Annotated in this window: 400 protein-coding genes, 6 tRNA genes, 3 rRNA genes, 6 pseudogenes and 1 riboswitch (2 of these 416 running past the window's edge); of the genes and pseudogenes, 245 read left to right on the top strand and 170 right to left on the bottom strand. The window is 70.2% G+C overall.

Translation table 11 applies throughout. The annotated features are described in order from the left end of the window. Positions 1-932, top strand: the 3' portion of a protein-coding gene (locus OG329_RS10915; RefSeq protein ID WP_405794460.1) for a helix-turn-helix transcriptional regulator. 49 nt of this gene lie to the left of the window's left edge; 932 of the gene's 981 nt are visible here — the last part of the coding sequence; its start codon lies beyond the left edge, outside the window; it ends in the stop codon at positions 930-932. On the opposite strand, the gene OG329_RS10910 is transcribed toward OG329_RS10915, so the two are convergent. Continuing rightward, positions 892-1,725, bottom strand: a complete 834-nt coding sequence (locus OG329_RS10910) for an alpha/beta fold hydrolase (RefSeq protein WP_405794459.1) — start codon at positions 1,723-1,725, stop codon at positions 892-894. The two genes, OG329_RS10915 and OG329_RS10910, sit on opposite strands and share 41 nt — an antisense overlap. A gap of 299 nt (positions 1,726-2,024) precedes the next feature. Here OG329_RS10910 and OG329_RS10905 point away from each other — a divergent pair, with 299 nt between their 5' ends. Next, positions 2,025-3,188, top strand: coding sequence for a cysteine desulfurase family protein (locus tag OG329_RS10905; RefSeq protein ID WP_405794458.1), 1,164 nt, complete (start codon positions 2,025-2,027; stop codon positions 3,186-3,188). A gap of 449 nt (positions 3,189-3,637) precedes the next feature. On the opposite strand, the gene OG329_RS10900 is transcribed toward OG329_RS10905, so the two are convergent. Beyond that, complete coding sequence (locus OG329_RS10900; protein ID WP_405794457.1) at positions 3,638-4,339, bottom strand: N-acetylmuramoyl-L-alanine amidase; 702 nt, start codon at positions 4,337-4,339, stop codon at positions 3,638-3,640. Between the two features lie 125 nt (positions 4,340-4,464). Between OG329_RS10900 and mnmA the strand changes: the two genes are divergently transcribed. From mnmA to OG329_RS10885, 3 genes are all read left to right on the top strand, one after another. Continuing rightward, positions 4,465-5,598: a tRNA 2-thiouridine(34) synthase MnmA gene (gene mnmA, locus OG329_RS10895; RefSeq protein ID WP_405794455.1), complete on the top strand. Its 1,134-nt coding sequence runs from the start codon at positions 4,465-4,467 to the stop codon at positions 5,596-5,598. Between the two features lie 214 nt (positions 5,599-5,812). After that, positions 5,813-8,386 (top strand): beta-galactosidase, encoded by a 2,574-nt coding sequence (locus OG329_RS10890; RefSeq protein WP_405794453.1) that lies wholly within the window; start codon positions 5,813-5,815, stop codon positions 8,384-8,386. 120 nt (positions 8,387-8,506) lie between these two features. Continuing rightward, positions 8,507-9,430, top strand: a complete 924-nt coding sequence (locus OG329_RS10885) for an acetamidase/formamidase family protein (protein ID WP_405794452.1) — start codon at positions 8,507-8,509, stop codon at positions 9,428-9,430. A 108-nt stretch (positions 9,431-9,538) separates the two neighbouring features. On the opposite strand, the gene OG329_RS10880 is transcribed toward OG329_RS10885, so the two are convergent. Together OG329_RS10880 and OG329_RS10875 are read right to left on the bottom strand one after the other, a co-directional pair. Continuing rightward, complete coding sequence (locus OG329_RS10880) at positions 9,539-10,324, bottom strand: alpha/beta fold hydrolase (RefSeq protein ID WP_405794450.1); 786 nt, start codon at positions 10,322-10,324, stop codon at positions 9,539-9,541. 99 nt (positions 10,325-10,423) lie between these two features. After that, complete coding sequence (locus OG329_RS10875; RefSeq protein ID WP_405794448.1) at positions 10,424-10,753, bottom strand: DUF427 domain-containing protein; 330 nt, start codon at positions 10,751-10,753, stop codon at positions 10,424-10,426. Positions 10,754-10,853: 100 nt separating this feature from the next. On the opposite strand from OG329_RS10875, the gene OG329_RS10870 reads away from it, so the two are divergent. The 21 genes from OG329_RS10870 (at position 10,854) to OG329_RS10770 (ending at position 36,486) form a co-directional block, all read left to right on the top strand. Then, the gene (locus tag OG329_RS10870; RefSeq protein WP_405794447.1) at positions 10,854-11,393 is read left to right on the top strand and encodes a TIGR00730 family Rossman fold protein; all 540 of its coding nucleotides are present in this window, start codon (positions 10,854-10,856) and stop codon (positions 11,391-11,393) included. Between the two features lie 97 nt (positions 11,394-11,490). Beyond that, entirely contained in the window at positions 11,491-12,180 is a 690-nt protein-coding gene (locus tag OG329_RS10865) for an SDR family oxidoreductase (RefSeq protein WP_405794445.1), read from the top strand. Further along, the gene (locus OG329_RS10860; RefSeq protein ID WP_405794444.1) at positions 12,177-13,232 is read left to right on the top strand and encodes a methionine synthase; all 1,056 of its coding nucleotides are present in this window, start codon (positions 12,177-12,179) and stop codon (positions 13,230-13,232) included. The genes OG329_RS10865 and OG329_RS10860 overlap by 4 nt, the downstream gene beginning before the upstream one ends. Positions 13,233-13,302: 70 nt before the next feature. After that, positions 13,303-15,567, top strand: a complete 2,265-nt coding sequence (ligA, locus tag OG329_RS10855) for an NAD-dependent DNA ligase LigA (RefSeq protein ID WP_405794443.1) — start codon at positions 13,303-13,305, stop codon at positions 15,565-15,567. A 235-nt stretch (positions 15,568-15,802) separates the two neighbouring features. Further along, entirely contained in the window at positions 15,803-17,929 is a 2,127-nt protein-coding gene (locus OG329_RS10850; protein ID WP_405794442.1) for a putative bifunctional diguanylate cyclase/phosphodiesterase, read from the top strand. A gap of 175 nt (positions 17,930-18,104) precedes the next feature. Further along, complete coding sequence (gatC, locus tag OG329_RS10845; protein ID WP_405794441.1) at positions 18,105-18,401, top strand: Asp-tRNA(Asn)/Glu-tRNA(Gln) amidotransferase subunit GatC; 297 nt, start codon at positions 18,105-18,107, stop codon at positions 18,399-18,401. Positions 18,402-18,406: 5 nt separating this feature from the next. After that, on the top strand, positions 18,407-19,912 hold the full coding sequence (gene gatA / locus OG329_RS10840; protein WP_405794440.1) for an Asp-tRNA(Asn)/Glu-tRNA(Gln) amidotransferase subunit GatA: 1,506 nt from the start codon (positions 18,407-18,409) through the stop codon (positions 19,910-19,912). Next, positions 19,909-20,151, top strand: a complete 243-nt coding sequence (locus OG329_RS10835) for a hypothetical protein (protein WP_405794439.1) — start codon at positions 19,909-19,911, stop codon at positions 20,149-20,151. The genes gatA and OG329_RS10835 overlap by 4 nt, the downstream gene beginning before the upstream one ends. Positions 20,152-20,264: 113 nt before the next feature. Beyond that, complete coding sequence (locus OG329_RS10830; RefSeq protein ID WP_405801766.1) at positions 20,265-21,494, top strand: AAA family ATPase; 1,230 nt, start codon at positions 20,265-20,267, stop codon at positions 21,492-21,494. Then, positions 21,491-22,084: a hypothetical protein gene (locus OG329_RS10825; protein WP_405794438.1), complete on the top strand. Its 594-nt coding sequence runs from the start codon at positions 21,491-21,493 to the stop codon at positions 22,082-22,084. The genes OG329_RS10830 and OG329_RS10825 overlap by 4 nt, the downstream gene beginning before the upstream one ends. Positions 22,085-22,092: 8 nt before the next feature. Beyond that, complete coding sequence (gene gatB / locus OG329_RS10820; RefSeq protein ID WP_405801764.1) at positions 22,093-23,592, top strand: Asp-tRNA(Asn)/Glu-tRNA(Gln) amidotransferase subunit GatB; 1,500 nt, start codon at positions 22,093-22,095, stop codon at positions 23,590-23,592. Positions 23,593-24,010: 418 nt separating this feature from the next. Beyond that, entirely contained in the window at positions 24,011-25,258 is a 1,248-nt protein-coding gene (locus OG329_RS10815) for an SLC13 family permease (RefSeq protein WP_405794436.1), read from the top strand. Then, complete coding sequence (locus OG329_RS10810; protein WP_405794435.1) at positions 25,255-25,719, top strand: universal stress protein; 465 nt, start codon at positions 25,255-25,257, stop codon at positions 25,717-25,719. Before OG329_RS10815 ends, OG329_RS10810 begins: the two co-directional genes overlap by 4 nt. A 38-nt stretch (positions 25,720-25,757) precedes the next feature. After that, positions 25,758-26,270, top strand: a complete 513-nt coding sequence (locus tag OG329_RS10805; RefSeq protein ID WP_405794433.1) for a tetratricopeptide repeat protein — start codon at positions 25,758-25,760, stop codon at positions 26,268-26,270. Between the two features lie 2 nt (positions 26,271-26,272). Next, on the top strand, positions 26,273-26,818 hold the full coding sequence (locus tag OG329_RS10800; protein ID WP_405794431.1) for a hypothetical protein: 546 nt from the start codon (positions 26,273-26,275) through the stop codon (positions 26,816-26,818). A gap of 231 nt (positions 26,819-27,049) precedes the next feature. After that, positions 27,050-29,176 carry a phosphocholine-specific phospholipase C gene (locus OG329_RS10795; RefSeq protein ID WP_405794429.1) on the top strand — a complete coding sequence of 709 codons (2,127 nt, stop codon included), beginning with the start codon at positions 27,050-27,052 and terminating at the stop codon, positions 29,174-29,176. A gap of 128 nt (positions 29,177-29,304) precedes the next feature. Further along, positions 29,305-31,641 (top strand): MMPL family transporter, encoded by a 2,337-nt coding sequence (locus tag OG329_RS10790; protein WP_405794427.1) that lies wholly within the window; start codon positions 29,305-29,307, stop codon positions 31,639-31,641. Next, the gene (locus OG329_RS10785; RefSeq protein ID WP_405794426.1) at positions 31,619-32,179 is read left to right on the top strand and encodes a GNAT family N-acetyltransferase; all 561 of its coding nucleotides are present in this window, start codon (positions 31,619-31,621) and stop codon (positions 32,177-32,179) included. The genes OG329_RS10790 and OG329_RS10785 overlap by 23 nt, the downstream gene beginning before the upstream one ends. A 46-nt stretch (positions 32,180-32,225) precedes the next feature. Further along, positions 32,226-32,912: a hypothetical protein gene (locus OG329_RS10780; protein WP_405794424.1), complete on the top strand. Its 687-nt coding sequence runs from the start codon at positions 32,226-32,228 to the stop codon at positions 32,910-32,912. A 231-nt stretch (positions 32,913-33,143) separates the two neighbouring features. Then, positions 33,144-33,317 (top strand): hypothetical protein, encoded by a 174-nt coding sequence (locus OG329_RS10775; RefSeq protein ID WP_405794422.1) that lies wholly within the window; start codon positions 33,144-33,146, stop codon positions 33,315-33,317. A gap of 124 nt (positions 33,318-33,441) precedes the next feature. Further along, the gene (locus OG329_RS10770; protein WP_405794420.1) at positions 33,442-36,486 is read left to right on the top strand and encodes an AAA family ATPase; all 3,045 of its coding nucleotides are present in this window, start codon (positions 33,442-33,444) and stop codon (positions 36,484-36,486) included. On the opposite strand, the gene OG329_RS10765 is transcribed toward OG329_RS10770, so the two are convergent. After that, positions 36,483-37,508: an IS630 family transposase gene (locus OG329_RS10765; protein ID WP_405801763.1), complete on the bottom strand. Its 1,026-nt coding sequence runs from the start codon at positions 37,506-37,508 to the stop codon at positions 36,483-36,485. The two genes, OG329_RS10770 and OG329_RS10765, sit on opposite strands and share 4 nt — an antisense overlap. Positions 37,509-37,909: 401 nt before the next feature. Continuing rightward, positions 37,910-39,061, bottom strand: a complete 1,152-nt coding sequence (locus OG329_RS10760; RefSeq protein WP_405801761.1) for a PQQ-dependent sugar dehydrogenase — start codon at positions 39,059-39,061, stop codon at positions 37,910-37,912. Positions 39,062-39,319: 258 nt separating this feature from the next. On the opposite strand from OG329_RS10760, the gene OG329_RS10755 reads away from it, so the two are divergent. From OG329_RS10755 to serA, 6 genes are all read left to right on the top strand, one after another. After that, positions 39,320-40,258, top strand: coding sequence for a 2-hydroxyacid dehydrogenase (locus OG329_RS10755; protein WP_405794419.1), 939 nt, complete (start codon positions 39,320-39,322; stop codon positions 40,256-40,258). 381 nt (positions 40,259-40,639) lie between these two features. Beyond that, positions 40,640-43,552, top strand: coding sequence for a putative bifunctional diguanylate cyclase/phosphodiesterase (locus OG329_RS10750; RefSeq protein ID WP_405801760.1), 2,913 nt, complete (start codon positions 40,640-40,642; stop codon positions 43,550-43,552). A 210-nt stretch (positions 43,553-43,762) separates the two neighbouring features. After that, a complete protein-coding gene (locus OG329_RS10745) occupies positions 43,763-45,649 on the top strand; it encodes an acetolactate synthase large subunit (protein WP_405794418.1) in 1,887 nt (628 codons plus the stop codon). A gap of 35 nt (positions 45,650-45,684) precedes the next feature. Continuing rightward, positions 45,685-46,212 carry an acetolactate synthase small subunit gene (gene ilvN / locus OG329_RS10740; RefSeq protein ID WP_078074922.1) on the top strand — a complete coding sequence of 176 codons (528 nt, stop codon included), beginning with the start codon at positions 45,685-45,687 and terminating at the stop codon, positions 46,210-46,212. Positions 46,213-46,362: 150 nt separating this feature from the next. Further along, positions 46,363-47,364 carry a ketol-acid reductoisomerase gene (gene ilvC / locus OG329_RS10735; RefSeq protein WP_405794417.1) on the top strand — a complete coding sequence of 334 codons (1,002 nt, stop codon included), beginning with the start codon at positions 46,363-46,365 and terminating at the stop codon, positions 47,362-47,364. A 302-nt stretch (positions 47,365-47,666) separates the two neighbouring features. Beyond that, the gene (serA, locus tag OG329_RS10730) at positions 47,667-49,271 is read left to right on the top strand and encodes a phosphoglycerate dehydrogenase (RefSeq protein WP_405794415.1); all 1,605 of its coding nucleotides are present in this window, start codon (positions 47,667-47,669) and stop codon (positions 49,269-49,271) included. Between the two features lie 117 nt (positions 49,272-49,388). Here serA and OG329_RS10725 read toward each other — a convergent pair whose 3' ends face one another. Further along, the gene (locus OG329_RS10725; protein WP_405794413.1) at positions 49,389-50,516 is read right to left on the bottom strand and encodes a PucR family transcriptional regulator; all 1,128 of its coding nucleotides are present in this window, start codon (positions 50,514-50,516) and stop codon (positions 49,389-49,391) included. 175 nt (positions 50,517-50,691) lie between these two features. Between OG329_RS10725 and OG329_RS10720 the strand changes: the two genes are divergently transcribed. Both OG329_RS10720 and pruA read left to right on the top strand, forming a co-directional pair. Further along, positions 50,692-51,618: a proline dehydrogenase family protein gene (locus OG329_RS10720; protein WP_405794411.1), complete on the top strand. Its 927-nt coding sequence runs from the start codon at positions 50,692-50,694 to the stop codon at positions 51,616-51,618. 72 nt (positions 51,619-51,690) lie between these two features. Beyond that, the gene (gene pruA / locus OG329_RS10715; protein ID WP_405794410.1) at positions 51,691-53,322 is read left to right on the top strand and encodes an L-glutamate gamma-semialdehyde dehydrogenase; all 1,632 of its coding nucleotides are present in this window, start codon (positions 51,691-51,693) and stop codon (positions 53,320-53,322) included. Positions 53,323-53,465: 143 nt separating this feature from the next. Here pruA and OG329_RS10710 read toward each other — a convergent pair whose 3' ends face one another. From OG329_RS10710 to OG329_RS10695, 4 genes are all read right to left on the bottom strand, one after another. Then, positions 53,466-54,299, bottom strand: coding sequence for a DUF1206 domain-containing protein (locus tag OG329_RS10710; RefSeq protein ID WP_405794408.1), 834 nt, complete (start codon positions 54,297-54,299; stop codon positions 53,466-53,468). Positions 54,300-54,367: 68 nt separating this feature from the next. Continuing rightward, on the bottom strand, positions 54,368-55,840 hold the full coding sequence (locus OG329_RS10705; RefSeq protein WP_405794407.1) for a lysophospholipid acyltransferase family protein: 1,473 nt from the start codon (positions 55,838-55,840) through the stop codon (positions 54,368-54,370). Continuing rightward, the gene (locus tag OG329_RS10700) at positions 55,837-56,928 is read right to left on the bottom strand and encodes a phosphatidate cytidylyltransferase (protein WP_405794405.1); all 1,092 of its coding nucleotides are present in this window, start codon (positions 56,926-56,928) and stop codon (positions 55,837-55,839) included. The genes OG329_RS10705 and OG329_RS10700 overlap by 4 nt, the downstream gene beginning before the upstream one ends. Then, positions 56,925-57,500: a CDP-alcohol phosphatidyltransferase family protein gene (locus tag OG329_RS10695; RefSeq protein ID WP_405794404.1), complete on the bottom strand. Its 576-nt coding sequence runs from the start codon at positions 57,498-57,500 to the stop codon at positions 56,925-56,927. The genes OG329_RS10700 and OG329_RS10695 overlap by 4 nt, the downstream gene beginning before the upstream one ends. Positions 57,501-57,601: 101 nt before the next feature. Here OG329_RS10695 and OG329_RS10690 point away from each other — a divergent pair, with 101 nt between their 5' ends. Beyond that, on the top strand, positions 57,602-58,147 hold the full coding sequence (locus OG329_RS10690) for a GNAT family N-acetyltransferase (RefSeq protein WP_405794402.1): 546 nt from the start codon (positions 57,602-57,604) through the stop codon (positions 58,145-58,147). 62 nt (positions 58,148-58,209) lie between these two features. Here the strand turns inward: OG329_RS10690 and OG329_RS10685 are convergent, their stop codons facing one another. Together OG329_RS10685 and OG329_RS10680 are read right to left on the bottom strand one after the other, a co-directional pair. Continuing rightward, positions 58,210-58,986 (bottom strand): hypothetical protein, encoded by a 777-nt coding sequence (locus OG329_RS10685; protein ID WP_405794400.1) that lies wholly within the window; start codon positions 58,984-58,986, stop codon positions 58,210-58,212. Continuing rightward, positions 58,983-59,321, bottom strand: coding sequence for a PadR family transcriptional regulator (locus tag OG329_RS10680; RefSeq protein ID WP_405794398.1), 339 nt, complete (start codon positions 59,319-59,321; stop codon positions 58,983-58,985). Before OG329_RS10680 ends, OG329_RS10685 begins: the two co-directional genes overlap by 4 nt. Positions 59,322-59,614: 293 nt before the next feature. Between OG329_RS10680 and OG329_RS10675 the strand changes: the two genes are divergently transcribed. From OG329_RS10675 to cimA, 7 genes are all read left to right on the top strand, one after another. Beyond that, positions 59,615-59,743 (top strand): hypothetical protein, encoded by a 129-nt coding sequence (locus OG329_RS10675; RefSeq protein ID WP_405794397.1) that lies wholly within the window; start codon positions 59,615-59,617, stop codon positions 59,741-59,743. 158 nt (positions 59,744-59,901) lie between these two features. Beyond that, positions 59,902-60,942: a 3-isopropylmalate dehydrogenase gene (locus OG329_RS10670; protein ID WP_405794395.1), complete on the top strand. Its 1,041-nt coding sequence runs from the start codon at positions 59,902-59,904 to the stop codon at positions 60,940-60,942. Between the two features lie 228 nt (positions 60,943-61,170). Continuing rightward, on the top strand, positions 61,171-62,274 hold the full coding sequence (locus tag OG329_RS10665; protein ID WP_405794393.1) for a branched-chain amino acid aminotransferase: 1,104 nt from the start codon (positions 61,171-61,173) through the stop codon (positions 62,272-62,274). A gap of 87 nt (positions 62,275-62,361) precedes the next feature. After that, positions 62,362-62,970, top strand: coding sequence for a helix-turn-helix domain-containing protein (locus tag OG329_RS10660; RefSeq protein ID WP_405794391.1), 609 nt, complete (start codon positions 62,362-62,364; stop codon positions 62,968-62,970). Continuing rightward, positions 62,967-64,277 carry an MFS transporter gene (locus tag OG329_RS10655; RefSeq protein WP_405794390.1) on the top strand — a complete coding sequence of 437 codons (1,311 nt, stop codon included), beginning with the start codon at positions 62,967-62,969 and terminating at the stop codon, positions 64,275-64,277. The genes OG329_RS10660 and OG329_RS10655 overlap by 4 nt, the downstream gene beginning before the upstream one ends. An 84-nt stretch (positions 64,278-64,361) precedes the next feature. After that, positions 64,362-64,961 carry a TetR family transcriptional regulator C-terminal domain-containing protein gene (locus tag OG329_RS10650; RefSeq protein WP_405794388.1) on the top strand — a complete coding sequence of 200 codons (600 nt, stop codon included), beginning with the start codon at positions 64,362-64,364 and terminating at the stop codon, positions 64,959-64,961. Between the two features lie 307 nt (positions 64,962-65,268). Continuing rightward, positions 65,269-66,876: a citramalate synthase gene (gene cimA / locus OG329_RS10645; RefSeq protein ID WP_405794387.1), complete on the top strand. Its 1,608-nt coding sequence runs from the start codon at positions 65,269-65,271 to the stop codon at positions 66,874-66,876. Between the two features lie 90 nt (positions 66,877-66,966). Here the strand turns inward: cimA and OG329_RS10640 are convergent, their stop codons facing one another. Then, complete coding sequence (locus OG329_RS10640; RefSeq protein WP_405794385.1) at positions 66,967-68,880, bottom strand: ricin-type beta-trefoil lectin domain protein; 1,914 nt, start codon at positions 68,878-68,880, stop codon at positions 66,967-66,969. Positions 68,881-69,147: 267 nt separating this feature from the next. Here OG329_RS10640 and OG329_RS10635 point away from each other — a divergent pair, with 267 nt between their 5' ends. From OG329_RS10635 to OG329_RS10595, 9 genes are all read left to right on the top strand, one after another. After that, the gene (locus tag OG329_RS10635) at positions 69,148-70,185 is read left to right on the top strand and encodes a LacI family DNA-binding transcriptional regulator (protein ID WP_405794384.1); all 1,038 of its coding nucleotides are present in this window, start codon (positions 69,148-69,150) and stop codon (positions 70,183-70,185) included. Between the two features lie 269 nt (positions 70,186-70,454). Further along, a complete protein-coding gene (locus OG329_RS10630) occupies positions 70,455-72,125 on the top strand; it encodes an ABC transporter substrate-binding protein (RefSeq protein ID WP_405794383.1) in 1,671 nt (556 codons plus the stop codon). Between the two features lie 13 nt (positions 72,126-72,138). Beyond that, positions 72,139-73,287 carry an ABC transporter ATP-binding protein gene (locus tag OG329_RS10625; RefSeq protein ID WP_405794381.1) on the top strand — a complete coding sequence of 383 codons (1,149 nt, stop codon included), beginning with the start codon at positions 72,139-72,141 and terminating at the stop codon, positions 73,285-73,287. Continuing rightward, a complete protein-coding gene (locus OG329_RS10620) occupies positions 73,284-74,264 on the top strand; it encodes an ABC transporter permease (protein WP_405794379.1) in 981 nt (326 codons plus the stop codon). The genes OG329_RS10625 and OG329_RS10620 overlap by 4 nt, the downstream gene beginning before the upstream one ends. Before the next feature lie 3 nt (positions 74,265-74,267). Continuing rightward, positions 74,268-75,341: an ABC transporter permease gene (locus OG329_RS10615; RefSeq protein ID WP_405794377.1), complete on the top strand. Its 1,074-nt coding sequence runs from the start codon at positions 74,268-74,270 to the stop codon at positions 75,339-75,341. Further along, positions 75,338-76,423 carry an ABC transporter ATP-binding protein gene (locus OG329_RS10610; RefSeq protein WP_405794375.1) on the top strand — a complete coding sequence of 362 codons (1,086 nt, stop codon included), beginning with the start codon at positions 75,338-75,340 and terminating at the stop codon, positions 76,421-76,423. Before OG329_RS10615 ends, OG329_RS10610 begins: the two co-directional genes overlap by 4 nt. 146 nt (positions 76,424-76,569) lie before the next feature. Further along, entirely contained in the window at positions 76,570-77,979 is a 1,410-nt protein-coding gene (locus OG329_RS10605) for a GH1 family beta-glucosidase (protein WP_405794373.1), read from the top strand. A gap of 134 nt (positions 77,980-78,113) precedes the next feature. Beyond that, a complete protein-coding gene (locus OG329_RS10600) occupies positions 78,114-79,991 on the top strand; it encodes a discoidin domain-containing protein (RefSeq protein ID WP_405794371.1) in 1,878 nt (625 codons plus the stop codon). 266 nt (positions 79,992-80,257) lie between these two features. Beyond that, positions 80,258-81,613 (top strand): hypothetical protein, encoded by a 1,356-nt coding sequence (locus OG329_RS10595; protein ID WP_405794369.1) that lies wholly within the window; start codon positions 80,258-80,260, stop codon positions 81,611-81,613. A gap of 89 nt (positions 81,614-81,702) precedes the next feature. Here the strand turns inward: OG329_RS10595 and OG329_RS10590 are convergent, their stop codons facing one another. Then, positions 81,703-82,317, bottom strand: a complete 615-nt coding sequence (locus OG329_RS10590) for a YceI family protein (protein WP_405794368.1) — start codon at positions 82,315-82,317, stop codon at positions 81,703-81,705. 183 nt (positions 82,318-82,500) lie between these two features. Continuing rightward, positions 82,501-83,727 (bottom strand): glycoside hydrolase family 64 protein, encoded by a 1,227-nt coding sequence (locus tag OG329_RS10585; protein ID WP_405794367.1) that lies wholly within the window; start codon positions 83,725-83,727, stop codon positions 82,501-82,503. Between the two features lie 355 nt (positions 83,728-84,082). Between OG329_RS10585 and OG329_RS10580 the strand changes: the two genes are divergently transcribed. Next, positions 84,083-85,666, top strand: coding sequence for an acyl-CoA carboxylase subunit beta (locus OG329_RS10580; protein ID WP_405794366.1), 1,584 nt, complete (start codon positions 84,083-84,085; stop codon positions 85,664-85,666). Positions 85,667-85,713: 47 nt separating this feature from the next. After that, positions 85,714-85,926, top strand: coding sequence for an acyl-CoA carboxylase subunit epsilon (locus OG329_RS10575; protein WP_405794364.1), 213 nt, complete (start codon positions 85,714-85,716; stop codon positions 85,924-85,926). Positions 85,927-86,143: 217 nt separating this feature from the next. Here the strand turns inward: OG329_RS10575 and OG329_RS10570 are convergent, their stop codons facing one another. The 8 genes from OG329_RS10570 to OG329_RS10535 form a co-directional block, all read right to left on the bottom strand. After that, complete coding sequence (locus OG329_RS10570) at positions 86,144-86,725, bottom strand: ATP/GTP-binding protein (protein ID WP_031229389.1); 582 nt, start codon at positions 86,723-86,725, stop codon at positions 86,144-86,146. Beyond that, entirely contained in the window at positions 86,706-87,395 is a 690-nt protein-coding gene (locus OG329_RS10565) for a DUF742 domain-containing protein (RefSeq protein ID WP_405794363.1), read from the bottom strand. The genes OG329_RS10570 and OG329_RS10565 overlap by 20 nt, the downstream gene beginning before the upstream one ends. A 95-nt stretch (positions 87,396-87,490) precedes the next feature. After that, entirely contained in the window at positions 87,491-87,904 is a 414-nt protein-coding gene (locus OG329_RS10560) for a roadblock/LC7 domain-containing protein (protein WP_078079450.1), read from the bottom strand. Positions 87,905-87,914: 10 nt separating this feature from the next. After that, positions 87,915-91,478: a nitrate- and nitrite sensing domain-containing protein gene (locus OG329_RS10555; protein WP_405794362.1), complete on the bottom strand. Its 3,564-nt coding sequence runs from the start codon at positions 91,476-91,478 to the stop codon at positions 87,915-87,917. Between the two features lie 339 nt (positions 91,479-91,817). Continuing rightward, positions 91,818-92,405: a GTP-binding protein gene (locus OG329_RS10550; protein WP_405794361.1), complete on the bottom strand. Its 588-nt coding sequence runs from the start codon at positions 92,403-92,405 to the stop codon at positions 91,818-91,820. Beyond that, on the bottom strand, positions 92,386-92,793 hold the full coding sequence (locus tag OG329_RS10545) for a DUF742 domain-containing protein (protein ID WP_364603471.1): 408 nt from the start codon (positions 92,791-92,793) through the stop codon (positions 92,386-92,388). Before OG329_RS10545 ends, OG329_RS10550 begins: the two co-directional genes overlap by 20 nt. A gap of 109 nt (positions 92,794-92,902) precedes the next feature. Beyond that, entirely contained in the window at positions 92,903-93,316 is a 414-nt protein-coding gene (locus tag OG329_RS10540) for a roadblock/LC7 domain-containing protein (protein WP_023538416.1), read from the bottom strand. Positions 93,317-93,325: 9 nt separating this feature from the next. Next, the gene (locus OG329_RS10535) at positions 93,326-97,222 is read right to left on the bottom strand and encodes a nitrate- and nitrite sensing domain-containing protein (RefSeq protein WP_405794360.1); all 3,897 of its coding nucleotides are present in this window, start codon (positions 97,220-97,222) and stop codon (positions 93,326-93,328) included. Between the two features lie 579 nt (positions 97,223-97,801). Here OG329_RS10535 and OG329_RS10530 point away from each other — a divergent pair. From OG329_RS10530 to OG329_RS10490, 9 genes are all read left to right on the top strand, one after another. Continuing rightward, the gene (locus OG329_RS10530; RefSeq protein WP_405794358.1) at positions 97,802-97,978 is read left to right on the top strand and encodes a hypothetical protein; all 177 of its coding nucleotides are present in this window, start codon (positions 97,802-97,804) and stop codon (positions 97,976-97,978) included. A gap of 115 nt (positions 97,979-98,093) precedes the next feature. Further along, the gene (locus tag OG329_RS10525) at positions 98,094-98,894 is read left to right on the top strand and encodes a fumarylacetoacetate hydrolase family protein (RefSeq protein ID WP_405794356.1); all 801 of its coding nucleotides are present in this window, start codon (positions 98,094-98,096) and stop codon (positions 98,892-98,894) included. Beyond that, positions 98,887-100,362 carry a glutamate--tRNA ligase gene (gene gltX / locus OG329_RS10520; protein WP_405794354.1) on the top strand — a complete coding sequence of 492 codons (1,476 nt, stop codon included), beginning with the start codon at positions 98,887-98,889 and terminating at the stop codon, positions 100,360-100,362. The genes OG329_RS10525 and gltX overlap by 8 nt, the downstream gene beginning before the upstream one ends. 118 nt (positions 100,363-100,480) lie before the next feature. Further along, positions 100,481-101,203, top strand: coding sequence for an HAD family hydrolase (locus tag OG329_RS10515; protein WP_405794352.1), 723 nt, complete (start codon positions 100,481-100,483; stop codon positions 101,201-101,203). 90 nt (positions 101,204-101,293) lie between these two features. Next, positions 101,294-101,365, top strand: a tRNA-Gln gene (locus OG329_RS10510). Positions 101,366-101,384: 19 nt separating this feature from the next. Further along, positions 101,385-101,457, top strand: a tRNA-Glu gene (locus OG329_RS10505). A 61-nt stretch (positions 101,458-101,518) separates the two neighbouring features. Beyond that, a tRNA-Glu gene (locus OG329_RS10500) sits at positions 101,519-101,591 on the top strand. Between the two features lie 25 nt (positions 101,592-101,616). Further along, a tRNA-Gln gene (locus tag OG329_RS10495) sits at positions 101,617-101,688 on the top strand. 19 nt (positions 101,689-101,707) lie between these two features. Then, positions 101,708-101,780: transfer RNA gene (locus tag OG329_RS10490), tRNA-Glu, on the top strand. 178 nt (positions 101,781-101,958) lie between these two features. On the opposite strand, the gene ndgR is transcribed toward OG329_RS10490, so the two are convergent. Further along, entirely contained in the window at positions 101,959-102,675 is a 717-nt protein-coding gene (gene ndgR / locus OG329_RS10485; RefSeq protein ID WP_078074883.1) for an IclR family transcriptional regulator NdgR, read from the bottom strand. 180 nt (positions 102,676-102,855) lie between these two features. On the opposite strand from ndgR, the gene leuC reads away from it, so the two are divergent. The 4 genes from leuC (at position 102,856) to OG329_RS10465 (ending at position 106,019) form a co-directional block, all read left to right on the top strand. Then, complete coding sequence (gene leuC, locus OG329_RS10480) at positions 102,856-104,280, top strand: 3-isopropylmalate dehydratase large subunit (protein WP_405794350.1); 1,425 nt, start codon at positions 102,856-102,858, stop codon at positions 104,278-104,280. Between the two features lie 5 nt (positions 104,281-104,285). Next, entirely contained in the window at positions 104,286-104,894 is a 609-nt protein-coding gene (gene leuD / locus OG329_RS10475) for a 3-isopropylmalate dehydratase small subunit (protein WP_405801758.1), read from the top strand. Between the two features lie 104 nt (positions 104,895-104,998). Further along, positions 104,999-105,226, top strand: a complete 228-nt coding sequence (locus OG329_RS10470; RefSeq protein WP_242573407.1) for a hypothetical protein — start codon at positions 104,999-105,001, stop codon at positions 105,224-105,226. A gap of 142 nt (positions 105,227-105,368) precedes the next feature. Then, the gene (locus OG329_RS10465; protein ID WP_405794348.1) at positions 105,369-106,019 is read left to right on the top strand and encodes an HU family DNA-binding protein; all 651 of its coding nucleotides are present in this window, start codon (positions 105,369-105,371) and stop codon (positions 106,017-106,019) included. Positions 106,020-106,117: 98 nt separating this feature from the next. On the opposite strand, the gene OG329_RS10460 is transcribed toward OG329_RS10465, so the two are convergent. After that, a complete protein-coding gene (locus OG329_RS10460) occupies positions 106,118-106,318 on the bottom strand; it encodes a hypothetical protein (RefSeq protein ID WP_405794346.1) in 201 nt (66 codons plus the stop codon). A gap of 17 nt (positions 106,319-106,335) precedes the next feature. Further along, on the bottom strand, positions 106,336-107,103 hold the full coding sequence (cofC, locus tag OG329_RS10455; protein ID WP_405801756.1) for a 2-phospho-L-lactate guanylyltransferase: 768 nt from the start codon (positions 107,101-107,103) through the stop codon (positions 106,336-106,338). A 187-nt stretch (positions 107,104-107,290) separates the two neighbouring features. Here cofC and OG329_RS10450 point away from each other — a divergent pair, with 187 nt between their 5' ends. Genes OG329_RS10450 through OG329_RS10440 form a run of 3 tightly spaced genes read left to right on the top strand, consistent with a single transcriptional unit; the run spans position 107,291 to position 110,233 of the window. Next, entirely contained in the window at positions 107,291-108,043 is a 753-nt protein-coding gene (locus tag OG329_RS10450; protein WP_405794344.1) for a lysophospholipid acyltransferase family protein, read from the top strand. Next, positions 108,040-109,041, top strand: coding sequence for an NAD(P)H-dependent glycerol-3-phosphate dehydrogenase (locus OG329_RS10445; RefSeq protein ID WP_405794343.1), 1,002 nt, complete (start codon positions 108,040-108,042; stop codon positions 109,039-109,041). The genes OG329_RS10450 and OG329_RS10445 overlap by 4 nt, the downstream gene beginning before the upstream one ends. 34 nt (positions 109,042-109,075) lie before the next feature. Beyond that, positions 109,076-110,233, top strand: a complete 1,158-nt coding sequence (locus OG329_RS10440; protein WP_405794341.1) for a D-alanine--D-alanine ligase family protein — start codon at positions 109,076-109,078, stop codon at positions 110,231-110,233. A 43-nt stretch (positions 110,234-110,276) separates the two neighbouring features. On the opposite strand, the gene OG329_RS10435 is transcribed toward OG329_RS10440, so the two are convergent. Next, entirely contained in the window at positions 110,277-110,750 is a 474-nt protein-coding gene (locus tag OG329_RS10435; protein WP_405801755.1) for a DUF3515 domain-containing protein, read from the bottom strand. A 32-nt stretch (positions 110,751-110,782) separates the two neighbouring features. Next, entirely contained in the window at positions 110,783-111,016 is a 234-nt protein-coding gene (locus tag OG329_RS10430) for an Lrp/AsnC ligand binding domain-containing protein (RefSeq protein WP_078074875.1), read from the bottom strand. A 180-nt stretch (positions 111,017-111,196) separates the two neighbouring features. Here OG329_RS10430 and OG329_RS10425 point away from each other — a divergent pair, with 180 nt between their 5' ends. Continuing rightward, positions 111,197-112,159, top strand: a complete 963-nt coding sequence (locus OG329_RS10425; protein ID WP_405801754.1) for a thiamine-phosphate kinase — start codon at positions 111,197-111,199, stop codon at positions 112,157-112,159. Positions 112,160-112,259: 100 nt separating this feature from the next. Continuing rightward, positions 112,260-113,078: a bifunctional hydroxymethylpyrimidine kinase/phosphomethylpyrimidine kinase gene (thiD, locus tag OG329_RS10420; protein ID WP_405794339.1), complete on the top strand. Its 819-nt coding sequence runs from the start codon at positions 112,260-112,262 to the stop codon at positions 113,076-113,078. 137 nt (positions 113,079-113,215) lie between these two features. On the opposite strand, the gene rpmB is transcribed toward thiD, so the two are convergent. Next, positions 113,216-113,401, bottom strand: coding sequence for a 50S ribosomal protein L28 (rpmB, locus tag OG329_RS10415; protein ID WP_003957616.1), 186 nt, complete (start codon positions 113,399-113,401; stop codon positions 113,216-113,218). Between the two features lie 259 nt (positions 113,402-113,660). On the opposite strand from rpmB, the gene OG329_RS10410 reads away from it, so the two are divergent. The 10 genes from OG329_RS10410 (at position 113,661) to mutM (ending at position 123,684) form a co-directional block, all read left to right on the top strand. Further along, positions 113,661-115,355, top strand: coding sequence for a DAK2 domain-containing protein (locus tag OG329_RS10410; RefSeq protein WP_405794337.1), 1,695 nt, complete (start codon positions 113,661-113,663; stop codon positions 115,353-115,355). 108 nt (positions 115,356-115,463) lie between these two features. Beyond that, positions 115,464-115,799 carry a cupin gene (locus OG329_RS10405; RefSeq protein ID WP_405794336.1) on the top strand — a complete coding sequence of 112 codons (336 nt, stop codon included), beginning with the start codon at positions 115,464-115,466 and terminating at the stop codon, positions 115,797-115,799. A 71-nt stretch (positions 115,800-115,870) separates the two neighbouring features. Continuing rightward, positions 115,871-118,075, top strand: coding sequence for an ATP-dependent DNA helicase RecG (gene recG / locus OG329_RS10400; RefSeq protein WP_405794334.1), 2,205 nt, complete (start codon positions 115,871-115,873; stop codon positions 118,073-118,075). Between the two features lie 197 nt (positions 118,076-118,272). Further along, positions 118,273-118,854 carry a 16S rRNA (guanine(966)-N(2))-methyltransferase RsmD gene (rsmD, locus tag OG329_RS10395; RefSeq protein WP_405794333.1) on the top strand — a complete coding sequence of 194 codons (582 nt, stop codon included), beginning with the start codon at positions 118,273-118,275 and terminating at the stop codon, positions 118,852-118,854. 26 nt (positions 118,855-118,880) lie between these two features. Beyond that, positions 118,881-119,360 carry a pantetheine-phosphate adenylyltransferase gene (coaD, locus tag OG329_RS10390; RefSeq protein WP_405801753.1) on the top strand — a complete coding sequence of 160 codons (480 nt, stop codon included), beginning with the start codon at positions 118,881-118,883 and terminating at the stop codon, positions 119,358-119,360. Between the two features lie 135 nt (positions 119,361-119,495). Further along, positions 119,496-120,704 (top strand): cell division initiation protein, encoded by a 1,209-nt coding sequence (locus OG329_RS10385; protein WP_405794332.1) that lies wholly within the window; start codon positions 119,496-119,498, stop codon positions 120,702-120,704. 222 nt (positions 120,705-120,926) lie between these two features. Next, positions 120,927-121,535, top strand: a complete 609-nt coding sequence (locus tag OG329_RS10380; RefSeq protein ID WP_405794330.1) for a YceD family protein — start codon at positions 120,927-120,929, stop codon at positions 121,533-121,535. Between the two features lie 2 nt (positions 121,536-121,537). Further along, positions 121,538-121,711 (top strand): 50S ribosomal protein L32, encoded by a 174-nt coding sequence (gene rpmF, locus OG329_RS10375; RefSeq protein ID WP_003965982.1) that lies wholly within the window; start codon positions 121,538-121,540, stop codon positions 121,709-121,711. Positions 121,712-121,730: 19 nt separating this feature from the next. Continuing rightward, positions 121,731-122,618 (top strand): ribonuclease III, encoded by an 888-nt coding sequence (rnc, locus tag OG329_RS10370; protein WP_405794328.1) that lies wholly within the window; start codon positions 121,731-121,733, stop codon positions 122,616-122,618. A 205-nt stretch (positions 122,619-122,823) separates the two neighbouring features. Continuing rightward, positions 122,824-123,684 carry a bifunctional DNA-formamidopyrimidine glycosylase/DNA-(apurinic or apyrimidinic site) lyase gene (mutM, locus tag OG329_RS10365; protein ID WP_405794326.1) on the top strand — a complete coding sequence of 287 codons (861 nt, stop codon included), beginning with the start codon at positions 122,824-122,826 and terminating at the stop codon, positions 123,682-123,684. Positions 123,685-123,741: 57 nt separating this feature from the next. On the opposite strand, the gene OG329_RS10360 is transcribed toward mutM, so the two are convergent. Beyond that, positions 123,742-124,671 (bottom strand): CAP domain-containing protein, encoded by a 930-nt coding sequence (locus OG329_RS10360; protein ID WP_405794325.1) that lies wholly within the window; start codon positions 124,669-124,671, stop codon positions 123,742-123,744. 166 nt (positions 124,672-124,837) lie between these two features. Here OG329_RS10360 and OG329_RS10355 point away from each other — a divergent pair, with 166 nt between their 5' ends. The 5 genes from OG329_RS10355 to ftsY all read left to right on the top strand — a co-directional run bounded on the left by OG329_RS10355 (position 124,838) and on the right by ftsY (position 132,676). After that, on the top strand, positions 124,838-125,119 hold the full coding sequence (locus OG329_RS10355) for an acylphosphatase (protein WP_405794324.1): 282 nt from the start codon (positions 124,838-124,840) through the stop codon (positions 125,117-125,119). Positions 125,120-125,587: 468 nt separating this feature from the next. Next, positions 125,588-125,806 carry a hypothetical protein gene (locus OG329_RS10350; protein WP_023538382.1) on the top strand — a complete coding sequence of 73 codons (219 nt, stop codon included), beginning with the start codon at positions 125,588-125,590 and terminating at the stop codon, positions 125,804-125,806. Between the two features lie 179 nt (positions 125,807-125,985). Then, a complete protein-coding gene (locus tag OG329_RS10345) occupies positions 125,986-129,798 on the top strand; it encodes an AAA family ATPase (RefSeq protein WP_405794322.1) in 3,813 nt (1,270 codons plus the stop codon). 134 nt (positions 129,799-129,932) lie between these two features. Continuing rightward, positions 129,933-131,366, top strand: coding sequence for a sugar porter family MFS transporter (locus tag OG329_RS10340; protein ID WP_405794318.1), 1,434 nt, complete (start codon positions 129,933-129,935; stop codon positions 131,364-131,366). 101 nt (positions 131,367-131,467) lie between these two features. Beyond that, positions 131,468-132,676, top strand: a complete 1,209-nt coding sequence (gene ftsY / locus OG329_RS10335; protein ID WP_405794302.1) for a signal recognition particle-docking protein FtsY — start codon at positions 131,468-131,470, stop codon at positions 132,674-132,676. 174 nt (positions 132,677-132,850) lie between these two features. Here the strand turns inward: ftsY and OG329_RS10330 are convergent, their stop codons facing one another. Next, positions 132,851-133,510, bottom strand: coding sequence for a bifunctional DNA primase/polymerase (locus tag OG329_RS10330; RefSeq protein WP_405794301.1), 660 nt, complete (start codon positions 133,508-133,510; stop codon positions 132,851-132,853). A gap of 447 nt (positions 133,511-133,957) precedes the next feature. Between OG329_RS10330 and OG329_RS10325 the strand changes: the two genes are divergently transcribed. From OG329_RS10325 to ffh, 5 genes are all read left to right on the top strand, one after another. Continuing rightward, entirely contained in the window at positions 133,958-135,424 is a 1,467-nt protein-coding gene (locus tag OG329_RS10325) for a hypothetical protein (RefSeq protein ID WP_405794300.1), read from the top strand. A 342-nt stretch (positions 135,425-135,766) separates the two neighbouring features. Next, positions 135,767-137,053, top strand: a complete 1,287-nt coding sequence (locus tag OG329_RS10320) for an ammonium transporter (protein ID WP_405794299.1) — start codon at positions 135,767-135,769, stop codon at positions 137,051-137,053. Next, the gene (locus tag OG329_RS10315) at positions 137,050-137,388 is read left to right on the top strand and encodes a P-II family nitrogen regulator (RefSeq protein WP_078074856.1); all 339 of its coding nucleotides are present in this window, start codon (positions 137,050-137,052) and stop codon (positions 137,386-137,388) included. The genes OG329_RS10320 and OG329_RS10315 overlap by 4 nt, the downstream gene beginning before the upstream one ends. Before the next feature lie 238 nt (positions 137,389-137,626). After that, complete coding sequence (locus OG329_RS10310; RefSeq protein WP_405794297.1) at positions 137,627-140,077, top strand: [protein-PII] uridylyltransferase; 2,451 nt, start codon at positions 137,627-137,629, stop codon at positions 140,075-140,077. A 160-nt stretch (positions 140,078-140,237) separates the two neighbouring features. Then, positions 140,238-141,788: a signal recognition particle protein gene (gene ffh / locus OG329_RS10305; protein ID WP_385798565.1), complete on the top strand. Its 1,551-nt coding sequence runs from the start codon at positions 140,238-140,240 to the stop codon at positions 141,786-141,788. 79 nt (positions 141,789-141,867) lie between these two features. Here ffh and OG329_RS10300 read toward each other — a convergent pair whose 3' ends face one another. The 9 genes from OG329_RS10300 to OG329_RS10260 all read right to left on the bottom strand — a co-directional run bounded on the left by OG329_RS10300 (position 141,868) and on the right by OG329_RS10260 (position 150,781). Beyond that, the gene (locus OG329_RS10300; RefSeq protein WP_405794296.1) at positions 141,868-143,118 is read right to left on the bottom strand and encodes a phosphopentomutase; all 1,251 of its coding nucleotides are present in this window, start codon (positions 143,116-143,118) and stop codon (positions 141,868-141,870) included. 12 nt (positions 143,119-143,130) lie between these two features. Then, a complete protein-coding gene (locus tag OG329_RS10295; RefSeq protein ID WP_405794294.1) occupies positions 143,131-144,291 on the bottom strand; it encodes an alanine racemase in 1,161 nt (386 codons plus the stop codon). Between the two features lie 2 nt (positions 144,292-144,293). Beyond that, a complete protein-coding gene (locus tag OG329_RS10290; protein ID WP_405794293.1) occupies positions 144,294-145,397 on the bottom strand; it encodes an aminotransferase class V-fold PLP-dependent enzyme in 1,104 nt (367 codons plus the stop codon). Between the two features lies 1 nt (position 145,398). Then, complete coding sequence (locus OG329_RS10285) at positions 145,399-146,397, bottom strand: phosphotriesterase (RefSeq protein WP_405794291.1); 999 nt, start codon at positions 146,395-146,397, stop codon at positions 145,399-145,401. A 59-nt stretch (positions 146,398-146,456) separates the two neighbouring features. Next, entirely contained in the window at positions 146,457-147,734 is a 1,278-nt protein-coding gene (locus OG329_RS10280) for a YhfT family protein (RefSeq protein WP_405801752.1), read from the bottom strand. A gap of 190 nt (positions 147,735-147,924) precedes the next feature. Continuing rightward, positions 147,925-148,281, bottom strand: coding sequence for a DUF2620 domain-containing protein (locus OG329_RS10275; RefSeq protein ID WP_405794290.1), 357 nt, complete (start codon positions 148,279-148,281; stop codon positions 147,925-147,927). A 13-nt stretch (positions 148,282-148,294) separates the two neighbouring features. Further along, positions 148,295-148,681, bottom strand: coding sequence for a transcriptional antiterminator (locus tag OG329_RS10270; RefSeq protein WP_405794289.1), 387 nt, complete (start codon positions 148,679-148,681; stop codon positions 148,295-148,297). Positions 148,682-148,807: 126 nt separating this feature from the next. Then, positions 148,808-149,746 (bottom strand): GntR family transcriptional regulator YhfZ, encoded by a 939-nt coding sequence (gene yhfZ, locus OG329_RS10265; protein ID WP_405794287.1) that lies wholly within the window; start codon positions 149,744-149,746, stop codon positions 148,808-148,810. Positions 149,747-149,890: 144 nt separating this feature from the next. Next, a complete protein-coding gene (locus OG329_RS10260; protein WP_405794285.1) occupies positions 149,891-150,781 on the bottom strand; it encodes a methyltransferase domain-containing protein in 891 nt (296 codons plus the stop codon). A 769-nt stretch (positions 150,782-151,550) separates the two neighbouring features. Here OG329_RS10260 and OG329_RS10255 point away from each other — a divergent pair. The 22 genes and pseudogenes from OG329_RS10255 to OG329_RS10150 all read left to right on the top strand — a co-directional run bounded on the left by OG329_RS10255 (position 151,551) and on the right by OG329_RS10150 (position 170,734). Next, positions 151,551-152,144 carry a hypothetical protein gene (locus OG329_RS10255; RefSeq protein ID WP_356593934.1) on the top strand — a complete coding sequence of 198 codons (594 nt, stop codon included), beginning with the start codon at positions 151,551-151,553 and terminating at the stop codon, positions 152,142-152,144. A gap of 228 nt (positions 152,145-152,372) precedes the next feature. Next, positions 152,373-152,819, top strand: a complete 447-nt coding sequence (gene rpsP, locus OG329_RS10250; protein WP_405611715.1) for a 30S ribosomal protein S16 — start codon at positions 152,373-152,375, stop codon at positions 152,817-152,819. A 2-nt stretch (positions 152,820-152,821) separates the two neighbouring features. Beyond that, on the top strand, positions 152,822-153,061 hold the full coding sequence (locus tag OG329_RS10245; RefSeq protein WP_003980229.1) for an RNA-binding protein: 240 nt from the start codon (positions 152,822-152,824) through the stop codon (positions 153,059-153,061). A 161-nt stretch (positions 153,062-153,222) separates the two neighbouring features. Next, positions 153,223-153,855, top strand: a complete 633-nt coding sequence (gene rimM, locus OG329_RS10240) for a ribosome maturation factor RimM (RefSeq protein ID WP_405794283.1) — start codon at positions 153,223-153,225, stop codon at positions 153,853-153,855. A 14-nt stretch (positions 153,856-153,869) separates the two neighbouring features. Beyond that, positions 153,870-154,691, top strand: coding sequence for a tRNA (guanosine(37)-N1)-methyltransferase TrmD (gene trmD, locus OG329_RS10235; RefSeq protein ID WP_405801751.1), 822 nt, complete (start codon positions 153,870-153,872; stop codon positions 154,689-154,691). 131 nt (positions 154,692-154,822) lie between these two features. Next, complete coding sequence (rplS, locus tag OG329_RS10230) at positions 154,823-155,173, top strand: 50S ribosomal protein L19 (protein ID WP_023538359.1); 351 nt, start codon at positions 154,823-154,825, stop codon at positions 155,171-155,173. 57 nt (positions 155,174-155,230) lie between these two features. Next, positions 155,231-156,007, top strand: coding sequence for a signal peptidase I (gene lepB, locus OG329_RS10225; RefSeq protein WP_405794282.1), 777 nt, complete (start codon positions 155,231-155,233; stop codon positions 156,005-156,007). Further along, positions 156,000-157,004 (top strand): signal peptidase I, encoded by a 1,005-nt coding sequence (gene lepB / locus OG329_RS10220; RefSeq protein ID WP_405794280.1) that lies wholly within the window; start codon positions 156,000-156,002, stop codon positions 157,002-157,004. Before lepB (OG329_RS10225) ends, lepB (OG329_RS10220) begins: the two co-directional genes overlap by 8 nt. Continuing rightward, positions 156,973-157,938, top strand: coding sequence for a signal peptidase I (gene lepB / locus OG329_RS10215; RefSeq protein WP_405801750.1), 966 nt, complete (start codon positions 156,973-156,975; stop codon positions 157,936-157,938). The genes lepB (OG329_RS10220) and lepB (OG329_RS10215) overlap by 32 nt, the downstream gene beginning before the upstream one ends. 60 nt (positions 157,939-157,998) lie before the next feature. Next, a complete protein-coding gene (gene lepB, locus OG329_RS10210) occupies positions 157,999-158,766 on the top strand; it encodes a signal peptidase I (protein WP_405794279.1) in 768 nt (255 codons plus the stop codon). Continuing rightward, positions 158,756-159,277 carry an NUDIX hydrolase gene (locus OG329_RS10205; protein WP_405794278.1) on the top strand — a complete coding sequence of 174 codons (522 nt, stop codon included), beginning with the start codon at positions 158,756-158,758 and terminating at the stop codon, positions 159,275-159,277. The genes lepB (OG329_RS10210) and OG329_RS10205 overlap by 11 nt, the downstream gene beginning before the upstream one ends. 55 nt (positions 159,278-159,332) lie before the next feature. Then, positions 159,333-159,641: a DUF2469 domain-containing protein gene (locus OG329_RS10200; RefSeq protein WP_003965949.1), complete on the top strand. Its 309-nt coding sequence runs from the start codon at positions 159,333-159,335 to the stop codon at positions 159,639-159,641. Between the two features lie 205 nt (positions 159,642-159,846). Beyond that, positions 159,847-160,209, top strand: coding sequence for a YraN family protein (locus tag OG329_RS10195; RefSeq protein WP_405794277.1), 363 nt, complete (start codon positions 159,847-159,849; stop codon positions 160,207-160,209). Then, a pseudogene (locus tag OG329_RS10190) lies at positions 160,209-161,318 on the top strand (YifB family Mg chelatase-like AAA ATPase); the annotation flags it as partial. The gene OG329_RS10195 and the pseudogene OG329_RS10190, both read left to right, overlap by 1 nt. Positions 161,319-161,361: 43 nt before the next feature. Continuing rightward, positions 161,362-162,843 carry a tyrosine-type recombinase/integrase gene (locus tag OG329_RS10185; protein WP_405794276.1) on the top strand — a complete coding sequence of 494 codons (1,482 nt, stop codon included), beginning with the start codon at positions 161,362-161,364 and terminating at the stop codon, positions 162,841-162,843. Continuing rightward, positions 162,833-164,707: a hypothetical protein gene (locus OG329_RS10180; protein ID WP_405794275.1), complete on the top strand. Its 1,875-nt coding sequence runs from the start codon at positions 162,833-162,835 to the stop codon at positions 164,705-164,707. Before OG329_RS10185 ends, OG329_RS10180 begins: the two co-directional genes overlap by 11 nt. Continuing rightward, positions 164,704-166,857, top strand: a complete 2,154-nt coding sequence (locus OG329_RS10175) for a hypothetical protein (protein WP_405794273.1) — start codon at positions 164,704-164,706, stop codon at positions 166,855-166,857. Before OG329_RS10180 ends, OG329_RS10175 begins: the two co-directional genes overlap by 4 nt. A gap of 38 nt (positions 166,858-166,895) precedes the next feature. Next, entirely contained in the window at positions 166,896-167,279 is a 384-nt protein-coding gene (locus OG329_RS10170) for a hypothetical protein (protein WP_405794272.1), read from the top strand. A 40-nt stretch (positions 167,280-167,319) separates the two neighbouring features. Then, a pseudogene (locus tag OG329_RS10165) lies at positions 167,320-167,829 on the top strand (ATP-binding protein); the annotation flags it as partial. Between the two features lie 5 nt (positions 167,830-167,834). Further along, positions 167,835-169,004: a DNA-processing protein DprA gene (gene dprA / locus OG329_RS10160; protein WP_405794271.1), complete on the top strand. Its 1,170-nt coding sequence runs from the start codon at positions 167,835-167,837 to the stop codon at positions 169,002-169,004. Between the two features lie 247 nt (positions 169,005-169,251). Beyond that, entirely contained in the window at positions 169,252-170,100 is an 849-nt protein-coding gene (gene whiG / locus OG329_RS10155; protein ID WP_405794269.1) for an RNA polymerase sigma factor WhiG, read from the top strand. A gap of 73 nt (positions 170,101-170,173) precedes the next feature. Further along, positions 170,174-170,734, top strand: a complete 561-nt coding sequence (locus tag OG329_RS10150) for a TetR/AcrR family transcriptional regulator (protein ID WP_405801749.1) — start codon at positions 170,174-170,176, stop codon at positions 170,732-170,734. Between the two features lie 304 nt (positions 170,735-171,038). On the opposite strand, the pseudogene OG329_RS10145 reads toward OG329_RS10150, so the two are convergent. After that, positions 171,039-171,641 (bottom strand): annotated as a pseudogene (locus OG329_RS10145) (peptidoglycan DD-metalloendopeptidase family protein); the annotation flags it as partial. A gap of 291 nt (positions 171,642-171,932) precedes the next feature. On the opposite strand from OG329_RS10145, the gene rpsB reads away from it, so the two are divergent. The 9 genes from rpsB to OG329_RS10100 all read left to right on the top strand — a co-directional run bounded on the left by rpsB (position 171,933) and on the right by OG329_RS10100 (position 182,072). After that, positions 171,933-172,892 carry a 30S ribosomal protein S2 gene (gene rpsB, locus OG329_RS10140; RefSeq protein ID WP_405794267.1) on the top strand — a complete coding sequence of 320 codons (960 nt, stop codon included), beginning with the start codon at positions 171,933-171,935 and terminating at the stop codon, positions 172,890-172,892. 86 nt (positions 172,893-172,978) lie between these two features. After that, positions 172,979-173,839, top strand: a complete 861-nt coding sequence (gene tsf / locus OG329_RS10135; protein ID WP_405794265.1) for a translation elongation factor Ts — start codon at positions 172,979-172,981, stop codon at positions 173,837-173,839. Positions 173,840-174,037: 198 nt separating this feature from the next. Further along, entirely contained in the window at positions 174,038-174,817 is a 780-nt protein-coding gene (pyrH, locus tag OG329_RS10130) for a UMP kinase (protein ID WP_405794263.1), read from the top strand. Positions 174,818-174,947: 130 nt separating this feature from the next. Beyond that, a complete protein-coding gene (gene frr / locus OG329_RS10125; protein WP_078074826.1) occupies positions 174,948-175,505 on the top strand; it encodes a ribosome recycling factor in 558 nt (185 codons plus the stop codon). After that, entirely contained in the window at positions 175,505-176,575 is a 1,071-nt protein-coding gene (locus OG329_RS10120) for a phosphatidate cytidylyltransferase (protein WP_405794261.1), read from the top strand. The genes frr and OG329_RS10120 overlap by 1 nt, the downstream gene beginning before the upstream one ends. Positions 176,576-176,750: 175 nt before the next feature. After that, positions 176,751-177,863 (top strand): 23S rRNA (adenine(2503)-C(2))-methyltransferase RlmN, encoded by a 1,113-nt coding sequence (gene rlmN / locus OG329_RS10115; RefSeq protein WP_405794259.1) that lies wholly within the window; start codon positions 176,751-176,753, stop codon positions 177,861-177,863. Positions 177,864-177,916: 53 nt separating this feature from the next. Then, a riboswitch (TPP riboswitch) is annotated at positions 177,917-178,041 on the top strand. Between the two features lie 79 nt (positions 178,042-178,120). Continuing rightward, positions 178,121-179,215 (top strand): thiamine ABC transporter substrate binding subunit, encoded by a 1,095-nt coding sequence (locus OG329_RS10110; RefSeq protein WP_405794257.1) that lies wholly within the window; start codon positions 178,121-178,123, stop codon positions 179,213-179,215. Between the two features lie 155 nt (positions 179,216-179,370). Continuing rightward, entirely contained in the window at positions 179,371-180,984 is a 1,614-nt protein-coding gene (locus OG329_RS10105) for an ABC transporter permease (protein WP_405794256.1), read from the top strand. Positions 180,985-180,989: 5 nt separating this feature from the next. After that, a complete protein-coding gene (locus OG329_RS10100) occupies positions 180,990-182,072 on the top strand; it encodes an ABC transporter ATP-binding protein (RefSeq protein ID WP_405801748.1) in 1,083 nt (360 codons plus the stop codon). Positions 182,073-182,100: 28 nt separating this feature from the next. Here OG329_RS10100 and OG329_RS10095 read toward each other — a convergent pair whose 3' ends face one another. From OG329_RS10095 to OG329_RS10075, 5 genes are all read right to left on the bottom strand, one after another. Next, positions 182,101-183,279: an LOG family protein gene (locus OG329_RS10095; protein ID WP_405794254.1), complete on the bottom strand. Its 1,179-nt coding sequence runs from the start codon at positions 183,277-183,279 to the stop codon at positions 182,101-182,103. Positions 183,280-183,338: 59 nt separating this feature from the next. After that, a complete protein-coding gene (locus OG329_RS10090; protein ID WP_405794253.1) occupies positions 183,339-184,496 on the bottom strand; it encodes a hypothetical protein in 1,158 nt (385 codons plus the stop codon). Next, positions 184,478-185,206, bottom strand: a complete 729-nt coding sequence (locus OG329_RS10085; RefSeq protein WP_405794252.1) for an ABC transporter ATP-binding protein — start codon at positions 185,204-185,206, stop codon at positions 184,478-184,480. The genes OG329_RS10090 and OG329_RS10085 overlap by 19 nt, the downstream gene beginning before the upstream one ends. Before the next feature lie 259 nt (positions 185,207-185,465). After that, the gene (locus OG329_RS10080; RefSeq protein WP_405794250.1) at positions 185,466-186,845 is read right to left on the bottom strand and encodes an aspartate aminotransferase family protein; all 1,380 of its coding nucleotides are present in this window, start codon (positions 186,843-186,845) and stop codon (positions 185,466-185,468) included. Continuing rightward, on the bottom strand, positions 186,830-187,342 hold the full coding sequence (locus tag OG329_RS10075; RefSeq protein WP_405794249.1) for an Lrp/AsnC family transcriptional regulator: 513 nt from the start codon (positions 187,340-187,342) through the stop codon (positions 186,830-186,832). The genes OG329_RS10080 and OG329_RS10075 overlap by 16 nt, the downstream gene beginning before the upstream one ends. A 174-nt stretch (positions 187,343-187,516) precedes the next feature. On the opposite strand from OG329_RS10075, the gene OG329_RS10070 reads away from it, so the two are divergent. Together OG329_RS10070 and OG329_RS10065 are read left to right on the top strand one after the other, a co-directional pair. Further along, positions 187,517-188,965: a gamma-aminobutyraldehyde dehydrogenase gene (locus OG329_RS10070; RefSeq protein ID WP_405801747.1), complete on the top strand. Its 1,449-nt coding sequence runs from the start codon at positions 187,517-187,519 to the stop codon at positions 188,963-188,965. 155 nt (positions 188,966-189,120) lie between these two features. Further along, positions 189,121-189,666 carry an HXXEE domain-containing protein gene (locus tag OG329_RS10065; RefSeq protein WP_405794248.1) on the top strand — a complete coding sequence of 182 codons (546 nt, stop codon included), beginning with the start codon at positions 189,121-189,123 and terminating at the stop codon, positions 189,664-189,666. Positions 189,667-189,808: 142 nt separating this feature from the next. Here OG329_RS10065 and OG329_RS10060 read toward each other — a convergent pair whose 3' ends face one another. Both OG329_RS10060 and OG329_RS10055 read right to left on the bottom strand, forming a co-directional pair. Then, positions 189,809-190,525, bottom strand: coding sequence for a glycerophosphodiester phosphodiesterase (locus OG329_RS10060; RefSeq protein ID WP_405801745.1), 717 nt, complete (start codon positions 190,523-190,525; stop codon positions 189,809-189,811). 47 nt (positions 190,526-190,572) lie between these two features. Beyond that, positions 190,573-191,598 (bottom strand): adenosine deaminase, encoded by a 1,026-nt coding sequence (locus OG329_RS10055; RefSeq protein WP_405794247.1) that lies wholly within the window; start codon positions 191,596-191,598, stop codon positions 190,573-190,575. Between the two features lie 161 nt (positions 191,599-191,759). On the opposite strand from OG329_RS10055, the gene OG329_RS10050 reads away from it, so the two are divergent. Continuing rightward, the gene (locus OG329_RS10050; RefSeq protein WP_405794245.1) at positions 191,760-192,497 is read left to right on the top strand and encodes a hypothetical protein; all 738 of its coding nucleotides are present in this window, start codon (positions 191,760-191,762) and stop codon (positions 192,495-192,497) included. A 78-nt stretch (positions 192,498-192,575) separates the two neighbouring features. Here OG329_RS10050 and OG329_RS10045 read toward each other — a convergent pair whose 3' ends face one another. Next, complete coding sequence (locus tag OG329_RS10045) at positions 192,576-193,136, bottom strand: NADAR family protein (RefSeq protein ID WP_405801743.1); 561 nt, start codon at positions 193,134-193,136, stop codon at positions 192,576-192,578. 227 nt (positions 193,137-193,363) lie between these two features. Here OG329_RS10045 and OG329_RS10040 point away from each other — a divergent pair, with 227 nt between their 5' ends. From OG329_RS10040 to OG329_RS10005, 8 genes are all read left to right on the top strand, one after another. Beyond that, positions 193,364-194,944: a gamma-aminobutyraldehyde dehydrogenase gene (locus OG329_RS10040; protein ID WP_405794244.1), complete on the top strand. Its 1,581-nt coding sequence runs from the start codon at positions 193,364-193,366 to the stop codon at positions 194,942-194,944. Positions 194,945-194,982: 38 nt separating this feature from the next. After that, a complete protein-coding gene (locus tag OG329_RS10035) occupies positions 194,983-196,230 on the top strand; it encodes a PotD/PotF family extracellular solute-binding protein (protein ID WP_405794242.1) in 1,248 nt (415 codons plus the stop codon). 98 nt (positions 196,231-196,328) lie between these two features. Beyond that, a complete protein-coding gene (locus tag OG329_RS10030) occupies positions 196,329-197,495 on the top strand; it encodes an ABC transporter ATP-binding protein (protein WP_405794240.1) in 1,167 nt (388 codons plus the stop codon). Next, positions 197,492-198,436 (top strand): ABC transporter permease, encoded by a 945-nt coding sequence (locus OG329_RS10025; RefSeq protein ID WP_405794239.1) that lies wholly within the window; start codon positions 197,492-197,494, stop codon positions 198,434-198,436. Before OG329_RS10030 ends, OG329_RS10025 begins: the two co-directional genes overlap by 4 nt. Further along, the gene (locus OG329_RS10020; RefSeq protein WP_405794237.1) at positions 198,436-199,230 is read left to right on the top strand and encodes an ABC transporter permease; all 795 of its coding nucleotides are present in this window, start codon (positions 198,436-198,438) and stop codon (positions 199,228-199,230) included. Before OG329_RS10025 ends, OG329_RS10020 begins: the two co-directional genes overlap by 1 nt. Positions 199,231-199,255: 25 nt before the next feature. Beyond that, positions 199,256-200,671, top strand: coding sequence for an NAD(P)/FAD-dependent oxidoreductase (locus tag OG329_RS10015; protein ID WP_405794235.1), 1,416 nt, complete (start codon positions 199,256-199,258; stop codon positions 200,669-200,671). Positions 200,672-200,858: 187 nt separating this feature from the next. After that, positions 200,859-201,392 (top strand): hypothetical protein, encoded by a 534-nt coding sequence (locus OG329_RS10010; RefSeq protein ID WP_405801742.1) that lies wholly within the window; start codon positions 200,859-200,861, stop codon positions 201,390-201,392. A 210-nt stretch (positions 201,393-201,602) separates the two neighbouring features. After that, the gene (locus OG329_RS10005) at positions 201,603-203,390 is read left to right on the top strand and encodes a chitinase (protein ID WP_405794233.1); all 1,788 of its coding nucleotides are present in this window, start codon (positions 201,603-201,605) and stop codon (positions 203,388-203,390) included. A 34-nt stretch (positions 203,391-203,424) separates the two neighbouring features. Here the strand turns inward: OG329_RS10005 and OG329_RS10000 are convergent, their stop codons facing one another. Next, positions 203,425-204,033 carry a phosphatase PAP2 family protein gene (locus tag OG329_RS10000; RefSeq protein WP_405794232.1) on the bottom strand — a complete coding sequence of 203 codons (609 nt, stop codon included), beginning with the start codon at positions 204,031-204,033 and terminating at the stop codon, positions 203,425-203,427. A gap of 440 nt (positions 204,034-204,473) precedes the next feature. Then, positions 204,474-205,808 carry a 4-aminobutyrate--2-oxoglutarate transaminase gene (gene gabT / locus OG329_RS09995; protein WP_405794230.1) on the bottom strand — a complete coding sequence of 445 codons (1,335 nt, stop codon included), beginning with the start codon at positions 205,806-205,808 and terminating at the stop codon, positions 204,474-204,476. A gap of 283 nt (positions 205,809-206,091) precedes the next feature. On the opposite strand from gabT, the gene OG329_RS09990 reads away from it, so the two are divergent. The 4 genes from OG329_RS09990 to OG329_RS09975 all read left to right on the top strand — a co-directional run bounded on the left by OG329_RS09990 (position 206,092) and on the right by OG329_RS09975 (position 214,300). Continuing rightward, positions 206,092-208,497 (top strand): ATP/GTP-binding protein, encoded by a 2,406-nt coding sequence (locus OG329_RS09990; RefSeq protein ID WP_405794228.1) that lies wholly within the window; start codon positions 206,092-206,094, stop codon positions 208,495-208,497. 202 nt (positions 208,498-208,699) lie between these two features. Next, complete coding sequence (locus OG329_RS09985; RefSeq protein WP_405801740.1) at positions 208,700-210,286, top strand: PucR family transcriptional regulator; 1,587 nt, start codon at positions 208,700-208,702, stop codon at positions 210,284-210,286. A 326-nt stretch (positions 210,287-210,612) separates the two neighbouring features. Next, positions 210,613-212,058, top strand: coding sequence for an aldehyde dehydrogenase family protein (locus tag OG329_RS09980; RefSeq protein WP_405801738.1), 1,446 nt, complete (start codon positions 210,613-210,615; stop codon positions 212,056-212,058). Positions 212,059-212,338: 280 nt separating this feature from the next. Then, a complete protein-coding gene (locus OG329_RS09975; protein ID WP_405794227.1) occupies positions 212,339-214,300 on the top strand; it encodes an acyl-CoA dehydrogenase family protein in 1,962 nt (653 codons plus the stop codon). A gap of 164 nt (positions 214,301-214,464) precedes the next feature. Here the strand turns inward: OG329_RS09975 and OG329_RS09970 are convergent, their stop codons facing one another. Next, positions 214,465-215,661, bottom strand: coding sequence for a glycoside hydrolase family 64 protein (locus tag OG329_RS09970; RefSeq protein WP_405794226.1), 1,197 nt, complete (start codon positions 215,659-215,661; stop codon positions 214,465-214,467). A 457-nt stretch (positions 215,662-216,118) separates the two neighbouring features. On the opposite strand from OG329_RS09970, the gene OG329_RS09965 reads away from it, so the two are divergent. The 7 genes from OG329_RS09965 to OG329_RS09935 all read left to right on the top strand — a co-directional run bounded on the left by OG329_RS09965 (position 216,119) and on the right by OG329_RS09935 (position 224,482). Next, a complete protein-coding gene (locus OG329_RS09965) occupies positions 216,119-216,964 on the top strand; it encodes a hypothetical protein (RefSeq protein WP_405794224.1) in 846 nt (281 codons plus the stop codon). Between the two features lie 130 nt (positions 216,965-217,094). Then, positions 217,095-218,357: a 1-deoxy-D-xylulose-5-phosphate reductoisomerase gene (gene dxr / locus OG329_RS09960; protein ID WP_405794223.1), complete on the top strand. Its 1,263-nt coding sequence runs from the start codon at positions 217,095-217,097 to the stop codon at positions 218,355-218,357. After that, positions 218,354-219,655: a M50 family metallopeptidase gene (locus tag OG329_RS09955; RefSeq protein ID WP_405794222.1), complete on the top strand. Its 1,302-nt coding sequence runs from the start codon at positions 218,354-218,356 to the stop codon at positions 219,653-219,655. Before dxr ends, OG329_RS09955 begins: the two co-directional genes overlap by 4 nt. Positions 219,656-219,890: 235 nt before the next feature. Next, the gene (gene ispG / locus OG329_RS09950) at positions 219,891-221,045 is read left to right on the top strand and encodes a flavodoxin-dependent (E)-4-hydroxy-3-methylbut-2-enyl-diphosphate synthase (protein WP_405794220.1); all 1,155 of its coding nucleotides are present in this window, start codon (positions 219,891-219,893) and stop codon (positions 221,043-221,045) included. A gap of 211 nt (positions 221,046-221,256) precedes the next feature. Then, a complete protein-coding gene (locus tag OG329_RS09945) occupies positions 221,257-222,099 on the top strand; it encodes a GNAT family N-acetyltransferase (RefSeq protein WP_405801736.1) in 843 nt (280 codons plus the stop codon). Positions 222,100-222,114: 15 nt separating this feature from the next. Beyond that, positions 222,115-222,690, top strand: coding sequence for a GNAT family N-acetyltransferase (locus OG329_RS09940; RefSeq protein WP_405794218.1), 576 nt, complete (start codon positions 222,115-222,117; stop codon positions 222,688-222,690). A gap of 94 nt (positions 222,691-222,784) precedes the next feature. After that, a complete protein-coding gene (locus tag OG329_RS09935; protein ID WP_405794217.1) occupies positions 222,785-224,482 on the top strand; it encodes a proline--tRNA ligase in 1,698 nt (565 codons plus the stop codon). Between the two features lie 213 nt (positions 224,483-224,695). Here the strand turns inward: OG329_RS09935 and OG329_RS09930 are convergent, their stop codons facing one another. From OG329_RS09930 to OG329_RS09920, 3 genes are read right to left on the bottom strand one after another with little or no spacing between them, the layout of a single operon-like run. Continuing rightward, positions 224,696-225,592 carry an aminoglycoside phosphotransferase family protein gene (locus OG329_RS09930; protein WP_405794215.1) on the bottom strand — a complete coding sequence of 299 codons (897 nt, stop codon included), beginning with the start codon at positions 225,590-225,592 and terminating at the stop codon, positions 224,696-224,698. 31 nt (positions 225,593-225,623) lie between these two features. Further along, positions 225,624-226,049, bottom strand: a complete 426-nt coding sequence (locus OG329_RS09925; protein ID WP_405794214.1) for a DUF4439 domain-containing protein — start codon at positions 226,047-226,049, stop codon at positions 225,624-225,626. After that, positions 226,039-226,665 (bottom strand): hypothetical protein, encoded by a 627-nt coding sequence (locus OG329_RS09920; RefSeq protein WP_405794212.1) that lies wholly within the window; start codon positions 226,663-226,665, stop codon positions 226,039-226,041. Before OG329_RS09920 ends, OG329_RS09925 begins: the two co-directional genes overlap by 11 nt. Positions 226,666-226,818: 153 nt before the next feature. Between OG329_RS09920 and rimP the strand changes: the two genes are divergently transcribed. The 9 genes from rimP to OG329_RS09875 all read left to right on the top strand — a co-directional run bounded on the left by rimP (position 226,819) and on the right by OG329_RS09875 (position 239,168). Then, the gene (rimP, locus tag OG329_RS09915; protein WP_405794211.1) at positions 226,819-227,316 is read left to right on the top strand and encodes a ribosome maturation factor RimP; all 498 of its coding nucleotides are present in this window, start codon (positions 226,819-226,821) and stop codon (positions 227,314-227,316) included. A gap of 2 nt (positions 227,317-227,318) precedes the next feature. Further along, a complete protein-coding gene (gene nusA / locus OG329_RS09910) occupies positions 227,319-228,359 on the top strand; it encodes a transcription termination factor NusA (protein ID WP_405794210.1) in 1,041 nt (346 codons plus the stop codon). Between the two features lie 343 nt (positions 228,360-228,702). Continuing rightward, positions 228,703-229,053, top strand: coding sequence for a YlxR family protein (locus tag OG329_RS09905; RefSeq protein ID WP_405794208.1), 351 nt, complete (start codon positions 228,703-228,705; stop codon positions 229,051-229,053). A 77-nt stretch (positions 229,054-229,130) separates the two neighbouring features. Further along, on the top strand, positions 229,131-232,259 hold the full coding sequence (gene infB, locus OG329_RS09900) for a translation initiation factor IF-2 (RefSeq protein ID WP_405794207.1): 3,129 nt from the start codon (positions 229,131-229,133) through the stop codon (positions 232,257-232,259). 221 nt (positions 232,260-232,480) lie between these two features. Beyond that, positions 232,481-232,774: a DUF503 domain-containing protein gene (locus tag OG329_RS09895; RefSeq protein ID WP_023538299.1), complete on the top strand. Its 294-nt coding sequence runs from the start codon at positions 232,481-232,483 to the stop codon at positions 232,772-232,774. 81 nt (positions 232,775-232,855) lie between these two features. Beyond that, on the top strand, positions 232,856-233,365 hold the full coding sequence (rbfA, locus tag OG329_RS09890) for a 30S ribosome-binding factor RbfA (RefSeq protein ID WP_405794205.1): 510 nt from the start codon (positions 232,856-232,858) through the stop codon (positions 233,363-233,365). Next, a complete protein-coding gene (gene truB / locus OG329_RS09885) occupies positions 233,362-234,273 on the top strand; it encodes a tRNA pseudouridine(55) synthase TruB (protein WP_405794203.1) in 912 nt (303 codons plus the stop codon). Before rbfA ends, truB begins: the two co-directional genes overlap by 4 nt. 190 nt (positions 234,274-234,463) lie before the next feature. Beyond that, a complete protein-coding gene (locus OG329_RS09880) occupies positions 234,464-238,171 on the top strand; it encodes a trypsin-like peptidase domain-containing protein (RefSeq protein WP_405794201.1) in 3,708 nt (1,235 codons plus the stop codon). A gap of 43 nt (positions 238,172-238,214) precedes the next feature. Next, complete coding sequence (locus tag OG329_RS09875) at positions 238,215-239,168, top strand: bifunctional riboflavin kinase/FAD synthetase (protein WP_405794199.1); 954 nt, start codon at positions 238,215-238,217, stop codon at positions 239,166-239,168. Positions 239,169-239,230: 62 nt separating this feature from the next. Here the strand turns inward: OG329_RS09875 and OG329_RS09870 are convergent, their stop codons facing one another. The 9 genes from OG329_RS09870 to eccE all read right to left on the bottom strand — a co-directional run bounded on the left by OG329_RS09870 (position 239,231) and on the right by eccE (position 252,403). Next, on the bottom strand, positions 239,231-240,241 hold the full coding sequence (locus OG329_RS09870; protein ID WP_405794198.1) for an ABC transporter ATP-binding protein: 1,011 nt from the start codon (positions 240,239-240,241) through the stop codon (positions 239,231-239,233). Positions 240,242-240,521: 280 nt separating this feature from the next. After that, positions 240,522-241,574, bottom strand: coding sequence for an ABC transporter ATP-binding protein (locus OG329_RS09865; RefSeq protein WP_405801734.1), 1,053 nt, complete (start codon positions 241,572-241,574; stop codon positions 240,522-240,524). A gap of 53 nt (positions 241,575-241,627) precedes the next feature. Further along, complete coding sequence (locus OG329_RS09860) at positions 241,628-242,587, bottom strand: ABC transporter permease (protein WP_405794196.1); 960 nt, start codon at positions 242,585-242,587, stop codon at positions 241,628-241,630. Next, positions 242,584-243,660 (bottom strand): ABC transporter permease, encoded by a 1,077-nt coding sequence (locus OG329_RS09855; protein ID WP_405794194.1) that lies wholly within the window; start codon positions 243,658-243,660, stop codon positions 242,584-242,586. Before OG329_RS09855 ends, OG329_RS09860 begins: the two co-directional genes overlap by 4 nt. A gap of 201 nt (positions 243,661-243,861) precedes the next feature. Then, complete coding sequence (locus OG329_RS09850; protein ID WP_405794193.1) at positions 243,862-245,766, bottom strand: ABC transporter substrate-binding protein; 1,905 nt, start codon at positions 245,764-245,766, stop codon at positions 243,862-243,864. Positions 245,767-246,165: 399 nt separating this feature from the next. After that, on the bottom strand, positions 246,166-249,447 hold the full coding sequence (locus tag OG329_RS09845; protein WP_405794191.1) for an SCO5717 family growth-regulating ATPase: 3,282 nt from the start codon (positions 249,445-249,447) through the stop codon (positions 246,166-246,168). A 462-nt stretch (positions 249,448-249,909) separates the two neighbouring features. Then, entirely contained in the window at positions 249,910-250,143 is a 234-nt protein-coding gene (locus OG329_RS09840) for a DUF397 domain-containing protein (protein ID WP_405794190.1), read from the bottom strand. A gap of 185 nt (positions 250,144-250,328) precedes the next feature. Further along, positions 250,329-251,027, bottom strand: coding sequence for a hypothetical protein (locus OG329_RS09835; RefSeq protein WP_078074777.1), 699 nt, complete (start codon positions 251,025-251,027; stop codon positions 250,329-250,331). Then, complete coding sequence (gene eccE / locus OG329_RS09830) at positions 251,024-252,403, bottom strand: type VII secretion protein EccE (protein WP_405794188.1); 1,380 nt, start codon at positions 252,401-252,403, stop codon at positions 251,024-251,026. The genes OG329_RS09835 and eccE overlap by 4 nt, the downstream gene beginning before the upstream one ends. 181 nt (positions 252,404-252,584) lie before the next feature. On the opposite strand from eccE, the gene eccB reads away from it, so the two are divergent. The 7 genes from eccB to OG329_RS09795 all read left to right on the top strand — a co-directional run bounded on the left by eccB (position 252,585) and on the right by OG329_RS09795 (position 260,188). Continuing rightward, on the top strand, positions 252,585-254,114 hold the full coding sequence (gene eccB, locus OG329_RS09825) for a type VII secretion protein EccB (RefSeq protein WP_405794186.1): 1,530 nt from the start codon (positions 252,585-252,587) through the stop codon (positions 254,112-254,114). A gap of 13 nt (positions 254,115-254,127) precedes the next feature. Further along, a complete protein-coding gene (gene mycP, locus OG329_RS09820; protein ID WP_405794185.1) occupies positions 254,128-255,489 on the top strand; it encodes a type VII secretion-associated serine protease mycosin in 1,362 nt (453 codons plus the stop codon). A gap of 294 nt (positions 255,490-255,783) precedes the next feature. Further along, positions 255,784-256,251 carry a hypothetical protein gene (locus OG329_RS09815; RefSeq protein WP_405794183.1) on the top strand — a complete coding sequence of 156 codons (468 nt, stop codon included), beginning with the start codon at positions 255,784-255,786 and terminating at the stop codon, positions 256,249-256,251. Positions 256,252-256,257: 6 nt separating this feature from the next. After that, positions 256,258-258,048 (top strand): hypothetical protein, encoded by a 1,791-nt coding sequence (locus OG329_RS09810; RefSeq protein ID WP_405794181.1) that lies wholly within the window; start codon positions 256,258-256,260, stop codon positions 258,046-258,048. Between the two features lie 26 nt (positions 258,049-258,074). Continuing rightward, positions 258,075-259,373, top strand: a complete 1,299-nt coding sequence (locus OG329_RS09805; protein WP_405794179.1) for a S8 family serine peptidase — start codon at positions 258,075-258,077, stop codon at positions 259,371-259,373. Between the two features lie 74 nt (positions 259,374-259,447). Continuing rightward, on the top strand, positions 259,448-259,810 hold the full coding sequence (locus OG329_RS09800; RefSeq protein WP_405794177.1) for a WXG100 family type VII secretion target: 363 nt from the start codon (positions 259,448-259,450) through the stop codon (positions 259,808-259,810). A 78-nt stretch (positions 259,811-259,888) separates the two neighbouring features. Then, positions 259,889-260,188: a WXG100 family type VII secretion target gene (locus OG329_RS09795; protein ID WP_405794175.1), complete on the top strand. Its 300-nt coding sequence runs from the start codon at positions 259,889-259,891 to the stop codon at positions 260,186-260,188. 250 nt (positions 260,189-260,438) lie between these two features. Here OG329_RS09795 and OG329_RS09790 read toward each other — a convergent pair whose 3' ends face one another. The 4 genes from OG329_RS09790 to eccCa all read right to left on the bottom strand — a co-directional run bounded on the left by OG329_RS09790 (position 260,439) and on the right by eccCa (position 268,127). Beyond that, entirely contained in the window at positions 260,439-261,002 is a 564-nt protein-coding gene (locus OG329_RS09790; RefSeq protein WP_405794174.1) for a hypothetical protein, read from the bottom strand. A 73-nt stretch (positions 261,003-261,075) separates the two neighbouring features. Further along, positions 261,076-263,376 carry a hypothetical protein gene (locus tag OG329_RS09785; protein ID WP_405794173.1) on the bottom strand — a complete coding sequence of 767 codons (2,301 nt, stop codon included), beginning with the start codon at positions 263,374-263,376 and terminating at the stop codon, positions 261,076-261,078. 22 nt (positions 263,377-263,398) lie between these two features. Continuing rightward, positions 263,399-263,827, bottom strand: a complete 429-nt coding sequence (locus OG329_RS09780; RefSeq protein ID WP_405794171.1) for a hypothetical protein — start codon at positions 263,825-263,827, stop codon at positions 263,399-263,401. Positions 263,828-264,146: 319 nt separating this feature from the next. Further along, on the bottom strand, positions 264,147-268,127 hold the full coding sequence (eccCa, locus tag OG329_RS09775) for a type VII secretion protein EccCa (RefSeq protein ID WP_405794169.1): 3,981 nt from the start codon (positions 268,125-268,127) through the stop codon (positions 264,147-264,149). A 227-nt stretch (positions 268,128-268,354) separates the two neighbouring features. Between eccCa and eccD the strand changes: the two genes are divergently transcribed. From eccD to OG329_RS09745, 6 genes are all read left to right on the top strand, one after another. Then, on the top strand, positions 268,355-269,851 hold the full coding sequence (gene eccD, locus OG329_RS09770; protein ID WP_405801732.1) for a type VII secretion integral membrane protein EccD: 1,497 nt from the start codon (positions 268,355-268,357) through the stop codon (positions 269,849-269,851). A 167-nt stretch (positions 269,852-270,018) separates the two neighbouring features. Further along, a complete protein-coding gene (rpsO, locus tag OG329_RS09765) occupies positions 270,019-270,309 on the top strand; it encodes a 30S ribosomal protein S15 (RefSeq protein ID WP_023538273.1) in 291 nt (96 codons plus the stop codon). Between the two features lie 409 nt (positions 270,310-270,718). Then, the gene (locus tag OG329_RS09760; RefSeq protein WP_405794168.1) at positions 270,719-272,959 is read left to right on the top strand and encodes a polyribonucleotide nucleotidyltransferase; all 2,241 of its coding nucleotides are present in this window, start codon (positions 270,719-270,721) and stop codon (positions 272,957-272,959) included. Further along, positions 272,956-274,335 (top strand): M16 family metallopeptidase, encoded by a 1,380-nt coding sequence (locus OG329_RS09755; protein ID WP_405794167.1) that lies wholly within the window; start codon positions 272,956-272,958, stop codon positions 274,333-274,335. The genes OG329_RS09760 and OG329_RS09755 overlap by 4 nt, the downstream gene beginning before the upstream one ends. A gap of 49 nt (positions 274,336-274,384) precedes the next feature. Further along, positions 274,385-275,149: a 4-hydroxy-tetrahydrodipicolinate reductase gene (dapB, locus tag OG329_RS09750; RefSeq protein WP_405794165.1), complete on the top strand. Its 765-nt coding sequence runs from the start codon at positions 274,385-274,387 to the stop codon at positions 275,147-275,149. Positions 275,150-275,154: 5 nt separating this feature from the next. Next, positions 275,155-275,628 carry a tetratricopeptide repeat protein gene (locus OG329_RS09745; protein WP_405794163.1) on the top strand — a complete coding sequence of 158 codons (474 nt, stop codon included), beginning with the start codon at positions 275,155-275,157 and terminating at the stop codon, positions 275,626-275,628. Between the two features lie 119 nt (positions 275,629-275,747). Here OG329_RS09745 and OG329_RS09740 read toward each other — a convergent pair whose 3' ends face one another. Both OG329_RS09740 and OG329_RS09735 read right to left on the bottom strand, forming a co-directional pair. Then, on the bottom strand, positions 275,748-276,296 hold the full coding sequence (locus OG329_RS09740; RefSeq protein ID WP_405794161.1) for a hypothetical protein: 549 nt from the start codon (positions 276,294-276,296) through the stop codon (positions 275,748-275,750). A gap of 95 nt (positions 276,297-276,391) precedes the next feature. Further along, positions 276,392-276,631 carry a hypothetical protein gene (locus OG329_RS09735; RefSeq protein WP_405794160.1) on the bottom strand — a complete coding sequence of 80 codons (240 nt, stop codon included), beginning with the start codon at positions 276,629-276,631 and terminating at the stop codon, positions 276,392-276,394. A 257-nt stretch (positions 276,632-276,888) separates the two neighbouring features. Between OG329_RS09735 and thyX the strand changes: the two genes are divergently transcribed. The 7 genes from thyX to OG329_RS09700 all read left to right on the top strand — a co-directional run bounded on the left by thyX (position 276,889) and on the right by OG329_RS09700 (position 286,589). Further along, positions 276,889-277,626, top strand: a complete 738-nt coding sequence (gene thyX, locus OG329_RS09730) for an FAD-dependent thymidylate synthase (protein ID WP_405794158.1) — start codon at positions 276,889-276,891, stop codon at positions 277,624-277,626. A gap of 307 nt (positions 277,627-277,933) precedes the next feature. Then, complete coding sequence (gene dapA, locus OG329_RS09725; protein ID WP_405794156.1) at positions 277,934-278,833, top strand: 4-hydroxy-tetrahydrodipicolinate synthase; 900 nt, start codon at positions 277,934-277,936, stop codon at positions 278,831-278,833. Between the two features lie 206 nt (positions 278,834-279,039). Continuing rightward, on the top strand, positions 279,040-280,725 hold the full coding sequence (locus OG329_RS09720; RefSeq protein WP_405794155.1) for a ribonuclease J: 1,686 nt from the start codon (positions 279,040-279,042) through the stop codon (positions 280,723-280,725). Positions 280,726-281,234: 509 nt separating this feature from the next. Then, positions 281,235-282,758, top strand: a 16S ribosomal RNA gene (locus OG329_RS09715). A gap of 317 nt (positions 282,759-283,075) precedes the next feature. Further along, positions 283,076-286,201: ribosomal RNA gene (locus OG329_RS09710) — 23S ribosomal RNA — on the top strand. Positions 286,202-286,280: 79 nt separating this feature from the next. Next, positions 286,281-286,397, top strand: a 5S ribosomal RNA gene (gene rrf, locus OG329_RS09705). The 16S, 23S and 5S rRNA genes sit together here with 1 tRNA gene alongside, the layout of an rRNA operon. A 116-nt stretch (positions 286,398-286,513) precedes the next feature. Then, positions 286,514-286,589, top strand: a tRNA-Thr gene (locus OG329_RS09700). A gap of 45 nt (positions 286,590-286,634) precedes the next feature. Here the strand turns inward: OG329_RS09700 and OG329_RS09695 are convergent. Then, positions 286,635-289,286 carry a SpoIIE family protein phosphatase gene (locus OG329_RS09695; protein WP_405794153.1) on the bottom strand — a complete coding sequence of 884 codons (2,652 nt, stop codon included), beginning with the start codon at positions 289,284-289,286 and terminating at the stop codon, positions 286,635-286,637. A 281-nt stretch (positions 289,287-289,567) separates the two neighbouring features. On the opposite strand from OG329_RS09695, the gene OG329_RS09690 reads away from it, so the two are divergent. The 10 genes from OG329_RS09690 (at position 289,568) to OG329_RS09645 (ending at position 305,003) form a co-directional block, all read left to right on the top strand. Further along, entirely contained in the window at positions 289,568-295,111 is a 5,544-nt protein-coding gene (locus OG329_RS09690) for a HAMP domain-containing protein (protein WP_405794151.1), read from the top strand. 280 nt (positions 295,112-295,391) lie between these two features. Next, positions 295,392-296,057, top strand: coding sequence for a two-component system response regulator (locus tag OG329_RS09685; RefSeq protein WP_405794150.1), 666 nt, complete (start codon positions 295,392-295,394; stop codon positions 296,055-296,057). Between the two features lie 226 nt (positions 296,058-296,283). Next, positions 296,284-299,205, top strand: a complete 2,922-nt coding sequence (locus OG329_RS09680; RefSeq protein ID WP_405794149.1) for a DNA translocase FtsK — start codon at positions 296,284-296,286, stop codon at positions 299,203-299,205. 210 nt (positions 299,206-299,415) lie between these two features. Next, positions 299,416-300,270: a helix-turn-helix domain-containing protein gene (locus tag OG329_RS09675; RefSeq protein WP_405794147.1), complete on the top strand. Its 855-nt coding sequence runs from the start codon at positions 299,416-299,418 to the stop codon at positions 300,268-300,270. A gap of 167 nt (positions 300,271-300,437) precedes the next feature. Next, positions 300,438-302,012 carry a 30S ribosomal protein S12 methylthiotransferase RimO gene (rimO, locus tag OG329_RS09670; protein ID WP_405794146.1) on the top strand — a complete coding sequence of 525 codons (1,575 nt, stop codon included), beginning with the start codon at positions 300,438-300,440 and terminating at the stop codon, positions 302,010-302,012. After that, complete coding sequence (gene pgsA, locus OG329_RS09665) at positions 302,009-302,674, top strand: CDP-diacylglycerol--glycerol-3-phosphate 3-phosphatidyltransferase (protein ID WP_405794144.1); 666 nt, start codon at positions 302,009-302,011, stop codon at positions 302,672-302,674. Before rimO ends, pgsA begins: the two co-directional genes overlap by 4 nt. Positions 302,675-302,793: 119 nt before the next feature. Then, entirely contained in the window at positions 302,794-303,306 is a 513-nt protein-coding gene (locus OG329_RS09660) for a CinA family protein (protein WP_405801730.1), read from the top strand. A gap of 109 nt (positions 303,307-303,415) precedes the next feature. Next, positions 303,416-303,799, top strand: a complete 384-nt coding sequence (locus OG329_RS09655; protein WP_405794143.1) for a helix-turn-helix domain-containing protein — start codon at positions 303,416-303,418, stop codon at positions 303,797-303,799. Positions 303,800-303,984: 185 nt separating this feature from the next. Beyond that, entirely contained in the window at positions 303,985-304,455 is a 471-nt protein-coding gene (locus OG329_RS09650) for a Dps family protein (RefSeq protein ID WP_405794142.1), read from the top strand. 305 nt (positions 304,456-304,760) lie between these two features. Further along, positions 304,761-305,003 (top strand): helix-turn-helix domain-containing protein, encoded by a 243-nt coding sequence (locus OG329_RS09645; protein ID WP_405794140.1) that lies wholly within the window; start codon positions 304,761-304,763, stop codon positions 305,001-305,003. Positions 305,004-305,047: 44 nt separating this feature from the next. Here OG329_RS09645 and OG329_RS09640 read toward each other — a convergent pair whose 3' ends face one another. The 61 genes from OG329_RS09640 to OG329_RS09340 all read right to left on the bottom strand — a co-directional run bounded on the left by OG329_RS09640 (position 305,048) and on the right by OG329_RS09340 (position 340,900). After that, positions 305,048-305,260: a hypothetical protein gene (locus OG329_RS09640; protein ID WP_405794139.1), complete on the bottom strand. Its 213-nt coding sequence runs from the start codon at positions 305,258-305,260 to the stop codon at positions 305,048-305,050. Between the two features lie 244 nt (positions 305,261-305,504). After that, a complete protein-coding gene (locus tag OG329_RS09635) occupies positions 305,505-305,702 on the bottom strand; it encodes a hypothetical protein (protein ID WP_405794137.1) in 198 nt (65 codons plus the stop codon). Next, positions 305,702-305,881 (bottom strand): hypothetical protein, encoded by a 180-nt coding sequence (locus OG329_RS09630; RefSeq protein ID WP_405794135.1) that lies wholly within the window; start codon positions 305,879-305,881, stop codon positions 305,702-305,704. The genes OG329_RS09635 and OG329_RS09630 overlap by 1 nt, the downstream gene beginning before the upstream one ends. Then, positions 305,878-306,084, bottom strand: coding sequence for a hypothetical protein (locus OG329_RS09625; RefSeq protein ID WP_405794134.1), 207 nt, complete (start codon positions 306,082-306,084; stop codon positions 305,878-305,880). Before OG329_RS09625 ends, OG329_RS09630 begins: the two co-directional genes overlap by 4 nt. 100 nt (positions 306,085-306,184) lie before the next feature. Next, positions 306,185-307,369 (bottom strand): helix-turn-helix domain-containing protein, encoded by a 1,185-nt coding sequence (locus OG329_RS09620; protein WP_405794132.1) that lies wholly within the window; start codon positions 307,367-307,369, stop codon positions 306,185-306,187. 119 nt (positions 307,370-307,488) lie between these two features. Continuing rightward, positions 307,489-307,746 carry a hypothetical protein gene (locus tag OG329_RS09615; protein WP_405794131.1) on the bottom strand — a complete coding sequence of 86 codons (258 nt, stop codon included), beginning with the start codon at positions 307,744-307,746 and terminating at the stop codon, positions 307,489-307,491. Continuing rightward, entirely contained in the window at positions 307,746-307,925 is a 180-nt protein-coding gene (locus OG329_RS09610; protein ID WP_405794130.1) for a hypothetical protein, read from the bottom strand. The genes OG329_RS09615 and OG329_RS09610 overlap by 1 nt, the downstream gene beginning before the upstream one ends. A gap of 15 nt (positions 307,926-307,940) precedes the next feature. Further along, entirely contained in the window at positions 307,941-308,768 is an 828-nt protein-coding gene (locus OG329_RS09605) for an N-acetylmuramoyl-L-alanine amidase (protein ID WP_405794128.1), read from the bottom strand. Between the two features lie 65 nt (positions 308,769-308,833). Next, positions 308,834-309,232, bottom strand: a complete 399-nt coding sequence (locus OG329_RS09600) for a hypothetical protein (protein ID WP_405794127.1) — start codon at positions 309,230-309,232, stop codon at positions 308,834-308,836. A gap of 92 nt (positions 309,233-309,324) precedes the next feature. Then, the gene (locus tag OG329_RS09595) at positions 309,325-309,822 is read right to left on the bottom strand and encodes a hypothetical protein (protein ID WP_405794126.1); all 498 of its coding nucleotides are present in this window, start codon (positions 309,820-309,822) and stop codon (positions 309,325-309,327) included. After that, positions 309,819-310,238: a hypothetical protein gene (locus OG329_RS09590; RefSeq protein WP_405794124.1), complete on the bottom strand. Its 420-nt coding sequence runs from the start codon at positions 310,236-310,238 to the stop codon at positions 309,819-309,821. Before OG329_RS09590 ends, OG329_RS09595 begins: the two co-directional genes overlap by 4 nt. Positions 310,239-310,247: 9 nt before the next feature. Next, positions 310,248-312,665 (bottom strand): hypothetical protein, encoded by a 2,418-nt coding sequence (locus tag OG329_RS09585; protein ID WP_405794123.1) that lies wholly within the window; start codon positions 312,663-312,665, stop codon positions 310,248-310,250. A 32-nt stretch (positions 312,666-312,697) separates the two neighbouring features. After that, positions 312,698-315,247: a hypothetical protein gene (locus tag OG329_RS09580; protein WP_405794122.1), complete on the bottom strand. Its 2,550-nt coding sequence runs from the start codon at positions 315,245-315,247 to the stop codon at positions 312,698-312,700. A gap of 127 nt (positions 315,248-315,374) precedes the next feature. Continuing rightward, a complete protein-coding gene (locus OG329_RS09575; RefSeq protein WP_405794120.1) occupies positions 315,375-315,833 on the bottom strand; it encodes a hypothetical protein in 459 nt (152 codons plus the stop codon). 8 nt (positions 315,834-315,841) lie between these two features. Continuing rightward, positions 315,842-316,345: a hypothetical protein gene (locus tag OG329_RS09570; RefSeq protein ID WP_405794118.1), complete on the bottom strand. Its 504-nt coding sequence runs from the start codon at positions 316,343-316,345 to the stop codon at positions 315,842-315,844. 9 nt (positions 316,346-316,354) lie between these two features. Further along, on the bottom strand, positions 316,355-317,341 hold the full coding sequence (locus OG329_RS09565) for a phage tail tube protein (protein WP_405794116.1): 987 nt from the start codon (positions 317,339-317,341) through the stop codon (positions 316,355-316,357). Then, entirely contained in the window at positions 317,341-317,547 is a 207-nt protein-coding gene (locus OG329_RS09560) for a hypothetical protein (protein WP_405794114.1), read from the bottom strand. Before OG329_RS09560 ends, OG329_RS09565 begins: the two co-directional genes overlap by 1 nt. 22 nt (positions 317,548-317,569) lie before the next feature. Continuing rightward, positions 317,570-318,046, bottom strand: coding sequence for a hypothetical protein (locus OG329_RS09555; protein ID WP_405794112.1), 477 nt, complete (start codon positions 318,044-318,046; stop codon positions 317,570-317,572). Continuing rightward, positions 318,046-318,597 (bottom strand): head-tail connector protein, encoded by a 552-nt coding sequence (locus OG329_RS09550; RefSeq protein WP_405794110.1) that lies wholly within the window; start codon positions 318,595-318,597, stop codon positions 318,046-318,048. The genes OG329_RS09555 and OG329_RS09550 overlap by 1 nt, the downstream gene beginning before the upstream one ends. A 15-nt stretch (positions 318,598-318,612) precedes the next feature. Next, positions 318,613-318,828 carry a hypothetical protein gene (locus OG329_RS09545; protein WP_405794108.1) on the bottom strand — a complete coding sequence of 72 codons (216 nt, stop codon included), beginning with the start codon at positions 318,826-318,828 and terminating at the stop codon, positions 318,613-318,615. Positions 318,829-318,890: 62 nt separating this feature from the next. Then, entirely contained in the window at positions 318,891-320,129 is a 1,239-nt protein-coding gene (locus OG329_RS09540) for a phage major capsid protein (protein ID WP_405794106.1), read from the bottom strand. A gap of 66 nt (positions 320,130-320,195) precedes the next feature. Continuing rightward, positions 320,196-320,942 carry an HK97 family phage prohead protease gene (locus tag OG329_RS09535; protein ID WP_405794105.1) on the bottom strand — a complete coding sequence of 249 codons (747 nt, stop codon included), beginning with the start codon at positions 320,940-320,942 and terminating at the stop codon, positions 320,196-320,198. Continuing rightward, the gene (locus OG329_RS09530; protein ID WP_405794103.1) at positions 320,926-322,263 is read right to left on the bottom strand and encodes a phage portal protein; all 1,338 of its coding nucleotides are present in this window, start codon (positions 322,261-322,263) and stop codon (positions 320,926-320,928) included. The genes OG329_RS09535 and OG329_RS09530 overlap by 17 nt, the downstream gene beginning before the upstream one ends. Next, the gene (locus tag OG329_RS09525) at positions 322,260-322,421 is read right to left on the bottom strand and encodes a hypothetical protein (RefSeq protein WP_405794101.1); all 162 of its coding nucleotides are present in this window, start codon (positions 322,419-322,421) and stop codon (positions 322,260-322,262) included. Before OG329_RS09525 ends, OG329_RS09530 begins: the two co-directional genes overlap by 4 nt. Then, on the bottom strand, positions 322,415-323,830 hold the full coding sequence (locus OG329_RS09520; protein WP_405794100.1) for a terminase: 1,416 nt from the start codon (positions 323,828-323,830) through the stop codon (positions 322,415-322,417). The genes OG329_RS09525 and OG329_RS09520 overlap by 7 nt, the downstream gene beginning before the upstream one ends. A gap of 73 nt (positions 323,831-323,903) precedes the next feature. Beyond that, complete coding sequence (locus tag OG329_RS09515) at positions 323,904-324,164, bottom strand: hypothetical protein (RefSeq protein WP_405794099.1); 261 nt, start codon at positions 324,162-324,164, stop codon at positions 323,904-323,906. Between the two features lie 248 nt (positions 324,165-324,412). After that, positions 324,413-324,853, bottom strand: a complete 441-nt coding sequence (locus tag OG329_RS09510; protein ID WP_405794097.1) for an AAA family ATPase — start codon at positions 324,851-324,853, stop codon at positions 324,413-324,415. 45 nt (positions 324,854-324,898) lie between these two features. Continuing rightward, entirely contained in the window at positions 324,899-325,180 is a 282-nt protein-coding gene (locus OG329_RS09505; RefSeq protein ID WP_405794096.1) for an HNH endonuclease, read from the bottom strand. A 21-nt stretch (positions 325,181-325,201) separates the two neighbouring features. After that, complete coding sequence (locus OG329_RS09500) at positions 325,202-325,489, bottom strand: hypothetical protein (RefSeq protein WP_405794095.1); 288 nt, start codon at positions 325,487-325,489, stop codon at positions 325,202-325,204. Between the two features lie 187 nt (positions 325,490-325,676). Then, positions 325,677-325,844 (bottom strand): hypothetical protein, encoded by a 168-nt coding sequence (locus tag OG329_RS09495; RefSeq protein ID WP_405794094.1) that lies wholly within the window; start codon positions 325,842-325,844, stop codon positions 325,677-325,679. A gap of 529 nt (positions 325,845-326,373) precedes the next feature. Then, positions 326,374-326,883: a hypothetical protein gene (locus tag OG329_RS09490; RefSeq protein WP_405794093.1), complete on the bottom strand. Its 510-nt coding sequence runs from the start codon at positions 326,881-326,883 to the stop codon at positions 326,374-326,376. A gap of 7 nt (positions 326,884-326,890) precedes the next feature. Next, the gene (locus OG329_RS09485; RefSeq protein WP_405794091.1) at positions 326,891-327,040 is read right to left on the bottom strand and encodes a hypothetical protein; all 150 of its coding nucleotides are present in this window, start codon (positions 327,038-327,040) and stop codon (positions 326,891-326,893) included. Positions 327,041-327,056: 16 nt separating this feature from the next. After that, positions 327,057-327,869 carry a hypothetical protein gene (locus OG329_RS09480; RefSeq protein ID WP_405794089.1) on the bottom strand — a complete coding sequence of 271 codons (813 nt, stop codon included), beginning with the start codon at positions 327,867-327,869 and terminating at the stop codon, positions 327,057-327,059. A gap of 208 nt (positions 327,870-328,077) precedes the next feature. Beyond that, positions 328,078-328,755 carry a hypothetical protein gene (locus OG329_RS09475; RefSeq protein WP_405794087.1) on the bottom strand — a complete coding sequence of 226 codons (678 nt, stop codon included), beginning with the start codon at positions 328,753-328,755 and terminating at the stop codon, positions 328,078-328,080. 2 nt (positions 328,756-328,757) lie between these two features. Continuing rightward, positions 328,758-329,270, bottom strand: a complete 513-nt coding sequence (locus tag OG329_RS09470) for a hypothetical protein (RefSeq protein WP_405794086.1) — start codon at positions 329,268-329,270, stop codon at positions 328,758-328,760. Beyond that, complete coding sequence (locus OG329_RS09465; protein WP_405794084.1) at positions 329,267-329,494, bottom strand: hypothetical protein; 228 nt, start codon at positions 329,492-329,494, stop codon at positions 329,267-329,269. Before OG329_RS09465 ends, OG329_RS09470 begins: the two co-directional genes overlap by 4 nt. Then, positions 329,491-329,676 carry a hypothetical protein gene (locus tag OG329_RS09460; protein ID WP_405794083.1) on the bottom strand — a complete coding sequence of 62 codons (186 nt, stop codon included), beginning with the start codon at positions 329,674-329,676 and terminating at the stop codon, positions 329,491-329,493. The genes OG329_RS09465 and OG329_RS09460 overlap by 4 nt, the downstream gene beginning before the upstream one ends. After that, positions 329,673-330,080 carry a hypothetical protein gene (locus OG329_RS09455; protein WP_405794082.1) on the bottom strand — a complete coding sequence of 136 codons (408 nt, stop codon included), beginning with the start codon at positions 330,078-330,080 and terminating at the stop codon, positions 329,673-329,675. Before OG329_RS09455 ends, OG329_RS09460 begins: the two co-directional genes overlap by 4 nt. A gap of 138 nt (positions 330,081-330,218) precedes the next feature. Further along, entirely contained in the window at positions 330,219-330,362 is a 144-nt protein-coding gene (locus tag OG329_RS09450) for a hypothetical protein (RefSeq protein WP_405794080.1), read from the bottom strand. Further along, on the bottom strand, positions 330,359-331,582 hold the full coding sequence (locus OG329_RS09445) for a hypothetical protein (protein ID WP_405794078.1): 1,224 nt from the start codon (positions 331,580-331,582) through the stop codon (positions 330,359-330,361). Before OG329_RS09445 ends, OG329_RS09450 begins: the two co-directional genes overlap by 4 nt. A gap of 85 nt (positions 331,583-331,667) precedes the next feature. After that, complete coding sequence (locus OG329_RS09440) at positions 331,668-331,964, bottom strand: hypothetical protein (protein WP_405794077.1); 297 nt, start codon at positions 331,962-331,964, stop codon at positions 331,668-331,670. Between the two features lie 52 nt (positions 331,965-332,016). Continuing rightward, positions 332,017-332,358: a hypothetical protein gene (locus OG329_RS09435; RefSeq protein ID WP_405794076.1), complete on the bottom strand. Its 342-nt coding sequence runs from the start codon at positions 332,356-332,358 to the stop codon at positions 332,017-332,019. Between the two features lie 35 nt (positions 332,359-332,393). Next, complete coding sequence (locus tag OG329_RS09430; protein WP_405794075.1) at positions 332,394-332,735, bottom strand: helix-turn-helix domain-containing protein; 342 nt, start codon at positions 332,733-332,735, stop codon at positions 332,394-332,396. After that, positions 332,732-333,019 carry a hypothetical protein gene (locus tag OG329_RS09425; protein WP_405794074.1) on the bottom strand — a complete coding sequence of 96 codons (288 nt, stop codon included), beginning with the start codon at positions 333,017-333,019 and terminating at the stop codon, positions 332,732-332,734. Before OG329_RS09425 ends, OG329_RS09430 begins: the two co-directional genes overlap by 4 nt. Further along, positions 333,019-333,204: a DUF6011 domain-containing protein gene (locus tag OG329_RS09420; protein WP_405794073.1), complete on the bottom strand. Its 186-nt coding sequence runs from the start codon at positions 333,202-333,204 to the stop codon at positions 333,019-333,021. The genes OG329_RS09425 and OG329_RS09420 overlap by 1 nt, the downstream gene beginning before the upstream one ends. Positions 333,205-333,212: 8 nt before the next feature. Next, entirely contained in the window at positions 333,213-333,488 is a 276-nt protein-coding gene (locus OG329_RS09415; protein WP_405794071.1) for a hypothetical protein, read from the bottom strand. Then, positions 333,485-334,162 carry a cell surface glycoprotein gene (locus OG329_RS09410; protein ID WP_405794070.1) on the bottom strand — a complete coding sequence of 226 codons (678 nt, stop codon included), beginning with the start codon at positions 334,160-334,162 and terminating at the stop codon, positions 333,485-333,487. The genes OG329_RS09415 and OG329_RS09410 overlap by 4 nt, the downstream gene beginning before the upstream one ends. Further along, the gene (locus OG329_RS09405; protein WP_405794069.1) at positions 334,159-335,124 is read right to left on the bottom strand and encodes a hypothetical protein; all 966 of its coding nucleotides are present in this window, start codon (positions 335,122-335,124) and stop codon (positions 334,159-334,161) included. The genes OG329_RS09410 and OG329_RS09405 overlap by 4 nt, the downstream gene beginning before the upstream one ends. An 81-nt stretch (positions 335,125-335,205) precedes the next feature. Continuing rightward, positions 335,206-335,415 (bottom strand): hypothetical protein, encoded by a 210-nt coding sequence (locus tag OG329_RS09400; protein ID WP_405794067.1) that lies wholly within the window; start codon positions 335,413-335,415, stop codon positions 335,206-335,208. Continuing rightward, the gene (locus OG329_RS09395) at positions 335,415-335,669 is read right to left on the bottom strand and encodes a hypothetical protein (RefSeq protein WP_405794065.1); all 255 of its coding nucleotides are present in this window, start codon (positions 335,667-335,669) and stop codon (positions 335,415-335,417) included. Before OG329_RS09395 ends, OG329_RS09400 begins: the two co-directional genes overlap by 1 nt. Then, positions 335,669-335,920 (bottom strand): WhiB family transcriptional regulator, encoded by a 252-nt coding sequence (locus OG329_RS09390; protein WP_405794063.1) that lies wholly within the window; start codon positions 335,918-335,920, stop codon positions 335,669-335,671. Before OG329_RS09390 ends, OG329_RS09395 begins: the two co-directional genes overlap by 1 nt. Continuing rightward, positions 335,920-336,708: a hypothetical protein gene (locus OG329_RS09385; protein WP_405794062.1), complete on the bottom strand. Its 789-nt coding sequence runs from the start codon at positions 336,706-336,708 to the stop codon at positions 335,920-335,922. Before OG329_RS09385 ends, OG329_RS09390 begins: the two co-directional genes overlap by 1 nt. Further along, on the bottom strand, positions 336,708-337,073 hold the full coding sequence (locus OG329_RS09380; RefSeq protein ID WP_405794061.1) for a hypothetical protein: 366 nt from the start codon (positions 337,071-337,073) through the stop codon (positions 336,708-336,710). Before OG329_RS09380 ends, OG329_RS09385 begins: the two co-directional genes overlap by 1 nt. Further along, positions 337,070-337,585 carry a hypothetical protein gene (locus tag OG329_RS09375; RefSeq protein WP_405794059.1) on the bottom strand — a complete coding sequence of 172 codons (516 nt, stop codon included), beginning with the start codon at positions 337,583-337,585 and terminating at the stop codon, positions 337,070-337,072. The genes OG329_RS09380 and OG329_RS09375 overlap by 4 nt, the downstream gene beginning before the upstream one ends. A gap of 59 nt (positions 337,586-337,644) precedes the next feature. Next, complete coding sequence (gene bet, locus OG329_RS09370) at positions 337,645-338,709, bottom strand: phage recombination protein Bet (protein WP_405794057.1); 1,065 nt, start codon at positions 338,707-338,709, stop codon at positions 337,645-337,647. Then, a complete protein-coding gene (locus OG329_RS09365) occupies positions 338,706-339,110 on the bottom strand; it encodes a hypothetical protein (RefSeq protein ID WP_405794056.1) in 405 nt (134 codons plus the stop codon). The genes bet and OG329_RS09365 overlap by 4 nt, the downstream gene beginning before the upstream one ends. Beyond that, complete coding sequence (locus OG329_RS09360; protein WP_405794055.1) at positions 339,100-339,234, bottom strand: hypothetical protein; 135 nt, start codon at positions 339,232-339,234, stop codon at positions 339,100-339,102. Before OG329_RS09360 ends, OG329_RS09365 begins: the two co-directional genes overlap by 11 nt. Further along, a complete protein-coding gene (locus OG329_RS09355) occupies positions 339,231-340,031 on the bottom strand; it encodes a hypothetical protein (RefSeq protein WP_405794053.1) in 801 nt (266 codons plus the stop codon). Before OG329_RS09355 ends, OG329_RS09360 begins: the two co-directional genes overlap by 4 nt. Continuing rightward, positions 340,028-340,393 carry a hypothetical protein gene (locus OG329_RS09350; RefSeq protein WP_405794051.1) on the bottom strand — a complete coding sequence of 122 codons (366 nt, stop codon included), beginning with the start codon at positions 340,391-340,393 and terminating at the stop codon, positions 340,028-340,030. Before OG329_RS09350 ends, OG329_RS09355 begins: the two co-directional genes overlap by 4 nt. Positions 340,394-340,476: 83 nt before the next feature. After that, positions 340,477-340,689, bottom strand: coding sequence for a helix-turn-helix domain-containing protein (locus tag OG329_RS09345; RefSeq protein ID WP_405794050.1), 213 nt, complete (start codon positions 340,687-340,689; stop codon positions 340,477-340,479). Then, complete coding sequence (locus OG329_RS09340; protein WP_405794049.1) at positions 340,628-340,900, bottom strand: helix-turn-helix domain-containing protein; 273 nt, start codon at positions 340,898-340,900, stop codon at positions 340,628-340,630. The genes OG329_RS09345 and OG329_RS09340 overlap by 62 nt, the downstream gene beginning before the upstream one ends. Positions 340,901-341,110: 210 nt before the next feature. On the opposite strand from OG329_RS09340, the gene OG329_RS09335 reads away from it, so the two are divergent. The 4 genes and pseudogenes from OG329_RS09335 to OG329_RS09320 form a co-directional block, all read left to right on the top strand. Beyond that, entirely contained in the window at positions 341,111-341,566 is a 456-nt protein-coding gene (locus OG329_RS09335; protein ID WP_405794047.1) for a helix-turn-helix domain-containing protein, read from the top strand. Between the two features lie 67 nt (positions 341,567-341,633). Continuing rightward, complete coding sequence (locus OG329_RS09330; RefSeq protein ID WP_405794046.1) at positions 341,634-341,834, top strand: hypothetical protein; 201 nt, start codon at positions 341,634-341,636, stop codon at positions 341,832-341,834. Continuing rightward, positions 341,818-343,077 carry a tyrosine-type recombinase/integrase gene (locus OG329_RS09325; protein ID WP_405794045.1) on the top strand — a complete coding sequence of 420 codons (1,260 nt, stop codon included), beginning with the start codon at positions 341,818-341,820 and terminating at the stop codon, positions 343,075-343,077. The genes OG329_RS09330 and OG329_RS09325 overlap by 17 nt, the downstream gene beginning before the upstream one ends. A 222-nt stretch (positions 343,078-343,299) precedes the next feature. Further along, positions 343,300-343,479: pseudogene (locus OG329_RS09320) on the top strand (hypothetical protein); the annotation flags it as partial. Positions 343,480-343,613: 134 nt separating this feature from the next. Here the strand turns inward: OG329_RS09320 and OG329_RS09315 are convergent. Continuing rightward, positions 343,614-344,366: a DNA-formamidopyrimidine glycosylase family protein gene (locus OG329_RS09315; RefSeq protein WP_405794044.1), complete on the bottom strand. Its 753-nt coding sequence runs from the start codon at positions 344,364-344,366 to the stop codon at positions 343,614-343,616. A gap of 151 nt (positions 344,367-344,517) precedes the next feature. Beyond that, positions 344,518-349,209, bottom strand: coding sequence for an ATP-dependent helicase (locus OG329_RS09310; protein ID WP_405794042.1), 4,692 nt, complete (start codon positions 349,207-349,209; stop codon positions 344,518-344,520). 150 nt (positions 349,210-349,359) lie between these two features. Between OG329_RS09310 and OG329_RS09305 the strand changes: the two genes are divergently transcribed. From OG329_RS09305 to OG329_RS09290, 4 genes are all read left to right on the top strand, one after another. Continuing rightward, complete coding sequence (locus OG329_RS09305; RefSeq protein WP_405794040.1) at positions 349,360-350,190, top strand: AraC family transcriptional regulator; 831 nt, start codon at positions 349,360-349,362, stop codon at positions 350,188-350,190. Next, positions 350,187-350,501, top strand: coding sequence for a hypothetical protein (locus OG329_RS09300; RefSeq protein WP_405794038.1), 315 nt, complete (start codon positions 350,187-350,189; stop codon positions 350,499-350,501). Before OG329_RS09305 ends, OG329_RS09300 begins: the two co-directional genes overlap by 4 nt. 82 nt (positions 350,502-350,583) lie before the next feature. Next, positions 350,584-351,432: an AzlC family ABC transporter permease gene (locus tag OG329_RS09295; RefSeq protein WP_405801729.1), complete on the top strand. Its 849-nt coding sequence runs from the start codon at positions 350,584-350,586 to the stop codon at positions 351,430-351,432. Next, positions 351,429-351,740, top strand: coding sequence for an AzlD domain-containing protein (locus tag OG329_RS09290; RefSeq protein ID WP_405794036.1), 312 nt, complete (start codon positions 351,429-351,431; stop codon positions 351,738-351,740). Before OG329_RS09295 ends, OG329_RS09290 begins: the two co-directional genes overlap by 4 nt. 78 nt (positions 351,741-351,818) lie before the next feature. On the opposite strand, the gene OG329_RS09285 is transcribed toward OG329_RS09290, so the two are convergent. Further along, complete coding sequence (locus tag OG329_RS09285) at positions 351,819-352,745, bottom strand: hypothetical protein (protein ID WP_405794034.1); 927 nt, start codon at positions 352,743-352,745, stop codon at positions 351,819-351,821. Positions 352,746-352,824: 79 nt separating this feature from the next. Here OG329_RS09285 and OG329_RS09280 point away from each other — a divergent pair, with 79 nt between their 5' ends. Then, a complete protein-coding gene (locus OG329_RS09280; RefSeq protein ID WP_405794032.1) occupies positions 352,825-353,019 on the top strand; it encodes a DUF3046 domain-containing protein in 195 nt (64 codons plus the stop codon). 115 nt (positions 353,020-353,134) lie between these two features. Further along, complete coding sequence (locus tag OG329_RS09275) at positions 353,135-354,283, top strand: AI-2E family transporter (protein ID WP_405801728.1); 1,149 nt, start codon at positions 353,135-353,137, stop codon at positions 354,281-354,283. Between the two features lie 32 nt (positions 354,284-354,315). On the opposite strand, the gene OG329_RS09270 is transcribed toward OG329_RS09275, so the two are convergent. Both OG329_RS09270 and OG329_RS09265 read right to left on the bottom strand, forming a co-directional pair. Further along, positions 354,316-354,960 carry a response regulator gene (locus OG329_RS09270; RefSeq protein WP_405794031.1) on the bottom strand — a complete coding sequence of 215 codons (645 nt, stop codon included), beginning with the start codon at positions 354,958-354,960 and terminating at the stop codon, positions 354,316-354,318. Next, positions 354,960-356,327 (bottom strand): sensor histidine kinase, encoded by a 1,368-nt coding sequence (locus OG329_RS09265; RefSeq protein WP_405794030.1) that lies wholly within the window; start codon positions 356,325-356,327, stop codon positions 354,960-354,962. Before OG329_RS09265 ends, OG329_RS09270 begins: the two co-directional genes overlap by 1 nt. A gap of 222 nt (positions 356,328-356,549) precedes the next feature. On the opposite strand from OG329_RS09265, the gene OG329_RS09260 reads away from it, so the two are divergent. From OG329_RS09260 to recX, 4 genes are all read left to right on the top strand, one after another. Then, entirely contained in the window at positions 356,550-357,314 is a 765-nt protein-coding gene (locus OG329_RS09260; protein WP_405801727.1) for an ABC transporter ATP-binding protein, read from the top strand. Beyond that, positions 357,308-359,905, top strand: coding sequence for an FtsX-like permease family protein (locus OG329_RS09255; protein ID WP_405794028.1), 2,598 nt, complete (start codon positions 357,308-357,310; stop codon positions 359,903-359,905). Before OG329_RS09260 ends, OG329_RS09255 begins: the two co-directional genes overlap by 7 nt. 264 nt (positions 359,906-360,169) lie before the next feature. Continuing rightward, entirely contained in the window at positions 360,170-361,309 is a 1,140-nt protein-coding gene (gene recA / locus OG329_RS09250; RefSeq protein WP_405794026.1) for a recombinase RecA, read from the top strand. 9 nt (positions 361,310-361,318) lie between these two features. Next, the gene (recX, locus tag OG329_RS09245) at positions 361,319-361,900 is read left to right on the top strand and encodes a recombination regulator RecX (protein WP_405794024.1); all 582 of its coding nucleotides are present in this window, start codon (positions 361,319-361,321) and stop codon (positions 361,898-361,900) included. 134 nt (positions 361,901-362,034) lie between these two features. Here recX and OG329_RS09240 read toward each other — a convergent pair whose 3' ends face one another. The 8 genes from OG329_RS09240 to OG329_RS09205 all read right to left on the bottom strand — a co-directional run bounded on the left by OG329_RS09240 (position 362,035) and on the right by OG329_RS09205 (position 368,570). Then, positions 362,035-362,463 (bottom strand): rhodanese-like domain-containing protein, encoded by a 429-nt coding sequence (locus OG329_RS09240; RefSeq protein WP_405801726.1) that lies wholly within the window; start codon positions 362,461-362,463, stop codon positions 362,035-362,037. 11 nt (positions 362,464-362,474) lie between these two features. Continuing rightward, positions 362,475-363,101 (bottom strand): cysteine dioxygenase, encoded by a 627-nt coding sequence (locus OG329_RS09235; RefSeq protein ID WP_405794023.1) that lies wholly within the window; start codon positions 363,099-363,101, stop codon positions 362,475-362,477. A 75-nt stretch (positions 363,102-363,176) separates the two neighbouring features. After that, the gene (locus OG329_RS09230; protein ID WP_309544753.1) at positions 363,177-363,248 is read right to left on the bottom strand and encodes a putative leader peptide; all 72 of its coding nucleotides are present in this window, start codon (positions 363,246-363,248) and stop codon (positions 363,177-363,179) included. A 48-nt stretch (positions 363,249-363,296) separates the two neighbouring features. Further along, complete coding sequence (locus tag OG329_RS09225; RefSeq protein WP_405794022.1) at positions 363,297-365,003, bottom strand: FAD-dependent monooxygenase; 1,707 nt, start codon at positions 365,001-365,003, stop codon at positions 363,297-363,299. Between the two features lie 173 nt (positions 365,004-365,176). Next, a complete protein-coding gene (locus OG329_RS09220; RefSeq protein ID WP_405794021.1) occupies positions 365,177-366,115 on the bottom strand; it encodes an amino acid ABC transporter permease in 939 nt (312 codons plus the stop codon). After that, entirely contained in the window at positions 366,112-366,780 is a 669-nt protein-coding gene (locus OG329_RS09215; RefSeq protein ID WP_405794019.1) for an amino acid ABC transporter permease, read from the bottom strand. The genes OG329_RS09220 and OG329_RS09215 overlap by 4 nt, the downstream gene beginning before the upstream one ends. A 123-nt stretch (positions 366,781-366,903) precedes the next feature. After that, positions 366,904-367,746 (bottom strand): glutamate ABC transporter substrate-binding protein, encoded by an 843-nt coding sequence (locus OG329_RS09210; RefSeq protein ID WP_405794017.1) that lies wholly within the window; start codon positions 367,744-367,746, stop codon positions 366,904-366,906. A 38-nt stretch (positions 367,747-367,784) separates the two neighbouring features. Then, complete coding sequence (locus OG329_RS09205; protein WP_405794016.1) at positions 367,785-368,570, bottom strand: amino acid ABC transporter ATP-binding protein; 786 nt, start codon at positions 368,568-368,570, stop codon at positions 367,785-367,787. Between the two features lie 251 nt (positions 368,571-368,821). Between OG329_RS09205 and OG329_RS09200 the strand changes: the two genes are divergently transcribed. After that, the gene (locus tag OG329_RS09200; RefSeq protein ID WP_405794014.1) at positions 368,822-369,535 is read left to right on the top strand and encodes a response regulator transcription factor; all 714 of its coding nucleotides are present in this window, start codon (positions 368,822-368,824) and stop codon (positions 369,533-369,535) included. Between the two features lie 6 nt (positions 369,536-369,541). Continuing rightward, positions 369,542-370,969 (top strand): ATP-binding protein, encoded by a 1,428-nt coding sequence (locus tag OG329_RS09195; protein WP_405794012.1) that lies wholly within the window; start codon positions 369,542-369,544, stop codon positions 370,967-370,969. A gap of 105 nt (positions 370,970-371,074) precedes the next feature. On the opposite strand, the gene OG329_RS09190 is transcribed toward OG329_RS09195, so the two are convergent. The 3 genes from OG329_RS09190 to OG329_RS09180 form a co-directional block, all read right to left on the bottom strand. Continuing rightward, entirely contained in the window at positions 371,075-372,055 is a 981-nt protein-coding gene (locus OG329_RS09190) for a TAXI family TRAP transporter solute-binding subunit (RefSeq protein ID WP_405801724.1), read from the bottom strand. A gap of 398 nt (positions 372,056-372,453) precedes the next feature. Further along, positions 372,454-372,948: a cupin domain-containing protein gene (locus tag OG329_RS09185; protein WP_405801723.1), complete on the bottom strand. Its 495-nt coding sequence runs from the start codon at positions 372,946-372,948 to the stop codon at positions 372,454-372,456. Positions 372,949-373,060: 112 nt separating this feature from the next. After that, on the bottom strand, positions 373,061-374,962 hold the full coding sequence (locus OG329_RS09180; protein WP_405794010.1) for an ATP-binding cassette domain-containing protein: 1,902 nt from the start codon (positions 374,960-374,962) through the stop codon (positions 373,061-373,063). Between the two features lie 277 nt (positions 374,963-375,239). Between OG329_RS09180 and miaB the strand changes: the two genes are divergently transcribed. Further along, positions 375,240-376,766: a tRNA (N6-isopentenyl adenosine(37)-C2)-methylthiotransferase MiaB gene (gene miaB, locus OG329_RS09175; protein WP_405794008.1), complete on the top strand. Its 1,527-nt coding sequence runs from the start codon at positions 375,240-375,242 to the stop codon at positions 376,764-376,766. A 76-nt stretch (positions 376,767-376,842) separates the two neighbouring features. Beyond that, the gene (locus OG329_RS09170) at positions 376,843-377,577 is read left to right on the top strand and encodes a class III extradiol dioxygenase subunit B-like domain-containing protein (RefSeq protein WP_405794006.1); all 735 of its coding nucleotides are present in this window, start codon (positions 376,843-376,845) and stop codon (positions 377,575-377,577) included. A 155-nt stretch (positions 377,578-377,732) separates the two neighbouring features. On the opposite strand, the gene OG329_RS09165 is transcribed toward OG329_RS09170, so the two are convergent. Both OG329_RS09165 and OG329_RS09160 read right to left on the bottom strand, forming a co-directional pair. Further along, complete coding sequence (locus tag OG329_RS09165) at positions 377,733-378,005, bottom strand: antitoxin (RefSeq protein WP_405794004.1); 273 nt, start codon at positions 378,003-378,005, stop codon at positions 377,733-377,735. Between the two features lie 49 nt (positions 378,006-378,054). After that, the gene (locus OG329_RS09160) at positions 378,055-378,315 is read right to left on the bottom strand and encodes a hypothetical protein (RefSeq protein ID WP_405794003.1); all 261 of its coding nucleotides are present in this window, start codon (positions 378,313-378,315) and stop codon (positions 378,055-378,057) included. 184 nt (positions 378,316-378,499) lie between these two features. Here OG329_RS09160 and miaA point away from each other — a divergent pair, with 184 nt between their 5' ends. The 6 genes from miaA to hflX all read left to right on the top strand — a co-directional run bounded on the left by miaA (position 378,500) and on the right by hflX (position 386,749). Then, a complete protein-coding gene (gene miaA / locus OG329_RS09155; RefSeq protein ID WP_405794001.1) occupies positions 378,500-379,438 on the top strand; it encodes a tRNA (adenosine(37)-N6)-dimethylallyltransferase MiaA in 939 nt (312 codons plus the stop codon). Between the two features lie 107 nt (positions 379,439-379,545). After that, positions 379,546-379,986, top strand: a complete 441-nt coding sequence (locus tag OG329_RS09150) for a hypothetical protein (RefSeq protein WP_405793999.1) — start codon at positions 379,546-379,548, stop codon at positions 379,984-379,986. Between the two features lie 71 nt (positions 379,987-380,057). Further along, positions 380,058-380,996 (top strand): diaminopimelate epimerase, encoded by a 939-nt coding sequence (gene dapF, locus OG329_RS09145; protein ID WP_405793998.1) that lies wholly within the window; start codon positions 380,058-380,060, stop codon positions 380,994-380,996. A 160-nt stretch (positions 380,997-381,156) separates the two neighbouring features. Then, entirely contained in the window at positions 381,157-383,385 is a 2,229-nt protein-coding gene (locus OG329_RS09140) for a RelA/SpoT family protein (RefSeq protein WP_405793996.1), read from the top strand. 187 nt (positions 383,386-383,572) lie between these two features. After that, entirely contained in the window at positions 383,573-385,018 is a 1,446-nt protein-coding gene (locus OG329_RS09135; RefSeq protein ID WP_405793995.1) for a M1 family metallopeptidase, read from the top strand. A gap of 234 nt (positions 385,019-385,252) precedes the next feature. Further along, on the top strand, positions 385,253-386,749 hold the full coding sequence (hflX, locus tag OG329_RS09130) for a GTPase HflX (RefSeq protein ID WP_405793994.1): 1,497 nt from the start codon (positions 385,253-385,255) through the stop codon (positions 386,747-386,749). A gap of 127 nt (positions 386,750-386,876) precedes the next feature. Here the strand turns inward: hflX and OG329_RS09125 are convergent, their stop codons facing one another. Both OG329_RS09125 and OG329_RS09120 read right to left on the bottom strand, forming a co-directional pair. Further along, positions 386,877-388,049: a trypsin-like serine peptidase gene (locus tag OG329_RS09125; protein WP_405793993.1), complete on the bottom strand. Its 1,173-nt coding sequence runs from the start codon at positions 388,047-388,049 to the stop codon at positions 386,877-386,879. A gap of 213 nt (positions 388,050-388,262) precedes the next feature. Then, a complete protein-coding gene (locus OG329_RS09120) occupies positions 388,263-389,486 on the bottom strand; it encodes a trypsin-like serine peptidase (RefSeq protein WP_405793991.1) in 1,224 nt (407 codons plus the stop codon). A 496-nt stretch (positions 389,487-389,982) separates the two neighbouring features. On the opposite strand from OG329_RS09120, the gene OG329_RS09115 reads away from it, so the two are divergent. The 4 genes from OG329_RS09115 (at position 389,983) to OG329_RS09100 (ending at position 396,745) form a co-directional block, all read left to right on the top strand. After that, a complete protein-coding gene (locus OG329_RS09115; protein WP_405793990.1) occupies positions 389,983-391,935 on the top strand; it encodes an IucA/IucC family protein in 1,953 nt (650 codons plus the stop codon). Positions 391,936-391,976: 41 nt separating this feature from the next. Continuing rightward, positions 391,977-392,735, top strand: a complete 759-nt coding sequence (locus OG329_RS09110) for a GNAT family N-acetyltransferase (RefSeq protein WP_405793989.1) — start codon at positions 391,977-391,979, stop codon at positions 392,733-392,735. Positions 392,736-392,954: 219 nt separating this feature from the next. Then, complete coding sequence (locus OG329_RS09105; RefSeq protein ID WP_405801721.1) at positions 392,955-394,736, top strand: IucA/IucC family protein; 1,782 nt, start codon at positions 392,955-392,957, stop codon at positions 394,734-394,736. A gap of 38 nt (positions 394,737-394,774) precedes the next feature. Further along, positions 394,775-396,745: an ATP-dependent DNA helicase gene (locus tag OG329_RS09100; RefSeq protein ID WP_405793988.1), complete on the top strand. Its 1,971-nt coding sequence runs from the start codon at positions 394,775-394,777 to the stop codon at positions 396,743-396,745. Positions 396,746-396,884: 139 nt separating this feature from the next. Here the strand turns inward: OG329_RS09100 and lexA are convergent, their stop codons facing one another. Next, complete coding sequence (lexA, locus tag OG329_RS09095) at positions 396,885-397,670, bottom strand: transcriptional repressor LexA (protein ID WP_355187464.1); 786 nt, start codon at positions 397,668-397,670, stop codon at positions 396,885-396,887. Positions 397,671-398,203: 533 nt separating this feature from the next. Here lexA and nrdR point away from each other — a divergent pair. The 3 genes from nrdR (at position 398,204) to OG329_RS09080 (ending at position 402,570) form a co-directional block, all read left to right on the top strand. Next, positions 398,204-398,710 carry a transcriptional regulator NrdR gene (gene nrdR / locus OG329_RS09090; RefSeq protein ID WP_405793987.1) on the top strand — a complete coding sequence of 169 codons (507 nt, stop codon included), beginning with the start codon at positions 398,204-398,206 and terminating at the stop codon, positions 398,708-398,710. A 242-nt stretch (positions 398,711-398,952) separates the two neighbouring features. After that, entirely contained in the window at positions 398,953-401,853 is a 2,901-nt protein-coding gene (locus OG329_RS09085) for a vitamin B12-dependent ribonucleotide reductase (protein WP_405793986.1), read from the top strand. Between the two features lie 147 nt (positions 401,854-402,000). Then, on the top strand, positions 402,001-402,570 hold the full coding sequence (locus OG329_RS09080) for a hypothetical protein (RefSeq protein WP_405793984.1): 570 nt from the start codon (positions 402,001-402,003) through the stop codon (positions 402,568-402,570). A 59-nt stretch (positions 402,571-402,629) separates the two neighbouring features. Here the strand turns inward: OG329_RS09080 and OG329_RS09075 are convergent, their stop codons facing one another. Together OG329_RS09075 and OG329_RS09070 are read right to left on the bottom strand one after the other, a co-directional pair. Beyond that, positions 402,630-403,157: a TerD family protein gene (locus OG329_RS09075; RefSeq protein WP_405793982.1), complete on the bottom strand. Its 528-nt coding sequence runs from the start codon at positions 403,155-403,157 to the stop codon at positions 402,630-402,632. Positions 403,158-403,294: 137 nt separating this feature from the next. Beyond that, positions 403,295-404,251: a DUF1152 domain-containing protein gene (locus tag OG329_RS09070; protein WP_405793981.1), complete on the bottom strand. Its 957-nt coding sequence runs from the start codon at positions 404,249-404,251 to the stop codon at positions 403,295-403,297. 75 nt (positions 404,252-404,326) lie between these two features. Between OG329_RS09070 and OG329_RS09065 the strand changes: the two genes are divergently transcribed. From OG329_RS09065 to OG329_RS09050, 4 genes are all read left to right on the top strand, one after another. Beyond that, on the top strand, positions 404,327-404,932 hold the full coding sequence (locus OG329_RS09065; protein ID WP_405793979.1) for a YdbC family protein: 606 nt from the start codon (positions 404,327-404,329) through the stop codon (positions 404,930-404,932). A gap of 72 nt (positions 404,933-405,004) precedes the next feature. After that, positions 405,005-405,664, top strand: a complete 660-nt coding sequence (locus OG329_RS09060; protein WP_405793977.1) for a histidine phosphatase family protein — start codon at positions 405,005-405,007, stop codon at positions 405,662-405,664. 12 nt (positions 405,665-405,676) lie between these two features. Then, positions 405,677-406,609 carry an ADP-ribosylglycohydrolase family protein gene (locus OG329_RS09055; RefSeq protein WP_405793976.1) on the top strand — a complete coding sequence of 311 codons (933 nt, stop codon included), beginning with the start codon at positions 405,677-405,679 and terminating at the stop codon, positions 406,607-406,609. 264 nt (positions 406,610-406,873) lie between these two features. Next, entirely contained in the window at positions 406,874-408,778 is a 1,905-nt protein-coding gene (locus OG329_RS09050; RefSeq protein WP_405793974.1) for a DUF4153 domain-containing protein, read from the top strand. Between the two features lie 52 nt (positions 408,779-408,830). On the opposite strand, the pseudogene OG329_RS09045 reads toward OG329_RS09050, so the two are convergent. Next, positions 408,831-409,001 (bottom strand): annotated as a pseudogene (locus OG329_RS09045) (MFS transporter); the annotation flags it as partial. A gap of 132 nt (positions 409,002-409,133) precedes the next feature. On the opposite strand from OG329_RS09045, the gene OG329_RS09040 reads away from it, so the two are divergent. The 3 genes from OG329_RS09040 to OG329_RS09030 all read left to right on the top strand — a co-directional run bounded on the left by OG329_RS09040 (position 409,134) and on the right by OG329_RS09030 (position 414,138). Further along, positions 409,134-412,424, top strand: coding sequence for a S8 family peptidase (locus OG329_RS09040; RefSeq protein WP_405793972.1), 3,291 nt, complete (start codon positions 409,134-409,136; stop codon positions 412,422-412,424). 209 nt (positions 412,425-412,633) lie between these two features. Continuing rightward, positions 412,634-413,344, top strand: coding sequence for a ribonuclease HII (locus tag OG329_RS09035; protein ID WP_405793970.1), 711 nt, complete (start codon positions 412,634-412,636; stop codon positions 413,342-413,344). 149 nt (positions 413,345-413,493) lie between these two features. Further along, positions 413,494-414,138: a hypothetical protein gene (locus OG329_RS09030; protein WP_405793968.1), complete on the top strand. Its 645-nt coding sequence runs from the start codon at positions 413,494-413,496 to the stop codon at positions 414,136-414,138. Between the two features lie 276 nt (positions 414,139-414,414). Here OG329_RS09030 and OG329_RS09025 read toward each other — a convergent pair whose 3' ends face one another. Next, positions 414,415-415,041 (bottom strand): hypothetical protein, encoded by a 627-nt coding sequence (locus tag OG329_RS09025; protein WP_405793966.1) that lies wholly within the window; start codon positions 415,039-415,041, stop codon positions 414,415-414,417. A gap of 229 nt (positions 415,042-415,270) precedes the next feature. After that, the gene (locus OG329_RS09020) at positions 415,271-417,442 is read right to left on the bottom strand and encodes a RecQ family ATP-dependent DNA helicase (protein ID WP_405793964.1); all 2,172 of its coding nucleotides are present in this window, start codon (positions 417,440-417,442) and stop codon (positions 415,271-415,273) included. Positions 417,443-417,552: 110 nt separating this feature from the next. Here OG329_RS09020 and OG329_RS09015 point away from each other — a divergent pair, with 110 nt between their 5' ends. The 6 genes from OG329_RS09015 to OG329_RS08990 all read left to right on the top strand — a co-directional run bounded on the left by OG329_RS09015 (position 417,553) and on the right by OG329_RS08990 (position 425,951). Beyond that, entirely contained in the window at positions 417,553-418,905 is a 1,353-nt protein-coding gene (locus OG329_RS09015; protein ID WP_405793962.1) for a DUF4192 domain-containing protein, read from the top strand. A 218-nt stretch (positions 418,906-419,123) separates the two neighbouring features. Continuing rightward, positions 419,124-419,888, top strand: coding sequence for an NUDIX hydrolase (locus OG329_RS09010; RefSeq protein ID WP_405793961.1), 765 nt, complete (start codon positions 419,124-419,126; stop codon positions 419,886-419,888). 150 nt (positions 419,889-420,038) lie between these two features. Continuing rightward, complete coding sequence (locus OG329_RS09005; RefSeq protein ID WP_405801720.1) at positions 420,039-421,784, top strand: ATP-binding cassette domain-containing protein; 1,746 nt, start codon at positions 420,039-420,041, stop codon at positions 421,782-421,784. A 158-nt stretch (positions 421,785-421,942) separates the two neighbouring features. Beyond that, the gene (locus OG329_RS09000) at positions 421,943-422,830 is read left to right on the top strand and encodes a FadR/GntR family transcriptional regulator (protein WP_405793960.1); all 888 of its coding nucleotides are present in this window, start codon (positions 421,943-421,945) and stop codon (positions 422,828-422,830) included. Between the two features lie 378 nt (positions 422,831-423,208). After that, positions 423,209-424,756: an RNA polymerase sigma factor gene (locus OG329_RS08995; RefSeq protein WP_405793958.1), complete on the top strand. Its 1,548-nt coding sequence runs from the start codon at positions 423,209-423,211 to the stop codon at positions 424,754-424,756. A gap of 346 nt (positions 424,757-425,102) precedes the next feature. Next, complete coding sequence (locus OG329_RS08990; RefSeq protein WP_405793956.1) at positions 425,103-425,951, top strand: S1 family peptidase; 849 nt, start codon at positions 425,103-425,105, stop codon at positions 425,949-425,951. 124 nt (positions 425,952-426,075) lie between these two features. On the opposite strand, the gene OG329_RS08985 is transcribed toward OG329_RS08990, so the two are convergent. Further along, positions 426,076-426,306 (bottom strand): hypothetical protein, encoded by a 231-nt coding sequence (locus OG329_RS08985; protein ID WP_405793955.1) that lies wholly within the window; start codon positions 426,304-426,306, stop codon positions 426,076-426,078. A gap of 432 nt (positions 426,307-426,738) precedes the next feature. Here OG329_RS08985 and OG329_RS08980 point away from each other — a divergent pair, with 432 nt between their 5' ends. The 5 genes from OG329_RS08980 (at position 426,739) to OG329_RS08960 (ending at position 433,152) form a co-directional block, all read left to right on the top strand. Beyond that, entirely contained in the window at positions 426,739-428,865 is a 2,127-nt protein-coding gene (locus tag OG329_RS08980; RefSeq protein ID WP_405793953.1) for a type IIA DNA topoisomerase subunit B, read from the top strand. 133 nt (positions 428,866-428,998) lie between these two features. Continuing rightward, positions 428,999-430,222, top strand: coding sequence for a sensor histidine kinase (locus tag OG329_RS08975; RefSeq protein ID WP_405793951.1), 1,224 nt, complete (start codon positions 428,999-429,001; stop codon positions 430,220-430,222). After that, a complete protein-coding gene (locus OG329_RS08970) occupies positions 430,219-430,902 on the top strand; it encodes a response regulator (protein WP_405793950.1) in 684 nt (227 codons plus the stop codon). The genes OG329_RS08975 and OG329_RS08970 overlap by 4 nt, the downstream gene beginning before the upstream one ends. Before the next feature lie 97 nt (positions 430,903-430,999). Continuing rightward, positions 431,000-431,515, top strand: a complete 516-nt coding sequence (locus OG329_RS08965) for a DUF485 domain-containing protein (RefSeq protein WP_405793949.1) — start codon at positions 431,000-431,002, stop codon at positions 431,513-431,515. Next, a complete protein-coding gene (locus tag OG329_RS08960; RefSeq protein ID WP_405793948.1) occupies positions 431,512-433,152 on the top strand; it encodes a cation acetate symporter in 1,641 nt (546 codons plus the stop codon). Before OG329_RS08965 ends, OG329_RS08960 begins: the two co-directional genes overlap by 4 nt. A gap of 25 nt (positions 433,153-433,177) precedes the next feature. Here OG329_RS08960 and OG329_RS08955 read toward each other — a convergent pair whose 3' ends face one another. Then, positions 433,178-433,855 carry a response regulator gene (locus OG329_RS08955; RefSeq protein WP_405793947.1) on the bottom strand — a complete coding sequence of 226 codons (678 nt, stop codon included), beginning with the start codon at positions 433,853-433,855 and terminating at the stop codon, positions 433,178-433,180. Beyond that, on the bottom strand, positions 433,852-435,537 hold the full coding sequence (locus OG329_RS08950) for an ATP-binding protein (protein ID WP_405793945.1): 1,686 nt from the start codon (positions 435,535-435,537) through the stop codon (positions 433,852-433,854). The genes OG329_RS08955 and OG329_RS08950 overlap by 4 nt, the downstream gene beginning before the upstream one ends. Positions 435,538-435,885: 348 nt before the next feature. On the opposite strand from OG329_RS08950, the gene OG329_RS08945 reads away from it, so the two are divergent. The 8 genes and pseudogenes from OG329_RS08945 (at position 435,886) to OG329_RS08910 (ending at position 447,450) form a co-directional block, all read left to right on the top strand. Next, positions 435,886-440,172 (top strand): discoidin domain-containing protein, encoded by a 4,287-nt coding sequence (locus OG329_RS08945; protein ID WP_405793943.1) that lies wholly within the window; start codon positions 435,886-435,888, stop codon positions 440,170-440,172. 138 nt (positions 440,173-440,310) lie between these two features. Next, on the top strand, positions 440,311-441,318 hold the full coding sequence (locus tag OG329_RS08940) for a LacI family DNA-binding transcriptional regulator (RefSeq protein ID WP_405793942.1): 1,008 nt from the start codon (positions 440,311-440,313) through the stop codon (positions 441,316-441,318). 212 nt (positions 441,319-441,530) lie between these two features. Then, on the top strand, positions 441,531-442,952 hold the full coding sequence (locus OG329_RS08935; RefSeq protein WP_405793941.1) for an ABC transporter substrate-binding protein: 1,422 nt from the start codon (positions 441,531-441,533) through the stop codon (positions 442,950-442,952). A gap of 117 nt (positions 442,953-443,069) precedes the next feature. Further along, positions 443,070-444,029 (top strand): carbohydrate ABC transporter permease, encoded by a 960-nt coding sequence (locus OG329_RS08930; protein WP_405793940.1) that lies wholly within the window; start codon positions 443,070-443,072, stop codon positions 444,027-444,029. Positions 444,030-444,052: 23 nt separating this feature from the next. Continuing rightward, a complete protein-coding gene (locus OG329_RS08925; protein WP_405793938.1) occupies positions 444,053-444,982 on the top strand; it encodes a carbohydrate ABC transporter permease in 930 nt (309 codons plus the stop codon). Between the two features lie 120 nt (positions 444,983-445,102). Further along, positions 445,103-446,737: a glycoside hydrolase family 13 protein gene (locus OG329_RS08920; protein ID WP_405793937.1), complete on the top strand. Its 1,635-nt coding sequence runs from the start codon at positions 445,103-445,105 to the stop codon at positions 446,735-446,737. Positions 446,738-446,817: 80 nt separating this feature from the next. Then, positions 446,818-447,015: pseudogene (locus OG329_RS08915) on the top strand (hypothetical protein); the annotation flags it as partial. A gap of 105 nt (positions 447,016-447,120) precedes the next feature. Beyond that, positions 447,121-447,450, top strand: coding sequence for a hypothetical protein (locus OG329_RS08910; protein WP_405793935.1), 330 nt, complete (start codon positions 447,121-447,123; stop codon positions 447,448-447,450). Between the two features lie 50 nt (positions 447,451-447,500). Here the strand turns inward: OG329_RS08910 and OG329_RS08905 are convergent, their stop codons facing one another. The 6 genes from OG329_RS08905 to OG329_RS08880 all read right to left on the bottom strand — a co-directional run bounded on the left by OG329_RS08905 (position 447,501) and on the right by OG329_RS08880 (position 451,299). Next, entirely contained in the window at positions 447,501-448,631 is a 1,131-nt protein-coding gene (locus OG329_RS08905) for a methyltransferase domain-containing protein (RefSeq protein WP_405793933.1), read from the bottom strand. After that, positions 448,628-449,587: an ATP-grasp ribosomal peptide maturase gene (tgmB, locus tag OG329_RS08900; protein WP_405793932.1), complete on the bottom strand. Its 960-nt coding sequence runs from the start codon at positions 449,585-449,587 to the stop codon at positions 448,628-448,630. Before tgmB ends, OG329_RS08905 begins: the two co-directional genes overlap by 4 nt. A 32-nt stretch (positions 449,588-449,619) precedes the next feature. Further along, on the bottom strand, positions 449,620-449,898 hold the full coding sequence (gene tgmA, locus OG329_RS08895; RefSeq protein WP_405793930.1) for a putative ATP-grasp-modified RiPP: 279 nt from the start codon (positions 449,896-449,898) through the stop codon (positions 449,620-449,622). 170 nt (positions 449,899-450,068) lie between these two features. After that, on the bottom strand, positions 450,069-450,233 hold the full coding sequence (locus OG329_RS08890; protein ID WP_405793928.1) for a hypothetical protein: 165 nt from the start codon (positions 450,231-450,233) through the stop codon (positions 450,069-450,071). Positions 450,234-450,707: 474 nt separating this feature from the next. Next, positions 450,708-450,860, bottom strand: coding sequence for a hypothetical protein (locus OG329_RS08885; protein ID WP_405793927.1), 153 nt, complete (start codon positions 450,858-450,860; stop codon positions 450,708-450,710). Beyond that, positions 450,850-451,299, bottom strand: a complete 450-nt coding sequence (locus OG329_RS08880) for a hypothetical protein (RefSeq protein WP_405793925.1) — start codon at positions 451,297-451,299, stop codon at positions 450,850-450,852. Before OG329_RS08880 ends, OG329_RS08885 begins: the two co-directional genes overlap by 11 nt. Before the next feature lie 187 nt (positions 451,300-451,486). Here OG329_RS08880 and OG329_RS08875 point away from each other — a divergent pair, with 187 nt between their 5' ends. Both OG329_RS08875 and OG329_RS08870 read left to right on the top strand, forming a co-directional pair. Beyond that, positions 451,487-452,671, top strand: coding sequence for a helix-turn-helix domain-containing protein (locus OG329_RS08875; protein WP_405793923.1), 1,185 nt, complete (start codon positions 451,487-451,489; stop codon positions 452,669-452,671). Positions 452,672-452,764: 93 nt separating this feature from the next. Further along, on the top strand, positions 452,765-453,847 hold the full coding sequence (locus tag OG329_RS08870; protein WP_405793921.1) for a CobW family GTP-binding protein: 1,083 nt from the start codon (positions 452,765-452,767) through the stop codon (positions 453,845-453,847). Between the two features lie 16 nt (positions 453,848-453,863). On the opposite strand, the gene OG329_RS08865 is transcribed toward OG329_RS08870, so the two are convergent. After that, positions 453,864-456,314, bottom strand: a complete 2,451-nt coding sequence (locus OG329_RS08865) for a DNA topoisomerase (ATP-hydrolyzing) subunit A (RefSeq protein ID WP_405793920.1) — start codon at positions 456,312-456,314, stop codon at positions 453,864-453,866. 267 nt (positions 456,315-456,581) lie between these two features. Here OG329_RS08865 and OG329_RS08860 point away from each other — a divergent pair, with 267 nt between their 5' ends. Then, complete coding sequence (locus OG329_RS08860; protein ID WP_405801718.1) at positions 456,582-457,955, top strand: M16 family metallopeptidase; 1,374 nt, start codon at positions 456,582-456,584, stop codon at positions 457,953-457,955. Between the two features lie 17 nt (positions 457,956-457,972). Next, complete coding sequence (locus OG329_RS08855) at positions 457,973-459,340, top strand: M16 family metallopeptidase (protein WP_405801716.1); 1,368 nt, start codon at positions 457,973-457,975, stop codon at positions 459,338-459,340. Positions 459,341-459,465: 125 nt separating this feature from the next. On the opposite strand, the gene OG329_RS08850 is transcribed toward OG329_RS08855, so the two are convergent. After that, positions 459,466-459,747, bottom strand: a complete 282-nt coding sequence (locus OG329_RS08850; RefSeq protein ID WP_405793918.1) for an HPr family phosphocarrier protein — start codon at positions 459,745-459,747, stop codon at positions 459,466-459,468. Positions 459,748-459,880: 133 nt separating this feature from the next. Between OG329_RS08850 and OG329_RS08845 the strand changes: the two genes are divergently transcribed. Then, a protein-coding gene (locus OG329_RS08845) for a GNAT family N-acetyltransferase (RefSeq protein WP_405793916.1) crosses the window boundary here: on the top strand, positions 459,881-461,373 show its 5' portion. It continues 1,681 nt past the right edge of the window; the window shows 1,493 of its 3,174 coding nt (coding positions 1-1,493); it begins with the start codon at positions 459,881-459,883; its stop codon lies off the right edge, out of view.

Below are 461,373 nucleotides of genomic sequence, written 5' to 3'. Positions count from 1 at the left end.
GGCTCGTCCCGGCCACCGAGCTGGCCGAGCGCCTGGAGGTGTCCGTACGCACCGTCTACCGCGACGTCGAGGCGCTGTCGGCGGCGGGCATCCCCGTCTACGCCGAACGCGGCCGGCACGGCGGCATCGCGCTGCTGCCCGGCTTCCGTACGGATGTCACCGGCCTGACCGCCGACGAGTCCCGCGCGCTGTTCGTCCTCGCCGCCCGGGGCGCCCACACCGCGCTCGGTCTCGACCGGGCGCTCGGCTCGGCGCTCCGCAAGGTGATGGCCGCGCTGCCCGCCCCGCACCGCCCCGCCGCCGAGCTGACCAGCCGCCGCGTCATCGTCGACCCGGAGCGGTGGATGCGCGCCGGGCGGCCCGCCGTCGACCTGGACGTCCTGAACACGGCGGTCTTCGCCGACCGCCGACTGCGGCTGAGCTATCAGCACAGCGGTACCACGGAGCCCAGGACCTACACGGTCGATCCGTACGGCCTCGTCCTCAAGGCGGGCGTCTGGTATCTGGTCGCCGACCATCGGGGCGTGCCCGGCCTCTACCGCGCGGACCGCGTGCGGCACGCGACCCTCACCGACGCCCCCGTACGGCGCCGAGAGGGCGTGGAACTGGGCGACGTCTGGGGCGCGTTGCGCCGGAAGGTGGAGCTGCGCCCGACCGCCGTGGAGGTCACCGCCCGGGTCCGCGTCACCCGCCTGGACATGTTCCTGCGTATCCAGGCGGCCCAACTGACCGACGAGGAACCGGTCGTGGAGACGTCGGGGGAGTGGGCCCGGCTGACGCTCGCCTTCACGGAGCTACGGGCCGTGCGCGCCCTGCTCGCCTTCGGCGAGAACGTGGAGGTGCTGTCGCCGCCCGAGGCCCGCGACGTACTCGCCGAGGCGGCCACCGCGATCACGGAGCTGTACGGAGGAAGTCGCCCAGCGCCAGGGTGAGTTCGGCCGGGGCGTCCTCCTGTACGAGGTGACCGGCGCCCGCGACGAGACGCAGCTCCGCACCGGGGATCAGCCCCGCGAGCTGCCGCCCCTTCTCCTGCGGGATCCAGGTGTCCTCCTCGCCCCAGCAGATCAGCACCGGCAGGTCCAACTCGCCGTACCGGCCCTCGATCTCATCGGTGAACCGCTGATCGTTCTGCGCGATCTGCCGGTAGAAGGCACCCCGCCCCGCCTGTGTGCACCACGGCTCCACCAGCGCGTCCAGGACGTCGGAGCGCAGTCCGGGGTGGCTGGCCGAGCTGACGTACTCCCGCACGAGCGCGCGGTGCAGCGCGGGCGGCAACCGGTCGAAGACGTCGCCGTGTTCACCGAGGAGCCGGTACGTGGGCGAGCCCCACGGCGCGAGCGCCACGGGGTCCACGAGAGCGAGGCGCTCGTACCGCGCGCCGTGCAACAGCGTCGCGCGGAGGGCGACGCAGCCCCCGAAGTCGTGCGCGACGACGGCGGGCCGCTCCAGCCCCCAGTGGGCCAGCAGCTCACCGAAGACCCGCGCCTGCGCCCCCAGCGACACGTCCTGCCCCTCGCGCATCTCCGACGCGCCGAACCCGGGCATGTCCCACACGTACACCCGACGCCGCCCCGCGAGGGCCCGCGCGGGGCCCCGCCACACGTACGACGAGAACGGCGTCCCGTGCAGCAGCACGACGGGCGGCCCGTCGGCGGGCCCGAGGGCGGCCCACCGGACGTCACCGGAGGTGCTGTGGAACGTGCGGTCGAGAGTCCATCCATCCATGCGCACCAGGCTAGTGCGGTGTCGTCCGGCGACGCGGAACCCGTCACACCCCCCCCGCGCCCCGTCGATCCGCTCGCGGAGAAGATCCGCGTGGCCGTTGTCACGCGCGTACGAAGCGGTCGGCGAAGGCCACCTCGGCCCGCCAGGCGTGCCACCCGGGGCGACCACGTCCGGATCGTCCAGGCCGGCGCACTTCATCCCCGGCGTGGGCCGCTGGGCGCCGAGGAAGCCGGTCGGCACGCGACGGAACCCGCCCACGGCGATACGCGCTCACCGCGGCTCGTAGAATCGTCAGCACCATGGCATATCTCGACCACGCCGCGACCACCCCGATGCTTCCCGAGGCGATCGAGGCGATGACCGCCCGGTTCGCCGACGTCGGAAACGCGTCCTCGTTGCACGCCGCCGGGCGGCGGGCCCGGCGTACCGTCGAGGAGGCGCGCGAGGAGCTTGCCGAATCCCTCGGCGCGCGGCCCAGCGAGGTCGTCTTCACCTCCGGCGGCACCGAGGCCGACAATCTCGCGGTGAAGGGCCTCTACTGGTCCCGCCGCGACGCCGACCCGGCCAGGACACGCGTGCTCGCCAGCCCCGTCGAGCACCACGCCGTCCTCGACGCCGTCGACTGGCTCGGCGCGCACGAGGGCGCGAACGTCGAGTACCTGCCCGTCGACGGCTACGGCAGGGTCTCCCCGCGGACCCTGCGCGCGGCCATCGAACGCAACCCGGACGACGTCGCCCTGGCCACCGTCATGTGGGCGAACAACGAGATCGGCACGATTCTCCCCGTACGCGAACTGGCCGAGGTCGCCGCCGAGTTCGGCGTTCCGCTGCACTCCGACGCCGTCCAGGCGTTCGGTCAGACCGAGGTCGACTTCGCCGCGTCCGAACTCGCCGCGATGACCGTCACCGCCCACAAGATCGGCGGCCCCTACGGGGTCGGCGCGCTGCTTCTCGGCCGTGAGTACACCCCTGTCCCCGTCCTGCACGGCGGCGGTCAGGAACGCCACGTGCGCTCGGGCACCCTCGACGTCCCCGCGATCGCCGCGTTCGCCGTCGCGGGGCGGCTCGCCGCCGAACGGCGCGGCGAGTTCACACGCGACATCGGCGCCCTGCGCGACGAGTTGATCGCCTCCGTACGGAAGGCCGTGCCGGACGCGGTCCTCGGCGGCGACCCCGTCGACCGCCTCCCGGCCAACGCCCACTTCAGTTTCCCCGGCTGCGAGGGCGACTCGCTGCTCCTGCTGCTGGACGCGCAGGGCATCGAGTGCTCGACCGGATCGGCCTGTACGGCGGGGGTCGCGCAGCCCAGCCACGTACTGCTGGCCACCGGCACCGACCCCGAACTGGCGCGCGGCACGCTCCGGTTCTCCCTCGGCCACACTTCTACTGAGGCCGACGTCAAGGCGGTCGCCTCGGCGATCGGCCCGGCGGTGGAGCGGGCGAGGGCGGCGGGCCTGAGCTAGCGGGGTTTGACCCTGCGGGTCGGTTTCGTCCTCAAGCGCCGGACGGGCTGGGTGGTTGCGGTCTCGTTGCCACGGTCGGGGTGCGGGCCCTCCGGGTGGGTATGTCCGGACGGCATGATTTACGCCGCGTGCAAGGCTCGTTGGTCTCGACGAGACCAACTTGTTCACGCGACACAAATCAGCCTGAGTGTCCGAACACACCCACCCTCCGACCCCGCCCCCCTCGCGCGCGGGGAAGGGGGACGCGCAGGGGTCGTGTCCGGACACTAAAGCGTGATTTGTGGCGCAACCCGGACCAGCACCCTCACCAGGACCGTTGGGCGCCGTAAATCATGCCGTCCGGGCATGACCCCGGAGCGGCACCCGGCCACCACCGCAACCACCTAGCCCGTCCGGCGCTTGAGGACAACCCGCCACCGGGCGGACCCGGCAAACGCAACCCCGGCCCCCTACACCCCTCGCACCAGCTTCATGTAGCGGTCCCAGTCCCAGTGCGGCCCCGGGTCCGTGTGGTCCGTACCCGGCACCTCCACGTGCCCGATGATGTGCTTCCGGTCGACCGGTATCGCGTACCGCTCGCAGATCCCCGCCGTCAGCCGCGCCGACGAGGCGTACATCGCGTCCGTGAAGTCCTCCGGCCGGTCCACGTACCCCTCGTGCTCGATGCCGACGCTGCGTTCGTTGTAGTCGCGATTCCCCGCCTGGTACGCCACGTCCAGCTCACGGATCATCTGCGCCACCCGCCCGTCCTTGCCCACCACGTAGTGGGTGGCCGCCTGGTGCGCCGGGTCCTTGAAGACCTTGAGGGCCGTCCGGAAGCTGCCCTGCACGACGTGGATGATCACCATGTCCACGGGATAGTCGTCGGGCCGGTCCGCCCGGCGCCAGTTCGCCGACGACGCCGCCACCCACTCGGCGCCCGCGTGATCCAGCTCACCCGGTTCACGCGGCTTCTCCACCCCCGGAACCTTGTACCAGAGCCGTGTCGCCTGGTCCTGGCCCGCCACGATCGCGGTCACCCCGCCGCCCACCACCACGGCCGCGCCGCCGATCAGCAGGGCGCGCCGGCCGATCCCCGGCCCCTCGCCGCCCGGGGTCCCGCCCCCACCAGGGCCGTCACCGCTCGTATCGCCGCTCACGCCACCACTCACGCCACCGCTCACCTCGCCTCACCGCTCACGCCGGCGCTCGCGGCGCCCCGTCTTCTCTTGCCCATGGACCGACAACGGATACTCGCGCGACTCTGGTTCCCCGGCACCCTTACGCTTGAGTGGCTATGACTCAGACACCCCAGCGCCCCCTCCGTGTGCTCGCCGCCATGTCCGGCGGCGTGGACTCCGCCGTCGCCGCCGCCCGCGCCGCCGAAGCCGGTCATGACGTCACCGGCGTCCACCTCGCGCTCTCCGCGAACCCGCAGTCGTTCCGTACCGGCGCGCGCGGCTGCTGCACCATCGAGGACTCGCGCGATGCGCGGCGGGCCGCCGACGTCATCGGCATCCCCTTCTACGTATGGGACCTCGCCGAGCGCTTCCGTGAGGATGTCGTCGAGGACTTCATCGCCGAGTACGAGGCGGGGCGCACCCCGAACCCGTGCCTGCGCTGCAACGAGAAGATCAAGTTCGCCGCGCTGCTCGACAAGGCCGTCGCGCTGGGTTTCGACGCCGTCTGCACCGGCCATTACGCGACGGTCGTCACCGGCCCCGACGGCGCCCGTGAGCTGCACCGCGCGAGCGACATGGCCAAGGACCAGTCGTACGTCCTCGGGGTGCTGGACGAGCGCCAGCTCGCGCACGCCATGTTCCCGCTCGGGGACACCCTCACGACGAAGGACGAGATCCGCGCGGAGGCCGAGCGCCGCGATCTGGCTGTCGCGAAGAAGCCCGACAGCCATGACATCTGCTTCATCGCCGACGGTGACACCCAGGGGTTCCTCGCGGCCCGTCTCGGCAAGGCCGAGGGGGACATCGTGGACGAGTCGGGGGCCAAGGTCGGCACCCACGACGGCGCGCACGGCTTCACCATCGGCCAGCGCAAGGGCCTGCGGATCGGCCACCCGGCACCGGACGGCAAGCCGCGCTACGTGCTGGACATCTCGCCGGTCGACAACACCGTGACGGTCGGCCCCGTGGCCGCCCTCGACGTCGGCGCCCTGACGGCCATCAGGCCCCGCTGGTGCGGCGGCACGGCCCCGTCCGGCCCCGGCGCCTACACGGCGCAGCTCCGCGCGCACGGCGACGAGACACCGGTCACGGCGGAGCTGATCGACGGCACCCTGCACGTCGACTTCGCCGAGCCGGTACGGGGCGTGGCCCCGGGCCAGGCGATCGTGCTGTACGACGGCACCCGCGTGGTCGGCTCGGCCACGATCGCGACGACGGAGCGGCACCGTACGGAAGCCCTGACCGGCTGACGGGCTTCCACCGTCTACCCGGCGCGGCGCCTTCGGCGTGCCACGCGCGTTACCCAAGCGTGATCGGACGGAGTCTTGTGGCCTCTGAGGGCCTGCTCCAGGGTGCGTGTATGCGCATACAGGAAGCGCATACATTCTGCGGCTGACCCGTGCCGTCGAGTCATCCGCGCCATCGAGCCGCCCCCGTTCTGCTCTCCCCAAGGAGTACGACGCCATGACGCCTGTCCCCGCCCCACGCCGCCGCACCGTCCTGGGCGGGGCCGCCCTCGGCACGCTCGCCACCGCGGGCCTGCCCGGCCAAGCCCAGGCCGCCCCCGCCGCCCCCGCCGCCCCGGTGGCCCCGGCCCCGCCCGGCGACACCTCCCCGGCCGGCTCGGTCTCGTACCGGAACAAGCAGATCCTCGTCGGCGGCAAGCCCGCGCTCGTACTCGCCGGAGAGATCCACTACTTCCGGCTGAAGAAGGCGGACTGGCAGTCCAGGCTCGACAAGGCCAAGGCCGCCGGGCTCAACACCATCGCCTCGTACATCCCTTGGATGTGGCACGAGCTGCCCGACGGCACGATCGACGTCACCGGTCGTACCCGCCCCGAGCGCGACCTGGGCGCCTTCATCGACCTCTGTCACCGCAACGGCTTCCTCTTCATCGCCCGCCCCGGCCCCTTCACCATGGCCGAGTTGAAGGGCGAGGGCGTCCCCGAGCGGGTGCGCGAGGACCACCCCCAGATCGTCTCCACCGGCTGGAACGACGCTCCCGCGACCACCCCCACCGTCGACTACCTCGCGCCCGCGTTCCTCGAGGAGATGCGCCACTGGTACGCGGCGGTCATGCCGCTACTCGCGGAGCGGCTGCACGGCAGCGGCGGCCCTGTGATCTCCGTACAGCTCGACAACGAGATCGGAATGCTGGCCTGGGTCAGCAACTCACCCGACCTCACCGACCACTTGACGGCCGACTTCGACGGCTGGCTGCGCGCGGAGTACGGCGACGGGCTCGCCGGGCGCTACCCCTTCACCGGCGAGGACCTGTCCGGGCGGCGCAAGGCCATCCGTCATCCCGAAGACGCCTACGGCGCGGCCCTGATGCACGATCTGGGCCGCTTCATGCGGGGCCGCTTCGCGCGGTACGTCGCCGAACTGCGGTCGGCCGCCGAGGAGTACGGGGTCACCGGCATCCCGTTCGTGATCAACATCCACGGCACCTCCGACAGCCGCGCCGAGCCGTTCCCCATCGGCATCAGCCAACTGATGGAGACCTACGGGGGAGTCGAGGGCACCATCTCCGGCGCGGACTTCTACCTCGGCGATCTCACCCTGCGCAACGTCACCGACCTGTATCTCGTCAACGCCTTCATGGACGCGGTCAACGACGACGATCAGCCGGTCACGGCGCTGGAGTTCGACGCCGGGCACGCCGACTACGGGCAGAACATGGACAACCAGACCAGCCCCTCGGGCGTGGATCTCAAGACCCGGCTGTGCATCGCGCAGGGCGCCAAAATGCTCAACTACTACCTGTTCGCGGGCGGGTTCAACCCGAAGCTCGACAAGCCGGCGGGCGACGGGAACGACCGGATCGGTATCACCGGCGAGCGGCACGGCTTCGCCGCGCCGGTCGACCCGGAGGGCCGGCCGGGAGTCAGCTACGCGCCGACGCGGCAGACGGTGCGCGCGATGGGCTCTCTCGCCGATGTCCTCGCGCCGATGCGGACGACGTACGACGACGTGGTGCTCGGTTTCGTACCCGATCACTATCTGACGGAGTACCACCCTCCGAAGCTCGCCTCCGTACAGAGGGTGCTGGACGAAGCGGTCAATACGCGCGGTGCGGGCCCGCGCGGCTCCCTGGCCCGCGCGATGCTGCTCGGCGGCTTCCGCTACCGCGGCGTGAACCTCCAGGCGGGCGACCTGGACCCGAAGGCCGTACCGGTGCTCGCGCTGGCCACGGGTGAGCATCTGGGGGCCGAACTCCAGCGGCGCCTGGTCCGCTACGCCGAGGGGGGCGGAAAGCTGCTCCTGTCCGGGAGACTGCCGGTCAAGGACATGGCCGACAAGCGCTGCACCGTGCTCGCGGACGCGCTGGGCATCGAGGCCGGGAAGACGCTCACCGACGCGAACCGCTTCTGGCTGTCGGTCACCGCCCACGGGTGGGCGGCGCCGCTGCCCGAAGTACGGCTGTCGCGCGCCCAGTTGTGCGAGCCCTCGCGGGGAACGACGGTGCTGCGCGAGCTGTCCACAGGCAAGGGCTGCGGCTTCGACATCCCGCTCGGGCGGGGGCGAGCCGTCGTGATCACCACGGACTACCAGTGCGACCTGACCTTCTGGGAACGCGCCTTCAGCGCCCTGGACGCCGCCCCCGCCCTGCGGCACAGTGCGACCGATCCGGGAGTCTTTCTGCTGACGACGGCGGACGGCGAGCGCGGACGGTTGCTGCACGCCTTCAACGTCTCCTCGGGCTACGACCAGGACTTCACGGTCACGGAGAACGGCAAGCCCCTCTTCGGCGGCGAGAAGCTGCGGCTGCCGGGTCGTACGGCGGCGATCCTGCCGCTCGGGCTGACGGCGGGCGGTCTGCGTATCGCGTACGCGACGGCGGAGATCACCGGCGTCGCCGACGGCCGGGCGACGTTCCGCGCGCTCGGCGCCCCCGGCGCCACCGGCGCACCCGCCGGGGAATCGGTGGTCGCGGTGGACGGCCCCGCGCGGTGCGACGGCGCCCGGATCTCGACCGAGGGCGGCCGGACCGTACTGCGCGTACGCCGCGCGGAGTTCACGGTGCGGCGCGGCTGACGCGTCCGCGCGGACCGGGGCCGGGAAGGCATGGCCCCCGTCCGCGCGGACCACCGTGGCGAGACACTGGTCGTGGCCGAACGGCTGATCCCCCCACGCCCCGACCGAAGGAGGCCCACCGTGGCCGAGCATGTCCTGGACTCCGGGCCCGGCACGGTGAGCGACGTCTTCTCGCGCGAACTGCCCCCGGTGCTGACCGTCGACCCCGCAGACACCCTCACCGTCCACACGCTCGACTGCGCGGGCCATCTGGAGCGCCGGCGCACGGCGGACGAGGACGTGCCGCGCATGTTCGCCGAGCGGCGCGGCCACTGCCTGGTGGGCCCGATCGCCGTACGGGGCGCCGAGCCCGGCATGGCCCTCTCCGTACGGCTGGAGTCCCTTCGCCCCGACGCGTGGGGCTTCACGGCGGCGGCGACGTCCGACACCCCGCTCACCCGCCGCCTCGGCATGACCCCGCAGGACGCCGAGTGGCTGCTGTGGGACCTCGACGCGGACAACGGCACCGGGAGCGACCAGTACGGTCACACAGTCGCCCTCGCGCCCTTCCTGGGCGTCATCGGCACACCCCCCGACGAACCGGGCGAGCACTCCACGACGCCCCCGCGCGTCTACGGCGGCGGCAACATCGACTGCCGCGAACTCGTCGCGGGATCCACCCTGTTCCTCCCCGTCACCGTGCCGGGCGCGCTGCTCAGCATCGGTGACGGCCATGCCGCGCAGGGCGACGGCGAGGTGTCCGGCACGGCGGTCGAGTGCGGTATGACGACCCGCCTCACCGTCGGCCTCCAGTTGTCCCCGCCGGTCCCGACACCGCACGCGGTGACCCCGGCGGGCCGGATCACCTTCGGCTTCGACGCCGACCTCAACGAGGCGTCGGCCCAGGCGCTCGACGCGATGCTGACGTGGATGACGTCGCTGTACGGGGTGAAGCGGGGGACGGCGCTGGCTCTGGCGAGTACGGCGGTCGATCTGCGGGTGACGCAGGTGGCCAATCAGGTGTGGGGAGTGCACGCGCTGCTGCCGGACGACGCGATCCGCTGAACCCCACGCGCCCGTGTCTGTTCCGGGCATGGGAGGCGAGTACGCCGCCGGTCGGCGTTCTCCGCGTTCTCGCTGGTTCCGCCGTTCCCGGCGGCTTCGTGCTCACGCTCACGCCGCCGCGGCGAAATACTCTTCGAGGACCGGCGCCAGCACATGCGGCGCCACCTCGTGCACCTGACCGGTCAGGGTGCGGTGCCGCCCGCGCGGCACCGCCTCGGCCACCGCCCGCGCCGCCACCCGCATCGGCGGCGGGCTCGCGCCCCCGTCCACGACCATCACCCGCGCCGTGATCCGCGCGAGCCGTTCGGTGGGCACCGGTCCCGGACCCATCACGGCGTTGTCGTACGCGAGGGTGTGCGCCAGCGCCGTCATACCCCGCCACATCGTCGCCCGGCGCATCCTCGCCACCATGTCGGGCGCCACCCCGACCACCGACAGGAACAGCTCCACGGCCTCGTCGCGCCGTCCCCGCGCGAGCAGGCCGTCGAGCCGTTCGGTGTACGCCGCGTTGTCCGCGACATCGGCCGCACCGGTGTCGTACGGAGGCTCGTACACGGCGAGTTGGGTGATCGGCAGCCCGGCGGCAGCCGCCTCCAGCGCCAGCGCGGCGCCCGAGGACATCCCGTACACCGAGGCGCTGCCGCCCACCTCCGTAAGGAGGGCGGCGAGGTCGTCGACCTCACGCCCCACCGCGTACGGCGCCGTGTCACCGCTGCCGCCGCGCCCCCGCCGGTCGTAGGTGATCACGCTGAAGCGCGGTGCGAGGAGCGCCGCCAGCGGCGCTTCCGCCGCCGCCGTGCTGAACGCCCCTCCCACCATGATCACCGGCGGCCCGTCGCCGCCCGTCCGCCGGTACGCGATGAGGGTGCCGTCCCCCGACTTCGCCCTGCCCACTTGGTCCATACGCTGTGGACCGGCGGGCCCACCGGAACTCATCGCCGGCGAGCGGAATTCGGAGAGATTCTTTTTCCGGAGCCCGGACCGGGCGGCGGCTCAGCTCCCGACGACCTCTGTCTCGTAGAAGCAGAAGTGGTCCTTGATCTGGGCCACTTCGTCCTTCGGCTCGGGATACGCCCAGACCAGGTCCGGTGCGCCGGGCAGCGACCAGTAGGAGGCATCGCCCTTGAACGGACAGTGTGTCGTGGTGTCCGACGGGCTCAGCAGCTCCGTACGGACGTCCTGCGGCGGCAGGTAGTAACGGACCGGCAGCCCGGTCTCGTGCAACAGCAACGGATTGTGGCTGTCCGCGACGACCTGTCCGTCGCGTACGACCCGTACGTGCTCGGTGCCCTGCTCGACGGTGATGGTGTGGCCCTTGGCCATGACGATCCACTCCTCAGGTGAACTAGGTCCCGCACTTCTACCTTCAGCAACGGCCGACCACGCCCTCTTCCCAAGGAGGTCACCCGGATACCGTGGATCCATGAATATCTGTGTCTTCCTCTCGGCCGCCGACCTCGACGAGCGCTACACCCGCCCCGCCAGGGAGTTCGCCGAACTGCTCGGCAAGGGCGGTCACACGCTCGTCTGGGGCGGTTCGGACGTCGGGCTGATGAAGGTCGTCGCCGACGGGGTGGAGGAGGCGGGCGGGCGGCTCGTCGGGGTCTCCGTCGACTTCCTGGGCGCGAAGGCGCGGGCGCGGGCGGACGAGATGGTGGTCGCCAAGGACCTCGCCGAACGCAAGGCGCTCCTGCTCGCCAAGTCCGACGCCGTCGTGATCATGGTCGGCGGTACGGGCACGCTGGACGAGGCGACCGAGATCCTTGAACTGAAGAAGCACGGCATGCACGGCAAGCCCGTGGTGCTGCTCAACACGGCGGGCTTCTACGACGGTCTCAAGGAGCAGTTCGTCCGTATGGACCGGGAGGGCTTCCTTCCCGTGCCCCTGACCGAGCTGGTCTTCTTCGCCGAGGAGGCGGTGGGCGCCCTCGCCTATCTGGAGGAGTCCGTCGGCGTCCGCTGACCGGCGGCCGGACCGCGCGGGGACGGCGACGGGGCCGCGATCCGGGACAGCGGCGGGACCGTACGGCGAGGCCCCGGGGTGATGCGAACATGACCCCATGGCTACCCATCTGATCACCGGCGCGGGCTCCGGCATCGGCGCCGCTGTCGCGCGCCGACTGCACGAGCGCGGCGACGACCTGCTGCTCTTCGCCCGCGACGCCGGCCGCGGCAAGGAACTCGCCGCGGCCTACCCCGGCGCCCGTACGCTCGTCGGCGACCTCGCTACCCCCGACCGGCTCTCCTGGGCGCTGTCACACCAGACGCTCCCCGACCGACTGGACTCGCTCCTGCACATCGCGGGCATCGTGGACCTCGGCCCGGTCGGCGAGCTGACCCCCAAGGCGTGGACGAGCCAGCTCAACGTGAATCTTGTCGCGCCCGCCGAGCTGACCCGGCTCTTTCTGCCCCAACTGCGCGCGGCGCAGGGCCAGGTGATCTTCGTGAACTCGGGCGCCGGTCTGACCGCCCACGCCGAGTGGGCCGCGTACGGCGCCTCCAAGCACGGCCTCAAGGCGCTCGCCGACGCCCTGCGTCAGGAGGAGCGGCCGAACGGCCTGCGCGTCGCCTCGGTCTATCCGGGCCGTACGGCCACCCCCATGCAGGTCAAGGTGCACGGGCAGGAGGGCAAGGAGTACGACGCGTCGCGCTGGATCGACCCGGAGTCGGTCGCCACGACGATCCTCACGGCCCTGGACCTGCCGCGCGACGCGGAGATCAACGACCTGACGGTGCGGCCGGGACGATGAACAGCACCGAGAACGAGACCGCCCCAGGAGCGGGTGACGGGGCCGGGACCCACGCCCCGGCGAAGGCCCTGTGGGGCGCCGCGACCGGCGTCGGGTCGATGCCCGGCGAGGACGCGCGCGAGACGGCCAAGGGCGTCACCGGCACCTTCGAGGACTTCCCGCACCTGGCCGAACTGCCCGCGCGCGGCCCCGGCGCCGACATGATCGGGCGCACCGCCGGGCTGCTCGTGGAGGTCTTCGCCCGAGTGGAGCCCAGCGGCTGGCGCATCGGCGACCGCCCCGGCCGCGACACCCGGCGGGCCCGGTCCTGGCTGGGCGAGGACCTGGACGCGCTCGAAGAGTTCAGCCAGGGGTACGAGGGCCCGCTCAAGGTCCAGGTGGTCGGCCCCTGGACGCTCGCCGCCGCCCTGGAACTGCGCAACGGCGAGTCGGCGCTCAGCGATCCCGGCGCCTGCCGCGACCTGGCCGGATCGCTGGTGGAGGGCCTGACGGCGCATCTCGCCGACGTACGGCGCAGGGTCCCCGGCGCCACGCCGGTGCTCCAGCTCGACGAGCCGTCCCTCACCGCCGTACTGCGCGGGCAGATCAGGACGGCCAGTGGGTACCGCACCCACCGGGCGGTGGACCGGCAGGTCGTCGAGGACGCGCTGCGCCAGGTGATGAGGGCCAACGACGGCCCCGCCGTGGTGCACTCCTGCGCCCCGGACGTGCCGTTCGCGCTGCTGCGCCGTGCGGAGGCGGCGGCCGTGTCGTTCGACTTCTCACTGCTCACCGAGCGTGACGAGGACACGATCGGTGAGGCGGTGGAGGGCGGCGTGCGACTCTTCGCCGGGGTGGTGCCGGGCACGGACACCCGATTGTCGGACCCGGGCGGTAGCGTCATGGGTGTCAGAACGCTGTGGCGCAGGCTGGGGCTGGATCCGGGGACTCTCGCGGAGTCCGTGGTGATCACTCCGGCGTGCGGGCTCGCGGGCGCTTCGCCCGACTATGCCCGTGCCGCCATGGCGCACTGTGTCAGGGCGGCGCGATCCCTCGCGGACAACCCTGAGTGACATTGGCGGGACATCGGTCGCGCCGATCGCCGTGCTCGCGGTGATCGCGGTGAAACGGGAGGACGAAACGGTGGCTGGCGAACAGCAGACGGCAGTGCCCGCGGAAGCGCGGGAGCGGCACGCGCACCTCGCCGAGCAGGTCGAGGAGCACCGGTTCCGCTATTACGTGAAGGACCAGCCGGTCGTCAGCGACGGCGAGTTCGACGAGCTGCTGCGCGCGCTCGAGGCGCTGGAGGAGCAGTACGGGGAGCTGCGTACGCCCGACTCGCCGACCCAGAAGGTCGCGGGGGCGTACGAGACGGAGTTCACCGCGGTCGAGCACCGCGAGCGCATGCTGTCGTTGGACAACGCGTTCGACGACGAGGAGCTGGCCGCCTGGGCGGAGCGCGTCGACCGGGAGGTGGGCGCGCCGGGTTATCACTTCCTGTGCGAGCTGAAGGTGGACGGGCTCGCCGTCAATCTCACCTACGAGCAGGGCAGGCTGACGCGCGCCGCGACCCGTGGGGACGGCCGCACCGGCGAGGACATCACGCCCAACGTCCGTACGATCGCGGAGATCCCGCACCGGCTGAAGGGCGACCGCGTCCCCGAGCTGGTCGAGATCCGCGGCGAGGTCTTCTTTCCCATGGAGGGCTTCCAGGAGCTGAACGCCCGGCTGGTGGAGGCGGGTGACAAGCCGTTCGCCAACCCGCGCAACGCGGCGGCGGGTTCACTGCGCCAGAAGGACCCCAAGGTCACGGCGTCACGCCCGCTGCACATGGTGGTGCACGGCATCGGCGCGCGCGAGGGCTTCGACATCGACCGCCTGTCGCACGCCTATGAACTGCTGGAGGAGTGGGGCCTGCCGACGGCCCAGCACAACAAGGTCGTCCAAGACCTCCCTGGTGTACGGGAGTTCATCTCCTACTTCGGTGAGAACCGCCACTCGGTCCAGCACGAGATCGACGGCGTCGTGGTCAAGCTGGACGAGATCGCCCTCCAGGGGAGGCTCGGTTCGACCTCCCGAGCCCCGCGCTGGGCGATCGCCTGGAAGTACGCGCCCGAAGAGGTCAACACGAAGCTGGTCGACATCCGGGTCGGCGTCGGGCGCACCGGGCGGGTCACTCCGTACGCGGTGGTGGAGCCGGTCACCGTCGCCGGCTCCGAGGTCGAGTTCGCCACCCTCCACAACCAGGACGTGGTGAAGGCCAAGGGCGTCCTCATCGGTGACACGGTGGTGCTGCGCAAGGCGGGCGACGTCATCCCGGAGATCCTCGGCCCGGTCGCCGATCTGCGGGACGGCAGCGAGCGCGAGTTCGAGATGCCGGCCGTCTGCCCCGAGTGCGGCACGGAGCTGAAGGCCATGAAGGAGGGCGACATCGACCTCCGCTGCCCCAACGCCCGTTCCTGCCCGGCCCAGTTGCGCGAGCGGCTGTTCTATCTCGGCGGCCGCAAGTGCCTGGACATCGAGAACTTCGGCTATGTGGCCGCCACCGCGCTGACGAAGCCTCTGGAGCCCGCGACGCCCCCGCTGCTGGACGAGGGCGACCTCTTCACCCTCACCGAGGCCCAGTTGCTGCCCATCAAGGCATATGTGCTGGACCAGGACACCGGTCTGCCCAAGCGCGACCCGCAGACCGGCGAGGAGAAGATCGTCACCGTCTTCGCCAACCAGGAGGGCGAGCTCAAGAAGAACGCGGTGGCGATGCTGGAGCACATCGAGGCGGCCAAGGCCCGCCCCCTGGCCCGGATCATCGCGGGGCTGTCCATCCGGCACGTGGGACCGGTCGCCTCGGTCGCGCTGGCCCGGGAGTTCCGGTCGATGGACCGTATCCAGCAGGCCACGGAGGAGGAGCTGGCGGCCGTCGAGGGCGTCGGCCCGACCATCGCCGCCTCGCTCACGCAGTGGTTCAAGGAGCCGTGGCATCTGGAAATCCTGCGCAAGTGGCGTGCGGCCGGGGTCCGGATGGAGGACGAGGGCTCCGACGAGGACCAGGGGCCGCGCCCGCTCGCGGGCCTCACCGTGGTCGTCACGGGCACCTTGGAAAATCACACCAGGGATGGCGCGAAAGAGGCGCTCCAGACGCTCGGAGCGAAGGTCACCGGCGCCGTGTCGAAGAAGACCGCCTTCGTGGTGGTCGGTGAGAACCCCGGTTCCAAGTTCGACAAGGCGATGCAGATGAAGGTGCCGGTGCTCGACGAGCCGGGGTTCGCCGTCCTGCTCTCCGAAGGCCCCGAAGCGGCGCGGGACGCCGCGCTACAGCCCCCTGCGGCCCCTGAGGACGGTGAGCCGGAACCGGCCAAGGACACCCCTCAGGCGGCTGACGGGGCGTCTGCCGAGACCGCCGCCGAGTGACCGAACGGGCACAACGGGCCCTCGTAGGTCGCCCGTTCGGACGCATACCAGATGGATAAGGAAGGGCGGGTTGCATTCGGGCAACAGCGGTAGAGCGCTGCCCGCCGACGCCGTTCGCGGCCTACTGTTGAGGGGTGCGCCTGTCGTGCACGGCTGCGTGCGGGATATCAGCCGTGATGGCATGACGACGTGCCATCGCGTGGTAACGGCACTGCCGGCTGTGAGAGGGACGGGAATGAAACCGACCGAGAGCGCCGCCCCGGTCTCACGCCCGCGTGGATTCGCGGGACTTGGAGGCACGTCGGCCGCAGTGCCCCTCGTCGTGGTGGGGCTCGCCGCCGCCGTGCTGGCCCTGGGCATCTTCCTGGAGGTGCGCGACGGCCGGGCACTCTTCCCCGACGGCACCACCGGCTGGTCGCTCGCCGTTCTCACCGGCATCGTGGTCGGCCATCTCGTCGCGCTCGGCCGCGACCGCTGGTGGGGCGGCACGGGCTCCGGCGCCGCCCTCACCCTCGGGGTGCTGCTCCTGTACGGCTGGGTGGCCGCCGGGCTGGTCAGCCTCGCCGTCGTCGTCCTGGTCGGCATCGCCCGCAGACACCGCTGGCGCCAGGGCGCGCTCCACGGCGCCGTGGACATCCTCGGCATCGGGGCCGCGGCGCTGGTCCTGCTCGCCTTCGGTGACGTACCGACAGTGGCCGACCCGTGGCAGCCCCTCCATTGGGGGATCGGCACCGTCCCGGAGATCGTGCTCGCGGCCGGGGCGTATCTGGTGGTGACCCGGCTGCTCCTGTGGTATTCGCTGACCCCGCAGGGCGGCGGTCTGCCGACCGTCGCCCGAACCGCCCTCCTACGACAGGGTCTGCTCGCCGTCGCGCTGCTCGGCATCACCCCGCTGATCTGTGTGGTCGCCGTGGCCCGGCCGGTGGTGCTGCCGCTGTTCGCCGTCCCGCTGATCGCCCTCGACTCCACGCTCTGGATCGCCAGGGCGCGCGCCGAGGAGCAGTTGCGCGACCCGCTGACCGGACTGCCCAACAGGCAGTGGCTCCTTGAGCGGACATGGACGGCGCTGGAGGAGGCCAAGACCCTCGGCGCGCGCTCCGCGCTGGTCCTGATCGACCTCGACCGGTTCCGCTCGGTCAACGACACGCTCGGCCATCTCGCGGGCGACAGGCTGCTGTTGCAGATAGCGGACCGGCTCAAGCTGGCCCTGCCGCGCGGGGCGGAGGCCGCGCGGCTCGGTGGCGACGAGTTCGCCGTACTGCTGCCGTTGGTCGACTCCACGACCAGCGCGCAGCGCGTGGCCCGCCATCTCGCGGCGGAGCTGTCCTCGCCGCTCGACCTGGACGGACTGACGCTCGTCCTGGAGGCGAGCGCCGGTGTCGCCGTCTACCCCGAGCACGCGGTGGACGCGGAAGGGCTGCTCCAGCGGGCCGACGTGGCGATGTACCAGGCCAAGCGGGACCGTACGGGCGTGGAGGTGTACGAGTCGAAGCGGGACTCCAACACCCCCGACCGCCTCGGCCTGTTGGGCGATCTGCGGCGCGCGCTCGACGCGGGCGACGTGGAGCTGCACTATCAGCCGAAGGTCCGCTTCGACGGCCAGGTCGTCGGCCTGGAGGCGCTGGTGCGGTGGGTGCATCCGGACCGGGGGAGAGTGCCTCCGGACGAGTTCATCGCGATCGCCGAGTCCTCGGGTCTGATGCCCCATCTCACCGAGTACGTACTGGAATCGGCCCTCGGCCAGGTCGCCCGCTGGCGGGCCCAGGGCCTGTTCGTCCCGGTGGCCGTCAACGTCTCGCCGCGTGACGTCCACACCCCGGGCTTCGCCGGCGCCGTCGCCGCGCGGCTCGCCCGGCACGGCGTCCCGGCCGGCGCGCTCCAACTGGAGATAACCGAGCATGTCCTGCTGGAGGACCCGCAGCGGGCCGCCGACACCCTGGCGGGACTGACGGGCCACGGCGTGAAGATGTCCCTCGACGACTTCGGCACGGGCTACTCGTCGCTGGTCCACCTGCGCCGTCTGCCGGTGAGTGAACTGAAGATCGACCGCTCGTTCGTGGCCCGCCTCGCCATCGACAACGAGGACGCGGAGATCGTCCGCTGCACCATCGACCTCGCCCACTCGCTGGGCCTGGTGGTCGTCGCCGAGGGCGTCGAGGACGACGAGACCTGGGAGCGCCTGCGCGATCTGGGCTGCGACGCGGTCCAGGGCTGGCTCGTGGCCGCCGCGATGCCCCCGCACGAGGCGACGTCCTGGCTGCTCGCCCGCGGCGAGACCGGCTGGCACCGCCCGCCGCCCGCACCGGCCCTGGAGCCGCCGCGTACCGACACGTCGGGCACCTCCAGCCGCGTGGTCCAGTAGCCCGCGTCCAGCCCGCGTCCAGCCCGCGTCCAGCCCGCGCCGGCTCCTCACCGGGGGCCGGGACCGAGACCCACGAAGCGGCCGGGGCCCGGACGCGGGAAACCGTTTCGTTGGCACGGTGCCGCGCCCCATAGGATTGGGTCAAAATCCCGACACTCACCCAGAGGATCGCCGCATGCCTGGCATCACGCGCGAGGAGGTCGCCCACCTCGCACGGCTGGCGCGTCTGGAGCTGAAGGGCGAAGAGCTCGATCACTTCGCCGGTCAGCTAGACGACATCATCGGCGCGGTCGCCCGCGTATCCGAGGTCGCCGACCAAGACGTTCCGCCGACCTCCCACCCGCTGCCGCTGACCAACGTCATGCGCGCGGACGAGGTACGCCCGTCGCTCACCGCCGAGCAGGCGCTCTCCGGCGCCCCGGCCCAGGAACAGCGGCGTTTCAAGGTGCCGCAGATCCTGGGGGAGGACTAACAGCCATGACGGACACCAAGACCGACATCATCCGGCTCACCGCGGCCGAGATCGCCGGGAAGATCGCCTCCGGCGAGCTGACGGCCGTCGAGGTCACCGAGGCCCATCTCGCCCGCATCGAGGCCGTGGACGAGAAGGTGCACGCCTTCCTGCACGTCGACCGTGAAGGCGCCCTCGCGCAGGCCCGCGCCGTGGACGAGCAGAAGGCCAGGGGCGAGAAGCTCGGCCCGCTCGCCGGCGTCCCCCTCGCGCTGAAGGACATCTTCACCACCGAGGGCATCCCCACCACCGTCGGCTCCAAGATCCTCGAAGGCTGGATCCCGCCGTACGACGCGACGGTCACCCGGCGCCTCAAGGCGGCCGGAGTCGTCATCCTCGGCAAGACCAACATGGACGAGTTCGCCATGGGGTCCTCCACCGAGAACAGCGCGTACGGCCCCACCGGCAACCCCTGGGACCTCACCCGTATCCCCGGCGGCTCCGGCGGCGGCTCGTCGGCCTCCCTCGCCGCGTACGAGGCTCCGCTGGCCATCGGCACGGACACCGGCGGCTCCATCCGCCAGCCCGCGTCCGTCACCGGCACGGTCGGCGTCAAGCCCACCTACGGCGGCGTCTCCCGCTACGGCATGGTCGCCTTCTCGTCCTCGCTCGACCAGGGCGGCCCGTGCGCCCGTACGGTCCTGGACGCGGCACTGCTCCACGAGGTCATCGGCGGCCACGACCCGCTCGACTCGACCTCCATCGACGCCCCCGTCCCGCCGGTGGTCGAGGCCGCGCGCAACGGCACCGTCGCCGGTATGCGCGTCGGCGTCGTCCGGCAGTTCTCCGGCGAGCACTACCAGGCCGGCGTCATGCAGCGGTTCGCCGAATCCGTCGACCTTCTCAAGAAGCTCGGCGCGGAAGTGGTCGAGCTGGACTGCCCGTCCTTCGACCTCGGGCTCTCGGCGTACTACCTGATCGCCCCCTCCGAGTGCTCCTCCAACCTCGCGCGCTTCGACGCCATGCGCTACGGCCTGCGGGTCGGCGACGACGGCACCCGTTCGGCCGAGGACGTCACCGCCCTCACGCGTGAGGCGGGCTTCGGCGACGAGGTCAAGCGGCGCATCATGCTCGGCACGTACGCGCTCAGCTCCGGCTACTACGACGCGTACTACGGCTCCGCGCAGAAGGTCCGCACCCTTATCGTCAGGGACTTCGAGAAGGCGTTCGAGCAGGTCGACGTGATCGTCTCGCCCACCACGCCCACCACCGCCTTCCCGATCGGTGAACGCGCCGACGACCCGATGGCGATGTACCTTTCCGATCTGTGCACCATCCCGACCAACCTGGCCGGAAACGCCGCCATGTCGCTGCCCTGCGGACTGGCGCCGGAGGACGGACTGCCGGTCGGACTACAGATCATCGCCCCCGCGATGAAGGACGACCGTCTCTACCGGGTGGGCGCCGCGGTCGAGGCGGCCTTCGTGGAACGCTGGGGTCATCCGCTGTTGGAGGAGGCACCGTCGCTATGAGCTCAATGACCAAGAAGGCCAAGGGCTTCAAGAAGTCGAAGTCCGGCATGTACCTGTCGATCGGCACGACCGCTTTCGGAGCGATCAGCGTCATCAAGCAGGCCAGGACGGCCCGTGAGGAACACGACACGCTGCGGCTGATCGACGCCGCCGTCTCCGCCGCCGCCATCGTCACCGGCATCGCTCTGCTCTACCGCGAGCTGAAGCGCCTCGGCGACGACGACGTCCTGCTGGGCTGACGGGCGCGGGCGCGGCCGGGGCCCTGTGAGCGGGCCCCGGCGCGGCGTCGCGCACCATGGACACGGAACATCACGGACGTGGACATCACGGACATGGAAAGGGGGTGACACGAATGATCACCCGGATCGAGGTGGCGGGATTCAGGTCCTTCCGGGACTGTGCCGTCGACCTGTCTCCGTTCACCGTGCTGGTGGGCCAGAACGGCTCGGGCAAGACCAACCTCCTGGAGGCGGTCGACCTCGCCGCGCAACTGTCCGGCGGTTCCGGCGCGAACACCTGGTGGAGTTCGCGCGAGGGCGTGCACTGGACCGCCGACGTCCGCCCCGGGGGTGAGCGGCGGGGCCGGATCGTGGACCTCTTCCACCGGTACGGCGACGGCACGGCCACCGACCTGATGAGCATCGTCGTGTGTTTCCTCCAGTCCGATTCCGTCCATGGCATGCGGCACCTGCGGCTCGACCTCGACATCTCCCGCGAGGGCGCGTCGACACGTCCCAGGGCGAGGGGGACGGTCACGCTGCTGCCCGACGCTCCCGCGCGGTGGGGACTGACGGAGGAACAGCAGACGCAGATCTGGCAGAACGCCGAGAGCGGTCCCTCTTTCGAGCGCTCCAGTCCCGGCGGCCGGTGGTACGGGCTGGCGCCGCAGGCCGGCGGAGCGCGTCTGGACGCGGATCTCCATGACGACGAGCGCATGGCTCGTGACGCGCACAATCTCTCCGCCGTACTGGGACGCCTGCTCGGCGACACGGAGGCGTCCGGCCAGGAAGCCCTGCTGCTGACGGCCGACGCCGTCGCCGTCCTGCCGGGCCTGACCGATCTGCGCTCGACTCCCGATGCCGAACGGGGGGCGTGGGAGCTGGAGCTGACCTACCGGGACGCGGCACCCACCCCCGCGCGGCTGGCCTCCGACGGGACTCTGCATGTCCTGTCGGTGCTCACGGCGGCGCACGACCGGGGCGGTCCGGACCCGTCCGTGTACGTCGACCACCAGGGCCGTACCAGCAATCTCTGCTCGACGCTGATGATCGAGGATGTCGAGAACGGGCTGCATCCCGGCCAGGTCAAGGAGTTGGTACGACGGCTGCGCCGCTGTACCGGCCCGCGGACGCTCCAGCAGATCATTGTCACCACGCACTCGCCGGTCGTACTGGCCGCCGTCTATCCGGCCCACCCCGGTGACGTGCTGTTCGCCGACACCGTGACCAGGGTCGGCGGCGGCGAGACCCCCTCACGGCACACCAGGATCCGTCCCCTCGCCGAATCGGGGGAACGCGGCACCTACGTCCCCGCCCGGGAGGCACGCCAGTACCTGGAGACCGCCCAGGCAGGCAGCCGGTGAGCCGGTACCTGACGGTCGGTCTGCTCGCGGAAGGCCCCGAGGACGAGATCTTCCTGAGCACCGTCGCCGTACGACAGCTCAAACAGTTGGCCGCGCGACACAACGGCCGCTTCGACATGAGTGACACCCCTCTGCGTGGCCGGTGCAGCACGGCACGCACCGCTCACGAACAGATCTGTGCCGAAGCCGCCGACCTCGCCGAGGACTGCGATCTGCTGCTGATCCACAACGACCACCGGGAGCGAAACAAGATCGAGAAGATCCGCCAGGACATCGTGCTGCCCGCCCACTGCCGTATGGTCCCGGTGGTCCCGGTGCGGGAGACGGAAGCATGGCTGCTCGCCGACGGTCCACTGCTCGGCTCGCTGCCGGGAGTGATGTCGGCGCATATTCCCGCCGGTGCGCGGGACATCGAGAAGACCGCGGATCCCAAGGCGCTGCTCTCCCGTGTCCTGCCCGGTGGCGACAGCCGGGAGCTGGCCGAATTCCTTGGCGAGCGTGTTGATCTGGCCCGCCTGCGAACCCTTCCCGCGTACCAGATGTGGTGCGCCGAACTGACGACTGCCTTGAAGGAGTTGCGATTTCTGTGACCGCCACGATGAGCCTGGTGTCCTACGAGGACGCTCTCGCGACGTACGACCCCGTCATGGGCCTGGAGGTCCATGTCGAGCTGGGCACCAGAACGAAGATGTTCTGCGGCTGCTCCACCGAGCTGGGCGCCGAGCCCAACTCGCAGACCTGTCCCACCTGTCTCGGCATGCCGGGCGCGCTCCCGGTCGTCAACGCGATCGGCGTCGAGTCCGCCGTCAAGATCGGTCTCGCGCTGAACTGCGAGATCGCCGAGTGGTGCCGGTTCGCCCGGAAGAACTACTTCTACCCGGACATGCCGAAGAACTTCCAGACCTCGCAGTACGACGAGCCGATCGCCTACAACGGCTATCTGGACGTCCAACTGGACGACGGCGAGATCTTCCGCGTGGAGATCGAGCGCGCCCACATGGAGGAGGACACCGGCAAGTCGCTGCACGTCGGCGGCGCCACCGGCCGTATCCACGGCGCGTCCCACTCCCTGCTGGACTACAACCGCGCCGGCATCCCGCTCATCGAGATCGTCACCAAGCCGATCGAGGGCGCCGGGGCGCGTGCGCCGGAGGTCGCGAAGGCGTACGTGGCGGAGCTGCGCGAGCTGATCAAGGCGCTGGACGTCTCCGAGGCCCGTATGGAACAGGGGCAGTTGCGCTGCGACGTCAACCTGTCGCTGCGCCCGCACGGCCGGGAGAAGTTCGGCACCCGCTCGGAGACGAAGAACGTCAACTCCCTGCGCAGTGTGGAGCGGGCGGCGCGCTACGAGATCCAGCGGCACGCCGCGGTTCTCGACGGTGGCGGCACGATCATCCAGGAGACCCGCCACTTCCACGAGGAGGACGGTTCCACCACGTCCGGCCGCGTGAAGGAGGAGGCGGAGGACTACCGGTACTTCCCCGAGCCGGACCTCGTCCCGATCGCGCCCCCGCGCGAGTGGGTGGAGGAACTGCGCGGCGGGCTGCCGGAGCTGCCGCGGCTGCGCCGTAAGCGGCTGCGCGAGGAGTGGGGCGTCTCGGAGCACGACATGCAGTCGATGCTCAACGCGGGCGCGGTCGACCTGATCACCGCCACGATCGAGGCGGGAGCCCCCGCCGACCAGGCACGCAAGTGGTGGATGGGCGAGCTGGCGCGCAGCGCCAACGAGACGTCCACGGACCTCGCGGCGCTCCCGATCACCCCGGCGCAGGTCGCCCGGGTCGCGCGACTGGTCGCCGCGGGCGACCTGAACGACAAGCTGGCCCGCCAGGTGCTGGAGGGCGTCCTCGCGGGCGAGGGCGACCCGGACACCGTCGTCGAGAAGCGCGGCCTGAAGGTCGTCTCCGACGAGGGCGCGCTGGGTACGGCGGTGGACGAGGCGATCGCGGCGAACCCGGCGATCGCGGACAAGATCCGCGCGGGCAAGATCGCGGCGGCGGGCGCGCTGGTGGGTGCGGTCATGAAGGCGACCCGCGGCCAGGCGGACGCGGCACGGGTACGCGAACTGATCCTTCAGCGCCTGGGCGCGGCGGGCTGAGACGGAGGCGGGGCCGGTGCACCTGGGCTGAGTCCTGGGGCCCGGCCCCGTACCGGTGTACGCGACGGGCCGCCGCGGTCGGTGCCGGTGCGGAAGTCGGCCTCGGTGTCCGGCCACGCGGCGCCGTACGGCTGTCGGCCGCGACGGGGGCGACCCCGCCGAAGCCGCTCGGTGAGCGGCTCGTCGTCAGTCTCCGGCGTGGGCCACCGGCGGCCGGCGGCCCCATGCCGCCTCAACGAGGTTCCGCGACACCGCCGTACGGACCGATGCGCCCTCCGGCCAACTCCCGGCCCCGGCAGGGGCGACTCGGGGTGTCGCGGGCCGGACCCCCGCGCGGGCCGTAGGTTTGGCGGGCGTCGCGCGCGGTGCGCGGCCCGTGTGAACCTCTCGTCCGCCCACCAGAGCACTGGCGCCGCCCGTGAACAGCCTCGCCGCCGAGATCGTGTCCGTCGGGCTGCTTCTCGGTGTGCTCGCCTTCGCCGTCGGGCGCCCGAGAGGTCTGCCCGAAGCGGTCGCCGCGCTCCCCGCCGCCGGGCTCGTCGTCGTACTGGGCGCCGTCTCGCCCGCCGAGGCGTGGGAGCGGACACACACGCTCCTGCCCGTCGTCGGCTTCCTCGCGGCGATTCTCGTACTCGCCCAACTCTGCGACGACGACGGCCTGTTCGACGCGGCGGGCGATGTCGTCGCCCGCTTCTGCGGCGGCAGCCCGCGCCGTCTGCTCGGCGGCGTGTTCGGCGTCGCCGCCGTCACCACCGCCGTGCTCAGCCTCGACGCCACCGTCGTCCTGCTCACGCCCGTCATCTTCGTGACCGCGAGCCGGGTCGGAGCCCACCCCCGCCCGCATGTCTACGCCTGCACCCACCTCGCGAACTCCGCGTCGCTCCTGCTCCCCGTCTCCAATCTCACCAACCTCCTCGCGTTCACCGCCAGCGGGCTGTCCTTCACCCGGTTCGCCGTGCTCATGGCGCTCCCGTGGCTCGCGGCGATCGCCGTCGAGTACGCCGTCCTGCGCCGCTTCTTCGCCACCGATCTCGCCGTCGGCGCGCACCCTCCCAAGGAGGCCGAGCCGCGCGCCGTACCGGCCTTCACGCTCGTCGTCCTCGGGCTGACACTCGTCGCGTTCGCCGGCACCTCCCTGATCGGTGTCGAACCGCTCTGGGCCGCCTGCGCCGGTACGGCCGTACTGGCCGCCCGCGCGCTACGGCGCCGACGCACCACCGTCCCCGACCTCGTCCGCGCGGCGTCGCCGCTGTTCTGCCTCTTCGTGCTCGCGCTGGGCATCGTCGTCAAGGCCGTCGTCGACAACGGCCTCGACACCGGGATCGACCGGATCCTCCCGAACGGCGACCGGCTCACCTCCCTGCTCGCGATCGCCGCCGTCGCCGCGCTGCTGGCCAACCTGATCAACAACCTGCCCGCGATCCTCGCCCTGCTGCCCGTCGTCGCGCCCGCCGGCCCCGGCCCCGTGCTCGCCGCGCTCATCGGAGTGAACCTGGGCCCCAACCTCACGTACGTCGGTTCCCTCGCCACCCTCCTGTGGCGCCGTGTCCTGCACGAACACGACTCCGCGCCGTCGCTGGGGCAGTTCACCCGGCTCGGCCTGCTCACCGTGCCCGCGACACTGATCGCTTCGACCGTTGCCCTGTGGGGCACGCTCCAGTTGTGAATGACGTGAAAACAACCGCCCTCGTCTGGATCAGCCCGGCCACCTGGCCCGCGTGCGTCGACGCCGCGCGGGAGAGAGCGCCGGACGACCATGTCGTGCTGCTGCATGTGAGCGACGACCGGATCGTCGCCGAGGCACACCGCGCCTACGCGGGGCTGCTCGGCCGTGGCCACGGACCCGAGCGCGACCCCGGCAGCCGTCTGGAGGCGCTGTCCGGCGCGGCGGGCGCCGACCTCCTCGAGGAGGCCGCGCACCGGCTCGGCCGGCCCTGCGAACTCCTCGACCGGCACGGCCGTCCGCAGGAGGAGGTCGTCCGCGCGGCGGCGGACGTGGACCTGCTGATCTGCGCGCGCGACGGCGACCCGGACAGACCCGGCCCGCACAGCCTCGGCCCCGAGTCGCGCTTCGTGGTCGATCACGCGCCGTGCCCGGTCCTGCTGGTGTGGCCGCACCAGAATTGAACTGCCGGGGCCGGCGCCCCGGTGCGACAATCGCCCGCATGACAACGCAGAGCAGGGACGAACTCCTGGCGGAAGCCGTCGAACTGCGTGTACGGGGGGAAGCGGAGCGGGCCCGGGATCGGCTGGTGGCTCTCGCCGACCAGTACCCCGACGACGCCGTGATCTCCTATCAGACCGCCTGGACCCATGACGGCCTCGGCCTGGAGGCGGAGGCCGTCGCCTACTACGAAAGGGCGCTGGACTCGACGGACCTCCCGGACGAGGACCGGCTGGGCGCGCTCGTCGGTCTCGGCAGCACCTTCCGGATCCTCGGCCGGTACGAGGATGCCGTGCGGACCCTGCGCGGCGGGCTGGAGCGATTCCCCGACGACGGGGCCCTGCGCACCTTCCTCGCGATGGCGCTGTTCAACACCGGGCAGCACGACGAAGCGATGAGGATCCTGCTGGACCTGCTGGCTACGACGAGCGAGGACCCGCAGGTGCGGGCATACCGGGTCGCCATCGGCCACTACGCCAAGGACCTGCGCGAGATCGTGGGCGAGGGAGCATGAGCGTGCCGCGCGCCCCGATGCTGTCGGGCGTCGTGCTCGGTGTCGTACTGCTCGCCGGCTGTCAGCAGTCCGCTGCCCCCGACCCGGGTCGTGCGGCGCCTCCGGCTCCGCTGGCGTCGTCGCCTTCGGCCGCCGCCTCCGTACCGACGCCGTACGTGGAGCCGGGCGTGGTCGACGGCGCACCCCGTGACAACACCGCCTACCGCCGTCCCGGCGAGTTGTCCGCGGAGGGCGAGAAGGCGGCCACGGCGCAGGCCGAGCGGATGACGCCCGTCGTACAGCGGCTGTGGCGCGCCGGGGACATCGATCCGCAGGCTGTCCGCGAGGAACTGCTCAAGCTCGGCTACCGGCCGGACGAACTCAAGGTCCAGCCGATGTACGCGCGTTGGAAGGACAACGGGAACGTCACTCCGCCCGGCGCGCTGATCGGCCTCACGGTCGGCGAGGACGCGTGCGTCACCGGCCACGTGCAGAAGAACAACGCCGAGGTACGGGCGAGCGGCCGGTTCATGGACACCGGCTGCGTCACTCCGCCCATCGGCCACTGAGCGCCTTCCGACGGGCCTCTGAGCGGTCTCTGAGGGGTCTCTGAGGGGTGGGCCGAGCGGCCTCGGATCCAGGGGCCCCGGCCGTTCGTCGCGAGGTCGTACAGCGCGCCGGGAACGCCTTCCGGGCGCGGGCGACTCTCGGACGTTCATCGCCGGGCCGTCCCAGGGTCTTCCCGTCGCCACCTGCGATGGCTAGCTTCCGGGCCGTACCACCTGACTCGGGAGGATCTTTTGGCCACGGACATTTCACGGCGACGGCTCTTCGCGCTCGGCGGTGGCGCCGTCGGCGCCGCGGCGGCGGGCTCCGTACTGCCGCCGTCCCTGCGGGCCGCCATCGCCGCCGAGGCGCCGGCCGGGGGACTCGACGCCGTCAGGCATGTCGTGGTGCTGATGCAGGAGAACCGGTCCTTCGACCACTACTTCGGCACGCTGCGCGGCGTACGCGGCTTCGGCGACCGCAACGCGGTGGAACTGCCCACCGGCCGCCCCGTGTTCGAACAGCCCGGTCCAGGCGGCGGCACCGTCCTGCCGTTCCCCGTACGCGAGGCCGCCGAGGCGCAGAGCAAGGACCTTCAGTACATAGGCGACCTCGACCACTCCTGGAACGGTGGCGCCAAGGCGTGGAGCAACGGCTGGATGGACGGCTGGGTCTCCGCCAAGACCGCCGCCACCATGGCCTACTACGACCGCGCCGACATCCCGCTGCACTACGAGCTGGCCGACACCTTCACCGTCTGCGACGCCTACCACTCGTCGATCCACACCTCCACCAGCCCCAACCGCAACCACCTGTGGAGCGGCTGGACCGGCCACGAGGCGGACGGGCGGCGCGCGGTCGGGAACGACGCGTACGACGAGGGCAGGCACCCCGGCTACGCGTGGCCGACGTACGCCGAGCGGCTGGAGAAGGCCGGGCGGAGCTGGAAGACGTACGCGGAGTGGGAGAACTTCACCGACAACAACATCGAGTTCTTCACCTCCTTCAAGAAGATCGCGCACAAGGCGCTCGCCAAGGCGCGCGACCTCGAAGGCGCCGGCGGCTTCACGTACATGGAGGCGTTCTACGCCGCGGTGCGCGAGACGGACGACGCCGCCGTACGGGCGAGGCTCCTGGCCGCGCTGGAGGAGGGCGTCGCGGCCCTCACCGCCGCCGAGCGGTCGCTGTTCGAGCGCGGGCTGCGGCGCGTCGAGTCCGGCACCCTCGCCGCGTCGTTCCGCGCCGACGTGGCGGCGGGCACGCTGCCCGAGGTGTCGTACCTGGTGCCCTCCGCCGTCGACTCCGAGCACCCCGGCGCGTCCTCACCGGTCGCCAGCGCCGGCCTCGTCTACCAGGTGCTCGACGCGCTCGGCGCGCACCCGGAGGTCTGGCGGCACACGGTCGTACTGATCAACTACGACGAGAACGACGGCTTCTTCGACCACGTCCCGCCCCCCGTGCCGCCCGTGGACGACCCCGACGAGCGCTGGGAGGGCCGCCCCACGGGGCTCGGCATCCGGGTGCCGCTGCTCGTCGTCTCGCCCTGGACCGTCGGCGGTTACGTCTGCTCACAGGTCTTCGACCACTCGTCGGTCGTGCGCTTCCTGGAGAAGTGGACCGGCGTGCAGGAGCCCAACATCACGCCGTGGCGGCGCACCGTCACCGGCGATCTGACCTCCGCCTTCGACTTCGGACGCGGCCGGGCACGCCCGGACGTCGAACAGCCGGGCCCCGTCCCGCCGTTCACCGGGCGCTGGCGGCCGGTGCCGCCCGCCGTGCAGCGGATGCCGGTGCAGGAGCCCGGTACGCGGCCCGCCAGGCCGCTGCCGTACCAGCCGGACGTCTACGGCCGCCTTGCGACGGGCCGCGCCGGGGCACGCGTCCTCCAGCTCGAACTGCGCAACACGGGGCGGGCGAGCGCGCACTTCGCGCTCTATCCGTACGGAGGTGAGTTCGACGTCCCGCAGCACCGGGACGTCAGGGGCAATGCGCAATGGACGGTGCCCCTTACGGGTGACTCCTACCGCTTCACGATCACCGGCCCCAACGGCTTCCGCCGCGAATTCGCCGGCTCCGTCGCGGGCGGCGGCGCGGAGGTCACCTCGTCCGTCGACCACCACGACCGGGATCTGCATCTCACCCTCCGTAATGAGGGCGACCTGCCCGTCACGTTCACGGTGCGCTCGCTCGGATACGCCGACGAGGCCGATCTCGGAGACTGGAAGCGCGAGTTCACGGTCAAGCCGGGACGCCGCCGCAGCGTCGTGCACTCGGCCGCCGACGCGCACGGGTGGTACGACATCGAGGTGACGGCTGACCGGGGCTTCGGGCGACGGCTGATGGGCCACATCGAGAACGGCAAACCGAGCGTCTCCGGGTGACCCGGAATTCTCACCTCCGATTGATCGAATACCAGGTCAACACTGTGTGAGGAACCCCACCAAACGGGCAAACGATCACGATTCGATGCCAGAGTTGGGCTCTCAGAACCACGCAGGGGAGCAGACCGTTGGCAGCAGTCGCGCGGTGGTGCGTCAGGCACCGGCTCCTGGTCGTACTCCTGTGGCTGCTGGCCCTCGGCTCCACCGCCGCGGGCGCCGTCGTCGCCGGGACCTCGTATTCCAACGACTACGAGGCGCCCGGCACCGAGTCCGGCCGCGCCGTCGAACTCCTGGAGAGCGGCTTCCCCGGCCGCGGCGGCGACAGCGACACCGTGGTCTGGCACACCGACCGTGGCTCCGTCCGCGCGCACGACGTCGAACAGCGCATGGGTGTCACGCTCGGTGAGATCGCCGAACTGCCGGGCGTGGCCGGTGTGACGAGCCCGTACGCCGGCACCGACCGCGCCGGGACGTCCCCGCCCACACCCGGCCCGGACGACGGCGAGGGCGCCCGCCAGATCAGCGAGGACGGCCGCACCGCGTACGCCGTCGTCACCTTCGAGCAGCAGGTCGACAACATCCCAGCCACCCAGGCACAGGCCGTTGTCGACACGGCCAGGAAGGCGGCCACCGACGGTCTCCAGGTGGAGCTGGGCGGCAGCGCCGTCGCCCTCACCGAGGGCACCACGACGCACACGGCGGAGATCGTGGGCGTCGCCATCGCCGCCGTGGTCCTCTTCCTCGTCTTCGGCTCCCTCGCGGCGAGCCTGCTGCCCATCGCCACCGCGCTGGTGTCCGTCGGAACGGCGTACGCGGGCATCGCGCTTCTCGGCCACGTCATGACCGTGGCCGACTTCGCGCCCATGCTCGGTCTGCTCGTCGGTCTCGGCGTCGGCATCGACTACGCGCTGTTCATCGTCACCAGACACCGCAAGGGCCTCAAACAGGGCCTGACGGTCACCGAGGCCGCCACCGAGGCCGTCGCCACCACGGGGCGCGCCGTCGTCTTCGCCGGGGCCACCGTCTGCATCGCGCTGCTCGGCATGCTGGTGCTGCGGCTGAGCTTCCTCAACGGCGTCGCGATCGCCGCCTCGCTCACCGTCGCGCTGACGGTCGCCGCCTCCGTGACCCTGCTGCCGGCCCTGCTCTCGTACACCGGCGGGCGCGTGCTGAACCGCCGCGAGCGCGCCCGGCTGGCCGAACACGGTCCGCTGCCCGAGCTGCCCACCGGCTTCGCCGCCCGCTGGTCCGCCTTCGTGGAACGCCACCCACGGCTGCTCGGCGCCGCCGCCGTGGTCGTGATGCTGGTGCTCGCCCTGCCCACGTTCTCGCTCCATCTGGGCACCTCCGACCAGGGCACCAACCCGGCGACCAGCACCACCCGGCAGGCCTACGACCGGCTCGCCGAGGGCTTCGGCCCCGGTGTCAACGGCCCGCTGACCCTCGTCGCCGAACTGGACGGCGCCGACGACCGGCTCGCGATGGACCAACTCCCGGACACGTTGCGCGAGTCGGAAGGTGTCGCCGACGTCGGTCCGATCGTCTTCAACGGCAGCGGCGACACCGCCCTGCTCACCGTCGTCCCCGGATCGGCGCCCCAGTCGCAGCACACCAGCCACCTTGTCGACCGCCTCCGTAAGGAGGTGCTGCCCCGGGCCGAGAACGGCACCTCCTTGAAGGTGTCGGTCGGCGGAGTCACCGCGAGCTACGACGACTTCGCCGACGTCGTCGTCGGCAAACTGCCGCTGTTCGTCGGTGTCGTCGTCGCCCTCGGCTGTCTGCTGCTCCTGCTCGCCTTCCGCTCCGTCGGCATCCCACTGAAGGCGGCGGTGATGAACGTGGCCGCCGTCGCCTCCTCCTTCGGTGTCGTCGTCGCGATCTTCCAGTGGGGGTGGGGGAGCGAACTGCTCGGCCTCGGCAGCGCCGGCCCCATCGAGCCGTTCCTGCCCGTGATCATGGTCTCGGTCCTCTTCGGGCTCTCCATGGACTATCAGGTCTTCCTGGTGAGCCGGATGTACGAGGAGTGGCTGGAGACCGGCGACAACAGACGGGCCGTGCGGGTCGGCCTCGCCGAGACCGGCCGGGTGATCAACTCCGCCGCCGTGATCATGATTTCGGTCTTCCTCGCCTTCGTCCTCAGCGGGGACCGCGTCATCGCGATGTTCGGCATCGGGCTGGCCGCCGCGGTCGCGCTGGACGCGTTCGTCCTGCGTACGCTCCTCGTGCCCGCCCTGATGCATCTGCTGGGCGGCGCCAACTGGTGGCTGCCGAAGGCGCTGGACCGCCTGCTGCCGCGCATCAGCATCGAGGCCCCCGCCGCCCGCCGTCGTACGTCTGGCAAGATCCCCGGACGGCGCGTGGAGCACGCGGAGCGTGCGGAGCACGTGCCGCGGCCTACGGGCCGTATCCGAGACCGACCGGACACAAACACAAGGAGTGGCGATGTTCGCGATATCACTGGGTGACACGGCGGAACTGAGACCGCTGGAGCCGTGGCAGGCGCAGGAGTTCCTGACCCACATGGACCGCGCGAGGGACCTGGTGACCGAACACGTCGGGCTCGCCGACGCCGTCACCGACCTCGATTCGGCGCGGAGGTTTCTCACCTCGTACGCGAACAAGCAGGCCGCCGACGCGGGACGGATCTACGGAATCTGGCTCGACGACACCCTCGTAGGAGGCGTGCTCTTCCGGATCTTCGACGCGCCAGGTGGTAACTGCGAGGTCGGCTGCTGGCTCGAACCGGCGGCGACGGGGCGCGGTCTGGTGACCCGCGCGATACGGGTGCTCATCGACTGGGCGGTGGACCGGCGCGGCATCCACCGCGTGGAGTGGGTGGCCTCGTCGGCCAACGTCTCGAGCGTCAAGGTCGCCGAACGGCTCGGCCTGCGGCGCGACGGGGTACTGCGTGAAAGCAACCTCCACCACGGCCGCCGCCAGGACCAGGAGGTCTGGGCCGTACTGGCTCCCGAGTGGCGTGAGCTGCGGCGCGACGCCCGTTGAGAAAACTCTCATAGATCTCTCATACAGGCCGCCTAGCGTGCGGCGCATGAACCCCACGACCAAGCCAGAAGAGCCCGCTGACGACAGCGGCGACAACGAGGCGGAGCGCGCCGTTCCGGCTGCTGCCGAGAAGAACGACGCACCGGGCCCGAACCTGGCCAAGGATTCGGGGGAGGGCCCTGAGGCGGCCGGCGCCGAGGGCGCGCACCGTGCCGACAGCGCCGACGGTGCCGGCACCACCGCGGACGCCGGGGACGACGCGCACGACGGCGACGACGGCGGTGACGGCGACCTGCTGGACGACGACCTGGACGGCGAGTACACCCCGCCGCCCTCCAGCGGGCTCGCCGCCGCGTCCACCGCGCTCATCTCCGTACTGCTGTCGCTCGTCGCGCTCATCGGCACCTGGTCCGGCAAGGTCATCTCCGAGCGCGAGACGCTCGTGGGCCAGATCGACCTCGGCCAGACCGGCACGGCGGAGCAGCAGATCTCCGAGGTCTACGGCGACGCCTGGCACGCCACCGCGCTGACCAACGGCATCTTCGCCGTGCTGGCGCTCATCGTCGGCCTGGCGGCGCTCGGCCTGCCGCAGCGAAAGAGCTGGGTGCGGCCGTTCGCCGTGGCCGGTATCGCGCTCGGCGCGCTCGCCCTGCTGATCTCGATCGGCATGTACTTCGACATCTTCGTGTCCCTGCCGGAGCCGCCCCCGGCCGCCCCGCCGGCCGTCGGCTGACGCCATGTGACCGGGTCCGCCCGGCGAACCCCCAGGCGCGGAACGGGCTTCGGCCCGTGCCGCGCCTGAGGCATTTCGCGGGGCCTTAGGCCGCCGCCGGGGCGCTCACCCGTCCGCCTAAGGCTCCCGCGCCGTGAAGATGCGGCACACGCCCGATGCGGGCGCACCCCCTGGGAGACGAATGTTGAGGCATCGCAAGACGCCGAAGCACTTCGTGACAGGGGAGTCGAGATGTTCGAGTACGAGATGCACCAGATGCGGGCGGCCGAGCTGATGCGTGAGGCCGACAACCAGCGGCTGGTCCGCCAGGTCCGCAAGGCACGCAAGGAGGCCGCGCGCCAAGGCGAAGACGAGGGCGAGGGGCGGGTGGAATCGCACCGGGACCGCTTCGTGAGCGTCGCGTGACGGGCGTACGGAGATGGCTGAGCGCCCCGACCCGCTGACGACGCCGGTTCCGCGACCGCCGCATGTGCCACCGGTACATGCGGCGACCGCGATAACGAGTGCCGCTCTGTCATACCCCTGTGCGATGCTCGCAAGCGTGGAGACCAAGTCAGTCAGTCCCGTTTTCGTCGGTCGCGACGGCGAGCTGACCGCACTCACCGAAGCGCTCGCCCGCGCCGCCGCGGGCGAGCCGCAAGCGCTGCTCGTCGCCGGTGAGGCGGGCGTCGGCAAGACCAGGCTCATCGAGGAGCTGATCTCGGTGGCCTGCCGTGACGGCGCCGTCGTCGCGGTCGGCGGCTGCGTGGAGATCGGCGGCGACGGCCTGCCCTTCGCGCCCTTCTCCACGGCCCTGCGCGGCCTGCGGCGGCTGCTGCCCGAGGAGATCGCCGCGGCGGCCGAGGGCCAGGAGGGCGAACTGGCCAGGATCCTGCCCGAGTTGGGCCCCTGCGTGAGCGACGCCCTGAGCGAGCACGGCACCGCGAGCCTCTTCGAACTCACCGTGCGGCTGCTGGAGCGCATCGCCGCCGACCGCACGGTCGTCCTCATCCTGGAGGACCTGCACTGGGCGGACGCCTCCACCCGCCATCTGCTCGCCTATCTCTTCCGTACGCTGCGCCGCGGCCGGCTCCTCGTCGTCGCCACCTACCGCGCCGACGACATCCACCGCCGGCACCCGCTGCGCCCGCTCCTCGCGGAGCTGGACCGGCTGCGTACGGTCGGCCGGATCGAGCTCGCCCGCTTCAGCCGCGCCGAGGTCCGGCGGCAACTGCACGGCATCTTCGTCGACGAGCCGGCGCCGCAGCTCGTCGACGAGATCTTCCGGCGCTCCGACGGCAACGCGTTCTTCGTGGAAGAACTGGCCGTGGCCACCGAGTCCGGCCGCCGTTGCGGACTCACCGACTCCCTGCGCGACCTGCTGCTGGTGCGCGTCGAGGCACTGCCGGAGAACGCCCAGCGGGTGGCCCGGATCGTCGCCGAGGGTGGCGCCGCCCTCGAGTTCCCCCTGCTGCTGGCCGTCGCGCAGCTCTCCGAGGACGACCTGATCGAGGCGCTGCGGGCGGCTGTCGGCGCGAACATCCTCCTTACGACGGCGGACGGCGACGGCTATCGCTTCAGACACTCGCTCGTGCGCGAGGCCATCAGCGACGACCTGCTCCCCGGCGAACGCTCCCGGCTCAACCGCCGCCTCGCCGAGGCCCTGGAGGCCGATCCCACCCGCGTACGGTGCGAGGAGTGCACCACCCGCCTCGCCGGGTACTGGTACCACGCGCACGACGCGGCGAAAGCCCTGCCCGTCGTCCTGCTCGCCTCCGTCGAGGCCCGCCGGCGCTTCGCCCACGCCGAGCAACTGCGGCTGCTGGAGCGCGCCATGGAGCTGTGGGACGCCGCGCCCGAGGACGTACGGGCCTGCCTCAGGCCCCCGGACGACACCGAGATCTACCCGCCGATCGCCGAAGGGGAGAGCGCCCCGTTGCGCTATCTCGACCTGCTGGCCGAGGCGATCGTCGCGGCCCGCTTCGGCGGCGAACGCGAGCGGGCCCTGGCACTGTCGAAGAAGGCCATGCGGGTCCTGGAGACCGTGGACGACTCGCTGCGCGCCGCCTGGTTCTGGACGCAGCGCTCACGGCTGGTGCAGCAGCTCACCCGCGGCGACGGCTGGGACGAACTGGCCACCGCCCAGGACCTGGTGCGGGGCCTGCCGCCGTCCGCCGTGCACGCCTCGGTGCTGTCCGACGTCGCGAGCTGGGGCGCCCTGCACCGGCCGGGCCCCAACAGCCTGGCCGCCGCCGACCGCGCCGTGGAGTACGCGCGCCTCGTCGGCGCCGAGCACATCGAACTCAACGCCAGAGCCACGCGCGGCTGGCTCGCCACGGAGTCGGGGTCCGTCGAGGAAGGACTCGCCGAGATGTACGCGGTACGCGACCGCGTCTTCGAACTCGGCAATCGCGGCACCCTCGGCATCCTGAGCCGTATCACCATCAACCTGCCGTCCACGCTGGAGAGCGTGGGCCGCTCCGAGGAGGCGGTCGCCGCCGCCGAAATGAACATCGCTCTGTGCCATCAGCGAGGTCTGTCCGACACGGAGTCATGGGTCCGGGTCAACCTGAGCGAATCCCTCTTCTCGCTCGGCCGCTGGACCGAGTCCCGCACGGCCGTCGACGAAGCGGCCCAGATCGCGCACGCTCCCAAGGCGCGCGCCCTGGTGGCTGTGCGGTACGCGGCGCTCGCCCTCGGGCGCGGCGACGCGGCGGAGGCCGAGAGGCAGGTGACCCTGGCCCGCGCGGTCTTCGGACCGCACGACCCCCAGCCGCAGCACGTCATCGCGCCCGCCAGGCTGGCGATGGTCAGCGCCGCGCGGCAGGGCCGGCTCGCGGAGGCCCGCGCCGAGTTCGAGCAGGTCGCCGCGCAGGGCTTCCCGCCGGGCATGCAGCGGTACGCGCTGCCGCTGCTCTGCTCGGCCGCCGCGATGGAGGCGGACGCGCGCGGACTGCCGGAGGCCGACGCGGGGCGGGCGGCGATCCTGGCGATCGTCCGCGACCACGCGAAGCGACTGCCTGCCGTCGTCCCGATCTGGCGGGCCTACGACCTGCTGCTCGAAGCCGAACTCGCCCGCGCCGACGGCATCGTCGCCCCCAAGCTGTGGGCCCGCGCGGTGGCCGCCTTCGAGGCGCTGTCCCGGCCGTACGAACTCGCCGACGCCCGCCACCGGTGGGCGGCGGACCTCCTGGCCGCGTCCGCCGACCGGGAACAGGCCACCGCGCTCCTGATCCAGGCCCACACCACGGCGAAGCGGCTCGGCGCGCGGCTTCTGGTGGCGGAGACCGAACTCCTCGCCGGGCGGGCGCGGATCAGCCTCTCCACCACCCCGCGAATCGCCCCGGCCCCCGGCCCGGAGACCGACCCCGTCAGCTCACTGGGCCTGACCCCCCGCGAACAGGACGTCCTGCGCCGGGTCGCCGAGGGACTGAGCAACCGCCAGATAGCCGAGGAGCTGTACATCTCACCCAAGACAGCGAGTGTGCATGTCTCCAACATCCTGGCCAAGCTCGGCGTCTCGGGCCGTACGGAGGCGGCGGCGATGACCCACCGCCTGCACCTCTTCACCGACCTGGAACCGACACATCCCTAGTGATCTGGTTCGGAGATGCGTGAGCAGTAGCGGCAGATCCGGTCAAGGATCTGATCGGCGGTCTTGGTCCACTTGAATGGCCGGGCTTCGTCGTTCCAGACCTTGATCCAGTTCTCCAGTGCGGCCTTGAGGTCGTCGAGGGAGCAGAACACACCGCGTTCGAGGCAGCGTCGTTCCAGCTCGGCGAACCACCGCTCGACCTGGTTGATCCATGACGAGTAGGTGGGGGTGAAGTGCAGGTGGAAGCGGGGGTGCGCGAGCAGCCACTTGTGCACCACCGGTGCTTTGTGGGCGGAGAGGTTGTCGCAGATCACGTGGACCGCCAGGCCAGGTTCCGTCTGGCGGTCGATCTCGTCGAGGAAGTCGCGGAAGTCGACGGCCCGGTGCTGCGCGGCGAGTTTCGTGATCACCTTGCCCGTCGCGGTGTTCAACGCGGCGAACAGATCGACGGTGCCGTGCCGGACGTAGTCGAAACTCCGCCGCTCGGGGACCCCGGGCACCATCGGCAGCACCGGCGCGGTCCGTTCAAGGGCCTGGATCTGCGGCTTCTCGTCCACCGCGAAGACAGCCGCGTTGGCCGGCGGGGCGAGATAGAGGCCGACGACGTCACGGACCTTGTCGATCAGGAACGGATCCGGGGAAATCTTGAAGGTCTCGGTCCGCCACGGCTGCAGACCGAAAGCGTGCCAGATCCGCAGCACACTCGCGGGGGAGATCCCCACGACCTTCGCCAGTTCCCGCTTCGACCAGTGCGTCCCGCCCGGTGGTGTCTCCTCCAGAGTGCGGACCACCACCTCTTCGACCTGGGCATCGGTGATGCTCCGCGGTACCCCGGGCCGAGGCTCATCAGCGAGCCCGTCGAGCCGGTCGCGCAGGAACCGGGTCCGCCATTTGGCGACCGTGCCCCGGTTCACCCCCAGCCGGGCCGCGACCGCCAGGTTCGGCCCGCCCTCCGCGCACGCCAGCACGATCCGCGCCCGCAGGGCCAGACCCTGCGCGGTCGTCCGGCGCTTGACCCACATACTCAACACCTGCCGCTCGGCCTCACTCAGGACCAACGGCTCCAGCCTGCTGTCACCCACAACCGACAGCAGACCGAAGCCAGTCGGCACCCGTCAGCCGAACCCGCGAATTGGTGCGCAAAGCGACTCACGTGGTGCCCAACGAACTCACAACCAGATCACTAGGCCCTGTCCGGCGGATCTTCGGGGGTCCGGGACGCCTGGCACGGCACCTCCCCGCGTTGTCGGAGTCATCCAAGTACGTCCAGTACGAGGATGATCCTCCGCCTTGCGATGCACCGCACCAGCCGCCCCGGCCTGATCCCCGAAGATCCGCCGGACAGGACCTGGGCCCTGTCCGGGCCTCGGACGGGCCCGGACAGGACCTGACCGGTCACGGCCGCCGGCCCCAGCGCCTCCCGCTACGTCACGTCCACCCGAAGGATCTTGTCGTCGCCCGACTTCGGGGTGCCCCGGCCGTCCGTATTGCTCGTCATCAGCCACAGCGCCCCGTCGCCCGTCGCCAGCACCGTGCGCAGACGCCCGTACTCACCCCGCAGGAAGTCCTGGGCGGCGGCCGACGGTTTGACACCCGCCAAGGGGATCCGCCACAGACGCTCGCCGCGCAGGGCGGCCATCCAGATGGACCCCTTGGCGAAGGCGATACCGCTCGGTGAGGCGTCGCTCGTCTTCCACTCCTCCACCGGGTCGACGAAGCCCGGCTTTCCGCCCTTGCCCTCGACCTCCGGCCAGCCGTAGTTCTTCCCCGGCTCGATCAGATTCAGCTCGTCCCAGGTGTTCTGGCCGAATTCCGACGCCCACAGCCGCTTCTCGGAGTCCCAGGCGAGCCCCTGCACATTGCGGTGCCCGTAGGTGTACACGACCGAATCCGCTTCCGGATTGCCGTGCGCCGGCAGGCCGTCCGGGGTCATCCGCAGGATCTTCCCGCCCAGGGACTTCTTGTCCTGCGCGAGGCCCGTCTCACCCGTCTCGCCCGTGCCCGCGTAGAGCATCTTGTCCGGGCCGAAGGCGATCCGCCCGCCGTTGTGGATGTTGCCCTTCGGGATGCCCCGCAGGATCGTGTCGGGCGCGCCCAACTGCTGGCCCACCGGCCTCTTCGGGTCGTACAGCATGCGGGCGATGCGGTTGTCCGAGTCCGTCGTGAAGTAGGCGTACACATAGGTGTCCGAGGCGAACGACGGGGAGAGCGCCAGACCCAGCAGGCCGCCCTCGCCGCCGGGAGCGACCCCGGGCACCGCGCCCACCTCCGTCTTCTCGCCCGTGTCCCCGTCGACCCGAGTGATCGTCCCCTCGTCGCGCGAGGAGACCAGCAGATCTCCCTCGGGCAGCGCCGCCAGGCCCCACGGTGACTTCAGGCCCTCGGTCAGCGTGGACACCACCTTCGCCGAGCCCTTCGCGGGCGGCGCGGACGGCTTCGCCGCGTCGTCCGGAGGCGCCGACCCGCCGGGCGGCGCGGACGGGGAACTCGACGAGCCCTCCGGCCTCGCCGTCCCTTCGGAGGACGAGCACGCGGTCACCACGAATAGCGCCGCTGCGGCCAACACGGCCGTCACTGGAACACGTTGCACGGTCTTGATCCCTTCGACGGCTGCGTCTCTACGTTTCATACACCGCGGCCCGCGTTCAGGTTCCCATCCACCCGGTATCGGTGCCACGACTCCCACGCCGGGGCGGCGCGGCGATCTCGGCCGGATCCGCCGCCGGCCACCCCGCCACCCCGCCCCCGCGGCCCGGCGCCGGCCCGTACCGGCCCGTACCGGCCCGTGAAACGCCCTTCATCGACCGCACAGGCTTCGCATAGCCTCCTGACCATGACTTCAGACGTATGGCTGCCGATACCGGCCGACGAGATCGAAGGGCTCCCCGGCGGCCTGAACTACCTCTACTGGGACGGTGAGCCCGACTTTCCCGCCGACCCGGCCGACTGCGCCTTCTACGTGGTCCCGTACATGAAAGGCATGGACGTCGCGCTCCGCCCGCTCGCCGGGATGAACTCCGTACGCGTCGTACAGACCCTCTCGGCCGGCATCGACCATGTGGCGCCCGGACTCGACTCACTGCCGCCCGGCGTACGCCTGTGCAACGCCAAGGGCGTTCACGAGGCCAGCACCGCCGAGCTGGCCGTCGGTCTCGTCCTCGCCTCGCTGCGCGGCATCCCCGGCTTCGTCCGGGGCCAGGACGCCGAGGAGTGGCGGTCCGGTTTCTACCCGGCGCTGGCCGACAAGTCCGTGCTGATCGTCGGATACGGCTCGATAGGCGCCGCCATCGAGGACCGGCTCGCGCCCTTCGAGTGTGCGCGGGTGGCGCGCGTGGCGCGCTCCGCCCGTGCCACCGAGCGCGGCCCCGTGCACGCGCTCGCCGATCTGCCGGACCTGCTGCCCGAAGCCGACATCGTGATCATGTCGACACCTCTCACCGAGGAGACGAAGGGCCTGGCGGGAGCCGTGTTCCTGGCCCGTATGAAGGACGGCGCGCTGTTCGTGAACGTCGCGCGGGGCCAGGTCGCCGACACCAAGGCGCTCCTCGCCGAGCTGGAAAGCGGACGTATCACCGCAGCTCTCGACGTCACCGATCCGGAACCCCTCCCGCCGGGCCATCCCCTCTGGCATGCTCCGGGTGTCGTCATCAGCCCTCACGTGGGCGGATCCACCTCGGCGTTCATGCCGCGGGCCAAGCGCCTGCTCGCCGACCAACTCACCCGCTACGCCGCTGGAGACGCTCTACGCAACGAGGTCCTTACTACCGGCTGAGCCACCGTCGGTCCGCACTCGGGAACGACAACTCCCCTGCTCGTCACGGAGAGTAGAAGAACTATGTCCCTGAGTGACGAGTCTGGTGTATCGTCCCGATCTGGGGGCCGCGTCGCGCGAGGGGCGACGTGGCGGAGCGATCAGAATCCGAGGGGGGCGACGGGCGATGTACTGCCGATGCACGAACGATCCGACGCGGAAGGGCCGCCCGCGGCGGCCTTCGGACCCACCGACACACGGCCCGGCGCCGACGGCCCACGTACCGGTGCCGGGCACTTCACCGACGCGTACCGCACCGTCGCGCGCACCGGTGGCGCGCACCTCGCCGGTGCCCGGACCCAGCGCGTCGGCGGTGACGGCCACACCTCCCGAGGTGACCCCGTGAGTACCCCCGGGGCGCTCCTGGGCCCCCGCGTCGCCCCGGAAGGCGGCAGCGGCCCCGACGGCGGCGACAGCGGCGGAGGCGGCACCGGCCTGCTCACGCAGCTCCTCCTCGCCCTCATCTGCGGCGGGTACGCGACCGGCGCGGCCCTCGGATGGGGCTCCCCCGAAGTGGCCCTGTTCATGGGCGACTTCGGCCTCAGTCTCGCCGCCCTCATCGCCGCGGTCTCCTGCTTCCTGTACGCCCGCGGCAACGACAGCCGTTTCCGCCCAGCCTGGCTGCTCTTCTCGCTCTCCTCCGCCATGGCCGCGGGCGGGAACGCGGTCTGGGGCTGGTACGAGGTCGTGCTCGACCGCCCCGTGCCCAGCCCCTCCCTGGCCGACCTGTTCTTCCTGTGCTTCGCGCCGCCCGCCATCGTCGGCCTGCTCGTCCTCGCCAAACGCCCTGTCAGCAAGGCCGGCTGGGTGTGCCTGGGCCTCGACGCCTGGCTGATCGGCGGCTCGCTCCTCACGCTCTCCTGGAGCCTGGCCCTCGCGCACACCACGCACTTCGACGGCGAGACCGTCGCTCACGCCGCGCTCTCCCTCGCCTATCCGCTGCTGGACATCGTGCTCGTCAGCATGGTGCTGGCCCTGCACTTCCGGCGCTCGACCGGCAGCCGTACGGCCATCAACTCCGCCATCGCCGCCCTCGCCCTCACCGTCCTGTGCGACGCGCTGTTCACCTCCCCGCTGCTCAGGGAGAACTACCGCTCGGGCCAACTGCTCGACGCCGGCTGGTTCGCCGGGTCCCTGCTGCTCGCGTACGCGCCCTGGGGCGTCCGCAGGGCCGCCGAGAGCGCGCCCGTCCAGGTGCGCGCCCCCCGCCCGCCCCGGCACTCCAGCAGGCCCATCGCGGGCTCCCTGGCCGCCCTCACGCCGTATCTCGCCGCCGCCGTATGCACGCTGGGGATCCTCTACAACGTCATCGAGGGCCGCCGGGTCGACCGTGTGGTGGTCCTCACCGGCAGCACGGTCGTCCTCGCCCTGGTCGTACGGCAGGGCATCATGCTCGTCGACAACATCGCGCTCACCCATGAACTGGCCCAGAAGGAGAACCACTTCCGCTCCCTGGTCCAGGGATCGAGCGACGTCATCATGATCGCCGGGCCCGAAGGCACCCTCGACTACGTCAGCCCCGCCGCGGCCGGCGTCTACGGACGTGAGCCGGACTGCCTCGTCGGTGCCCAACTGGAGTCGATCATCCACCCGGACGACCGCGGCCGGGTCAAACGCGAAGTACGCCGTTTCCTGGCCGCTCCTCCCACACAGGAGCCCACCACCCGCATCGAATGCCGCTTCAAGTCCGGCTCCGGCGACTGGCTGAACGTGGAGTCCACGGTCAACCGGCACCAGGGCGGCCTGATCCTCAACAGCCGCGACGTCACCGAACGCGTACGGCTCCAGGCCCAGTTGCAGCACAACGCCGAACACGACCCGCTCACCGACCTGCCCAACCGCGCCCTGTTCACCGAGCGGGTGGGCCAGGCACTCTCCGGGCGCCGGGCCAACGACCCCGGCACCGCCGTCCTGTTCATCGACCTCGACGGCTTCAAGGGCGTCAACGACCGCCTCGGCCACCAGGTCGGCGACGAGCTGCTGATCCACGCGGCCCGCCGCCTCCAGGACTCGGTACGGGCCGGGGACACCGCCGCCCGGCTGGGCGGGGACGAGTTCGCCGCCCTCATCCTCGGGGACGGCACCGACGAGCAGACCGCCCGTGAGTACCAGGTCCACGAGATCGCCGACCGGCTGCGCCTCAAGCTGTCGCAGCCGTACCGCATCGAAGGCAACGATGTCCGCGTCGCCGCCTCCATCGGAGTCGCCTTCGCCGAGCCCGGCACCACCCCCAGCCACCTCATGCGCAACGCCGACCTCGCCATGTACCGCGCCAAGGCCGGCGGCAAGGACCGCGTCGAGCTGTACGCCCCCCAGATGCAGGCCGACGTGGTCCGCAGGACCGAACTGGCCGCCAGGCTCCGCACCGCCCTGCGGGACGGCGAATTCGCCCTCCTGCACCAACCCGTGGTCGACCTGTCCACCGGACAGATCTCCGCCGTCGCCGCACAGGCCCGCTGGCGCTCCGCCCAGGGCATCCTCTTCACCCCAGCCGAGTTCCTGCGGGTCGCCGACGACAGCGACCGCACCGCCGAATTAGGCCGCTGGCTGCTCGAGGAAGCCGTCGAGCAGGCCGCCGAGCGCGGCAGGACGGGCCACCTCGTACCGGTGACCGTCCGCCTCTCCGCCCGCAGACTGCTCGACCGGTCCATGCCGCTGGGCTCCATCGAAGCCCTCCTGACCCGCCACGGGCTCCCCTCGGGCGCCCTGCTGATCGAGCTGGCCGACAGCGACGCCCGTACGTCCCTCGACGAGCTGGAGCACCGCCTGGTCGCGCTGCGCCGCCTCGGTGTACGGATCGCGCTCGACGGCTTCGGCAGCGGCTACGCGGCGATCAGCGCGCTGCGCAGGCTCCCCGTCGACGTACTGAAACTGGACCGGGGGCTGGTCGAAGGCGTTGTCGAGTCCGCCAGGCTGCACAAGATCACGGCGGGACTGCTCCGGATCGCCTGTGACCTGGGCATGGTCTCGGTGGCCGACGGCGTCGACGTACCGGAACAGGTCCTCGCGCTGCGCGCCATGGGCTGTACGCACGGCCAGGGCATGGCCTTCTCCGGCCCTCTGGACGAGTACCGGCTGCGCCGCGCGCTGATCCGCGGTGACTTTCCCCTCCCCGGCGCCGGCCCGCTGCCCGTACTGAGCGGCGGCTCGCTGCCCGTCCGCCGGACCCGGGCGGCCACCCCGGACATGATCCCCCGACCGATCACACGACCGTCCAAGCGCTCAAATGTTGAGACGCCAGTCCCACCCACTTGACAGTGACAGCGCGTCGGAGGGAGGGTCAATGCCATGCGCACCCGAATTCTCGTACTTGGACAGCGCGTCGGCTGAGGCAGTGCCCATCATCGGCTCTGCAGACCGCACCGACGCGCTCCCCTCGCTTGCCTCCCGGCACGAGGGGTTTTTTGTTGTACCGGCACAGCCCAAACCCCCGCAAAAACCCTCAGCTTCGAGAAGAGACTGACGATGACCGAGCAGGCCACCGGGGCCCACCCGACGCCGCGCGCCCGTAACGGCGGACCCTCGTCCGCCACCGTTGAGCACGTCACGGGCGCGCAGTCCCTCATCCGCTCTCTTGAGGAAGTGGGGGCCGAGACGGTATTCGGCATCCCCGGCGGCGCCATCCTCCCCGCCTACGACCCGATGATGGACTCCACCCGGGTCCGTCACATCCTCGTCCGCCACGAGCAGGGCGCCGGCCACGCGGCCACCGGCTACGCGCAGGCCACCGGCAAGGTCGGCGTCTGCATGGCCACCTCGGGACCCGGCGCCACCAACCTGGTCACCCCGATCGCCGACGCGCACATGGACTCCGTGCCGCTCGTCGCGATCACCGGCCAGGTCGCGAGCAAGGCGATCGGCACGGACGCCTTCCAGGAGGCGGACATCTGCGGCATCACGATGCCGATCACCAAACACAACTTCCTGGTCACCAAGGCCGAGGACATCCCGCGCACCATCGCCGAGGCGTTCCACATCGCCGCCACGGGCCGCCCCGGCCCCGTCCTGGTCGACATCGCCAAGGACGCCCTCCAGGCGAAGACCACCTTCAGTTGGCCACCCACCCAGGAACTGCCCGGCTACCGGCCGGTCACGAAGCCGCACGCCAAGCAGATCCGCGAGGCGGCGAAGCTGATCACCCACGCCAAGCGGCCGGTGCTGTACGTCGGCGGCGGCGTCATCAAAGCCGGTGCCACCGCCGAACTGCGCGTTCTCGCCGAACTGACCAACGCCCCCGTCACCACCACCCTGATGGCGCTGGGCGCGTTCCCCGACAGCCACCCGCTGCACGTGGGAATGCCGGGCATGCACGGTGCGGTCACCGCCGTCACCGCGCTGCAGAAGGCCGACCTGATCGTCGCCCTCGGAGCCCGCTTCGACGACCGTGTCACCGGCAAGCTGGACAGCTTCGCCCCGTACGCGAAGATCGTCCACGCCGACGTCGACCCCGCCGAGATCGGCAAGAACCGCGCGGCCGACGTGCCGATCGTCGGCGACGCCCGCGAGGTCCTGGCCGACCTCGTCCAGGCGGTCCAGGCCGAGCACACCGAGGGCAACGTCGGTGACTACAGCGCCTGGTGGCGCGACCTCAGCCGCTGGCGCGAGACGTACCCCCTCGGCTTCGACCAGCCGGCCGACGGCAGTCTCTCCCCGCAGCACGTCATCCAGCGCATCGGCCAACTCGCCCCGGACGACACGATCTACGCGGCGGGCGTCGGCCAGCACCAGATGTGGGCCGCCCACTTCATCGACTACGAGCAGCCCGCGACATGGCTCAACTCCGGCGGCGCGGGCACGATGGGCTACGCGGTCCCGGCCGCGATGGGCGCCAAGGCCGGGCAGCCCGACCGCACCGTGTGGGCGATCGACGGCGACGGGTGCTTCCAGATGACCAATCAGGAACTGGTCACCTGCGCCCTCAACAACATCCCCATCAAGGTCGCGATCATCAACAACGGGGCGCTGGGCATGGTCCGCCAGTGGCAGACCCTGTTCTACAACCAGCGCTACTCCAACACCGTCCTGCACAGCGGCCCCGACGTCGCCTCCGGCGGCTCCTTCGAGGGCTCGGGCCGCGCGGACGACGCGAAGCCCAACGGCGGCACCCGTATCCCGGACTTCGTGAAGCTCTCCGAGGCGATGGGCTGCGTCGCGATGCGCTGCGAGTCCCCGGACGAGCTGGACGCCGTGATCGCCAAGGCCAACTCCATCAACGACCGCCCCGTGGTGGTCGACTTCATCGTCCACGAGGACGCCCAGGTCTGGCCGATGGTCGCCGCGGGCACCTCCAACGACGAGGTCCTGGCCGCCCGGGGTGTGCGCCCCGACTTCGGCGACAGCCTGGACGACTGAGCCGGATGCCGAGAGCGAGAGAAAGAACGACGAAAATGTCTTCCAAGCACACCCTCTCCGTCCTGGTGGAGAACACCCCCGGCATCCTGGCCAGGATCGCCGCGCTGTTCTCCCGGCGCGGTTTCAACATCGACTCACTCGCGGTGGGTGTCACCGAGCACCCCGACATCTCCCGCATCACCATCGTGGTCAATGTCGAGGACCTGCCGCTCGAACAGGTGACGAAGCAGCTCAACAAGCTGATCAACGTCCTGAAGATCGTCGAACTCGAGCCCGGCGCCGCGATCCAGCGCGAGCTCGTCCTGGTGAAGGTCCGCGCCGACAACGAGACCCGCTCCCAGATCGTCGAGATCGTGCAGCTCTTTCGCGCCAAGACCGTGGACGTCTCACCCGAGGCGGTCACCATCGAGGCCACCGGATCGAGTGACAAGCTCGACGCGATGCTGAAGATGCTGGAGCAGTTCGGCATCAAGGAGCTGGTCCAGTCCGGCACGATCGCCATAGGGCGTGGCGCGCGGTCCATCACGGACCGCAGCCTGCGGGCGCTCGACCGCAGCGCGTAAGCCACTTCGGGCGCGGCGCGGAGCCGGGCCCTCGGAGCCGTACAGCATCCCGGTTCGTATGCCGAGACCGTGAGACGGCCTTTACCCGCCCCGCCGTACGGTGGGGCGCACACAGCGACACCCCAGTTTGCACACCAAGGAGAAGACCCAGTGGCCGAGCTGTTCTACGACGACGATGCCGACCTGTCCATCATCCAGAGCCGCAAGGTCGCGGTCATCGGCTACGGCAGCCAGGGCCACGCCCACGCGCTGTCGCTGCGTGACTCGGGTGTCGACGTCCGGGTCGGCCTGCACGAGGGTTCCAAGTCCAGGGCGAAGGCCGAGGAACAGGGCCTGCGCGTGGTGACGCCCGCCGAGGCGGCCACCGAGGCCGACGTCATCATGATCCTGGTGCCGGACCCGATCCAGGCGCAGGTCTACGAGGAGTCCATCAAGGACAACCTGAAGGACGGCGACGCGCTCTTCTTCGGACACGGTCTCAACATCCGCTTCGGCTTCATCAAGCCGCCCGCCGGTATCGACGTCGCCATGGTCGCCCCGAAGGGCCCCGGCCATCTGGTGCGCCGTCAGTACGAGGAGGGCCGCGGCGTGCCGTGTATCGCGGCCGTCGAACAGGACGCCACCGGCAAGGGTTTCGAGCTGGCGCTGAGTTACGCGAAGGGCATCGGCGGCACGCGCGCCGGTGTCATCAAGACGACCTTCAGCGAGGAGACCGAGACCGACCTCTTCGGTGAGCAGGTCGTTCTGTGCGGCGGTACGTCCGCGCTGGTCAAGGCCGGCTTCGAGACGCTGGTCGAGGCCGGATACCAGCCGGAGATCGCGTACTTCGAGTGCCTTCACGAGCTGAAGCTGATCGTGGACCTGATGTACGAGGGCGGCCTGGACAAGATGCGCTGGTCGGTCTCCGAGACCGCCGAGTGGGGCGACTACGTCACCGGCCCGCGGATCATCACCGACCAGACCAAGGCCGAGATGAAGAAGGTCCTCGCCGAGATCCAGGACGGCACGTTCGCGCGGAACTGGATGGACGAGTACCACGGCGGTCTGAAGAAGTACAACGAGTACAAGAAGGCCGACAGCGACTCGCTGCTGGAGAGCACGGGCCGCGAGCTGCGCAAGCTGATGAGCTGGGTCGACAACGACGACGTCTGAGACGTCTGAGTCGTTCGCGGTGCCGGGCCTGAAGTGCGGGCCCGGCACCGCGGCCGGCACCGGGGCCCGCACTTCGACGGGCCGCCGGTAAGCGCTTGCGGCGGGGCCCGGCCACGTACGGGTGATCTGCCCGCCGAGGCGGGAAACCCCCGCCGAACGCACCACTACACTGCTGCATACATCCGCGTCAGGCCCACAATGTCGTGCGTCTTCCACGCGATCAGGCCCGGACCAGGGCCTGGCACCCTCCGCCGCCTGCGGCCGTCGGGACGGCCGTCCGCAATGGACTTGTGAGGACCCACGTGAGCTCGCGTTCCAATCAAAAGCCGGTTGTACTCATCGCCGAAGAGCTGTCGCCCGCCACTGTCGACGCGCTCGGCCCGGACTTCGAGATCAGGCACTGCAACGGCGCCGACCGCGCCGAACTGCTGCCCGCCATCGCCGACGTGGACGCGATCCTCGTCCGCTCGGCGACCAAGGTCGACGCCGAGGCCGTGGCCGCGGCGAAGAAGCTGAGGGTCGTCGCCCGCGCCGGTGTCGGCCTCGACAACGTCGACGTCTCCGCCGCCACCAAGGCCGGCGTGATGGTCGTCAACGCGCCCACGTCGAACATCGTCACCGCCGCCGAGCTGGCCTGCGGTCTGCTGGTCGCCACCGCGCGCAACATCCCGCAGGCCAACACCGCCTTGAAGAACGGCGAGTGGAAGCGCAGCAAGTACACCGGCGTCGAGCTGAGCGAGAAGACGCTCGGCGTCGTCGGCCTCGGCCGCATCGGTGTCCTGGTCGCGCAGCGCATGTCGGCGTTCGGTATGAAGATCGTCGCGTACGACCCCTACGTACAGCCCGCGCGAGCCGCGCAGATGGGCGTCAAGCTGCTCTCCCTGGACGAGCTGCTGGAGGTGTCGGACTTCATCACCGTGCATCTGCCGAAGACCCCCGAGACGCTGGGTCTGATCGGCGACGACGCGCTGCACAAGGTCAAGCCGACGGTGCGGATCGTCAACGCCGCGCGCGGCGGGATCGTGGACGAGGAGGCGCTGGCCTCCGCGCTCAAGGAGGGCCGCGTCGCGGGCGCCGGTCTGGACGTGTACGCGAAGGAGCCCTGCACGGACTCCCCGCTGTTCCAGTTCGACCAGGTCGTCTGCACCCCGCACCTCGGCGCGTCGACGGACGAGGCGCAGGAGAAGGCGGGTGTGTCGGTCGCCAGGTCGGTGCGCCTCGCGCTCGCCGGTGAGCTGGTGCCCGACGCGGTCAACGTCCAGGGCGGGGTCATCGCCGAGGACGTACGGCCGGGGCTGCCGCTCGCCGAGAAGCTCGGCCGGATCTTCACGGCGCTGGCGGGCGAGGTCGCCGTACGCCTCGATGTCGAGGTCTACGGCGAGATCACGCAGCATGATGTGAAGGTGCTCGAACTGTCCGCGCTGAAGGGCGTGTTCGAGGATGTCGTCGACGAGACGGTGAGTTACGTGAACGCCCCGCTGTTCGCGCAGGAGCGCGGCGTCGAGGTACGTCTCACGACGTCGAGCGAGTCGCCCGATCACCGCAACGTGGTCACGGTGCGGGGCACGCTCTCGGGCGGCGAGGAGGTGTCGGTGTCCGGCACGCTCGCCGGTCCGAAGCATCTGCAGAAGATCGTGGCGATCGGTGAGTACGACGTCGATGTGTCGCTGGCCGACCACATGGTGGTCCTGCGGTACGAGGACCGTCCGGGCGTCGTCGGCACCGTCGGCCGGATCCTCGGCGAGGCGGGGCTGAACATCGCGGGGATGCAGGTCTCGCGGGCGGAGGTGGGCGGCGAGGCGCTGGTCGTCCTGTCCGTGGACGACAGCGTGCCGCCGGCGGTGCTGGCCGAGATCTCCGACGAGATCGGCGCGAACTCGGCGCGCTCGGTGGATCTGACCGACTGACGCACTGACGCACCGACCGACCGACTGGCCGAGCCGACCAGGCTGGATCGGACACTTCGAGGGGCCCGGGAGAGATTCCCTGGCCCCTCGAACGTGTCCCCGGCGGGGCCGTCGCGTTCAGGACCGCAGGCGGGCGGACTTGAGCGCCATGTGCAGCAGCAGCCGGTCCTCGCCGTCCGCCAGGTCCAGGCCCGTGAGTTGTTCGATACGCGACAGCCGGTAGTAGAGGGTCTGGCGGTGGATGCCCAGTCGCGCCGCCGTACGGCCCGCCTGGCCCGCGTGGTCGAGGTAGACCTCCGCCGTGTGCGTCAGGTCCGTGTGCGCGGGCGTCAGCAGCGGGCGCACCGCCGGGTCGGTGACCGGGGGCAGCGACGTCAGCAGCCGGTACGGGCCGATCTCCGGCCACTGGGCGACGGGGCCGAACCGGGGCTGCGCCGCCGCCGCGCGGGCCGCCGAGACCGCTTCGTGCCAGGCGTCCGGGAGTTCCGCCAGGCCGCGGCGCGGCGTCGCCGCCCCGGCGGTGGCCTCCGGCCCCGCGGCGTCGCGCAGCCGCTCCGTGGCCGCCAGCGCGGGCCCCAGGGCGTCGGGGGACCGGAGCCGTACGAGAACGGCCAGCGACAGATCCGGCAGCGTGCACAGCGCCGCCGTGCCGGCCACCGCGCGCACCGTGGGGTCGGCGCCCCGCCACGGCGCGACGCACAGCACCACGTGCGGCCCGTCCCCGCCCGGCCCCAGCGCCGTACGCAGCGCCTCCACGGCCATGTCGCGCTGCCAGCCGTGCTCCGCCGTCAGTACGGCACGGAACTCGCGCGCCAGGTCGGTGCCCGCCCGCACCTCCTCGGCGAGCAGCGCCCCGATCCGCCCCGTCACCTCCATGGCCGCCGCCAATCGGTCGTCCGTGGGGCCCTGGCCGGTGTCGTCCAGCAGCCATACGTAACCGAGCACCGTGCCCCGGTGCCGTACGGGCAGACAGATCCGCCCCCGGAAGACCCCGGCGTCCGGCGCGGCGGGGATACGGACGGGGCCGGTCGCGCGGGTGATGCCGAAGCCCTCGAACCAGGCGCGCACCGCGGGGGTGGACTTGCGCGTCAGGATCGACCGCGTCCTGACGGGGTCCATCACGCCCGCGTCGTCGCTGTCGTGCACCCCGAAGGCGATCAGCCCGAAGTCCCGGTTCTCCAGCGTGAGCGGCATGCCGAGCAGCGCCGAGATCTCGTCCACCAGCTCCTGGTAATCGTCCTTCATCCACTCATTCTCGCACCGCCTTCAGACATATGTCTGAGATCCCGGCCACGGATGCGTGACAGGTGTCGATGGCACAGGATCGGAGCGATCCCTAGATTTCACAGTGGTTCTCCGTGCCGTCGCCGGGCGTTCGCGCCCCGTGCGGCCTGCTCGTTCTCTTCCGTGGAGGTGCCCTGTGCTGGGTCCCGTGATTCTCGCCGCGTCGCGCAGCGACACGATGCGGCGCGTCGTCTCGGCCGCGCCGGTCACCAGGCCCGTCGTGGACCGTTTCATCGCCGGCGAGACCGTCGACGGTACGACGCCCGTCATCCAGGACATGGCCGACAGCGGCCTCGAGGTGACCATGGACGTCCTCGGCGAGGACATCACCGACCCGGCCGAGGCGCTGCACGCCCGCGACGCCTATCTGAAGCTGATCGAATCCCTCGCGCCGCTGGGCCTCGGCGGCCGCGCGGAGATGTCGGTGAAGCTCTCCTCCTTCGGACAGGCCCTGCGCGGCGGCCACGACCTGGCGCTGCGCAACATCACCACCGTCGTGGAGGCCGCCACCGAGATCGGCACCACCGTGACCCTCGACATGGAGGACCACACCACCGTCGACTCGACCCTCGCCATCCACTCCACGCTGCGCGAGCGCTTCCCGCAGACGGGCGCCGTCGTCCAGTCGTACCTCTTCCGTACGGAGGACGACTGCCGCGCGCTCGCGGCGGCGGGCTCGCGCGTACGGCTCGTCAAGGGCGCCTACAAGGAGCCCGCGCGCGTCGCGTACCAGAACAAGGGCGACGTCGACAGGGCGTACGTGCGCTGCCTCAAGACCCTGATGGCGGGCGACGGCCACCCGATGATCGGGACCCACGACCCGCGCCTGATCGCGATAGGCCAGGAACTCGCGATACATGCGGGACGCACGCCCGACGCGTACGAGTTCCAGATGCTCTACGGCATCCGCGAGGCCGAGCAGCGCCGTCTCGCCGCCGACGGGCACCGGGTGCGTGTCTACATCGCGTACGGCACGGACTGGTACGGCTACTTCATGCGCCGGCTGGCCGAACGGCCCGCCAACCTCGCCTTCTTCCTGCGTTCCCTCGCGACCCGCGGCTGACCGGCCGTCCCCCGACCGGCCGCCCCGACCGTCGACCGTAAACCGTCTACTGATCAAGGAGATTCGGCACCCATGGACGCTGTGACCCAGGTCCCCACGCCGGTCAACGAGCCGGTGCACGGCTACGCCCCCGGTTCCCCGGAGCGCGCCCGCCTCGAAGCCAAGCTCAAGGAGCTGGCCGACCACCCCGTCGACCTGCCGATGACCATCGGCGGCCAGCGGCGGATGGGTGGCGGCGAGCGCTTCGACGTCGTGCAGCCGCACAACCACCAGGCCGTCCTCGGTACGTACGGCAACGCCACCGTGAAGGACGCCCAGGACGCCGTGGACGCCGCGCTCGCCGCCGCTCCCGGCTGGCGGGCCATGGCCTTCGACGACCGCGCCGCGATCATCCTGCGCGCCGCCGAGCTGCTTTCCGGACCGTGGCGCGAGACGCTGGCCGCCTCCACGATGCTCGGTCAGTCGAAGACCATTCAGCAGGCCGAGATCGACACCCCGTGCGAGCTGATCGACTTCTGGCGCTTCAACGTCTCGTACGCGCGCGGCATCCTCGCCGAGCAGCCCGTGGCCAACTCCACCGGCGTGTGGAACCGGCTCGACCACCGGCCGCTCGAGGGCTTCGTCTACGCGATCACGCCCTTCAACTTCACGGCGATCGCCGGCAATCTGCCGACCGCGCCCGCGCTGATGGGCAACGTCGTCGTCTGGAAGCCGTCGCCGACGCAGACCCACGCCGCCGTGCTCTTGATGAGTCTTCTTGAAGAGGCGGGGCTGCCCAAGGGCGTCATCAACCTGGTGACCGGTGACGGGCTGGCCGTGTCCGAGGTGGCGCTCAACCACCCCGAGCTGGCGGGCATTCACTTCACCGGCTCCACGAAGACCTTCCAGCATCTGTGGAAGACCGTCGGCGGCAACATCGAGAAGTACCGCTCCTACCCGCGCATCGTCGGCGAGACCGGTGGCAAGGACTTCGTCGTGGCGCACCCCAGCGCCGACCGCGGTGTCCTCAAGACGGCGCTGACCCGAGGGTCGTTCGAGTTCCAGGGCCAGAAGTGCTCGGCGTCCTCGCGCGCGTACGTCCCGGCGTCGATCTGGAACGACGGCTTCAAGGAGGAGTTCGCGGCGGAGGTCGACGCCATCGCCATGGGCGACGTCACCGACCTGTCGAACTTCATCGGCGCCGTCATCGACGAGCGGGCCTTCGCGAAGAACAAGGCCGCGATCGACCGCGCCGCCGCCGACCCGACGTGCACGATCGTCGCCGGTGGCACGTACGACGACTCCGTCGGCTACTTCGTGCGCCCCACGGTCATCGCCTGCACCGACCCGGCCAACGAGGTCTTCACGACCGAGTACTTCGGCCCCATCCTCGCCGTCCACGTCTACGACGACGCGGACTACGACGCGATGCTGGCGCAGATGGAGTCCGTCTCCGCGTACGCGCTGACCGGCGCCGTCATCGCGGGTGACCGCGCGGCGGCGGCCGACGCGATGGCCAAGCTGCGCTACGCCGCGGGCAACTTCTACATCAACGACAAGTCGACCGGCGCCGTGGTCGGCCAGCAGCCCTTCGGCGGCGGCCGTGCCTCCGGCACCAACGACAAGGCGGGCGCCCCGCAGAACCTGATGCGGTGGACCCTGACCCGTGCGATCAAGGAATCGCTCGTGTCCCCGACGGACTACCGCTACCCGCACATGGGCTGAGCCGCCCCGGGTCCGTCGTCCCCACAACCCCCGCCCCCGTGCCGGCCCCAACCCCGGTTCGGGGGCGGTGTCTTCCTCCTGAAGAGGTCGCGCCGCCGCCCCCGCCTCTTTACGAAGCGGGGGCGGCGGCATCGGCAGGGGGCTCAGACTTTGCGGTGGCGCGCCATACCGAACGAGAACGGGCCGAAGAGAACGAGGCCCAGCGCGACCGGCACGAGCAGCCACGGACCGAACGGGGTGTCCGTGAACGAGCGCAGCGTGGCGTCGAAGCCCTTCGCCTTGTCGGGCTCGTAGTCGACGGCGGCCTTCACCACGAACCAGCCGATCGCCGCGAACAGCAGTCCGCGCGCCAGACCGCCGCCGACCCCGGTCACGTCGATGTACCGCTTCGCCTTGCGGGACATCTGCCCGAGCTTGAGGTGCTTGCGGTACGACCGCTTCGCGGCGCGCACCCCGATCCACAGGCCGGCGGCCAGGATCGCGATACCGGCGGCGCCGACGAGCCACCGGCCTGCGGGCAGTTCCATCGCCCTGGCCGTGATGTCCCGCGACTGCTGGTCACCCGACGAACCGCCCGTGTCCCCGGCGGCGAAGCTGAGGACGGAGTAGGCCACGAAGCCGTAGAACACGAAACGCCCGGCCGACAGGAGCCGCTTGCCCGCCCTGTGGCCGTCGGGTCCCGCCGCGCCGAACAGCGCCTCGGACAGCCGCCACAGGGACATGCCGATGAGACCGACGCCCAGTGCCCACAGGACGAAGGAACCCATCGGCTTCTCGCCGATCTCGGCCAGCGCGCCACCCCGGTCGGCCTGCTTGCCACCACCGCCGAAGGCGATCTGGAGTGCCAGCAGCCCGATCAGCAGGTAGATCACACCGCGCGCGGTGAAACCCCAGCGTGCCGCGGCGTCCATGGCCGAACTGTTCGCCGCCTGGCGGCCCTTGCTACGACCTCTGAGTGACATCGTCTGTACGTTCATGTGACACCCTCCCCATCGTTCGTCGGGTGCCCCCCGGACGGGCCCGGAAACTGGAGGGGCGACCGTGCTCAGCTCCAGCCCGCCACGATCAGTGACAGTCCGGCGGTGAAGCCGGCGCCCAGCAGGGCCACGTACCCGCCGTAGTACCGGCGCAGGCGGTGCAGCAGCAGACCGAGTACGCCGAAGGCCGCGCCGACCGTCAGGGTCCGCGAGCCGCGCGCTCGCGCGGACTCCGCCAGCCAGTCGGCCGCCGGTACCCCGGCGCGGCCCGCCTCGGCGGCGTACACCTTGAACGGGACGCCGTTCCACGGCTGGTGGCGTACGGCGGCCGCCGACTCGACGGCCAGCTCGTGCCGTACCTGGGCGCGCATCCGGTCGGTCGTCAGCGGCGCGGGCAACTGGAGCCCCGTGTTCGCGAGTTGGAGGGCGAGCAGCCCGCCGGCCAGACTGCCCGCGAGCGCGGCGATGGAGAGCCGCAGCGCCGCGCGGGGAACGGCCACGCACACGATGCCCAGCAGCAGTTCGGGCATCAGCGGCCAGCTCAGCGCCTCGGCGAAGGCCCAGGCGACCGCCAGCGTGAGTCCCCAGCGGGATCTGGCCACCGCCGCCACCCGGCGCCGTACGGGGGAGTCGCGCGGCGGGCGCGTACCCGTACGGGCGTGCAGCGCCGCGACCGCCGCCCGCGCGTCCTGCGGCGTCGCCCCCGGCGGCAGCGGCGCGCCGATCCGCACCCGTACCGGCGAGGGACGCAGCCGCCCGTGCTTGGGCAGCAGTCGGTCCGTGCCCGCGATGCCCACCGGCACGACCGGGACGCCCGCGCGCTCCGCGAGCACCAGGGCGCCACGGTGGAAGGCACCGACCGCGCCGTCCGCCCCGCGCGTGCCCTCGGGGAACAGGACCACCGCGCGGCCGGCCCGCAGCCCGTCCGCCATGGACATCAGATCGTCCATGCCGCCGCCGGTGCGCCGTACGGGGAATCCCGCGGCCAGCACCCGGCAGACGCGCCGTCGCCAGGGCGATGCGAACCAGTAGTCGGCGGCGGCCCCGATGGCGGGCCGGTGCCGGGCGTCGAGCGCCGCCAGCAGCGCGGCGGTGTCCGCGTGCGAGGAGTGGTTGGCCACAACCACGCACCCACGGGGCGGCAGTTGACCCCGCCGCCGCACGCCGCCGGTGACGGTGAGGACGACCCACCACAGCGCGCGCCGCAGCACCGCCCCGAGGCGCGAGGGCGATACGGCGGGGGCCGGTGCCGGGCTGCGGCGACCGGAGACGGCGCCCCGGCCATGCCCGCGCCCGAGCCCACGGTCGCGCCGCCCGCGCCGACGAAGCCGCCCCGTGCCACGCTCGCAGCGGTCGCCGGGCCGCCCGACCGTGAACGCGACAGCCGCCGCGCCCGCCCCCGAACCTGTGTCCGAACGCACCCCCGCGCGCCGACGGTGGCCGACGACCGTCGGGCGGCGCCGCAGCCCCCGCAGCCGTCGTAGCCGTCGCGGCCTCGAACGGGCCGTAGCCGCCGTACGGGCAGCGATCCGTGCGGTCATGCCGTCACCACCATCGCGAGCAGGAGAGCCAGCAGCAGGGAGTCGATCCGGTCGAGCAGCCCACCGAAGCCCGGCAGCCAACTGCCCGCGTCCTTCACGCCCGCCTCCCGCTTGACCATGGATTCGAGCAGGTCGCCGAGTACACACCCGGCCAGCACCGCCGCCCACAGCAGCGGCGTGAAGGCCCCGACGACGACCAGGGCGAGCGCGGTCGCCCCCGCCGCGCCCAGCACCCCCGCCCACGTCTTGTTGGGGGACAGGGGCGACAGTTGCCGGGCGAGCGGGCCACACCGCCCCGGGGCACGTCCGCGAAGTCCCGCCCGGCCCGCGACGCCTGGACGGCACTTCTCCCCCGTAGCCCCCGAGGGGGGCACGGGAGGTACCCCCGGCGTTGTCGGAGTCTCCCGAGTACGTCCAGTACGCGGGAGATCCTCCGCCTTGGGATGCACCGCACCAGCCGCCGCGGGCCCCGCCCCGCGGGCGGACGGCGCTACTTTGCCGACGCGCCCCAGCGCCGTACCGCCGCACCACGCCCCGACGTCGCCGAGCGCCACCGCCAGCCCGACCGCGACCGCCGTGCCCTGGAGCACCACAAGTCCGGTGAGCGGGAGGGGAATCCACAGCAGCGCGAAGACGGTGCGCGCGCAGCGGGTGAAGCCCCGCTCGTGGTCACCGGCCAGCAGCGCCGGCAGCGCCGCCGCCACGAGGAGCAGCGCCACCACCCGCAGATCGACCGCCCGTGCGTCCATCGCGTCCGGCACCAGCCACGCCAGCGCCGGGAGTACGACGGCGGCCACGGCCAGCACGGCGTGCTCCGCGCGCGGCAGCCCCGTCATGCGTACGTACTCACCGACCGCCGTCACCCCGAGCGCCGCGGCGAGCGCGAACGCGCCCCCGGCGCCCAGGAGCAGCGCCCCGAGGAACACCGGCGCGGCGATCGCCCACGTCCGCCACCGTTTACGCAGCTCCGACCGCACCGTGACCCGCGACGGCAGCGCCGCCACCGCGATCCCGCTCGCCCCGAGGGCCCCGGCGACGAGGGGGACGGCGCGCCCCACGGCCTCGCCCGCGGTCATGACGGCGCTCATGCGAGCTTCCTCCAGACCCAGCCGAACCGCACGACCGCGGTGAGCGCCGAGCCCGCCGCGATCACGACGAGCACCGGCACCGCCCAGCCGGTCGCGGCGGCGATGACGACGAGCAGGCACCGTTCGGTCTTGCCGACGGGGCCACCGTTACGGCGCGGCGCGCCCGCCGCCGTACCCGCGAGGGACACCCAGGACGGGAGCGTGGCCGCCAGGGCGGCCACCGCGACCAGCCACAGCGGCGCCAGCGCGACGAAGCCGGCCAGGACGACCAAGTCGGCCGCGCGGTCCCCGAGTTCGTTCAGGACGGCGCCGCGCCGGGTCGTCCGGCCGGTGTCCCTGGCCAGCGCCCCGTCGAGATTGGCGAAGGCCAGCCGGGCGGCGAGGAGGACGGCGACGGGGAGTGCGGCGAGCGGTCCGGCGGGCAGCCAGGCCACGGCCGCCGCCGCACCGGCCGCGCTGACGACACCCGCCGCGGTGAGCGTGTCGGGCGACACCTCGCGACGCACGAGAGCGGCCCGGACTCCGGAGAGCCGGGACGCGTACCAGGGCTTGAGTGCGTAAAGGCCGTTCATGCCGCCAACTGTCGCGGCAGACACCTTTTTTCGACATGGAGCAGCTACTCAACCGGGCACTGAGTACGCGCGCGGGCGCCCGGCCTGAAAGAGTGAGACGCATGTCAGACCCGCTGCGCACGGCCCACACCTTCGAGCTCGACCCGGCGACCCTCGGCGAGATCCACGCCCTCCTGGACGACGCCTTCGACGGGGACTTCAGTGAGGAGGACTGGACGCACGGGCTCGGCGGCGTCCATGTCCTCGTACGGGACGGCACGGGCGCGCTCGTCGCCCACGGCAGCGTGATCCAGCGCCGGTTGACGCACGCGGGGCGGTCGTACCGCGTGGGTTACGTCGAGGCGGTCGGCGTCCGCGCGGACCGGCGCGGGGACGGGCTCGGCGGCCGGGTGATGGAGGTACTGGAGCGGGTGATCGCCCGCGCGTACGACATCGGCGCGCTGTCCGCGTCCGACGCCGGCGCCCGGCTCTACCGCTCGCGCGGCTGGCACCTGTGGCAGGGCCGGGTCGCGGCGCTGAGCCCGGACGGGGTCGTACGGCTGCCGGAGGAGGAGGGGACGACCTATCTCTGGCCGGTGCCCGACCGCGAACTGCCGTCCGCCGACGACGCGTTGATCTTCGACTGGCGCGACGGCGACGTGCTGTAGCCGACGAGGTGGCGGGCCCGGCCCCGTACACCGCCGCCCCGTGCCCCCTGCCCCGTCATCCCTCAGCCCTTCCCCTTCCCGTCCTTCGCCTCGTCCTCCACTCCCTCGACCACGTCCTTCCGGACCCCGGACTGGGCGGCGATCCCGACCGCGACGGCGATCGGGATGAACAGCGCCAGGTTGAACTCCACGGCCCCGGAGCCGTACAGGAACGCCAGGATCAGCACGCTCACCGCCGTCACCGCCAGCAGTACGCGCGTCTTCCTACCGAAGTAGAGGCTGAACCGCGGCGTCCCGGGCCGCGTGGCGACCGTCGCCGCCGGTCCCGCGCTCGCCGCCTTCGGCCGCTTGAGATACAGGTAGTACGTCCACTGCCCGCACGGCTCCCAGCCGTCCGGGGCCAGCTCCGACTCCACCACGTCGCGCTTGCGGTCGATCAGTACCTCGCGCCGGTACTCCCAGCGCAGCGCCGCGCCGACGGTGCGGCGGCACACGAAGCGGCCGAAGGCGTCCAGCCGTTCGACCTCCCAGCCCTGGTCGCCGTAGACGTTGAGCAGCCTGCGGTCGTTGTAGACGTCGGTGGTCCACTTCCAGGTCTCGGCGGTGGCCTCCGGCTCCTCGGGCCCGCTGTCGCCGTCACCACGGCCCGTGAGCCGCGCGGCGAAGTCGTCGACCGGCCCGAACTCGTCCTCCGCCAAGGAGCCCGTTTCGGCCAGATACGCGGTCAGGTCGGTGACGGTGACGGTCACCTCGCGCTCGGCCATGCCGCCGGCCCGCAGGACGGCGGCCAGTCGCTCGAAGTAGCCGGTCCCGGTGGTGGATCGCTTCGGGTCGGTCATGACGCCCCCTCGGTGCGCAGCATGTTCTGCACGGTGGTGTGGAACTCCAGCCAGTTCCCGCTCTCGACGGCGAGCCCGCGCCGGCCCTCGTCCGTCAGCCGGTAGTAGCGCCGCCCCGGTCCGCGCTCGGCGGCCCGGAACTCCCCGACGACCAGTCCGGCCTCTTCGAGGCGGTTGAGGACGGGGTAGAGCGTCCCGCCCTTGATGTCGCCGAGCCCGGCGCCGGCGAGGGCCTTGGAGATCTCGTACCCGTAGCTCTCCCCGTCGGTGAGACAGGACAGGACGAGGAGGTCGAGAACCCCCTTGAGCCAGCTTGATCTTCGGTCTGCCGCCATGCCTGTATTCCACCACCACCTAGGTAGGAATGCAACCTAGGTCGCTATGCCGGATCGAGGTTGCCGTCTCAGATAGTAGGACGTCCGACTAACTGTGGAGACAGAACGGCCCCGCTCGCTTAGCTTTGTAGAAGCCGAACGACTCGCTCGACCCAGCGAACGGCGGACGTGAGCAATCGCCCCCACGCAGGCAACCCCTGCGGCGCGTGCTCCCCGCCCATCCGGCGCCTCGCAGATGCCTCATACGGCTTCCCCCGGCCGTATGCCTCACCTGTCTCAAGGAGTCGATCACCATGGCCGAGACGACAGTCCGCCGCGTCCGTCGCATCCCCCGCGGCAGTGAGTCCGACCGCAAGAACGCCGCGGCGGCGCTCCAGCGGGCCCTCGACCGCAGGGACAACGGCGGCTCCACCGGCCACTGAGCCGGGGGCGGTCACTCACGCCGCACGCCGTACGGGACGTCGTACCCGACACCGAACTCCCGCGCCACGCCTTGCGCGTACCCCCGTGCGAAACACGCGACCGTCCGAATCGTGGACCGCGCGTGTCAGGCACTGGGACGCGCAGTAAGGTGCCCGTCATGTCTCGCAGCATCAATCTCGCAGTGATCCCCGGTGACGGCATCGGCCAGGAGGTCGTGGCCCAGGGCCTGAAAGTCCTTGGCTCCGTGCTCCCGCAGGATGTGAAGCTGGAGACCAAGGAGTACGACCTCGGCGCCCGGCGCTGGCACCGTACCGGAGAGACCCTTCCGGACGCGGAGCTGACCGCGCTCAAGACGCACGACGCGATCCTTCTCGGCGCCATCGGCGACCCGTCCGTGCCGTCCGGGATCCTGGAGCGGGGGCTGCTGCTGAAGCTGCGGTTCGCCTTCGACCACTACGTCAACCTGCGCCCGTCGAAGCTGTTCCCGAACCAGGCCACCCCGCTCGCCGGCCGTCCGGACATCGACTTCGTCGTCGTACGCGAAGGCACCGAGGGCCCGTACACGGGCAACGGCGGTTCCCTGCGCACCGATACGCCCGCCGAGGTGGCCACCGAGGTCAGCCTCAATACGGCGTACGGCGTGGAGCGTGTCGTACGCGACGCGTACGAGCGTGCCAACTCCCGCCCCCGCAAGAAGCTGACGCTGGTCCACAAGAACAACGTCCTCGTCTACGCGGGCCACCTCTGGAAGAGGATCTTCGACCGGGTCGGCCAGGAGTATCCCGACGTCTCCACCGACTATCTGCACGTCGACGCCGCGACGATCTTCTTCGTCACCCAGCCCGAGCGCTTCGACGTGATCGTCACCGACAACCTCTTCGGTGACATCCTCACCGACCTCGCCGCTGCCGTGACCGGCGGCATCGGCCTGGCGGCCTCCGCGAACATCAACCCCGACCGGGCGTTCCCGTCCATGTTCGAGCCCGTCCACGGCTCGGCGCCGGACATCGCGGGCCAGGGGAAGGCCGATCCCACGGCCACCATCCTCTCGGTCGCACTGCTGCTGCGGCACCTCGGCTTCGACGCCGAGGCCGTCCGTGTCGAGGAGGCCGTCGCGGCCGACCTCGCCGAGCGCGGCGGTGCGCCCCGTACGACCGACGAGATCGGTGACGCGCTCGTCGTACGAGTAGCGAACTGACCCGACGACGACTCCTCCAGCCGCCGGGTCACCGCACCCGGCGGCTGTGCTTTGCGGCCACCGGGTGCCACCATCATCCGTAGGGCCGCATTCACCCCGTTTCATGCCCCGTCCCGCCACGCGCGATAATTGGCGTGGGCCGCGGCATGAGGGAAAGCTCGGACGTCCTAGTACCTGTAGCGGCGTGAGCGCGGTCCGTCACACACAACCGGTGAAGGACAAGAACTCATGACCACGCCCACGACACCGTTGCCCACCCTCGCATTGAAGCCGTCGTCGAATCCGCTGTCCGACGCGCAGCGCGAGGCGATCCTGGCCGCCCCCGGATTCGGCCGCCACTTCACCGACAACATGGTGACCATCAGGTGGACGGAGGGCCGGGGCTGGCACGACGCGCAGCTCGTCCCGTACGGGCCGCTCTCGCTCGACCCGGCCAACATGACGCTGCACTACGGGCAGGAGATCTTCGAGGGGCTGAAGGCGTACCGCCGCCCCGACGGCACCGTCGCGACCTTCCGGCCCGAGGCCAACGCCGAGCGCTTCCAGCGCTCCGCGCGCCGGCTGGCGATGCCCGAGCTGCCCGTCGAGACGTTCATCGAGGCGTGCGACGCGCTGGTCCAGCAGGACCAGGCGTGGGTCCCGCCGCACGGGGGCGAGGAGTCGCTGTATCTGCGGCCGTTCATGATCGCGGCCGAGGTCGGCCTCGGGGTGCGGCCCGCGAACGAGTATCTGTTCCTGGTCATCGCCTCCCCGGCCGGCGCGTACTTCCCCGGCGGTGTGAAGCCCGTCTCCATCTGGCTCTCCGAGAACCGGGTGCGGGCCGTTCCGGGCGGCATGGGCGACGCCAAGACCGGCGGCAACTACGCGGCGTCCCTGCTCGCGCAGGCCGAGGCGGCGGCGCAGGGCTGCGACCAGGTCGCCTACCTGGACGCCGTGGAGCACAAGTGGGTCGAGGAACTGGGCGGGATGAACCTGTACTTCGTGTACGGGGACACGATCGTCACTCCCGAGCTGACCGGCTCGCTGCTCGCCGGAATCACCCGCGACTCGCTGCTGAGGCTGGCCGGCGATCTCGGCTACACCTCTCAGGAGCGCCGGGTCTCCATCGACGAGTGGCGGGGCGACACGCGGAACGGCACCCTCACCGAGGTCTTCGCGTGCGGTACGGCGGCCGTCATCACCCCGGTCGGGCTCGTCAGGTCGGCGGGCGGCGAGTGGACGCAGTCGGGCGGTGAGCCCGGGGAGGTCACGTCGCGGTTGCGCGAGGCGCTGCTGGACATCCAGACGGGCCGGACCGAGGACGTCCACGGGTGGATGCACCGGGTGGGCTGAGGCGCGCGGTCAGACGCCCCCCTTCTTAGGAGCGCCAGATGCAGAACATCTCTTCGCGAAGAGATGTTCTGCATCTATGCTCTCCTTATGACGACGACCGACTCAGGCGACCCGCTGGGCCCCGATCCGGAGCACGACATCACGCTCGACGCCGCGGCGCTGCGCGTGCTGGCCCATCCCATGCGTCTGGTCATGCTGAACGCGCTGCGGGAGCGTGGGCCCTCCACGGCGCGAAGGCTGGCCAAGGAGCTCGAGCTGGACTCCGGGGCGGCCAGTTACCATCTGCGCCGGCTGGCGGCCGGGGGGCTCATCGAGGAGGACCAGGAGCGCGGTACGCGGCGCGACCGCTGGTGGCGGGCCCGTCACCAGCGGTCGCACCACGATCCCGCCGCCGTGGCGCCGGACGAGCGGCAGGGCAGCCGCGCGTACACGAACGCGGTGGTCCTCGCCTACGGCGACCGACTGCGCAGGCTCGCCGAGGCCGTTCCGCTGTTCCCGGACGACTGGTTCGATGCCTCGATCTTCAGCGACTACACGGCGGATCTGACACCCGACGAGCTCAACGAGATGAAGCGTGAGCTGGTGGGCGTGATCGACAAGTACCGAACACGTGGCGCGAGTTCGGCCGCCGGAACGGCGAAGCGGGCGGGGGCCGCGACGGTGTCCGTGCAGCTCCAGATGTTCCCGCGGCTGTGATACCCGAGGCCGGCGCGCCCGTACGGCCGCCGCCCGCCTACCGCGATCCGAACGTCCTGCGCTGGCTCGGTGCCTACACCACCTCCGTGACCGGCGACATCGTCTACTTCCTCGCCCTGACCTGGGCCGTCACCCAGGAGTCCGGTCCCGCCCAGGCAGGCGTCGTGCTCGCCGCGGGCGCCGTACCGCGCGCCGTCCTCATGCTGGCGGGCGGCGTCGTCGCCGACCGGTTCGGGCCACGCCGCGTCGTCATCGGCAGCGATCTCGTGCGCTGCGCGGTGATTCTCGCCGCCGCCACCGCCGCCTGGCTCATCGGTACGGAGCTGTGGATGCTGGTCGCTCTGGCGGTCGTCTTCGGCTGCGTGGACGCGCTGTTCATGCCGGCGGTCGGGGCGCTGCCCCCACGGATCGCGGCGACCGATCAACTCGCCCGGGTGCAGGGGCTGCGCCTGCTGTCCGTCCGGCTGAGCAACACCGTCGGCCCGCCGCTCGCCGCCGTGGCGCTGTCCGTCAGCGGCTCGCCGGGGGCCTTCGGCGTCGCCGGAGCGCTGTTCACCGTGTCCCTGGTCCTGCTTCTGGCCGTACGCGTCCGCCCGTTGCCGCCCGCGGGCGAGCCGGAGGACGAGCCCAAGGACGGGGCGGGCGTACGCGACGTCGTGACGGCTCCCCGGCAGGAGTTCCGCGACGGCCTGCGCTATCTGCGCGCCAACGGCCGCGTCTCGTCCCTCGTCGTCGTCATCGGGCTCGGCGAGATGTGCTTCAGCGGACCGGTCAGCACCGGTCTGGTCCTCCTCGCCGACGAACGCGGCTGGGGTACGGCGGCGGCCGGCTGGATCCTCAGCGCGTTCAGCGTCGGCGGGGCGGTCGCCAGCCTGCTGCTGAGCGTTCTGAGCCGCGTCCCGCGCGCCGGACTCACGATGTCCTGCGCCCTGTTGCTGACGGCGGCACTGGTCGTCGCGACGGGCAACGCACCCACCGCCGGGCTGTCGATCGCGCTGGGAGCGCTGCTCGGTACGGCGAGCGGCGTGGCCATGGTGGTCAGCAACGCCCTCCTCCAGAAGGAGACCGACCCCCGCTATCTCGGCCGCGTCACCTCCGTGATGACCCTGTGCACCCTGGGCCTGAGCCCGCTGCTCTATCCCGTCGTCGGACTCGTCGCGGCCAACTGGGGAATCGGCGCGTTCTTCGCGGGCTGCGGAGCCATCTGCGTACTGGCGGCGGCCACCGGCCTGCTGGTGCGCTCCGTGCGCACCGCCGTGCTCCAGGACGACCGCCGTACCGCGCCCGCGCCGGCCCATGACCGCTGAACGGCGCGAACCGCGCGACCTCGGCGGCATTCGCTGAGTGACCCGACCGCAACCCCGTGTGTACGCATCAGGTACAACGGACGGGTGACACCCACCGCACGCCGCCGCAACACCGCCCCGCGCCGCGAGGCAGTGCTCGCCGCCGCCATGGACACCATCGCGGGGGGCGGGCTCGACGGGCTCACCATGGCGGGGCTCGGACGTGACGTCGGGATGAGCAGCGGGCACCTCCTCTACTACTTCCGTACGAAGGACGAGCTGCTGCTCCAGACCCTGGAGTGGAGCGAGGCCCAGCTCGGCGCCGAGCGCCGGGGCCTGCTGTCGAGGCAGGCGACGGTGCGCGAGCGACTGGACGCGTACGTCGACCTGTACGTCCCGGCCGGCCACCGCGATCCGCACTGGACGCTGCGGCTGGAGGTCTGGAACCGCTCGCAGGACGCCGACGACGACACCCGCGCCCGGCAGGCGGCGATCGAGGGGGCCTGGCACCGGGATCTGGTGGCGCTGCTCGCCGAGGGGATCTCGCGCGGCGAGCTGCGGGCGGTCGACCCCGACAGATCCGCCGCCCGGCTGCGCGCCCTGCTCGACGGTTTCAGCGTCCATGTGACGGTCGGCATACCGGGCACCGGCAAGGCCCAAGTCCTGCGACATGTTCGCGAGTTCATCGAGGACGCGCTGCTCTGAGCCGTTCCGCCGCCGCGCCGCGCCGCCCGCATCGTGAGACGGGGCTTCCACCGGTAGATAAACGTGCCAGACTGCTGGCGTGTTCTCGTTCGCCATGATTATGGGCAGCAGGCGCGCCGGTCCGCAGTGACCGCTACGTATCACCACGTACGGAGCGGCCATCTCGCCCCAGACCCGCGCGCAGACCTCTCGCACCCGCGAGGGGTTTTTTCGTTTTCCGGCCCCACCCCGGCCGAGACGGGAAGCACGCGCAGACGGTGGCAGTGGAGCCAAGACCCTCCATCACTCGACAGGAGTCACCAGAGTCATGACCACAGAGTCAACGGTCACCGACGACAGCTTCCATGTCTTCGACACCACGCTGCGCGACGGAGCCCAGCGTGAAGGCATCAATCTGACGGTCGCCGACAAGCTGACCATCGCGCGGCACCTGGACGACTTCGGGGTGGGGTTCGTCGAGGGCGGCTGGCCGGGCGCCAACCCGCGGGACACCGAGTTCTTCGCCCGCGCCCGCAGCGAGATCGACTTCAAGCACGCCAAGCTCGTCGCCTTCGGCTCCACACGCCGCCCCGGCGCCGACGTCACGGACGACCCGCAGGTCAGGGCGTTGCTGGAGTCCGGCGCCCCGGTGATCACGCTGGTCGCCAAATCGCACGACCGGCACGTCGAGCTGGCGCTGCGCACGACGCTCGAAGAGAACCTGGCGATGGTCACGGACACCGTTGCCCATCTGTGTGAACAGGGCAGGCGCGTCTTCGTCGACTGTGAGCACTTCTTCGACGGATACCGCGCCAACCCCGAGTACGCCAAGGCCGTCGTCAGGGCCGCCGCCGAAGCCGGCGCGGACGTCGTCATCCTCTGCGACACCAACGGCGGCATGCTGCCCGCCCAGATCCAGGCCGTGGTCGCCACCGTGCTCGCCGACACCGGCGCGCGGCTCGGCATCCACGCCCAGGACGACACCGGCTGCGCCGTCGCCAACACCCTCGCCGCCGTCGACGCGGGCGCCACGCACGTGCAGTGCACCGCGAACGGCTACGGGGAGCGCGTCGGCAACGCGAACCTCTTCCCCGTCGTCGCCGCGCTGGAGCTGAAGTACGGCAAGCAGGTCCTGCCCCCGGGCGCGCTGGCCGAGATGACCCGGATCTCGCACGCCATCGCCGAGGTCGTCAATCTGACACCCTCCAATCACCAGCCGTACGTCGGCGTCTCCGCCTTCGCCCACAAGGCCGGGCTGCACGCCTCCGCGATCAAGGTCGACCCCGACCTGTACCAGCACATCGACCCCCAGCAGGTCGGCAACACCATGCGGATGCTCGTCTCCGACATGGCGGGGCGCGCCTCGATCGAGCTCAAGGGCAAGGAACTGGGCATCGACCTCGGCGACGACCGTGATCTGGTCGGCCGCGTCGTCGGCCGGGTCAAGGAGCGCGAACTCGAGGGTTACACGTACGAAGCCGCCGACGCCTCCTTCGAACTGCTGCTGCGCGAGGAGGCCGAGGGCAAGGCGCGGAGCTACTTCCGTACGGAGTCGTGGCGCGCGATCGTCGAGGACCGCCCCGACGGCTCGCACGCCAACGAGGCGACCGTGAAGCTGTGGGCCAAGGGCGAGCGCATCGTCGCCACCGCCGAGGGCAACGGGCCGGTCAACGCGCTGGACCGGGCCATGCGGGTCGGCCTGGAGCGTATCTACCCCCAACTCGCCAAGCTGGAGCTGGTGGACTACAAGGTCCGCATCCTGGAGGGCAAGCACGGCACGGAGTCCACGACGCGCGTACTGATCACCACGGGGGACGGGGCGGCCGAGTGGGCGACGGTGGGCGTCGGCGAGAACGTGATCGCCGCCTCGTGGCAGGCGCTGGAGGACGCGTACACCTACGGGCTGCTGCGGGCCGGAGTCGAACCGGCCGAGTAGGCACGCGGCCACGGCAGACGCGACCACGGGGGTGCCGGTGACCGCCCGGCCACCGGCACCCCCGTACACGAGGGCGGCGTACGCTCTACGTCACGCCTGGAGCCGCCACTTCTGGTTGGCCGCCCCGGTGCAGCTCCACAACTGCGTCTTCGCGCCGTTCGCCGACGAATTGCCGGTGACGTCGAGGCACTTGTCCGCCGGAGCGTTCACCAGATCACCGCTGCCGGACTCGTATCTCCACTGCTGCGCCCCGGAACCGTTGCAGTCGTACAACTGCACCTTCGCTCCGTCCGCGGTCGACCCGCCCGCGACGTCCAGGCACTTGCCGAGCGCGCGCACCGTACCGTCGCCACCGACCGTCCAGCGCTGCTGCGGTGAGCCGGTGCAGTCCCAGAGCTGGACCGCCGTACCGTTGGCGCTGCTCCCGTCGGTCACGTCGAGGCACTTGCCGCCGAGGCCGGTCAGGGCGCCGGTGGTGCCGCCACCGCCGCCGGACTGGCCGCCGGCCCAGGTGAAGGTGGCCGACGTCTTGCCGGGCAGCGAGTAACTGAAGTTCTGGCCGCCCCAGTTGACCCGGATCTCGCGCGCCTGCGACGCCTCGTTGTAGGCGATGAGAGCCTTGGAGCCGTTCGGGTTCTGCCAGGCCACGTTGGGCACCGTGGTGCTGGCGGTGGACTCGATACGGTGCGCGCCCGGCGTCACGAACTTGGTGAGGTGCCCCATCGTGTAGTACTCGATGTTGTACTTCACCTGACCGTGCTGGGCCCCGCCGTTGTTGACGGTGATCAGCCCGTCGCAGGTGCCGCAGCCGCCGTTGTGCGGACCGCGGTTCTGGTCCACGGCCAGGGACCACTTGGTCACCGACTTCGCCCAGTTACGGGTGTAGTCGATGATGTTGGACATGTCCTCGGTCTGCTGATTGCCGATCCAGGTGCCGCCCGAGTGCTCGGTCTGGAAGGCGTCCACCTGCGGATACTGGTTGTGCACCTGCGTCTGCTTGTTGACGTCGCCGCCGTAGCCGTGCCAGGCGATGCCGCCGAAGTTGGGATGGCTGCGGATCGCCGCGTCGTTCACCGTCTCCGCCGCGTACGCGTCGTAGGTGTCCCAGTTCCAGTCGTGCGCCATGACCTTGGTGGGCAGGCCGGCCGCCTGGAGTCCGGGCAGCAGTTCGGCCTTGGTGAAGTACGCGAGCCCCGAGGCGTTCCAGCTCATCGACGGGTACGAGGAGCAGCAGGTCGGCTCGTTCTGCGCGGAGACGTAGTCGATCGGCAGGCCCTGATCGCGGTACGCCTGAAGGTACTTGACGAAGTAGTCGGCGTAGACACCGTAGTTCTCCGCCTTCAGCCAGCCGCCGTTGAGCTGGCCGTTGTCCTTCATCCAGGCCGGGGCGGTCCAGGGCGACGCCATCGTCGTCAGCGCCGGGTTGAGCTGCTTCGCCTGCTTGGTCAGCGGCAGCACGTCCTGGAGATCATGTGCGATCGAGAATTCCGACAGGTCGGGGTCGGTCTGGCCGGCCGGCATGTCGTCGAAGGTGTAGCCGAACCGGGCGAGGTCGGAGCCGCCCAGCGGGTTGCGGATGAACGAGAGTCCGATGCCGTCGGTCGGCGAGAACAGCTTGCGCATCGTGTCGTCGCGCGTGGCCTGGGACAGCGCCCCGCTGCCCTTCATCAGCCAGGCGGCGGTGTCCGTGAACGAGGCGCCGCCGCCGGTGAAGGTCTGGTACTTGGTGTTCTCGTTGACGGTGAGGTTTGTACCGCTGCCGCCGTTGCCCGGCTGGAACGTGACGGGTGTCTGCGGCTGGAGGCCGCGCGTCACGGTGCGGCCACCGCTGTCGCTGGTGGTCGTCAGCCAGATGTTGACCTGCTCGCCGGCCGCCTGCGCCGTACCGGCGGAGACGCCGGTGAGGCCGGCGGTCGTGAGCACACCGGCGAGAAGCACTCTCGTCAGCCGCCGTCGATTGCCGCCGGGCCCGTGCCGCCCGTTCCTCCTGCTCGGTCTGATCATGGGGAGCTGCCCTTCTTGACAGAGGGGTGGGGGGTCTTCCATGGATCGTGAGGCGAGCGTGAACTCCGACATGAACTCCAGTCAAGGGCTTGAACATTCAGAACCTGAACACATAACCCCCTCTCGGTCCCCAGGAGTTGGCTTCCGATGAATTCCGGCGTGAAGTCTTGACGGTGTTGGTCTGGACCGGTTAACTCACCGCTCACATTGGAACCGGTTCCGGTACCGGTACCGGAACCGGTTCCACCCAACGATTCGAGGGCACCGATGCGCGTCACCATCGCGGACGTCGCCCGCGCGGCCGGTGTCAGCAAGACGACCGTGTCCCGGGTGATCAACACCAAGGGCGAGGTCGACGCCTCGACGGCCGCGCGGGTCCGTGACGTGATCGCATCTCTTGGATACGTGCCGAGCTCGGGCGCCGTCGGACTGGCCCGCGGCAACAGCCGTACGGTCGGGATGCTGGTGCCCTCGCTGACCTGGGCGTGGATGGGCGAGGTCCTTCAGGGCGTCGTGGACACGGTGGAGGCCGCCGGCTACGGCCTGCTCCTGTTCACCTTCAATCGCGGCGCGGACTCGGTCGAACGCTTCACGACCCAGGTCTCCGCGCGGGCCTTCGACGGACTGCTCGTCGTCGAACCCGAGAACACGCTCGACAAGATCATCGCGCTGAGCCACAAAGGGCTGCCGGTCGTGCTCATCGACGATCGTGGCAGCCACCCCGACGATTTCCCCTCCGTAGTGACCACCAATCACGAAGGAGGTGCGTCCGCCGCCCGCCACCTGCTGGCCGACGGACGCAGCAGACCCCTGGTCATCACGGGGCCGGAGCGCTTCGGCTGCGTACGCGACCGGCTCGGCGGCTTCCGCGAGGTCCTGCCCACCGATCTGGTCGCCGTGGGGGACTTCACGGAGCTGTCGGGGCGCCTCGCCGTCGAGCAACTGCTGGCCGCCGGGACTCCGTTCGACTCGGTGTTCGCGCACAACGACATCAGCGCCGCGGGGGCGCTGAGAGCGCTGCGCGCGGCGGGGCGGTCGGTGCCGGACGACATCGCCGTGGTCGGGTTCGACGACATCCCGATGGCGCGGCACACCGAACCGCCCCTGACGACGGTCCGCCAGCCCACCCGGCGGATGGGGGAGACGGCGGCGCGGATGCTGCTCGGGCATCTGGGCGGGACGACCGCGCCGGACGAACCGGTCGTGCTGCCCACCGAGTTGGTCGTACGGCAGTCGGCACCGCTGGCGGCGGTGAACGCCGGGCCGGCCGTGCCCGCCGACTCCGTATCTGCATCGCGCACGTAACACGCGTAACACAGACGTCCGTACGCACCACGTGTCACACCGTCAGCACAGGACTGCACAGCACGAGTACAGCCCAAGCACAGCTCGGCACAGCACAGCCGCAACGCCGCACAGCCGCAACGCCGTAACGGTGCACAGCCCTCACCGTGCACACGCGCAACGCCGCACAGCCGCAACGCCGCACAGTCCCATCCCGATACCTGGTCCTCAGGCCCCCGGCCCCACGGGCCCGCAGTCCCACAGAGCCGCATTCCCTTCCTGGAGTCGCCATGTCCGCACACCGCAAGCTCCGGGCGCTGGCCGCCGCCACCGTCGTGGCCGCGCTCGCCGCCGGATGTTCCTCGGCCAACTCGGATGCCAACCGGTCATCAGGCGGCGCCTCCGGCGTCCTCACCATCGGTATGCCGAACGGCCCGCAGACCAACAACAGCAACCCGTTCCTCGGCACCTCCGCCGGCGCGTCGCTGGGCTACCGCTACATGATCTACGAGCCGCTGGTGATGACGAACCTGGTGCGCCCGAGCGAGAAGGGCACGCCCTGGCTGGCGAGCGAGTGGAAGTGGGAGGCGAACTTCACCAAGGTCACCTTCACCATCGACGAGCGGGCGAAGTGGTCGGACGGCAAGAAGCTGACCGCCGACGACGTGGCGTTCACCTTCGGGCTGATCAAGAAGTTCCCGGCGCTCAACGGCAACGGCGTGCCCTACGACGGCATAGCCGTCGAGGACGGCAAGGTCGTCCTCACCTTCAAGGACTCGCAGTTCGTCAACCAGAACAAGATCACTACGACTTTCGTCGTGCCGAAGCACATCTGGGAGAAGGTCGAGGACCCCGCGACCTGGCCCAACCGCGAACCGCTCGGCTCGGGGCCGTACAAGCTCAAGACGTTCACGCCGCAGACCACCACGCTCGACACCACGTCCTCCTACTGGAAGGGCAAGACGCAGGTGAAGGAGCTCCGCTTCACCTCGTACAACGACAACAGCGCGCAGACCACGGCGCTGGCCAACGGCAAGGCCGAGTGGTCGTTCGTGTTCATGCCGAACTACAAGCAGTTGTACGTCGCCAAGGACCCCAAGAACAACAAGCTCTGGTTCCCCTCCGGACTCGGCATCCACGGCCTGTGGTTCAACACCACCAAGGGCCCGCTCGGTGACCCGGCGCTCCGCAAGGCCATGGCCATGGTGGTCGACCGCAAGGCGATCCATATCCAGGCGCAGGCCACGCTCTACCCGGAGATCACCAACCCGACCGGCATCCCGCTGCCCGCCGGTGAGTCCTTCCTGGCTCCCGAGTACAAGGGCGCCACGATCAAGCCCGACGTCGCCGGTGCCAAGAAGGTCCTGGACGAGGCGGGTTACACCCTCGACGGCGACGTCCTGAAGGACCCGGACGGCAAGGCCGTGAAGCTGACCTTCACCGACCCCGCCGGCTGGAACGACTACATCACGGGTCTGTCCATCATCAAGGACAACATCAAACCCCTGGGCATCGAGGCGAAGGTCAAGACGCAGACCGCCGAGGCGTGGACCTCCGACGTCGGCAACGGAAACTTCGACGCCACGCTGCACTGGACCAACTCCGGTGCCACGCCGTACGACATGTACCAGAACATCATGGACGGGGCGCTGCTCCAGCCCGTCGGCAAGAACGCGCCGCTCGGCAACTTCGGCCGGTTCGACAGCCCCGAGGCGACCAAGGCGCTCAAGGAGTACGCGAACGCCACCGAGGACTCCGCGCGCACCACGGCCCTCAACACCCTCCAGAAGATCATGGTCGACGAGGTCCCGATGATCCCGACGGCGGCGGCGCCCATCGGTGCGGAGTACTCCACGAAGAACTGGGTGGGCTGGCCGACCGAGGCCGACCCGTACGCCCCGCCGCAGCCGACCCAGCCGAACGCGCTGGACGTCGTGCTGCACCTCAAGCCCGCGAAGTAGACGGGGCCGGCCGATGACCAACGAAGACCGAGAGCCCGCCGAGAACACCGCCGCTCACGACAGCGACAACGACAGCGACAGCGGCACCGACAGCGGCACCGACAACGACGTCGTGCTCGAAGCGCGCGGCGTCACCAAGCACTTCCCCGTCAGACGGACCGCCGGCGACCTCGTCGGCCGCCGGCGCCGCACCGTCCACGCCGTGGACGACGTCTCGCTGCGCCTGCGGCGCGGCAGCGTCACGGCGCTGGTCGGGGAGTCGGGGTCGGGCAAGTCGACGGTGGCCCGGCTGCTGTCACAGTTGTATCCGCTCACCGAGGGCGAGATACGGCTCGGCGGCACCCCGGTCAAGGCTGGTCGCGGCCGGTCCTTCCGGGCGTACGTGAAACAGGTCCAGCTCATCTTCCAGGACCCGTTCGCTTCGCTCAATCCCGTACACACGGTGCGCTACCACCTCACCCGCTCGCTGAAGATCCACGGCAAGCAGGCCACCGAGGCGCAGGCGTGCGAACTGCTGGAACGTGTCCAACTCCTGCCACCTCTTCAGTACTTGGACAAATTCCCGCACGAGCTGTCCGGCGGCCAGCGCCAGCGCGTCGCCATCGCGCGGGCGCTGGGCGCCGACCCCAAGGTGCTCCTCGCGGACGAGCCCGTCTCGATGCTCGACGTCTCCATCCGGCTCGGCGTACTCAACCTGCTGCGTGACCTCAAGGAGCGCCTGCATCTGGCGATCCTCTACATCACGCACGACATCGCGTCCGCGCGGTACTTCGCGGACACGACCCTGGTGATGTACGCCGGCCGGATCGTGGAGGGCGGCGACAGCGAGCGGGTCACCCAGCAACCCGCGCACCCTTATACCCAGTTGCTGATCGCATCGGCCCCCGACCCCGACCGGATCGCGGACGAGGAGGACCAGGAGGAGACCGGCAGCGGCGAGCCTCCGTCACTCATCTCCCCGCCCGGGGGCTGCCGCTTCCACCCCCGCTGTCCCAAGGCCATGGAGCGCTGCCGCACCGAACTGCCGCCGCGCTTCGAACTGGACGACGGCCAGTGGGCGGCGTGCTGGCTGTACGAGGACCGCCCCGTCACCACGGAAGTCCCCGGCGCCCCCGGTGCCTCCGGCGCAACCGCGAGCACGACGGAGGTGGCGGCGAAGTGAAGTTCGTCCTCCAGCGGATCCTCTTCTACGCGGTCACGGCGTGGGCGGCGATCACCATCAACTTCCTGATCCCGCGGCTGATGCCCGGCGATCCGGTCCAGGCTCTGATCGCCCGCTTCCAGGGCCAGCTCGACACCAGCGCGATCGCCTCGCTCAAAGCCCTCTTCGGCCTCGACAAGGAACGCTCGCTCTGGCAGCAGTACACCGACTACTGGGGCCAGCTCTTCCAGGGCGACCTCGGGCTGTCCTTCACCTTCTTCCCGACGCCCGTCAGCGAGGTCATCTCGCAGTCGCTGCCCTGGACGCTGGTACTGGTCGGCCTCACCACCCTGATCAGCTTTCTGCTCGGCACCGGCATCGGCGTCTACAGCGGCTGGCGGCGTGGCTCCTGGATGGACAGCCTGCTGCCCGTCACCACGTTCATCTCCTCGATCCCGTACTTCTGGCTCGGGCTCATCGCCATCGCCCTGTTCGCCGTGAAGTGGCCGGTCTTCCCGGCCGCCGGGGGCTATGACAGCTCACTGGTGCCCGCGTTCGACGTGCCGTTCATCTCCAGCGCGCTCTACCACGGCTTCCTGCCCGGCGTCACGATCATCCTCAGCGCCATCGCCGGCTGGATCCTCGGCATGCGCAACATGATGGTGACCGTCTCGTCCGAGGACTACGTGATGGTGGCGCAGGCCAAGGGACTCTCCGAGCGCCGCGTGATGTTCTCGTACGCCGCGCGCAACGCGATCCTCCCCAACATCTCCGGCTTCGCCCTCTCCCTGGGCTTCATCGTCGGCGGCACGCTGCTGGTGGAGATGGTCTTCTCCTATCCGGGCATCGGCTACCAGCTCTTCCAGGCCGTCGGCGCCAAGGACTATCCGCTGATGCAGGGCGTCTTCCTGATCATCACGCTGTCCGTGCTCGCCGCGAATCTGCTCGCCGACCTCGTCTATCTCTTCCTCGACCCGCGCACCCGGAAGGAGGCCTGAGCCATGTCCATTCCCGCGACAGAGGTCGCCGTACTCGACACGGCTCCCGCGCCCACGCCCTCCAAACGAGCCAGGCTGCGCTTCCTGCGCGGAGGCAAGACGATCACCGGGATCTCGATCCTGGGGTTCTTCACCCTGCTCGCGATCATCGGGCCGTGGATCGCGCCGTACGACCCCGACATGATGAGCGACCAGTTGCTCCAACCCCCCTCGGGCGACCACTGGTTCGGCACCACGCAGACCGGTCAGGACGTACTGTCACAGATCGTCGTCGGCACCCGGGGCGTGCTTCTGGTGGGCTTCGTCGCCGGATTCTTCGCGACGGTCCTGTCCGTGCTGATCGGCGTCACCTCCGGGTTCCTCGGCGGCGTCATGGACGAGATCCTGTCGGCGCTGTCCAACATCTTCCTCGTGATCCCGGCGCTGCCGCTGATCATCATCATCGCCAGCTTCGTCTCCGACGCGGGCGACCTGCTGATCGCCGCCGTGATCGCCTTCACGTCCTGGGCGTGGGGGGCGCGTGTGCTGCGCGCCCAGACGCTCTCGCTGCGCAAGCGCGACTACGTCGAGGCGGCGCGGGCGACGGGCGAACCGACGTGGCGGATCATCGGCTTCGAGATCATGCCGAACCTGACCGCCGTGATCGCGTCCGGCTTCGTCGGCACCGTCATCTTCGCCGTCCTGCTGGAGATCACCCTCGCCTTCATCGGCGTCGCCGACATCTCCAACTGGAACTGGGGCACCGTCCTGTTCTGGGCGCAGTCCAACCAGGCGCTCGCGCAGGGGGCCTGGTGGTGGTTCGTCCCCGCAGGGCTCTGTATCGCCCTCCTCGGCACGGCGCTCGCGCTGATCAACTTCGGTATCGACGAGTTCGTGAATCCGCGGCTGCGCACCGAGACCGGCTCCTCGCGGAAGATCCGGATGCGGGTCGGCTTCACACCGGTGGCGCGCACGGACCGTACGAACGGGACCGGCGGAGCCGCTCGTACGAACGGGGCCGCCCCGCCCGGACGGGAACCGGCAGCGACACCCGCACGGACGCCCGACCGTAAGCCCGACAAGGAGCCCCGCTCATGACGACCGGTCGCCCCGTCCTGACCATCAGCGGCCTCGATGTCGATTACGGCACCGGCCCCGGCGCCGTCCACGCGCTGCGCGACATCGACCTGACCCTGCACCGGGGCGAAGTGCTCGGCCTGGCCGGCGAGTCGGGCTCGGGCAAGTCCACGCTCGCCTACGCCGTGACCCGGCTGCTCTCCCCGCCCGGGGTGATCACCGGCGGCGACGTCCACTACCACCCGCCGCGCGACGACGCGGCCCCGGTGGACCTGCTGACGCTCACGCCGAAGGAGTTGCGCGCCTTCCGCTGGCAGGAGCTGTCGATCGTCTTCCAGGGCGCGATGAACTCCCTCAACCCCGTACACACGGTGCACAGTCAGCTCACCGACGTGCTCAAGGCGCACCGTCCGGCCATGAGACCGGCCGAACGCACCGCGCGCGCCGAGGAGTTGCTGACGCTGGTCGGGATCTCCCACGACCGGCTCGGCGCGTTCCCGCACCAGCTCTCCGGCGGCATGCGCCAGCGCGTGATGATCGCGATGGCGCTCGCCCTGGAGCCCGAGGTGGTCATCATGGACGAACCGACCACCGCGCTCGATGTGGTGATGCAGCGTCAGATTCTGCGCAAGCTGGTCGCGCTCCGCGAGGAGCTGGGTTTCTCGGTCGTCTTCATCACGCACGACATCTCGCTGCTGATCGAGTTCTCGGACCGGATCGCGATCATGTACGGCGGGCGGATCGTCGAGGAGGCGGGCGCCGCCGACATCTACCGCGACCCGCGCCACCCCTACAGCGACGGGCTGCTCCACTCCTTCCCCGCGCTGCACGGCCCCCGCAGGGAGCTGACCGGCATTCCCGGCTCGCCGCCGCATCTGACGGCGATGCCGACGGGCTGCGCCTTCCATCCGCGCTGCGGCAAGGCGTTCGACCCGTGCGCCGAGCACGTACCGGTGCTGTCCGCGCCGGACGGTCCGACGGACGCCGCGCCCGAACGCACCGTGGCGTGCTGGCTGCACCGTACGGCGCCCGCCGTCCCCGCCTCTGTTTCTGCCCCCGCCCCGGAACCGGCCGACGACACATCGGCGGCGCGCGCCGGCTGATCCGCCCCGACCGCTTCCGGACCGCTTCCGGACCGCCTCCCGACCCCCCCGACCACCACCGCTCCCACGCCTCGCCCCGTGCTCCAGGCGCCCGCGCCCTCGCCCGCGCCCGCGCCGTGCTCTCACCCACATGAACCAGGAGACCCATGAACGTCACCCCCGTCCAGGACCTCACCCGCCCCGCCACGGCGATCAAGGGCCTGCCTGCCGACTTCCGCTGGGGCGTCGCCACCTCCGCCTACCAGATCGAGGGAGCGGCTGCCGAGGACGGCAGGACCCCCTCGATCTGGGACACCTTCTGCCGGGTCCCGGGCGCGGTGGAAGGCGGTGAGCACGGCGACGTGGCGTGCGACCACTACCACCGGATGCCGCAGGACGTGGAGCTGATCGCGGGCCTCGGCGTCGACACGTACCGCTTCTCGCTCGCCTGGCCGCGCATCCAGCCCGGCGGGCGCGGGCCGGCCAACGCGAAGGGCCTGGACTTCTACAAGCGCCTCGTCGACGAGCTGCACGGCAGGAACATCACGCCGTGGATCACGCTCTACCACTGGGACCTGCCGCAGGAGTTGGAGGACGCGGGCGGCTGGCCGGCCCGCGACACCGCCTACCGCTTCGCCGACTACGCGGCGCTCGCCTACGACGCGCTCGGCGACAGCGTCAAGCACTGGACGACGCTCAACGAGCCCTGGTGCTCGGCGGTCCTCGGTTACGACGTCGGCGTCCACGCCCCCGGACGCAAGGACTTCGGCGACTCCATCCACGCCGTGCACCACCTGCTGCTCGGCCACGGACTCGCCTCACGCCGCATCCGCGACGCCGCCGGCGACAACCCGCTCGAACTGGGCATCACCCTCAACCTCGGTACGGCCACGCCCGAGACCGACAGCGAGGCGGACCGCGAGGCGTGCCGCCGCTCCGACGGCCAGGGCCGGCGCCTCTACCTCGACCCGCTCGTGCACGGCCGCTACCCCGAGGACGTCGTCGCCGATCTGGCGCTGCGCGGGGCCGAACTGCCCGTCCAGGAAGGCGACCTGGAGATCATCGCCAATCCGCTGGACGTTCTCGGTGTCAACTTCTACCGGGGCGCCCTGTTCTCCGGTGTCACCGAGAGCGGTTCCCCGGTGGACGACAACGGGCTGCCCGTCACCCGCGCCGTGCCCCGTGACCTGCCCCGTACCGCCATGGACTGGGAGATCACGCCGACCGAGCTCACCGACCTCCTCCTGCGCATCCAGGAGGACTACGCCATACCCACCGTCATCACCGAGAACGGAGCGGCCTTCGACGACACCGTCGCCGCCGACGGCTCCGTCCCGGACGCGGACCGGACCGCGTATCTCGCGGACCATCTCGCGGCCGTCGCCGAGGCGCGCGCGCAGGGCGCCGACGTACGCGGCTATTTCGCCTGGTCACTGATCGACAACTTCGAGTGGGCGTACGGCTACGACAAGCGCTTCGGCATCGTCCGCGTCGACTACGACACCCAGGTCAGGACCCTCAAGGACAGCGCCAAGTGGTACCGCGACACGATCGGACTCACCCGCGAAGCGCGGTAGGGCCCATCGCACCACCGGCCCCGTCGCCCCATCGGGCCCCTCCGCTCGCACGGCGCACGGCGCACGTACGCACCACTCGCGGTAACACCCCGTACGGACATCGCTCCATTCACCCGCATTCCACGGAGTCACCGATGCCCCCACGTACGTCCTTACTCGCGACCACCACACTCGCCCTGCTCGCGCTGTCGGCACCGCTCGCCTTCGGCGCGCCGCCACGGCCCCCCGTCGTCCAGGCCGCCGCGGCCTGGAACACCGACCGCGCGGCGGAAGCCGTCGCGGCCCGGCCGGCGGCCGTCACCACCTCCGGCACCGAGAACGCCGGCACCCCCGCCACCGCCGCCTTCGACAACAACCCCACCACCCGGTGGGCGAGCGACTTCGCCGACAACGCCTGGATCCAGGTCGACCTCGGCAGCGTCATCCGCGTCAGCCAGGTGAAGCTCGAATGGGAGGCCGCCTACGGCAAGCAGTACGTTCTGGAGATCTCCGCGAACGGCGCCGACTGGACGGACTTCTACACCGAGAACGAGGGCACCGGCGGCACCGTCACCGCGCACACGTACCCGCAGGAGGCCACCGGGCGCTACGTCCGGATGCGCGGCGTCGAGCGCGCCACCGCCTGGGGCTACTCCCTCTTCTCCTTCCAGGTCTTCGGCGGCGAACCCGCCCCCGCCTCCACGACCCGCAGCAATCTCGCGCTGAACCACCCCGCGTACGGCGACCTCTACCAGCACGCGGGCAACTCACCCGCCTTCGTCACCGACGGCGGCTGGCCGGCCGATCTCAAGGCCGACCAGTCCCGCTGGTCGAGCGACTGGAACCAGAACCGCTGGGTCGGCGTGGACCTCGGCGCGCGGTCCACGATCCAGTCCGTGGACCTGTACTGGGAGGCGGCGTACGCGGTCGACTTCGACCTCCAGGTCTCCGACGACAACCTCAACTGGCGCACCGTTTACCAGCCTTCGGCCGCGCAGATCGCCGAGCGCCGGGCGAACATCAAGTCACCGGGCGACGCGGTCGGCAGACACGACACCATCACCCTGCCGACCCCGGCGACCGGCCGCTACGTGCGGATGCTGGGCAAGGAGCGCCGCTCCTTCTACAACCCGGCGCCGTCGACGGCGCAGTTCGGCTACTCGCTGTACGAGTTCCAGGTCTGGGGTACCGGCGGCAGCGCCGCGGCGGCGTACCCCGCACTGCCGCAGAACCCCGGCGGCGCCTACCGGCAGACCTTCTTCGACGACTTCACCGGCTCCGGCCTCGACCGCGCCAAGTGGCGCGTGGTCCGCACCGGTCAGGAGATGGGCTCCGTCAACGGCGAGTCGCAGGCGTATGTGGACTCGCCGGACAACATCAAGACCCAGAACGGCGCGCTCGTCCTGGAGTCGAAGTACTGCAAGGGCTGCACCACGGTGCCGGGCGGCGGCACGTACGACTTCACCTCCGGCCGCGTCGACACCAACACCAAGTTCGACTTCACGTACGGCAAGGTCAGCGCCCGTATGAAGCTCCCCGTCGGCGACGGCTTCTGGCCGGCGTTCTGGCTGCTGGGCAGTGACGTGGACAATCCCTCGGTGTCCTGGCCGGGCTCTGGCGAGACGGACATCATGGAGAACATCGGCTACGCGGACTGGACGAGCACCGCGCTGCACGGCCCCGGCTACTCGGCCGCCGGCAACATCGGCAAGTCGCAGACCTTCCCGAACGGCGGGCGGGTGGACCAGTGGCACACGTACGCCGTCGAGTGGACACCCGAGGGCATGGTCTTCAGCGTCGACGGCCAGACCGTGCAGACCACGTCGCGGCAGAAGCTGGAGTCGACGCGGGGGGAGTGGGTCTTCGACCACAACCAGTACGTGATCCTCAACCTGGCGCTGGGCGGCGCCTACCCGGCCGGGCACAACCAGGTCACCTCGCCGTACTGGGGTCTGCCCCAGTCGAGCGTCGACAAGGTCGCGCAGGGCGGGGTGAAGGCGGAGATCGACTGGGTGCGGGTGGAGCAGAGGTAACGGACCACAGAATCGGAATCGGAAGCGGAATCGGAAGCGGAAGGGCGCGGGGCGCGGACGCCGCGCCGTCTGGACCCCCATGAGTGACGCACCCGGGCCTCCCCGCCCGGGTGCGTCGCTCGTTCCACGACGGCCACCATGGCCACGACCGCCCCGGCCCCGCTCCGTACGGGGCGCTGTACGGCCACCGTCCCGCCCTGATCCGTCCTCGTTCCGTCACATTCGGCCCACTCCGGATCGTGGCACCCTCCGGTACCGTCGGTGATATGAGGACGAGGCTGTTCACCACTCTGTCCGGGTTGTTGCTCGCCTTCACGGGCGCCGCCGTTGTCGCGGCGCCGGGCGCGCAGGCAGCAGCCACCGGCCCCGATGCCGTGGCCGAGGCCTTCAAGAAAGGTCCGGTCTATGTCGACCCGCGCGCCTCCGGCCAGCTCTCCCGGTCGGACGCCGACGCCCTGACGAAGAAGATCAAGGACGCGGACAAGCCGGTCTTCGTCGCCGTCCTGCCGCAGGCCGCCGAATTCAATCCGGACAACACACTGCTGAACAGAGTCCGGGACGCGACCGGGGTGTCCGGTGTGTACGCCGTCCGACTCGGCGACAGGTTCGATGCCGCCGCCGACCCGCGGGTGCTGCCGCTCGACACCGTCCGTTCGATCACCGACGGGGCCAAGGGCACGGGCCCCGTCGCGGCGTCGACGGAACTCAACAACTTCGTGGACCAGGCCCTCGCCCAGTCGCGCGGCCAGGCGCCGGCGGGCTGGGACACGTCCTCCGGTGACGGCGCCGGGGACGGCGCGGCGACCGGGCTGATCACGCTCGGTGGCATCGTCGTACTGGGCGGCGCCGGGGTGTACGCGGTACTGCGCCGCAACCGCCTCCGTACAGAGGCGCGCGACAGGCAGGCCCTCGACAAGCTCAGGGTCGTCGTGGACGAGGACATCACCGCCTTCGGCGAGGAGCTGGACCGTCTCGACTTCCACCCGGGCGAGAAGGGCGCCGACGACGCGATGCGCGCGGACTACGAGCACGCGCTGGACGCGTACGAGAAGGCGAAATCGCTCATGGCGGCGGCGGTGCGCCCCGACGATGTGCGCGGGGTGACCGAGGCGCTGGAGGACGGCCGTTTCTCGCTGGCCACGCTGGCCGCGCGGCGGGAGGGCGCACCGCTCCCGCAGCGCCGTTCGCCGTGCTTCTTCGACCCCCGGCACGGCCCGTCCGTGAAGGACGTGGACTGGTCACCGCCGCCCGGCGGCGCCGTACGGCCGATCCCCGTCTGCGCGGCGGACGCGGCGCGCCTGGAGGACGGCGACGACCCGATGACGCGGATGGTGCAGACCGAGCACGGGCCGCGCCCGTACTACGACGCCGGTCCCGCGTACGGCCCCTGGGCAGGCGGCTACTTCGGCGGCGGCGTGCTCCCCGCCCTGCTGGTCGGCACGATGCTCGGCACCGTCCTGACCACGCCCGCCTACGCCGCGGACTACGGAGGCGGCGACTACACCGGCTACGACGGCGGCGGCTCCGGCGGCGACTTCGGTGGCGGCGGCTTCGACGGCGGCGGCTTCGGCGGGGGAGGGGACTTCGGAGGCGGCGGCGGATTCGACGGGGGTGGCTTCTGACGCCTGCCCCGTGCCGTTCCGCCGCCCGCGCTCCCCGTACTCCGGGCCCGCGAGGTCCTCGCGGTGTCCCGGTCTCCGGTGCCGCCCGGTCAGGCGGCCTGCGGCTGGTTCTTGACCGCGGAGATGTCGAAGGCCAGCTTCACCTTGTCACTGACCACCACGCCGCCGGACTCCAGCGTCGCGTTCCAGGTCAGGCCCCAGTCGGAGCGGGAGATCGTGGCGTTGCCCTCGAAGCCGACGCGCTCGTTGCCGAACTGGTCGGTGGCCGAGCCGTTGAACTCCAGGTCGATGGTGAGCGGCTTGGTGACGTCCTTGATCGTGAGGTCACCGGTGATGCGGTAGTCGTCGCCGCCGACCTGCTCGGCGCTGGTCGAGCGGAAGGTCATCTTGGGGAATGTCTCGGCGTCGAAGAAGTCGGCGCTGCGCAGGTGACCGTCACGGTCGGGCGCGCCGGTGTCGACGCTCTCGATCTCCACGTCGATCGACGCGGAGGAGTTCTCCGGCTTCGAGCCGTCCAGGCTCAGCGTGCCCTCGTGCTTGCTGAAGGTGCCGCGGACGTTGCTGACCATCACGTGGCGCACCTGGAAGCCGATGCTGCTGTGCGACGGGTCGATGGTGTAGTCACCGGTGAGTGCGGCCAGCTCGGGGTTCACCGGGGCGGTGGTGGTGGAGTCGTTCTCGGACTTGCGGTTGAAGAGTGCCATGGTCGTGTCTCCCGATACGTGTTTGTTTAGCGTTCAAGTAGCTTCATCCTAGACCTATCTCGTTTAAGTTTCAACATCTTCCGCCGATCGGGTGAGGCTGGCCGAAACATGACGGTGCCCCGCCACCCCCACGGGAGGAGGGGGGTGGCGGGGCACCGTCCGACTGGCGCGGGGCTCCGGGGATCAGGAGCCGACCGACACGGTGAAGCGCACGGGATTCCCGTCGTGCGCCGCGCCCGAGACGTCCGGCTCGCCGTCCGGCCGTACGTCGTCGTACGGGAACGCGTACCCGATCGGGGTGTTCGCGTGCAGCACCCGCGCCCAGTGGTTGGTGGCCGGGTCCTTGTAGTAGTCGGCCGCCGTGGCGCCGTTCGGCTGGTCGGGGTGGGTGAGCAGCGTCGAGCGATTGAATCCGGCCGCCAGCCGCGCGAGGAGGGCCTTCTTGTCGTCCGAATCGTCCGGGTTGTTGGTGAAGGGGCCGTGGTTGCAGGTGAAGACGTCCTTCGAGGACGGCTTGGCGAAGGTGTGGCCGCCGGCGAAGGTGAGCGTGTCGCCGCTGACCCGGCCGGCCAGCACGCCGCGTCCGCCCTGGAGGTCGATCCTCAGATCCTCGGCGGCGTACTTCCGCCAGACCTGGTCGATGTAGCCGTTGAAGACATCCCTGAAGGGCATCTCGTCCGGCCTGTCGAAGTACGGCGCCATCGCGTTCTGCGGCGCGATCACCCGCAGGACCGAGCCGTCGGCGCCGCGCGTGACCAGCTTGTCCCACGGCTGTCCGTCCGCCGCCGCCTGCGCGGTCAGACCGTCCGCGATCTTCTGGAGCGCGCCGTCCGGCAGCGGGGCGACCTCGTGCCTGGCGTCACCCTCCAGCGTGATCCCGATCGGCAGCGCGGTCACCAGGTCGACGTAGCTGATGTTTGAGTACAACTGCTGCGGGTTGAAGGTGAATTCGCAGAACGACCAGGTGCGGCCGTTGTTGGGGTCGCCCTCGTTCGCGAACGCCGGCTCGACCAGCGAAGGACCCGGGTTCAGGAAGAAGTCCAGGGTGTCGTCGCGTACGAAGTAGACGCGGGCGCCGAACATCTGAGGCAGCGTCAGTGTCACGGCGGCGCCGCCCGCCGCGTTCAGCGGGATGGCGCAGTCGACCGGCAGCGGGGTGTTGGGCCCGGCGGGCGACTCGGGCTTGTACACGCTACCGTCGGCGCGGAGCAGCACCCAGCGGTCGGTGCCCTGCTCGTGGCCGGTGACGTACGCGTTGACGGAGCCGGGCAGCGACTTGTTCACCAGGGCGATTTCACAGGTGTCGGCGGCGGCCGACGCGCGGGGGCTGAGAGCGCTTCCCCAGGCGGGGTAGGTGAGCGCCGTGGCCGCGGCGGCCGTGCCGGTCAGAAACAGTCTGCGCGATATCACGGATGTACTCCTGAGGCGTGGGGGGAACGCGGTAGGGCGCGGTACGTGGGGGGCGCGCCTCGCGTCTGCGCTCCACTCTCGCCAGGTGTCCGGGACGCGTCAAGAGTTGCGACTGAGAGCGCTCTCACGAGTTCGGGAGTCTCCACAACCTGACGTCCGCCGCTCACCCGCAGTCATCGGCGGCGGAGGTGACGTTCGGCTGACATCTGGAGGAACCTTACAAGCGTGGGGGCCTTCGGGCTGTCTACTCGGCCCGTGCCCACCCCGGTTCTGTTCGGCCTCACCAGGAATCCGGGCAGGAGACTGTGTGGAGTCGACGGCGGCATTTCGGCTCCGATGTTCGTAGGGTCGGTACATGACCGTTGTGGACCAGACGCCGAGTGAGCCCGTTGACGCCCGTGGGCGCGTGGCCGAGCTGCACTCGCTGCGGGGGCAGGCGCTGAGCGGGCCGAGCGAACGCGCGACCGAGGCCCAGCATGCCAAGGGCAAGCTGACGGCCCGCGAGCGGATCGCGCTGCTGCTCGACGAGGGCTCGTTCCGGGAGGTCGAGCAGTTGCGGCGGCACCGGGCCACCGGCTTCGGGCTGGAGGCGAAGCGTCCGTACACCGATGGTGTGGTGACCGGGTGGGGGTCGGTCGAGGGCCGTACGGTGTTCGTGTATGCGCATGATTTCCGGATTTTCGGGGGTGCGCTGGGTGAGGCGCACGCGGAGAAGATCCACAAGATCATGGACATGGCGATCTCGGCCGGTGCTCCGCTGGTGTCGTTGAACGACGGTGCGGGGGCGCGTATCCAGGAGGGTGTCTCGGCGCTCGCGGGGTACGGGGGGATCTTTCAGCGCAATACGCGGGCGTCGGGGGTGATCCCGCAGATCAGTGTGATGCTCGGCCCCTGCGCGGGCGGCGCGGCTTACAGTCCGGCGCTGACGGATTTCGTGTTCATGGTGCGGGAGACGTCGCAGATGTTCATCACCGGCCCCGACGTGGTCAAGGCCGTCACCGGTGAGGAGATCACGCAGAACGGCCTGGGCGGGGCGGATGTGCACGCGGAAACCTCGGGGGTGGCGCACTTCGCCTACGACGACGAGGAGACGTGCATCGCGGAGGTGCGCTACCTGCTGGCGATGCTGCCCTCCAACAACCGGCAGAACCCGCCCGCCGCCGAGTCCCACGACCCGCCCGCACGCCGCTCCGATGTACTCCTCGACCTCGTCCCGGCCGACGGCAACCGCCCCTACGACATGCGTGAGGTCATCGCCGAACTCGTCGACGACGGGGACTTCCTGGAGATCCACGAACGCTGGGCCACCAACATCATCTGCGCCCTGGCCCGCCTCGGCGGGCAGGTGGTGGGCATCGTCGCCAACCAGCCGCGGTCTCTCGCCGGTGTGCTGGACATCGAGGCGTCGGAGAAGGCCGCCCGCTTCGTGCAGATGTGCGACGCGTTCAACATCCCCCTCGTCACCCTGCTGGACGTGCCCGGGTTCCTGCCCGGGGTGGACCAGGAACACGGGGGCATCATCCGCCACGGGGCCAAACTCCTCTACGCGTACTGCAACGCGACGGTGCCGCGGATCTCGCTGATCCTGCGCAAGGCGTACGGGGGTGCTTACATCGTCATGGACTCGCAGTCCATCGGCGCCGACCTCACCTACGCCTGGCCGGCCAACGAGATCGCGGTGATGGGCGCCGAGGGCGCCGCCAACGTCATCTTCCGCAGGCAGATCGCCGACGCCGAAGACCCCGAGGCGATGCGCCGGCGCATGGTCAAGGAGTACAAGGCGGAGCTGATGCACCCCTACTACGCCGCGGAACGCGGGCTGGTCGATGACGTCATCGACCCCGCCGAGACCCGCGAGGTCCTCATCTCGGCCCTCGCCATGCTCCGCACCAAGCACGCCGACCTACCCTCACGCAAACACGGCAACCCCCCGCAGTGAGGCCCACGACGCCGCCCACCGGCCGAGAAGACGGAGACACGAGCCCGATGAACGATCCCGCCGACAACTCCCTGCTCCGCGTCGAGAAGGGGCACGCCGGCCCCGAGGAGCTGGCCGCCATCACCGCCGTCCTCATGGCGCGCGCCGCGGCCCGCACCGACGCGGACGCCGCCCCGGCCCACCGAGGCCGCTCCACGGCCGGCTGGCGCCGTCTGGAGCGCACGCCGGGCTTCCGGGCCCCGCACAGTTGGCAAGGCTGAGCCCGGACGCCCCAGCCGGCCGTACAGAGCCGTACGCGACAAAGCACCGCGAGAGCCCCGCACGGACCACCGTGCGGGGCTCTCGTCGTGCCGCGACCCGATACGCCGAAGGCGTGGAACGGCGACGGCGGCGGCCCCGCACTCCGAGGAGTACGGGGCCGCCGCCGTCGCCGGCCAACTCCCGGCCACGGGGCCCGGGAACGTCCGACGGAAAAGCTCAGCGAAGTCGTGCCATGAGTGCGTGTTCGACGAGGGTGATGAGTCCGCTCTTGGCGTCGGCGCGGTGGCGGGCGTCGGTGGTGATGATGGGGGTGTCGGGGCCGATCTGGAGTGCTTCGCGTACTTCGTCGGGGGTGTAGGGCTGGTGTCCGTCGAAGCCGTTGAGGGCGATGACGAAGGGGAGTCCCGAGTTCTCGAAGTAGTCGACGGCGGGGAAGCAGTCGGCGAGGCGGCGGGTGTCGACGAGGACGACGGCGCCGATGGCGCCGCGTACGAGGTCGTCCCACATGAACCAGAAGCGGTCCTGTCCGGGGGTGCCGAACAGGTAGAGGATCAGGTCCTGGTCGAGGGTGATGCGGCCGAAGTCCATGGCCACGGTGGTGGTGGTCTTGTCTCCGGTGTGGGTGAGGTCGTCGATGCCGGCGGAGGCGCTGGTCATGACGGCTTCGGTACGCAGCGGGTTGATCTCCGAGACGGCGCCGACGAACGTGGTCTTGCCCACGCCGAATCCGCCCGCCACCACGATCTTCGCGCTGGTGGTTGAGCGGGCTGCACCGCCGCTAGAGCTTGCGAAGTCCACTGAGCACCCTTTCGAGCAGTGTCACATCTGGTTGACCCCCGGCGGTCTCGTCGCCGCCGGGTTGATGAATGGCGACAAGTCCGGCCTCCGCCAGGTCGGCTACGAGGATCCGGGCGACGCCCAGGGGGATGGAGAGCAGTGCCGAAATCTCGGCGACCGATTTGATCTCGAAACAGAGCCGGCAGATCCGCTGGTGCTCGGGCAACTGCCCTTGCAGCCTTGACGGATCGGCCGTCGTGCTGACCAGTGCCTCGATGGCGAGCTGGTACCGCGGCCGGGTCCGGCCGCCGGTCATGGCGTACGGACGTACCAACGGGTTGTGCGCGGCGTACTCCGGCTCCTGATGGCGCCTCGGCTGCGCCGGTTGCACCGGCTGGATGCGGGGCGGCTGCTGCCCGTACTGCGGCGGCTGCTGACCCTGTCCGTACGACTGCTGTTGACCGTACGGCTGTTGCTGACCCTGCCCGTACGACTGCTGCTGTCCGTACGGCTGTTGAGGCTGCTGGTAGGGCTGCTGCCGCGGTTGGTACGGCTGCTCGCCGCCGTCCCGCCGCCCGCCCTGGCCGCCGTTCCCGCCCGGCGTGGAGGGGGAGTTGAAGTGGTTCCGGGCACGCTCACCCGGGACCTGTCGGCCACCGTCGTAAGGGTGTCCGCCTGGGGGTGTTGCCACCGTTGCCTCCTCCGACTCCGATCGCCGGTAACTGTTCTGTGGAGTCGCGCCACCGAACCCTATGGTGCGATGGCGCGAAACGCACTGTCTGTCTGTTAGTTGAGAAGACTTCCCTGGAGTTCGGCACGCAGGTCCGGTGTCAGCACCGTTCCGGCCCGGTCTACGAGCAGAGCCATTTCGTAGCCCACCAGGCCGATGTCGGCCTCGGGGTGCGCCAGGACGGCCAGCGAGGAGCCGTCCGAGATGGACATGAGGAAGAGGAACCCGCGGTCCATCTCCACGACGGTCTGGGTGACGGCACCGCCCTCGAAGATCCTCGACGCCCCGGCGGTCAGCGAGGTCAGACCGGAGGCGACGGCCGCCAGTTGATCGGCACGGTCGCGCGGGAAACCCTCGGACATGGCCAGCAGGAGTCCGTCGGCGGAGACCACCACGGTGTGGGACACCCCGGGGGTGTGGTCCACGAAGTTGGTGATCAACCAGTTGAGATTCTGCGCCGCCTGGCTCATCGGGCTCACACTAACGCTCCTGGTTGTAGGTACTGCCCGGGCCTCGACCCGGTCCGTTCGTATCCGTCCCCGTGGTTCCCGCGTCGCCGGTGTTGCCCGTCCCCGCGTTGCGGCCCCGCTGGACGCCGCGCCGCAGGTTACTCAGCCTGCCACGTACGTCCTCCGGCGCGCGCGAGACCTGGGGGCCGTTCTGCGGCGTCGACTCCGCCGTTCCCTCGATCAGGTTGGCCTTGGGAACGCGGCGGGGGAGTCCCGAAGGAGTGATTCCGCCGGCCTTGGGCTCACGGAGCTTCTCGGCCCGCTGCCACCGGTCGTCGTTCGTCGAACGCCAGTCGTCGGGGCCGTTCGCCTCACTCTGCCCGTTCTGCGGCTGCGGGGCCGCTGTCGGTGCGTACGTCTCGTGCGTCTCGTTCGTCTGTTGGGTCTGTTGGGTCTGTTGGTTCTCGTCCGTCCGGTGGCTGTCGATGTCGGGGGCCGGGGCCCGCTGTTCGGATACCGGCGCCGTCCCCTGCGGCGTACCGGCCGACGGGGAGGTCCGGCCGAAGAGATCGGCCGGGCCGCTGTCGTGTCCGTTCCGCTGCCCGTCGTCCGTACCGGTGTTGGGCTGCCACGACTGCGGTCGCTGCGGCTGTGAGCCGCCGCCACGGCGTGGCAGTCCCGCTCCGGTCAGTTCGTGACTGGTGCTCGGGGAGGGACCGGGACGTTCGAATTCTACGCGGTCCCCGGCGCCCGCCGCAGCGCCGCCGGAGGATTCCGATTCGGGCCGCCGCTCCGGCTCGTACCCACCCGGATAGCCACCCTGGTCACTCCAGCCACCCTGGTCGGCCTGGGGCGTGAAGAGGTTGTCGTAGCCCGCCCCGTCCGGCCGCGGAGCCTCGTAGGCCCCTTCCGTATACCCGCCGCCCAGGGGGTCCTGCTGCTGCGGGTACCCGTCGGGCGTCTGATATCCGTCGCCCGGCGCCGGGTAGCCGTCGGGGGTGGCGTACGCGTCGTACCCCGCGCCCTCGTACGTCTGACCGCCCTGAGCGCCCCCCTGCGCGGCGGCGTAGCCGTTCTGCTCGTACGACGCCTCCTGCGGCGCGTACCGGCCGTCCGTCTCCTCGCGGTACTGCCCGTCGACCTGATCGCCGTAGAGCGGCTGCGTGCCGCCGGACGGGACCGCGGCGGCGCCGTTGCCGCCGCCCAGTGCCGCGCGGCGCTCGTCGCGCTTGAGGGAACGGTTCACCGGGTCGAGACTGCGCGGATTGGCCGCCCCGTCACCGGCCCCGTCGCCCGCCCCGGCGGCGTTGTCGTACCGGGAGTCGTCGAAGCCGAGTTCGGCCGCCGTCAGCATCGGCGCCGAGAACGCCTGCGCCTCCGGCTCGAACGCGGGCGTCTGCTGCTCCGGAATGATCTGGGAGACCGTGAAGTCGTCCGGCGGCGGCGGCTGCTCGCCGCCGCCCCCGTGGGTGATCGCGTCCGGCAGCATGACCAGCGACGTGGTGCCCGCCTGCTCGCCCGAGGGCCGCAACTGCACCCGTACACCGTGCCGGTCCGCCAGCCGGCCGACCACGAACAGCCCCATGCGCTGGGAGACCGCGGCGTCCACCGTCGGCGGGTTGGCCAGCTTGTGGTTGATGTCGGCGAAGTCCTCGGCGGTGAGGCCGATGCCCTTGTCGTGGATCTCGATCATCACGCGGCCGTCGGGCAGCCGGGTCGCGGTCACCCGCACCTTGGTCTGCGGCGACGAGAACGTGGTGGCGTTCTCCAGCAGCTCGGCGAGCAGATGCACGAGGTCGGTCACGGCCTGGCCGTGGATGTCGGTCTCGGGCACGCCGGTCAGCTCGATGCGCTCGTAGCTCTCGACCTCGGAGGACGCCGCGCGCAGCACGTCGACCAGCGGCACCGGCTGGTTCCAGCGGCGGCCCGGCTCCTCGCCGGCGAGGACCAGCAGGTTCTCGCCGTTACGGCGCATACGGGTCGCGAGATGGTCCAGCTTGAAAAGGTTCTCCAACTGCTCGGGCTCGGCCTCGTTGTTCTCCAGAGCGGTGATCAGGGTCAACTGGCCCTCGATCAGCGACTGGTTGCGCCGCGAGAGGTTGGTGAAGATCGCGTTGACGTTGCCCCGGAGCATGGCCTGCTCGGCGGCGAGCCGTACCGCCTCGCGGTGCACCTGGTCGAAGGCGCGCGCGACCTCGCCGATCTCGTCCCTGGAGTCGATCGGGATGGGCTGTACGCGGGTGTCGACCCGGCCAGGCTCGGTACGGGACAACTGGTCGACCAGCATCGGCAGCCGCTGCTCGGCGATGCCGAAGGCGGCGGTACGGAGCTGACGCATGGACCGGCTCATCTGCCGCGCCATCATGCCGGCCAGCACGAAGGCGGCCAGCAGGGCGATCACCACGATCGCGCCGTTGATGATCGCGTCGTTCCTGGCGTCGTCGGAGATCTGCGCGGCGTCGCTGACGGCGTTGTCGACCAGGTCCTTCTCGATGATCGTGTAGCCGTCGAACTTGGCGGTGGTCGCCGCCATCCACGCGGTGGGGGTGACGCCGCGCTCCTCCAGTTGGGAGGGGCTGTCACCGGTGGCGATCGCGGCGACCATGCCGTCGACCACCGAGCCCTCCTGGGCCGGCGGGGCGACGAACTTCTGGCCCGCCGCCGCGGCCTGCTGCCGCGCCGTCGCGAGCTTCTTGGCGCCCTCGGCGGCCTTCTCCTCCATGACCTTCTGGAGCTTGGCCGTGTCCGCGTCCGTGCCGCCGGAGACGTACTCGCCGATGGCGATGTCCTCCAGATAGGCGTACGACGAGAACGCGATCGACTGGCCCGACCTGATCGCCGGCTTCTCGCTCGGCCGCACCAGCAGATGCATACCGATGGACCGCTGGAGCGAGGCGGCGGCCTTGGCGAGCTGGATGGCGTAAACCGTGCGGCCGTAGCTGGTGATGTTGCCGGTGCCCAGGCCCAGTTCGTTGGAGAACTCCATGAGGGAGTGCTGGACCAGCACGTATCCCTCTTCGGTCGCCACCGGACCGCCGTTGCCGCCGGTCTTGTCGGGCGTCTCGACGCCCGCGGTGTACGCCGTCTTGCGGATCGTCTCCAGCTTGGGCTCCTCGGCGCGGAACAGCCGCAGCCGCCGCTCCAGGCCCTCGTCCCGCGGCATGGACTTCACGGCGCGGTCGAACGTGGCCTTCGCCGCGTCGGTGGTGGCCCTGGCCGCCACGACGGCCTTGTCGTCGCGCTTGTTCGTCAGCAGCGGCTGGGCGGTGAGGTCGCGCTCGTTGAGCAGTGCCTGGCCGTACCCGGACGCGGCCCGTACGACGAGCGCGGTCTGCTCGGCGTCCTGCGCCTCCTGCCAGGTGTCGACGGAGCCCTTGACCTGGAAGCCGCCCATGACGAGGCCCACGAGCACGGGGATGAGGAGGATCGCGTTGAGCCGGGTCGGCACCCGCCAGTTACGCGGGGACAGCCGGCTGGTGCTGCCCGGTGTCGGGGGCCTGCCCGGCGCGTCCGCAGGCGGCGCCGCCGTACGCCGCGGCGGGGTGAAGTTACCCCGCGCCGCCTGCTCCGCGGTGCTCGTCATGCTGCGCCTCACTCGACCAACAACCTCTCGGCGTCGGCACCTACGCTGTGCCGTTTTTCGTTCAGGGCTGTACTACTCGGGAGTTCATCGAATTCCAGCACGTGAGGCGGTCCCGTTCCAAACAGTGGGAATCAGCCATTCCGAGTGGTCCATACCGCAGATAAAACGGGCATAAAGAGCGAGCCCCGTCAAAAGGCGAGGACGATATGAGCACAGCGATACCAGCCGAACGCGTCGGGTGTCCGAGCGGCGTGAATTCTCTTCTCAAACGTTATGAACACCGAGGTGGGCCGTGTCAAAAGACACAGCCCACACCCGGTCCAGGCTACGGCAACTGCCGTACGTGGTCGTCTACTTGAGACGGGCCATAAGTGCGTGTTCGACGAGCGTGATGAGTCCGCTCTTGGCGTCGGCGCGGTGCCGGGCGTCGGTGGTGATGATAGGCGCGTCCGGGCCGATCTGAAGCGCTTCCCGAACTTCCTCGGGGGTGTAGGGCTGGTGTCCGTCGAAGCCGTTGAGGGCGATGACGAAGGGGAGTCCCGAGTTCTCGAAGTAGTCGACGGCGGGGAAGCAGTCGGCGAGGCGGCGGGTGTCGACCAGCACCACGGCGCCGATGGCGCCGCGTACGAGGTCGTCCCACATGAACCAGAAACGGTCCTGTCCGGGGGTACCGAACAGGTAGAGGATCAGGTCCTGGTCGAGGGTGATGCGGCCGAAGTCCATGGCCACGGTGGTGGTGGTCTTGTCTCCGGTGTGGGTGAGGTCGTCGATGCCGGCGGAGGCGCTGGTCATGACGGCTTCGGTACGCAGCGGGTTGATCTCCGAGACGGCGCCGACGAACGTGGTCTTGCCCACGCCGAATCCGCCCGCCACCACGATCTTCGCGGAAGTGGTCGACCGGGCCGCTCCGCCGCCGCCACTAGAGCTTGCGAAGTCCACTGAGCACCCTTTCGAGCAGTGTCACATCCGGCGTGCCGCCGGCCTCTCCGTTACCCGGCTGGTGGATGGCCACCATGCCGGCCTCGGCCAGGTCGGCCACGAGGATGCGTGCCACACCGAGCGGCATGGACAGCAGCGCCGACACCTCGGCGACGGACTTCACCTCACGGCAGAGATGGCAGATCCGCTGGTGCTCGGGGAGGAGCCCGGCGAGATGCGCCGGATCGGCCGTCGTACTGACCAGTGCCTCGATGGCGAGCTGGTACCGCGGCCGGGTCCGGCCGCCGGTCATGGCGTACGGGCGTACCAGCGGCTGATCGCCTTCAAGTCCGTAGGACGCGTCGATCGAGGCGCCGTACGGATCGTGAGAGGCGGGTGGCGGGGTCATGAATCCTCCGGGCGTGACAGCAAGATGTCTGCGTGCCGTCTGACTGGGCCGGGGTGGGGCCGGTTGGCGGCCTGACGGGGTGTGGCGCTGTGGGCGGTACCTGGAAGCCTCAGTGCAGCAGGCTCCCCTGGAGTTCGGCGCGCAGGTCCGGTGTCAGCACCGTTCCCGCCCGGTCGACCAGGAGGGCCATCTCGTAGCCCACCAGGCCGATGTCGCAGTCGGGGTGTGCGAGCACCGCCAGTGAGGAACCGTCGGAGACGGACATCAGGAAGAGGAACCCGCGGTCCATCTCCACGACGGTCTGGGTGACAGGCCCGCCCTCGAAGATCCGGGACGCACCCGCGGTCAGCGAGGTCAGGCCGGAGGCGACGGCCGCGAGTTGATCGGCTCGGTCGCGTGGGAAGCCTTCGGACATGGCCAGCAGCAGGCCGTCGGCGGATACGACCACTGTGTGGGACACCCCGGGGGTGTTGTCCACAAAGTTGGTGATCAACCAGTTCAGATTCTGCGCCGCCTGGCTCATCGGACTCAACTAACGCTCCTGCTGGTGAGAGGGGCCGAGGTTGAAACTGCCGGTCGTCGAGCTGTCGGCGGTACGGCCGCCGGCCTGACGACCCTGCTGGATGCCCCGGCGAAGGTTGGTCAGCCGGCCGCGTACGTCGTCTGGCGCACGCGAGACCTGCGGACCGGTCTGGTTGCTCTGCTCCTGTGCGGTTCCCGGCACCAGGTTGGCACGCGGGACCCGTCGAGGCAGACCTGAGGTGGTGATTCCGCCCGCGGCGGGCTTCTTGACCCGCTCGGCCTGGCGTACCAGCTCGTCATTGGGTGACGTGCGCCAGGAGGACGTGACGGCGCCGTTGCCGTTGGTGTTGCCGTTCGCCGGCTGTCGTTGCGGCATCGGGGGAGGAGAGGACGCCGGCCGGTCCGGCAGCCCCTCCGGGGAGTACTGCGCGGACGGTGGCTGCTGCTCGGGTCCCGCGGGCTCTCCCGGACGGTCGGAGCCGCCGTTCTGCTGCCCGTGGAACCAGTTGGTCTCCAGCGTGTCGAACAGCGGCGTACGGCCGTCGCCGGGACCGGCCGGGGGCAGCGCCTCCGGCTGGGACTGCTGCGGAAGCGCTCCGACCGGCTGGCGCGGGGCGCCGAAGTCGGCATTGTTGCTGCCGAAGTCCGCGCCGTTCTGACCGAACGCGGGGCGGCCCTGGCCCGGACCCGGACCCTGGCCCTGGCCCTGGCCCTGGTCGGCGCCGGGACGGCCCTGTCCGGGCGGCGTCCGGCCGAAGGGGTCGGAGCCCGGCGCGGGGGCCGGCACCGGGGGACGGGGCGCGTTGAAGTCCGGGCGGGGGAACTGGGCCGTCGAGCCCAGCGCCTGGCCCTGGTTCTGCCCCTGGTCCTGCCAACCGCCATTGACGTCGCCCGAGTTGGGCAGCGGATGGGATCCGGTGTCGCCGAATCCGTCACCGAATCCGTCGCCGCCGCCGGTGCCGACGTTGCCGCTGTTCAGGTCCGGCCGGGGGCCGTCGAAGTCGGGACGCGCGAACTCGGCCGTGGAGCCGGGCCCCTGCCCCGCCGACGGCACGGCGAACTGACCGGAGGTCTCGGGCTCCTCGTGACCGCGCGGGGCGTCCGGCGAGAACCGCTGCGGCGCGGGCGGCTGTTGGCCGCCCCAACTGGTGGTTCCGGGACGCTGCGGGCGCTGCGGCGGCTGCGGGTTGCCCCCCGGCAACTCGGCGCGCGGCCCGCCGGGCGGCGGCAGTTGACGGCCGCGGTCGGCCGGCGGCGGTCCACCGGCCGCGGCGTTCGCGCCCTGCGGGAACGCGCCGCGGTCGCCGGAGCCGCGTTGGTTCGGACTGGACAGGCTCTGACCGGGCCGGGCGAGCCGGCCGCCGGCCTGCGGCACCGGACCCGACGGGCCGGGACCGGCCTGCGCGCCCGGACGGCCCGGCGCTGCCTGGTCACGCGGGCTCGTGCCGAACAGGCTCGGCTGCCCCGACCCCTGGCCGGCGCCCTGACGCTGCGGGTCCTGCGGCGGACCGGACTGCGGCCGGGTGGGCAGGCCGCTCTGCATCCCGTTCCTGGCCGGCAGCGCGGCGCGGGGCCCCGTACCGGCGCCGACCTGGCCGCGTGAGGGCGGAGTGGCCAGCCGCCCGGCTCCGGCCGCGCCGCCCGCGAGCCCGGCGGCGATGCCGGACTGCTGGCCGCCGCCGAGGACGCCCTGACCGGCGGGCGACTGTCCGCCCGCACCGTTCTGCGCGCCGACGCCGGGGCGCGGCGGCATCTTCTTGCCGCCGTTGGCGACATCGACGGGCAGCATGACCAGCGCGGTCGTGCCACCGGAGTCGGAGGGGCGGAGCTGAATCCTGATGCCGTGGCGCAGCGACAGCCGGCCGACCACGAACAGACCCATGCGGCGCGACACCGAGACGTCCACGGTGGGCGGCGACGCGAGCCGTTCGTTGATCGCGGCCAGGTCCTCGGGGGACAGGCCGATGCCGGTGTCATGGATCTCGACGAGCACCCGCCCGTCGGGCAGCGCGTGACCGGTGACCCGGACCTTGGTCTGCGGCGAGGAGAACGACGTGGCGTTCTCCAGCAGCTCGGCGAGCAGGTGCACGAGGTCGTTGACCACACGGCCGGCGACCTCGGTCGTGGGTACCGAGGCCAGTTCGATCCGCTCGTACTGCTCCACCTCGGAGGCCGCGGCACGCAGCACGTCGACCAGCGGGACGGGGCGCGTCCACCGGCGGCCCGGCTCCTCACCGGCGAGGACCAGCAGGTTCTCACCGTTACGGCGCATACGGGTCGCGAGGTGGTCCAGCTTGAACAGCGAGGACAACTGGTCCGGGTCGGCCTCACGGGACTCGAGCTCCGAGATCAGCGAGAGCTGACGCTGGATCAGACCCTGGCTGCGGCGCGAGAGGTTGGTGAACATCGCGTTGACGTTGCCCCGCAGCAGCGCCTGCTCGGCGGCGAGCCGGACGGCCTCGCGGTGCACGTCGTCGAACGCCGCGGCGACCTTGCCGATCTCGTCCCTGGAGTGCACACCGACGGACTCGACGGAGGTGTCCACGTCCTGCGGGTCGGCCTCGGAGAGCTGCTTGACCAGCTCGGGCAGCCGGTCCTGGGCGACCTTGGTGGCCGTCTCCTGGAGGCGCCGCAGCGAGCGGATCATGGAGCGGGCGACGACGAAGGCGCCGACCAGCGAGACACCGAGGACGACAACGATCAGCGCACCGTTGATGTACGCGTCCTGCTGCGACTTCTCGCGCAGTTGCCGCGCCTTGTTCTCCATCTCACCCAGCAGCGTCTGCTCGATGATGTTCATCGCGTTGATCTTGGCGGACGCCTGGTCGGTCCAGTCCAGATACGAGCGGTTCGGCCGCCCCTCCAAACCGCCGGAGATACCGAGCACCCGGTCCGCGTACTCGTCGGCGGCGTTGATCTCGGGGTTGCCCTTGCCGCTGAGCGAGGCGGTCAGCTTCTCGGCGTCGCCGCCCATCGACTCGTACAGCGCGTCGAAGGAGGAGAGGGCGTTGTCGCCCTTGGTGGCCGCCGCCAGACCGTAGAGCCGGTCGTTCTCGTTGAGTTCGCCCTTCTCCTTGGGGTCGGCGGGCAGGGCGGAGGCGATGATCGCGCGCTGGATCGACGCGTACTCCTTGGCGGAGGAGAAGGCCGCCAGGGCGCGGGTCCGCTTGATCATGTCGGGGTTGCTGGTCGCCTGCGCCATGTCCTGCGAGAGGCTGAGCAGCGAGTCGATGAGACCGCTGTACGCGTCGACCGTCAGGGAGTGCGTGGCATCCGTGTCGTACGCGTCCTTGCGGATTTCCTGGATCTTGTTGACCTGGGTCGCGATCTGGCTGACGTTCGCGCGGATCGACTCCAGCGCCTGGTCGCCGTCGGTGTTCCCGATGTCCACGGTGGCGCCGAGGAATGCCTTCTTGGCCCGGTCCGTCTTCGTACGACGGTCCTGGACCTTGAAGTCCTTGGGGTCCGCGCCGTTGGTGAGCGGACCCGCCGACTCGTCACGCTCCGCCTGGAGCGCGGCGGCGAGGCTGGTCGCCTCCTTGGTCATGTTGGTCAGCAACTGCATGTGCTCCAGTTGCTTCATATCGTCCATGGACTCGTTGATACGCAGTGCGCCCAGCGAGGTGGCCGCGACCACCGGCAGGGTGAGCAGTGCCACGAGACGGGTGCTGATGCGCCAGTTGCGGAGCATTATTCGCGAACCCGCGTCGGTGGACGCCGACTTGGGGGTGGGGCTCGGGGTGTCGCCACCGGGCGCCGCGGCGGACTGGGCCGCCCGGTCGCCACCCTCGCCGGCCGGACCCGGGCCCGGGTTCTGGGTGTGCTGGGGCGAGGAGCCGCGGTCGGTTCCGCCACGGGGCTCCTGCTCCGCCGCAGCGCTGCTATCCCTCTTGAAACGTCCCTGCACTAGCGTCGCAACCTCTGGACCAGGCGTCCCCCCGCAGAACGGCGGGACGGTGTCGGCGTCGTGGAGCGCAGAGTGCGCTCCAAGGTGGTCGTTGAGTGACCGGCGATGCTCCCCTTCCCCGCATGCCACTCGGCGCCGCGTCGCGCCATTACGCGCCGTCCTGTTGAACCCGCGGCGGTGCGTGGAATTCCAGCACAGAGCCGGATCTCCAACAAGGGCCGCGTACCGGGCTGTGACCTACGTGACGTGTTGTGAGGATCGAGTGACGATTGGTAGGCACCGTTCAGGGAGGAAACGGACTTCCCGTAACGAGTCCCTTGCGGCCGAGGGGTGCCCCAGTCCTGATGATCAGGAGTGGAATAAGGGGTTCGATGGTGCGATGTCCGTTTCCATTGGCCTTGACCTCTGTCCGTGATGGGTGAATTGCCCGGCAGGTCGTGAGGAAACTCACATGGAGATCCTTGCGGCTTCCGGGCTTTGGCGGGGAATTACGTGTTTAGCCTGACGCTTTACAGAGGTGTCACTTCTGACAACCGGTGCTCCTGAGCACCCATACCCCGACAAGGTCTGAAACAACCGATGAAGACGACGAAGCTGTTCCGCAACACCGCGAACCCCCGCCGCACCACGCTGGTGAACCTGGACGACGCCGTGGAGCTGGTGCCGGCCGCGCAGCCGGAGCACTCCGTCGAACTGCCGCTGCGTACGGCCAATCCGCGGCGTACGACGCTGATCGACGCCCCCGTCGCACAGTAGGGCACGCCCCACGGCGCCCGCGCACCGCGTCGGCCCCAGCCTGTCACCGCGCTAGCCTGAGACGTTCAGTCTCCGGTCAGTCAGCCAGCAGCAAAGTGAGGGGCGACAGCATCCCGTGCGCATCGCGAGATTCTCCATCGACGGCAATGTCGCCTTCGGCGCGGTCGAGGAGGACGGCACCGGCGGTACGGCCGCCGGCCTCGTCCTCGACATCATCAAGGGCATTCCGTACGCCGACTTCGAGCTCTCCGGCACCAAGGTCCCGCTGAGCAAGGTCCGTCTGCTCCCGCCCGTGCTCCCCAACAAGGTCGTGGGCGTCGGCCGCAACTACGCGGCACACGCGGCGGAGCTCGGCAACGAGGTGCCCGAATCGCCGGTCGTCTTCTTCAAGCCGACCACCTCGGTGATCGGCTCCGGCGACGGCGTCGAGTACCCCTCGTTCTCCCAGGACCTGCACTACGAGGCCGAACTGGCCGTGGTGATCGGCCGGATGTGCCGCGAGGTGCCCCGCGAGCGCGTCAAGGACGTCATCTTCGGGTTCACCTGCGCCAACGACGTCACCGCGCGCGACGCCCAGAAGCGCGAGAACCAGTGGGCCCGCGCCAAGGGCTTCGACACCTCCTGCCCGCTCGGCCCCTGGGTGGAGACCTCCATCGGCCTGCCGGCCGTCCGCGACGGCCTCGCCGTCCAGTGCACCGTCAACGGCGAGCAGCGCCAGCTCGGCAGTACGAGTGACATGGTCCGCTCCGTGGAGGACCTGGTCGTCCACATCACCGAGGCCATGACGCTGCTGCCCGGCGACGTCATCCTCACCGGCACTCCCGCGGGGGTCGGCCCCCTCGGCATCGGCGACGAGGTCGCCGTCACCATCGAAGGCATCGGCACTCTCACCAACAAGGTGATCAAGCGTGGCTAACGCGACCGTCCGCGTACGTTTCTGTCCCTCGCCGACCGGCAACCCCCACGTGGGTCTGGTCCGCACCGCCCTCTTCAACTGGGCGTTCGCCCGCCACCACGGCGGCACCCTGGTCCTGCGCATCGAGGACACCGACGCCGCGCGCGACTCCGAGGAGTCGTACGAGGCGCTGCTCGACTCGCTGCGCTGGCTCGGCCTCGACTGGGACGAGGGCCCCGAGGTGGGCGGCCCGCACGCGCCGTACCGCCAGTCGCGGCGGATGGACATCTACCGGGACGTCGCCGACCGACTGCTCGCCGCCGGCCACGCGTACCACTGCTACTGCACCACCGAGGAGCTGGAGGTCCGCCGCGACGCCGCGCGCGCCGCCGGCCGCCCCTCCGGGTACGACGGCCACTGCCGCGACCTCAGCGCCGAGCAGAAGGCGGTGTACGAGGCGGAGGGCCGCACCTCCATCGTCCGCTTCCGGATGCCCGACGAGCCGATCACCTTCACCGACCTGGTCCGCGGCGAGCTGACCTTCACGCCTGAGAACGTGCCCGACTACGGCATCGTCCGCGCCAACGGGGCGCCGCTCTACACGCTCGTCAACCCGGTCGACGACGCGCTGATGGAGATCACCCACGTCCTGCGCGGCGAGGACCTGCTCTCCTCGACCCCCCGTCAGATCGCGCTCTACCAGGCGCTGATGGGGCTCGGAGTGGCGCACTTCGTGCCGCAGTTCGGCCACCTGCCGTATGTGATGGGCGAGGGCAACAAGAAGCTCTCCAAGCGCGACCCGCAGGCCTCGCTGAACCTCTACCGCGAGCGCGGCTTCCTGCCCGACGGGCTGCTCAACTACCTGTCCCTGCTGGGCTGGTCGTTCTCCGCCGACCAGGACGTCTTCTCCCGCGCGGAGATGGTCGGCGCGTTCGAGATCACCGACGTCAACGCCAATCCGGCGCGCTTCGACCTGAAGAAGGCCGAGGCCATCAACGCCGACCACATCCGGCAGTTGGACGAGAAGACCTTCATGGAGGCCTGCGCGCCCTGGCTGCGGGCCCCGTACGCCAACTGGGCACCGGAAGACTTCGACCAGACGGCCTTCGAGGCGATCGCCCCGTACGCGCAGACCCGTGTGACGGTGCTCTCGGACATCACGGCCAACGTGGACTTCCTCTTCCTCGCCGAGCCGGTCGAGGACGAGGCGTCCTGGGCGAAGGCGATGAAGGGCGAGCCGCTGGCCCTGCTCACCACGGCCCGCGCGAAGCTCGCGGACGCGGACTGGTCGAGCGCCGAGTCCCTGAAGAACGCGGTCCTCGCGGCCGGCGAGGAGCACGGCCTCAAGCTCGGCAAGGCCCAGGCCCCGGTCCGCGTCGCGGTCACGGGGCGCACCGTGGGCCTGCCGCTCTTCGAGTCCCTGCAAATCCTGGGCAAGGAGCGCACACTGCGCCGCGTCGACGCGGCGCTCGCCAAGCTCGCGGCGTAGGTCCCGCGGACGTACGCGGAAGGGGGTGGCGGCCGACTCGGCCGCCACCCCCTTCGTGGTCCTCGAACCCGTCCGGGGAACGGGGCCGGTACCGTGCCGTCCCCGGTACGGTCGTCGTATGCCGATCCGCGCCGTCGTCTGGGACATCGACGACACCCTCTTCGACTACACCTACGCCGACCGCGCCGGTATGCGGCTGCATCTCGCGGCCGAAGGGCTCGCCGACCGCTTCGGCACCGTCGAGCAGGCCCTGGCGCACTGGCGTGAGATCACCGACGTCCAGTGGCTGCGGTTCGCCGACGGGCAGACCACCTTCGAGGGGCAGCGACGTGACCGCGTGCGGCAGTTCCTTAGTACAGAGGCGCTCGGCGACACCGCCGCCGACGCGTGGTTCGAGCGCTACATCGCGCACTACGAGGGCGCCTGGAAGCTCTTTCCCGACGCGCTCGCCGCACTGGACTCGCTGGCCCCCGACTACCGCCAGGCCGTGCTGTCCAACTCGAGCATCCACAACCAGGACCGCAAGCTGCGCGTCCTCGGCGTACGGGACTACTTCGAGACGGTCCTGTGCGCGGCGGAACTCGGTGTCTCCAAACCGGCCGCCGCCGCCTTTCACGCGGCGTGCGACGCCCTGGAGCTCGACCCCGCCGAGGTCGCCTACGTGGGGAACGAACCGGACATCGACGCCGGCGGTGCCACCGCCGCCGGACTGGCCGGAGTCTGGCTCGACCGGGGGCGGCTCGGCGGGCGTCCCGAGCTGGTGTCGATCACCGATCTGGACCGCCTGCCCGCTCTGCTGCGCGGTGATACTCGTTTTGGAGCGCCGTCCCCCATCGGGTAATGTTCTTCCTGCGCCGCCCAAGAGATCGCAAGGTCTGGACGGAACGCGCAAAACCCAAACAAAACCCCCACTCCGGGGGTTGAGTTTTGGTGGGCTATGGTGTAATTGGCAGCACGACGGTTTCTGGTTCCGTTAGTCTAGGTTCGAGTCCTGGTAGCCCAGCGCAGAGTTCTTCTGCAACGCCCCCGTTGTGTAGCGGCCTAGCACGCCGCCCTCTCAAGGCGGTAGCGCCGGTTCGAATCCGGTCGGGGGTACAGATCCTTCTCTCCGATTTCTTCGGGTCGCACCCGGACACGTCGATGCAGGATCGCTAGGGCCCCCGTTGTGTAGCGGCCTAGCACGCCGCCCTCTCAAGGCGGTAGCGCCGGTTCGAATCCGGTCGGGGGTACGCAGCACGCAAGTCTGAACACCCTTGGGCTATGGTGTAATTGGCAACACGACGGTTTCTGGTACCGTTGTTCTAGGTTCGAGTCCTGGTAGCCCAGCTCAACGCTCCACCTGCTGGCCCCCGTTGTGTAGCGGCCTAGCACGCCGCCCTCTCAAGGCGGTAGCGCCGGTTCGAATCCGGTCGGGGGTACGTATGACGACAAGGCCCTCCGCGATCGCGGAGGGCCTTTCCTCTGTTCTTGTCCCTGTTCCCTGTCGCCCGACGTCGCCCGACGTCGGGCGACGCGTCAACTCCCGAGAACGTCGCGCCGGTTGGGCCGCGCCGGGCTCCGCGCGCCGGCGCGGACTCGGCTCGTGCCCGCGCCGATTCAGCTCGTGCGGCGCAGCGCCTCCGACAGCCGCCCGGCCGCGTCGATGATCGCCTGGGCGTGCATCCGCCCCGGGTGCCGGCTCAGTCGCTCGATAGGACCCGACACCGAGACCGCCGCGACGACCCGGTTCGACGGCCCGCGCACCGGCGCCGAGACCGAGGCCACGCCCGGCTCGCGCTCACCGATCGACTGGGCCCAGCCCCGGCGCCGTACGCCCGAGAGCGCCGTTGCCGTGAACCGCGCCCCCTGGAGGCCGCGGTGCAGCCGCTCCGGCTCCTCCCAGGCCATCAGGATCTGCGCGGACGAGCCCGCCTTCATGGTGAGTGTGGAGCCGACGGGCACCGTGTCCCGCAGACCGGACAGGCGCTCGGCGGCGGCCACGCAGATCCGCATGTCGCCCTGGCGCCGGTAGAGCTGGGCGCTCTCCCCGGTCACGTCGCGCAGATGTGTCAGCACCGGCCCCGCCGTCGCCAGCAGACGGTCCTCACCGGCCGCCGCAGCCAGCTCGGCGAGCCGTGGGCCGAGGATGAACCGGCCCTGCATGTCCCTGGCCACCATCCGGTGGTGTTCCAGGGCCACGGCCAGCCGGTGGGCCGTGGGCCGTGCGAGCCCGGTCGCAGCGACCAGCCCGGCGAGGGTGGCCGGACCGGACTCCAGGGCGCTCAGTACCAGAGCCGCCTTGTCGAGAACGCCGACGCCGCTAGAGTTGTCCATGCAACGATACTCGCGTCTCACTCTGTGAAACGCAAGTTCAATTTTCCGAGGAACTTGCCAACCTGTAGGGACGGGCCCGTACACGAACCGGGCTCGCAGCCGACGCGGGCCGTGGGACACCGGCGTGGGCCCCACATATCTCCAGGACTGCCGGCGGCGCTGCCGGCCGAAGGGAAAGCGATGGGTAGGACACTCGCGGAGAAGGTCTGGGACGACCATGTCGTCCGGCGCGCCGAGGGCGAGCCCGACCTTCTCTTCATCGATCTGCACCTGCTGCACGAGGTGACGAGCCCGCAGGCGTTCGACGGTCTGCGTCAGAACGGCCGGCAGGTGCGGCGGCTCGATCTCACCATCGCGACCGAGGACCACAACACCCCGACGATCGACATCGACAAGCCGATCGCGGACCCCGTCTCGCGCGTCCAGTTGGAGACGCTGCGCAAGAACTGCGCGGACTTCGGTGTACGGCTGCACCCGCTGGGCGACGTCGAGCAGGGTGTGGTCCACGTGGTGGGCCCGCAGCTCGGGCTGACCCAGCCGGGCACCACCGTCGTGTGCGGCGACAGCCACACCTCCACCCACGGCGCCTTCGGCGCGCTGGCCTTCGGCATCGGCACCAGCCAGGTCGAGCATGTCCTGGCCACCCAGACGCTGCCGCTGGCCCGCCCCCGCACCATGGCCATCACCGTCGAGGGCGAACTGCCCGCCGACGTCACGGCCAAGGACCTGATCCTCGCCGTCATCGCCCGCATCGGCACCGGCGGCGGCCAGGGCTACATCCTCGAATACCGCGGCTCCGCCATCGAGAAGCTCTCGATGGAAGCCCGCATGACCATCTGCAACATGTCGATCGAGGCCGGCGCCAGGGCGGGCATGATCGCCCCGGACCAGATCACCTTCGACTACCTCCAGGGCCGCGACCACGCCCCCGAGGGCGCCGACTGGGACGCCGCCGTCGCGTACTGGCGCACGCTGCGCACGGACGACGACGCCGTCTTCGACGCCGAGGTCTTCATCGACGCCACCGAACTGGCCCCGTTCGTCACCTGGGGCACCAACCCCGGCCAGGGCGCGCCGCTGTCGACGCACGTCCCCGACCCCGCTTCGTACGAGGACGCTTCGGAGCGGCTCGCCGCCGAAAAGGCCCTGGAGTACATGGGGTTGACTGCCGGGCAGGCGCTGCGCGACATCACGGTGGACACCGTCTTCGTAGGTTCGTGCACCAACGGGCGTATCGAGGACCTGCGCTCGGCCGCCTCGATCCTCGACGGCCGCAAAGTCGCCGACGGCGTACGGATGCTGGTGGTCCCCGGCTCCGTACGCGTCGCGCTCCAGGCCGTCGCGGAGGGCCTGGACAAGGTCTTCACCGGCGCGGGCGCCGAATGGCGGCACGCGGGCTGTTCGATGTGTCTGGGCATGAACCCCGACCAACTGGCGCCCGGCGAGCGCTCCGCGTCGACCTCGAACCGCAACTTCGAGGGCAGGCAGGGCAAGGGCGGCCGGACCCACCTCGTATCGCCCCAGGTGGCCGCGGCCACCGCCGTGCTGGGCCATCTGGCCTCGCCCGCCGACCTGTCCGACACCCGCACCCCCGTGGAGGCATGAGCGCCATGGACGCTTTCACCGCACACACCGGCCGGGCCGTCCCGCTGCGCCGCAGCAACGTGGACACCGACCAGATCATCCCGGCCCACTGGCTGAAGAAGGTCACGCGCGACGGCTTCGAGGACGGCCTGTTCGAGGCATGGCGCAAGGACCCGGACTTCGTCCTCAACCGGCCCGAGCGCCAGGGCGCCTCGGTCCTGATCGCCGGATCCGACTTCGGCACCGGCTCGTCGCGCGAACACGCCGTGTGGGCGCTGCAGAACTTCGGTTTCCGCGCCGTCATCTCCTCCCGGTTCGCCGACATCTTCCGCGGCAACTCCCTCAAGAACGGTCTGTTGACGGTCGTTCTGGAGCAGCGCGTCGTGGATCACCTGTGGGAGCTGACCGAGGCGCACCCCACCGCGGCCGTGACGGTGGACCTCGAAGCGCGCCAGGTACGCGCCGAGGGCCCCGACGGAGCAACGGTGACCGCTGATTTCGAGCTGGACGAGAACGCCCGCTGGAGGCTCCTCAACGGCCTCGACGACATCGGTCTCACCCTGAAGAACGAAGCGGACATCGCTACGTACGAAGCCTCCCGGCCGTCCTTCAAACCCCGCACAATTGCCGTCTGATCAGCGCTTTTCCCCACCTGCGCCCTCTGCCTCCCGGTAGGGGGCGCAGTGCCTTGTTGAGACCCCGTCGGGCGACAACTCGCCCCAGATGGCACAATCGGTGCATGGAACGCGACAGCCAACTCGAGCTTTACGGAGTGGTCGCCGACCGGCTCAAGGAAGCGCACGCTACGGTGCGCGCACTGCAAGTCCCGGAGGGCGTACGGATGGCGCTGACCCGGAAGCTGCTGGTCATCACGGCCGCGGCCAAACACGATCTCTTAGACGCGGCACGTCGTCTGGACCGCTTGATGAAGGACCTCGACGAGGGTCGATTCCCGGAAGGCGACTGAAGCCGCGGAACTCCGCGGGGTCGACTTCGTTGCGGCACTAGGGTGATTAGCCCGTTTCGTGTTTGATTTGCGGTATATATCTGCCTAACGTGCGGAAAAGCTTGAACACTTTCGTTCTGGCAATGTCTCCGAAGGGGAAGACGTGAACAAGGCGCAGCTCGTAGAAGCAATTGCGGACAAGGTCGGCGGTCGCCAGCAGGCGGCCGACGCGGTCGACGCGGTACTGGACGCTGTTGTCCGCGCCGTCGTCGCGGGTGAGCGGGTCTCCGTCACCGGCTTCGGTTCGTTCGAGAAGGTCGACCGTCCGGCCCGTTACGCGCGCAACCCGCAGACGGGTGAGCGGGTCCGGGTCAAGAAGACGTCGGTGCCGCGTTTCCGCGCGGGACAGGGCTTCAAGGACCTGGTGAGTGGCTCGAAGAAGCTTCCCAAGAACGACGTGGCCGTCAAGAAGGCCCCCAAGGGCAGCCTCTCGGGCGGTTCTTCCACCCGTACGACCGCCAAGGCGGCGGCCAAGAAGGCCACCGCCAAGAAGGCCACGGCGAAGAAGACCGTAGCCAGGAAGACCGCGACCGCGAAGAGGGCCGTCAAGAAGACCTCGGCCGCCGCCAAGAAGACGGCCACGAAGAAGGCCACGGCGGCCAAGAAGTCCACCGCCAAGAAGGCGAGCGCGGCCAAGAAGGCCACGGCGAAGAAGACCGCCCCGGCCAAGAAGGCGACCGCCAAGAAGGCGCCCGCCCGAAAGGTGGCCGCGCGCACGACCACCGCCAAGAAGGCCACCGCGAGGAACAAGTAAGCGGCACAAGGCCGTAGGGCCACTCACGCGCCGGGCCGGGCTCCCTTCGGGGGAGCCCGGCCCGCGGCGTTGTCGCGTCGAAAAGCCTGTGACGGCCCTCAGAACGTCTGAAGCGTCACCAGGGTGATGTTCCCGCTGTCCCCGTCCGCGCGTTCGATACGGACCCGCTGGCCGGGTCGCAGCAGCCGAAGACCGCCCGCGTCGAACGCCGCGGCGTCGAAGTCCACCGGAGTCCCGTCGTCGAGCAGCACACTGCCGCTGCGGGTCTCGGATTCGAAGGTGTACGCGGTCGCCTGCATACCCGCCAGCGTATCGGTCAGCATCCCGGCCGCGCCCCGCAGACGGGGTCGGGGAGCGGGGCGGGAACGGCGCCCGGGGCGGGGCCCGCCCCGGGGCCCGAGGCCGTCCGCGGGGCCGCGCGGCGTCGCGCCGTGTACGGGCCGAGCCCCAGGACCGCGGCGGCCAGCAGATCCTCGCCCGTATCGACGTCCCGCCGTACGGAATCCACACCGGCGAGGACAATTTCCGTGGCACCCGAGGACAAATGCCGGTGCCGCGAAGCGCCGCCGAATGCCGGATTCAATTCCGAGCCGGGCCGCGCGGCCAGCAAAGTCGTACCGATTTCGGCGGCGTCCGCGAGAAATGCGCGCGGAAAATCCCCGGCGGCCATGAGCACGCGCGCCAGCTCCGCCGGTCGCAGCGCCGGCAGATCGGCGTTGAGCGCCGCGACGGCGGCCCCTGGCCTGCCCGCCCTGACCGCCCGCGCGCCGTGCGCCAGCGCGGCGTTGAGCCCGGCGGCCGGACTGTCGGGGACGGTGCGCGCGCCCAGCGCCGTCAGTTCGGCCGCGGCCAGCGCGTCGTCGGTGACGACCACCACGTCGCGTACGACGGGGCAGGCCAGCGCCGCGGCCACGGTGTCCTGGGCGAACGCCAGCGCCAACTGGGGCCGCAGCAGATCGCCCGCCGATCCGGCGAGCCTGCTCTTGGCCACCACGAGCGGCTTGAGCGGGACGACCAGGGACCAGGCGGCGATCGGGTCGGTGTTCGTGGCGGGCTCTCCGTCCTTGCGCGTGCGGACCTCTATTGTTGCCCGACCGCGCCGCGCGGCGCGGTACAGGGCCCGCGACGCCCCGGGAATGGCGAACTGAGCCCGCAGGTCCGGTCCGCGGGCCGGGGCGTACGGTGTCCTCGACAGAGCAGAGGGCTGGGGCGACACTTGACGCCCAGCAGCCAGGGCCGGCCCAAGCCAGGCCACAGAGAAAGGTGTCCGAGTGTCCCGCCCCAGAATCGGCTTCTGGTACCGCCTGGCAGCGGTCATCGCGAAACCGCCGTTGATCGTTCTGTTCAAGCGGGACTGGCGGGGAATGGAACACATTCCGGCCCACGGCGGATTCATCACCGCCGTGAACCACAACTCGGCTCTGGACCCTCTCTCCTACGGACACTTCCAGTACAACACCGGCCGGGTGCCGCGACTGCTCGCCAAGGCGGCGCTGTTCGACCTGCCTTTCGTCGGCATGATGCTCCGCGGTACCGGACAGATTCCCGTCTATCGCGAGAGCTCCAACGCACTGGACGCATTCCGGGCCGCCGTGAACGCCATCGAGCGCGGGGAATGCGTCGCGTTCTACCCCGAAGGCACCCTCACCCGCGACCCGGACATGTGGCCGATGACCGGCAAGACCGGTGCGGCACGTGTGGCCCTCCTTACGGAGGCGCCGGTCATTCCCGTCGCGCAGTGGGGCGCCAATCTGGTGATACCGCCGTACGCGGAGAAGAACAAGGTCCGCCTCTTTCCGCGCCGGACGCTGCGGGTGAAGGCCGGACCGGCGGTCGACCTCTCCCGTTTCTACGGGAAGGAACCGACGCCCGAACTCCTGCGCGAGGTCACCGAGGTCATCATGGCCGCCATCACCGAACTGCTCGCCGAGGTACGCGGCGAACCGGTGCCCGCCGCACCGTACGACCACCGCAAGGCAATGGAAGAGAAGCGGCGCAAGGCCGCGGAAGAGGGGTTGCAGTGACGCGCGTCGCGGTCTTCGGGACGGGATCGTGGGGAACGGCGTTCGCCATGATTCTCGCCGACGCGGGTTGCGAGGTGACTCTCTGGGCCCGCCGCCCCGAGGTCGTCGACGCGGTCAACAACACCCGCACCAATCCGGAGTATCTGCCGGGCCTCGAACTGCCCTCCTCCGTACGGGCCACCACCGACCCGGCACAGGCCGCAAGGGACGCCGAGTTCACCGTCCTCACCGTCCCCTCGCAGACCCTGCGCGCCAATCTCGCCGAGTGGGCCTCGCTGCTTCCGCCGGACACCGTCCTCGTCTCCCTGATGAAGGGCGTCGAGCTGGGCACCGCGAAGCGCATGAGCGAGGTGATCGGCGAGGTGGCCAAGGCGCCGGCGGACCGCGTCGCCGTCCTCACCGGCCCCAACCTGGCCGGCGAGATCGCCGCCAGGCAGCCTGCCGCCGCCGTCGTGGCATGCACCGACGAGGCGGTGGCCAACCGGCTCCAGGCGGCCTGCCACACGCCGTACTTCCGCCCGTACACGAACACCGACGTGGTCGGCTGCGAACTCGGCGGCGCCGTCAAGAACGTCATCGGGCTCGCCGTCGGCATCGCCGACGGCATGGGACTCGGCGACAACACCAAGGCGTCGCTGATGACGCGCGGCCTGGCCGAAACCACCCGGCTGGGGCTGGCGATGGGCGCCGACCCGCACACCTTCTCCGGTCTCGCCGGAATGGGCGATCTGATCGCGACCTGTTCCTCGCCCCTGTCGCGCAACCACACCTTCGGCACCAACCTCGGGCGCGGCATGACGCTGGAGCAGACGATCGCGGCGAGCACGCAGACCGCGGAGGGCGTCAAGTCCTGCCAGTCCGTGCTGGATCTGGCCCAGCGGCACGATGTCGACATGCCGATCACCGAAACGGTCGTGAGCATCGTGCACGAGGGGAAGCCCCCGCTCGTCGCGGTGAAGGAGCTGATGGCGCGCAGCGCCAAGCCCGAACGCCGCTGACTCGGCGGCGGTCAACGGGTAACCTCATCGCGATATGAGCAGCGAGAACCTCCCCCAGAGCCCTGAGCAGCAGCTCCGTAAGCCGCGTGTGGCGGTCGTCTTCGGCGGCCGGAGTTCCGAGCACGCCATCTCGGTGGTCACGGCCGGCGCCGTACTGCGCTCCATCGACCGTACGAAGTACGACGTGCTGCCCATCGGCATCACCACGGACGGACGCTGGGCGCTCACCGCCGACGAACCCGACCGTATGGGCATCGCCGACCGCAGGCTGCCGAGCGTCGAGGAACTGGCCGAGTCCACGGAGGGCGACGTCGTCCTGTCCGTCGACCCCGGCAACCGCGAGGTCGTCTACAGCGAACAGGGCTCCGTGCCCAAGGCACTCGGCGAGGTCGACGTCGTCTTCCCGGTGCTGCACGGCCCGTACGGCGAGGACGGCACGCTCCAGGGCCTGTTGGAGCTCTCCGGTGTCCCGTACGTCGGAGCGGGCGTCCTGGCGTCGGCCGTCGGCCAGGACAAGGAGTACATGAAGCGGGTGTTCCGCTCGTACGGGCTGCCCGTCGGGCCGTACGAGGTGATCCGCCCGCGCGAGTGGCGGCTCGACCCGTCCGGCGCGCGCAAGAGGATCGTGGACTTCGCCGCCGAGCACGGCTGGCCGGTCTTCGTGAAGCCCGCACGCGGCGGATCCTCCATGGGCATCACCAAGGTCGACGCCCTCGAAGGGCTGGAGGACGCGATCGAGGAGGCGCAGCGCCACGACCCGAAGATCCTGGTCGAGTCGCTGCTGCGGGGCCGGGAGATCGAGTGCGGGGTGCTGGAGTTCGAGGACGGGCCGCGCGCGAGCGTGCCCGCCGAGATCCCGCCCGTCACGTCGCACGAGTTCTACGACTTCGAGGCGAAGTACATCGACGCCGCCCCCGGTCTGGTGCCCGCGCCTCTTACGAAGGAGCAGACGGCCGAGGTCCAGCGGCTCGCCGTCGAGGCGTTCGACGCCGCGTCCTGCGAGGGACTGGTCCGCGCGGACTTCTTCCTTACCGAGGAAGGCGATTTCGTCATCAACGAGATCAACACCATGCCGGGCTTCACGCCGATCTCGATGTATCCGCGGATGTGGCAGGAGAGCGGCGTCAGCTACCCGGAGCTGATCGACCGGCTGATCGAGGCGGCGCTGCGCCGTCCGACCGGACTGCGCTGAGCACGACGCGGGCACCACGGGGCGTAGGCGCTGTGTGCGTCCCCTAGAGGCTGGGCGGCACCGTGTCGGCGACCGGTTCCGCGAGGTCCGTGAGCGGCCCGATGTCGTGCATGAACCGCTCGTCCAGCGTGACCTCGACATACGTCTCGCGGTACGTGGTGGTGAACCGGGGGCCCGAATCCCGTTCCTCCAGCATCCAGTTGACGCCGTCCACCTCCACGCCCTCGGCCTGGGGGTCGCTCATCCGCTCGGGCCGGGGGACGCCGCAGCGCAGTACGATCGCGGCGTCCCCCCACCCGGCGGTCAGCTCGGAACCCGGCTCCGGATCACTCCGGTCGTGGCCCGCGACGGTCTTCGGCAGCTCCTTGTCCAGTGCGCGGCAGAGCGCCGCCTCCTGCGCCGGCGGGCTGGGAACCGGGACCTTTGCCGGGGCGTCCGTGGAGGAGCAGCCGACTGTCACGGCGAGCACGAGGACGGCGGGCAGGCGGGCGTAACGAGGGCCGGATAGCCTGCGCATCGGAAAGGTCACCGGCCAAGCGTAGACGGGGGCTACAGGTGCACGACCGGGCAGGTCAGGGTGCGGGTGATGCCGTCCACTTGCTGGACTTTGGCGACCACCATGCGGCCAAGATCGTCCACGGTGTCGGACTGGGCCCGCACGATCACGTCATAGGGACCGGTGACGTCCTCGGCCTGTATCACTCCAGGGATCTTCGCGATGGTCTCGGCGACGATGGTCGCCTTGCCCACCTCGGTCTGAATAAGGATGTACGCCTGTACCACGGAACCTCCAGGGCGGCCACGAGGATCTTGTGGGGGAGAAGGGACGCCACGGTATCGCGTCACCCAGTGCCGCGGGGAGACCTGCGCGTACGGCGGCACCGGCGGCGTGACGTACGGGGCAGTGAAGTTGACGTACAGGTCGGCCGGATCCGCCGGCCGCACGACGAGAGGTGGGACTCGGTGAAGGGCACCGTGGGCGAGTTGGGGGAGTTCGGACTCATCAGGGAGCTCACGTCCCGGCTCACGACCACCCCGGCGGTCCGGCTCGGGCCGGGCGACGACGCCGCGGTGGTGGCCGCACCCGACCGCAGGGTCGTGGCGAGTACGGACGTCCTCCTTGAGGGGCGGCACTTCCGCCGCGACTGGTCGACCGCGTACGACGTGGGGAGGAAGGCCGCCGCACAGAATCTCGCCGACATCGCGGCGATGGGGGCGGTCCCGACGGCGCTGCTGCTCGGCCTGGTCGTCCCGGCCGAACTCCCGGTCACCTGGCCCACCGAGCTGATGGACGGCATCCGCGACGAGTGCCAGGTCGCGGGCGCCGCGGTGGTCGGCGGCGACGTCGTACGGGGCGAGACGATCACCCTCGCGATCACCGCGCTCGGCGATCTGCGCAACCACGAGCCGGTGACACGGTCGGGCGCGCAGCCGGGCGATGTCGTCGCGTACACCGGCTGGTTGGGCTGGTCGGCGGCCGGGCACGCGGTGCTGTCGCGCGGATTCCGCTCGCCGCGCGCCTTCGTCGAGGCGCACCGGCGGCCCGAACCGCCGTACCACGCGGGGCCGGCGGCGGCGGGACTCGGTGCGACGGCGATGACGGACGTGAGCGACGGTCTCGTCGCCGACCTCGGGCACATCGCCGAGGCCAGCAAGGTCCGTATCGATCTGCGGTCGGGGCTCATCGACATCCCGTCGCAGATGAACGACATCGGGCAGGCGGTGGGCGTGGATCCGCTGCAGTGGGTGCTGACCGGGGGAGAGGACCACGCGATCGTCGCGACGTTCCCGGCGGACGCCAAACTGCCCGCCAGGTGGAAGGTGATCGGCGAGGTGCTGAACCCGTCGGCGCTGCCGCAGGTGACGGTGGACGGGGCGCCGTGGACGAGCAAGGGCGGCTGGGACCACTTCGGGGACCCGGCGTAGGGGCTGGGGGGTGTCTTGCCCCCGTTGGGCACGGTGCGGCGGATCGGGGCCCGTGGATGCGGCGGCTCGATGGATCGGGCGGGCCAGTAGATTCGGGGGTATGCCGATATCCCCCCAGTCCGCCGTGCCCTCCCGTACACCGGCCCGAGTCCTCACCGTCGCCGGGTCCGACTCCGGCGGCGGTGCGGGCATCCAGGCGGACCTCAAGACCATGCTGGCGTTCGGCGTGCACGGCATGAGCGTGCTCACGGCCGTCACCGCGCAGAACTCGCGCGGCGTGCAGGGCGCCTGGGAGCTGCCCGTGGAGGCGGTACGGGCCCAGTACCGCGGCGTCGTGGACGACATCGGCGTCCAGGCGGTGAAGACCGGCATGCTCTCGTCGGCGGCGCTGGTGGAGACCGTCGCCGAACTCCTCGCCGGCACGGACGCCCCCGTGGTGGTCGATCCGGTCGGGGTCTCCAAGCACGGGGACTCGCTGCTCGCGGCCTCGGCGCTGGACTCCGTACGCAAGAGGCTGCTGCCGACGGCGACCGTCGCCACCCCCAACCTCGACGAGGTGGCCCAGTTGACCGGCGTGCGGGTGCGGGACGAGGCGGGAATGGCGCGTGCCGCCGCCGCCGTGCTCGCCTTCGGGCCGCGCTGGGTGCTGATCAAGGGCGGGCATCTGCCGGGGGACGCCGTGGATCTGCTGACGGACGGCGGCGAGGAGCACTGGCTGCGCGCCCCGCGCCACGACAACCGGCATACGCACGGGACGGGCTGCACGCTCGCCTCGGCGATCGCGGCGGGGCTGGGGACAGGGCAGGGCGTCGTGGAAGCGGTCGTCGCCGCGAAGGAGTACGTGACGGGCGCGATCGCGGCCGGCTTTCCGCTCGGCGGCGGCATCGGCCCCGTGGACCACGCCTGGCGCTTCCGCTGACGTCAACTGCGGGGACACGGTGCGGCAGTTGGGCACGCCACGGTCCCACGGAGCGCGACAGGGCACGGCAAAAAGCCGGTCCACCGAGGTGGACCGGCTTTCAAGGCAACCGCAGGGGCTGCGCTACGACGAGAACGTCAGCGCGAGACCTTGCCGGCCTTGATGCACGATGTGCAGACGTTGAGCCGCTTCGGCGTCCGACCGACCACGGCACGCACGCGCTGGATGTTCGGGTTCCAGCGACGGGACGTACGGCGGTGCGAGTGCGAAATGTTGTTGCCGAAGCCCGGCCCCTTGCCGCAGACGTCGCAGTTGGCAGCCACGGGTCACTCCAAAGACTTCAGATGCACTTACGGTGAATTCCGGCGCGGCAGAATCGTTGACCGATGTCGGCTGCGCCGGGGGAGAAGGCCCGACTCTCGACGGGCAACCGGAGGAGCATACAACGCCCGATCCGGTTGAACGAAACTACCATGGCTGGACCCGCCCTCGTCCCGCCCCCTCTCCCACCTGCCACTACGGTGCGGGCGGACTACCCTGCGGTGCAGTTCGCAGCCCCAGGCCGCCAAGGAGGACCCCCAGGTGCCGCAGACCCTCGACGCCGCAGCGGTACGTACCTGGTGCTCGCTGGCGCTGGACGCCCTGGGCCGGGACCGTGAGGAGATCGACGCGATCAACGTCTATCCGGTCGCGGACGGGGACACCGGCACCAATCTCTATCTGACGGTGGAGTCCGCCGTGCGAGCCGTCGAGGCGGTCTTCGACGCGCACGCGACGGGCACCTCCGTACCGGACCTGCCCGACGCCGTACGGGCCATGGCACACGGGGCGCTGATCGGCGCCCGCGGGAACTCCGGCACGATCCTGGCGCAACTGCTGCGGGGCATGGCCGAGGTGCTGGGCGAGGACGCGACCGGGGCGGGGGTCGGGGTCGGGGCAGACGGGGCGGGCGACGGTGCCGCGCGCGGGGCGGCGGAGGACGGCGGGGACCACCTGGCCAGGGCGCTGCGCAGGGCGGCCCAGTCGGCGCGCGAGGCCGTCGCGCATCCGGTCGAGGGCACGATCCTCACCGTGGCCTCCGCGGCGGCGGACGCCGCGCTGAGCGCCGCGCACCACGTCGCGGCGTACGACAGCGGGGCGGCCGTCCACGCCGCGTACGCCGGGGCCCGCGTCGCGCTCGAGGCGACCCCCGGACAGTTGGCCGTCCTCGGCCGCGCCGGAGTCGTCGACGCCGGCGGACGTGGCCTGCTCGCCGTCCTGGCCGCGCTCGTGGAGGCGGTCACGGGCGACGCCCCGTCCCCCGTCGCACCGGGCGCGCGCCCGCACGAGCTGCCCGCCGTCGTGGAGTCCTGCGACACCGACGACAGCCCCGTCGGCCCCGCCTTCGAGGTGATCTACCTCCTGGAGACGGACGAGGCGGGCGTCGCCCGGCTCCGTAGCCGGCTCGACGCGCTGGGCGACTCGCTCGTCGTGGTCGGCGGCGACGGGCTGTGGAACGTGCACGTGCACGTCGACGACGCGGGCGCCGCGGTGGAAGCGGGTGTCGAGGCGGGACGCCCGTACCGGATCCGGATCACGCACTTCGGCGCCGCCGCCGGGCTCCGGCGGGAGCGGGCACAGCGCGCCGTGGTCGCCGTCGTCCCGGGCGAAGGTCTCGCGGGGCTGTGCGCCGCGGCCGGGGCCACGACGGTGCTCGCGCGCCCCGGGGAGCCGCCGGCGAGCGGGGAGCTGGTCGAGGCCATCCGGCGCGCGCACGCGCACGAGGTGGTGCTCCTGCCGAACGACGCGGAGCTGCGCCACACCGCCGCCGCTGCCGCCGAACAGGCCCGCGCCGAGGGCATCCGGGTGGCCCTCATCCCGACCAGGGCGGCCGTACAGGGCATCGCCGCCCTCGCGGTGCACGAGCCGGGCCGCCGCTTCGACGAGGACGTGGTCGCCATGACCTCGGCCGCCGGCGCCACCCGCTACGCCGAACTGGCCGTCGCCGAGCGGCAGTCGTGGACCATGGCCGGCATCTGCCAGGCCGGCGATCTGCTGGGGCTGATCGACGGCGACGTCGCGGTGATCGGCACCGACCTCGCGGCCACCGCCGAGAGCGTCCTGGACCGGATGCTGTCGGCGGGCGGCGAACTGGTCACTCTCGTGCTCGGCGAGGACGTGCCCGACGCCCTCGCCGAACGCCTGGAGCGCTACGTACGGGACGGACACCTGGCCGTCGACACGGTGGTCTACCGAGGAGGCCGTCAGTCGGTGCCGCTGCTGATCGGTGTGGAGTAGGCGCGGCCACGTAGTGGCCACGGCTTGCACGGGGCGCCGTACCTGTGACGATGGAGGGTAGGCGCACCATGATCGACGCGCGCACCGCCCGAGGTGAGAGGCCCACCGATGGACGACCTGACCGCACTCGCCCGCCATCAGCTCGACGACGCGCGCGCCAGCGCCCACGGCCGGAGCGCACATCTCTTCGTGCACGACGGACCTCTGCGGCAGACGGTCATCGCGCTGACCTCAGGCTCGTCCCTCGACGAGCACAACACGCCTCCGGCGGCCAGCCTTCAGGTGCTGCACGGCCGGGTACGGCTGACCAAGAAGTCCGGCGACCAGGACATGATCGCCGGACAGATGGGGCCGCTTCCCCACGAACGGCACGGCCTCAAGGCCCTGGAGGACTCCGCCGTCCTGCTCACCGCCGTCACCGAGGTCCGCGCCACAAGCCGCTGAACCGGCCCTGACCCGCCCCCGACCTGGGGTTGTCCACAGGTGTGCCACGGATGTCAGTGATGTGGTGTGCAATGGATCGTGTGTCCGCGCTGGATGAATCACTCAAGAAGACGCTCGGTCCCGCCACCGCGAAGGTGATGGCCGAGCAGTTGGATCTGCACACGGTCGGTGATCTGCTGCACCACTACCCGAGGCGGTACGAGGAGCGGGGCCAGCTCACCCGCCTCGCCGACCTCCCGCTGGACGAGGACGTGACAGTCGTCGCCCAGGTCGCCGACTCGCGCGTCCTGAGGTTCAACGGCGGCCGGGGCCAGCGCCTGGAGATCACCCTCACCGACGGCAGCGGCCAGCTCCAACTGGTCTTCTTCGGCAGGGGGATCCACAAGCCGCACAAGGACCTGCTGCCCGGCAGCCGGGGCATGTTCGCCGGCAAGGTCTCGATGTTCAACCGGAAGCTCCAGCTCGCCCATCCCACGTATGTGCCGCTCGGCACGGACAGCGGGGACAGCGCGGACGAGACGGTGGACGCCTTCGCGGGCAAGCTGATCCCGATCTACCCGGCCTGCAAGGGACTGGAGTCCTGGAAGATCACCAAGGCGGTCGACGCGGTGCTGCCGAGGGCGACCGAGGCCGTCGACCCGCTGCCGCCCTCGCTGCGTGAGGGGCGCGGCTTCGTCCCGCTCCCCGAGGCGCTGGTGAAGATCCACCGGCCCGACACCAAGGCCGATGTCGCGGCGGCCAGGGACCGCCTCAAGTGGGACGAGGCGTTCGTGCTCCAGGTCGCCCTCGCCCGGCGCCGGCACGCGGACGCCCAACTCCCGGCGATGGCGCGCAAACCGGTGCCCGGTGGCCTGCTCGACGCCTTCGACGCGAAACTGCCCTTCACCCTCACCGACGGTCAGTTGAAGGTCACACGCGAGATCTTCGACGATCTGGCGACCGAGCATCCGATGCACCGCCTGCTTCAGGGCGAGGTCGGCTCCGGCAAGACGATGGTGGCGCTGCGCGCGATGCTCACGGTGGTGGACGCGGGCGGCCAGGCCGCGATGCTCGCGCCGACCGAGGTGCTCGCCCAGCAGCACCACCGTTCCATCACCGAGATGATGGGCCGGCTCGCCGAGGGAGGCATGCTCGGCGGCGCCGAGACCGCCACCAAGGTGGTGCTGCTCACCGGTTCCATGGGCGCGGCCGCGCGGCGCCACGCGCTGCTCGACCTGGTGACCGGCGAGGCGGGGATCGTGATCGGCACACACGCGCTGATCGAGGACAAGGTGCGCTTCCACGATCTGGGCCTGGTCGTCGTGGACGAGCAGCACCGCTTCGGGGTCGAGCAGCGCGACGCCCTGCGCTCCAAGGGCAAGCAGCCGCCGCATCTGCTGGTCATGACGGCGACGCCCATTCCCCGTACGGTCGCGATGACCGTCTTCGGCGACCTGGAGACGTCCGTCCTGGACCAACTGCCCGCGGGACGCTCCCCGATCGCCACCCATGTCGTGCCGGCCCAGGACAAGCCGCACTTCCTGGCGCGCGCCTGGGAGCGGGTGCGCGAGGAGGTCGGCAAGGGCCACCAGGCGTACGTGGTCTGTCCCCGGATCGGTGACGGCGAGGACGAGCCGAAGAAGAAGGCCGCGGCGAAGGCGGCCGAGGCGGACGGGGACAAGCGTCCGCCGCTGGCCGTCCTGGACATCGCGAAGCAGTTGTCCGCCGGGCCGCTGGCCGGCCTCCGTACGGAGGTGCTGCACGGCCGCATGCAGCCCGACGACAAGGACGACGTGATGCGCCGCTTCGCCGCGGGGGACGTGGACGTGCTGGTCGCGACCACCGTCATCGAGGTCGGTGTCAACGTCCCCAACGCCACCGCGATGGTGATCATGGACGCGGACCGGTTCGGCGTCTCGCAGTTGCACCAGTTGCGCGGCCGGGTGGGCCGGGGGTCCGCCCCCGGCCTGTGCCTGCTGGTCTCGGAGATGCCGGAGGCGAGCCCCGCGCGTGCCCGTCTGGGCGCGGTCGCCTCGACCCTCGACGGCTTCGAGCTCTCCCGTATCGACCTCGAGCAGCGCCGCGAGGGCGACGTCCTCGGCCAGGCGCAGTCCGGGGTCCGCTCCTCGCTGCGGATGCTCGCGGTCATCGAGGACGAGGACATCATCGCAGCGGCCAGGGAAGAGGCCGTGGCCGTCGTCGCGGCGGACCCGGAGCTCGACGCCCTCCCGGAGCTGCGCACGGCACTGGACGCCCTGCTGGACACGGAGCGGGAGCAGTATCTCGACAAGGGCTGAACGGGCCTCACAGGCCCGTTCAGCGGCCCGGCGGGGCTCGTGGGACGGCTCCCGGCGGGCCGCGTCCGGAGCGACGCCATATCGTGGGTGGCGGCGCACGTGCCGCCCGCCGCCACGGCGGGCGGCACCGTGGGCCACGCCCCCGTCCCCGCGATCCGCGCACTCCAGGCACTCCACGAACCGAGGACCCGACACCCATGACCCGCGTGATCGCCGGTGCCGCCGGCGGGCGCCGTCTCGCCGTCCCCCCGGGCAACGGCACCCGCCCCACCTCCGACCGAGCGCGCGAAGGTCTCTTCTCCACCTGGGAGGCGCTGCTCGGCACCCTCGAAGGGCTGCGCGTCGCCGATCTGTACGCCGGCTCCGGCGCCGTCGGCCTGGAAGCCCTCTCCCGGGGCGCCGCGCACACCCTCCTTGTGGAGGCGGACCCCCGGGCCGCCCGCACGGTCCGGGACAACGTCCGCGCCCTCGGACTGCCGGGCGCCGAGGTCCGTACGGGCAAAGCGGAGCAGATCGTGACAGGACCGGCCCCCGAAGCCCCGTACGACATCGTCTTCCTCGACCCGCCGTACGCCGTCACCGACGACGATCTTCGCGAGATCCTGCTCACACTCCGTTCGCAGGGCTGGCTCAACGACGAAGCCGTCGCCACCGTGGAGCGCAGCACCAGAGGTGGGGAGTTCACCTGGCCGAGGGGCTTCGATCCGTTGCGGGCACGCCGCTACGGCGAGGGAACCCTTTGGTACGGTCGCGCCGCCGCACCCGAAGACGCCCGATGACCGGACCGGAGAGCGAGGGAATTCAGTTGCGCCGCGCCGTCTGTCCGGGGTCCTTCGACCCCATCACCAATGGTCACCTCGACATCATTGGCCGTGCCTCCAAGCTGTACGACGTCGTCCACGTCGCCGTGATGATCAACCAGTCCAAGAAGGGGCTGTTCACCATCGACGAGCGGATCGATCTGATCCGCCGCGTCACCGCCGAATTCGGCAACGTCGAGGTGGAGTCGTTCCACGGCCTCCTCGTCGACTTCTGTAAAGAGCGCGACATCCCGGCCATCGTCAAGGGCCTGCGGGCGGTCAGCGACTTCGACTACGAACTGCAGATGGCCCAGATGAACAACGGCCTCTCCGGCGTCGAGACCCTTTTCGTGCCGACCAACCCCATCTACAGCTTCCTCTCCTCCTCGCTGGTCAAAGAGGTGGCGACCTGGGGCGGCGACGTGTCCCATCTGCTGCCTCCGCTGGTGCACGACGCACTGGCCGAACGCCTTGAGAAGCGGTGACGGACGGGGCGCGGAACGGGGCGGCGCACCGGGTCCGGAACTGACGGACCGTCACCTGGTGTCGGGCGCGCGCCGACTGGCCGTACAGTCGTTGCGTCCGTCTCCAACCCGGCTGTAGAGAGTGGCGAGCACACGGTGGACGTGCAGAAGAAGCTCGACGAGATCGTCGACGCGGTGGGGAACGCCCGTTCCATGCCCATGTCGGCCTCCTGCGTGGTCAACCGCGGCGAACTGCTCTCGCTGCTGGAAGAGGTACGCGACGCCCTGCCCGGCTCGCTCGCCCAGGCGCAGGAGCTCCTCGGCGGCCACGAGCAGCTTTCCGAGCAGGCCCGCCAGGAGGCGGAGCGGATCGTCGCGGCGGCCCACACGGAGCGGTCCACGCTGATCTCCGACACCGTGATCGCCCGCACCGCCCAGGAAGAGGCGGACCGCATCCTCGCCGACGCCCGCAGGGACGCCGACGAGATCCGCGCCGAGGCCGACGACTACGTCGACGCCAAGCTCGCGAACTTCGAGGTCGTGCTCAACAAGACCATCGGCTCCGTGGACCGTGGCCGCGAGAAGCTGCTCGGCCGCGGCCCGGGGCTGGACGAGGAGGGGTACGCCGACGAGGACGCCCCGGAGTACAGCGCCGACCCCCAGACCCTGATCCGCCGCGCGGACGACTACGTCGACGCCAAGCTCGGCGCCTTCGAGGCCGTCCTGTCCAAGACCCTCGACGCGGTCGGCCGCGGTCGGCAGAAGCTGCACGGCCGGGTCGCCAGCGACGACCTGGGCCTGCACATGGCGGAGCAGGACGCGGCGGGGCGGCAGGGCCACACCAGCGACGCGGACTATCTCTCCGGTCTCGCCGAGCTGCCGGGGCAGCAGTCGCCCCAGGGCGCCGGGGCCCCGTCCCACCAGCCGACGGAGCCGCGGTCCGCGCCCCCGGTCCCCGAGCAGCCGGTCCAGATCCCGATCCCGGCGCAGGCGCAGGCCCCGCAGCAGTACGCCGACCCCGCCGCCGTCCCGCAGCAGTACGCGGACCCCGCCTACGGCGGTTACCAGCAGCAGGACGCGTACGCCTACCAGCAGCAGGACCCGTACGCGTACCAGCAGGCCCAGCAGCCCGCCTACGACCCGGCCGCCTACGACCCGAACTACAGCCAGGGCTACGGGCAGAACTACGACCAGGCGGCGCAGGACTGGCAGCAGCACCCCGACGCCCTGGCGCAGCAGTCCCCGCAGCAGCAGCCGCATCAGCAGCAGGCGCAGGACCCGCAGGGCGCTCTCGACGAGACCAGCCTGTTCGACACCAGCATGATCGACCTCGAACAGCTCCGCCGGTACGAGCAGGGGCGCTGAGCCCCGCGCGGTGCGCCGTAGCGTCGCCGGGCGTCCCGGCTGGTCGCCGAGGTGCCCCGTACGACCGGATTGGGCCGTAGGCGGCCGGTCAAGTATCCTGGTTCTTCGGTCGCGTGATGTCCGCGATCCGGCCGCCCGCCTCGTACGCGACTCGGCGGCCCACTCCACGATCCGAAAGCAGGAACAGCCCTGAACGCCCGCCTCGACCACCGCAACCCCCTCGTGTTCGACACACACGAGCTGGGTCGGCGTCCCGGTGCGCTCAAGCGGCTGACCCGCTCCGCCGCGGCGCCCAAGGACTTCGGCATCGACGGAGTCATCGGAGTGCCGGAAGGTGCGCCGGTGGAGCTCAGGATCCGCCTCGAATCGGTCATGGAGGGTGCGCTCGTCACCGGCACCGCCCGTGCGACCGCCGAGGGGGAGTGCGTAAGGTGTCTGGAGCCGGTGCGCCAGGACGTGGCAGCGGACTTCCAGGAGATGTTCTCGTACCCTGACGCCGACGACCGGGGCCGCAGCAAGCAGGCGGAACCGGCCGACGACGCCGAGGACGACGAGGACAGGCTCTACATCGAGGACGGACTGTTCGACCTCGAGCCCGTGCTGCGCGATGCGGTGGTGCTCGCACTGCCGATGCAGCCGGTGTGCCGGGAGACCTGCGCCGGTCTGTGTTCCGAATGCGGAATCAGGCTGGACGAGAACCCGGACCATCACCACGACGCCGTCGACATCCGGTGGGCGTCACTGCAAGGACTCGCCGAAACCATCAAGGACGGCGAGAAGGACAACATGGGCGGCGCCGACGCAGGCGCCGACGAGAAGCAGGAGAAGTAGCCGTGGCTGTTCCGAAGCGGAAGATGTCGCGCAGCAACACGCGCCACCGCCGGTCGCAGTGGAAGGCTGCGGTCCCCACCCTGGTTTCGTGTGAGCGTTGCCAGGAGCCGAAGCTCCAGCACATCGCGTGCCCGAGCTGCGGCACCTACAACAAGCGCCAGGTCCTCGAGGTCTGAGCGGCTGGTGAGAGGCTCGATGTCTGAACTGTCCAGTGCCAAGAAGGCAGACAACGTCAGCACAGCCTCGTCCCACACGCTTCTGGAAGGGCGGCTCGGCTATCAGCTTGAGTCCGCCCTTCTGGTGCGTGCGCTGACCCATCGCTCGTTCGCGTACGAGAACGGCGGTCTGCCCACCAACGAACGGCTGGAATTCCTCGGGGATTCGGTGCTCGGACTGGTGGTCACCGACACGCTGTATCGCATCCACCCCGACCTGCCCGAAGGCCAACTGGCCAAGTTGCGGGCCGCGGTGGTCAATTCGCGTGCGCTGGCGCAAGTGGGGCGGGGCCTCGAACTCGGCTCCTTCATCCGGCTCGGCCGTGGTGAAGAGGGCACGGGAGGCCGGGACAAGGCGTCCATCCTCGCCGACACCCTGGAAGCGGTGATCGGCGCGGTCTATCTCGATCAGGGCCTCGACGCGGCGTCCGAGCTGGTACACCGGCTCTTCGACCCGCTCATCGAGAAGTCCTCCAACCTCGGTGCCGGTCTGGACTGGAAGACCAGTCTGCAGGAACTGACCGCGGCGGAGAGTCTCGGCGTACCCGAGTATCTCGTCACGGAGACCGGCCCGGATCACGAGAAGACCTTCACCGCTGCCGCCCGCGTCGGTGGTGTCTCGTACGGCACCGGCACCGGCCGCAGCAAGAAGGAAGCGGAACAGCAGGCGGCGGAGACCGCGTGGCGGTCCATCCGTGCGGACGCGGACGAACGGGCGGCGGCGGCGAAAGCGGCCGTCGAGGTCGAGACCAAGGCCGAAGCCGAGGTCGAGGCCAAGGTCGAGGCCAAGGTCGAGGCCGACGTTGAAGAGGCCGCCGACACCTCTTCGGTGGCGGCTTCGGAATCCGCCGGCCCGGCCAAGTCCTGACCTGGTCCGGTCTGTTCCCTTCCCGGTGCGCCCCTTGTGTCGATACGGCACGAGGGGCGCAGCTCGTACCGGTGCGTTGCCCGCGCCGCCGGTCATTCCCGCGCCGTTCCCAACACCGTCCCCGACCTCCGTCCCCAACTCCCGCCCCGTGTTCGCCCAGTTGGCCTCGGAAGCCCCTGGTCCCGCCGCACCCTGAAGGAGCACCGTGCCCGAGCTGCCCGAGGTCGAAGTCGTACGGCGAGGACTCGAACGCTGGGTCGCGGGACGGACCGTGGCCGAGACCCAGGTGCTGCATCCGCGCGCCGTACGGCGCCACGTCGCCGGCGGCGAGGACTTCGCCGCCCGCCTCAAGGGGCACCGCATCGGCGTCGCCCGACGCCGCGGCAAGTACCTCTGGCTGCCGCTCGCCGACACGGACGCCTCGATCCTCGGACACCTCGGCATGAGCGGTCAGCTTCTCGTACAGCCGGAGTCCACCCCGGACGAGAAGCACCTGCGGATCCGTATCCGCTTCGACGACGACCTCGGCACCGAGCTTCGCTTCGTCGACCAGCGCACCTTCGGCGGGCTCTCGCTGCACGAGAACACCCCCGACGGGCTGCCGGACGTCATCGCCCACATCGCGCGCGACCCGCTGGACCCGGCCTTCGACGACGCGGCCTTCCACACGGCGCTGCGTCTGCGCCGTACGACGATCAAGCGCGCGCTGCTCGACCAGTCCCTGATCAGCGGCGTCGGCAACATTTACGCGGACGAGGCGCTGTGGCGCGCCAAGCTCCACTACGAGCGGCCGACAGCCTCGCTGCCCCGCCCCCGCTCGGTCGCACTGCTCGGCCACGTACGGGACGTGATGAACGCCGCGCTGGCGGTCGGCGGCACCAGCTTCGACAGCCTCTACGTCAACGTGAACGGCGAATCGGGCTACTTCGACCGGTCGTTGGACGCGTACGGCCGCGAGGGCGAACCGTGCCGCCGCTGCGGCACCCCCGTACGCCGCCGCCCCTGGATGAACCGGTCGAGCTACTTCTGCCCCCGCTGCCAACGCCCGCCCCGCGCCGCCGCGTAACGCCGCCCCGTCCCCGCCCGGCCCCGTACTACCCGTGCGTCCGCACCCGCGATCCGCCTAGAAGCCGAAGTCCTGCGTCCACCACGGGCCGCCGTCGGCGAAGTGGGCGCCGATGCCGATGGTCTTGTAGTCGCAGTTCAGAATGTTCTCGCGGTGGCCGTCGCTGGCCATCCAGGAGGCCATCACCGCCTGGGCGTCGGCCTGGCCACGGGCGATGTTCTCGCCGCCCAGGTTGCTGATGCCCGCCTGCTCGGCGCGGTCCCAGGGGGTGTCGCCGTCCGGGTCGGTGTGGTCGAAGAAGTCGCGGGCCGCCATGTCCTTGCTGAACGCCTCGGCGAGAGTGTTCAGGGCCTTGTCGGCGCGCAGCGGCTGACAGCCGGCCTTGGCCCGCTCCTCGTTGACCAGCGCGAGGACTTCCGCCTCGGCGGTCGCCGGGGCGGAGACGGAGGGACGCGGCGCCCGCGGCGGCGGGGTGCGATCGGTGGTCTTCTCGGGCGCGGGCGCGCTGCTGGACGGCTTGGTGCTCGTCCCCTCGCTCCGGCTCGGCGTGGGATCGCTCTCGGGCGTCTTCGCGGGCTTCGACGGGCTCGTGGACGCGGACGGCTCGTCCGGCGTCGACGACGCGGACTTCGACGGCGCGCTCGGTCGGTCGGCGCCGCCGCTCGGCGACGCCGTGGCCCCGTCGGTCGGCTCGGCGGTCGAGCCGCCCTGCTGCTGGAGCTCGGGCGCGCCCGCGGTGCGGACCTGCTCGTTCGGGAGATTCCCGCCGCCGACGGTGTACTGCTGTCCGCCGGGCAGCAGCCCGGATGCCACGGCCACGGCTCCCATGGCCATCGCGGCGGAGGCACCGAGCAGTCCGGTGCGCACGGGGCCACCGATTCCCCTCTTCCGGCCTCGGCCCCGGCCCTGGCCGCGGTGCCGACCTGCCGCACCGTCCGCGTGGTCCTCAGCGGCGGGTGCGCCGGCCGAGCGACTATGGCGTCCCATCTGCTGCGCCTTCCTCGATGTGCCCAGGTGCGCGTGATTGCTCTCGCACCGCTCATGACGTCAATGCGACTCGCCCATTCGGGTGAGGCTCATTTCGACGGGACTGTACGCCAAGCGGGGTGGGGGCGAAGTGCCCACCGAGGTATTGGCCCATTAGCTTGCACGTATGAACGAAGATGTACGGATCACCGCTTGGGTACGCGGTCGCGTACAGGGAGTTGGCTTCCGCTGGTTCACCAGGGCAAATGCTCTGGAGATCGGGGGTCTGACGGGCTTCGCCCTGAATCTGGACGACGGCAGGGTGCAGATCGTCGCCGAGGGATCACGTGAGAATTGCCACCGTTTGCTTCAGTGGCTCCGTTCCGACGACACGCCCGGCCGTGTTGACGGAGTCACTGAGATCTGGGGCACACCACGCGGTGGATACGACACCTTCGCCATTCGGTGATCGCCGTCGCCGGCGCGGTTGTCCCGAAGAGGTCCGTACGATCCCGGTCATTCCTGGTTGATCTTGAACGGGGCGCGGTATGCCGGGACGCGTCCGACCCATGTGGGGCCCGGCCTGCCCGTATGCCCCCGGCAGGTGCGTAGGGCAGGAATCCGCAGACGGTTGCCAAAGAACGGGATCTCATGCCAAGCTGCCGCGTTAACGATGATCTCCACGCCCTCCGGGGCCGCAGGAGAGGCGGCGCCGCACCGCACGCGGACGCACCGCCCCTGGGCCGTCCGGCGATGACGGGCTGTGATCGTGTTGACCGTCAAACTTTTTGGTGAGACTCTGGAAGCCCCGCGCACCTTGGCTGTTTGGCAGTAAGAATCACAGTGCGGAAGAACCTCTGCCAGGCAGTGCGGGTGCGGAAATCCCTCACGACCCACACCGCTTCGGTCGGTCACTCAGTGTGGAGGCCCATCCATCATGGCAAAGGCGCTTCTCGGTTACGTCGGCGGTTCTGACCCGCGACTCCTCGCCGAGATGCGACGGCTTCAGCAGCGCGTCCAGGACCTCGAATCCGAGCTTGTACGGATCCAGTCCGAGAATGACGCGTTGAGCGCTGCCGCCGCACAGCACCATGGCGATTCGCCGTTCGACGGCATCGACCTCGATGTACCCCAGGCGGAGCCAGCGCTCACCTGACAGCAGCCCCCGCCGGGGTCAGGTGAGAAACACTCTCGCGAGAACATGCAAGGGACGCTTAGGCGTCCCTTCTGTCTTTCCCCCCACCGTGCGTCCGGTTCTTCTCACGTCTGATGTGCCCTCCTCATTCAGCGGTGAAACCGCCGTCGGACGAAGTGGGGAAGGTAGAGTCCGGCGGCGTGCACCTCAAGGCCATGACCCTGCGCGGGTTCAAATCCTTCGCCTCCGCCACGACGCTGCGGTTCGAACCCGGCATCACGTGCGTCGTCGGTCCGAACGGCTCGGGCAAGTCCAATGTCGTGGACGCCCTTTCCTGGGTCATGGGAGAGCAGGGAGCCAAGTCGCTGCGCGGCGGCAAGATGGAAGACGTGATCTTCGCCGGGACGACCGGCCGGCCGCCGCTCGGGCGCGCCGAAGTCTCCCTCACCATCGACAATTCCGACGGTGCGCTGCCCATCGACTACGCCGAGGTCACCATTACGCGGATCATGTTCCGCAACGGCGGCAGTGAATACCAGCTCAACGGAGACACCTGCCGGCTGCTCGACATCCAGGAACTGCTTTCCGACTCCGGTATCGGCCGCGAGATGCATGTCATCGTCGGCCAGGGACAACTCGATTCCGTCCTGCACGCCGATCCGATGGGGCGCAGGGCATTCATCGAAGAGGCCGCCGGCGTTCTGAAGCACCGCAAGCGCAAGGAGAAGGCGCTGCGGAAGCTGGACGCGATGCAGGCCAACCTCGCACGCGTACAGGACCTCACCGACGAACTGCGGCGACAGCTCAAGCCGTTGGGGCGACAGGCCGCAGTGGCGCGGCGCGCCGCCGTCATTCAGGCAGACCTGCGCGACGCGCGGCTGCGGCTGCTCGCCGACGATCTCGTGAAGCTGCGCGACGCCCTCCGTACGGAGGTGGCCGACGAGGCGGCGCTCAAGCAGCGCAAGGAGGAAGCGGAGCTCCGGCTGAGGAACGCGCTGGCGCGCGAGGCGGAGCTGGAGGACGAGGTACGCCGGCTGGCGCCGCGACTCCAGCGCGCGCAGCAGACCTGGTACGAACTCTCCCAACTGGCCGAGCGGGTACGGGGCACCATCTCGCTGGCCGACGCCCGGGTGAAGAGTGCCACCGCCACGCCTGAGGACGAACGGCGCGGGCGGGAGCCTGAGGACATGGAGCGTGAGGCCGCCCGTATCCGCGAGCAGGAGGCTGAGCTGGAGGCCGCGCTCGAAGCGGCGGAGCGCGCGCTGGAGGACACCGTCGCGCACCGTTCCGACCTCGAGCGTGACCTCGCGGCGGAGGAGCGCCGTCTGAAGGACGTGGCGCGCGCGATCGCCGACCGGCGCGAGGGGCTGGCCCGGCTGAACGGGCAGGTGAACGCCGCGCGGGGCCGCGCCGCTTCGGCGCAGGCCGAGATCGGCCGGCTCGCCGAGGCCCGCGACGGGGCGCGGCAGCGGGCCGTCGCAGCCCAGGAGGAGTACGAACAGCTCAAGGCCGAGGTCGACGCTCTGGACGCCGACGACCACGAACTCGGCGAGCGGCACGACGAGGCCAAGCGGGCGCTTGGCGAGGCGGAGGGCGCGCTGACGGCGGCGCGAGAGGCGGCCACGGCCGCTGAGCGCGAACGCGCCGCCGTCTCCGCCCGTCACGACGCACTCGCCCTGGGGCTGCGCCGCAAGGACGGCACCGGTGCGCTCCTGGGCGCGCGGGACCGGCTTTCCGGACTGTTGGGCCCCGCCGCCGAACTGCTCACCGTCACACCGGGCTTCGAGGTCCCGGTGGCGGCGGCGCTCGGCGCCGCGGCCGACGCGATCGCGGTGACCGACGCGACGACGGCGGCGGAGGCGATCCGCCTTCTCCGTAAGGAGGACGCGGGCCGGGCCTCCCTGCTGCTCGGCGGTGAACCGCCCGCGCGGAGCCCCGCTGTACCGGGGCAGGCGCCGCCGGGCGGCCCCGGCGACGGGGCCCCGACCGAGGGGATCGGCTCCGGTACGACGCCGGGCGTGCCCGGACAGGGCGGCGCCGGGGCGCACGGCGGCGACGGGGCGAGGGAGGGCGGCGTGCCCACCAACCCCGGTGCCGTGCCCGGTCAGGGGGACGGAGCGCGCGCCGTCCCCGCCGTCGCGGACGGCGGCGGCGTGCACGGTGCCGCGCCCGCCCGCCCGGTGCACGCCGCCGTCACCGCCACGGATCTGGCCGTCCCGCGCGTCGTCGACCTCGTGCGGGGCCCCGACGCGCTCATGGGCGCCGTACGACGCCTCGTCCAGGACATGGTCGTCGTCGGCACCCTGGAGGACGCCGAGGAGCTGGTGGCCGCCCGCCCCGGCCTGACCGCCGTGACGGCGGAGGGCGACCTCCTCGGCGCGCACTTCGCGCACGGCGGCTCCGCCGGGGCACCCAGCCTGCTCGAAGTACAGGCGTCGGTCGACGAGGCCGCCGCCGAGCTGGCCGAACTCGCCGTACGGTGCGACGAACTGGCCGAGGCGCAGCGCCGGGCGACCGCCCGCCGTACCGAACGCGCCGCGCTTGTCGAGGAGTTGGGGGAGCGGCGGCGCGCGGCCGACCGCGAGAAGTCCGCCGTGTCCGGCCAGTTGGGGCGGCTCGCCGGCCAGGCGAGGGGCGCCGCAGGCGAGGCCGAGCGGACCTCGGCCGCCGCCGCCAAGGCCCAGGACGCGCTGGACCGGGCCACCGAGGAGGCGGAGGAGCTGGCGGAGCGCCTGCTCGTCGCCGAGGAGGCGCCCGCCGAGGAGGAGCCGGACACATCCGCGCGGGACCGGCTCGCCGCCGACGGGGCCAACGCCCGGCAGACCGAGATGGAGGCGCGGCTCCAGGTCCGTACCCACGAGGAGCGCGTCAAGGCCCTGGCGGGCCGCGCGGACTCCCTCGACCGGGGCGCCCGCGCGGAGCGCGAGGCACGGGCCCGCGCGGAGCAGCGGCGCGCCCGACTGCGCCACGAGGCCGCCGTCGCCGGGGCCGTCGCCTCCGGTGCCAGGCAACTCCTGGCGCACGTGGAGGTGTCCGTCGTACGCGCCGACGAGGAGCGCACGGCGGCCGAGGCGGCGAAGGCCGGACGCGAACAGGAACTCGTCGCGGAGCGGAACCAGGGGCGCGACCTCAAGAACGAACTCGACAAGCTCACCGACTCGGTGCACCGGGGCGAGGTCCTGGGCGCCGAGAAGCGGATGAGGATCGAACAGTTGGAGGCGAAGGCCCTGGAGGAGCTGGGCGTCGAGCCGGCCGGTCTGATCGCCGAGTACGGCCCGGACCAGCTCGTACCGCCGTCACTGCCCGCCGAGGGCGAGGAACTGCCGGAGGATCCCGAGGACCCGCGCAATCAGCCCCGCGCGTACGTACGGGGCGAGCAGGAGAAGCGGCTCCGGTCGGCCGAACGGGCGTATCAGCAACTCGGGAAGGTGAATCCGCTCGCCCTGGAGGAGTTCGCGGCTCTGGAGGAGCGGCACAAGTTCCTCTCCGAGCAGCTCGAAGATCTCAAGAAGACCCGCACCGATCTGCTCCAGGTCGTCAAGGAGGTCGACGAGCGGGTCGAGCAGGTCTTCACCGAGGCGTACCGCGACACGGCCCTTCAGTTCGAGGGCGTGTTCTCACGGCTCTTCCCCGGGGGCGAGGGACGCCTCATCCTTACGGATCCCGACAACATGCTCACCAGTGGTGTGGACGTCGAGGCCCGGCCGCCCGGCAAGAAGGTCAAGCGGCTGTCGTTGCTGTCGGGCGGCGAACGGTCGCTGACCGCCGTGGCGCTGCTGGTGTCGATCTTCAAGGCGAGGCCGAGCCCGTTCTACGTGATGGACGAGGTCGAGGCGGCACTGGACGACACCAACCTCCAGCGGCTGATCCGGATCATGCAGGAACTCCAGGAGAGCTCCCAGTTGATCGTCATCACGCACCAGAAGCGAACGATGGAGGTCGCCGACGCGCTGTACGGCGTCTCCATGCAGGGCGACGGCGTCTCCAAGGTGATCAGCCAGCGCCTCCACTGAGGGCGCGTCCGGACGAGTGCCGGCCACTGCGCCGAACGCCCGCCATCAGGTGGTGGGCCGCGCGGGGCTGTGCCCCACTGGAAGGGCCTTCCACCCATGCCCGGCGCCGCTTCCGGGCGCGCACAGGAGCCCATGTGACACATGCAGCGCAGTCGCCGCGGCCCGGCGGCCCACAGGCCCATCCGGAGCATCCGGAGCATCTGGGCCACATCATCTTCATCACCGCGGCAGCCGCCATGGGTGGCTTCCTCTTCGGCTACGACAGCTCCGTCATCAACGGCGCCGTCGAGGCCATCAGGGGGCGTTTCGACATCGGCTCCGGGGCGCTGGCCCAGGTGATCGCCGCCGCGCTGATCGGCTGCGCCATCGGCGCCGCGACGGCGGGCCGGATCGCCGACCGGATCGGCCGTATCCACTGCATGCGGATCTCGTCCGTGCTGTTCACCATCAGCGCCGTCGGCTCGGCGCTGCCGTTCGCGCTGTGGGATCTCGCCATGTGGCGGGTCATCGGCGGGTTCGCCATCGGTATGGCCTCCGTCATCGGCCCCGCGTACATCGCGGAGGTCTCGCCGCCCGCGTACCGGGGCCGGCTCACCTCGTTCCAGCAGGCGGCGATCGTCCTCGGCATCGCCATCTCGCAGTTGGTGAACTACGGCATCCTGAACATCGCCGACGGCGACCAGCGCGGCAAGATCGGCGGCCTGGAGGCATGGCAGTGGATGCTCGGCGTCATGGTCGTCCCGGCGATCCTCTACGGGTTGCTCTCCTTCGCGATCCCGGAGTCGCCCCGCTTCCTGATCTCCGTCGGCAGGAACGACGCCGCCCGGGGGGTGCTCGCCGAGGTAGAGGACAAGAACGCCGACCTGGACGCGAGGGTGCGGGAGATCGAGCTCAACCTCCGTAAGGAGCACAAGCCGACATTCAAGGACCTGCTCGGCAGGGTGGGCTTCCTGCCGGTCGTCTGGATCGGTATCGGCCTCTCCGCGCTTCAGCAGCTCGTCGGTATCAACGTGATCTTCTACTACAGCGCGTCGCTGTGGCAGTCCGTCGGTATCGACCCCACCAGCTCGTTCTTCTATTCGTTCACCACGTCGATCATCAACATCATCGGCACCGTCATCGCGATGGTCTTCGTCGACCGGATCGGCCGCCGGCCACTGCTGCTGATCGGCTCCGCCGGTATGACGGTGTCGCTGGCCCTGGCCGCCTGGGCCTTCTCGTACAAGAGCGGCAGCGGCTCCCACATCTCCATCCCGAACACCCAGGGCACGGTCGCGCTCGTCGCCGCCCACTCCTTCGTGCTCTTCTTCGCGCTGTCGTGGGGCGTCGTCGTGTGGGTGCTGCTCGGCGAGATGTTCCCCGGCAGGATCCGGGCCGCGGCGCTGGGCGTCGCCGCGTCGGCGCAGTGGATCGCCAACTGGGTCGTCACCGTCACCTTCCCGACCTTGTCGGACTGGGATCTGTCGGGGGCGTACGTGATCTACTCGGCCTTCGCGCTGCTCTCGATCTTCTTCATCCTGAAGTGGGTTCCCGAGACGAAGGGCAAGGCGTTGGAGGAGATGGGCTGACGCGCCCCCGAGCCGGCCCCCGGGGCCGGGATCCCCCGCCTCGCCGGGGCCCGGAATCTCCCCATCGGCCGAAGCGGGGCACCGCCTGCGAAGATGACGTGGTGGACATCGTCATTCTTGCCGTAGTCATCGCCGTGGTCGCTGTCGGCGCAATCAGCGGGCTCCTGGTCAGCAGCCGTAGGAAGAAGCAGCCGCCGCCCTCGGCGCCGTCGAGCACGCCGACCATCACGACCCCGCCCGAGCCGCACGTGGGGGACGAGGCGGGGCCGCCGCGGGAGGAACCCCGCCGCACCATCGAGGAGGTGGGCCTCCCCGACACGGCGGCGACGGCGCCCGCCGCCGAGGCCCCGGTCGTCGGCGCCCCGCCCGTGGCGATCGAGATCCCGGAACCGTCGGCCGGCCGTCTGGTCAGGCTGCGGGCCCGCCTCGCCCGCTCGCAGAACACCCTCGGCAAGGGGCTGCTCACGCTGCTGTCGCGCGAGCACCTGGACGAGGAGACATGGGAAGAGATCGAGGACACCCTGCTCACCGCCGACGTCGGTGTCGCGCCCACCCAGGAGTTGGTGGGGCGGCTGCGTGAGCGGGTCAGGGTGCTCGGTACGCGTACTCCCGACGAGCTGCGGGCGCTGCTGCGCGAGGAGCTGATCGCGCTGCTGCGTACGGACTTCGACCGCGCGGTGAAGACCGAGAGCGGTCTGGACACGCCGGGCGTCGTGATGGTCGTCGGCGTCAACGGCACCGGCAAGACCACGACGACCGGCAAGCTGGCGCGGGTGCTGGTGGCCGACGGCAGATCGGTCGTGCTCGGCGCCGCCGACACGTTCCGCGCCGCCGCCGCCGATCAGCTCCAGACGTGGGGCGAGCGGGTGGGCGCACGCACGGTGCGCGGCCCCGAGGGCGGCGACCCGGCGTCGGTCGCGTTCGACGCGGTCAAGGAGGGCATCGCCGAGGGGGCCGACGTCGTCCTCATCGACACGGCGGGGCGGCTGCACACCAAGACCGGGCTGATGGACGAGCTCGGCAAGGTCAAGCGCGTGGTGGAGAAGCACGGTCCGCTGGACGAGGTGCTGCTGGTCCTGGACGCGACGACGGGGCAGAACGGCCTTGTGCAGGCGCGGGTGTTCGCGGAGGTCGTGGACATCACCGGCATCGTGCTGACCAAGCTGGACGGCACCGCCAAGGGCGGCATCGTCATCGCGGTCCAGCGAGAGCTGGGCGTGCCGGTCAAGCTGATCGGGCTCGGCGAGGGCGCGGACGACCTGGCGCCGTTCGAGCCGGAGGCGTTCGTCGACGCACTGATCGACGGCTGACAGGCACCGTACGGAGGCGCCGTAGCCATGCGCCGAAGGGACGCCGCGCGAGGCGCCGTACGCGGGCGACGTACGAGGAAAGGGCCCTTCCGCGGGGTGCGCACGCGGTGGGGCCCTTCGTACGGAGGTGAGGTGGCGCGGCCTGCGACGTCGCCGCGGTCGGGCGGCCGGGGCTCAGTCGCAGACGGGCGAGCGGTGGCAGACGTAGGCCAGCGTGCCGAGCAGCAGTCGCGCCTGCGGCGGGTCCGCCGCCGTGTCCAGGGCCGGCGGCCGGAGCCAGCGGACGGGCCCGAGGCCGCCGAGGTCGGACGGCGGGGCCGTGACATGGTCGCCCGCGCCCAGACAGCGCAGATCGAGACCCGCGTCGTCCCAGCCCATCCGGTAGAGCAGGCTGGGCAGTTCGGCGGCGGCGCCCGGCGCGACGAAGAAGTACGCCCGCCCCGTCGGCGTGGCGGCGACGGGGCCCAGCGGCAGCCCCATCCGCTCCAGTCTGACCACGGCGCGGCAGCCCGCCGGTTCGGCGACGTCGATGATGTCGAAAGTGCGCCCCACGGGCAGCAGTACGGCCGCTCCCGGGGTCTGCGACCACGCCTTGGCGGCATCGTCCAGCGTGGCGCCCGCGGGGACCTCCAGCGCGGCGTCCAGCGGATGGGCGCCCGGTGCGCGGCACCCGGCGGCGCCGCAGGAGCAGCGGCCCGCCGCGGCCCGTGCACCGGGGACGACGTCCCAGCCCCAGAGCCCGGTGTACTCGGCCACCGTCGTGCATTCGGTGCTGCGGCCGCGGCGCCGCGAACCGGACCGCATCTCCCGGATTCCGCCGATCGTGAAGCCCATGTTCCCTCCAACGGGTCGAACTCGTCGGTAGTTACGATGCGGAGTTTTCCTGTGACCCTCCGTCGGCTTCATGTCCTCTTCGCGTGCTTCCCACGCTTTCCGGCGGCGCGAGATGACACCCGGGGTGGTGCGTTCGAGCACGCGCGCCCCCGCGTGCGACGCTCCACCCGTTTCTGATCGTTGCCCGTCAAGTGAATCGCGCCTGGCCGCAGGCGAGTTCATTCGAAGGGGTGGCGAATGGTGGCGTTTCCGTAATGCCCCTCGCCGGAGGGGTGATCGTAGGATTACTTTGAGTACGCGAACGGTGGGAAGTCACACGTTCGTGGTTATGCCGCGGGCAACTCGGTTTTCTGTTCGAAGAAGCGCGATCTCCGGACAGACGACCGTAAGTGACGGCATTCTGGTAGAAGTTCGCGCGACATGGCTTCAGCGAATGGGGGCGTTCCAGTGGGCGGCAGCGGCGCAGACGGTACGGCTACCGGCAAGCGCCCGAACGAACAGTTGAGTTCGTGGTTCCGGCGCAGCGGCTGGTCCAAGGGTGAACTCGCGCGCCAAGTGAACCGCAGAGCCCGCCAGATGGGCGCCCACCACATCAGCACGGACACGTCGCGGGTACGCCGCTGGCTCGACGGCGAACAGCCGCGAGAGCCCATCCCGCGCATTCTCTCCGAGCTGTTCTCGGAGCGTTTCGGCACCGTCGTCGCGGTCGAGAATCTCGGACTGCGCTCCGCGCACCAGTCACCGTCGGTCTCCGGCGTCGACCTGCCCTGGGCAGGCCCCCAAACCGTCTCCCTGATCAGCGAGTTCTCCCGCAGCGACCTGATGCTGGCCCGACGTGGCTTCCTTGGGACGTCGCTCGCGATCGCCGCCGGACCCGCCCTCGTCGAACCGATGCAGCGCTGGCTGGTGCCCACCTCGCCGGCCGACCAGGACGGCGCGGGCACGCCACGTCGCCCCTCCCGGATCTCCACGCCGGAGCTGGACCTCCTCGAGTCCACCACGGTGATGTTCCGTCAGTGGGACGCGCAGTGCGGCGGCGGTCTGCGCCGCAAGGCGGTCGTGGGCCAGCTCCACGAGGTGACGGACCTGCTCCAGGAGTCGCAGTCCGATGTCACCGCGCGGCGGCTGTTCAGGTGCGCGGCCGAACTGTCCGAGCTGGCCGGCTGGATGAGCTACGACGTGGGCCTCCAGCCCAACGCCCAGAAGTACTTCGTCCTGGCCCTGCACGCCGCCAAGGAGGCGGGGGACAAGGCCCTCGGGTCGTACATCCTCTCGTCCATGAGCCGCCAGATGATCCATGTCGGCCGCCCCGACGACGCCTTGGAGCTCATCCACCTCGCCCAGTACGGCAGCAGGGACTGCGCCACGGCCCGTACGCAGTCGATGCTGTACGCGATGGAGGCGCGGGCGTACGCCAACATGGGCCAGCCCGGCAAGTGCAAGCGCGCGGTACGGATGGCGGAGAACACCTTCGCCGACGCGGGGGACGACGGCGAGCCCGAGCCCGACTGGATCCGGTTCTTCTCCGAGGCGGAGCTCAACGGTGAGAACGCGCACTCCTACCGAGACCTTGCCTACGTGGCCGGGCGCAGCCCGACGTACGCCTCGCTCGCCGAGCCCGTCATGGAGCGCGCCGTCGAGCTTTTCGAGAAGGACGAGGAGCACCAGCGTTCGTACGCGCTGAACCTGGTCGGGATGGCCACCGTCCATCTCCTGAAGAGGGAGCCCGAGCGGTCCACTCCGCTGATCAAGGAGGCGGTGGCCATCGCCAAGAAGGTGCGCTCCGAGCGTGTCAACACGCGGCTGCGCAAGACGGTGACCACGGCCACCAGGGACTTCGGGGACGTCTCCGAGATCAACCAGCTCACCGAGCAACTCACCGAGGAGCTTCCGGAGGCCGCGGAAGCTGTCTGAGCGGCCGCTGGAACGCCTCGTGGCACCCCGGCGTCCCTGTGGAGCCTTGTCCGCCCCGCGCGCCTGTGAGCCTCCGGCCGCGGCCCTCGCCCCGTACAACCGACACGGCTTCCCCACGCCAGGTCATCAGGGTGAGCGCCGCGGCCGGATTCTGCCATCACCGCACCTCGCGACACGGCAGTTCATCCAGGCGTAACACCCCGGACCACTTCGTCACTGGCGTGAAACATCGGGCGGCATCGACCGAAATCACCCCACGTCAATCTCCTCACCACTAGTCGGCCCACAGAAGTAAGAGCATCCGCACGGGCCGTATTTCCCACCCACGAGGAGACGCCGGCCTTGAATGGCGCAGATACCGCATTCGTATTGATCAGTGCCGCGCTCGTCATGTTGATGACGCCCGGCCTGGCCTTCTTCTACGGCGGCATGGTCCGGGTGAAGAGCGCCCTGAACATGCTCATGATGTCCTTCATCTCGCTCGGCATCGTCAGCGTGCTGTGGGTGCTCTACGGGTACTCGCTCACCTTCGGTGACGACATCGGCGGAGGACTGCTCGGCAACTTCGACCACATCGGTCTGAAGGGCATCACCGCCGAGACGCTCACGGGCGGCGACGAGGGAATCCCCGTCTACGCCTTCGCCCTGTTCCAACTGATGTTCGCCGTACTGACTCCGGCGCTGATGAGCGGCGCACTCGCCGACCGCGTCAAGTTCAGCGCCTGGGCCCTGTTCATCGCCCTGTGGGTCACCGTCGTCTACTTCCCGGTCGCGCACTGGGTATGGCAGGCGGACGGCTGGCTCTTCAAGCTGGAAGTGATCGACTTCGCCGGTGGTACGGCGGTCCATATCAACGCCGGTATCGGAGCACTCGCCGCGGTCCTTGTCGTCGGCAAGCGCATCGGGTTCAAGAAGGACCCGATGCGGCCGCACAGCCTGCCGCTGGTGGTTCTCGGCGCCGCGCTGCTGTGGTTCGGCTGGTTCGGCTTCAACGCCGGCTCCGCCCTCGCCGCCAACGGCACGGCCGCGATCATGGCCTTCAACACGCAGATCGCCACCGGCGCGGCCATGCTCGGCTGGCTCATCTACGAGCGCATCAGGCACGGCGCGTTCACCACGCTCGGCGCGGCCTCAGGAGCCATCGCCGGTCTGGTGGCGATCACCCCGTCCGGGGCGCACGTCAACCCGTTCGGCGCGCTGCTCATCGGCGTCGTCGCCGGAGCGGCCTGTTCCTGGGCCGTCAGCCTCAAGTACAAGCTGGGCTACGACGACTCGCTCGACGTGGTCGGCGTCCACCTCGTCGGCGGCGTCATCGGCACCCTGCTCGTCGGCGTCCTGGCCATCGACGGCATCGGCGGCGTCTCGCAGCTCGGCAAGCAGGCGGTCGGCGCCTTCTCGGTGATGGCGTACTCGTTCGTGGTCTCCTGGATCCTGGCGAAGATCGTTGACGTCACCATCGGCTTCCGGGCCTCCGAGGACGACGAGACGAGCGGTGTGGACATGGCGTTCCACGCCGAGTCCGCCTACGACTTCAGCGCGGTGGGAGGCTCACCCTCGGGCCGAAGCAGTGTGACCGCTCCGGACAAGAACCTCGCCGCTGCGGCGCAGAACAAGAAGGTGGACGTATGAAGCTCATCACCGCAGTCGTCAAGCCACACCGACTGGACGAGATCAAGGAGGCCCTCCAGGCTTTCGGTGTCCAGGGCCTGACGGTCACGGAAGCAAGCGGATACGGCCGGCAGCGCGGCCACACCGAGGTCTACCGGGGTGCGGAGTACACGGTCGACCTCGTACCGAAGATCCGCATCGAGGTGCTTGTCGAGGACGGCGACGCCGAGCAGCTCATCGAGGTCGTCGTGAAGGCCGCCCGGACGGGCAAGATCGGCGACGGCAAGGTGTGGAGCGTGCCGGTGGACACGGCGGTACGGGTGCGTACGGGGGAACGCGGTCCGGACGCCCTCTGACACCGGACACGGTCCGATGCCAGCGCGTGCTCGGTGAGCGGGCACGCTCTGGCGCCGGGCGCACTCCGTCAAAGGGTGCGCCCGGCGCCGCTCGCGTTCCGGGGACGGGGCGCGAGCCGGCGGCCAACTCGTGACAACGTCGCGCGAGTTGAGACACCGAGCGCGCTCGGAGACCGGACGCGCAGCGAAACCGGGCGTCCCGCACGCGAGACGCCCGCCGAAAGACGGGACCTGCCGGGTGACCACTCCTGAACAGACGACCGGACAACCGGACTCGGGACCCAGCGGCTACGCGGCGGCCCGGCTGCGCCTGCTCCACGAGAAGACACGGCCCGGCCCGCCGCGCCGGGCCGCCCTGGCACGCCTCACGGACGACTGGCTCCACGCGCTGTTCACCGCCGCGGCCCGCGAGGCGGGCGTCCAGGGCGCGGCCCTCGTCGCCGTCGGCGGGTACGGACGCGGCGAACTGTCCCCCCGCAGCGACCTCGACCTGCTCCTCCTGCACGACGGCAGCTCCGACGCCGCGGCGATCGCCGCGCTCGCCGACCGCGTCTGGTACCCCGTATGGGACCTCGGGCTCGCCCTCGACCACTCCGTACGGACGACCACCGAGGCCCGCAAGACCGCCGGCCAGGACCTGAAGGTCCAACTCGGGCTCCTCGACGCCCGTCATGTCGTCGGCGACCTGGCGCCCACCGCCGCGCTGCGCACCGCCGTACTCGCCGACTGGCGCAACCAGGCGCCCAAGCGCCTTCCCGAACTCGACGAGCTCTGCCGCGAACGCGCGGAGCGCCAGGGTGAGCTCCAGTTCCTCCTCGAACCCGACCTCAAGGAGGCACGGGGCGGGCTGAGGGACGCCACCGCGCTGCGCGCCGTCGCCGCGTCCTGGCTCGCCGACGCCCCCCGCGAGGGTCTTGCCGCCGCCCGCCGCGCGCTCCTCGACGTGCGCGACGCCCTGCACCTGACGACCGGTCGCGCCACCGACCGGCTCGCCCTCCAGGAGCAGGACGGCGTCGCCGCGGACCTCGGCGCCGACGACGCCGACGAACTCCTGCGACAGGTCTACGAAGCGGCGCGCACCGTGTCGTACGCCTCCGACGTCACCTGGCGCGAGGTCAACCGCGTCCTGCGCTCCCGCGCCGCCCGCCCCCGTCTGCGCGCCCTCCTCGGCGGCAGCAGGCCCGCCCCGGAGCGGACGCCGCTCGCCGAAGGCGTCGTGGAGCAGGACGGCGAGGCCGTGCTCGCCAGGACGGCGCGCGTCGAACGCGATGCCGCGCTGCCCCTGCGCGCCGCTGCCGCCGCCGCCCAGTCCGGGCTGCCGATCTCGCCCTACGTCGTCCGGCGGCTCGCCGCCGCGCGCCCGCTGCCCGTGCCGTGGCCCGCCGAGGCGCGCGAGGAGTTCGTCACGCTGCTCGGCGCCGGGGAGCCGACCGTCGCAGTCTGGGAGGCGTTCGAGGCCGAAGGGCTCATCACCCGCCTCATCCCCGAGTGGGAGCGCGTCCGCTGCCGGCCCCAGCGCAACGCCGTACACACCTGGACGGTGGACCGCCACCTCGTCGAGACGGCGGTCGAGGCGTCCGCGCTGACCCGGCGCGTGAGCCGACCCGACCTGCTCCTCGTCGCGGCACTGCTTCACGACATCGGCAAGGGACTGCCGGGCGATCACTCCGTTGCCGGTGAGCCCGTCGCGCGCGCCGTCGCCCTGCGGATCGGCTTCGACCGTGCCGACGCGGAGGTCGTCGCCACGCTCGTACGCCACCATCTGCTGCTCGTCGAGACGGCCACCCGCCGCGACCTGGACGACCCGGCGACCGTCGGCGCCGTCGCCGAGAAGGTCGATTCGCTGTCCACCCTCGAACTGCTCCACGCGCTCACCGAGGCCGACGCGCTCGCCACCGGGCCCGCCGCCTGGTCCACCTGGCGCGGGTCACTCGTCACGGACCTCGTCGGCCGTGTCGCCGCCGCCCTCGCGGGCAAGGCGCCCGCCGCCCCGCGCCCCGTGGTGACCAGCGCGGAACAAGAACGCCTCGCCGTCGAGGCACTGCGCACCGGCGGCCCCGTCCTGTCCCTGCACGCCCAGCCCGAGCCTCCTCAGGAGGACGACGAACCGGAGCCGGTCGGCGTCGAACTGCTCATCGCCCTCCCCGACCGCCCCGGCGTCCTGCCGGCCGCGGCCGGGGTCCTCGCGCTGCACCGGCTCACCGTGCGGGCGGCCGATCTGCGCACCGTCGAACTGCCCACGGCGCTCGGCGAGGCATCCGACGTCCTGCTGCTGAGCTGGCGGGTCGCCGCGGCGTACGGCTCCCTGCCCCAGGCCACGCGGCTGCGCGCCGATCTCGTACGGGCCCTGGACGGCTCCCTCGACATCCGGTCCCGGCTCGCGGAGCGCGAGGCCGCCTATCCGCGACGTCGCGGCACACAGGCACCGCCGCCCCGTGTGACGGTGGTGCCGGGCAGCTCGGAGCTCGCCACCGTCATAGAAGTACGCGCGCAGGACGCCCCCGGTCTGCTGCACCGGATCGGGCGGGCGCTGGAGGAGGCGGCGGTACGGGTGCGCAGCGCGCACGTGTCCACGCTGGGCGCGAACGTGGTGGACACCGTGTACGTCACCCGCCCCGACGGGGCCCTCCTGACGGAGGGGGAGGCGACAACCGTCGCGAAGGTGGTGGAGGAGGCCCTGCGCGGGTGACCCAGGGGGGCGCGGCCCGGCACCGTACGGGGCGGGACGACGCCGCGTCGGAAGGCCCCGTACAGGCGATCCCACCGGGCAGGGCCCGCCGTGTTCGCCCGGCCGGATACCCTGGAGAGCAATCCACTCTGCCCCCGACCCCTGAGGACCTACGAGCGCCGTGTTCGATACCCTCTCCGATCGCCTCTCAGCGACTTTCAAAACCCTCCGCGGCAAGGGGCGGCTGTCCGAGGCGGACATCGACGCCACCGCCCGCGAGATCCGCATCGCGCTCCTCGAGGCGGACGTCGCGCTCCCCGTGGTCCGCGACTTCACCGCGAAGGTCAAGGAGCGGTCGCGCGGTGAGGAGGTCTCGCGGGCGCTCAATCCCAGCCAGCAGATCATCAAGATCGTCAATGAGGAGCTTGTAGGCATCCTCGGCGGCGAGACGCGGCGCCTGCGCTTCGCCAAGCAGCCGCCCACCGTGATCATGCTCGCCGGCCTCCAGGGCGCGGGCAAGACGACCCTCGCGGGCAAGCTGGGCCTCTGGCTCAAGGGACAGGGGCACTCCCCGCTGCTGGTCGCCTGTGACCTCCAGCGCCCCAACGCCGTCAACCAGCTCGCCGTCGTCGCCGAACGCGCGGGCGTCTCGGTGTACGCCCCCGAGCCCGGCAACGGCGTCGGAGACCCGGTCAAGGTAGCCGAGGACTCGATCAAGTACGCCAAGGACAGGGTCCACGACGTCGTCATCGTCGACACCGCCGGCCGTCTCGGTATCGACGAGGAGCTGATGCGGCAGGCCGCGGACATCCGCGACGCCGTCAACCCCGACGAGGTCCTGTTCGTCGTCGACGCGATGATCGGCCAGGACGCGGTCAACACCGCGGAGGCGTTCCGCGACGGTGTCGGCTTCGACGGCGTCGTGCTGTCCAAGCTCGACGGCGACGCCCGTGGCGGTGCCGCGCTGTCCATCGCGCACGTCACCGGCAAGCAGATCATGTTCGCCTCCAACGGCGAGAAGCTGGACGAGTTCGACGCGTTCCACCCGGACCGCATGGCGTCCCGCATCCTCGACATGGGCGACATGCTCAGCCTCATCGAGAAGGCCGAGCAGACCTTCAGCCAGGCCGAGGCCGAGAAGATGGCCCAGAAGCTGGCGAAGGGGCCCAAGGAGTTCACGCTCGACGACTTCCTGGCGCAGATGGAACAGGTCCGGAAGATGGGCTCCATCTCGAAGCTGCTCGGGATGCTGCCCGGCATGGCGCAGATGAAGGACCAGATCAGCAACATCGACGAGCGGGACGTCGACCGTACCGCCGCGATCATCAAGTCCATGACGCCGGGCGAGCGGCACGAGCCGACCATCATCAACGGCTCACGCCGGGCGCGCATCGCCAAGGGTTCGGGCGTCGAGGTCAGCGCCGTGAAGAGTCTGGTGGAGCGGTTCTTCGAGGCCCGCAAGATGATGTCGAAGATGGCGCAGGGCGGCGGGATGCCCGGAATGCCGGGCGCTCCGGGCTCCGGCGGCGGGCCCGGCAGGCAGAAGAAGCAGCAGAAGCAGGCCAAGGGGAAGCGTCGCTCCGGCAACCCGATGAAGCGCAAGGCCGAGGAGCAGGCCGCGGCGGTACGGCGCGAGGAGGCGGCGCAGTCGGGCGGGGCGTTCGGCCTGCCGGCGGCCGAGGCGGACAAGAACTTCGAACTGCCCGACGAGTTCAAGAAGTTCATGGGCTGACGCCCCTCGGGGCCGTGTGTGACCGGCGGCGCGGGACCACCTGTGTGGTGGCCCCGCGCCGCCGCCGTGTCCGCCGCGGCTACCGCGCCCGGCCGGACGGGCGGTCGGACGGGCGGCCGAGCAGCGTCGCTCCCGTCGTGAGGGCGCCCGCGTTCAGGCCCAGGGCCGTCGCGGCCGTCGCCCCCACGTCCGCCAGGGTGGCGGCGTCCGGGAGGAGTTCGATCCCCGCGGCGTCCGGGCGATGGATCAGGACGGGGACGTACTCGCGGGTGTGGTACGCGTGGCCGATCGTCGGATCGTTCCCGTGGTCGGCCGTGACGATCAGACGGTCGCCCGGCGCGGTGAGCAGCCCCGTCAGCTCGCCCAGCCCTACGTCGACCTGCTCCAGAACGCTCCCGTAGCGCCCCGTGTCCTGCTGGTGGCCCGCGAGGTCGCTCTCCTGGACGTTCGCGACGACGAGGCCGCCCCGCCCGCCCCGTACCGCCGCCAGTGTGTGCTCCAGGACCTCCCCCGTCGCGACGGCGGGGCGCCGTACGGCGGCTTCGCACGCCAGGATGTCCGCCGCCTTGCCGACGAGGGTGACCGGGACACCGGCGCGGGCGGCGACGTCGGGCAGTTGCCGGGTGTGGTCGAGATCCACGCCCAGATGCCGCACCTGGAGGCCGCCGTTGCGGTAGAAGCCGGTGGCCGGGGTGTCCAGGCCCACGGCGCCACCGTCACCGCCCCGTACGTACGTGGTGAGCGCCCCGTCCGCGTGGCCTCCCACGGCGATCACGCGGGCGACCGGCGCGACGGCCCGCACCGTACGGGCGATGGCGAGGATGCGGTCGAAGGACAGGTCGTCCAGACGCCCGGAGGCGTTCCAGTTGATGCCGGGATCGGCCTCCAGGTTGTCGTGGACCAGGACGGCGCCGTCGACGAGCAGGAGTGGCTGCCCCGTCAGGGGCTCGACACGGTGCCCCGCCGACTTCAACGCGTCGCTCACCTCGTCCAGATGCCCGGCGAGCGGGGCCACCGTGACCCGGCTGAAGTCCGCGCCCATCATGGTCTGATGCCCGGCGAACGTATCGGCCCCGGGGTAGCCGAGGGCGGCCCGGCCCGCGGCGACGGGGCGGTCGGTCCGCCGGGCGAGATCCGGGTGCGGATGGACGAGGCCGAGTCCCAGCGCCCCGAGTGCGGGCAGTTGGAGCGGCCGGCCCAGCGAAGCGCGGCAGTGGTCGAGGACATGCCCGCAGGTGTCGGCGGTGAGATCGCCGGGCCGCAGTGACCCCGCGTCCGGCATCGCGCCGATGCCGAATCCGTCGATGACGACGATCACGGTCGTGCTCATGGTGCCGGCTCCTTACCGGGCCCGGCCCTGAGCGTCGTACAGGCCGGTCAGCCGCGGTTCTCCGGTGGAGAGCCCGGCGACGACCGCGACGGTCGAGCGGGTGACGAAGATCTGGGTGCGGAAGGCGAGCACGGCGGTGTCCCCGACCTGAACGTCCGCGGCGTGGGTGGGCAGTTGGAGCAGCCGGTAGTAGTCGATGTTCTCCGGGGGCGCGTCCTGTACGGGCAGGCGCTGTCCGGTGCGCGGCAGCAGGGCGTCGCGGATGTGCGCGCGCGGGTAGAAGCCGCCGCCGTGGATCGCGGGCCGTCCGTCGGCGAGGGTGTGGGCGACCTCGCTGACGTACACGTAGGCGGGTCGTTCGGGCTGCTGGTGGTCGACCGCGTGCAGCGGGGTCGTCCCGGTGAGGGCGTGCCCCGGCTCGCCGTGCGTGGCGCCCAGCTCGGCGAGGAGGGGCAGGGAAGCCATGGAGGTGGCACTGGGAGCGCTGAGTTTCAGCCCGTGGTGCCCCCGCGCGGCCAGCAACTCGCGCGCCTTGATCGCGAGTTGGAAGTTCTGTGTAGCGGTCGGCGCACCGGTCGACGGATCGCACAGGACGCAGGGGAAGGCGGTGACCCCCGCGATCCTGATACCCGGCAGCGCCTCCGCCACGGCGGCGAAGTCGTCGAGACCGGCGAACGGCACGCCGCCCTCCTGCCCCGGATAGACCTTGTCGGTGCCCTCGAGCCGCACGAGAACGTCCTGGACGAAGCCGAGTCGCCGGGCGGCGTCCGAGACGGCGCGGGCGTTGGCGAGGTCGAAGACGGTCACCGTCTCTGGCCGCCAGCCCAGCATCTCGGGCAGTTGACGGGGCGGGATCTGTACAAGGTGGCCGAGGTTGCCGGCCCGCGCCCCCGCCTCGTGCAGCAGCCGCGCCTCGTACGGATCGATCGCCGCGAAACGGGGGATGTGCCGGGCGATCGCCCGGATCAGCGCCGGATTGCGGCCGATCTGCTTGACCACGAACCAGAGCGAGAGGCCGAGCCGTTCGGCCTCACCGGCCAGCAGCGCGGCATTGGCCTCCACGGTGTCGGCGTCGATCACGTACGTGTCGGGCGGGACGGCGCCGGAGCGGTGCAGCGAGACCGCCACGTCGACGAGCGCGGGGTTGCGGGCCAGGACAGCGTCCAGGAACACGTTCAGTCCTTCAGGTCGTGCAGCGAACGGCGGAGGATCTCGATCACCAGATCGGCGCCGGCCCGCATGGGGTTGATCCGCACCGTCCGGTCGGCGAGTTCCGGAGCGTCTTCGAGGGACGAGCTGGACATCCGGTAGACGAGCGGGGCGATCTCGTAGCGGGAGTTGGAGCCTACGGGGTACGGCGCGGCACCGTATCGCGCGGCCACGGCGGGCAGTTCACGCGCGACGGGGCGGTCCAGGCGTACGAGCAGACAGCGGTCCTGCGTGTTGGCGATCCGCACCTCCGCCACACCGGGCACCTCGCCTGCGGCGAGCCGTTCGGCGATCTCCGCGCCGACCCGCGACTGGACGGCCCACATCACGGGGACGTGGATGAGGGCGCGCAGCGCGTCGAGCGCCTGGTGGCCCTGCACCTGGCCGCCGCCCGAGTAGTTGTCGGCGCGCACACGCTCCACGAGGTCCGCTGCCCCGACGACGGCGCCCACCCCCTCGGGCCCGTGCAGTTTGAACAGTGAGAAGCACGAGGCGTCGGCGCCCAGCTCCACGCCGCACGACGGGGCGCGCAGTACCGCGTAGTTGTCGTCCACGATCGTGCGCACCCCCGCGGCGCGGCAGGCCGCGAGTACGGCTCCCGGGTCGTACGAGTCGGCGAGCCGCTGGCGGCTGTGCTGGACGTACGCCCACCTGAACTCACCCGAGTCCAGGGCCCGGCGGAGCGCCGCGTCATCGTTGAAGTCCGCCTCGACGGGGCGCACTCCGAGCCCGCGCAGCGTCACCGCGGTCGTGCGGTAGACCGGCGCCCGGTGGATCAGCAGCGGGTCACCGGGCCCCACGGCGCCCTGAAGCGCGGCCCGGATGGCGCCCGTGCCCGCGCCCTGCACCAGCGCGGCGTCCTCGGCGCCGAAGAAGTCGGCCAGCACCGACTCGACCCGCGCGGTGGTACGGGGCCGGCCCAGGTCCGGCACCACACCCGCGTCCGCCTCGAAGAGCTGCTGACCCTCGAAACGCGCGGCCGTGCACTCCAGCAGCCGGAACTGCATCCGGACCGCGTCGTCCAGCGGGATCGTCGCCAGGGGGAAGGTCCGCGGCAGTTGTACCGACATCTCAGCTCTCCTTCGTGTCCGCGCCGGTCAGGAACCGCAGTGGATTGCGCCGTGTCATCAAGTCGATCAGGTCCTCGTCCACGCCGGCCGCGCGTACCCGGGGCAGGAAGGAACGGAAGAGATGCCCGTATCCCTGGCCGCCCTCCGACCGCAGATAGGCGTGCCGGGAGATGTCGGAGCTGAGCAGGACACGGTCGGCATGGCCCGCCTCCACGAGCGCGAGCAGGAGGCGCAGCCGCGTGGTGTCGCTCTGGTAGTTCTCCTTGCCGACAGTGTCGAAGGCGACGTACGCGCCGCTCGCGGCCAGCGCACGGTGCACCGTCGGGGCGTCGAGAAGGTCCTGGTGGCCCACCGAGATCCGGTGCGGCGGGAGGCCGGCACCGGCGAGCAGTTCGAGCTGTGCGAGACCGCCGCGGCCGAGCTGGGCGTGGGTGGCGACCGACAGGCCGGTGGCGACGGCAGCGTGCGCCGAGGCCAGCAGCGCCCGCGTCTCGGGCTCGCTCGGCACATCACCGTGGCTGCCGATCTCGCCGACTACGCCGGGCCGGATCCCGGTGTCGCCGAAGCCGTCCTCGATCTCCCGCACGAGGGTCGCGGTCAGCTCCTCGACGCTCGCCCCGTCGAGCTCAGTCGGGTGGAACGGCTCGTAGTACCAGCCCGTGGCGGCCACCACCGGCACCCCGGACTCCTCGGAGATCCGGGCCAGGGCCCCGGGACAGCGGCCCATGCCGCGGCAGGTCAGCTCGACGACCAGACCGAGGCCGTACTCCTCGCGCAGGTGCGCCAGTTCCGTGGTGACTGCGGGCCCGTGCTGATCCGCGTGGAGTACCGCCGCGCCCTCCCCGGCGCGGTCGAGATCGAGAACCAGGTGCTCATGGGCGAGGACGGGGCCGCGTACGGCGGAGGCCGGCAACGGGCCGGTGACGGTGCGCAGATGGTGCGGGTGGAGCGAGTGGAGCGGGTGGCGTGGATGACGGGCATCGTCGGAGTGCTGATGCATGGTGCGGGGGCCTTCCTGCTGTGGTGCGTGTTCGCCGCGGTGGGTCTCGGGGCGCCCCCCTATCCCTTGATCGGTGTGAACAGGTCCAGCCAGTAAAGGATGTTCAGCAGCACGCCGCCGACGATGACCGCGGCGGGCGCCGCCGCCATCCGTACCACGGGGCGGCCCATCGACTCGTTGAGCAGGTAGAGCCCGCCGACTATGAGGATGCCGAGGCCCCCTCCCATGACGTTGGCGGCCATCAGCGAACCGAAGAGGATCGCGAGTCCCAACGCGTCGCCGATCGCGCTCCGCAGATGCTCGGAGGAGTCACGCACGCTCGGCAGCTTCCCGAGGACCTTGCCGATGGCGGAGAGCGCCAGCACCTCGAGGGCGAAGACGGCGGCGCCGACGACGGCGGCGAGGAACGGGTTCGGCAGGAGGTAGCCGATGGGGTAGACGAAGGTGAAGCCCGCGATGCCGTACGCGCCGGAGGCGAGCGCGGTCGTCGCGATCAGCGGTACGAAGCCGAAGGCCCGGTAGAAGTCCACCTGGGCGGCCTCCGCGTAGTCGCCCTTGGCGATCAGGAAGCTCGTGGCCTCACCGCCGCCGAACACATGCGACTGGGCCAGCACACAGACGCCCGCCCCGAGCAGCATGAAGAGGGGCAGGTGGCGGCGCAGCCGCAGCGCGCTCGCGCTGAAGAGGGAGGCCATCGGGTCTTCCGCGTCGTCCGCCGCCCCGTTCTTCACCTCCGGGGGCACGTCGCCGGCCGCCACCGCCTTCGCCGCCTCGGCACGGGCCGACCTCCGCTGCGCCAGGTCCTTGTTGACGGCGAAGCCGATGAGCGTCAGGACTCCTACGGCCATGGCGATGGAGCCGGGGAAGATGTCGGGCCAGACCTTCATCGTCATCACGACGAGCGCCAGCTCGACGACCGCCGCGATGCCGCCCCGTAGCCGCCCGAACTGCTTGGTGATGGCCAGCACCGGAAAGAGCGTGAACAGGAACAGGATCGGCGTGGACATCTGCTGGAGCGCGGTCAGGAAGTCGACGGGCAGGTCGTGCGCGAGGCTGTTGGCCCCGTTGAGACCGAACACCACCACGGCGCCCCACGCACCGCCGAGCAGCGGCGCGATCCACTTCTTGGGCGACAGGATGCCGAGGATGTCGGTGGGCAGGAAGACCAGCCACGGGTTGAGCACGCCGGTGGACAGCGCCATCGGGGCGCCCAGTCCGAAGATGAAGCCGGCCGAGAGACCGAAGGACACGGCGGTGGTGGCGCTGCGCGTGGACCGCCCCTGGATGAAGTCGAGCATGAAGGGGCGCACGCCGTCGTTGAAGACGGCCAGTGCCATATGAGAGATGAACGCGGTCAGCGCACACAGCGCTATCACGGTCAGTTGCTGTGCCAGCGAGAGTTCGAGATTGGTCGAACTCGCTGCGAGGACGCTGTTCACGGGATTCACTCCTCAGTGCCCGGCGGGGCTTGGCCCGGCACGGGGTCTTACGAGGTCTGTCGAGCCCTTCCGGGTTCGTACGGGGCCGTCAGCCGCGCGCGGCGATGGCGCGGGCCATGAGCGGGGCGATCACGTCGATCTGGTCGATGGCGAAGCCGAAGACCTTCTTGCCCTCCGCCAGCAGGGCGTTCACCTCGTCCTCCGTGGGAACGGAGCGGCCGAAGGTATGGCAGGCGGGTTGGCCGAGCAGCCCGACGAGTACGCCGAGGGAGGCGCCGGCGCCGGTGTGGCAGGTGCCGAGGAAGTAGTCGGCCTGGCCGCCGCGGAGCTTCATCGCGGCGTCCATGTCGTTGGAGGCAGTGATCTCGATGCCGTCGAGGCCGAGCTTCTTGACGGTCTCCGTGACCTCGGCCTTGCCGACGCCACCGGTGAGGATCTTCGTCATGGCTGATTCCTTCTCATGTCTCGTGCCGTGGGGGCGAGTTCTGGTCGAGCAGGGCGAGGTGCAGTCCGAGGAAGTTGATCTCGGATTCGGGAAGGGGCGCGCCGAGTTCGGAGGCCGCTCGTACGGAGACGGCGCGGGCCCGTGCCACGGCGTCAGGGTGCCCGGCGAGTTCGGCGACGATCTCGGAGTCGGTGGGGAATTGCGCGATCGGCTCACCGTTGAGCAACCTGGTAAGAGCCATCATGAGGTGACTGGTGAGCGTGCCCGCGGTCTCCTCGGTGACGGTGCGCCCCTCGGCGCCCAGGGCGTCCAGCTCGGCCGTCACGAACGCGGCGATCTCGGGCCGGACCTGGCCGCTCTCGCGGAACAGTTGGATGCGTAGAGCGAGCTGATCGTTCATGGTGTTCCCTTCGTCCCCTTCGATACGACAGTAACCAGGATTTTGGATTTTGAGCAGAGGCTGGGCCTCGTCTTTTTCTCGACGGGGAGGGCGTGCCCGCCCCGTCGGGGCGGGCACGCGGGGCGGTCAGTACGACGGGGCGCGCTCACCTCGCAGTACTTCGGCCTGGCAGGTGGTGATGACCGACAGGTCCAGCGAGTCGCGTACGGCGCCGAGCGCCTTCGCCCCCTCGGTCCTGCCGATGATCGCCGCGCTCGAGTTGCGCAGCGCCAGATCACGGGTGACCTCGTCGCCCAGTGGCAGTACGTCCACGCCGGCGCCGAGCCGGTCCTGCACCTCGTCGAGGTTCCACAAGGTGGCGTCGACACGGTCGTGCGCGAACAGATCGCGCAGTTGCATGTACGACGCCTCGACCCACCTGATGTCCGTGCGCCCGGCGAAGACCCGCTCCGCGAGTATGCGCTGGTCCTCGGACGCGTGGTCGACGGCGACGCGCAGCCCGTCCGTCTCCAGGGCCGCGCCGTGCCGCAGCAGCAGCCCGTGCGCCCCCACGTACGTCGCCGGCCCGAGGTCCGCGACGAGTTCCACGGGGCGCTCCTCGATCAGCCGGTCGGCGGCGAAGCGTGAGAGGACCACCAGGTCGACCTTGCCCTCGATCAGCGCGGTGGCGCGGGCCCCGGCGCCGCGCATGAACGTGATCGCGAACGGCGCCCCGGCCTGCTCGAACGCGGCGCGCAGCCCGGTGGCCAAGCCCTCGTACCGGTGCGAGTAAGGCAGCGGCATCGCCGCGAGAAGTGTGCCGAGCCCCGAGAGTCGCCAGAGGACCGAACGGTCGGAGTGGACCAGGAACGTGCCGAGGTGGCCACGTGCGGTCGTACGGATCGCGCCCGCCGTCTCCAGGAGTTGCAGAGCGGCCTGCACCGTGCCGTTGCCGACGCCCAACTCTTCGGCGAAGTCGCGAACGCGGGGCAGGCGGGTGTCCGGCTCGTGGTTGAGCAGCAGGACGGCGAGCTGCCGCGCGGCGAGGCCGTTGCGGGTCAGGAAGCGTTCGTCGAAGCCGGTCACAGAAGGGACAGTAACCAGGATTCTGGATACTGACAAGGGTCCCTCAAGGTGTCCCTCACCGGGCTTCGCTGTCCTGCCGCCCTCAGTAGTAAGAGGGGCGGCAGTACGAAGGGCGGCCGGCGGCCCTTCGTACTGCCGTCGTCGTCAGGGCGTACGTGCGATCAGGTAGCGGAAGACGTTGGGCATCCATACGGTGCCGTCGCGCCGGACATGCGGGTGCAGCGCCTCCGTTATCTCCTTCTCCACCTGCGACTGGTCCGTCGCCCGCACCGCCGCGTCGAACACCCCGGTCGACAGCAGCCCCCGCAGCGCGCTCTCCATCCCCGCGTAACCGAACGGGCAGGCCACGCGCCCCGAACCGTCAGGCTTCAGCCCGGCCCGCGCCGCCACGTCCTCCAGATCGTCCCTGAGGGGCGGACGGTAGCCACCACCCTTCCGCAGCCGCTCGGTCAGCCGCCCCGCGACCCGCAGGACGGTGGACGTCGCGCAGCGCTCCGGCGGCCCCCAGCCGGCGAGTACCACGGGCGTGCCGCGGTCCGCCATCGGCACCGCCTCGGCCAGCGCGGGCCCGAGCCCGTCCGAATCGCCGGCGGCGACACCGATGGGCTGGAACGCGGTGATCACGTCGTAGGCGGGGCGCTCCGCCTCCACGACGGCCGTAGCGCCGCCTGTCAGCACCCGTGCCCCCGCCCGGCCGTCGGAGGCCCCCGACGGTGCCGTCTGCGCCATCGGGCGCACGTCGGGGACGAGCCGCTCGCGAGCCAGCGCGACGCGTTCCCGGTCGGCGTCCACTCCGGTGACCTGGGCGCCCCTGGCGGTCGCGATCAGCAGTGCGAGCCCCGAGCCGCAGCCCAGGCCCAGCAGCCTGGTACCGGGGCCGACCTCCAGGCGCTCGTACACCGCCTCGTAGAGGGGCACCAGCATCCGTTCCTGGATCTCGGCCCAGTCGCGGGCGCGCCCGCCGGCCTCCGTAGAAGGAGCTGTCGAGGCCGCGTTCACCTGCTGCTGGTGGTGCTGGACGAGCGTACGAGTCATTGATAGCGCCCCAATCCGGCCGAGCGGTCCTTGTGCCCTGATTGACAGCCCCGTGTACGTGCGCGGTACGTGCGCGTCTTCGTCCCCCGTATGCCAGGGAACTGCGCATCCGTGCCCGCGTCCAGTGGTTCACGGGCAATCCTTGTGTGCTCCGGTCGTGCGCCCCGGCGCACCGAAAATCGCTCTCACCGGACGTTGTCCGCCTACGGTGCGAGCTTTAGCCGAATCGCCCCTGGCCGCGCCCCGAACGCGCTCGCTCCGCACCTGCGTGGAGTCCGCGTGGGCAAGGCGGAGCGGCGTACGAGGGCCCTCGACGGGCATCTGCGGGGATTGGGCCGAAAGAGTGAGGTCGACGGGGTGAGATCTCTCAACTCCCCACCACCCGCGCCGGTATCGGATGATTGCGCGCGGCCCGTCCCGGCCGGGGCCGATGCCGGGGATCGGCGGCGCGCCCGATAATGTCGTTCTTGTGGTCCCGCCCGCTTGTGGTCCTGCCCTCCCTCCTGAAGAGGTCCGGGCGGCGACGGCGGCGGCGCGGCCGTTCGAACGGTCGTCGGCATGTGTGGGCTCGATCTGGTGTACGTATTTCTCCTACGCGTCCAGACGTAGCCAGCACTACGTACCGGCTTGTGGTGAGAAGCGAGGCTTCTCCACAGATCTACGCACCCGCCCTCGTCGGGACGCATCAAGGGCAACTGACGGGTACGTGCAAAATATTTGGGATGCCCCGGAATGGAACCCGGGAGGGCCCCGGCTCGTTGTTCACGACGTGAGCACGACACCACCTGTTCTCGCCGCAGAGCTGGCGCAGGCGTGGGCCGAGATTCAGCGGCACCACACCGAGCTGCCCGATCTTGCCGCGCCAGAGTCCCTGATCGGAGAATCGTCGTCCGCCTGCGGCGCCGAGCTCTCCTTCGAGCGACTGCTTCACGAAGCAGTCCATGGCATCGCCGCCGCCCGGGGTGTCCGAGACACCTCCCGAGCAGGCCGCTACCACAACCGCCGATTCCTCGCGATCGCCGAGGAGTTGGGCCTGGATCATTCCGACGAACCGCATCCCAGCAGCGGCTTCTCGCTGGTCTCACTCAACCCCGAGGCGAGACGGCGCTACCGCCCCACCATCGAGCGGCTTCAGCGCGCCCTCGCGGCGCACACGGTCGCGACGACGTCCGACACCGAGCGCAGCTTCCGCGGCCCCGCCGCGCGGCACGGCTCGTCGGGTGGAGGCGTGCGCGTGAAGGCGGTCTGCGACTGCGGTCGTAACGTGCGCGTCGTTCCGTCGGTCCTCGCCCAGGCCCCGATCGTCTGCGGCGGCTGTGGCAAGCCGTTCCGCATTCCGGAAGTGGTCGCCGCTGCGAGCTGAGCACCACCGTCGCCCGCCCGGCCCCGGAGCCGCCCCGGTCAGGAGCCGCCCCGGTCGGGCGGGGCGCGGCGCGTCCGGGGCGTGTGGCACAATGGCAAGCTGTACTCGACAGTCGCACAGGACCCCTCTCTCCTCCGGCTGACGCGTCCATCGGGCACACGAGTACCGCAACCCCACGCGGCATGTCGATGTGCCCAACCACGTCAAGATCCAGGAGAGACCACTTCCGTGGCAGTCAAGATCAAGCTGAAGCGTCTGGGCAAGATCCGTTCGCCTCACTACCGCATCATCGTCGCCGACTCCCGCACCCGCCGTGACGGCCGGGCGATCGAGGAGATCGGCCTGTACCACCCGGTGCAGAACCCGTCGCGTATCGAGGTCGACTCGGACCGCGCGCGTTACTGGCTGTCCGTCGGCGCCCAGCCGACCGAGCCGGTTCTCGCGATCCTCAAGCTCACGGGCGACTGGCAGGCGCACAAGGGCCTGCCCGCGCCGGCGCCGCTGCTCCAGCCGGAGCCGAAGGCCGACAAGCGCGCTCTCTTCGAGGCTCTCACCAAGGACGGCGACGAGCCCAAGGGTGATGCCATCACCCCCAAGGCGAAGAAGGCGGACAAGAAGGCGGACGACGCCGACGCCGCTGCTTCGGCGCCCGCCGCTGAGCCGACCGAGGCCTGAGCATGCTCGAGGAGGCTCTCGAGCACCTCGTGAAGGGCATCGTCGACAACCCGGACGATGTGCAGGTCGCCTCGCGCACCCTGCGCCGAGGCCGTGTGCTCGAGGTACGGGTCCATCCCGACGACCTCGGTAAGGTGATCGGCCGTAACGGTCGCACCGCACGCGCTCTGCGCACCGTCGTGGGCGCGATCGGCGGCCGTGGTATCCGTGTCGACCTCGTCGACGTGGATCAGGTCCGCTGACACAGTTGTGAACCGGCACGGGCCGGGGAGGGCCATCGCCCTCCCCGGTTTTTGTCGTCTTCGCGGCGCGGACGCGCAACGCCGCGGCGTCGCTCCGCCGCCGCGGCGTTGCCACAGAAGCCGCAGAGGCCGCAGAAGTTGGAGAACAGGGGCGTGTGCAAGTGCAGTTGGTAGTCGCGCGGATCGGCCGTGCCCACGGCATCAAGGGCGAGGTCACCGTCGAGGTGCGTACGGACGAGCCCGAGCTGCGGCTGGGCCCCGGAGCCGTACTGGCCACGGAACCGGCCTCCACGGGCCCCCTGACGATCGAGACCGGCCGGGTGCACAGCGGCAGGCTGCTGCTGCGCTTCGCCGGGGTGAGCGACCGTACGGGCGCCGAGGCCCTGCGCAACACCCTGCTCATCGCCGAGGTGGACCCGCAGGACATGCCGGAGGCCCCGGACGAGTACTACGACCACCAGCTCATGGACCTGGACGTCGTCCTGGCGGACGGCACGGAGGTCGGTCGGATCACCGAGATCACCCACCTCCCGTCGCAGGATCTGTTCATCGTGGAGCGTCCCGACGGCACCGAGGTCATGATCCCCTTCGTCGAGGAGATCGTGAGCGAGATCGATCTGGTGGAGCAGAAGGCCGTGATCGACCCGCCGCCCGGCCTCATCGACGACAACGCGGTCGTCGCCGCCCCCACCGACGGCGCCGGCAGCCCCGGTGACGACGGCCCCGACGACACCGACCGTCCCGGTAGCGGTGGCCGTGGCCCCGACGGTGCGGGCCGGAGCGAGTCGGCATGACGCACGCCAGCACCCTGCGGGCCGACGTGATCACGATCTTCCCCGAGTACCTCGAACCGCTGAACGTGTCCCTCGTCGGCAAGGCACGCGCGCGTGGCCGCCTCGATGTCCACGTGCGCGACCTCCGGGAGTGGACGTACGACCGGCACAACACGGTCGACGACACTCCTTACGGAGGGGGTCCCGGCATGGTCATGAAGACCGGCCCCTGGGGCGACGCCCTGGACGAGGCGATCGCGGACGGCTACGAGGCGGGCGCCCACGGCCCCGTCCTGGTCGTTCCCACCCCCAGCGGCCGCCCGTTCACCCAGGAGCTCGCCGTCGAGCTCTCCGAGCGTCCCTGGCTGATCTTCGCGCCGGCCCGGTACGAGGGCATCGACCGCCGCGTCGTCGACGAGTACGCGACGCGGATGCCGGTGTACGAGGTGTCCATCGGCGACTACGTCCTGGCCGGCGGCGAGGCGGCCGTACTGGTCATCACCGAGGCCGTCGCACGGCTCCTGCCCGGCGTCCTGGGCAACGCCGAGTCCCATCGTGATGACTCCTTCGCCCCCGGAGCGATGGCCGATCTGCTGGAAGGCCCGGTCTACACGAAGCCCCCGGAATGGCGCGGGCGCGCTATTCCGGACATTCTGCTCAGCGGTCATCACAGCAAGATCGCGCGGTGGCGGAGGGACGAGGCTTTCCGCCGTACGGCTCTCAACAGGCCCGACATGATTGAGCGTTGTGACGCCGCGGCCTTCGACAAGAAGGACCGCGAGACGCTCTCCATCATGGGCTGGGCCCCGGAGCCCGGTGGCCGATTTTGGCGCAGGCCCGAGGCCGTGGAAGAATAAGCCGCTGCCGTACGTCCGGTGCGCGCCCCTGCCACAGGGGGAACGACGCCCACCCGACGCGAACGGCGCTCCGAATTCTCCTTTCGACATTCCGTTGATGACCTGTGGCATCAGCGAGGAAGCAGACCATCATGGCTCACCTGCTCGACACCGTCGACGCGGCGTCGCTGCGCAGCGACCTCCCCGCGTTCCGCCCCGGCGACACCGTGAACGTCCACGTACGTGTCATCGAGGGCAACCGCTCCCGTATCCAGCAGTTCAAGGGTGTTGTCATCCGCCGGCAGGGCTCAGGCGTCCGCGAGACCTTCACGGTCCGCAAGGTCTCCTTCTCCGTCGGCGTCGAGCGCACCTTCCCGGTTCACAGCCCGATCTTCGAGAAGATCGAGCTCGTCAGCCGTGGTGACGTACGCCGCGCGAAGCTCTACTACCTGCGTGAGCTGCGCGGTAAGGCCGCGAAGATCAAGGAGAAGCGCGACAACTGAGCGCAGGCTCGAACTCGCGCATGGTTCCACCGGGCGGCCGGATAAGCTCTGAGCCCGATGGACACCGAACCACAGCACTCTGAGCGCGACCCTTCTTCCCCACCCGCCACAGGGCAGGAAGAGGGGTCGCGCTCCGTGCGTACGCCAGGACTCCCGGAGTTTCTGCGAGCCCTGTCATGGCGCCGGACCGCGGTGCTTGGCCTGCTCGGCACGGCCTCTCTCCTGCTGTTCAGTGCTTTTGTCGTGCAGCCCTTCCTGATCCCCAGCGGTTCCATGGAGCCGGGTCTCCAGGTCGGGGACCGGGTGCTGGTCAACAAGTTGGCGTACCGTTTCGGTACCGAACCGCAGCGCGGTGATGTGGTCGTCTTCGACGGCACCGGGTCCTTCGTCCAGGAGCCGGCGGGGGAGAGCCCCCTCATCGGGCTCGTGCACGGGGCGGCGGCGGCCCTCGGTCTCGCCGAACCCGCCGAGACCGATTTCGTGAAGCGCGTGGTGGGCGTGGGGGGCGACCGGGTGGTCTGCTGCGACGAGGGGGGCAAGGTCGAGGTGAACGGCCGGGCGATCGACGAGCGGTACGTGTACTTCGGCGACGCGCCGTCCAGCGCGCCGTTCGACATCGTCGTACCCTCCGGAACCCTCTGGGTGATGGGCGACCACCGCAGCAACTCCCGCGACTCACGTGACCACTTGGGTGAGCCCGGCGGCGGCACGGTGCCCGTCGACAAGGTCATCGGGCGGGTGGACTGGATCGGCTGGCCACTGGGCCGCTGGACCTCGCTGGAGCCCACCGACGCCTTCGGGGACGTACGGGACCCGGACGGCGCCCATGGGTAACCGAGGCCGGCCCGGAGGCCACCGGTCCGACACCCGGCTGCCGACAGGCACCAGACCCACCACGGGGCGCGCCCTGCCGGGGCGCGCGGAGCGGCGCAGGCTCGCCCGCAAGGTGAAACGGCGCCGTCGCCGCTCCGCCATGACCGAGATCCCACTTCTGATCACCGTCGCGCTGCTGATCGCCCTCGTACTGAAGACGTTCCTCGTCCAGGCGTTCGTGATCCCCTCCGGCTCCATGGAGCAGACGATCCGGATCGACGACAGGGTGCTCGTGGACAAGCTGACGCCCTGGTTCGGCTCCCGCCCCGAGCGCGGCGACGTCGTCGTGTTCAAGGACCCCGGCGACTGGCTCCAGGAGGAGACCGTGGCGCCCGCGGACGATCCGGTGGTCGTCAAGCAGGTCAAGCAGGTCCTCACCTTCATCGGGCTGCTCCCGTCCGCCGACGAGCAGGATCTGATCAAGCGCGTCGTCGCCGTGGGTGGCGACACGGTGAAGTGCTGCGACAAGGACGGGCGCATCGTCGTCAACGGCGTATCGCTGACGGAGCCGTACTTGAATCCCGGCAACCCGCCGTCGAAGCTCGACTTCGAGGTGAAGGTGCCGACGGGGCGGATCTTCGTGATGGGCGACCACCGGTCCAACTCCGCCGACTCGCGCTTCCACCTGGACGAGGAGTTCAGCGGCACCGTCTCGGAGGACGAGGTCGTCGGACGCGCCGTCGTCATCGCCTGGCCGCTGGGCCACTGGCGGCGCCTGGAGGAGCCGGAGACGTACGCCTCCGTACCGGACGCGCGCGCCGCACCGACCACGGCGCTCGGCCCGTCGAATAGTGTGTCCTCTCAGGATCCGAACGGAATGATCCTGCTCCCGACCCCTGCGGAACTCCCGCTCGTTATGGGAGTAGTGGGCCTGCTCCGTCTCCGGAGCGGGCAGTTGCACGGAGTGAGGAGTGGATGTGGGGGATTTGGCCGTCGGCGCACGATCCGGACACGGTGAGCCCGAGGACAGGCCCGAGCAACTCGCCGAGCCTTCCGTCGGTTCTGCCGGTTCCGCCGCGGAGACCCCGTCCGCAGGCGTGTCCGCAGAGACGAAGGACCAGACGGTGGAGCGGCCGGACAGCGAGCCTGGCAGCGAGCCCGACGACGGGGCTTCGACCGTGCGGAAGCAGCGTTCCTTCTGGAAAGAGCTGCCTCTGCTGATCGGTATCGCGCTGTTGCTCGCGCTGCTGATCAAGACTTTCCTGGTGCAGGCGTTCTCGATCCCCTCGGACTCGATGCAGGACACACTGCAGCGTGGTGACCGGGTGCTCGTGGACAAGCTCACGCCGTGGTTCGGCGCCGAGCCCGAGCGCGGCGAGGTCGTGGTCTTCCACGACCCGGGCGGCTGGCTCGACAGCACGCAGGCGCCCGAGCCCAACGTGGCGCAGAAGTTCCTCAGCTTCATCGGCCTCATGCCGTCGTCCGAGGAGAAGGACCTCATCAAGAGGGTCATCGCGGTCGGCGGGGACACGGTGGAGTGCAAGAAGGGCGGCAGCGTCCAGGTCAACGGGAAGGCGCTCGACGAGAAGTCGTACATCTATCCCGGAAACACCGCCTGTGACGACGAGCCTTTCGGGCCGATCACGGTGCCCGACGGCCGGATCTGGGTGATGGGCGATCACCGGCAGAATTCGCTCGACTCCCGCTACCACCAGGAGCTGCCCGGTCACGGCACCGTCTCCACCGACGAGGTCGTCGGCCGCGCGATTGTCATCGCCTGGCCTCTCGACCGGCTGTCGACGCTTCCCGTGCCCGACACGTTCGACCAGCAGGGCCTCGACGCGGCGGCCGTCGCGACGGCGGGCGCTCCGGCCGTGCTCGGCGTCGCCGGCGCCCTGCCGCTGGTGTTCTGGCGCAGGCGAAGGCTGACCGGCGGCCGTACCGCCGGGTAGGGTGCCGTCCCAGATCGCCGATCCGGCGATGATCATTCTCCGGAGCGAGGGACGGCTGGGATGAGCGGGACAGGACGTACGAACGACGGCCACGGCCGCCTCGGCAGTGTGCTGTCGGGGCTGGCCGTGGCCGTCGGCTGTGTGCTCTTCCTCGGCGGGTTCGTCTGGGGTGCGGTGGAGTACGCGCCGTACACGGTGCCGACCGACTCGATGGATCCGACGGTGAAGGCCGGCGACCGGGTCCTGGCGCAGCGCATATCCGGCGATCAGGTGCGGCGTGGCGATGTCGTGGTCTTCAAGGACACGCAGTGGGGCGACATGCCGATGGTGAAGCGGGTCGTCGGCGTCGGGGGCGACAAGGTCGCCTGCTGCGACGACAAAGGGCGTCTGAGCGTCAACGGGAAGTCGATCGAGGAACCGTACGTGGAGCGAACGCAAGACGGGCTCGCGTCGACCACCGGCTTCGGGGCCACGGTCCCGAAGGGACAACTGTTCCTCCTCGGTGACGAGCGCAGCGGGTCGCTGGACTCGCGGGTCCACCTCCAGGAGCAGGGGCAGGGGTCGGTGCCTCTCTCGACGGTGACGGGGCGCATCGACGCCGTGGCGTGGCCGCCGGGGGGCCTGATCGATCGGCCCGACGCGTTCGCCTCGTTGCCCGGCGGGGTGTCGGAGCCGGGGCCGGTGACGTTGGTGCTGGGCTCCGTGGTCCTCGGGGCGCTGCTGATCCTGGGCGGCGCGGCGTACGGGCCGGTCGTACAGCGGCTGGGCCGGCGGCGTACGGGGCAGACGGAGCGGACCGACGGGGAGGTGCCGACCGTTGTCCGGTGACGCGTTGTCCAGTGGCGCGTTGTCCGGTGGCGCGCTGCGTAAGGTCTCACGGGTCGTACTGCTCGACCCCGACGACCGCATTCTGCTGATGCGCGGGTACGAGCCGGGCGACCCCGCGAACGACTGGTGGTTCACCCCCGGCGGCGGCCTGGAGGGCGCCGAGACGCGGCAGGACGCCGCGCTGCGCGAGCTGGCCGAGGAGACCGGCATCACGGAGGTCGAGCTGGGACCGGTTCTCTGGCGCCGTACCTGCTCCTTCCCGTTCGACGGACGGCGCTGGGACCAGGACGAGTGGTACTTCCTGGCACGTACGGCGCAGACCGAGACCACCGTCGAGGGGCTGACGGAGCTGGAGCGGCGCAGTGTCGCGGAGCTGAGGTGGTGGACCTCCGCCGAACTGTCGACGGCGCGTGAGACGGTGTATCCGACCAGGCTCGCCGGGCTGCTGCGCACGCTGCTCGACGAGGGTCCTCCGGGTGCACCGGTGGTTCTCGCCTCTGAAATCGTCTAGGGGCGCACGGGACCGGAGCACAATAGGGGGACGTACGGCTGAAGGGGAACATGCCATGAGCGCCGAGGACCTCGAGAAGTACGAGACCGAGATGGAGCTGAAGCTCTACCGGGAGTACCGCGATGTCGTCGGTCTTTTCAAATACGTGATCGAGACCGAGCGGCGCTTCTATCTCACCAACGACTACGAGATGCAGGTGCACTCGGTGCAGGGCGAGGTCTTCTTCGAGGTCTCGATGGCCGACGCGTGGGTCTGGGACATGTATCGGCCGGCCAGGTTCGTCAAGCAGGTGCGGGTCCTCACGTTCAAGGACGTGAACATCGAGGAGCTGAACAAGAGCGACCTTGAGCTGCCGGGCGGCTGACGGGGGGATGACGCGGTGGCGGGGGTGGCGGGGGTCTCTGACGCGTCGGAGGGCCGGGCTGGCCGGGGTTGCTGTGGCGGACGGGACCTGTGTGACCACCGGTGCGCTGGTGGGTGACGGAGTTATCCACAATCGGTGAGTTGTCCACCGCCGTCCGCACGTCTCTGGTCCTCGCCTCAGAGTCGGTGCCGGAGGTGGTGCCGACATGAACGCGACGGGGGCACTCGGGCGGTACGGCGAAGGGCTGGCCGCACGGCGGCTGGCGGCGGCCGGGATGACGGTGCTGGACCGCAACTGGCGGTGCGGCAGGACAGGCGAGATCGACATCGTGGCCCGCGACGGCGACGTGCTGGTCGTCTGTGAGGTGAAGACCCGCCGGGAAGGCTCCTTCGAGCATCCGATGGCGGCGGTGACACCGGTGAAGGCGGACCGGCTGAGGCGTCTCGCGGCCTGCTGGCTGGAGATGTGCGGCGGGCCACCCCCGGGCGGCGTGCGTATCGACCTGATCGGGGTGGTGCTGCCCAGACGCGGCGCTCCCGTGGTCGAGCACGCCCGAGGGGTGGCCTGATGGGATTCGCGCGAGCGTGTTCGGTGGCGCTGGTGGGCGTCGAGGGCGTGGTGGTGGAGGTCCAGGCGGATCTCGAACCGGGGGTGGCGGCCTTCACGCTGGTCGGGCTGCCCGACAAGAGCCTGGTGGAGAGCCGGGACAGGGTCAGGGCGGCCGTGGTGAACTCCGGCGCGGAATGGCCCCAGAAGAAGCTCACGGTGGGCCTCAGCCCCGCCTCCGTACCCAAGAGTGGCTCCGGTTTCGATCTAGCCGTGGCCGTCTCCGTACTCGGAGCGGCCGAGCGTATCGAACCGCGGGCCATCGCCGACCTGGTGCTGATCGGCGAGCTGGGGCTCGACGGCAGGGTCCGTCCGGTACGGGGCATCCTCCCGGCCGTTCTCGCGGCGGCCGAGGCCGGCTACCACCAGGTGGTCGTGCCGGAGCAGACCGCGGGCGAGGCGTCGCTGGTGCCGGGGGTGTCCGTGCTCGGCGTGAGGAGCCTGCGCCAGCTCATCGCCGTACTGACCGGTGAATCGGTGCCCGAGGAGCCGACGGTCACCGAGGAGGGGCGCCCCGATCCCATGCTCGCGGGCCTGATGGTGCCCGGCGCCGGGGTGGGGACCGGGCTGGCTCCCGGCCTCGGTCAGCAGGGCACGCACCGCCCGGACCTCGCCGACGTGGCGGGACAGCAAAGAGCCCGTACGGCCCTGGAAGTCGCCGCCGCGGGCGGACACCATCTGCTCCTGCACGGGCCGCCCGGCGCGGGCAAGACGATGTTGGCAGAGCGACTGCCCGCACTGCTGCCGGCACTGACGCGACAGGAGTCCGTCGAGGTCACAGCGGTGCACTCGGTCGCCGGAATCCTGCCGCCCGGCGAACCTCTCGTACGGACGGCGCCCTACTGCGCCCCGCATCACTCGGCGACGATGCAGTCCCTTGTCGGAGGCGGCAACGGACTGGCGAGACCGGGAGCGGTGTCCCTCGCGCACAAGGGAGTGCTCTTTCTGGACGAGGCGCCGGAGTTTTCCGGCAAGGCGCTCGACGCGCTGCGCCAGCCCCTCGAATCGGGACAGGTGGTCATCGCGCGAAGCGCCGGAGTCGTACGACTGCCAGCCCGCTTCCTGATGGTGCACCCTTATGCGGTTGTGAACTTGTCCGCGCTAGGTTCCGCGTATGAAGAGTGACTCCGGAATCTTGGGCTGGCGAGTGTTCTTCACACAGCGCCGGCTGGCTCGCCCCCGCACAGGCGGCGCGGATCTGCCGTCCTCCGCCGTGCTGGATCTGTGGCTGGACGAGCACGAGGTGATGGACGGTTCGCCGTACCTGATCGATCCCTTCGGACGTCCTGACGTCCGGATCGGCGACTACTTCAGGACTGAACTGTTCGATGCACCGCCTGGAACCCAGGAGGCGGCTGCCTACGACCTCAAGCGCTGGGTGAAGTTCCTCTGGGAGAACCGCAGCGAGAAGTCGTGGCGGGACGCGACCCCGGCGGATCGCCGTGGCTACAAGCAGTGGCGAACGGTCGATCCCCGCGGGCCGCAGGTGGAGTTGGTTACGTGGGACCGCGAGGTGTCTACGGTCAACCAGTTCTACATCTGGGCTATCGCGAACGACCACGTCCGGGTGAATCCGATCCAGCAGCGCGAGAGCCGCAGTCGTGAACCACGGCGTGGGCACCGGGAGGAAACGCCGGCAGAGGCCTCGCACGCGGGGTCACGCAACGACATCAAGTGGATGCCGGCGGCGGACTACCGCGAGTGGCGGGACGTGGGCCTGCGAGGCTTCTCAGCCGCTGGCCTGGAGGATCCTTCCTTCCGAGGTGGCTTCGCGTCCCGCAATGCCACCTACTCCGACACGATGATCAGGACTGGGCTGCGCCTGTCCGAGCAGACCTCCCTGTCGATCTTCGAGGTCCCGGACCTGCTGCCCGGCCTGCGAGTTCAGCGGTTCTGGCTGCCCGGCAGCATCGCCAAGAACGAGTCAGCACGGCACGTCTACCTCGCGGTCTCGGTGCTGCGCGACATCTGGGACTTCATCGAAGCGGAGCGCGCAGAGGCCATCGAGCACGCCAGGGCAGTCGGCACCTACGAACGAATGAACGATCCGCTCATCGTCAGTGACCGGACGCGACCGTTCGTCGTGGTTGATGGCGAACGGGTCCCGATGGCCCGGCTCGATGAGCACGAGCGTCTCCGGGTCCTCATCGACACCCCCGAAGGCCTGGAGCCGGCTGCACTCTGGCTCAACGAGGATGGCCTCCCCAGCCGCCCGTCGGCCTGGCAGGAGGTTTTCAAGACCGCGAACAAGAGGTGCGGGCGCCTCGGCGTGAGGCACCGTTGCCACCCGCACATGCTCCGACATTCCTTCGCTGTGATCACCCTGGAACAGCTGTTCCGCGGGCACATCCTGGAGCTGGCCGAGATGAACCACCTCCAGCGAGAGACCTACCAGCGTGTCTTTGGGGACCCGATGAACTGGGTCCGGATGCGACTAGGCCATGTCTCTGTGGTCACGACGCAGAAGTACCTGCACACCTTGAAGGAACTGGAGATGCAGACCCGGATGCTGCTGGTCCCCGGCACCTGGGAGCCGGTCGGCGTCCACCCCGAGGACCTCGACGAGGACGAGGTGGCCCGCGCCCATGCAGCTTGACATGAAGCTCCGGCCGGGACGCGGACAGGCGGCCGCTTCGCCCGAGGGACACTACGAGGCCGAGGCGCCCGTCGCCGAGACGGATGCCGGGCTGGTCATCCGCTTCCACGGCGAGGACGGCCGCAAGGATGTCTTCACCTTTGCCGGCCGACCTTGCCCGCAGCTACACACCGATCTGGCCGCAGCGTTCAGCCAGCGTGTCGGCCCGACAGGTCAGCGCCGGACCCTCGCCAGCGCCCGCGACCACTGGGGCATGCTGCTGAGGTTCCTGGAGTTCTTGGCCAAGCAGCCGAAGCAACTGTCAACTTTGAAGATGCTGCGGGCCACCCACCTGGACCGCTTCTGGCTGGACCGGCGTTCGACCGTGTCCGAGCACACGGCCGACGCCGAGCTCACCGAGCTGCGCGCGCTGCTGCGGGCGGTCCCCAGCGAATGCTTGAGACTGGACGTGGTCGAGGCCCTGGCCCGGCCAGTCCGCACAGGCAAGAGGGACGGCGGAGTGCCGGGCTACTCAGACGCCGAGTGGAAGGCCATCATGACGGCCGCCCGCAGCGACGCTGTTGCCATCCGACGCCGGATCGAGGACGGCGAACGGCTCCTGGCCGCCTTCCTGAAGGATCCGAAAGCGATTCCGGAGCCGGATCGGGCGGCAGCCTCTCTGCTCGCGGAGATCGCCCAGACGGGTCGCCCGCCGAAGGCATTGGACGCCGGGGGCCGCCCCGACCATGCAGGCAGGGTCGTGGCTGCCAGCCGACTGTTCTTGGTCGACCGGGACCTGACGCCGTTGATTGTGCTGGGCGTTGGTCTCAGCGAGCGGAACGGGGAGACGATCAAGGAACTGCCTGCTGAGCACCGGTTGTTGCAGGAGCGCGCGGTCGCGGTCAGGCTCACGAAGCGTCGCCGCGGCAAGTCCGCCACGTTCGAGGGTGTCCACTGGGACACGGGGGGCAACGCGAGCCGCCAGCTGCACACCTCCGGGGGCTTCTACCTGCTGGTGCACCAGCTCACGCGACGCAGCCGGCAGTTCAGTCACGCGGCTGGGCTGTGGTCTATCTGGGTCGTCGAGGAACTCGGCCCTGCCGACGTCAAGGCGGAAAAGGCGCTCACCGCCGGTCACATCGACGCGTTCGCCCGGCGTCTGGGCCGCGACCTGCACCTGAACCACTGGGGTCGCAGCCATAATCTGGTGGACGACAACGGGCAGCCGTTGGAGATCGACCTGGGGCGGTTGAAGACCGCCGCCGAGGTCCGCACCACTATGCGCGTCGGCGGTCACCTTCCCTCGGCGTCGCGGACCAACAGCTTCGACGTCTCGTTCGTGCACTACCTGCGCAACGACCCACGGATCCGCGAGTGGGCCGACCGCATCCTGACCGAGGCTCTGGAGCACGCGGAGGACAGCGCTCGCACCTTCACCGTCCGAGTCCTCGACGAGGTCGCCGAGCGCGAGGCGGAGGCGGCGCCCGAGGCGGCCGCGCACCGTCTCGGCACCACCCCGGAGAAAGTCCGGCAGGCCGTCAGCGGCGACCTCGACACACTCCTCGGGTCCTGCCTCGACTTCGAGCACGGACACTTCGACGATGGCGACACCTGCACCGCGTCGTTCTTGCTCTGCCTGCGCTGCCCCAACGTCTTGGTCACCCGGCGCCACCTGCCGATGCTGCTGGCCCTACGGGACTGGCTCCAAGGGCAGCTCGACACCCTCAGCGTCGACGACTGGGTCGCCCGCCATGCGGTGACCTGGCTCATCCTCACCCGGCTCGTCCTGCCGCGCTTCACCGATGCCCAGCTCGCGCAGGCCGAGCAGGACAAGCCCGCAGAACTGCCAGTCGACCTCCTCGACGGCCCCCGGGAGGCCCGATGACCATGCTCCAGACGGCAACTCGCCGAGGCCCGAGGATCGACCGGCCCAGGCCGAATTCCCTTGTCCTTGGCCGTCGCGAACTCCGGCCGGGCGTCAACCGGCGCACGACCTCACGGTTTGATGACGACATCTGGATCCTGTCGCCGGCCGTTCATCAGCGGCACCATCGCAACTTGATCTTGGACTTCACCACGCTCCCGGCGCAGTTCCGCGAGGTTGCGAAGCTCTTGTTCTTCCGGCTGCTGACAGGCCGCGTGTCAGAACTGCGGGTCACCACAATCCACACACACTTCGGCCAGGTCCGCTTCTTCCTGAAGTTCCTCGACCAGCAGGGCGTCCAGACGCTTCCCGTGGTGACGCCCGAGGACATCGCGGGCTTCCAATCCAAGGTCCGACGCAAGCGCATCAGCGATGAGCGGAAGAGCAGTTACATCCGCTCCGCAAGGCTGCTGCACCTTCCGCCTGGCGGCTCGGGACTGTTCACTACGGAACAGTGCCGGCTTCTTGTCGACCCCAGCCACGGCTGGACCCACAGGCTGGACGGGGAGACATCGAGCACCCGACGCCGACGCAAGAGCCGCCGCAGGGAGAACGCCACCGCGAGGATTCCCGAACAGGTGCTCTCACCACTGCTGGTTTGGGCCCTGCGCTGGACCGAGGTCTTCTCCCACGACTTGCTAGCACTCGCCGCGACGCGCAAGGACAACCTCATCCAGGAGACCGGCCCCCGGGCGAGGTCCCGGCGGAGCAGCGCGAAGGAACTGAGAGTCGCCGAGCGACTGAAGGCCGTGCTGGACGATTACCGACAGCAGGGGCGGGCCCTGCCGGGCTTCCGCGGAGCAGTCAACCTCAGCCATCTCGCCAGGGAGACGCTCGCGAGCCGACAGACCTTCAGCGAGAGCGCAGACCTCCGAGAAATGATCAAGGACGCGGCCGCGGACCTCGGCATCGATGACCGGACCTACCTCTTCACAACGAGATTCACGGCCCTCGAAGACGGCCGGCCTTGGCTCGACCGGATCGCCTACGACGATATCGAACGCACTTACCGACTCTTGCAATCCGCCTGCTACATCGTCATCGCCTATCTCTCCGGCATGCGGGACAGCGAGGTCAAACACCTGCGACGCGGCTGCCTGAAGGTCTGGCGAGACGAGCATGGCACCGTCGTCCGGCGCAAAATCACTAGCCTGGCCTTCAAGGGAGAGAACGACCCGAAGGGCGTCGAATCCGAGTGGATCGTCACCGAGCCGGTCGAGCGGGCCATCCGGGTCCTGGAACGGCTGCACCTGCCCCACCAGCCCTTCCTCTTCGCCACCCTGCCCACCTCCCGCTGGATCCAGCGCAAGCTGGCGGAGGGCGAGTCCATCGACCGGGTCACCGTGACCAGCCACACCAACGACAACCTGCAAGAGTTCGCACGCTGGATCACTGAGTACTGCCGCGGGCGAGGGCTCAACGAGGAGGTCCCACTGGTCAGCGGTCAGGAATGGAACCTCAGCACCAGCCAGTTCCGCCGCACCCTGGCCTGGTTCATCGCCCGCCGCCCCGGTGGTGTGATCGCCGGAGCGATCCAATACCGCCACCAGCGCGTTCAGATGTTCGAAGGTTATGCGGGATCCTCCGACTCGGGCTTCCGCGACGAGGTCGAGGCCGAGGAGGCGATCACCCGCGGCGAGAAGCTCCAAGACATCGTCACTCACGGCGATCACCACCGGCTTACAGGGCCTGCAGCTCAGGAAGCGGAGGACCGGCTGAACGCCTTCCTGCACCAGGTCTCCTTCAACGGCAAGGTGATCAACGACCCCAAGCGCCTGAGCAGGCACCTCAGTAAGCACGACCCCCACGTCTATCCGGGCGAGTTCGTCACCTGCGTGCACAACCGCGATCGAGCTCTATGTCACCGGCCCGGAACCCAGGACCAGCCCTCACTGCCCGACTGCCTCCCGTTGAAGTGCAGGAACGTCGCCCTGACGAAGGAGAACATCGACTCCTTCGTCGACTATCTCCAGCACATCGACCGCGCGCTGGCCAGGGACAGCGTCCTCGCGCCGTTCCTCCGGGAGCGACTGAAGAGGCGACGCAGGGAGATCGCAGAGTTCATCGCCGAGAACACCACGACCATTCCGAGCCCGCGGGTGAGCGCATGAACCGACCGCGACCCACCCAGCACGAAGTCCGTGACGCGATGGAGGTGATCCTGCGCGAGGCTCAGGAGAGCGGCCGGCGCCCCCTTCTGACTGCGGTCGAACGGAAGCTCGGTGTCACCCACGCAACCTTCTACCGGAACTACCCCGACGACATCGAGTGGTTCCGGGCCCAGATCCCAGAGGAACGGCCACCCCGAGAGGCAACGCCCGCGAGCGACGACGCGCTCGCGCGTCTCCGCCGCGAGAACGCCGACCTGCGCGCGCAAGTCCGCATCTATGCCGAGGCCAACCGGCAACTGGCCGAGGAGCACCGCCAGCTCACAGAGCAGCTTGAAGCAGCTACCAACATCACCAACCTAGGCGCCCACCGGGAGACCAACCGGCGCAATGCGGCCAACCCGACCGACGGAGGGAAGCCGTGAGGGGGGCGGACAACGGACAGAACTGAACGACCCTCATAATCTCGCCGCCAACCCGTGCCCCTGCGGGCGCCACACCCTGCACGGTGCCGGGTGCGAATGCCCGCCCTCCGTGATCCGCCGGTACCAGTCGCGTCTGTCGGGCCCCTTGCTCGACCGGGTCGATCTGCGGGTGGAGGTCCAGCCGGTGCACCGCGCCGATCTCATGGGAGAGGGTGGCAGAGGCGAATCGACGGCGACGGTCGCCGAGCGGATCGCGGAGGCCAGGCTACGGTCGGCGCAGCGGCTGGCGGGGACGCCCTGGACGGTCAACAGCGAAGTGCCCGGTCACGAACTGCGCACCCGGTGGCTCACCGCGCCCGGGGCGCTCGACGGCGCCGAACGGGACCTCGAACGGGGACTGCTCACCGCCCGCGGCCTGGACCGGGTCCTGCGAGTCGCGTGGACGATCGCGGACCTCGCCGGACGGGACCGGCCCGACGGCCGGGACGTGGGTCTGGCGCTGGAGCTGCGTACCGGTATCGCCCAGGGCGTCGGGGCCACGATCGGAGAGGTGTCATGACCACGGGGGTCGACGCCGACGAGCGACTGGCGCGGGCCGCCCTGACACGAGTGATCGAGCCCGGTGACGAGAACGGCGGGCGGTGGCTGCACAAGTACGGCGCCCGGGGGCTGATGGACCTGCTCACCTCCCCGGAAGGGACCGACGACGAGGCATTGGCAGCGGTCGGTCCACGCCGTATCAGCGGCCTCCGGGCACGCGCGCGTGCGGCGGTCCCCGAGCGCGACCTGTCGGTCGTCGCCGGGATCGGCGGCCGGTTCGTCTGTCCCGGCGACCAGGAGTGGCCGACCCAGCTCGACGACCTGGGCACCGGACGCCCCATCGGCCTGTGGGTGCGTGGCAGGCCCGACCTGAGGCTCTGGGCCCTGCGCTCCGTGGCCGTCGTGGGAGCCAGGGCCTGCACACCGTACGGGGCTCACATGGCGGGGAGCATCGCGTCGGGACTGGCGGAGCGGGGCTGGGTGGTGACCTCGGGCGCGGCGTACGGCGTCGACGGAGCCGCCCACCGGGGCGCACTCGCCTCCGACGGTGCGACCGTCGCCGTTCTCGCCTGCGGCGTCGACGTGGTCTATCCGCCCGGACACGCGGCACTGGTGCGCCGCATCGCCGAACAGGGCTTGGTTTTGGGGGAGTTGGCGCCCGGTGACCATCCGACTCGGAGCAGGTTCGTCCTACGTAACCGTGTGATCGCCGCGCTCACCAGGGGCACGGTCGTGGTGGAGGCCGAGTACCGCAGTGGCTCGCTGGTCACCGCCCGCAGCGCACAGCGGCTCGGGCGGTTCACCATGGGGGTGCCGGGCCCGGCGACGAGCGGCCTGTCCGCCGGGGTGCACGAACTGCTGCGCGGAGAGGGCGTGCTGGTCACGGACGCCGCCGAAGTGGTGGAACTGGTGGGGGACATGGGCGACCTCGCACCCGCCAGGCGCGGTCCCGTCCTGGCCAGGGACCTGCTCGATCCGCTCGGCAGACGGATCCTCGACGCGCTGCCCGCGCGTGGCGTCATCGGTGTGCGGGACATCGCGCGGGAGACCGCGACGACGGCCGACGAGGCTCTCGCCAAACTGTACGAACTTCACTCGCTCGGGTTCGTACAACGGCACGGTGAGGGCTGGCAGTTGACGCCGCGGACGACAAGCGACGTCGGTACGCGGCGAGCCGGTACTTGACCTGGGGCATTCGGGTGAAAAGGTGAGGCAGATGACCATCGCAGTTCTCACGACGGCGCGACAACGGCCGATACGCGCGGTGTCGGCGCCGAATCGCGTCATTCGGCGCGGGCCGATCGCTCCTGTCCGGACAGACGCTCCCCCCAGCTCCTCGCGTACCGCGACCGCGCTGTCACGCTACGCTCACCAGGAATCCGGCCCAGACGTACCTCCCCTCACTTCACGGCAGAACGGCTCAAGGCAACGCATGCCCCAGCACACCTCCGGGTCCGACCGCGTGGCGGCGCCGCCCCCGGCGCCCCCCGCGGCCCGCGGCGAAGTGCGACCCTCCGCTCCCTCGGCGCTCGACACCCTGTGGCGGTCGTACAAGTCCTCCGGTAACGAGCGGCTGCGTGAGCAGTTGATCCTGCACTACTCGCCGCTGGTGAAGTACGTCGCCGGCCGGGTGAGTGTAGGACTGCCGTCCAACGTCGAGCAGGCGGACTTCGTCTCCTCCGGGGTCTTCGGGCTGATTGACGCGATCGAGAAGTTCGACATCGAGCGGTCGATCAAGTTCGAGACCTACGCGATCACCCGCATCCGGGGCGCGATGATCGACGAACTGCGCGCGCTGGACTGGATCCCGCGCTCCGTACGTCAGAAGGCCAGGGCTGTCGAGCGTGCCTACGCCACCCTGGAGGCACAGTTGCGGCGTACCCCGTCGGAGATCGAGGTGGCCGCCGAGATGGGCATCGCCGTCGAGGAACTGCACGCCGTCTTCAGCCAGTTGTCGCTGGCGAACGTCGTGGCGCTCGAGGAGTTGCTGCATGTCGGCGGGGAGGGCGGTGACCGGCTCAGCCTGATGGACACGCTGGAGGACACGGCGGCCGACAACCCCGTCGAGGTCGCCGAGGACCGCGAGCTGCGCCGGCTCCTCGCGCGCGCCATCAACACCCTTCCCGAGCGCGAGAAGACCGTCGTCACGCTCTACTACTACGAGGGGCTCACGTTGGCGGAGATCGGCAACGTCCTCGGCGTCACCGAGAGCCGCGTCAGCCAGATCCATACGAAGTCCGTGCTCCAGCTCCGCGCGAAACTCGCCGACGCGGGACGCTGAATCGTCACTGCCCCGCCTGCGCGGGCGGTCTCCGCCGTAGAGTGGGTGCGTGCCCAGGATTCGAGCGGCCTCCGTGGCCGAGCACCGGACCATGCAGCGCGGCGCCCTGCTTGACGCCGCACGCTCCCTCCTGTCCGAAGGCGGCACGGAGGCGCTGACCTTCCCCGCCCTCGCCGAGCGCACCGGCCTCGCCAGGTCGTCGGTCTACGAGTACTTCCGCTCGCGCGCGGCCGTCGTCGAAGAGCTCTGCGCCGTCGACTTTCCTGTCTGGGCCGCCGAGATCGAATTCGCCATGGCGGAGGCGGCGACCCCCGAGAGCAAGATCGAAGCGTATGTGCGCCAGCAGTTGAGCCTCGTGGGCGACCGCCGCCACCGCGCGGTGGTCGCGATCTCCGCGAGCGAACTCGACGCGGGCGCCCGGGAGAAGATCCGGGCGGCGCACGGCGGGCTCATCGCGATGATCGTCGAAGCGCTTGCCGAACTGGGCCACGAGCAGCCGAGGCTGGCCGCGATGCTGCTCCAGGGTGTTGTGGACGCCGCCGTGCGGCGGATCGAGTTGGGCGCCGCCGAGGACCCCGTGGTGATCGCCGAGGCGGCGGTGTCCATGGTGCTCCAGGGCGTACGCGGTACCTGACGCCCGTACGACTCCGCTGCCGCACCCACGCCGCTGCCGCGAGCAGCACCGCCGCGTGCAAAGCGTCACCCGCCGCCGCGGCGGTCTCCTCCGCCATGATCGCCACATCGTCCGGAAGATCGTCCGGCACGAAGGGCGGCCGCGACTCGGTCGGACCGCTCGTGGGCGCCGGCTCGGGGATCCCGAAAACCGGCAACAGCCGTGCCGGGCCGCGGTCGAGCAGGGCGTCGGGAAGCAGGGACAGGGGGTCGAGATAGGTCTCGCCCCGCAGCAGCCCCCAGTGCAGACAGCCGCCCGCGCAGTGGAACGGGCCGGGGCCCAGGACAGCGACGACCTGGCCCGCCGTCACCTCGTCGCCCTCGGCGACAAGCGCCGTCACCGGTTCGTAGGTGGTGCGCAGAGGTGGCTGCCCGGTGCCGGTCAGCGTGATCGAGAGCACGCCGCGTCCGGCCACCATGCCGGTGAAGGACACCCGGCCGGGAGCGGCGGCGCGAACGGGAGTGCCCGCGGTGGCGGCGAGATCCACGCCCCGGTGGCCGGGACCGTACGGCGAGGCGGGCGGCTCCCACCCCCGCAGGACGGTCGGCCGCAGGCCCACCGGCCAGGCCCGGTCGCCGCTGACGCCGTCGGCACCGGTGCCCGTCCCGGCGCCCGCCGTGGTGTCGGGAACAGCGGCGGTGGCGCCGCCGGGACCGGGCGGGGGCGCCTCGGAGTCGGCACCGGTCTCCGTGCCCGCTTCCTCGTTGTCGGCGGCCCGCGCGTCGGACGAGGGGGCGAGCAGGACGGCTGCCACCACCCCCGCGAGCGCGGCGACGCCGGCGCGGAGGCACAGGGCGATGAACCGCCGCCGACCACGGCGGCGGGGCCGGGCGGAAGCGTGAATGAGTAGTTCGTCGACAGTGATCATGCCGTTCACGCTGCCGCAGTCGGCCGATTCAAGTGGATCATGCTCGGATTCTGTGGATAACCGGCCCGTTGTGCATATCTCCGTCACCCTCGCACTCCGTCGCCGGGCACTGTGCGGGTCCCGTACACTTCCTGTGGCGATCCGGGTCACCGGATCGACTTCGCACGCCCCGCCGCCGGCCTCTTCGCCGGTGTCCGCGCTTCTCGGTCCCTAGTGGCAAAGCGTTCCGGGGCGTCAGGCGCGTCCGCCGTCCGGCGGACGCGACAACCGAGTACCTCAAGGAGTACGGCCATGGCCGTCGTCACGATGCGGGAGCTGCTGGAAAGCGGCGTCCACTTCGGTCACCAGACCCGTCGTTGGAACCCGAAGATGAAGCGCTTCATCTTCACGGAGCGCAACGGCATCTACATCATCGACCTGCTCCAGTCGCTGTCGTACATCGACCGCGCCTACGAGTTCGTCAAGGAGACCGTCGCCCACGGCGGTTCCATCATGTTCGTCGGTACGAAGAAGCAGGCCCAGGAGGCCATCGCCGAGCAGGCGACGCGCGTTGGCATGCCGTATGTCAACCAGCGCTGGCTGGGCGGCATGCTCACCAACTTCTCCACCGTCTACAAGCGCCTTCAGCGTCTGAAGGAGCTTGAGCAGATCGACTTCGAGGACGTGGCCGCTTCGGGCCTCACCAAGAAGGAGCTCCTGGTCCTCTCCCGCGAGAAGGCCAAGCTGGAGAAGACCCTCGGTGGTATCCGCGAAATGCAGAAGGTGCCCAGCGCCGTCTGGATCGTCGACACCAAGAAGGAGCACATCGCCGTCGGTGAGGCGCGCAAGCTCCACATCCCGGTCGTCGCGATCCTCGACACCAACTGCGACCCCGACGAGGTCGACTACAAGATCCCGGGCAACGACGACGCGATCCGCTCCGTCACCCTGCTCACCCGCGTGATCGCCGACGCCGTCGCCGAGGGTCTCATCGCCCGCTCCGGCGCCGCCACCGGCGACTCCAAGCCGGGCGAGAAGGCCGCCGGCGAGCCCCTCGCCGAGTGGGAGCGTGACCTCCTCGAAGGCGACAAGAAGGCTGACGCGGAGAAGTCCGCCGACGCCGCCGAGGCTCCGGCCGACGTCCAGACCTCCGCCGAGACGGAGAAGGTCGCCGACGCCGAGCAGGCCGACGAGGCCGCCGCTCCGGCCGAGGCCCCCGCCGCCGAGGTCACCGAGGCCGAGGCCCCGGCCGCGGACGCCGACAAGGCCTGACCTCAAAGGTTCGGTTGCTGACGGCGGGGGCCAAGGCCTCCGCCGTCCACCCGTAGATCTTCGACTTCCGAGAGAGATTCACAGACATGGCGAACTACACCGCCGCTGACGTCAAGAAGCTCCGCGAGCTCACCGGCGCCGGCATGATGGACTGCAAGAAGGCTTTGGTCGAGGCCGACGGCGATGTCGACAAGGCCGTCGAGGTACTTCGCGTCAAGGGCCAGAAGGGCGTCGCCAAGCGCGAGAGCCGCAGTGCCGAGAACGGCGCCGTCGTCTCCCTCGTCTCCGACGACAACACCTCCGGTGTCCTGCTGGAGCTGAAGTGCGAGACGGACTTCGTCGCCAAGGGTGACAAGTTCCAGGCCGTCGCCAACGCGCTCGCCGCGCACGTGGCCGCGACCGGCCCCGCCGACATCGAGGCGCTGCGTGCCTCCGAGATCGAGCCCGGCAAGACCGTCCAGGCATTCGTCGACGAGGCCAACGCCAACCTCGGCGAGAAGATCGTCCTCGACCGCTTCGCCCAGTTCCAGGGCGACGGCAGCTACGTCGGCACGTACATGCACCGCACCATGCCCGACCTCCCGCCGCAGGTCGGTGTCCTGGTCGAGCTGGACAAGGGCAGTGCCGACGCCGCGACGGCGGCCACCGTCGCCAAGGACGTCGCCCAGCACATCGCCGCGTTCGCGCCGAAGTACCTCACCCGTGAGGAAGTTCCGGCCGACGTCGTCGAGAACGAGCGCCGCGTGGCCGAGGCGACCTCCCGCGAGGAGGGCAAGCCCGAGGCGGCGCTGCCCAAGATCGTCGAGGGTCGCGTCAACGGCTTCTTCAAGGAGGTCACCCTCCTCGACCAGCCGTTCGCCAAGGACAACAAGAAGTCCGTCAAGAAGGTCCTGGACGAGGCCGGTGTCACGCTGAAGCGCTTCGCGCGCATCCGCGTCGGCGCCTGACGGTCCGGACACCGTCCCGGGGCCGAGCACCCGGGACAGCGCAGTCGTACGCGATCGACGGTGGACCCCGCTAGGGTCTACTGCAGCCGCCGGCCGAACACGCGCCGGACGGCCGCAGATCTGACGAGGAGGCCATTGCCGCTAGGGACACAGACCCACCGGCAATGGCCTTCTTCGTATGTGCACGAGGAGACCCCCATGAGCAAGGGCGCGGACGCCACCCAGTCCACCGACGACAACAGTGACCCCGGCAAGAAGGCCGGGCGCTTCATGCTGAAACTGTCCGGTGAGGCGTTCGCCGGCGGGGGAGCGCTCGGCGTCGACCCCGACGTCGTACACGCCATCGCCCGCGAGATCGCCGCGGTCGTGCGGGACGGGGCGCAGATCGCCATCGTCATCGGCGGAGGCAACTTCTTCCGTGGCGCCGAACTCCAGCAGCGCGGCATGGACCGGGCCCGCTCCGACTACATGGGCATGCTCGGTACGGTCATGAACTGCCTGGCCCTCCAGGACTTCCTGGAGAAGGAAGGCATCGACTCGCGCGTCCAGACCGCCATCACCATGGGGCAGGTCGCGGAGCCGTACATCCCGCTGCGCGCCGTACGGCACCTGGAGAAGGGGCGCGTCGTCATCTTCGGCGCCGGTATGGGGATGCCGTACTTCTCCACCGACACCACCGCCGCCCAGCGCGCCCTGGAGATCGACGCCGAGGCGCTGTTGATGGGCAAGAACGGCGTGGACGGGGTGTACGACTCCGACCCCAAGACCAACCCCGACGCGGTGAAGTTCGACGCGCTGGAGTACGGCGAGGTGATCACCCGCAACCTCAAGGTCGCCGACGCCACGGCGGTCACTCTCTGCCGGGACAACGCGCTGCCGATCCTTGTCTTCGAACTCCTCACGGAGGGCAATATCGCGCGCGCCGTCAAGGGTGAGAAGATCGGCACGCTCGTGAGCGACCAGGGCACCCGGGCCTGAACTCGGGCTGCCCCGCACGGGGATGGACAAAGCCCTGCCGGTCGGACACCGTGCAGGAAAGAAGACGCGACGCAGGTTCCGACGGCCCTGTAAGCACACCGGGCCCACTCAAGACACGCAGGAGCAAGTGGTGATCGAAGAGACCCTCCTCGAAGCAGAGGAGAAGATGGAGAAGGCCGTCCTGGTCGCCAAGGAGGACTTCGCCGCGATCCGCACCGGTCGTGCGCACCCGGCGATGTTCAACAAGATCGTGGCGGACTACTACGGTGCGCTGACCCCGATCAACCAACTGGCCTCGTTCTCGGTGCCCGAGCCGCGCATGGCCGTGGTGACCCCGTTCGACAAGAGCGCGCTGCGCAACATCGAACAGGCCATTCGCGACTCCGACCTCGGAGTGAACCCGAGCAACGACGGAAACATCATCCGGGTGGTGTTCCCCGAGCTCACGCAGGACCGCCGCAAGGAGTACATCAAGGTCGCCAAGACCAAGGCGGAGGACTCGAAGATCTCGATCCGCTCCGTACGCCGCAAGGCCAAGGAGACGATCGACAAGCTGATCAAGGACGGCGAGGTCGGCGAGGACGAGGGCCGCCGCGCCGAGAAAGAGCTCGACGACACCACGGCGAAGTACGTCGCCCAGGTCGACGAGCTGCTCAAGCACAAGGAAGCCGAGCTGCTCGAGGTCTGATGAACGACTCTTCCTGGGGGGCCCCGCCGACTGCCGGCTACTGGGGACCGCCTGACCAGGGGGCTGCCCCGGCGGGTCCCGCATACGATGAGCTTGACGCACAGCAGACTCGGCCCATGCCCATCGTGCCCGACGTACCCGCGAGCGGCGGGGCCCAGGATGACGATCGGGGGGCTGCTCGGCCGGGCGGCCCTCTGTTCCGTGACGAAACGCCGCAGGAGCCCATGTCCGCCCCTCCGCCACCCCCGCCGAAGAAGCGGGCGGGCCGCGACCTCCGCGCGGCCATAGGGGTGGGTGTGGGCCTCGGGGCGGTGATCGTGGCGTCCCTCTTCATCGTGAAGGCCGTCTTCATCGGCGTCATAGTGGCCGCCGTCGTCGTCGGGCTGTGGGAGCTGACCTCCCGGCTCGACGAGAAGAAGGGCATCAAGGCGCCCCTCGTCCCGCTCGCTGTCGGTGGCGCCGCGATGGTCGTCGCCGGCTACGTACGGGGCGCGGAAGGCGCCTGGGTCGCGACCGCGCTCACCGCCCTCGCGGTGCTCGCCTGGCGTATGACGGAGCCGCCCGAGGGTTATCTCAAGGACGTGACGGCGGGCGTCTTCGCGGCGTTCTACGTGCCTTTCCTGGCGACGTTCGTCGCGATGATGCTCACGGCCGACGACGGCGCGCAGCGGGTGCTCACCTTCCTGGTGCTGACCATCGTCAGCGACACCGGTGCGTACGCGATCGGCTGGCGCTTCGGCAGCCACAAGCTGGCACCGCGCATCAGCCCCGGCAAGACCCGTGAGGGTCTGTTCGGAGCTGTGGGATTCGCCATGGTGGCGGGGGCTCTGTGCATGCAGTTCCTCATCGACGACGGCACCTGGTGGCAGGGCCTGTTGCTCGGCCTCGCCGTGGCGGTCAGTGCCACGCTGGGTGACCTGGGCGAGTCGATGATCAAGCGGGACCTCGGGATCAAGGACATGGGCACGCTGCTGCCCGGTCACGGCGGCATCATGGACCGCCTCGACTCGCTCCTGCCGACCGCCCCTGTGGTGTGGCTGCTGCTGGTGGTGTTCGTCGGCTCGGGCTGACCCGTATCCGCACCGGTTACTCTGGTAAGGCCCGCCGTCCTGGACGGCGGGCCTTACTGCGCTCCGCGGTCGCGGGGCCCGTCACATGAGGTCTCCTGGCACCGGCAGTGTGCCCACGTTGCTCCCGCGGTCGGCGGGAAACACCGGCCTCGTCGTACCGAGGAGAAAACAGCTCATGGCTCCGCCCAATCCCGGAGAACTGACCTTCGTCGCGCCCCGCGGCGCCAAGAAGCCGCCGAGGCACCTCGCCGACCTCACGCCGCAGGAGCGGCGCGAGGCCGTGGTGGCGCTCGGCGAGAAGCAGTTCCGTGCCAAGCAGCTTTCGCAGCACTACTTCGCGCGGTTCGCGCACGACCCCGCCGAGTGGACGGACATCCCCGCCGCCGCGCGCGAGAAGCTCGCCACGGAGCTGCTGCCCGACCTGATGTCCGTGGTCCGGCACATCTCGTGCGACGACGACACCACCCGTAAGACGCTGTGGCGGCTGCACGACGGCACGCTTGTCGAGTCCGTCCTGATGCGCTATCCGGACCGCGTCACCATGTGTATCTCCTCACAGGCAGGCTGCGGGATGAACTGCCCGTTCTGCGCCACGGGGCAGGCGGGTCTCGACCGGAACCTGTCCACGGCTGAGATCGTGCACCAGATCGTGGACGGCATGCGCGCGCTGCGCGACGGTGAGGTCCCCGGCGGCCCCGCCCGGCTGTCCAACATCGTCTTCATGGGCATGGGTGAACCGCTCGCCAACTACCGGCGCGTCGTGGGGTCGATCCGCAGGCTGACCGACCCCGAGCCGGACGGCCTCGGACTCTCGCAGCGCGGCATCACCGTCTCGACGGTGGGCCTGGTGCCCGCGATGCTGCGATTCGCCGACGAGGGCTTCAAGTGCCGCCTCGCCGTCTCGCTTCACGCGCCGGACGACGAGCTGCGCGACACCCTCGTGCCGGTCAACACCCGTTGGAAGGTGCGGGAGGTGCTGGACGCCGCCTGGGAGTACGCGGAGAAGTCGGGCCGCCGGATCTCCATCGAGTACGCCATGATCCGCGACATCAACGACCAGGCGTGGCGGGGCGATCTGCTGGGCCGGCTGCTCAAGGGGAAGCGGGTGCACGTCAATCTGATCCCGCTCAACCCCACCCCCGGGTCCAAGTGGACGGCATCCCGCCCCGAGGACGAGAAGGCGTTCGTCGAGGCGATCGCCTCCCACGGAGTGCCGGTGACGGTGCGTGACACCCGAGGTCAGGAGATCGACGGGGCGTGCGGTCAGTTGGCGGCGACGGAGCGCTGAGCGCGGCGAGGGGCCCCGACGGGGCCCATGTACGCTGGGTTCGAACGAATTACATATTCCGACAGGGGAGCGCCACAGCGCTGAGAGTGCGGCAGAGGATCGACAAGAGCCTCACGGTCGCAGACCCTCTGAACCTTGCCCAGGTCATTCTGGGTAGGAAGTTCGGTCATCACTCAAGCTGTTGCGCCCTGCCCTGCTCCGGTCCGCCGGTGCGGGGCGGGGCCGCGTCTTCTCCTGGACATCCCAGGAGGAATTCAGTGCGTACCACGAAGAAAATGGCGGCCAGTGGCCTCGCTATCGCGCTCGGCGTCTGCGCGCTGGCCGCGTGCGGCGGCGGGTCCGGCGACTCCACGTCGTCGGACGGCGCGAAGTCCAAGAGCGTGACGCTCGTCGCCCATGACTCGTTCGCCGCCTCGGACTCCGTATTGAAGGCGTTCACCGAACAGACCGGCTACACCGTCAAGGTGCTGAAGAGCGGCGAGGCGGGCGAGGCGCTCAACAAGGAGATCCTCACCAAGGGTTCGCCTCAGGGGGACGTCTTCTTCGGCGTCGACAACACCCTGCTCTCCCGCGCCCTCGACAACGGCCTGTTCACGCCGTACGAGGCGAAGGGCCTCGACCAGGTCCGCGCCGACGTTCGGCTCGACGACGCCAAGCACCGTGTCACCCCCGTCGACACCGGCGACGTCTGCGTCAACTACGACAAGAAGTACTTCGCCGACAAGAAGCTGGCGCCGCCGGAGACCTTCGCCGACCTGACGAAGCCCGCCTACAAGGACCTGCTCGTTGTCGAGAACGCCGAGCAGTCCTCACCGGGTCTCGGTTTCCTCCTCGGCACCGTCGCGGCGTACGGGGACGACGGCTGGCAGGGCTACTGGAAGCAGCTCAAGGCCAACGGCGTCCAGGTCGTGGACAGTTGGGAGCAGGCTTACAACGAGGACTTCTCCGGCTCGGCGGGCGGCAAGAAGGCCAAGGCGGAGCGCCCGCTCGTCGTCTCGTACGCGTCGAGCCCGCCGGTGGAGGTCCTGTACGCCGACCCGCAGCCCAAACAGGCGCCGACCGGCGTCGCCGCGGGCACCTGCTTCCGGCAGATCGAGTTCGCCGGCCTGCTCCAGGGCGCGAAGAACGAGGCGGGTGGCAAAGCCCTGCTGGACTTCCTGGTGAGCAAGACGTTCCAGGAGGACATGCCGCTCAACATGTTCGTGAATCCGGTCCTCGACGGTGCGAAACTGCCCACCCTCTTCACCGACCACGGTGCGGTGGTCGACAAACCGGAGACCGTGGCCCCGGAGAAGATCGCCAAGCACCGTGACGAGTGGATCCAGTCGTGGTCCTCACTCGTCGTCAAGTAGGCGCGAAGGCCGCCCGGGATGGCGGCGGGAGCACGCGTACGCAGGCGGGGCCGGTCGTCCGGGAACCGGGCCTCGGGGACCGAGGACGGGGCCGGGGCGCGGTACGCGCGGTGCGTGCCGAAGGGCGCCGTGGGGGCGCCGTACGGCTCTGCCTCATGGCCGTGCCCGTCGCGTTCTTCGCGGTCTTCTTCGCCTACCCCGTCGCCGCGATCGTCGGTCGCGGGCTGAAGGCGGACGGCGCCTGGCACTGGGGCCGGTTCGAGGACGTGCTGAGCCGGCCCGACATCGGTCAGGTGCTCTGGTTCACGACGTGGCAGGCCGCGGTCTCCACCGTCCTCACCCTGTTGATCGCACTCCCCGGTGCCTACGTCTTCGCGCGCTTCGAGTTCCCCGGCAAACAGCTCCTGCGCGCCGTCGTGACCGTGCCGTTCGTCCTGCCTACCGTCGTGGTCGGCACGGCGTTCCTCGCGCTGCTGGGGCGCGGCGGGCTGCTCGACGAACTGTGGGGCGTGCGGGCGGACACGACGGTCTGGGCGATCCTCCTCGCGCATGTCTTCTTCAACTACGCGGTGGTCGTCCGCACTGTGGGCGGCCTCTGGGCGCAACTCGACCCGCGCCAGGAGGAGGCCGCGCGGGTACTCGGCGCAGGGCGGCTCGCGGCGTGGTGGCGCGTGACGCTGCCCGCGCTGGGCCCCGCCGTCGCCGCCGCGGCGCTGATGGTCTTCCTCTTCACCTTCACCTCTTTCGGCATCGTCCAGATCCTGGGCGGTCCGGCCTACTCCACCCTGGAGGTGGAGATCTACCGGCAGACCGCGCAACTGCTCGACCTGCCCACCGCCGCCGTTCTGACGATGGTGCAGTTCGCCGCCGTCGGCGCGATTCTGGCGCTGCACGCCTGGACCGTACGCAGGCGGGAGACCGTCCTGAGACTGGTCGACCCCGCGCAGACGGTGCGCAGGCCGCACGGAGGCGGTCAGTGGGCGCTGCTCGCCGGCGTGCTCGGCACTGTCCTCCTGCTGATTCTGCTGCCCCTCGGCGTGCTGATCGAGCGCTCGCTCGACGGCCCGGCCGGGTACGGCTTCGACTACTACCGGGCGCTCCGTTCGGTGGAGGCGAGCGGCGGCACCTTCCTCGTACCGCCGCTGGAAGCGGTCTGGAACTCCCTGCGCTACGCGCTGACGGCGACGGTCATCGCTTTGGTCGTGGGCGGCCTGGCGGCTGCCGCTCTGACCCGGCGCGCGGGGCGCCTCGTACGGGGCTTCGACGCGCTGCTGATGCTTCCGCTGGGCGTTTCCGCCGTGACCGTCGGCTTCGGGTTCCTGATCACGCTCGACAAGCCGCCGCTGGACCTGCGGGCGTCGTGGATCCTGGTGCCGCTCGCCCAGGCGTTGGTGGGGGTCCCCTTCGTCGTACGGGTCATGCTTCCCGTACTGCGGGCCGTGGACGGGCGGTTGCGCGAGGCCGCGGCCGTTCTCGGGGCCTCGCCGTCGCGTGTGTGGCGGGAGGTCGATCTGCCGATGGTGCGGCGGGCGGTGCTGGTGGCCGCCGGATTCGCCTTTGCCGTCTCGCTCGGCGAGTTCGGTGCCACGGTCTTCATCGCGCGGCCGGACCGGCCGACGCTGCCGGTGGCTGTCGCGCGACTGCTGGGGCGGCCCGGGGATCTCAATTACGGGCAGGCGATGGCGCTGAGCACGGTGCTGATGGTGGTGTGCGCCGTGTCGCTGCTGGTGCTCGAACGTATTCGTACCGACCGTTCCGGAGAGTTCTGATGGCCCTGCTCAGTCTTGAGGACGTGACCGTGCGATTCGGGCGGCGTACGGCGCTCGACGCGGTGGATCTGGAGATCGCCGCGCATGAAATCGTCTGCGTGCTGGGGCCGAGCGGCAGCGGCAAGTCCACCTTGCTGCGCGTTGTCGCCGGCCTTCAGCCGCCGGACGCCGGACGGGTGCTGCTGGAGGACACCGACCAGGCGGGGGTGCCCGTGCACCGGCGCGGCGTAGGGCTGATGTTCCAGGACCACCAGCTCTTTCCACAGCGTGACGTCGGCGGCAACGTCGCCTTCGGGCTGCGCGTCCGGGGCGAGTCGCGCGGCGAACAGCGGCGACGTGTAGCCGAGTTGCTTGACCTCGTCGGCCTGCCAGGCGCGCAGAGCCGCGCCGTCGCCGCCCTGTCCGGCGGTGAGCAACAGCGCGTGGCACTGGCACGGGCGCTCGCCCCTCGGCCCCGGCTGCTCATGCTCGACGAACCGCTCGGCCAGCTCGACCGGAGTCTGCGCGAGCGCCTGGTCGTGGAACTGCGCGCCGTGTTCGGTCAGTTGGGTACGACGGTGCTCGCCGTCACGCACGACCAGGGGGAGGCGTTCGCGCTCGCCGACCGGGTGGTGGTGATGCGCGACGGACGCGTCGCCCAGACCGGCACGCCGGTGGAGGTCTGGCAGCGCCCCGCCTCCGCGTTCGTGGCGCGTTTTCTGGGCTTCGACAATGTCGTGGCGGCCACGGTGGAGGGCGACGTCGCCGATACCCCCTGGGGCAAGATGCCGGTGCCCACCGGCTCGCCGCAGGGCCCGCGCACGCTGCTGGTGCGTCCCACCGGGGTAAGGCTCGGCGCACCCGAGGAAGGACTGCGCTGCACCGTCGGGGCGCGCACCTTCCGCGGCAGCCACGTCGCCGTCCTGCTGCGCCCCGCCGACGGGCCGGAGGTCGAGGCGGAGTGCGGCCTGCGCGACGTACCCGACGAGGGAGCGACAGTAGGGGTGCGCTTCACCACCGAGGATGTGGTGGTCCTGGACGAGCGAGAGGCGGACTCGACCGATGCCGCGAAGGGCGCGGCCCCAACAGGCGGCAACGGGGCCGGCTGACGACGCGTCGCCCGACGTGCCGGGCCGGTCAGCGGGCGAGCCGGGCCAGGGCTTTTGGGGCCTCGGCCACCGAGTCGACGAGCGCGATGCGCGATTCCATCGAGCGCTCCCGCGCCAGCGATGTCAGCAGCGGCCAGGCCGGCAGCCGCTCGGTCCAGTGCACGCGGTCCACGAGGACCATGGGCGTCGGCTCACCGCGGGACTCGTAGCAGTTCGGTGTCGCGTTGTCGAAGACCTCCTGGACGGTGCCCGCGGCACCGGGCAGGAAGATGACGCCGGCATTGCAGCGGGCGAGCAGACCGTCCTCGCGAGTCGCGTTGGCGAAGTACTTCGCTATGTGGCCGGCGAAGGCGTTGGGCGGTTCGTGGCCGTAGAACCACGTGGGGATGCCCACGGAGCCGGCACCCCCGGGCCAGCGGCCCCGTATCTCGAAGGCGGCACGCGCCCAGTCGCAGATCGACGGGCTGAATGACGGTGTCTTGGCGAGGATTTCGAGTGCCTCGTCCAGCATCTCGTCCGGATGCGCGGCGGCGTACGCGCCGAGGTTGGCGGCCTCCATGGCGCCGGGGCCACCGCCGGTCGCGACCGTCAGCCCCGCACGGGCCAGCTCGCGGCCGAGGCGCGCCGCCCCCGCGTACGCCTCCGTGCCCCGTGCCATGGCGTGGCCGCCCATCACACCGACGACCCGTGCGCCGACGAGGAGTTCGTCCAGGGCGTCCGAGATCGCGTCGTCATGGACCGAGCGGAGCATCGAGGAGAGTATGTCGCCGTCGGCCTTGGTTCGTTGGAACCACGCGTAGGCGAGGGCGTCGGGAGTCGCCTCGTACCCGCCCTCGTCCAGCCCTGCGAACAGTTCGTCGGGCGAGTAGAGCAGGCCCCGGTACGGGTCGAACGGAAGGTGGGGGACGGGCGGGAAGACCATGGCTCCGTCGGCCCGTATCTTCGCCGCGGCGTCCGGTGTCATCGGGCAGCCGAGGAAGACGGTTTCGGAGGTGTCGGCGGACAGCAGCGCGAGCGTACGGTCCGTCAGATCGACCGACTGGATCCGGAAGCCGCTGAGCGTCCCGCCCATGACCACCCGGTCGAACTCGTCGAGGGATTCGATCTCTCGGTCCAGGCCGTCCGCCCGGTGCTCCCAAGGCCCCCGGGGGTTCCGCGCCGTTGCCTGTCGTGCCTCATGTCCGTCGTGTCCCTCGCCGTACGCCATGCGGACACGATAGGCGCCCTTGTGCGGACGGGGAGCGGGAGTTCGGGATCGCGGCCGGTTCAGCCCGCGAGCGGTACGGCGGCCAGTGCGGCGATCACCCACGTCAGCGGTCCGAAGACGGCGAGCAGCGCGCCCGCCCGCAACGCGGCGGCGGTACGTAGGAGCCCCGTGGGGGCGCCCACGCGCACCAGCGCCGCCGTTGTGTCGGTGCGGGCGTGCTTGGCCTCCAGGAGCGCCGTCAGCAGCGTCGCGACGGTGCAGCCCACGACGAGCGTGGCGCCGAGCCCGGTGAGCGGCCCGAACGGGCGCGGGTCCCCGGGGCCGTACAACGCCGCGGCCGCGAACCCGCCGGAGATCACCGCGCAGACCACACCGAGCGGGCGGCCGATGCGCACCGCCTCGTCCATCAGGATCCGCCCCGCGAGCAGCCGGACCGCGCCGGGGCGCAGCATCTGGAGGAGCCGGCCGCAGAGATACGCGATGCCGGGGCCCGCCAGGGCCAGGCCCAGCGCCGTCAGCGACCAGCCGGCCAGGACTCCGGCCGGGCTGCCTTCGAAACGTCCCGGCATCGGTAGTGGTGACCCGGAGCCGCCCCGGCTCGCGTAGGTCTCGACGGCGAGCCCCGCCGCGGTGAGGGCAACACCCCAAGGGAGCCCCGACGGGGCGGGCTTGGGCGCCGCGGGCCGCGCGGGGTCGGTGCGGTCGGCCGGCCCCGTCCTGCGCGGACGCAGGGCGAGTGCGGTGGCCACGCTGGCGAGAACAGGTACGACGGCGAGCAGCGTGAGTGCGGCGGCCAGGGGCAGCGGCTGTCCGGCGCCCAGCAGATCGGCCGCGGCGCCGTCGAAGGGGAGCCCCGTGAGGTCGCCGCGCAGATGAAGGAAGAACAGCAGCGCCACCATGCTGCCGAGGGTGCAGGACAGAGTGGTCGACGCGGCTGCCAGCGCGGTGAGCTGCGCCGGGCCGAGGCCGACCGCCGAGAGACCCGAACGTGGCCGGGTGCTCGGGTCCGTACGGGCCACGGCGACCGCGAACTGCACCGTCGCGGCGAGTGGGAGCACGCACCACAGCAGACGCAGCAGTGATCCGGCCGGATGGTTCATGGCCCAGCCCAGCGTGCACAGCAGGAGGAAGCCGACCCCCGCCGACGCCGCGGCGACCAGCAGCCTGCGCAGCAGGACCAAGGGGTGGCTGCCACGGGCTAGACGGAGAGCGAGCACGCTGCCTGGCCTTCCGCCTCGGTCGGCCCCAGGGCGCCCACGCGGCGGCCGTCGATCAGGGTGACGGTGCGGTCGGCGAGCGTCGCGACCTCGTCGTCGAGGGTGGCGAGGATGACGGTGATGCGGTGCGAGCGTGCCGCGGTCGTCAGCGTGCGAAGCACCTGTGCGCGGTCGGCGGCGTACAGCGGCGCCGTCGGCTCGTCGGCGAAGACCACGGAGGGGGTGCTGACCAGCGCGCGGGCGACGGCGACGCGCTGACGCTGCGACTGGAGCAGGGCGTGCGGACGCTTACGGGCGCACATCCCGATGTCGAGCCGCTCCAGCCACTCCATGGCCGCCGCCTTCGCCGCGCGGCGGGACGAACCGCGCAGAAGCAGCGGCAGAGCCGCGTTCTCCCACGCCGTCAGCTCCGGGACCAGGACCGGATCGGAGTCGATCCAGCCGAAACGGTCGCGCCGGAGCCGTTCACGCAGCGACGGGGGCATCGTGTGGACGGCGGTGCTGTTGAACCAGACCTCGCCCTCCCTGGGGACGAGCTGGCCCGAGAGACAGCGCAGCAGGGTCGTCTTGCCACTGCCGCGCGCGCCGCTGACGGCAAGGATCTCGCCCTCGCGCACACCGAGCGAGACGCCGCTGAGCGCGGGTGAGCCGTTGTGCGAGTGGTGCAGAGAACGCGCCCAGAGCACGTCGTTGTCCGGCGGGGCAACCATGGCGTACACCTCGGTTCGGATCAGGCTCGGTTCAGAGATGACGTACCGCGCCCCGTCCGGGGGAACGAAGGCGAAGCCGATCGGTCAGTGCACCGTAAAGATCGGGAACGAGGTGTGTGGACAGCACGCGGCCCGGGTGCCCCCTTTGCACTCGAACGGGGGCACTCGGGCCGTCATGCAGATGACACACGGGGCGGGGCTCACGGGGCGGCGTACGTCGCCCCGTAGGAGCCGTACACCGCCCCGTACGCCGCGGAGATCAGAGCTTCGTCCAAGCCTCCGTCAGCACGGTCCGCAGGATCTGCTCGATCTCGTCGAACGTCGACTGGTCGGAGATCAGCGGCGGCGCCAACTGCACGACCGGGTCGCCGCGGTCGTCGGCACGGCAGTACAGCCCGCTGTCGTAAAGCGCCTTGGAGAGGAAGCCGTACAGGACGCGCTCCGTCTCCTCGTCCGTGAACGACTCCTTGGTGACCTTGTCCTTGACCAGCTCGATGCCGTAGAAGAAGCCGTTGCCCCGTACGTCGCCGACGATCGGCAGGTCGTGGAGCTTGCGCAGCGTCGAGAAGAAGGCGTCCTCGTTGTCCAGGACATGCTGGTTGAGGCCCTCCCGCTCGAAGATGTCGAGGTTGGCGAGACCGACCGCCGCGGAGACCGGATGGCCGCCGAAGGTGTAGCCGTGCAGGAAGGTGTTGTCACCTTCGTAGAAGGGCTCGGCGAGACGGTCGGAGATGATGCACGCGCCGATCGGTGAGTAGCCCGACGTCATGCCCTTGGCGCAGGTGATCATGTCCGGTACGTAGCCGAACTTGTCGCAGCCGAACATCGTGCCGAGCCGGCCGAAGGCACAGATGACCTCGTCCGAGACGAGCAGGACGTCGTACTGGTCGCAGATCTCCCGCACCCGCTGGAAGTAGCCCGGCGGGGGCGGGAAACAGCCACCCGCGTTCTGCACCGGCTCCAGGAAGACGGCGGCGACCGTCTCCGCGCCTTCGAAGAGGATCTCCTGCTCGATCTGGTCGGCGGCCCAGCGGCCGAAAGCCTCCGGGTCGTCGCCGTAGAGCGGGGCGCGGTAGATGTTGGTGTTGGGCACCTTGTGGGCGCCGGGGACCAGCGGCTCGAACGGGGCCTTCAGCGCGGGCAGTCCGGTGATGGACAGGGCCCCCTGCGGCGTGCCGTGGTAGGCGACGGCGCGTGAGATGACCTTGTACTTGGTGGGCTTGCCCGTCAGCTTGAAGTACTGCTTGGCGAGCTTCCAGGCTGTCTCGACCGCCTCGCCGCCGCCGGTAGTGAAGAAGACCTTGTTGAGGTCCCCGGGCGCGTAGTGGGCCAGTCGCTCGGCGAGTTCGATCGCCTTCGGGTGGGCGTAGGACCACACGGGGAAGAAGGCGAGCTCCTGGGCCTGCTTGTAGGCCGTCTCGGCCAACTCATGGCGCCCGTGGCCCGCGTTGACCACGAACAGGCCGGAGAGGCCGTCCAGGTAGCGCTTGCCCTTGTCGTCGTAGATGTAGGTGCCCTCACCACGCACGATGGTGGGCACGGGTGCGTTCTCGTACGACGACATGCGGGTGAAATGCATCCACAGGTGGTCGTAAGCGGTTTTGGAGAGGTCCTTGCTCACGGCTATCGGGTTCCCCACATGTAGGTCTGCTTCTTCAACTTGAGGTAGACGAAGCTCTCGGTGGAGCGCACGCCGGGGAGCGCGCGGATCCGTTTGTTGATGACGTCCAGCAGGTGGTCGTCGTCCTCGCAGACGACCTCCACCATCAGGTCGAAGGAGCCCGCGGTCATCACCACGTACTCGCACTCGTCCATGGCCGTCAGCGCGTCGGCCACGGAGTCGAGGTCGCCCTCGACGTTGATGCCGACCATCGCCTGGCGCCGGAAGCCGACAGTCAGCGGGTCGGTCACGGCCACGATCTGCATGACCCCTTGGTCGAGCAGCTTCTGGACGCGCTGGCGTACGGCTGCCTCGGAGAGGCCGACGGCCTTACCGATCGCGGCGTAGGGGCGCCGTCCGTCCTCCTGAAGCTGTTCGATGATCGCGAGGGACACGGAGTCGATCGCCGGCGACGATCCGTTCCCGTGCCCGTTCCTGGGGTCTGCGCTACGACTGGCCACGAGCTCACTGTGCACCGCGACTCGTCTGTCTTGCAACCCTTCAGCGATGAAATTCGTTGTGTGAAGGTCGAAATATGACTGAATCCGAAGTTGAGAGGCGTCGGGTCTGTCGAAAGCGTCGGCGGAACGCTTAGGGTGGGTGTCTCACCCATCGGACATCCGGCATGACTTCTGTAAGGAGGGGTGGCAGTGACCACCGAGCTGCGCCGTCTGCGTAACTACATCAACGGGGAGTTCCGGGACGCGGCCGACGGGCGGACCATCGAGGTGGTCAACCCGGCCACGGGCGACGCCTACGCCACGTCCCCGCTTTCCGGCCAGGCCGACGTCGACGCCGCCATGGAGGCCGCCGCCGCGGCGTTCCCGGCGTGGCGCGACACCACCCCGGCCGAGCGTCAGAAGGTGATGCTCAAGATCGCGGACGCGATCGAGGAGCGCGCCGAGGACCTGATCGCCGCCGAGTCGGAGAACACCGGCAAGCCGCTCGAACTGACCCGCACCGAAGAGATCCCGCCGATGGTGGACCAGATCCGTTTCTTCGCGGGTGCGGCGCGGATGCTGGAAGGCCGCTCGGCCGGCGAGTACATGGACGGTTTCACCTCCATCGTGCGGCGTGAGCCGGTGGGCGTCTGCGCGCAGGTCGCACCGTGGAACTACCCGATGATGATGGCCGTGTGGAAGTTCGCCCCGGCGCTCGCGGCGGGCAACACCGTCGTGCTGAAGCCGTCGGACACCACCCCCGCCTCCACGCTGCTGATGGCGGAGATCATCGGCGCCATCGCACCCAAGGGCGTCTTCAACGTCATCTGCGGCGACCGCGACAGCGGGCGCACGATGGTCGAGCACGCCACTCCGGCGATGGTCTCGATCACCGGCTCCGTACGGGCCGGGATGCAGGTCGCCGAGTCCGCCTCCAGGGACGTCAAGCGCGTGCATCTGGAGTTGGGCGGCAAGGCGCCCGTCGTGGTCTTCGAGGACCTCGACAGCGAGGCGATCGCCAAGGCCGTCGAGGACATCTCGGTGGCCGGCTTCTTCAACGCCGGGCAGGACTGTACGGCGGCGTGCCGCGTCCTGGTGCACGAGTCGATCCACGACGAGTTCGTGACGGAGCTGGCCAAGGCCGCCGCCGAGACCAGGACGGGGGGTCCCGACGACGAGGACGTGCTGTACGGGCCGCTGAACAACGCGAACCAGCTCAAGCACGTGTCGGGCTTCATCGAGCGGCTGCCGGCCCATGCCAAGGTCGAGGCGGGCGGTCACCGGGTCGGCGACAAGGGGTACTTCTACGCGCCGACCGTCGTCTCGGGGCTCAAGCAGGACGACGAGATCATCCAGAACGAGGTGTTCGGGCCGGTCATCACGGTCCAGTCGTTCTCGGACGAGGCGCAGGCACTGGAGTACGCGAACGGGGTCGAGTTCGCCCTCGCGTCCTCGGTATGGACGAAGGACCACGGGCGCGCGATGCGCATGTCCAAGAACCTGGACTTCGGGTGCGTGTGGATCAACACGCACATCCTGCTGGTCGCGGAGATGCCGCACGGCGGCTTCAAGAAGTCGGGCTACGGCAAGGACCTGTCGGCGTACGGCTTCGACGACTACACGCGGATCAAGCACGTGATGACGTCGCTCGACGCGTGAGGCGTGCGGGCCGACGGCGGCTTCGTTGGCCCGTCTTGTCGACAACTCGCGAATATGTCGCCCGAGTTGCTTCCCCGGGGCGGGGCGCGGACACACAACTGGTGGTCCATGCCCCGCCCCGTCTGTCGTGGATCGCGTCTGAGAGGGTCGCGGGCATGACCGACATAAGCGTACGCGCCGAAGGGGTGGGCCCCGCGGTGACTCTGGGGCTGCTGGCGGCCTGGATTCTGCACGATGCCGAGGAGCTGGCCACGGGGCCGCGCTGGATCAGTGAGAATCTCCCCGCGCTGCGGGAGCGGTTCCCCGGGGTGCCGGAACCCGTGTGGGGCGCCATGGCCGCAGTCGAACCACGTGAGTTCGCCGTTGCCGTGGGGGTGATGGGCGCCTTCGTCGGCTGCGCCGCTGTCGCGGGGCACCGTACGGGGGGCCGGTCCGGCTTCTACCAGGGGGCGCTGGACGGGTTCGGACTGCACGGTCTGGTGCATCTCGCCCAGGCCGCTGCCGTACGGGGCTACACACCCGGGTCAGTCACGTCGCCGCTGATCGTGGTGCCGTTCACGCTGTGGGCGCGGGGGCGGCTGCGGCGGGCCGGTGTGCTGAAGCCGGCGCGGGTACGCGACGTCACGATGGGCCTGGCCTTGGCCGCAGGCGCCACCGCGGTCTCGCACGCTGTGGCGCGCAGGGTCGTGGGGAGTCGCTGAACTCCGGCCCCGTTCGTGGCAGTTGGGGCGAGACGGGGCGGAGGGAGAGAGACCCGGCCCTTCGGCGGCGCCGACGGCGCGGTCCGTCGCGTCTGCCCGCCTGGCCCCGCCCCGTTCGTCCGCCCCGTCCGGCCCGCCGTCTCTATGCCTTCGGCCGGTCCGGTGTGCCGGTGTGGAGCAGCTTCGCGAGCGTGTCGATGCGGTTGGTGGTGACCGAGTCGGCTCCCGCCCCGATCAGACGTCGCATGCTCCGCCCCGTGTCGGCCGTCCAGGCGGAGACCAGCAGCCCGTCGCGGTGCACCCGTTCCGTCAGCTCCCGACTCACCAGACCGAACCGGTAGTTGAGCCATCGGGGCCGTACCACTTGGAGCAGTACGGGGCGCGGCGGGGCCAGCGACTGCCACGTCATCGCGATCTCGGCGCCTGGGTCGGCGTCACGTACGGCGAGCATCGCCTTGGCGCCGGCGCAGTAGTACACCCGCTCCGCCGCACCGCACTCGCGCACCGTCCCCACCACCGCGCGCACCGTCTCCGTCGTGGCGCCGGGCAGATCGATCATGACGCGCGCGTGCGCCACCGGCTCCGGCGCCAGCAGCACCTCCTGGAGCGTCGGCACGCCGCCCTCTGTCAGAGTGCGCAGCTCGGCGTGGGTGACATCCGCGACCGCCCGGTCGTGTCCCCAGAGCCGTCGCAACGAGGAGTCGTGCAGCAGGACGGGCACCTTGTCGCGTGTGACCCGTACATCGATCTCCACGGCGTCCGCGCCCCGTTCCAGCGCGGAGCGGACCGAGGGAAGGGTGTTCTCACGGACGCGGTACGGATCTCCTCGGTGCCCGACGGCCACGACGGCGCGCGGCAGCGCGGCGTCGGCACCGTCGGCGGCGTCGGCGACGCCCCGTGAGGCCGTCACGCGGTGAGCCACTGCGTCGTGTACGTGTCGATCTCGGCGGTCAGCCGGTCCTTTGCGGCCCGGTCGAGGAACGACGCCTCGACGGCGCCCTTAGCGAGCCCCGCCACCCCCCGCTCGTCCAGCTCCAGCAGCCGCGCCGCGACGGCGTACTCGTTGTTGAGGTCGGTGCCGAACATGGGGGGATCGTCGCTGTTGACCGTCACGAGCACACCGGCGGACACGAGCGTCCTGATCGGGTGCAGTTCGATGTCGCTGACCGCCCGCGTGGCGATGTTGGAGGTGGGGCAGACCTCCAGAGGGACGCGGTTCTCGGCGAGGTACGCCATCAACTCCGCGTCCTGCGCGGAGCTGATGCCATGACCGATCCGTTCGGCGCGCAGGTCCTTCAGCGCGTCCCACACCGTTCCGGGCCCCGTCGTCTCGCCCGCGTGCGGTACGGAGTGCAGCCCCTCGGCGATCGCCCGGTCGAAGTGGTGCTTGAACTGGGGCCGCGGTACGCCCACCTCCGGGCCTCCGAGACCGAAGGACACCAGACCCTCCGGACGGAGGTCGACGGCGAGCCTCAGGGTCTCGTCCGCGGCCTCCGGGCCGGCCTCCCCCGGGATGTCGAAGCACCACCGCAGCACGACCCCGAACTCGGCCTCGGCGGACTTGCGGGCGTCCTCGATCGCCTCCATGAAGGCGACTTCGGGGACACCGCGCCGGGTCGAGCTGAAGGGGGTGATCGTCAGCTCGGCGTAGCGGATGTTCTGCCGGGCCATGTCGCGGGCGATCTCGAACGTCAGCAGCCGGACGTCCTCCGGGGTACGGAGCAGATCGACGACGGAGAGGTAGACGTCGATGAAGTGCGCGAAATCGGTGAAGTCGAAGTAGGCGGCCAGTGCCTCGGGGTCGGTCGGCACCTTCGAACCGGGGTGCCTGGCCGCCAGTTCGGACACGATACGGGGCGAGGCCGAGCCGACGTGATGGACATGCAGCTCTGCCTTGGGCAGCCCCGCGATGAAGGGTTGAAGGTCGGTCATCGGGTCCTCCGCGTGCTGGGCGGCGGCGGGAAGGGCTTCGCCGTCCGCCGGGCAGGACGTCCCCCTGCCCAGGGCTTTACCGGTCGGGGGTCATCGTAGGCGGGGCGCACAACGCGCTCGGCAGAGGCCATAGCATTACGGAATCACGATGGGGGAGGACCATGTCAGACAACAGCGCGCAGCCGCCGGGCGCCAACGAGCCGAGCGACCCGTGGGCGCCGCCGGAGCGCCGGGCGTCGCTGGACAAGCCGGCGCAGGCGCCGAGTCCCGTCCAGGACGCGCCGCCGGCCCGGCCCGTTTACGACCAGCCGACCGTCACGTCGATGCCCGGTGGAGGGCCGCAGCCGGCCGCGCCTGGCACCGGGCCTGTCTCCGGAGCCGTACCGCCGCCGCCGATAGCCCCCGGGGGGCCGGCCCCGACCACTTCCGGCCCGTACGGCTACCCGGGCGCGCCCGCCGCTGCCCCGTACCCCGCCGCCACCCCGTACCCCGGCACGTCCTACCCCGGATACCCGGGATACCCCGGCTATCCGGGATACGGCCAGGTCGGCTGGCAGCCCGGCCCGGCGAACGGCATGGGTGTCGCCGCGATGACGCTCGGCATCCTCTCGATCTGTCTGTTCTGCCTGTACGGCGTCGTCGGCATCGTCCTGGGCATCCTCGCCGTGATCTTCGGCGTCGTCGGCAGGAAGCGCGCCGAGCGGGGTGAGGCCACCAACAGCGGTCAGGCACTCTCCGGGATCATCATGGGCACCATCGGGATCGTCATCGGCGCGGTCGTCATCGGTCTCATCGTCTATGGCATCACCGACGCGATCAACGACGACAACAACGACTACGACTACGACAGCGGCACCGACGGGTACTCCGCCATGCTTCTCGTGGACGCCAACCACTGATCCCCTGGACCCGGCGCGGCTTCGGCGCGCCCGCCCGCGACGCCCTGCTCGTCTCGTGGTGAGGCGGTCGGCGCGACGTCAGTCTCCGGCCGCCTCCGCGCGGAGCCGTTCACGCGCCTGCATCAGGGCGAAGCCCAGCAGATTGAGCCCGCGCCAGCGCGCGGGATCCCCCGCCCGCTCGTCGTCCGCGGTCAGCCCGATGCCCCATATCCGGTCCATCGGGCTGGCCTCGACGAGCACCCGCTCACCGGTGCCCAGCAGATAGTCGCGCAGCCGGTCGTCCTGCCGGAACTTATGGACGCCGCCTTCTACGACGATGGCGAACCGCTCGCGCTCCCACACCGCCTCGTCGAACCCCCGGACCAGCCGCCCGGCCTTCTTGGCCAACGCCGGACCGGACGCGGTCAGAGTCTTCCGCTCGGCCTCCGTGTCGTTGAACAGGCGGGCCTTGGCGGCCATCATCCAGTGCTCCGCCGTCGCGTACTCCACCCCGTCGACCGTGAACGGTGACGGCCACCACTGACTGAGGCAGCTCGCGCCGACAGCGCCGTCCCGCCGCGGTGCGTGCCCCCAGAAGTGCAGATACCTGACCTTCTCGCCGCGACCCGTACGGTCGATCAGCTCGGTAACCGTGATCATCCCCATGCACGCCAGTCTGCCCGCCACCACTGACAGTCCGTATGCCGATCAAGGCGATGCAGCGACACAAGGTCAACCGATTCCGTCGCGTAACCAAAAGGCAACAACGGAATCACTTGTTGGACGCCCCGTGCTCTGTCAGTATCGGCACTCAATTCAAGCCAGAACAACAGTCACGGCCAGGGCGTCGGAACGACTGGGGCGACAGCCACAACACGGAGGGCGCCATGGGCAACCGCTTCCCCGCACAGGACCGTTTCGCGGACGGTGCGCAGTTCATCGACGGGCGGCTGCGTCCCGGCACCTCGGGCCGTACACACGCCGTGATCGACCCGGCGACGGGCGATGAACTGCTCACGTACGAAATGGCGGGGGCCGCCGACGTCGACGCGGCTGTCGCCGCCGCGCTCGCGGCGTATCCCGGCTGGTCCGCCGCCACCCCGGGGGAGCGTTCCGACGCACTGCACCGTTTCGCCGGCGTACTCGCCGAGCGGGCCACGGAATTCGCGGAGGCCGAGTCGCTCCAGTGCGGTAAGCCGATCAAGCTTTCCACGGAGTTCGACGTTCCGGGCACCGTCGACAACGCCGCCTTCTTCGCCGGCGCGGCACGTCATCTGGAAGGCGCGTCGGCGGGGGAGTACAGCGGCGACCACACCTCCTACGTACGCCGCGAGCCGATCGGCGTGGTCGGCTCCATCGCACCCTGGAACTACCCGCTCCAGATGGCCGCCTGGAAGATCCTGCCGGCGATCGCCGCGGGCAACACGATCGTGCTGAAGCCGTCGGAGCTGACGCCCTTCACCTCACTGATGTTCGCCCAGGCGGCACAGGAGGCGGGCATCCCCGACGGCGTCATCAACATCGTCAACGGGGCGGGTGCCGACGCGGGGGAGCGCCTCGTAGGACACCCCGACGTCGTCATGACCTCCTTCACCGGCTCCACCGCCGTCGGCAGGCGCGTCGCCGAGATCGCCACGGCCACCGTCAAGCGGCTGCATCTGGAACTCGGTGGCAAGGCACCGTTCCTGGTCTTCGACGACGCCGACCTCGACGCCGCCGTCCAGGGCGCCGTCGCGGGCTCGCTCATCAACACGGGGCAGGACTGCACGGCCGCCACCCGCGCCTACGTCCAGCGTCCGCTCTACGACGCCTTCGTGAGCGCCGTCGCGGCACTGATGGAGACGGTGCGCCTCGGCGACCCGTTCGCCCCGTCGACCGACATGGGGCCACTGATCTCGCACGCGCACCGCGACCGGGTCGCCGGCATCGTCGACCGGGCGCGCGGATACGCCCGCGTCGTCACCGGCGGCAGCGCGCCCAACGGTCCCGACCTGGCCGGTCACGGGGAGGCCGGCCACGGCCCGCGGGGCGGCGACGTGGCGCCCCGTGGCCTCGCCGACGGCGCGTACTACCGCCCCACCCTCGTCGTGGACGCCGCCCAGGACAGCGAGATCGTCCAGTCGGAGATCTTCGGCCCCGTGCTGGTCGTCCTGCCCTTCGACTCCGACGAGGAGGGCATCCGCCTCGCCAACGACACTCCGTACGGCCTCGCGGCATCCGTCTGGAGCCGCGACGTGTACCGCACGGGGCGCGCCACCCGCGAGATCAAGGCCGGCTGTGTCTGGGTGAACGACCACATCCCGATCATCAGCGAGATGCCGCACGGCGGCTACAAAGCCAGTGGTTACGGAAAAGATATGTCGGCGTACTCGTTCGAGGAGTACACGCAGGTCAAACATGTGATGTACGACAACACCGCGGCGGTCAGGAAGGACTGGCACCGCACCATTTTCGGGGACCGTCTCTAACTCGCCTCACCCTCTCCTCACCCGAAAGGGCACCGCCCATGGAGCAGTACGAGCCAGACCGTCTCTCCGCGGCCCAGATAGCCGCGACGCGTCGCAGCCTCAGTAACGGCAGAGGCGCCCTCAGCCGCCGTTCGCTGCTGCGCGCCACCGGCGCGGGGGCGCTCACGATCGGCGGCGCGGCGGGCCTCGCCGCCTGCGGCATCCCGCCCGCGAAGGGGGAGAGCGGCGGCCCGGCATCCACCGACCACTCGGCGAAGGAGAAGCGCGTCGTCTTCTCCAACTGGACCGAGTACATGGATGTCAGCGAGAACGAGAAGAGCTATCCCACCCTGGAGGCGTTCGCGAAGCGCACCGGGATTCAGGTGAAGTACACGGCGGACATCAACGACAACGTCGAATTCTTCGGCAAGATCCAGCCGCAGCTCGCGGCCGGCCAGGACACGGGGCGCGATCTGATCTGCGTCACCGACTGGCTCGCCGCCCGCATCATCCGGCTCGGCTGGGCGCAGAAGCTCGATCCCGCCAACTTGCCCCACGCGTTCGCGAATCTCTCCCAGCAGTTCCGCTCGCCCGACTGGGATCCGGGGCGCGCATACACCTATCCGTGGACCGGTATCCCCTCCGTCATCGCCTACAACATGAAGGCGACGGGGGGCCGGAAAATCGAGTCCGTCTCCCAACTGCTCGACGACCCGGACCTCAAGGGGCGGGTGTCGTTCCTCTCCGAGATGCGCGACTCCATCGGGCTGACCTTGCTCGACATGGGCAAGGACCCGGCGTCGTTCTCCGACGACGACTTCGACGGGGCCGTCGCCCGTATACAGAAGGCCGTCGACAAGAAGCAGATCCGCCGCTTCACCGGCAACGACTACACGGCGGACCTCAGCAAGGGCGACATCGCGGCGTGCGTCGCCTGGGCCGGCGACATCGTGCAGCTCCAGGCGGACAACCCGGACATCCACTTCGCCATCCCGGAGGCCGGCTACATGATCTCCAGCGACAATCTGCTGGTCCCGGCCAAGGCACGGCACAAGACCAACGCCGAGAAGCTCATCGACCACTACTACGAGCTCCCGATCGCCGCGCAGCTCGCGGCGTACATCAACTACGTCTGCCCCGTCGAGGGCGTCCGTACGGAGCTCGCGAAGATCGACGAGTCGATGGCGTCCAACCCGTTGATCCTTCCGGACGCGGCGATGGCCTCGCAGTCCCACGCCTTCCGCTCGCTGAGCGGTGAGGAAGAGACGGCGTACGAAGAGAAGTTCGCCAAGCTCATCGGCGCCTAGACCACCGGCTCACCGAGCCACCAGGTCGTACGGCCACAGGGGTCCCAGAGGCCCCGTCCGCTCCGCTCCTCTCCTCCCAAGCCCCGGGATCGTTACCCATGACTGAGACCGCATCCACCGACCAGGGCGGCGACGGCGTCCGCCTCAGCGGGATAAGCAAGTCGTACGGCTCCTTCCACGCCGTCAAACCCCTCGACCTCACCGTCCCCGAGGGCTCCTTCTTCGCCCTCCTCGGCGCCTCGGGCTGCGGCAAGACCACCACGCTGCGGATGATCGCCGGCCTGGAGGACCCCACCACCGGATCGGTCTTCCTCGGCGACAAGGACGTCACCGGCCTGCCGCCGCACAGGCGCCCCGTCAACACCGTCTTCCAGAGTTACGCGCTCTTCCCGCACCTCGACATCTACGAGAACGTCGCCTTCGGGCTGCGCCGTCGGGGCGTCAAGTCGGTGAAGAAACAGGTCGGCGACATGCTCGACCTCGTCCAGCTCGGTGACTACGCCAAGCGCAAGCCGCACCAGCTCTCCGGCGGCCAGCAGCAGCGCGTCGCCGTGGCCCGCGCGCTCATCAACCATCCGAAGGTGCTGCTGCTCGACGAGCCCCTGGGCGCGCTCGACCTCAAGCTGCGCCGCCAGATGCAGCTTGAGCTCAAGCGCATCCAGACGGAGGTCGGCATCACCTTCGTGCATGTGACGCACGACCAGGAGGAGGCCATGACGATGGCCGACACGGTCGCGGTGATGAACGCGGGGCGGGTCGAGCAACTGGGCGCGCCGGCGGAGCTGTACGAGAATCCACAGACCACCTTCGTCGCCAACTTCCTCGGCACCTCCAACCTCATCGAGGCGGAGGTCGCGGAGAAGACGGGTGACGAGCTGGTGGTGACGTCGGCGGGCGTGAAGCTGAGGCTGCCCGCCGACCGCTGCACGGCGCGGGTGGCGGACGGCGGTCGGCTGCTCGTCGGCGTACGCCCCGAGAAGATCTCCCTCGCGCACGCGGACGACGAGGGTTCCATCCCCGCGGGCCGCAACCGGATCGCCGGGCGCATCGTCAATTCCAGCTTCATCGGGGTCTCGACCCAGTACGTCATCGACAGCCCCGTATGTGGGGAGTTGGAGGTGTACGCGCAGAACATCGAGCGCGACGGCCGACTCGCTCCCGGTGCCGAGGTGGTCCTGCACTGGAACCCCGCGCACACCTTCGGACTCGACGCCGCCCAGGACATCGACGCGGGCGTCAAGACGGTGGACGAGGAGGGGTCGTGACCGCTACGGCAGCACCACCGGCTCCACCGGTGCCACCCACGCCACCGGTCACCGACGCGCCTGTACGCAAGGGTTCGCGCCGTAAGCGCCTCGTCCCGTACTGGCTGCTGCTCCCCGGCATCCTGTGGCTGCTGATCTTCTTCGCGCTGCCGATGGTCTACCAGGCGTCGACCTCCGTACAGACGGGGTCCCTGGAGAAGGGCTTCGAGGTCACCTGGCACTTCCAGACGTACTGGGACGCGCTCCAGGACTACTACCCGCAGTTCGTGCGCTCCCTGCTGTACGCGGGCACCGCCACGGTCCTGTGTCTGCTGCTGGGCTACCCGCTGGCGTACCTCATCGCCTTCAAGGCCGGCCGCTGGCGCAACCTCCTGCTGGTCCTGGTCATCGCCCCGTTCTTCACGAGCTTCCTGATCCGTACGCTCGCCTGGAAGACGATCCTGGCGGACGACGGGGCCGTGGTCGGGGCGCTGGACGCCCTTCGGGTGCTGGATGTGACCAGTTGGCTCGGCTGGACGGCCGACGACCGCGTCCTGGCCACGCCCATGGCCGTCGTCTGCGGCCTCACGTACAACTTCCTGCCGTTCATGATCCTGCCGCTCTACACCTCGCTGGAGCGCATCGACGGGCGGCTGCACGAGGCGGCCGGAGACCTTTACGCGAGGCTGGCGACGACCTTCCGCAAGGTCACCGTTCCGCTGTCCATGCCCGGCATCGTCTCCGGCACGCTGCTGACCTTCATCCCGGCGAGCGGCGACTACGTCAACGCGGAACTGCTCGGCTCCACCGACACCAAGATGGTCGGCAGCGTGATCCAGAGCCAGTTCCTGCGCGTGCTCGACTATCCGACGGCGGCGGCGCTCTCGTTCATCCTCATGGCGGTCGTACTGGTCGTGGTCACCGTCTACATCCGCCGTTCAGGGACGGAGGACCTGGTCTGATGCGCTGGATCCGACGCAATGTGGTCGTCGTCGCGGGCCTGCTCACGCTCGCGTACATGATCCTGCCGAACCTCGTCGTGATGGTGTTCTCCTTCAACAAGCCGAAGGGGCGCTTCAACTACGCCTGGCAGACGTTCTCGCTGGACGCCTGGAAGGACCCGTGCGGCGTCGCGGACCTCTGCGGATCGCTGACGCTCTCGTTCCAGATCGCCGTCTGGGCGACGATCGGGGCGACCGTCCTCGGCACCATGATCGCCTTCGCGCTGGTCCGCTACCGCTTCCGGGCGCGCGGTGCGATCAACTCGCTGATCTTCCTGCCGATGGCCATGCCCGAGGTCGTGATGGCGGCCTCGCTGCTGACCCTATTCCTGAACATGGGGGCGGAGTTGGGCTTCTGGACCATCCTCATCGCCCACATCATGTTCTGCCTCAGCTTCGTGGTGACAGCCGTCAAGGCGCGGGTCATGTCCATGGATCCGAAGCTGGAGGAAGCGGCGCGAGATCTGTACGCGGGGCCGGTGCAGACCTTCGTACGCGTCACCCTGCCGATCGCCGCACCGGGCATCGCCGCGGGCGCGCTGCTCGCCTTCGCCCTCTCGTTCGACGACTTCATCATCACCAACTTCAACGCCGGCTCGTCCGTCACCTTCCCCATGTTCGTCTGGGGATCGGCACAGCGAGGCACGCCGGTGCAGATCAACGTCATCGGGACTGCGATGTTCGCCATCGCGGTACTGATGGTGATCGGCGGCCAGTTGGTCAGCAACCGGCGCAAGAAAGCCGCCACACCCTGAGCAGGACCCGAAGGAGATGGAAGACATGGCCCCTGGAGCCATGCGTACAGCAGCCGCCTCACTCGCCGACGCGCAGCCCGTCGCCTACTGGCTCGACGATCCGGGCAGGCCGGGCGCGGTGCCCGCGCTCGCGGGCGACGAACGCTGCGACCTGCTCGTCGTCGGCGGCGGCTACAGCGGCCTGTGGACCGCGCTCCTGGCCAAGGAGCGCGACCCGCGCCGCGACGTCGTCCTGATCGAGAGCCGTGAGGTGGGCTGGGCCGCCTCCGGCCGTAACGGTGGCTTCTGCTCCGCCTCCCTCACCCACGGCCTCGCCAACGGGCTCAGCCGCTGGCCCGGCGAGCTGCGGGCGCTGGAGGACCTCGGCGAGAGCAATCTCGACGGCATCGCGTCGGCCGTCGCGCGCTACGCCATCGACTGCGACTTCGAGCGCACCGGCGACATCGCCGTGGCCACCGAGCCGTACCAGCTCGAAGATCTCCGCGAGCTGTACGACGAGGCGACCGCGGCCGGTTTCACCGGTCTGGACCTCCTGGACGGCGACGCGGTCCGCGCGGAGGTCGACTCGCCGACGTTCCTGGGCGGCCTGTGGGACCGGCGTGGCGTCGCCATGCTGAACCCCGCCAGGCTCGCGTGGGGGCTGAAGCGGGCCTGTCTCGGTCTCGGCGTACGGATCTACGAGAACACGCCCGGCCTCGAACTGGCCCGCTCCGGCCCCGGTATGGCCGTCCGCACGCCGTACGGGCGCGTCCTGGCCCGCCATGTCGCGCTCGGTACGAATGTCTTCCCGTCCCTGGTACGACGCGTGCGGCCGTACACGGTGCCCGTCTACGACTACGCCCTGACGACCGAGCCTCTTACGGAGGACCAGCTCGGCGCGGTGGGCTGGAAGCAGCGGCAGGGGCTCAGCGACAGCGCCAACCAGTTCCACTACTTCAGGATCACGGCGGACAACCGCATCCTGTGGGGCGGCTACGACGCGATCTATCCGTACGGAGGACGTCTCGACGCCGCCCTCGACCACCGCCCCGAGACCTATCTCAGGCTCGCCTCGCACTTCTTCGGGTGCTTCCCTCAGTTGGAGGGGCTGCGGTTCAGTCACGCGTGGGGCGGGGCCATCGACACCTGCTCGCGGTTCTCCGCGTTCTTCGGTACGGCGCACGGGGGGCTGGTCGCGTACGCCGCCGGCTACACCGGCCTGGGCGTCGGCGCGACCCGCTTCGGCGCCGACGTGATGCTCGATCTGCTCGCGGGGGAGCGGACGGAGCGTACGGAGCTGGAGATGGTGCGGACGAAGCCGGTGCCCTTCCCGCCGGAGCCGGCCGCCTGGGCCGGTATCGGGCTCACCAAGTGGTCGCTTGCCCGCGCGGACGCCAGGGGCGGACGCCGCAATCTGTGGCTGAAGGCCATGGACCGGGTGGGGCTGGGCTTCGACAGTTGACGTCGGCCGGGCTCCTCCGTACTGAGGGCGCATCGTGGCGGACCTTGGCGCGGACGTTCGCTCGGCTCGGAGTTGATGTGATTCACATCACCACCGACTGCCGGCCCGAACTCGCGTAATGATCCGGCACGACCCCTCTCTCCCTCCGTGGACGCACTGTCCGACAACGTGGAGCGGAGGCCGCATGATGACTGACTCGGGGGCCCACTCGGGGGCGAGGACCGCGCTGGAGTGGCTGGCGTCGGTGGCGCCCGATCCCGACGCCTGCCGGTGGGAATGGGAGCGGAACCCGCACGGGGTCGCTCTCCTCCCCGCAGGGAAGCGCTGGGACGTCCTGATCCTCCCCGGCGAGCTGGGGTATCCGACGCTCGAGGTACTGACCCGGCTGGTGGACCGGCCGGGGCCCGTCCTGGCGGATTTCGGCGACGCACGCCTCGGATTCTTCGTACCGCCGGGCACCGTCGCCCGCTGGATCGGTACGGGGGTACGGGGCGCGGGCGGCGGTACCTGGATCGTCGTCCCGTATCCGGGGCGTACCGGCGGAGGCGTCCGCTGGCTGGTCCCGCCCGACGGCTCGGGCACCCTCACCGACCCGCCGTTGCTGGAACTGGCGATGCACGAGGCGGCGGCCGGGATCGCGGGGGGTGCCGGCGGCGACGGTGCGGGCGGTCGAGGCGGGGGTGAGGGGCGCGGGCGCTGGGAGCCGAGGGCTGAGGGCTGAGGGCTTTGAGCGGAGGGCGGAGGGTGGCCGGCGTGGCCCCGTCACGGTGACGGAGCGCCGGACGGTCCGGTGGGCGGAGCCGTGGGGCGCCAGAGGTCTTGACAACGTGATTGGTCTGGACCATGTTGTGCCCGGCTCGGTCACTCAATTCCGCCATGCCCGGAGGCAGTTGTGGAACGCAACAGACGACCTTCTCGGTACCCCAGATTCGTGGCCGCTCTCGCGGCGGCCGTACTCACCGCCGGCGGCCTCGTCGCGTCGGCCGAGACGGCGCGCGCGGCCGACGCGGACGTCGCCACCAACGGCGGCTTCGAATCCGGTCTCACCGGCTGGAGCTGTACGGGCGGCAGCGGCGCGACCGTCAGCACTCCCGTTCACGGCGGCGCCGCCGCGCTGAAGGCCACGCCGGCGGGCAGCGACAACGCGAAATGCACCCAGACCGTCACGGTGCGACCCGACTCGGCGTACACGCTGAGCGCCTGGGTCCAGGGAAGTTACGTCTACCTCGGAGCCTCGGGCACCGGCACCACCGACGTCTCGACGTGGACCCCGTCCGCGCCGAGTTGGCAGAAACTGACCACCTCGTTCCGCACCGGTCCCGCCACGACGTCCGTCACCCTCTACACCAACGGCTGGTACGGAACCCCCGCCTATTACGTCGACGACCTCAGCCTCGTCGGGCCGGGCGGCGAGACGGGGCAGCCGCCCGCCGTCCCCGCGGGGCTCACGGCCTCGGCGGTCACCGCGTCATCGGTCGGTCTCACCTGGTCGCCCGTGGCGGGCGCCACCGGCTACACGGTGCACCGTGACGGCGCCCCGGACGTGAACGTCACGGCCACGTCCACCACCGTCACCGGACTCAGCCCGGCGACCGCCTACCGCTTCCAGGTGTCGGCGACCAACGCCGCGGGCAGTTCCGCGCGCTCCTCGGCCGTCACCGCCACCACCCAGACCGGCGGCGGAGGCGGCAACGGGGCGGACCTCCCCGCCAACGCGCTGGTCGGCTACCTCCACACCAGCTTCGCCAACGGCTCCGGCTACACCCGCATGTCCGACGTGCCCAACTCGTGGGACGTCATCAACCTCGCCTTCGGCGAGCCGACATCGGTCACCTCGGGCGACATCCGCTTCAGCCTCTGCCCCGTCGCCGAATGCCCCAACGTCGAATCCGCCGCCGAGTTCAAGGCCGCCGTCAAGGCCAAGCAGGCCGCCGGCAAAAAGGTCCTGATCTCGATCGGGGGCCAGAACGGACAGGTCCAGCTCGCCTCGACCGGCGCGCGTGACGCCTTCGTCAGCTCCGTATCCAAGATCATCGACGAGTACGGCCTCGACGGTCTCGACATCGACTTCGAGGGCCACTCGCTCTCCCTCAACAACGGCGACACCGACTTCCGTAACCCCACCAGCCCCGTCATCGTCAACCTGATCTCCGCGGTAAAGAGCCTCAAGGCCAAGTACGGGGCGGACTTCGTGCTCACGATGGCGCCGGAGACGTTCTTCGTACAACTCGGCTACCAGTTCTACGGATCCGGCCCCTGGGGCGGCCAGGACCCGCGCGCCGGCGCGTACCTCCCGGTCATCCACGCCCTGCGCGACGACCTCACCCTGCTGCACGTCCAGGACTACAACTCGGGGCCGATCATGGGGCTCGACAACCAGTACCACACGATGGGCGGCGCCGATTTCCATATCGCGATGACCGACATGCTGCTCACCGGCTTCCCGGTGGCCGGCGACACCACCAAGGTCTTCCCGGCGCTGAACCCGGGCCAGGTCGCGATCGGACTCCCGGCGTCGTCGCAGGCGGGCAACGGCCACACCGCCCCGTCCGAGGTGAACAAGGCCCTGGACTGTCTGACGAAGAAGACCAACTGCGGGTCGTACCAGACACACGGCACATGGCCCACGCTGCGCGGACTGATGACGTGGTCGATCAACTGGGACCGCTTCAACCAGTGGGAGTTCTCGCGGAATTTCGACGCCTACTTCGGAAGCTGAGCCGGGCCGAGCCCGTCAGGCCCGCCCCACCGGGCTACCGGGTGCCCGTCTCCGCGCCGGCGGCCCCGCGGTTGTCGATCCACCGCAGGGCCGCCGCCAACAGGGCCAGCAGCATGCCGCCGAGCAGCCAGCTTCCCAGGACGTCCAGCGGCCAGTGGTAGCCCCGTAGCACCAGTCCGATGCCCGTCGCCGCACTGAGCACCACGGCGACGGGCATCACCCACGGGCGCCCCGTACCTCGCCCCGTACGGGGGCTCAACAGCAGCGCGGCACCGCAGTAGGCGACCATCGCCGTCGCCGTGTGACCGGACGGGTAGTAGCCCGACTCCGCCGTGAGCGGCCCGGGGCGGTCGATCCACAGCTTGAGTGGCATCACGAGAACCGGAACGGCGACCAGGGCCAGCGCGACCGCCACCGCCCGCGCACGGCGCCCCCGCCAGGCCGCGTACACGGCCGCGACGGCCAGGACCGGCATGGCGACCGCCATGCTCCCGAGATCGGCCAGGAACTCCGTCAGTCCGGTGGGGCCGCGCCCGAAGGCGGCGCGGCCCAGGCGCTCGTCGGCGTCACGGAGCGGGCCACCGGCGACGACCTGCCAGGTGACGAGCGCGGAGAGAACGGCGCAGAGCGCGAGCGCCCACACAGGGGCGGAAGATCCGAGGGGGCCGGCGGAGCCGGGGCGCCCGGAGAGGAATGTCGGCCGCCCCGGAACAGGGGGGGTAGTTCCGAGACGGCCGCCGGGACCGGGTCGCCGCGCGCCCCGGGGGGTTTGGGGCGGGCGGCCGTCCGATCGGTGAGGAATTCCGGAGCTGGATGCTCCAGTGCGCCCGAAGACGCGACCAGGACGGTGCTGGGGACGCACCGCCGTGGGATCGCCCGCAGTCTCCTGCGGGCGGGGTGTTTCTCTCATCTGCCGAAACCGTACGTCAGGGCCGTGAGGTCCGACAGCGGGAAGGTGAACCCGCCATCGGCCCCGCACAGCTTCTTCACAGGCCCCGCCCCCGTGACCGGCACCGTACGGGGCGGGGGAGCCGTCTTCGTACGGCCGTGGGACCTCTGTACGGAGGCGGCTCCCACGGACGGTCAGAGTCCGGCGAGCGCCTGCTCCAGAATGTCCAGGCCCTCCGTAAGAAGGTGCTCACCGATCACCAGTGGCGGCAGGAAGCGGAGCACATTGCTGTACGTGCCGGTGGTGAGGACCAACAGCCCTTCCATGTGGCACGCCTTGGCGAGAGCGGCCGTCGCCTCCGGATTCGGTTCCTTGGTGTCCCGGTCCTTGACCAGTTCGAGCGCGAGCATCGCGCCACGGCCCCGCACGTCGCCGATGACGTCGAACTTCTCGGCCATCTCCTTGAGACGAGGCTTCATGATCTCCTCGATGCGCCTGGCCTTCGAGACGAGGTCCAGCTCGCGCATCGTCTCGATCGCACCGAGCGCGGCGGCGCAGGCCACCGGGTTCCCGCCGTACGTACCGCCGAGGCCGCCCGAGTGCGGGGCGTCCATGATCTCCGCGCGGCCCGTGACGGCGGCGAGCGGCAGGCCGCCCGCGATGCCCTTCGCCGTGGTGATCAGGTCGGGTACGACGCCCTCGTCCTCGCACGCGAACCACTGCCCCGTCCGGCAGAAACCGGACTGGATCTCATCGGCCACGAAGACGATGCCGTTGTCCTTGGCGAATTTCGCGATCGCGGGCAGGAAGCCCTTCGCCGGCTCGATGAAGCCGCCCTCGCCGAGCAGCGGCTCGATGACGATCGCCGCGACGTTCGCCGCGCCGACCTGCTTGCTGATCTGATCGATGGCCTGCGCGGACGCCTCGGCGCCCGCGTTCTCCGGGCCTGTCGGCCAGCGGTAGCCGTACGCCACGGGGACACGGTAGATCTCCGGGGCGAACGGACCGAAGCCGTTCTTGTACGGCATGTTCTTCGAGGTCAGCGCCATCGTGAGGTTCGTCCGGCCGTGATAGCCGTGATCGAAGACCACGACCGCCTGCCGCTTGGTGTAGGAGCGGGCGATCTTCACGGCGTTCTCGACGGCCTCGGCGCCCGAGTTGAACAGCGCAGACTTCTTGGCGTGGTCGCCCGGGGTCAGCTCGGCAAGCTGCTCACAGACCTCCACGTAGCCCTCGTACGGCGTGACCATGAAACAGGTGTGGGTGAAGTCGGCGAGCTGGGCCGTGGCGCGGCGTACGACGGCCTCCGCCGAGGAACCGACGGACGTCACGGCGATGCCGGACCCGAAGTCGATGAAGCGGTTGCCGTCCACGTCCTCGACGACGCCACCACTCGCGCGGGCGGCGAAGACGGGCATCACGGACCCCACGCCGGCGGCGACCGTGGCGGTACGTCGGTTCTGCAGCTCCAGCGACTTGGGACCGGGGATCGCGGTGACGACGCGCCGCTCCTGCGGGATTGCGGTCATGAGGGGCTCCTGGGGGTGGTTCCGGACGCTACGTGTCTCGCGTTCTCACATCTGCCTTCACTTCGCAGGCTAGGGGCGGAGGTGGGTGGCGGGCATGCGCCGTTCGGGAGTGTCGCGGGCGTGTCGTTGTCCGCCACGGACATAGGACGCGGTGCACCGCTTCACGCCCGCACGCGGGCGGGCGATCAACACTCCGTACGGCCGGAACGGTGAACTCCCCGTGCGCGGGCACTAGATTGAGGCGTGTACTGGGCGGACCTGGCTGGTCAGGGGACAGGGGTTCATGAACACCGACGGCACGCACGACTCACGCGACACACGAGCCAATCCCGTGCCACGTCCGGCAGGCCCACCGCCCCAGTTGTCCACGCCGCCGCCGTCGGCCCCACCGCCTCCCGCCCCCTCGGCAGCCCCGGTCGTCCCTCCCGCGGACTCCGCTCCGTCGGGGCACTGCGCCCCGCCCGTGCCCCCGGCGCCGCCGCCCTCGCCGGCCCACGCGCCCGCCCCGGGCATCGGCGCGTCCGTGGCCGACTGGCTGCGGATCCCCCGGCCCCAGGCCGAACCGGGCATCTGGCGCCTCGGCCACCGCCCACGCCCGCCGGAGGAGCCCGACCAGGTACCGGCCCGCCAACTGTTCAGCGGCGCGCTCGTCGCCTACCTCTGTGGCTGGCTCGTCTGGTCACTTCTCTGGAACGGCTATCTGGGCGGGTGGTGGTTTTTCGGGGACAGGTGGTGGTTCTTGCCGGTTCAGTGGTTGACGCCTGAAGGCTGGCAATTGCCGGACAGCCCGTACTTCTGGGTGTTCACCGCTGCGAGCTACGTCTACTACCTACTCCTCGTCGGGCTGCTCGCCATCGGTTTCGGTCGTATCGGCAACTGGAACGAGGTCTGGCGGCGCTACGGGGTGCCACTGTGGCCACTCTTCGTACTGCTGCCGGGGTTCTGGCGCGAGGAGTGGATGACCGGGGTGTCGAACATCTACTACGTGCTCCTCGTCGCCGCCGTGATCGCCGTCGTCGGGCGCGTCGGTACCTGGCCCCCCGTACGGCGCCGCCTCGGGATGGTCAACTCCGACGAGCCGCCTCCGCCGCCCCCCGCCGAGGCCGACCCCGCCGACTGGCCCGAACTGCGCGCCGCGGGACTCACCGACGCCGCCGCCAGGCTCGCGGAGGCCGTACGCCGCGGCACTCTCAGCGACGTCGACTACGCGCGGATCCGCCGCGCCTGGCAGGGCGTCCGCACCCGCCCGGAGAGGCTGCCCGCCTTCACCGACACCGTCCGCGCCCACGGGGCGGGCGCCTGCGCCCACCCTTCGGGTGTACGTGACCTCCCGCTGCGGACCGCCAGCCACGACCTCGCCACCGGGCAGGTCAGGATCGGCACCGCCGCCGACCATCCGCGCAATCCCTACGCGCGGCGTACCACCGGCGTAGCGCTGGAGCCGGGGCTGCTCGGCACGTCGCTGCTCGCGGTCGGTCCCGCCGGCTGCGGCAAGACGGTCAGACTGGTCCGCCCCGTGGTCGAATCACTATGCCTCCAGGCGCTCGCCAACCGCGCCGCCGTTGTCGCCGTCACCGCCTACGGGGCGGCGATCGCCCCGGACGACTCCTTCGACCTCGTGATCGCCGTCGGCCGCCCCGACGCCACCCACGACCTCGACCTCTACGGAAGTGCCGACGACCCCGACGAGGCGGCCAGGACGCTGTCGGAGGCCCTTGTCGGGGATCTGGCGGCCGGCCTCCCCGGCGGTGACAGCCGCAGGGCGGCCACGGCGCTCGCCCAGCTCATCGGCCCCTACCGCAGCGTCCACGGGCGCTTCCCCGCCGTCCCGGAACTGCGGGAGCTGATCGGCGGTTCCCCCACGGCCGTCCAGACGCTGCGGACCGAACTGGAGACGTCCGCCGCCCCCGACGCCGCCGCCCAACTGCGCGAGCTCGACGCACGTGAGCGGCAGTCGACGCGTGGCGACGACATCGGCGTGCTCCTGGCCGAACGGCTCGCCTTCCTCGACCGGCCCGCCTTCGCCGACTTCTTCCGTACGGACGGCAGCGGCCGGTCCTTCTCGCTGCGGGCCATCGAGCATCCCCTCAGGGTCAGGATCGACCTGCCCGAACGGGGCCACGCCGAGGCGTCACGGATCATCGCCCGGCTCCTCCTCGCCCAGTTCACGGACGCCGCGCTCGCCCGCGCGGACCGCTCGCTGTTCGCCTGTCTCGTCCTGGACGACGCGACGTACACCGTCTCCGGCGACTCCGTACGCGCCATCCAGCGGCTGCGCTCGGCGAACGCCGGGGTGGTCCTGGCCCTTCGCACCCTGGAAGACGTCCCCGACCCGCTGCGCGGCCCGCTGCTCGGCGCCGTGGGCTGCCGCATGGCGTTCTCCGGGCTCGGCCCCTGGGACGGCGGGCGGTTCGCGGAGAGCTGGGGCACCGAGTGGGTCCAGACCCGCGACGTCACCAACCGGCAGATCATCTCCGACGAGCCGCTCACGAAGGCGCTGCACTTCATGCGGCGACTGGTGACCGGCAAGGCGGCCACCGCCGAGGCGGTCACGGTGCGGGAGGTCGAGCGTGAACGCTGGTCGGCCTCGGAACTGGCGCACTCCGTGCCGGCGGGGCACGCCGTGCTGTCGCTGACCACGGTCGGCGGGGACCACGCGCCGCCCATGCTGGTGGACCTGCGCACCTGAGCGCACAACGATCCAGGTAACCGGGCGACCTCTGTACGTAGGCGACGTCGGCGGTGCGGCCACGGACGCCGCTCCGCGTACCGCCGCCTCTTCCGGGCTCGTCTGCCTGTTCTGGTACACCCTGGCAGAATTGGTGCAAGCCGTTTCTACGGGACGGCGAAAATGTCCGCTCGTCCTCTTCATGAAGGTCCTACGGTCCGCCATGCCGCCCACCCTCGCCTCGCTCCTCCAGCATTCGGCGCTCAAGCTCACCGTGCGCGCGGGGGAGGACCGGCTCGATACGCCGGTGCGCTGGGCCCACGTCAGTGAACTCGAGGACCCGGTGCCGTACATGGACGGGGGCGAACTGCTGCTCGTCACGGCCGTCACTCTGCATGCCGAGGACCCTGAGGCCATGCGGCGCTACGTACGGCGCCTCGTCGGCGCCGGCGTCGTCGGACTCGGCTTCGCCGTCGGCGTCAACTACGAGGACATCCCCGACGCCCTTGTCGACGCAGCGCGCGCCGAGGGGCTGCCGCTGCTCGCCGTGCCGCGCCGCACCCCTTTCCTGGCCATCAGCAAGGCCGTCTCGGCGGCCATCGCGGCGGATCAGTACCGGGCTGTCACGGCGGGCTTCGAGGCGCAGCGGGAACTGACCCGCGCGGCGCTTTCCGAAGGCCCCGCCGCGCTGCTGACCCGCCTTGCCGCATACATCGACGGCTGGGCCGCGCTCTACGACGCCACGGGCGCCGTGATCGCCGCCGCTCCCGACTGGGCCGCCCGCCGCGCCGCACGCCTCACGCCTGAGGTGGAACGGCTGCGGGAACGCCCCGCGCCCGCCAGCGCGGTCGTCGGCGATCCGGACGACCGGGTCGAACTCCAGTCGCTGGGCACCGGCCGGCGCGTACGGGGCGCCCTGGCCGTCGGTACGGGGGCGGCGCTGGGCACTGCGGAGCGGTACGCCGTGCACTCGGCCGTGGCCCTGCTCACGCTCACCACGGAGCGGTCACGCGCCCTCCAGGAGGCCGAGCAGCGGCTCGGCTCCGCTGTGCTGCGGATGCTCCTCTCAGGACAGCCCGACCACGCGCGGGCGGTGGCGGGGGATCTGTACGGAGGGCTGCTGGACGCGCCCTTCCGTCTGCTCGTCGCGGAACCGGCCGACGCGGCGCCCGAATCCCGCGATCCCGCCGAAGCCGCCGCCGACCGTCCGCTCCAGTCGCTGACCGACTCGCTGGAGGCGTCGGCGGCGCACGGCGGGGAGGCGGTGCTCGCCGTGCCGGACGGCGAGGAACGGCTCGTCGTGCTCGCGGCGGACGCGGGCGCCGTCGCCGCCGCCTGCGAGATGTACAAGGAGCAGGAGGCGGAAGACGCCGGGGTCGTCATCGGCCTCTCCGCCCCGACGGGGCCGATCGCCGCCGCCGGCGCCTACAAACAGGCCGAGCAGTCCCTGTCCGTCGCGCGCCGACGGGGCCGCGCGCTGGTGGAGCACGAGGAACTGGCGGCCGGCTCGCTCCTGCCCCTCCTCGCCGACGACGCCGTACGGGCCTTCGCCGACGGCATGCTGCGCGCGCTGTACGAACACGACGCCAAGGGCCGCGGCGACCTGGTGGAATCCCTCAGAGCCTGGCTCTCGCGCCACGGCCAGTGGGACGCCGCGGCGGCCGACCTGGGCGTCCACCGCCATACGCTGCGCTACCGCATGCGCCGCGTGGAGGAGATCCTGGGCCGCACGCTGGACGACCCGGATGTCCGCATGGAGCTCTGGCTGGCGCTGAAGACCACCTCGGCGACACCGCTCCCGGGGCCGTAACGCAGTCTCCGTGCTGAGGTCACCGGGCCCGTACGGCGACCGAGCGACCTGGCGAGTGCTCGCGGTCACGGCACTCGTCGGCCTCAACTACCGCGACGCGTTCGGCAGTTGAGGCGAACGGCCTCCAGGACCGACACGTGGGTGGTCGACGCCTCGCAGCGGGTGGGCGAAGCGGCGCACCGACCCCGGCGTACGACAAAGCGTCACAGCCCGAACCGTCCACCACTCCACCCCGGACAAATCCAGTCCACGGCCCGCACCCCTACGGTGGAGGTGACAATTCCACCACCTCGGAAGGGCCGGGACTCGCAATGCCGAACGAAACTGTGGCAGCCACCCATGCCTTCTGGCTCGCCGGACGTCAGGCCACCGGTGAGGAGACCTTCGACGTCACCTCTCCGTGGGACGGCCGGCTCGTCGGCAAGGTCGCCGTCCCGACGCCGGCGCAGGTCGAGGAGGCCGTAGCCGCCGCGTACGCCGTGCGCGACGAGTTCGCCGCGACGCCGGCGCATGTCAGGGCCGCCGCGCTCGACCATGTCTCGCGGCGTCTTGTCGAGCGCACCGAGGAGATCGCCCGCCTGATCTCGGCGGAGAACGGCAAGCCGATGAAGTGGGCACGCGGCGAGGTGGGCCGCGCCGTCTCGGTCTTCCGGTTCGCGGCCGAGGAGTCCCGCCGGTTCAACGGAGGCGAGGCCCAGCGACTGGACACCGACGCCGGCGGCACCGGCCGCCTCGCCCTGACCCGCCGCTTCCCGCGCGGCGTCGTCCTCGGCATCGCGCCGTTCAACTTCCCCCTGAACCTCTGTGCCCACAAGATCGCCCCGGCCATCGCCGTCGGCGCCCCGATCATCCTCAAGCCCGCCCCGGCCACGCCGCTGTCCGGCCTGCTCATCGGCGAACTGCTCGCCGAGACCGAGCTGCCGGCCGGTGCCTGGTCGGTGCTGCCCGTCGCCAACGACCGGATGCCCGCCCTCGTACAGGACGAGCGGCTGCCGGTGATCTCCTTCACCGGCTCGGACAAGGTCGGCTTCGCCATCATGGACTCCGTGCCGCGCAAGCACTGCACCCTCGAACTCGGCGGCAACGGTGCGGCAGTTGTCCTCGCGGACTACGCGAGCGAAAAGGATCTCGACTGGGCGGCGACCCGGATCGGCACCTTCTCCAACTACCAGGGCGGTCAGTCCTGCATCTCCGTACAGCGCGTCGTCGCCGACGCGTCCCTGTACGAGCGCCTGGTACCGAAGATCATCGCCTCGGTCGAGGCACAGGTCACCGGAGACCCGTCCGACGACGCGACGGACGTGGGCCCCCTCGTGAGCGAGGAAGCCGCCAAGCGCGTCGAGGCATGGGTCGACGAGGCCGTACGGGCGGGGGCCCGGCTCCTGGCCGGCGGGAAGCGCGACGGCGCGTCGTACGCGCCCACCGTCCTCGCCGATGTCCCGGCGGACGTCACGATCTCCTGCGAGGAGGTCTTCGGCCCCGTTCTCACCCTCAGCCGGGTCGACGGCGAGGACGCGGCGTTCAAGACGGTGAACGACTCCAAGTACGGCCTCCAGGCGGGCGTGTTCACCCACGATGTACAGGCCGCGTTCCGCGCCCACCGGGCGCTCGAGGTCGGCGGCGTGATCGTCGGTGACATCCCCTCCTACCGCGCCGACCAGATGCCGTACGGCGGTGTCAAGCAGTCCGGCGTCGGCCGTGAGGGTGTGAAGTACGCGATGGACGACTACACGTACGAGCGCGTGATGGTCTTCACCGGCCTCGCCCTCTAGCGGAGCGGACAGCATTCGTACGGAGGACGAGGAGACGAAGGAGCAGACGGACGAGAGGACGGCCGGGGCCGCCGCGCGGCGGCCCCGGCCGTCCTCGTGTACGCGTACGGCGCCCCGTCGGCGCGCCCCGACGGTGCGCGCCAGGACTGGCTACACCCTCGGTATTGGGGTAGATACGGACGAGTAGTACCGGCCGGTACTTTTCCTATCAGGGCGAGTCGGACAACGCCTTGGCCGGTCGGGCCCATCGACCCGACGTTCGCGGCGAGGTGAGTTCCCGATGTCCGCTCCATCCGATTCATTCGACACGGCCCAGGTCCCGGAGCCCAAGGTCTCCGAGCGGGAAGCGCGACGGGTGGCCGAGGCCGCCCGTGAGCAGGGCTGGCGCAAGCCGAGCTTCGCCAAGGAGCTGTTCCTCGGCCGTTTCAGGCTCGATCTCATCCACCCCCACCCCGCACCCCCGGCAGAGGACGTACGGCGCGGAGAGGCCTTCCTGGCCACGTTGCGCGACTTCTGCGAGACGGAGATCGACGGTGCGCGGATCGAGCGCGAGGCGCGGATCCCCGACGAGGTCGTCAACGGCCTCAAGGAACTCGGCGCATTCGGCATGAAGATCGACAGGAAGTACGGCGGCCTCGGCCTCACCCAGGTGTACTACAACAAGGCCCTCGCCCTGGTCGGCACGGCGAACGCGTCGATCGGCGCGTTGCTCTCCGCGCATCAGTCGATCGGCGTACCGCAGCCGCTCAAGATGTTCGGCACCCAGGAGCAGAAGGACACGTTCCTGCCGCGCCTCGCCCGTACCGACATCTCCGCCTTCCTGCTGACGGAGCCCGACGTCGGCTCCGACCCCGCGCGGCTCGCCACCACGGCGGTGCGCGACGGCGACGACTACGTCCTGGACGGCGTCAAGCTGTGGACGACGAACGGCGTCGTCGCCGACCTCCTCGTCGTGATGGCCCGCGTACCGAAGTCGGAAGGGCACAAGGGCGGCATCACCGCCTTCGTCGTCGAGGCGGACTCGCCGGGCATCACGGTGGAGAACCGCAACGCCTTCATGGGCCTGCGCGGCCTGGAGAACGGCGTCACCCGCTTCCACCAGGTACGGGTCCCGGCGGCGAACCGTATCGGCCCCGAGGGCGCCGGCCTCAAGATCGCCCTCACCACGCTCAACACCGGTCGCCTGTCCCTGCCCGCGATGTGCGTCGGCGCCGGCAAGTGGTGTCTCAAGATCGCCCGCGAGTGGACGGCGGCGCGCGAACAGTGGGGCAAGCCCGTCGCCCACCACGAGGCGGTGGGCGAGAAGATCTCGTTCATCGCGGCGACGACGTTCGCCCTGGAGGCCGTGGTCGACCTGGCGTCCCAGATGGCTGACGAGGACCGCAACGACATCCGTATCGAGGCGGCGTTGGCCAAGCTGTACGGCTCCGAGATGGGCTGGCTCATGGCGGACGAGCTGGTCCAGATCCGGGGCGGACGGGGCTTCGAGACGGCGGAATCGCTGGCGGCCCGCGGCGAACGCGCCGTCCCCGCCGAGCAGATGCTGCGGGACATGCGGATCAACCGGATCTTCGAGGGCTCGACGGAGATCATGCATCTGCTGATCGCCCGCGAGGCGGTCGACGCGCACCTGGCGGTGGCCGGCGACATCATCGACCCCGACAAGACGCTGTCCGACAAGGCGAAAGCCGGGGCGCAGGCGGGGGTCTTCTACGCGCGCTGGCTGCCGAAGCTGGTCGCGGGCCCCGGCCAACTGCCCGGTTCCTACGCGGAATTCCACCCCAAGGGTCATCTGGATCTCGCCGCGCACCTGCGCTACGTGGAGCGGACGTCGCGCAAGCTCGCCCGCTCGACGTTCTACGCCATGTCGCGCTGGCAGGGCGGGATGGAGACCAAACAGGGCTTCCTCGGGCGCATCGTCGACATCGGAGCCGAACTGTTCGCGATGAGCGCGGCGTGCGTACGGGCCGAGATGCTGCGCGCCGGGGGAGAGCACGGCCGCGAGGCGTACCAGCTCGCCGACGTCTTCTGCCGGCAGTCCCGGATCCGTGTCGAGGAGCTGTTCACGCGGCTGTGGTCCAACACGGACGACGTCGACCGCAAGGTCGTGAACGGTGTGCTGGCCGGCACGTACACCTGGCTGGAGGAAGGCATCATCGACCCGAGCGGTGACGGCCCCTGGATCGCCGACGCCACGCCGGGTCCTTCCCAGCGGGACAACGTCCACCGGCCGATCCGCTGAGCGACCGCGAGCCGAGTGCGTCAGACGGCCCCGACGGGGCGGACGGTTCACCTCGAGCCGTGTCCTCATCAGGAAGGAACCACCGGGCCGCGTCCTCCTTACGGAAGACGCGGCCCGAGGTTCAAGGGCGGACGGCGCACCGCCTCAGTCGGCCGGACGGCGCCTCAGTTGAACGGGTCGAGCGTGAGGTACGCCTGCCGCGGGTCGCCGTCGTGCACCAGCGACTCGTGGGCGCCGACGTCGTCGAAGGCGAACGCGTACGCCTTGCCGTCGACCATCTGCGCGTGGATCTTCCGGGCGTAGTGGTTGGTCACGACGTCCTTGTAGAAGTCCGCCGAGCCGGCGTCCGGCTGGTTGGGGTTGGTCAGGAGCGTGGAGCGGTTGAACCCCGCGCACAGGGTGCGCGAAATCGGGCCCCGTACTTGGTCGTTGGGGGCGTCGAGCAGTTTGTAGCAGCCGAAGACGCTGTCGGCGTCGGGCTTCTGGAACGAAGTGACCACCGCACCCGAGGTGTTGGTGAAGTTCATGACGTTGCCGGAGACCCTGCCGGTGTACCTGACCGCCGGCTGGTTCGCGAACGGGGTCACCGTGAGTGGGGAGTTGGCGTACTTCGCCCACACCCGGTCGATGTAGTCGTTCATGACACCGGCCGGCAGGGCGCCGGACGCGATGCCGTGACCGGGCGCGAGAGCCCGCAGGACGGTGCCGTCCGGCCGGGTCTGGATCAGACCGGCCCAGCCGCCCGGCTGGCCCCTGAGCGCGTCGAAGAAGCCGTTGTAGCCCCCCGGCTTCAGATGGCCCGTGGTCTTGGTGGTGCCGTTGGGAAGCTTGACGCCGACCGCGTACGGTGCCGAGAACATGTCGACCTGGGTGCTGTTGATCCACAGACCGGAGTCGTTGAGCGTGTACTCCGACCAGTTGAAGAGGATGTTCCTGTTCGGGTCGCTCGGATTCTGCACGGCGGGCTGCACGAGACCGCCGGTGGTCAACTTGAAGACGAGCTTCTGACCGTACGAGAAGTAGACCCGCCCGGAGAACTTCGGCAACTGGATCGTCAGGCTCTGGCCCGGGGCCGGTCCCGCGATCGAGGCGTCGGGCGCCGGGGTCGGCGGATTGCCGCCGCCGGGCCAGGCGTGGAAGGTGCCGTTGGAGTCGGCCCAGCCCTGTCGGCCGGACGACAGCTCCGTACCGAGGTTGTAGATGTAGACCGGTTCGCCTCGGCCGGAGTTGTTCGTGATGGTGAACGGAATGGTGTTGGGCACCGCGGCCTCGGCCGGGGACACGGTGCCGAAGGCCGTGAGTCCGGTGGCGAAGACCACCGCGGCGGCCAGGGAAGCCAGCAACTTGCGTATCGCAGGCACTCGATCTTCCTCCTCGTCAGGTAGATCCCAGAGGGGACAGTGGGGGGCGGAATCTGACGTACGGACGCCGCCGGTGAGGCGGGTGTGCCTGAAGGGCCGGCAGCCGGCGGCCGGAACCGGAAGCGGGGACAGGGGCGGGGACGGGGAAACCGGAAGGAAGCGGCCCCTCAGGTACAGACCTTTCTGAGAGCGCTCTCAGAATTGCGCCGCCCATGAGGCGTGTCAATGCGGATGCCGGAACTCACCGAAGATGACCCGACTCGGCCACGCGGTCCCCGCCCCTTGCCCACGCCGCACCCGGCCCCGTTCCCGCCCCGTTCTCGCTCGGCCCGTGGGTGACCCGGGCCGTCCGTATGCAGCACAATCGGGCCTCGACGTGACCACACGGGGCGCGAGCCGCGCGATCGACCGACGCAGAGGCGATCGAAGACGCGCTCAACTGACGATTGGGGCAGGCATGTTCGGGGCGGGGAACGAAGGACGGCCCGGCGGCCGACGTGCACGGCTGCGCCGCGCGGCGGCGCTCGCGCTCGTCAGCGCCGTACTGACCGGTGCGGCCGCCTGCGGCGGCGACGAGACGAGCGATGGCGACAAGGGCGGCCAGGAGGCGGGAACGGACGGCAAGACACCCGCCCCCAGCCCCACCGCGGACTCCGGCGACTCCGCTGACGCCGGCGGCTCTGACGAGTCCGGCGGAAGCGGCGGAACCGGCGCTCTCAGCCAACACGACCTCATGGCCCTCGCCTTCGCCGACGGCGAGAGGATCGGCAAGTACACCGCCGGCGAGTTCACCCTCGGGACGCCGCTCGGCGAGGACTACACCGCCGACCCCGCCACCTGCCAGCCGCTGGTCAGTCTCGCGAAGGGCGCCACCGCCTTCGACCCGGCGTCCGAGGTTCATCGCAACGTGGACGTCGCGGAGGAGATGCTGGGCACGACCGTCGCCGTACAGCTCCGCTCCTACAACGGCGACGGCGCGGCCGGTGTGATGAAGGCCCTCGACGCCGCGGGCAAGGCGTGCGCGGGTGGCTTCGTCGAGAACCGCGCGGTCGTCGAGGCGCAGTACCTGAAGGTCGAGCCGGTCAAGGCGCCCGACCACGGCGACGAGGCGCGGGCGTACCGCTTCACGATCCTCGACGTGAAGGGCACGCTGAAGCTGTACGAGTACCTCACCGTCGTACGCTCCGGCACCACCACCCTCTCCTTCCGGGCCGACATCACGGACACGAAGGACATCGGCAAGGTGCCGGACGAGGTCATCACGGCGCAGTGGAAGAAGTTCGAGGCCGGCTCGACGGGCTGAGAAGCAGCCCGGCGGCGGACGCGCGAACGGCCCCGAAGACCGACGGGACGACCGCCCCCGAGGACCAACCCCGCACCCCTTTTCCGCCCGTGCTGTCCGCGCCGCGCCCGAATGCGGCAAGAATGGGGCCATGAGCGACAGTCCAGCCCCCCTCGCCGACCCCCATATCGCCTTCGACGTGTCCGAAGGCCGCCGGGACGTCGTCGTCCTCGGCTCCACCGGGTCCGTCGGCACGCAGGCGATCGACCTCGTCCTGCGCAACCCCGACCGTTTCCGTGTCACCGCGCTGTCCGCCGCCGGCGGGCGGGTCGGACTGCTCGCCGAACAGGCGCGGCGGCTCCGGGTCCGCACCGTCGCGGTCGCCCGCGAGGAGACCGTGCCCGCGCTGCGCGAGGCGCTTGGTGCGGAGTACGGCTCCGAGCCGCTTCCCGAGATCCTGGCGGGGCCGGACGCCGCCACCGACGTCGCGACGTCCGAGTGCCACACGGTGCTCAACGGCATCACCGGATCCATCGGCCTCGCGCCGACCCTCGCCGCTCTGGAAGCCGGCCGTACGCTCGCACTCGCCAACAAGGAGTCGCTGATCGTCGGCGGCCCGCTGGTCAAGGCGCTCGCCAAGCCGGGGCAGATCATCCCGGTCGACTCCGAGCACGCGGCACTCTTCCAGGCCCTCGCGGCGGGCACCCGCGCCGATGTGCGCAAGCTGGTCGTCACGGCCTCCGGTGGCCCCTTCCGCGGCCGTACGAGGGCCGAACTGGCCCACGTCACCCCGGACGCCGCCCTCGCCCATCCCACCTGGGCGATGGGCCCCGTGATCACGATCAACTCCGCGACCCTCGTCAACAAGGGGCTGGAGGTCATCGAGGCGCATCTTCTGTACGACATCCCCTTCGAACGCATCGAGGTCGTCGTCCACCCTCAGTCGTATGTGCACTCCATGGTGGAGTTCACCGACGGCTCGACCCTCGCGCAGGCCACGCCGCCCGACATGAGCGGTCCGATCGCCGTCGGCATCGGCTGGCCGGTACGGGTGCCGGACGCCGCACCCGCGTTCGACTGGTCCACGGCGTCGACCTGGGAGTTCTTCCCGCTCGACACCGACGCCTTCCCGTCGGTGGGACTCGCCCGGCAGGTCGGATCGCTGGGCGGGACGGCCCCGGCGGTGTTCAATGCCGCCAACGAGGAGTGCGTGGAGGCGTTTCTGGCGGGGCGGCTGCCGTTCAACGGCATCATGGATACCGTCACCGAAGTCGTCGCCGAGCACGGACAGCCCGCCAAGGGAACCTCGCTCACCGTGGCGGACGTCCTCGAAGCGGAGACCTGGGCGCGTGCTCGGGCTCGCGAAATGGCCGAGAAATTCGGCGAAGAACAGCCGGCGGAGGCTCGCGCATGACGATCCTGTTGACAGTCCTGGGCATAGTGATCTTCGCTGCCGGGCTGCTCTTCTCCATCGCGTTCCACGAGCTGGGCCACCTGTCGACGGCCAAGCTTTTCGGTATCCGCGTGCCGCAGTACATGGTCGGTTTCGGCCCCACCATCTGGTCGCGCAAACGGGGCGACACCGAATACGGGCTCAAGGCGATTCCGCTCGGTGGCTACATCCGCATGATCGGGATGTTCCCGCCCGGCGCCGACGGACGCATCGAGGCCCGGTCCACCTCACCCTGGCGCGGCATGATCGAGGACGCCCGCTCGGCCGCTTTCGAGGAGCTGAAGGAGGGGGACGAGACCAAGCTCTTTTACACGCGTAAGCCGTGGAAGCGCGTGATCGTGATGTTCGCGGGCCCCTTCATGAATCTCGTCCTCGCCGTCGTGATCTTCATGGGCGTCGCGATGAGCTTCGGTTTCCAGACCCAGACCACCGAGGTCGCCGGCGTTCAGAAGTGCGTCATCTCTCAGGACGTGGCGCGCGAGAAGTGCGCGGCGGGCGACCCCGTGTCGCCGGCCAGCGCCGCCGGTCTCAAGGAGGGTGACAAGATCGTCGCCTTCAACGGAGAGCGGGTCGAGGACTGGTCCACGCTGTCCGGCCTCATCCGCGAGACGATCGGCCCCGCCGCCATCACGGTCGAACGTGACGGCAAGGAGCAGGTGCTCCAGGCGACGCTCGCCAAGAACATGGTGGCGCAGAAGAACGCGGACGGGGAGGTCGTTCCGGACAAGTTCGTTCCGGCCGGCTATCTGGGCTTCGCCGCGGCCACCGAGATCGTGCCGCTTTCCTTCGGCGACTCCGTCGACCGCATGGGCGACATGATCGTGAACGGTGTCGAGTCGATCATCGCGCTGCCCTCCAAGATCCCCGATCTCTGGAACGCCGCCTTCTCCGACGGCGACCGCAAGGACGACTCGCCGGTGGGCGTCGTCGGCGCCGCGCGGATCGGTGGCGAGGTGATGACGCTGGATGTCCCGGCGCAGAACCAGATGGCGATGATGCTGTTCCTGCTGGCCGGATTCAATCTCTCGCTGTTCCTCTTCAATATGTTGCCGCTGCTGCCGCTCGACGGCGGGCACATGGCCGGGGCGCTGTGGGAGTCCGCACGGCGCAGACTCGCCCGCATCTTCAAGAGGCCGGACCCGGGGCCGTTCGACGTGGCGAGGCTCATGCCCGTGGCGTACGTCGTGGCCGGGATCTTCATCTGCTTCACGCTGTTGGTGCTGATCGCCGACGTGGTGAATCCGGTCAAGATCACCTAGCTCGTCGGGGGCGTCGCGCTCCTCACGCTCCGCGTGACGTGGGAAGACGTGGGAACACGCGGCGCCGCCGGAGCGGACGCGGGTTTACGGCCGGGTGTCTCATCGCACCCGGCCGCAAGTCTTTGGGTGGTTTGCGGGTAGCGATGGGCTCGTACGGCGGGCCGGTGCCGTAATCTCGAAGACCGGAGCCCGCCGAACTCGGGACCACGATCCACACCTTGGGGTTGCACAGCAGATGACTGCGATTTCTCTCGGAATGCCGGATGTTCCGACGAAGCTCGCCGACCGGAGGGTCAGTCGACAGATCCAGGTCGGTTCGGTGGCTGTCGGCGGGGACGCGCCGGTATCGGTGCAGTCGATGACGACGACGCGGACGTCGGACATCGGGGCGACGTTGCAGCAGATCGCGGAGCTGACGGCGTCGGGCTGCCAGATCGTACGTGTCGCGTGCCCCACCCAGGACGACGCGGACGCGCTCGCGACGATCGCCCGGAAGTCGCAGATCCCGGTGATCGCGGACATTCATTTCCAGCCGAAGTACGTGTTCGCGGCGATCGACGCGGGCTGCGCGGCGGTGCGGGTGAACCCGGGGAACATCAAGCAGTTCGACGACAAGGTGAAGGAGATCGCGAAGGCGGCCTCCGCGACCGGCACCCCGATCCGTATCGGCGTGAACGCCGGCTCACTCGACGCCAGGCTGCTGCGCAAGTACGGCAAGGCGACCCCCGAAGCGCTGGTGGAGTCGGCTCTGTGGGAGGCGTCGCTGTTCGAGGAGCACGGGTTCCGGGACATCAAGATCTCGGTGAAGCACAACGATCCGGTGGTGATGGTCAACGCCTACCGGCAGTTGGCGGCCCGCAGCGACTACCCGCTGCATCTCGGCGTCACCGAGGCGGGACCGGCGTTCCAGGGCACGATCAAGTCCGCAGTCGCGTTCGGAGCGCTGCTGAGCGAGGGCATCGGGGACACGATCCGCGTCTCGCTCTCCGCCCCGCCGGCGGAGGAGGTCAAGGTCGGCCTCCAGATCCTGGAGTCGCTGAATCTGAAGCAGCGCCGTCTGGAGATCGTCTCCTGCCCGTCCTGCGGCCGCGCCCAGGTCGACGTCTACAAGCTGGCGGACGAGGTGACCGCGGGCCTGGAGGGCATGGAGGTGCCGCTGCGGGTCGCGGTGATGGGCTGTGTCGTCAACGGGCCGGGTGAGGCCCGTGAGGCGGACCTGGGTGTGGCGTCGGGCAACGGCAAGGGCCAGATCTTCGTGAAGGGTGAGGTCATCAAGACGGTCCCCGAATCCAAGATCGTCGAGACCCTTATCGAAGAGGCCCTCAAAATCGCCGAACAGATGGAGCGCGACGGCATCCCCTCGGGCGAGCCCGAGGTCTCCATCAGCTGAGGATCGCCCTGAGGCCCCTGGCAGCCTTCGCCGGCCGCCCGCCGTCCTGTCCGCGTCCGGCTCCGCTGCCGCGTCTACGGCCCCGTACGGGCCCCGCATCCCACGCCACAGGGCGTCCGGGGGCGGGGCCCTTCGCCGTACCCGGGCACGCCCCGGAAGTGGCGGGTACAGTGCGGAGAATCAGCAGACGTATGGTGAGGCCCCTCTCGTGTTGACGCAGACCACCACTCGGGTCCTCGACCCAGGCGAACTCGGCGCGGCCGTCGCCATCCTGGAGAGTGAGCCCGTCGCCAACGCATTCGTGGCTTCCCGGGTCCAGGCGGCGGGACTCGACCCCTGGCGCCTCGGCGGCGAGATGTGGGGCTGGTACGCGGACGGGCGACTGCGCTCACTGTGCTACTCCGGCGCCAACCTGGTGCCGATCTGTGCCTCCCCCGAAGCGGTACGGGCCTTCGCGGACCGCGCCCGCCGTGCGGGGCGCCGCTGCTCGTCGATCGTCGGCCCCGCCGAGCCCACGGCCCACCTCTGGCGGCTGCTGGAGCCCACCTGGGGCCCCGCCCGTGAGGTCCGCGCGAACCAGCCGCTCATGGTCACCGACCGGGTGCCCGACACGGTGCGGCCCGACCCTCTCGTACGCCGCATCCGTAAGGAGGAGCTGGAGACGATCATGCCGGCGTGCGTGGCGATGTTCACCGAGGAGGTCGGTGTCTCGCCGCTGGCCGGCGACGGGGGACTGCTCTACCAGGCGCGGGTGGCCGAACTGGTGGGCGCCGGGCGGTCGTTCGCCCGCATCGACGACGGCAAGGTGATCTTCAAGGCGGAGATCGGCGCGGCGACGTCGCACGCCTGCCAGATCCAGGGCGTCTGGGTCGCCCCCGAATTCCGCGGCCAGGGCCTGTCCGAGAGCGGCATGGCGGCCGTCGTACGGTACGCGCTGGCCGACGTCGCACCCGTCGTCAGCCTGTACGTGAACGACTACAACACCCCGGCCAGGGCCTCCTACCGACGGGTCGGCTTCCGTGAGGTGGGCGCGTTCATGAGCGTCCTCTTCTGAAAGTAGGGTTCGGCCATGCCGAGCGTGCCGAGCTTTCCCGGGAGTGACCACCGGATTCCCGATGTGCGCGTGGGGCCCATCGACCTCGCCGCGCGCGTGGACGAGGCGCTGGCCGTACAGGCACTCGCCTTCGGGCTGAGCGAGGCCGAGATCGGCGTACGGCGCCAGATCGTGCTGCGCCATCTCCTCGCCCCCGGTGCCCGCGCGTACGGGGCCGTGACGACCGAGGGTTGGCTGGTCGGGTTCGTCTACGGCCTGCCGAACGAGCGCTCCCACTGGTGGTCCGGCGTCGTCGAGCCGTACCTGCGCGCCGAAGGCCACGACGGCTGGCTCGACGACTCCTTCGTCATCACCGAACTGCATGTCCACCCGGCGTTCCAGGGCCACGGCATCGGCCGCACCCTCATCACCACCATCACGGACGTCGCCCGGCAGCCGCGCTCGATCCTCTCCGCGATCGACACCGAGAGCCCCGCCCGGGGCCTCTACCGCACCCTCGGCTACCAGGACCTGGCGCGCCAGGTCCACTTCCCCAGCGCCGCCAAACCGTACGCCGTGATGGGCGCCCCGCTCCCGCTGCCGCGGCGCTGAGGGCCGTACGGGGCGCGATTACTGATTTCCGCCTGCCGGTGTGCCCCGGCTAACCTCCTGGCACCACCCGAGAAGAAACGCAGGAGTGCTCCCCATGTCCCAGGTCCAGCGCATGTCCCGTTTGATGGCCAAGACACTGCGCGACGACCCGGCGGACGCGGAGACCCTCAGCCACAAGCTCCTGGTCCGCGCGGGGTACGTGCGCCGCACCTCCGCCGGCCTCTGGAGCTGGCTGCCGCTCGGCAAGAAGGTCCTCGACAACATCGCGCGCGTGGTGCGCGAGGAGATGGACGCCATCGGGGCCCAGGAAGTGCTGCTGCCGGCGCTGCTTCCCAAGGAGCCCTACGAGGCGAGCGGGCGCTGGGACGAGTACGGCGACCTGCTCTTCCGTCTCAAGGACCGCAAGGGCGGCGACTATCTCCTCGGCCCGACGCACGAGGAGATCTTCACCCTGGTCGTCAAGGACCAGTGCACCTCTTACAAAGACCTGCCGGTGATCCTCTACCAGATCCAGACGAAGTACCGGGACGAGGCGCGGCCCCGCTCCGGCGTGCTGCGCGGCCGTGAGTTCCAGATGAAGGACTCGTACTCCTTCGACACCACCGACGAGGGCCTTGCCGAGTCGTACGCGCTCCACCGCGCGGCGTACCAGAAGATCTTCGCGCGCCTCGGGCTCGACTACCGCATCGTCTCCGCCGTCTCCGGTGCGATGGGCGGCTCCGCGTCCGAGGAGTTCCTGGCCCCGGCCGCCGCGGGCGAGGACACCTTCGTCGACTGCCCCAACGGCGACTACTCCGCCAACACCGAGGCCGTCACCTTCACCATGCCTCCCGTCGACGGGGCGGCGCACGGGGCGCTGGAGGAGCTGGACACCCCCGACACCCCGACCATCGAGACGCTTGCCAAATTCCTTGGCGTGCCGTCCTCGGCGACGCTGAAGAACCTGCTGGTGAAGGTCGACGGCGAGATCACCGCCGTCGGCGTCCCCGGCGACCGCGAGGTGGACCTCGGCAAGCTCGGTGAGCACCTGGCGCCCGCCGTCGTGGAGCTGGTGACGGCCGAGGACTTCGAGGGCCGGCCCGAGCTGGTACGCGGCTACGTCGGCCCCCAGGGGCTGAAGATCCGCTACATCGCCGACCCGCGCGTGGCGCCCGGCACCGCCTGGATCACCGGCGCGAACAAGGCCGACACCCACGCGCGCAATGTTGTCTGTGGACGTGACTTCGAGGTCGACGACTACCTCGACGTCGTGGTCGTCGAGGAGGGCGACCCCTGTCCCGTGTGCGGCGCCGGGCTGAAGCTGGGACGCGCGATCGAGATCGGTCATATCTTCCAGCTCGGCCGCAAGTACGCCGACACCTTCCAGCTCGACGTCCTGGGGCAGCAGGGCAAGCCGGTGCGGGTGACCATGGGCTCGTACGGCATCGGCGTCTCGCGCGCCGTCGCCGCGCTCGCGGAGCAGACCGCCGACGAGCAGGGCCTGTGCTGGCCCCGTGAGATCGCCCCGGCGGACGTGCACGTCGTCGCCGCCGGCAAGGCCCTCCAGACGGAGCTCGCGCTCGACGTCTCCGAGCAGTTGGCCGCCGCCGGGCTGCGCGTACTGGTCGACGAGCGCCCCGGCGTCTCGCCGGGTGTGAAGTTCACGGACGCGGAGCTGATCGGCGTTCCGAAGATCCTGGTCGCCGGGCGCCGCGCGGGCGAGGGAGTGGTGGAGCTGAAGGACCGTCGCACCGGGGAGCGCGAGGAGCTGACGGTCGCCGAGGCGGTCGCGCGCCTGACGGCCACCGCCTGACGCCGTCGCCCCCTCAAAGCGAGCAGGGCGGGGCGAGTACGGCGCGCCGAGTACGAGCGCGAGCAGGAGCACGACGGAGTTACGGGGCGGGCGGGGCGGTCGAGGTGATGGGCCCACCCGCCCCGTAGCCGCTCGGGCCGCCCCGTAAGCCCGCCTCCTGAGAAGGCGGCAGCGGGGCACGCGTACAGCCGCTCGGCGCGAACTCCCGCCCCGTCACAGCCAGTCGGCGAACTCCAGCAGCAGTTCCGCGTCCTGGCGGCGTCCGGCGTCCAGCGCGCGGACACCCGACTCCACCGCGCGGAAGAGGGTCCAGCCACGTAGCCGCTCGCGGTCGATGTCCAGCGAGTCGGCCAGCTTGTTCACCCGGCGCCGCGTCGCGGAGGCACCGGACGCCGCCGCGACAAGGTCCTCCACCCGGTCGCGTACCAGCCGCGCCAGGTCGTACGCGCGCTCACCCACCACCGGCACGGGGCCGACCGCGAGCCACGGCGCCCGGTCGCCCGACAACACCTTGCCCTGCCGGAACGCGCCGTGGAGCAGCATCAGCTCCGTCGGCCCGGCGGCGAGCAGTTCCGCGCGCGCGTCGAGCGCCGCCGCGACGAGCGGAGCGACCTGGGGGTCCGTCGCCGCGCGCATCGCCTCCGCCTGTCGCCCGGTCCGCCCGGCGACCGTCTCGAAACCGTGGTCGGCGACCGGCTCGACCCACAACTTCCGCACCGTTCCCGCCGCTTCGAGCAGTGCCTTGGCCTCGGGCAGCGAGCGCAGCGACGTCTCCGAATGGAGCCGTTCCAGGAGCAGCGCACCGTCGGAGCCCGAGATGAGCTCCACCGAGCCCCAGCCCTTCCAGTGCGTCAGCGCCGCGCGCTCCGCCTCCGGGGCGGCGAACGGCGGGGCCACCTTGAGCGCTGCGGGGGCACCGTCGGGGCGCCGTACGAGCACCACGAGGCTGCTCCCGCCGCCCGGTGCCACCACCCGCTCGACCCTCAACTCCCGCCGCTCCACCGCCTCCTGGGCGATCCCGGGCAGTCGCCCGAGCCACTCTCCGGCGACGGCCTCCCCGTATGTCTCGCTCAGGGTGCGCGCCAGCCGCTGCGGCGGTTCGAAAGCCATACGTGCCCAGAGCCTTTCCCGTGGATCAGGCTCACAGACGCTCGGCGAGCCCAGGAAAGGCTACGCCGCTGCCCCGCCAGCGCACCGCCCGCACCGCCGCCTCGCGCAGCGCCGCCGCGGCGTCCTGGCGCAGCGGCCCCTCGGCGGCCCGTACGAGGTCGGAGTAGACGCCCGCGACCCGGTCCTCCAGATCGGCGGCGAGCTTTATGGCGGCGGCGGCGTCCGGCACCTTGAAGGGCAGGGCGTACGCCGCGGCGGCGGCGACCGGCTTCCCGCCGAGATCGCGCACCGTACGCGCGAGGCTGTCGCGCCGGGCACGGTGCGCGTCGTACGCGTTCGTCGCCTCCGCGCGGCGTTCGTCGCCGACGCGGCCGCCGACGACGCCGTACCCGTACACCGCGGCGTGCTCCGCGGCGAGCGCCGCCTGGGCGGCGTCCAGCGCGCGGTCACTGCTCACGAGGGGATCCTTCCGTCAGCAGGTACGCGTGGGCGGCGCCGGCCGCCGCGAGGGAGGCCAGCAGCCGGGCGAGTTCCGGCGGGGCGTGGACGAGCGCGTCGGCGTGCGCGTCGGCGGTACGGCGCTCGGCCGCGGCCAGCGCCTTGACCGCCGCGCCGGGGTCGGCGGGGACGGCGGGGACGGACGGCGCCGGCCCGGAGGACGCGTTCGCGGCGTCCCTGGCGGCCGTCCCGACAGACGGGGCCGACGACGGGGCGGGCGGCGGCGTGGTGGAGGCGGACCGGGACGGGGCCGTGGACGGCTTCGCCGAATCGCCCTCCTTAGGAGGCTGCGGAGGCGACAGCGCGGTCACATGGCGCGCGACGGCGCCCCGCAGCGGCGTCAGTCGCGCGGCTTGATCCGGGTGCCGCTCAAGCACGGCGTCGTACTGCCGCAGGAGTTCACTGCTCGTCCCGGCGGACTTCACCCGCAGCGCCTTCGCGGCCCGGACGGCCGCCGCGCTCGTCGGGTCCCGCGATCCGTCGTCGTCAGCACCGGAGCAGGCGGTCAGCAGACCTCCCGCCGCGGCCCCCGCCGCCAAGAGCGCACCTCTCCGTGTCGTCCCCGTGCGCCCCACGCGTGTCTCCCTCGGGCCTCGCAGTGATCACCGCAGGCGAGCGTACCTGCGGGTCAGCCGCAGGTGGACGGCAACACCCCCCGCGACCGGATACCCTTTGCCTGACACGCGACGATCCCACAACAGCACACACGCGGCCGAGGAGTCACCCGGATGAGCACCACCCACAGCGAGAGGCTGCGCGGACTGCTGGAACCGCTCGTCAGCGCGAAGGGCCTGGATCTCGAAGAGATCGAGGTGTCCCGGGCGGGCCGGCGTCGTGTGCTGAGGATCGTGGTCGACTCCGACGACGGCGTGGACCTGGACGCGTGCGCCGAGCTGAGCCGCACCATCTCCACGACTCTCGACGAGAGCGACGCGATGGGCGAGGACGAGTACCAGCTCGAAGTGACCTCCCCAGGAGCGGACCGCCCGCTGACCGAGCGCCGTCACTACGAACGCGCCGTCGGCCGTCTGGCGAAGATCCAGCCCCATGAGGGCGCCGAATTCGTGGCCCGTGTCCTCGCGGTGGACGAGGAAGGGCTCGACCTCGAAGTGCCGGGTGTGAAGGGGCGAAAGCCGACCGCCCGCCGGGTCGAGTTCGCGTCGATCGCCAAGGCGCGCGTGGAGCTCGAGTTCAACCGCAAGGACAAGAAGGAAGAGGAGGCGTAGCCATGGACATCGACGTAAAGCTCCTGAAGGGCTTGGCACAAGAGAAGGAGATCCCCTTCGACCTGTTGGTCGAGGCGATCGAATCCGCCCTCCTCATCGCCTACCACCGCACCGAGGGAAGCCGCCGCCTCGCCCGTGTCGTGCTCAGCCGCGACAACGGTCACGTAACGGTGTGGGCCAAGGAGGACCCGTCGGAGCTGGAGGAGGGCCAGGAGGCCAGGGAGTTCGACGACACCCCGTCGGACTTCGGCCGTATCGCCGCCACCACGGCGCGCCAGGTCATCCAGCAGCGGCTGCGGGACGCCGAGAACGACGTCACGTTCGGTGAGTACGCGCGCCGTGAGGGCGACGTCGTCGCCGGCCAGGTCCAGCAGGGCAAGGACCCCAGGAATGTCCTGGTGCGGCTGGACGACAAGCTGGAGGCCATCCTCCCGGTGCAGGAGCAGGTGCCGGGCGAGGAGTACACGCACGGTCTGCGGCTGCGTACGTTCGTCGTCCGCGTCGCCAAGGGCGTACGGGGCCCGTCGGTGACCCTGTCGCGCACGCACCCCAACCTCGTCAAGAAGCTTTTCGAGCTGGAGGTCCCGGAGATCGCGGACGGCTCCGTGGAGATCTGCGCGATCGCCCGTGAGGCGGGCCACCGCACCAAGATCGCCGTACGGTCCACCCGCTCCGGTCTCAACCCCAAGGGCGCCTGCATCGGCCCCATGGGGTCACGGGTGCGCAACGTGATGGCGGAGCTGCACGGCGAGAAGATCGACATCGTCGACTGGTCGGACGACCCGGCCGAGATGGTCGCCAACGCCCTGTCGCCGGCGAGGGTCAGCAAGGTCGAGGTCGTCGACCTCGGCGCCCGCTCCGCGCGGGTGACGGTGCCGGACTACCAACTGTCGCTGGCGATCGGCAAGGAAGGGCAGAACGCCCGCCTCGCCGCCCGCCTCACCGGCTGGCGCATCGACATCCGGCCCGACACGGAGCAGACGGACGGGGCGCAGGACACCGGGGCCGCCGCGGGCCCGTCGCCGCGCGGCGGCCGGGGCTGACGGCTGACGAGGCGGTAGACGAGCCGTAGACGCGGCACCTGCGCAGAGGGCGCCGCGGCGTACGGGCGGGAGTCCGCACCGTACGCAGCGGGGAGCGGCCCCGTACGACCCCGTACGCCGCACATCTTCGGCACCGTCACCCGCACCACATCCGGCCATCGGGCACCACCCGTCGGCCACGGGCGGCCACGGGCGGCCACGGTCGACCGCCGTCGCCCAGGCCCGCGACGTGCGGCGACGCGTGACGACGGACCGTGCGGAGATCAACCGATTCTTTTTGGCCAGTGAGTGTTCGACCATTGCCCCAAAGGGGTGAGGCCGGCGCAGGGAGGTAGACTTAAGGATGTCTGGCCGGACGCATGCCCGCGCCTGCCCTGAGCGAACCTGCGTGGGATGCCGGGAGCGAGCGGCCAAGAGCGATCTGCTGCGCATCGTGGTGGTCGAGGGTGCTTGCCTCCCTGATCCACGCGGTACGCTGCCCGGCCGGGGCGCTTATGTACACCCCGCCTCGTTCTGTCTCGATCAGGCGGTCCGCCGCCGGGCGTTTCCCCGGGCCTTCAGGGTCAAGGGACCGCTCGACAGCGCGGAACTGCTCCGATACGTCGAGCAGGCAGCAACGCACGAAAACGTACGGCACGGAACCCCGTGCGGTTCAGGTACCTCGCGAGTTGGAAGTAGGTCGAGATTGCGATGAGCACTCGATGAGTACGCGATGAGTACGCCCATGAAGTAGCGACGGTCCGGCGGTAACCCGGACCTAAAAGGAGCGAAGTGGCTAAGGTCCGGGTATACGAACTCGCCAAGGAGTTCGGCGTGGAGAGCAAGGTCGTCATGGCCAAGCTCCAAGAACTCGGTGAATTCGTCCGTTCGGCGTCGTCGACGATCGAGGCGCCGGTCGTACGCAAATTGACTGATGCTTTGCAGGGCCCCGGCGGCAACGCCGCGAAGCCCGCAGCGAAGCCCGGGGCGCCGCGTAAGGCGACCCCCGCCAAGCCCGCCGCGCCCTCCCCGGCGCAGGCGGCACGTCCGGCTGCTCCCAAGCCCGGTGTCCCGGCCCCCAAGCCGGCCGCCGCCGAGGCCCCGCAGAGCAGCACCCCTTCCTCTCCGGCTCCGGCCGCGACGCCCGCCTCCGGCCCGCGTCCCGGTCCGAAGCCGGCTGTGTCGAAGCCCGCCCCGGCTCCGGTGCCCGCGGCCGAGTTCTCGGCCCCGGCTCCGGCCCAGCCCGCGGCGCCCCAGGCCCCGCAGTCTCCGGCGGCCCCGCGCTCCGGTTCGGCCACCCCGGGGCCCCGCCCCACCGGTGGTCCGGCCGCCCGTCCGGCTCCGGCCGGCGGTCAGCGCGACGGCGGCCGTGACGGTGGCCGCGGTGGCGAGCGCCCCGCGCGTCCAGCGGGACAGGGTGCCCGTCCGGGTGCTCGTCCGGCCGGTCCCCGTCCGGGCAACAACCCCTTCACCTCGGGTGGTTCCACCGGAATGGCGCGCCCGCAGGCGCCCCGTCCGGGTGGCGCCCCGCGTCCCGGCGGTGCCGGTGCGCCCGGTGGTCCGCGTCCGCAGGGCGCCGGTCAGGGCGGTCCCCGTCCGCAGGCCGGTGCCGGTGGCCAGGGCGGTCGCCCCAGCCCCGGTGGTATGCCTCGTCCGCAGTCCCCGCGTCCCGGCGGCGCCCCTGCCGGTAACCGTCCGAACCCGGGCATGATGCCGCAGCGTCCCGCAGCGGGTCCGCGTCCCGGCGGTGGCCCCGGCGGAGGCCGTGGTCCCGGTGGGGCCGGCCGGCCCGCCGGTGGCGGTGGCGGCGGCGGTCGTCCCGGTGGCGGCGGCGGTTTCGCCGGTCGTCCCGGTGGCGGTGGCGGCGGTGGCTTCGCGGGTCGTCCCGGTGGCGGCGGCGGTGCCCCGGGTCGTCCCGGTGGTGGCGGTTTCGGTGGCGGCGGTGGCCGTCCCGGTTTCGGCGGACGTCCGGGTGGTCCCGGCGGCCGTGGTGGCACGCAGGGCGCGTTCGGCCGCCCCGGTGGACCGGCCCGTCGTGGCCGTAAGTCGAAGCGGCAGAGGCGCCAGGAGTACGAGGCCATGCAGGCCCCGTCGGTAGGCGGCGTGATGCTGCCGCGTGGCCAGGGACAGGTTGTCCGGCTGTCGCGCGGTGCGTCGCTCACCGACTTCGCGGAGAAGATCAACGCCAACCCGGCGTCGCTCGTCGCCGTGATGATGAACCTCGGCGAGATGGTCACTGCCACGCAGTCCGTCTCCGACGAGACCCTGCACGTGCTCGCCGGCGAGATGAACTACGTCGTCGAGATCGTCAGCCCGGAGGAGGAGGACCGCGAGCTTCTCGAGTCCTTCGACATCGAGTTCGGCGAGGACGAGGGTGGCGAGGAATTCCTCGTCGCGCGTCCGCCGGTCGTGACCGTCATGGGTCACGTCGACCACGGTAAGACCAGGCTGCTCGACGCCATCCGTAAGACGAATGTCGTCGCGGGCGAGGCCGGCGGTATCACGCAGCACATCGGCGCGTACCAGGTCGCCACCGAGGTCAACGACGAAGAGCGCAGGATCACCTTCATCGACACCCCGGGCCACGAGGCGTTCACCGCCATGCGTGCCCGTGGTGCCAAGTCCACCGACATCGCGATCCTCGTGGTGGCGGCGAACGACGGTGTGATGCCCCAGACGATCGAGGCGCTGAACCACGCCAAGGCGGCCGACGTGCCGATCGTGGTCGCGGTCAACAAGATCGACGTCGAGGGCGCGGACCCGACCAAGGTGCGCGGTCAGCTCACCGAGTACGGCCTCGTGGCCGAGGAGTACGGCGGCGACACCATGTTCGTCGACATCTCCGCCAAGCAGGGTCTGCACATCGACAGCCTGCTGGAGGCCGTGGTCCTCACGGCGGACGCCTCGCTCGACCTCCGGGCCAACCCGGAACAGGACGCGCAGGGTATCGCCATCGAGGCGCACCTCGACCGCGGTCGCGGCGCCGTCGCCACCGTGCTCGTCCAGCGCGGCACGCTGCGCGTCGGTGACACGATGGTCGCCGGTGACGCGTACGGCCGTGTCCGGGCAATGCTCGACGACAACGGAAACAACGTCGAGGAAGCGGGTCCCGCGACCCCCGTCCTGGTCCTGGGACTCACCAACGTCCCCGGCGCCGGCGACAACTTCCTGGTCGTCGACGAGGACCGCACCGCGCGGCAGATCGCCGAGAAGCGGGCCGCTCGCGAGCGGAACGCGGCGTTCGCCCGCAAGGGCGTCAGGTTCTCCCTGGAGAACCTGGACGAGGCCCTCAAGGCCGGCCTGGTGCAGGAACTCAACCTCATCATCAAGGGCGACGCGTCCGGTTCGGTGGAGGCTCTCGAGTCCTCGCTGCTCCAGCTCGACGTCGGTGAAGAGGTCGACATCCGGGTTCTGCACCGCGGCGTCGGTGCGGTCACGGAGTCCGACATCGACCTGGCGATGGGCTCCGACGCCATCGTCATCGGCTTCAACGTGCGCGCCGCCGGGCGTGCCTCGCAGATGGCCGACCGCGAGGGTGTCGACGTCCGCTACTACTCGGTGATCTACCAGGCCATCGAGGAGATCGAAGCGGCCCTCAAGGGCATGCTCAAGCCGGAGTACGAGGAGATCGAGCTCGGTACGGCGGAGATCCGCGAGGTCTTCCGCTCGTCCAAGCTCGGCAACATCGCGGGTGTTCTCATCCGGTCCGGCGAGGTCAAGCGCAACACGAAGGCCCGGCTCGTCCGCGACGGCAAGGTCATCGCGGAGGACCTCAACATCCAGGGTCTGCGCCGCTTCAAGGACGATGTCACCGAGATCCGCGAAGGCTTCGAGGGCGGTATCAACCTCGGGAACTTCAACGACATCAAGATCGACGACGTCATCGCGACGTACGAGATGCGCGAGAAGCCGCGCGGCTGACGTACGAGCGGCGTGGTACGTGGGCGGCATGCCGCCCACGTACAGTCGACCACGTACAGCCGACCACGTACGGCTGACCAGGCACGGCTGGTGACGCGTTCCGGGGCCGGTCGACGGATGCATAATCCGTCGGTCGGCCCCGGCCGTTCCGTGTACGGTTTGTGTGCCCCTGCCAAGCGCTGGCGGGCCTGAACCCGTACCGGCGGGACATCCGGATACACATGTATGTGGGGACACTGTCCTTCGACCTGCTCCTCGGCGACGTACGGTCGCTGAAGGAGAAACGCTCCGTCGTCAGGCCGATCGTCGCCGAACTCCAGCGGAAGTTCGCGGTGAGTGTGGCGGAGACCGGCGACCAGGATCTCCATCGCAGGGCCGAGATCGGACTCGCGGTGGTGTCCGGGGACACGGTGCATCTGAGGGACGTTCTGGACCGGTGCGAGCGCATGGTCGCGGGCCGGCCGGAGGTGGAGCTGCTGTCGGTACGACGGCGGCTGCACGGAGACGACGACTGAGCCACCCGCCCCCGGCGGGCGGCCCCGGTCGCGGCAGCAAGAGCAGCAGACAAGAAACCCAGAAGGAAGAGTGACGGACCGGTGACCGACAACGCGCGGGCCCGCAAGCTGGCCGACCGCATCCAGGTCGTGGTCGCGGAGACCCTGGACCGGCGTATCAAGGATCCGCGGCTGGGCTTCGTGACCATCACGGACGCCCGGGTCACCGGCGACCTGCGGGAGGCCACGGTCTTCTACACGGTCTACGGCGACGACGAGGAGCGCGCGGCGTCCGCCGCGGCCCTGGAGAGCGCAAAGGGCGTGCTGCGCTCCGAGGTGGGGCGGCAGACCGGCGTCCGCTTCACGCCGACGCTGGCGTTCGTCCCCGACGCCCTCCCGGACAACGCCCGCACCATAGAGGACCTTCTCGACAAGGCGCGCGCCAAGGACGCCGAGGTGCGTGAGGTGTCGACCGGTAAGACCTACGCGGGCGAGGCCGACCCTTACCGCAAGCCCGATGACGAGGGTTACGAGGAGGACGTCGAGGGCGCCGCCGACACCAAGGGCGACGCCGGCGGCGACGACGACACGGACGGCGCCGCCGCTAAATGACACAGCAACTCCCCACGCCCGACGGGCTTGTCATCGTGGACAAGCCGTCGGGCTTCACTTCGCACGACGTCGTGGCCAAGATGCGCGGCATCGCCAAGACCCGCCGCGTCGGCCACGCCGGCACGCTCGACCCCATGGCGACGGGCGTCCTTGTCCTCGGTGTGGAACGGGCCACCAAGCTGCTGGGGCACCTCGCCCTGACCGAGAAGGAATATCTCGGCACCATCAGGCTGGGGCAGGACACGGTCACCGACGACGCCGAGGGCGAGATCACCTCGTCCACCGACGCGTCCGGCGTCACCCGCGAGGGCATCGACGCCGGGGTGGCCGCCCTCTCCGGCGCGATCATGCAGGTGCCGTCCAAGGTCAGCGCCATCAAGATCGACGGGAAGCGGTCGTACGCGCGCGTACGGGGCGGCGAGGACTTCGAGATCCCGGCCCGGCCGGTGACCGTCTCCTCGTTCCAGGTGTACGACGTCCGCACCGACGTCGCCGAGAACGGTACGCCCGTGGTCGACCTGGTCGTGTCGGTCGTCTGCTCCTCCGGTACGTACATCCGCGCGCTCGCGCGCGACCTCGGGGCGGGACTCGGCGTCGGGGGGCATCTCACGGCGCTGCGCAGGACCCGGGTCGGTCCGTACGGCCTCGATGAGGCCAGGACGCTCGACCAGCACCAGGAGCGGCTGACCGTCATGCCGGTCGCCGACGCCGCCGCGGCCGCTTTTCCGCGCTGGGACGTCGACGAGAAGCGCGCGAAGCTGCTGCTCAACGGCGTACGGCTGGACATGCCCGCGCGCCGGGACGGGGCGCGCTCCGGGCCTGTGGCGGCGTTCGGGCCCGACGGGCGGTTTCTGGCGCTGGTGGAGGAGCAGGGCGGCAAGGCGAAGAGTCTGGCTGTTTTCGGCTGATCGCTGATCGCTGATCGCTGATCTGGGTTTGGGGGTTGGAGGTTGGGGCGTTCGGCCCCGGAGGTCTGTCCGCGCCCTCGCCGGGATTCACCCCATCGGACGGGCGCTCGGAGTGAACCGAGGGTGCACTGGGGGCGCCTTCGGCCCGCGTCCTTCTCCGGTTGATCAACAGCCGCCTACCGTCGCAGCCATGGGTAGCGGGGACCGGGCGACGCTGGTGCGGATCTGTGATCTGGCGGGCAGGCCCCGCGGGACCGGCTTCGTCGCGGACGGTGCGGGGACGGTCGTCACCAGCCACGAGGCGGTCGACGGCCTGGTACGGCTGGTCCTGCACGCACCGGGGGAGCGGACGTGTCTGGCGGAGGCCGACGCGATCGTGCCACTGCCGGAGGCCGGGCTGGCGCTCGTACGCACCCAGGGACTCGACGTGCCGCCGCTGCCGATCTCGCCCCGAGACCGCGTCGAGGCGGGGGCATACGTACGGATCACCGCCCACGGCTGGCGTCAAGCACGCGTGCTGGGCACCGTCCCGGCCACCTACACGGCGACCGACCGCTTCCATCTCCTGGAAACGGTGCTGGAGTTGGCGATCGGCACCGGCGGCAGCGACGCCCTGCGGCTGGGCGGCGAGGCCGCGGGCGGGCCGGTACTGGACGCCGGGACGGGCGCCGTACTGGGCGTCATCGGTACGGCGCTGCACACGGAGCACCGTGCTGCCGGACTCGCCCTCCCACTGCGGGCAACCGCCGAGGCGGACCCGGCGGGACCATTGGCGGCGCTGCTACGCCTCAACGACGCCACCGTCCCCGGCTACGGACACGACCTCAACCTCGCCGGCGTGCTGCGACTCACGGCGTCGGTGGGGAGCGGGACCGCGGGCGGCGGGGCGAGGGGAGCGGCGGGGGCCGACGCGCCGCGTTTCGTCGAACGGGCGGACACGTCGCGCGAGTTGAGTGCCTTCACCGCTACGCCGGTCGACGGTGCGGTGGCATCCGACGCACTCGTCCTGGGCCTGGTCGGCGATCCGGGCACCGGCCGTACGACCGAACTTGCCGCACTTGCCACCTGCCGCGCCTACGGGGCGGCACCCGCCCCCACCATCCAACTGCGTGGCGCCGACCTGCGCGCCGGTGACGCGTCCCTCGCCGACGCCCTGGGCCGCGCGTTGCGCGAGGCGGGCCGCACCGTCGTCGCCTCCGGGGCGCCCGTCGACGCGGCGTCGGCGGCCCCCGAACAAGTCGCGAGGCGCGCACGCGGCGCGGGCCGCACGCTGCTTGTCCTGCTCGACGGACCGGAGGAGATGCCGCCCCGGTTGGCACAGGCGTTGCCCGACTGGACGGCGCGCACCGTCGACTGGCTCCGTACGGAAGGCGTCAAACTGATCGTCGCCTGCCGCCCCGAGTTCTGGGAGCGGGCGGGAGCGCTCTGCCCGCCGGACGTACTGCACCGTCCCGCCCGCGCCGCGCGCCGGCTGCCTCCCGCCGTACGCCTCGGCGACCTGCGACCGGCGGAGGCGGAGCGTGCCCGCGAGCTGTACGGGATCCCCGCCGGGTTCCTCGCCGACGCCGAGGCCGGCCACCCCCTGTCGCTGCGCCTGATGAGCGAGTTGCGCGAGGCGCTGCCCGGCGACGTACCGGGGCGGCCCGACCGGGCGGACCTCTTCACCGCGTATCTGGACCTGACGTGTCTGCGGATCGCGCGACGGCTCGCCGCGGCATCGGTGCCGGCACTGGGCGCCACCGCCCTCCGCAGGCTGGCCGCGCGGGTGACGGGGCAGGCGCACGAGGCGGCGCGGCGCTGTCTGGGCCCCGGACGGGGCGAGTTGGACCACGACTCGTTCGACACGATCTTCCCGTGGCGTACGGGCTGGGCCGCCGCCGTCCTCGCGGAGGGCCTGTTGGTCCCGGCCGGCAACGGATACCGCTTCGCCCACGAGGAGTTGGGCGACTGGCTCCAGGGCATCCACCTCGATGTCGACGCCGCCCTGCGCGTCCTGGTCCACGACGCCTGTCCGACCGACGGCGCGACCGTCCCCGCGCAGCGCGTCCCGGAGTCGGTCGCGCGCCACACCAGCGCGCGAGCGTACGCACCGCGCGGCCCCGTACGGCGCGCCCTGACGGTCCCGACGCACCGCATCGGGCCCGTGGTGCACGCCCTGCTGCTCCTCGGCCGAGATTCCGGCCCCGTGGCGCTGGGACTCCGACTGGACGGCCTGATCGACGCCTTGGACCACCTCGGGGACGGACCGGGCGACGAACCGGGCGATGAACCGGGCGACGAAGCCGGTGGCGCGGCTCCGCACGCCGTGATCGGCGCCGCCGAATCCGAGAGCGGGCTGCTGGCCGACGCCCGCTGGTGGGGCGCGCACCTGCTCGGGGAAGTGCTGCTGCGGGTTCCCGACCCGGAGCCGTACCTACCGGTGCTGCGGCGCCTCGCCGTACGGATCACCCGGCGCTCCGTACGGGAGGGTGGGCCGCACCGTCTGGGCGGGCTCGGTGAGTTCGGCCCCTGGTTCTGGACACAGCTACGCGTGGACGAGACCGCGCGCATGGATCTCCTGAGGCTCCTGCTGCCCGCCGACGGGGCGCCGGAGGCGCCGGCTGTCCGCCCGCGGTATCTGGACGCCGCTGCCGACCTGCTGGACGCCGATCCCCGGGCCGTACAGCCGCTGCTGTGCCGCTGGTTCACCGACGAGCGCCCGCTGCCCACGGGTCCCGACGCGGCCCTGCGCCCCACCGTCGCCACCGCCGCGCAGGCTCTGCTGCACTCACGGCGCCACCTCGCCGGCGACGACCTCACCGAGGCGCTCGTCGCCGCCGCCCACCCCCGCGCCGACGAACTACTCACCGCCCTCGCCGAGGACGCCCCGTCGGTGCTCTGCCGCGCCGTCGACCGGTGGGCGCGTGACGGGCGGTCCGAACGCCGTACGGCCGCCGCCGTCCACGCACCGGTGGTCGCCCGCCACGTCACCGGCACCGCCGCACGCGCACTGCTGCGGCACGCCGCCCTCGCGCTGCTCGCCGACCCCCGAACACACGGTGCGGCGCTCGGCCTCCTCGTACGGGACCCGGTAACCCGTCCGCACCATCTGGACCAGGCCCTCGCGGCCTTCGGACGGGGCGACGCCGGGCTGCCGGCGGGCGCGCTCGCCGACGCGACCGGTACGCACCCGGAGCCCGTCCTCGCCGCCTTCCGCACCCGACTGCACAACGCCGCCGCCGATCCCACCGAGCCGCTGACCGCCCTCGCCGAACTCCGCGCGCCCCAACTCACCCATCACGCCGCGGCACTTGTCGGCGAATACGCCGCCCGAAGCCCGGAAGCGGCCGGACACGCCGCCCGGTTCGTCGCCCGTCGGCTCGAGATCGGACCGGCCGCCAGGGCGGCGCTCCTGCCGCTCGTGACGGGGCTGATCCTGCACCGCCCCGTCGAGGTGCGTACGGCCCTGGCACCGGTGCTCGCGGCGCCCGGCGACCGCGCCTCGTGCCTGCTGCGGGCCGAGCTGCTCGACGTACTCCTGGCATACGAGCGCCGCCACCGACACGACCCGCACCGCTACGGGGCGGGGCAGGAGACGCCGGTGCTGGACGCCCTGCTGCGGGCGGCCGCCGTCGGGAGCGCAGAACGAGCCGAGACCGGCACCCGCGACCTTGTGCTCCGCACCGGGCTGCTGCTCGTCCGCACCCCCGCCGGGGCCACGCGTTTCGACCGGCACCTGGTCGGTCTCGCCCGTGAGATGCCCGGATTCGCCGCGCTTGTCGCCGCCTGGCTGACCGAGGACCCGACCCAGTGGGCGACGGTGATCGGGCCGAGTGCTCGCAAGTCCGTCATGTCGCTCCGTACCCCGATGCCGATGCGGGTCAAAACCCACCGGCATGGCAGTCTTAGACCTGCGTAAGAGGCATTCACGTACACGGGTTCGGGCGAGGAGAGCGGTCACAGTGCAGCGCTGGCGCGGCTTGGAGGACATCCCCCAGGACTGGGGACGCAGCGTCGTCACCATCGGCTCCTACGACGGGGTGCACCGCGGACACCAGTTGATCATCGGCCGCACCGTCGAGCGGGCGCGCGAGCGGGGAGTTCCCTCGGTGGTCGTGACGTTCGACCCGCACCCCAGCGAGGTCGTCCGGCCCGGCACACATCCGCCCCTGCTCGCGCCGCACCACCGGCGGGGCGAGCTGATGGCGGAGCTGGGTGTGGACGCGGTACTGGTCCTGCCGTTCACGGCCGAATTCTCCAAGCTGTCGCCCGCCGAGTTCATCGTGAAGGTGCTGGTCGACAAGTTGCACGCGAGCGCCGTCATCGAGGGGCCGAACTTCCGCTTCGGCCATCGCGCGGCCGGCAACGTCGCCTTCCTGGCCGAGCTGGGTGCGACATACGACTACGAGGTCGAGGTCGTCGACCTGTACGTGAGCGGCGCGGCGGGCGGCGGCGAGCCCTTCTCGTCGACCCTGACCCGGCGGCTGGTCGCCGAGGGCGACGTCGCGGGCGCGGCCGAGATCCTGGGCAGGCCGCACCGGGTCGAGGGCATCGTGGTGCGCGGCGCGCAACGCGGACGCGAGCTCGGCTACCCGACGGCCAACGTGGAGACGCTGCCGCACACCGCGATCCCGGCGGACGGCGTGTACGCGGGCTGGCTGACCGCAGACGGTGAGCGGATGCCGGCGGCGATCTCGGTCGGTACGAATCCGCAGTTCAACGGCACGGAGCAGACGGTGGAGGCGTACGCCATCGACCGTGTGGGGCTTGATCTGTACGGGCTCCACGTCGCCGTGGACTTCCTGTCCTATGTACGGGCCCAGCGGACGTTCGACTCGATCGAGTCGCTGCTCGATGCCATCGCCGACGACGTGAAGCGCTCGCGCGACCTCGTCACCGCGTACGACGCGCGCTGACGAGACCACGCCGCCCCAACTGCGGGCACCGTATGCCCGAGTTGGGGACGTACGGGCGCGGCTCAGAGCACCTTTTCGCCCGCGGTGGTTGAGGCGGCCGCGGCCCAGTGGCAGGCGACCTGGGTGGTGTCGCCGCCGGTCAGTATCGGCAGGGCCAGCGTGCGGCACTTGGTGGCGACACCGGAGCGTTCCGCCTCGCCGGAGGCGAGGATCTGGCACCGCGCATGGAAACGGCAGCCGCCCGGAATGCGCGACGGGTCCGGCGGCTCGCCGGCCAGCACGACCGGTGCGGCTCCGGATTCCGGCAGCACCGACAACAGCGCCTGCGTGTACGGATGCTGAGGGGAAGTCAGCACCTGCTCGACCGGCCCCGTCTCGACGATCCGGCCCAGATACATCACGGCGACCCGGTCGGCGATGTTCCAGGCGAGCCCGAGGTCGTGCGTCACGACCAGGGCGGACAGGCCGAGTTCGTCGCGCAGCGACAGCAGCAGCGCCAGGATCTCGCCTCGTACGGAGGCGTCCAGCGACGCCACCGGTTCGTCGGCGATGATCAGTTCGGGCTTCAGGACCAGCGCGCCCGCGATGACGACGCGCTGACGCTGGCCGCCCGACAACTCGTGCGGGTAGCGCAGGAAGAACCGTTCCGGGGGTCGGAGCCCGGCGCGGGACAGCGCCTCGGCGACGGCCTCGTGTTCGTCGCCCTTGTACCGGTGGATGCGCAGGCCCTCGGCCACCGCGTCGTACACCGTGTGCCGAGGATTCAGCGAACCGCTCGGGTCCTGGAGGACCAGTTGGACGCGCTTGCGGTACGCCTTGAGGGCGGCGGACTGGTAGCCGAGAGGCGCGCCGCCGAAGGTGATGCCCCCCGTCGTCGGCGGCACCAGGCCGAGCAGCGTCCGCGCGAGCGTGGTCTTGCCGCAGCCCGATTCGCCGACCAGGGCGACGATCTCGCCGCCACCGATGTCGAGATCGACACCGTCGACGGCCCGCGCCGCCGGGGCGCCGCGCCGCCCGGGGAACGTGACATGCAGCCCCGTGGCCGACAGCAGAGGCGTGGGCGTGGTGGTCATGACTGGCTCCTGGGCAGTGGCCGTCCGGCGGCCGTACGAGCGAGACGGTGCGGGCACGGTGCCGACCGCGCGGTCGACCGTGCAAGCTGCTGGGGTGGGGCCCAACCGCCCCGTACGGTGCGGCTGACGGCCTCGCGCGGGTCGCCGTGGCAGTGGTCGCGCGCCCCGTGGGCGCATACGGCTCCGACGGACCGGCCGACGGCCATGTCGCTGGAAGACGTGCCGCAGGCGCCTGCGACACGGGGCACCGGAGCAGCCGCCCCGGCGGGGCGCGCGGACGTCATGGGCGAAGCTCCGTGGGCGTCGCCGACAACTGCGCGGGTACAGCCGCGCCCACGTGCACGCACGCCGCGTGCCGGCCCGGCCCCGCGTCCCGCAGCGACTGGTCCTCCCGCGCGCACTCCTCCAGCGCGACGGGGCAGCGCGGATGGAACGTACACCCCGACGGCAGAGAGGAGGGATCGGGCGGATCGCCCGGCAGACCGCGCGGGGCGCGCCGCGAGGCGAGGTCCCCGATCCGGGGGAACGCCGCGGAGAGCGCCCGGCTGTACGGGTGCTCGGCGGCGTCGTACACCGCCTTCGCCGGCCCCTCCTCGACGATCCGCCCCGCGTACATCACGGCCAGCCGGTCGCAGGTGTCGGACAGCACCGCCAGGTCATGACTGATCATGAGCAGGCTGATGTCCTGTTCGGCGACCAACTGCTCGATGAGTCGCAGGATTTGGGCCTGGATCATCACATCGAGCGCCGTCGTCGGCTCGTCCGCGACGATGAGCCGGGGATCGCAGGCCAGCGCCATCGCGATCATCACGCGCTGCCGCTGCCCGCCGGACAGTTCGTGCGGATAGGCGTCGGCGCGGGAGGCCGGCAGGCCGACCTGCTCCAGCAGTTCCATGGTGCGCTCGCGCGCGGCGGCGGGCGTCGCGCCGCGGTGCAGCAGCACCGGTTCGGCGATCTGGTCACCGACGCGGTGCACGGCGTTGAGGGAGTGCATGGCGCCCTGGAAGACGATCGAGGCCCCGGCCCACCGTACGGCGCGCAGCCTGCCCCACTTCATGGTGAGCACGTCCTCACCGTCGAGCAGGATCTCGCCGGTCAGCTTCGCGGAGGCGGGCAGCAGCCGGAGCAGGGCCAGCGCCAGGGTCGACTTGCCGCAGCCGGACTCGCCCGCGATGCCGAGCTTGCGGCCCGATTCGAGGACGAGGTCGACGCCCCGTACGGCGGGGACGGCGGAGGGCCCCGTACCGTACGTGACCCGCAGATCCTTGATCTCCAACAGGCTCGACGCCGACGCCGACGCCGACGCCGACGCCGACGCGGGCGCGGGCGTCAGTCCCGGCCCCGGCCCCGGCTCCGTGTGTGCCTTCTCTGCCTTCGGTGTATCGGTCAACGGGACACCCCCAGCTTCGGGTTGAGCACGGCCTCGATGGCACGGCCGCAGAGCGTGAACGCGAGCGCGACAAGCGCGATCGCGATACCGGGCGGCGCCAGATACCACCAGTGCCCCGAGGAGACGGCGCCCGCCTCGCGGGCGTCCTGGAGCATGCCGCCCCAGGAGACGACCGACGGATCGCCGAGCCCGAGGAACGCGAGCGTGGCCTCCGTCAGGATCGCCGTGGAGATTCCGAGGGTCGTCTGGGCGAGGACCAGCGGCATCACGTTGGGCAGTACGTGGCGGGTCATGACATGGCCGTGCCCGCCGCCGAGCGCCCGCGCCCGCTCGATGTACGGGCGCGACTCGACGGCGATGGTCTGCGCGCGCACCAGGCGTGCCGTCGTCGGCCAGGACGTCACCCCGATCGCCAGGATGACCGTCCAGATGCTGCGCGACATCACTGTCGCCAGCACGATCGCCAGCACCAGCGCCGGCATCACCAGGAACCAGTCGGTGATCCGCATGACCACCGTCGCGAACCAGCCGCCGAAGTGTCCGGCGATGATGCCGACGAAGGTGCCTATGGCCACCGAGAGCGCGGCGGCGAGCAGCCCGACGATCAGGGAGATGCGGGCGCCCCAGATCAGCAGGCCGAGCAGCGATCGCCCGAACTGGTCCGTACCGAGCGGGAATTCACCGCTCGGGCTCTCCAGGGCCGTTCCCGGCGCGGCGGTGACGCTCTGCACGTCGCCGCCGATGAACAGCGGCGACGTCAGCGCGATCAGGGCGATGACCGTGAGGCCGGCGAGACCGAGGAGGCCGGCGCGGTGCGTACGGTACTGGTGCCAGAAGCGGGACACGGAGGCGCGCCGCCGCGCCCACACGAGCGACGAGGCGGACCGCGCCGCCTTCGCCTCCTCCGGGGATCCCTCGGACTCCGGGGGATTCGGCGGCGTCTTGTCGATGGTCATCGGCCCACCCGGGGATCGAGCAGCGGATACAGCAGGTCGGCCAGGAGGTTCATCAGGATCATGGCTCCCGCGAAGACCACGAACAGCCCCTGCACGACGGGCAGATCAGGCACGCTCAGCGCCTGGTAGAACAGCCCGCCGAGACCCGGCCACGAGAAGACGGTCTCGACGAGGATCGAACCGGCGGCGACGTGGCCCAAGTTGATGAAAATCATCGTGACCGTGGGCAGCATCGCGTTCGGCACGGCGTGCCTGCGCCGTACGAGATCGTCCCGCAGCCCCTTGGCCCGCGCCGTCGTCAGATAGTCGCTGCCCATTTCGTCCAGCAGCGAGGACCGCATCACCAGCAGCGTCTGCGCGTAGCCGACCGCCACCAGCGTCACCACCGGCAGCACCATGTGGTGCGCCACGTCCAGCACATACGCGAAGCCGGTCTCGTTGCCCGACTCCATCCCGCCACTGGGAAACATCCCGGGAATCGGCCCGATGCCCACCGAGAACACGATGATCAGCAGCAGCCCCAGCCAGAACGACGGCACGGACCAGAGGGTCAGCGCCACACCGGTGTTGATCCGGTCGCCGAGACCGCCGTGGCGCCACGCGGAGCGCGTACCGAGCCACAGGCCGAGCGTCGAGTAGATCAAGACGGCGACGCCCGTCAGCAGCAGCGTCGCGGGCAGCTTCTCGGCGATCAGCTCGCCGACGGGGGCGTGGAACTGGTACGAGGTCCCCAGATCGCCCGTCAGCGCCTTCGCGCAGTACTCCGTGAACTGCTGCCACACCGGCAGATCGAGTCCGAACTGCTTGCGGAGCGTGGCCATCTGCTCCAGCGACGTCGGTTTGCCGTGGGTCATGGCCTTGACCGGGTCGCCGGGGATGATCCGGAAGAGGAAGAAGCTGGTGACGAGGACGGCGAACAGCGAGACGGCCGCGCCGCCCAGCTTGCCCGCCACGTACAGCAGATAGCCGGTCCTGTGCCCCGTGGCGCGGGTGCGGGAGCCGCCGGACGGCCCGGTCTTCACCGGGTCGTCGGCGGCGTCCGGCACCACACCGGGGGTGCTTGCGGTGCTCATACGGTGTCTTTCCGGGGAAGCCTCCCGGACCCCCTGCTCGCGGCCGTGTGCGCGGTCCTCGCGCCGTTCCTGATCTCGGACTTGATCCCGTACCCGATCTCAGACCTGATCTCGGACTTGATCTCGGACCTGGTCCCGTACCCGATCCCGTACCCGATCCCGGATCTGGACGCGGGTCCGATCGAGGCCGTACCCACCGCCCTACTCACGGTCCTCGGCGGTGGAACGGCGCCGCATGACGAAGAAGATCCCGAGTGCCGCCACGACCACCACCGCCGCGCCGATCCCGACCATCGTGCCGGTGGACGACCCGCTGTCGGAACTCTCCTCGCCCGCCCCGTCGGCCGGTACGGCGGACCACCAGCTCCAGTAACCGTCCTGGCCCCAGATGTTGCCGGCGGCCTCGGGCATGGTCGTGATGGACTTGATCTGGTCCGTGCGGTACGCCTCGACGGCGTTCGGGTAGGCCATGACATTCATGTAGCCGGTGTCGTACAGCCGCGACTGGAGCTGCTTGACCAGGTCGGTGCGCTTGGTGGTGTCGTACTCGACCGACTGCTTCGCGTACAGGTCGTCGTACTTCTTGTCGCAGATGAAGTTGTCCGTCGCGCCGGTGGCCTCGGCCGTCGCGGGCAGGGCGCCGCAGGTGTGGATCGACAGGACGTAGTCCGGGTCGGGGTTGACCGACCAACCGTCGAACGCGAGGTCGTAGTTGCCCGCGAGCCACGGGTCGGAGACGTTGTCGAGGCACTCGACCTCGAGGCCGATGCCGAGGTCGCCCCACCACTCCTGGAGGTACTTGCCGACGGCCTTGTCGTTCGGGTCGGTGGCGTGGCAGAGGATACGGAAGTCGAGCGGCTTGCCGTCCTTGCCGACGCGCTTGCCGCTGCTGTTCTTCTCGTAGCCGGCCTTGTCGAGGAGCGCCGCGGCCTTCGCCGGGTCGTAGTCGATCGTCTGGCCGTCCGAGGGCTGCCAGAAGTACGAGTCGAAGCGCGGCGGTATGTAGCCCTGCCCCTCCACCGCGTGGCCCTGGAAGACCTTGTCGACGATCGTCTTGCGGTCGACGGCGTGGAACAGCGCCTTGCGGACGTCCGCGTCGAGCAGCGCCTTGTGACCGTTGCCGAAGGTCTTGCCGTCCTTCGCCTTGGCGCCCGGGTTGGTGGCGAGCGCGAAGAAGCGGCGTCCGGGGGCGTCGTTGACCTTGATGTTGTCGGCGCTGCCCAGCGCGGCGGCCTGGGCCGGCGTCAGCCCCGAGACGAACGAGACCTCGCCCTTCTGGAGGGCGGCGACCGCGGCGTCCTTGTCCTTGTAGTACCTGAAGACCAGCTCGTCGAACTTCGGGGCGCCGCGCCAGAAGTCCTTGTTCGGCTTCAGCCGTATGTACTGGTCGACCTTGAAGTCCTCAATGACGTAGGGGCCGTTGCCCACGATCGGGAACTTCTTGTCGTTGTTGAACTTGGAGAAGTCGTCGACCTTCTCCCAGACGTGCTTGGGCACGATCGGCACGTCCAGCGCCGTCATCGTCGCCTGCGGCTTCTTGAGCTCGATGACGAGCTTCGTGGGGTCGGGCGCGGTGACCTTCTTGAAGTTCGACGTGAAGCTGCCGTTCGCCGTGGCGGCGTTCGGGTCCGTCATCATCTTGTTGAAGGTCCAGGCCGCGTCCTCGGCGGTGGCCTGCTTGCCGTCGGACCACTTGGAGTCGTCGCGGATGGTGAAGGTCCACGTCAACTTGTCAGCCGACGGCGTCCACTCGGTGGCGAAACCCGGGACGGTGCGCGCGTCCTTGGCGTCGTAGTTGGTCAGGTACTCGTACGTCAGCCGGTGCACGCTGGTGGCGACGAGAGTCTGCGCCAGGAACGGGCTCAGTGAGTCGATGCTCTGGTCGACGGCGACGGTGAGGACCTTCTTGCCGTCGGCCGCCGCCGGCGCGGTCAGGGCGTTCGGCGCCGCCTGGGCCTGCGGCGCCGCGGGCAGCAGCGGACTCAGCGGGATCACAGAACCGGCCACCATCGCAGTGGCAGCGGCACCGGAGGCCAGGAAGAGACGGAATCGGGAGCGTTGCCGGGCGGGCTGCCGCGTCGTACGCGGTGGAATCCTTGTGACCATGGGTCGTGACCTCGCGTCATCACTCGCACGGAGAAACTGAGAACGAAACTGAGAACGAAACAGAGAAGACAGAGAAGTAGTGAACACACACAGAAGCCGGGAGCACAGGAAAGCGGGGAAACGGGGCGGAAGTTGGCGGGTCGGACGGTTGGTCGACTGGTCGGGGACGGCCGCCGGTCTCCGAGCGGTCACTCGAAGCGTTGGCCTGAATCGGTTGCTCGTGTCGTCTGCCGGTGTCGCTGGGTTGACTCCAGCTCACCAACTGGTGAAGCGAAGGTTTATCAGCGCTGGTCGGGCCACGTCAACGGGCGTCGAAACCCCGTGTGGGCTGCGGGAATGCGACGAGGGTCCGTACCGTCAAGACGGTGCGGACCCTCATTGGTCTAAACCTCTGTCGCCTTACTGTTGAGGCGCTGACGGAGCCTGCGGAGGCTCCTGTTGCGGCCATCCGGCGGGCGGAACCGGACCCTGCAACTCCGGCTGCCCCGATTGACCTGGCTGGCCGGGCTGCCCCGGGTGTGCGGGCTGGCCGGGCTGCTGATGGTGCGGTTGGGGCTGCGGCTGTGCGCCGGGGTACTGGCCCGGCGGGAGTCCGGCCGGGCTGCCGGACGACTGCGCCTGGGAGGGCAGCGACTGCTGCCAGCCCTGCTGCTGCGGATAGGGCTGCTGCGGGTAGTACTGCTGGCCTGGGCCGGGGGGCTGCTGGCCCGGCGCCGCCGGCTGACCCGGGGAGTGCCCCGGTGCCTGTCCGGGGGCCTGGTGTCCGGGCTGCTGGTGTCCGGGGGCCTGGCCGTGCCCGTACTGCCCCGGCACCTGCGGCTGCCCGTACGGCGGCTGTCCCGGCGCCTGTTGGCCGGGGTGGCCCTGCTGCTGGCCCTGGTGCCCCGGCATCGGCGGCACGAGGTGCGGCGGCGGGTTGCCGTCCGCCGTCCACAGCCCTTGTTGCTGCTGAGCCCGTACGAAGTCCTCGGCGATCATCGCCGACAGGTTGAAATACGCCTCACGCGTCTTCGGCCGCATCATGTCGAGATCGACCTCGGCGCCCGCCGACAGGTGCTCGTCGAACGGCACCACGACGACGCCACGGCAGCGCGTCTGGAAATGCTGCACGATGTCATCGACCTTGATCATCTTGCCGGTCTCGCGTACGCCGGAGATGACGGTGATGGACCGCTGCACCAAGTCCGCGTACCCATGGGCCGACAGCCAGTCCAGCGTCGTCGACGCGCTGCTCGCCCCGTCGACCGACGGGGTGGAGATGATGATCAACTGGTCCGCCAGGTCGAGCACTCCGCGCATCGCGCTATAGAGGAGGCCGGTGCCCGAGTCGGTGAGGATGATCGGGTACTGCTTGCCGAGCACCTCGATCGCGCGCCGGTAGTCCTCGTCGTTGAACGTCGTGGAGACCGCCGGATCCACGTCGTTGGCGATGATCTCCAGCCCGGACGGCGCCTGCGAGGTGAACCGGCGGATGTCCATGTACGAGTTGAGATACGGGATCGCCTGCACCAGGTCCCGGATGGTCGCCCCGGTCTCACGGCGCACCCGGCGGCCGAGCGTGCCGGCGTCGGGGTTCGCGTCGATCGCCAGGATCTTGTCCTGCCGCTCCGTGGCCAGCGTGGAGCCGAGGGCGGTGGTGGTGGTCGTCTTGCCGACGCCGCCCTTGAGGCTGATGACCGCGATGCGGTAGCAGGAGAGCACCGGCGTACGGATCAGTTCGAGCTTGCGCTGCCGCTCCGCCTCCTCCTTCTTCGCACCGAGCTTGAAGCGGGAGGCGCCGGACGGATTGCGGCTGCTCTTGGCCTTCTGCTTGTTGTTGCGCAGGAGGCGGTCCGAGGACAGCTCGACCGCGGCGGTGTAGCCGAGCGGCGCACCCGGCACCGAACGTTCGCGCTGGTCGTGCGCCATCGCCGTCGGCCAGCCCGCGGCGGAGCGCGGGTCCATGGGCGGCGCGCCGGGGGCGGACCCCGGTGCGCCACCGGGCGCGCCGCCCTGCGCGGGCTGCTGGTAGGGCTGTTGCTGCTGGGCCGGCAGATTGGGCGTCGGCGAGGCCGGAGCCGGCAGGTTCCGCCCCTGGGACTGCTGTGGCTGCGCGGCGGGCGGCATCTGAGGACTCTGCGGCGGCTGCGGCGACTGCTGTGGGGGCGTGTACGGGGCGGGCTGGGCGGACTGCCCCGGCTGGCCCGGCTGCCCCGGCGGGGGGAAACCGTAGCCCGGCTGCGGGCCTTGGTGCCCCTGCTGGCCTGGCACTCCGGGCTGTGGGAAGCCGTAACCACTCTGCGCGTACGGGGCGTGGGGGCCGGAGTTGACAGGCGCGGGCCCGCCCGGCTGGCCCGGCTGCGGGAATCCGTAGCCGCTCTGCTGCGCCGTCGCGGCAGGAGTCGCCGGGGTGGCGGGCGTCGCCCAGGGCGACTCGGCCGGGGGCAACTGGGGCTGCTGCTGAGCCGGCGCGGGTGCGATCGCGGGCGGTTGCGACTGGCCTTGTGACACCGACTGCGACTGAGATTGCGAGTGAGGCGTCACGGGGCGCTCGGCGGGCCACTGCGCCGCGGGCGCCGGGGCGGCGGGCTGGAAGGCGGGCGGCAGCGGCGGCAGTCCGGAGTCCGGACCCGCCGGAGGCGGGGACGGGGACCACGGCAGCGCGGGGGCGGGCGGGGCCGCCGGGGTGCTGAGCGGGGGAGCGGCGTCGGAGGGCTCGTCCGTGGGCGCGACGTCGGCCGGTTCGGCGCGGCGGTCCCGGACCTCGTCCGGGAGGTCGGCGCCGACCACGGACTCGCTGACGTCCGCCGGTTCCACGGAGTTGGCGTCGGAGCCGGAGCCGGAGCCGGAGCCGGAGTCCGCGTCGGCGGTGGACGCCGCGGATCCGGTCGTCAGATAGCTCCCGACCCCGTCCGCTTCCGCGTCGTCGTCGCTGCCCCGGACCTCGCTCTCGTCGCCTTCGTCCTCGCCGCCCCTGGGGTCCCTTGGATCCTTGCCGTCCGCGTCGTCCTCGCCGCGCTGCTCGTCCTCGCCGAAACGCAGACCGAGCCCGGCGCCCGCACCGGCACCCGCTCCGTCCTCGTCGTCCGCCGCCACAGCCCCGGCGGGAGCGCCGTCGACCGCCCCGTCAGCGGCCCCGTCGGGATCCACATCCGTGTCGGTGTCGGCGTCGCCCTGAGTGCGCGCGGCGGCCTCCGCCGCCTGCTTCGCGGCGTCGATCTCCGCCATCTCGCGCTTGAGCGCGGCGGGGGAGAAGCGCATGGTCGCCCCGCTCTCCAGATCCCCGGCGCCGAAAGGCTGCGCGAACGGCTCCGGCGTGGCGGCTTCGTCAGGCCCGGAGGGAGAGGGCGCCACGGGAAGAGGCGCCGAAGGGAGCACCGGATCCACGGACGGCGCCACGGACGCGCTCTGCGCGGGGATCGGCGGCGGAGGCTGCCGGTGCGGCCAGTTCGGCTCGTACCCACTGCCCGCGGGCAGCCCCGGCACGGCCACCGGAGCCCCGTTCGGAGGCGGCGGCGGAGGGGTGGAGCTCCGGGACCCCGCCCCGTCGCCCGACGTGTCCCCGGGGGCGTTCTGCGTGTACCAGGCCGGCGGTGTGTAGTCGATGGTGAACTCACCCGTCAACTCGGCGGGCTCCGCGTCGGACTGATCATCGACGGGATTGTTCCAGTCCCCACGGATCTCGTCCCGATCGCCGTTCACTTTGCCTCCTGGTGTGGTCGAGCACCCTTGTGCCGTGTTGGGTGGGGGCGACCGTTGTGACTCGATCAGCCCGGCTCTACCCCTTGGGACGCTCCCGGCATGCTCGCGGGTTCTCGTACGCCCCGACCCACCCTAATCGTCCGCGAGCCCCCTCCGGCAGGCCCGCCCACCCGTCTTCCGGCGCCCCGTACGCCGCCCCCTGGCACCCGGTGGGTCGGGTGTGGCGGACGGTCAGGAAGACGGTGGGGTGAATCATGACAACAGGGCATGAATGCCCGCCCGTTCATCGCACCCGTGAGCGCGAGCCAACAATCCGGTATCGGCGTACGACGCGCGCTCCGGTCCGGGTGGTTGTGTCCCCGCGCGTCCGGACCGGAAGGCTTCCGCCGCTTCTGCCGCCCCTGTCGGGTCTCTTCCTAAGGAGGTGGCGGACTCAAGGAAAGGAACCGGTGACGGCGACCTCTACTGAAGGTCGAATTCCCCGTCGCGCGCGCCCAGTACGAACGCCCGCCACTCCGCCTCGGTGTACCGCAGCACGGTGTCCGGATCCACGGACGACCGCATCGCCACGGCCCCGCCGGGCAGATGCGCGATCTCCACCCGCTCCTCGTCCTCGCTCGTGCCCGGGGCGCTGAGCCACTCGACACCAGAGATGTCGAGGGCGTACAACTCGTCCTTCTCCTGTGCGGTCCCCATCGGTCAGATCTTCCCTTCGAAAAACGGCTGAGTTGAACGCTCTCCACACACGGATGGAGACAAACAGGCCCACCGACGCGTGCTCCTGAGGATCCTAGATCCGCCAGGCACGTCCGGTCCGACGATTCCGGCCCCGGTCACCCTGCCGGGGAACCTCGCCGGGACCCCGCCCCGTACGGGGCGGCTCAGTCCATCCTGCGGGCTGTGCCCAGCAGTCCCGACTCGGCGTCCGTGGGGCTGGTCATCACCCAGTGCCGCTCACGCCCGGCACACCACAGGGTGACGCCGTCGGCCAGCGTCGGCAGCGCTCCACTCTCCGCCTGCGACAGACCGAGGATCCGCCCGATCTGCTCGGCCTCGCGCGGTGACACCCGCTGCACACCCACCAGCGTCGAGTTCCGCATCAAACGGGGCGCCACGGGGCTCAGATACGGCAGCAACGTCAGCACCGACTGCCAGGGAGCCGACACCACGCGGCCACGGGGCGGTCGCATGCCCGCGTCCCGTACGACCACCACGGGGCTGCCCACCGTCGCGCCCTGCGGCGGCACCCGACCCACGTCGTGGAGGGTGATGCACTCCAGGCCCGCGCCGGCGGCCTGCGCCAGCAGCGTCCACGCCTGGGCGCGCCCCGTCTCGACCACCACACGCGCACCGGTGCCCGCCGCGCGGAGCGCGATCACCTGCGCCGTCCAGAGGCCGCCGATCAGCAGGACGTCGTACGGCGCGGAGCGGTGGAACCCCACCATCTGGGGATGCCCCTCCGCGTCGTCGCCGATCACCACACCGTCGTCGCCGACCGGCAGGGACAGCGCGCCGAGTTCGTCGGCGGGCATGGTGTGACCCGCGTGCCGCGGGCCGAGCAGCGTACGCAGCCCGCTCATCGGGCGCCTCCCAGCGGAAGTGTGGCCAGGGCCCCGGGCAGTTGCTCGCGGTCGAGGCGTACGAGTCCGACCTTCGCGGACCGCGCGGCCTGCTCCAACAGCCGCCGTACGCCGACCAGTTCGGTGTCGCTGCCGCCGGTGATCCGGACGTGGCCGTTCACCGTCATGGCCCCCAGGCGAGTGCCACGCCGCAGGGTGAGACTGAAGGTCGTCGCGTACGCGGGGGTGGCGGTGAGCAGCGACACCAGTTTGGGCAGCGGAGCGGCACCGCGTCCCAACTCGGGCCAGCGGCCCACCGCGTACGTCGTGTGCCACCGGTCGTCGCACCGCCACACGCGCGCCGTCTCGGCCGTACGCCGCGCCGGGGCGGTACCGGGGCGGCCGGCCAGGGCGGCCGACGCGGGGCTGGCGCAGGCCGACGTCGCGATGGTGGAGTTCAGCTCCTCCTGGTCCAGTACGACGGCCCGGAACCCCGCGCCGGTGATCCGGCTCGCCACGTGGTCCGCCACTCGTACGAGGCAACGTTGGGCGCCTTCGACGCCGCCCCCGCGCGCGTCCACCGCCTCCCGGCACAGCTCGGGATCGAGCTTCACCGCCACCCACGTCAACCGCAGGGCCGGGGCGCCGGTCTTCTCCTGAAGAGGTACGTACGACAGCCGGGCCACCGACTGCTGGGGCAGATGCGGCGCGGGCGCCGAACGCACCTGCTGCACCAACTGGACCGACTCCAGCCTGATGTCGTCGACCTCCAGGGCGCCGCCCAGAAGGGAGAGCGGCAGCGCCCGCGCGCCGAACGCGGGCCGCAGCGCGGACCCGCTCGCCTCGACCCGTACGACCGCGGTCAGGAAGCTCCCGTCGCCGAGCATCCCGACGGTGCGTCGGTCACGGTCCACGTACGTGTACGGGCCCAGCGCCGGGACGCCCTCCGTGACGGGGGCCAGCGACGGATCGACGTCCGGCGCCGCGGGCCCCGCGGCCCGCTCGCGCCCACGCAGGGCGAGGACGGTCGCGAGCCAGTCCTGGACGGCGTGGCCGCGGCGTCGTAGAACGGCGAAGAGGACCAGCACGCAGGCGACGGCGATCGTGGGCACCAGCCACAGCCCGCCGAGCGCGACGCCGACCGCGGCGAGCGCGAGGGCCACCTCGACAAGCACCAACTGCCGCAACTGGAAGGGGCCGACGTGGCTGGTGCGGGAGAGAGCCCGCAGGGTGGTCGTCGCGGGGACACGGGGCGCCGTGGGGGCCCCGGGGGGCGTCGTCGCGGGGCCGGTGCCCGGGGCGTTGCGACGTTGCCGGCGAGAGGGCCCGGAAGCCCGGGAAGAACCGGGCGGCGGTCCGGAAGTCCGCCCATTGCGCGCGCGCGTCGCCGTACCCATCCCCGCGTTGCCCCCTCTGTTCCGAAATGGCCATTTCCCCATGGGCGGTTGACCGGGCGATCACCCTACCTGAGCAGTGGGGCGTGGCCGCCAGCATGCATAGTAGGGGGCCGGAACGACGGCAACCCCCTGCGCGAGAAGGGGGCCTGGCCGCGCAGTGGGGGAGAGGGACAGCGGACAGATGGCATCACGACGGGACGAACTCAACGCTTACACCTTCGCGAAGCGAAGGCTGATCGCGCAGTTCGTGCAGCCGAATTCGACCGGCTCCGAGGAGGGAGCGCCCCGTCCACTGCGTGGGGTGGTCCCCGGGATGATCGTCGCCGTGGTCATCCTCGCGATCTTCGGCGCCTGGGGGATGTTCAAGCCGGTGGCGCCCAAGAAGTGGGACACACCCGGCGAGAACGTCATCATCGCCAGCAAGTCCACCACCCGTTACGTGGTGTTGAGGACCGACAAGAAGATTCAGCTCCACCCGGTCCTGAACATGTCGTCGGCCAAGCTCCTCCTCGACGCGGACAAGGGCAAGGTCATCAACGTCGACGAGTCCGTGCTCGACAACGGCAAGATCCCGCACGGCGCCACTCTCGGCATCCCGTACGCCCCCGACCGGCTGCCCGACGAGAAGGAGGCCGGCGCCGCCAAGCGCTGGGCGGTCTGCGAGCGCCCGGGGGAGGGCGGCAGGGCCATCGAGAAGGCCACGTTCGTCTTCGCGGAGCGTGAGCAGAACAAGACCGAGGGCGCGAACCAACTGGGCGGCGGCGAGCTGATGTACGTGGAGGGGCCCGACAAGGCCCGCCACATCGTGGACGCCACGGGCAAGGCGTACGGCGTCGACGCTGAAGACGAGGCGCTGCTGCGACTGGTGGTCGGAGCGGACCGTAAGCCGCAGCGGGTGTCCGCGGAATGGCTGGCCACGCTGCACAGCGGCGACCCCGTCGAGTTCCCGGAGATCGACGGAACGATCGGCGCCGACGCGGGCATCGGCGGCGAGCTGGACTCGGCGCTCGACAAGGTCGGCATGATCCTGACGGCGACGGACGGGACCAAGAACCAGAAGTACGTCGTCCTGGAGGGCCGGGTCGCCCCGATCTCCGACTTCACCGCGAAGCTGCTGCTCGGCAGCCCGGACCTGATCGACCTCGACCAGAACGGCAACGCCACGTCCGTCAGCGTCGCGGCCTTCCGCCCCGGCGCCCCGTTCGGGCAGGAAGAGGACTGGCCGGAAGACAGCCCGGATGCTGTCAACTCCGCGAGCACGTCGGAGGGAAGCCGCAACACCGTGTGCAACGTACTGCGCGAGGTGGACGCGGACAGCGGCGCCACCACGCTCAGCACCTGGGTCGGCACCGGCTTCCCGGCGACGCTGGCGACGGGGGCCACGAGCGCGTACGTCACACCCGGATCCGGCCAACTTTTCCGCCAGTTCACCGGCTCCTCGACCAAGTCCGGTTTCCTCTTCCTGGTCACCGACACCGGCTTGCGGTACGCGATGCAATCCAACAGCGACAGCGCGACGGACGACTCGGGGATCGGTGAGTCCGGCTCGGAGAAGGAGCGGCAGGCGGCCCGGGAAGAGGTGCAGAAGGCGCAGAAGGCGCTCGGTTACCTCAACGTGGACGCGGCGCCGATGCCGGCGGTCTGGTCCGGGCTTCTGCCGACGGGGCCGAGACTGTCGACCGCGGCCGCGCGCCAGCCGCAGGGTTCGTGAGGGCGGGGCAGCCATGACACCCACGGACAACCGCCTCCGTACGCGCGTCGGCGCGAGCGCGCTCGGCCCCAACTCCCCATCCACGTACCGCAGGTTGACGGCGAGGACGACGGTGACCTTCGGGGCGGCGACGACCAGGGCGACCGCGGCCGCGACAGCCTTGGCCACCGCCGCCCTCGCGCTCGTGACGCTGTCGGCGCCCACCGCGACCGCGGATACGGGGCAGTGCTCCTTCCCCGGGGAGAAGTACGAGGGTCGGCCGTGGGCCCTGCAACGTGTCCTGCTGGACGAGTTGTGGAAGCAGTCCACCGGCGAGAAGGTGCGGGTCGCCGTCATCGACACCGGCGTCGACATCAAGAACCCACAGCTCGCCAAGGCGGTGGACGCCGGGAGCGGCCGTAACTTCCTCCCCCCGAACGCCAAGGACGACAACGGGAACAAGCTCGAACGCGGCAAGTCGAACGGCACCACCGACGTGGTCGGCCACGGCACCAAGGTCGCCGGCATCATCGCCGCGCGCCCCGCCGAGGGGACCGGTTTCGTCGGGCTCGCGCCCGATGCCACGATCATTCCGATCCAGCAGAACGACGCGTTCGGCAACGGCACCGCCGAGTCGCTCGCCGACGCCATCGACTACGCGGTCCAGCAGAAGGCCGACGTCATCAACATCTCCCAGGACACGGCGGACGCCGTGGAGCCGACACCGCTGCTGAAGCAGGCGGTGGACGCCGCCCTCGCGGCGGAGGTCGTGGTCGTCGCATCGGCGGGCAACGACGGTCTGGACGGCAAGGTCAAGGAGACGTACCCCGCCTCGTACGACGGCGTGCTGGCCGTGGCTGCGTCCGACCGGAACAACGAACGCGCGTCGTTCTCCCAGTCGGGCGATTTCGTCGGCATCGCGGCGCCGGGGGTCGACATGGTCACGACCGTCCCCGGAGGCGGTCACTGCGCGGACAACGGCACCAGCTTCTCCGCCCCGTACGTCGCCGGAATCGCCGCTCTGATCAAGAGCAAGCACGAGGACTGGACGCAGAAGCAGATCGTGGCCCAGATCCAGCAGACCGCGGAGCGCTCGATCCCGGGCCGCGACCGCCTGGTCGGCTGGGGAGTGGTGGACCCGGTCCGCGCGCTGACCGAGGATGACAAGCCCGTCGAGGAACCGGTGGCACACGAAGGAGTGACCCGGGCCGAAGCGCCGACCCCGGCCGAGATCCATCTCGGCGAAAGTGCCGAGGAGCGGAACTCCCGGCTCGCGACCTACGTCGTAGTCGGGGGCGCGGTTCTCGTGGCGGCGATCTCGGGCGGTTCGGTCGCCCTGCGCGATTCACGCCGCCGGGCGCGGCGGGTCGTCGGGGCGGGTCCGGGCGAGCGGTGAGCAGTGTTCGGTGACCTGTGACCTGTGATCGCGGTCGGCGGTTGGGGATGCGTAAAACAGACGCGAAGGGCGAGACGGGCCGAAATGGGTAGGTGCGCTGTCACGACAATCAAGTCACGGGACGGACAACGCACTTAGAGGTCTACGGCCGGGTAGCTAGAGTGGTTACGAGCGATCAGGGAGCGAACGTTGAAGGAACCGGTTCGTCGGTGATCGCGACGTAGGACAGCAGCAGCAAACGGGGAGGAACGGGCATCGTGCCTGAGTCGGTGGGTGGCGTGAGCGGGGGCTCCGATGGCAAGTAATCTTGAGCGCGGTGTTGGCGCGCTGAAGAAGTTCCAGAGTCAGATCAACATCCTGCTCTCGGAGTTCGAGGGCGGCGCGGGCGGCAAGGGGGAGATCGCCGCCCAGCGCGTGCCACGAACGTCTTTCAGCGGTCCGGGCAAGTTCGACGAGGCCGAGGGCTTCTCGATGCAGTACGACCGGGTGCACGCGTCGCTCATCTCGCTGTCCAAGTCTCTTGGCGACCAGATCGAGCTGCTGAGCATCGGAGTTCACGCGGCCGACGTCGGGTACGACAACGTCGAGGAAGACCTGCGGTACCGCTTCCACACGATCCAGACGCGGTTGGGCGAGCAGCGCTTCGAGCAGGAGAAGCAGCAGAACCAGGACAGGATCGAGGCGCAGGAGAAGCAGGGCGGGAGCGAGGCGCCCGTGGCGCCGCGCCAGGACGCCACCGGCGGCACGAAGGACTTGGGGTGACGAGACATGAGTGACGACAAGAAACCGCCGCTCTCTCCCCAGGAGCAGCAGCAGAACGAGGACGCCGCCGAGATCCGGACGGAGTTCGGCACGACCGACGCCGCCGAGCGCATGGCGACGGCGATGGACAAGTTCGGCTTCGGCAACTTCGGGGGGTTCTTCTCCAGGACGAGCTTCGAAGACCGCGGGCTCAACGACATGCTCGACCTGCTGGACGGCGCGAAGCCCTCGGACCTGGCAGAGGCCGGCCGGAACCTCGAAAGGGCCAAAAAGAGTCTCAACGACGCCGCAAAGGAGCTGGGTGACTTCGTCAAGGCCACGGACTGGCGCGGCGACGCGGCCACCGAGTTCGAGCGCTACGGCACCGAACTGGTGCGGTACGCCTTCGACCTGGGTTCGTTCGCGAACGTCGTCGGCACCCAGATGTCGGTCGCTGCCACGGGCCTGACATCGGTCCGTAGCGCCAAACCACCGCGCGACAACCGGGCCGACCGCCGGGCGCCCAAGGACTTCCCGGTCTCGGAACAGCGGGATGACAACCCGGAGTACAAGCAGGCCGTGCAGATGGAGGAGAACCGCCAGGAGGCCATCAACCAGATGAACCGCCTGGCGTCGTTCTACGCGGTGTCGGAGCAGTCGCTGGCGGGGGCGAAGGAGCCGGAGCTGCCGAAGATGCTGGCGGCGGACGTGCCGCAGCCGAGACGGGGCAGTATTTACAGCGACTCCGGTTCGGGGGGTTCCGGCGCCGCGGGCGAAATGGGCTCGTCGCCTCAGCAGTCGAGTGCTGTACGCGCCGACGCCGGCGGTACGGCAGGCGCGCCTCGCACTGGTACGGACGGTTTTGTCACGCAGAATCCGACTCCGGTCAGTCCGCCCGCGAGCGTTCCGGCTCCGAACACGTCAATGGAGATCGACAGCCTTACGACGCTGCCGCCCACCACGACGAGTCCCGCTCCCGCGCAACCTCCCACGGTGCCTACCGGACCAAGCTCAGGAAATAGCCATGTCCCGCCGTTGGGGCCGAATTTCGGGCTTCCTGTACGTGGCGGAGGCCCTACTTCCGGTCCCCCGATCGGTCCGAGGCAAGGCGGCCCAGGGCCGGGTCCCAATGCGAGAACCGGTACCGGCGGCGGCCGGCCCAACCCCGTAGGGCGCCCGACCGCCATGGGCGGCGGCCCTAACTCAGGTTCACAGGCGGGCAGGAGCCCGGTCGGCAGGCCGACGGCCATGGGGCAGGGCACGGGACGCGGTGGGGGCTCCGGCGCCACTCGGAGCCCCGTGGTCGGTCGGCCGAGCACCGGGGGACAACCCATGGTCGGGCGATCCGGTTCGGGGTCTTCCTCCGGCCCCCGTACGGGCCGTGCCAACGGCATCGTAGGAGGCACGCCGCAGCGGACTTCCGGCGGTGGCACCGGCGCGGGGTCACGCATTCCCCGGGGGAACGTCATTGGTGGCGCGGGTGGTACGACGCCGGGCCGTCCGTCATCGGCATCGCGTCCCAGCCAGTCCGGTGTCGTGGGGGCGGGGCCCGCGCAGGGCGCCGCGCGTCCGACGGGGCGGGGCATGCCCAGCAACAACGGCGTCGTGGGTACTCCGCGAAGCGGTGGGAAGTCGCCCACGGCCGGCGCCGGAGGGTTTACGACCGGCGGCTCGGGGTTGTCCGGTGGCCGAAGGGATCAGCCGTCCAACGACGACGAGCAGGAGCGTCCTGGACAGCCACGTCCGGAACCCCGGGCGGACGACGCAGACACACGGGCGGGCCGGCGGCGTGGTGCCGTACCGCCAGTCATCGACTAGGCACAGCGGAAGGTTCGGAAGTCGGGATGACGGCAGGAATGAGCCAGGTCCGGAAGCGATCCGGGGCGTACGGCTTTCGGCGCGGCCCGCTGTTCGCGGTGGCCATGGTCGGGGCGGCGGCAATGGTCATGGTCGGTGTCGCTCCGGCGGCGGTCGCTGAAGACACACAGTCGAAGCAGTGGTACCTCGATGCCATGCGTGCCGAGGAGATCTGGAAGTCGACGACGGGCGAGGGAATCAAGATCGCCCTGATTGACACCGGCGTCAACGTGTCGATCCCGTCGCTCAAGGGGCAGGTACTGAAGGGCCTCGATGCCACGGAGACGGATGGGACGACGGACGACTACGACGGGCATGGGACGACCCTGGCCGAATTGATGGTGGGAACAGGTGCAGGCGGCGGCCTGAAGGGTCTGGCGCCCGGTGCCAAGATCATCCCAATGCGGATGGCCAACGAGGAGTTCGAGAAAAAGCACGAGTCGAAAACATTCGACAATGCCAACGCCATCCGCGAGGCCGCCGATAGCGACGCCGAGATCATCAGTATGTCGTTCACCGGTGAGTTCCTCAGCTCCCAGGAAAATGAGGCAGTGAAGTACGCCCATGGGAAGGGCAAGTTGCTCTTCGCTGGCGTCGGCAACACGGGCAACAAGGACAACAAACCCGGATACCCCGCCAATTACCCCGAAGTTGTCGGCGTCGCCGCATCCGATCGCGACGGACAGGTGGCCGATTACTCACAGCACGGCGACTTCGTGGACATCGCCGCCCCCGCCAACGACATCCCTCGCTGGTGCGACGAGACCTTCACCAAATACTGTGACGGCGATGGCGGTACCAGCACAGCCACCGCCCTCGCTTCCGCCTCCGCCGCCCTCATCTGGTCCGCCAACCCCGACTGGACCGCGAACCAGGTCCTGCGGGTCATGTTCGAGTCCGCAGGCCGAGGCGACGACTGGAAGCCCGGCACCGTCAGCAACTACCTCGGCCACGGGATCGTCCGGCCCAACGCCGCCATCAACCGCGGGATCGGCAAGCCCGGCGACGCTGACGTCAGCCCGTTGACCAACGAGAGGACGACGGCCGAAGGTTCCGATGACGCGGGCGCCCCCTCGAAGGACACTTCGCCGGACGACTCCGACTCCTCCTCGCCCAAGCCCGGCGCGGACGGTGCGAAGGACACGGGAACGGACACCGACACGGCCAACGCCGCGGAAGACACTGGCGACGACAGCCAGTTGGGGCTCATCCTCGGTGGTGTGGCGGTCGTCGCCGTACTCGCCGGGGGCGCCTTCGCCGTCGCACGCAAACGCCGCAGCGCGTGATCGCGCGGCGCAGACAACCACTCACCGAAGCACACACACGCAGTAACGAGCACATAGGAAAGGGAGACTGACATATGGCAGTCCAGAAGGTCGGCGATCAGAGCCTCAAGGATTTCCAGGACGAGATCACGGTCAAGTTCGAGGACGTCAAGGGGCAGCTCAGGAACCTCCAGGGCGTCATCGACAGCCTGGAAGGCGCCTGGAAGGGCATCGGCGCCAGTGCTTTCGACGCGAAGCAGGCCGAGATCAACTCCGGCATGGTCCGCATCGCGAAGATGCTGCTCAACTTCCAGGAAGCGATCCAGGTCACTCGTACCACCGCGGGCAACACCGAGGACGAGGTCTACGCGGCCCTCAACGGTGTCGACGTGACCGCCGGCTTCTCCGGTGACGGTGCCGCGACGGCCAAGGCCACGTCGAACATCAACGGCTACTGACAGACCGTCAGCCAGCCGCGTACGCACGCACCGCACACCGCACACCACATACGGCACTGACAGGAAACAGGAGGACCCGTGGCTCAGCAGAACGACGGCACCATGGTCGTGACCTACGGTTCGCTCGAGCAGGCCGCCTCGGTCATCGAGAAGCAGGCCGCCCGGCTCGACGAGAGCCTTGAGGCCATCCAGACGAAGATCCGCGGCGTGTCCGCGACCTTCGAGGGTGAAGCCAAGACCGCCGCGGACGCGGCCCACAAGAAGTGGGACAACGAGACGCGCCAGATCCACAACGCGCTCAAGGACATCGCCCGCAAGGTCCGCGAGGCCGGACCGGCTTACCAGGCGGGCGACAAGAAGTCCGCCGGCTACTTCTAAGACCCCTTAGAGGCAACCGGCAGTAATGGCGAGAAGCCACAAGGGGGGCACGCGCGGGAGGTGCCCCCCTTTGCCGTGTCCTCGCGACGAGAACGGCCTGGACTCCGAGCATTCAAATGGTGGCGGTCATCAAGCCGACCCGCCACCTGGGCCGGCACAGGAATCAAGTATTCCCTCGACATGAAAAACGTAGCGCAACCCTGACGAACACCATAGGCTCACGTCACTCAAGTCGTACTTCCCCGCTGAACTAAGCCTTGTTCGGGGTGCATTCATCGGATGCGATGATGGCCTTGGTGAGCCCCAATAGGAGTGCTTTGATCTCGGACTGTTTTGCTTTCATGTCGGTCAGGAAGAATTGCGTGAAAAGTTCGTAATTTTCCCTCCGGTATTTGTCGCTGTGATTTGGGCAGTCGACTTTTCCTACGGCGCCTTCCTCAGAGTATGTATAACGCTCGTCCTTGCTAATCTTCTCGGTGAGATCCGCACCGATCTGAGCGTAAGCAACGTTGAGAACCGACGTGCCCTTCTCATGCCATCCCGTGGTGATGTCGAGGGCCAGTTCTTCGTCGATGACTACTCTGCATGATGATTCGCCGACAGCTTTGCTGGACTTTACAGTCAGCTTCTTTCCGACAGGAAGCGTCGGTTCAAGAAGACTTGGAGAGATCCGCATTCCGCAGAGTGTGCTGGGGATCGTGTATTCTCTTTCTGGTTCGGGAGTGCTGCATCCGGAGAGCGTGAGGACCAGAACTCCTGATGAAGCGACCAGCCACGCTGCTCTCGTATGGTTTACGACGCAAATTTTCTTCATCGAATTCCCTGGGTACTTACACCAATGAGTGTGCCCGCTCTGCTCATCGTGAATAGATTCGAGATCGGGGCGATCACGCGGGTGGAACTTCTGTTGTAAGATGGTCCGCCATCCTACTGACGTTGTCCGAGGCGTCCGAGTACCCGTCATCCCTGCCGTTGCGAACCCAATCCGCAACCTGATTCTGGTAGGGGAGATCATGCGCTTTAGCGGCGGGAAAGGCCGCCTCCTGCCCCATCTCCAAATTGAGTCTCTTACTCGCGCTCCACAATCCCGCAGAGTCAGTCGCAGCGTCCTGGAGGGCATTGTTCTCGGATTGTTGAAATAGGTGCTCCAGTACCAGACTGCTGACGGTTGATGCCGCCCCTCCGGCAATAGCGCCTCCCACGGGAGTGGCGATGAAGCTCACACCCACGCCAATACCTGTACCGATCGAACCAGACCAGGCATTCTTCTGCTGAGCAATCGAGTCCTCGAAATCCTTTGCCTCGGTCCCGGCCGGTCCGAGAATCGCTTCTTGTCGCCCGATCGCCAGTGATCCACTGATCTCGCCCGACCTTCGAGAAATCTCTTGGATGGTGTCCTGTGCGGTCTGAGGGTAGCGATCCTCGGCGGGAAGATTCGGATTGAGGTGGTAGTCCATGAGATTTCCCAAGTAAGCGGCCTGCCCGGTCTCCACGGCAGCGCTGCCTTCAGGGTTCTGGCCCAAGCCGACGAGAAGAGCCGTCACGTGCTCGGAATTCAGGTCGGCGGAGGCACCCGCAATGGGGAAAAGCTTGTCTACGTTTCCGCTTTCGCCCTTATTTTCATCTGCTGGATTGTCGCTTGCTGGATCTACTGACAGGGCACGGTTGACATCCGGCAAGTACTCGGAAGTGATCTGACCGACACTGTCGGACATATAGGAGTGATCCAGGAGACGCCCCGGATCTTCTCCGATGGACGAAACGAGGCTATTCATGAGCTGTGCCTGACCATCGTTGTGGGGCGGCGTATCCACGGTCGGGAGTTCGCCCGCCGGGTGGCCCGTTGTCGCCGCCTCAAGGGCGAGCGCCAGGTTGTTCCGGCCGGCGGTGCTGTCTTCACCTTCGGCGTTCACATCACGCGGCCAGTCCCGCTCTTCGAAGAGGTAGTCGAAGTTGGAAAGCGAGTCCCTGACTTCCTTCCCCTTCTCTTTCGTCATGAAGTTGTGATCCTCGTCCGCCGTCAAGAACGAGTCGTTGAAGAATTCCGTTGCGGCACCGGGGCTGTTCGACAGTCCTTTCAGGAATCCAACCAGTGGGTCTGATCCCAGATCTGTTCCGGAGTGGTTGAGGATCGGATCCCCCGCTCCACGGGACCACCGCCTCGCTTCGTAAGCACCGTTGTCGCTGGAAGTCTTCTCGACTTCCATGAGCTTGCTTCCGTAGCTGCTGAGGAACCGGTCGTCATAATTTCCCCAGCGCATGAGATTACTCATCACCTGGAAGCCCGGTACGTTGGTGTTCTTGTTTACCGGCTGACTTCCGAGGTCGGTCATCTCGGACTTCCACCTCTGCATTTGAGGAGTGTCGGCCTGCGTCGCGTTGGCCAGCGTGAGGCTGAGATTCTTCTGAAGATCACCGAGCTGTTTTTCTCGCTCGTTGAAGATTTCCCCAAACGGATCGTTGATGCCTTCCCAGAACTTCAGCGTCCCGTGGGCTTCGAGCTGCTCGGCGAAGCGCTCGGCGAACAGTTCGTCGGCCGAGTACTTCTTCAGGCCCGCGTTGAGCGCGTCGAACTCCTTGACCGTCAGGTCCTGTGGGTTCTTCTTCGCGAGACGGGCCAGGTTCTCGGCTTCCTTGATCGCCTTGGCTGCTGAATCGCGATCGGCGTACTTCTGCCCGGAGAAGCCGTAGTCGGTGAGATCGACGAGCGCCTTGAGTGACGTGGACGCGGTGTCGTCGACCTCCGTCGCCGTGTTGAGGATTACCTGAAGTTCATCCCTCAGATCGTTGACGTCCTTCTGACCGTTCGCGGGCTTCGGGTCGGGATTCGGGGTGACGGTGAAGCCACTGCCTGCCGGTTTGACGGACATGTGATTGGCCCGCCCGCGCTCGATGGCTTCTTTGAGTAGCCGCTGCTGGGTTTTCAACTCACCCCGGGTGTCGCGGATGATGTTGCGGATGGACTCGGCCTGGGTGTACGCGTCGTTGAACTCCTCGGCCGTCTTGCCGATGAACTCACGCGAGACCGTGGCGTTGAAGCCGGCCCAGTTGGCCTTGTTGGCTTTGCCCCGGAGTCCGTCCCGCGCATCGTTCTTCAGGTCGGTCAGCCTGCGGAGCATCTTCGTCCAGCCGTCGACGGTGTCATCGAGCGTCTTGAAACTGGCGGAGTGAAGGGCTTCGAAATCCATGAGTCTGTTCCTCTGGTCCTTCTCAGTCCTTCTTGTCCTCGCCGTAGACCGGGTTCCTCTCGCCCGGCGCCGCCCATGACTCGTCGAAGCCGCCATCCAGCGTGGAAATGCTGCTCACATGACGCTCGATGAAGATCTCGTCGCCTTCGTGTGCCTTCTTGGTGAAGTCCATGTGGTTCGAGATGAGCGCGCAGGCATCCATGACCGATCCGAGCTGCCGGTCCCAGCGCAGCGACACATGCGTAAGAGCGCCGCCGAGTGCGAACCCCTGGCCGTTCAGATCACTCCCGGCTGTCGAGGTGCTGTCGACCCGCGCCTCTCCCCACAGCCGGTTGAACAGCTTGAACGCCTCGTCGCCGATCGCCGCCAAGTCCTTCTGGTCGACCGTGAGATCGCCGGTCGGACTGCCCGCGTTCGGTCGGTCCTCCTCCGGGATGCCGTTCAGATTCATCTGTGTCGGCCCGCCACCGGATCAACTTATTGACGCGCGCCGACGACATACAAGTGCCATTCGAGGCAATCGAGTTCAGCCCGCGGAAACTTCGCGAAAGCTTCTTGGACGTGCCGCAGCGATCGCTCCGCCTCGCTCCATCCCCGCGAGCCGGAACACCTCCACCGCCTGCCACCCCCAGGAACAGCGCCAGGCCGATCAGCGCGTACTTCCTCCCCGGACGAGCCCGTTCGACGGCTCATGTGCCGCCGGGTTCTCGAAGCGTCTCGCCTGGAAGCGCCACCACAGCTTCCGCTGGTCCCCGCCGCCACCGCCACCGTCACCCCTCGTCCAGTGAAGGCATCAGGCCGGTCTGCACCAGCGGGTTGCCGCGCTGGCGCGACACGAAGATGCCTCGGCCCGCCGGCATCGGACGCGCCCGTACGCCGCCGAGGATGTCGCCCTCCTGCGGGTCGCCCGAGAGCAGCACCCCCTGCGCGCCCAGCTCCATCATCCGCTGCATGAACGGCTCGTACGAGGCCCTGCTCGCCCCCGCCGCGCTACGGGCGATGATGAAGCGCACACCCACGTCACGCGCGAACGGCAGTTGCTCCGTGAGCTTGTTGAGCGGGTTGCCGCTGGACGTGGACACCAGGTCGTAGTCGTCCACGACCACGAACACCGTCGGCCCGCGCCACCAACTGCGGTCGCGCAACTGCTGCGCCGTGACGTCGGCCGCCGGCGTACGGCGCTGCATCAGATCCGCCAGCGCGTCGACGTGGTGCTCCATGTTGTTGGACATCGGCACGTACTCCGCCAGGTGCGTCGGCGGCGTCACGTCCAGCAGACCGCGCCGGTTGTCGATGACGAAGAACTTGGCCGCGTTCCCGTCGTACCGCTGCGTCAACTGCGTGATCAGCAGCCGCAGCAGGTTCGACTTGCCGGACTCGCTCTCGCCGAACACCAGGAAGAACGGATCGCGGTCGAAGTTGACGAAGACCGGCTCCAGCAGATTCTCGTCGATCCCGAAGGCCACGCCGCGGTTCGGCTGCGCGCCCCCCGTCGGCAGCGTCGCCGCGTCCAGCTCGCGCGGGAGCAGCCGTACGTCGGGGGCGCCCGGCCCCGTCCAGTGCCGGCCGACCTCCTGCGTCATGGCGGCCGTCGCCTCCGACAGATCACTGTCGGAGTTGATGGAGTCGATCCGCGGCACCGCCGCCATGAAGTGCAGCCTCTCCGGCGTCAGACCCCGGCCCGGCACCCCCGTGGGCACGTTGACCGCCGCCTTGCGGTCCAGGTCGGAGTCCATCGTGTCGCCGAGGCGCAGCTCCAGCCGGTTCATCAGGTGGTCCTTGAGGTTGGCGCGCACCTCCATCGAGCGCGACGCCGTCAGCACCACATGGATGCCGTAACCGAGTCCGCGCGCCGCGATGTCCAGCACGGCGGGCTCCAACGCCTCATAGTCGGTGCGGAAGTTGCCCCACCCGTCGATGATCAGGAAGACATCGCCCCACGGCTGGTCGGTCAGCGAGATCTCGCCCCGTGCGCGCATCCTGCGGAACGTGTTGATGGAGTCGATCCCCGCCGTACGGAAGTACTCCTCGCGGCGCGCCAGGATCCCGTACACCTCGGCCGTCGTGCGCCGTACCTTCTCGGGGTCGAGCCGCGACGCCACCCCGCCGACATGCGGCAGTCCGGCGATCGACGACATGCCGCCGCCTCCGAAGTCCAGCCCGTAGAACTGCACTTCCTGCGGCGTGTGCGTCAGCGCGAACCCCGCGATGAGCGTGCGCAGCAGCGTCGACTTGCCGGACTGCGGCCCGCCGACGATCTGCATATGGCCCGCCGCGCCGGAGAAGTCCCGGTACAGGGTGTCGCGGCGCTGCTCGTACGGCTTGTCGACCACGCCCAGCGGTACGACGAGGCGCCCCGCGCCCTCGAAGCCGGGCTGGGTGAGCCCGCGCCCGTCCACGTTCGACAGGCCCGGCAGCAGCTCGTCCAGCGACGGCGGGTTGTCCAGCGGCGGCAGCCAGACCCGGTGCGCCTCGGCGCCGCGCCCTTCGAGCCGGCGCACGATCACGTCGAGCACCGTGTCGGCCAGCGCGTCGTCCTCCCCGCTGGTGCGCGCGTCCGGTACGGCGGGCCTGGCGGCCGGCTGCACGTAGTGCACCGGCACCGGCGCCGCGGTGAACGGCACGGGCCTGCGGTCGACCGGCAGCGGCCCCCCGGTGCCCGCGACAGCCTGCGCGTTGGCCCGGTACACCCCGGAGACGTACGCGGCCTTGAACCGCACCATTTCGTCGGTGCCGTACTTCAGATACCCGGAACCGGGCACGTTGGGCAGTTGGTACGCGTCCGGCACACCCAGGGCGGCGCGGGACTCCGCGGCCGAGAAGGTACGCAGACCCACGCGGTACGAGAGGTACGTCTCAAGACCGCGCAGCCGCCCCTCCTCCAACCGCTGCGACGCCAGCAGGAGATGAACACCCAGCGAACGTCCGATGCGCCCGATCTGGACGAACATCTCGATGAAGTCCGGCATGGCGGTGAGGAGTTCGCTGAACTCGTCGATGACCAGGACCAGCGACGGGATGGGCTGCAACGGGGACCCCGCCGCGCGCGCCTTCTCGTAGTCGTGGATGTTGGCGTAGTTGCCCGCGTCGCGCAGCATCTCCTGGCGGCGGTTGAGTTCACCGCGGATCGAGTCGCCCATGCGGTCGACCAGCGTGAGGTCGTCCGCGAGGTTGGTGATCACCGCGGCGACGTGCGGCATCTGCGACATACCGGCGAACGTGGCGCCGCCCTTGAAGTCCGCCAGGACGAAGTTCAGCGTCTCCGAGGAGTGCGTGACGGCGAGGCCCAGCACGAGCGTACGCAGCAGTTCGGACTTGCCGGAGCCGGTGGCGCCGACACACAGGCCGTGCGGCCCCATGCCCTCCTGCGCCGCCTCCTTCAGGTCCAGCATGACGGGCGCGCCGTCCTCACCGACACCGATGGGCACACGCAGCCGCTCCGCCTGCGAACGGGGCCGCCACGTACGGGTGACGTCGACGGACGCCGCGTCCCCGAGGTTCAGCAGATCGGTGAAGTCGAGGTTGGCGAGGAGCGGTTCGTCGTCGTCGCCGCCCGTCGCGACCCGCAGCGGCGCGAGCTGACGGGCGAGCGCCTCGGCGGCCTCCAGGCTCAGCCGGTCGGGCTCCCCGTCGTACACCATGCCGTGTCCCGACTCCAGCCGCAGCGAGTCGGGATGCACCACCACGGCCAGACTCCCGCGCGCCCCGGTGACCTCGCCGGGGACGACCTCGATGACCGTCACGCCCTGCAGCCCCTCGGGCGTCGCGAGCGCCGACACGGGGGGCAGCGACAGGCCGTCCAGGACGACGACGACGTGCGGCTGGTCCAGCAGGGGCTGCCCGCCGGGCTGGAAGCGCGGACGGCCCTCCAGCCGGCTCCCCAGCATCTCCTCCAGCTCCCGCACGTCGGAGGTGATCAGCCGGCGGCTGCCCGCCCCGTCACCGGGGCCGTGCGCCTGGACGTGCGGCAGCCACTTCGTCCACTCCCACCCCGGCGCCGCGCCCCGTCCGGTGACGACGGCGATGACCAGGTCCTCGGGGGAGTGCAGCGAGGCGAGCGAACCGACCATCGCGCGCGCCGTCGAGCGCACCGACTCCGCCTCGCCGGTGACCGTCAGGTGGTAGAAGGCGCGCAGCGAGACGGCCATCGGCAGACCGTCCAGCACGCTGTGCGCGTTGAGGAACTGCCGCATCGCCCCGGCGGTCAGCGGCTCCAGCTCGTCCACCGGCGCGGTCTCGGGGGCGATGAGCGGGGTGGCGAGCTGCTGACTGCCCAGCCCGATACGTACCTGCCCGAAGTCGTCGTCGGCGACCCGCCGTTCCCACACCCGGCTGCCCTCGGCGACCAGCGCCCACAACTGCTCGGGGGACGGGTGCAGGTAGTACTGCGCGTCCCGCTGCAGATGAGCGGTCCTCAGCACCGTACGCCGCGTCTGCGTCAGGTACTTGAGGTAGTCACGCCGCATGTCGGCGAGTTCGCCCTGGGTTCCGCGCCGGTGGCGCACCAGCATCGCGATGGCCATGGCGATCGTCGAGGCGATCATCACCATGCCCATGATCCGCATGATCGGATTCGGCGTCATGAAGAAGAAGACGACCGAACCGCCCATGCCCAGCATCGGCAGCAACTGCATGAGGGCACCCTCCTGCTGCCCTCTGGGCAGCGGCGGAGGGGGTTGCACCTGCATCTGCTCGCCCGGTACTTCGGCGGGCAGGGCCCGCGGCGGGCGCTTGACGACGATCTGACTCACTGCTCACCAATTCCCTTGCCGGACAGAAAAGTTCCCACCGGCGCCCCCGTGGCGACGGGCCTCCATCCGCGGGCAAGGATCCTACTTGCGTGGGGGCCCACCGTCCGGCGGTAGGGTGGCCGGACGCGTTTGCGTAGCGATGAACTTCCGCAAAAAAACGGGTCATTCGGAGCACAACGCGGGCATCGGGCGCATGGGGAACACACGAGGGGATGCAGCACGTGAGTATGACGGCCCAAGCGGCGGCCACAACCGGCCAGCCGGGCGCACCGACCCCGTCCGGCGGCGGGACCGGCTTCTGCCGGATCACCGTCGTCGCCCCGGACGGCCGCATCGACGTGGCACTGCCCGAGGACATTCCCGTCGCCGACCTCCACCCGGAGATCCTGCGGCTGTCCGGCCAGAGCCCCGAGGCGGGCGCCCCCGTCGGCTACCACCTGGTCCGCCGCGACGGCACCGTCCTCGACAGCGCCCGCTCCCTGGCCTCCCAGCGCATCCTCGACGGCGAACTGCTGTCGCTGCGCCCCTTCGCCGAGTCCCTGCCCCCGGCGGTCTTCGACGACGTCTCCGACGCCGTCGCGTCCGCGGTCGCCCGCGACCGCACCCTGTGGACCGACAGCGCCATGCGCGGCGCCGGACTCGTCGGCGGCTCCGTCCTGCTGACGCTGCTCGCCTTCGTGCTGTGGAACGCCGACCCCCTGCACGACGCGCACGGCCTGTCGGGCATCCTGGCCGGCGTCACCGCCGTCCTGCTGCTCGCCCTCGCCGGCGTACGGGCCAGGGTGTACGACGACCGCGGCTCGTCCGTCGCGCTCGGTATCGGCTCGATGGCCAACGCCGCCGTCGCCGGCTCCGGACTGCTGCCCTTCGCGGACGGACAGGGCATCGGCAGGCTCCAGTTCCTGCTCGGCTGCGCCGCCGTACTGGTCACCTCGGTGATCCTGGTGATCGTCACCCCCGCCGGTGACAGCCCCTTCGTCGCGTTCGCCTTCGCCTCCACCATCGGCCTCCTGGTGACGTTCATCGCCATCACGACCGACATGGCGCCCGCCGAGACCGCTGCCGTCTGCGCCGCGCTCTCCGTAGGAACACTGGCCTTCCTGCCCGGCCTCTCCACCCGCTTCGCCCGCCTCCCCATCGGCTTCGAGCCGCCCCGTACGGCCGCCGGGGACTACGGAGCCGACCCGGCGCCCCCCGCCCCCGTCGACCCCGTGCGCATCGCCGCCCAGGCCCGCCGCGGCCACGAGCTGCTCGTCGGTCTGGTCGGTGGCTGCGCGCTGGTGGCTGTCGGCGCCGCCGCCGTACTCGGCTTCTCCGACGGCGTGTGGGGCCAGCTCCTCGCCCTGGCCACGGGCGTCGCCATGCTGATGCGCGCCCACCTCTTCAGCTACACGGCGCAGGTCGGCTGCGCCCTCGCCGCCGGTCTCGGCGCTCTCGTCCTGCTGGGACTGGGGCTGTGCCTCAACCCCCCGGAGGGGTTGATCCGCGAGGCCCTGCGCGGTGACGGCGCGGCACTCGACATCCGTACGGTCTGGCTCACCGCCGCCATCGCCGGAATCGCCGCACTGATCATCGCCATCGGGCTGATCGTGCCGCGCAAGGGCGTCACCCCCTTCTGGGGCCGCTTCCTGGAGATCGCCGAGTCCTTCGTACTACTGACGGTCGTTCCGCTGTGCCTCGCGGTGTTCGACGTCTACCACTCCATCCGTGCGTTGACGTCCTGACTGGCTGGTACGCTGTGTGACGGCCGTTTGTGTACGCGTTCCGGTCTGTCCGGAAACAGCGACCCTCTCAACAACGGCAGCTCATCCCCGCCATCCGAGTAACCGAAGATCCCCAGCGAATTCGACCTGGGGCGCTCGATGGCCACGAAGACCTACGAGGAGTACGCGTGCCGCTTGCCGCCGCTACGAAGAAGCAGATCATGTCGGAGTTCGCCACCAAGGAAGGCGACACCGGCTCCCCCGAGGTCCAGGTCGCGATGCTCTCGCGCCGTATCTCGGACCTGACCGAGCACCTGAAGACGCACAAGCACGACCACCACTCCCGCCGCGGTCTGCTCATCCTGGTCGGCCAGCGCCGCCGCCTGCTGCAGTACCTGGCGAAGAAGGACATCCAGCGCTTCCGCGCGCTGGTCGACCGCCTCGGCATCCGCCGCGGTGCGGCCGGCGGCGCCAAGTAGCACGCCGTGAAGGGAGCGGTTCCCACACACCGGGAACCGCTCCCTTCGCCGTATGCGCACGAAGCTCAGTAATCTGTTCGCAGGAGCACAGCTCCCGGACACCACTGAGAAGCACGACGGAACACCCGCACAAACGAGTGTTCAACAGCACGATCAGCACCAGTCGTACGTACACAGCACCACCTCGTATGACAGAAGGCACCACCCACTGACGAGGGGAAGCGCCCCTCCGCCGCCGCCGGTCCTCGGTAGTGGCCCCCGGAACGGCGCGGCGAACGCCGCCAGCGGCCCACGCCGCCGCCCCGGGAGCTTCGATCGAAGACCGGCCCGCAGGAGCGCTTCTCCGCCTGTCCCCCGCCACACGGGCGCGGGACGAAAGACGACAAACGACGAGTATGGAGAACCACTGGTGGAGAACGAGACCCACTACGCCGAGGCCGTTATCGACAACGGCACGTTCGGCACCCGCACCATCCGCTTCGAGACGGGCCGCCTGGCCAAGCAGGCCGCCGGCTCCGCCGTCGCGTATCTGGACGACGACACCATGGTGCTGTCGGCCACCACCGCTTCCAAGAAGCCCAAGGACCAGCTCGACTTCTTCCCCCTCACGGTGGACGTCGAGGAGCGGCAGTACGCGGCCGGCAAGATCCCCGGCTCGTTCTTCCGCCGTGAGGGCCGGCCCTCCGAGGACGCGATCCTCACCTGCCGCCTCATCGACCGGCCGCTGCGCCCCTCTTTCAAGAAGGGCCTGCGCAACGAGATCCAGATCGTCGAGACGATCATGGCGCTCAACCCCGACCACCTGTACGACGTGGTCGCGATCAACGCCGCCTCCTGCTCCACGCAGCTCGCCGGCCTGCCCTTCTCCGGCCCGATCGGCGGCACCCGTGTCGCCCTGATCAAGGGCCAGTGGGTCGCGTTCCCGACGCACACCGAGCTCGAGGACGCCGTCTTCGACATGGTGGTCGCCGGCCGCGTCCTGGAGGACGGCGACGTCGCGATCATGATGGTCGAGGCCGAGGCCACCCCGAAGACGATCCAGCTCGTCGCCGACGGCGCCGAGGCTCCCACCGAGGAGATCGTCGCCGCCGGTCTGGAAGCCGCGAAGCCCTTCATCAAGGCGCTCTGCAAGGCCCAGGCCGACCTCGCCGCCAAGGCCGCCAAGCCGACCGGTGAGTTCCCGGTCTTTCTCGACTACCAGGACGACGTCCTCCAGGCCCTCACCGCCGCCGTCAAGAGCGAGCTGTCGCAGGCGCTCACCATCGCCGGCAAGCAGGACCGCGAGGCCGAGCTGGACCGCGTCAAGGAGCTCGCCGCCGAGAAGCTGCTCCCGCAGTTCGAGGGCCGCGAGAAGGAGATCTCCGGTGCGTACCGCGCGCTGACGAAGTCCCTGGTCCGCGAGCGCGTCATCAAGGACAAGGTCCGCATCGACGGCCGCGGCGTCACGGACATCCGTACGCTCGCCGCCGAGGTCGAGGCCATCCCGCGCGTGCACGGTTCCGCGCTGTTCGAGCGTGGCGAGACCCAGATCCTGGGCGTCACCACCCTCAACATGCTCCGCATGGAGCAGCAGTTGGACACCCTCTCGCCGGTGACCCGCAAGCGCTACATGCACAACTACAACTTCCCGCCGTACTCCGTCGGTGAGACCGGCCGCGTGGGTTCGCCCAAGCGCCGCGAGATCGGCCACGGAGCGCTCGCCGAGCGCGCCATCGTGCCGGTGCTGCCGACGCGCGAGGAGTTCCCGTACGCGATCCGCCAGGTCTCCGAGGCGCTGGGCTCCAACGGCTCGACGTCCATGGGCTCGGTCTGCGCCTCCACCATGTCGCTGCTGAACGCCGGTGTGCCCCTCAAGGCCCCCGTCGCCGGTATCGCCATGGGCCTGATCTCCCAGGAGATCGACGGCAAGACGCACTACGTCGCCCTCACCGACATCCTCGGTGCGGAGGACGCCTTCGGCGACATGGACTTCAAGGTCGCCGGTACGAAGACGTTCGTCACCGCGCTCCAGCTCGACACCAAGCTCGACGGCATCCCCGCCTCGGTCCTGGCCGCCGCGCTGAAGCAGGCCCGCGACGCCCGCCTCCACATCCTCGATGTGATGAACGAGGCCATCGACGTCCCGGACGAGATGTCCCCGAACGCCCCGCGGATCATCACCGTCAAGATCCCGGTGGACAAGATCGGTGAGGTCATCGGCCCCAAGGGCAAGATGATCAACCAGATCCAGGAGGACACCGGCGCCGACATCACGATCGAGGACGACGGCACCATCTACATCGGTGCCGCCGACGGACCGGCCGCCGAGGCCGCCCGCGCCACGATCAACGGCATCGCCAACCCGACCATGCCGGAGGTCGGCGAGCGCTACCTGGGCACGGTCGTCAAGACCACCACCTTCGGCGCGTTCGTCTCGCTGCTCCCCGGCAAGGACGGTCTGCTGCACATCTCGCAGATCCGCAAGCTCGCCGGCGGCAAGCGCGTGGAGAACGTCGAGGACGTCCTCGGCGTCGGCCAGAAGGTCCAGGTCGAGATCGCCGAGATCGACCAGCGCGGCAAGCTCTCCCTGATCCCCGTGATCGAGGGCGAGGACGAAGAGAAGACCGAGAACGACAAGCAGGACGACCAGAAGGACGAAGCCTCCCAGTGACGTTTCGTAGTTCCACGACGACGGCCCGCACCTCCTCGGAGGTACGGGCCGTCGCCCGTACCCAAACCCTCCTCCAGGGGCAGAACGGCATCGGCACCGTCCGCCGCACGACTCTCCCCGGCGGCCTGCGCGTCGTCACCGAGACTCTGCCGTCCGTACGGTCGGCGACCTTCGGCATCTGGGTGCAGGTCGGCTCGCGCGACGAGACGCCCACGCTCAACGGCGCCACGCACTATCTGGAGCACCTCCTCTTCAAGGGCACCAAGAAGCGCAGCGCCCTTGATATCTCCTCCGCCATAGACGCGGTCGGCGGCGAGATGAACGCTTTCACGGCGAAGGAGTACACCTGCTACTACGCGCGCGTGCTCGACACCGACCTCCCCCTCGCCATCGACATCGTGTGCGACATGCTCACCGGCTCGCTGATCGAGGCCGCGGACGTCGACGCCGAGCGGGGCGTCATCCTCGAAGAGATCGCCATGACCGAGGACGACCCCGGCGACTGCGTGCACGATCTCTTCTCGCACACGATGCTCGGCGACACGCCCCTCGGCCGCCCCGTCCTGGGCACCGTCGACACCGTCAACGCCCTTGACCGCGGCCGGATCGCCCGCTTCTACAAGAAGCACTACGACCCGACGCATCTGGTCGTCGCCGCCGCGGGCAACGTCGACCACGCCACCGTCGTACGGCAGGTACGCCGCGCCTTCGAGAAGGCCGGCGCCCTCTCCGATGCGGACGCCGTCCCCGTAGCCCCACGCGAGGGCCGCCGCGACCTGCGCACCGCCGGCCGCGTCGACCTGCTGGACCGCAAGACGGAACAGGCGCACGTCGTCCTCGGCATGCCGGGCCTCTCGCGCACCGACGAGCGCCGCTGGGCCCTCGGGGTCCTCAGCACGGCCCTGGGCGGCGGCATGAGCTCCCGCCTCTTCCAGGAGGTACGGGAGAAGCGCGGCCTCGCCTACAGCGTGTACTCGTACACCTCCGGATTCGCCGACTGCGGACTTTTCGGCGTCTACGCGGGCTGCCGCCCCGGCCAGGTCCACGACGTGCTGAAGATCTGCCGCGACGGGCTCGACCAGGTCGCGTCGAGAGGACTCAGCGACGAGGAGATCGGCCGCGCCGTCGGCCAGCTCTCCGGCTCCACCGTCCTGGGCCTGGAGGACACCGGCGCCCTGATGAACCGCATCGGCAAGAGCGAGCTGTGCTGGGGCACCCAGATGTCCGTGGACGACATGCTGGCGCGTATAGCGGCCGTCACCCCCGACGACGTGCGCGCCGTGGCCCGCGACGTACTGGGACAGCGCCCCTCCCTGTCGGTCATCGGCCCCCTGAAGGACAAGCAGGCCGACCGGCTCGACGAAGCGGTCGCCTGACCGCACCGCCTCACCCCGGCCTCCTAAGGAAGCAGAAGGAAACAGAGCGATGAGCACCAAACTGCGGGTGGCAGTTCTCGGCTCCAAGGGCCGGATCGGCTCCGAGGCCGTACGGGCCGTGGAGGCCGCCGACGACCTGGAACTGGTCGCCGCCCTGGACCGGGACGACGAACTGGCAGCCCTCGCCGACACAGGGGCCCAGGTCGCCGTCGAACTGACCGCGCCCTCCGCGGTGATGGGCAACCTGGACTTCCTCGTACGCCACGGCATCCACGCGGTCGTCGGCACCACCGGCTGGACCGACGACCGCCTGGCGCGGCTGAGGACACTGCTGGCGGACTCCCCGGGGACGGGCGTGCTCGTCGCGCCCAACTTCTCCATCGGGGCCGTCCTCACGATGAAGTTCTCCCAGGCCGCGGCCCGCTACTTCGAGTCCGCCGAGGTGATCGAGCTCCACCACCCGAACAAGGTGGACGCCCCGTCCGGCACCGCCACCCGCACCGCCCAGATGATCGCCGCGGCCCGCGCCGACGCCAACTGCGCGCCTCAGCCGGACGCCACGGTCACGGCGCTGGACGGGGCGCGCGGCGCGGACGTCGACGGTGTGCGTGTGCACTCCGTACGGCTCCGAGGACTGCTCGCGCACCAGGAGGTCCTGCTCGGCGGCGAGGGCGAGACCCTCACCATCCGCCACGACTCCCTGCACCACAGCAGCTTCATGCCGGGAATCCTCCTCGGCGTCCGCCGGGTGGTCGGCACACCGGGCCTCACCTACGGCCTGGAGCACTTCCTCGACCTGAACCTGCCGGGCTGACGGCCGTGCGCGCCAAGATCATGTACTTCGTCATGGCGGCGCTTCTCGTCGGCTACTTCGTCCTGGCCGGCGGCCGGGGCGTCGCGCTCATCGGGATCGGTACGCCGCTGACTGTCACCTTCGGGATCGCCGTACTGGTGCTGCCCGTCATCGGCGCCTGGTTCCTGTGGAAGAACACCCAGTTCGTCCGGCGGGCCAACCGCCTCGCCGCCGAGCTGGACGCCGAGGGCGGCCTGCCCGTGGACGAGCTGGCGCGCACCGCGGGCGGTCGTGTGGACCGGGCGTCGGCCGACGCCGTCTTCGCCGCCCGCCGCGCCGAGACCGAGGACACCCCGGGGGACTGGCGCTGCTGGTTCCGTCTCGCGGTCGCCTACCGCGACGCCGGCGACACTCCCCGGGCCCGTGAGGCGATGCGGCGCGCGATCGCGCTCCACGGGGCGGCCGAGCCCCGCGACGGCCGCGCGGTGACAGCCGGCTGAGCCGAGGGCGCCGCCCGCGCCGTGGCGGCCCCGGAGCCGATCAGCCCACAGGCCGTTCGGCTCCGCCCCGTCCCCGCGGACCGCTGCGTCCGGTCAACTCGCGACTACGGTGCGCCTGTTCAGTCGCGCCGGTACTCGTCGCCCCACGCCTCGACGGAGTCAGCCGCCCGGTCGAAAGCCTCGGAGCGCGACAGGAAGTCCGCGTTGTGATCCGTGAGCAGCAGCCGCTTCTCGCCGTCACGCAGTACGAGAAGGAGCCCCTGCCCCTGCACCGTCCGCGGCAGCCCCAGCCAGCGCACCGGCTGCTGCACCGTACGGACCTCCACGGCCTGTCCCCACGGCACGGTCTTGGTCATGAGCAGCCCCACGCGCCGTACGCCGTGCCTGCTGACCCACGCGCCCACCCGCAGCAGCCGCAGGGCGACGGCGATCATCACCAGCGCGATGCCGAGGCACACACCGGCGCCGGACACCGCCCCGGCGAACGCGATGATCATCGTCGCGAGCAGCACGAACGAGGCGAGCAGCAGAAGCAGCGCGGACGCGCCCACCCGCCACGGTCCCGGACGGTACGGGCGGCGCCAGCGGTCGTGGTCGTCGAACGGCAGCGCGACATCGTCGGTGGTCGCGTCAAACGCACGGTCGGCCGTCAGGAAGGGCAGGGGCACGACTGATCCTCACTCACAAGCACGCTCGATCGGGCGGTGCTGGCTGAGGTTATCGAGGAGCACCCGGGCAGGACCACTCAGGGGGGCCGGACGGGTCAGCGGCCCTGCGACGCCTCGGACTGCTGAGTCCGCCCGGAGGGCTGACCCGACTCGAGCGACGGCAGCCCGAACAGCAGCGAGCCCGCGAGCCCGGCCGCGACGACGAGCCCGACGAGTGTGCGACTCATCAGCTCGGACCGGCTGATCCGTTGTCTGGGAGGCGGAGTGACGTTACTGCGGAAGCGGTCGGCCTCGGCGACGAATGCGAACGGGACGGCCTCACGCCGGCGGAACATGGGGGAGAACTCCTCGTGGTCGTGCGATGGGTCGAAAGCCTGGGGCGGCAGCGAGCGAAGTGACCCGGTGCCGCTACCGAGTCAGACGCGTGGGACGGTCATTTGGTGCCCGATTTCGCCGAATTGGCGAACATCAGCACGGCGTCCGGACGCCCGTCGGGCCGGCCGGCCGGGCGGTGCCGCGCGCGGCGGGAGTTGTCAGTGCCTGGTCGTAGAGTGGGCGCGGCCCGTGAGACGTGACAGGAAGGACCCCGCAGGTGAGTGAGACCCCAGCAGAGACCAAGCCCAGTTTCCGCAGTGAGGTGACCGTCGACCTGGTGAAGCACACCGCGGGTGATTCGGACGTCCTGTGGGCCGCGCGGGTCTCCACCGCGGGCGAGCAGTCCCTGGAGGAGCTGTCCAAGGACCCCGAGCGCTCGAAGGGCCTCATCAATTTCCTGATGCGCGACCGCCACGGCAGTCCTTTCGAGCACAACTCGATGACCTTCTTCATCAGCGCCCCGATCTTCGTCTTCCGCGAATTCATGCGGCACCGGGTCGGCTGGTCCTACAACGAGGAATCGGGGCGCTACCGGGAGCTCCAGCCCGTCTTCTACGTCCCCGGCGCCTCGCGCAAGCTCGTCCAGGAGGGCCGCCCCGGGAAGTACGTCTTCGTCGACGGCACCCAGGAGCAGCAGGACCTCACCGAGCGCGCGATGACGGAGTCGTACCGCCAGGCGTACGAGGCGTATCAGGAAATGCTGGCGGCCGGCGTCGCCCGCGAGGTGGCCCGCGCGGTGCTGCCCGTGGGCCTCTACTCGTCGATGTACGCGACGTGCAACGCGCGCTCCCTGATGCATTTCCTCGGGCTGCGCACACAGCACGAGGCGGCGAAGGTCCCGTCCTTCCCGCAGCGTGAGATCGAGATGGTCGGCGAGAAGATGGAGGAGCAGTGGGCGCGGCTCATGCCGCTCACGCACGCCGCCTTCAACGGCAACGGCAGGGTGGCGCCGTAAGGCGTCGGCGAGGGTCCGAAGGGCTGCCGTTGCGCACAGATGTGCGCACTCTGGCGCCAAGTGTCCGGATTGCGGCGTTTCGAGAAGTTCATCTAGGCTGATCAAACGGACCCGGCACTGCCTGAACCCCCGAGCAGTCAGTGCCGGGCTCCGTACACCACTCGTCGGAGGGAGTCATTCCCCCGCGTCACGGGCAGCTCCCCGGCCCCCCGTCACCCCATGGCCCGCACCAGCACCGCGGGCCCACGACCTGCCCGTGTGCCCCCGAGGGGACACGCCGAGCCGAGCAACGAGTAGCGTGTTACCCATGGCTCCGATCTCCACTCCGCAGACCCCCTTCGGGCGGGTCCTCACCGCCATGGTCACGCCCTTCACGGCGGACGGCGCGCTCGATCTCGACGGCGCCCAGCGACTCGCCTCCCATCTGGTGGACGCAGGCAACGACGGCCTGATCATCAACGGCACCACCGGCGAGTCCCCGACCACCAGCGACACGGAGAAAGATCAGCTCGTACGGGCCGTCCTGGAGGCGGTCGGCGACCGGGCCCATGTCGTCGCCGGCATCGGCACGAACGACACCCGGCACAGCATCGAGCTCGCCCGCACCGCCGAACGCACCGGCGCACACGGCCTGCTCGCGGTGACCCCGTACTACAACAAGCCCCCGCAAGAAGGCCTCTTCCGGCACTTCACGGCCATCGCCGACGCCACCGAGCTGCCGGTGATGCTGTACGACATCCCGGGCCGAAGCGGCGTCCCCATCGACACCGAGACACTCATCCGTCTCGCCCAGCACCCGCGTATCGTCGCCAACAAGGACGCCAAGGGCGACCTCGGCCGGGCGAGCTGGGTCATCGCACAGAGCGGCCTTCCCTGGTACTCGGGCGACGACATGCTCAATCTTCCGCTCCTCGCGGTCGGCGCCATCGGCTTCGTCTCCGTCGTCGGCCACGTGGTCACACCGGAACTGCGCGCCATGCTCGACGCGCACGTCTCCGGCGACGTCCAGAAGGCCACGGAGATCCACCAGAAGCTGCTCCCCGTCTTCACCGGCATGTTCCGTACGCAGGGAGTCATCACCACCAAGGCGGCGCTCACCCTGCAACACCTGCCGGCCGGCCCGCTGCGCCTCCCGCTCGTCGAGCTCACGGAGCACGAGACGGCGCAGCTCAAGATCGATCTCGCGGCCGGCGGGGTAGAGCTGTGACAGAGGCATCGCCTTCACGAACACGATTCATGAACCAGGTTTCATGAATATCGAAAATTTCGAACTTCACAACTGAATAACCGAACACACGAAAGTGCTGGGCATTCCGCCCACTCGGACAACAAGCAAGTGCAACAGCAAGTGCACGAATGTCACGCGCGCCACGTGCCTCAGCGGTACGTGGCGTGCGTGGTGAGGAGAGTCTTTTGAGTCATCCGCATCCCGAACTCGGCGCCCCGCCGAAGCTGCCCAAGGGCGGCCTGCGCGTCACCCCGCTCGGTGGCCTCGGCGAAATCGGCCGCAACATGACGGTCTTCGAATACAACGGCCGGCTGCTGATCGTCGACTGCGGCGTCCTCTTCCCCGAAGAGGAACAGCCGGGCATCGATCTGATCCTGCCGGACTTCACCACCATCCGTGACCGCCTCGACGACATCGAGGGGATCGTCCTCACGCACGGCCACGAGGACCACATCGGTGGTGTCCCCTTCCTGCTCCGGCTGAAGCCGGACATCCCTCTCATCGGCTCCAAGCTCACCCTCGCCCTGATCGAGGCGAAGCTCCAGGAGCACCGCATCCGCCCGTACACCCTCGAAGTGACCGAGGGCCACCGCGAGCGCATCGGCCCGTTCGACTGCGAATTCGTCGCGGTGAACCACTCGATCCCGGACGCGCTGGCCGTCGCCATCCGCACTCCCGCGGGAATGGTGGTCCACACCGGCGACTTCAAGATGGACCAGCTCCCGCTGGACCGCCGGCTGACCGACCTGCCGACCTTCGCCAGGCTCGGCGAGGAGGGCATCGATCTGCTGCTCTCCGACTCGACCAACGCAGAGGTGCCGGGCTTCGTCCCGCCGGAGCGGGACATCTCGAACGTCCTGCGGCAGGTCTTCGGCAGCGCCCAGAAGCGGATCATCGTGGCGAGCTTCGCCAGCCACGTCCACCGCATCCAGCAGATCCTCGACGCGGCCCACGAGTACGGCCGCAGAGTCGCGTTCGTCGGCCGTTCGATGGTCAGGAACATGGGGATCGCCCGAGACCTGGGCTACCTCAAGGTCCCGGCCGGCCTCGTGGTCGACGTCAAGACGCTCGACGACCTGCCGGACAGCGAGGTCGTCCTCGTCTGCACCGGCTCCCAGGGCGAGCCGATGGCCGCGCTCTCGCGCATGGCGAACCGCGACCACCAGATCCGGATCGTCCCCGGCGACACGGTGATCCTGGCGTCGTCCCTCATCCCGGGCAACGAGAACGCGGTCTACCGCGTGATCAACGGCCTGACCCGGTGGGGCGCGAACGTCATCCACAAGGGCAACGCCAAGGTCCACGTCTCGGGCCACGCCTCGGCCGGCGAGCTGCTGTACTTCTACAACATCTGCAAGCCGAAGAACCTGATGCCGGTGCACGGCGAATGGCGCCATCTGCGCGCCAATGCCGAACTCGGCGCGCTGACCGGGGTCCCCAAGGACCACATCGTCATCGCCGAGGACGGAGTGGTCGTCGACCTGGTCGACGGCAAGGCCAGAATCGTCGGCAAGGTCCAGGCGGGTTACGTGTACGTCGACGGGCTCTCCGTCGGCGACGTGACCGAGACGTCCCTCAAGGACCGCCGCATCCTGGGCGACGAGGGCATCATCTCCGTGTTCCTGGTGGTGGATTCGACGACCGGGAAGGTCGTGGGCGGCCCGCACATCCAGGCACGCGGCTCCGGCATCGAGGACTCCGCGTTCGCCGCCGTCATCCCCAAGATCGAGGAGATCATCGGGAAGTCGGCCTCGGACGGCGTCGCCGAGCCGCACCAACTCCAGCAGTTGGTACGGCGATCGGTGGGCAAGTGGGTCTCCGACACCTACCGCCGGCGCCCGATGATCCTGCCTGTGGTCGTCGAGGTCTGACCCTCGGTTCCACCTCAACACCGGAGCGGGGCCCCCGATTTGCTTCGGGGGCCCCGCTCCAGTAGGTTTACGGCTCCACCTGAACGGGAACGCCGGGGCAGTCAACTGTCCCAAGTCGCGTACCGGACCGGGTGGGAATTCCGACTCAGAATCTCTGATAAAGTCGGATTCGCCGAAAGAGAGACGCGAAAGCGGATATCTGAAAGCGTTCCCGCTGACTGGGAATCAGGCGCCGAAAGGTTCTGATAGAGTCGGAAACGCAGGACAGCAAGACCGAAGGGAAAGCCCGGAGGGCCCGGAGACGGGGTCGAAGGAAGCGTCCGTTCCTTGAGAACTCAACAGCGTGCCAAAAGTCAACGCCAGATATGTTGATACCCCGACCTCGTCCACATTCTGTGGGCTGGGGTTGAGGTTCCTTTGATAGAAACACAGCGAGGACGCTGTGAACGGCCGGTCTTATTCCGACTGGTTGTTCCGCTCTCGTGGTGTCACCCGATATCGGGTAAACATTCACGGAGAGTTTGATCCTGGCTCAGGACGAACGCTGGCGGCGTGCTTAACACATGCAAGTCGAACGATGAAGCCTTCGGGTGGATTAGTGGCGAACGGGTGAGTAACACGTGGGCAATCTGCCCTGCACTCTGGGACAAGCCCTGGAAACGGGGTCTAATACCGGATAATACTGTGCCCCTCATGGGGGATGGTTGAAAGCTCCGGCGGTGCAGGATGAGCCCGCGGCCTATCAGCTTGTTGGTGGGGTAATGGCCTACCAAGGCGACGACGGGTAGCCGGCCTGAGAGGGCGACCGGCCACACTGGGACTGAGACACGGCCCAGACTCCTACGGGAGGCAGCAGTGGGGAATATTGCACAATGGGCGAAAGCCTGATGCAGCGACGCCGCGTGAGGGATGACGGCCTTCGGGTTGTAAACCTCTTTCAGCAGGGAAGAAGCGAAAGTGACGGTACCTGCAGAAGAAGCGCCGGCTAACTACGTGCCAGCAGCCGCGGTAATACGTAGGGCGCAAGCGTTGTCCGGAATTATTGGGCGTAAAGAGCTCGTAGGCGGTCTGTCACGTCGGGTGTGAAAGCCCGGGGCTTAACCCCGGGTCTGCATTCGATACGGGCAGACTAGAGTGTGGTAGGGGAGATCGGAATTCCTGGTGTAGCGGTGAAATGCGCAGATATCAGGAGGAACACCGGTGGCGAAGGCGGATCTCTGGGCCATTACTGACGCTGAGGAGCGAAAGCGTGGGGAGCGAACAGGATTAGATACCCTGGTAGTCCACGCCGTAAACGTTGGGAACTAGGTGTTGGCGACATTCCACGTCGTCGGTGCCGCAGCTAACGCATTAAGTTCCCCGCCTGGGGAGTACGGCCGCAAGGCTAAAACTCAAAGGAATTGACGGGGGCCCGCACAAGCAGCGGAGCATGTGGCTTAATTCGACGCAACGCGAAGAACCTTACCAAGGCTTGACATACACCGGAAAGCATCAGAGATGGTGCCCCCCTTGTGGTCGGTGTACAGGTGGTGCATGGCTGTCGTCAGCTCGTGTCGTGAGATGTTGGGTTAAGTCCCGCAACGAGCGCAACCCTTGTTCTGTGTTGCCAGCATGCCTTTCGGGGTGATGGGGACTCACAGGAGACCGCCGGGGTCAACTCGGAGGAAGGTGGGGACGACGTCAAGTCATCATGCCCCTTATGTCTTGGGCTGCACACGTGCTACAATGGCCGGTACAATGAGCTGCGATACCGCAAGGTGGAGCGAATCTCAAAAAGCCGGTCTCAGTTCGGATTGGGGTCTGCAACTCGACCCCATGAAGTCGGAGTTGCTAGTAATCGCAGATCAGCATTGCTGCGGTGAATACGTTCCCGGGCCTTGTACACACCGCCCGTCACGTCACGAAAGTCGGTAACACCCGAAGCCGGTGGCCCAACCCCTTGTGGGAGGGAGCTGTCGAAGGTGGGACTGGCGATTGGGACGAAGTCGTAACAAGGTAGCCGTACCGGAAGGTGCGGCTGGATCACCTCCTTTCTAAGGAGCACTTCTCACCAGATTCGTTCGGGGCTTGGTCAGAGGCCAGTACACCGGCGACTGTCCGGTGCTGGTTGCTCATGGGTGGAACGTTGACTATTCGGCACAGTTTTTCAGGGTTTTCCAAGTACTGCTTCGGCGTGGAACGGGAATGCTGGGAGGCTGGGCCGGGCGCGCTGTTGGGTGTCTGAAGGTACGGGCGGCGTGAGCTGTTTGTGTCTTCGGGATGCCGGCCCCGGTGAACTCACTGTGTATGCGGTGGGGTGGCGGGTGGTTGGTCGTTGTTTGAGAACTGCACAGTGGACGCGAGCATCTGTGGCCAAGTTTTTAAGGGCGCACGGTGGATGCCTTGGCACCAGGAACCGATGAAGGACGTGGGAGGCCACGATAGTCCCCGGGGAGCCGTCAACCAGGCTTTGATCCGGGGGTTTCCGAATGGGGAAACCCGGCAGTCGTCATGGGCTGTCACCCGTACCTGAACACATAGGGTATGTGGAGGGAACGAGGGGAAGTGAAACATCTCAGTACCCTCAGGAAGAGAAAACAACCGTGATTCCGGGAGTAGTGGCGAGCGAAACCGGATGAGGCCAAACCGTATGTGTGTGAGACCCGGCAGGGGTTGCGTATACGGGGTTGTGGGAGTGCACTTGATCAGTCTGCCGGCTGGTCGGAGAGTCAGAAACCGTACAGGTAGGCGAAGGACATGCGAAAGGTCCGGCGTAGAGGGTAAGACCCCCGTAGCTGAAATCTGTACGGCTCTCTTGCGTATTTCCCAAGTAGCACGGGGCCCGAGAAATCCCGTGTGAATCTGGCGGGACCACCCGCTAAGCCTAAATATTCCCTGGTGACCGATAGCGGATAGTACCGTGAGGGAATGGTGAAAAGTACCGCGGGAGCGGAGTGAAATAGTACCTGAAACCGTGTGCCTACAAGCCGTGGGAGCGTCGCTGGCAGCACTTGTGCTGTCAGTCGTGACTGCGTGCCTTTTGAAGAATGAGCCTGCGAGTTTGCGGTGTGTTGCGAGGTTAACCCGTGTGGGGAAGCCGTAGCGAAAGCGAGTCCGAACAGGGCGTCATAGTAGCGCGCTCAAGACCCGAAGCGGAGTGATCTAGCCATGGGCAGGTTGAAGCGGCTGTAAGAGGTCGTGGAGGACCGAACCCACCAGGGTTGAAAACCTGGGGGATGACCTGTGGTTAGGGGTGAAAGGCCAATCAAACTCCGTGATAGCTGGTTCTCCCCGAAATGCATTTAGGTGCAGCGTCGTGTGTTTCTTGCCGGAGGTAGAGCACTGGATAGGCGATGGGCCCTACCGGGTTACTGACCTTAGCCAAACTCCGAATGCCGGTAAGTGAGAGCGCGGCAGTGAGACTGTGGGGGATAAGCTCCATGGTCGAGAGGGAAACAGCCCAGAGCATCGACTAAGGCCCCTAAGCGTACGCTAAGTGGGAAAGGATGTGGAGTCGCAGAGACAACCAGGAGGTTGGCTTAGAAGCAGCCACCCTTGAAAGAGTGCGTAATAGCTCACTGGTCAAGTGATTCCGCGCCGACAATGTAGCGGGGCTCAAGCGTACCGCCGAAGTCGTGTCATTCGTACATATAGCCTCAACGGGCGTGCGGATGGGTAGGGGAGCGTCGTGTGCCGGGTGAAGCAGCCGCGGAAGCGAGTTGTGGACGGTTCACGAGTGAGAATGCAGGCATGAGTAGCGATACACACGTGGGAAACGTGTGCGCCGATTGACTAAGGGTTCCTGGGTCAAGCTGATCTGCCCAGGGTAAGTCGGGACCTAAGGCGAGGCCGACAGGCGTAGTCGATGGACAACCGGTTGATATTCCGGTACCCGCTTTGAAACGCCCAGTACTGAATCAGGCGATGCTAAGACCGTGAAGCCGCCCTGAGCTCTTCGGAGTGTAGGGGAGTGGTGGAGCCGTCGGACCAGACTTGTAGTAGGTAAGCGATGGGGTGACGCAGGAAGGTAGTCCAGCCCGGGCGGTGGTTGTCCCGGGGTAAGGGTGTAGCCCGAGAGATAGGCAAATCCGTCTCTCATTGCAGGGTGAGACCTGATGCCGAGCCGATTGTGGTGAAGTGGATGATCCTATGCTGTCGAGAAAAGCCTCTAGCGAGTTTCATGGCGGCCCGTACCCTAAACCGACTCAGGTGGTCAGGTAGAGAATACCGAGGCGTTCGGGTGAACTATGGTTAAGGAACTCGGCAAAATGCCCCCGTAACTTCGGGAGAAGGGGGGCCATTTCCGGTGATCACTCTTGCAGTGTGAGCTGGGGGTGGCCGCAGAGACCAGCGAGAAGCGACTGTTTACTAAAAACACAGGTCCGTGCGAAGCCGTAAGGCGATGTATACGGACTGACGCCTGCCCGGTGCTGGAACGTTAAGGGGACCGGTTAGTCACATTTCGGTGTGGCGAAGCTGAGAACTTAAGCGCCAGTAAACGGCGGTGGTAACTATAACCATCCTAAGGTAGCGAAATTCCTTGTCGGGTAAGTTCCGACCTGCACGAATGGCGTAACGACTTCTCGACTGTCTCAACCATAGGCCCGGTGAAATTGCACTACGAGTAAAGATGCTCGTTTCGCGCAGCAGGACGGAAAGACCCCGGGACCTTTACTACAGTTTGATATTGGTGTTCGGTTCGGCTTGTGTAGGATAGGTGGGAGACTTTGAGATCGGGACGCCAGTTCCGGTGGAGTCGCCGTTGAAATACCACTCTGGTCGTGCTGGATGTCTAACCTGGGTCCGTGATCCGGATCAGGGACAGTGTCTGATGGGTAGTTTAACTGGGGCGGTTGCCTCCTAAAGAGTAACGGAGGCGCCCAAAGGTTCCCTCAGCCTGGTTGGTAATCAGGTGTTGAGTGTAAGTGCACAAGGGAGCTTGACTGTGAGACCGACGGGTCGAGCAGGGACGAAAGTCGGGACTAGTGATCCGGCGGTGGCTTGTGGAAGCGCCGTCGCTCAACGGATAAAAGGTACCCCGGGGATAACAGGCTGATCTTCCCCAAGAGTCCATATCGACGGGATGGTTTGGCACCTCGATGTCGGCTCGTCGCATCCTGGGGCTGGAGTCGGTCCCAAGGGTTGGGCTGTTCGCCCATTAAAGCGGTACGCGAGCTGGGTTTAGAACGTCGTGAGACAGTTCGGTCCCTATCCGCTGCGCGCGCAGGAGTCTTGAGAAGGGCTGTCCCTAGTACGAGAGGACCGGGACGGACGAACCTCTGGTGTGCCAGTTGTCCTGCCAAGGGCATGGCTGGTTGGCTACGTTCGGGAGGGATAACCGCTGAAAGCATCTAAGCGGGAAGCCTGCTTCGAGATGAGGACTCCCACCCACTTGATGGGGTAAGGCTCCCAGTAGACGACTGGGTTGATAGGCCGGATATGGAAGCACTGTGAGGTGTGGAGTTGACCGGTACTAATAGGCCGAGGGCTTGTCCTCAGTTGCTCGCGTCCACTGTGTTAGTTCTGAGACAACGAACGACCGTGTTTTTTCCGGTTGGTTCAGTGTTTCATTGTGTTTCGGTGGTCATTGCGTTAGGGAAACGCCCGGTTACATTCCGAACCCGGAAGCTAAGCCTTTCAGCGCCGATGGTACTGCAGGGGGGACCCTGTGGGAGAGTAGGACGCCGCCGAACAATTTTTGGGGAATGCCCCGCACCTTCTGGTGCGGGGCATTCCTGCGTTCAACAGCCTTTCGCAGCCGGCAGTTTTCAGCACACCGCGCTTCGGGTATGATCTCTCTCGTTGCCCCGCCCCAATAGCTCAGTCGGTAGAGCGTCTCCATGGTAAGGAGAAGGTCTACGGTTCGATTCCGTATTGGGGCTCCAGCACGAAGAAGAAGGGCCCCGCCTGATGGCGGGGCCCTTCTCCGTTCAGTGCTTCTGCGGCTCCGGTACGCGCATCGCCAGGATCGCCATGTCGTCCGATGCCGGTTCCGCCGCGAACTTCTCGACCGCGCGCAGGACGCGCGAGGCGACCGCGCCGGCTGTCAGGCCCGTACAGCCCGTCAGTACGTCGACGAGGCCGTCGTCGCCCAGCATTCTTGTCCCCTCGCGGCGTTCGGTGACGCCGTCCGTGACGCAGAGCAGTACGTCTCCCGGTTCGAGAGTGACCATCTGCTCGTACAGCTCCAGGTCGTCCATGACACCGAGCAGCGGTTGCGGGTCCGCCGCCGCCTCCACGGTGCCGTCCTGGTGCAGACGCAGCGGCAGCGGGTGGCCGGCGCACACGACCTTCAGGACGGCGCTGCCGTCGTCCTGAGGCCACAACTCCCCGTAGAGCAGCGTCAGGAAGCGGCTGCGGGCGCCCTCGTCGAGGATTGCCGCGTTCAGGCGCTCGAGGACCGCAGGGCCGCTGAAGCCCTCGCGGGCGAGCAGCCGCAGCGCGTGCCGGGCGAGACCGGTCACCGCCGCGGCTTCCGGGCCCGTACCGCATACGTCGCCGATGGCGAAGCCGTACGCGCCGTCGCGGATCGGGAAGAGGTCGTAGAAGTCGCCGCCCACCTCGTTGCCTTCGCCCGCCGCGCGGTAGATGACCTCCACCTCGACGTTGGGCACCTGCGGCAACTCCGGCGGCAGCAGGCTGCGCTGGAGGGACTGGCTGATGGCCATGCGCTCCGAGTACAGACGGGCGTTGTCGAGGGCGAGTGCCGCCCGCCGGGACAAGTCCTCGGCCAGTTCCAGGATTTCCTGGCGGAAGTGGTCGTCGGACGGCTTGCCCAGGGTGAGCATCCCGATCACGCGGTTGCGGGCGACGAGAGGCAGCACAACGGTCTCTCCGCCCACCGCGGCGGCCGTGGCCAGCGTCGTGCCGATTCCGGAGGAGACGGGCGTGGAGGCCCCTCCCAGCTCCCTCATGGACGTACGGAGCGCCGCCTGGTGCGCGGCGTCCGCCGGGCCGGTCCAGACGCGGGCGCCCGGAGTCGGGACCGGGTCGGGCGGATCGATCTTGGAGAGCAGGGCCTTCAGACCGTCGATGCGGTCCTCGTCCTCGTGCAGCACGTAGGAGAGGTACGGGTCCGACGCCTGGTCGGCGATGGTGTAGACGGCGCACCACGTGGCGAGGGTGGGCACCGTCATCTGGGCCATGAGTGCGAGCGTCTGGTCGCGGTCCAGGGTGCCGGCCAGCAGGTCGGACGCTTCGACCAGGAAGGAGAGCGAGCCGCGCCGGAGGCGTTCGAGTTCGCCGAGACGGGCCGACTCGACGGCCAGCGCGATGCGGTCGGCGGCGAACTGGAGGCGTAGCGCCTCCTCGTTGGAGTAGCGTCCGGCCGCTTCGGCGGCGACGCCGAGCGAGCCGGTGAGCCTGCCCTCGACCTTGAGCGGGACGGTGACGACGGAGCGCATGCCGGTGCCGTTGAGGAGCGGTACGGCGCCGGGGACGATGGCCAGGTCCTCGTGGACGGCGGGCATCCGGGCGGAGCCGTACCGCCCCGTGCCGGCCTCGACCGGGACGCGGGCGAAGCGCTGCCGGGCCGAGGGGAGGCCCGTGGTGGCCCGCACCTCCAGCTCCGTCTCGTCGTCGGTGGCGAGCAGGAGGAAGGCGGAGTCGCCCTCGAGCATGTCGCGGGCGCGCTCCACGGTGCGCTGGAGCAGGCCGTCGAGGTCTTCCGGGGCCGGCGAGCCGATGAAGACCTCGAAGGGGTCCACGGTGCGGCTCTCGGCGCCCGCCTCGGTGGCGGGGGCGCGCTGCGGGGTCTGGATGACGGCGCGTTCGTCGTCGCGTACGAGGAGGCAGACGGTTGACGGCTCGCCGTTGGTGTCGCGGACCCGCAGGTGGGAGGCGTACACGGGGATGACTCTGCCGTCGCTGCCCCGGATGCCGTAACTGCCCTCCCAGCGCGAGAGGAGCAGCGCCTCGACGATGCCGGTGCCGATGCCCGGTGTGTGCGGCCAGGCGGCGAAGTCGGTGAGGGGTTTGCCGATGACCTGGTCGGCCGGGTAGCCGAAGAGGTGCTCCGCGTCCTCGTTCCACGTCGACACGGCGCCGGTTCTGTCGATCTGGACGACGGCGACCCTGACCCGTTCGTCGGTGACCGGCAGCAGCGCGTTCGGGATGACGGGGCCGGCGGACCGCGCCCCGACGGGGCGGTCGGGCAGGTCGAGCTGGAACCAGACCTGCTTGTGGGTCGGGGTGTAGTCGACGCCCCAGCGGGAGGCCAGTGCGGCGCACAGGAGCAGGCCGCGGCCGTTCTCCCGGTCGGGACTGCCGAGCGACAGCCCCGTGCCCTGCATGGGGATCTCACGTTCCGGATAGCGGTCGGAGACCTCGACCCGGACGCCGTCCTCCGTACGGAGACAGAGCACGTCCGCCGATGTGCCGGCGTGGATGACGGCATTGGTGACGAGCTCGCTGGTGAGGACCACGGCGTCGTCGACGACGTCCGAGTAGCCCCATCCCTGGAGTGTGTCCCGGACAAAGGCGCGGGCGGTCGCTACGGACCGCCCGACAGGGTCGAAGCTGGCAGCCGCCCGCGCGGTGATCACAAAACTCCTCGTACGCGTCTCGACGCCCGGCTCTGCCATGATTCGGCCCCGCCCTCCCGGTGCCCGGTGGTAGTACGTTCGCCAGGCCGTCCCCGCCGGGCAGACCGGGACGGTTGGACAGCCGGATGCCAGGTTACTTACCTTCGCTGCGAGGGCGGATGCCGGTCACCACTGTTTCCGCCTACCGGGGGTGGGGACGCTATGCGAAGCTGCCGAACTGTTATCGCCAGGTTCGGCCGTGGTGAAACACTGGGCAAGATTCCAGATAGAGCCTGAGCAACACTCTGAGCAGTACGGTCAACCCCCGCGGGAGGGACACGGTGGAGTCTGGCGTGGCGGCGCGTGGCAACAGCACGCGCGCAAAAGGCGGACGGTCCCGGAGCAACGGGACCACCGAGGTCGATGCGGCGGCTCTGAACAGACTGCTGACGGCCCTGGTGGCGATGCGGGACGGAAACTTCCGTAAACGTCTGACCGTCTCCGGTGACGATGTGATGGCGGAGATCTCCGCCGTCTTCAACGAGGTGGCGGACCGCAATCTGCACCTCACGGGTGAGCTGGCCCGGGTACGGCGCATGGTCGGCCGGGAGGGAAAGCTCACGGAGCGGCTGGAGACGGGCGTCTGCGAGGGTTCCTGGGCCACCGCGATCGACGCGTCGAACGCGCTGGTGGACGACCTGGCGCGCCCTGTGTCCGAGGTGGGGCGGGTGCTGTCGGCGGTCGCCGAGGGCGACCTGGAGCAGCGGATGGAGCTGCGTTCGCACTTCGCCGAGGGCTCGGCGGGGACGGAGCGCCCGCTGCGCGGCGAGTTCCTGAAGGTGGCCCGTACCGTCAACAACCTGGTCGACCAACTGTCCGCGTTCACCGACGAGGTGACGCGCGTGGCGCTGGAGGTCGGCACCGAGGGCAAGCTCGGCGGTCAGGCCACGGTGCGTGGAATGGCGGGTTCGTGGAAGGACCTCACGGATTCCGTCAACACGATGGCCTACCGGCTCACCGCCCAGGTGCGTGACATTGCTCTCGTTACCACTGCTGTCGCCAAGGGCGATCTGTCGCGCAAGGTCACCGTGCATGTGGCCGGCGAGATGCTTCAGTTGAAGAACACCGTGAACACGATGGTGGACCAACTGTCCTCGTTCTCCTCCGAGGTCACGCGCGTGGCCCGCGAGGTGGGCACCGAGGGTGAGCTGGGCGGCCAGGCGGCCGTGCCGGGCGTGGCCGGTGTGTGGAAGGACCTCACCGATTCCGTCAACACGATGGCCGGCAACCTGACCAGTCAGGTGCGGGGCATCGCCGAGGTCACCACCGCCGTCGCGAACGGCGATCTTTCTCAGAAGGTCACGGTGAGCGCGCGCGGCGAGGTCGCGCAGCTCGCCGAGACGATCAACCAGATGACCGAGACGCTGCGTACCTTCGCCGACGAGGTGACGCGGGTGGCGAGCGAGGTCGGCGGGTCGGGTGTGCTGGGCGGCCAGGCGCAGGTGCCCGGCGCGGCGGGCACCTGGAAGGATCTGACGGACTCCGTCAACACCGTCTTCCGCAATCTGACCACCCAGGTGCGCGACATCGCCCAGGTGACGACCGCCGTCGCGAACGGTGACCTTTCCCAGAAGGTCACCGTCGACGTGGCCGGCGAGATGCTCGAACTCAAGAACACCGTCAACACGATGGTGCGGCAGCTCAATTCGTTCGGCTCCGAGGTGACGCGTGTCGCCCGTGAGGTGGGCGTGGAGGGCCAGTTGGGCGGCCAGGCCGAGGTGCCGGGCGCGGCGGGTACGTGGAAGGACCTCACCGACTCCGTCAACACCGCGTTCCGTAACCTCACCGGCCAGGTGCGGGACATCGCTCAGGTGACGACGGCGGTCGCGAACGGCGATCTTTCCCAGAAGGTCACCGTCAACGTCGCGGGCGAGATGCTCGAACTGAAGAACACCGTCAACACGATGGTGGCGCAGTTGTCGTCGTTCGCCGACCAGGTGACGCGGATGGCGCGTGACGTGGGTACGGAGGGCAGGCTCGGCGGCCAGGCGCGGGTGGACGGCGTCTCCGGTACGTGGAAGGAACTGACCGACTCCGTCAACTTCATGGCCGGCAATCTGACCGACCAGGTGCGGCAGATCGCCCAGGTGACCACGGCCGTGGCGCGTGGCGACCTGTCGCAGAAGATCGATGTGGACGCGCGCGGTGAGATTCTGGAGCTCAAGAGCACCATCAACACGATGGTGGATCAGCTCTCGGCCTTCGCGGAGCAGGTCACGCGCGTGGCCCGCGAGGTGGGCACCGACGGCAGGCTCGGCGGCCAGGCGCAGGTACCGGGCGTCGCGGGCGTGTGGCGCGATCTGACGGACTCCGTGAACGGTATGGCGGGGAACCTGACCTCCCAGGTCCGTAACATCGCGCAGGTCGCCACAGCGGTGGCGCGCGGTGACCTGTCGCAGAAGATCGACGTGGACGCGCGCGGCGAGATCCTGGAGTTGAAGAACACCCTCAACACGATGGTCGACCAGCTCTCGAACTTCGCCGAGCAGGTGACCCGGGTCGCCCGCGAGGTCGGTACGGAGGGCATGCTCGGCGGTCAGGCCGAGGTACAGGGTGTCTCCGGTACCTGGAAGGACCTCACCCAGTCCGTCAACTTCATGGCGAACAACCTGACTTCGCAGGTCCGCAACATCGCCGAGGTCACGACGGCCGTCGCCAAGGGCGATCTGTCGAAGAAGATCACCGTCGATGCCAAGGGCGAGATCCTCGACCTCGTCACGACCGTCAACACGATGGTCGACCAGCTCTCGAACTTCGCCGACGAGGTGACCCGAGTGGCCCGCGAGGTGGGCACGGAAGGCATCCTCGGCGGCCAGGCGCGGGTACGTGGCGTCACCGGCATCTGGAAGGACCTCAGCGACAACGTCAACACCATGGCCAACAACCTGACCAGTCAGGTGCGGAACATCTCGCGGGTCTCCTCGGCGGTGGCCAACGGCGACCTCACCAAGAAGGTGACGGTCGAGGCGCGCGGCGAGGTCGCCGAGCTGGCCGACACCGTCAACATCATGGTGACGACGCTGTCCTCGTTCGCCGACGAGGTGACGCGAGTCGCCCGTGAGGTGGGCACCGAGGGCGAGTTGGGCGGCCAGGCGCGTGTCCCCGGTGTCTCGGGGACCTGGAAGGACCTCACCGAGTCGGTGAACTCGATGGCCTCCAACCTGACCGGTCAGGTGCGCCAGATCGCCACGGTCACCACCGCCATCGCCAAGGGCGACCTCACCAAGAAGATCGACATCGACGCCCGGGGTGAGATCCAGGAACTGAAGAACACCATCAACACGATGGTGGATCAGCTCTCCTCCTTCGCCGAGCAGGTCACCCGCGTCGCCCGCGAGGTGGGCACCGACGGACAGTTGGGCGGCCAGGCCCGGGTCAGGGACGTCGACGGCACCTGGCGCGATCTCACCGAGTCGGTGAACGAGATGGCCGGCAACCTGACCCGTCAGGTGCGGGCGATCGCCGCCGTCGCCACCGCGGTGACCCGCGGCGATCTGAATCTGAAGATCGACGTAGACGCCGCGGGCGAGATCCAGGTCCTCCAGGACAACATCAACACCATGATCGCCAACCTGCGTGACACCACCCTCGCCAACGAGGAGCAGGACTGGCTCAAGGGCAACCTGGCCCGTATCTCCGGTCTGATGCAGGGGCGCCGTGATCTCGACGACGTGGCCTCGCTGATCATGAGCGAGCTGACCCCGGTGGTATCGGCGCAGCACGGCGCGTTCTTCCTCGCCATGCCGACCGGCTCCGGCGCCGTCTCCGAGCTGGGGACGGGCGGGCGCGACAGCTCGTACGAGCTGTGCATGCGCGGCAGTTACGGCTACTCGGCCGGGTCGATGCCGACCGCCTTCCGGCCCGGCGAGACCCTTATCGGTACGGCCGCCGAGGAGAAACGTACGATCCAGGTCAACGTTCCGCCCGGCTATCTCAAGATCTCCTCCGGGCTCGGCGAGGCGTCGCCGGCGTATGTGATCGTGCTGCCGGTGCTGTTCGAGGGCAAGGTCCTCGGTGTGATCGAGCTGGCGTCGTTCCAGCCCTTCACCCACATCCAGCGGGACTTCCTCAATCAGATCGCGGAAATGATCGCGACGAGCGTCAACACCATCAGCGTCAACACCAAGACCGAGGTGCTGCTCAAGCAGTCCCAGGAGCTGACGGAGCAGTTGCGGGAGCGCTCGGCGGAGCTGGAGAACCGGCAGAAGGCCCTCCAGTCCTCCAACGCGGAGCTGGAGGAGAAGGCGGAGCTGTTGGCCCGTCAGAACCGCGACATCGAGGTGAAGAACACCGAGATCGAAGAGGCGCGGCAGGTGCTGGAGGAGCGGGCCGAACAGCTCGCCGTGTCGATGCGCTACAAGTCCGAGTTCCTGGCGAACATGTCGCACGAGTTGCGTACGCCGCTGAACTCGCTGCTGATCCTGGCGAAGCTGCTCGCGGACAACGCGGAGATGAATCTCTCGCCGAAGCAGGTGGAGTTCGCCGAGACGATCCACGGCGCGGGCTCCGATCTGCTCCAGTTGATCAACGACATCCTCGATCTGTCGAAGGTCGAGGCGGGCAAGATGGACGTCAGCCCGACGCGGATCGCGCTCGTGCAGCTCGTCGACTACGTCGAGGCGACGTTCCGGCCGCTGACGGCGGAGAAGGGGCTCGACTTCTCCGTACGCGTCTCCCCGGAGCTGCCGGCGACGCTGCACACCGACGAGCAGCGGCTGCTCCAGGTGCTGCGCAACCTGCTGTCCAACGCGGTCAAGTTCACCGACACGGGCGCCGTGGAGCTGGTGATCCGGCCCGCCGGGGCGGATGTGCCCAACGCGATCAGGGAGCAGTTGCTGGAGGCCGGTTCGCTGCGTGACGCGGACGCCGATCTGATCGCGTTCTCGGTCACCGACACCGGTATCGGTATCGCGGCGAGCAAGATGCGGGTGATCTTCGAGGCGTTCAAGCAGGCGGACGGCACGACGAGCCGTAAGTACGGAGGTACGGGTCTGGGCCTGTCCATCAGCCGGGAGATCGCCCGGCTGCTCGGCGGCGAGATCCACGCGGCGAGCGAGCCGGGCCGCGGCTCGACGTTCACGCTGTATCTGCCGCTGCACGCCAGTGAGCTGCCTCCGCAGGGCTATCCGCAGTTGACTCCGGGCATCGAGCCGCAGCGCGGCGGCAGCGACTCCGCGGCCCTGTCGCCGGAGCAGGCGCGGCTGGACCGGCCCGCGGCGCCGTCGGAGGCCCGTACGGGGTCCGCCGCGCTGTTCCGGCGCCGCCGGAAGGCTCTGGGCGGTCCGGAGGGATTGAACTCGCTGTCGGGGCGGTCCGGCGGCTCGGGGGGCCCGTCCGGCGGGACCGCGGGCGGCGCCAACGGCTCACGGGTGGCGTCCGGTTCGGGTGCCGACGAGGCGTGGGGGGCCGACGCGCTGGACGCTCCGGAGGAGCGGCGTACGTTCTCGTTCGGCGGTGAGAAGGTGCTGATCGTGGACGACGACATCCGCAACGTCTTCGCGCTGACCAGCGTCCTCGAACAGCACGGTCTGTCGGTGCTGTACGCCGAGAACGGCCGTGAGGGCATCGAGGTGTTGGAGCAGCACGACGATGTGACGCTGGTGCTGATGGACATCATGATGCCGGAGATGGACGGGTACGCGACGACGACGGCGATCCGCAGGATGCCGCAGTTCGCCGGGCTGCCGATCATCGCGCTCACCGCGAAGGCGATGAAGGGTGACCGGGAGAAGGCGATCGACTCCGGCGCTTCTGACTATGTGACAAAACCGGTCGATCCCGATCACCTTCTGTCGGTGATGGAACAGTGGATGCATCGGAAGTGACATGAAAGTGACGTCGGGAACGGCTTCGGAAGTGACCGGCGGCTGTGCGAACCTGGTGGAGGAAGGTGAGTTCCTGTGGTCGATCGCGTGTGGACCACAGGTATTCGGGGAACTTTTCGAGCTCCTGTGACGTTTTTGCTACGTGCACAGTGACATCGCGGTGACAGGGTGTGGCGACAGGCGGGGTGCGGCTACCATGACCGGCACAAGGACGGACGGCGTAAGGGAGTCGTCCCCTGGGGCGGCGCCCGGTGCACAGCCGGGGCGAGGAGGGCGGGCCATGGTGCAGAAGGCCAAGATCCTCCTGGTCGATGACCGGCCGGAGAATCTGCTGGCGCTGGAGGCCATCCTCTCCGCGCTCGATCAGACGCTGGTGCGGGCATCGTCAGGGGAGGAAGCGCTCAAGGCGCTGCTGACGGACGACTTCGCGGTCATTCTGCTCGACGTCCAGATGCCGGGGATGGACGGGTTCGAGACCGCCGCCCACATCAAGAGGCGCGAGCGGACGCGGGACATCCCGATCATCTTCCTGACGGCCATCAACCACGGTCCGCACCACACCTTCCGGGGCTACGCCGCCGGCGCGGTGGACTACATCTCCAAGCCGTTCGACCCGTGGGTGCTGCGCGCGAAGGTCTCGGTCTTCGTCGAGCTGTACATGAAGAACTGTCAGTTGAAGGAGCAGGCGGAGCTGCTGCGACTCCAACTGGCCGGAGCGGGCGAGGTGAAGGAGCCGACGGGTCTCCTGGCCGAACTGTCCGCGCGGCTCGCGGCGGTCGAGGAGCAGGCCGAAGCGCTCTCCAAACAGTTGGACGACTACTCCGCCGACGCGGCGGCCGTCGCCACTGCGGCGCATCTGGAGCGCAAACTCACCGGACTCCGCAGGGCGCTGGACGCGCTGGAGCCGGGCAGCGGAGGCGGCTCGCCGCTCCCCACACCCAACTGACCGGACCGACCACCGAACTGATCGGGCTCGCCCCGGGCCTCAACGGGCCCGTGGGCGGCCCGTTTTCTCTCGCGCGGCGTCCGCACCGCGCCTGACTCGGCCGTCCCGCGAGGGCGGCTGAAGGCGGCTGAGGGCGCGTCAGTTTCCGGCCCACGGCGCACGACACGAACGGGTGAAGCGGTGGGCACACGTGTCCGCCGCCGTTCACACCGGTAACCTCACCCCCATGGCCTCACGTACGTCCGGCAAGGGTTCCCAGGGCACGGCGGGCACCGCGAAACCGCGTGCCGGCCGTACGAGCGGTGCCGCGAAGAAGGCGGCCCCCGCCGCCAAGGCCGCGGCGAAGAAGACAGCACCCACGAAGAAGTCACCGGCCAAGAAGGCCCCGGCGAAGAAGTCCGCGGCCAAACCGGCACCCAAGCCCGCACCGTCCCCGACGAACGGCGTCTACCGCCTCGTACGCGCCCTGTGGCTCGGTCTCGCGCACACGGTCGGCGCGATGTTCCGGGGCATAGGGCGGGGCGCGAAGGGGCTCGACCCGGCGCACCGCAAGGACGGCATCGCGCTCCTGCTGCTCGCGCTGGCCCTGATCGTCGCCGCCGGTACGTGGTCCAATCTGCGCGGCCCGGTCGGCGATCTCGTCGAGATGCTGATCACCGGCGCCTTCGGCCGGCTCGATCTGCTCGTCCCGATACTGCTGGGCGCCGTCGCCGTGCGGCTCATCCTCTATCCGCAGCGGCCCGAGGCCAACGGACGCATCGTCATCGGCCTCTCCGCGCTGGTGATCGGTGTCCTCGGGCTCGTGCACATCGCCTGTGGCTCCCCGGGCCGGGACGCGGGCACCGAGGCGATGCAGGACGCCGGCGGGCTCATCGGCTGGGCCGCCTCCATGCCCCTGATCTTCGCCATGGGCGAGGTCCTGGCCGTACCGATGCTGGTCCTGCTCACCGTCTTCGGACTGCTCGTCGTCACCGCGACGCCCGTCAACGCCGTCCCGCAGCGGCTGCGGCAGCTCGCTGTCCGTCTCGGCGTCCTCGCCCCGGCCTCGGCCGACCGGGACGACGAGGAGCGGGATGAGGAGGCGTACGACAGCGACGACGAGCGCTACGACGACCAGTGGCGTGAGGCCCTGCCCGCGCGGGGGCGCCGCTCGACGGCGCGGCGGAGCGAGGCGCCCGACGAGTACGACCCCGACCACGCCGAGGTCGAGGCGCTGGCCCGCCGCAGGCGCCCCCGCAGACAGTCGGTGCAGCCGGCCGCCGCCGCCCAAGACCGGCCCATGGACGCCGTCGACGTGGCCGCCGCGGCGGCCGCCGCGCTGGACGGAGCGGTACTCAACGGGATGCCGCCCTCGCCGATCGTCGCCGACCTCACCCAGGGCGTCTCGGCCGACCGCACCAGGGACGCGGCGAGGGCGCGGCCGGGGGAGCGTACGCGCGGGGCTTCCGGCGGCCGGTCCGGTGCGGCAGCACGTACGGGAGCCGGCTCGGGCGCCGGCTCGCGGGAGCACTCCGTACCCACGGCGCGTGAGCCGGAGCCGCGCGACGCCGCCTCGGCGCTCTCGCCGTCCGGCGTCGTCGCCGACCTGACCAAGCCCCCGCCCGCGCAGGACCGCCCCCTGCCCCCGCGCGCCGAGCAGCTTCAGCTCGCCGGCGACATCACCTACGCGCTGCCGTCGCTGGACCTGCTGGAGCGCGGCGGCCCCGGCAAGACCCGCAGCGCCGCCAACGACGCCGTCGTCAGCTCCCTGACCAACGTCTTCATGGAGTTCAAGGTCGACGCGACCGTCACCGGCTTCACCCGGGGACCGACCGTCACCCGCTACGAGGTGCAGCTCGGCCCCGCCGTGAAGGTCGAGCGCATCACCGCCCTCACCAAGAACATCGCCTACGCCGTGGCCAGCCCCGACGTCAGGATCATCAGCCCCATCCCCGGCAAGTCCGCCGTCGGCATCGAGATCCCGAACTCCGACCGGGAGATGGTCAACCTCGGCGACGTCCTGCGGCTTGCCGACGCCGCCGAGGACGACCATCCGATGCTCGTCGCGCTCGGCAAGAACGTCGAGGGCGGCTACGAGATGGCCAACCTCTCCAAGATGCCGCACCTGCTGGTCGCCGGCGCCACCGGATCGGGCAAGTCCTCCTGCATCAACTGTCTGATCACCTCGGTGATGGCCAGGGCCACCCCGGAGGACGTCCGCATGGTCCTGGTCGACCCCAAGCGGGTCGAGCTCACGGCGTACGAGGGCATCCCGCACCTGATCACGCCCATCATCACCAACCCCAAGCGGGCCGCCGAAGCGCTCCAGTGGGTCGTACGGGAGATGGACCTGCGCTACGACGACCTCGCGGCGTACGGCTACCGCCACATCGACGACTTCAACCAGGCGGTACGCAAGGGCAAGGTCAAGGCCCCCGAGGGCAGCGAGCGCGAGCTGACTCCCTACCCGTATCTGCTGGTGATCGTGGACGAGCTGGCCGACCTGATGATGGTCGCGCCGCGCGACGTCGAGGACGCGATCGTCCGCATCACCCAGTTGGCCCGCGCCGCAGGCATCCATCTGGTGCTCGCCACCCAGCGCCCCTCGGTCGATGTCGTCACCGGTCTGATCAAGGCGAACGTGCCCTCCCGGCTCGCCTTCGCGACCTCCTCGCTCGCCGACAGCCGGGTCATCCTCGACCAGCCCGGCGCCGAGAAACTGATCGGCAAGGGCGACGGGCTGTTCCTCCCGATGGGCGCCAGCAAGCCGACCCGTATGCAGGGCGCCTTCGTTACGGAGGACGAGGTCGCGGCCGTCGTCCAGCACTGCAAGGACCAGATGGCGCCGGTCTTCCGGGAGGACGTCGTCGTCGGCACGGCGAAGAAGAAGGAGATCGACGAGGACATCGGTGACGACCTCGATCTGCTGTGCCAGGCCGCCGAGTTGGTCGTCTCCACGCAGTTCGGTTCGACATCGATGCTTCAACGGAAGTTGCGCGTGGGTTTCGCCAAAGCGGGCAGACTCATGGATCTGATGGAATCGCGGAACATCGTCGGTCCGAGCGAGGGTTCCAAGGCGCGTGATGTGCTGGTGAAGGCGGACGAGCTGGACGCAGTGCTCGCGGTGATCCGCGGCGAGCCCGCTCCCGAAGGAGCTGACGGGAATTGACGGAGTCCGAGGCGATCCGAGAGATATCCGGAGCAACCCTTTCCCCCGGCCGGACGTCAACGTGGAGACAGAGACACCCCGGTGTCCCGCCGACACGCCGTCGGGCCATTCAGATGGCGTACAAAGTGCATCCGCCCGGTTGCCCCACCCTTTCGTACCACCCATAGACTGAACATCCAGCAGGTGGCTACACGCTCGAAAGGCACTCCCGTGTCCATCGGCAACTCCCCCGAAGACGACCAGCCTTCCGCCGCCGACCCCCCTGAGGACGAGCGGCCCGCGACCGTGGAGGACAAGCCTTCGGTCGGTCAGGCCCTCACACGCGCGCGCACCGCCGCCGGCCTCACCGTCGAACAGGTCAGTGCCTCCACCCGGGTGCGCGTTCCCATCGTGCAGGCGATCGAGCAGGACGACTTCTCGCGCAGCGGCGGCGACGTCTACGCGCGCGGTCACATCCGCATGCTCGCACGCGCGGTCGGGATCGACCCCGAACCACTTGTCGGGCAGTACGACTCCGAGCACGGTGGGCGCCCGTCGCCGACGCCCGCCGCCCCGCTGTTCGAGGCCGAGCGCATCCGCCCGGAGCGGCGGCGGCCCAACTGGACGGCCGCCATGGTCGCCGCGATCGTCGCGGTGATCGGCTTCGTCGGCTTCACCATGTTCAGCGGTGCCGACGAGGAGGGCCAGGGCAAGCAGGTCGCCGAGGGCCCGGCCCCCGAGAAGACGACGTCCGAGCCGAGTACCAAGAAGCCCGCAGACCCGAAGCCCGACCCGTCGGACAGCGCCATCGCCGCGGCCCCGGCCGACAAGGTGACGGTCAAGCTGTCCGCCGTCGAGGACAAGAGCTGGATCTCCGCCAAGTCCCCCAACGGTGAACTGATCTTCGACGGACTGCTCCTCAAGGGTGAGTCCAAGACCTTCCAGGACGACGAGCAGATCGACTTCATCCTCGGTAACGCCGGAGTGATCGACATCTTCGTCAACGGCAAGCAGGTGGACGAGGACTTCAGGCCGGGCCAGGTCGAGCGCCCCTCGTACACGAAGGGCGACCCCGAGGCGGGCTGATGCCCGCGGCCGGCGCCGAGAGGCGCCGGCGGGTCACGGGGTGATGCCCCGGGCGGTACTGCGGCGGGGTGCGCGGGGAGGCACCGCGGGTGCGCTCCACCGCCCCCGGGCCGGCCGGTCAACCCTGCACGGCAGGAGGGCGGCCTGAACAAAGTAGTCTTGAGCCCATGCCCGAACGCCGTACCGTCGCCCTTGTCACGCTTGGCTGCGCCCGTAACGAGGTGGACTCGGAGGAGCTTGCAGGCCGCTTGGCAGCGGACGGCTGGGAGCTCGTCGAGGAAGCCGCCGACGCGGACGTCGCCGTCGTCAACACCTGCGGCTTCGTCGAAGCCGCCAAGAAGGACTCCGTCGACGCCCTGCTGGAAGCCAACGATCTGAAGGATCACGGCAGAACCCAGGCCGTCGTCGCCGTCGGCTGCATGGCGGAGCGCTACGGCAAGGAGCTCGCGGAATCGCTCCCCGAAGCGGACGGCGTGCTCGGATTCGACGACTACGCCGACATCTCCGACCGCCTCCAGACCATCCTCAACGGCGGTATTCACGCCTCGCACACACCGCGCGACCGGCGCAAGCTGCTCCCGCTCAGCCCGGCCGACCGGCAGGGCGCCACCGGTGTGGCCCTGCCGGGACACGGCGCCGAGGCCGCTTCTCCTACAGAGGCCGTCATCCCGGCGCCCGCCGATCTGCCGCAGGGTCTCGCGCCGGCCTCCGGTCCGCGCGCCCCGCTGCGCCGACGGCTCGACAACAGCCCCGTCGCCTCCGTGAAGCTGGCCTCCGGGTGCGACCGGCGCTGCTCGTTCTGCGCCATCCCCTCCTTCAGAGGCTCCTTCATCTCGCGCCGCCCCTCCGACGTGCTGGGAGAGACGCGCTGGCTCGCCGAGCAGGGCGTCAAAGAGGTCATGCTCGTCTCCGAGAACAACACCTCCTACGGCAAGGACCTCGGCGACATCCGCCTCCTGGAGACGCTGCTGCCCGAACTCGCGGCGGTCGACGGGATCGAGCGGGTACGGGTCAGCTATCTCCAGCCCGCCGAGATGCGCCCCGGACTCATCGATGTGCTGACGTCGACGCCGGGCGTCGCCCCGTACTTCGACCTGTCCTTCCAGCACTCCGCGCCCTCCGTACTGCGCGCGATGCGCCGCTTCGGGGACACCGACCGCTTCCTGGAGCTGCTGGAGACGATCCGGGGCAAGGCGCCGCAGGCCGGTGTGCGCTCCAACTTCATCGTGGGCTTCCCGGGCGAGACGGAGGCCGACTTCGCCGAGCTGGAACGCTTCCTCACCGGCGCGCGCCTCGACGCCATCGGTGTGTTCGGCTACTCGGACGAGGACGGCACCGAGGCGGCGACGTACGACCACAAACTGGACGAGGACGTCGTCGCCGAGCGGCTGGCGCATTTGTCGCGGCTGGCCGACGAGCTGACGTCGCAGCGGGCCGAGGAGCGCCTGGGGGAGACCCTGACGGTGCTCGTGGAGTCCGTCTCCGCCGATTCCTCGGATTCTTCGGGCTCCTCGGACCCCTCGGACTCCCTGGACCACGACGCGGAGGCCGCCGTGGGCCGGGCCGCCCACCAGGCGCCCGAGACCGACGGCCAGGTGATCTTCACGTCGCGCGAGGGGCTTGTTCCCGGTCGTATGGTCGAGGCAAAGGTGGTCGGCACCGAAGGCGTGGACCTGGTGGCGGAGTACTGCGGCTTCACCGGGGACGAGCCCCGGAGCCCCGGTGAGGAGGCAGCCAGATGACCGGAGTCCCGGCATCGGCCGAGGGCGGCCAGGGTAGACCGACGCCCGGCGGCAAGCTGGGGGCTGCGGCCGTCAATCAGGCCAGCATCTGGAACATCGCCAACATCCTCACCATGATGCGGCTGGTGCTCGTACCGGCCTTCGTGATGCTGCTGCTCCAGGACGGCGGGTACGACCCGGCCTGGCGCGCCTGGGCGTGGGCCGCGTTCGCCGTGGCCATGATCACCGATGTCTTCGACGGGCATCTGGCCCGTACGTACAACCTGGTCACCGACTTCGGGAAGATCGCCGACCCGATCGCCGACAAGGCGATCATGGCGGCGGGGCTGATCAGTCTCTCCGCCCTCGGGGATCTGCCGTGGTGGGTGACCGGGGTCATTCTCTTCCGTGAGCTCGGGATCACGCTGATGCGGTTCTGGGTGATCCGGCACGGGGTCATTCCGGCCAGCCGCGGCGGCAAGATGAAGACGCTGGCGCAGGGCACCGCGGTCGGTATGTACGTACTGGCGCTGACGGGGCCGCTCGCGACGCTGCGGTTCTGGGTGATGGCGGTCGCGGTCGTGCTGACTGTGCTGACCGGCCTGGACTATGTGCGTCAGGCGATCGTGCTGCGACGACAGGGGCTGGCGGCCGAGCGTGACCGCGCGGAGCGGGCTTCGTGACGTCGGCGACGTCGGCGACGTTCGTGAGGTGCGCGGCGCGGGAGGGGGCGGAGCCCGTACCGGCCGGTCCGGTCCCCGCGACAGTTGCCGGGAAGGATGCGGCGGCCGACGACGTTCTACTGAGGGACGCGGCGGCACACGTCCTTGATCTGCTGGTGCGGCGGGGAACGACGCTCGCCGTCGCCGAGTCGCTGACAGGTGGTCTGGTGGCCGCCGAACTGACATCGGTCCCCGGCGCCTCGCGGTCGCTCCGCGGCTCCGTCACGGCCTACGCGACGGACGTCAAGCGCGATGTCCTCGGCGTCGACGGAACACTTCTGGCCGAGCGGGGAGCGGTGGATCCCGAGGTCGCACGGCAGATGGCCGTCGGCGTACGGGACGTACTGGCCGCCGGCTGGGGCATCTCGACCACCGGCGTCGCGGGGCCGGACCCGCAGGACGGACAGCCCGTGGGTACGGTTTACGTGGCCGTCAGTGGTCCGCACGGTGCCGGGAAAGTGGCCGCACTGCGGTTGAACGGTGACCGGGCGGAAATCCGTAGAGAGAGTGTACGGAGCGTGCTCGAACTGCTCTCCGGTGAACTGGCCGGGTACGGGCGGACACAGGATACGGAACGGAACGGGGGGACTTGATGTTTGCAGCCCTGAGTGAACACGACATCGCTCCCCGCACGGCCGCAGCGCGAGGCGGTACGGTGGGGCGAGAAGGATGCGGCTACGCGGTCCGAGGAGGGAGCCACCGATGATTCTGCTCCGTCGCCTGCTTGGTGACGTACTGCGTCGGCAGCGCCAGCGCCAGGGCCGTACTCTGCGCGAAGTCTCCTCGTCCGCCCGAGTCTCGCTGGGCTATCTCTCCGAGGTGGAGCGGGGGCAGAAGGAGGCGTCTTCCGAACTGCTCTCCGCCATCTGCGACGCGCTTGACGTACGGATGTCCGAGCTCATGCGCGAAGTGAGCGACGAACTGTCGCTGGCCGAGCTGGCCGCGTCCGCAGCGGCGAGCGAGCCGGTGCCCGCGGCGGTACGTCCGATGCTCAATTCCGTCTCCGTGACGTCGGTGGCAGGTATGCCGACGGAGCGGGTGACCATCAAGGCGCCAACAGAAGCGGTGGATGTCGTCGCCGCTTGATGTGTACGGCGTGACCGAGGCTAAGCCCCGGACGGCCCTGGTGGCCGGCCGGGGCTTCTGCTTTGCCCGTTCTCGCTCGACGGGCGTGATCCGGTGAAGAATTCCTGCTGTTTGCCCGAAATGATCCTTTTGGGGTCTTGTGCGATGGTGGGCATACGTGCGAACGGAACCGGAAGGACGCACCCATGTCTGTCGTCAAGAGCTCACTGCCCGAGGCGGATCTGAAGCTGGTCGGCGAGGCCCTTCAGGGCGCGCTCGTCGATCTGCTCGATCTCTCCCTGGTGGCCAAGCAGGTGCACTGGAACATCGTCGGGCCGCGCTTTCGGTCCGTACATCTCCAGCTCGACGAGGTCGTCACCACGGCCCGGACCCACTCGGACACCGTGGCGGAGCGTGCCTCGGCGATCGGTGTGACCCCGGACGGCCGCGCGGCGACGGTGGCGGCGCAGAGCGCGATCGGGACGGTCCCCGACGGCTGGATCAAGGACACGGACGCCGTACGGACGCTGGTGGACGCACTGAGCGCGGTGATCGTCCGCATGCGTGAGCGGATCAGGGCGACCGACGAGCCCGACCCGATCACCCAGGACATCCTGATCGGGCTCACGGCCGATCTCGAGAAGCACGCGTGGATGTTCCAGGCGGAGAGCGGTTGACCTGATCAGTGGTGTGTGTGGGGTTTGACCTGCATAGATGACCATCCCGACGTATCCCACGGCATCCCGTGGGGTCCCGTAGTCATACGGAAATCTGCCGGAATCCGGGCACCGAGCGGAACGCTTCCGGAACGGAATACCGCCTCTGACCACTGGAACAACACCCCACGACGTCCCAGAAACAGGGAAGCCCCCGGCCCGCATCCCGCCGAAACGGGAGCGAGCCGGGGGATACATGTACGCGTCTGTGGAAAAGCGACCACTTGGGTACTGACTCGTGATCATGGTCGATCGAACGTGGCCGTGTGCCCGTCCGAAGAACAGCCCTCCCCGAATGGGTGCTCGCCCGCCGCCGCGAACTGGGGCAGCGCATCGCCGCCGCCCGCCGGGAAGCTGGCGTCAGCCAGGAAGCACTCGCCCATCACATCGGCGTCGAACGCCGATCGATCCAGAGGTACGAGGCCGGCGTGCGAGACCCTGGGTACAGCGATCTACTGCTCATCGCACGCGTCGTCGGCGTGCCGATCGCCGAGCTGGTGCGCGAGTAGCCCCGGCCGGCGTCGGGGGACGACACCGGCCGGGCGGTTGTGCGTCAGGAGAGGCGGTTCGAGGAGTCTGGGTCGTCGGATCCGGTCGGTAGGGCCTCGTGGCCCTCGGACCAGTGGTTGACCCAGCCGCACACCGGGCACGCGTATCGCCCGTCAAGCCCCGCGATAAGTGTGCCGCAGCGTCGGCACTCCGCCTCGGTAATCTCCAGGGCGGCCAGCGAGGGGCTGTCGGGCTGCTGGGGGGAGTCCGCGGTCATGCGCTGAGGTTACCGCCGTCGGTGCCGCGGCGGCCCCGGAGGACCAGCCGCACTGGTTCGAGCAGGTCCACGATCCGTCGGGGTTTTGAGAAGCGCCGGCGCCGCACGAAGGGCAGTTCATGGTGATCTCCTGCCGGTTGTCGTCTGGTGCAGGACACTAGCCCGCTGCCGTTCGCAAGCACAGGAGGGGTGGGACTTGGCCCTCGTCCCGCTGGAGCTCCCCAGCATCAGCGGGACGAGGGGGTCAGTGGGGGCGGTCGTCGCTCTCGTCGTTTCCGTCCGCAGGGTCGAGGGTGAGCCAGCGCGGGCGGACGGGGTAGTCGTGGGTCAAGTCCTCGGGTGCGATGGGGTCGCCGTGGTACAGCAGCGTCACGCCGTGCTCGGGGCAGTAGGCGCCCTCGTCGTCTTCGACGGGGAACTCGTGGCCCCCGGAGATGCACATCACGACGGGTCTCCCCATGCCAGGGCGGCGACGACGGCCAGGCCACGTCGGAGCGCGACCATTTCGTCAGGCGTGAGGGCCAGGGGGCGCAGCGTCTCGCCCGGCCACCGGGGGCCGCGGTTGTAGTAGTTGGGGTCCGCCGGATCCGGGGGTGCGGTCGGCGTGCGGGGCGCGGTCACCGGTTGCCCGTCCTGGCGGCGATGCTGGCCGATTGGGTTTCGCGCAACCGGGCCTTCAAGGCGCCGACGTCCTGGCAGTCGATGCCTCGGCGCCGGCAGGAGTAGCAGCCCGAGACGTGGTCCATGAATGCGCGGTGCGCGGCTGTGTATGCGTCGTCAAGGCCGGTCGGCCCGCCGTCCGGCGCGGTTGGTTTGGGTCCCATGGCGACTCCCTGTGGGTGGGTAGTGACCCCATGGTGGGAGCGCGACAAGGCCCCGACTATCACGACATGTTGATAGTCGGGGCCAAAGCCTTACGGAGCGTCAGGCGCCCAGCCAGGAGCCGTACGACAAGAAGCTGTCCGGGAGTTGGCGCTTCGCCGCCTCCAGCCCGTCGTACGTCTCACGGACCGTCTGGTGATACCTCGCCTGCTGCGGTGCCGCCTTCCTGGCACGCAGCAGATTCGAGAACGCGTCGTCTAGCGCGCCCGTCCACATCTGCGCGCGAGCCACCTCCGCAAAATGATGCGACCGCCGGGACGCCGGCCAGTCTCGCGGGATCACCAGCTTCGCTCCCGTTTCCGCCGCAGCTCCGTACTCGTCCAACTCGGCCAGCACGCTGACCCGGTGAACCGACACATTCGTCGGGCCGAACGCGAGCCAGTGCACGTCGGCCGCCTCGCCCGTCCGTTCGGCGAGCCGACCCGCCTCGGCAAGGTGCCCCTCGGCGCGGTTCCGATCCTGCGCTCGGCCGGCGAGCACTGCCGCGCCTAGGTTGAGCTGACCCGTCACCGCGTCGCGGACGCGGCCGGGTTCCTCCTGGTCAAGGGCACTTAGCCCCATCTGGATGATGCGGTCCCCTGTGCGGTATTGGCCAGCCCGCAAGTAGGTGAGCGCCCGCATGTACCGGTACATGCCGCCAACGACGGGGCTGGACGCGCGCTGAGCGGCCCACTCCATGCGGTCCAGGGCGATCGTGGCCAGGTCGAGGTAGCCGAGCTTTGAGGCGACGTCGTACGCGGTGCGGTACAGCGAGGCGAGGATCATCCACCCCTCGGTCGTCTCTTCCTGGTGTGCTGCGGTTGTGGCCTCGGCGACAAGGCCGGGGAGTTGGGCGGCGGTCTGCTTGATGAGGCCGGCACGCACAGACGCGTGGAATCCCTCGGCATCGTCGCGCAGCAGTTCGCCGGGGCGCGGGGTGATGTCCGGATCGGCTCCCAGATCGAAGAGGTCCAGGGCTTCTCGGATGGGCTGGATCAGTATGTCCAGCTCGTCTTGGCGCAGCTCGGCGAGGTACGGCTGGCCGGTCACCGTGGCGACCTCCACACGCAGCGCGCGCGCGACCGCGCCGATCAGGTGCGGGCTGGCCGGAAGAATGCCTTGCTCGGTCTTTGTGAGGGTGGAGTACGGAATCTGCGACAGATCGCAGAGAGCCCTCTGGGTGAGGTGGCGTTCCAGGCGCAGACGCTTGATGCGCGCGCCGGTGTGGTCATGGTTCAGGGAGTGCATACTGGCTCCTGTTCTGACTCGACACCAGAACGGTACCCCCGGCCTCGCATCGGGGGTACACGACGAAAGGCGCCCCCTGCCCGGCCTCCGAGGAGGCCGGGCAGGGGGCGCGGTGCGTGTCAGCGGAGGAGGGCGAGGACGCCGGTGGCGGTGCCTGCTGCGCCGGCGAGTACGGCGACGGTGGGCAGGGGCCAGCGGGCGCGCTCCAGAACACGGAGTCTGGTCTCGTGGTCGGCGACGTCGTTGCGGATGTCCGTCTGCTCGCCTAGGACGCCGTCGAGTTTTGCTTCGATGCGGTCGACGGTTCTGGCCAGGTCCCGTACCTCCTGATACGTCTGCGCCGGGCTGATGTACACGCCCGGATCGGGCACGGTCATCAGGCGGCCGGCTGCTTGTTGGGCACCGCGTAGGTGATGCCCAGGGCGCCGAGGACGGCCAGGGCGACGGTCACGCCCTCCCCGGTGGTGAACGCGCTGTCCTGGACAGCGGTGGCGACGGCGGCCGTACCGGCGGCGACCGCTGCGGCGATGGCCTTGGCGAAGCTGGAAACTCTCATGGTGGTGCCCTTTCTTCAGGTGGTGGCGTCGAGGCGGATGTCGATGCCCTCGATCGCGGCCGTGAGGTCGGCCACGATCGCCTCGGGGTCGAGATCGCCCAGGCCGGCGGCGAGGGTCGCAACGGTCTTGACGAGTTCGGTGTTCGTCGCGGCGAGCGCGGCGACCCTGGTCTCCGTGCGGCGGGCAACGATCTCGATGTTGCTGAGGCCGGTGGCCGGGGCGATGTATGGATTGCTCTTTGCGGTGTCCGGGTTCGGGTTCTTGTAGAAACCGTCGGTCTGCCAGACCTTGCGGACGTCGGCGTCGCTCAGGGGCATGTCGTCTTCTTCCTCGGTGGTGGGGCGGGGGGCGCCTTTCTGGACCCACGCGTACAGGGCGGCTCCGGGGCAGGTGGTGGCGTAGCCGTCGCGGTGCCCGCCGAGCCAGTTACCGGCCGGGCCGGTCTCGCGGCAGTGGTCGATGGCGTCGCGGACGCCGTCGAGCTGGGGATCGGTCGGCTTGGTGAGGCCGGACGAGCCGACCAGGGCCATGACGGCGTAGTCCTGTTCGTTCAGCGCGGTGTTGCCGTTCGCCGAGTTGCGGCGCTTGAGGCCGCGACCCTCGAACACGTAGCCGTGCGTGCAGACGACGAAGCTGTACCCGATGTCGGACCAGCCGTTGCCGTCCATGTGCTGCGCCTGGATCTGCCGCACGTAGGCGGCGCACTTGTCGTGTGCGCGGTCGGTGTAGGCGGTGCCGAGGTAGTGGACCTTCACGCCCCGCCGTGAACGGCTGTACGGGGTGGCGCCGTTGGGTGTCAGGTAGGCGCGGGCCCCCCACTGGGAGCGCGTGACGAGCTTCATGGGCCCTCCTCGGGGCATGACGGAAGCCCCGGCCGACGGCGCGGGGCTCGGGATGCGGGGTGGGTCTACGGCGCGGGCGGCAGTTCCATCCACGCGGTAACCCACAGGTTGCCGCCGGACGCGACGACCGTCGCCGGGTCGGCCGGCGGGACCGCGGCGCCGCCGGTGGGCAGCGCGGTGTACAGATACAGGCGGGTCGTGGTCAAGCCCACGGACGCGCCGACGCGCAGGCCGCGCGCGGCGAATGTCTCGTCCGGCGTCACCTGCATTGACGACACCTTGGCGGCGGTGGTCGTGTGTTGGAGTTCCAGGTACGTGGCGTGCTGCGTCACCCCGGTCACCCCGGACGGGTTGTGCCCGGTGTCGGCCAGGATCTCCCACCCGGCCCCGGTGTTGCGGAGTACGCAGGACAGGAGCGCGAGCCGCGCGCCCGCCTCGGTGAGCAGGACATGAGACGTCGGCATACGGGCAGGCTCCTTCGTAGGGGTGGGGCGTACGGCGAGCGGGACCCCAACAGCGGCGCCGGTCAGGGCGGTCAGGGCTCGGCGGCGGCTGATCACGACGACGACTGGTAGGTGATCGCGGCACGCAGGATGTCGCCGCTCGACTGGGTCTCGGGGACGGTCGGGCTCATGGACGCGCCGGTCGTCACAGCGGATCCGGCGGGGAACGTGACCTGCATGGTGTTGTTGCCGAGGATGAGATACGTCTGCCCGAGCCACGTCGACGCCCCGGTGAACCGGGCGGTGCCGAGGTAGGACACGATCGCGGCGGCGGCAGTGAAGGGCACGCCGATCTCCTGCGACCCGGACCCGTAGGTGGTGGTGGAGCCCATCGTGAGGATGACCTCCGCAGTGACCGTCCTGCCAACCTTGATGTAGCGGCCCACGATCGACCCGTTGCCGATGGCCGGGTTGGTCGTCGCTCCCGTCCAGGCCGGGGTGTACGACGACCACGCCGCGAACATGCTGTTGAACTGGTCGCGGATCTCCGTGTTCATCAGAGCGCCGGTGACGACCTCGCCGACGACCCACGTGCGGGGTGCGAACGTCATCCCGCCACCCCCTGGGTTCCGGCCTTGAGCGGCCACGGCACGGGATCGTCCGGGTGCACCCAGTTCCGCAGGTGCGGCAGCTCGTGCTCGATGGACGCCTCAACAGCAGCGACATCTTCCGGGAAGACCAGCTCGACCCAGCCGTAGCCGCACTCCGTGCACGCCAGCCTCGGGTCCGCCGGGGACACGACCTGCGCGTTGCCGCAGGGGCAGTCCGCGATCCACCGGTTGTGGTTGATCCGCGCCCACGTCCGCTGGCCGATGAGGAACCCGACCGGCGGGATCACGCGGCGCTGCGCGCGGTACTCGATCCACCGGAACACCCGCTCGGCCGGGGGCACCAACTGCCAGGCGTCCGGCGGGAGTTTGGGCGGGGGGAGGTAGAACGTCTCCGCTCGGAGAACGGGGATGGACACTCTGGCCTCCTAGTAGGCGAGCCGGGACGTGGTGCCGAGCACCGAGTAGACGGGGTCGTTCAGCACCCACACGGAGTCGGTTGCCGAACGGCTGGTGCGGAACTTGATCAGGTGCGAACCCTGCTTGATCGTCTCGGTGTAGCCCTCGATCGTGAGCCGCATGTCGGACGCCGGCGCCTCCGGCGGCATGTCCGTCACCGAGAAGAATGCGGAGATGTCGCCGTCGAGGATGTCGCTGTAGTTCGGCAGGGTGTACGCCTGTACGGGTACCTCGCGCACCTCGGGCGGCGGGTCGGCGTACCTGCTGACGATCCAGTTCGCCGCGTCGAGGACCGCGTTGTCGTTCGTCTTGAGGAACGTAGTCTCGCCATCGTCACGCGGCCCGTACAGGTCGATGCTGGCCTGGTCGATGACGCGCTGCCTCGCGCCGTTCGGGCGGGTCGCGGTGACGATGTTGACTTGCTTCTGGTCATCGTTGCTGACCTCGACGTCGGCGGTTTCGAGGTCGGCGTAGTCGATGGTGAACGTCTCGCTGCTCGCGTCCGGGTTGTACCGGACATCCCTGCCCTGGTAGGCGAGGCCGATCCAGTCGCGCTCGGCGTACAACTTCCCGCCGTCCGTGCTGGCGACGGCCTGCATCATCGACAGGGCGGTCGACCCGCCCGCACCCTGGCCCGCCACCGGATCGTGAATGCTGCCGAACACCGTCACGCTGTTGACCCCGGCGTACCGCGCGAGCCGCGCGATACGGACGTTCGAGTCCTCCCCCGCGAACGCGGTCATCCCGGCCGCGTAGTGGTTGGCCAGCGCCGGTCCGAGGGGGGCGAGCGCGGTGTACAGGGCAACGCTGCTGACCGTGCCGGACCACAACCTCCCGTTTTGGTGAGCGCCAACGGTCATCAGCCGCAGATCGAACATCGAATCCACGAAGCCGCCCAAGGACTTGGCGACCCCGTCGACCCACAGGCTTTCTGACCACTCGTCGTATATGAAGTGGTGCTGTCGGCCGTCCGCGAGGTCGCCCGAGTTGGAGGCGGCGACGGTCAGCGCCTCTCCAGACCCCGTGGTTTCGACCCGGAGGACGCCTCCGGCGGACAGTGAGAACACGATTTGGTGCTGCTGGTCAACACTCTCCAATGCGAGGATGACCCGGCCGCTGCCGGTCGATGTGGTGAACCAGCCCTCGACGCAGATGAACTCCCCGCTGGACAGGCGCTCATAGTCGGCCCCCAAGTTGCCGGCCAAGAACTTGCCCTGCGTCGCCGACACGGGCGTGAACAACGGATACTGCTCGCCCGTCGCGGCCGGGCCGGGGCCCGCACTGAAGTCCAACGTTCCGCCGGTGATGCCCTGCTGGATGATGCCCAGCGGCCCGGCCGTCACCCCGGACAAGTCCCCGGCGGAAGTCGCGCCGGAGTCCTCGGTCAGCGGGTAGTACGCGATCGGCCCGTCATTGAGGATTTCCTCGTCCAGGCACGAGCGGAGCTGCGGTTGTCGAGACAGGGGCGCGAAGAGGTCGCTACAGGTCACCATGGCCGTGGCATGCAAGCCCTTCCACCTGGTGGGCCAGTCGTTGACCGCACCCCAGAACCTGTTGTGCAGGACGTGCCCGACGAGGTCCCACTCGATGAAGTCGGCCACCCCGCCGGTGCGGGTGCCGGAGAAGTCCACGAGCTGCGTCTCCGCACCGACCCACGCCGGGGTCGCGAGCGTGCGGCGCACGGTCCAGTTGGTCCCGTCCGCGCTCGTCTCCCAGTACAGGGTCCCGGCCGCCTCGCGCAGCCGCAGCCACCGGTGAGCCACCGGGGAGTACGTCACCGCCACCGCCGACCCGTCGAAGTACGCCGTCTCGCTGGCGAACCGGAGCTGCCCGGTCAGCGGGTTGTACGAGGTCCCCAGCCGGGTGCCCAACGTGTTGCTGTTGATCCACATCGACGCGGACGCGAACGACGATCCGCCGGCCGCCGGGACGGTGCAGAGGCGTGCGGTAAGGGTGCTGCCCGTGAGGAGCCACGACCGGGCTGTCTGGAACCCGGCCACGACGCCGGGGTTGAGCGGCACCCGCGCCCGTGCCCCGACTTCTGTCACCCCGCCGTACGCCCCCGTCCACAGGGCGGGGTTGATGACCCCGTCCTCGAAGTCGTCGGCCAGCATGGCCATCGGCCACGGGGCCGCCCCGGTCCGTGGCGGGGCGGTCGTCACCGCCACCCGCAAGGGCGTGCCCTTGCGGACGTTGGGGTAGTACGGCGACGTGGCCACCCCCGGTGACAGGGCCCCGTCGAAGTTGTCGATCAGCAACGTCGCCGTGCCGGTCTGGATCTCCGCCAGCTCATCAGCCGCACCCCGGTTGATCGTCACCCCCTGCTCGGCGACGTCGACCCGCCCGGCGATGTCCGTCCACACGATGTCCCCAGGGGGCGTCGTCATCGTGGACCCGAAACCGACCTCGGCAATCAGCACTACCCCACCCCCAACGTCACGTTGATGCCGTGGTCCCGCTTCAGCCGGAGAAGTACGCGCTGTACTTCGCGGCCTACGGCGACCGGGTCCATGGAGGCGATGTTGAACGTCGCGTTGACGCTGCTGCTCGCGCTGGCTCTGCCCCGCGTTGCCGGGGCACCCGCGTAGGCCGGTCGGGTTGACGCTGTTGTGGGCAGCGCCCGGCCAAGACGCCCGTTGCGGAGCGCGTCAAAGAACGGCTGCCCGTACTCGTCCACCTGTTTCGCGGGGATGACGTACTCGCCGTTTGACAGCCGCGCCAGAATCGAGTCCGACGTGCCCGTCCCAGGGCCACGCACCGGGCCGCCCGTGGGGAAGCCAACGATGCCGCCGGTCGCGAAGTTCGGGATGCCGCCGGGGCCGGCGTGACCGGGCGGGGAGTAGATCGTTTTGACGTACGTGTACGCGGTCGTGCCGTCGATCCCCGCCAATTTGTTCCGCGCCTGCTTGAGCTTCGCCTCAAGGTCGTTGATGTTCGCCCGCACCGACGCCTTGCGGGAGTCCGGCACCTTCTTCAGTTCGGCTTTCGCCTTCCGGAGCTTGTCCTCCAGATCCTCCAGGTTGCCCTTGACGCGCGCGGTCTTGTCGGGCGTCTTCAGGATTTGGTCGGCAAGCTTTTTCGCGGCTGCTTCGTTTCCCTTGATGCCCGTTGTGAGCTTGACGATCTTCTCGTGGCCGCGATCGTAGATTCCGTTGACCGTCGCGTGGGATGCGCCGTTTGCCTCGGCCGCCTCGGCTGCCTTGATGGTGGAGCTTGCGATGTCGTCCAACGCCTGGTTGTTCGCACGGCCGGCTGCCGTGTTGTTGTCCAGCGTCTTGCCATTCTTGTTGATCGCCTCGCTCGCCGCGTCGATCGCGGCCTCCATACCCCTGAGCCCGCCGCGCGCCGCGAGCGCCGCGTTGGACAGGGCGTTGATGCTCTGCGCGAGCCCGTCGGCGGATGCCTGCTGAGCGGCAAGCTTGGCCTGTACCTGCTGCGCCTGCGCACCGAACAGGCCCTGCGCCTCGGCTGCCAGGTCCGCCTCGAGCGCGGCGTCGGCCAACTTCGCCTTGTAGTCCACCAGCTTGGAGTTGAACTCCTTCAACTGGGCAGAGTCCATGCCCTTCGTCAGACGCTTCAGCGACGCGGCGGCGAGGTCAGCCTTCCCACCCGCCACCATCGACGCGAGAGACTCATCAACGGACTTGATGACCTTCGCAGCTTCCTTGGCGTCCGGGCCGCCACCGGTACCGAAGACGTCGAAGAACGCTTCGATCTTCTGCGTGGTCGACGGCTCGGCCAGGGTCTGCGCCGCGTCGCGCAGCTTGTCCATGTCCTCGCCCAGGACCCGCAGGCCCTCGCCGGACAGCTTGCCCGAGTCGCCCAACTTCGCGAGCGACGTGGTCAGCTTCTCCACATTCGGCGGCGTGGACTTCCCCGCGTCCGAGAGCTTCATCAGCCCGATGACCAACAGCCCGATCCCCGTCGCGGCGACCGCCGTTCGGGCGGCGAGGGACATCGCCATGAAAGCCGCCCGCAGAGCACCCATGGCCGTAGCGGAGCCGAGCGCGGCGGTACCGGCCGCCGCGATCTGCGTACGCACGATCAGCATCCCGCCCGCCGCGAGCTTGACTGCCGCGATCGCGATGGAGACGGCCTTGATGGCGATCGCGGTCTGCATGAGGACCGTGAGGAATCCGGGCGGCAGCGCGGCCACGACCTGCGCGAACGCGTTCGCCAACTGGAGCACGCCGACACCGGTGTCCGCCGCAGCGGCCAGCAGGTTGATCGCGGCCTCGCCGATGTTCTTGAACGTCTCGCCAACCAAGGGGCCCTGGTCGCGGGCGTAGTCGAGGAACTGCTCCAGGCCCCGGCCGACGTCCCCGTCGAGGGACCGGAGCAGCGACACGAGCCCGTCGTTGGCCTTGCGCAGGGACACATCGGCGAAGTCGGCGAATTTGTCCGACACCCGGTCGAAGCCGGGAGTGGCCATCGTCCCGCCGACGATCGTCATGAACCGGTCCAGCTCACGCGAGGAGCTTTTGACCAGCGGCGTCAGCTTCGGCAACGCCGCCGACGCCAGCGCGAGGCCCTTGATGAACGGGCCCATGGTGTCCCCGGAGAGCGCGTCTGACCAGTCCTTGTACTCGTCCTTGAACACCATCAGCGACGCGGCAGCTTCCCGTGTCGCGGGCGGCAGCTTTGCCATCTGCCGGGCGTACTCGGCACTCGCCTCAGCCGCCTCAGCCGAGTTCCGCCCGGACTGCTCCACGGCGTCCTGGTACTTCTTCTCCGCCTCGACCGCCTCGGACATCGCGGCGACCTGCGGGCCGATCGCCACCCCGTAGGCAGCGACCGCCACAGCGGCGGCACCAGTACCGGCAATGAGCGGCGCCAGGGCAGCGGCGGCGGGGATCGCCGACCCGACCAGCGCCAGCGCCTTGCTCAACTTCCCCGCCGAGTCCCCGGCCCCGTCCATGACGCTGCTGAGACGGTCGCGGCCCTGGAGTGTGAACGTCATCGTCGTCACGACTCGTCACCCCCTTGTGCTGGTGTGTGGTCGGCGACGTACTGCGTGCACCAGGCGATCGCGGAGGTGAGTTCCCCGCGCGACAGGGCGTCGATGTCGCGCGGCGTGAGGTGCAGGAGGTGGCAGATCAGCCAGCGGTACTCGAGGAGCTGCCCCCGGATTCCTCCGGGCCGACCGGCGCCGGGGCTTTTCCCGGCTTGGCGAGCGCCTTGTCGACGTCCACCGACTCGTGCGCGGCGATACGGACGGCGCTCATCAGGTCCGCGAACTCCTCGGAGTCCTCACCGTGACTGGTCCGCAGGGCGTCGATCCAGTCGCGGGTCTCGTCGGTGTTCATCTTCGCGGTCAGGCGGCGCTTCCACCCGGGCACGTCGCACTGGGAGAACAGCAGACCGGGAGTCGCGCGGCGGCGGAAGATCCACAGGACGGCGCGCATCGCGGTCGGCTTCTGCCGGCGCAGCGCGTCCTCCACGTCCGTCCACTCCAGCTCAGTCACGACCTCGATGTCCGCGCTCTCTTTCGCGGACAGGTCGTCCGTCTCGACCTGCTCGGCGCCACCCTCGGGGCTCTTGTACGACACGATCACGGTGGCTCCTAGTTGAGTTTCTGGCGTACGTCGTCCACGACGCGGCGCACGTCGCGCTCCATGCGCGGGGCGTGGGCTCGGACGGTCTTGTCCCACCACAGCGGGGGTGCGGTCTGCGTGACCCACCGGCGGCGATTGCCGTAGACGGGGTGGCGGATGCGGCCGGTGTTGATGACGTGCGGCATGTTCCGCAGGTCCGGCGGCAGGGCGCCCTTGTCCACGAACACGCGGGCTCCGGGGTTGCCGGTGTTCCGCACGGTGATGCGGATCTGGCCGGCGATCGTGCTGCGCAGCGGGCGGCTGGTCGGTGACCGCCCGCCGCCTCGGCCACGGCCGCCGGGCGAGCTGATCGGCAGCCCACGGATCGCGGACTGGAGATCGTTCTTCAGTGGTTCGGCTGCCCGCCGGATACGGCGCTGCATCGAGGAGCGGATGTTCTCGTGCCCGGCCGCCCGAAGTTTGCGTTGCAGATCGAGGAGCTGACCGGTGTTGATGACCCGCACGTCCTGCACGAGATCACCTCACAGCGTGACGTCAGCGCTCATATACTCGATCTTGTTCGGGTTCGTCCCGTCGAACAGCCCGGTGAAACTGAGGCCGTTCTTCACGACGTCGAACCCTTCGATCGCCGGGGGCGCGTCATCGAACTTGATGGCCGGGATAAGGAACGACACACGCTCGGCATACGTCGGCGCGATCTCCGGGCCGATGAACTCCCAGCGCAGCGACGCCGTGGCGTCCGAGGTGTGCAGGTCGTCCAGATCGGTGGACACGTAGTCCCGCTCGATGCTGCCGCTGATCTTGATCTGACCGTTCGTGATCGGCTCCGCCTTCAACGCTGAGTTGTTGGCGTAGAACCGGTCCACCGCCATCGGACGCTCGATCTTCAACGTCATCTTGCGGATGCCGTCGCGCGCCGTCTCCGCACCGAACGCACCGAGAGAGACACCCATCTGCCCGAAGTGAAACGGCGACATCGTCGGGTATGAGGCGGTCGCCAGCACCGACGTTTCCTCACAGTCCTTCGAGTCGATCTCGAACGACGCGGTCAGCATGCCGCCGACCTCACACGAGAACTCGGCACTTGTGATCTTGCAGCCCTTGAAGTTCTTCCGGGTCACCACCCCCGTCGTCAGGGGCACCCCCTTCTGGATCGTCAGCGACTTGCCGAACGAGTCCGCCAGGACATGCGTCTGGAGATACGCCGCCGTCGTCGCCTGCTGAACCGGCGTCACACTGGTGCCCATCAGCGACTGCAACAGCAGCCCCATCATGCGGTTCGTGAACTCCATCTCGATGGAGCCCGCCGCCTCCCGCTGCGTCACCACCCGCCGCGACGCCAACGGCACCAGCCGCCCCGCCGCGATACCGGCGGACTGGGCCGTGGTCTTCTTCAGGACCACCGATTCCTTCGTGAACTCCACGAACTTCGTCGGCGCCACATAGGTGCCATAGACGGACTCGGGCGCGATGCCGAGCTGACCGCCGAGACCGGATCCGATCGCCATCAGACGTCACGCCCCTTCGTCTTCGTCGCCCGCGCGGGCTCGGGCTTGTCCTGCGGTTCCTGTACGGACTCCCACGTCTGCGGCTGGCAGACGTAACCGTCGAACCGAGCGTCGGGTACGTCAACCACCTGGTCCGGTTGTACTTCGCGGTCGCCGAGTTCCGGCACGGTGACCGGCTCGCCGCCGATGTAGCGCACACGCGCCATAGCGATTCCTCCTGGTGATGGGTCAGATACGGGCGCGCGTGCGCACCGTGAATGCGAGGCTGGCCAGCGCGCCGTCAGGGCTCTGCTCCTGCGTCAGGCCCCCGGCGGTCAGCTCCGACCAGAGGACCGTGCCGTTCAGTGTCGGCGCCTCGGGGAATGTGTCTGTCGCACGGAGCGCGTCCTCCACGGCGGCCAGTAGCGCGAACGCCCGAGCCCGCCGTAGGGCCATGTCCTTGTCGCCGCCGCGGGTTTCGATGTAGCAGTAGATCGCCGCTTCCTCGTCGCGGCGGCGGGCGCCGGCGGACGCGAAGGACTGTGTGATCTCCACGGCCTGGTCCGCGCCGGGTGAGTACCCGACGTAGACCCGGTGCCGTTCGGTGAAGTTGACTCCCGGCGGGCCGTCGATGACCCGCACATCGGCAGCCGGGGACAGCGCGGGGGTCGCGCGCAGGATCTCCAGCAGCGCGTCGACTGCGGCCGGGACCACTGACGTCGCCATCACGCGATCCCTGGCGGCTGCTTGAACGGCTCCAGCAACTGGAGCACCCTGTTCGGCACCGCGTACCCGAAACCGGGGACGGGGTCCTGAACGCTGAAATCGTCAGCGCTACCCCCGCCGCCGCGGGCCGCACCGTACCGGGTGCGCCAAAGGTGCTGAAGCAGAAGCACCGAGGCCAACTTGACGGTCGGAGGCACCAGGGCGCGGCCGGCCGTGTAGATGGCGGTCCATGGTCCGTCGCAGAACTGGGAGCCGTTGACGTAGGTCACCACCCCGGACGGGCTGTCCACGTGCAGCCCCGTCACATCCACGGCCGCCCCGCCGGACAGCACCGGCGTCAGGGAGGCGAGGGTGAGCACCGGGGGGCGCAGCAGCGCCACAGCGCCGCCCTGCCCCCGTACGGTCTCGGTGACGGTCTGTTCCTCGACCGGACCCACGTGGCCCTCAATGACGGAGGTCAACGCGGCGATGTACATCTCCAGCTCGGCGTCCGTGGTGGACGACTCGATGTCGAGTTGCTTCTTCGCCTCGATCAGCGTGAGCAGCGCCACGGCTCGCCCCCTTCTCTACTCGGTGCGGGTCTCGGTACGCCGGCCCCGGCCGCCGCCACGCGAGCGGGCAGCCGTCTTCTCCGAGCCGCCCTGGGTGGTGTCGTCGGCAAGCTCGGCGCGCTCGCCGTCCGCCCACGCCTCGGCCGCCGACGCGCTCACGTCGACCACCTCGCCAGGGACCCACGAGAAGTCGGCCCCCGCGATCGATTGCAGAATCCGGATCCGCGGCATGCCGCGCCCCTTTCCCATGAGGGCGGCCCCCAGCGATGTGCCGGGGGCCGCAGCAGAAACGGTCAGGACGCCGGGTGCACGTACACCCGGAACGCTGAGGTGTCGTCCGGCTTCCCGTCCAGGCGCAGGAACCCGAAGAACCCGACCTGGAGATAGTCCGCGTACCGCTCCTCCAGGCGCATCATCTGCCCGCCCGCCACCTGCCGGACGACGTACGCGGCGTTGATGTCGCCGAAGCCGATCGACTTCGCCGACGCGGCCGGGACCGGGATCCCGTTGTCGATGAGGATCGGGCTGCCGAGCAGCGTGGACGGGGACCCGGCCTGCACGGACGGCTCCCACAGCGGGCGGCCCTCGCCGTCCTTCAGCTTCCGCACGACCTTCAGCGCCGAGTCCGACATGGCCCACCGGGCGGTCGCCCGGTACGCCGGGTCGATGGAGTGCTGCAAGTCCACCAGGTCGTCGTAGATGACCGAGGTGACCTGACCGGCGGCACCCGTCTTGCCCGCGGTGGCGTTGGTGAACAGGCCCTCGGGCTGGGTGGTGCCGACGCCGGTCGCGAGGTGCGCCGCTACGGCGCGGCCGATGCGCTCGCCGAGCTTGCGGGCCAGCCACCCCTCGACACCGAACGCGTCGTCCTGGATGAGCTGAAGCGACAGCCTGACCAGCTTCGACGTGTACGTGAACGCGCCGAGGGTCTTCTGCCCAAGGGTCACGTCCTGCTCGGTGATCTGCGCGTTCTCGGCGAGGATCGCACCGACGTTGCCCGTGTCGTCGTTCGTCGGCCAGTTCAGCGGGTTACCGCTGGCCGTGGTGATGACGTTGGCCGCCCCGAGGAGACCGCCGTACGCCTTCATCACCTCAGTGATCTTGGCGAGCGTGTCCGTCGGAATGAAGTACCCGCCGGCCGTACCGGGCGACGTGGCTCCGGCGCGGACCTCGCCCATGTTCGCCATGAGTAGCTGACGCTGCTCGTTGTCCAGGCCGAGCATGCCGCGGCGGGTGAACGCGGTGAATGCGGTCCGGTACGCGGCGTCGGCGGTGGCCTGCCGGTCCTCGCCGCTGTCTCCCGGCGCGCCACCCGTGGGGGCGACGACCGTCGAGTAGTCGACGGCGGAGAGGCGGGCGTGCCGCTCCTCGGTTTCGATGTCCTTCGACAGGCGCTCAACGTCGGCAAGTGCCGCGTCCCACGCCGTGCGGTCCTCGGCAGACAGCGGCGTGTCGTCGCCGCGGGACTGGAATTCCTGCGCTGCGGACCATGCGGTGGCCCGCTGGTCGAGCAGGGTCTGAAGCTTGGGCATGTGTGCCTCCAGCACGAGAAGCCCCACCGCCAGTGGCGGGGGGCTTGAAAGGGGTTGTGAGAGCGGCTACCGCGCGAGCAGGTAGCGGGCGGCGATCGCCTCCATGCGCATCGCCTGACGGCCCCCAGTGGTCTCTCCCGGCTGGGTTGCGTCGTCGCCGCGAGTGGGCTCGGGGCCCGGCTCGCGGCGGAAGTCGTTGAGTTCCGGGCGGTACTTCGCCCGGCGGTCGAACGCGTCGTCGCTGCCGCGCGCGGCCAGGGCCACGCCGACTGAGCGGAGACCGGCGTCGGTGTCCTCGTACGCGGGGAACGTGACCGCGCTGACCTCGTAGAGTTGCACCTCGCGAATGATCCGCAGCTCGGCCTCCGCCTTGTCACCCGAGACAGTCTCGATCTCGACGGGCTCCCAGTCGTCCTTCACGACCCGGAACCCGAAGCTCATCCCCGTGATGTTCTTGTTCCTCAGGTTCACCACGAGGTCACCGACGTACGACAGGTCCGTGTCGAGGTCCGCGTCGACCGCCAGCCCCACGGCGTCCTGCGCGAGACGCAGGCTGCCGGCCGACACCCGCGACACCACCATGCGGGTGTCGTGGTCAACGAGCATCCGCGCGTCACCCTCACTGATCGTTTTGGTGAAAGCGCCGTCCGCGACCTCCTCGTAGAAACCCCAGGTCAGCGGGTTGCCAATCGCCGTACGGGAGTTGAACACCGCAGCATGCCCGGCGAACCCCTGTGCCCCGTCGCCCGCAGCCCGGACCTGGAGCCCCGCCGTAGCGAGGGTGAGGTCGCGCCGCTCAGTCGTCTTCGGCATCGCTGCCCTCCTTCGTCTCCGGCGCAGCCGTCAGCAGCGCAGTCGCCTTGGCGAGATGGTCGGCGGCGCGCGCCGCCGCACCGGCGTCCGGCGGACCCTCCGCCGGCGCCTTGACGCTCGGGTCGTAGCCCAGCGGCGCCATGTACAGCGGCTGCAACCGCATGTCGCCCTCGGCCCCTGTGATCGGCGTGAGGTCTTCCAACTCGCGGATGTCGTTGGCCGAGTAGACGCCCGAGTCCCGCATCGCCCGGTAGAACGTCGCCCGCGCCGCGCTGTCGCCCCTGAGCAGCCCGCCAAGTGCGTACTTCGCGTACACCATCTTGGGTAGCAACTCCTTCGTGACGCGCTGCTCCGTCAGCGTGAGCCACGTCGGGGCAAGGTCCCACGTCACGAACCCCTGCGCCTGCTGCTCCAACCCCGTACCCCACGAGGTGGACTTCTCCGTGGACATCAGCAGGAACGGCGGCACCCCGAACATGCGGGACACCTCGGTCACCTGGAACATCCTCGATTCGAGGAACTGGGAGTCCTTGTACGGCATCGTCACCGGGTTGAACGACGCCCCGGAGTCCAGTACCGCTACGTCGTGCGCCGCCTGCGAGCCGCCCATCTTGGCCCGCCAGTTCGCCTTCAACGCCCCAGCCTGCTCAGCCGTCAGGCGCTGCTCAGTCTGGAGTACGCCGGAGATCATGTTGCCCGAGCCGTACAGCTTCGCCGCGGACTTCTCCGCTGCGATCCCCAGGCCAATGCCCTGCGCCGCAGCGCGGATCGGCGAGCACCCCGTCACCCCGTCATACCCGAGGGCGGGCAGGTGCAGGATCTCCCGTGGCGTTCGCCGCACGAGAGGCCCGTTGCCCTCGGGCTGGATCCAGAACACCTTGCCGGACGGGTTGTCCTCCGTCGGCTTCTCGCGATGGACCTTCACCCAGTTCGGGCGGATTGGCCAGAGCTGGACCACGGCACCCGCGCGGTTACGGATCTTCTGCACGTATGCGTTGCCCCATAGCAGGCGGTGCACGTACACCAGCCGCCACAACTCGAAGCGGGTCAGCTCGGGATGCGGATCCTCCAACAGGTCAACCGGCGCACGGTCCTTCGTTCCCACCTTGTACGTATGCAGCGGCAGCGACGCGGACACGTTCGCGACCACGGACACCGCCCGCCACACTGCGGGCATGTGCAGGGCGCTCGTCTCCGTGACGGTCACACCCGAGTCCAGCGGCGCACCGCCACCCAGCAGCTCGGCCAGCGACGCATCCGTCAGCGGCACCGCAGGGGACTCCAACGACGCCCGGCCCTCGAACAAACCGAAGAGGCTCACGTGGTCGTCCCCTTCCGTCGCGCCTGCTCACGCTCGACCGCCACAACACCGAGCACACCAGTCAGAACCATCCCGGCCGGCACCGACCACATGCCGATCCCCGCCACCACAGCGAGGGCGAACAGCACTTCGAGTACGAACAGCAGCGCGTTCACCACAGGTTCGGCGCTCCTTCCGGTTCCACATGCGCACGCTCGGCATGACCCCACGCGGCGAGCGTGCAGCCCACGAGCGGGCTGATGTCCACGGACACCCCGCGCCGGGCCCATCCCCAGCCGTCACCGATCGGGCGTTTGTCTGCCCCGGCCAGAGCCGTCGCCAGGGGGGCCTGGTCCAGGTGCACGATCGTCTGCTCGGCCACCCCGTCGAAGAACTGGCCGGCACTGGCGGCGACTTGCCTGGTCTTCGGGATGAGGATCAAGTCCTCGATCTCCTGCTCACTCAGGCCCACGCCGGCCAACGCCTTGCGTACGGCAGGGACCAGGGACCCGGCCGGGCCGCCCTCGTCGACCACGAGCGCGCACGGCTTCCACTTCACAACCAGCTCGGCCACGCGCTCCGGCGCCCACCCCGTCCCCGGCCGGTGGTCGATGACCTCAACGTGCCTCGCGTCGCCGTTCGCGCCAGCCGCGCAGATCGCCGTGTGCGACCGCTCAGGCGTCGTATCCAAGGCGAACGCCACCGGGTCCGACATGCTGCTCGTGCCGTCCGCCAGGGCCCGCCACGTGTCCTCAGGGATGACCCGCCACGTGTCCTCGGCGTCGGACGGGTAGTCACCAACCCCGAGCCGTTCACGGTTGAAGATCTCCGGGCTCATCGTCAGCCGCTCCCGCTCCGTGTGCTCCAGCGTGAGCCGGTACCCCAAGGCGGGGTTGGCCTTCGCCACCGCGAGCGGTGACAGCGGGTCATCATGAGCGCCGCACTCCGGCAGGCACTCCTTGACGTGCGGGTCTATCGACCACTCCAAGTAAGCGAGCGCCGGGTCGGGGACACCGGACTCCATCGCCGCGAGCGCCCGGCGCCGCAGCCGTGCGAGCTGCATGCTCGGCGAGCCGATGCCCGCACTGCCGAAGTACCAGACCTGCGGATCCTCAACCGCAGCCATTGTCGGCATCAGCGCGCCCATCGCGTCATCACCGAGGATCATGTCCTCGTCCAGCATGTTCGCGTTGCCCGTGAACCCGCGCCCACTGCCGCCGGAGCGGGCCAGGAACCGCAGCCGCTGCCCCGTCAGTAGTTCGATCGCTTCCTCACCGGTCGTACGCCGTACGGCCTTCACACGCTTCCGCAGGCTGTCGGTGTTCGTGATGAGCGCGACGATCCGCCGGAAAGCTTCGACGCTGGTTTTGAACTCATGCGCGCTGTGCAGGATCAGCTTCTCGCCGAGGAGGAACAGGCCGGCCAACTCGCGCGCTTCGATGATCGCGCCCTTGCCGTTCTGGCGGGCGACGTTGATCGCAACCTCGAACGCGGACCATGAGCCGTCCTCGCGCTCACCGAGACCAACGTGCAGGGCGTGCTTCTGCCAGTCATCGAGGATCAGACCGGCCGCAGCGGCTAGCTCCACAGCCTCCTGACCCGCGCTGGAGACGTACGACGGGGCGGTGAACACTCTCGGCCGCTGGCATCCGAGCACCTGCTCAGGCGCCACGGAGGCGACGGGCCTTTCGTCCAGCAAGCTCATCGACCACGTCCCCCTTCACATCCGGCGGCGAGAGGGCCCGCAGCTTGCCCATCGTGGCGAGGAGGTCGCGCGAGACGACGGCCTGCGCGGTCGGTGCGTCGCCCACAGGGATCTGATCGAGCGCTTCGGCCAGCCGGATGGCGACCGCCGCCAGGCCGGGGGCGACCGTCTCGGCGTTGAGCTGTTCGATCTCCGCCCGGATCTCGTCAGCGATCACGACCGCCCCTCACTGTCGGTAATGTAACGAAGAGTGAGGAAGGTGTAGTTACGGAGAGCTATGTACTAATTCGCCAACGCTCGCAGTTCGGGGATTAGCGCTTTCAAAATGGCCACGCAAAAATCTGGGCGAGAAGGGCGTTTGGGTCGCCCGGTCTTGCTCTGAACTTTTGATCCAGTCTCTCCCCGTGGGGGGCTCGACCTGCGGTGTTGCTCACGTTCCGCGTTGATCGTTTTCGCTCGTGTTGATCACCAAGTGCGTGATGACTGTGGTGTGACTGCGCGTGAGCCGCCGCGTCGGTGGTCCCGGTACCAGCGGGTGACGACTGCCTCCATGGTGGGTTGCCTCATGTCCCGTACACGCTGGCGTACAACGGACTCGCCGGGGTCGACGGTGATGATGCGTGCGCCGAGCCGCTTGTATCGTGCGCGTGCTTTGACTTGGGGCATGGTGTGGATGAGGTACACGTCGGTGGTGCCCAGTACGTGCTCGGCCTCGTGGATGGCTGCCTGCCGTGCCCGGTGGACGATGCGCATGAGCGCGGGTGTGTGCGCGTGGTGGTCGGCACTGGGGCCGGCCATGGCGAGGGCCATGAGGTCGAGGTCGATGACGATGTCGACGGGCTTGGCGTGGGCGCGGATCCAGGATGATTTGCCTGCGCCGGGTGGGCCGGTCACGACGATGAGCACGGTGCGTAACTCCCTCCCCGCGTTTGGAATGCGCGCCTCTGCGGGTCACCAACGGCGTGACGCTCGGGGCTGCTTGATGCTGGTGCGGTTGCCGCGGGCGCTGTTGCACCGCCGGTGCGCAGACCTGGCGTTGGCGGGGTTGAGGAGGTCGCCACCGAGCGACAGGGGTACGAGGTGGTCGAGGGTGAACGCCTCGGGGTGTTTGCCCGCGAGGACGCCTCGGATCTCGTAGGCGATGTTGTGGCCGCAGAGCCAGCACGGGAGCCCGAGGGCGCGTTGCCAGTCGCACAGTCTGCGGTAGGGGCGCCCGTTGCGTATGCCGGCCACGGGCGCCCACCTCCCCGTCGTCTACGGGTTGTCGACCACTCCGTCTTCGGCGTAGTCGAGCAGGTCCTCGGGGTTCTCGCCGACGTTGCCCAGGCCCTCTTCTTCGAGGATGGCGCCGATGACGAGGGTGTTGTAGTCGTCCTCGGAGAGGCTGTCGCATGCCTTGGGCTTGGACTTGTCGCCTTCGGCGCGGGCCTTGACGGCTTTGACGCATTTGGCTTCGGTCTCGGCTTGGCTGTCGCCGCAGCCGGTGAGGGCGAGCAGGAGGGCCGCTGTGGCAGCGGCGGCGAGTGTGGTGCGGGTGCGCATGGTCCCCCCAAGGACGGTGTGGTGTGGGGGACATGGTGCGTCAAGTCGGGTGATCGTTGTGGGGGAATGGTGAAGGCCCCCGTTGGGGCGGGGGCCTGGTTGTTTCCGGGCACGCCGGAGATGGGGCAAGTGTGGGGGATGATCGGCCGTTTGTGCAACTGATTGCAATGCGTGTCGCGGCGGGCGCTCAGGCGCGGGGGCGGAGCCCTTCGGCGATCCGCTGGAAGCTCTGCCCTGCCGAGCGGTACGCCGGGCCTTCGAGGACGGCGCGTGCTGACGCCCTCGCCTGGTCCATGGCCTTGCGGAGCGGGGCGTGCGGGTCGGTGCTCTTGGCCAGGTTCACGTGCTGGGTCATGGGGTCCTCCTCGGGAATGAGTTGAGCGTGGCATGGCTGGGCCCCACGGCCGGGGTGGGCGGTGGGGCCGGGGTCCGAGCGGCAGCCAGCAGCGTGGACGTGGTGGAGCGTACTGCTCGGGTCTGACAGTCAGTGGCCGCAGCCGGGTTCTACCCACCAACCGCACCGCGCGCAGTACGTGGGGACGAGGCTCAACAGGCGTTTGATCATGTCTCGTTCACCTCCTGCCGCACTACGTGTATGGTGCAGCGGGCCCCGCTCGGGTCGTACTCCACTCTTGCGATACGGTCCTCGCCACCTGCGTAAACGTCCCCGAGAGGGGGCGCGGAGGGCGGTGGGGGAGTGGCGGGCATATCGGACACCCGGCGTCGCGCGTACCGCCAGAGGGCGGCTGTGCCGACCACCCAGACCCCGAGGATCCCGGCGGCCGGGGAGACCGCGAACACGGCCCCAGTGGCGCCCCCGGCGACGGTGATCAGGACGCACGCCCCGGCCGCACGGGAGTTCTCGGGGACCTGTTCGGGCTTGCTCATCCGATGACCCCGTACAGGTGCGCCCCGGCGACGTTGACGGCCTGGGCGAGCGGCACGGCGGCGAACCCGGCCACGCCCGCGCTGGTGCCGAGGCAGATGCCGCACCATGACCCGGCCTTGATGTCGGCCCCGTACTTCGACTTCTTCGCCGCGACGACGGCAGCGACGGTCATCAGCAGCACGAGGGCGCCGCCGGTCTGCGTGAGCGGCAGGTACGTGCCACCGGACGCGGACTGCCCGGCCTGTCCGCCAACACCCCAGACCAAGGCGACGTCACCGAGCCAGTTGGAGATCCACAGAGTGGTGTCGGCGATCCATCCGACCAGCCCGCCGACGGTGAGGATCGCGAGGACGCCGTACGTCCACGCGAGGAGGAACGGCAGGAGCTGCCCGAGGAAGGGGATGGGCTTCTTCTTCAGGGTGCGGTAGCCGGGGTACCAGCGCACGAGGGTGGCGGTGAGGATGGCGAGGCCGATGGTGACGCCGCCGATGGTGACGATCTGCATGGTGTCCTCAGTGGAGGATGGCGAGCCCGAGGGCTGCGATGGTGATGATGAGGGCGACGGTCCCGGTGATGGCCGGGATGTCGGGGGCCGCCACGTAGGCGAGACCGAGCAGCGCGAAACCGGCTGCGAGCGCGCAGAGTAGGCCGAAGAGGGCCACGGGCTGGGTGGGTTGCTCAGCCGGTGGAGGCGACCGAAGGCAGCATCTCGGGGTCGTACATGTTCCCGAGCGACGGGTCGACCATGGCGGGGGTGATCTTCCCGCGCTGCTTCCAGGTACCGACTGTGCTGGGCTCGACGCCGTACAACTCGGCTACCTGCCGGGTGGTGAGAAACCACGTTGGTACGGCCTGCTCGGCCTGCTCGGGCCCTTGCTCACCCTGCGGCTCGGTGGGCGCCTGCGGGGGCGCGTTGAGCGCCTTCGGCTCGTCGTCCGGCTCGGGGAGGTCGAGGACGTCTCGCACGAGCGGCTCACCGACGAGCCGGGGTTGCTCAACCGGCCCTGGGGCGGCGGTCCGTACGGGCGTGGCCGCGAGGTGCAGGAGGTGCCCGAGCACGAGCGGCGGAACGCATGAGACGGCAATGACGAGGGCGAGCGGCGTGCGCGGCTCGCTGCTGAGATGCCCGGTAACGAACGCGTGAGACACGGGCTGTGCGGCCATGGCGGCGCCGAGGGAGAGGAACGCCCCTGCGATGGCGGACCGTTTGCCGGGGGCGCCTTTCGGTCGGGCGCTGGCGACGGCGGCGGCGATCCCGGCGTAGGCGGCGAGGACGGCGGCCATGCCCCAGGCGAGGCGGGAGTCCCATCCGGCGAGGACGGCGAGGTGGTGTTCGCCGGGGGCGCACATGCCGAGGACGACGACGGCGATGATGGGTCGGCCGGCGGCGGTGAAGGCGCGGACCCACCAGGGGGCGGCCGGGTTGGGGTGAGCAAGGGGGGTGTTGCCGGGGTTGTCACGGCGTGTGAGGCGCGAGATACGATCACGCATAGCCACGGGGAGACCTCCGAGTCTCTGTGTGGTAGCCGGAGACGGAGTTAGCGCTCTGTCTCGGTCAGGCCCTCGTTCGGTGTTCCACCACCGGGCGGGGGCCGTTCTTTTGTTATCTAACGCGGGACTATAGCACGGTAGTTGGCGGTACGTAACGCTTTGCGGTGGTCAACTGGGAGGTGAGCGTGGGGGGTTGCTCACCTCCCAGTCAGGCTGGGATGGGTTGCTCAGCCCAGGTGCGCCCGCAGCCGACGCAGTGAGCAACTGGCCGCGCGCCGGCGCCGCCGTGCATCTGGACGGTGCCGCCGCAGTCGGGGCAGGGCGGGGTGAGTTGAGCAACCTGCCCGGTGATGTCGAGGGCTTGCTCAACCCGGCTCGCGGCGGTGCGGGCGACGGTGGCGATGTCGTGGTGCTGGTCGTCGCTCAGGAGCGCGAAGGGGCCTCCGGCGTTGGTGATGCGGCCGTAGAGCCAGAGGGCGGCGTGGGGGGCGGTGCGGTGGCCGGTGTATCGCCAGCGGCGGCGGTCGTCCCGGTCGGCGTCGGCGAGGGCGTCTCGGCGGGCCCGGTCGGTGGCGGGCCAGTCGCGGGGGGCGCGGCTCATCGGGGAGCGCTGGATGACGGCGGCGGTGTGGTCGGCGCAGTCGACAAGCGCGCTCTCGGTGAGGGTCATGAGGTCGAGGACGGTGAGGTCGATCGGTGCGGCGACCGTACGCAGAGGGATGCCGTCGGCACGGAGGTGCGCGGCGTCGGTGGCGTCCAGCTCGTCGAGCGCCCGGAGGATGTCGGCGCGTCCGGCGGGGGGCCATGACGCGTTGTGGGTGGTGAGGGCGGTGCGGAGGTCTGTCCAGCGGAGGGCGATGGTGGTGAGCGCGGTGGTGGTGTCCACGGTCAGTACTCCTTGGGTCCGTTGATCGTCACGGTCAGCGCAGTGGCGGCGACGCCGTGTCGCATGCCGACGCTGTCCCAGTTCTTGGGGTCGGCCCATGCAGCAGCGAGCTGGCGTACGCGGTCGAGCGCGGCCTCGGTTTGAACGCGGCCTCGGGCTCGGCGGCGGGCTGAGTGCCACGCGGCCCGGTAAGTGGCGGCGCGCTGCTTCTCCGCCCGCCACCGCCGGTTGCGGAGGCTGATCTGCGCCCACAGGTTCTGGATCGTGGTGGGGTCGCCGCCGAGTGCGCGGATGCCGGAACGGAGGGTGCGCAGCTCGGCGTGGGCTCGGTGCGCGCGGAGGTGCTGGCCCTTGGCGGCCCGCTCGGCTTTCTCGGAGCGCTTCCCCATTAGGGCGGTGAGGCGCACGGCGGCGGCAATGGAGTCCTTGGCGTCTCGCTCGGCCGTCTCCAGCCGGTCGTACAGCCGGTCGAGTTGGTCGGACGTGATCTCGTTGACGGACAGGCGCTCGGTCATGCGGCGTTGTCTCCCTGCTTGTTGATGGCGGCGCGGGTGATGGCTGCCGCGTCCTGCGCTGCGGTGCCTGCGTGGACGCTGTGCGGGCGGGCGCGCCGCTCGACGGTGCCGGCTTCGATACGGCGGAGGCGCCGGTGCTCGCCGACCACGAGCACGAGGACGATGAGCATGGCGGTGAGTAGGACGATCGCGGGGGCGGCGGTGAGCAGCCGGGCGGCGGTCATCTGGTGTCTCCGTTGATCTGCCGGTCGCGGGCTTCGAGCAGCCGGGCGGCGAGGTCGGGGTCGTCGGGGAGGTCGCCGCTGGGCTGGGTCTCCCCGGGGAAGCGGGAGGGCGGGCGGGTGCCGTGTCCCTGCGCGAGGGCGCGCAGGGCTGCGGTCCTGCGGGTGTTGAGGCGGCCGGTCACGACCCACCCCCGTTGATCTGCCGGGCCACCGCGAGGGCTTCGAGGTTGAGCGTCGCGACGAGGCCGAACGTGTAGTCGTTGACGGTCTCGTTGGCGTCGGCCATGCGGTCCAGCCAGTCGGCGAGCGCGAGCCCGAGCGCGGGCCCCATGGTGGCGGCGTATGCGGCGTGCTGAGGCTCCATGTGCGGCGGCCGGGTCGTGCCGTGCATCAGGGGCGGCCATCCGATCCGTTGTCCGCGCCCGTCGGTGGTGTAGTCGCCGTAGAGCCGCGCGCCGCCGCCGCGTTGTTCCTTGGTGTTCCAGTGGGCGGTGGGGGTGCCGTCGGTGGCGGTGCTGGCCGCTGTGGCGAGCGCGCGCACCGTCGCGGCGGCGGTGCGGAGTTCGTCGGCGGGGCTGGTGGTCATCGGGTCTCCGTGGCGTTGTGCGCCTCTGTGGCGGTCTCGGTGCGGCTGGGTGCGGCTGGGGGGGGTGGTCGGGCGGGTGTTCGGGCGGGAGACGGGCGTGTGGCGCGCCCCGTGGGGGTCAGGGCGCGCCACACCCGGTCAGGCGGTCGACTCCTCGCACTCGTGCTCGGCGTCCAGGACGAGGCCCTGGTCCTCGTCCCACCAGCCGTCTCCGGAGGCTCCGCAGGCCCCGCATTCCCACCGTCCGGCCAGGCTGATGCCGTCGTATCCGCTCGTGCTCACAGGGCCTCGAACTCCTTGCAGACGAAGGCGCCTTCAGCGGCGGGGTCGCACTCGTCGCAGAGCAGACGTCCGCTGACGGTGACGTGCTCGCCCCGGCTGTGACCACAGACGCAGACGGCGAGCGGGTTCGGCTGCTGCGCCCCGTCCTCGGCCTGCCCGCCGGACCCGGTGGCGGTGAGTTCCTGCGGGGCGTGGCGTCGGAGCGCGTCGTACCAGGACCAGCCCTCAACGGGCGGCAGCAGTTCCTCGCCGACGTACTCACGGGTCAGGCGGATGGCCTGCCCGAGTTCGGCGACAGCGGCGCGGGCCTGCTCCAGCTCGGCAGTCACCCGGGTGGGCTGCACATCGGGCGCGGCGGTGCGGTGGGCGGTGATCTGGTCCCGCAGCTCACACCCGGCACACCCCAGCCCGGCGCCGAGGTTGTCGTGGCGGGCGACGCTTCCGTGGAGGGCGGACAGGTAGGACTCCGCGCGCTGGAGCAGATCGCGGGCCTGCTCCAGCTCGGCACGCAGGCGGGTGATCTCGTCCAGCAACCGTTGCGTGCGCCCGTTCCGCTCCTCGTCCGCCACGACCATCGCGGCATCGGTGGCGAGTCGGATCACGTGCGCGTTGTTGATGTCCGTGGCGCCGATCGCCGCCGCGTACCGTTCGCGCCGCTCGGTGTCGGGCACAGGCCGGGCGGCGGTGCGCAGGGCGCAGGGCCCGCCGTTGCAGGCACCGCTGTCGCCGCACTCCCCGCACTTGGGCTGCACCCCGGACGCGGCACGGATCGCAGCCACCACCCGCTCCGTGTCAGCAGGCGGAACGTGGATGGTGATCCCGAGACCGTGCGGGATGTCGATCGCCAACGCCGCAACCGGGGTCTCCTGCCCGCCGATGTCGGCGAGCGCGGGGCTGATGTCGAGGGTGTCGCCCTCGGGGTCGGTGTACCGGTAGAAGCCGGGCAACGAGGGCGCGGGCTGCTCCGGTGCGTGCTCCTCGGCCTGGTGCCCGGCCAGGGCCTCGGCACGGGCCGCCGTGTACGCGTCCGGGATGCCATGCACCGCCCACGGGCAGACCGGGCAGCGGACGGGGCTGATCGTGGGCTGTTCGGGGTGGAGCCGGGCCAGGTGCTCGCCCATCTGCACGCGCGGTACGAGCTGGTGGTCACCGCAGTGCGGGCACCGGTCACGGACTTCGACAGCGGCGGCGGGGTTCGTGGGCTCGGGCGTGGTGCTCATGTTGATCTCCTCAAGCTGGGGTGGTGGACTACTCGGGCGCCCGGCCCCCTCGTCGCAAGCGAGGGGGGCGGGCCGTCGCGCGAGGTCACGGGGCGGGGTACCGGCGGGTGCACGTGCGGCCGACCGCCCACAGACCAATCAGGCCGCTGCCGTCCGGGGCGGCGACGTTCCGGCCCTCCCGGTTCCACAGCCACGCCTCGGGGGCGTAGGTGCCGCCGAGCCAGGCGGACGGCGGGGCCTGGCAGTAGCAGGTGCGGAGTTCAGGGATACCGACGGGGTTCCGCCACATCGGGGGCAGGACGTTCAGACGGATCCACTCCCAGTCGGTCGTCTGATCAGGCGTTGGTGGTGAGGGGGCGATCAGGTCGGTGAGGGCGGTCATGGTGCTGCTCCTTCTGTGCGCGGGCCGGCGAGAACCGGATCCGTGGCGGGGGTTAGCTCAGGTCGGGGACGACGAGCCAGCCCGCTGAGCTGAACTCGCCGTAGCCCAGAGCCCGCGCGGCCTCAGCGAGCTGCCGATCCCAATCGGCCTGCTGCTCGGCGCTGACGCGTGCGGGGGTGACGTGCTCGAACTTCCCGAGGTCGACCTCGGTCGACTCGGTGACGAGGAACAACATGTCCTCGTCGTAGTTGCCAGCGGTGAGGTAGCCGACGTTCGGGCAGCGGTCCTTGACCTTGGGCAGTTCGGTCTCGGCGTGCTCGGATGCCTGCCAGCCGTGCTGGTCGGTGACGACGTGGATGCCGTAGGCGAAGTAGGTGGAGTGGTACATGCCCATGTCGGGTTTCTCCTGTTGGGTCGGGGTGTGGTTGGTCAGGCGGCTTGCTGCATGTCGGCTCGGCGGCGGGCGCGCCACCGGGTGACGGTCCGCGGGGAGACGCCGAAGATGCGGGCGATCTCGGCGGCGGGCAGGCCGTGGTCGGTGAGGGTGAGTCCGGCGGCGCGGCGTTCGCGGAGCCGCATGCCGGCCGGGGCTCGGTGGTCGCGTACGGCGGCGTCGATGGTGATGGGGTCGAGCGGGTAGGCGGCGATGGTGGGGTCGCCGTAGAGGCGGATGCGGTGGGCGCATTTGGAGCAGCGGTTCTTGTGTGGAGGCGGGGTGCGGGTGCATCCGTCGATGCGGCAGGTGCGGGCGGCTCCGGGGATCGCGGTCACCACGGCTCCTCGGTGCCGTCGAGCCCGAGCTGGCCGGGGATCTGGATGACGGGCTCGGGCGGCATGAGGTCGTCCATGCGGGCCTGGTGGTCGGCGTCGCTGCGGGGGCAGATGAACCGGTCCGGCCAGGGCCGGGCAAGGATCAGCCAGCCGTCAGCGCGGGTGATCTGCTCGGCGCTGGTCTCGTCCTCGAACCAGGCGACGACTTCGGTTTCGGGGTCGGTGTACTCGGCGCGGCAGACGTCGCACATGACGACGTAGACGTGGCGGACGCTGAGCGGCATCAGAGGCTCCAGAGGGTCGGCTGGTGCGGGGCGAGTTCGAGTTCCCGCTGGCCGGGGATCGGCTCGGGCACGGCGGTGATGTCGACTGCGACCGGCCGGTGTACGCGGGGGCGGGTGGCGGCCCAGCAGACGGGGCCGGCGCCGCGGGTGCGGGACTGCTCGGTGCGGAGGGGGCGCCCGCACACCCGGCACATCACTGCGCCTCCAGCTCGGCGACGAGCTGCTGAAGCTGCTCGATCGCGCGCTTCGACTGACCGCAGGTATCGCAGGTGTCGGTGGTCAGCGGCTTGTCCACGTTGGGCGGCATGGTCTTGAGGAGCCGTCGGTGCCGGGTGGCTGCTGCGTCGGCGGCGCGCTTGGTCTCGGTGTCGGCGAGGGTGTGCATTCCGTGGCCGCATCGGGTGTCGCAGCAGGCGGCGATCCAGCGGCCGGTGGGTTCTTCCTGTACGACGAACACGCTGTCGCTCATCGCGCGGCCTCCAGCACCGCCGTGGCGGCTTCGGTACGCGAAGGGTGGGCGCCTGCCGTGAGCGCGTGGCGGGCGCCGCCTTTGCCGGGGCGGGTGCAGGGGCGGCCGGCGTACGCGCGGCACGTCTCCACCGGGCAGTCGACGGCGAGCGGGTCGGGTTGTCCGGCGCGGATGGTGCGTTCCCGCTCGGCTCGTACGGGGCGGTGGGGTCGGAGGGCGTCGGCGACGGACGGGGGCATGTATGACCCGAGGGCGGCCATGCGGCGTTCGACTTCCTCGGCGGCCGGGCCTGCGGTGATCGCCTTGAGTTCGGTCGGGGGCTGCTGCCCGTGGACGACGGCCTGGCGTTCGGCGAGGAGCGCGGCCTGGTATCCCGCGATGTCGTCGGGGTCCAGCTCAGGGTGCTCGATCGGCTCGAACGTGCCGACGTGGCGGTTCATGCGCTCGCGGACGACAGCCCCCCACCGGGTGCTGATGTCGGACGGCTTGATCGGGAACGGGGACTTGGCGTAGTGCTCGCCGACGGCCTGCATGGCGTACTCGGTGGGGACGTCGGCGAGGACGGTTGCCCAGAGGGCGGCGAGGCCCATGAGTTCGGCGGGGTCCTCGGGGAGGACCCGGGGGTCGGCGTACGACACCTGCTTGAGGAGGAGGGGGATCTGGTCGGGTGTCACTGGGTGCCTCCTGTGGCCCGGAGTTGGGCGGCGAGGTTGTCGAGGAGGTTGCGCGATTCGTTGCGGCGGGCGGCCTGCGGGGAGAGTGGCGGCCGGGGGGTGTCGACGGTGCGGAGCGCGGGGCGTCCGTCTCCGGGCGGTGGCAGCGGCGGCAACTCCCCCCAGCCGGGCACGAAGTACTTCGCCGACTCCACGGAGGTACGGGCGGCGACCTTGGTGGCGTGGTCGACCATTGCGGGGATGCCGGTGCGGGAGATGAGGGCGAGGAGGGGGAACCACTCGTTGCCGTGGAAGGGCCAGCGGACGATGACGCCGTTGGCGGTGAGGGCGTCTACGAGGGGCCGGGCCTGCTCCGGGATGCCGTGCTCGCGCGTCCTGCTTGCTTGCTCCTTCTCCGTAGGAGAAGGAGTGTGGGACGGGGGCGGGGACGGGGGGCCGTTACTAACGCCGTTACGAAACGCGTCGACCTGCGGTGATGAGCGATTTTCGGAGTCGGTTCGAAGCGCCGTCGTGTCGCCGTCGTGTCGCGTTCGTGTCGCCGAGGCGTCGTTTTCGGCGTCGTACTGGTCGCCCGTAACGCCGTTATGGGGGGCGTTACTTGAGGCGTTACGGGCCTCGGCTTCCCGCTCGGCGCGCCGCTGCCGGAACGCCTTCTGCCGGGCCGCGTTCGCCGCCCGGTCCGCCTGGACTCGGGAGCGGTCGGGGTTGTATTCGAGGTAGTCGTGGATGGACCAGCCGCCGTCGACCCGGTCCCAGAGCTTCGCTTCCTCCAGCTCCGTGGCCGCCGTCTTGGCGCCGCGCAGCCGTGCCACGAGCGTCAGTTCGCGGTCGAGGATCAGGCCCTCGGTCAGGTTCTCCGACGACCAGCAGAGCGCCGATACGTACAGGCGGAACGCGCGGTCGGACAGGAGTGCGACCTTGCGGTGCGTCGGGAACCGGTCATCGAGTCGGACCCAGGGCATGTGCGGCTTCTCTCTGCTGTGCGGGTGTCACGTCCGGGGCGGGGCTCGGGCCGGCCGCCCCGGACGGGTCGCGGGGGTGGATCAGGCGGCGGGGAAGACGATCAGGTCCCGCTCGATGCGGATGTCGCGGCCGTTCTCGACGGCGACCTCGCGGGCGCTGTAATCGCGGGCGCACAGCCACGCGGTCGGCCCCTCGTACCCCCAGTACTGGAGTTCGCCCTCGTGCTTGAACAGGGGGCGGGTCTGCTGGCAGTGCTGGCAACGGCCCTCACGGGGCTGGGTGGTGGGCATCAGCGGGCCTCCTCGGCCTCGGTCTGCGACGCAGCGGCGATGACCTGGAGTTGGGCGATCAGCGCGGGCAGGTCGGCCAGCGGGACGGACGATCCGTCGGCGTCGGTCCGGAAGTAGATGCCGGGGACGTTGCCGGGCATCAGCGCGGTGGCGATGAGGAGCCGGTCGCCGTCGACGTCGATGTGCGCGTACCGGCTGGGGTGGGGCACGGCTCCGGCCGGGGCGAGGATGGTGACGATCTCGTTGCGGGGCATCAGCTCGCCTTCCTTGCGGGGGTGTTGAGGCGGGTGCCGCTGGTGCTGCGGATGGCGCGGCGCTGCTTCGCGGAGAGCCCGCCCCACACGCCCTCGGCTTCGTGCTCGATGGCGTAGTCGGCGCACGCCCGGCGTACGGGGCAGCCCATGCAGATCTCCAAGGCCGCTGTCACGGAGTCACCGCGCTCGGGGTAGAAGATCTCCGGGTCCGTCTCGGCGCACAGCGCTTCGGCGCGCCAGTCGGGGCTCATCACGCCACCGCCGAAGTGCGGTCGCGGCGCTGCCCGGTGCGGATCTCGGCGGTGATCGCGAGGACGGTGGACAGGGCCATCCCGAGACGGGCCGCGATGGTTTCCTCGGTGAGCCCGAAACTCCGTAGGTGGGCGATCTCAGTACGGCGCAGGGTGGCCAACTGGTCCCGGTTCAGGCCCCGTTCTGCCGTCGTCGGGTCGAACGTGGGGTCGTCGATGTGGCCCATGTCGTCCCACCACACCGGGTTCGGCCAGCCCATGCGCTCGGCCCACTTCCGTGTCCTGACCGCGGTTGCGAGGCTCACCCCGTGTTCCTCCGGAACCTGGTGCTGGAGCCGGTCGTACGCCTCGGCGACGGTGCGGGCGGTACTGCGGTACACGAACTGCTGCCCGGCCAGGCGGCCGACGCAGGCCGGGTGAACCCCCAGGTGGGGCCCGAGCCTCCGCATGGGCCACCCGATCGCCGCCAGGGCCTGCACACGGCGCCCGGTACCAGTGGCGTCGACCTGCCCCGGCACCAGCTCCGTCGCGGTCACCGCCAGGATCGCGGCGGCCAGCTCGTGGGTGGCGCGCTTCTTCCTCGGCCGACGCGGGCCCGCGTCGTAGATGAACCCGGTGACCGTGGCCGTCGACCGGCCGATCCGCTCGGCGATCACCGCGTACGACAGACCTGCCGAGTTGAGCGCGAGGAGGTGCTGGCGGACCGGGGTGGCGTCCACGAGGGGCTGCCAGGTGCCGTAGCCGCGTTTGCGGTGCCGGGTCCGCTGGTAGGCGCGGGTACGAGGCATCAGGCACCCGCCGGGGTCGCTGCGAGGTTCCCGGCGGCGGTGACCGCGTCGCGGCACATCGCGTCGTTCGCCGCCTGCACCGTCGCGAGTTGTCCTGCCAGCGACCGGCGGGCTCGCTCCGACAGGTCCAGACGCCGGAGCAGCGACCGGTCTGTGACCGGGGCCGGAGCGGGCTCAGGGACAGCCGGGGCCGGTCGGCGTGCAGCGTCGAGTTTGTCCGCCAACTGCACGTTCTGCGCGGCCAGGCGGCGCACGTTGCCGAGGTGCGCGGCGGCGTCCGTCTCCGCCGCCTCCAGCCGCTCGTACAGGTACTCGCGGTCGGCGCGCAGCCGGTCGATCTCACGCTGCTTACGGCCCCGGATCATGCCGCACCGCCGGTGATCTGCGGGATGCTCAGGTGCGCCAGCGCGCCGGTGCGCCACGCCTCGGCGATCGCCTCACGCCCGCCGTCGACCGGCCGCACCGAATGCCCTGCCGCCCGCGTCGCCTTGATCTCCACACCCGGCACGTCGTGGACCTCACCGGTCTCCCGGTCCGCCCACACCGCTGATCCGATCGCGGTCATCTCGGCAAGTAGCGCCGCCGTGTACGCCGGCCGGATCTCCGTCACCAGCCGGGTGACGACGTTCGCCGGGGAGTGCTCGCGCACCCACTTCAGGAACAACTCCGGGTCGACCACCGCGGCGGTCGGCTTCGGGTCCGTACGGAAGACCGTCGCGACCTTCGTCCCGTCCGGCAGCGCGGCGTCGAGCCGGGAGGCGCCGGAGGTGGTGAGGGCTTCCTGCATCTGCACGCGTACGGCCTTCTGCCGTTCGCTGATCGCGTCACCGAGGGCCTTCAACGCGGCCGACTCAAGCGCGAGTTCCTGCATGTCCATGTGGTCTCCTAGGGGGTGGGCCGCCCCGATTCCCGCGGGGCGGCCCCGAGTGCGGTCGGTCAGGCGGCGTTGCGGAGCTGTACGGCGAGCGCGCGGATCGCGTCGACGGAGGCGTCGGTGATGGGCATGCCGAGTGCCTGCTCGGCGCCGGTTTCGAAGTCCTCGAGGCGGGCGGCTTCGGCGGCGGCCCGGAGTTCGGCGACCGCAGCGGCGTACTCGTCTTCGGGGCTGACGACCTCGCCGTCCACCACGTCATCCGCAGAGGCGGACTCGGCGGCGGCGGGTTGTGGAGCAGCGGCGGCCTTCTCCTTGCCCACGGCGGCGATCTGACCCAGGTACTCGGGCCGGGCGCCCTCAGTTCGGGCGTCCATCCAGATCAGCCGTACGGCCGCTGCGTCCGGGGCATCGAGTGCCTCGCGCAGGAACTCCCGCTGGGGCGTGGCGGCTTGGCCCGGCGCGGGGGTCGACCATTGGTCGGTCTCTCCCGGCTGGACCTGACGCAGGTGCCGCTCAGCCGGGGCCGGGTTGTCCGCCTGCGCCATCTCCTCAGCCGTGTACACCCCGGCCAAGTCGTGTGGGAACGCCATCCGCAGCGCCAGCGCCTCGGCGCACTTCGCAGTCATGGTCGTGGGCATCTTCACCCACAACCCTGACGGCTCCCCGCCCTTCTTCGTCTGGACGTACTCCGAGTACCGGGCCACCGCCGAGAACCGCATCCCGTTGCGGATCACCGTCACCTTCGCGGCGGCCGGCGGCTTGTCGTCCAGCCACACGTCACGCCACTTCCCGGACGGGTCGCACCACAGGGTGTCCTCGTAGCCGAGGGAGTGACTGGCCTCGGCGGCGGCCCGGTGGGCGATGACCCGGTAACCGTCGATGCTGGTCTGCGGGGTGTAGACCTTGCGCTGCTGCTGCCCGTTCCACCGGCCGATGAGGTAGATCTGCCGGGAGAAGGGGTCCAGGCGGGTGCGCTGGCAGAGGTGGAGGAACGCGGATAGTTCGGCGGGGGCGACCTGGTTGTCGATGCCGGACTGCATGAGGACGGCCTGCTGGTCAGGCGTCCAGTTGGTCTGGTCGGGGCGGATGGCGAGGCTGCCCCCGGCCGTGGCGATCTCGGTGCTCATGCGTTGTCCTTCGGGGTGTTGAGGCGGTAGCGGCGTCCGGTGTCGTCGCCGTGACGGGTGAGGTGGCCCAGCTCGGCGATTCGGGCGTCTGCGCACATCAGCTCGGCGTGCCAGTGATCGCGGTGCTCGATCGCGTTGGCCAGCTCGGCGCGGACCCGGTCCAACTCGGCCAGGAGGGCGGGGACGTCGGTGCGGGCGTGGAGGGTGAACGCCCGGTCGGCGGCGGCATCCTCGCCGTCCCCGAAGTTCAAGTTCCCGACGCCGCGCAGGTGGCTGCCGCCGAGGAAGGCGTAGAAGTCGTCGCCGTACTCGAGGTACTGCTCCCACGGTCCGGGCGTAGCGGCCTGCGCGCGTTCGCGGATCGCGTTCTCGTACTCGGGGGTCAGCGGGTCAGCGGGCATGGCGGCCTCCGTGGCGGCGCAGCAGCAGGACAGCGGCGTGGATGGTGGCCGGGGCGCGGAACGCGGCAGCGCACAAACCGAGCCACAACGCGAGGGCGGACAGGGCAATCAGGAACGTCGTCACGAGGCGCCACCCGACGCGTCCGGGACCGGGTCGCCGTTCGCGCGCTGCATCTCGCCCAGCGGCACCACGGCGCGCACCGGCAGGGCCTCGAAGGCGTGGTCCAGCGGGTCCAGGAGATGCGCCTGCTCGGCCAACTCGCCCAGCGGCACCACCTCGGCGGGGATCGGGTTCCCATCGGCGTCGCACGGCTCGCCCTGGTCGAACGCCGACCGCAGCGCCGAGTCCAACGCGTCCAACGGGCGAGGACGCTGCGCGAAAGCGGTGCTTTCACCCTGCGGTGGTGTGTCGAGGTCGGCGGCGGCCCGGCGCAGCGACTCCTGCACCCGCCGCGTCGCCCTCGACGGGCCCAGTCGAAGAATCGCCGGGACACCCGCCTCCAACTCCTCAACACGGGCCAGCAGCCACTCGACCGCCGGCGTCAGCGCCTCGCCCAACTCCATCGGAACCCGGCGCGGGCGGCCATTCGGAGAGAGCGCCCCCCGCATGTTCAACGCGTCGTTCTGGAGTGCGACGAGACGGCCGCGACGGCGGTCCCGCTGCGCCTCCAACTCGGCGACCTGGGCCCGGAGCGCATCCCGTGCGGTCTCGGTCGCCAGCAGCCGCGTTTCCAGCCCGTCGCACGCCGTCACGGCCTCCGCCAGCGCATCCCGGACCTCGGCCATTTCAACGGCCGTCTCCGGGGACTGAAGCAGGCACGCCGACTCCAGAGCAGCCGCCCACGACAACGGCAGGGCCTTCCCGTTCCTCATCGCGGCACAGATCACATCCGCTGCCGCAGTCACGCGCTTCGTGTTCACGCCGTCACCTCGCTGACGACGTCGCTGCCATCGGCGGGCATCAGCGTCCACGCGGTCACCAGAACCCCACGGCACAGGCCACCACGGGCCTCCGTGAGGACCGACCCGTCGTCACGAACCTCAGTCGTGACGCCCATCCACCGCTCATCCGCGAACTCGGCAACGGCCGCCGGGTCACGGTGGAAGTAGAACCGGATGGTCGGCTCATCCGGCGCGAAGTCGTGGACCGCGATCGTGAAGTCCGTGGGGACGACGGCCGATTCGGACATGATGTGCGACGCGAGCGCCAAGGCCGTCCGGTAGTTCCGGCGCTGAATGGTGGCCACGTCCTGCGCGGCCGGAGCGGTAATCTGAATGGTCACGGTGTCCTCGTTTCTGTGCTGATGAGGTACTGCCGGAGGGGCTCCCTGGACCTGGCCGTCCGGGCGGGCCCCGCTTACGTGGGTCAGGCCGCGCGCTGTGCCAGCGCGTCGCCAGCGGTCCGCTTGGTCAGCCAGGCGGCCACCGCGTCGCGGTGGTAGAGCACGCTTCGGCCGACGCGCATCCCCTTCGGGGCGAGACCCCGGTGGCGCATCTGGCGTACGGCGTGCGGCGTCTTACGAATGAGCGCCGCGACTTCCTTCGTCGTCATGTACGGCGATTCCGTGTCCGTGGGCATCTTCGTCTCCGTTCGTTTCCGGTCGCAGATCCTCGATGCTGCATGCGAGTGCGGCAGCGATACGGGCAAGAGCCTCAGGCTGGGGGTCCGCCAGGTCCCGCTCGATGCGGGAAAGGTGCGATGCGGAGAGGCCGGCGATGGCGGCAAACCGCCTCAGTCCGTGGCCTTTCGTTTCGCGTCGCTGCCGGATTACCGGGCCGTCGGCTTTCATGTCGGAGACGATACGCAACGAAGCGCAGGGATGCAACGTGATGTGTGGAGATGATTCAGTTCGTGGTCGGGCGGTTACCGCGCGTACATCAATCGGGCCATGTATTAAGCCGCCCCTCGCGCGGGGGGCAGGGTGCCCTTACGCTGTCCCTGTTGCTGATCGTTGCGCGCCGTTGCGTGCATGGTGCATAGACGAGAGAGGTCACCCCCCATGACCCGGGACCCCGAAGCGTGGGCGCGGCTCGGCCACGCCCTGCGGACCGCGCGCAACCATCGCGGTCTTACGCAACAGGACCTGGCGGCTGAGGCGGGCGTCAGCTCCCGCGCTGTACAAGTCGCCGAAGGTGGCGCCGTTCCCAAGGCGCGCATGCCGTACTCGATCGACAAAATTGCGGCGGCGCTGGGCTGGCCGGAAGGCGCTGTCGAGGCTGTCCTCGATGGCGCGGCCCCGCCGGACGGCGGATGGCAGGACGTGTCTGTACAGCGGCAGCTTGCGGAGGAACGGGTGGAGGGGATCCTCACCAGCGCCATGGTCCGCGCCATGTCCGGCACGTCGGCCGCCGAGATCCGCGCCGCGACGAAGATCGCGTTGGACGAACTGCGGAAACAGGGGTTCATTGCTGAGACGCATGGCGTACAACCGGAACCGAATCACGCGGACTCATAGTCACCAAGCGGTCACACGCCTATCCTCATTCTCCGGGTCGCAACAGCCCCGGAGGAACGGGGTCCACATGCACACGACGGTCATCGCCGCGAGGCTCGGACCGAACATCGCGGCATTCACCTGCCAGATCGACGGCCGCGTCGTTGCCGTCGTCAACACCCTCGCCAGCACCGACGCGCAGCTCCGCACCCAGATCACGTGGGCGCTGCTGGCTACGGGCATGGACGCGGGGCACGCCATAGGGGCACTTCATGGGGTACGTAGCTGACCGCTGGCACAAGACCCGGCCTGGCCCGGACGACGAGGAATGCGGACAGCACAAAGGGCAGTTCGCCGCAGCCGCCCACGGCCGGGGCAAACGCTGGCAGGCCCGGTACGACGGGCCCGACGGCAAGGAGCGCACCAGCCTCCACCGCACCATCCCCGAGGCCGAGCGGGAGATCGTCAAGCAGGAGGGCGCCAAGCTCGCCGGCTCGTGGATCGACCCGAAGGCCGGCGAAGTCATCGTCGAACGCTTCGCACGCGACACGTGGCTGCCCGCGCAGTCCATCATCGGCCGCTCCGAGATCGAGTATCTGGGAGCGCTACGCCGATACCTGTTCCCAGAGTGGGGACAGCGAGAGATGCGGTCCATCAAACCGTCCGAGGCCGGGGCGTGGCAGAAGCTCCTCACCACCAAGTACAACCTCAGCGGCAGCTACCCGAACCGCGTAGCCAGGTACGTCAGGGGCGTGTTCCACCTCGCGGTCATCGACCGCGTCATCCCCGTGTCGCCGTTCGAGCGCATACCGGCGCCCACCCTCGTCGTGTCAGCAGTGCAGCCGCCGGACGTGACCGAAGTGCGGCAGCTCATCGCTGCCGCCTACCACCCGCGGTGGGCCGCGATGGTCGAGCTGACTGCGCTCACCGGCCTCCGGTCGGGGGAGTTGCGCGGACTGCGCTTGTCGCAGATCGACTTCCTGCGGCGCACCATGCTGGTAGATCAGCAGCTCGTGTACGAGAAAGGGAAGGGGATGTACTTCGACGCGCTGAAGACCGGCGCAGGGCGCAGGGCCCTGCCCCTGTCGCAGCGCGCCGTCGACCTCCTCGCGGCGTACGTAGCGGAGTACCCGCCGGCCGGGTCCGGGCCCGGCGCGGGGCTCGTTTTCACCATGCCGGCGGCCGGGCTGATCGGTGAGGCCACCATCGACTACGCGATCAAGGCCACGTGCAGGCACGCCGGAGTGAAGCCGCGGCACTGGCATGAGCTGCGGCACCACTACGCCTCGGTTCTCATTGCGGGCGGGGAGAACCCGAAGGTCGTCCAGATGAGGTTGGGCCACAAGGACGTGATGACGACGATGCGGACGTACTCGCATCTGTTCGCCGCCGCTGAGGAGAAGACGCGGGATGTTCTGGATGCGGCGTGGGCTCTGCCGGGTGAGACTGCCGATGAGGAATCTTCGGCGGCGAGCGGAAGGTTCCCGGAATCCGGGAGGTCTGATGCGGTTGTTTCCCAGCTCAGAGGCTAGTCCGGGACATCACGCGTGGATGTTCCAGGCGGAGAGTTCGTAGGCGGCGCGAGTCGAGTGCGGGTGGGTGTGCGGGAGCGGGGGCGCGTGCGGGTGCCGGTGCTTCGGGCCGTGTACGTCGGGGCGTGCCTCGGCGCGGGTCCGACATGCGCCGTGCACGCCTCCCATGCGCCCTTTCGCCGGATACGCGGGCCGGTCTAGCGTCGGTCTGAGGAGGCGGCCATGGCACGGCGACGGATCCTTCTGCCGGCTCTCGCTCTCGGCGGGCTCTGGTGGTGGGCCGTACTGCGGCTCGCCCTGGCGCCCGAGCACGCCGGGGTCATCGAGGGGGCGGTGGCGGCGGGCGGCTGGGGGCTGAGTCTGCTGCCGGTGCACGCGGCGGCGCGTACGACGGCGAGGCCCGGCAAGGGCGCCGTCGTGGCGGTGGACGCCGGCGGGGACGGGCCGGTGGCGCAGTATCCGGGCTGCCCCGAAGGCTGTCCTGAAGGCCCGGCGTGCGCGGCGTGCGCGGCGTGCGCGGCGTGCGCGGACGGTTCTCAGGGGACGGGGCCCAACTGGCAGCGTGGGCACCAGTAGACGGGGCGGTCGTCGTCCTCGGTCTTGCTGATGGGGGTGCCGCAGCGGCGGCAGGGCAGGCCGCCACGGCCGTATACGTACAGATGACGGCGCGAGCGTTCGCGGTTGGCCTCCAGGAGCTTCTTGGCGGCCGTCACCAGCCGTTCCGGCGACGGCAGGTCGCCGATGGGCATCCACGGGGTGGTGCGGACGACGAAGCATGTCTCGCAACGGAAGACGTTGCCGATACCCGCGAGATTGCGCTGGTCCAGCAGCGCGTCCCCGACGGTGCGGGCCGGGTCGGCGAGCAGATTGCGCAGCGCGAGGTCCGGATCCCAGTCGGGCCCGAGGAGGTCCGGGCCCAGATGGCCCACCACACGCTCCTCGTCGGCGGTGCGCAGGAGTTCGAGTACCGGGAGCCGGTAGCCGACCGCGGTGCGGCGGTCGTTGCCGAGGATCGCGCGGATCTGGTGGGCGGGGCCGCCGCGCCAGCGTTCGTCGGCGCCGTACACCCGCCAGGCTCCGTCCATCCGCAGATGTGAGTGGAGGGTCAGGCCACCCTCGATACGGGTTAGGAGATGCTTGCCGCGCGGGGTGACGTCCAGGACCGTGCGGCCGGTGAGATCGGAGGTCGCGAACCGGGGGACGCGCAGGTCGGACCGGGTCAGGAGCCGCCCGGCGAGGGCGGTGTGCAGGCGCCGCGCGGTCTGCAGGACGGTGTCACCTTCGGGCATGTTTCCATCATGCGCGAGACGGGCGCCGTGACGAGCGGCGTACGGGGTGTGGCGGGCGGAGATGTACGGCGACGGGCTCAGGCTCCGGCGGCGGGGCGCCGGGTGTGGGGCGGGCCGCGCGACCGGGCGTGGGGCGGCGGGAGGGTCGGGGTCAGGCGCGTAGCCGCAGGCCCCTCGGGGTGGCGTGGAAGCCCGCCGACTCCAGGACGCGGCCCACGGGGGAGGTCAGCGCCTGTTCTCCGTTCGCGCGCTCCACCGTGACTGTGCCGAGCGCGCCCGCGCGGGCGGCGGTCGCCAGGGCCTCGGCGGCCGAACGAAGCGCCACGTCGTCGCCGGCGTCCGGACGCTCCGGGTCGGACGGGGCGTCCGGATCGCCCGGCCAGGCGAGGAGCGTCTTGCCGCCGCGTTCCATGTACAGCGTCAGGGCGCCGTCGACGAGGACGACCAGGGAGCCCGCCTTCCGGCCCGGCTTGTGGCCGGCGCCCGAGGGCGGATCCGGCCAGGGTAGCGCCGCCCCGTACGCGTTGGCGGGGTCGGCGGCGGCCAGGACCACGGCGCGGGGCGCGGGGTCGGACGCGGCGCGGTCACGGGCCGTGGAGGCCGCGCGGAGGCGGTCCACCGCGCCGTCCATCGCGAACTGGGCGGCGCCCAGGCCCTCGACGACATAGCCGCGGCGTGCCTGGCCGCTGTCCTCGAAGGCGGACAGCACCCGGTACACGGCCGAGAAACCGCCCTCGATGCCTTCGGCGGCGACGGCGCCCCGGGTCACCACGCCGTGCCGGTCGAGGAGCGTGCGGGCCAGGGCGTGGGCGCGGCGTGTGGCGTCCGGATCGGGGGCCGGGAGCAGTGACCAGCGTCCGCTCACGGTCGGCGGCCCCGTACGGGACGCGGGCCGCGCCGCGGCGGTGAGGGTGCCGTAACGCCCGCGCGGGACGGTCCGTTTGGCGCGGTGGGCCGTCGCACCCGCCGTACGACCGGAGCCGAGCAGGGCGCGCAGCGGCGCCAGGGTGTCGTTCGTCAGCCGCCCCGACCAGGCCAGATCCCAGACGGCGTCGGCCAGTTGGGGATCCGTCACGTCGGGGTGGGTGGTGGCCCTCACCTGGTCGGTGATCTGACGGAAGAACAGGCCGTAACCGCCGGACAGGGTGGCGAGGACCGATTCGTGCAGAGCTGTCAGCTCAAGAGGATGCGGCGGCGGGAGCAACAGCGGTGCGGAGTCCGCCGGATACAGGGAGATCCAGCCGTCCTTGCCGGGAAGGGCACCGGCCCCGGCCCACAGGACCTCGCCCGTGGTGGTCAGCTCGTCCAGCAGCGTCGGGACGTAGCCCGAGACCCGGGAGGGGAGTACCAGCTTCTCCAGCGCGGACGCCGGCACGGACGCGCCCTGCAACTGCTCGATCGCGCGGGCCAGTCCGTCGATGCCGCGCAGGCTGTGGCTGCCCAGATGCTGCCACTGCGGCAGGAACGTGGCGAGCGAGGCGGGCGGCACCGGCTCCAGTTCGTGCCGAAGCGCGGCCAGCGACCTGCGGCGCAGTCGGCGCAGGACGGTGGCGTCGCACCACTCCTGGCCGATCCCGGAGGGATGGAACTCGCCCTGGACGACACGGCCGCCGGCGGCGAGGCGTTGCAGCGCTCCGTCGGTGACGGCGGGGCCGAGTCCGAAGCGGTCGGCGGCCGAGGAGGAGGTGAACGGGCCGTGTGTGCGGGCGTAACGGGCCAGGAGATCGCCGAGAGGGTCCTTGACCGGCTCGGTGAACGCCTCGGGGACGCCGACGGGCAGGGCGGTGCCGAGCGCGTCCCGCAGCCGGCCCGCGTCCTCGATCGCCGCCCAGTACTCCGCGCCGCCGATCCGGACCCGGATGGCGCGGCGGGCCGCGGCGAGATCCGCCGGCCACCGCGGCTCGGACCCGCGCGCCGCCAACTCGGCGTCGGTGAGCGGGCCGAGGACCCGCAGCAGGTCGGCGACGCCCTCCACGTCCTTGATACGGCGGTCGTCCGTGAGCCACTGGAGCTCGCGCTCCAGCTCGTCCAGGACATCGGCGTCCAGCAGTTCACGCAGCTCCGCCTGGCCGAGGAGTTCGGCCAGCAGCCGCGAGTCCAGGGAGAGCGCGGCGGCGCGCCGCTCCGCGAGGGGGGAGTCACCCTCGTACAGAAACTGCGCGACGTAACCGAAGAGGAGCGAGCGGGCGAACGGTGACGGCTCGGTGGTCGTCACCTCGACCAGCCGGACCCGGCGGGATTCGATGTCGCCCATCAGCTCGGTGAGTCCGGGCACGTCGAAGACGTCCTGGAGACATTCCCTGACGGCTTCCAGGACGATCGGGAACGAGCCGAACTCGCCGGCCACCTGGAGCAGTTGGGAGGCGCGCTGACGCTGCTGCCACAGCGGTGTGCGCTTTCCGGGGCTGCGGCGCGGCAGCAGCAGGGCACGCGCCGCGCACTCACGGAAGCGGGCGGCGAACAGGGCGGAGCCACCGACCTGATCGGTGACGATCTGGCCGATCTCGCCTCCCTCGAAGGCGACATCACCGGCGCCGACCGGCGCCTGCTCGCTGTCGTACGCCGGGTCGGGCGCCATCGGGTCCTGGTCGAGGAGGTCCAGACTCAGCAGATCGGCGTCGGGCAGCCGCAGCACGATGCCGTCGTCGGCGTGCATGACCTGGGCGTCCATCCCGTACCGCTCGGCGAGCCGGGCGCCGAGGGCCAGCGCCCAGGGCGCGTGCACCTGGGCACCGAACGGGGAGTGGATGACGACCCGCCAGTCGCCCAGCTCGTCCCGGAACCGCTCCACGAGGATCGTCCGGTCGTCGGGGACATGGCCGCAGGCGCGGCGCTGCTCGTCCAGATACGCCAGGACATTGTCCGCCGCCCAGGCGTCGAGGCCGGCGGCCACCAGCCGCAGCCGGCCGTCCTCTTGGGACAGCGCTCCCACCTCGCGCAGGAACGCCCCCACCGCGCGGCCCAGCTCGAGCGGACGGCCCAACTGGTCGCCTTTCCAGAAGGGAAGCCTCCCCGGCACCCCGGGGGCCGGGGAGACCAGCACCTGGTCGCGGGTGATGTCCTCGATGCGCCACGAGGTCGTGCCCAGGGTGAAGACGTCGCCGACCCGCGACTCGTACACCATCTCCTCGTCCAGCTCACCGACCCGGCCGCCGCCGCGGCTCCTGCCGTTGGTGGAACCGGCACCGGAGGACCCCGCGAGGAACACTCCGAACAGGCCGCGGTCGGGGATGGTGCCGCCCGAGGTGACGGCGAGGCGCTGCGCACCGGGGCGGCCCGTGACCGTACCCGTCACGCGGTCCCACACCACCCGGGGGCGCAGCTCGGCGAACGCGTCCGACGGATAGCGGCCCGCGAGCATGTCGAGGACGGCGGTGAACGCGGACTCGGGGAGCGAGGCGAACGGCGCCGCGCGGCGGGCCAGGGCGAGCAGGTCGTCGGCCTGCCAGGTGTCGAGCGCGACCGTCGCGACGAGCTGCTGCGCCAGCACGTCCAGCGGGTTGGCGGGGATCCGCAGGGCCTCGATGGAGCCGGTGCGCATCCGCTCGGTGACGACGGCGGCCTGCACCAGATCGCCCCGGTACTTGGGGAAGACGACGCCTGTCGAGACCGCGCCCACCTGGTGACCGGCGCGGCCCACGCGCTGGAGGCCGGACGCCACGGAGGGCGGTGACTCGACCTGGATGACGAGGTCCACCGCGCCCATGTCGATCCCCAGCTCCAGGCTGGACGTGGCCACGACGGCGGGCAGCCGGCCCGCCTTGAGGTCCTCCTCGACGCGGGCGCGCTGCTCCTTGGAGACCGAGCCGTGGTGGGCACGGGCCATCAGGGGCGGTGCGCCCTTGGCGGTGCCGGACTCGGCCATGACCTCGGCGGGGGAGTGCGCCTCGGGCATGGGCTCGCCCGTGGCCCGTTCGTACGCGATCTCGTTGAGCCTGTTGCACAGACGCTCCGCGAGACGGCGGGAGTTGGCGAAGACGATCGTCGAACGGTGCGCCTGGACGAGATCGGCGATCCGCTCCTCCACGTGCGGCCAGATCGACGGCTTGTCGCCGCCGTCCGCGCCGCCGCCCGCGCTGTCGGCGGCCGGGGAGCCGCCCAGCTCGCCCAGATCCGCGACGGGGACGACCACCGAAAGATCGAACTCCTTCCCGGAGGGAGGCTGCACGATCTCCACCCTGCGCTGCGGGGAGAGATAGCGGGCCACCTCGTCCACCGGACGCACCGTGGCCGACAGGCCGATACGGCGGGCGGGGCGCTGCAGCAGCTCGTCGAGCCGTTCCAGGGAGACGGCGAGATGGGCGCCGCGCTTCGTCCCCGCGACGGCGTGGACCTCGTCCAGGATGACCGTCTCGACACCCGCCAGCGCGTCGCGCGCCGACGACGTCAGCATCAGGAAGAGGGACTCGGGGGTGGTGATCAGGATGTCCGGCGGTTTGGTGGCCATGGAGCGGCGCTCGGCCGCCGGGGTGTCGCCGGAACGGATGCCGACCCGGATCTCCGGCTCGGGCTGTCCGAGGCGGACGGACTCCTGCCGGATGCCTGTGAGCGGGCTGCGCAGATTGCGCTCCACGTCCACGGCGAGGGCCTTGAGCGGGGACACGTACAGCACCCGGCAGCGCTTGCGGGCCTCGGCCGGCGGCGGCACCGAGGCGAGCCGGTCCAGGGCGGCGAGGAAGGCGGCCAGAGTCTTGCCGGAGCCGGTCGGGGCGACGACCAGCACGTCCGAACCCTCCGCGATGGCACGCCAGGCCCCCTCCTGCGCGGCGGTGGGCGCGGAGAAGGCCCCGGAGAACCAACCGCGGGTCGCGGGGGAGAACGAGTCGAGCGCGGAACCGGCCATCCCACCATCGTGCACCCGACCACTGACAATCGCCCGGACCTGCGCGAAGACCTGCGGAGACGGGTGGGCCGACGCGGCGCGGGGGCGAGCGGGGGGTGGCCGTGGGTGGCCGGGAGCGGGTACGGGGCGCCGCCGGTGCAGACTGGGAGCATGGCGGCGCGGGAGCAGGCACGGCACTGGCGCTACTCGGAGTTGCCCGACGTGGACCTCCTGCGGGCCAAGTACGTCGACAAGACCTTCAGCAGGCACACCCACGAGACGTTCGTCATCGCGGCGATCACCGACGGCGTGGACGTGTTCCACCACGGCGGCAGCGACCAGCACGCGGGCCCCGGCTCCCTCGCGCTGGTCAACCCCGACACCGCGCACACCGGCCACGCGCAGGGGCCGGAAGGCTGGCAGTACGGGGCCGTCTACCCCTCGCCCGGTCTTGTCGCGGAGATCGCCGCCGAGACGACGCGGATCCGCGGCACCCCCGGCTTCGTCGCCCCCGTCGTGGCAGACCCGTACGCCGTCCGCCTCGTCCACCAGGTGCTGCGCGCCGCCGACGAGGGGAACGCTCTGGCCGCCGACACGTTGCTGAGGGTCGCCGTCACGCGCCTCCTGCGGATCAACGGGGGCACGCTGCCGCAGCGTACGGTGCGGGGCGCCGGCGCCAGGACGGCGGCACGCGCGCGTGCCGTGCTCGAGGGGCGGATGGCCGACCCGCCGTCGCTGGCGCGGCTTGCCGCCGAGTTGGGCACCAGTCCGTTCGCCCTGCTGCGGGCCTTCCGGGACACCTACGACATGCCGCCGCACACCTGGCTCACGGACGCGCGGGTGCGCCGGGCCCGGCATCTGCTGGACGCCGGGACCGCCCCGGCCGAGGTGGCCGGTCTCGTCGGATTCACCGACCAGCCGCACCTCAACCGGCACTTCAGCCGGATCGTGGGGGTGCCGCCCGGCGCGTACCGCAGGGAGCGGGCGTCGGGTGGCGCGTGAGCGCGGGGCCACCGGGTCACGGGCGCGGCTACGTGGGCCACCAGGGGCTGGCGTCGGCCCTGAGCGGGCGGGACTTCATGATCCTGCCGGGTCCGCTGCGCGAGCACCTGCCGCAGAGCATGGTCGGTGTTCCCCTGCTGGACGACCTGCCGACCGTCGATCGGCAACTGGCCTGGCCACGTGACGCCCCGGCGGCGGTCGCCGCGCTCGTCGACACGGCACGGCGGCTCGCACGTGCGGAAGGCTGGCTGCCCGCGCGGCGGGCGGGGCGCGCAAGAACGTACAAGACGGCGCCGGAGCCCGCCCCGTAGCGTCTGAGACGTGGCAGAACAGACAGCATCCGCAGACAGGCCCGACACGGCGGGGATACCCGCCCGGTCGGCCCCGGAGACCATGGACGACGGCGGGCACGGTACGGAGGCGGCCGGCGTGGCCGAGGACGGCACGGGGGACGGTGCCGCGGGCGGCGCGTCTGCCCGTACGGCGCCGGGCGCCGGGCCGGGCAGCACGCGCGACGGTGAGGCGGGCGGTGAGGCGGGCGGTGAGGCGTTGGCGAAGCCCGATTCGGCCGTCATCCGTGACGCCCTGGGCGTCGGCATCGCCGTCGGGCTCTCCGGTTTCGCCTTCGGCGTGACGTCCGCCGGGGCGGGCCTCACCCTCCTACAGAGCTGCGCGCTCAGCCTGCTGGTCTTCACCGGCGCCTCGCAGTTCGCCCTCGTCGGCGCGCTGGCGGCGGGCGGCAACCCCCTGACCGCCGCCGCCGGGGCCTTCTTCCTCGGCGTACGGAACACGTTCTACGGCCTGCGCCTGTCCCAACTGCTGGCACTGCCGCGCTTCGTACGCCCCTTCGCCGCCCAGTGGGTCATCGACGAGACGACGGCCGTCGCCCTCGCGCAGCCCACGCGGCGCGCCGTGCGCCTCGGCTTCACCGTCACCGGGCTCACCCTCTACGTGCTGTGGAACCTCACCACGCTGCTCGGAGCGCTCGGCGCCGACGCCATCGGCGACACCGACGCGTGGGGGCTCGACGCGGCCGGACCCGCCGTCTTCCTGGCCCTGCTCGCCCCCATGCTGCGGACCACGACGGAGCGTGCCGTCGCCGCCGGCGCCGTCGTCCTCGGGCTCGGCTTCCTGCCGGTGCTGCCCGCCGGTGTGCCGGTGCTCGTCGCCGCGCTCGCCGCACCCGCCGTCCTCTGGTTCGAGGGCCGCAGGGCCACCGATCGGAAGGGAACGGGCCGATGAGTATCTGGATCGCCATCGCACTGACAGCGGTCGGCTGTTACCTCGTCAAACTGCTCGGGCTGCTCGTACCGGCGGGCGCGCTGGAACGCCCCCTCGTCCAGCGGCTGTCCGCACTGCTGCCCGTAGCGCTGCTCGCCGCGCTCACGGCGCAGCAGGCGTTCAGCGGCGCCGACGGTGCGCTGGTCGTCGACGCGAGGGCGGCCGGGCTCGCGGCGGCGGGGCTCGCGCTGGTGCTGCGCGCCCCGTTCCTGGTCGTCATCGCCGCGGCCGTCGCGGTGACCGCCGCCGTACGCGCCCTGGGCGGCTGACACCGGGCGTGGCGATCGACCGGCGGCGTCCGGGCATGCCGAGCGCGCCGGCGGGGTCTCCACGGCCCCGTGGCGCGGTCAGCCGATGTCCCGGCCGTACGCCCGCAGCGTCCGCAGGGCCTCGATCGTGGCGATGGGCCGCCGCTCCAGGCTCGCGGCGGGTGTCCACGGCGGCCGGTCCGGTGGCCAGCCGCCGTCCTCGCGCTGTGCCCGCGCGAGGAAGCGGAGCGAGCCGTCCATCTCCTCGTCGGTGAACCAGCGGCGGGCGACCGACCCGGGCACGCGCGCGTAGTCGTGCGGGAAGAAGTGTTCGCCGCCGGGCAGATCTCCGGACAGACCTCCGGCGGCGTACGCGTCCGCGCCCGGGTACGCGTCGGGCCGCCCCGGATCCAGGACCGCCATCCGCCGCTCCCGTACGAGCCGCCCCAGACGGTCGGCGGCGCGGGCCGCGCGTACCCGGTCCGGCACACCGTCCAAAAAGGCGACCGCCGCCGCGACCTCATAAGGATGCGGCTTCGCCAGAGCGTTGACGGCAGCCCAGCAGAAGTCGGTGGCCCGGAACAGCCAGGCGTGCCACACCTGATTGCGGTGCAGCAGTCCCACCACGGGGCCGGTGGTGATCAACTCGCCCTGCGGGGGCGCCCCGGCGGCGCCCGCCGACGGGGCCGCCGCGGGCAGCGCCCCGTCCGCCGCCGACACGAGCGTGAGATACCGGCACACCCGCTCCACCAGCGGCCCGCCACGGCGCCCGACGCCGTCCAGCACGGACAGCGCGTGCGAGGCGTGCGACGGGCGGCTGAGGGGGCCGCGCAGATCGGGCTCCAGGCCGTGGCCGTAGCCGCCGTCCTCGTTGCGGTACGCGGCGAGCGCGGTCTCCACGGGCTCCGCCCCGCCGCCCGTGAAGTGATGGGCGAACCGACGCTGTTCGAGCACCCGCGCGGTCAGCCACATGAAGCGCTCCGCGCGGGCGAGGGGAGTCGATGGGCAGGGTGAGGTCGAGGCCATCCACCGACCGTAGGACGCGCAGAGCACCGCGCGGGGCGGACGGCTCCGGCCGCACTCTCAGGAGCGGGATACTGAAGTCATGCGGTTGACGATTTTCTGGGAGCGGATGGCGGACCACTTCGGCCCCGCGTACGCGGACTCCTTCGCGCGCGACCATGTGATGGCGGAGCTCGGGGGCCGTACGGTGCACGAGGCCCTTGCCGCCGGCTGGGAGACCAAGGACGTCTGGCGGGCCGTCTGCACCGCCATGGGTGTGCCCGCCGACAAACGGTGACGTGCTCGTACGCGACACTGGCTCCGTGGCACTGACCGACGAAACAGCCCAGGAACCTCAGCCGTCCGCCCCGCCGCCGCCTCCCGCGGCGGGGAACGGCGGTGAGACGGCTCGCATGCCCCGCTGGCTGCCGCGTGCCATGGTGCTCGCGCTGACGCTCATCGCCTGCTTCCAACTGGGCAGTTGGGCGTTCCATCAGCTCATCGGTCTGCTGATCAACCTGCTGATCGCCTTCTTCCTGGCCCTGGCCGTCGAGCCCGCCGTCAGCCGGATGGCCACCCACGGCATACGGCGCGGACTCGCGACCTTCCTGGTCTTCTTCGCCGTGGTGATCGCGAGCGTCGGCTTCGTGGTGCTGCTCGGCTCGATGCTCGCGGGGCAGATCATCGAGATCGTCGACGAGTTCCCCAAGTATCTCGACTCCCTCATCAACTGGATCAACCAGAACTTCCGCACCGAGCTCTCACGGGTCGCCGTCCAGGACAGCCTGCTGCACTCCGACTGGCTCCAGAGATACGTCCAGAACAGCGCGAGCGGCGTGCTCGACATCTCCACCACCGTGCTCGGCGGCCTTTTCCGACTCCTGACGATCTTCCTGTTCTCGTTCTACTTCGCCGCCGACGGGCCGCGACTGCGCCGCACGGTGTGCTCCGTCCTGCCCCCTGCCAAGCAGGCCGAGGTGCTGCGCGCCTGGGAGATCGCGGTCGACAAGACCGGTGGCTACATCTACTCGCGCGGACTGATGGCGCTCATCTCCGGCATCGCGCACTACATCCTGCTGGAAATCCTCGGAGTCCCCTACGCGCCGGTGCTCGCGGTGTGGGTGGGGCTCGTCTCGCAGTTCCTGCCGACCATCGGCACATATCTGGCCGGCGCCCTGCCGATGCTGATCGCCTTCACCGTCGACCCCTGGTACGCGCTGTGGGTGCTCGGATTCGTGGTGATCTACCAGCAGTTCGAGAACTACGTCCTCCAGCCCAAACTCACCGCCAGGACTGTCGACATCCACCCCGCCGTGGCCTTCGGCTCGGTCGTCGCCGGTACGGCGCTGCTCGGCGCCGTCGGCGCGCTGATCGCCATCCCCGCCGTCGCGACGCTACAGGCGTTCCTCGGGGCGTACGTGAAGCGCTACGACGTGACGGACGACCCGCGCGTGCACGGGCACCGGCGCCGGGGCAGCGGGCGCGTGCTGGCGCGGATACGCCGGACGCTGCGACGCGGCAACGCGCGCGTGCGCCCGCCCCGCCCCGCGAGCGGCGCCTGAGGGCCCCGAAGGGGCCGGGGCCGCTCTGAGCCTCAGCCGCGCAGGTAGGCGAGCACCGCCAGGACACGGCGGTTCGTCGCGTCCGTCAGGGACAGGTCCAGCTTGGTGAGGATGCTGCCGAAGTGCTTGCTCACCGTTCCCTCACTGACGTGCAACGCCGCGGCGACGGCCGCGTTGGACCTGCCCTCCGCCATCAGCGCCAGTACTTCCTGTTCGCGCGGCGTCAGCCTCGACAGAGGGTCGCGGCGATGCCTGAGCAACTGCCGTACGACCTCGGGGTCCACCACCGTGGCCCCGTCGGCGACGCGGCGGACGGCGTCGACGAATTCCTCGACGTGCCCGATCCGTTCCTTCAGCAGGTAGCCGACGCTGGTGCCGTCCGAGGAGTCGAGCAGTTCCTCGGCGTACGCGCGCTGTACGTACTGGCTCAGCACCAGGACGGGCAACTCCGGCTGCCGCTCGCGCAGCTCCAGCGCGGCCCGCAGCCCCTCGTCGGAGAAGCCCGGCGGCATGCGCACGTCGGTCACCACGATGTCGGGCCGGTGCTCCGCCACCGCGGCGGTCAGCTCGTCGGCGGTCCCGGCCTCGGCGACGACCTTGTGCCCGAAACGTTCGAGCAGGCCGGTGAGTCCGTCCCGCAGGAGCACGCTGTCCTCGGCCAGCACGATGCGCAACATCAGATCCTCGTTCGGGTGGGAGTACGGGGTGAGCGGGCGGCGGTCGTGGCGGCTGTCGCGGCCGTGTCGGTGGCGGCGCCGGTGACGGCCTCGCCGGGCGGGCAGGGAATCCGTACGCGGAACACGGTGGGCCCGCCGGCGGGGCTGGAGACCGCCAGGTCGCCGTCGAACACCGAGATACGGTCCGCGACGCCCTGCAGGCCGGTGCCGCGGGAGAAGTCCGCCCCGCCCGCCCCGTTGTCCGTGACCTCCACGACCAGTTCGCCGTCGGCGATCCTGCCACACACCTCCGCGCGGTCGGCGCCGCTGTGCTTGGCGATGTTCGCCAGCGCCTCGGAGACCGCGAAGTACGCCGCGGTCTCGACCGCTTCGGGCAGCCGCCCCGGCAGCTCGAAGCGCACGTCGACCGGCACCGGCGACCGGTCGGCGACGTCGTCGACCGCGTCCTTGAGCCCCCGGTCGGTGAGCACCTGGGGGTGAATGCCCCGGATCAGCTCCCTGATCTCCACCAGCGCGGTGTCCGCCTCGCCGTGTGCCTTGGCCAGGAGGCCGCCCAGCGGCTCACCGGGGTTCTCCAGCCTCGCCAGGCCGAGCGCCATCGACAGGGCCACCAGCCGCTGCTGCGCGCCGTCGTGGAGATCGCGCTCGATCCTGCGCCGCTCTGCCTCGAAGGCGTCCACCAGTCGCATACGGGACCGGCCGAGCTCCTGGATCCGGGTATCGACGGCGGCGTCACGGGGGGACAGCAGTTGTCTGGTCAGCGCCGCGCGCCCGGCGGCCACCAGGCCCAGCGGATAGGCGAGGAGGGGCAGCAGGAGCGCGCCGACCAGCGCCGCCGCGAACGCCTGCGGATACGAGTCGGCCAGCCAGATCTTCAGTACGCGGACCTCTTCGCCCCCGCCGACCGTGGCCATGACGACGGGCGCGGTCAGCAGGCCGCCGCAGACGACGAGCACCGTCGCCAGGACCAGCGCCTCCAGGGGCCACAGCACGAACGCGCACAGCAGCGCGTAGCCCAACTCCCGCCACGTGGCAGCCTCTTTGAGACGGACCCGGACCCAGGCGGCCAGGCCCGTACCGTCCGGCTCGCGGTGCGGATCGGCCAGCACGGCGGGGTCGACCAGCCGCAGCCGGCGGCGCTCCAGCGAGGCCAGCGGGATGCCCGCGAGCGCGAACATCAGCAGCAGCGGCAGCCCGACGACGACCACCGCGAGCGCGCCTCCTACGACTGCCAGCAGGAGCAGCGAGACCAGGGTCGCCAGACCGACGGGCACACCGCTCAACAGATACGCCGCGGAACGCCACGGCCCGCTGCCGCGGAGATAACGGGGCGCCCGGAGCGCCTGCCAGAGGCTGGGGGAGTGCATGGACGCACGGTAGGCGGGCACCGTGCGCGGCGGCCACCCAGCTAGCTCCACCCTTCGCCCCGTACACAGTCCCACCTGCCGCGTTCCACCTCGCCGGGGGTGGAGCCAGCTCCACCCCGGACATGACGTCCTGCTGTGATGTGCGCGGCGTTCCGGGCGACTTGAGTGATCACCATGAACGACATCGCCAGGAACAGCACCGCCGACGCGGCCGACGCCGCCATGCGCGACGCCGCCAGGAACAGCACAGTTGTGAACGAGCCTGCGGTACGGCTCAGCTCGGTCACCCGGTCCTACGGCAAAGGCGCGGCGGCGGTGACCGCGCTCGACCGGGTCACCCTCGACATACCCAAGGGCAGCTTCACCGCCGTCATGGGGCCTTCCGGCTCCGGTAAGTCCACCCTGCTCCAGTGCACGGCCGGCCTGGACCGGCCCACCAGCGGGACGGTGATGCTCGGGGACCGCGATCTGACCGCCCTCAGCGAGAACAAGCTGACCCTGCTGCGCCGCGAACGCATCGGCTTCGTCTTCCAGGCGTTCAACCTGCTGCCCTCGCTCACCGCCGAACAGAATGTCGCGCTCCCGCTGCGTCTGGCCGGCCGCAGACCGAAACGGGCCGCCGTTCTCGAGGTGCTGGAGCGGGTGGGACTGCGGGACCGCGCGGGGCACCGGCCCAGCGAACTCTCCGGCGGCCAGCAGCAGCGCGTGGCGCTCGCCAGGGCGCTGGTCACCCGCCCCGACGTGCTGTTCGGCGACGAGCCGACCGGGGCGCTGGACTCGCGGACGGGCCGGGAGGTGCTGACGTTGCTGCGGGGCATGGTCGACGGAGGACAGACGGTGATCATGGTGACGCACGACCCCATGGCGGCGTCGTACGCGGACCGGGTGCTGTTCCTGGCGGACGGCCGGGTGCGCGACGCTCTCGAGTCGCCGACGGCGGACCGGGTCGCCGAGCGGATGACCGCGCTGGCGGTGGCCCCGTGCTGAGGCTGACACTCCAAGGCATGCGGGCCCGCTGGGTCACCTTCACCGGGTCGTTCGTCGCGCTCGCCCTCGGGGTGGGGCTCATCGCCGCGACCGGGCTCGCGCTCGCGGCCACGTTCGAGGCCCCGCACCGGGGGCCGGAGCGCTTCGCCGCGGCCCCGGTGGTCGTCAGGGCCTCCGACACCCTGCGGGTCTCCACACCGATCGGCGAGCGTACGCAGCCGCTCGCCGATCCCCGGGCGGTGCCGGACGGCCTGGCGGACGAACTCGCGCGGCTCGGCCGCACGGTCGAGGACCGGACGTTCCCGGTGTCGTACGCCTCCTTGGGAGGTGGCGCCGAGGGAGCCGGCGACGACGGTGCGGACGCGGACGGCGCGGGTGACGGGGCGGTCGGGCATCCGTGGTCGGTCGCGGCGGCCACGCCGTACCGGCTCACGGACGGTCGCGCCCCCGCGGCGCCCGGGGAGATCGTCGTCGCCGTGACGCCCCGTGGGCAGTCCCGGTCGGGTGGCGGCGTCGAGGTCGGCGACCGGGTCACGGTCGTCACCCCGGCCGGGGCCGGCAGCCGCACCGTCGTCGGCACCGTGGGCGCGACGGACTTCGAGACCGCCGTGTTCTTCACCGACGCCGAGGCCGCCCAACTCTCGCCCCGTATCGACGCGTTGGTGGTGCACGCGGACGCCTCGGACGTCCGCAAGGCCGTCCAGGCGAACGTCGGCGACGAGCCTGTCGGCGACGGACCGGCCGCCACCGGCACCGGATCCGGGATCGAGGTCCTGACCGGCGACGACCGGCGGGCGGCCGATCCGGACCCGGACCGCGACAGCGAGGCCCTGGTCTCGGTCAACGCGCTGCTGGGTACGGCGGCGGGCATCACCTGCTTCGTCTCCGTCTTCGTGGTGGCGTCGACCTTCGCCTTCGCCGTGGCCCAGCGCAGACGCGAGTTCGGCCTTCTCCGTACGGCGGGCGCCACGCCGCGACAGATACGGCGGACGGTGTTCGCCGAGGCGGTCCTCGTCGCCGTACCGGCCTCGGCCTTCGGCTGCCTGCTCGGCGCCGTCGGAGCGCCGCCGCTCGCCGCGTGGATGGTCGACAGCAAGATCGCACCGTCCTGGTTCGCGATCGGCGAGCAGACCTGGCCGCTGCACACGGCCTTCTGGACGGGCCTGGGCGTGGCGATGGCCGGCGTCCTGACGTCCTCCTGGCGGGCCGGACGGATCAAGCCCACGGAGGCGCTGCGCGAGGCCGCGGTCGACAGCCGGGCGATGCCCCCGAGCCGTTGGGTGCTGGGAGCCCTCGTTCTGCTGGCAGGTCTCGGACTGCTCGTGTGGTCGCTGGCCACCGATCCCGGCGAAGCCCTCCAAAGGAAGACCTACATCACCCGGCCGATGCTGCTGATCGTCGGCTTCGCCCTGTACGCGCCGGTGCTCGTACCACCGCTGGTCAGGCTCGTCACCTGGCTGCCCGCCCGGCTGCCGGGCGCCACCGGCCTGCTGGCGCGGGAGAACGCGGCCACCGGGGTGCGCCGTACGGCGGCCGTCGCCGCTCCCGTACTGATCACCGTCGCGCTCGCCGCCTCGCTCCTCGGTACGACGGCGACGATCAACGGGGCCAAGGCCACCGAGGCCGCGACGCAGACGAACGCCGACTACGTGGTGACGGCGCCGGGTGAGGAGGGCGCGCTGCCCGCCCCGTTCGTGGCACGGGCGCGCAGCATCCCCGGTACGGACGTGAGCGCGTCGCGCTCCACCGCCGTGACCGTGCTCGAGGAGGGCGTCGCCCTCGTCAGGTCCGAGGCCAGAGCCGTGGACCCGGCCGCTCTCGCGGCGGTGTCCCGGCTGCCCGTGGCGTCCGGGCGGGTGGCCGATCTCGACGACGGCGGCATCGTCGTCAACGAGGAGTGGCAGACGCGGACGGTCGGGCAGCGGGTCAGGGTCTGGCTGGGCGACGGCCGCGAGGTGACGCTGCGGATCGTGGCGGTGCTCCGGACCGGCACCGGGAGCAACGGGGTGTATGTGACCCCGCGCAACGCCCCCGGCGCCACGGTCGACCGCGTCGACGTCAAACTGCGTGCCGGCGCGGACGCCGCCGCCGTCGACACCGCACTGCGCGAGGCGGGGCGGGCGACGCGGACGACCGTCCTGACGAAGGACACCTGGCTGGAGCGGAGCCATCCCCGTTCCAGCGAGAGCACCCGTCTGGGGCTGCTGCTGATCCTGGGGATCGCCCTGCTGTACACGGGGATCGCGCTGGCGAACACCCTGGTCATGGCGACGTCCGACCGGGTGGGCGATCTGGCGGTGCTCCGGCTGACCGGGGCGACCAAGCCGCAGGTGCTCCGTCTGGTCGCGGCCGAGGCCCTGGTGGTCGTGGCCGTGGGCTCTCTTCTCGGTGCCGCCGTGGCCGGGCTGAATCTCCTGGGGGTGCGAGGCGCGCTCGCGCTGCTGTCCGTGCGGTCGCCTCTGGTCGTGCCCTGGGCGAGCCTGGGGGCGATGGTGGCGGCGAGCGCCGTGCTGGCGGTGGTGGCCGCCGTCGTACCCGCGCTGACGGCCCTGCGCACGAGGCCGGTCGAGCCGGCGGGAACGCGCGAGTAGCCTGGCCCGCCCGATGAGTTCCGCCGGGCGCGGGAGTGGTCACCCGGTGGAGGGCGGCAACCGGTCTCGGAGGTTCGACATGCCCGCGGGTCGCGCTTGACACCAAAATCGAACAAGCGTTCTCATGGGTTCGGGGCCGGTTGGTGCGAGGTGCCGGAGCCCGGAGTTTTCCACAGGCCGGGAGGACGTCGAGGCCCATTGTCAGTGGCAGGGGATAGCGTCTTCGATGTGAAGCGATCAACACAAGCAAATCGGGTGGAACCCATGGCAGGATCCGACCGCGAGAAGGCGCTGGACGCCGCTCTCGCCCAAATTGAACGGCAATTCGGCAAGGGCGCGGTGATGCGCCTCGGCGAGCGGCCGAACGAGCCCATCGAGGTCATCCACACCGGGTCGACCGCGCTCGACGTCGCGCTCGGCGTCGGTGGTCTCCCGCGCGGCCGTGTGGTGGAGGTGTACGGACCGGAGTCCTCCGGCAAGACGACGCTGACGCTGCACGCGGTGGCGAACGCCCAGAAGGCGGGCGGCACGGTGGCCTTCGTGGACGCCGAGCACGCGCTCGACCCGGAGTACGCGCAGAAGCTCGGCGTCGACATCGACAATCTACTGCTGTCCCAGCCGGACAACGGCGAACAGGCCCTGGAAATCGTGGACATGCTGGTCCGCTCCGGGGCACTCGACCTCATCGTCATCGACTCCGTCGCGGCCCTGGTGCCGCGCGCGGAGATCGAGGGCGAGATGGGCGACTCGCACGTGGGTCTTCAGGCGCGGCTGATGAGCCAGGCGCTCCGCAAGATCACCAGTGCGCTCAACCAGTCCAAGACCACGGCCATCTTCATCAACCAGCTCCGCGAGAAGATCGGCGTGATGTTCGGCTCGCCGGAGACCACGACCGGTGGCCGCGCGCTCAAGTTCTACGCCTCGGTGCGGCTCGACATCCGCCGTATCGAGACGCTGAAGGACGGCACCGACGCGGTCGGCAACCGCACCCGCGTCAAGGTCGTCAAGAACAAGGTCGCGCCGCCCTTCAAGCAGGCCGAGTTCGACATCCTCTACGGCCAGGGGATCAGCCGCGAGGGTGGTCTGATCGACATGGGTGTGGAGGAGGGCTTCGTCCGCAAGGCCGGTGCCTGGTACACGTACGAGGGCGACCAGCTCGGCCAGGGCAAGGAGAACGCCCGCAACTTCCTCAAGGACAATCCCGATCTCGCCGACGAGATCGAGAAGAAGATCCTGGTGAAGCTGGGGATCGGTGTGAAGCCGGAGGACCCCGCCGCCGAGCCCTCGGTGGACGCGGCCGGTGCCGCTGTCACGACCGGTGCCCCGGCCGACGACACGGCCAAGACGGTGCCGGCTCCTGCCACCAAGGCCAAGTCGGCCAAGGCGGCGGCGGCAAAGAGCTAGTTCGGCGCCGTGCCTTACGCGAAGAGGCGGCGAACTGAACGGCAGGGCGGCAGCCCCGACTCGTCGAGGGCCGAGAAGGAGTTGCCGCCCCAGGACCCGGCTGAGCGGGCGCGGGCAATCTGTCTGCGCCTGCTCACCGGGACTCCCCGCACCCGGAAACAACTGGCGGACGCGTTGGACAAGCGCGACATCCCCGAGGACGTCGCGGCGGAAGTCCTCTCCCGCTTCGAAGAAGTGGGACTGATCAACGACGCCGCGTTCGCCGACGCGTGGGTGGAGTCCCGGCACCACGGCCGGGGCCTTTCCCGGCGCGCGCTGGCGCGTGAACTGCGCACCAAGGGGGTGGACTCCGACCTGATCGACGAGGCGGTCGGGCAGCTCGACTCCGACCAGGAGGAGGCGACCGCACGGGAGTTGGTCGCCCGCAAGCTCCGCTCCACCCGGGGCATGGAGCGCGACAGACGGGTGCGCAGGCTCGCGGGCATGCTGGCCCGCAAGGGATACCCGCAGGGGGTGGCCCTGCGGGTGGTCAAGCAGGCGCTGGAGGCGGAGGGCGAGGACACGGAGGGGCTGGACGAAGGCATCTACTGAGATCCCGGTGAGCCGGGAGCCCGAGGCGGGCGAAGGAACGACGCACGAAATCCGGCCCGCGCGGGGTGGCCGGGCATCGGGCCGAGCCGCCGAACGGCAGCAGCCGTGACGCACCGTCTGCCCGGCTGAACGGGTCAGTACGACACTGGCAGTCCTTCGGCCCTCCACGCCTGGAAGCCGCCGACGAGGTCCGTCGCGCTGTGCAGCCCCAACTGCCTCAGCGAGGCTGCCGCGAGACTCGACGCGTAGCCCTCGTTGCAGATCACCACGACGAGCAGATCGTGGCTCGTGGCCTCCGCCGCCCGATGGCTGCCCCACGGGTCGAGGCGCCACTCCAGCTCGTTGCGCTCGACCACCAGGGCACCGGGGATCAGTCCGTCGCGGTCCCGCAGTTCCGCGTACCGGATGTCGACCAGCAGCGCCCCGTCCTGCGCCGCGGCGAAAGCCTTCCGCGGTTCGATCCGGTCGAGTCCCGCACGGACCCGGTCGAGCAGTTCGTCAATCCCCACAGGTGCCACAGGTGCCACAGGTGCGACGGGCGGCACGGGCTCCGTCCGCTCGATCCGCGCGTCGCTCACTGCCACTCCTGCGGGCGCTCCACCTGTTCGAGGCGGAGCACCGCGCCCGTGCGGCTGTAGCGGCGCATCAGCGGCAGCGGCGGGTAGTAGGCGTGCACCGACACGGCGTGCTCCGAGTCCGACTCGTTGCGCACCTCGTGCACATGGTGGCTGCCGAAGGCCCTGGCGGTGCCCTTCGTCAACTTCCGCTCCCGGTCGACCCCTTCGGCCAGCTCCAGAGTCTTCCAGCCCTCGGTGGGCAGCCTGGCGGCCAGCGAGTCCTCCTGGAGCGCGCCCTCCGCCGTGGCGAAGGCGCCGTACGAGCCGCCGTGGTCGTGCCAGCCGGTCCCGGTGCCGGGCGGCCAGCCGATGACCCACGCCTCGCTGCCGGCCGGGCCGTCGAGCCGGATCCAGGTACGCCCCTCGGGATCGAGGGGGAGCGTGGCGACGAGCGCGGCGTCGTTCGCCGTACGCCGGACGAAGTCGAGCAGCTCGGCCTGCGTCGGAACACCGGCGGACGCCGGCGCCGCGGCGACCGGTGTGACGGAGGCGGCGGGCGCAACCGCCTGGGAGGCAACAGCCTTGGCCGCAACGGAGGTTGGCGCCGAAGCGGTGGGCGCGGGGGTGTCGAGGGAAGGCGACATGAGGACCGTCCTGGAAGTTCGCGGGGGCGCGCCGTCATGTACCGACACGACGAGCGCTACGAGAAGGGGGCGAATTCAGCAGGACGGACGACACACACAGCCCGCGTAGCGGACCAGGTCCATATGGACCCTCCGCCACAGGCGCACATCGGTGTCAGTCACGTTCCGGAGTACACCATGTGATCGCGACGACGGTCAATTGATGTTCGCGGTCCGGTCCGCGCGGTCGGAGTGATCCGGCGCGGCAGACGCCTCGGGCGCACCCCCGCGCGCGGCGTCGGCCGCCGCGTACAACTCCTCGGGCCGTACCCCTCCGAAGGCCGCGACAAGGTGCCCGTCGGGCCGTACGTACAGCACCGAGTGCGCCGACGCCCCCGGATAGCTCTCGGTGACCAGCAGTTCGGCCGGAGCCGGCAGGGCCGCCACGGCCTCGGCGAGACGCGGCATCACCCCCGCGGTCAGCCAGTGCCGCCGGTCCCACACGCCCGTCCCCGGCGCGACCAGCACCACCAGCCACCTGCCCCTGCCGAGCCGGTCCCGCAGCCGCACCGTCATACCGTCGGGCGCCGTCACGAGCACGTTGTCGACGGGCGCCCCCGTCCGGGTGTCGACCGTCGCGTGCGCCTCGGCGTACGGAGGCGCGAGAGGGGAGTGCGGGTACGCGGGGGGCGCGCCCAGCGGCCCGTGCCCCAGATGCCCGTCGGCGAGCAGGGTGTCATGGCCGCGCGCGGTGCCCGGAAGGTACGTACGCAGCCCTCCGCCGCCCCGAAGTATCGTCAGCGACTGGTCGGCCGCGCGCAGCCGCGCGGCGACGGCGGTACGGCGTTCCGCCTGATAACTGTCGAGCAGCGTCTCGGACGCCCCGTGGTGCCAGGCGTGCGCGAGCTTCCAGCCCAGGTTGTCGGCGTCCCGCAGCCCCTCGTCGAGGCCCTGTGTGCCCAGGGCGCCCAGCAGATGCGCGGCGTCCCCGGCGAGGAAGGCCCGGCCGACGCGCCAGCGCCGGGCGAGCCGGTGGTGCAGCGTGTACACGCCGGTGTCGAGCAGGTCGTACGGCGGCGTCTCGCCGCACCACCCGGCCAGGGTGTCCCGTACCCGCGCCACCAGCGCCTCCGGAGTGACCAGCTCGCCCCGGGCGGGCAGCAGCCAGTCCAGCCGCCACACGCCGTCCGTGAGCGGCCTCGCGGACACCTCCTGGCCGCCGCCCCGCCACGGCGGCTGACGGTGCAGCACGGCCTCACCGGGCCACGGCAGTTCGACGCGGAGCGCGGCGACCGCGTGCCGTTCCACCGCCGTGCGCCCCGGGAAACGGACGCCCAGGAGCTTGCGGACGGTGGACCTGGCGCCGTCGCAGCCCACCACATGGCTCCCGCGCCACCAGGTCGCGCCGGGGCCGCGCGTGTGCACCGTGACGCCGCGGGCGTCCTGCTCCAGCGAGTCGAGTCGGCTGCCCGTCACCAGCCGCACCAGGTCGTGGCGGACGGCGGCGTCCCTGAGGCCGCGTGTGAGGGCATGCTGCGGGAGGTGTAAAGGCGAAGCGAACACCGCACCGTCACGTTCCGCGTCAGCGACGGCGTCTCCCGCGCTACCGGTCCCACCCGCCATACCCGCCATACCCGCACCACCGGACCCGTCGGTATCACCGAGCGGCAACTGCCTCATCTGCTGCTTGCGTCGCAGTTGTCGCCAACCGACCCACCGGGCCCCTTCGTCACGGAGTGTGGAGCAGCCGAGGCGCGCCATCAGAGCGGCGGTGTCGGGCCGCAGAACCGCCGTACGGGCCGGGCGCGGATCGTCGCTGCCCGCCCCCTCGTCCAGCACGACGACGGGAACGCCCTGGGTGGCGAGGCAGAGGGAGAGCGCGAGCCCCACGGGGCCCGCGCCGACGACGATCACCGGGTCCACGGCGCGACCTCTCCGGCCCGTACGGTCAGGTGGCGATTGGCGGTTGGAAGCCGCAGAGCGATCACAGAACGTATGCAACCTACTGCGGGTGCTTGCGTCAAGTGACGGGGGCAGCGACGCCGCGCGCCGCTGCCCCCTCGGGTCGACGGGCCCCGTCCGCGAGGCCGTCTGTACTAGCCCCCGCCACCACCCTCGGCGCCGGTCGCGTGATCCCTCTTACTCACCGGGCCCAGCCCCGCCGGCGTACCGGCGGCACTCAGATCGTCCATGGCCGCGCCCGTCAGCACGGCCCCGGTGCTCCTCTTCGCGCGGCGCAGCCGCTTCTCCAGCCAGGACGCGAACGTCGTGAGCAGAAGGTTCAGCAGGATGAAGATCACCGCGACGACGATGAAGCTCGGGATGACGTTCACGTAGTTCGCGGCGAGCGTCTTCCTGGCGCTGAGCAGCTCGGTGAAGCTGAGCAGCGCACCACCGAGCGCGGTGTCCTTCACGATGACGACGAGCTGGCTCACCAGCGCGGGCAGCATCGCGGTCACCGACTGCGGCAGCAGGATGGTGCGCATCGTCTGGCCCTTGCGCAGACCGATCGCCTTGGCGGCCTCCGTCTGCCCCTTGGGCAGGGACAGGATGCCCGCGCGCACGACCTCGGCCAGGACGGACGCGTTGTACAGCACGAGGCCGGTGACGACCGCGTACAGCGGACGCATCTCCGTACTGATGTCGGTGTACTCCGCGTAGAGCTGGTTCGCGAACACCATCAGGATCAGCACGGGGATGGCGCGGAAGAACTCGACGACCACACCGGCCGGGATCCTGACCCACCGGTGGTCGGAGAGCCGCGCGATACCGAAGAGGGCTCCGAGCGGCAGCGCGATGACCAGCGCGAGCCCCGCCGCCTTGAGGGTGTTGACGAGGCCCGGCAGCAGATACGTCGTCCACGCCTGGGACTCGGTGAACGGCTCCCACTTCGCCCACTCCAACTGTCCCTTGTCCGACATGGCGGAGTAGACCCACCACACGCCCAGGGCCAGGACCACCAGGAACAGCGCCGAGTAGACGATGTTGCGCCGCTTGGCGCCGGGACCCGGCGCGTCGTACAGAACGGAAGTCATCGCTTCACCGCCACACGCTTGGCGACCCAGCCGAGGATGAGACCGGTCGGCAGTGTCAGGACCACGAACCCGAAGGCGAAGATCGCCGAGATCAGGATGAGTTGCGACTCGTTCTCGATCATCTCCTTCATCAGCAGGGCCGCTTCGGCCACGCCGATGGCCGCGGCCACCGTCGTGTTCTTCGTCAGGGCGATCAGCACATTGGTGAGGGGCCCGATGACGGAGCGGAACGCCTGGGGAAGGACTATGAGGGACAGGACCTGGGTGAAGTTCAGGCCGATGGCCCGAGCCGCCTCCGCCTGCCCTACGGGCACCGTGTTGATGCCGGACCGGATGGCCTCGCAGACGAACGCGGCCGTGTAGGCGGTCAGTCCGAGGATGGCCAGCCGGAAACTCAGGGCGTCGAAGTCGTCGGCCGCCCCCAGAGTGATACCGAAGACGTCGGCGAGACCGAGGGAGGCGAAGAGGATGATGAGGGTGAGGGGAATGTTGCGGACCACGTTGACGTAGACCGTGCCGAAACCGCGCATCAGCGGAACCGGGCTCACCCGCATCGCGGCAAGTATGGTGCCCAGGACGAGGGAGCCGATTCCGGAGAAGACGGCGAGCTGCACCGTTACCCAGAACGCCCCTAGCAGGTCGTAACCTTCAAGAAAGTCGAACACGATCTCCCGCGCTCTCGCGTTTGTTGATGGCGTGGCGCGCCACCCTCACGGGGCGGCGCGCCACATCTGCGCCGAACGAGCCGAATGAGTTGAACACGTCGGCCAAGCCGGCCAAGTGCCGATTCAGCTAACGATGTTGCCGATCTTCGGGGCGGGCTCGTTCTTGTACTCGGCCGGACCGAAGTTGTCCGTCACGGCCTTGTCCCAGGCGCCGTCCGAGACCATCTTCTCCAGGGCGGCGTTGATGTCGTCGACGAGCTTGGTGTCGCCCTTCTTGACACCGATGCCGTAGTTCTCGTTGCTCAGGCTGAGACCGGCGAGCTTGAACTTGCCCTTGTTCTGGTCCTGCGAGGCGTAACCGGCGAGGATCGAGTCGTCCGTCGTCAGCGCGTCGACGGCGCCGCTGGCGAGTCCGTCGATGCACTCCGAGTACGTGGGGAGCTGCTTCAGTTGGGCGTCCGGCGCGAAGTCGTCCTTCACGTTCTGCGCGGACGTGGAGCCCGTCACGGAACAGAGCTTCTTGCCGTTGAGGTCCGCGCCCTTGGCGATGTTGTCGTCCGCGCGGATGAGCAGATCCTGGTGGGCGAGCAGATACGGGCCGGCGAAGTCGACCTTCTCCTTGCGCTCGTCGTTGATCGAGTAGGAGGCCGCGATGAACTTCACGTCGCCGCGCTCGAGCGCGGTCTCACGGTCGGCGCTCGGGGTCTCCTTCCACTCGATGTCCTTCGCCTCGTAGCCGAGCTCCTTCGCGACGTACGTCGCGACGTCGACGTCGAAGCCCGTGAAGGAGCCGTCAGGTGTCTTCAGACCGATACCGGGCTGGTCGAACTTGATACCGACGGTGATCTTCTTGCCACCGCTGTCGCCCTCGCTCGACGAGTCGCTGTCGTCGGAGCCGCAGGCGGTCGCGGTCAGGGAGAGGGCCAGTACGGCGGCGGCGGCAGCGCTTGCTTTACGGAGATTCATGGTCAACATCCTTCGTTGTCTCGAAAGTTGCGGGCAGCTCAGTGGTGCAGGATCTTCGACAGGAAGTCCTTGGCCCGGTCGCTGCGAGGGTTGGTGAAGAACTGCTCCGGCGTCGCCTCTTCGACGATCTGGCCGTCCGCCATGAAGACGACCCGATTCGCGGCGGACCGCGCGAAGCCCATCTCGTGGGTCACTACGACCATGGTCATTCCGTCACGGGCGAGCTGCTGCATGACTTCGAGCACCTCGTTGATCATCTCCGGGTCGAGCGCCGAGGTCGGCTCGTCGAAGAGCATGACCTTGGGCTCCATGGCCAGCGCGCGGGCGATCGCGACGCGCTGCTGCTGGCCACCGGAGAGCTGTGCGGGGTACTTGTCCGCCTGGTTGGCCACACCGACGCGGTCGAGCAGGGTCCGGGCGAACTCGTCCGCGGCCCGCTTGTCCTTCTTGCGGACCTTGGTCTGTCCCAGAGTGACGTTCTCCAGGACCGTCTTGTGCGCGAAGAGGTTGAAGGACTGGAAGACCATGCCGACGTCGGCGCGCAGTCGGGCCAGCTCCTTGCCCTCGGCGGGCAGCGGCTTCCCGTCGAGCGAAATGCTGCCGGAGTCGATCGGCTCCAGACGGTTGATGGCGCGGCACAGTGTGGACTTGCCGGACCCGGAGGGCCCGATCACGACGACGACCTCGCCACGGGCGATGGTCAGATCGATGTCCTGGAGCACATGCAGCGCGCCGAAGTGCTTGTTGACGTTGCTCAGCACAACCAGGTCGCCCGACGCCGGCCTGGCGTCCTCGGTGTCCTTGGTCACTGAAACTCCGCTCATCGGCTTCTTGCTCCGTCCTCCTCGGTTGGGAGGACCTTAGTCACGCACTGCGACCAGCGTCATTACATCTGAGGGGAAATTGAGCATAACGATCCGGCCGCAACCGGACACTGGGTGTGAAGAGGGCCGGTTCGGCGTACCGGGTGGGTAACGGAAACTGTCCCTTAACGGGAAGTGACTTGACTGGTGCGGCAGCGATGGGCGTGGATGCCCTGGTACGTACTGTGACCGCCGCACCACGAAGGAGGGCCATGAAGCTGCTGCTCGTCGAGGACGACGATCATGTCGCCGCGGCCCTCGCCGCGGTACTGACCAGACACGGATTCGCCGTCACGCACGCGCGCAGCGGCGAAGAGGCTCTGCAGGCCCTGCTCCCGGTGACCGACGGGACCAAATCTCCTTACGGAGTCGTACTCCTCGACCTCGGACTGCCCGACCAGGACGGTTACGCGGTCTGCGGCAAGATCCGCAAACTCTGCTCGACGCCGGTGATCATGGTGACGGCGCGCGCCGACGTCCGCTCCCGTATCCACGGGCTGAACCTCGGCGCGGACGACTACGTGACCAAGCCGTACGACACCGGGGAGTTGCTGGCCCGTATCCACGCCGTCAGCCGGCGCAGCGTGGGCGGCGAGGAGGCCGGACCGGGCGGCGGGGACTTCCTGCGGCTCGGACCGGTCACCATCCAACTGTCCACCCGCCGCGTCACCGTGGACGGCGCCGCGATCCAACTGACCCGCAAGGAGTTCGACCTGCTCGCGCTGCTCGCGCAGCGACCGGGCGTCGTCTTCCGCCGGGAACAGATCATCAGCGAGGTATGGCGCACCAGTTGGGAGGGGACCGGCCGCACCCTCGAAGTGCATGTGGCGTCCCTGCGTTCCAAACTCCGAATGCCGGCGCTGATCGAGACCGTGCGCGGCGTCGGCTACCGGCTCGTCGCCCCCACCGCTCACCAAGGGCCGTAGTACCCGGTGCGTACCCGACTGCTACCGCTGCTCATCGTCCTCATGGCGGGCGTACTCCTCGCGCTCGGCTTTCCGCTCGCCGTGAGTCTCGCCGCCGCCCAGCAGCAGGACGTGGTCGTCGACCGGATCGACGACACGGCGCGCGTCGCCGCGCTCGCCCAATTCGTCAGCGAGGGCGACACGCAGGCCGCGGGCACCGGCGCGGGCACCGGATCCGGCGAGCGCGGATCCATGCTGGAGGAGGAACTCAAGCGCTACCACGACGTGTACGGCATCCGGGCGGGCGTGTTCTACCGCGACGGACAGGCCATGGCCCGGGCCCCGGAGGACTGGACGGTGCCCCGGTCGGGAGAGGGGCGCCTGGCCTTCCAGGAGGCCCTTCTGGGGCGACGCAGCGACGATCCCCAGCAGGTCTGGCCCTGGCAGGGGCACGGGCGGCTGATCGTCGCGTCGCCGGTCGTACGCGACGGGGACGTCGTCGCCGTCGTGGTGACCGATTCGCCCACCGGGCGGATGCGTTCGCGGATCCTCGAAGGCTGGCTGTACATCGGCGCGGGCGAGGCCGCCGCCATGCTGCTCGCCGTGGGGGCGGCGATCCGACTGACGGGCTGGGTGCTGCGCCCGGTGCGCGTCCTGGACGCCGCCACGCACGGCATCGCCACCGGCCGGATGAAATCGCGCGTCGCCGCCGCCGGGGGACCACCGGAACTCAGACGGCTCGCCCACTCCTTCAACGAGATGGCCGACAACGTCGAAGACGTCCTCGAACAGCAGCGTGCCTTCGTCGCCGACGCCTCCCACCAACTGCGTAACCCGCTCGCCGCCCTGCTACTGAGGATCGAGCTGCTCGCCCTCGAACTGCCCGCCGGGAACGAGGAGATCGCCTCCGTCCGTACGGAGGGCAAGCGACTGGGGCAGGTGCTCGACGATCTGCTGGACCTGGCGCTGGCCGAACACGCCGCCGCCGATCTGCGGCTCACCGACGTCGGGGCGCTGGTGTCCGAGCGCGTCGCCGCGTGGCGGGCGTACGCCGACGAGAAGGGCGTCCGGCTGACCGGGAGCACCGGCGCCCTCACGGGCTGGGCGGACCCCGTCGCGCTCTCCAGCGCGCTCGACGCGGTCGTGGACAACGCCCTGAAGTTCACGCCGGAGGGCGGGGACGTGGACGTGCGGGTCACGCGCGGCGGCAGCGACCGCACCACCATCACCGTCACCGACGGCGGGCCCGGACTGTCCGACGACGAACTTGACCGGATCGGCGACCGTTTCTGGCGCAGCAACCGCCACCAGAACGTCAAGGGATCGGGGCTCGGCCTGTCCATCTCGCGGGCGCTGCTCGCGGCGGGCGGCGGGACGATCGCGTACGAACACGGTGAACCGCGCGGGCTGCGTGTGACGCTCACGGTCCCGAGGTCGTCGCCCGCCTCTTCTTGAGGGCGGCTCGCGGACACCGTCTCCTTACGGAAGGTACGTCGGAACGGAAACCACGTCGTACGGCTCCCGCTCACGGCTCGCGCCGCCGGCCGCGGTACGACGCCGCTACGGCTTGACCGACCGGTAGTAGCGCAGCGCGCCGTCGTGCAGTCGCAGCGGGTCGGTGTAGATCGCCGTCCGCAGATCCACGAGCTGCGCCGGGTGGACCTGCTTGCCGATCCGGTCGCGGCTGTTGATCACGGTACGGGTGAATCCCTCGGTCAGTTCGGCGTCGATCCGGTCCGTGGTGACCAGCAGATTCGCCACGGCCACCGTCGGCACCGCCGTACCGTCCTGCGCCTCCTTGTACGCGTCGGCCGGCATCACCGCGGAGCGGTAGTAACGGGTGGCCACCCGGGCCGTCTCGTGCAACTTCTTCACGAGGGCGTCGTCGAGAGGTACCAGCCGTATGTCGAAGCGCTCCGACAACTGCTGGATGGAGGCGGTGGGCAGCCCGCCGGACCAGAAGAAAGCGTCGAGGTCGCTCGACTCAAGAAGGCCGGGCATGGTGTCGATGCCCGCCGAGACCGCCGTGACGTCCTTCGTGGGATGCAGCCCGGCGGCGGCCAGCAGCCGGTCGGCGATCAGCCGCACCCCCGAACCCTCCTGGCCCACACCCACACGCTTGCCGCGCAGATCCCGCGCGGACTTGATGTCCGAGTCCTTCGCGGCGATCAACTGCACGTAGTCGTCGTAGAGCCGTGCGCAGCCGCGCAGCCGCTCGGCGCCCGGCCCGTCGTCCCGCTGGTACTTGGCGACGGCGTCGGCCGTGGCGATGGTGAAGTCGGCCTTCCCGGTGGCCACGCGCGAGATGTTCTCCTGCGACCCCTCGCTGGTCAGCAGCCCTATGGACACGTTGGGCAGATCCTTGGCCAGATCCTCCTTGAGGAGGTCCCCGTAACGCTGGTAGACCCCGCTGGTGACGCCCGTACTGAACTTCACGGATCCGCTCGGTGTCTTCTCCCCGAGCGGCACCAGCCACCACACGAGCAGCCCGGCCACCACCAGGGCGGCCACGCCTCCTACGAAGGCGGAGCGCCGGCTCATACGGGGCGGAAGGGGGAACATGCGGTGATCCTGCCAGCTCACACGCCGTACTGGCCAGGCCCCGCCCTCCGCGATGCGGGAGGACGGTGCCGAGAATCTGTACGAGAACGCGCCCTGCGGCTGCCTCTTCGCGTCTGTCGCGACGGTGGCAACGGGAGATGGCCTGGAACAACGGTTCCGCGCCACCGGCTCGGCCGCCGGATGGTCCCGCTGCGGGAGGACTGCGCCCCGGTCCCACGTCCTTCGCAGATCCGGGGACCGGGTTGACCAGCGCCTCAGACCTCCCCAGGCCCGGCGCCGGGCGCAGCCCAGAGCCCTTACCCGTGACACCTTCGGTCAAACCACCCCGGGCCCGGCTGACTTGATCCGGGCGGGCACCGTCGCCTCCGGAACACCCGTCAGACGCGCTCCTCCCACGCCTGGCTGCGCGCGTAGTGGTTGTCGTACTTCTGCGAGGAGTCCTTGATGTCCTGCACGGTCGCCTCGCCGTCATGGACACGGCCGAGCAGCCGGTAGTAGTCGAACCGGTCCATCCCCGGAGTGAAGCCGACCAGGACCTCGGCCGTCGCGTCCGGGGCGGGCGCGAAAGCGTGCGGCGTGCGCGGCGGTACGGCGAGGAAGTCGCCCTTCTCCAGGGTCAGTACCTCCTCGCCGACCAGCACCTGGAGCGTGCCGTCGACGACGAAGAAGAACTCGGTGGCCCGGGTGTGGAAGTGCACGGGCGCCCCCGCCGCACCCTTCTCGAAGCGCGCGGTGTTGACCGTGAGCGCCCCGCCCGTCGTGTCCGAGTCGGCGAACAGCGTGATCACGCTGCCAGGGGCGTCGGCAAGGGCCTCGGCGGTGCCGCCACGGGTGAGAAGCGGCTGGTGGGTGGGGTTCACGGGGTTCGTCATGTCGTTCATGCAGACCAATCTAGGCGCGCGGTTGACCGCGCGCAGGGGGCATTCGGCGAGCGAATTGATGGGTCAATCGGGTCAAGGATGCTTGTCGATCCCCGGCAGGCGGTCAGCGGTCCTGCGAGAGGGCGAGCAGTTCGGCGAAGGTGCCGCCCGCGTGGACGAGGTCGTCGTAACGGCCCTGTTCGGTGATGCGGCCCTCCTCCATCACCACGATGTGATCGGCGACCTTCGTATTCTCCAGACGGTGCGTCACGACGATGGTGATGCGGTCCCGGGCGATCGCCTTGATCTCCTCGAAGATCTGGTGCTCGCCGCGCGGATCCATCTGCGAGGTCGGCTCGTCCAGGATCAGCAGCGACGGGCGCCGGTACAGGGCCCTGGAACAGGCCAGGCGCTGCCACTGCCCACCGGACAGCTCCGTACCGCCGAACACCTCCCTCGCGAGGAGGGTGTCGAGACCGTACGACAGGTCCTCGACGGCCTCCCGCATGCCGACGGCGTCGACCGCCTCCCACACCGGCCCGTCGTCGGGGGTCCGGGGCTGGCCCAAGGTCACGTTCTCGCGCACCCGCAGCGGCCACTGCGCGAAGATCTGCGGCACCAGCCCTGTGCACCGCCACACGGTGGCCCGGTCCACAGAGGCCAGGTCCGCACCGTTCCACAGCACCCGGCCCTTGTCGGCCAGATAGATCCCGGTCAGCAGGCGGGTCAGGGTCGACTTGCCGGAGCCGTTCACACCGACGATCGCCAGGATCTCCCCCCGCCGCATGCTCAGGGAGACCGCGTCCACGGCCGGCTTCTCCTTGCCCGGGTACCGGTAGGTGACCTCCTCCAACCGGATCTCCTCCACCGGAGCGCTCACGGACAGCTCACCGCGCCGGGGCGCCCGCTTCCCGGCGTCGTCCAGGAACGCCTGCATATCGCTCAGGTAGAGACTCGTGTGGAACACGGCGGCGCCGTTGACGATCACCCGCGACAGCGCGGCCAGCGTGGTCTGGACGGCGACGACTGCCGTGGCGGCGACGGCGAGCGCGACCCGGCCCGTCACCGCCAGCCAGGCCAGGGCGGCCCACGTGGCGACCAGGAACACCCCGCCCATCAACGAGCACAGCAACGCGATGCGCAGCGTTCGCGGGGCGGCGGCCAGCGTGCGCCGGTCGACCCGTTCGGACAGGGACCGGTACCAGAACAGCAGATAGTCGGTCATGCCGTTCGCGCGGACCTCGTCGCCGTACTTCGGCGTCGTGGACCACCAGCGCATCATGCCCCGCACGTTGCGGTCGGCGATGTTCGCGTAGTGGATCTCGTAGTCGACACGGGCCGTGAGCACCGCCCCGACGGCGGCCGGGAGCACCGCGAGGAGCAGCAGCGGCAGCATCAGCACGTTCAACAGGGACAGGACGGCGGTGGCGGTCACCATCGTGACGAGGGCCGACATGAACCGCTGGGAGTCGGTGACCATCACATGCGTACGCGCCACCCCCATCTCAGCCGCCTCCTGCCGGTCGGCGAACCCGTCCACGGCGTACGCCGCCGCTTCGACCCGGCAGACCGCCTCGACCAGGGCGGTGTCCGTCGCGGTCGTGAGCCGGGGCGTCAGACGTCGCCCCGCGTAGGTGCCCACGGCGCTCGCACCGCGGGCCAGGGCCGTCGCGCCGGCCACGACAATCAGGGCCGGCAGGGCCTGCCGCAGCCGGTCGGTGACGTCACCGCCGCCCAGGACGGGGCCCATGGCCCTGGCCGTCGCGGTCAGCAGGACGGCTGCCGACGCCCCCGCCAGCAACTGGCATACCAGGAGCAGCAGAACGGCCCCCCGGTCCATGGCCCAGGACATCGCGGCGATGCGCCGCAGGACCGAGGGGAGCTGGGTGCAGAGCGCGCGGAAGGAGACCGCGCCGAGCGGATTCACGGAGTACTCGCCCGTGTAGGTGATCTCGGCAGGCGGCGGTGGTGGTGGCGTTGGCGGCGGTGTCACGGATCGCGTGTTCCGGGCGTCTGTCGAGGTCAACTGCTCTCCCCCTGCGCGTTCGTCGCGTTCGTCTCGCTGTCGCCCGGGTCAACGACGGGCGCCGCCGTATCGAACACACGTGTTTGAGCCGGAGTGAATTCCGACGGAACGCGGTGGGCGCGGGGCGCGGAACGTGCCCGGCCTTGGCGCGCGCGGGTCCGCCCACCGCCCGGCGCTGTCCGAAACGCCGAGCGCGATACTCCAGAGGCACAGGGGATTTGTCGGCCTCACGGCGCCACTGGCGGAGCCATCTCGGGCACCCCCTTACCCTGGACGGGTGACCAGTAGCAGTGACCGGGCCGGAGCGGTGGACCAAGTGGGCGTTGACCGGACCTACGAGGTGCGCACCTACGGGTGCCAGATGAATGTCCACGACTCCGAACGATTGTCCGGTCTGCTGGAGGACGCGGGCTATGTCCGGGCCCCCGAAGGGGCCGACGGCGACGCCGACGTCGTCGTCTTCAACACCTGCGCCGTACGCGAGAACGCCGACAACAAGCTGTACGGCAACCTCGGCCGGCTGGCCCCGATGAAGACCCGGCGCCCCGGCATGCAGATCGCCGTCGGCGGCTGCCTCGCCCAGAAGGACCGCGACACCATCGTCAAGAGGGCGCCCTGGGTCGACGTCGTCTTCGGTACGCACAACATCGGCAAGCTCCCCGTACTGCTGGAGCGGGCCCGCGTACAGGAAGAGGCACAGGTCGAGATCGCCGAGTCGCTGGAGGCGTTCCCGTCCACGCTGCCGACCCGCCGCGAGTCCGCCTACGCCGCGTGGGTGTCCATCTCCGTGGGATGCAACAACACCTGCACCTTCTGCATCGTCCCCGCCCTGCGCGGCAAGGAGAAGGACCGCCGCCCCGGCGACGTCCTCGCCGAGGTCGAAGCGCTGGTCGCCGAGGGCGTCTCGGAGATCACGCTCCTCGGCCAGAACGTCAACGCGTACGGTTCCGACATCGGCGACCGCGAAGCGTTCTCCAAGCTTCTGCGGGCCTGCGGGACGATCGAGGGCCTGGAGCGCGTCCGCTTCACCTCGCCGCACCCGCGCGACTTCACCGACGACGTCATCGCCGCGATGGCCGAGACGCCCAACGTCATGCCGCAGCTCCACATGCCCCTGCAGTCCGGCTCGGACACCGTCCTGAAGGCGATGCGCCGCTCCTACCGGCAGGAGCGATTCCTCGGCATCATCGACAAGGTGCGCGCGGCCATCCCGCACGCCGCCATCTCCACCGACATCATCGTGGGCTTCCCCGGCGAGACCGAGGAGGACTTCCAGCAGACGATGCACACGGTGCGCCAGGCGCGCTTCGCGAACGCCTTCACCTTCCAGTACTCCAAGCGCCCCGGCACGCCCGCCGCCGACATGGACGGGCAGATTCCCAAAGAGGTCGTGCAGGAGCGCTACCTGCGCCTCGTCGCCCTTCAGGAGGAGATCTCCTGGGACGAGAACAAGACGCAGGTGGGCCGCACCCTCGAGGTCATGGTCGCCGAAGGCGAGGGCCGCAAGGACGGCGCCACCCGCCGGCTCTCCGGCCGCGCGCCGGACAGCAGGCTGGTGCATTTCACCGCGCCCGACCAGGAGGCGCGTCCGGGCGACGTGGTGACCGTCGACATCACGTACGCGGCTCCGCACCACCTGCTCGCCGAGGGGCCGACGACGCGGATACGGCGCACGCGCGCCGGTGACGCCTGGGAGAGGCGCAACGCGGCACCGCCCGAGCCCGCCGGTGTGCTGCTCGGTCTGCCGTCGATCGGCGTCCCGCCGCCGCTGCCCGCCGCGACGGGCGGCTGCTCGGTGGTGTGACGCGCCGGTGGTGTGACTGGTGGGACGCCCGTACGCGGACCTCCCACGTGCCCGGACAGGGCCTAGTCTGCGCAGCATGCTCGTATCCGCGGCCGTGTGCCCCTGTCCGCCTCTGCTCGTGCCCGCCGTCGCCGCCGGTGCCGCCCCGGAACTCGACACCGCCCGGGACGCGTGCGCCGACGCCCTCGGTGTGCTCGCCGCCTCCAGGCCCGACCGGCTGATGGTCGTCGGCCCGGCGGCCGGCCCGGCGGACCTTCAGACATATCCGCAGGGTGCGTACGGCTCCTTCGGCGGGTACGGGGTGGCTGTCGACGTCACGCTCGACGGGAAGCCGCACGAGCCCGGGAACGGCCACGCACGATCCGGGGCCCCGCTGCCGACCTCGCTGGCCGTCGCCGCCTGGCTGCTCACGCACGTCGCCTGGTCCGCCTCACCGATCCAAGGACTCGCCGTCCGGGAACCTCTCGACGCCGAGCGGTGTATCAAAACCGGCAGCAACATCGCACGGGAAGACGAACGGGTCGCACTGCTGGTGATGGGCGACGCCAGCGCGTGCCGCACGCTCAAGGCGCCCGGGTATCTCGACGAGCGCGCCGCGACCTTCGACGCCGAGGTCGCACGCGCGCTGGGCTCGGCCGACGTGGCGGCGCTCGCCGCGCTGGACGAGTCGCTGGCGACCGACCTGAAGGCGGCGGGCCGCGCCTGCTGGCAGGTGCTCGCGGGCGCGGCCGAGGGAGCGTCCCTGGGCGGTGCCCTGCTCTACGAGGACGCGCCCTACGGCGTGGGCTACCTCGTGGCGGCCTGGTCGTAGCGGGACAACGGGGGTGGGGTGGGGGGAGGGGACCCCCCCCCCCCACCCCCAGGCACCCGGTCGCATCGATGACGGCGACGGCCGCGAAGCGCCGTTTCAGCGCTTCACGGCCGTCGCCGTCATCGATATGACCGTCGTTCGCCGTTCCTCGTGCCTCAGGAGGCCGGCGGCGGCGGAGGAGGGGAAGAGGGCGGGTTGGCGCCGCCGCCTTCCTTGCCGTCCTTGTGCGACATCCGCTCCAGAGCGTCCTTGGCCTTTCCGGTCCCGGACTCGATCTTGTCGCTGTACTTGCCCTTGGTCTTCTGGTCGACCGTCTTCGCGGCCTTGTCCAGACCGTCTCCGATCTTTCCCCCGTGCTGCTGCGCGAGGTCGGAGACTCTGTCCTTGGCGGGGGACAGCTTGGCCTTAAGTGAGTCAAGGAAGCTCATGGGTCACCTTCCCTCAGGCCCCCGGTGGGGGCGATCGGCTCTGTGCCGACTATGCGCGGGCGCCTTCGCCGGCTTCGTTGTCGGCCGCCTCGTCGGCGGTCTGCTGCTTCGGGATGTCAACACCCTCCGCGGTAGTCGTGCCGCCGTTGCCGACGCCGGTTGCTTCGCTGTCCGCAACCGTAGCCCGTACGGCCTCGGGGGCCTCGGGGGCGGGGGTACGGTCCGCGACCGGTCCGGCGGCCGGGGAGGCCGACCCGGCTTCGCCTTCCGCCCGCTTGGACTTCCGGCGTAGCCGTGCAAAAACGCCCATATCAACTCCATATGCTACTCGTGTGGGCGAAATTCCGCGTCGCCCGGAGCGTCCCAGCGGGCCGCTCGCGGACACCGGCCCGAAAACCGGCGGTCCGGAATCTCGCAACGGCCAACGACCCCGCACAGGGGGCCGTCACGTAACTCGTTCGGGAACCGGTCACCAGGTTTGCGAGACTGGGGCCGTGAGTACCGCAGCGCCCGCACCGCGGGTCATCGCCGTCGTCGGCCCCACCGCGGCCGGCAAGTCCGACCTGGGCGTCCATCTCGCCCGGCAACTCGACGGTGAGGTCGTCAACGCCGACTCCATGCAGCTCTACCGGGGGATGGACATCGGGACCGCCAAGCTGACGACCGAGGAGCGCCGCGGCGTCCCGCACCACCTCCTCGACATCTGGGACGTCACCGAGGCGGCCAACGTCGCCGAGTACCAGCGGCTGGCCAGGATCGAGATCGACCGGCTGCTCGCCGAAGGCCGTACACCCGTCCTCGTCGGCGGCTCCGGCCTCTACGTACGGGGCGCCATCGACGCCCTCGACTTCCCCGGCACCGACCCCGAGGTCCGCGCCCGGCTGGAGGAGGAACTGAGAGTGCGAGGCTCCGGCGCCCTGCACGCCCGGCTGGCCGCCGCCGATCCGCCGGCGGGCCGCGCGATCCTCCCCAGCAACGGGCGACGCATCGTCCGGGCGCTCGAGGTGTTCGAGATCACCGGGAAGCCGTTCACCGCCAATCTGCCCGGCCATGACGCGGTGTACGAGACCGTGCAGATCGGCGTCGACGTGGAGCGCCCCGAACTCGACGAGCGCATCGCGCTGCGCGTCGACCGTATGTGGGAGGCCGGGCTCGTGGACGAGGTACGGGAGTTGGAGGCGCGCGGCCTGCGCGAGGGCCGTACGGCCTCGCGCGCTCTCGGCTACCAGCAGGTGCTGTCGGCCCTCGCGGGCGACCACACCGAGGACCAGGCGCGCGCCGAGACCGTACGCGCCACCAAGCGCTTCGCGCGCCGTCAGGACTCATGGTTTCGCCGCGACCCCCGTGTGCACTGGCTGAGCGGCGCGGCCGACGACCGGGAGGAACTCCCGCACCTCGCGCTGACGTTGGTCGAACGAGCGGTCACAGCCTGATCACGTGATGGCATCGGGACGCTCAGGCCGTCAATCCGGTGCCCGGGGCCGTGCCATCATCGAGCATCGATCGACCAGTGGAGTCCGAGTTGGGAGGGCGCGTGGCGATGGAGGCCGGCCCTCGCAACACAGATCAGGGAACGCAGGAGCCGCGGGAAGAAGCCCCGCGGCTGAGTCCTGACGGACCCGACGACGAAGACACGGTGACTCCCGAGGTGGAGGTCGAGCTGCGGCCGCAGCGACGCCTGCGGATCTGGCAGCTCGCCCCCATCGTGATGCTCGCCGCCGTCGGCTCGCTGATGTTCGCCTTCCCGCTGGCCTTCGGGACAGGTGACGGCGGCGCCGTCGTCGCGATGCTCGGCCTGCTGATCAGTTGCTGCGCCGCCGGCTGGGGCATGATGGCCGCCCGCCGCGTGGGCCACGCGTGGCCCGGTCTGCCGGCCCGCGGGTCCGGCGAGCGCCCGGACTGGCGCGTTCTCGCGCTGTACGTGGCCGGGGGCGTCGCCCTCGTCGCCCTCGCCGTCTGGCGCGTCGCCCGCCTGCGCTGACACGGGCGCGGCCTGCCGCGGTGGCCCGGTCGCGCGGTCGCGTTGTCGGTGCCACCTCGTACGATTGACGCGTGAGTACCTACCGCCCCGCCGCGCAGTCGTCACCGATCCCTTTTCTCAAGGGCCACGGGACCGAGAACGACTTCGTGATCATTCCGGACCCGGACAACACCGTCGCGCTGTCGGCCGCCGCCGTCGCGAGGCTCTGCGACCGCCGGGCCGGCATCGGCGGGGACGGGCTGCTGCATGTCGTACGGTCCGCCGCGCACCCCGAGGCGCGGTCCATGGCCGACCGGGCTCAGTGGTTCATGGACTACCGCAACGCGGACGGATCCGTCGCCGAGATGTGCGGCAACGGGGTCCGGGTCTTCGCGCGGTATCTGCGGCGCGCCGGTCTCGTGGACGCGGGCGACCTCGCCGTCGCCACCCGTGGCGGCGTCAAGGAGATCCACATCGCCAAGGCCACCACCAAGTCCCTTGAAACGGGCGGCGGGACGGTCGATCCGGAAGCTGTCACGGTCCGGATGGGACGCGCCGTCCTCCCCGAAGGGGACGTCAGCGTCGTGGTGGGGGACCGGGGTTGGCCCGCCCGTAACGTCAACATGGGTAATCCGCACGCCGTCGCCTTCGTCGACGACCTCGCCCACGCGGGGAATCTGTTCACCGCTCCGCCCGTCAGCCCCGCCTCGGCCTATCCGGACGGCGTGAACGTCGAATTCGTCGTCGGACGCGGCCCGCGCCATGTCGCCATGCGCGTCCATGAACGCGGCTCCGGCGAGACACGGTCCTGCGGTACGGGCGCGTGCGCCGTCGCCGTCGCCGCGGCCCGCAGGGACGGCATCGACCCCGCGGTGACCGGTGAGCCCGTCACGTACACGGTGGACCTGCCCGGCGGACGGCTCGTCATCACCGAACGTCCCGACGGCGAGATCGAGATGACCGGCCCGGCCGTGATCGTCGCCGAGGGCCTGCTCGACGGTCAGTGGGCGGAACTGCTCGACGCGCGCTGAAGTCCTCGAAACCCCGCCACGGGTTCGCTCGAATGGGTGATCCGTTTCACGCTGGGGGAGAGGTGGACCGAGGCACGTGGTGGGGTCGGTAGCATCAAGCACCGGCCGGGAGGGCGCTCCTGTCCCTCCCACCGCCGGTCGAAGCTGCCGGAGGTGCCCCATGAGCGCAGAGGCCACCAGCCCTGGTGCCCGCAGCCGCAGGCGCGGCCGTACCAGTATCGACCTCCGCCGGCTCGGCAGGGCGGCGCTGCTGGGCCCCGCGTCCAGGGACCGGCTGCCGGACGCGATCGGCCATGTCGCCGACGCGCACCGCGCGCACCACCCCGACGCCGACCTGCTCGTGCTGGGCAAGGCGTATGTACTCGCCGAGATGTCGCACCGCGGACAGTTCCGCAAGAGCGGCGAACCGTACATCACGCATCCGCTCGCCGTGACCCTGATCCTCGCCGAACTCGGCGCCGAGACCACGACGTTGACCGCGTCACTCCTCCACGACACCGTCGAGGACACGGACGTGACGCTCGATCAGGTCCGCGCGGAGTTCGGCGACGAGGTCTGCTATCTGGTCGACGGTGTGACGAAGCTGGAGAAGGTGGACTACGGCGCCGCCGCCGAGCCCGAGACATTCCGCAAGATGCTGGTCGCCACCGGCAACGATGTCCGGGTGATGTCGATCAAACTCGCCGACCGGCTGCACAACATGCGCACCCTCGGTGTGATGCGGCCGGAGAAGCAGGAACGGATCGCCAAGGTCACCCACGACGTCCTCATCCCGCTCGCCGAACGGCTCGGCGTGCAGGCGCTCAAGACCGAGCTGGAGGACCTGGTCTTCGCGATCCTCCAGCCCGAGGAGTACGAGCGCACCCGCACCGTCATCGCCGACAGGGCCACCGCGGGGCCGGGCCTGGACACCATCGCCGAGGACGTGCGGCGGACGCTTCGCGAGGCCGGCATCACCGCCGAAGTCGTCATCAGGCCGCGGCACTTCCTGTCCGTGCACCGCGCCCGGCTGAAACGCGGCGAGATGCGCGGCACGGACTTCGGCCGCCTCCTCGTCCTGGTCGGTGAGGACGCCGACTGCTACGCCGTGCTCGGTGAGTTGCACACCTGCTTCACACCGGTGATCTCCGAGTTCAAGGACTTCATCGCCGCCCCGAAGTACAACCTGTACCAGTCGCTGCACACGGCGGTCGCCGGCCCCGACGGGGCGGTCGTCGAAGTCCTCATCCGTACGCACCAGATGCACAAGGTCGCCGAGGCCGGTGTGGTCGCGCTGGGCAATCCGTACGCGCCCGTCGACGGGGCCGAACCGGCCGACGGCGAACGCGCCGACCCGACCAGGCCCGGCTGGCTCTCGCGCCTCCTGGAGTGGCAGGAGGCGGCGACCGACCCCGACACGTTCTGGACGACGCTGCGCGCCGATCTCGCCCAGGACCGGGAGATCAGCGTCTTCCTCGCCGACGGCGGCATGCTGGGTCTGCCCGCCGGCGCGACATGTGTGGACGCGGCGTACGCGCAGCACGGCGACGGCGCGCACCACTGCATCGGGGCGCGCGTCAACGGCCGTCTGGCGACGCTGAGTACGGTTCTGGTCGACGGCGACACGGTGCAACTGCTGCTGGCTCACAGCCCCGTTCAGGAGGCCCATGGGGACGGCGACGGCGGCGACCGGGACAGTGACGAGGGCCCCCGGCGCGCGCGGGGCGGTCGTGGACCCGGGCGTGGTCAGGGCCCCGAGCATCCCGACGACGTGCGGGACCCGGCGCGCGGCCTGCCCCAGGACGCCGCTCCCGGACCCTCTCCCGAGTGGCTGGACCACGCCCGTACGCCTGCCGCGCGGATCGCGATCGCCGGGTGGCTCGCCGCGAATCCGCAGAGCCTGAAGGTGCCCGCGGCGCCGCCGCGCCCGCAGGGCGCCGTCACCGCGGGGCGGCGCGGCGTGGCCAACGTCGTGGTGGACGTGCCCGAGGCGAACGTACGGCTGGCCGGCTGCTGTACGCCCGTACCGCCCGACGCCGTCACGGGATTCACCGTCCGGGGCGGCGCCGTCACCGTGCACCGCGCGGAGTGTCCCGCCGTCGGCAGGATGACCGCGCTCGGCCGCGTGCCGGTCGTGGTGAGCTGGGGTGACGAGGCGGCGTGCCGGGTCACGCTGTACGCCGAGTCCTTCGGCCGGCCGCGGCTGCTCGCCGACCTCACCGAGGCCATCGCCACGGCCGGCGCGGCGATCGTGTCGGCCAACGTGGAGCCGCCGAGCGAGCAGCGGGTACGGCATACGTACACGCTCCAACTGCCCGACGCGGCAGGGCTTCCCGGTCTGATGCGCGCCATGCGGGACGTGCCGGGTGTGTTCGACGTACGGCGCGCGCAGCACGAGCCGGCCTCCTGAACGGGCGCGTCGGCACGGCGTACCGCATAACGCGCCCCGAACCCGCCCCGTGAGCCCCGCCCCGTAGCCCCCCGGGATCTCCCGCGAGCCGCGTCACGGCCCGCGCCCGACGGCCCGCCCGCCTCTTTCGGGTGGGCGTGAAGCGCGCCGCCGTCGTACGCCCGCCGCACGCTGGTAGCGGTGGTCCATGCTGTTCACCTCCCACCGGCTGCGCGCCGCCCTGCTGGCCACCGCGTCGGCCACCCTCGTCGCCGCGACGCTCCCCGCCCCCGCCCCGCAGGCGCTCGGCATCGGCGATCCGCTTTTCCCGCACCTGGGCAACCCCGGATACGACGTCCTCGCCTACGACATCGACTTCACCTACCGCGGCGACAACACCAAGCCGCTCGACGCCGTCACCGCGATCGACGCCCGCGCGACGCAGCGTCTGGAGCGCGTCAACCTCGACTTCACCCACGGCAAGGTCCGCTCCGTCGAGGTCGACGGCGCGCGCGCCGACTTCGCGACCGTCGGCGAAGACCTGGTGGTCACGCCGCGTGAGGCCGTCGAGGCGGGCTCTCGGGTACGCGTCACTGTCATCCACACCAGCGACCCGACGGGCGGCAAGGGCGGCTGGGTGCCGACGGCGGACGGCCTTGCGATGGCCAACCAGGCCGACGCCGCGCACCGCGTCTTCCCGGGCAACGACCACCCCGCCGACAAGGCCGCGTTCACCTTCCGTGTCACCGCGCCCAGTGAGCTGACCGTCGTGGCCAACGGACTTCCGGTGGCGAAGACCCGCCACGGTGCCACCACCACCTGGACGTACGGCAGCCGTCACCCCATGGCCACCGAGCTGGCGCAGGTGTCCATCGGCGACTCGGCCGTGGTGCACCGCGAGGGGCCGCACGGACTGCCCCTGCGCGACGTGGTCCCGGCGGCCGACCGCGCGGAGCTGGAGCCGTGGCTGGCGAAGACGCCGGGCCAGTTGGAGTGGATGGAGCGGCAGGTCGGGCGGTATCCGTTCGAGACGTACGGCATCCTCGTCGCCGGTGCCGAGACCGGATTCGAGCTGGAGACACAGACGCTGTCGCTGTTCGAGCGTTCGCTGTTCACCCGGTCCGCGTACCCGCGGTGGTACGTCGAATCGGTCATGGTCCATGAGCTGGCGCACCAGTGGTTCGGCGACAGCGTCTCACCGCGCGCGTGGTCGGACCTGTGGCTCAACGAGGGGCACGCGAGCTGGTACGAGGCGCTGTACGCGCAGGAGCACGCGGACAAGCCGCTGGAGGAGCGCATGCGCGAGGCGTACCGGCTGTCCGACGGCTGGCGCGCGGCGGGCGGACCGCCGGCCGCTCCGGAGCCCCCGGCGCCCGGCCGGCAGATCAGCCTCTTCCGGCCGGTGGTGTACGACGGCAGCGCCCTGGTGCTCTACGCGCTGCGCCAGGAGATCGGCGAGGGCGAGTTCCGGCGGCTGGAGCGGGACTGGGTGCGCGACCACCGGGACGGGACGGCGACCACGGCGGACTTCACGAGGCTGGCGTCGGACATCGCGGGGCGTGACCTGTCGGACTTCTTCGAGGGGTGGCTGTACGGGCGTAGGACCCCGCCCATGCCGGGGCACCCGGACTGGACGAGCACGGCGGCGAAGTAGGGCGCGGGAGGGGCCGCGCGGGAGGAGCGCGGGAAGGGGACCGTGAAACCCACATGACGGTCCCGGCCGGGTCGTGCCACCATCAAGGGGTCGGCGGCGCTGCCAGGACCGGTACTCCGGGACGGGAACGCCAGGACCGTGACGCCGGGAATCAATCCGGATCGTTACGCGTTGTGACCGATGTGGGTGGGCAGTCTGTCCACGCCCGAACATTCTCTTCGACGTAAGGATCCAATGACCTCCTCTTCTTCCCCTTCCCAGGACGAGCAGATCTCCGCGGACCCCCGCACGGAAAGCCTTCGGGCCGATGCCCTGATGGAAGAGGACGTCGCCTGGAGCCAAGAGATCGACGGAAACCGGGACGGCGATCAGTTCGACCGTTCCGACCGCGCGGCGCTACGGCGCGTGGCGGGCCTCTCCACCGAGCTCGAGGACGTCACCGAGGTCGAGTACCGACAGTTGCGCCTGGAGCGCGTGGTGCTGGTCGGCGTCTGGGTCTCGGGGACCGTGCGGGAAGCCGAGAATTCGCTCGCCGAGCTGGCGGCGCTGGCCGAGACGGCCGGCGCGCTGGTGCTCGACGGAGTCATCCAGCGCCGTGACAAGCCCGACCCGGCCACATACATCGGCTCGGGCAAGGCGCGCGAGCTGTACGACCTGGTGCTGGAGACCGGCGCGGACACGGTCGTCTGCGACGGTGAGCTCAGCCCCGGCCAGCTCATCCACCTCGAGGATGTCGTCAAGGTCAAGGTCGTGGACCGTACGGCCCTGATCCTGGACATCTTCGCCCAGCACGCCAAGTCCCGGGAGGGCAAGGCACAGGTCGCGCTGGCCCAGATGCAATACATGCTGCCGAGGCTGCGCGGCTGGGGTCAGTCGCTGTCCCGGCAGATGGGTGGCGGCGGCGGTGGCGGCATGGCCACGCGTGGCCCCGGTGAGACGAAGATCGAGACGGACCGGCGCCGGATCCGCGAGAAGATGGCGAAGATGCGCCGGGAGATCGTGGAGATGAAGACCGGCCGCGAGATCAAGCGGCAGGAGCGCCGGCGCCACAAGGTGCCGTCGGTCGCGATCGCCGGGTATACGAACGCGGGGAAGTCCTCGCTGCTCAACCGCCTCACCGGCGCGGGCGTCCTGGTGGAGAACTCCCTGTTCGCCACCCTGGACCCGACCGTGCGCCGGGCCGAGACACCGAGCGGCAGGATCTACACGCTGGCGGACACCGTCGGGTTCGTGCGGCATCTGCCGCACCACCTCGTGGAGGCGTTCCGCTCGACCATGGAGGAGGTCGGAGACTCCGATCTGATCCTGCATGTGGTCGACGGCTCGCATCCCGCCCCGGAGGAGCAACTGGCCGCCGTGCGTGAGGTGATCCGCGATGTGGGCGCGGTGGACGTCCGCGAGATCGTGGTGATCAACAAGGCCGACGCGGCGGACCCGGAGGTCCTTCAGCGGCTGCTGCGGATGGAGCGGCACGCGATCGCCGTATCGGCGCGGACCGGTGCCGGGATGGCGGAGCTGCTGGCGCTCATCGACACCGAGCTGCCCAGGCCGGCGATCACGGTCGAGGCGCTGGTGCCGTACACGGACGGCGGTCTGGTCTCGCGGGTGCACGCCGAGGGTGAGGTGCTGTCCGAGGAGCACACCCCGGAGGGCACCCTGCTGAAGGCGCAGGTCCATGAGGAGCTGGCCTCGGCGCTCGCTGTGTACGTGCCTGTCCCCGCGGTCGGCTGACCGCACCGCACCGCACCGGACCGGACAGCACCGCACCGCTTGCACGCGTGACGCGACGCGTTCATGCCGGAAGGCCCGCCCTCTCCACACGAGGGGGCGGGCCTTCTGCCGTACCGGCCGCAGGGCGTTACTGGTCCGCGAACTTGTCACTCATCATCGTGTAGAGCTGCTGGGCGCCCTCGCCGAGCCGGGGACCGGCCAGCCAGCCCGAAGTGACCGGGCCGATCGAGGTGTTGGAGACCAGCACCGACGTGCCGTCCGGTCCGGCCGCGAACCAGCCGCCGCCGGAGGAACCACCGGTCATGGAGCAGCCGATGCGCCACATTGTGGGCGTACCGGTGGCGATCGACAGCCGGCCGGCGTTGTCGACGCACTTGTGCATGATCAGCCCGTCGTACGGCGGGGCCGCGGGGTAACCCCACGCTCCCAGGCTGCCGATGCCGCTCGCCTCAGGGGCGTCGAAGTCGACGTCGAGGGCCGCGCCGACCGTCTCCTCCAGCGACTTGCCGCCGTTCTCCGGGGTGACGTGCATGACCGAGTAGTCGTACGCCGCTCCGTCGCCGCCGGTCGGGCCGCCGTCGCTGATCCACTCGTTGGAGGTGGCGACCCAGTCGGCCCAGTACTGCCCGTACGGGGCGATCTCCTGCGGCTGCGCGTTCCGCAGCTCGTCCGCGGGCTTGCCCGTGTTGTTGTAGGCGGGGACGAACATGATGTTGCGGTACCAGCCGCCGCCCGCGCCCGCGTGGACGCAGTGGCCCGCGGTCCACACCAGGTTGGACTTGCCGGGGTTCTTCGGGTCCTTGACCACCGTGGCCGAGCAGACCATCGGGCCCTCGGGGGAGTCGAAGAAGACCTTCCCGACCGGCGCCGCGTGATCGGTGTACGGCGTCTTCTCCGGCTCCGCCTGGACCGGCGTCGGCTCGGGGTCGGTGACGTCCTGGTCGCCGGAGATGTCACCGGCGGCCAGGGTCTTCGTCGGCGACTTCGCCGTCTTCATCCGCTCGGGCTTCCACAGGTCTTCGATGACCGGGTTGACGAAGTCCTTGGCGCTGCGCAGCCACTTGTCCTTGTCCCAGTTCTTCCACTCACCGTCCTTCCACTTCTCCGGGTCGACACCGTGTTCCTTGAGCCGGTCGGCCAGATCCGCGGGTATCCCCTTGACCGCCTCGTCGGCGGCGGGAGTTGAGGCGGCGGGCTTGTCGGCGGCCTTGTCCTCGCTCTCGCCGCCACAGGCCGTCGCCGTCAGCGCGAGGGCCGCGACGAGGCTGGCGGCAGTCAGCAGCGGACGTATCGATCGCATAAAAAACGTTCCCCCTGAAAGCACTTGAGTCGCTTGCCATGAACGTGTCACGCCACAAGGTGGCCCTCAGACGGACCATCGTGCGGTGACCTCACTGTGCGCCGCCCGTTGCGGCCGCCCGTTCTCGAGATCGTTGAGCAGGGGCGTACCGGTGGACGGGCGTGGAGTGCGGTCCACATGCGCGTCGGGCACATGGACCGCACACCGGTGGTCCTACTGGTCGGCGTACTTCTCGCTGACCGCTTCGTAGATGCCCTTGGCCTCGTCACCGAGACGCGGGCCCGCGAGCCAGCCCGCGGTCACCGGGCCGATCGAGGTGTTCGACACCAGGGCGGGCTTGCCGTCCTGACCATTCGCGATCCAGCCGCCCCCGGACGAACCGCCGGTCATCGTGCAGCCGATGCGGTGCATCGTCGGGTCCTGGGCGTTGATGGACAGCCGGCCCGGCTTGTCGTCGCACTGGAAAAGCTTCTGACCGTCGAACGGCGGCGCCTCCGGATAGCCGGTCGCCGTCATCGCATCGATCTCCGGCGTGGCCGGAGCGTTGAAGTCGACCGGCAGCGCGGCGCCGACGGTCTCCTCCAGCGACTTGCCGTCACCGCCCTTCTCGGGGGTCACGTGGATCACCGCGAAGTCGAACGGGGCGCCCAGACCGCCCGTCGCCGCTCCCTCGGAGATCCACTCCTCGGAGGTCTGCGCCCACTCGCCCCACCAGATGCCGTGCGGGGCGATCTCTTCCTTGGCGGCGCGCTCCAACTCGGAGATCGCCAAGTCGCTGTTGTTGTACGACGGGACGAACGCGATGTTCCGGTACCAGCCGCCGCTCTTGCCCGCGTGCACGCAATGGCCCGCCGTCCACACCATGTTGGACTTGCCGGGGTTGGCGGGGTCCTTCACCACCGTCGCCGAGCAGACCATCGAGCCGTCGGGCCCGTCGAAGAACAGCTTGCCCGCCTCGGGCACGTCACCGTCGTACGGCGCGCTCACCGCCGTCGCCTCCACCGGCTGCGGGGTCGGGTCGGTGACACCCGCGTCGCCGGAGATGTCCTCCTCCTCGACCGGCTTGTCGGGTTCTTCGGCGTCCCGCATCCGGTCCGGGTCCCAGAGGTCCTCGATGATCGGGTTGACGTAGTCCCGTGCCTCACGGAGCCACTTGTCCTTGTCCCAGTTCTTCCATTCGCCGTCCCTCCACTTGTCCAGGTCGATCCCGCGCTCCTTGAGGCGGTCCTGGAGATCGGACGGAATGGTGATCTTGTCGCCGGAGGACTCGTTCGACGAACCGCTCGGTTTGTCGCCCGCGTTCGTCTCGTCGGTGGGTCCGCAGGCGGTGGCCGTCAGTGCGAGCGCCGCCGCGAGGGAGGCGACCACGACAGCGGGAGAGCGTCGCCGCGTGCTCCCCTCGCGGCGAGTGGTGAACGGTGGGCGAATGGCTCGCATGTCGGGATCCCCCTGGGACTTCGGAACTGTTCTGAACTGACGGATCAACTGGATCGACCCGGACGAATCGACCCGGCCGTGCTGACCGGAGCCGGAAGTCGGCCCCCACTATGCCGGTGCCGATGGGGACGGCCGACGGCAGGGCCCCGGTTCCGCCGCCGAAGGATCTTCCGGTCGGCCGTGATCCCGGGCGCTCGCCGTCGTTGGTACCTACGGGGGGACTCGACGCCGGCGTTCACCATGTGCGCCGCGGTGCTCGACCCGCCGCGTCGACGTGTGACGTAACCGTTCCCGCGGGAGGACCGACAGCCGTGGCCGTGACCGAAGTTCCTCCACCGGTGCCGCTCGTCGCACCCGGCGGCGCCCTTGCGCCCGGTCCGGGGACCGCCGCCGCGACGACCGCCGAAACGACCCGGCGGAAAGACCACCGGACGGCGATCGCACCGGCGCACCGACCCGGCGCATTGACCCGGCGCCCTCACCAGGAAGTCCTCCCGTGAACCCCATCCCCGCCCCCGCCCCCACCTGCGACACACCCGGGATCGTCGGCCGCCCCGCCACCCAGGACCCCGGACCGGCCGCCCCGCACGACCCGGCGACGGCCGGACCCGTGTCGAGCAGCCCGCCCACGGTGCCCCGCCAAATGCCCCCGGGCACCGAGGTGTTCGCGGACCTCCGGACACCGGGCACACCCGCCGGCACCCCGGTGGCCGATGCGGCGGTGGCCGAACAGCTCGATCCTCTCGACGATCCGGACCCGTGGAAGGCCGCGGACGCCGCGTCCGTGGAGAACCTGCTGCGCTGCTGGATCAGGGAGAGCAACGTCCCCCGCCCGGACGGGAACACGCTCAGGATCCCGCTCGACGCGAGCGGCACCGCCCTGCTCGTCCCCGTGCGCTACTGGTCGGCCACCGGCTGGCACCGCTTCGGCCCGCCCCTCCTGGAGAGCGCGGGACCGCACGCCCCGGCCGTCGACGCCGTCACCGTCGCCGCGCTCCTCAGCCGCGAGTTCGGTCACAGCCACGGCGCCGAACTCGTCGCCAGAGTCGCCGACTCCGCCCGCCGCACCGCCGACTTCCTCACCGACCGCAGAACGGACCCCGGACCGGCCGGCACCGATCTCTTCCTCACCGCCGAACAGTCCCTCCTCCTCGGTCACCCCATGCACCCCACACCCAAGAGCCGCGAGGGGCTCTCGGACACCGAGCACCGCCATTTCTCACCCGAACTGCGTGGCTCCTTCCCTCTCCACTGGATGGCCGTCGACCGGTCCGTACTCGCCACCGACTCGGCCTGGACCGAGCAGGGCCGCGCCGTCCACGCCGAGCAGCTCACCACCCGTCTCGCCGGAGATCTGGCACTGCCCGACCACACCGTCCCGCTGCCGCTGCATCCTTGGCAGGCACGCGAGTTGACCCACCGCCCCGCCGTACGCGCACTGCTTGACGCCGGCCTGCTCCACGACCTGGGCCCGCACGGCGATCACTGGTACCCCACCTCCTCGGTCCGCACGGTGCACCGGACCGGTGCACCCGCCATGCTCAAGCTGTCCCTCGGCGTACGCATCACCAACTCCCGTCGCGAGAACCTGCGTAAGGAACTCCACCGCGGCGTCGAGGTCCACCGGCTGCTGCGCGGCGGCCTCGCCCAGCAGTTGCGCGCCGCGCATCCCGGCTTCGACATCGTGCGCGACCCCGCCTGGCTCGCCGTCGACACACCCGACGGTGCGCCGATCGCCGGGCTCGACGTGATGCTGCGCCACAACCCGTTCCGCGCCGACAACGACGCCGTCTGCGTGGCGGGCCTCGTCACCCCCCGCCCCTGGCCCGGCCGGAGCGGTATGTACTCCCGCCTCGCCGAGATCGTGGCCGGCCTCGTCGCCCGCACCGGCCGGCCCGTCGGCGCGGTCGCCGCGGAGTGGTTCCTGCGCTATCTCGACCACGTCGTACGCCCGGTGCTCTGGCTCGACGCCACGGCCGGCGTCGCTCTGGAAGCACATCAGCAGAACACTCTGGTGATCCTCGATCCCGACGGCTGGCCCGTCGGCGGACGCTACCGCGACAACCAGGGCTACTACTTCCGCGAATCCCACCGCGACGCGCTCGACCGCCGTCTCCCCGACATCGGCAGGGTCAGCGACACCTTCGTGCCCGACGACGTCACCGACGAGCGCTTCGCCTACTACCTCGGCATCAACAACGTCCTCGGCCTGATCGGGGCGTTCGGCTCCCAGCGGCTCGCCGACGAACGCGTACTGATCGCCGCCTTCCGCCAGTTCCTCACCCGCGCCTCGACGCTCGGCTCACCGCTGCCCGGCCAACTCCTGGAGGCGACCTCCCTGCGCTGCAAGGCCAACCTGCTCACCCGACTGCGTGGCCTGGACGAACTCGTCGGCCCGGTCGACACCCAGTCCGTCTACGTCACCATCACCAACCCCCTTCGCCATTGACCGCACCTGCCCGTCCGAACTGCCGAGAGGAGACCGCCACCGTGCCTCCCAGCGACGCGAGCACCGACATCGACATCGACACCGACACCGGAACCGGCCCCGGCCCGCACCTCGTCGGGAGTGCCGAGGACACCGTCGACCTGCGGCTGACCGACGACGTCCTCGCGCTGTTGGCGCAAGGAGGGCCCGTGGTGGCCGGCGCCCCACCGCCGGACGGCGCCCGCGAGTCCGCCCTGCTCGATTCCCCCACCGGGTGGGGCGCGGCCGGCACATCCGCCGGTGTCTTCCAGCTCGTCCCCGTACGACTGGATCGCGATCTGGCCCTCGTCAGCCGCTGGATGAACGATCCCGCCGTCGCCGCCTTCTGGGAGCTGGCGGGAGCCGAGGCCGTCACCGCCGAGCATCTGCGCACCCAACTGCGCGGCGACGGGCGTAGCGTCCCCTGCCTGGGTGTCCTCGACGGTGTCCCCATGAGCTATTGGGAGCTCTACCGCGCCGATCTCGATCCGCTCGCCCGTCATTACCCCGCCCGTCCCCATGACACCGGCCTCCATCTCCTCATCGGCGGTGTGGCCGACCGCGGTCGCGGTGTCGGCACCACCCTCCTCCGAGCTGTCTCCAACCTTGTCCTCGACCACCGGCCGCACTGCGGCCGGGTCGTCGCCGAACCGGACCTGCGCAACACCCCCTCCGTCTCCGCCTTTCTCGGCGCCGGCTTCCGCTTCTCCGCGGAGATCGACCTCCCCGGCAAACGAGCCGCCCTCATGATCCGCGAACGAGCCCTGCGAGACCTGCTGTGAACGACCCGCTGCTTTCCATACACCGCACGATCCACATCGGTTCCGTCCCGAGGAGTCCCTGTGCCGACATCCGAGACCACACGCGCTTCCGCCACCACCGGCAGCGGTCACACCAGCACCAGCACCAGCCCCAGTCCCCGGCCCACCACCGGTAGCACCGCAGCCAAGGACTCGGCCCCCACCGTCCCCGCCCTCGCTCCCCTCTTCACCCCACCCGAGCTGACCCCACAGCTCTGGGCCGCGGCCGCCGCCCGCCTCCTCGCCAAACTCCTCGGTGAATTCGCGTACGAGGAGATCATCGAGCCCGTCGCACGGGCCGCCGCCAACGGCGAGGCACCCGACCGCTACACGCTCGCGCTCGACGACGGCACCCCCCTCACCTTCACCGCCCGGCGCGGCGCCTACGGGAGCTGGCGCGTCGACCCGAACTCCGTCGAGCACGCGGGCCGGCCCTTCCGCGACCCCCTGCGCTTCCTCGTCCTCGCGCGCCGCCTCCTCGCGATCGACGGCGCCACCCTCGGCCACGTCCTGCGCGAGCTGAACGCCACGCTCGTCGCCGACGCCAGGATCGACGGCACCGCCCTCACCGCGGCCCAGCTCGCCGACCTCGACTACGCCGACCTCGAAGGGCACCAGACCGGCCACCCCTGGCTCATACTCAACAAGGGCCGCATAGGTTTCTCCGCCACCGACGCCACCCGCTGGGCACCCGAGTCCCGCACGCCCTCCCAACTGCCCTGGATAGCGGTCAGCACCTCCCTCGCCACCTACCGGGGCGTCCCCTCCCTCGCCTCTCCCGGCCTGCTCTACGGCTCCGAGCTCGACGCCGCGACCCGCGAAGGCTTCGCCGCCACGCTCCGCTCCCGGGGCCTCGACCCGGACACGTACCTCTATCTCCCCGTACATCCCTGGCAGTGGGACGAAACGCTTCTGCCGCTCTACGCCGCCGAGATCGCCGGCGGCGCGATCGTCGCGCTCCCCACCGACGGCGACGTCAGACTGCCGCAGCAGTCCATCCGTACGTTCCTCAACACCACCCGGCCCGACCGGCACACGGTGAAACTGTCGCTGTCCATCCTCAACACCCTGGTCTGGCGCGGTCTGCCCACCGAACGCACGCTGGCAGCTCCGGCCGTCACCGCCTGGATGCGCGGACTCTACGACGCGGACCCCTTCCTCCATGACGAATGCGGAGTGATCCTGCTCGGCGAAGTGGCGTCGGTGACGGTGATTCACCCGCTCTACGACCACCTTCCCGAGGTCCCGTACCAGTACAGGGAACTCCTCGGCGCGATCTGGCGTGAACCCCTCCCGCCCAGACTCGCCCCGGGCGAACGCGCCCGGACCCTCGCCTCACTCCTGCACACCGATCCGAACGGCCGCTCCTTCACCGCCGAACTCGTCGAACGCTCCGGGCTCCCGGCCGAGGTCTGGCTCCGCAGACTCTTCGCCGCGCTGCTGCCGCCCCTGCTTCGCTTCCTCTACCGCTACGGCACCGTCTTCTCCCCGCACGGGGAGAACGCCGTCGTCGTCTTCGACGAGAAGGATGTCCCCGTCCGCCTCGCGATCAAGGACTTCGTGGACGACGTGAACATCAGCGCCCGGCCGCTGCCGGAGCTGGCGGCGATGCCTCAGGAGGTCAGGGACACCCTCCTTACCGAAGATCCGTCGTTCCTCACCCAGTTCATCCACTCCGGGCTTTTCGTCGGTGTCTTCCGCTTCCTCGCACCGCTGTGCCAGGAACAACTGGACGTACCGGAGCGGACGTTCTGGTCACTCGTCCGGGCCGAAATCCTGCGCCACCAAGCCCGGTTCCCCGAACTCAAGGACCGCTTCGAGACTTTCGACCTGCTCACGCCCCGTATCGCGCGGCTGTGTCTCAACCGCAACCGGCTTCATCTCGACGGATACCGCGACCGCGCGGACCGCCCGCACGCCGCTGTGCACGGGACGGTGCCCAATCCGCTCGCCCTGCCGGTGGACGGTGGGAGCGGGACGTGACCACCGTTGTCAGTGGGGAGCCGTAGGGTGGTCGGGCTATGACGAAGCCATCTCTCTCCGAGCTCCTCCATGCCGCCGTCACCGCTGTCGGCGGTGTGGAACGGCCAGGCCAGGTCACCATGGCCGAAGCCGTCGCGGAGGTCATCGACGACAACTCCCATCTGCTCGTGCAGGCCGGCACCGGCACCGGAAAGTCACTCGGCTATCTGGTGCCGGCCCTGGCGCACGGCGAGCGTGTCGTGGTGGCCACCGCGACCCTGGCCCTGCAACGGCAGCTCGTGGAGCGTGACCTCCCACGGACGGTCGACGCGCTGAGCCCCCTGCTGGGGCGGCGGCCCGAGTACGCCATGCTCAAGGGCCGTTCCAACTACCTGTGTCTGCATCGCCTCAACGAAGGCGTGCCGCAGGAAGAGGAGGACGGACTTTTCGACCAGTTCGAGGCCGCGGTGCCCTCGAGCAAGCTCGGCAAGGACCTGCTGAGGATGCGGGACTGGGCGGACGAGACGCAGACCGGCGACCGCGACAATCTCACACCGGGTGTCTCCGACCGGGCGTGGGCACAGATCTCCGTGTCGTCCCGTGAGTGCCTGGGCGCGACGAAGTGTGCGTACGGCGCCGAGTGCTTCGCGGAGATGGCGCGCGAGCGGGCCAAGCTCGCCGACGTCGTGATCACCAACCACGCGCTCCTGGCCATCGACGCCATCGAGGGCGCCCCTGTCGTCCCGCAGCACGAGGTGCTGATCGTCGACGAGGCGCACGAGCTGGTGTCGCGGGTGACCGGGGTCGCCACCGGCGAGCTCACCCCCGGCCAGGTCAACCGCGCGGTGCGCCGTGCGGCCAAGCTGGTCAACGAGAAGGCGGCCGACTCGCTCCAGACGGCCTCCGAGACCTTCGAGCGGCTGATGGAGCTGGCCCTGCCCGGCAGGCTCGAAGAGATCCCCGAAGACCTCGGCTACGCGCTGATGGCGTTGCGTGACGCCGCGCGTACGGTCATCTCGGCGCTGGGCGCCACCCGCGACAAGTCAGTCCAGGACGAGGACGCCGTACGCAAGCAGGCTCTCGCGTCCGTCGAGTCCATCCACAGCGTCGCCGAGCGGATCGCCAACGGCAGCGAGTGGGACGTGGTCTGGTACGAGCGGCACGACCGGTTCGGCGCGTCTTTGCGGGTCGCTCCGCTCTCCGTCTCCGGCCTGCTGCGGGAGAAGCTTTTCAACGAGCGTTCGGTGGTCCTGACCTCCGCCACCCTCAAGCTCGGCGGGGATTTCAACGGTGTCGGCGCGTCCCTGGGCCTGGCCCCCGAGGGGACCGAGGGGGAGGACGTCCCGCAGTGGAAGGGCATCGACGTCGGTTCGCCCTTCGACTATCCCAAGCAGGGCATTCTCTATGTCGCACGGCATCTGTCCCCGCCCGGCCGGGAGGGTTCGCGCGGCGACATGATGGACGAGCTCGCGGAGCTGGTCGAGGCCGCGGGCGGCCGTACGCTCGGACTGTTCTCCTCGATGCGCGCCGCCCAGGCCGCCGCCGAGGAACTGCGCGGCAGGCTCGACACGCCGATCCTGCTTCAAGGGGAGGAAACCCTCGGCGAGTTGATCAAGGCGTTCGCGGCCGATCCCGCGACGTGTCTGTTCGGCACGCTCTCGCTCTGGCAGGGCGTGGACGTCCCCGGGCCGAGTTCGCAGCTTGTGGTGATGGACCGGATTCCGTTCCCGCGTCCCGACGATCCACTGATGAGCGCGCGCCAGAAGGCGGTCGAGGAGGCCGGCGGCAACGGCTTCATGGCCGTGGCGGCCACACATGCCGCCCTGCTGATGGCCCAGGGTGCGGGCAGGCTGGTCCGCGCTTCGGGGGACCGGGGTGTCGTGGCCGTCCTTGACCCCCGGCTGGCGAACGCGCGGTACGGCAGCTATCTACGGGCCTCGATGCCCGATTTCTGGTACACGACGGATCGCAACCAGGCCCGCCGCTCGCTGGCCGCGATCGACGCACGGGCCAAGGCGGAGGGCCGGTAGCCGCGCAGGGCCCCACGTCAGGACGGCCGACGGCCGGGAGCGCCGGTCGCCGGACGACCCCGCGAGGGCCTGAGGCGGGCACAGAGAGGCCCCGGGACCGGCGCAGTTGGTCCCGGGGCCGGCCTGAGCCGGCGAGCCCTCACACCCGCCGAAGGACCGCCACGACCTTGCCGAGGATCGTCGCGTCGTCGCCGGGAATCGGCTGGTAGGCCGCGTTGTGCGGGAGCAGCCACACATGGCCGTCCTCGCGCCGGAAACGCTTCACGGTGGCCTCGCCGTCCAGCATCGCGGCCACGATGTCGCCGTTCTCCGCGACGGGCTGACGGCGGACGGTCACCCAGTCGCCGTCGCAGATCGCCGCTTCGATCATCGAGTCTCCGACGACCTTGAGGACGAACAGCTCGCCGTCGCCCACCAGTTGGCGGGGGAGCGGGAACACATCCTCGACGGACTCCTCGGCGAGGATCGGCCCGCCCGCCGCGATCCGGCCGATCAACGGCACATACGACGCCGCGGGTTTGCCGGTCGTGTCCGTCTGCTGGGTGCTCGGCTGGTCGGAGCCGCGGACCTCGTAGGCCCTCGGCCGGTGCGGATCCCTGCGCAGGAATCCCTTGCGCTCCAGAGCCATCAACTGATGGGCGACGGAGGAGGTGCTGGACAGGCCGACGGCCTGCCCGATCTCGCGCATCGACGGCGGATATCCGCGCCGCTGCACGGAGTCACGGATGACTTCGATGACCCGCCGCTGCCGGTCCGTGAGACCGGAGCTGTCCGCCCGGATTCCAGGAGGTCGGCCGGGCAGCGAGCGAGTGGGCTTTACGCCCTCCGGATTCGTGGCTGCGTCATTCATGGCATGCACCGGCTCGAGTCGGCTCTGGGAGCGGTCCTGGGCGGTAATGGTGGCGCTGTCTGCGGTGGTGGTCACGTCGGCCCCTCTCGAAATGTTCTCCCTAGCTGGACAACGGTAGTTGCTTTCGAAAGGTTGCGCCAAACACACGTTCGAGTGAAAATCCCCGGAAGCGCTGACGCGGCAATATCAGGGGTGTATGTGACGCGTATTCGGCGCCCTCCGCACGGCTCGTCAAGGGCTCGTCCGCGAGCCCGTACACGGCTCATCGGGGTAATCCACACCGCCGCTTCGGCGGTCGCCGACGGCGCTCAGTGTCTCATCGGGCGGCCCGGGATCACGGCACCTTCCGGGCTCCCGTACTCTCGTGCCGGGCCTGCTCGCGCCAGGCGCCGTACGGCGGTCGATCCGTCGCCGGCCGCGACACGCGCAACCGCTCCGAAGCGTGCGCGATCCCCACATGTAGTGGTTGGATTGGCTCAGTCGCCCAGAAGTAGTGGTCCCGGGTCTTTCCTGACGGAGGCCATCGCCTATGCTGGAGACCGCTTCGCAGGGCCCGTCCAGGGCCTGCCGGGGCTTCTCAGTCGTGCTGTGAAGGAGGGTCGGAAGCCGTGCACTGTCCCTTCTGCAGGCACCCCGACAGCCGTGTCGTCGACAGTCGCACCACCGACGACGGGACGTCCATCCGACGCCGCCGTCAGTGCCCCGACTGCTCCCGCCGTTTCACGACGGTGGAGACCGCTTCGCTGATGGTGATCAAGCGCAGCGGAGTCACGGAACCTTTCAGCCGTACGAAGGTCATCTCCGGCGTCCGCAAGGCATGCCAGGGACGGCCGGTCACCGAGGACGCTCTCGCCCAACTCGGCCAGCGGGTCGAGGAGGCGCTGCGCGCCACCGGCAGCGCCGAACTGACCACCCACGATGTAGGGCTGGCCATACTCGGCCCCTTGCAGGAACTCGACCTCGTCGCGTACCTGCGCTTCGCATCCGTATACAGGGCGTTCGACTCGCCCGAGGACTTCGAGGCCGCCGTGGCGGAGCTCCGCACGCGGCCTCCTACAGAGGAAGACGGGCCCGCGACCCCTGGGGTCCCCGAGCCCGTCACCGCGGCCGACTGACCGGACACCGGTAGCGGCACCGGTCACCGGCACCGATTTCTCGGTCGGTGACGACCGATGAGTCATCGATCGGTCACCGATCTATCGCGACAGCTCAGCGACCGATCACTGGCGATCGGGCGCCCGGCGGCGACGAGACCAGCCACGAGCGCCCGCGCGGCGCGCATGGCATAGGACACATCACTGTGCCATGGGAAGAACGTGGCACTTCAAGGCGTTTTCGCCTGTACATGGGAGGCGGCATGACAGAGACGGCGAGCGGTCCGACGGCACGAGGTTCCCGCACCAGGGGAGCCAAGTCCGGCAAGGGCCTGCGTATCGAGCGAATCCACACGACCCCCGGCGTGCATCCGTACGACGAGGTGGTCTGGGAGCGCCGGGACGTCGTCATGACCAATTGGCGCGACGGCTCGGTCAACTTCGACCAGCGTGGCGTCGAGTTCCCCGGCTTCTGGTCGGTGAACGCGGTCAACATCGTCACCAGCAAGTACTTCCGCGGGGCCGTCGGCACGCCACAGCGTGAGACGAGCCTCAAGCAACTCATCGACCGGATCGTGAAGACGTACCGCAAGGCCGGCGAGGACAACGCCTACTTCTCCTCACCCGCGGACGCGGAGATCTTCGAGCACGAGCTGGCGTACGCCCTCCTGCACCAGGTCTTCAGCTTCAACTCGCCGGTGTGGTTCAACGTCGGCACGCCCCAGCCCCAGCAGGTCTCGGCCTGCTTCATCCTGGCCGTCGACGACTCCATGGAGTCGATCCTCGACTGGTACAAGGAAGAGGGCATGATCTTCAAGGGCGGTTCCGGCGCCGGCCTGAACCTCTCGCGGATCCGTTCTTCCAAGGAGCTTCTCTCCTCGGGCGGCAACGCCTCGGGTCCCGTCTCCTTCATGCGCGGTGCCGACGCGTCCGCCGGAACGATCAAGTCCGGTGGTGCCACACGCCGCGCGGCCAAGATGGTCATCCTCGACGTCGACCACCCCGACATCGAGAACTTCATCGAGACCAAGGTGAAGGAAGAGGAGAAGATCCGCGCCCTGCGCGACGCGGGCTTCGACATGGACCTGGGCGGCGACGACATCACGTCCGTCCAGTACCAGAACGCCAACAACTCGGTCCGGGTGAACGACGAGTTCATGAAAGCCGTCGAATCGGGCGGCAAGTTCGGGCTGCGCGCCCGTATGACCGGTGATGTCATCGAAGAGGTCGAGGCGAAGTCCCTCTTCCGCAAGATGGCCGAGGCCGCGTGGGCCTGTGCCGACCCCGGCATTCAGTACGACGACACCATCAACCAGTGGCACACGTGCCCGGAATCCGGCCGGATCAACGGCTCGAACCCGTGCAGCGAGTACATGCACCTGGACAACACGTCGTGCAATCTCGCCTCGTTGAACCTCATGAAGTTCCTCAAGGACGACGACAAGGGAAACCAGTCCTTCGAGATCGAGCGTTTCTCCAAGGTCGTCGAACTCGTCATCACGGCGATGGACATCTCCATCTGCTTCGCCGACTTCCCGACGCAGAAGATCGGCGAGAACACCCGCGCCTTCCGTCAACTGGGCATCGGCTACGCCAACCTCGGCGCCCTGCTGATGGCGACGGGCCACGCGTACGACAGTGACGGCGGGCGCGCGCTCGCCGGCGCCATCACCTCGCTGATGACGAGCACGTCGTACAAGCGCTCCGCCGAACTGGCCGCGGTCGTCGGCGCGTACGACGGCTACGCCCGCAACGCCGAGCCGCACCAGCGCGTCATGAGGCAGCACGCGGACGCCAACAGCGCGGCCGTGCACGTCGACGACCTGGACGGTCCGATCTGGGCCGCGGCCACGGAGGCCTGGCAGGACGTCATCCGTCTCGGCGCCAAGAACGGCTTCCGTAACGCGCAGGCCTCGGTCATCGCGCCCACCGGCACCATCGGTCTCGCGATGTCCTGCGACACCACCGGCCTCGAACCCGACCTCGCGCTGGTCAAGTTCAAGAAGCTGGTCGGCGGCGGCTCGATGCAGATCGTCAACGGCACGGTGCCGCAGGCCCTGCGCCGCCTGGGCTACCAGGAGGAGCAGATCGAGGCGGTCGTCGCCCACATCGCCGAGAACGGCAACGTGATCGACGCGCCCGGCCTGAAGCCCGAGCACTACTCGGTCTTCGACTGCGCGATGGGCGAGCGGTCCATCTCCGCGATGGGGCACGTACGGATGATGGCGGCGATCCAGCCGTGGATCTCCGGCGCGCTGTCCAAGACGGTGAACCTGCCGGAGACGGCCACCGTCGAGGACGTCGAAGAGGTCTACTTCAAGGCGTGGAAGCTCGGCGTCAAGGCCCTGGCGATCTACCGCGACAACTGCAAGGTCGGCCAGCCGCTCTCCGCGAAGAAGAAGGAGCAGGTCGCCGAGAAGGCCGAGGACACGATCCGCCAGGCGGTGGAGAAGGTCGTCGAGTACCGCCCGGTCCGGATGCGCCTGCCCAAGGGACGTCCCGGCATCACGACGTCCTTCACGGTGGGCGGCGCCGAGGGTTACATGACGGCGAACTCCTACCCGGACGACGGGCTGGGCGAGGTCTTCCTGAAGATGTCCAAGCAGGGGTCGACCCTCGCGGGCATGATGGACGCCTTCTCGATCGCGGTGTCGGTGGGACTTCAGTACGGCGTCCCGCTGGAGACGTACGTCTCGAAGTTCACCAACATGCGCTTCGAGCCGGCCGGTATGACGGACGACCCGGACGTGCGGCTCGCGCAGTCGATCGTGGACTACATCTTCCGGCGCCTCGCGCTCGACTTCCTCCCGTTCGAGACGCGTTCGGCCCTCGGTATCCACTCGGCCGACGAGCGTCAGCGTCATCTGGAGACCGGCTCGTACGAGCCGTCCCTGGACGACGAGGACGGCATGGATGTGGAGAGCCTGGCGCAGTCCGCGCCGCGCCAGGTGGAGCCGCTGAAGTCGGTGAGCCCGACCGCGACGACACCGCCCGTGGGGGAGACGCCCGCACCCAAGCAGGCGCACACCTCGGCGGAGTTGGTGGAGATGCAGCTCGGCATCAGCGCCGACGCACCGCTGTGCTTCTCGTGCGGCACGAAGATGCAGCGGGCCGGTTCCTGCTACATCTGCGAGGGCTGCGGGTCGACGAGCGGCTGTAGCTGACCTCGCGCCCCGTCGTGCCGGACCGCGCCGGTCGGCGGCGCGGTCCGTGACGAACAGTCCCTGATCACAGGGGCGTCAGCCTCGCGCTGACGCCCCTGTTGAGAAAAGGGGGCGACGGAGTGGTGCGACAGGTCCGACAGTCGATCGGTGACTGACGACAAGCCTTGCCTCACCCTGCGTGTGGTCGTCCCGACGCTCCGGTGCTGTGGCGCCCTCTACGTCACTGTCCGGCTCGACGGCGAGCACGTCATCTGGGGCGCGTCGCGCAACCCCGACGAGGATGAAGTCGACCTGCCCGACTTCCGGTTCGATGCCCGGGAGTACCGGGCCGAGGTCGAGCGGGCCGTCGCCGACCACCGCTGGGAGTGGCGGGCGCGCACCGTCGCCCGGCTGTTGGAGCGGGACCTCGGCGAGCGCGCCGACCGGCCGGCACCGTGGGACCGTGAACTCGGCGATGTGGCCGCCTGGCTCGGGGAACCCGACCGGATCAACCTCTTCCTCTTCCATCCGGGCCGCTCGGCCATCGGAGAGGGCAGCCCGTGGCTGCAGCTCCGCATGACGCTCCCCGTCTCGGACGACGACCCTGTGGCGCAGGCCGGAAGACTCGCCGGGCAGCTTGTGGCGAGCGACCCGCGCGAGAGCGCCGAAGTCCGCGGCGGATCACCGGAGTTCGCCCGACAGCTCGGCTACGCCTGGCCGCGGCGGCGGAGAGCCTGAACGGGCGCGGTGCCGCAGGCCGGTGAGAGGGGATCCGGGCCACTACCCCGCGGTCGCCGTCACACACCGCCCATCTGCTGCGTGAACTCCTGCGGGTCCGCGTCGAAGCCGCGGAGGGCGGGCCGGAAGTCCCACGTCCCCGACTCGTTCCTGGTGAACTCGGCGATCGTCGCCGCCGTGGCATCCGCGACGGCGGTGAAGTCGCTCGACGTCAGCTCGGCCAGGCCCTCGAGGAGGCGGACGGCCGGACCCGAAATGTCGGCGAACGTCCGCCGGCCCTCGCGCTGCTGGATGACGACACCCACGATCACCCGCACATAGTCCGACCCCAGCCGGTCCAGCTCCAGCGTCATCACCTCGTCGGAGCCGAATCCCTGGCCCGTCCGGCTCTGCCTCTCCAGGATGATCGTGCCGTCCGGTGAGCGGCTGTCGAAGTGCACCAGATAGCTCGGCCTGTCGCCCGGCGCGTCCGAGGTGTACGTCGCGGCCACGATGTCCAGGTCGTGCGGCGGCCGGCCCAGCGGGCTCGGATCCCACTTGAGGGTGACCTCGACCTTTTCGACGCCCCTGTTGAGACTGCTGCTCACCGGTCATCCCCTCCGTACGCCCAAATCAACTGCCGGGTACAAGGCTAGTCCGTGAGACCGACAACACACCCCCCGTACGGTCGAGTTGAGGCCACTTGGCCACGGGGCGCCGCGAGTGAGGCCCACCAGGTCCCGTCTCAGTGCGGGATCCGGCGCGGCGCCCTCGTGCGGACCTCCTCACGGAAGATCTCGATGGCGCTGCTCACCTGCCGGATCAGATGGGTGTCCTCGATCCGGTCGAGATACAGGCAACGGCGTGCGACGCCCGTCAGCTCGAAGGCGAAGCACAGCGACATCAGTGGATTGACGAACAGTTCGCTGCCCCGGGTGCGGGAGGTGAACCGGACGTCTCCGAAAGCGCCCTGGACCGCCGCCGCTATCGATCCGTTCACGATGCTCGGGTGGTCCGGCGTGCACTCCTGCGCGTGCGCCACCGCGTCGACGAACAGCGCGCCCTCGCGCGTCGAACGGGGCACCGAGAACGCGCCGAGATACGCGCCGTCCCGTTCGAGCGCGGCGATGTTCTCCAGTACGAGCCCATGGCTCACCCCGTGGTACGCGTCGACCCCGAAGCCCACCGAGACGATCAGCCGCTCGGGCCCGTCGATCCCGGCCAGCGCCGCGACGCTGGTCAGGTCCTCCTCCGGCGTCCCGAGGCCCGACTCGTCGCCGCGCATGAGGATGTCCGTACCGCCGTCGACCAGCACCACGGCGTCGATGTCGAACTTCTCGATCAGCGCCCGGTAGGCGGCGCGCAGCGGCCGCACACCGACGCGGCCGAACGCGTGCACCGTGCTCGGATACCGGTGCAGAGCCAGCCACTGGGCGAGTGTCCGCTCGGGGAAGTACGCCTGGTGCGGGGCCGTGTCCGGTGTGACGGCGGCGACGTCGGGTGCGAGCCGGCTCTCCGGCGGGAGCCCTTCGACCGCGCTGAACGAGAGGTTGGCGAGCTGGACGCGCTTTCCCTGGTGGAGGAGGGACAGGGCCACCGGCAGCCCCGCGTAGATGTCGAATCCGCCGCCCGCGCCGGCCACGAGCACGCTCTCGGCGGACTCCAGACGGGTGAACAGCGGGTTGGCGTGCAAGGCTGTCATGCCGATCATTGTGCGGCGCCGGGCGGGCCGCCCGGAGCGTGACGTGGGCCACGTTCGGCCCCGTACGATGGCGCGGTGCTGGTCAAGTGGATTCGCTGCACGGTGACGGACCGACGTGGTTTCGAACGGGGGCAGCGGAAATGGGCGGGGCTGCTCGGTGAGCCGGGATTCCGGGGACAGGGCGGGGGGTGGAGCAGAGGCCGGCCCGGCGTGGCGCACGTCTTCGCCTTCTGGGAGAGCCGGGCCTTCTACGACTCCTTCATGGCGCGCTCCCACGACCGGCTGGCCGCCGCGCAGTCGGGCACGTTCCGGGACTCCCAGGCCAAGCTTTTCGACTACCGCTTCGATGTGAAGACGGGTTTCGAGCCGAGGTTCACGGACGCCGACGTGGTCCGGATCGCGCACTGCAAGGTGCACGAGGACCGCGTCGAGCACTTCGCGCTGATGCAGGAGAAGGTGTGGAATCCGGCGATGGCCGGCTCACCGGGGATGGTGCGCGGGCTGTTCGGGGACGCGCCGGGCAACGAGTTCCTGGTCCTGTCGATGTGGCAGTCGGCGGCCGAGCACGGCAAGTACCGCATCGAGCGCGTGGAACGGCTGACGCTGCGCGCGCAGACCGCCGCGGACGTCGCGGCGCTGGCGGGCGACGTGGTCCAGCTCGAACCGACGTGGACGGTGTGACGCCGACGCGGTCACGGCCGGTGTGGCGGGGGCCGCCGCCCGGCCGGCGGCCGCGCGATCTAGTGTCGACCCATGGTGAGACCGCGACGCATCGTCCTAGTCCGGCACGGCGAGTCGGAGGGCAACGCCGACGACACGGTGTACGAACGTGAGCCCGACCACGCCCTGGGCCTCACCGAGACCGGATGGCTCCAGGCCGAGGAGACAGGGGCGCGGCTGCGCGAGGTGTTCGGCCGTGAGCGGGTCAGCGTGTACGTGTCGCCGTACCGCCGCACCCATCAGACCTTGCGCGCCTTCGGCCTCGACCCGGAGCTGGTCCGGGTGCGCGAGGAGCCCCGGCTGCGCGAACAGGACTGGGGCAACTGGCAGGACCCGGAGGACGTACGGCTCCAGAAGTCGTACCGCGACGCCTACGGGCACTTCTTCTACCGCTTCGCCCAGGGCGAGTCCGGTGCCGACGTGTACGACCGGGTCGGCGCCTTCCTGGAGAGTCTGCACCGGAGCTTCGAGGAGACGGACCCTCCCGCGAACGTGCTGCTGATCACCCACGGGCTGACCATGCGGCTGTTCTGTATGCGCTGGTTCCACTGGACCGTCGCCGAGTTCGAGTCGCTGTCCAACCCCCGCAACGGGGAGTCTCGGACGCTGCTGCTCGGTGCGGACGGGCGCTACACCCTGGACCGGCCGTTCGAGCGCTGGCGGACCCCGGAGCCGTACGGCCCCACCGGTTAGAGTGAAGGGGCGATGACCGTTGACACCACACCTCCTCCGCTCGACCCTCCTCCGTCCGATCCGCGCTTCCGCCGCGCCCTGGCCAGCCTGCGCGGCCTGTCCGTCGGGGACGCGCTCGGCTCACAGTTCTTCGTCCCCGTGAACTATCCGCTGCTGCAGCGGTGCGAACTGCCGCCCGGCCCGTGGCAGTGGACGGACGACGCCGAGATGGCCACCTCGGTCCTGGCCGTCCTCGCCGTTCACGGACGCGTCGACCAGGACGCGCTCGCCCACTCCTTCGCCACGCACCACGACTTCGACCGCGGTTACGGCCCCGCCGTGAACCGCATGCTGCGGCTGGTCAGGGAGGGTGGCGACTGGCGGGAGCTGGCCGCCGGACTCTTCAACGGGCAGGGCTCCTGGGGCAACGGCGCCGCCATGCGCATAGCACCGCTCGGTGCCTGGTACGCCGACGACCCCGAGCAGGCCACGCACCAGGCGGAGATCTCCGCGTACACGACGCATCAGCACCGCGAGGCCGTGGCGGGTGCGATGGCGGTGGCCGCCGCGACCGCCATCGCCGCCGGCGCCGCCGGACCGCCCACCCCGCAGGACCTGCTCGACGGTGTCATCGCGCTCGTGCCCCGCAGCGCCGTGGGAGTCGGGCTGCGCCGGGCACGGGACATGCTCGACTACGACGACGCCGGCACGGTCGCCGCGGTGCTCGGCAGCGGACGGCGTACGACGGCGCACGACACCGTCCCGTTCGCGCTCTGGTCGGCGGCCCGTGCGCTCGGCGACTTCGAGCGGGCCTTCTGGACCACGGCGCAGGTGGGCGGCGACGTCGACACCAACTGCGCCATCGTCGGGGGAGTGGTGGCCGCGGTGAGCGCCGGCGCGCCACCGGCGCGATGGGTGGAGCAGACGGAAGCACTGCCCGACTGGCTGCCGGCCGGACCACGGTGAAAACGTCGTCCTCCTGAAGAGGGCGTCTCGGGGCTCCCCCCGAGAGGCGTTCCTCGCAGTGCGCGCCCTCTGTAGGAGGCGCGCCCGCCGTTACTGTCACGGTCCCGCCACAGACTCGCTCCGGAAGTAGCGGCTCCGCCGCCTGACGCTAGCCTCGGGCCATGCCGCCTCGTTGATCACCGACAGGCGTGCGCCTACGTGAGCCCGGGATCCACGCGCCGACCCTGTCGCCGTGCGCATGGCGCCGGGCGGTGAGGGGGGCCAGTGTCAGACATACCGTCGAATTCGAGTGAAGCGCCGGATCCGGCCACGGCTGGGGAGCCGCAGTCAGGTACGCCGCGCAAGCGGGAGCGGTCGCAGGAGCAGCGGTCACGAGAGTCACACGAGTCGCCGCAGTCGCAGTCGCAACCGCAGCCGCAGCCGCAGTCGCCGTCGCAGGAGTCACAGAAGACGGCGCGCTCGCGCGAAGCCGCCGCGGACAAGGACGTACCCGCACACACCGGTGCCCCGGCGCGCGCCGGAACACCGACGCCGACGCGGGCCGCGCCCCGCGGCCCCGTACCGACGCACACCGGACGCCGACCGCAGCAGACGCGTCCCGCGCATCCCGCCCATCCCGCACAACCGACGCAGCCGACCAACTGGCAGCAGTGGCAGCCGACCCGGCACGAACCGCCCGTCTGGATCGGCGAGATCAGCGCCGACGAACCCGCCCGCATCCGCGTCGCCACCCTGTGGTGCGTCCTCGTCACCGGTCTGCTCAGCGGACTGCTGCTCGGCGACGGGCTCGGGCTCAACCTGCTGATCGTGACCGTGCCCGCCGCGCTCGCCGCGTACTTCGCCGCGCGCGAGGCCGGACGGCGCCCCCGCCCGTGGACCCTGGTCTGGGCCGTCGGCGGCGTCGCGCTGCTCTCCGTCCCCGCCCTGCGCGACGCGGGCTGGCCGACGTTCGTCGCCGTGACGTCCGCGCTCGCGCTCGGATCGCTCGCCCTGCACGGCTGCCGCACCTGGCTCGGCGTCATCCTCGGCCCGTTGGGGCTGTTCGGCTCGCTCGGCACGGGCCTGTTCTGGGGCGTGAAGGGCGTGCGCGAGCGCGCCGAGAGTTCGCGCGGCCGGTGGGCACCCGTCGTCCGTACGGTGGCGGTCGCCGTCGTACTGCTGATCGTGTTCGGCACGCTCTTCGCGAGCGCCGACGCCGCCTTCGCCGATCTGCTCGGCGGGCTGACGCCCGACGTCTCGGTCGCCGACGGACCGTGGCGCACGCTGCTGTTCGTCCTGGGCGTCCTCGGGGCGCTCGCCGCCGCGCACACGGCGGCGGCGCCGCTGCTCTGGGACCGGATCACCGTGCGGCCCGGGGCCGCACGTGGCCGGGCCGAGTGGGCGATGCCGCTGATCGTGCTCAACCTGCTCTTCGCCGTGTTCATCGGCGTGCAGCTCACCGTGCTGTTCGGCGGCTACGACAAGGTCCTGAGCGAGACCGGCCTCACCTACTCCGAATACGCCACACAGGGTTTCTGGCAACTGCTCGGCGCCACCCTTCTCACCCTGGTCGTGATCGGTCTCGCGCGCCGCTGGGCACCGCGCGACGGGGCCCGTGACCGCGCGCTCGTCAACGCCGTGCTCGGCGTTCTGTGCGCGCTCACGCTGGTCGTCGTCGCGTCCGCGCTGCGCCGCATGGACCTGTACGTCGACGCGTACGGGCTGACGCGGCTGCGCGTCTCGGTGGCGGCGATGGAGCTGTGGCTCGGGCTCGTGATCGTCCTGATCATGGCCGCCGGCGCCTTCGGCGGGCGCTGGCTGCCGCGCGCCGTCGCCGTCAGCGGTGCGGCGGGCGTCCTGATCTTCGGTCTGATCTCGCCGGACGCGGTCGTCGCCGAGCGGAACGTCGAGCGCTACCGGACCTCCGACAAGATCGACATCAACTACTTCCAACAGCTCTCCGCCGACGCCGTACCGGCGCTCGACACACTCCCCGAGCCGCTGCGCTCCTGCGCGCTGGAGGGTATCGAGCGGGACCTGGGAGGCGCGGACGAGCCGTGGTACGCGACCAGTTGGGGCGAGTCGCGGGCAAGGGACATCCTCGACAAGCGGCCGATCGATCCTCAGTGGGAGGAGTGCTCCACGATGAGCTCGGCGAACGACTCGGGCGGCGAGCGCGACTCCTACTAGTACGGCGTACGGGACGTCCTCCCCCGCGGGACGTCCCGTACGCGGCTACGCCACCGGGCCCCGCGGCCCCCGCCTTGCCGCTGAGCGCTTCAAGGTCGCTCTTGCGCACACGTACCACCAGCGTCGCCGTCAGCAGTGCCAGGACCACCATGCCCACAGCGGCCATGAACGCGGCCGAGATGCCCCGCGTCAGCACTTCGTGGCCCCGGCGCCCCGGCAGCTCGCCCAGGCGCCATTGACATGGTCTCAACACGAGGGACAGGCTGTCGCTCGGGCGCTGATTGATCATCTTCTGATACCAGGCATTCAGACAGGGGCGACAGTGTTGAGAACAAGACGCATCCGACCTGGAGCGGTGGCGATAGCCGCGGCCGTCACGCTCGTGGCGGGGCTGACAGGAGGGCTCGCCAACGCCCCGTCGGCCGCCGCGGCCGCCGCGGACACTGCGGACACCGCGAGTACGGCGGCATCGGACGCGGCGACCGCGGTCCGGAAGGTCGCTCTGATCACCGGTGACCAGGTGCTGCTGGACCAAGATGGCAACGTTGTCGGAATGGCGCCCGCCGAGGGCCGGACCTCGGTACCCGTACAGATCAGTGAGACCGGCGGGCACACCTATGTGATCCCCTCGGACGTCGAACCGCTGATCGCCGAGGGGCGCCTGGACCTGTCGCTGTTCGACGCGGCCGAGTTGAGCCGTCCCGAGTACGACGCCCTGGCGGGCGACGGGACACCGGTCATCGTCAAGTACGCCGCGAAGAACCCGCCCGCGCGGTCGCGACTGCACGCGAAGACCAGCACATCCGTCCAGGATCTCGACGCGGTGGACGGCGAGGCGCTCGTCCTGCGGGCGAAGGAGGCGGCCGGGGCATGGTCCTCGCTCACCGACACGTCGGGCGGAGTGAGTGAACTGGCCCCGGGCGTCGCCTCCATCGGTCTCGACGGCGTGGCGACGGCCTCGCTGGACGTGAGCGTGCCGCAGATCGGCGCACCGGGCGTATGGGAAGCGGGCTACGACGGGGCGGGCGTGAAGGTCGCCGTCCTCGACACCGGCATCGACAGCAACCACGCCGACGTGGGCGGCAAGGTCGTCGCCCAGCGCAACTTCACGGCCGAGGCGGACGTCCAGGACCACAACGGGCACGGCACGCACGTGGCCTCCACCGTGGCGGGGAGCGGCGCGGCGTCCGGGGGCGCGTACAAGGGTGTGGCTCCGGGGGCCGACCTGGTCGTCGGCAAGGTGCTCAACACCGCCGGTTCCGGCCTCAACTCCGACATCATCGCGGCCATGGAGTGGGCGGTCGAGCAGGGCGCCGACATCGTGAGCATGTCCCTCGGCGCGCCGGACGAGCTGGGCGTCGACCCGCTCGAAGAAGCCGTCAACTCGCTGTCCGACCGGGCGCTGTTCGTCGTCGCCGCGGGCAACTCCGGCCCTGGCGACACCACCGTCGGTTCCCCCGGCGTCGCCGAGTCCGCGCTGACCGTGGGCGCCGTCGACAAGAAGGACGCGCTCGCGTCGTTCTCCTCCCGGGGCCCGCGCCTGGAGGACGGTGGCGTCAAGCCCGATGTGACCGCGCCCGGCGTGGACATCACGGCGGCGTCGGCCGCCGGCACCCGGCCGGAACTCCCGCATCCCGCCCCCGGGTACGTGACGATGAGCGGCACCTCCATGGCCACTCCGCATGTCGCCGGCGCGGCGGCCCTGCTCGCCCAGAAGCATCCGGACTGGACCGGCCCGCAGATCAAGTCCGCGCTGGTCGGTTCCGCCGAACCCGGCGCGTACAGCCCGTTCGAGCAGGGCAGTGGCCGGGTCGACCTGACCCGCGCGACGGCCCAGAGCGTGGTGGCGGAGCCCGTTTCGCTGAACTTCGGCCGTGTGCTGTGGCCGCACACCGACGACGAGCCGGTGACCAGGACGGTCACCTACCGGAACGACGGCGACCAGGCGGTGACGCTCGACCTGTCCGCCGTGGGCGCCGACTCGGCGGGAGCCGCCGCCCCCGAGGGCCTGTTCGCCCTCAGCGCCCAGCGGATCACCGTCCCCGCCGGCGCAACGGCCGACGTCGGCGTCACCGCCGACACCCGCGTCGGCGGTGACGTCGCGGGCGCCTTCAGCCTTACGGTCACGGCGACCGGTGACGGCCAGAGTGTCCGCAGCGTCGGGGGCGTCGACCGCGCGGCTGAGTCCTACGACGTCACATTCAAAGCCACCGGCCGCGACGGCTCGACGCCCGGCTTCCAAGACTGGGCCGCCACGCTGACCGGCATCGGCAACGACAACTACGAGCTGGTCAGAGGGGACGACGGCACCGCCACGGTCCGCCTGCCCGCCGGCGACTACACGGCCGTCGGCAAGACCTTCGCGCGGGGCGGCACCGGTGGACTGGGCGTGGACTACCTCGTCGCCCCGAAGGTGACGGTCGACCACGACATGACCATCGAGATCGACGCCCGGCAGGCGAAGCCGATCGACGTGTCATTGCCGGACCCGAACGCCAAGGGCTACTCCTCCTTCATGATCAACGCGGTGAAGGCGAACGGAGCCGAGACGATCAACGCCATGGGGCTGGGGGCGAATCCGGGCAACACCCGCACCGCCCAGATCGGTGACCCGGTGCCGGCCGGCGAACTCACCTCGTACTTCGCGTCGCACTGGTCCAACGGCGACACCGAGTACCACCTCGCGGACACCCTGAAGGACGCCTTCTACACCGGTCACACGCAGCACGTGACCTCGTCGGACCTGGCCAGGCTGACCGTACGGCAGGGTGCTTCGATCACCGGGGCGCTGGGGCTGAACTGGACCGCCGCACCGGACATCCCGGCGGGGGCGGTCGGCTTCTACACCGACCTGCCGAACACGAGGACGATCTACGTCCAGGGAGGCTACCGCTGGGAGGAGCGCTCCCAGCAGGTCGCGGCCGACTCGAACACGGTCCAGGCCGAGTACGGAATTCCGGCCGGAATGTACCGCGCGGGTGAGAGCCGCACCGAGACCGTCAACACCGGGGTGTTCGGCCCGGCGCTCGCCAAGGGCCAAGGGCTCACGCGGGACGGCGACACACTGACCGGCACGATCAGGCCCTTCGCCGACGGCGCGGCCCACAGCGGCGGAAGCCTGTACGACACCCAATCGGCGTCCACCACGCTCTACCGCGACGGCAAGGAGTACGCGACCGTCGACGACGTCCTGGACACCGCCGGCTTCCAACTGCCCGCGGACAAGGCGCGGTACCGCCTGGTGACCACCGTGGGCCGGGCCGCGTCCGGCGTCTCGTCGGTCAGCTCGACCGTCACCTGGCAGGCCGAGTTCACCTCGTCCCGCACGGCGAAGGCCGTCGCCGTCCCGACGAGCGTCGTCCGCTACACGCCCGAACTCGCCCTCGACTCCACGGCCGCCGCGGGCGTCGGTCAGTCCGTGCCGGTCACCGTCCAGGGCTCGGCGGCCGGCCACGGCCTCGCGTCGCTGAAAGTGTCCGTCTCCTACGACGGCGGCAGGAAGTGGCGCCCACTCGCCACGCACAAGGGCGCGGTAACGGTGAACAACCCGGCGGCCGGCGGCTCGGTCTCCTTCCGGGCCGACGTCAAGGACCGCAACGGGAACTCCTTCTCCCAGACAATCATCGACGCCTACCGCACGAAGTGATCCACCGCCGCCCCAACAGGGGGGTGGCGGTGCGGTGACGGATTGCCCGGGGCGCCTCGTGCGCCCTGGGCAGGTCCCGTACGGCCGTGCGCCGAGGGCGTGTTGAGGGGTACGGCGCGCGGCGCGGACCGGCGGCGCCTTCGGTGGCGTACGGCCGGGGGAACCCGGGGTGTCGCGCGGGGGAGCGGCGGCGTAACCTGGCTAACGCCATGCCGTACGAACCACCCACCCACGCCGTGGAGCGATCGCTCCGCGCCATCACCGGTGCCAAGATCATCGCTGGTGTCGACGAGGTCGGCCGCGGAGCGTGGGCGGGACCGGTGACCGTCTGCGCGGCCGTCACGGGTCTGCGCCGAGCCCCCGTCGGACTCACCGACTCCAAGCTGATCACCCCCAAACGCCGTGCGGACATGGCGCTGGAGCTTCAGTCGTGGGTGACCTCGCACGCCATCGGGCATGCCTCGCCTCAGGAGATCGACGACCACGGGATGACCGCGGCGCTTCGGCTCGCCGCCGAACGCGCCCTGGACGCGCTCCCGGTGCGGCCCGACGCCGTGATCCTCGACGGCAAACACGACTACCTCGGCAAGCCCTGGCGGGTCCGGACGGTCATCAAGGGCGACATCTCCTGTGTCTCGGTGGCCGCCGCCTCGGTGCTCGCCAAGGTGCGCAGGGACGCGATGATGGCCGAACTGGGCGCCACGTCCGAGGAATGCGACGGCTTCGCCTTCCACGACAACGCCGGATATCCCTCGCCGGTGCACAAGGCGGCGCTGGCGGAGCGGGGGCCGACCTCGCACCACCGGCTGTCGTGGGCCTATCTCGACGCGCTGCCCCGGTGGCGCCATCTCAAGAAGGTCCGTATCTCCGCCGAGGCGGAGCTGCTGGAGAGCGAGGGCCAGCTCGGCTTCGACTTCTGACCCGAACCACCTGACGTGACCGGACTGTCCGGTTTCTGATGGATACGGCCCATGCACCGCCCCGGCCGTACTCGGCAAACGCAACGAATGGGCACAGATGTGCCCACCCACCGGTGACTTGCGCGCCGGCGTTTGATAGACATCCACTCATGCCTCTCACTCCCGAGGAGCCTCAGATTCACGAGAGCGCCCAGGGTCCCCGCGCCACTCCGGCCACCGGCCGCACCGCGTCGACCCCCCGTCCCGTACCCGGTCCGCGTCCCGTTCCCGGGCCGCGGTCCGCGGCCACACCGCGTCCCGGACATCCGGGCCGCGGTCCCGCGAGGCCCGCGCCGCCGGAGCGCTCGCAGGTCCCCGCCGAACGGCCCGCCGCCGTCCCGCGGGAGACCCCGTCCGCACCGTCCGCACCTCAGATCCAGTTGATCCCCGCCTCGGTGGACGGCGCGCTGGACGCCGCCGAGGAGGCCGTCGACCTGCTGCTCGACTCCGGTCGCGCGCCGGGCGACATCCTCGTGCTCACCACGGGCGAACAGCACCCGTGGGCCACGCACGAGCTGTCGTTCGGCGAGAAGTCCTACTGGGACCAGCACGACACCGGCGAGGACGTGTTCTTCGCGGACGCCTCGGCCGTGGACCGCGCGAAGGCGCGGCCCGTGGTCGTCGTCGCGCTCAACGGCGGTGACGACGGCACCGTCGCGCGGGTACTGCCGACCGCGCGGGAGCGGGCCGTCGCGCTGCTCGTCGTGTGCGGTGACCCGCAGCGGGTCAACTCCGTGCTCGGCGCGGGCGTCTGACCCGGACTTCACCGGGGCGCGCGGCACGGCTGTGATGGCGCCGAGCCGCGTGGTCCGCGTCGGCCCGGCGGCCGGTGTCGGTGCGCCGGGCGCGTACGGCGTCCTCCACGCCGTACGCGCCCCGGAACGGGCGCCGGCCGACGGGCGCGGTCCCGGGCGTTGGCGTCGCCCGGCGCGCGTAAGGCAGGGGGCCGGTAAGGGGGCCGCTGACCCGCACCGCCCCGGACCCGGCTGCCCTCCCGGGCGGCCGGACCCGAAACCCGTGGACGCGACCGGTCAGCGGGCCGCCACGCGCCGCAACGCCTCCACCGCACCGCCCCCGGAACGCGACGGCGAGGGGGCGGAGTCGGCCACCGCCTCGGCGAGACCTTCCGGCGCCGACAGGGAGTTGGGCCGGCGTCCGCCCCGGCCCTCGCCCAGCACCTGCCAGCCGCCACGCGTCAGCGTGATGTACGCGCCGCAGCGCAGGCCGTGCAGGGTGCAGGCGTCCCGCAGACCCCACATCCAGGCCCCGTCCTCCTCCGTCCAACGCTCGTCGCCGTCGCGGCAGTAGAGGAGTACGGCGGTGCGCACCGGGGTGCGGCGGCGCAGATCGTGCGGGATGACCCGGCGCAGGTGCGCCAGCAGGGCGTTGCGGAACTCCCAGCCGTCGACCGGCGCCTTACGCGGGGCGAACGAGGCGCTGGCGGCGAGACGTTCCTCATGATCGAGGACGGCGACGACGGCGGTCGCCGGGGTCGGCCGGTGCCGGGAGTGCAGACCGCTGACGACCTCGCGGGGGTTGCGGAGCAGGGGTATGCCGGCCGCCGCCCATTCGGCGGGCTCGAGCATCCTGGCGAGGCGGGTGACGGAGTCGGCTGTCGTGATCGATGAGGCCGCGGACGGAGCGAATCCGAAGGTCACGTTCCTCCCTTCGCATACGCGCCCACAGTGCGGGCAGGGTCGGGTGAGGCGCGCCGCGGCACGGTCCGTCCGGACCGCGAACGGTCCGACCGTGCGGGGGGCGTCTCCAATTCTTGCGGGCACTTCGGCGGGCGGCAACGAGCAATTGGCGCCGCTGTCCGCAATGGGCGGTAATGGCGCTCATATCCCTGCCTTAACCCTGCCCATCCAGGGCCCCTCTGATACGTGGTCACGTCTGAACGGCGAGGACCAGCGGGAACACCCCCTCAGCGCCGGCCCTGCGCAGCAGTCGCGTGGCCACGGCCAATGTCCAGCCGGTGTCCGAGAGATCATCGACGAGCAGGACGGGACCCGCCGCCGAGGTCAGGGCCTCGGCCAACTCCGGTGACACGGTGAACGCCTCGTGCAGCGCCCTCACTCGCTGGGCGCTGTTGGTACGGGAGATACGCGTCTCCTGTGCGCCCGGCGCGTACTCGACCGTGCCCAGCAGCGGCATCCGGCCCACCTCGGAGATCCGGCTGCCGAGTGACCCCACGAGCTGCGGCTTGCTCCGCGAGGCGACGGTCACCACGCCCACCGGGCGCGGTGGCGCGTCGTCCAGCCCCGACGCCCAACCGCCGGGCCCCTTGGCCCAGTCGGCGAGGACGCTCACCACGGCGTCCACCACATCGCCGGGAACGGGGCCGTCCGGCGACTGGGGCGCGAGCATCGGGCGCAGCCTGTTGCCCCACCCGATGTCCGAGAGCCGGCCGAGTGCCCGGCCCGGGAAACTCCGCTCACCGGCGGGAACGCGGCCCCTCAGGTCGACACCCACGGCGGTCAGCCCGGTCGGCCACATCTTGCGCGGCTCCACGTCCACTCCGGGCCTGCCCAACTCGCCCCGGGCGGCGTCCAGGGCGCCGCCGGAGACCTTGTCCGTCAACCGCGCCCCCGCGCAGTTGTCGCACCGTCCGCACGGCGCGGCCTCCTCGTCGTCCAACTGGAGCCGCAGGAACTCCATCCGGCACGCCGTCGTCGTCGCGTAGTCCCGCATGGCCTGCTGCTCGGTCTGCCGCTGGCGCGCCACCCACGCGTACCGCTGCGCGTCGTACACCCAGGGCTGTCCGGTGCTGGTCCACCCGCCCTTGACCCGGTGCACCGCGCCGTCCACGTCGAGCACCTTGAGCATCGTCTCCAGCCGTGTGCGCCGCAGCTCGACCAGCGGTTCGAGAGCGGGCAGCGACAGGGGCCGGTCCGCGTGCGCCAGGACGTCGAGCGTGCGCCGCACAAGCTCCTCGGGCGGGAAGGCGACCGACGCGAAGTACTGCCAGATGGCCTCGTCCTCCTTGCCGGGGAGCAGCAGCACCTCGGCATGCTCCACTCCGCGCCCCGCACGGCCCACCTGCTGGTAGTAGGCGATGGGGGAGGAGGGGGAGCCGAGGTGGACGACGAATCCGAGGTCGGGCTTGTCGAACCCCATGCCCAGCGCGGACGTGGCCACCAGTGCCTTGACGCGATTGGCGAGAAGGTCCTCCTCGGCCTGCTGCCGGTCCGCGTTCTCCGTACGGCCCGTGTACGACGTGACCGTGTGGCCGCACTGGCGCAGATAGGCGGTGACTTCCTCGGCCGCCGCGACCGTCAGGGTGTAGATGATCCCGGAGCCGGGAAGCTCGACCAGATGATCGGCCAGCCAGGCCAGCCGGTGCGCGGCGTCCGGCAGCCTGAGCACATTGAGACTCAGACTCTCCCTGTCCAGCGCCCCGCGCAGCACGAGCGCGTCCGTCCCCGCCCCCGTGCCCAACTGCTCGGCGACATCGGCCGTCACTCGCGCGTTCGCCGTGGCCGTGGTGGCCAGCACCGGAACGCCGGACGGCAGCTCGGCGAGCATCGTGCGCAGCCGTCGGTAGTCGGGGCGGAAGTCGTGGCCCCAGTCGGAGATGCAGTGGGCCTCGTCCACCACCAGCAGACCGGTGGCCGCCGACAGGGCGGGCAGGACCTGGTCGCGGAAATCGGGATTGTTGAGCCGCTCCGGACTGACCAGCAGCACATCGACGTCGCCGGCGCTCACCTCGGCCTGAATCGTCTCCCACTCCTCGGAGTTGGACGAATTGATCGTGCGCGCGCTGATTCCCGCGCGAGCGGCCGCCTCCACCTGGTTGCGCATGAGCGCGAGCAGCGGGGAGACGATCACCGTCGGTCCGCTGCCCCGGGCGCGGAGCAGGGACGTCGCGACGAAATACACCGCGGACTTGCCCCAGCCCGTCCGCTGCACGACCAGCGCTCTGCGTTTGTCGGCGACGAGCGCTTCGATGGCCCGCCATTGGTCCTCGCGCAGGCGGGCAGCGCCGGTGGCGTCACCGACAAGGCGGGCGAGGACGGAGTCGGCCGAGGCCCGGAGAGCTGCGCGGTCTGCGTTGGTCATGCCCCCATGCAACCTGATGGCCCGGACAAAGCGCGAATGCCGGAGCCGGCCTGTGGATAACGTTATCCACAGGGGTCGCGGGATTCTGGCTTTCGCGGGACGGTCGAGCCATGAACAAGCACAGCGAACCGACCCGTCCCGCCGACGAGCAGCAGGTCACCCTGCGCAGCCCCGCGGAGCTCGCCGATGCCCTGCCATTTCTGATGGGCTTCCATCCTTCCGACTCGATCGTGCTGGTCGCGCTGCACGGCGACGAGGGCCGCTTCGGCGGCCGGCTCAGGCTCGGCATCCCGCGATCACCGCGTGAATGGCGGCCCGTCGCCGAGCAGTTGGCCGAGTGCCTGGTGGAGGGGAGCCGGCGGCGCGGGTCCCGGCCGGACGGGATCGTCGCCTTCCTCTGCCAGGACCCGGAAGGCGGTGACACGGGCCGTCGTGTGCGTGATCGCCTGCATCCGCTCGCGCAGTTGATCCGCACGAGTTTCGGCAGCCTCGACATCCCCGTGCACGAGGTGCTCTGTATTTCCGACGGCCGTTTCTGGTCCTACTGCTGCCCGGACACGCGCTGCTGCCCACCCGAGGGCAATCCGCTCGCGCTGCCGGGCACCTCCGTGATGGCGGCGGCGTCCGCCTACGCGGGGATCCAAGTGCGCGGATCCCTGCGGGAGATGGAGGCACGACTGGAGCCCTGGCGCGGCCCGGCCGACCGGGCGGCCGGGCAGGAACAGGCGCTGGACGAGGCGGCGGGCGCGCTGGTGCCGAGCATCCTGGGCGGTGGGAACCGCGAACAGGTCGGTGCGTCGACGCTCCGGACCGCGCGCGCCCTGTTGGACCGCCTGGCCCGGACAACGCCCCCGCCGCCGGGCCGGGACGAGACGGCGCGGACGGGCACGGACGCCGCGGACGACCGGCTCATCACCGACGACGAGGCGGCGGCGGTGATCATCGGACTGCAGGACCGGGAGATCCGCGACCGGGCGGCGCAGTGGATGGAGGGTCCCCTCGCCGAGCCGGCGCTACGGCTCTGGCGGGCCCTGGCCCGTCGCTGCGTCGGTTCCTACGCGGAACACGCGGTCGCCCCGCTCACCCTGGCGGGCTGGGTCGCCTGGTCCTGCGGCGACGAACCGGCGGCCCGGGTCGCGCTCGGACTCGCGCTGCGTCTCGACCCCGCGTACACCTTCGCCCAACTCCTCCACCAAGCCTTCAACGAAGGGCTCGACCCGGAGACGCTCCGGCGCTGTATGCGGGCCCAGGGCGGCGGACTCGCGGACCCACAGCCCCGCGCGGCTCGGCGGTCCACGGCGAAGCAGGCCAAGAAGTCGGTGAAGAGGGTGGTGGGGAAAGCGACGGTCAAGAAGGCGACGACCCCGAAGGTGCCCGCACCGAGGACCCGCCCCGGCACCCCGGCATCACGCGGTCGCACCGCGGGCCGCAGTGGGCAGCGCGGTACGAAGAGCGGAAAGTGAGAGGGGGAGCGACGCGCACGCGGTGAGGGAGGGACGTGACCAGGCCGCCGGTGGACCGCCCGGATCGCGCCTACGTCCGTCGCCCGGCCTCTCCCGCCGCCCCTTTCCGGGAGCGAACGAGCCGGGTGGGTCCGCGTCCCCACGCGGGTGGCGGAAGAAGTCCGCGGACCTGACGGGAACGGATGTTTATCGTCAGGCAGACGACTAAGATCACCGGCATGTCGCCCTACGACCCGTCGGCTTACCCCGCGTTCGCAGTCACCGTCGACCTGGTCGTGCTCACCGTGCGCCGTCACGCCCTGTGCGCGCTGGTCGTACGGCGGGGTGAGGCGCCCTTCCAGGGGCGCTGGGCGCTGCCCGGCGGCTTCGTCAAGGGTGATGAGGATCTTGGTGCGGCTGCGGCGCGCGAGCTGGCCGAGGAGACGGGGCTGCGCGCGCACGACCCGGCGTCGCCCGCGCCCGCGAACGGCGCCCATCTCGAACAGCTCGCGACGTATGGCGACCCGGCGCGCGACCCCCGGATGCGGGTCGTCAGCGTGGCCCATCTCGCGCTCGCGCCCGACCTTCCCGCGCCCCGCGCGGGCGGGGACGCCAACAGCGCCCGCTGGGCCCCCGTCGACGCGCTGCTCGACCACGAGGGCGGCTTCGGACGGGACGGCGAACAGCCCGCGCCGCTCGCCTTCGACCACGCCCGCATTCTCGGGGACGGTGTGGAGCGGGCCCGCTCCAAGATCGAGTACTCGTCCCTGGCCACCGCCTTCTGCCCGGCGGAGTTCACGGTCGGCGAGCTGCGCCGGGTGTACGAGGCGGTGTGGGGCGTCGCTCTCGACCCCCGTAACTTCCACCGCAAGGTGACGGGCACCCCCGGCTTTCTGGTGCCGTCCGGCGGCACCACCACGCGCCAGGGCGGCCGGCCCGCCCAGTTGTTCCGGGCCGGCGGGGCCACCGTGCTCAACCCGCCGATGCTGCGCCCCGAGGTCTGAGCCCGCCGCCGGTCGGCAACCCACCCCCGGCCGCCGGCGGATCAGACACCCGTCGTCGCGACCCTGCGCCACAAGTCGGACATGTCGCGTTATCTTGCTGCGGTACCCATACTGCCGCCGAGCGGTCTCACCCTCCCCGCGAGAGAAGCGATGCTCCAGGCCATCGGACTCACCAGCAGCCCCCACCGCGACCTCATGCCCGCCGTGGACGATCTGACCTTCGAGGCCCGCACCGGCGCCGTCACGGCACTGCTCGGCGCCCAGGGCGCCGGCAAGACCACCGCCCTGCGGCTGATGCTCGAACTCGAGTCCGGCCGGGGAATCACCTACTTCCGAGGCCGGCCGCTCCACCGCATCGCCCACCCGGCCCGCGAGGTCGGCGTCCTGCTCGGCAACGTGCCAGGACACCCCGCGCGCACCACCAAGGGCCAGCTCCGCATGCTCTGCGCCGCGGCGGGCGTACCCGCCGCACGTGCCGACGCCCTGCTCGATCTGGTCGGCATCGGCGCTCTGCGCGACGAGCCGCTGGGCACCCTCTCCCTCGGCATGGACCGCAGACTCGGTCTCGCCACCGCCCTGTTGGGCGACCCGCACACCCTCGTCCTCGACGAGCCCGCCGCCGGTCTCTCGCCCCGCGAGAACAGTTGGCTGCACGGACTGCTGCGGGCGCACGCGGCCCACGGCGGCACCGTCCTGTACACGACCAGCGATCCCAAAGAGGCGGCCCGCACCGCCGATCGCGTCGTCACCGTCCACGAAGGCCGCCTCGTCGCCGACCAGGACGCCGCCGACTTCGCCCGGACCCGGCTGCGTCCGCGCGTCGTCATCCGGACCCCGCACGCGGCCCGCCTCGCCGACGCCGTCAACCGCGAGGCGCGCGCGGACCGCCGCTCCGTCGAGGTCGTCACCGAGACCGGCGGGCGGCTCACCGTCTTCGGCAGCAACTGCGCCGAGTTGGGCGAGACGGCCTTCCGGCACGGCATCCTCGTCCACCAACTCGCCGACGAGACCGGTGACACCGGCCCGACGCCCCCCGTGGGCCCGCCACCGCCCTCAGCGGCCCCGCAGGCGCCCTCGTCGACCGACGCCGACCTCCTGCCGCCCCCGCTGCCCGCGCGCCCCGTGCGCAGCCCCCTGCGCCCGTTCCGTTACGAACTCCGCCGTTTCCTCGGCGTACGTACCCCCAGGCTGGTCGCCGCCGCGGTCCTCGTCGCCTCCGTCGCCCTGACCCTGCCGCTCGCCCGTACCGGCAACACCCCGCTGCCCGGCCTCCTCGCGGCCTGGCCCGGATTCCTCCCGCTGCCGCCCGCCGCCCTCGGCGCCGGTCTGCTCGGCGCGTTCGCCTTCGGCGACGAGTACCGCTACCCCGCGCTCGCCGCGGGACGCGGCACCGTCCCGCGCCGTCTCGGTCTGCTGCTGGCCAAACTCACCGTCACCGCCGCGGCGGCCCTGCTGCTCGGGGCTCTCACCGTCGTCGCCGACGCGCAGGCCATGCGGCTGGTGTACGGCGGCGGAACGGACGTGCTGCCCCCGGACTGGCCCGCGCTCGTGGCCAGTTGGGTCGGACTCACCGTCGGCTGCGCCTGGGCGGGGCTGCTCGGGGCCGGCATCTTCCGTGTCACCGGCGCCGGTGTCGCCGCCGTGCTCGCCGTACCGGTCGTCGTCGTCCCCCTCGTACAGAAGGGCCTCGCCGTCCCGTCGGCGCGTTCGATCGTCGGACTCCCGAGCAGACTGCGTGAACTGGCCTGGCCGCAATGGCCGGAGGCGGTCGACCGTTGGCTGGTGGCGACCGGTCGGGTACTCGCCCAGCCCGTCGGCACCGCGCTGGCGCTGTCGTTGTCCGCTCTGCTCTGCGCGTATCTGTTCACGAGCCTTCGGCGCAGGGCCCGTTGGTGATCGCCGAGCGACCGGAGCTGTCGTACTGCCCATAACTCCCTGATTGCGCCCGCTTCTTTACGATAAGTCGTCAATCGAAGGGCGGGCGCCGATCACCCTTTCGTGTGCTTTTCACCAAAGACCTCAAGGGGCCGGTGAGCGGCGCCGACAAAGGATGCGTGAGTACCCTTGCGCACACCATGATGACCGCCGCCCGCTCCGTCGAGTCCGGCCTCGCGGCCCAGGGCGGAATCGACCGCTACCCCTACGCGGAGGCGCCCGGCGCCGACCGCATTCCCGCACCCGCCTGGGACGGCGCGGACAACGAGCTGGGCCGGGTCGGCCGGCGCTCGGCGGGCAGCCGGGGCCGTGGACTGCACGGCCAACTCGTCCAGCAGCTCGGCCAGATGATCGTCTCCGGCGACCTGGGCGCCGACCGGCCGCTCGTACCGGAGGAGATCGGACAGCGCTTCGAGGTCTCCCGCACAGTGGTCCGCGAGTCGCTGCGCGTCCTCGAGGCCAAGGGCCTCGTCAGCGCCCGCCCCAATGTCGGCACCCGGGTCCGGCCGGTCAGTGACTGGAATCTGCTCGACGCCGACATCATCGAATGGCGGGCGTTCGGCCCGCAGCGTGACGACCAGCGCCGTGAGCTGAGCGAGCTGCGCTGGACGATCGAGCCCCTTGCCGCGCGGCTCGCCGCCGGCCACGGCCGTGAGGACGTCCAGCAGCGGCTGGCCGACATGGTCGAGATCATGGGGCACGCCATCGCCCAGGGCGACTCGATCACGTTCTCGCGCGCCGACGCCGAATTCCACTCCCTGCTGATCCAGCTCGCGGGCAACCGGATGCTGGAGCACCTTTCGGGGATCGTCTCGGCGGCCCTCCAGGTCTCCGGCGGCCCCGTCACCGGCTGTGACCGTCCCACCGACGCGTCGCTGGCGCACCACGCGCGGATCGTCGAGGCCCTGGCCGCCGGCGACGCCCAGGCGGCGGAATCGGCCATGCGGCAGCTTCTGATGGTTCACCCTGAAGTGGAACGCGTCGTTCCCGCGCCCCGCGAGCACTGAGGGCGTCACCGGGGCACTGCGGGCGAGTCCCGCGGTGCCGAGCAGAAAAACGAAGGTCAGGACGGACGGGGGCGTACGCGTCACGTGCCGCCGGACCCATGGGCCCGGCGGCGTAGGCGTGGCATAAATCCCTTCTGACTGCTTTGCCGTAAATGGGGTGTGACTCGGGCCACGTGGATTGGGCGTAACACTCCACGAGGCAGGGCGATGACCTAAGAGGTGACAGCCACGGAGGGGAATAGCGCCACGAAGGGTGGCGCTGTATCCAGCTCCGAGGTCCAGCCCGCGCCGTCGGCACATCCCCAGTCGACGGTCGTCGGCTCCGCCCCGATCCTGGGGGGAGCCGGAAGCCGTTTCCATCGTTCCGAGAGGTTGTTCGTGTCGGCCAGCACATCCCGTACGCTCCCGCCGGAGATCGCCGAGTCCGAGTCTGTGATGGCGCTCATCGAGCGGGGAAAGGCTGATGGGCAGATCGCCGGCGACGACGTGCGTCGGGCCTTCGAGGCTGACCAGATTCCGCCAACCCAGTGGAAGAATGTTCTGCGCAGCCTCAACCAGATCCTCGAGGAAGAGGGTGTGACGCTGATGGTCAGTGCCGCGGAGTCGCCGAAGCGCGCCCGCAAGAGCGTCGCTGCGAAGAGCCCGGCGAAGCGCACCGCTACCAAGACAGTCGCCGCCAAGACCGTTCATACGAAGACCGTCGCGGCCACCGCCGCCCCGGCGGCCGAGACCGTCGAGACTCCGGCCGACGAGAGCGCCGCGCCTGCCAAGAAGGCCGCGGCGAAGAAGACCGTGGCCAAGAAGGCGGCGGCCAAGAAGACCGCCGTCAAGAAGGTCGCGGCGAAGAAGACCGCCGGCAAGAAGGACGCCGACGAGGCCGCCGACGGCGAGGAGACGGCCGAGGAGGTCCAGGCCGGCAAGGGCGAGGAGGAGGAGACGGAGGGCGAGAACAAGGGCTTCGTCCTCTCCGACGACGACGAGGACGACGCGCCGGCCCAGCAGGTCGCCGTCGCGGGTGCCACCGCCGACCCGGTCAAGGACTATCTCAAGCAGATCGGCAAGGTCCCGCTCCTCAACGCCGAGCAGGAGGTCGAGCTCGCCAAGCGCATCGAGGCGGGCCTGTTCGCCGAGGACAAGCTGGCGAACGCCGACAAGCTCGCCCCCAAGCTCAAGCGCGAGCTGGAGATCATCGCCGAGGACGGGCGCCGCGCCAAGAACCACCTGCTGGAGGCCAACCTCCGTCTGGTGGTCTCGCTGGCCAAGCGCTACACCGGCCGCGGCATGCTCTTCCTGGACCTGATCCAGGAGGGCAACCTGGGTCTGATCCGCGCGGTCGAGAAGTTCGACTACACCAAGGGCTACAAGTTCTCCACGTACGCCACCTGGTGGATCCGCCAGGCGATCACCCGCGCCATGGCCGACCAGGCCCGCACCATCCGTATCCCGGTGCACATGGTCGAGGTCATCAACAAGCTCGCGCGTGTGCAGCGCCAGATGCTCCAGGACCTGGGCCGCGAGCCCACCCCGGAGGAGCTGGCCAAGGAACTCGACATGACTCCTGAGAAGGTCATCGAGGTCCAGAAGTACGGTCGCGAGCCGATTTCGCTGCACACTCCGCTGGGCGAGGACGGGGACAGCGAGTTCGGTGACCTCATCGAGGACTCCGAGGCCGTCGTCCCGGCGGACGCGGTCAGCTTCACGCTTCTCCAGGAGCAACTGCACTCGGTGCTCGACACGCTCTCCGAGCGTGAGGCTGGTGTGGTCTCCATGCGCTTCGGTCTCACCGACGGCCAGCCCAAGACGCTGGACGAGATCGGCAAGGTCTACGGCGTGACGCGTGAGCGCATTCGTCAGATCGAGTCCAAGACGATGTCCAAGCTCCGGCATCCGTCGCGTTCGCAGGTTCTGCGCGACTACCTGGACTAGGCCGTGTCTGACAAATCCCGCCTGGCGCGCGACGCCCGGCACGCACGCTCGCCGCGTTGTCGGAGTCGCCCAAGTACGTCCAGTACGAGGGCGATCCTCCGCCTTGCGATCACACGCACCGACGCCAGTCATCAGCCGCTCCGCGGCGGGCGTGCGCCCCGCCCTGCGGGCGGACGGCGCTATTTGTCAGACACGACCTAGGCCGGTTCCGTACGCGGACACAGCCCCCTCCTGAGGGCCCGTCATCCCGACCGGGATGCGGGCCCTCAGGCGTTGCGGGGATGCGTTTGTCGGCTCAATGGGTGACTCTGTGTCAGTAGGAGTCACCGGAGAGTCAGGAGCCAGTATGCGTCGCCCTATTGCCCGAGTGCTCACGGGAGGACTGGCCACGATCGCCGCGGGGGCGGTGCTGCCACTTGTGTCCCCCGTGCCGGCCGCCGCGGACCGGGTGGTCGTCGGCGGGGAGCCGGCGCCGGCCGCGGAGAGTCCCTGGGTCGTGGCTCTGTCCAGCCGTGAACGTTTCGGGGACACCCGCGCGGGCCAGTTCTGCGGCGGCGTGGTCGTGGCGCCGACGAAGGTGCTGACGGCCGCGCACTGCATGGGCAGGGACGTGCTCGGGGTGAAGCCCGAGGATGTGACGGATCTGCGGGTCATCGCGGGCCGGGAGCGGCTGACGGGGAAGGGCGGCCAGGAGGTCCGGGTGGGTTCCGTACGGATCGACCCGGCGTACGACCAGAAAACCCACGCCTCGGACCTGGCGGTGCTGACGCTGGCGCAGGCGCTGCCCGCGCGATACGCCATCCGGCCGGCCGATCCGGGCGGGGAGGCGTCCGCACCGGGCGCCGCGGCGAAGGTGTACGGCTGGGGCGACACCACCGGCGAGGGCAAGTACGCCTCCGCGCTGCGCTCCGCCCCTGTGACGGTCCTGGCGAACTCGGAATGCGAACGGGCCTATCCGGGGGGCTCAGGGGGCCACTACGAGGCTTCCACGATGCTCTGCGCCGGCGATCCTCAGGGTGGGCACGACGCGTGCCAGGGCGACAGCGGCGGGCCGCTCGTGGCCCGTGGACGGCTCATCGGGCTGGTCTCGTGGGGCAGTGGCTGCGGCCGGGCCGGGAGTCCGGGGGTCTATACGCGGATCACCTCGGCGGTCGACGAGGTGGCCGGGGCCACCGGGGAGCGCCGCATCGGCTGAGGCGCCGGGCCGCGCCGTACGCGGGCGGGCAGAACGCGAGAACGGGTCGCCATCCCATGGTGCTGGGGTGGCGACCCGTCGGCCGGTCCTGGATCGGCCCTTGGCTCGTCGTGGATGCGAGGTCTCAGTGTTCCTCTTGACCGGCGGCGGCCTGCACGGCCGTCAGTCGGTCGGTCTCATCCTGTATTTCCGCGGCGATCTTCTTGAGTTCCGGCTCGAACTTGCGTCCGTGGTGGGCGCAGAAGAGCAGTTCACCACCGCTGGTCAGGACGACGCGCAGATATGCCTGGGCGCCGCAGCGGTCGCAGCGGTCAGCGGCCGTCAGCGGGCTCGCGGGGGTCAGAACAGTAGTCACGTCGCCTCTTCTCTAGCTCGACGAGCTGTCGTACCAGGGTCAACATCCAACCAGGCCGAAAACGTTCCCGCTCGCGGCCTTTCCTCGAAACTTCTTCCCGAGGTGGCTGTGTGCTGCCGTTTGGCGGCGAATGAGCCGTATTGCTTCGCTTTACGGTTTCGCGTTGCTTGTCAGGGTCGATCCTCCCGGCCGGCTTGCCGGTTGTTCATGAGGACGTGCCCGGAGCCTAAATGGTTCATGCCTGGAAGGGAACGTGATGTGTGCTTCACTCCATCGAGGGATCGAACACCCATGCGAGCCTCGGTTAGCATGAGAATTCAATAGGGTGGCGCTACAACGGCTCTACCAGGCCTCTGTACGCTCTGAGCGGCGACCGATGCCGGGCCCTTACCCACTTGGGCCACATTTCAAATTCAGCGAGGAGCGAACCGCGTGACCGCCGAGACGTCCGTGCCGTCCAGTGCGCTGCTGACCGCAGACCGTGACGGTTCCAACTACACCGCGCGGCACCTGCTCGTCCTTGAAGGGCTCGAAGCGGTCCGGAAACGGCCCGGGATGTACATCGGGTCGACCGACAGCCGCGGCCTGATGCACTGCCTCTGGGAGATCATCGACAACTCGGTCGACGAGGCCCTGGGCGGCTACTGCGACCGTATCGACGTCACGCTGCACGAGGACGGCTCGGTCGAGGTCAAGGACAACGGCCGGGGCATCCCCGTCGACATCGAGCCCAAGACCGGCCTCTCCGGCGTCGAGGTCGTGCTGACGAAGCTGCACGCGGGCGGAAAGTTCGGCGGCGGCGCGTACGCGGCCTCCGGCGGTCTGCACGGCGTGGGCGCCTCCGTCGTGAACGCGCTCTCCGCCCGGCTGGACGTCGAGGTCGACCTCCACAGTGCCACGCACACCATCAGCTTCCGCCGGGGCGTCCCCGGCATGTTCACCGAATCGGGCCCCGACGCCCCCTTCGACCCGGCGAACGGCCTGCTCAAGGGCAAGCGGGTGCCCAAGACGCGCACCGGCACCCGGATTCGTTACTGGGCCGACCGGCAGATCTTCCTCAAGGACGCCCGGCTGTCCCTGGAGACGCTGCACCAGCGGGCCCGCCAGACAGCCTTCCTCGTCCCCGGCCTGACCATCGTCGTGCGCGACGAGCGGGCGGCCGGCGAGAGCGAGGGCAACGGCACGATCGAGGAGACGTTCCGCTACGACGGCGGGATCAGCGAATTCTGTGAGTATCTGGCCCAGGACAAGGCCGTCTGCGACGTGCTGCGGCTGACCGGACAGGGCGTCTTCAAGGAGACCGTGCCCGTCCTGGACGACCGTGGGCACATGACCCCGACAGAGGTCAGCCGCGAGCTGGGCGTCGACATCGCCATGCGCTGGGGCACCGGGTACGACACCACGATGCGCTCCTACGTCAACATCATCGCCACCCCCAAGGGCGGCACGCACATGACGGGCTTCGAGCGCGCGGTGACCAAGACGGTCAACGAGGCGCTGCGCTCGGCGAAGCTCCTGCGCGTCGCCGAGGACGATGTCGTCAAGGACGACGCCCTGGAAGGTCTCACGGCCGTGGTGACGGTGCGTCTCGCCGAGCCGCAGTTCGAGGGGCAGACCAAGGAGATCCTGGGGACGTCGGCGGCCAACCGGATCGTCGCCAACGTCGTCTCCAAGGAGCTCAAGGAGTTCCTGACGTCGACCAAGCGCGACGCGAAGGCGCAGGCCCGCGCGGTGCTGGAGAAGGCCGTCGCCGCCGCCCGTACGCGCATCGCCGCCCGTCAGCACAAGGAGGCGCAGCGCAGGAAGACCGCGCTGGAGACCTCCTCGCTGCCGGCCAAGCTCGCCGACTGCCGCAGTGACGACGTGGAGCGCAGCGAGCTGTTCATCGTCGAGGGCGACTCGGCGCTCGGTACGGCCAAGCTCGCCCGGAACAGCGAGTTCCAGGCGCTGCTGCCGATCCGGGGCAAGATCCTCAACGTCCAGAAGTCGTCCGTGTCCGACATGCTGAAGAACGCCGAGTGCGGCGCGATCATCCAGGTCATAGGGGCGGGATCGGGCCGGACGTTCGACATCGACGCCGCCCGCTACGGAAAGATCGTGCTGCTCGTCGACGCCGATGTCGACGGGGCCCACATCCGCTGTCTGCTGCTGACGCTGTTCCAGCGCTACATGCGTCCGATGGTGGAGGCGGGCCGGGTCTTCGCGGCGGTTCCGCCCCTGCACCGGGTGGAGCTGGTGCAGCCCAAGAAGGGCCAGGACAAGTACGTGTACACGTACTCGGACAACGAACTGCGGCAGACGCTCCTGGAGTTCCAGCGCAAGAACGTGCGCTACAAGGACTCCATCCAGCGCTACAAGGGCCTCGGTGAGATGGACGCCGACCAGTTGGCCGAGACCACGATGGACCCGCGACACCGCACACTGCGGCGGATCAACATCGGTGACCTCGAATCGTCCGAGCAGGTCTTCGATCTGCTCATGGGCAACGAGGTCGCGCCGCGCAAGGAGTTCATCACCAGCTCGGCCGCGACGCTGGACCGCGCCAGGATCGACGTCTGAACCGACGGAGCACACCACGGCGCCGGGCTCCACCCACGGGTGGAGCCCGGCGCCGTTCCCGGCTCCCCCTCGGAGGGGATTCGCAAGGCCGTCGCGCTCCGTAACATCGAAGCCGAGAGAGAGGGCTTCTTCGATGCAGATCGCCGCGGGGACCGCGTGGCCGTCCAGAGAGGCGCTGACCCGGGTAGGGGTGCCGCGCGTCAGGACGGCTCTCGACATCGCGCTGTGGGCCGGGATGGCCCTCTGGCTGGTCGCGAGCGCGTACACCGCGGACGTCTTCCACGGCTGGTCGGTGGTGCTGCCCGTACTGGGCCTGCTCTGCTTCGTGGCGGCCGTGGTGGCCCTGCGCCGGTGGGCCGTCGCGCGTCGGCTGCTTCCCTCGCTGGCGGTGCTCGCGCTGATGGTGCTGCTGGGGAGCGGGGCGCACTGGGCGGGGGCCGAGGCGACGGGTGCGCTGCTGTGGATCCTGTCCTGCGTCATCGCGCTGGACCGGCTGCCGCTCGCACCGGGGGTCGGTGTCTGGGCGGTGGTGTTCGCCGTCGTCCTGCTGACGGACACCGGGAAGCCCCTTGACGTGGTGATCACCATGTCGGCCGTCCTGCTCGGCGGCTACACGCTGCGGCTCGACGCGCAGGCGCGCGGCGCCGGGTTCCGGATGCTGGCGCAGGAGCGCGCCGCGCGGGCGGCCGAGGCCGAGTCGGCCGCGCTGGCCGAACGGGCCAGGATCGCCCGCGAGATCCACGACGTGCTGGCCCACAGCCTCTCGGCGCAGCTCGTGCATCTGGAGGCGGCGCGCCTCCAGATCGAGGGCGGGTACGACCGCGAGCAGGTGCTGCGGCGCGTGGTGGAGGCACGGAGCATGGCCCGGCAGGGGCTGGCGGAGACACGCCAGGCGCTCTCCGCCCTACGAGGCCAACTGGTGCCCGTCGAGGACTATCTGCGCGAACTGGCGGCCGACGGGGTGCGGACCGAGATCCTGGGAGAGCCGCGGCTGCTGCCCGCCGAGGCCTCGCAGGCGGTGAGGCGCGTCGCGCAGGAGGCACTGACGAACGCGCGCAAGCACGCCCCGGGGGCCGACGTGACGATGCGACTGGAGTACGCGCGGGACGCGGTGACCCTGGAGATACGGGACGACGGCACACACGCGCCGGGCACCGAACTGGGGGCCTCCGGCTCCGGATACGGTCTCCTGGGGATGCGGGAGCGTGCCGAACTGCTCGGCGGCAGTCTTCAGGCCGGGCCCGCGGCTTCTGTAGGAGGAGGCGGCGGCGGGACGGGCGGAGCCCCGTACGGCTCCGGACCGCCCGACCGGTTCGAGGGGAAGGGCTTCACCGTGCGTCTGCGAGTGCCCGTATGACGGCCCCCACGACCGCCCGCGTGATCGTGGCCGACGACCAGGCGGTGGTGCGGGAAGGCATCGTCATGCTGCTCGGGCTGCTGCCCGGCCTCGAGGTCGTCGGCGCGGCCAAGGACGGTGAGGAGGCGGTGGCGCTCGTCGGCGAACTCGCCCCCGACGTCGTGCTGATGGACCTGCGCATGCCGCGCTGCGACGGGGTCGAGGCGACCCGTCTGATCCGCGAGCGGTATCCGGCGACCCACGTCGTGGTGCTCACCACCTACGCCGACGACGACTCGCTGTTCCCCGCCCTGCGGGCGGGCGCGCGCGGTTATCTGACCAAGGACGCGGGCGGCGACGAGATCGTCAAGGCCGTCCAGGACGTCATGGCGGGGGACGCCGGACTCGCCCCCGGCGTGCAACGGCGGCTGCTGGAGCGGGTCGGCGCGGCACCCGTCGTACCACCGGCGCGCGAGACACCGCCCGACGGGCTCACCGCCCGCGAGAGAGAAGTACTGTCCCTGGTCGCCGAAGGGCTCTCCAACCAGGAGATCGCCGGGCGGTTGCACATCGGGGCGGCCACCGTGAAGACCCACATCAACAACATCTTCGCCAAGACCGGGGTACGCGACCGCGCGCAGGCGGTGCGTTACGCCTATCAGTACGGCCTTATCAGGCCACCCGGGACAAATATCACCTGATGGGGTGAAGTCGGGGGAGAGGAGAGTCCGGGATCTTCCCGTTCCGCCCATCCTTGGGGCGCGGCCGAAATGGCCCGCTGACAAGGAGAGTTGACCGGTGGACAAGCAGGACGGGCGCGACGCCGCGGCAGTGCGGACCGACGACCCCTGGTACGACGCACCGGCCTCCGGCTGGGGCGAACTGGACGGTACGGGCACGCCGACGACGCCCGTCGCGCCGGCCGCGGCCGTGACCCCCGCCCCGGCCACGGCTCCCGGCGCGGCCGAGATCTATCTGGAGGTCCAGCGCGGCGCCGCCTTCCAGGAGGTACGCCGCCGTTACCGCCGGTTCGTCGTCCCCGCCACCCTCGCCTTCCTTCTCTGGTATCTGGCGTACGTCGTCGCCGCGACCACGGCGCCCGGTCTGATGGCGCGCCCGGTGGCCGGGGCCGTGAACGTGGCGATGGTCGCCGGGCTCGGGCAGTTCCTCAGCACCTTCCTGCTGACCTGGGCGTACTCCCGCCATGCCCGACTGCACCGGGACCGGGACGCGCTCGATCTGCGCTGGAGCGTCTTCGACCGGACGAGAACGAGACAAGACCACACCGCGCGGGCAGCGGGGCGGCGGCGATGAGCGGCGACCACCAGAGTCTGGCGCTGCTGCTGTTCAGCGCGTTCGTGGCCGTCACCCTCGGCATCACCACCTGGGTGAGCCGCCACCGGCACGGCTCGGCTGAGGAGTTCTACACCGGCGGACGGCTGTTCTCGCCCATGGAGAATGGTTTCGCCATCGCCGGCGACTACATGTCGGCCGCCTCCTTCCTCGGTATCTCCGGCCTTATCGCCCTCTTCGGCTACGACGGCATGCTCTACTCCGTCGGCTTCCTCGTCGCCTGGCTCGTCGTACTGCTGCTGGTGGCCGAACTCGTCCGCAACTGCGGCCGGTTCACGCTCGCCGACGTCGTCGCCGCCCGGATGCGGGAGCGCCCGGTCAGGATCGCGGCGGGAACATCCTCCGTCGCCGTGTCCGTCCTCTATCTGGTGGCGCAGATGGTCGGTGCGGGCAGTCTGGTCGCGCTGCTGCTGGGGGGCACGAGCGAGGTGGCGCGCGCGTGGACGGTGATCGGCGTGGGCGCGCTGATGGTCGTCTATGTGACGCTCGGCGGGATGCGGGCCACCACCTGGATCCAGATCGTCAAGGCCGTGCTGCTGTTGGCCGGTACGGTCGCGCTGACCGTGCTCGTACTGGTCCGCTTCCACGGCGACTTCAACGCGCTGCTCACCACCGCGGCCGAACGCAGCGGCCACGGCAAGGAGTTCCTTGTCCCCGGTCTCGCCTACGGCGGGGGCTGGACCGCGCGCTTCGACTTCATCAGCCTGGGGCTCGCCCTGGTGCTCGGCACGGCCGGACTGCCGCACATCCTGTCCCGCTTCTACACCGTGCCGACCGCCCGCGCCGCCCGCCGGTCGGTCGTCTGGTCCATCGGGCTCATCGGGAGCTTCTATCTGATGACGATCGTGCTGGGCTTCGGCGCCGCCGCCGTGGTCGGCACCGACGAGGTGCGCGCGTCGAGCGCGGCGGGCAACACGGCGGTGCCGCTGCTCGCCCTGGACCTGGGCGGCGGTGCGGGCTCCACAGGAGGAACGGTTCTCTTCGCCGTGGTCGCCGCCGTCGCCTTCGCGACGATCCTCGCCGTCGTCGCGGGCATCACCCTCGCCTCGTCGGCCTCCGTGGCGCACGACCTCTACGCCTCGCTCAAACGACCTCGGACCAAGTCCCCGACCAAATCCCCGGCCAAGTCCCACGCCAAGTCCCACGCCAAGCCGCACAGCGAGGTCGCCGTCGCCCGGCTCGCGGCGGCCGGTATCGGCGCCGTGGCCATCGCGCTCGGGCTGCTCGCCCGCGATCTCAACGTGGCCTTCCTCGTCGGTCTCGCGTTCGCCGTCGCCGCCTCGGCCAATCTGCCGGTGCTGCTCTACTCGCTGTTCTGGCGGAACTTCACCACGCGCGGAGCGGTCTGGTCGGTGTACGGAGGGCTGGTGCCCGCCGTGCTGCTGGTGGTGTTGTCACCCGTCGTCTCGGGGAGCCCCGAGGCGATCTTCCCGGGTATGGACTTCCAGGTCTTCCCGCTCCAGAATCCGGGTCTGGTCTCGATCCCGCTCGGCTTCCTGGCGGGCTGGCTCGGCACCGTACTGTCGCGTGAGACCGCGGACGAGGCCAAACACGCGGAGTCCGAGGTGCGTTCACTCACCGGAGCGGGCGCCGTCTGACACCCGCCCCGACCAGCCCCGCCCCTCAGCCGCTCGTCGCCCACGCGTACCGGTGCTCCGGGCGGCCCGTCTCGCCGTACCGGAGGCTGAGCCGTACCCGCCCCGCCCGCTCCAGCAGCTTCAGATACCGCTGCGCCGTCTGCCGGCTCATCCCGGCGCTCTCGGCGATCTCGTGCGCGGACAGCGGCCCTTCGGCGCCGAGCAGCACCTGCCGCACCACCTCGGCGGTGCTCGGCGAGTGCCCCTTGGGCAGCTCGGGGGCGGCCGACGCCGACAGCGCGCCGAACATCCGGTCCACATCGGCCTGTTCGGCCTCGCCGCCGCCCTCCAGCGTGCGGCGCAGCTTCGCGTACGCCTCCAACTTGGTGCGCAGTCCGGCGAAGTTGAACGGCTTGACGAGGTACTGGAGCGCCCCGTGGCGCATCGCCGACTGGACGGTGGCCACGTCGCGCGCGGCGGTCACCATGATCACGTCGGTCCGGTGGCCGAGGCCGCGCAGTTCCCGGACGACCGACAGCCCGTCGCGGTCGGGCAGATAGTGGTCGAGGAGGATCAGGTCCACGGGCCGCTCGGCGAGCCGGGTGAGTGCCTCCGTCCCCGAATGCGCCTTGGCGACGACCCGGAATCCGGCGACTTTCGCCACATAGGCGGTGTTGATGTCGGCGACCCGGATGTCGTCGTCCACGACCAGTACGTCGATCATCGTGTCTCTCCTGTGGTGACGGGCTCTGCCTCAGCGGCCCCCGGCGCGGTGTCGCGCGCGACGCGCTCCGTCTCGGTGAGTGCTTCGGGCAGTACGACGGTGAACTCCGCGCCCCCGTCGGCGGATTCGGTGACCCGGGCACTGCCGCCCTGGCGCTCGGCCAGCCTGCGCACCATGGCGAGGCCGAGTCCGCGCCGGCCGTGGGCGGGCAGTTCCTTCGTGGTCCAGCCTTCGGTGAAGACCACTTCGCGCCGCTCCGCCGGGACTCCGGGGCCGCTGTCGGAGATCCGCAGGACGACCGTACGGCCCTCGGCCCGTACCTCCACCTCGATGCGCGGGTCCTCGGAACCGGCCGCCGCGTCCAGCGCGTTGTCGACGAGATTGCCCAGGACCGTGACCAGCCCCTGCGGGTCGATCAGCCGGTCGGGCAGCAGGGTGGCCGGCGAGATGCGCAGCGAGACGCCCCGCTCGGCGGCGACGGTGGCCTTGCCGACCAGCAGGGCGGCCGGCAGCGGGTCGTGGATCCGCTCGGTGACCTGCTCGGCGGTGGCCCGGTGGACGCCGACGACCTCGGTCACGAACTCCACGGCCTCGTCGTGCATCCCCAGCTCCAGCAGACCCATCAGTGTGTGCATCCGGTTGGCGTGCTCGTGGTCCTGCGCGCGCAGCGCGTCGATCAGACCGCGGGTGGCGTCCAGCTCCCGGCCGAGCTGTTCCACCTCCGTACGGTCACGCAGGGTGGCGACGGCGCCGCCGTCGTCGGTCGGCATCCGGTTGGCGATGAGCACCCGGCCGCCGCTCACGGTCAGCAGATCGTCGCCCGCCACCCGCCCCGCGAGCACGTCGGCGGTACGGCCCGCTCCCAGCACCGCGTCGAGGGGCTGTCCCGTGGCCTCGGGCCCGAGCCCCAGCAGCCGCTGCGCCTCGTCGTTCATCAGCCGGATCCGCCCGGTGCCGTCGAGGGCGATCACTCCCTCGCGCAGGCTGTGCAGCATGGCCTCGCGCTCCGCGAGCAGCGCGGAGATGTCGGAGAAGGCCAGGTCGTGGGTCTGGCGCTGGAGCCGTCTGGAGATGAGATAGGCGGCCAGCGCGCCGACGGCCAGGGCGCCGCCCGCGTACGCGAGCAGTCCGGGGATCGTCGCCAGCAGGCGTTCGCGGACGCTGTCGTACGCGATGCCCACCGACACCGCGCCGATGATGTCCCCCGATCCGTCGCGCAGCGGGACCTTGCCGCGTGCCGAGCGGCCGAGGGTGCCGCTGTCGATCTCCATGACGTTCTGGCCGGCTATCGCGTCGCTGGGATCGGTGGAGACGACCCTGCCGATCTCGTCGGTGTCGGTGTGTGACCAGCGGACCCCGCGTCTGTCCATGATCACGACATACTCGGCGCCGGTGGCCCGTCTGATGCGTTCGGCCTCCGCCTGCACCGGTCCGTCCACCGAGGGCCGCGAGGCCAGCAGCGCTTCCGCCACCGGCTCGGACGCGGTCGTCTGCGCGATCGCCAGTGCCCTGCGCATCGCCTGGTCGTCGAGCTGGTCGCTCAGCGGTCTCAGGAACAGGCCGGTGGCGAGCACGGCGGTGCCCGCGGCGATGGCCAACTGCATCAGCAGGACCTGGGAGAAGACGCGCCGTGGCCAGCCGAATCGCCGTCGTCGCGGTGGGGTCGTCGGTCCGGCGTTCATGTGTAGGAACGGTAGACGCAGCAGGTGCCTTTCTGAAATTTCCAGATTTACGCAAATGACTTACGTGACTTGCGGCCCGCTTACGGCGTCGTGAAAGTTCGCCTGAAACCTGACTGATAGGGGCTGGTGGGTCCGTCTTGAGTGTTTTCGAGCCAGAGAACGGCCGACTTGGTTCTGTCGCACCGGTGGACGCTCTCGCATTTCTCTGCAACTCTCTGACCGCACAACGCAAAAGATCCCGCTCCGCAATGCAGAAACGCTAGTCGCACCAGCCAGGTGGCACCAGCCATGCAGACAGAGCCGCGCCTCGCCGCGCCCCCGGCGCCGAGGCCGAACGATCGGGGATACATGAGATCTCACCGATGGCGATGGCGGGCGATCTCCGCCGCCGTCACCACCAGTCTTCTGATGGTCGGCGTGCCGTCGCTCACCGCTTCGGCGGCCGACGGCCCCAATATCGCCGCGGGCAGTGCCGCGGCGGCGAGCAGCGCGAAAAGCGACCACTCCGCCCGGATGGTCGCGGACGGCAATCAGTCGACGTACTGGCAGGGCTCCGGCAAGAGCCTCCCCCAGTGGGTCCAGACCGATCTGGGCTCCGCCGCCCGGATCGACCAGGTCACCCTCAAGCTCCCCGCCGACTGGGAGACCCGACGGCAGACCCTCACCGTCCAGGGCAGCGCCGACGGCACCAGTTTCGCGACCCTGAAGAACTCCGCCTCGTACACCTTCAGTCCGGGCGAGGCCAACGAGGTCAGCATCTCGTTCCCCGCCGCCCGGACGCGTTACGTCCGTGTGAACATCACGAAGAACTCCGTCGCCTCCGCGGGCCAGCTCGCCGAACTCCAGGTCCACAAGGCCGCGGCGGCCTCCGTCAACCTCGCCGCCGGCCGCACGCTCACCGAAAGCAGCCACACCGAGGTGTACGCGGCGGCCAACGCCAACGACGGCAACAAGGCCAGCTACTGGGAGAGCCGTAACGGCGCCTTCCCGCAGTGGCTCCAGGCCGACCTCGGCTCGTCCGTGGGCGTCAACAGCGTCGTACTGAAACTCCCCGACAACTGGGGGGCGAGAAGCCAGACCCTCAAGATCCAGGGCAGCGCCAACGGCACGACCTTCACCGACCTGACCACGTCCCAGGCGTATCAGTTCGCGCCCGGGTCCGCCAACACGGTGACGATCCCCTTCGACACCACCAACACGCGCTACGTACGGGTACTGGTCACCGCCAACTCCGTCCAGCCCGGCGCCCAGGTGTCCGAGCTGGAGATCTACGGCCCCGAGACGGGCGACACCCAGGCCCCGACCGCCCCCACCGAGCTGGCGTTCACCGAGCCCGCCTCCGGTCAGATCAAGCTGACCTGGAAGGCGTCGACCGACAACACGGCGGTCACCGGCTACGACATCTACGCCAACAACGTGCTGCGCACCAGTGTCGCGGGCAACGTCACCACCTTCACCGACACCCAGCCCGGCAACGCCGACGTCTCGTACTACGTACGGGCCAAGGACGCCGCGGGCAATGTGTCGGGCAACAGCAACACCGTCACCCGCAAGCCCCCGGGCGGTGACACCCAGGCCCCGACCGCGCCCACCGGCCTCGCCCACACGTCGCCCTCGCCGACCCAGGTCAAGCTCACCTGGCAGGCGTCCAGCGACAACACGGCGGTCACCGGCTACGACATCTACGCCAACAACGTGCTGCGCGACAGCGTCGCGGGCAATGTCCTCACCTTCACCGACACCCAGCCGGCCAGCACCACCGTCTCGTACTTCGTACGGGCCAAGGACGCGGCGGGCAATGTGTCGGGCAACAGCAACACGGTGATACGCACCGGCAGCACCGGCTCGGTCTCCAACCTCGCCGTGGGCAAGCCGATCAGCGCCTCCTCCGTGGTCCACACGTTCGTCGCGGCCAACGCCAACGACAACTCGACGTCGACCTACTGGGAAGGCGCGGGCGGCAGTTACCCCAACACGCTGACGGTGAAGCTGGGCGCCAACGCCTCCACCGAGAGCGTCGTCGTCAAGCTCAACCCGGACAGCAGTTGGGGAGCGCGTACCCAGAACATCCAGGTGCTGGGGCGCGAGCAGAGCGCCACGGGCTTCACCAGCCTGGCCGCCGCCAAGGACTACGCGTTCAGCCCCGCCGCCGGGAACCAGGTGACCATCCCGATCTCCGGGAACGTCGCGGACGTGCAGCTCAAGTTCACCTCCAACACCGGTGCCGGCGCGGGCCAGGTGGCCGAGTTCCAGGTGCTCGGTGAGCCGGCGCCCAACCCGGACCTCCAGGTCACGGCGGTGACCGCGTCCCCCGCCGAGCCGGTCGAGTCGAACCCGATCACCCTGTCGGCGACGGTACGCAACAACGGGACGGTCGCCGCGGCTGCCAGCTCCCTCGAATTCCGCCTCGGTGACTCCAAGGTCGGCACGGCGGCGGTGGGCACCCTCGCCCCCGGCGCGTCGGCCAATGTCAGCGCCGCGATCGGTCCGCGCGACGCCGGCAGTTACGAACTCAGCGCGGTCGCCGACGTGGCGGACGCGGTGATCGAGCAGAACGAGACCAACAACACCTACACCGCCTCGGCCCCGCTGGTGGTCAAGCCCGTCGCCAGCTCGGACCTGGTGGCGACCGTCGGCACCTCTCCGTCCGCCCCGGCGGCCGGCGACACGGTCAACTTCTCCGTCACGGTCAAGAACCAGGGCACCGTCGCCTCCGCGAGCGGCAGCCACGGCATCACCCTGACCGTGCTCAACTCCGAGGGCGCCACGGTGAAGACCCTCACCGGCGCGCACAACGGAGTCATCGCGGCGGGCGGCACCGCGCCGCCGGTCGCGCTCGGCACCTGGGCCGCGGCCAACGGCTCGTACACCGTGAAGGTGGTGCTCGCCGACGACGCCAACGAGGTGCCGGTCAAGCGCGAGAACAACACCAGCAGCCAGTCACTGTTCGTCGGCCGCGGCGCCAACATGCCGTTCGACATGTACGAGGCCGAGGACGGCACCACCGGCGGCGGCGCGACGAAGGTCGGTCCCAACAGGACCATCGGCGACATCGCGGGCGAGGCGTCGGGCCGCAGGGCCGTCAACCTCGACGCGACGGGCGAGTTCGTCGAGTTCACCACCCGGGCCAGCACCAACACCCTGGTGACGCGCTTCTCCATCCCCGACTCCGCGGGCGGCGGGGGCATCAACTCCACGCTCAACGTCTATGTGGACGGCGTCTTCCTCAAGGCGATCGACCTCACGTCGAAGTACGCCTGGCTGTACGGCGCCGAGGCGGGACCGGGCAACTCCCCGAGCCAGGGGCCGCCCCGTCATATCTACGACGAGGCGAACGTGATGCTGGGCAAGACCGTCCCGGCGGGCAGCAAGATCAAGCTCCAGAAGGACGCGGCCAACAGCACCACCTACGCGATCGACTTCATCAACCTGGAGCAGGTCGCACCGACCGCCAACCCGGACCCCGCCACGTACACGGTCCCGGCCGGATTCACCCACCAGGACGTGCAGAACGCCCTGGACCGGGTCCGGATGGACAACACGGGCACCCTGAAGGGTGTCTACCTGCCCGCCGGTGACTACCAGACGGCCAGCAAGTTCCAGGTGTACGGCAAGCCCGTCCAGGTGATCGGCGCCGGTCCCTGGTACACCAAGTTCCACGCCCCGTCGACGCAGGACAACACCGACATCGGCTTCCGGGCCGAGGCCGCCGCCGCGGGTTCGTCGTTCAAGAACTTCGCGTACTTCGGCAACTACACCTCGCGTATCGACGGTCCCGGCAAGGTGTTCGACTTCTCGAATGTGCGGAACATCGAGATCGACAACATCTGGAACGAGCACATGGTGTGCCTCTACTGGGGCGCGAACACCGATGACATGACCATCAAGAACTCCCGTATCCGCAACATGTTCGCCGACGGCATCAACATGACCAACGGCAGCACCGGCAACCTCGTGACCAACAACGAGGCGCGGGCCACGGGAGACGACAGCTTCGCGCTGTTCTCGGCGATCGACGCCGGCGGCTCGGACATGAAGGACAACGTCTACGAGAACCTGACGTCGATCCTGACCTGGCGCGCGGCGGGTGTGGCCGTCTACGGCGGCTTCAACAACACCTTCCGCAACATCCATATCGCGGACACGCTCGTGTACTCGGGCATCACGGTCAGCTCGCTGGACTTCGGCTATCCGATGAACGGCTTCGGGACCGAGCCCACGACGATCGAGAACGTGTCGATCGTCAGAGCCGGCGGCCACTTCTGGGGCGCGCAGACGTTCCCCGGCATCTGGCTGTTCTCCGCGTCCAAGGTGTTCCAGGGCATCCGGATCAACAACGTGGACATCGTCGATCCGACGTACAGCGGGGTCATGTTCCAGACCAACTACGTAGGAGGACAGCCGCAGTTCCCGATCAAGGACACGATCCTCAGCGACATCTCGATCACCGGCGCCAAGAAGAGCGGTGACGCCTACGATGCCAAGTCGGGCTTCGGGCTGTGGGCGAACGAGCTGCCGGAGGCGGGGCAGGGTCCCGCGGTCGGTGAGGTCACGTTCAACGGTCTGACGATGAGCGGCAACGCTCTGGACGTGAAGAACACGACGCCCAACTTCAAGATCAACATCAACCCCTAGAGGCAGGGCGGAAGCAGGGCATACCGCTGTGGTGCCGCTCGGGGCTTCCTCGGGCGGCACCACAGCGGCACCCTGGCTGTGCAGGGACTTTACGCTCAGAAGTAAGTAGCTTGCATTGCTTGCGCTAGTCTTGCGTGTATGACGCGACGACTTGCTCAGGTGGCTAAGAAGGTTGGGGTCAGCGAGGCCACGGTCAGCCGGGTGCTCAACGGTAAGCCGGGAGTTTCCCAGGCCACCCGGCAGTCCGTGCTGACCGCCCTGGACGTGCTCGGGTACGAGCGGCCGACACAACTGCGCGGTGAGCGCGCCAGACTGGTCGGTCTCGTCCTGCCCGAACTCCAGAACCCGATCTTCCCGGCCTTCGCCGAGGTGATCGGCGGCGCGCTCGCGCAGCAGGGGCTGACTCCCGTCCTGTGCACGCAGACCAAGGGCGGCGTCTCCGAGGCCGACTACGTCGAACTGCTGCTCCAGCAGCAGGTGTCCGGAGTCGTGTTCGCCGGCGGTCTCTTCGCCCAGGCCGACGCGCCCCACGAGCACTACCGCCAGCTCCACGAGCGCCGGATCCCGGTCGTGCTCATCAACGCGCCCATAGAGAACCTCGACTTCCCGACCATCTCCTGCGACGACGCCGTCGCCGTCGAGCAGGCGTGGCGGCATCTGGCGTCGCTGGGCCACGAGCGCATCGGCCTCGTCCTGGGCCCGGCCGACCACGTACCGTCGCGGCGCAAGCTCGCCGCCGCTCTGGCGACCGTGAAGGCGGCGGGGGAGTCGCTGCCCGACGAGTGCGTCGAGCGGTCGATGTTCTCCTTGGAAGGCGGCCAGGCCGCCGCCGCGCGGCTGTTGGACCGCGGGGTCACCGGCATCATCTGCGCGAGCGACCCGCTGGCCCTGGGAGCCGTACGGGCCGCCCGCCGGCGCGGTCTGGACGTCCCCGGCGAGGTCTCGGTCGTCGGCTACGACGACTCCGCCTTCATGAACTGCACCGAGCCGCCGCTGACCACCGTCCGCCAGCCGATCGAGGCCATGGGCCGGGCCGCGGTGGAGCTGCTGTGCGCCCAGATCCAGGGCGGCGCGGTGCCGCCCGGCGAGCTGCTGTTCGAGCCGGAGCTGGTCGTACGCGGCTCCACGGCGCAGTCGCCGCGCTGATCCGCGCGGTGATCGCCGCGCTGAAAAAGCGGCCCCCGTCCGGCGATTGAGGACGAACCGGCCACGGCCCGCAGCCGATGCGAAGGACTGTCAAACTTTTACGAAAACGGCGCGAGATCTTGCGGTCTCCTGTCGACGGTGGTTGAGTGTGCCGCGCCCCGGCAGAGTTTCAGCCGTGGGCCTTCCACGCTCATGCCCGAAGGGGACCATCGATGAGAAGTGCTGGGTTCCGCCGAATTCGCCGTACCGACCGCACCGCCGCGGCCGCCATTGTCACCGTGCTCGCCCTGACTCTCGCCGCCTGCGGCACGAGCAGCAGCAGCGACGGCGACGACGGCGACTCCGGCGGCGGGTCGTCCGACCCGTCAGCGCCGTTGGACCCGAAGGCCAAGGTGACACTCTCGATCGACTGTATGCCGCCGGCCGCGAAGGCCGCGGAGTTGAAGGAGTGGAACGAGGACGTCAAGGAGTTCAACAAGACGTACCCGAACGTCAAGATCAACGGGAAGTCCACCCCCGGCCAGTGCCTGGAGCCGCCGCGCTTCACCGCGATGCTCAAGGCGAAGTCCCAGCCGGACGTGTACTACACCTACTTCACCGACCTTCAGCAGGTGCTGGACAACGACGGGGCCGAGGACATCTCGGCGTACGTCAACGACAAGTCCGTGCCCGCGCTGAAGGACATCGACCCTGACGTCCTGGACGTGCTGAAGCAGGACGGCAAGCTCTACGGCCTGCCGACCAGCAACTACACCATGGGTCTGCTGATCAACCGCAAGCTGTTCGAGCAGGCGGGACTGGACCCCAACTCGCCGCCCACCACCTGGGAAGAGGTCCGTACGGCCTCCGACAAGATCGCCGACATCGGCGGCGGCGTCTCCGGCTTCGGTGAGTACAGCGCCGGCAACAACGGCGGCTGGCACTTCACCGCGTCCCTCTACGGTCTCGGCGGCGACGTCGTCGACACCACGGGCGAGAAGGCCGCGTTCAACACCGACCTGGGCAAGCAGGTCCTGGAGAACCTCCACACCATGCGGTGGGAGGACGACAGCATGGGCAAGACCCAACTGCTCAAGTGGGGCGACCTCCAGAAGCAGATAGCCACCGACAAGCTGGGCATGTTCCTCGCCGCGCCCGACGACATCACGTACATGGTCCAGCAACTCGGCGCCAAGTACGAGAACTTCGGCATGGGACCGATCCCCGGCGCCAAGGCCACCCTCTTCGGCGGCAACAACTACATGATCAAGAAGGGCAGTTCGCCCGACAAGATCAAGGCCGCCATCGCCTGGCAGAACTTCAAGTTCCTCACCCCGGGCAAGGGCCAGTTCGAGTGGGAGCGCAGCAAGGCCGACAAGCTCCCCGTCGGACTGCCGCAGCCGAACTTCTGGCTCGGTGACTCCAAGGCCAAGGACGACGCGCAGCGCACCGAGCACGCCACGATGCCCGTCGAGAACTTCAAGCCCTTCATGGACAACCCGGTCAAGGGCAAGGCCGAGCCGCCGAAGGCGCAGGAGATCTACAAGATCCTCGACGTCGCGATGTCCGGCGTGCTGACCAACGAGGACGCGGACATCGACAAGCTCCTGTCGACCGCCGAGCAGCAGGTCAACCAAGTCCTGGCGACTCAGTAGCGGACGCGCGGGACCGGGTCACGCGGACCCGGTCCCGCCCAGGGCGTGTCTTCACAGCAGCGCCGTCCGCTCGCAGGGCGAGTCAACGAATCTGCGCACCGGCACCGAGGAGAGACCATGTCGGCCCCCACCCTGTCCAAGAGCGAGGCGACCGAGCCCCGCCGCGGACGCCCCGGCTCCAGCCGGACGAACCCCGCCCGCGAGGAGTTCGTACGGTCCGTGCGCCGCAATCTCTCGGCACACGGGTTCCTGATCGGAGCCGTACTCTGCTTCTCGTTCTTCTCCTGGTATCCGATGGTCAGGGAATTCATCCTGGCCTTCCAGAAGAACGAGAACGGAAAGACCACCTGGGCCGGCTGGTCCAACCTCACCTATGTCTTCAACGACCCGGCCTTCTGGCAGGCATGGCGCAACACGCTCCTGTTCACCGGGCTCGCGCTGCTGCTGGGATTCATCGTCCCGTTCCTCGTCGCCGTCGTACTCAACGAGTTCCGGCACGGTCAGGGATATCTGCGGCTGCTCGTCTATCTCCCCGTGATGCTTCCGCCGGTCGCCTCCGTGCTCCTCTTCAAGTATTTCTACGACCCCGGATACGGCCTGTTCAACCGCATCCTGGACGTCTTCGGACTACCCGCGCAGCAGTGGCTCCAGGACACCGACACGGCCATGCTCTCCGTGGTCATCGCGGCGACCTGGATGAGCATGGGCGGTGCCACCTTGATCTATCTCGCCGCGCTCCAGGGAATTCCGGGCGAGCTGTACGAGGCGGCCGAACTGGACGGCGCGGGAATCCTCCGCAAGATCTGGCACGTCACCATCCCGCAGACCAGACTCATTCTCTCGCTGATGCTGCTCATGCAGATCATCGCGACGATGCAGGTATTCACCGAACCATTCCTGCTCACCAACGGGGCCGGACCGGAAGGGTCGACGACGACGGTCGTCTATCTCATCTACCAGTACGCGTTCAACTTCAACAACTACGGCAGTGCGGCGGCACTCGGACTCGTCCTGCTCGTACTCCTCGCGGGCTTCTCCGCGGTGTACGTGCGACTCAGCCGCGGCAGCGAAGACTAGAAGACTAGGAGGGGAGAGAAGGCATGACAGCGAACACGCTCATACCCCGGCGCAAGCGGGCCGCCCGCGCCGAAGTGGCCCGCCCGCGGACCCTGATCTCACCGGCCCAACTGGGCAGATCGCGCGGCAAGGCGGCCTACTGGATCGTCTTCGCGCTGGTGGTCCTCGTCTTCACGCTGGTCTTCCTCGGACCGCTCTACTGGATGGTCACCGGCGGTCTCAAGACCACCCAGGAAGTGGTGCAGAGCCCGCCGACGGCCTTCCCCACCTCGATGCATCCGGAGAACTACGAGCAGGCATGGAAGGTGATGGACCTCGCCAAACTGCTGTTCAACACCCTCTACTACGCGTTCGGCGCGCTCGCCTTCCAACTGATCTTCGACGTGGCCGCCGCGTACTCCCTGTCCAAGCTCCGGCCGATCTTCGGCAAGGCCATCCTCGGCCTGATGCTGATGACGCTGATGATCCCGGCGACCGTCCTCGTCGTACCCCAGTACCTGACGGTGCTCGACGTACCGATCTTCGAACGGAACCTGCTCAACTCGCCCTGGGCGATCTGGCTGCCGTCCGTCACCAACGCCTTCAACATCTTCCTGCTCAAGAGATTCTTCGACTCGATCCCCAGAGAGCTGCTGGACGCGGCGGCCATCGACGGGGCATCGGCGACCCGCACCCTGAGATCCGTGGTGCTGCCGATCTCCCGGCCCATCCTGGGAGTTGTGTCGATCTTCGCGGTCGTGGGGGTCTGGAAGGACTTCCTCTGGCCGATGCTCACCCTGCCCGACCCGGGCAAACAGACCCTGAACGTGGGCATCTACTCGCTCGCGAGCGGTGTACCGGAGAACGTCCTGATCGCCGCGCTCACCATCGCGTCCGTCCCGACGCTGCTCATTTTCCTGCTCTTCCAGCGCAACATCATGAGCGGTCTGACCGCGGGCGGCCTGAAGGGCTGATCGTCCTCTCCGCCCCGTCTCGACTTACTCCCCACCAGCGCTCCGCCGCCTGCCTCTCATCCAGCGCCCCGTTGTCCGGGGGCCGGCGGCGGAGTCCCACCTGCCCGAAAGGACCGTCACGTGGCAGCCATCCAGCCGGCCGAGGCCACCGTCGAATGGTGGCGCGACGCCGCCATCTACCAGGTCTATGTACGCAGCTTCGCCGACGGCGACGGCGACGGCACCGGAGATCTCGCCGGCGTGCGGTCCAGGCTGCCGTATCTCGTGGAACTGGGCGTGGACGCACTCTGGTTCACCCCCTGGTATCTCTCACCGCTCGCCGACGGCGGCTACGACGTGGCCGACTACCGGACCATCGACCCGGCCTTCGGCACCCTCGCCGAGGCGGAGAAACTGATCGCCGAGGCCCGTGGGCTGGGCATCCGTACGATCATCGACGTCGTGCCCAACCATGTCTCCGACCAGCACGTCTGGTTCAAGGCGGCCCTGGCGGCCGGCCCCGGCAGCCCCGAGCGCGAACTCTTCCACTTCCGTAAGGGGCGCGGGGACGACGGCGAACTGCCCCCGAACAACTGGGTGTCCGAGTTCGGCGGCGTCCCCTGGACCCGACTGGACGACGGCGAGTGGTATCTGCATCTGTTCGCCACCGGACAGCCCGACCTCAACTGGGCCCATCCGGCGGTCCGCCGGGAGCACGAGGACGTGCTGCGCTTCTGGTTCGACCGGGGCGTGGCGGGTGTACGGATCGACTCGGCCGTCCTGCCCGCCAAGGACCCCGCCCTGCCCGACTTCACGCCGGGCACCGACCCCCACCCGTTCGTGGACCGCGACGAACTCCACGACATCTACCGCTCATGGCGCGCCATCGCCGACGAGTACGACGGCATCTTCGTCGGCGAGGTCTGGCTCCCCGACGCCGAGCGCTTCGCCCGCTATCTGCGCCCCGACGAACTGCACACCGCCTTCAACCTCAGCTTCATGTCGTGCCCGTGGGACGCGGACCTGCTGCGCACGGCCATCGACGACACGCTCGCCGAGCACGCGCCGGTCGGCGCCCCGGCCACCTGGGTGCTCTCCAACCACGACGTCACCCGCACCGTGACCCGCTACGGGCGCGAGGACACCGGATTCGACTTCGCGGCCAAGGCGTTCGGCACCCCGACCGACCTGGAGCTGGGTACGAGACGGGCCCGCGCCGCCGCGCTGCTCTCGCTGGCGCTCCCCGGCGCCGTCTACGTCTACCAGGGCGAGGAGTTGGGCCTGCCCGAGGCGGACATCCCGCGTGAACGCATCGAGGACCCGATGCACTTCCGGTCCGGCGGTACGGATCCGGGCCGGGACGGCTGCCGCGTACCCCTGCCGTGGCGGGCGGACGCACCGTACGCCGGCTTCGGGACGGACACCGAGCCGTGGCTGCCGCAGCCGGAGTCCTGGGCGAAGTACGCGGCCGACCTCCAGACCGGTGACCCGGGGTCGATGCTGAGCCTGTACCGGGAGGCGCTGCGGCTGCGCCGTACGGAGCCCGGATTCGCCGTCGTCCGGGCATCGGAGGACCGCGCCGAGGCCGCGCTGACCTGGCTGCCCGCCGGGCCGGGTGTGCTGTCCTTCACCCGCACCGACGGCCTGATCTGCGTCGTCAACCTCGCCGGGCCCCCCACTGAACTGCCCGGCCACACCGGCGTTCTGCTCACCAGCGGCCCCTTGGACGACGAGGGGAGACTGCCGCAGGACACCGCGGCCTGGCTGCGGAGCTGACTCCGCGGCCGAACCGCCCGCCCCGGCGCCGGGGCGGGCGGGAGGCGACACCACCAACAGCTCCAGCACCTTCGCCGACAACACCATCTCGCGGCCCAACCTGGCGAACCGCGTCGCGATCCGATTCGTACGACAGCGCCATCGAGGCGACGGTCAACATCACCGGCACCACCGTCACCGGCAGCCCGTACAGCGCCTTCGAGTTCGTCTCCGGCGGCGGCAACTCCGGCTGGGACACGGCCTGGGACGACTGCGCGACCTGGCCCGAGCCGGCCGAGTGGCGGGGCCTGTCCTCAAGCGCCGGACGGGCTCGATGAACCTGTCCGACGCTTGAGGACGAACCGGCCGCCCCACGGCTCCGCACGGCCGTCTACCCTTGGCGCATGGGTGTCAACATCATGTTTGCCTTCGGGGTGGAGGAGCTGGCCGACGAGGCGGAGACCGAGTCCGTCGCGAACGCGCTCACCGATCTGGTCCGTGAGGAAGGGTTCCAGGAGCACGAGGTCGGCGTGAGGTGGGACCTGGCGGATGGCCGGCACTGGGTCGCCGGACAGACCGACTATCCGATCGGCATCAGTCGCTTCTACGCGTGGCGTCCTCGCTTCGAAGCCGCCATCCAGGAGCGGGTCTACGCGGTCGCACCCTCGGCGAAAGCGGGAATCACCTTCTGGTACCCGGACGAACTGGCTGCCAAAAGGGAGAGTTCGGGCTGACACACGGCGACCGGGCGGTAGCCGACCGGGCGGCCGGTCGTTTCGATTCATCAAGGCGCCTGGAGCACTCCCGCTCTGTTCGCGGGTTCGTCGAGCCAGAGGGTGTGTGCCCCGTCTTCGCCGACCGTCAGGCCGTACCGGTCGACGCTGGGGCGGCCGGCGTTCACCCAGTGGGTGAGAAGGGGCTCGCGCTCGGCCCAGAGGTCCCGCGGGCCACCGTGTTCGAGCTGTGCCGTCCGGACATCGAGTGGAGTGATCCGTGCCCAGGACGATGTGTTCGGCTCCCAGAGGCAGCGCATCTCCTGGCCACTGTCGTTCTTCAGGGTCACGGTCTTGACGGTGGAGTGCGCGAGGGACGGAAGGAACTGGGCGATCTCGGCATTGAGGCCCGTGGGGAGCGAGATCTCTCGCGCGTAGCCCGTGTATGACGTGAGCCGGTCGGTGAGTTGCTGGGCCGTTGCGCTGATCGTTCCTGTGTCCGGCCGGGCCGTCATGAAGGCCGCCAGCTCGGGGAGGAACCTGCCCTCGGCGCGGTGCTCTTGGTCGACGGTCAGGCGCGCGATGCCGTAGCCCACGTTGGCGACGATGACCCCGCCCGGACGGACTTGCTCCCGCCACGCGTCGGGGATGCGGCCGACACCACAGGTGGCCAACAGCCGGTCGTACGGGGCGTGTTCGGCGCAGCCGGCCATGCCGTCCCCCGCGATGAGGGTGGGTGCGTAGCCGGCCTCGCCGAGTCGGTCCCGTGCCAACCTCACCAGGTCGGGGTCGACATCGAGTGACACAACGCGGTCGTTGCCGAGGCGGTGAGCCAGGAGGGCGGCGTTGTATCCGGTGCCGACACCGATCTCCAAGACGTGGTCGCGGTCCACCACGTCCAGGGCTTCAAGCATTCTGGCCATGAGGGAAGGGCATGTGGAGGAGCTGGTGGCGACGCCGGCCGCGTCGAACTGTGTCAGTAGCGAGGTGTCCTGGTAGGCCGCCGCGAGCCACATGGGGTCAGTTTGGTCGTACCCATGCAAAGCCCCCTGCGACCGTACGGTGAACTTGGGTACGAAGACGTGCCGGGGGACGCAGGAGAAGGCGTCGATCCAGCGCTCGGAGTGCAGGGACCCTGCGGCTGTGAGCTGGTCTGTCATCATGCGGCGCAGTTCGTCGGCGGATGGTGCGGTGGTGGTCATGGGTTGCCTTCCAGTAGGTCAGCCAGTGCCTGGGCGATGGGGGTACGCAGCTCCGGGACGAACGCCCACTGTCCATTCGGATTCAGGTCGATCAGGTGCCATTCCCCGCTCTGATCAACGAGGAAGTCCATTGCGGCGTAATGGAGACCGAAGCAGTCCAGCAGTTGGCGAACGCCGGAGGCGATGCCACAGGGCACTTCGCAGAGCTCGTAGGTGTGGCTGTCGTAGTCCGTGCGGATGTCGATGCGTGCGGTCTGCGACGAGGTATGGATCTGGGCCGCGAACATCCGGCCGGCCACGACCGTCAGGCGAATCTCGTACGCCTTGGGGATCCACTCCTGGAACTGATGTGCGGTGAGGCGGACGGCATCCGTGATCTGTGCGGCGCGGACTTGAGTGGTCCACAGCGCGTACGGTTCGCCGTCCGCACCGCTGGGGCCTTGTGTGCCGAGGGCTTTGTAAGCGGCAACCCGGCCAGGCAGATTCCCGACGAAGGCGCGCGCCTTGTCAGGATCGTTGGTGATCAGTGTCTCGGGAATGCTCAGGCCGCATCGAGCAGCGGTCGCGAGGGCGACAGGTTTGACGCCTGCGACGGCGTTCCGCCTCGGGTGGTTCAACCATGTGCATTCCAGTGTCGCCAGCAAGCCGCCGAGGCCCGCACGGGCCTCGGCGGCTGCCCACTGCGCATCGTGCCCCGACATGTCGGGGTGGAAGCGATGCTCCGACGGACGCCGGTAGTAGACGGAACGAACCTGACCAAGGTCCAAGTCCCGGTGTGAGCCCCGTAAGCCGCCGCCCCAGGCGCTTCGGCGAGGGCCGATGCGCGCTGCCAGGGTCAGGCTCTCGGGGAAGTCACCGGGATCGAGTCGGTGAACGGGCACACCTCGACCGGTGAGTTCCGCGATGACGAGATCAGCGGTCGCATCTTTGGGGCCAGTCAGAACCAGGACGGTCATCGGTCAGATCCTTCGCTCGGTCAACCGGGCGGTCAGTCGGTGTCGTTGGACTTCGACTCATCGAGCTGGCTGTCTTCCCTGGTCTGGCTCGTCGTCTCGAACGCGGACTTCATCGACGGGGCGTGGATGAACGGCTCGCCGCCGTCCACGGTCACGCTGATCTGCCGCTCCGGGCAGAGGCGCAGCGAGGGCCACACTCCGGGGGCCGGGCGAACCGGCACCGCCTTGGTCAGCCCGAAGGGGCGAACCGCCTCCGCGGCCGGTTCGGCGAACCTGTGGTTCATTACGTCCATGACCTGAGTGGTAGTCATTCGGTACTCCTTCGTCTCATGAGATCTGCTTGGTGTGGCCGGCGTCCGGACAGACGTTTCGGGGTTGTCCTCGAATGTTTCGGAACGGACGACGGGGGTCTTGCTCACCCGCTCCGGAAGCCCGCCGACAGGCTTCCGGAGCGGGAGTCTTCTGCTTCGAGCCGCAGGCTCTACTTGTTCCCGTTCTTCTTTTTCGCGGCCTTCTCGGCGGCCCGGCGCTCCGCCCGGTTTCCCGCCGCGTTGGGCTGGGCGGACTTGGCTTTGGACTTGCGCGCGGAGACGCCGTCACTCGCCCCCGCGACACCTACGTTGCGTTTGAAGCGGACCAACTGCATTCCTTTCCTCGTGGGTGGCCCGGCCCGGCTGGACCTGTCCTTCTTCGGGGGATGGCATCAGCCGGACCGGGTGCTGAACCCGCCTCCTCTGAGGCTTGGCCACGGCGCGCGGCCTTCTACTCAGGGAGGCGGGAGTCCAGGTTGGCGTCCTTGGCCGTGACGTACTGCCAGACCATGCGGTCGAGTTCGTCAAGGCACCGGGAGCAGGCGTAAAGCGGAGCGTGGGCTCCACCAGACACGACAGGACCGATCCAGATCACGGGGAGTTCAACGCGGCGGCACCACAGCCAACATGCGCCCGGAATCCACTCTCTGCCGTCGTTTGGGCGCGAGGGGATGGGGCGACTGTTCGCCGGATGGATCATCAGGCCGTTCGGTGTCATCCGGAACAACCTCCGTGCCAGATGGCGAGAACCAACGCACCGCCGAGGGCGAGCACGCTCACCATGTAGGCAACTTGCTGTGCCTTCTGGCTCACGTGTTCCGCTCCTCCGCAGGAGGCTGCGGGCTCTCGACCGGGGGGAGGCCGGACGGCACCAGGTACATCCTTCGTGACTCGGCCAGCTTCAGCAGCGACCCTCTCGGGTCGCGCACGGGGAGCGGCGGCTCCTTGCGCTCACTGTTCATCAGACTCAGCCTCACCCTGCTGTTCGGCGTAGGTCTCGACGAGTTGGGACGTCACGGCCGCCACATCCCTCATGTACTCCCACACCGCGAAGGTGGGGTCGTCGTTCGTCGGCCGGCGGTCGATACGAAGCAGCCGGTACGCAGCCTTGTACGTGTCACGAACGGCGGGGTCGAGATCGAAGTTGAGGTCTTCGCCAATCAGGAGTTCGAGCTGCCCGATCAGTGTTGCCGTGGTCAAGGCAATGCGAGGGCGGGCATCTCGTGAGAGGGGCATCTCTCGGGCGACGGACACGGTGTCGCGGATCGTCTCCACGTCGATCAGGTAAACCTGGGAGTTGGAGAGCTCCCCGATGCCTGCACTTCCAGCGTCGCCAGCGTCGCCAGCGGCTCTGGGCTCGTACGTTTCTGCCTCTGCTGTCGCCTGTGACTCGTTACTCACGCTGAACTCCTCGCTTGGAGTTGTAGTTCAAGACGATCGCTGACGTCACTCCGGTCACTCGCCCAATCGCCTTCTGTAACAAGTGAACTGCGCAGGACCAAGATCAGTTCACACAGAACTTGCACAACGGAAGTGCCGGAGGGCGGAGTTGAGGGAACGCACCTGTTGACGTGGGAGGGTGAGGTGCATGGAGAGCACAAGCGCCGGCGAGAACATCGCCGTATTACGCAAGGCGCGGGAGATGTCGCAGGCTCAGCTCAGTCGGGCCTCGTTGCTGAGCGTTTCCTACCTCAGCAAGATTGAGACCGGCCTGAGGCCGGTCACGCCGCCCGTCGCAGCGGCCTGCGCGAAAGCTCTGGGCGTTACCACGGCTCGCATCTACGGTCAGCCTTTCCGCGACCGCCCCCGTACGGAGGCCGAGCGGCTTGACGCGCTGCGAACGGCGGTTCGCCGGCACACACTCCCGAAGGAGGATGTGCCGGACCCCCAGGTGCTGGCTCGCGATTTGCAGAAGGCAGCACACCTGCGTGCGGAGGCTCAGTACATCGGATTGCTCGACGTCCTGCCGAAGTTGCTCGGTCAGTCGACGGCGACAGCGTTCGCCGCCGGTGGCGACGCGGTCGCCTGGGGTCAGGTCGCAGACCTTTACGGTTGTGCCTACGCCGTTGCTCACCGGCTCGGAGAACCCGACCTTGCGGACATGATCGTCTCGCGGCAGCAATGGGCGGCGCACCAGACTTGGAATCCAGACGCGGAAGCCGCAGCGGCGTGGAACGAGGCCGGCACGTATCAGTCGGCGGGTCACTACGATGACGGGCTCACCATCGTGGACCGAGCCATCGTGCAGTACGAGCGTCTTGACAGCAGCACCTCCGCGCACGCGGTAGTCCTTGGCTCACTTCACCTGCGCGGCGTGGTTCTTGCCTCCCGGCACAAAGACGCCGCTGCCACCGAGGCCCACCTTGTTCGGGCTCGCGATCTTGCCGCGAAGCTCCCCCAGACAGGCGATGCCCTCTTGCACAACCTGACGTTCGGGGCGGGGAACACCGCGCTGTACGAGCTTGCGGCACACATCGAGCTTGACCAGCCGGATCGGGCGGTGAACATGGCGACGCCCCTCGTGAGTAAGCCACCGGTGGGGTTGAAGCCAAACCGAATTGGCCGACTCCACATTGATGTGGCCAGGGCCCGACTGGCTGTTGGAGACGTGGCCGGCTCCGAGGAGTCCCTGAAGGCGGCCTTCAGGGTGGCGCCGGAGATGATGGAGGTGCACCCCATGAGCCGAGAAGTGCTCAGGGTTCTCTTCGTCATGCACCAAAGGACGCGGCCCGACCTGATGAAGATGGCCAAGCGAGTTGGATTGACCGACTGAGCCCGTTGCTCCGGTGTGCCTGCCCGCTCCTATCCTGAAGCCGGGCAGACGCACGGCTCTGCCCCCACCTCCTACGGAAGACGGAGCGCGGTCTTGAACCCGAGCACGGCCGGCAGGCAGATCCCGGTGGTGGTCCTCGCGGGCTTCCTCGGTTCGGGCAAGACGACCCTGCTCAACCACCTACTGCGCCACCGCGCGGGCAACCGCGTCGCCGTCGTCGTCAACGACTTCGGGGCCGTCGAGATCGACGCCATGACCGTCGCGGGCCAGGTCGGCTCCACCGTCTCCCTCGGGAACGGCTGTCTGTGCTGCGCCGTGGACGCGAGCGAGCTGGACGGCTATCTGGAGCGGCTGAGCCGCCCCGCCGCGCGGATCGACATCATCGTCATCGAGGCGAGCGGTCTCGCCGAGCCGCAGGAACTCGTCCGGATGATCCTCGCCGGCGACAATCCGCGCACCGTGTACGGAGGGCTCCTCCAGGTCGTGGACGCGGCCGAGTTCGACGCCACCCGCGAGCGGCACCCGGAGACCGACCGGCATCTGGCCATCGCCGACCTCGTGGTCGTCAACAAGACCGACCGCGTGACAGCGGCCGAACACGCGCGCGTTCTCGGCGTGATCGGGGAGCTGGGGCCAGGCGCGGCGGTGGTCTCCGCGTCGTACGGGAGGATCGACCCCGGCCTGCTGTTCGACCCCGCCACGCGCCCCGCCGAGGACGAGAAGGTCCGCCAGCTCTCCTTCGAGGACCTGCTCGCCGACTCCGACGAGGGGCGGGAGCACGCTCATCACCCGCACACCGCGTACGAGAGCCTGTCGTACGACGAACCGGCCGCCATGGACCCGCGCCGGCTCATGGCGTTCCTCGACTCGCGGCCCGAAGGGCTCTACCGGATCAAGGGCTTCGTGGACTTCGGTACGGCCGACCCGGACAACCGGTACGCCGTACACGCCGTGGGCCGCTTCCTGCGCTTCTACCCGGAGCCGTGGCCACGGGGCGCCCGGCGCCGTACCCAACTCGTCCTCATCGGCTCCGGCATCGACCGGGACGCGCTCGACAAGGAGTTGAGCCTCTGCGTCGCCGGTGACGGCACCGTCACCGACGAGGCCGCCATGTGGGGCGTCCTGCGCTACGTACGGTCCGGGCCGGCGGCCGAGGAGGCCGCCGACCCGCTCTGAGCAGCGGACTCGTACGTCAGCCCGCCGGACCCGCCAGGACGGCCACGACCGACGGCGGCGGCGTGCCCGAACCGTCCCTGCGCGGATCCGGCTCCGGCAGCTTGGCCGGGGAGCCGTTCTTCTGCGCGGCCCGCGCCGGGGCGGCGCCCGCCCAGGCGAAGACCAGCAGGTCCTCGCCCTTGAGGAAGCGCTGGCAGCGCACCCCTCCGGTGGCCCGCCCCTTGCGCGGATACTGGTCGAACGGCGTGAGCTTCGCGGTCGTCTCCGAGTCGTCCAGCGTGCCGTGCGAGCCCGCGACCGTGTAGACCACCCCGTCGCCCGCCGGATCGACCGCCGTGAAGGAGATCACCGAGGCGCCCTCGGTCAGCTTGACGCCGGCCATGCCCCCGGCGGGCCGGCCCTGCGGCCGGACCTGCGACGCCTGGTAGCGCAGCAGTTGGGCGTCGGAGGTGATGAAGACCAGATCCTCCTCGCCCGTACGCAGCTCGGCCGCGCCCACCACCCGGTCACCCTCCTTGAGGCTGATGACCTCCAACTCGTCCTTGTTGGACGGATAGTCGGGGACGACCCGCTTGACGACACCCTGGAGCGTGCCCAGCGCGAGGCCGGGGGACGACTCGTCCAGCGTCGTCAGACAGACCAGGTCCTCGTCCGGCTCCAGCGTCAGGAACTCCGCGAGCGGCGCCCCGCCCGACAGATTCGGCGCCGAGGCCGTGTCGGGAAGCTGCGGCAGGTCGATGACGGAGATCCGCAGCAGCCGGCCGGTCGAGGTGACCGCGCCGACCTCGCCGCGCGCGGTCGCCGGTACGGCCGAGACGATCACGTCGTGCTTCACCCGCTTGCCGTCGCCGCTGCCCAGCGGCCCGCCGTTGGCCGTACGCGCCAGCAGACCGGTGGAGGACAGCAGCACCCGGCACGGGTCGTCGGCCACCTCCAGCGGCACGGCGGCGACCGGCGAACTGCCGGACTCCAGCAGCACCGTGCGCCGGTCGGTGCCGAACTTCTTGGCCACCGTGGCCAGTTCGGCGGAGACGAGCTTGCGCAGCTCGGCGTCCGACTCCAGGATGCCGGTCAGCTCGTCGATCTCGCCGTTGAGCCGGTCGCGCTCACTCTCCAGCTCGATCCGGTCGAACCGGGTGAGCCGGCGCAGCGGCGTGTCCAGGATGTACTGCGTCTGGATGTCGCTCAGTGAGAAGCGCTCGATCAGCCGCTCCTTGGCCTGCGCCGAGTTGTCGCTCGACCGGATCAGGCGGATGACCTCGTCGATGTCGATCAGCGCGACGAGCAGCCCCTCGACCAGATGCAGCCGGTCGCGCCGCTTGGTCCTGCGGAACTCGCTGCGCCGGCGCACCACGGTGAAGCGGTGGTCGAGATAGACCTCCAGCAGCTCCTTGAGCCCCAGCGTCAGCGGCTGGCCGTCCACCAGCGCCACGTTGTTGATGCCGAAGGTCTCCTCCATCGGCGTCAGCTTGTAGAGCTGCTCCAGCACCGCCTCGGGGACGAAGCCGTTCTTGATCTCGATGACCAGACGCAGCCCGTGCATCCGGTCGGTGAGGTCCTTGACGTCGGCGATGCCCATGAGCTTCTTCGCCGAGACCAGGTCCTTGATCTTGGCGATCACCTTCTCCGGGCCGACGGTGAAGGGCAGTTCGGTGACGACGAGGCCCTTACGGCGCGCGGTGACGTCCTCCACGGTGACCGTGGCGCGGATCTTGAACGTCCCGCGCCCGTTCGCGTACGCGTCCTTGATGCCTTGCAGGCCCACGATCCGGCCACCGGTGGGCAGGTCGGGCCCCGGCACGTACCGCATGAGGGTGTCCAGGTCGGCGCCCGGGTGCTTGATCAGATGGCGGGCGGCGGCGATGACCTCGCCCAGATTGTGCGGCGCCATGTTCGTCGCCATACCGACGGCGATCCCGGAGGCGCCGTTGACCAGCAGATTCGGATACGCGGCGGGCAGCGTGACCGGTTCCTGCTCCTGGCCGTCGTAATTCGACTGGAAATCGACGGTGTCCTCGTCGATCGACTCCGTCATCAGTGACGTCGCGTCGGCCATCCGGCACTCCGTGTACCGCATGGCGGCCGGCGGGTCGTCGTTGCCGAGGGAGCCGAAGTTCCCGTGCCCGTCGACCAGCGGCAGCCGCATCGAGAACGGCTGTGCCATCCGGACGAGGGCGTCGTAGATCGACGCGTCCCCGTGCGGGTGCAATTTACCCATCACCTCGCCGACGACGCGGGCGCACTTCACATAGCCGCGGTCGGGGCGCAGGCCCATCTCGTTCATCTGATACACGATGCGGCGGTGCACCGGCTTCATGCCGTCACGGGCGTCGGGCAGGGCGCGGGAGTAGATCACCGAGTACGCGTACTCAAGGAAGGAGCCCTGCATTTCATCGACCACGTCGATGTCGAGGATCTTCTCCTCGAAGTCCTCCGGCGGCGGGGTCTTCGTGCTGCGGCGGGCCATCGCTGCTGCGGCTCCTTCACAGGTCTGTGCGGTTCTGGGCGGACAACGTGCGGACAACTTCAGGAACTGACGCCGACCATTGTGGCCCGCCGGACTGACAACGCCGACCTCGACCCGTCGTTGAACCACCCGAGGCGCCGTTTCCGGAGCCGGGTGAGAGCCGATGGCGAGTCCACGCCGCTGCGCCGGACGCGGGAACTTCGCCAGGCGTCGGCACGCTTGCATACAGTGGCAGGACTTCTCCATATCGCGATCGAAGGGACGTACATGCCCATGGGTCACACGGCCACAGCGCAGGCCGGTTCCGGCGGCCTGACAGCGACCGAGCACCGGCTCGCCAACGGACTGCGCGTGGTGCTCTCCGAGGACCACCTGACCCCGGTCGCCGCGGTCTGCCTCTGGTACGACGTCGGTTCGCGCCACGAGGTCAAGGGCCGTACGGGCCTCGCCCACCTCTTCGAGCACCTGATGTTCCAGGGCTCGGCACAGGTCAAGGGCAACGGCCACTTCGAGCTGGTGCAGGGCGCCGGCGGCTCGCTCAACGGCACCACCAGCTTCGAGCGCACCAACTACTTCGAGACCATGCCCACCCACCAGTTGGAGCTCGCCCTCTGGCTGGAGGCCGACCGCATGGGCTCGCTGCTCTCCTCCCTGGACGACGAGGGGATGGAGAATCAGCGCGACGTCGTGAAGAACGAACGCCGCCAGCGTTACGACAACGTGCCCTACGGCACCGCGTTCGAGCGCCTGACCGCCCTCTCCTACCCCGAGGGCCACCCGTACCACCACACCCCCATCGGCTCGATGGCCGACCTGGACGCGGCGACCCTGGACGACGCGCGGCAGTTCTTCCGTACGTACTACGCGCCGAACAACGCGGTGCTCTCGGTCGTCGGCGACATCGACCCCGAGCAGACACTCGCCTGGGTCGAGAAGTACTTCGGCTCGATCCCCTCGCACGACGGCAAGCAGCCGCCGCGCGACGGCTCGCTGCCGGACATCATCGGCGAGCAGTTGCGCGAGGAGATCCACGAGGAGGTCCCGGCGCGCGCGCTGATGGCCGCCTACCGGCTGCCGCAGGACGGCACCCGCGAGGCCGACGCCGCCGATCTGGCGCTCACCGTCCTCGGCGGCGGTGAGTCCTCCCGGCTGCACAACCGCCTGGTGCGCCGCGACCGTACGGCCGTCGCCGCCGGATTCGGACTGCTGCGCCTCGCCGGCGCGCCCTCGCTCGGCTGGCTGGACGTGAAGACGTCCGGCGGCGTCGAGGTCCCGCAGATCGAGGCCGCCGTGGACGAGGAGCTGGCCCGGTTCGCGGCCGAAGGCCCCACGGCCGAGGAAATGGAGCGCGCCCAGGCCCAGTTGGAGCGCGAATGGCTCGACCGGCTCGGCACGGTCGCGGGCCGCGCGGACGAACTGTGCAGGTTCGCGGTGCTGTTCGGCGACCCGCAGCTCGCGCTGACCGCCGTCCGGCGGGTGCTGGACGTCACGGCCGAGGAGGTACGCGCGGTGGCCGCGGCCCGGCTGCGCCCCGACAACAGGGCGGTGCTGGTCTACGAGCCCACCTCTCCTGAGGACGACGCCGACGACGCCGACGACGCGGCAGCCGACACCGACGAGCACGAGGGGGCGGACCAGTGACCGACGCTGCCGTGACCATGGAGTTCCACCCGCAGCCCACCGCCGGAGAGGCCAGGCCCTGGGCGTTTCCCGCGCCCGAGCGCGGCGCTCTGCCCAACGGCCTGACGGTGCTGCGCTGCCACCGCCCCGGCCAGCAGGTGGTGGCCGTCGAGGTCTCCCTCGCCGCCCCGCTGGAGGCCGAGCCCGAGGGCCTGGACGGCATCGCCACGATCATGGCCCGTGCGCTGTCCGAGGGCACCGACAAGCACACGGCCGAGGAGTTCGCCGCCGAGCTGGAGCGCTGCGGCGCCACGCTCGACGCGCACGCCGACCATCCGGGCGTGCGGGTCTCCCTGGAGGTCCCGGTCTCCCGGCTGCCCAAGGCGCTCGGTCTGCTCGCCGACGCCCTGCGCGCGCCGCTGTTCTCCGAGAGCGAGGTCGGCCGGCTCGTCACGAACAGGCTGGACGAGATCCCGCACGAGCAGGCCAACCCGGCCCGCCGCGCGGCCAAGCAGCTCTCCAAGGAGCTGTTCCCGGCCGGCTCGCGCATGTCACGCCCGCGCCAGGGCACCGAGGACAGCGTCGGCCGCATCGACGCGAAGGGCGTCCGCGCCTTCTACGACGCGCACGTGCGCCCCGCCACGGCCACCGCGGTGATCGTCGGCGACCTCACCGGCGTGGACGTCGACGCGCTGCTCGCCGAGACCCTGGGCGACTGGACGGGCGACACGACCGAGCCGCGCCCCGTGCCGCCGGTGACCGCAGACGACACCGGCCGCGTGGTCATCGTGGACCGGCCCGGAGCCGTCCAGACGCAACTGCTGATCGGCCGGGTCGGCCCCGACCGGCACGACCGCGTCTGGCCGGCCCAGGTGCTCGGCACGTACTGCCTGGGCGGCACGCTCACCTCCCGGCTCGACCGGGTGCTGCGCGAGGAGAAGGGCTACACGTACGGCGTGCGGGCCTTCGCGCAGGTGCTGCGCTCGGACCCGAACGGCACGGGCACCTCCATGCTCGCCATCAGCGGCTCCGTCGACACCGAGTCGACCGGGCCCGCGCTGGACGATCTGTGGAAGGTGCTGCGTACGCTCGCGGCCGAGGGGCTGACGGACGCCGAGCGTGAGACGGCCGTGCAGAATCTGGTCGGGGTCGCGCCGCTGAAGTTCGAGACGGCCGCGTCCGTCGCGGACACACTCGCCGACCAGGTCGAGCAGCACCTCCCGGACGACTTCCAGGGGCAGTTGTACGCGCGCCTGGCCGAGACCGGCACGGTCGAGGCGACGGCCGCGGTGGTCAGCGCCTTCCCGGGCGACCGGCTCGTCACGGTGCTCGTCGGGGACGCCTCGGTGATCCGCGAGCCGGTCGAGGCCCTGGGCATCGGCGAGGTGAAGGTCGTCACCGGCTGACACCGGCAGCCACCGCGTGGGCGACCCACGCCTACGTACGCTCGCCCACGCACGTACGACGAAGGCCCCGGCAGGAGGACGCCGGGGCCTTCGTCGCGTATGCGTACGCGTGTGTACGTCTCGGGTCAGACGGTCTCGGGAAGCTCGTCCAGCCCCTCCGCGACCAGCTTCGCCAGCCGGTCGAGCGCGACGTCCGCGCCGTCCGCGTCGGAGGTCAGGACGATCTCGTCGCCGCCCTGCGCGCCCAGCCCCAGCACGGCGAGCATCGACGCCGCGTTGACCGGGCTGCCGTCCGCCTTGGCGATCGTCACCGGAAAGCCGGACGCCGTGGCGGCACGGACGAAGATGGAGGCGGGACGGGCGTGCAGGCCCTCGGCCCAGCCGACATTGACGCGGCGCTCAGCCATGGTGTTGCCCTTCAAGTCACAGTTGTTGTCTAGACCAGTGTGCCATGCAGCCCCCGGCGGACCGGCGAGGCACCCCCAGCCTGCCCCGGCCGGGGGCCCGCCGCTACCGGTGTGCGCGCCGTAGGCTCTCCTTATGACGCCGCCGTCACAGCACGCGTACCCCGCTCACTGGGAAGCCGACGTGGTCCTGCGCGACGGGGGCACCGCGCGCGTCCGTCCGATCACCACCGCCGACGCCGAACGGCTCGTCAGCTTCTACGAGCAGGTCTCCGACGAGTCGAAGTACTACCGCTTCTTCGCGCCCTACCCCCGGCTCTCCGACAAGGACGTGTACCGCTTCACCCACCACGACTACGTGGACCGGGTGGGGCTCGCGGTGACCGTCGGCGGCGAGTTCGTCGCCACCGTCCGCTACGACCGGATCGACGCCCGCGGCATGCCCGCGCCGGCGCCCGCCGACGAGGCCGAGGTCGCCTTCCTCGTCCAGGACGCGCACCAGGGGCGCGGGATCGCCTCAGCGCTCCTCGAACACATCGCCGCCGTGGCGCGCGAGCGCGGCATCAGGCGCTTCGCGGCGGAGGTGCTGCCCGCCAACAACAAGATGATCAAGGTGTTCCGGGACGCCGGGTTCACCCAGAAACGCAGCTTCGAGGACGGCTCCGTCCGCCTGGTCCTCGACCTCGAACCGACCGCCGAGTCCCTTGCCGTCCAGCGGGGCCGCGAGCAGCGCGCCGAGGCGCGCTCCGTACAGAGGCTCCTCGGCCCGTCGTCGGTGGCCGTCGTCGGCGCCGGACGCACGGCGGGCGGTGTCGGGCGGGCCGCCCTGCGTAATCTCCTCGACGGGGGATACACGGGGCGTACGTATGCGGTGAACGTGGCCCTGCCCCCGGAGCGGACCGAGATCGACGGCGTCCCGGCGGTGCGCTCCCTCGCGGAGATCGAGGAGCCCGTCGACCTCGCGATCGTCGCCGTTCCCGCCGAGCGGGTGCCCGACGTCGTCGCGGACTGCGGCGAACACGGCGTCCAGGGACTGGTGGTGCTCTCCGCCGGATACGCGGAGAGCGGGCCCGCAGGACGGGAGCGGCAGCGCGAACTGGTGCGGCAGGCACGCTCGTACGGGATGCGGGTCATCGGGCCCAACGCGTTCGGCGTCATCAACACCGGACCGCCCGTCCGGCTGAACGCCTCGCTCGCGCCCGAGATGCCCGACCGGGGGCGGATCGGTCTCTTCACGCAGTCGGGCGCGATCGGTATCGCGCTGCTCGCCGGGCTGGTCCGGCGCGGCGCGGGTGTGTCCACCTTCATCTCGGCGGGCAACCGCGCGGACGTCTCGGGCAACGACTTCCTCCAGTACTGGCACGACGACCCGGACACCGACGTCGTGCTGCTCTACCTCGAATCGATCGGCAACCCACGCAAGTTCACCCGGCTCGCCAGGCGTACGGGGGCGCAGAAGCCGGTCGTCGTCGCGAAGGGCGCGCGGCACAGCGGCAGCACCCCGCCGGGGCACGCGGTGCCGGTCACCGGAGTCCCGGACGCGACGGTCTCGGCGCTGCTCAGCCAGGCGGGCGTGATCCGCGTGGACACCGTCACGGAGTTGGTGGACGCGGGGCTCCTGCTCGCGAA

The organism is Streptomyces sp. NBC_01506 (genome assembly GCF_045040295.1).
Lineage (GTDB): Bacteria > Actinomycetota > Actinomycetes > Streptomycetales > Streptomycetaceae > Streptomyces.
Note: the sequence above shows the minus strand (reverse complement) of the source record. Positions and strands in the feature narration are given on the sequence as shown.

What these genes read in the sequence shown, in the direction of transcription:
- OG329_RS10910 (WP_405794459.1), bottom strand. Translation starts at nt 1,725, where the DNA reads ATGGATGGATGGACTCTCGACCGCACGTTCCACAGCACCTCCGGTGAC.
- OG329_RS10905 (WP_405794458.1), top strand. Translation starts at nt 2,025, where the DNA reads ATGGCATATCTCGACCACGCCGCGACCACCCCGATGCTTCCCGAGGCG.
- mnmA (WP_405794455.1), top strand. Translation starts at nt 4,465, where the DNA reads ATGACTCAGACACCCCAGCGCCCCCTCCGTGTGCTCGCCGCCATGTCC.
- OG329_RS10890 (WP_405794453.1), top strand. Translation starts at nt 5,813, where the DNA reads ATGACGCCTGTCCCCGCCCCACGCCGCCGCACCGTCCTGGGCGGGGCC.
- OG329_RS10875 (WP_405794448.1), bottom strand. Translation starts at nt 10,753, where the DNA reads ATGGCCAAGGGCCACACCATCACCGTCGAGCAGGGCACCGAGCACGTA.
- OG329_RS10870 (WP_405794447.1), top strand. Translation starts at nt 10,854, where the DNA reads ATGAATATCTGTGTCTTCCTCTCGGCCGCCGACCTCGACGAGCGCTAC.
- OG329_RS10865 (WP_405794445.1), top strand. Translation starts at nt 11,491, where the DNA reads ATGGCTACCCATCTGATCACCGGCGCGGGCTCCGGCATCGGCGCCGCT.
- OG329_RS10860 (WP_405794444.1), top strand. Translation starts at nt 12,177, where the DNA reads ATGAACAGCACCGAGAACGAGACCGCCCCAGGAGCGGGTGACGGGGCC.
- OG329_RS10850 (WP_405794442.1), top strand. Translation starts at nt 15,803, where the DNA reads ATGAAACCGACCGAGAGCGCCGCCCCGGTCTCACGCCCGCGTGGATTC.
- gatC (WP_405794441.1), top strand. Translation starts at nt 18,105, where the DNA reads ATGCCTGGCATCACGCGCGAGGAGGTCGCCCACCTCGCACGGCTGGCG.
- gatA (WP_405794440.1), top strand. Translation starts at nt 18,407, where the DNA reads ATGACGGACACCAAGACCGACATCATCCGGCTCACCGCGGCCGAGATC.
- OG329_RS10835 (WP_405794439.1), top strand. Translation starts at nt 19,909, where the DNA reads ATGAGCTCAATGACCAAGAAGGCCAAGGGCTTCAAGAAGTCGAAGTCC.
- OG329_RS10830 (WP_405801766.1), top strand. Translation starts at nt 20,265, where the DNA reads ATGATCACCCGGATCGAGGTGGCGGGATTCAGGTCCTTCCGGGACTGT.
- gatB (WP_405801764.1), top strand. Translation starts at nt 22,093, where the DNA reads ATGAGCCTGGTGTCCTACGAGGACGCTCTCGCGACGTACGACCCCGTC.
- OG329_RS10805 (WP_405794433.1), top strand. Translation starts at nt 25,758, where the DNA reads ATGACAACGCAGAGCAGGGACGAACTCCTGGCGGAAGCCGTCGAACTG.
- OG329_RS10785 (WP_405794426.1), top strand. Translation starts at nt 31,619, where the DNA reads ATGTTCGCGATATCACTGGGTGACACGGCGGAACTGAGACCGCTGGAG.
- OG329_RS10780 (WP_405794424.1), top strand. Translation starts at nt 32,226, where the DNA reads ATGAACCCCACGACCAAGCCAGAAGAGCCCGCTGACGACAGCGGCGAC.
- OG329_RS10775 (WP_405794422.1), top strand. Translation starts at nt 33,144, where the DNA reads ATGTTCGAGTACGAGATGCACCAGATGCGGGCGGCCGAGCTGATGCGT.
- OG329_RS10770 (WP_405794420.1), top strand. Translation starts at nt 33,442, where the DNA reads ATGCTCGCAAGCGTGGAGACCAAGTCAGTCAGTCCCGTTTTCGTCGGT.
- OG329_RS10765 (WP_405801763.1), bottom strand. Translation starts at nt 37,508, where the DNA reads ATGTGGGTCAAGCGCCGGACGACCGCGCAGGGTCTGGCCCTGCGGGCG.
- OG329_RS10755 (WP_405794419.1), top strand. Translation starts at nt 39,320, where the DNA reads ATGACTTCAGACGTATGGCTGCCGATACCGGCCGACGAGATCGAAGGG.
- OG329_RS10745 (WP_405794418.1), top strand. Translation starts at nt 43,763, where the DNA reads ATGACCGAGCAGGCCACCGGGGCCCACCCGACGCCGCGCGCCCGTAAC.
- ilvN (WP_078074922.1), top strand. Translation starts at nt 45,685, where the DNA reads ATGTCTTCCAAGCACACCCTCTCCGTCCTGGTGGAGAACACCCCCGGC.
- OG329_RS10725 (WP_405794413.1), bottom strand. Translation starts at nt 50,516, where the DNA reads ATGAAGGACGATTACCAGGAGCTGGTGGACGAGATCTCGGCGCTGCTC.
- pruA (WP_405794410.1), top strand. Translation starts at nt 51,691, where the DNA reads ATGGACGCTGTGACCCAGGTCCCCACGCCGGTCAACGAGCCGGTGCAC.
- OG329_RS10710 (WP_405794408.1), bottom strand. Translation starts at nt 54,299, where the DNA reads ATGAACGTACAGACGATGTCACTCAGAGGTCGTAGCAAGGGCCGCCAG.
- OG329_RS10705 (WP_405794407.1), bottom strand. Translation starts at nt 55,840, where the DNA reads ATGACCGCACGGATCGCTGCCCGTACGGCGGCTACGGCCCGTTCGAGG.
- OG329_RS10700 (WP_405794405.1), bottom strand. Translation starts at nt 56,928, where the DNA reads ATGAGCGCCGTCATGACCGCGGGCGAGGCCGTGGGGCGCGCCGTCCCC.
- OG329_RS10695 (WP_405794404.1), bottom strand. Translation starts at nt 57,500, where the DNA reads ATGAACGGCCTTTACGCACTCAAGCCCTGGTACGCGTCCCGGCTCTCC.
- OG329_RS10690 (WP_405794402.1), top strand. Translation starts at nt 57,602, where the DNA reads ATGTCAGACCCGCTGCGCACGGCCCACACCTTCGAGCTCGACCCGGCG.
- OG329_RS10685 (WP_405794400.1), bottom strand. Translation starts at nt 58,986, where the DNA reads ATGACCGACCCGAAGCGATCCACCACCGGGACCGGCTACTTCGAGCGA.
- OG329_RS10680 (WP_405794398.1), bottom strand. Translation starts at nt 59,321, where the DNA reads ATGGCGGCAGACCGAAGATCAAGCTGGCTCAAGGGGGTTCTCGACCTC.
- OG329_RS10675 (WP_405794397.1), top strand. Translation starts at nt 59,615, where the DNA reads ATGGCCGAGACGACAGTCCGCCGCGTCCGTCGCATCCCCCGCGGCAGT.
- OG329_RS10670 (WP_405794395.1), top strand. Translation starts at nt 59,902, where the DNA reads ATGTCTCGCAGCATCAATCTCGCAGTGATCCCCGGTGACGGCATCGGC.
- OG329_RS10665 (WP_405794393.1), top strand. Translation starts at nt 61,171, where the DNA reads ATGACCACGCCCACGACACCGTTGCCCACCCTCGCATTGAAGCCGTCG.
- OG329_RS10660 (WP_405794391.1), top strand. Translation starts at nt 62,362, where the DNA reads ATGACGACGACCGACTCAGGCGACCCGCTGGGCCCCGATCCGGAGCAC.
- cimA (WP_405794387.1), top strand. Translation starts at nt 65,269, where the DNA reads ATGACCACAGAGTCAACGGTCACCGACGACAGCTTCCATGTCTTCGAC.
- OG329_RS10640 (WP_405794385.1), bottom strand. Translation starts at nt 68,880, where the DNA reads ATGATCAGACCGAGCAGGAGGAACGGGCGGCACGGGCCCGGCGGCAAT.
- OG329_RS10635 (WP_405794384.1), top strand. Translation starts at nt 69,148, where the DNA reads ATGCGCGTCACCATCGCGGACGTCGCCCGCGCGGCCGGTGTCAGCAAG.
- OG329_RS10630 (WP_405794383.1), top strand. Translation starts at nt 70,455, where the DNA reads ATGTCCGCACACCGCAAGCTCCGGGCGCTGGCCGCCGCCACCGTCGTG.
- OG329_RS10625 (WP_405794381.1), top strand. Translation starts at nt 72,139, where the DNA reads ATGACCAACGAAGACCGAGAGCCCGCCGAGAACACCGCCGCTCACGAC.
- OG329_RS10615 (WP_405794377.1), top strand. Translation starts at nt 74,268, where the DNA reads ATGTCCATTCCCGCGACAGAGGTCGCCGTACTCGACACGGCTCCCGCG.
- OG329_RS10610 (WP_405794375.1), top strand. Translation starts at nt 75,338, where the DNA reads ATGACGACCGGTCGCCCCGTCCTGACCATCAGCGGCCTCGATGTCGAT.
- OG329_RS10605 (WP_405794373.1), top strand. Translation starts at nt 76,570, where the DNA reads ATGAACGTCACCCCCGTCCAGGACCTCACCCGCCCCGCCACGGCGATC.
- OG329_RS10600 (WP_405794371.1), top strand. Translation starts at nt 78,114, where the DNA reads ATGCCCCCACGTACGTCCTTACTCGCGACCACCACACTCGCCCTGCTC.
- OG329_RS10595 (WP_405794369.1), top strand. Translation starts at nt 80,258, where the DNA reads ATGAGGACGAGGCTGTTCACCACTCTGTCCGGGTTGTTGCTCGCCTTC.
- OG329_RS10590 (WP_405794368.1), bottom strand. Translation starts at nt 82,317, where the DNA reads ATGGCACTCTTCAACCGCAAGTCCGAGAACGACTCCACCACCACCGCC.
- OG329_RS10580 (WP_405794366.1), top strand. Translation starts at nt 84,083, where the DNA reads ATGACCGTTGTGGACCAGACGCCGAGTGAGCCCGTTGACGCCCGTGGG.
- OG329_RS10575 (WP_405794364.1), top strand. Translation starts at nt 85,714, where the DNA reads ATGAACGATCCCGCCGACAACTCCCTGCTCCGCGTCGAGAAGGGGCAC.
- OG329_RS10560 (WP_078079450.1), bottom strand. Translation starts at nt 87,904, where the DNA reads ATGAGCCAGGCGGCGCAGAATCTCAACTGGTTGATCACCAACTTCGTG.
- OG329_RS10545 (WP_364603471.1), bottom strand. Translation starts at nt 92,793, where the DNA reads ATGACCCCGCCACCCGCCTCTCACGATCCGTACGGCGCCTCGATCGAC.
- OG329_RS10540 (WP_023538416.1), bottom strand. Translation starts at nt 93,316, where the DNA reads ATGAGCCAGGCGGCGCAGAATCTGAACTGGTTGATCACCAACTTTGTG.
- OG329_RS10530 (WP_405794358.1), top strand. Translation starts at nt 97,802, where the DNA reads ATGAAGACGACGAAGCTGTTCCGCAACACCGCGAACCCCCGCCGCACC.
- OG329_RS10515 (WP_405794352.1), top strand. Translation starts at nt 100,481, where the DNA reads ATGCCGATCCGCGCCGTCGTCTGGGACATCGACGACACCCTCTTCGAC.
- ndgR (WP_078074883.1), bottom strand. Translation starts at nt 102,675, where the DNA reads ATGGACAACTCTAGCGGCGTCGGCGTTCTCGACAAGGCGGCTCTGGTA.
- leuC (WP_405794350.1), top strand. Translation starts at nt 102,856, where the DNA reads ATGGGTAGGACACTCGCGGAGAAGGTCTGGGACGACCATGTCGTCCGG.
- leuD (WP_405801758.1), top strand. Translation starts at nt 104,286, where the DNA reads ATGGACGCTTTCACCGCACACACCGGCCGGGCCGTCCCGCTGCGCCGC.
- OG329_RS10470 (WP_242573407.1), top strand. Translation starts at nt 104,999, where the DNA reads ATGGAACGCGACAGCCAACTCGAGCTTTACGGAGTGGTCGCCGACCGG.
- OG329_RS10460 (WP_405794346.1), bottom strand. Translation starts at nt 106,318, where the DNA reads ATGCAGGCGACCGCGTACACCTTCGAATCCGAGACCCGCAGCGGCAGT.
- OG329_RS10440 (WP_405794341.1), top strand. Translation starts at nt 109,076, where the DNA reads ATGAGCAGCGAGAACCTCCCCCAGAGCCCTGAGCAGCAGCTCCGTAAG.
- OG329_RS10435 (WP_405801755.1), bottom strand. Translation starts at nt 110,750, where the DNA reads ATGCGCAGGCTATCCGGCCCTCGTTACGCCCGCCTGCCCGCCGTCCTC.
- thiD (WP_405794339.1), top strand. Translation starts at nt 112,260, where the DNA reads ATGCCGATATCCCCCCAGTCCGCCGTGCCCTCCCGTACACCGGCCCGA.
- OG329_RS10405 (WP_405794336.1), top strand. Translation starts at nt 115,464, where the DNA reads ATGGACGACCTGACCGCACTCGCCCGCCATCAGCTCGACGACGCGCGC.
- recG (WP_405794334.1), top strand. Translation starts at nt 115,871, where the DNA reads ATGGATCGTGTGTCCGCGCTGGATGAATCACTCAAGAAGACGCTCGGT.
- rsmD (WP_405794333.1), top strand. Translation starts at nt 118,273, where the DNA reads ATGACCCGCGTGATCGCCGGTGCCGCCGGCGGGCGCCGTCTCGCCGTC.
- rnc (WP_405794328.1), top strand. Translation starts at nt 121,731, where the DNA reads ATGTCTGAACTGTCCAGTGCCAAGAAGGCAGACAACGTCAGCACAGCC.
- OG329_RS10360 (WP_405794325.1), bottom strand. Translation starts at nt 124,671, where the DNA reads ATGGGACGCCATAGTCGCTCGGCCGGCGCACCCGCCGCTGAGGACCAC.
- OG329_RS10355 (WP_405794324.1), top strand. Translation starts at nt 124,838, where the DNA reads ATGAACGAAGATGTACGGATCACCGCTTGGGTACGCGGTCGCGTACAG.
- OG329_RS10350 (WP_023538382.1), top strand. Translation starts at nt 125,588, where the DNA reads ATGGCAAAGGCGCTTCTCGGTTACGTCGGCGGTTCTGACCCGCGACTC.
- OG329_RS10330 (WP_405794301.1), bottom strand. Translation starts at nt 133,510, where the DNA reads ATGGGCTTCACGATCGGCGGAATCCGGGAGATGCGGTCCGGTTCGCGG.
- OG329_RS10315 (WP_078074856.1), top strand. Translation starts at nt 137,050, where the DNA reads ATGAAGCTCATCACCGCAGTCGTCAAGCCACACCGACTGGACGAGATC.
- OG329_RS10300 (WP_405794296.1), bottom strand. Translation starts at nt 143,118, where the DNA reads ATGAGCACGACCGTGATCGTCGTCATCGACGGATTCGGCATCGGCGCG.
- OG329_RS10290 (WP_405794293.1), bottom strand. Translation starts at nt 145,397, where the DNA reads ATGTCGGTACAACTGCCGCGGACCTTCCCCCTGGCGACGATCCCGCTG.
- OG329_RS10285 (WP_405794291.1), bottom strand. Translation starts at nt 146,397, where the DNA reads ATGCATCAGCACTCCGACGATGCCCGTCATCCACGCCACCCGCTCCAC.
- OG329_RS10280 (WP_405801752.1), bottom strand. Translation starts at nt 147,734, where the DNA reads ATGGCACTGGCCGTCTTCAACGACGGCGTGCGCCCCTTCATGCTCGAC.
- OG329_RS10275 (WP_405794290.1), bottom strand. Translation starts at nt 148,281, where the DNA reads ATGACGAAGATCCTCACCGGTGGCGTCGGCAAGGCCGAGGTCACGGAG.
- OG329_RS10270 (WP_405794289.1), bottom strand. Translation starts at nt 148,681, where the DNA reads ATGAACGATCAGCTCGCTCTACGCATCCAACTGTTCCGCGAGAGCGGC.
- OG329_RS10260 (WP_405794285.1), bottom strand. Translation starts at nt 150,781, where the DNA reads ATGACTCGTACGCTCGTCCAGCACCACCAGCAGCAGGTGAACGCGGCC.
- OG329_RS10245 (WP_003980229.1), top strand. Translation starts at nt 152,822, where the DNA reads ATGCTCGAGGAGGCTCTCGAGCACCTCGTGAAGGGCATCGTCGACAAC.
- rplS (WP_023538359.1), top strand. Translation starts at nt 154,823, where the DNA reads ATGGCTCACCTGCTCGACACCGTCGACGCGGCGTCGCTGCGCAGCGAC.
- lepB (WP_405794282.1), top strand. Translation starts at nt 155,231, where the DNA reads ATGGACACCGAACCACAGCACTCTGAGCGCGACCCTTCTTCCCCACCC.
- lepB (WP_405794280.1), top strand. Translation starts at nt 156,000, where the DNA reads ATGGGTAACCGAGGCCGGCCCGGAGGCCACCGGTCCGACACCCGGCTG.
- lepB (WP_405794279.1), top strand. Translation starts at nt 157,999, where the DNA reads ATGAGCGGGACAGGACGTACGAACGACGGCCACGGCCGCCTCGGCAGT.
- OG329_RS10200 (WP_003965949.1), top strand. Translation starts at nt 159,333, where the DNA reads ATGAGCGCCGAGGACCTCGAGAAGTACGAGACCGAGATGGAGCTGAAG.
- OG329_RS10195 (WP_405794277.1), top strand. Translation starts at nt 159,847, where the DNA reads ATGAACGCGACGGGGGCACTCGGGCGGTACGGCGAAGGGCTGGCCGCA.
- OG329_RS10185 (WP_405794276.1), top strand. Translation starts at nt 161,362, where the DNA reads ATGAAGAGTGACTCCGGAATCTTGGGCTGGCGAGTGTTCTTCACACAG.
- OG329_RS10180 (WP_405794275.1), top strand. Translation starts at nt 162,833, where the DNA reads ATGCAGCTTGACATGAAGCTCCGGCCGGGACGCGGACAGGCGGCCGCT.
- OG329_RS10175 (WP_405794273.1), top strand. Translation starts at nt 164,704, where the DNA reads ATGACCATGCTCCAGACGGCAACTCGCCGAGGCCCGAGGATCGACCGG.
- OG329_RS10170 (WP_405794272.1), top strand. Translation starts at nt 166,896, where the DNA reads ATGGAGGTGATCCTGCGCGAGGCTCAGGAGAGCGGCCGGCGCCCCCTT.
- dprA (WP_405794271.1), top strand. Translation starts at nt 167,835, where the DNA reads ATGACCACGGGGGTCGACGCCGACGAGCGACTGGCGCGGGCCGCCCTG.
- whiG (WP_405794269.1), top strand. Translation starts at nt 169,252, where the DNA reads ATGCCCCAGCACACCTCCGGGTCCGACCGCGTGGCGGCGCCGCCCCCG.
- rpsB (WP_405794267.1), top strand. Translation starts at nt 171,933, where the DNA reads ATGGCCGTCGTCACGATGCGGGAGCTGCTGGAAAGCGGCGTCCACTTC.
- tsf (WP_405794265.1), top strand. Translation starts at nt 172,979, where the DNA reads ATGGCGAACTACACCGCCGCTGACGTCAAGAAGCTCCGCGAGCTCACC.
- pyrH (WP_405794263.1), top strand. Translation starts at nt 174,038, where the DNA reads ATGAGCAAGGGCGCGGACGCCACCCAGTCCACCGACGACAACAGTGAC.
- OG329_RS10120 (WP_405794261.1), top strand. Translation starts at nt 175,505, where the DNA reads ATGAACGACTCTTCCTGGGGGGCCCCGCCGACTGCCGGCTACTGGGGA.
- rlmN (WP_405794259.1), top strand. Translation starts at nt 176,751, where the DNA reads ATGGCTCCGCCCAATCCCGGAGAACTGACCTTCGTCGCGCCCCGCGGC.
- OG329_RS10105 (WP_405794256.1), top strand. Translation starts at nt 179,371, where the DNA reads ATGGCCGTGCCCGTCGCGTTCTTCGCGGTCTTCTTCGCCTACCCCGTC.
- OG329_RS10095 (WP_405794254.1), bottom strand. Translation starts at nt 183,279, where the DNA reads ATGGCGTACGGCGAGGGACACGACGGACATGAGGCACGACAGGCAACG.
- OG329_RS10085 (WP_405794252.1), bottom strand. Translation starts at nt 185,206, where the DNA reads ATGGTTGCCCCGCCGGACAACGACGTGCTCTGGGCGCGTTCTCTGCAC.
- OG329_RS10065 (WP_405794248.1), top strand. Translation starts at nt 189,121, where the DNA reads ATGACCGACATAAGCGTACGCGCCGAAGGGGTGGGCCCCGCGGTGACT.
- OG329_RS10055 (WP_405794247.1), bottom strand. Translation starts at nt 191,598, where the DNA reads ATGACCGACCTTCAACCCTTCATCGCGGGGCTGCCCAAGGCAGAGCTG.
- OG329_RS10050 (WP_405794245.1), top strand. Translation starts at nt 191,760, where the DNA reads ATGTCAGACAACAGCGCGCAGCCGCCGGGCGCCAACGAGCCGAGCGAC.
- OG329_RS10045 (WP_405801743.1), bottom strand. Translation starts at nt 193,136, where the DNA reads ATGATCACGGTTACCGAGCTGATCGACCGTACGGGTCGCGGCGAGAAG.
- OG329_RS10040 (WP_405794244.1), top strand. Translation starts at nt 193,364, where the DNA reads ATGGGCAACCGCTTCCCCGCACAGGACCGTTTCGCGGACGGTGCGCAG.
- OG329_RS10035 (WP_405794242.1), top strand. Translation starts at nt 194,983, where the DNA reads ATGGAGCAGTACGAGCCAGACCGTCTCTCCGCGGCCCAGATAGCCGCG.
- OG329_RS10030 (WP_405794240.1), top strand. Translation starts at nt 196,329, where the DNA reads ATGACTGAGACCGCATCCACCGACCAGGGCGGCGACGGCGTCCGCCTC.
- OG329_RS10020 (WP_405794237.1), top strand. Translation starts at nt 198,436, where the DNA reads ATGCGCTGGATCCGACGCAATGTGGTCGTCGTCGCGGGCCTGCTCACG.
- OG329_RS10015 (WP_405794235.1), top strand. Translation starts at nt 199,256, where the DNA reads ATGGCCCCTGGAGCCATGCGTACAGCAGCCGCCTCACTCGCCGACGCG.
- OG329_RS10010 (WP_405801742.1), top strand. Translation starts at nt 200,859, where the DNA reads ATGACTGACTCGGGGGCCCACTCGGGGGCGAGGACCGCGCTGGAGTGG.
- gabT (WP_405794230.1), bottom strand. Translation starts at nt 205,808, where the DNA reads ATGACCGCAATCCCGCAGGAGCGGCGCGTCGTCACCGCGATCCCCGGT.
- OG329_RS09990 (WP_405794228.1), top strand. Translation starts at nt 206,092, where the DNA reads ATGAACACCGACGGCACGCACGACTCACGCGACACACGAGCCAATCCC.
- OG329_RS09985 (WP_405801740.1), top strand. Translation starts at nt 208,700, where the DNA reads ATGCCGCCCACCCTCGCCTCGCTCCTCCAGCATTCGGCGCTCAAGCTC.
- OG329_RS09975 (WP_405794227.1), top strand. Translation starts at nt 212,339, where the DNA reads ATGTCCGCTCCATCCGATTCATTCGACACGGCCCAGGTCCCGGAGCCC.
- OG329_RS09965 (WP_405794224.1), top strand. Translation starts at nt 216,119, where the DNA reads ATGTTCGGGGCGGGGAACGAAGGACGGCCCGGCGGCCGACGTGCACGG.
- dxr (WP_405794223.1), top strand. Translation starts at nt 217,095, where the DNA reads ATGAGCGACAGTCCAGCCCCCCTCGCCGACCCCCATATCGCCTTCGAC.
- OG329_RS09955 (WP_405794222.1), top strand. Translation starts at nt 218,354, where the DNA reads ATGACGATCCTGTTGACAGTCCTGGGCATAGTGATCTTCGCTGCCGGG.
- ispG (WP_405794220.1), top strand. Translation starts at nt 219,891, where the DNA reads ATGACTGCGATTTCTCTCGGAATGCCGGATGTTCCGACGAAGCTCGCC.
- OG329_RS09940 (WP_405794218.1), top strand. Translation starts at nt 222,115, where the DNA reads ATGCCGAGCGTGCCGAGCTTTCCCGGGAGTGACCACCGGATTCCCGAT.
- OG329_RS09935 (WP_405794217.1), top strand. Translation starts at nt 222,785, where the DNA reads ATGTCCCAGGTCCAGCGCATGTCCCGTTTGATGGCCAAGACACTGCGC.
- OG329_RS09930 (WP_405794215.1), bottom strand. Translation starts at nt 225,592, where the DNA reads ATGGCTTTCGAACCGCCGCAGCGGCTGGCGCGCACCCTGAGCGAGACA.
- rimP (WP_405794211.1), top strand. Translation starts at nt 226,819, where the DNA reads ATGAGCACCACCCACAGCGAGAGGCTGCGCGGACTGCTGGAACCGCTC.
- nusA (WP_405794210.1), top strand. Translation starts at nt 227,319, where the DNA reads ATGGACATCGACGTAAAGCTCCTGAAGGGCTTGGCACAAGAGAAGGAG.
- OG329_RS09905 (WP_405794208.1), top strand. Translation starts at nt 228,703, where the DNA reads ATGTCTGGCCGGACGCATGCCCGCGCCTGCCCTGAGCGAACCTGCGTG.
- OG329_RS09895 (WP_023538299.1), top strand. Translation starts at nt 232,481, where the DNA reads ATGTATGTGGGGACACTGTCCTTCGACCTGCTCCTCGGCGACGTACGG.
- truB (WP_405794203.1), top strand. Translation starts at nt 233,362, where the DNA reads ATGACACAGCAACTCCCCACGCCCGACGGGCTTGTCATCGTGGACAAG.
- OG329_RS09880 (WP_405794201.1), top strand. Translation starts at nt 234,464, where the DNA reads ATGGGTAGCGGGGACCGGGCGACGCTGGTGCGGATCTGTGATCTGGCG.
- OG329_RS09870 (WP_405794198.1), bottom strand. Translation starts at nt 240,241, where the DNA reads ATGACCACCACGCCCACGCCTCTGCTGTCGGCCACGGGGCTGCATGTC.
- OG329_RS09860 (WP_405794196.1), bottom strand. Translation starts at nt 242,587, where the DNA reads ATGACCATCGACAAGACGCCGCCGAATCCCCCGGAGTCCGAGGGATCC.
- OG329_RS09855 (WP_405794194.1), bottom strand. Translation starts at nt 243,660, where the DNA reads ATGAGCACCGCAAGCACCCCCGGTGTGGTGCCGGACGCCGCCGACGAC.
- OG329_RS09850 (WP_405794193.1), bottom strand. Translation starts at nt 245,766, where the DNA reads ATGGTCACAAGGATTCCACCGCGTACGACGCGGCAGCCCGCCCGGCAA.
- OG329_RS09840 (WP_405794190.1), bottom strand. Translation starts at nt 250,143, where the DNA reads ATGGGGACCGCACAGGAGAAGGACGAGTTGTACGCCCTCGACATCTCT.
- OG329_RS09835 (WP_078074777.1), bottom strand. Translation starts at nt 251,027, where the DNA reads ATGAGCGGGCTGCGTACGCTGCTCGGCCCGCGGCACGCGGGTCACACC.
- eccE (WP_405794188.1), bottom strand. Translation starts at nt 252,403, where the DNA reads ATGGGTACGGCGACGCGCGCGCGCAATGGGCGGACTTCCGGACCGCCG.
- eccB (WP_405794186.1), top strand. Translation starts at nt 252,585, where the DNA reads ATGGCATCACGACGGGACGAACTCAACGCTTACACCTTCGCGAAGCGA.
- mycP (WP_405794185.1), top strand. Translation starts at nt 254,128, where the DNA reads ATGACACCCACGGACAACCGCCTCCGTACGCGCGTCGGCGCGAGCGCG.
- OG329_RS09815 (WP_405794183.1), top strand. Translation starts at nt 255,784, where the DNA reads ATGGCAAGTAATCTTGAGCGCGGTGTTGGCGCGCTGAAGAAGTTCCAG.
- OG329_RS09810 (WP_405794181.1), top strand. Translation starts at nt 256,258, where the DNA reads ATGAGTGACGACAAGAAACCGCCGCTCTCTCCCCAGGAGCAGCAGCAG.
- OG329_RS09805 (WP_405794179.1), top strand. Translation starts at nt 258,075, where the DNA reads ATGACGGCAGGAATGAGCCAGGTCCGGAAGCGATCCGGGGCGTACGGC.
- OG329_RS09800 (WP_405794177.1), top strand. Translation starts at nt 259,448, where the DNA reads ATGGCAGTCCAGAAGGTCGGCGATCAGAGCCTCAAGGATTTCCAGGAC.
- OG329_RS09790 (WP_405794174.1), bottom strand. Translation starts at nt 261,002, where the DNA reads ATGAAGAAAATTTGCGTCGTAAACCATACGAGAGCAGCGTGGCTGGTC.
- OG329_RS09785 (WP_405794173.1), bottom strand. Translation starts at nt 263,376, where the DNA reads ATGGATTTCGAAGCCCTTCACTCCGCCAGTTTCAAGACGCTCGATGAC.
- OG329_RS09780 (WP_405794171.1), bottom strand. Translation starts at nt 263,827, where the DNA reads ATGAATCTGAACGGCATCCCGGAGGAGGACCGACCGAACGCGGGCAGT.
- eccD (WP_405801732.1), top strand. Translation starts at nt 268,355, where the DNA reads ATGACGGCCCAAGCGGCGGCCACAACCGGCCAGCCGGGCGCACCGACC.
- dapB (WP_405794165.1), top strand. Translation starts at nt 274,385, where the DNA reads ATGAGCACCAAACTGCGGGTGGCAGTTCTCGGCTCCAAGGGCCGGATC.
- OG329_RS09735 (WP_405794160.1), bottom strand. Translation starts at nt 276,631, where the DNA reads ATGTTCCGCCGGCGTGAGGCCGTCCCGTTCGCATTCGTCGCCGAGGCC.
- dapA (WP_405794156.1), top strand. Translation starts at nt 277,934, where the DNA reads ATGGCTCCGATCTCCACTCCGCAGACCCCCTTCGGGCGGGTCCTCACC.
- OG329_RS09695 (WP_405794153.1), bottom strand. Translation starts at nt 289,286, where the DNA reads ATGGCAGAGCCGGGCGTCGAGACGCGTACGAGGAGTTTTGTGATCACC.
- OG329_RS09685 (WP_405794150.1), top strand. Translation starts at nt 295,392, where the DNA reads ATGGTGCAGAAGGCCAAGATCCTCCTGGTCGATGACCGGCCGGAGAAT.
- OG329_RS09680 (WP_405794149.1), top strand. Translation starts at nt 296,284, where the DNA reads ATGGCCTCACGTACGTCCGGCAAGGGTTCCCAGGGCACGGCGGGCACC.
- rimO (WP_405794146.1), top strand. Translation starts at nt 300,438, where the DNA reads ATGCCCGAACGCCGTACCGTCGCCCTTGTCACGCTTGGCTGCGCCCGT.
- pgsA (WP_405794144.1), top strand. Translation starts at nt 302,009, where the DNA reads ATGACCGGAGTCCCGGCATCGGCCGAGGGCGGCCAGGGTAGACCGACG.
- OG329_RS09655 (WP_405794143.1), top strand. Translation starts at nt 303,416, where the DNA reads ATGATTCTGCTCCGTCGCCTGCTTGGTGACGTACTGCGTCGGCAGCGC.
- OG329_RS09650 (WP_405794142.1), top strand. Translation starts at nt 303,985, where the DNA reads ATGTCTGTCGTCAAGAGCTCACTGCCCGAGGCGGATCTGAAGCTGGTC.
- OG329_RS09640 (WP_405794139.1), bottom strand. Translation starts at nt 305,260, where the DNA reads ATGACCGCGGACTCCCCCCAGCAGCCCGACAGCCCCTCGCTGGCCGCC.
- OG329_RS09635 (WP_405794137.1), bottom strand. Translation starts at nt 305,702, where the DNA reads ATGTGCATCTCCGGGGGCCACGAGTTCCCCGTCGAAGACGACGAGGGC.
- OG329_RS09625 (WP_405794134.1), bottom strand. Translation starts at nt 306,084, where the DNA reads ATGGGACCCAAACCAACCGCGCCGGACGGCGGGCCGACCGGCCTTGAC.
- OG329_RS09620 (WP_405794132.1), bottom strand. Translation starts at nt 307,369, where the DNA reads ATGCACTCCCTGAACCATGACCACACCGGCGCGCGCATCAAGCGTCTG.
- OG329_RS09615 (WP_405794131.1), bottom strand. Translation starts at nt 307,746, where the DNA reads ATGACCGTGCCCGATCCGGGCGTGTACATCAGCCCGGCGCAGACGTAT.
- OG329_RS09610 (WP_405794130.1), bottom strand. Translation starts at nt 307,925, where the DNA reads ATGAGAGTTTCCAGCTTCGCCAAGGCCATCGCCGCAGCGGTCGCCGCC.
- OG329_RS09605 (WP_405794128.1), bottom strand. Translation starts at nt 308,768, where the DNA reads ATGAAGCTCGTCACGCGCTCCCAGTGGGGGGCCCGCGCCTACCTGACA.
- OG329_RS09600 (WP_405794127.1), bottom strand. Translation starts at nt 309,232, where the DNA reads ATGCCGACGTCTCATGTCCTGCTCACCGAGGCGGGCGCGCGGCTCGCG.
- OG329_RS09595 (WP_405794126.1), bottom strand. Translation starts at nt 309,822, where the DNA reads ATGACGTTCGCACCCCGCACGTGGGTCGTCGGCGAGGTCGTCACCGGC.
- OG329_RS09585 (WP_405794123.1), bottom strand. Translation starts at nt 312,665, where the DNA reads ATGACGACGCCCCCTGGGGACATCGTGTGGACGGACATCGCCGGGCGG.
- OG329_RS09565 (WP_405794116.1), bottom strand. Translation starts at nt 317,341, where the DNA reads ATGGCGATCGGATCCGGTCTCGGCGGTCAGCTCGGCATCGCGCCCGAG.
- OG329_RS09560 (WP_405794114.1), bottom strand. Translation starts at nt 317,547, where the DNA reads ATGGCGCGTGTGCGCTACATCGGCGGCGAGCCGGTCACCGTGCCGGAA.
- OG329_RS09555 (WP_405794112.1), bottom strand. Translation starts at nt 318,046, where the DNA reads ATGGCGACGTCAGTGGTCCCGGCCGCAGTCGACGCGCTGCTGGAGATC.
- OG329_RS09545 (WP_405794108.1), bottom strand. Translation starts at nt 318,828, where the DNA reads ATGCCGCGGATCCGGATTCTGCAATCGATCGCGGGGGCCGACTTCTCG.
- OG329_RS09540 (WP_405794106.1), bottom strand. Translation starts at nt 320,129, where the DNA reads ATGCCCAAGCTTCAGACCCTGCTCGACCAGCGGGCCACCGCATGGTCC.
- OG329_RS09535 (WP_405794105.1), bottom strand. Translation starts at nt 320,942, where the DNA reads ATGCCGAAGACGACTGAGCGGCGCGACCTCACCCTCGCTACGGCGGGG.
- OG329_RS09500 (WP_405794095.1), bottom strand. Translation starts at nt 325,489, where the DNA reads ATGCGCACCCGCACCACACTCGCCGCCGCTGCCACAGCGGCCCTCCTG.
- OG329_RS09495 (WP_405794094.1), bottom strand. Translation starts at nt 325,844, where the DNA reads ATGACCCAGCACGTGAACCTGGCCAAGAGCACCGACCCGCACGCCCCG.
- OG329_RS09490 (WP_405794093.1), bottom strand. Translation starts at nt 326,883, where the DNA reads ATGCAGATCGTCACCATCGGCGGCGTCACCATCGGCCTCGCCATCCTC.
- OG329_RS09480 (WP_405794089.1), bottom strand. Translation starts at nt 327,869, where the DNA reads ATGCGTGATCGTATCTCGCGCCTCACACGCCGTGACAACCCCGGCAAC.
- OG329_RS09470 (WP_405794086.1), bottom strand. Translation starts at nt 329,270, where the DNA reads ATGACCGAGCGCCTGTCCGTCAACGAGATCACGTCCGACCAACTCGAC.
- OG329_RS09465 (WP_405794084.1), bottom strand. Translation starts at nt 329,494, where the DNA reads ATGACCGCCGCCCGGCTGCTCACCGCCGCCCCCGCGATCGTCCTACTC.
- OG329_RS09455 (WP_405794082.1), bottom strand. Translation starts at nt 330,080, where the DNA reads ATGACCACCAGCCCCGCCGACGAACTCCGCACCGCCGCCGCGACGGTG.
- OG329_RS09445 (WP_405794078.1), bottom strand. Translation starts at nt 331,582, where the DNA reads ATGAGCACCACGCCCGAGCCCACGAACCCCGCCGCCGCTGTCGAAGTC.
- OG329_RS09440 (WP_405794077.1), bottom strand. Translation starts at nt 331,964, where the DNA reads ATGACCGCCCTCACCGACCTGATCGCCCCCTCACCACCAACGCCTGAT.
- OG329_RS09435 (WP_405794076.1), bottom strand. Translation starts at nt 332,358, where the DNA reads ATGGGCATGTACCACTCCACCTACTTCGCCTACGGCATCCACGTCGTC.
- OG329_RS09425 (WP_405794074.1), bottom strand. Translation starts at nt 333,019, where the DNA reads ATGCCGCTCAGCGTCCGCCACGTCTACGTCGTCATGTGCGACGTCTGC.
- OG329_RS09415 (WP_405794071.1), bottom strand. Translation starts at nt 333,488, where the DNA reads ATGAGCGACAGCGTGTTCGTCGTACAGGAAGAACCCACCGGCCGCTGG.
- OG329_RS09405 (WP_405794069.1), bottom strand. Translation starts at nt 335,124, where the DNA reads ATGCCCTGGGTCCGACTCGATGACCGGTTCCCGACGCACCGCAAGGTC.
- OG329_RS09400 (WP_405794067.1), bottom strand. Translation starts at nt 335,415, where the DNA reads ATGCCCACCACCCAGCCCCGTGAGGGCCGTTGCCAGCACTGCCAGCAG.
- OG329_RS09395 (WP_405794065.1), bottom strand. Translation starts at nt 335,669, where the DNA reads ATGCCCCGCAACGAGATCGTCACCATCCTCGCCCCGGCCGGAGCCGTG.
- OG329_RS09390 (WP_405794063.1), bottom strand. Translation starts at nt 335,920, where the DNA reads ATGAGCCCCGACTGGCGCGCCGAAGCGCTGTGCGCCGAGACGGACCCG.
- OG329_RS09385 (WP_405794062.1), bottom strand. Translation starts at nt 336,708, where the DNA reads ATGCCTCGTACCCGCGCCTACCAGCGGACCCGGCACCGCAAACGCGGC.
- OG329_RS09380 (WP_405794061.1), bottom strand. Translation starts at nt 337,073, where the DNA reads ATGATCCGGGGCCGTAAGCAGCGTGAGATCGACCGGCTGCGCGCCGAC.
- OG329_RS09375 (WP_405794059.1), bottom strand. Translation starts at nt 337,585, where the DNA reads ATGGACATGCAGGAACTCGCGCTTGAGTCGGCCGCGTTGAAGGCCCTC.
- bet (WP_405794057.1), bottom strand. Translation starts at nt 338,709, where the DNA reads ATGAGCACCGAGATCGCCACGGCCGGGGGCAGCCTCGCCATCCGCCCC.
- OG329_RS09365 (WP_405794056.1), bottom strand. Translation starts at nt 339,110, where the DNA reads ATGCCCGCTGACCCGCTGACCCCCGAGTACGAGAACGCGATCCGCGAA.
- OG329_RS09345 (WP_405794050.1), bottom strand. Translation starts at nt 340,689, where the DNA reads ATGCCCACGGACACGGAATCGCCGTACATGACGACGAAGGAAGTCGCG.
- OG329_RS09340 (WP_405794049.1), bottom strand. Translation starts at nt 340,900, where the DNA reads ATGAAAGCCGACGGCCCGGTAATCCGGCAGCGACGCGAAACGAAAGGC.
- OG329_RS09335 (WP_405794047.1), top strand. Translation starts at nt 341,111, where the DNA reads ATGACCCGGGACCCCGAAGCGTGGGCGCGGCTCGGCCACGCCCTGCGG.
- OG329_RS09330 (WP_405794046.1), top strand. Translation starts at nt 341,634, where the DNA reads ATGCACACGACGGTCATCGCCGCGAGGCTCGGACCGAACATCGCGGCA.
- OG329_RS09325 (WP_405794045.1), top strand. Translation starts at nt 341,818, where the DNA reads ATGGGGTACGTAGCTGACCGCTGGCACAAGACCCGGCCTGGCCCGGAC.
- OG329_RS09315 (WP_405794044.1), bottom strand. Translation starts at nt 344,366, where the DNA reads ATGCCCGAAGGTGACACCGTCCTGCAGACCGCGCGGCGCCTGCACACC.
- OG329_RS09310 (WP_405794042.1), bottom strand. Translation starts at nt 349,209, where the DNA reads ATGGCCGGTTCCGCGCTCGACTCGTTCTCCCCCGCGACCCGCGGTTGG.
- OG329_RS09305 (WP_405794040.1), top strand. Translation starts at nt 349,360, where the DNA reads ATGGCGGCGCGGGAGCAGGCACGGCACTGGCGCTACTCGGAGTTGCCC.
- OG329_RS09295 (WP_405801729.1), top strand. Translation starts at nt 350,584, where the DNA reads ATGGACGACGGCGGGCACGGTACGGAGGCGGCCGGCGTGGCCGAGGAC.
- OG329_RS09290 (WP_405794036.1), top strand. Translation starts at nt 351,429, where the DNA reads ATGAGTATCTGGATCGCCATCGCACTGACAGCGGTCGGCTGTTACCTC.
- OG329_RS09285 (WP_405794034.1), bottom strand. Translation starts at nt 352,745, where the DNA reads ATGGCCTCGACCTCACCCTGCCCATCGACTCCCCTCGCCCGCGCGGAG.
- OG329_RS09280 (WP_405794032.1), top strand. Translation starts at nt 352,825, where the DNA reads ATGCGGTTGACGATTTTCTGGGAGCGGATGGCGGACCACTTCGGCCCC.
- OG329_RS09275 (WP_405801728.1), top strand. Translation starts at nt 353,135, where the DNA reads ATGCCCCGCTGGCTGCCGCGTGCCATGGTGCTCGCGCTGACGCTCATC.
- OG329_RS09270 (WP_405794031.1), bottom strand. Translation starts at nt 354,960, where the DNA reads ATGTTGCGCATCGTGCTGGCCGAGGACAGCGTGCTCCTGCGGGACGGA.
- OG329_RS09265 (WP_405794030.1), bottom strand. Translation starts at nt 356,327, where the DNA reads ATGCACTCCCCCAGCCTCTGGCAGGCGCTCCGGGCGCCCCGTTATCTC.
- OG329_RS09260 (WP_405801727.1), top strand. Translation starts at nt 356,550, where the DNA reads ATGCGCGACGCCGCCAGGAACAGCACAGTTGTGAACGAGCCTGCGGTA.
- recA (WP_405794026.1), top strand. Translation starts at nt 360,170, where the DNA reads ATGGCAGGATCCGACCGCGAGAAGGCGCTGGACGCCGCTCTCGCCCAA.
- OG329_RS09235 (WP_405794023.1), bottom strand. Translation starts at nt 363,101, where the DNA reads ATGTCGCCTTCCCTCGACACCCCCGCGCCCACCGCTTCGGCGCCAACC.
- OG329_RS09220 (WP_405794021.1), bottom strand. Translation starts at nt 366,115, where the DNA reads ATGACTTCCGTTCTGTACGACGCGCCGGGTCCCGGCGCCAAGCGGCGC.
- OG329_RS09210 (WP_405794017.1), bottom strand. Translation starts at nt 367,746, where the DNA reads ATGAATCTCCGTAAAGCAAGCGCTGCCGCCGCCGCCGTACTGGCCCTC.
- OG329_RS09205 (WP_405794016.1), bottom strand. Translation starts at nt 368,570, where the DNA reads ATGAGCGGAGTTTCAGTGACCAAGGACACCGAGGACGCCAGGCCGGCG.
- OG329_RS09200 (WP_405794014.1), top strand. Translation starts at nt 368,822, where the DNA reads ATGAAGCTGCTGCTCGTCGAGGACGACGATCATGTCGCCGCGGCCCTC.
- OG329_RS09190 (WP_405801724.1), bottom strand. Translation starts at nt 372,055, where the DNA reads ATGAGCCGGCGCTCCGCCTTCGTAGGAGGCGTGGCCGCCCTGGTGGTG.
- OG329_RS09185 (WP_405801723.1), bottom strand. Translation starts at nt 372,948, where the DNA reads ATGACGAACCCCGTGAACCCCACCCACCAGCCGCTTCTCACCCGTGGC.
- OG329_RS09170 (WP_405794006.1), top strand. Translation starts at nt 376,843, where the DNA reads ATGCTCGTATCCGCGGCCGTGTGCCCCTGTCCGCCTCTGCTCGTGCCC.
- OG329_RS09165 (WP_405794004.1), bottom strand. Translation starts at nt 378,005, where the DNA reads ATGAGCTTCCTTGACTCACTTAAGGCCAAGCTGTCCCCCGCCAAGGAC.
- OG329_RS09160 (WP_405794003.1), bottom strand. Translation starts at nt 378,315, where the DNA reads ATGGGCGTTTTTGCACGGCTACGCCGGAAGTCCAAGCGGGCGGAAGGC.
- OG329_RS09150 (WP_405793999.1), top strand. Translation starts at nt 379,546, where the DNA reads ATGGAGGCCGGCCCTCGCAACACAGATCAGGGAACGCAGGAGCCGCGG.
- OG329_RS09140 (WP_405793996.1), top strand. Translation starts at nt 381,157, where the DNA reads ATGAGCGCAGAGGCCACCAGCCCTGGTGCCCGCAGCCGCAGGCGCGGC.
- OG329_RS09135 (WP_405793995.1), top strand. Translation starts at nt 383,573, where the DNA reads ATGCTGTTCACCTCCCACCGGCTGCGCGCCGCCCTGCTGGCCACCGCG.
- hflX (WP_405793994.1), top strand. Translation starts at nt 385,253, where the DNA reads ATGACCTCCTCTTCTTCCCCTTCCCAGGACGAGCAGATCTCCGCGGAC.
- OG329_RS09125 (WP_405793993.1), bottom strand. Translation starts at nt 388,049, where the DNA reads ATGCGATCGATACGTCCGCTGCTGACTGCCGCCAGCCTCGTCGCGGCC.
- OG329_RS09120 (WP_405793991.1), bottom strand. Translation starts at nt 389,486, where the DNA reads ATGCGAGCCATTCGCCCACCGTTCACCACTCGCCGCGAGGGGAGCACG.
- OG329_RS09100 (WP_405793988.1), top strand. Translation starts at nt 394,775, where the DNA reads ATGACGAAGCCATCTCTCTCCGAGCTCCTCCATGCCGCCGTCACCGCT.
- OG329_RS09085 (WP_405793986.1), top strand. Translation starts at nt 398,953, where the DNA reads ATGACAGAGACGGCGAGCGGTCCGACGGCACGAGGTTCCCGCACCAGG.
- OG329_RS09070 (WP_405793981.1), bottom strand. Translation starts at nt 404,251, where the DNA reads ATGACAGCCTTGCACGCCAACCCGCTGTTCACCCGTCTGGAGTCCGCC.
- OG329_RS09060 (WP_405793977.1), top strand. Translation starts at nt 405,005, where the DNA reads ATGGTGAGACCGCGACGCATCGTCCTAGTCCGGCACGGCGAGTCGGAG.
- OG329_RS09055 (WP_405793976.1), top strand. Translation starts at nt 405,677, where the DNA reads ATGACCGTTGACACCACACCTCCTCCGCTCGACCCTCCTCCGTCCGAT.
- OG329_RS09035 (WP_405793970.1), top strand. Translation starts at nt 412,634, where the DNA reads ATGCCGTACGAACCACCCACCCACGCCGTGGAGCGATCGCTCCGCGCC.
- OG329_RS09030 (WP_405793968.1), top strand. Translation starts at nt 413,494, where the DNA reads ATGCCTCTCACTCCCGAGGAGCCTCAGATTCACGAGAGCGCCCAGGGT.
- OG329_RS09020 (WP_405793964.1), bottom strand. Translation starts at nt 417,442, where the DNA reads ATGACCAACGCAGACCGCGCAGCTCTCCGGGCCTCGGCCGACTCCGTC.
- OG329_RS09015 (WP_405793962.1), top strand. Translation starts at nt 417,553, where the DNA reads ATGAACAAGCACAGCGAACCGACCCGTCCCGCCGACGAGCAGCAGGTC.
- OG329_RS09010 (WP_405793961.1), top strand. Translation starts at nt 419,124, where the DNA reads ATGTCGCCCTACGACCCGTCGGCTTACCCCGCGTTCGCAGTCACCGTC.
- OG329_RS09005 (WP_405801720.1), top strand. Translation starts at nt 420,039, where the DNA reads ATGCTCCAGGCCATCGGACTCACCAGCAGCCCCCACCGCGACCTCATG.
- OG329_RS08990 (WP_405793956.1), top strand. Translation starts at nt 425,103, where the DNA reads ATGCGTCGCCCTATTGCCCGAGTGCTCACGGGAGGACTGGCCACGATC.
- OG329_RS08975 (WP_405793951.1), top strand. Translation starts at nt 428,999, where the DNA reads ATGCAGATCGCCGCGGGGACCGCGTGGCCGTCCAGAGAGGCGCTGACC.
- OG329_RS08970 (WP_405793950.1), top strand. Translation starts at nt 430,219, where the DNA reads ATGACGGCCCCCACGACCGCCCGCGTGATCGTGGCCGACGACCAGGCG.
- OG329_RS08960 (WP_405793948.1), top strand. Translation starts at nt 431,512, where the DNA reads ATGAGCGGCGACCACCAGAGTCTGGCGCTGCTGCTGTTCAGCGCGTTC.
- OG329_RS08955 (WP_405793947.1), bottom strand. Translation starts at nt 433,855, where the DNA reads ATGATCGACGTACTGGTCGTGGACGACGACATCCGGGTCGCCGACATC.
- OG329_RS08950 (WP_405793945.1), bottom strand. Translation starts at nt 435,537, where the DNA reads ATGAACGCCGGACCGACGACCCCACCGCGACGACGGCGATTCGGCTGG.
- OG329_RS08945 (WP_405793943.1), top strand. Translation starts at nt 435,886, where the DNA reads ATGAGATCTCACCGATGGCGATGGCGGGCGATCTCCGCCGCCGTCACC.
- OG329_RS08940 (WP_405793942.1), top strand. Translation starts at nt 440,311, where the DNA reads ATGACGCGACGACTTGCTCAGGTGGCTAAGAAGGTTGGGGTCAGCGAG.
- OG329_RS08935 (WP_405793941.1), top strand. Translation starts at nt 441,531, where the DNA reads ATGAGAAGTGCTGGGTTCCGCCGAATTCGCCGTACCGACCGCACCGCC.
- OG329_RS08930 (WP_405793940.1), top strand. Translation starts at nt 443,070, where the DNA reads ATGTCGGCCCCCACCCTGTCCAAGAGCGAGGCGACCGAGCCCCGCCGC.
- OG329_RS08925 (WP_405793938.1), top strand. Translation starts at nt 444,053, where the DNA reads ATGACAGCGAACACGCTCATACCCCGGCGCAAGCGGGCCGCCCGCGCC.
- OG329_RS08910 (WP_405793935.1), top strand. Translation starts at nt 447,121, where the DNA reads ATGGGTGTCAACATCATGTTTGCCTTCGGGGTGGAGGAGCTGGCCGAC.
- OG329_RS08905 (WP_405793933.1), bottom strand. Translation starts at nt 448,631, where the DNA reads ATGACCACCACCGCACCATCCGCCGACGAACTGCGCCGCATGATGACA.
- tgmB (WP_405793932.1), bottom strand. Translation starts at nt 449,587, where the DNA reads ATGACCGTCCTGGTTCTGACTGGCCCCAAAGATGCGACCGCTGATCTC.
- tgmA (WP_405793930.1), bottom strand. Translation starts at nt 449,898, where the DNA reads ATGACTACCACTCAGGTCATGGACGTAATGAACCACAGGTTCGCCGAA.
- OG329_RS08890 (WP_405793928.1), bottom strand. Translation starts at nt 450,233, where the DNA reads ATGCAGTTGGTCCGCTTCAAACGCAACGTAGGTGTCGCGGGGGCGAGT.
- OG329_RS08885 (WP_405793927.1), bottom strand. Translation starts at nt 450,860, where the DNA reads ATGAACAGTGAGCGCAAGGAGCCGCCGCTCCCCGTGCGCGACCCGAGA.
- OG329_RS08875 (WP_405793923.1), top strand. Translation starts at nt 451,487, where the DNA reads ATGGAGAGCACAAGCGCCGGCGAGAACATCGCCGTATTACGCAAGGCG.
- OG329_RS08865 (WP_405793920.1), bottom strand. Translation starts at nt 456,314, where the DNA reads ATGGCCCGCCGCAGCACGAAGACCCCGCCGCCGGAGGACTTCGAGGAG.
- OG329_RS08860 (WP_405801718.1), top strand. Translation starts at nt 456,582, where the DNA reads ATGCCCATGGGTCACACGGCCACAGCGCAGGCCGGTTCCGGCGGCCTG.
- OG329_RS08855 (WP_405801716.1), top strand. Translation starts at nt 457,973, where the DNA reads ATGGAGTTCCACCCGCAGCCCACCGCCGGAGAGGCCAGGCCCTGGGCG.
- OG329_RS08850 (WP_405793918.1), bottom strand. Translation starts at nt 459,747, where the DNA reads ATGGCTGAGCGCCGCGTCAATGTCGGCTGGGCCGAGGGCCTGCACGCC.